The sequence below is a fragment of the Enterobacter sp. MGH 24 genome, from assembly GCF_000493015.1.
In the GTDB taxonomy this organism is placed as follows: domain Bacteria; phylum Pseudomonadota; class Gammaproteobacteria; order Enterobacterales; family Enterobacteriaceae; genus Enterobacter.
This window is the reverse complement of record NZ_KI535657.1, coordinates 3145990-3602099: the sequence shown is the minus strand read 5'-3', so window position 1 is coordinate 3602099 and position 456110 is coordinate 3145990. Positions and strand designations below refer to the sequence as shown.

Sequence of the window (456110 nt, the reverse complement as noted above, 5' to 3'; positions counted from 1 at the left end):
ATCGTGCTGAAAATATTCCGATGTACAATCTCACAATAGATACCCAGTCCATAAAATTTGGTAAAGAGACTCCAGTATTAAAATCCGTATTAGAAGCATCAGACAAAATAGTGAAGGATAATAACCAACGAATCCAGGAAACATTTTTCTTGTCGAAAAAATAGCGTTATAATTTAAAGCTCGTAACGTCCGCTCCCGGCACAACGCGGTAAAAACAGCGTTTAGTCCGTCAGGCACACAGAGCGGACGTTATCTTCTCTCCGGTGTGAGTATTTCGACCGGCTCTAAAGGAGAAAGGTTCGGCTATCAGAAACCTTACATTTCCAGTGCCGCATGAATTGCAGGGTCTATTTTTTCTGGCGTCGTCATTGGAGCAAAACGCTTGAGAGGTTTACCGTCGCGGCCAATCAGGAACTTAGTAAAGTTCCACTTGATCCGCCCGCCCAGTACGCCGGGCAATTCGTTTTTCAGATAACGAAACAGCGGGTGCGCTGCGCTACCGTTAACCTCGACTTTCTCGAACATAGGGAAACTCACGCCGTAGTTGATGTAACAGGTTTTCGCGATTTCGTCGGCGCCGCCGGGTTCCTGTTTACCGAACTGGTTGCAGGGGAAGCCAAGCACCACTAACCCTCGATCGGCGTATTTCTTGTATAGCGCTTCAAGCCCAGCGTACTGAGGCGTGAAGCCGCACTGGCTGGCGGTATTAACGACCAGAACTACCTTACCCGCATAGTCGGCCATTGAGATCGGTCGGCCATCAAGGCGGGTAGCGGTAAATTGGTAAAAGCGCGTCATCTCTGTGGTCCCTGTTCTGCTAAATCAAGAGGTGGATACAAAAATAAGAGGTTCAGGACTGACATTCCAGATCTTCGCGAGTGGGTCCCTGAAAGTAGACGGTACCAATATGGCAGCTACGTGGCTGAGTCAGCACAAAACGCATCGTTTCCCAGACCGACCGTCCATTCATTAAGCGCTCCCCCATTCGTGATCGATCGTCGACAAGCGCATCTATCCCGGTAAGTTCAAAATCAGGTGGATACATGCCGGTTACCCTTATATTTTCAAGGGACAATTCTTTTGACAGTTTGGTGATAAAGCCGCTCATTCCATGTTTGCTGGCAAAAAAAGCGGGATGGGCAATCGAATCTGTAAAGTTCGGAATACCGCACGCAGATATAACCGCAATGATGTCTGCACTCTCTGAGCGTCTTAAACCCGGAAGTATTGCCTGGGTGAGCAGGATTGAACCCGTCAGGCCTGAACTGACGGTATTGACGATTTCAATGCTCGATTGTTGGTCTATTGTCCCGGACAACCACTGAGCAGCATTCAGAATTAAAATATCGATTGGCCTGTCTGAATCTAAAACCTGCGAAACAAACTCAGAAATGGATTCCGGCAGGGCTAAATCACAGAGATACCCTTTCGCCTCACCACCTTCAGCTGCGATGAGGCTGCAGGTTTTTTGAATATCCACCGCCCGACGGGCGCTAAAATCCACTTCTACGCCCTCTCGTGCCAGCCAGACGCACAGCGCCTGACCAAATCCTCCGCCACCACCCGTGATAACAGCGCGTTTACCTCTCAGCATAACTCTGCGTCCTTTGTCGTGATGAGTCTGTATCGGAGGATTAATAGCACGATGAGGCGGGTAACATCTTCCCGTTAGTGCTGTGGCGAGAACTTCCAGTCCTACACCGCCGACTTCGGCCTTAAATTCTCGTCAAACGCCAGCCGTTTCCGGTCAGGCTCAGCCTCGCGCAGCGGTTCCACCTGGTGCATTGTCAGCTTGCAGCGCTCCACCAGCACCTGATACTCCCGCGTGCCCTGCTGCTTCCATGCCAGCTCCTGCTCGCTGAGTTCGCGAATCGCTTTGGCCGGGCTGCCGATAATCAAATGGTTGGCGGGCATCTCCGCTTTCGCCTTCACGAACGCCGCCGCGCCGACGATGCTGTTTTCACCGATGACCGCGCCGTCCATCACCACCGCGTTCATGCCCACCAGCGCATTGCGGCGGATCACGCAGCCGTGGAGAATGGCGCTGTGGCCGATATGCCCGTCCTCTTCCACCACCGTGTCCTGCTCAGGGAAGCCGTGCATCACGCAGTTATCCTGAATGTTGGCACCGTCTTTCACCACGATACGGCCAAAATCACCGCGCAGGCTGGCGTTAGGGCCAACATAAACGCCTTTGCCCAGAATCACGTCCCCAATCAGCACCGCCGTTGGGTGAACATAGCTCTCGTCAGGCACGACCGGCGTCAGACCGTCAATTTGATAAACAGGCATACCCTCTCCTTACGCAGTATTCAGACCACCGAAACGTTGATAGTAAAGCGTGCCGGGCACGGGCAATTCCCCAACCGAGGTTTCGCCTTTTTCGCTGACAAACGCCAGCGCCCCCGGCGCGACACGCTGATAGATATTAATGCAGAGCTGTCGGGCGCTTTGCCCCGCCCAGTGCGCGGGCAGCAACTCTTCCGGCAGCAGCGGGTCTTTCAGCACCACGCGACGATAAAAATGAATCAGCAGCAGCTGGATCTGGAAACAGCGTTCCGGCGTCAGCTCCTCCGCCGAGGCCTCTTTCAGCAGCGGCAGCAGCGGGCGGAACGAATTGATAAACGACTCGTACATCGCGTTTTGTTCGGTTAACTGCCAGCACTCTTCTACCCGCGAACGCAGCGCGGCGCGGGAGAGCGCCAGCGGCGAGTGGGCTTCAAAGAAAATCACGTTTTCCGCCACGCCGGCATCGTGAAGCAGGGACTGCACGTCCGCCAGATGCTGCGACGGCGAGGCCATCAGGCTCGGCGCCAGCGTGCCAAACCCCTGCCAGATCAGCTGTTTTTTGACGTCGGCAAGGGTATTTTTGTCCAGCCCTTCGGAAAGCAGCAATAACCATTTGCCGTCCCAGGCGGGCAGTTCAGCACGGTAGATCTTATTCTCCGCGCGACGCGTCAGGCGCAGCCCTTTATCGCTCAGGCGGTAAAAGCTGCGACGCCCGATGCGGGAAACGTCCAGCCAGCCCTCTTTGTTGAGGCGAAACAGCGCGGTGCGCACGAAGCGCTCGCCAAACCCCATGCCTTCCAGCAGGGCGGCCAGGCTGCCGAGCCAAATCTCACCGCCGCGATGGGAAAGCGCGTCACCGTATAACGAGGAGATAAGCGAGGTCCCGCTGACGGGAACGGAGCTGACCGCGTGCTGGATAAAGGCGTCGAGTTTATTCATGTGATTCATTCTGTTGTTATTTTTGTCCTGGATGAATCATAGCATAGGATTCTGGGGTTTCCCCCTCACCCTGAGCCTCTCCCCAGAGGGGAGAGGGAATAGACCGTACCGAGCAGTCCCTTCTCCCCTCTGGGGAGAAGGTTAGGATGAGGGGTAAGGTGTTTTAACCGTTGGCCGCCACTTTACGTAAATCAAACACCCGGCAGGCTTTGCCCTCTGAGCGTGGAATGCTGCCGCAGTTCACGATCGTCACGTCGGTGGAGATCCCCACCATTGATTTAATGCGGTGGCGCAGCTGGTGGCACACCTGACAGCGCTGCTCGTGCGTCAGCGTGAGGCTACTCTCTTTCAGCTCCACCTTCACGGAAAGTGAATCAAGATGCCCGCGACGGTTCACCTCCAGCTGGTAGTGCGGAGAAAGGTGCTCGAACTTCACGATCTCCTCTTCCAGCTGCGACGGGAAGACGTTGACGCCGCGGATGATCAGCATATCGTCGCTGCGGCCGCTGATCCGGTCCATACGACGCATGCTGCGCGCGGTGGCGGGGAGCAGGCGCGTCAGGTCGCGGGTGCGGTAGCGGATCACCGGCAGCGCCTCTTTGGTCAGCGTGGTGAACAGCAGCTCGCCCTGCTGACCGTCATCCAGCGGCGTGCCGTCGTTCGGGTTGACGATCTCCGGGTAGAAGTGATCTTCCCAGATGGTCGGGCCGTCGACGGTTTCGATGCACTCCATCGCCACGCCCGGCCCCATCACCTCGGAAAGGCCATAAATGTCCAGCGCCGTAATGCCTAAGCGTTTTTCGATTTCGCGACGCATGGCCTGCGTCCACGGCTCGGCGCCGAAGACGCCCACGCGCAGGGAACAGCCGCTGGCATCGCCGCCCATCTGGCGCTCCAGCTCCTCAATCAGGTTGAGGCAGTAGGACGGCGTCACCATGATCATGTCCGGCTGGAAATCACGGATCAACTGCGCCTGTTTCTCCGTCTGGCCGCCGGACATCGGGATCACCGTCGCGCCTAAACGCTCGGCGCCGTAGTGCGCCCCCAGCCCGCCGGTAAACAGGCCATAGCCATACGCCACGTGTATTTTGTCCTTCGCGCTGCCGCCCGCGGCGCGCAGGGAGCGGGCCACCAGATTGGCCCAGTTGTCGATGTCGCCCTGCGTGTAGCCGACAACGGTCGGTTTGCCGGTGGTGCCGGATGACGCGTGAATGCGCACCACCTGCTCCATCGGCACGGCAAAGGTATCGAACGGATAGTTATCCCGCAGGTCCTGCTTGGTGGTGCACGGGAATTTGCGGATATCCGCCAGCTCGTTGAAATCGTCAGGGTGAACGCCCGCGGCGTCAAACTTGCGTTTGTACATCGGCACGTTGTTGTAGGCGTGATGCAGCGTCCATTTCAGACGCGCGGTCTGCAGCGCCTGTAGCTCGTCAAGGGAGGCCGTTTCAATCGGATCAAGCTTTGTTGTATTTGTCATTGTAGGGTACTCACATTGTTTTTATGCTCAAACACGCTCAAGGATCATGGCAATGCCCTGACCCACACCGATGCACATCGTACACAGCGCGTAGCGCCCGCCGCGTCGGTGCAGTTCGTTACTCGCGGCCAGCGCCAGTCTGGCCCCGCTCATGCCCAGCGGGTGGCCCAGCGCAATCGCGCCACCGTTCGGGTTGACGTGCGCGGCGTCATCCGGCAGGCCCAGCTGACGCAGCACGCCCAGCGCCTGCGAGGCGAACGCTTCGTTAAGCTCAATCACGTCCATATCGTTAATACTGAGTCCGGCGCGCTCCAGCACCTTGCGGGTGGCGGGTACCGGGCCGAGCCCCATCAGACGTGGCTCCACGCCTGCCGTCGCCATCGCCACGATCCGCGTGCGCGGGACTAGCCCCTGCGCCAGCGCCATCTTCTCGCTGGCGACGATCAGCGCCGCCGCGCCGTCGTTGACGCCGGAGGCATTTCCCGCCGTAACCACCCCGTTCTTACGGAACGGCGTTTTCAGACCGGCAAGCTGCTCGAGCGTGGTGTCCGCGCGCGGGTGTTCATCCACGCTGAACTCGGTGACCGCCCCTTTTTTGCCCGGCACCTGCACCGGCACTATCTCCTGCGCCAGAATGCCGTTCTGCTGCGCCTGTGCGGTACGCTGCTGGCTGCGCAGCGCGAACGCGTCCTGATCGGCACGGCTGATATTTAACAATTCAGCTACATTCTCTGCCGTTTCCGGCATACTGTCAGTTCCGAATTGCTGATGCATGAGCGGATTCACAAATCGCCAGCCGATGGTGGTATCAAAGATTTCCGCCTGACGCTGAAACGCGGCGGTGGCTTTGCCCATCACAAACGGCGCGCGGGACATGGACTCCACGCCGCCCGCGATCAGCAGGTCGCCATCGCCCGCCTTAATGGCGCGCGCCGCAAAACCAATCGCGTCCAGCCCCGACCCGCACAGGCGGTTAATGGTGGTTCCGGACACCGTCTGCGGCAGCCCGGCCAGCAGGGACGACATGCGCGCGACGTTGCGGTTATCTTCCCCCGCCTGGTTGGAGCAGCCGAAAATCACGTCGTCGATCCGCTCAAGGTCGAGCTGGGGGTAGCGGGCCAGCAGCGCGCGCAGCGGCACGGCACCGAGATCGTCGGTTCTTACCGCAGAAAGCGAGCCGCCGTAGCGCCCCACCGGGGTTCGAACGCCATCACAAATAAATGCGTTACGCATCTGCCTCTCCTGTCACGCTGCCGCCGATGCGGTGAGATTTCCCGCGAAAAAGGGCGACGGTTTTCTGTTGTTGATTCTGAATTTCAATGTCGTACACGCCGGTCAGCTTGCCCTGATGCATCACCCGCGCGGTGGCGGTGAGCGTGTCCCCGGCGAAGCCCGGACGCAGAAAATCAATCGAGCAGCCGGAGGCGACCGCCGCCAGCCCCTGGCTGTTGCAGGCGTAGGCAAAGGCGGTGTCCGCCAGGGAAAACAGCTGCCCGCCGTGGCAGGTTTGGTGGCCGTTAAGCATCTGCGGAGTGATGGTCATGGTCACCACCGCATAGCCTTCATCCATGTCGACAATGTCCATCCCCATCGCCTGCGCGCAGGCGTCCCGTTCGTACATCGCGCGGGCGTTATGCCAGGCGTTATGACTCATAGCTACTCTCCAGAAGCGCGCGCTGGCGCAGCAGTGAACAGGGGCGATAGCGCTCTTCGCCGTAATGACGCTGCAGGTTCTCCAGCAGCGTCAGCAGGCGCTGCCAGCCCAGACGCTCGCCCCAGGCGATCGGCCCGCTTGGGTAGTTAACGCCCAGGCGCATGGCGGTATCGATGTCCTTCTCGCTGGCGACCCCTTTTTGCAGGGCATCCAGCGCTTCGTTGGCAATCATCGCCAGCGTGCGCCAGACCAGCAGGCCGGGATAATCGGCGATTTGCACCACCCGGTTACCCTGCTGTTGCAGGTAGCAGATGGCCTTTTGCGTCGCGGTGTGCGGGTTGCTGGCGGCAGCTGCAATCACCGCCACATCGCGCTCAATGCGGTCCACCACCACCACCGCGCCGTTGAGCCGTAGCGCCAGCGCCTGAGCGGTTTCCCCCTGCGTTTCAATCAGATATACATCATCAATTTCGGTGACACCGTCACGTCTCTTTTCCACGCGCATCGGGCTGTAGCTGTCGTTCACGGCAGGCACCCACCGCACATCGGGTTTGTCACCCTGCCAGTTGTAGACGCCCTTCCCGCTCTTTTTGCCCAGCCTTCCTGCCAGCACCAGCTCCTGCTGCACCAGCGAAGGCAGAAAACGACGCTCCTGCCAGAAGGCGTTAAACACCGAGCAGGTCACCGCGAAATTCACGTCCTGACCAATCATGTCGGTCAGTTCCAGCGGCCCCATCGGGAAACCGCCGCCTTCGCGCAGGGCGGCATCAATCACCTCCGGCGGCGCGACCTGCTCTTCCAGCGCGCGCCAGGCTTCGGAATAGAACGGACGGGCTACGCGGTTGACGATGAACCCCGGCGTTGACTGGCAGCGAACGGGCTGTTTGCCCCAGTTCAGCGCCAGCTCGCACAGCGCATCTGCCACTTCCGGAGAGGTCGCCAGCCCGCTGACCACCTCTACCAGCTTCATTACCGGCGCCGGGTTAAAGAAGTGCAGCCCTGCGACCCGCTCCGGGTGGTGGATGTCCGCCGCAATCGCCGTAACGGAGATGGAAGAGGTATTGCTGGTCAGCACCGTCTGCGGCGGGCAGATCTTAGCCAGCTGAGCAAACAGCGCCTTTTTCACCTCCAGACGCTCGGAGGCCGCTTCTATGACCAGATCGGCCGCGGCGAGCGCCTCGATATCCGTGACCGGAAGCAGCCGGGCGAGGATCTGGCTCCCGGCATCGGCGGAGAGTTTTCCGCGCGTCACCCGGGAGGCCAGACGCTGGCGGATCCCGTCGATGGCGCGCGATATCGCATCGCTGGAGATGTCGTAGATCAGCACCTGATGGCCGTGGCTGGCGGCGACTTCGGCAATCCCTGCGCCCATCGTGCCGCTGCCAATCACGGCGACAGTCCGTATGTTCAGCATCTTATTTCCCCGTAAAGTTCGGCGCGCGCTTCGCCAGGAAGGCGCTGACGCCCTCGCGGTAGTCGTCGCTGCGCCCGGCCAGGCGCTGATAGTCGCGCTCCAGATCGAGCTGGGCGTCCAGGGTATTGGTTTCCGCGGCATTGATGGCCTGCTTGATCAGCCCCAGCCCGAAGGTCGGCTGAGACGCAAAATGCAGCGCCATCTGCTGCGCCGTAGCGGAGAGCTGTTCGTCATCCACCACCTGCCAGATCATCCCCCACGCCTGCGCCTGTTCGGCGCTGAGTTTGTCGCCGAGCAGCGCCAGCCCCATGGCGCGGGCGCGTCCGGCCACGCGCGGCAGCAGCCAGGTGCCGCCGCAGTCCGGCACCAGACCGAGCTTGCTGAAGGCCATCACGAAGTTGGCGGAACGGGCGGCAATGACCATGTCACATCCCAGCGCCAGCGTGGCGCCCGCACCGGCCGCCACGCCGTTAACGGCACAGATGACCGGTTTCGGCAGCTTTGCCAGGCGGCGCACCAGCGGGTTATAGAAGGTTTCAACGGACATCCCCAGATCCGGCGCCGGGCCGTTGGGGTCGACGTTGCGGTCGTTCAGATCCTGACCGGCGCAAAAGCCGCGTCCGGCTCCGGTGATCAGCAGACAGCGAACGGTGTCATCCCGCTCGGCCTGTTTCAGGCACTCGGCAAGCTGCTGGTGCATCACGTCGTTAAAGCTGTTCAGACGCTCCGGACGGTTCAGCGTAATGGTCATTACGCCCTGCTCAACACGACTGAGAATACATTCCACAATTAGCGTCCTTTAAAGTCGGGGGTGCGTTTTTGTAAGAAGGCGTCGATGCCTTCCCGGCGGTCTTCGGTGGCAGAAAGCAGCGTAAACAGCTGACGCTCCTGGGCCAGACCGGCCTGGAGCGGCACCTCCTGAGACTGGCGCAGCGCCTGTTTCGCCGCCTGCAGCGCCAGCGGAGAGTGGCGCGCCATCAGCGCCGCCTGCTTCAGGGCATACTCCAGCGTCAGCGCTGCCGGGAAAACGTCGCTGACCAGCCCGGCGCTCAGCGCCTGCTCTGCGGTAATACTCTCGCCCGTCAGCACCATTTTGCTGGCAAGGTATTTCCCGACGCAGCGAATCAGACGCTGGGTGCCGCCCGCGCCGGGCATAATGCCCAGCGTAATTTCCGGCAGGCCAAAGCGGGCGTTATCGCCAGCAACGATCGCGTCGCACAGCAGCGCCAGCTCGCAGCCTGCGCCCAGCGCGAAGCCGTTCACGGCGGCAATCAGCGGTTTAGGAAAAGCGTTAATCCGCGCCCAAAGCAGCGGGCGGATATCGTTCAGGGTGGCGGGCAGGTCCTTCTCCGCCATTTCGTTGAGATCGGCCCCGGCGGCAAAGCAGCGCTCGCTGCCGTAAATCACGCAGACGGCGACGTCAGCATCCACAGCGGCGGCCTCAAGCTGCTCGGCAATCTGCGTCAACAGCGCGTTGTTAAGGGCGTTGCGCGCCGCCGGACGGTTGAGCGTCAGCTGCAGCACGCGGCCATGACGGGTAACAATCAGTTCGCTCATGCCATCCCCTTCGCGTCGAAGTCGACAATCACGTCGGCGGTTAACGGCAGCGACTGGCAGCTCAGCACGTATCCGGCGGCCAGCTCGTCCGGCTCCAGGCTGTAGTTGGTCGCCATGTCCACCTTCCCGCGCAGCACCTTGCATTTACAGGTGGCGCACACGCCGCCCTTGCAGGCATACGGGAGATCTGCCCCCTGACGCAGGGCGGCATCCAGGATGCTTTCATCCTCCGCCGTCAGGGTGATTTCGCGGTCGCGTCCGTCCTGGCGCACGGTCACTTTCTGTCCTTCCGCCTGGACGTGCACCGCGCGTTTAGCGGTGGTTCCTGGGGTGTTAAAGCGCTCAAGATGAATGGATTTGTCCGGCATCCCCAGCGCCTTCAGCGTCGCTTCGGCGTCGTCCATCATCGCCGACGGGCCGCAGATAAACGCCTCGTCGTACTGGCGGAAGTTAATCAGGGTTTTCGCCAGCGCCTGCAGCTTTTCCCCGTCGATGCGGCCGTAAAGCAGATCGCTGTCCAGCCGCTCCTGGCTGAAGATGGAGACCAGCTGCAGCCGCTGCGTGTATTTGTCCTTCAGGTCCGCCAGCGCCTGGCGGAACATCATGCTCTGGCTGCTGCGGTTGCCGTAGATCAGGGTGAACTGGCTGTTCGGTTCGATCGCCAGCGTCGCGGAGATAATCGCCAGCATCGGGGTGATCCCGGAGCCTGCCGCAATGGCCAGGTAGTGGCCTTCGCGTTCGGCCCGCGGCTGGTAGCCAAACTGCCCCTGAGGAACCATCACCTCCAGGGCCATACCCGATTTGATCTCATCCCGGGCATAGCGGGAAAAACGCCCGCCGTCGATGGCTTTGACCGCCACGCTGATTTCGCCCGGGGCGGTACTCCGGCAGATGGAGTAGCAGCGGCGCAGCTCTTCCCCGCCCAGCTTCGTTTTTAACGTCAGGTGCTGGCCGGGACGGAAGCGGTAGGCGTCCTGCAAATCGTTTGGCACGGCGAAGGTAATCGTCACCGCGTCGCGGGTTTCGGGTTCCACTTTTGCCACTGTTAATGAATGAAACGTTGTCATGGCAGCCTCAAATACATTTGAAATAGTCGAAGGGCTCGCGGCAGGTGTTGCAGCGGTAGAGCGCTTTGCAGGCCGTCGAACCAAATTCACTGATAAGCGAGGTGTCGGTGCTGGCGCAGCGCGGGCAGCTCACCTCCGCCGGAATATGCGCGTGACAGCTATGCCCCACGGGCGGGCTGATGCCGTACGCCCGCAGGCGCTCGCGCGCGTCGGCGGTCATCCAGTCGGTGGTCCAGGCGGGCTCAAGCTGGAGCACAATGTGTACCGGAGTAAAGCCGTTCGCGGTCATCGCGTCGCGGATCGCCCCCAGCAGGTGTTCCGTGGCCGGACAGCCCGAGTAGGTTGGCGTGAAGCCGATAACCCAGCCTTCCCCCTGCGCCTTCACGCTGCGCACCATGCCTAAATCGGTGATGGTTAATACCGGCACTTCCGGATCGGGGATCTGGCTTAACAGCGCCCAGATCTGCGGAATTTGCGCAGGCGCGATGTCGACGAGGCGTTGCATAGCGTTCTCCTTTACCACTGCTGGCCGGGATACGCGCGCTGGAGGTACTGCATCTCCGCCAGCATCGGGCCCAGATGTTCGGTATGCAGCCCCCTCTTACCCCCGGTGCGGTACGCCACCTCTTCGGGCACCTGCAGGCAGGCTTCATTCAGACCGGCGAACACTTCGCTTTCCCACGGCTGACGCAGGACGCGCGGGTCAACCGCCACGCCGGAGTCAATCAGCGCCAGCTCAACGTCATCCGCCTCAAACAGCTCGGCCGTAAAACGCCACAGGCTGTCTATGGCCTGCTGCATTTTTTGCGCGGAGGCTTCGGTCCCGTCCCCAAGCCGCACCAGCCAGCCGCGGCTGAAGCGCAGGTGGTAGCGCGCCTCTTTAATCGCTTTGGCAGCGATGGCGGCAAGCTGGCCGTCGCTGCTTTGGGTCAGGCGCTCGTACAGCGCCACGTTCCAGGCATCCATCAGGTACTGGCGGGCAATCGTGTCGGCGAAATTGCCGTTCGGCTGCTCGACCAGCAGGACGTTGCGGAACTGGCGCTCGTCACGGCCAAACGCCAGGGTGTCTTCATCGCCCTGGCCTTCCCGCTCCGCGGCATAGGTCAGGAAATTGCGCGCCTGGCCCAGCAGGTCGAGACCGATATTGGCGAGCGCGAGGTCAATTTCCAGCTCCGGCGCGTGGCCGCACCAGGCGCCGAGACGCTGGGAGAGCACCAGACCGTTGTCGCCCAGACGCAGGGCATAGGCAGTCACTGAATTCATTCTTTGCCTCACATATGCTCGATGCCGTCGGGGATGGTGTAGAACGTCGGATGGCGGTAAACCTTGCTTTCCGCCGGGTCGAAGAACTCGCCGCTCTCTTCCGGCTGGGAGGCGACAATCTCGCTCGCCTTAACCACCCAGATAGAACATCCTTCGCTGCGGCGGGTGTAGGCATCGCGCGCATTTTCCAGCGCCATGCGATCGTCGGCGGCATGCAGACTGCCCACGTGACGGTGGGATAACCCCTGTTTGCTGCGTACGAACACTTCGTACAGCGGCCAGTAGACGTTGCTCATGGTTATTTCCTCTTATGCGGCCTGACGGGCGCGCTGTTTTTCCGCGTGCGCCAGTGCGGCTTTCCGCACCCACGCCCCCTCTTCCCAGGCTTTTCGTTTCGCGGCCAGGCGCTCGTGGTTGCAGATGCCGCGCCCGTTAATGACCTCGTCAAACTCCTGCCAGTCGATCTCGCCGAAGCGGTAGTGACCGCTCTCTTCGTCCAAACGCAGGTCGGGATCCGGCACCGTCATGCCCAGCATCTCCACCTGCGGCACCGTGTTGTCGACAAAGCGCTGGCGAAGTTCGTCATTGCCGAAGCGTTTGATTTTCCAGGCCAGGCTGCGGGCGCTGTTCGGCGAGTTGTCGTCGTTCGGCCCGAACATCATCAGCGCGGGCCACCAGAAGCGGTTGATGGCGTCCTGCAGCATCTGACGCTGGGCCTCGCTGCCCTGCGCCAGCGCCATGCAGGCCTCAAAGCCCTGGCGCTGATGGAAGCTCTCTTCTTTACAGATTTTCACCATCGCACGGGCATACGGACCGTAGGAGGTTCGGCACAGCGCCACCTGGTTGACGATGGCCGCGCCGTCCACCAGCCAGCCGATCACGCCGATGTCGGCCCAGCTCAGGGTCGGATAGTTGAAGATGGAGGAGTATTTCATCCTGCCGTCGAGCATCTTCTGGTAGATGTCTTCCCGCGCGCAGCCCAGCGTTTCCGCCGCGCTGTAGAGGTAGAGCCCGTGCCCGGCTTCGTCCTGCACTTTCGCCAGCAGGATTGCTTTTCGGCGCAGCGTCGGCGCACGGGCGATCCAGTTCCCTTCCGGCAGCATGCCGACAATTTCGGAGTGCGCATGCTGACCAATCTGACGGATCAACGTCTTACGGTAGGCGTCAGGCATCCAGTCCTGAGGCTCAATCGCCGTCTCCTGCGCTATGCGCTGCTCAAACCGTTGTTCTTGCGTCACGTCATCACCTTTATGATTCGTTAGTTTGCAAATTAAAGCGTAATTCTGAATCACTTTGTTTTTTAAAAGTTACACAAAGGTTAAATATAACCCCAAGAATTGTTTCCTGGTTTTGTGATGTTGCTCGCAAGGCTTTTGCTGAACGCCCCCTGAACACTCGCTTTACGCGCTGCAATTCATCAGACCGGATCACAATGTTAACAATTCATTAAAACTCAGCTTGATTTTTATGATTCATGATTAAACTATTAATGAGTAAATTACGTAACATTTGGAGATAAGCGATGCAGCAGTTAGCCAGCTTCGTGTCCGGTACCTGGCAGTCTGGCCGGGGCCGCGAACGCACTATTCTTCACGCCATCAGTGGCGAAGCGCTGTGGAGCGTGACCAGCGAAGGGCTGGACATGGCGGCCGCCCGTCGCTATGCGATTGAGCGCGGCGGTGAAGCGCTTCACGAGATGACCTTTATCGAACGTGCGGCCATGCTGAAAGCGGTGGCAAAGCACCTGCTTAGCGAAAAAGAGACGTTCTATGCCCTGTCGGCCCAGACGGGCGCAACGAAGGCGGACAGCTGGGTGGATATTGAAGGCGGCATCGGCACCCTCTTCACGTACGCCAGCCTGGGCAGCCGCGAGCTGCCGGATGACACGCTGTGGCCGGAAGACGAGTTAATCCCGCTGTCAAAAGAAGGCGGCTTTGCAGCGCGCCACGTTCTCACCTCGAAGTCCGGCGTGGCGGTGCACATCAACGCCTTTAACTTCCCCTGCTGGGGGATGCTGGAAAAGCTGGCGCCGACCTGGCTTGCCGGGATGCCCGCCATTATTAAACCCGCTACCGCGACCGCGCAGGTGACGCAGGCGATGGTGAAATCCATCGTGGACAGCGGGCTAGTGCCGGACGGCGCCATCAGCCTGATCTGCGGCGGCGCGGGGGATCTCCTCGACCAGCTCGACAGCCAGGACGTGGTGACCTTTACCGGCTCCGCCAGTACCGGGCAAAGCCTGCGCGTGCACCCGAATATCGTGGCAAATTCGATTCCGTTCACCATGGAGGCGGACTCCCTGAACTGCTGCGTGCTGGGGGAAGACGTTACGCCAGACCAGCCGGAGTTTGCGCTGTTCGTCCGGGAAGTGGTCCGCGAGATGACCGCCAAGGCCGGGCAGAAATGTACCGCTATCCGCCGGATTATCGTCCCGCAAAGCCAGATTGACGCCGTGAGCCAGGCGCTGATTGCCCGCCTGGAAAAAATGGTGGTGGGCGACCCTGCGCAGGAAGGGGTGAAGATGGGTGCGCTGGTCAACGCCGAACAGCGCGCGGACGTGCAGGAGAAGGTGGAGCAGCTGATCGCCGCAGGCTGCCAGATCCGTCTGGGTGGCAAAGCGGATATGCAGGCCGCGGGCGCGTTCTTCCCGCCGACCCTGCTGTTCTGCCCGCAGCCGGACGAAACCCCGGCCGTCCACTCTACCGAAGCCTTCGGCCCGGTTGCGACGCTAATGCCGTATCGCAATGCACGCCACGCGATGCAGCTTGCCCGCGCGGGCGGCGGCAGCCTGGCGGGTACGCTTGTCACCGCAGACCAGAACATTGCCCGCCAGTTTATTGCCGGTGCGGCGCGCGCCCACGGGCGCATTCAAATCCTTAACGAGGAATCGTCGAAAGAGTCCACCGGCCACGGCTCCCCACTGCCTCAGCTGGTCCACGGCGGCCCGGGCCGCGCGGGCGGCGGCGAAGAGCTGGGCGGCCTGCGCGCGGTGAAGCACTACCTGCAGCGCACCGCGATTCAGGGCAGTCCGACGATGCTGGCCGCCATTGGCAAACAGTGGGTGCGGGGCGCAACGGTGCAGGAAGATCGCGTGCATCCGTTCCGCAAATACTTTGAGGAGCTTCAGCCGGGCGACAGCCTGCTGACGCCGCGCCGCACCCTCACGGAAGCAGACATCGTGAACTTTGCCTGCCTGAGCGGGGACCACTTTTACGCCCATATGGACAAGATCGGCGCGGCAGAGTCGATCTTCGGCGAGCGCGTGGTGCACGGCTACTTCCTGATCTCCGCCGCAGCGGGGCTGTTTGTTGATGCGGGCGTCGGGCCGGTGATAGCCAACTACGGCATGGAGAACCTGCGCTTTATCGAGCCGGTTAAGCCGGGCGATACCATTCAGGTGCGTTTGACCTGCAAGCGTAAAACGCTGAAGAAACAGCGCACCGCAGAGGAAAAACCGACCGGCGTGGTGGAATGGGCGGTTGAGATCTTCAACCAGCACCAGCAGGCCGCGGCGATCTACTCCATCCTGACGCTGGTGGCGCGCCAGCGGGGTGATTTCTGACACCTTCCCTTCACCGCCTTTCCTGCCGGGTGGCGCGATGCTTACCCGGCCTACGACGACCAGCCGGGGTGTGATACCGCCCCGCTCTTTTTTTAACCTGGCAAGACCAACAAATAACCTGGCAGATGCAGGCAAACGCTTTTCTCATGGGCCTGTCAGGATAAGGCTGTCACAACACAATAAACACAACAAGATGAGGTCTACGATGGGAAGCAATTCTTCTTTTTCTGCCCGTAGAACGGCGCTGGCCATGGCCGTTGCGCTGTGTTGCGCCTGGCAATCCCCTGTTTTCGCCCACGGCAGCGAGGCGCATATGGTCCCGATGGACAAAACGCTGCAGGACTTTGGCGCGGACGTTCAGTGGGATGATTACGCACAGATGTTCACCATTGCGAAAGACGGTGCCTTTGTGAAGGTCAAACCGGGCGCGAAAACCGCCGTCGTCAACGGTAAAACCCTCAAGCTCGAGGTGCCGGTGGTGATGAAGGGCAAGAAAGCCTTTATTTCGGATACCTTCATTAACGATGTTTTCCAGTCTGGCCTCGATCAGACCTTCCAGGTTGAAAAACGCCCTCACCCGTTAAACGCGCTAACGGCGGACGAAATTAAGCAGGCCGTTGAGATTGTGAAAGCCTCGGCGGACTTTAAACCGAATACCCGCTTTACCCAAATCGCCCTTGCAGAGCCTGAGAAAGCCAAAGTGTGGGACTTTGTGCTTAACGGTACGGCCGTGGATGCCCCCCGCCAGGCGAAGATCGTCATGCTCGATGGAAAGCACGTTATCGAAAGCGTGGTGGATCTGAAGGATAAAAAAATCCTGCGCTGGGAACCGGTAAAAGACGCGCACGGCATGGTCCTGCTGGATGATTTCACCGCGGTTCAGCAGATCATCAACGACAGCACCGAGTTCGCCGAAGTGCTTAAAAAACACGGCATCGCCGACCCGAAAAAAGTGATTACCACGCCGCTGACCGTCGGCTATTTCGACGGTAAAGACGGCCTGAAGCAGGAAGATCGCCTGCTGAAGGTGGTGAGCTATCTGGACGTGGGCGACGGCAACTACTGGGCGCACCCGATTGAGAACCTGGTCGCGGTTGTCGATCTTGAGCAGAAGAAAATTCAGAAGATCGAAGAAGGCCCGGTCATCCCGGTTCCGCTCACCCCGCGCCCGTATGACGGCCGCGACCGGGTTGAAACGGTGAAGAAACCCCTGGAGATCGTCGAGCCGGAAGGCAAGAACTACACCATCACCGGCGATATGGTGCACTGGCAGAACTGGGATTTCCATCTGAGCCTGGACTCCCGCGTGGGCCCGATGATTTCAACCGTCACCTATAACGACAACGGCAAAAAGCGCCAGATTATGTATCAGGGGTCGCTCGGCGGCATGATCGTCCCTTATGGCGATCCGGACGTGGGCTGGTACTTTAAAGCCTATCTCGACTCCGGCGACTACGGCATGGGCACCCTGACCTCACCGCTGGTACGCGGTAAAGACGTGCCGTCCAACGCCGTGATGCTCAATGAAACTATCCCGGATTACACCGGCGCGCCGATGGAGATCCCGCGCGCGATCGCCATTTTCGAACGCTATGCGGGGCCGGAATACAAACATCAGGAGATGGGCCAGCCAAACGTCAGCACCGAGCGCCGCGAGCTGGTGGTGCGCTGGGTGAGTACCGTGGGCAACTACGATTACATCTTCGACTGGGTGTTCCATGAAAATGGCACCATCGGCATTGATGCCGGCGCGACGGGTATCGAGGCGGTGAAAGGCGTTCAGGCGAAAACCATGCACGACGCCACCGCCAAAGACGACACCAAATACGGCACGCTGATCGACCATAACATCGTGGGCACCACGCACCAGCACATCTACAACTTCCGTCTTGATATGGACGTGGACGGCATCAACAACAAGCTGGTGGCCATGGATCCGGAAGTGAAGCCGAATACCGCCGGGGGCCCGCGCACCAGCACCATGCAGATTAATCAGTACGATATTGATACCGAGCAGCAGGCGGCGCAGAAATTCGACCCGGGCACCATTCGGCTGCTGAGCAACACAAGTAAAGAGAACCGCATGGGCAACCCGGTTTCGTATCAGATTATCCCTTACGCGGGGGGTACGCACCCAGTGGCAACCGGCGCGAAATTTGCCCCGGACGAGTGGATTTACCATCGCCTGAGCTTTATGGACAAACAGCTTTGGGTGACCCGTTACCACCCGGATGAACTCTACCCGGAAGGCAAATTCCCGAATCGCTCCATCCACGACACGGGCCTGGGGCAGTACAGCAAGGATAACGAGTCGCTCAACGATCAGGATGACGTGGTCTGGATGACCACCGGCACCACCCACGTCGCCCGCGCGGAGGAATGGCCGATTATGCCGACGGAATGGGTACATACCCTGCTTAAACCGTGGAACTTCTTCGACGAGACGCCAACGCTCGGGAAAAAGAAAGACGAAAAATAACCACCTGCCGGGCAATTGCCCGGTTTTTTTTGCCTCCGCATTTGAGGATCGTCCTGGCTTGCTTATAGTTACTGATATCTCACCTGCATGATTTATCCCCCGGACGGGAAAGGGCTTTATGGAAAAAAGAAAAAAACCGACACTTGAACGGGCAACCTGGCCGACACGCCATGCCATGGTCATGCACGGGCTGGCGATGAACCTGCCGTGGCTGGCCTTCGTCAATATCAGCTTCGCGGTGATGATTCTGCTGCGACACGTCCTGCTTAAGGCCAGCGATCCCCTTTATCCCCACTCGCCGCATCTGACGAGAATGGTCGACGCCTCCATGCTCGGCATTATCATCCTCTCCGCCGCGCTGATCCTCATGGCCTGGCGGCGCATCGCCGGCATCAGCGTGGTGTTGTTTATCTGCAGCGCCATCTGGTCGGTCTCCTGCTTCTGGTTTATCACCCAGCTGCTGCTCCCGCACGTCTGGCCGCTGTGCGTCATTCTGTTACTCGCCGGCTTAACGGCGCTCTATTTTTACCCTGAAGGGCTACTCGCCTTTGTACTCCCGCTCTGGATCACCCTGCCGATAGCAAACTGGACACTGAACGATGGCCTCAACCTTCACTTCATTGTCATCTGGAGCGTGTTCTCGCTGATCCTGATCTGCGGGCGTTTCATCCTGCTGAGCTGGTTTGACGAGGCCTGGCGACGCAACCAGCAAAATCAGCTGCTGATCTCCAGGCTGGATGCGCTGGCGCATCAGGATCCGTTAACCAAAACCGCCAATCGCCGGAAAATGGAAGTGGTGCTGGAGAACGCGGTTGAGCAGAAAAAAACCTTCTCGGTGATTATGCTGGATATCGACTATTTCAAACGCTACAACGACACCTACGGGCACCAGGCGGGAGACGACTGCCTGACGCGCGTGGCGCGGGTGCTGAAGCAGTCGGTACGCACGCCTGACGACGTGGTATCACGCTACGGCGGCGAGGAGTTCGTGGTGATCCTGTTTAACTGCCCGGAAACCATCGCTGAAAAGGTGGCCTTACGCATTCAGGACGGCCTGCGCACGGAGTCTATACCGCACGGCGCGTCAACCGTTAGCGACCATGTCACCGTGAGCATGGGGATTGCGAGCATGGCGGAGGGGTTAGCGGGCACCGAGATCATCGCCCGCGCCGATGCGGCGCTGTATCGGGCGAAGGAGGCCGGGCGGGATCGGTGGTCGCTGTAATTAAAAGCCGGGTGGCGCTGCGCTTACCCGGCCTACGGTGCGAGTCGTTGTAGGCCGGGTAAGGCGTAGCCGCCACCCGGCTTGTTTTTTAATACCGCACGCAAACCGACTTGGTTTCACACCAGCCGTCCAGCCAGTCCGGGCCAAAGTCACGCCCGGTGCCGGACTGCTTCATGCCGCCGAACGGCAGGTTGGCGTCGATCAACGTATGGCTGTTCACCCAGACGGTGCCCGCCTGCAGCCTGTCAGTGTACTCCAGCGCCTTGCTGATATTCTGCGTCCAGACGCTGGCCGTCAGGCCATATTCGGTGTCGTTTGCCAGCTGGAGCGCCTCTTCCCCGTCGGCGACGCGCACCAGGTTGACCACCGGGCCGAACACCTCTTCGCGAGTCAGGCGCAGCGAGGCATCCGGGTTCACCACCAGCGTAGGCGATACGTAATAGCCTTTGCCTTCCGGCCCCCGGTTACCGACGATCAGCTCCGCATTGCGCGACGTCGCTTCATCCAGGAAGGTCTGCACCTTGTCACAGTGCGCGCGCGACACCAGCGGATTGATAAATGCCTCCGGCGACATGCCCGGCCCGACGCTCAGGGATTTCACCGCCCGCTCAAACCCGCTGACCAGCGTGTCAAACAGCGGCGCTTCAATGTAGATGCGCGAGCTCGCCGCGCAGACCTGCCCCTGGTTGAGGAAGCTGCCGGTCATTAAGCCTTCTATCACCCACGCCGGGTCCGCGTCTTTCAGTACGATAGCCGGGTTTTTCCCACCCAGCTCCAGGGTCACCCCGGTTAGCGTATCTGCCGCCGCGCGGGCGATTTGCTTACCCGTCGCCGTTGAGCCGGTAAAGCTTACCTTGGCAATATGCGGATGCGAGGTCAGCGCTGCGCCACACACCGCGCCGCTCCCGGTGACCACGTTGAACACCCCGTCCGGAATGCCCGCTTCGCTGGCGAGTTCCGCCACGCGCAGCATGGTCAGCGGCGTGGTTTCGGACGGTTTAATGACGATAGAACAGCCCGCAGCCAGCGCAGGCATCACTTTCCACATCCCGATCATCAGCGGGAAGTTCCAGGGCACAATCCCGGCCACCACGCCAACCGGCTCCTTTCGCGTCCACGCCTGATAGCGGGCGCCCTGCGGCAGCGGGATGGAGAGGTCGAGGGTCTTACCCGAAATTTTGGTGGTCAGCCCGGCGGTATAGCGCATCCAGTTCAGGGTACAGCCGACTTCAAACATGCGGGAAATGTTGATGGATTTGCCCTGCTCCAGCGTTTCGAGCTGGGCCAGCTCCTCGCTGTGCTGTTCAACCAGATCGGCGAAATGGAGCAGGATCCGCTCGCGCTCCGCCGGGAGTTTTCCGGCCCAGCTGCGGGCGACAAACGCGCGCCAGCCGGACATGACGGCACGGTCAACGTCATCGACGCTGGCATCGGCGGTCGAGGCAATCACCTCGCCCGTGGCCGGGTTGAAGACATTCAGCCGCTTTTCACTGTCCGACGCGGCCTGACGCCCTTCAATCCACAGGCCATGCTGTCGGTCTAAAAATTGTTGTACGGCAGGCTGAATGGCCACCTGTGATTCAGACATAGGATACTCCTTCGTTATTCTTCGCAGGGTGTCCATCCAGTCTAAGTGGGGTTTTGCATTCTCGCTTTTGTCTCTGTGACATTCGCTTTGCCACCTGTGACAGGCTCCGCAAATCGCGATAATTGCCGCTTATATCGCTGTTACCGGTGAGTGTTCTTTCCTATAGTCAGCCTCATAGCTCTGACAAAATGCAACACAAATGCAACAATGCGAAAACGTTGACGGTGCAGTGAGAGAAACGATGGCGTGTGCAAGCGAGCAGGAACAGTATCAGCAGTGGCTGGCGCAAATTAACCAGGTTTGCGGGCGTTTTAACGCGCAGCCCACCGAGGGAAAGTTCTTCGGCGAGCTGGAGACCAGCTATGCGCGCAGCCTGAAGCTCAGCACCGTGACCGCAGGCGGCGTTAACCTGTTCCGCTCCCGTCAGGAGATCGCACAGAGTAATGATGCCTGGTTCTATACCGTGTTCCAGCTCGAAGGCAGCGCGGAAATTGAGCAGGATGACCGTCGCGCGGTACTCAGAACCGGTGATATCACGCTGATTGACGCGTCGCGTCCCTGCTCGATCAACTGGCGGGAAAAATCCCGCCAGATTTCGCTCCTGGTTCCCCGTCAGATTATTGAGCAGCAATGTCGTTTCCAGGAGATAAGCTGCGCGACCGCCCTTTCCCGCACCTTGCCCACCGTACAGCTGAGCCACCGCCTGTTGATAGAGAGCATGAGCAATGCCGACCTGAGTGACCGGGAGAGCGAAGCGGCGCTCGAAGCGATGATCTGCCTGCTGCGCCCCGCATTCCAGCAGCGTGAAATCATTCAGCCGCGCAAGGAGCGCCAGTTCCAGCACGTAGTGGCGCTGATTGACGACCATATTCAGTCTGAATCGCTGCGCCCGGAATGGATTGCCGCCGAGAGCGGCATGTCCGTGCGCAGCCTCTACCGCATGTTTGCCGAGAAGGGGCTGGTGGTGGCGCAGTACATCAAAAACCGTCGTCTGGATCTCTGCGCGCAGGCGCTGCAATCTACCGGTGATGATGAAAAGCTGGCGGGCATTGGCTACAGCTGGGGGTTCACCGACCATAGCCATTTTTCTACGGCGTTTAAGCAGCGTTTTGGCGTCTCGCCGGGTGAATACCGCAGGCGCTACCGCTAGCTACTTTTTGAGCCATTTTCCGTTGATGCCCTTCACGTATTCGCCCGGCTGCGCGCGGGCAACCAGCTTTTGACCCGCCATTTTAGCCACTTCATCGACCGGCAAATTATTGCTGTCGGCCAGCTTCTGGTAGTTTTCCGTGCGTGCCGCATTGATACGATTGACCAGCGCCAGGGTTTCTGCGTCCTGTTGAATCGGGGCAAGATAGCCGCTCAGGGTTTCCCCCACGCGCCCCTGCGCCCGGGCATCACTTAAGGTCAGCGCGGCCGCCTGCACGTTCATCCCCAGCGCCAGTAAAATCAGAGCTAATCGTTTCATGGCATCCTCAGAACAGATCGCTGCGCGATTTCAGCAGGGTTTCAACGTCTTTATCGACCTTAATATGGATCTCATGTTCGATTTTGACATTCATATTGATGGTAATCGGCTCCTTTGGCGCAGCGACTTCAATGCGCGGCGTACAGCCGGTCAGTAGCGCGGCAACGGCAACGGTGAGCACACCAGCCATCTTTTTCATTGTTGTTCCTCACTTTCCTTGCCAGTCAAACTGCGGGGAGCAGGTATCGCCGCATGTTGCTCAAACCAGGTTTGCAGGTTGTCCCCAAAACGCAGGCTGCGCCAGAGGGTAAAGACATTCTCGTCATGGGTATAGTTCAGGTTGACGGAGCTGCTTTTGCCATCCACCCGGCTGGTCCCCTTGATGGTCGCCTGCATGGTTAATTCACCCAGGTTATCTAAATTGATTCTCGTCCACGAACGCGAAATTTCCATATAGCGGAGCCAGTTAATCGCCGCGCCCGCAACCATGTTATCTTTGACGATGGCGTCGGCCGTATCTTTGTCGATGCGCAGCGTCATTGGGCCCGGGTTGGTCAGCCAGCCATCTTTAATGATCCATTTTTCATTGTCCAGCCAGAACGGCAGCGCCCCGCTCACCGGCCCTGACATGGCAAACTGTTTCGGATTGACGGCGCTAATCAGCTCGCTGGAGGAGATATTGTCCACGCGCAGCAGGGCCGGATCGTGCTGCGGCATCCGCAGCTGCTGCATGGTGATCTTCCCGCCGAGGGTTTCCACCTTCACGTTGGTGAGCAGCAGCGGATTGTCCTCCGTCCAGGGATAATCCCCCTGTAGATCGGCGGTGATGTTGCGCGCGGTCACCAGGTTTTCCACTTCGCCAATGCGCAACGTGACCGGACCGCGCGTGCCGAGGGACCAGGTTCCCTCGCTGAAGCGGAACGGCAGCACAAAATCGACGCCGTTAATCTGGTTATCCGGCATCCAGGCGCTGCCGGATTTCAGCACGCCGTGCCCCCCCGCTTCAAAGCCCTGATCGGCCGCCGCCGAGAAGGCGACCTGCGCGTAAAGCTCTCCGTCGCGCAGCGTCATTTTCCAGTCCGGCGGGATCAGCGGCTGGAATACGGTGAGGGACTGTTTCGGCCACCAGGCCTGCCCGCGAAGGCGCACACCGTCCCAGCGTCCGTTTACCTGTACCGGGCCGATTTTGTCCGCATGGAGGTCGCCCTTGAACTGAAAGATGGTCGGGTCGGTGCCGTCGACGCTGAAGGTCAGGACCGAGGGCGGCAACGCGCTGCCCCCGGAGAAACGGGTTTGCCCGGCGTTGAGCGACAGCGCGCCGCTGAATGCCGGTTTATCCGGGTCACGCAACCAGCGCACCGGTTGCTCCAGCACCAGGCGCGGCTTGCTGACCTCCATCGTGCCGTACTGGAGCTTGTCAAAACCGGTGGAGAGCGCCGTCAGCTCGATAAGCTTGTCGCGCCACTCGCCTTTCCCGGCGACATCCCAGCGGGCATGCATCGGCGTAAAGCCGCCTTTTCCCCAGTAGCGCCACTGCCACAGGCCGTTGTCGGGTAAAAAGTCGTTGGCCTGACCGTCCAGGTGGAGTTCAAAATCACCCATCTCGTTTTCATGGGCGCGCAGAATAGCCTGCAGACGGCCGTCCACGCCCTTCTGCGTCAGCTTCACGCCCGCCAGCGGCCAGCGGATTTCATCGATATCGAGTGAGTTGATGATGCGCCCGCGCGAGCGAAGCAGCGCGCCCGGCTCAAAGGCCAGCTGCGGTTCATACAGGCTGCCGGTCAGCGTGGCGGGCAATTTGGCGTACAGAATAAGATCGTTTTGCTTCGCCTCGCCGCTGAGATGCAGCGGCATATCGCTGTTTTCCATGCTGAGCCTGCCGGGCCCAATATTCAGTACCGCATTGCCTTTCCCCGCATCACCGTGGGTCAGCACGTTCAGTCGTCCGGTCAGGGTGGTTTTATCCAGTCCCTGCTGCCAGTTGTCGGCGCGAAGCGAAACGCGTCCGCTCAGCGGCATACCGGAAAGATCCCAGTTCCAGCGTCCGTCGCTGATGTTCAGCTGCTCCGCGGTGATCTGCCACGGCAGATCGAGCAGCGGATCGGGGTTGTCCCGCGCCATCACCACCAGCTGTCCCTGGTTGTCTTCCCAGTCCAGATCGGCATCGACCAGAGACGTTAACTGTGGCACGTTAAAGGTCGCGACCGCGTGGCCCTTCACCGGCACGCCGTCCGGAACCAGCGGCAGGGTAAACTCGCCCACCAGCTTAATGGGCTGCGGCTGGTCCGGGAGCTGTACATCGAACTGGCTGACCGAGAGCGTTTGACCGCGAAGCGTACCTTTAATGCTGACCTGCTCGCCTTTATAGGCTATCTCCTGAATGGACGGCGTCAGCGATGCATGAAGTTCGCCCTGCCACTGCTGCCAGGGCGACAGCGTCAGACGGTGAACGGTGATCCAGGTATTGGGTAACACGGCCTGCCACTGTGCCAGCGTTTTGGGGGCGACCGTTGAGGGCGCAGACTGGGGAATTTTGCTCAGACAGACGGAATTGAGATCCAGCGCACCGATATCCAGCTTCCAGCGGCTCGGATGTGACAGCGTCACGTTATCGATGCGGGCAATTTCGCAATCTTCAACCAGATAGCGAAGATCGGGGATCACCAGCGCGTGGCGAGTCAGTTTCGGGCTCTCTTCGAAAGCGATGCGCGTCCCGACGGGGAGCCAGATCCCGGCGAGCGTCGGTACCCACTGGGCGAGCGTCATCAGCAGCGTCAGCGGCAATAATATGAACAGCAGTAAAAGCGCAAGAGCGGCTTTGTATTTACCCTTCATGGGCAGTTAATATCCTGATTTAGCGAAAGAATTAAGCCGGCAGTGCCGATCATTGTCGCATGTTTAGCCAGTCAGTTGAAGGGAATGCCATTTTTAAGGATAGATGCTCTAGAATAATTGATAGAACTTATTGAATTCAATAATATTTTAGAAATTGTAAGATAATTTTAATCATGCTAACGTGAATGCAAAATCACTGGAGAAAGTCTTATGAAACTCGCGGTATATAGCACAAAGCAGTACGACAAAAAGTATCTGCAACATGTTAACGAGGCTTACGGGTTTGAGCTTGAATTTTTCGACTTTCTGCTGTCCGAAAAAACCGCCAAAACGGCGCACGGCTGCGAAGGCGTCTGCATTTTTGTTAACGATGACGGCAGTCGTCCGGTGCTGGAAGAGTTGAAAAAACAGGGGGTGAAGTATATCGCCCTGCGCTGCGCGGGCTTTAATAACGTGGACCTCGACGCGGCGAAAGAGCTGGGTCTGAAGGTGGTGCGCGTCCCGGCGTATTCCCCGGAAGCGGTGGCGGAACATGCGATTGGCATGATGATGTCGCTCAACCGTCGTATTCACCGCGCTTATCAGCGTACCCGTGACGCCAACTTCTCGCTGGAAGGGCTGACCGGCTTCACCATGTACGGCAAAACCGCGGGCGTGATCGGCACCGGTAAAATTGGCGTGGCTGCCCTGCGCATTCTGAAAGGCTTCGGCATGCGTCTGCTGGCGTTCGATCCGTACCCAAGCGCCGCTGCGCTGGATCTGGGCGTGGAATACGTCGACCTGCCGACCCTGTTCTCGCAGTCTGACGTGATCTCCCTGCACTGCCCGCTGACGCCGGAGAACTACCACCTGCTCAACCAGGCGGCGTTTGACCAGATGAAAGATGGCGTGATGATCATCAACACCAGCCGCGGCGGGCTGGTTGACTCTCAGGCCGCTATCGAAGCGCTCAAAACCCAGAAAATTGGCGCGCTGGGGATGGACGTGTACGAGAACGAACGCGATCTGTTCTTTGAAGACAAGTCTAATGATGTGATTCAGGACGACGTGTTCCGCCGCCTGTCCGCCTGTCATAACGTGCTGTTTACCGGACACCAGGCGTTTCTGACGGCCGAAGCGCTGATCAGCATTTCGGAAACCACGCTGGGTAACCTGCAGCAGCTGGAAAAGGGCGAAGCGTGCCCTAACGAACTGGCATAAGCATGACGCCGGGCGGCGGCTATGCCCCACCCGGCGTACTGTCTGCCTCCCAGGCCCGGTGCGCAAAGCACCACCATAGCAGGACGGCCACCAGCGCAATCGCGCTCAGGACGCTGAATGCCGCCGCAAAGGAGTAATGACCCGCAATCGTGCCGGTTAACGCCGGACTCATGGATGCCCCAACCCCCTGCATCAGCATCACCACGCTCTGCCCGGCATTGACGTGTCCGCTCCCGCGTAGCAGCACCACGATAAACGACGGAACCACAACCCCCAGAATCCCTGCGGCCAACCCGTCGAGGATTTGTACCGGGATCATCATTAACGGCGCGTCCGTCGACGCCGCCAGCGCCGCGCGCACCGGCATCACCATAAGTGCCAGCATAATCAAGCGCCAGTAGCCGTAGCGGTCTATTCTGTGGGCGACCCAGATGGCGACGGGGATCATCACGGCCTGCGAGATAATGACGGTGGCCGCCGCGTACAAACCGGGGTTGATCGAGGCGGGAGCTGCGGCCACTCTCATGCTCAGCATCGGCAGCAGCGCGGCGTTCGCCAGGTGAAACAGCAGCAGCGTCAGTCCGGTCACAAAAAGCGCACGGTTTTTAATCAGCACCGCAAAACCAGGGACCGGCAGATTAGCCGAAGAGGACAGCCCGCGCGCCGCGTCGTTATCAATATCGCCGGTGCGAATGGCAAGCAGCGCGCACAGCGTTAACAGCGTGGTACAGGTCATCAGCAGGAAAATCCCGCCGACGCCCCAGTACCACGCAATACCGCCCGCAATCACCGCGGTGACAAAATTGCCCCCGTGATTGAACGCCTCATTTTTACCCATCTGCGCGCTGAACCCGCTCTGGCCGGTCAGGCCCAGCGTAATCCCTGCGATCAGCGGCCCGACAAACGCCGCGCAGATACCGGAGACAATTTGCGAAACGGCGACAACGCCGCTCTGCTGGCTAAACCAAAGCAGGAGCGTGCTAAGGGTGATGAGCAGGCACACCAGCGCCAGCACGGTCCGCTTGCTGCGTGATGTGTCGGTGATGAATCCCGCCGGCAGCGTAGCGAGTAATCCCGCCAGGCCACCGGCCGTCATCAGGATGCCGATATCATCGGGAGCCCAGTGGCGTTCGGTCAGAAAAATACCGAGAAAAGGACCGAGGCCATCGCGGACATCCGCAATGAAAAAACTTGTCAGGCACAATGCCCGCAGCGAACGAAGAGACATACTGCCTGCCTTTGTCTGTTATCGCCTGTAAAAAAGGAAATGTAGTATACCGGGTATTTTTGAAAATCAGATGACGTCTTAAAAACATGCCTTGCGAACTTAAACAATTCATAACGGAGGCTGTTTTTTTGCTTTACTCATTAACTTGCGTGCCTATACTGGCAATAAATTTTCACAGGAGACCTTCGTTGGAAAGTTATTTTATCGTCGATACGAAGGTAAGCTAGCGCAAATTTCTCGCTGCTTACCTGAAACGGTGGGCAGCAATCCTCTTTAAGCGATTGTATCCCGATACAGTAAGAACCACTCAATTTGTGGGGCATCGCATGTTCATGTTTACACATTCACTCTTTCCACCACCGTCATCCTGACACGCTTAGCATTTAAACGGCGTGATGATGTGCTTAGCAAAGCACTGACGCTTATTATTTAATAACGTTACAGGCGATTGGCTGATGTTCCCTTATATCTCTCATCTGCTCGCAGCGATGCTGCTGGGCGCAATTATTGGCGCGGAAAGACAGTGGCGCCAGCGTATGGCCGGGCTTCGTACCAATGCACTGGTTGCCACGGGCGCGGCGGTGTTCATTTTAAGTTCGGTATCCACCTCTCCTGATAGCCCCGGGCGTATCGCAGCGCAGATCGTCTCCGGGATAGGCTTTCTTGGTGCAGGCGTCATTATGCGTGAAGGAATGAATATTCGAGGTCTGAATACCGCCGCAACGCTGTGGTGCTCGGCCGGAATTGGCGTGCTGTGCGGTTTAGGCCAGTTCTGGAATGCCGCCATGGCCAGCCTAATTATTCTCTGCGCCAACATCCTGCTTCGCGAAGCCGCGCAGCGGATTAATCAACTGCCTGCGATCCATGAAGGTGAAAAATGCTATGTCCTGAAAATCACCTGCAATGATGAGCATGAAGATGCGGTGCGGCAGAGCGTCGTAAACATGGCGAAAGAGTTAACGTTAAGTCTGAAAGCGATTTATTCCGCAACGGCGCAAGCAGAAGGGAAAACCGAAATACGGGCCGAGGTGATGACCCGGGAGGAATACCGGAAATTGCTCGATCTGATTATGGATAATATGGGCGGAAATAAAATTATCGCGTCCGTCAGCTGTCACGCAATATAAGTCTATTACCGGGCATGACGCCCGGTATAGCCTTTGCCGTTTTGCACGGTCACTGACCCTAACGCGGCCCAGGAAGCGAGAATGTTCATTGTCGCGACATAATGACAGGCAGGTTTGACTGTACGAATATCACATAACCGAAATTTATCCCCATTATGACAGCTTGCTCTCTGTTTTCCTGAAATTAACGGTCTAACCTGATGTGGGTGAAAAACACTCAGGAGGGACAAATGTATAACTCAATTTTGGTTCCAATTGACATTTCGGAGGATAGCCTGACGCACATGGTTATCCCCTTCGTTCAGGCACATACAGCACTTAACACAGCTAAAGTCCACTTTCTTACCGTTATTCCATCGCTTCCATATTATTCATCATTAGGTCTGGCCTACTCCGTAGAAATGCCGAAGATGAAAGAGTTCCAGCACGCGGCCTTAGCAAAACTGGATGAAATTGTTAAGCAATTCAAAATCCCGGCAGACAAAATTCAGACTCACGCCGTGACGGGATCCCCTAAGGATCAAATCCTTAAGCTCGCTGACACGATCGGCGCCGACCTGATTATCATCGCCTCCCACAAACCTGATATATCGACATATCTGTTGGGTTCAAACGCTGCGGCAGTGGTACGGCATGCGAAATGCCCTGTGCTGGTTGTAAGATAAAAAACCGGGCGCGAAGCCCGGTTTTTCAAGCCAACACTTATGACTCGCTTCCGATAAATTACTTCACAAAAATGTGAGTCATGTTACGGCTCCTTTAGAGATTAATGTCTGACGTATTCTTACCTGTTCACGCAAAGCGCAAATGGCGATTGCAGATTTCCTATCAGCCAGCCATTACTTGAAGGCTCTATCTTTAGCGGGCGAACGGTACCTTCAGGAACGTAAAAGAAGCTGCTTTTGAAACTTTCATCATCAGCAGTATCTCGTGGATTTTTAACGTAGCGCGTATCTGTCAGTGAAATCTCACCTGGCCTGCTCATCTCATAGCTAAAGAGAATTGTACGCGAGATGATATGAACACCTCTTTCTGAATGGATATTACCCGACAGGACAGCCTGGCCATCGTGATTTTTATCCAAACGGAAAACAAACTCCAGCGTAGCGATGAAATCAGGTTCATGGTGGTTATAACGTACTATTGTGGAACAGTTTACATTTAACGCACTCTGTTTCTGACGCATGTGAACATAGAACCACACCGATAACGCCAGGACGACGAGTAAAATTACGGCCAGGCTACCTGTTTTTTTATTATTTGCGTTCATAACCACTCCAGTAGTTATTGAGGCAGGAAATGTATTTATCGTTTCTGGACGTACAGCGACTGATGAAAGCGCGTCCTTTGTTACCGTAAAGATATGACTCAGAAACCTGATACAAAAATGAGGCTCCCTCGAGACAGTTAATTCCATTCTCTTTCGCCAACTCGATGAATAATTCCTTTTTTTGTTCAGAAAGCGATGCGGAGTTTCTCTGTACTGTGTATACAGGGCACGATCCATAGTTAAAGAGAAAATAAGTTTTTAATTCTCTCACCTGAGCTAGATCTTTTGATGGAACCCTAAGCCCTAAGGTAATCAAGGTCGCGCTCATTAAAACGACTGCCAATGCCAGAGCGATAGGCCATTTTCTATATTTAACTCGCACAGGAGACCGTTGCTTTGCTATTTGCGCGTCATTTTTGTCATCTTCTAACCGAGACTCATCATCAGTAATGGGCTGAGTCTGAACCCTTACCTCGACATCACTATTAAACATAAAGCCAACGCGAGGCACAGTAGTAATACACTCATCGACAATCCCAAACTGTACGAAATGCTTTCTCAGTTCGGAGATGTATTTGTTTAGGGTGTGACTCGAAGAACGAAGACCGTGAGCATCCCAGACGCTATCCAGAAGTTCATTTCGCGTCAGAACCTGACCATGCTTTTCCAGAAGACATGCAAGAAGTCTGTTCATTGTCAGGGTCAGAATGACAGTAGAGCCTTCGTCTCCGGATGGCCATATAGCACCATCTTCCGATCGATAGAAAACCCTATTATCAATCACGAAAACCATCTCTGACTCCTTATCCATGATGGTAATTGAATGGTTTCTCTCGTTTCTGCAACTTACGGAAACCCATCAGCTTCTGTGTTTCATCCTAGCACAGCCAGGCGTGACAGCAGCTTTAGCAGTTTCATTACTTGTAAAATCGGACATTATCAGAATATTAATTTGTAATTTAACAAATCACCGATACATATACCTGCATTGTGTTTTTGGTTGATAGGATTGTTCGCAGAAGTGAATGAGCAGGTTCTTAATCTTCAGGAGCAGCCATCCGCCCTACCGCCATTCACAGCCCCGGTAACGAAGAGACCGCTCGGGTAGCGAATCCAGCATATAAGGAGCGACATTATGATAAGCACCAAAATGCTCATGAAGGCAGAACGTTTCTTCATCAAAGCTCGTACAGTGATTAGAGAAACAATCTTATCAGCGGAACTGACCAATGCTGAATTTGTTCCCTTCATTCAGCCGGTATGTAAAGGCGATAAGATCGTGGGCGGAGAGGTATTACTCAGAGTTCTCAAAGATGGGATTTACCAATCTCCCGAAAAATACCTTTCGGCAATGGAATCATGCGAGGTGATTAATGATGTCACTTGCAGTCTGATGTCTGATGTTAAAACATTTTTCGAAGGCTATGAAGGTACTCTACCTGATGACTTTTATCTCTCCTTCAACATCTGTGCTAGACAGTTGAACTCTTCAAGAGTTATTGATGCAGTGAAGGACTTTAAGAAAGTATTCGACGGACGCATTGCTGTCACGCTGGAAATTGTCGAACGCGGAACAATGAACCTGGACGATTTTGCACTCGATGCTATGCAACAGCTTACTGAGTCAGGTGTGCGATTTGCGATTGATGATTTCGGCAGCGGGAGTTCATGCCTTAAATATATTGAACATGCAGGTTTCTCAACAATCAAGATTGATAAATGCCTCACAATTGCCAGCAATGGATCATTAATCTATTCCGCGGTGATTGATTCCATTATCACTCTCGCAGAGCGGCTGCAAATTCATGTCATTGCTGAAGGTATAGAAGACAAAGAGCAACTGTCACTTTTGAAAGATAAAGGGGTGGATATTTTTCAGGGTTATCTATTTTCAAAACCTGTAAGCATGCACGAGTTTTGCACGCACATATAACATTTTTTCAAAATCATAAACACAGCAATTCGCAACCTATCATGGAAAGCATTACTTAAATAACAGTAGTGCACTCGACCTATTTGTTACAGATTTAAAATTACCACCGAGGACAAATTATATATGTCAGCTAACTTCTCAAACCCTCCAGAGTTTCCATCCTACAAAGGGCCAGAAGGAATTCTTTATGACTTTAACTATGGCGCGCGCGTTTTGCTTCCGGAAGGAAAATGGCACGTCATCTTAATGGATGACGACAGCGGCAATATTCTCTTCAGCTGTGATTCAGAAGGCGGCTGGGTAACCAGTAATAAAAAATATTACGTCCGCTTCCGCATTCAGGTATTCCACCAGGGATCGGTGAGCCCGGTCCTGGATGAAACGCTGGATATGAAGGACAAGCCCGTCGTCATCTTTTTCCCGACGGGTACGCTGGGCGACATGCTTGGCTGGTTCCATTACGCAGAGCGTTTTCGCCAGCTGCACCGCTGTCAGCTTGAGTGCGTCATGGGGCAGGAAATCATTGAACTGCTCAGCGCGCAGTATCCCGAGATCACATTCTCCACTAAGGACAATCTGCAGACGGTAAATCCCTACGCATCCTGGTATGTCGGCCTTTTCTTTAAGGGTGATACCACACATCAGCCCATCGATTTCAGGAAGGTCGGCTTCCACCGTAATGCCGGCTATATCCTCGGGGTCGATCCGCGGGAGTGCCCGCCCCGCCTGAAGCTGGATGCAGAGCGAAAAATTGCGGAGCCGTATGTCTGCATCGCCGCGCAGTCCACCAACCAGGCGAAGTACTGGAACAACGGCCATGGCTGGGCAGAGGTGGTTGCTCACCTCAAGTCTCTTGGATATCGGGTGCTGTGCATTGACCGCCATGCGCATTACGGCCAGGGCTTCATCTGGAACCATATCCCGCAGGGTGCCGAAGACTTCACGGGGGATATTCCACTTCAGGAGCGGGTGGACCTCTTAAAGCATGCGAGCTTCTTTATCGGACTGGGCAGCGGGCTGTCATGGCTAGCCTGGGCGTCCGGTATCCCTGTGGTGTTAATCAGCGGATTCAGTCTCCCCAACAGCGAATTTTACACCCCCTGGCGGGTGTTCAGCAGCCATGGCTGTAACGGCTGCTGGGATGACACGTCCGTTGATTTTGACCACGTGGATTATTTGTGGTGTCCGCATCACAAGAACACCCCACGTCAGTACGAGTGCACGAGTCTGATAACCGGTAAACAGGTCATCGGCATGGTGGACCGTCTGCATTCAGGATTAGTTGATAAGTAAGGGACGTAAATATGAACAAAATATACACCACAGTCTGGTGCGAATCTCGGCAGCAATGGATTGTTACATCCGAACTAGCGACCGGCTCCGGTCGCCCGAAGCTGACGCCGAAGAAAAGTGCTTTGGCGTTGCTGCTGGGTGCCGTGCTGCTGCCTTCAGGTCCGGTTATGGCTGCGGATTATGTGGGTGTGACAGTAGACGGAAGTACGGGTAATCAGGCGCTTTTTTCAGGCGATACAGCTACATCTACAACCATCAACAACGGTGGTTACCAGAGCATCAATCCTGGCGGTATAGCTACAAGCACCACCATCAACAACAGCGGCAATCAGTTCGTCTCAAGTGGTGGGAGAGCTAATAAAACCTTAATCAACAGTGGTGGGTCACAGCGTGTCTTTGGTGGTTTAGCCGCCACTACGACCATCAAAAACCAGGGTGCGCAGCACATCTCCAGTGGAGGTTCGGCCACAAATACCACAATCAACAGCGGTGGTGAACAGTACATATACAGCGGAGGCTCAGCCACGGATACCATTATCAGTGGCGGGACACAGAGCATATACGGCGGGGGCTCGACCACCTCTACTTACATTAATCGTGGTGGTGAACAGTACATATACAGTGGTGGCTCGGCCACCTCTACTACCATAAACAATGATGGTAAACAGTTCATCTCCAGCGGGGGCTCAGCCACAAATACCATTATCAGTGGCGGGACACAGCGCATATCGGGCTCGGCCACCTCTACTACCATCAGTGGTGGTTTGCAGCATGTCCTCAACGGGGGCGCAGCTACCTCTACCGCTATTAATTATGATGGTTATCAGTTCGTCTACAGTGGTGGCTCGGCCACCTCTACTACCATCAGTGGTGGTGGTTACCAGACCATCTCCAGCGGGGGCTCAGCAACGAATACCATTATCAGTGGCGGGACACAGCGCATATACGGCGGCTCCGCCACCTCTACCATCCTCAATAGTGGCAGTTATCAGGATGTCTCCGGTGGTGGCTCGGCCACCTCTACCATTATCAATAGTGGCAGTTATCAGGGTGTCTCCAGTGGTGGCTCGGCCACCTTTACTGACATTAATAGTGGTGGTCAACAGTTCGTCGGCATTGATGGTTCGGCTACCTCTACCACCATCAGTGGCGGTTTACAGCAAATCTACAGCGGAGGCGAAGCCACCTTTACCGCCATTAGTGGTGGTTATCAGTACCTCGACAGCGGTGGCTCGGCCACCTCTACCACCATCTACAGAGGTGGTGTTCAGACTATCTCCGATAGCGGCTCGGTCGCCTCCTCTACCACTATCTACAATGGCGGGACACAGCGCATCTCCAGCGGGGGCTCAGCCACCACTACTGACATTAATAGTGGCGGGACGCAGCGCATATCCAACGGGGGCTCGGCCACCTCTACTGACATTAATAGTGGTGGTCAACAGCACGTCGACAGTGGTGGTTCGGCTACCTCTACTACCATAAGTGGTGGTTTACAGCAAATTTACAGCGGGGGCGAAGCCACAAATACCATTATCAGTGGCGGGACACAGGGCATATACGGCGGTTCGGCTACCTCTACCACCATAAGTGGTGGTTTACAGCAAATCTACAGCGGGGGCTCAGCCACGGATACCATTATCAGTGGCGGGACACAGAGCATATACGGCGGCTCGGCCACCTCTACCATCATCAACAGTGGTGGTACTCAGCACGTCTCAGGCGGTATTGCCACCTCAACCATTATCAACAGTCATGGTCAGCAACATGTCTCGAGTGGCGGTTCGACCATTGATACCCTCATCGAAACCTGGGGCAGTCAGAACGTCTACGATGGTGGCTCGTCCACTTCAACCACACTTGATGGTGGTAACCAGTATTTAAGTGGTGGCACTGCCATATCCACTACCATCAACAGTTCCGGAGCCCTGTATGTCGCAAGTGGCGGCATGGCCAAATTCACTACAATTAACGTCGGAGCTCAGGGTATATTCAGCGGCGGCTCGGCCACCTCTACTGATATTAATAGTGGTGGCAAGCAGCACGTTTACGAGGGCGGCGCAGCAACCTCTACCGCCATTAATAGTGGTGGATACCAGCACATATACAATGGCGGCTCGGCCACCTCTACTGACATTAATAGTGGTGGTCAACAGTTCGTCGGCAGTGGTGGTTCGGCCACCTCTACTGACATTAATAGTGGTGGTCAACAGTACGTCTCCAGTGGCGGCTCGGCCACCACTACTGACATTAATAGTGGTGGTCAACAGTACGTCTACAGTGGCGGCTCGGCTACCTCTACTGACATTAATACTGGTGGCACTCAATACGTATCAAATGGAGGCTCAGCCACCTCTACTGAGATTAATAGTGGTGGTTTGCAGCATGTCCTCAGCGGGGGCGCAGCTACCTCTACCGCCATTAATCATGCTGGTTATCACTTCGTCGACAGTGGTGGCTCGGCCACCTCCACCACCATCTACAGTGGTGGTTATCAGGTTATATCCAGCGGAGGCTCAGCCACAAATACCATTATCAGTGGCGGGACACAGCGCATATCGGGCTCGGCCACCTCTACTGACATTAATAGTGGTGGGCAACAGTACGTCGGCAGTGGTGGTTCGGCCACCTCTACCGACATTAATAGTGGTGGCTCTCAATACGTATCAAATGGAGGCTCAGCCACCTCTACTGACATTAATGGTGGTGGTTATCAGTACGTCTACAGTGACGGATCGGCCACCTCTACTACCATAAGCGGAGGCATACAGACCATCTTTGATGGCGGCACTACTACAAACACCACCATCCACGGCGGCAAGTCCTGGCTGATGACCGGTGCAGTGGCCAACGGCGAAACCAGCGTAAACGCCGGTGGCGAACTGCTGATGAACGCCGGTTCTCTCGCAACGGACGTAAACATTCAGGGAGGCATCCTCTCTATTAACGACCTTTCCGATGCCACATCCGGCCAGACCACGGCTAAGGTCGGTAATCTCTCCATGAACGGCGGTAACGTCAACTTCCTGCGCAACAGCGACGGTGAATTCGCGAAGCTAACGATTACGGAGCTGACCGGCACCGGGAACTTCCTTCTGAACACATCTCTCGCAGACCGTAAAGGCAACTTTGTCACTATCGAACAGGGCACTGGTCATTTTGGTATTGCCGTAGCTGACTCCGGAAAAGAGATATCAGATCACACTGATTTGACGCTGAACCTCATCCATGAGAAAGGCGGTGACATTGATTTTGAAATGGTCACGGCTTCAGGGCGAAGCACCAGAATCGTTGACGGCGGTACGTACATGTACACCCTTTACAGCCAACAGAATAAGGACGGCCTCAACGGTGGTAACGTCTGGTACCTCGGCGCAATGGGTGGCGAGAACCCTGGCGGCGAGAACCCTGGTGGCGAAAACCCTGGCGGCGAGAACCCTGGCGGTGAGAACCCTGGCGGTGAGAACCCAGGTGGCGAGAATCCGGGTGGCGAGAACCCTGGAGGTGAAAACCCGGGCGGTGAGAACCCAGGTGGCGAGAACCCTGGCGGCGAGAACCCTGGCGGCGGTGAGAACCCTGGCGGTGGCGAGAACCCTGGCGGCGGCGAGAACCCCGGTGGCGGTGAGAACCCGGGCGGCGAGAACCCGGGCGACGGTGATAACGGAAACGAGGGAGGTAACAACAACGGCGGCAAGAAGCCGATGACCACCCCAGCAACCGATGCCATTCTGGCCATGTCCAATGCAGGTCTGAAAGTCGTCCATTCCGAGCTAGATGGACTACGCACGTATCGCGCTACTCTGGATAAAACCGGACCGGAAAGCAACGTATGGGGACACTACCTCGGAAGTAAAAGCGATATTGATACAAGCAATGGCGCGGCCTATCAGCTTAGCCAGAACGGTATGGAGATCGGTGCTGACACCAGGACAGACTTTGCGCGCGGCAGCCTCGTCACCGGCGCATTCATGTCCTTTAGCGATAACAAAGTGAAACATGCCCGCGGCGGTACAAGCAAAATCGACAGCTACGGTCTCGGCCTGTATGCAACCTGGTACGACGCAAGTGGGTTCTACGCTGACGGTGTAGTCAAAGGTAACCGTCTCAACAACAAACTGAGAGCGGTCATGACCAATGGTGGTAGAACCGGCGGTGACTGGAAGCAGTATGCACTCAGCACAGCCGTTGAAGGTGGTTATCAGTTCGATCTCAATGATGATGTTAGCATCACGCCTTATGCGCGCCTGGCCTTTGTTCAGATGACAAGTGAGGATGTGAAACTCAGTAACGGCATGAAAGGTAATACGGGCTCACCGCGTTCTGTCACGGGTGAAGCCGGTGCGAAGATTGCCGGGAAGTTCAATATTGGCTCGACTGAGTTCAAACCTTACCTGTCAGCTGCGGTGTTGCAGGAGTTTGCTAACTCCAATGAGGTCACGATCAATGAGCGCAATCGCTTTGACAACAACGTCAAAGGCACATCAGGCAAGTACGGTCTGGGTGCATCGGTTAACGTTAGTAAAGACGTAACCTTGTACGGTGAGGCTAATTATCGTCAGGGCAGCCAAATCGAGACACCGATTCAGGGTGTGGCAGGTATCCGTATCGGATTCTGATGTTACCAGAGGGGCCTTAGGGCCCCTTTTCACTTTGTTCTGAGATGTTCAGGTTTTTTTATGCCTCACATAATTTTGACGAAAGATGTTTTTTTGAATAAAGCGCTGTCTGTCATCCTCCAGCAAGCGTCCCCCAGCAGAAAGGTTTGCATTGTAGATATTGAATCATTCAGAAGCCTCGGTGCTATTTACAACCTTCTGAAAAGGAAGAAACTGACGGAAAAACACCAGGTGATCTTCATAGGTGGCAAGGATGTCAGTTCAAGGGTCCTGGAGCCACTTGTGACGATCTACAGGAAATCGTGCTTTGTGGAGTTTAGAAAACAACTCACTTGCGGACGGATGCATTCTCCTGAGTATGCGTTGAACCACATATCGCGGTGCAGGAGTCTCAGTATGCTTTCAGCCCAGGAAAAGAAGACCCTTTTCGCCCTGCTGGATACTGACGATACTTACGCTGCCGCGAGAAAAATTTACCTGTCCCCCAAAACTATCTATACCTACACCAATAATATCGGGCACAAACTTAATCTCAATTCGATACTGCAAGTCAGGCAATTTATTCATTCTGAATTCGAATAGTCGTAGCGGGAATAATACAAAAAAAACCGGGCGTGAAGCCCGGTTCTTTTTTCTGACGAGACTAACCTTATTCGCTCAGCCCGCGATTCTCCAGCATCGGTTCAATCTTCGGATCGTGCCCGCGCCAGTTGCGATAAAGTTCAGCTAAATCCGTGCTGTTACCACGGGACAAAATCGCCTCGCGGAATGTTTGCCCGTTTTCACGGGTCAGGCCGCCCTGTTCAACAAACCACTGATAGCCATCGTCAGCAAGCATTTGCGTCCACAAGTAGGCGTAATATCCCGCCGCGTAGCCGCCGCCGAAAATATGAGCAAAATAACTGCTACGATAGCGCGGCGGTACTGCGGCCAGATCCAGCCCCTCTTTTTTTAACGCTGCCGCTTCAAAATCCTCCACGCTCGAAACAGCCTCACCGATGCCGTGCCAGTTCATGTCCAGCAGCGCGGCGCTCAGCAGCTCCGTCATGTCATAGCCCTTGTTGAAATGGGTCGCGTTGAGCATGCTTTCCCGCAGCGCGTCCGGCATCGGTTCACCGGTTTCGTAATGGCGCGCGTAGTGTGTAAACACCTGCGGGTGGCTGGCCCAGTGCTCATTAATTTGTGACGGGAATTCAACGAAATCACGCGGCGTATTGGTGCCGGAAAGCGTGGCGAAACGCTGGCTGGCAAACAGGCCGTGCAGCGTATGGCCGAACTCGTGGAACAGGGTGATCACGTCATCCCAGGAGAGAAGCGCGACGCCGCCGTTAGCCGGTTTTTGGTAGTTACAGACGTTGTAGATCACCGGACGGGCAACAAACTCGAAGGATTGCTCGACGAAATTCCCCATCCAGGCCCCGCCCTGCTTGGAATCGCGGGCAAAGAAGTCGCCGTAGAACAGCGCCATGCCCTCACCGGTGTGGTCGAAAATTTCCCAGACCCGGACGTCCGGGTGATACACCGGGATATCGAAGCGCTCCACAAAGCGGATGCCAAACAGCTGGCTGGCTGCCCAGAAGACGCCATCGTGCAATACGGTATTGAGTGCAAAATAGGGTTTGATTTGCGATTCATCGAGGGCATATTTTGCCTGACGCACGCGCTCGGCATAAAAAGCCCAGTCCCAGGCCTGCACGGTGAAACCACCCTGCTCGTCGTCGATGACTTTCTGAATATCGGCCTGCTCGCGCTCTGCACGGGCGCGGGCGGCAGGCACAATGCCGCGCATAAAGGCCAGCGCGGCGTCCGGAGTTTTCGCCATCTGGTCGGCGATGCTCCAGCTGGCGTAATCCTCAAAGCCCAGCAGGTGGGCCTGCCGCGCACGCAGCGCCGTAAGGCGGAGGATCAGCTCGCGAGTGTCGTTCTCATCCCCTTTCTGGGTGCGCGTCCAGCCTGCGTTGAACAGGTTTTCGCGGGTCTGACGATTGCGCAGTACGGAAAGCGCGGGCTGCTGGGTCGTGTTCAGAAGCGGGATCAGCCAGCGATCGTTTAGCCCTCGCTCCGCGGCAGCCTGCGCCGCGTCGGCGATCTCGCTGGCGCTGAGCCCGTCAAGCTGGTGCGCGTAATCCACCACCAGCCCGCCCGTCTTATCGGCGGCCAACAGACGCTGGTTGAACTGGCTGGTCAGGGTGGCCGCCTCGGTATTCAGCGCCTTCAGCTCGGCTTTTTCTGCTTCATTGAGACGCGCGCCCGCCAGAATAAACCGCTGCCAGGTCTCCTCGACCAGCCGACGGGATTCGGCGTCCAGCGCGGCACGGTCCTGCCAGACGCTCTCCACGCGGGCGAAAAGCACGTCATTCAGCCAGATATCGTTCGCCAGCGCGGCAAGCTCGGTGGAGAACTGCTCCTCAAGCTCCTGTAAATACGCATTGGTGTGCGCGGAGGTCATGGCGAAGAACACGCTGCTGACGCGCGCGAGCATGGCGCCGCTTTTCTCCAGCGCCAGCACGGTGTTGGTGAAGTCCGGCGCAGCGGTTTGAGACACAATGGCGTCAATGTCCGCCCGCTTCTGGCGAAGCGCTTCATCAAAGGCCGGGCGATAGTGTCCGTCGTTAATTTCATCAAAACGGGGGGCCTGGTAAGGCAGCAGGCTGATGTCAAAAAAGGGATTCGTGGCCGTCATCTTTCGCTCCTGAGTACGGGTATCCTCCCAGAGTAGGCCAGGCCGCCATCCCCTGCAACGCCGTCATACAAATGTTGCCTTAACGCACCCTCTGCGGCCGTGCTATGTTAGTACAACACAAAAAGCGTTGAGGAACAGTGAGATGATTATTTTAGTTACCGGGGCAACGGCAGGTTTTGGTGAAAGCATCACGCGTCGCTTCGTCGCCAACGGGCACAAGGTTATTGCGACCGGTCGCCGCCAGGAGCGCCTGCAGGAGCTGAAGGACGAATTAGGCGACAGCATCCTGACCGCGCAGCTGGACGTGCGTAACCGCGCGGCCATTGAAGAGATGATTGCCAACCTGCCCGCCGAGTGGCGCGCCATCGACGTGCTGGTCAACAATGCCGGTCTGGCGCTGGGGATGGAGCCCGCGCACAAAGCCAGCGTTGAAGACTGGGAAAACATGATCGACACCAATAATAAAGGGCTGGTCTATATGACCCGCGCGGTGCTGCCTGGCATGGTCGAGCGCAACCGCGGCCACATTATCAATATCGGTTCCACCGCAGGAAGCTGGCCGTATGCGGGCGGCAACGTCTATGGCGCGACGAAGGCGTTTGTGCGCCAGTTCAGCCTTAACCTGCGTACCGACCTGCACGGCACCGCCATTCGCGTCACCGATATCGAGCCGGGCCTGGTGGGCGGCACCGAGTTTTCCAACGTGCGCTTCAAAGGCGATGACGCGAAAGCGGGCAAAACCTACGAAAATGCTAACGCGCTGACGCCGGAAGATGTGACCGAAACGGTCTGGTGGGTGGCGACGCTGCCAAAACACGTCAACATTAATACCGTAGAAATGATGCCAGTCAGCCAGAGTTTTGCCGGACTTAGCGTCCATCGTGGCTAAATCTGCCCTTCCCGGCCTGCGGGCCGGGTCTGTTTCGGGTTCTAAAAGAATGGTAGTATGTTCAGGCTAACTCTCTGAGAAATGACAACTCATGGCCGCTGAATCGCAACTCAATCCCACCCAGCCCGTAAACCAGCAAATCTATCACATTTTGCGACGTGATATTGTCCATTGCCTGATCCCACCGGGAACGCCGCTTTCTGAAAAAGAGGTCTCCGTGCGTTTTGACGTTTCCCGTCAGCCGGTCCGTGAGGCGTTTATTAAGCTTGCTGAGAACGGACTGATTCAGATCCGCCCGCAGCGCGGCAGCTACGTGAACAAAATTTCACTCTCGCAGGTACGCAACGGCTGTTTCGTTCGCCAGGCCATTGAATGCGCGGTGGCGCGTCGTGCCGCAACGCTTATCAACGACAACCAGTGTTACCTGCTGGAGCAGAACCTTCACCAGCAGCGTATTGCCATTGACCGTAAGCAGCTGAATGATTTCTTCCAGCTTGATGATGAATTCCACCAGAAACTGGCGCAGATTGCGGATTGTCAGCTGGCCTGGGACACCATCGAGAACATCAAGGCCACCATTGACCGCGTGCGCTACATGAGCCTCGATCACGTCTCCCCGCCGGACATGTTGCTCCGACAGCATCATGATATTTTCAGCGCGCTTGAAAAACGCGATGCGGACGGCGTGGAAAAAGCGATGACGCTGCATCTGCAGGAGATCAGCGAATCCGTTCAGCTTATTCGTCAGGAAAATAGCGAGTGGTTTAGTGAAGAGTAATATTCGCCGCCCCCTTGCGGGTGCGGCGGCGTGATTAGCGAACGACTAACACCGGGATCGTAGCGTAGCGCAGAATAGATTCTGCGTTTGAGCCCAGCAGATGGGTGGAGATGCTCGGATTTTTCGACCCGATGACAATCGCATCATATTCCCCCTCCTTGCTCAGCTTGATAATTTCATCGCGGACGTTGCCAAAACGCACCATGCTGTGAATATTCTCCGGGGCGATATCGAACAGTCTTTTTAACTCATTCATTTTCTTCCCGGATTCCGCGGTCATATACTCTTCAAACTTTTTAATATCGGCGTTGAACCCGCGCAGCAGAGACCGGCTGCTGGCTGGCAGAATGTTGACCAGGGTAATCGACGCGCCCTCTGCCTTCGCCAGGTTTGCCGCGTGGCGAACCGCTTTGTCGCTCAAATCCATTTCAAACACGTCTACAGGCATCAAAATGCTCTTATACATAAGCCTGACTCCTTATTCCGATGAAGGGTTATTTCCTGCACCCAGAATGACATCTGGAATATAAACCAACCCTCAACGCTTCCCTGTCGAAACTATCAGTTAATGAAAATAACGGTCTGCTTTGTAAATTCCTGTCCTGAACCGTCAGCGCCCGACGAAATAAAGAAAAAAGTGTGAGTTTGATCAAAAACAAAAACATGAGGCGCGGACAGGCGTATTTATATGCCCCGTGAACGGCAAACCTGAAATAGCGCCGTAACGAACAGGTTAGAGAGGAGAATATACCATGATGACATACGACCGTAACCGCAATGCAATCACCACCGGCAGCCGCGTCATGATTAGCGGCACGGGCAAAACTGGCGTGATTAAAGCGATCCACAGCGACGGGCTGGATGCCGCGCAGGTGCGCCGCAGCAAAACGGTTGAAGTGGAAGGATGCGAGGGTAAGTTCGAGCCGATTGAGCTGATTCGCCTGGGGATGCACTAAGCTGTGCGCAGACATGCCGCCGCGCGCGGCGGCATGTGCTGAATTACCGTTGGGACGCGTACTGCGCCACGGTTGCTTTCGCGCCCTGTTGCAGCAACGACCGGTACGCGGTCATCACCGCAGCAACGAAGCGCGGCTCCTGCGGTAACGCTTTACCAAAGATGGCCTCAATGCCCAGAAGCGCGTTAACCCGACTTTCCCCTTCCGCACTTCCCTTCACTGCCGCCTGAATCACCGCCAGCTGCGGATCGCTCACGTCAATGGCGTTACCCTGCTCGTCCACGCCGCCGACATAGCGCATCCACCCCGCCACGCCCAGCGCCAGCAGCGGGAAAGGCTTCTGGTGCACCAGGTGCCAGCGCACGGAGTCCAGCATACGCTGCGGGAGCTTCTGGCTGCCGTCCATCGCGATTTGCCATGTCCGATGGCGCAGGGCCGGGTTGCTGTATCGGGCAATCAGGAGATCGGCATAGCGGCCTAAATCAACACCCTTCACTTTCAGCGTCGGGGCCTGCTCGTTAAGCATCAGCGCGCGCGCGGCGAGGCGGTAGTGCTCATCTTCCATACAGTCATTGATATGCTGGTATCCGGCCAGATAGCCCAGGTACGCCAGGAACGAGTGGCTGCCGTTGAGCATGCGCAGCTTCATCTCTTCAAACGGGATCACGTCTGACACCAGCTCGGCTCCGGCTTTTTCCCACTCGGGACGTCCTGCCACAAAGTTATCCTCGATCACCCACTGGCGGAACGGTTCACAGGCTACTGCCGCGGGATCGCGTACGCCGGTCAGCTGCTCAATTTTATCCAGCGTATCGGGCGTAACCGCCGGCACGATGCGGTCCACCATGGTTGACGGGAAGGTAACGTTAGCCTCGATCCAGTCCGCTAGTTCGCCGTTTACCGCCCGGGCGTACGCGCAGGTGACGTTGCGCATCACGTGGCCGTTCTCCGGCATGTTGTCGCAGGACATGACGCTAAACGCAGGCAGACCCGCCGCTTTGCGACGCGCCAGCGCTTCCACCACCACGCCCGGCGCGGATTTCGGCTGGTGCGGGTTTTGCAGGTCGGCGACGATAAACGGGTGATCGAGCATCAGCTGTCCGGTCGCCGGTGAGTGGCAGTACCCTTTCTCGGTGATGGTCAGCGAGACAATCGCCACCTGAGGTTCACACATCGCTGCCAGCACGGTCTCCAGGCCGTCAACCTGCGCATGCAGCGCCTTTTTGACTACGCCAACCACGCGGGAGGTCCAGGCATCGGCAGACATTTCCGCCACGGTATAAAGATTATCCTGCGCGTTCAGATCGGCAATCTGCTGCTCGCCGCCAATCAGGTTAACCTCACAGTAGCCCCAGTCGCTGCCGTGCTCGGCGGCAAGAATGTCGGCATACACCGCCTGATGCGCGCGGTGAAATGCGCCGAAGCCTAAATGTACAATGCGTGCTTTAAGGCTGTCGCGATCGTACTGAGGCAGCGTCGCGTTGGCCTGTAATAAGGTGTTTTCCATGATTAAGACTCGTTAATTAGAAAGCTGTGGATCGCTGCCGCTCCTTCTGAAGCGGCAGCGCCTGCTGACTACACCAACTAGAATGGCAGTCGGGGTAAAAAAGTAACTGCCATCAACCATACTGATACTGCCGTTTGATATTTTGATTTATATTAACTTTTGCTCATGTGGTGTGACATAAACATAAAGTTGTGTGATAGGTCACGCAAGATATAAACCATTAGCGTCGTGAAGAGACCGCCCCGTAACCCACACGCGCTTCTGGCGCGGATTCCGCTGCATCTTGCGCGGCGCTCAAATCACGGTCGCGCACTTCCGGCATCAGGATCGCCGAGACCAGCCCAATCACAGAATAGGCCACCAGCATGGCGACAATCGGCCACCAGGAGCCGGTCATATTGCAGAAGATCCCCGCCAGTACCGGACCAAAGCCCACCGCCACCAGACCGCCCGCCTCTTTCGAGATAGCCATACGGGTAAAGCGATTTCGCGAGCCAAACATCTCCGCCATGGTGATATTTTCCAGCGCAAACAGCCCGAGAACGGCGACGTTATGGATAACGATGATCGAGAGCATGATTGTCCCCGGCGCATAGCTCTTATCGACGATGATCGACAGCATCGGGTACGCGAGCAGAATGGCGGAGATATTGAGGATAATGTACGGCAGACGGCGTCCCACTTTATCGGAAAGCCAGCCCAGCAGCGGAATGGAGATAAACCCGAGAATGGAGCTGATCATCAGCGCATCGGTAGGGATGGCTTTATCGAACAGCAGCGTCTGGACCAGATACCCGGCAAGGAACGTCTGGATCAGCCCCGAGTTGCCCGCCTGACCGAAGCGCAGGCCGGTCGCCAGCCAGAAAGATTTACTTTTCATCATTGAACCCAGCGATGTGTCCGGCTGCACGGTTTGTGCGTCGTTCACTTTCTCGAACACCGGGCTCTCTTTCAGGTTCATACGCAGCCAGATGGCGAAGATCATCACCACGACGCTGGCGAGGAACGGCACGCGCCAGCCCCAGGCGATCAGCTCTTCACGATCGAGAGCAAAGAACATCACCGCCCAGATCGCCGTGGCGCTCAGCGTCCCGCAGTTAGTGCCCATCGCCACCAGCGAGGAGATGATGCCGCGTTTGCCTTTCGGCGCGTACTCCGCCAGCATGGTCCCGGCCCCGGAAATCTCCGCCCCGGCCCCGAGCCCCTGAATGATACGCAGCGTCACCAGCAGAACCGGGGCAAAAATCCCAATCTGCGCATAGGTTGGCAGGACGCCAATCAGCGTGGTGCAGATCCCCATCATGGTGATGGTGATAAACAGCACCTTCTTACGGCCAATGCTGTCGCCCATTCTGCCGAAGATAAAGGCGCCGACAATACGTGCTATGTAGCCTGCGCCGTAGGTCCCCATCGCGAGGATCAGCGCCATCGCGGCTGACTGTTCCGGGAAAAAGATCTCATGGAAGACCAGGGCGGCCCCCAGCGAGTAAAGCTGAAAGTCCATAAACTCCAGGGCGGTGCCCAGCCAGCCGGAAACGGCGGCTTTCACCAGGTCGGAGGTGGTTCTTTGAGGTTGTGCTTGCGTCATAATGGCTATCTCTGAAAGGTAAGATGCGTACCACCAGAGCCTGTCTGCGCAGGCTCTTAACCGCGTATAGGATTATTGTCCGAACGTGAGCAAAACTTTGCAGCACTGCCGCTGGTCTTTCTCAAACAGTTCAATGGCGTCTGTTACATGGTGATAGTCAAAGGTATGGGTGATCAGTTTTTCCGGGTCGATCAGCCCCTTCTTCAGCCAGTCGATGACGACCGGGAATTTGTTGGCATTGAGGCGCGAGGAGAAAATCGCCAGCTCTTTGCCGGTGATGCCCTGCTGGACAATCTGGCTCGGCTCGCTGGAGAAGCCCATCAGCACGATGCGAGCCGCCGGAGAGGCCAGGGTTATTGCTTCCTGTAAAATCGTTGGATGACAGGCGGCATCAATGATTAACGTCGGTTTGATGCCCTTTGCGTCCAGCGCGGCCTGCAGCGACTGCTCGCCGTTATTCAACACCCAGTCCGCGCCGCTGCGCTGGGCCATTTCCAGGCGTTCGTCTATACGGTCAACCACGATTACCTGCTTCACCTTATAGACGCCTTTCAGCGCCTGCACGGTGACCAGCCCCATCGGGCCTGCACCGTAAATCAGCGCAACGTCCTGCTCGGTGGGGTTGGCCTGCCCCGTCACGTTGGCGGCAATGGTGAAGGGCTCCACCATGACGGCGTGTTTATCAGGAATGTCATCAGGGATAGGCCAGGTATTTTTAGCGGGCACTGCCGCATATTCGCTGAAGCCCCCGTCGCGGTGTACGCCCAGCACCACCAGCGAGGTGCAGACGTTAGGCTTACCCACGGAGCATGGGTAGCAGTGTCCGCAGCTGATCACCGGATCAACCGAAACGCGCTGGCCCAGACGGGCACTGTCTACGCCCTCGCCCACGGCGTCAATCACGCCAAAGAACTCGTGCCCGATCGTGCGTGGGTACTTCGCAAACGGATTATGGCCGCGATAGATGTGGCTGTCCGAACCGCAGATCCCCGCCAGCCTGATTTTGACGCGGACTTCGCCTGCGCCTGGCTCCGGGCGGGGCCGCTCTTCAATCACCAGTTCGTTCGGCTGTTGAATCACTACGCTTTTCATCGTTCGCTCCTCGTTTACCAGTTCCACAGCGTGCCGTCTTCAAGACGGGCCACCGGCAGATAGGCAGGATCGTACGGATACTTCGCTGCCAGTTTTTCATCAAACTCAATGCCCAGCCCCGGCCTGTCGCCCGGATGCATATAGCCGTTATCAAAGCGCCAGCTGTGCGGGAAGACGTCCAGCATCTGTTCGGAATAGCCCATGTACTCCTGCACACCGAAGTTCGGCACCCACAGGTCGAAATGCAGCGCGGCGGCGTGGCATACAGGCGAGAGATCCGACGGACCGTGCGAGCCGGTACGCACCTGGTAGAGCGAGGCAAAGTCCGCGATGCGACGCATCCCGGTGATCCCGCCCGCGTGGGTAAGGGTGGTGCGAATATAGTCGATGAGCTGCTCTTCGATGAGCTGCTTGCAGTCCCAGATGCTGTTAAACACTTCCCCCACCGCAATTGGCGTCACGGTATGCTGGCGGATCAGGCGGAAGCAGGCCTGGTTTTCCGCAGGGGTGGGATCTTCCATCCAGAACATGCGGAATTCCTCGATGCTCTTGCCGAAGCGCGCCGCTTCGATTGGCGTCAGGCGGTGGTGCATGTCGTGCAGGAGATGTTCATTAAAGCCGAACTGACTGCGCACCGCGTCGAACAGCTTCGGGGTAAAATCAAGGTATTTTTCGGTGGACCACAGCTGCTCTTCCGGCCAGTCGCCTTTGGTCGCAGGCTCGTAGGCCAGCCCTTTCCCTTTGGCCATGCCGTAGGTGGTTTTCATGCCCGGTACGCCGCACTGCACGCGGATCGCCTTAAAGCCCATCTCTTTATGACGAGCGTAGTCTTCCAGCACGTCGTCAATCGTGTGACCGGTGGTGTGGCAATAGACCATCACCCCTTCACGGGATGCGCCGCCCAGCAGCTGGTAGAGCGGCATGTTGGCCGCTTTGGCTTTGATGTCCCACAGCGCCATATCCACGGCGGAGATGGCCGACATGGTGACCGGGCCGCGACGCCAGTAGGCGCCCTTATAGAAGAACTGCCAGATGTCTTCGATGCGGTGCGCATCGCGGCCGATCAGCTGAGGGCAAAGGTGATCCTTCAGGTACGAAGCAACGGAGAGCTCGCGTCCGTTCAGCGTAGCGTCACCGAGGCCGACAATCCCCTCATCGGTGGTGATTTTCAGGGTGACAAAGTTCCGCCCTGGACAGGTAACAAACACGTCAGCCGCGACAATCTTCATAATTCCTTTCCTTACATCGTTCGTTGTGATGCTCGAAATTTACCCATCAACCCTACTACCATACAAGTATAATGATCGTGAAATCAGCTGACGATCACAAAAACCGGGGGCTCAGGCCCGCCCCCATCCCGCCACAATGATCAGCATTCCGCACAGGGCAATCAGCGCGCCCGCCCAGTCGTAGGCGCTGAGCTTGACGCCGTCCACCACGCGTAACCACAGCAGCGCCGTGCAGACATAGACACCACCGTAAGCGGCGTAGACGCGGCCGCTGGCAGCCGGATGCAGCGTTAACAGCCAGACAAACAGGGCCAGCGCAACGCTTGCCGGAATGAGCAGCAATACGGACCCTCCCTTCTTCAGCCAGAGCCAGGGCAGGAAGCAGCCGATGATTTCGCATAGCGCGGTAGCAAAAAAAAGCAGCGTTGTTTTAAGCATATTTCACATCAGGTGAGGATTTATTTAGACATCATACCTGATGATGCCCTTTACTTTTCCATACTTGCCCGCGGGTATGCCGTAATTTCGCTTTGGTGTAGAATCTGTACGGGGTAACTTGATTATCTGCACCCATATAAAAGGAAACGCTATGACCACATTAAGCAAACGCCTTTGTCTGACAGCCCTGCTGGCGCTGTCATCGTTCGCCTTTGCCGCCTCTGCGACAGCGGAAACCAGCAAGCTCATTATTGAGTCTGGTGACAGCGCGCAAAGCCGCCAGAACGCCGCTATGGACAAAGAACAATGGAATGACACCCGTAACCTTCGTCAGAAGGTCAACAAACGTGCTGAAAAAGAGTGGGACAAAGAAGATGTCGCTTTTGACGCGCGCGATAAGTGTCAGCAAAGTGCGAACGTCAATGCCTACTGGGAGCCTAACACCCTGCGCTGCCTGGATCGCCGCACCGGCCGCACGGTAGCCCCGTAATGTCGGCTTCGTGTGACGTTAAGCTCCGTCCGCTGGAGCGTGAGGACCTGCGCTTCGTCCACCAGCTCGACAATAACGCCAGCGTGATGCGTTACTGGTTCGAAGAGCCTTATGAGGCCTTTGTCGAGCTGTCGGATCTCTACGACAAGCACATTCACGATCAGAGCGAACGTCGTTTTGTGGTGGAGTGTGAAGGTGAAAAAGCCGGGCTGGTGGAGCTGGTAGAAATCAACCATGTTCACCGTCGGGCGGAGTTTCAGATCATTATTTCCCCTGAGCATCAGGGGAAAGGCCTTGCCTCACGGGCAGCGAAGCTGGCAATGGATTACGGGTTCAACGTTCTGAATCTCTACAAGCTCTATCTGATTGTGGACAAAGAGAACGAGAAAGCGATCCATATCTACCGCAAGCTGGGCTTTATGGTGGAAGGCGAGCTGATTCACGAGTTCTTTATCAACGGTGAATACCGCAATACCATTCGCATGTGTATCTTCCAGCATCAGCACCTGGCCGGACACAAGCCGTCAGGCGCCAGCCTGCTGAAACCTACCGCGCAGTGAGAGTAATGCCCCCCCATTGAGCCGTTCTTGCCGGGTGGCGCTGCGCTTACCCGGCCTACATGGTGCAAGAATATCAATATGTTGCACGCTTCATTGTAGGCCCGTGCAAGCGTAGCGCCGCCGGGCGAAACGCACAAAATGCACTTTCCTCTCAATAATATTCAATCGTGTTTTTGATGGTGTACTTGTGCTCAACGGCTGGTTTGACGCTGTCGTCCGTGATCGTCAGATCGCAGCTCACCGGATTATTGTGTCGATCGTAATCGCAGCTCTGCTTCACGTTGCCCATCGGCTTGTCGTTCAACATACTCACTGCCGTGTAATCCATCCTTTTGCGAACATCTTTAGACGGCGTTGACTGGACGGAGAGATGCCGATCGCCGGAGACGGTGGTTTTGCCCAGCGGGTAGCCATCCGCATCGTAGCGATACTTCACTTCCATCTCTTTGCCGTGCGCCGCCACCACAAAACCGTTGTCGTCGGTATCCCACGTCACCCCGGCTGACGGCAGTTCGGCCAGCTGGCATTTCCCCTGCAGCTTCACTTTTCGCTGCTGAGTTTCCGCATCAAGGTAGTAATTGGCATCCAGCACCAGCGCCACGCCGGTGTTGGCCTCCAGGTCGTGCAGCTCCAGCGTATCGAAACACCCTTCCGTCGACACGGTGCCGGTAACCCGCTTGGACACTTCGCCCTTCTCATTGAACAGCGTCTGGGTAAAGTCTTTGACCGGTCCGCGCAGAGGATCAAAATCAAACTCGTTTGAAAAACTCGCCATCTCGGGCGTAAACGACAGCGGCGTGGAGCTGTTGTCACACCCCACCAGTGCTGCTGCCAGTAGCGTTATCGCTGCGTATTTCTTCACATTTATTACCGTACAGGGAGATTATTCCCAATCATATTAGCAAATACAGTTGTTTACACGAAGCCTGCTAGAATTAATCTACACACAGAGACAAGGAGCTACAAATGAAACGGTTACCCTGGATTACCGCCCTGCTGTTAATGAGTGCCTCAACGGCCGCGCTGGCGGCACCGGATTCCTGCGAACGCGTGAAAAGCGACATTCAGCAGAAGATTATCAACAACGGCGTGCCTGAATCGGGTTTTACGCTGAGCATTGTGCCGAACGACCAGGCCGATCAGGCGGGCACACAGGTGGTGGGCCACTGCGCCAACGACACCTTTAAAATTTTGTACACCCGAACCGGCAACGGGGCTGCTGACGCCCAGTAATTTACCCTCAATCCCCTTTGATTTGATGAGGATTAAGATCTAATACCCCCAAATAAGTAACACTCACCCCATCATTAGCCCGGTTGTAATCACGGGTAAAAATAATACGTAATCTCAATGTTGGGGTGAGCCATGTCTGAGGTCGATCATCACGGCGGTATTAGCCGCCGAACTCTCGTGAAATCTACGGCTATAGGTTCTCTGGCGCTTGCCGCTGGCGGGATCTCGCTTCCTTTTGGTTTAAAAAGCGCCGCCGCGGCGGTGAAAGATGCCGTTCAGCCTGCTGAAGATAAAGTGGTGTGGGGCGCCTGCTCGGTCAACTGCGGCAGCCGCTGCGCATTGCGTCTGCACGTCCGCGACGACGAAGTGTACTGGGTCGAAACGGACAACACTGGCGAGGATATTTACGGGAACCATCAGGTGCGCGCCTGCCTGCGCGGACGCTCTATTCGCCGTCGCATTAACCATCCTGGCCGTCTGAACTACCCGATGAAACGCGTGGGCAAACGCGGTGAAGGCAAGTTCGAGCGCATCACATGGGATGAGGCGCTGAACATCATCACCGCCAGCCTGAAAGACGTGGTGGCCAAATACGGCAACGAAGCGGTGTATATTAACTACTCCTCCGGCATTGTCGGCGGCAATATCACCCGCTCCTCTCCTTACGCTTCACTGGTGGCGCGCCTGATGAACTGCTACGGCGGTTTCCTGAGCCACTACGGCACCTACAGCACGGCGCAAATCGCCTGCGCCATGCCCTATACCTACGGCAGCAATGACGGGAACAGCACCTCGGATATTGAAAACACCAGGCTGGTGGTGATGTTCGGCAATAATCCGGCGGAAACGCGCATGAGCGGCGGCGGGATTACCTATTATCTGGAGCAGGCTCGCGAGCGGTCCAACGCGCGCATGATCGTTATCGATCCGCGCTATACCGATACGGCAGCCGGGCGCGAAGATGAATGGATCCCGATCCGCCCGGGTACCGATGCCGCGCTGGTGGCGGGGATCGCCTGGGTCTTGATCGACGAAAACCTGGTCGACCAGCCGTTCCTGGATAAATACTGCGTTGGCTATGACGAAAAAACGCTGCCGGAAGGCGCGCCCGCTAACGGTCACTACAAAGCCTATATTCTCGGCCTGGGGGATGATCGCACGGCGAAAACCCCTGAGTGGGCTTCCCGTATTACCGGCATTCCAGCGGATCGCATCGTTAAGCTTGCGCGCGAGATAGGCTCCGCGAAACCGGCCTACATCTGCCAGGGCTGGGGACCACAGCGTCAGGCGAACGGTGAGCTGACGTCCCGCGCCATCGCGATGCTGCCTATTCTGACTGGAAACGTGGGGATCAACGGCGGTAACAGCGGCGCGCGCGAGTCGACCTACACCATCACCATCGAACGTATGCCGCTGCCGGATAACCCGGTCAAAACGCAAATCTCCTGCTTCAGCTGGACGGACGCCATCGCCCGCGGACCGGAGATGACCGCCCTGCGCGACGGCGTGCGCGGCAAGGATAAGCTGGACGTGCCGATTAAGTTCATCTGGAACTACGCGGGCAACACCATCATCAACCAGCACTCCGATATCAATAAAACCCACGATATCCTGCAGGATGAGAGCAAGTGCGAAATGATTGTCGTCATCGACAACTTCATGACGTCGTCGGCGAAGTACGCCGATATCCTGCTGCCGGACCTGATGACCGTCGAGCAGGAAGACATCATTCCGAACGATTACGCCGGGAACATGGGCTACCTGATTTTCCTCCAGCCCGTGACCGCACCGAAGTTCGAGCGCAAGCCCATCTACTGGATCATGAGCGAAGTGGCAAAACGCCTCGGGCCGGATATCCATCAGAAATTCACCGAGGGACGCACGCAGGAGCAGTGGCTGCAGTACCTGTATGCCAAAATGCTCGAAAAAGATCCTCAGCTGCCGTCCTATGACGAACTGAAAAAAATGGGCATTTATAAGCGTAAGGATCCGAACGGACACTTTGTGGCCTATAAAAAATTCCGCGAGAACCCGGAAGCCAATCCGTTGAAAACGCCATCGGGCAAGATTGAAATATACTCCAGCAAGCTGGCGGAGATTGCGTCCACCTGGGAGCTGGAAAAAGATGAGACCATCAGCCCTCTGCCCGTCTACGCCTCGACCTTTGACGGCTGGGATGCCCCCGAGCGCGCGCAGTTCCCGCTGCAGCTGTTCGGTTTCCACTTCAAAGCTCGTACCCACTCAAGCTACGGTAACGTCGACGTGCTAAAAGCGGCCTGCCGCCAGGAGGTTTGGCTTAATCCTGTCGATGCCGAAAAACGCGGCATTAAGAACGGCGATACGGTGCGCGTCTTTAACGATCGCGGTGAGGTGCGAATTGAAGCGAAAGTGACGCCGCGCATCATGCCCGGCGTGAGCGCCATGGGCCAGGGCGCCTGGCACGATGCCAATATGAGTGGCGATCGTATCGACCACGGCTCCTGCATCAACACGCTGACGACCCATCGACCTTCTCCGCTGGCAAAAGGCAACCCGCAGCACACCAATCTGGTGCAGATTGAGAAGGTGTAGAAGTGAAACACGAGACCCTGGTTTATGCTGTGGTCAGTATTATCGGTTAACACAGTCGCGCGGGCATCATCCGCGCGAGCAAGGAAGGTTTAATGAAAGACGTCTCACATCGTGAATCGTTCGCGTTCAGCGCCCGGGTGCTGGGCGCGCTGTTTTACTTCGCTCCCGACAGCGAGCAGGCCGCGCCGCTGGTGAAAGCGCTCACCGCTGGCGAATGGGTTCAGGACTGGCCCCTGCCAGCGGAAACGCTGCAGCCCGTTGCCGATACGTTTGCCTCATCTTGCGATGAGCCGCTGACGGACGCCTGGCAACGTCTGTTTATCGGCCCTTATGCCCTGCCCGCTCCGCCGTGGGGTTCCGTCTGGCTGGACCGTGAATCCGTATTGTTTGGTGACTCCACCCTCGCGCTGCGCCAGTGGATGCGGGAGAACAATATCGCGTTTGAGATGCAGCAGAATGAACCGGAAGATCATTTCGGTACTTTGCTGCTGCTGGCCGCGTGGCTGGCCGAGAATGGCCGCGAAGCGGAGTGCGCTCAGCTTCTGGCGTGGCACCTGCTGCCGTGGAGCACCCGTTTCCTGTCGGTGTTTGTCGACAACGCCGGGCATCCGTTTTATACCGCGCTGGGTAAGCTTGCGCAGCTGACGCTCGCGGACTGGCGATCCGGGCTGCTTATTCCGGTTGCGGAAAAAACGCTGTATCGCTAAGGGACGTGGCTTGCTCGCCGGTGGCGGGCAAGCCTATAGCTTATACCTCTCCACCTGATTCACTCGCACTCTCTTTGCTTTGAATGAACCGAAGTGCCAGATAGAGATCCGGTGCCAGAATCATGTCATCATCATTCATTGTTGGCCGACTCTCTTTAAACCAGCGGGTTAATTCCGTTTTCCTGCCCGCAAGGATTAATTTAATCTGTCGACCTTTCAGGTCACGTTTTAACTCATTAATGGTTGCCAGAACGCTGATGTCTGAATAGGTGAAGCAAGCAACGGCATCAATGACCACCCATTTAGGTTGTAATGCGGCACCATCAACCAGGTTCAATACCCGACGTTTAAAATAAGCCACATTAAAATAGGTCAACGGTGAGTTAAATCGATACATCAGCACGCCAGGGACCATTTTAATATCGGTTGTATTACCTAGTGAGTGAATCATTCCCTCTTCGTCAGTACCCAGCAAATGCTCAGAGGGGCGAAACACTGTACGAAGGAACTGTAACAGGCCAAGCAACACCGCAAGGCCGATGCCCTGGATAACGCCGATAATTAACACACAGCCAAACGTGAAGAAGGCCAGGCGAAACGCCTGTTTATTTCTGCGCCTCAGGTTCCATAACCCGCGTAAATCAATCAATGACCACGAGGCATACATTAGAACGATACCTAATGCAGATACCGGAATAAACTGTAATGGCTGAGTGAAAAACACCACGACGATACCGATGAGTAAGGCTGCAACTATGGAAACCAGCTGACTTTTTCCACCCACTGAGTCATTAACCGCGGTCCTGGAATCGGCTCCACTGATAGCAAACCCCTGTGATAACCCAGACATAATGTTCGCAATACCCAGCGCTCGGAACTCTGCATCAGCATTAATTTCGTACCCATTTTTCGCGGCGAAACTGCGGGCGGTCAGCATCAGACTCACAAAACTGACCAACGCCAGGTTCAGCGCCGGGATCACTAAATCACGCATCGGACCGGGCTGGAACGCCCCCCAGTTAACGACGGGTAAACCTGACTGGAAGCCACTCCCCCCAATAGTGGCAATACCATACTGCTGCGCAGACGTCGCCCACACCAGTACCGTTGTCATCACAATGGCAATCAACGGTGCTGGCCAGTGGCTACGATACGTTTTGATAACCATTAAAATAATTAACGTTAAGAGTGATATCCCTACGGTTAATAAATGGCTTTCCGAAAGTCGGCCTGGCAAGGCCATTATTTTTTCAATAACCTGCGCTTCATCTAGCGTGATCCCCAAAACCTTGCCTAATTGCCCGACAATAATCGTCACGGCTACGCCATTAAGCAACCCCGTAAGAATGGGATGAGAAAGCAGATCGGCAAGTGCGCCCAGGCGAAACTTACTGGCAAGCAGGCACCACCCGCCCATCATCAATGTCATGATGATTGTCAGCTGCCAGTGCAGTTCGGGATTACCCGCAGAAAGAGGAAAGACGACGGCCGCGATCACCGCGCAGGTCGTGGCATCAGGCCCGACAATAAGCTGACGTGAAGAACCAAACAGTGCATACGCTATCATCGGTAAAACGCAGGAATAGAGCCCCACGATTGCCCCAACCCCCGCCAGCTCAGCATAAGCAATCGCAACGGGTAGCGCGACAGCGGCCACGGATAACCCGGCTTTAACATCCTGTTTCAGCCAGCTTTTATCGTAGGCTAACAAATTTTGTAACCCTGGCATGTAGTTTAATAAAACTTTTCCGAACACGTTATTCTCCGGATATAAATATTACCCACGCAATGTTGGCACACTTCTCAGTGAGGTTCTGGCTTTCAAATGCTCCGGATTAAGACCGCCCCTGTTCAGAATCTAATAACACTTCAACTAATTTATTATTCTGACTGGTGTTAAACCTAGTTCAAAACTACCGCTTGCGACTATTCATCGTCTGTGAACGTATCGGCTTCAGGAGAATAATGTTGGCAAACGCATGCCAGCTTATGCCCGTCAGGATCGCGCAGATAGGCAACATAAAAATCGGGACCGTACGCGGTTCGTGTTCCTGGCTCGCCTTCACTCTTCCCTCCCGCAAGGAGGCCTGCTGCATGAAACCGTCTGACAAGGTCAGCGTTATCTGCATGGAATGCGAACATTGTTCCGTTTCCCGCCGTTGCGGGTTGTCGGTCAAAAGGAGGACAAATACAGAAGCTGAACCCCTCATCCGGATTATTTTTATCTCCCCACATTGCCCAGTCCTCTGTCCAGGCGGGCAAACGTGAATAGCCGAGCACGTTAAAAACAGCGTCGTAAAACGCCACGGCGCGCTGAAGGTCATTTGTACCTATAGTGATATATGTCAGCATCTTGTCACATCCTCTTTGCCGTTTATCTGAACAAACATTATACCTGAGAGGGTAAGGTCATCTCAGCCCCCCAACCCGTGACGTGAAGACCTCACGTTTCCGAATGTATGCTAAAATTTGTTCAGCTGAAGGCCGTAGAGCAGGCCTTATAATTTCAGTACGTTAGCCAAAGTGAGCGAATATGGAGAATATTCCACATAAGCAGACGGATCGGAAAAGATATCCCGCATGGCTGTGGTGCGGAAGTTTTTATCTGGTTACATTGCATTGCTCTGCAGATGAAATAAATCTGTATTCAATAAACACTGGCTCATACGTTTATCATCTGACGCATAATCACGGACAATACACAGAGAACTTTGAAAATAAGTTTGTATCCGTGGAGAGGAAATTCTCGGATTCGTCGAAATACAGTGTTGTGCTAGGCACAATGAAAAACAGCTTTAATGACAGATGTCTGGCTGCCGGCGTGAGAAGAGACTGGGCTGGATGGGATAACGGTTGGGTTTTTAAGGGAATCTATGGATATGTAGGTGAATTTTTCTTTGATACATTCGATGATTGTGGCGACCATGGTTCATACCATGATTTTAAAAAAGTCACAGGGATAGGATTCTCTCCGTACATTTATCATGGGTTCCAGTATAATTTTACCTCTTATTTTGGAATGGATGTGGGGCTAATCATCCCCTCTGTGTTTGTCATTACAGCACAATGGAGCTTTAGATAAATCCGACTTCGGGCTATCACCCGCTTCCCCGTGAGCTGCGAAACGTCCGCTGAGGTGAGCACTTCAGCAGAAGTCGTGGTGACGGTTGACTTCCCGTACCGCACGTTTAGCTAAATCAGAACAGGGGGTTTGATCGCAAATGCCGCAGATTGCTTCAAAATAATTACCGTATTTGTTATATTGTTGTTTATTGCTTATTCACCTCTGCGGTGCCAAAAAGAACAAGATTCACCGCAACCCAGGATACAAAAATGTTAGATTACCGCTTCCCGACAGCTTTGCAGATGGTTCTCAGCGTAGCAATGGCGGAGCAATTGGGTGAACGTTCGACGAGTGCGATTCTGGCCTACGGTCTGGAAGCAAACCCGAGCTTCATCCGCAAACTAATGGTTCCTCTCACGCGTGACGGCATTATCGTCTCAACCCTTGGCCGTAACGGCTCGATTCATCTTGGACGCCCGGCGGAAGAGATCACCCTGCGCGATATCTACCTTTCCGTCATTGAAGATAAAAAGCTGTGGGCATCGCGCCCTGACGTACCGGCCCGCTGCGTAGTCAGCGCTAACGCCTGCTGGTACTTCAAGTCTATCTCCGAAGAAGCTGAGCAGGCGTCGTTAGCGGTATTAGCCCGCCATACCGTGGCAAGCGCGCTGGAAGAAGTGAAAAAAGCCGATACCAGCGGCTGCGATCCGGTGCCTGAACTTATCGCCAAGTATAAAGAAGCCCTTTAACTTCACTTGAGTGCAAAAAAAACCGCCTTGCTATGAAGGCGGTTTTTTATTATCTGCAGCATTCCTACGCAGGCAGAACGTCCCTTTCCGCTTTTTTGCCGCGCGTCACGAACTTACGCAGCGTCACGTAAAACACCGGCGTCAGGAACAGACCAAACAGCGTCACGCCCAGCATCCCGGAGAAGACCGTGATCCCGGTGACGCCACGCACTTCTGCGCCCGCGCCGTGGCCGAGGATCAGCGGTATGGTCCCGGCAATAAAGGCAATCGAGGTCATCACAATCGGGCGTAAACGCAGGCGGCACGCCTCCAGCGCGGCTTCCATGATGCCTTTGCCCTGAATTTCCAGCTCGCGGGCAAACTCCACGATAAGAATCGCGTTTTTACAGGCCAGCCCCATCAGAACCACCAGCCCCACCTGCACGAACACGTTGTTATCGCCACCGGTCAGCCAGACGCCAAACAGCGCGGAGAGCAGGGTCATCGGCACGATGAGGATCACCGCCAGCGGCAGCGTCCAGCTTTCATACAGCGCCGCCAGCACCAGGAACGCCAGCAGCACCGCGACCGGGAAGACGATCAGCGCCGTATTCCCCTGCGTGGCCTGCTGGAAGCTCAGATCGGTCCATTCAATGTTCATCCCGTTCGGCAGGATCTGCTTAGACATCGCGTCCAGTTGGGTCATCGCCTGCGCAGACGAGAGCACGCGCGGGTCGGCATCGCCAATGAGGTCCGCCGCCGGGTAGCCGTTGTAGCGGATCACCGGATCTGGCCCGTAGGTGGTCGTGATTTTCACCATGCTGCCAATCGGCACCATTTCGCCCTGGCTGTTACGGGTGCGCAGATTCGCAATATCTTCCACGCTGTCGCGGAACTGCCCGTCGGCCTGCGCCATCACGCGCCAGGTGCGCCCGAACTGGTTGAAGTCATTGACGTACGACGAGCCCAGATAGGTTTGCAGCGTACCGAAAAGATCGGTCAGCAACACGCCCTGCGCTTTCGCCTTATCGCGGTCGACCTGCACGTCCAGCTGCGGAACGTTAGCCTGGTAGGTTGAGATCGGGAAGTGCATTCCCGGCGTCTGCATAATCGCGCCGGACATGGTGTTCACCGCGTTTTGCAGCGCGCCATAGCCCAGACCGCCGCGATCCTGAATGTACAGGGAATAGCCCGACCCCTGACCCAGCCCTAAAATCGGCGGCGGCAGAATGGAGAAGCCAAAGCCTTCCTGAATTTGCGCGATTTTCGCGTTGATCTCCGCGTTAATTTCCGCCGCAGTATGTTTACGCTGGTCGAACGGCTTCAGGCCGAAGAAGACCGTCCCGGTATTCGGCGTATTGGTGAACTGCAGCGCGTTCAGCCCCGGGAACGCCACCGCGTAGTCCACGCCTTCGGTATTCATCCCGATTTCGCTCATTTTGCGGATCACCGCGTCTGTGCGCGCCAGCGACGAACCTTCCGGCATTTTCACGCCGCCAATCAGATACAGCTTGTCCTGCGTCGGAATAAACCCGCCGGGGACCGCTTTAAACATCACGCCTGCGGCACAGAGCAGCAGCAGATACACCACAAATACCGCGCCGCGTCGGCCCAGCGTTTTGCCCACCAGCCCCTGATAGCCGTTCGAGCTACGGTGGAAAAAGCGGTTAAACGGACGGAAAATCCAGCCGAACAGACGGTCGATAAGCCGGGTCGGGAAATCTTTCGGCGCGCCGTGCGGTTTTAACAGCAGTGCCGCCAGCGCCGGGGAGAGCGTCAGCGAGTTAATTGCGGAGATGACCGTGGAAATCGCAATCGTCACCGCAAACTGCTTGTAGAACTGCCCGGTAACGCCCGAGAGAAACGCCATCGGTACAAACACCGCGCACAGCACCAGCGCGATGGCGATAATTGGCCCGGACACTTCGCGCATCGCCTGATGCGCCGCCGCAAGCGGAGCAAGCCCCTCTTCGATATTTCGCTCGACGTTTTCCACCACCACGATGGCGTCGTCCACTACGATGCCGATGGCCAGCACCAGCCCGAACAAGCTCAGGGTATTCAGCGAGAAGCCCAGCAGGTAGAGAATGCTGAAGGTACCCACCACCGAAACCGGCACCGCGATCAGCGGAATGATCGACGCACGCCAGGTTTGCAGGAACAGGATCACCACCAGCACCACCAGCACCACCGCTTCCAGCAGCGTTTGCACCACCGCACGGATGGAGTCGCGCACGAAAACGGTCGGATCGTAAGGTGCCGCCCACTTCATGTCCGCCGGGAAGCGCGTGGACAGTTCGTCCATTTTCGCACGCACCGCGTTAGACAAATCAATGGCGTTCGCCCCCGGCGACTGGAAGATACCAATCCCGACCGCGTCTTTATTGTTCAGCTGGGAACGCAGCGCATAGCTGCCGGACCCCATTTCGATACGCGCCACGTCGCGCAGGCGGACGACCGTACCGTCCTGCGTCGTTTTCAGGACAATATTGCCAAACTCTTCTTCGGTGTGCAGACGCCCCTGGGCGTTAATGGAGATCAGGAAATCGCTCTCTTTCGGCAGCGGCTCGGCGCCAAGCTGCCCGGCAGACACCTGCACGTTCTGCTCCTGCATCGCCGTAATCACGTCCGACGCGGTCAGCCCGCGGGCCGCCACCTTGTTCGGATCCAGCCAGACGCGCATTGCGTATTCACCCGAGCCGAAAATCTGGATCTGGCCGACGCCGGGCAGGCGCGCCAGCTCGTCTTTTACCTTCAGCGTGGCGTAGTTACGCATATACAGGGAGTCGTACTTGCCGTTAGGCGAAAACAGATGCACCACCAGCGTCAGCGTCGGGGACTGTTTCTGGGTGGTAATCCCCAGACGCCGCACGTCCTCCGGCAGACGCGCTTCGGCCTGCGCAACGCGGTTTTGCACCTGCACCTGCGCCTGATCCGGGTCGGTTCCCGGACGGAAGGTGACGGTGGTCACCAGCACGCCATCGGAACCCGCGACGGACTTCATGTACATCATGTTCTCAACGCCGTTGATCGCCTCTTCCAGCGGCGTCGCCACGGTCTCGGCAATCACTTTCGGGTTGGCACCCGGGTACTCCGCGCGCACCTGCACGCTTGGCGGTACGACGTCAGGATATTCGCTCACCGGCAGCAGCGGGATGGCGATTAACCCTGTGATAAAAATCAGAATCGACAGGACCGCGGCAAAGATCGGCCTGTCGATGAAAAAGCGGGAAAAGTCCATGGGTTGGATTCTCAGGTCAAGGGATCAGTTGAGGGCGCTGGTGGCGGTCATGGCAACGGTTTTCGCGTTAACCGGCATACCCGGCATGAACACTTTTTGTAAACCCTCGACGATGACTTTGTCGCCAGGGTTCAGCCCCTGCCGCACGATGCGTAAACCGTCTGCCAGACGGCCCGGCGTGATGTCACGACGCTGCGCTTTCCCCTCTTTATCGACGATATAGACGTATTTACGATCCTGATCGGTCAGCACCGCTTTGTCGTCGATAAGCGTGGCTTTGAACTCCGCGCTGCCCGGCAGGCGCACGCGGGCAAACAGTCCCGGCGTGAACTGACGCTGCGCGTTATCCAGCAGCGCGCGCATACGGATGGTGCCGGTACTCGGCGTTAGCTGATTATCCAGGAAATCTACTTTGCCCTGATGGGGATAGCCCTCCTCACCCGTCAGTCCAATCTCAACCGGCAGCGCCGTGTGATTGCTGGACGCCCCCTGCCCGCTGCGGGCCAGATTTTGGTAGTGAAGGTAGGTTGACTCGTCCACGTCAAAGTAGACGTAAACCGTTTTCTGCGACACCAGCGTGGTGAGGACGCTGGCGGTGTCGCCCGCCGTCACCAGGTTCCCGCTGGTGATCAGCGCCCGGCTGGCGCGACCGTCGATAGGCGCGGTGACTTTGGTGAAGTCCAGGTTAAGCTGCGCGGCGTCAACCGCCGCCTGTGCGGCGCGAATGTCGGCCTGCGCCTGAGTGGCGGCCGAACGACGCTGCTCCCACTCTTCACGGGAGACAACGTTGGTATTGACCAGCTTATCGGTACGGTTAGCCTCACTTTGCGCCAGGCTGGCCTGGGTTTTGGCTCTCGCCAGGTTCGCCTGCGCCTGTTCCAGCGCCGCGCGATAGGTTCGGTCATCAATCGTAAACAGCACCTCGCCCTTCTTCACTTCCTGGCCGTCGGTGTAATTCACTTTATCAATGTAGCCGGAAACGCGCGGACGAAGCTGAACGCTCTCCACCGCCTCAATCCGACCGTTAAAGCTATCCCACTGGCTAATGGATTTCACCACCACGTCAGCCGCGCTGACGGCGGGCGCAGGCGGCGCGGCATTTTGCGCGACGCTGTTGTCGCATCCGACGAGCAGCACGGAGAGCAACATGACCCCCAGCGCGTTCAGATGAAAGTTACCCCAGGTTTTTTGCAGGCTCATTATTTTTATTCCGGTAATTGTCGCCGCCGGGCAAGACGCAGCAGGAGGCACCGCGCCACTTCCTTTGTCCGGTGGCTGTCTTAAGGCCATTTGTGTCGTTCATCGCCACAAAACTGTAACAGTTGCGAATACACTATCGCGGCGATTGTAGGAAGGCGCTTAACTAAGTGCAAGAATAATTGTTGCACTTTATGTGCTATTTGAGCAGATGTGAAAAGACCCGTTTCGCTCAGGGATTTAAATGCAACAATAAAACTTGCAATTAATGCAAAAACGCGCCACCTTTTAATGCAACAGACAAAGATACTTTTTGACAGGCAGCGTGGGGGTAACCAGATGAACACTGGCGCATTTATGCATGATTTACTCGACTGGATCGACAACAACCTGGATAGCCGTCTGGACATTGAGTCCGTCGCCAGGCGTTCCGGCTACTCAAAATGGCACCTCCAGCGCCTGTTTAAAGAGCATACGGGCTATCCCCTCGCCGGGTATATTCGCGCGCAAAAGCTGCAAAAATCGGTTGAGCGCTTAACCCGCAGCGATGAACCGATTCTGAACGTGGCGATCGCGCTGGGCTTTGACTCCCAGCAGTCCTTCAACCGCAGCTTTAAGCGTCAGTATGGTCAGGCGCCCGGGGCATGGCGGCGGAGCATGGGTGCCCCGGAAACGCAGCAGCTACGCTAGCAATGAAGTTGTCACGGATGACATCCTCCCTGCCTGCGTCCCAGGCGATCCCCACCGTCCAGCTGATTGACTCTCCCGTTAGCGGAATCAGCACCAGCTCCGGCGGCGCGATATGCGTCACGCTGGTGGGCAAAATGGCCACACCGATACCCGCAACCACCATCGCGACGATAGTCTGGATATCGTCAGTCAGCTGAGTCGATGAGATGAAAAGGCCGTTGTCATGCAGGAAGCGGTCAATCTGCGCGTTTAAACCCCGTCCTCGCTCATCATACAGCCGCAGCAGAGGGCGTTTCGCGAGCCACTCTGCGACAGACAGCGTTGGCGACGCGGCGGGCGCAACCAGGACCAGCCGATCGGTAAATAACGGCAGGTATTCAAGCGCCACGGGGGGCGGAACCCTGACAAAACCGACCTGCAGCTCATCATTTTGCAATCGCTCGTACTGCTGGAAGGAAGGCAGATCCGTCAATGACATTTCTACTTCCGGGTAGTCCCGACGAAAGTCAGCGATACAGCGTGGCGCCAGATAAAAGCTTGAGAGTCCGAACCCGACGGAAATATGCCCTTCAACCCCTTTCGATACCCGCTCAGCATGCTGCATAAATTGCTGGGTCTGCCTGACCACTTTTTCAGCCTCCGGCAACAAACGCCTGCCGCTGGCCGTCAGCATTGCGCCGTGACGACCTCGTGAAAACAGAGACATCTTCACCAGGGATTCGAGGAGATTAATCTGTTTGGTCAACGCCGGCTGCGAGATAAACAGCGCCCGCGCCGCATCGGCATAATTTCCTTTTTCAGCCAGCATCAAAAAGGCCTTTAGCAACCGGGTGTTCATTTTTGCATTCCAGATGGTTATCGAATTAGGAAATGATTTGATTATACAGTTATCGGCAATCGTTATGTAATTCAGTCTCGATCACAACCGGAGACGCATCATGAACAAACTGACATCCTTAAAGGCGGCAACCGTACAGTTTCAGCATCAGGCCAGTAACAAAAAATACAATCTCCTGATAATGGAGAAATTTATTGAACAGGCGGCGCTTGAGCAGGTGAAGATTCTCACTTTTCCTGAAATGTGCATCACCGGCTACTGGCATGTTCCCAAGCTCACCGCAGCGGAGGTGTCTGCGCTGGCCGAGCCGATTGCAGACAGCCCTTCCCTGACGCTCATTCGCTCCCTCGCGATAAAACATCAAATGCTGATTGGCGCGGGTCTTATTGAACGCGCCGACGATGGCCGACTGTACAATGCGTATGTTGCCTGCATGCCGGACGGCTCAATGCATACGCATCGTAAACTCCATGCTTTTGAACATCCGGCCATCAGCAGCGGGGACAGCTTTACCGTTTTTGATACGCCGTGGGGGGTGAAGGTCGGCATCCTGATTTGCTGGGACAATAATCTGGTCGAAAACGTGCGCGCGACCGCGCTGCTGGGTGCCGATATTCTTCTCGCCCCGCATCAAACAGGCGGTACCGATTCCCGCAGCCCTCACGGGATGAAGCCAATTCCGCTGGCGCTCTGGGAGGAGCGGGAAACGCGCAAGGAAGAAATTACCGCGGCATTCAAAGGGCCAAGCGGTCGTGAATGGCTCATGCGCTGGCTGCCAGCCCGCGCGCATGACAACGGCTTATTTCTTCTCTTCAGCAACGGTGTCGGTGCCGATGACGACGAAGTGCGCACGGGTAATGCCATGATCCTCGACCCTTATGGCAGGATCGTGAATGAAACCTGGGCGGCCGAAGATGCGATGGTGAGCGCTGAACTCGATTTAAGCCTGCTTGCTATGAGCACAGGACGCCGCTGGATCCACGGTCGCCGCCCTGATTTATACCAGATACTGACGCAGCCCCAGGGCTATGAACGTGATGCGATCAGCGCCCGCTTTTCGAATGTGCCCCCTGCCCGCTAAAGGGTGGACAATTTTTAGCTGCAACATTAAATTGCAACTGCTATACTGTATATAATTACAGTATGAGGTGCGCAAAATGGCTGTTGAAACAAAATTTGTTGTCGTAAGAAAAGGTGAAGAGAAAATGACATTTGCCAGTAAGAAAGAGGCTGACGCTCACGACAAGCTGCTCGATATGGCAGACGCGTTCACCGACTGGCTGTTGCAAAGCGGAATGCAGATGGATGAAACGCAGGCGGAAAATCTTGGCCTGTATCTCGCCGAGCAGAAAGAGACCGTGCAGCATATTCTGCGTACCAGCAAGCTTCCCGATCTCAATGCCCCAGCTGCAGCGGATAAAACTGAATCCGACGCGGCTGACACGAAAAAAATCAGGGCGGTGAAAGCGGCCTGATTGTCATAAAAATCATCACTGCTCCGGAGGCCGTAAGCAGATCACTGCTTACGGCTTTTTTAGTCAGAACATGAAAGAGTAAAGGAGATGGCGTGCGGCAAGGAATGAAGGAAAAGATTATCCGGATCTGTGATTCAAAAATCGCCTCTAAGGGAAGCGATGTTGGGCTTTCGTTTTATGCTTTTTTTGCTAATAAAAATGACGATCCTGAACTGCTTATGGAAGTGGCCCACTGGTGGATTATGGAGATGAAGCTGGACCATTTTGAAAAGGCGGAAAAGATCAGAAAGCTCGTCTTAGCCCTTTAACACGCTAAAGCGGGATGGCCGGTAGCATTGCGGGATTTCATCGCTCTGACCGTAGCATAACTCCTCTGAGCCCAGTCTGCCAATGGTCGCTGCGCACGTAAGCCTGCTTCTTATCGCGTGTTGTGCAGCATCCGCTGCTTCTTTGACGTTGGCGCTAACAGCGTAATTGTTGATCCTGGTGCGGTCCGCTTTGTGCCAGAAGTTGACATTGTTATTCAGGTAGCGTGTTAATCTGTCGAGAGCAAATCCTGAGAGGTTCGAATGCTTTATAGCTGCATGAACAATACAAAATGGAATGAGATCCGCGTGGCAGTATTTAACATGGAAACTCTTCCCTTTTTAATATGTCCCGTTCGTCAGTAACCCACTTCAACTCCTTCTGGAGACGGCGGATTTCAGCCTGAGCACCTGACTGTTCTTTGTTGGCTGAAGACTCCGACCCGTACTTCTTTATCTAGACATAAAGACTGTGGGTAGTAATATCGAGACGTGTTACAACACTGGAAACAAAGTAACCACGATTAACAACCTGTTTAATTGCTTCAATTTTAAACTCTTCAGGATAACGCTTACTGCGCATATGCACTTCTGTTTAAGCTATTTTAAATGACTCCGAGGTAACTGTTATATCTGTGGCGATTCATTCTCAAGTTAAAGACGCACTTCACCTTACCGCCAGCCATTCATCATGACAACTAAGCATCAATTGCGTTGCTCCCACGACATATGCACGTCGTATCGGCAAAGTCCCATGTTAAGTCAAATTAAGAGTTGGTGCTACAACAAGCCTGCTTTCATTGATAGTGTATCCCTCTTAGAATTTGAGGTGCTGTACGATATGCTGAAAGATGCTAGCCGCAATTGGCGGTAGTGTTTAACCAGTATATACATGCCACCATTTGATGTTAGGTATCTCCATATGTCTACATTGCTTGGTTATAATGCACTCCCTATAGTTGTTATGGTCGTATAAACGTCTTAAGCTCCATTGTTTGCAGAATGCAGTGGCCAAAATCGTTTGTTAAAAATGCCGGACCTGAATGAATGGAATAATCTGCAGGATTAATTGTCACTGATATGACAGTGTTGGCGCGTTCATATCCCCTGAGAAGGTGTTCATTCAAATAAACATTTTTCCAGCCAAAAACTATGCAAAGAACAGTGTTTAATTAGCTCAACTATGGTTATAATAAATGGTGTCGTCACAGTGCATGTGGCTGCCTATACGCGGAACATTTTGAAGCTGAGAATCTCGTTTAGGTGTTTTCCACATTATCTGAGTAGGACAGGTTTAAATGAAAAGGATATGTGTAAGCAAAATACTATATTGTTATCGGTTACTGTGGAGGATAATAAATTGTCATTAGAAAGAATAAAACATACAAAGTTGTGGCTTCGCACACTAGATGATGTGAATGATGATATATACAAAGAGAAACGTGACGAGCTAAGAACAGCTTTTATCAAATTTAGAGAAAATGCAACTCATTTAGTCGCACAAATATCAGCAGTATTACCAGGGCTAACACAACATGACATAAGCCATCTTGATGCACTGTGGGAAGTTGCTGACCTAATTTGTGGCGAAAATTATCCTATTAACCCTCTTGAGGCTTTTGTATTCGGTGGCGCAGTATTATTACATGATTCAGCCTTGTGCTTTGAAGCTTTTGACGGTGGAGTCGATGGAATCAGGAAAACCGATATATGGAAAGACTCATATGCCAGCATTTTTGAGAGTATGTCCGATGTTAAAGAAGCAGAGAAAATTGCAGACTTTTCGGCACTGAGAGCTCTCCATGCGCATCAAGCAGAATTGTTGACAGAAAAAAACTGGTTAGACCCAGAAACTAATACTCCATTATATCTATTAGAAAATAACAACCTCAGGAAGCATCTCGGAAAGTTAATTGGTCAAATTGCAGCAAGCCATCATTGGTCGATTGAAGATGTTGCCAGTAAATTACCTGACCAGGTTAACGTCTTACCAGGTTTTCCACGTGAGTGGAGAATTGATCCTATAAAAATTGCTTGCATGGTCCGTTGCGCAGATGCTGCCCACATTGATAATGAAAGAGCCCCAGATTTTCTTCACGCCCTAATAAAAAGAAGAGGCATTTCATATACCCATTGGCAAGCTCAAAACAAATTAGCCTCTGTCGATCTAGACCAATCAGACAACACACACTCAACATTATTATTTACTTCAACTTATAAATTTTTAGAGAAAGAATCTGAAGCGTGGTGGGTTGTCTATGACACAATCAATATGATTGAAAAAGAAATAAGATCATCTAATGCTTTACTGGAATCAAGGCACAATGAAACTCCTCAATTTAGAGTTAAGAGAGTAAAAGGAATAGAATCTCCGGAGTTAATGTCAAAATATGTTCAGACTGATGGTTGGCACCCTTGTGCTGCCGAAATTCATGTTGGCAATCTCGAAAATCTCGTAAAATCACTAGGAGGTGAGAAACTCTATGGCGAAGGATGTGATAAGCTTGGGGTAATCCTTAGAGAGCTAATACAAAACTCACGTGATTCAATACATGCTAGAAGGGAAATCGAAAGTGGTTTTGTAGGTCAAATAACCATTCGCGTGAAGTCCGCTAACGATGAGCCTTCTTTGTATATCGAAGATAATGGAGTTGGCATGTCTTTGCGTGTGTTAACTGGGCCATTATTAGATTTTGGTACAAGCTTTTGGAAATCTTCATTGGTACAAAGTGAGTTTCCAGGCCTTCGCTCCTCTAAGTTCAAACCCGTTGGTCAATTCGGAATTGGATTCTACTCTGTCTTTATGGGGGCTGACAAAGTTAGGGTCTCCAGTAAACCATGGAATGGAGGGTTTTCAGATGTACGGCAGTTAAATTTTAATAAAGGTTTGTCTTTAAGACCTCTTCTTAAAAATACACCTCCAGATGATTTCAACTCAAACATCTCCACCCAAATAAAATTAAATCTAAAGAAAGAAATATTAAATAACACGAGCAACGTTATAATAAAGCGCAGCCAATTAGGGGCTAAAAATATTGAAATAACTGTTGCGGAATACATTTCATCGATATGCGCCGCACTTGATGTGTCAGTTTTCTTCTCATTGAATGATGAGGATCTAGTAGAAATCCATAAGGACATAACAAAAGAAACAAATTATATCAGTTGGTTAAAGGAAATCTCTTATGCAGCTCATCAACCACCTCATATTTCAGATTATATAGATAAAAACATTCACAGGTTAAGGCCAATTATTGAAAATGGACAATGGCATGGTTTAGCGGCAATTTCCACATCGCGTTCTTTAGAACATGATTTTCTAAGCCTAAGTACTATTGGTGGTCTCTGTGGTAGTATCCATAGTCGAAGTGGAGAGTATTATATAGGTTACATCGACTACTTGCCTAAATCAGCAAAAAGAGATGGTAATAGATATTCTGCATCTGATGATGCTATAAAATCATGGGCTTCTGAACAAGTAAGTATATTGGAAAATGATGGGATGGCGCCATTAGAAAGATCCATGCTAGCATATAATCTTTGTCATTTCGGCGTTGACCCAATTAATGTGGCAAATGTTACAGTCATTCAAAACAACGAATTCAAGATATTATCTTTCGAACAATTAGCCGATATCTCATTAAAAGAAGAAATTATATTTATTAAGTCGCAATATATGGAGCATATTGATCTTCACAGTCAAATAGAATCAGTGCCGGGTAAAACCCTCATAAAAGCGTTAAAAAATTCAAATTTCCTTTCCCTAGAAATGGAGCAAGGAACTCCCGTAAATAATTACAGCATTCTTGACTGCCTATATCGAGAAATTATTAAGCGTGGATACACTCCAGGTTTCTCCATTCAAAAAGATATAGGACGTTCCTTGTTAGGTTCAAATGACGGGTTAATAGTCAAGTCAATAATTAATTGAGACAAAAGTTAAACATCACTTAAAGGAGAAGAGATATTCTTCTCCTTTATCAATATAGATGAAACATCACATAAAAATAAACAACACAATTCAGGCGAAAAAACTCATTTATTATAATATTTATGACACCCATCCACAATGTGTACGCATGCAATAATAAATCACCCTAATACCATGTAACACTGATGTATATTATGATGATATTATAGAAGCCAATTTTTTATTATCTACAAGCATCTATAACGCTTACATTATAGATGCCTGCCACCACAGTTAAATTTAAATAATTTTCTTAGTATTTATCCAACACCCAAAAAATTCACAACGTTATTATCCAATTGACGTTGATAGTTTTTAATCCTGTCTTCCAAAATCTAAAGCGCCCTGTGCTTTTCGGTCAGGTAGGCATAACGGCCCTAGTAATAGTGACAATGACAAACAGTTAAAAACATGCCAATTTTATGACTCATAATGGCCAGGTCTCCAGTTCGAACCCGGCATGGGCCACCATCTCAATCAAGCCGAAGAAGTGTCCTCCCTTCTTGCGGCAGCTTGTATTCTCTTCCGACAAAACAAACGCCAAATATGCCGTACCAACCACACAATGAAAGCAAGAAGTGGCGCATAAACCAATTTGCTTACTATTTCAGATTTGAGCACTTCAGAAATTATGGGGCCAAAGTAACGACTGACCTTGCTCCACGTGCCTTCAGTAATAATGACCTCATATTCATTGGTGATTGAAGCGTTTGGCTGGTCATTTGGTAGAATAGTGTTAATTAGAATGGTAATAGTGTGTGCACCCGTTTTGTCTGGAGTGATTCTCCATGTCCATAGTGTCGAGTAGTCTTTATAAACCGGCTGTATACCCTATCTCTGTTTCCAATACCAGGAGGCGTCTCGTGGGGATATTTCGATATAGCATTTTTCCCTATCTCAATGAAATCCAGCATTTCCTCCGCAGTTCCATTTCCACGAATTATGCTACTAAGCGTTGAGCCTGGAATAGCTAATACTTCTAGCTTGGAATTATCAACCATATAATCGGGGGCAAGGCTCTTTCGATAGCTATTTATTCCACAAAATACTGAAAATATGAGAGTTATCACTAGGGCAACCTTGGTGATAAACGAGTAACGCATACTCATAAGAATCTCCGGATGGAGGCAACCTAACCATAAAATTAGTACAAATTTTGATAGTACAAAAAATGGTTTTTCATTACCCTTCCGTTCTGATATTCCGCTGGTGGCTTATGAAAACATTACTAACACCGGGGAGTACTAATCAGCAGGGAGCAGGTCATGCAAACGTCCGCTCTTCGCTCATAGCAGACCTAACGTTACCTCCCTCAACTTCCCCACCAACGCCCCCCGCCACAAAACCTGGTAGCTATACAAACACGCCAGCCTGTTATGTTAATACGCGTTCCCCCCCATCAACGAGGAATCACGCATGACTCCACATCCGCTACGCCAGATCATCGAATCCTGTGACCACGCCATCACCACTAAAAACTATGATGCCCTGATGGAGTACTACGCCGAAGATGCGGCTCTGGTGGTCAAGCCCGGCATGACGGTTAAAGGCAAAGAAAACATCCGCAGCGCGTTTATTGCCATCTCTGACTATTTTCAAGATCAGCTGAGCGTCGAACAAGGGGAGATGCAGGTAATCGAAGGGGGTGATAATGCCCTCGTTATCATGGAAACCGTTCTGCGTTTTCCTGATGGTCAGGGTGGGATAACGGAAATGTCGCGCCGCGCGACCTATGTTTTTCGGCAAGAAAGCGACGGTCGCTGGCTTTGTACCATCGACAACTCCTACGGTACGTCACTTCTGGATACCGTGAACTGAACACGTTAATCACCGCTTCAAAGGGGCGCTGTCGCCCCTTCACGCCCGCGCACTTAATGTGCAGTGATGCGCGGCTCCCTCACAAACTCAGCCAGCAGCCACACCATATCGTGCAGCAGGCCCGTCAGCTCTTTCGCTACGTGAGCGGGCAGCGTTCCACCCATAACCGCTTGCGTCAGCGCCAGAACATAGTCCACCTGAGTCAGGGTGTCCTGCCAGCAGTCCGGCACGCAGGAGTTCAGTTTCTCACCCATGATCAATTGCGCGATCAGGTCAGGCGGCAGATCGACATCGCAGAGTTCTCTCAGCTTACGCAGGGCGTGCAGCAGACGCTCGCAAAGCGCAGTAAACATCTTTGCATCCTCGATTTCGACCAGCACGCTTACCAGCGCGGCGCAGTTGTCGGCGACGACAAACAGATCGGCATCAGCCGGAAGCGGCCGGGAGATAAGTTGCAGAATGACGTTTTCGTCAGACGGGAGATGAGTCAGGGTTGGAATAGTAGCCATACAAGGCATCCTTCTATATGCAGTTCATTTAACCACCCAATGAGTTCCTACGCTCGGGGGGTAGCGCTGACAGAGGTAGGAATACCGCCCATATAGAAAAACGGCCAGCCTTGCGGCTGCTCCGCCAGCGCCACCGCAATTGTAGCGGGATCGGCGCTGCCGCGACATACGAAATGTCACTATATGGTAGATGCGGGTTCCTACGCCCGGTTGCGGATGTGCCGCAACGCAGGCACTTTACGACCCCGATCGGTTGAAGAAAAGACATAACCCTGAATTTCACGCGGTTAATTTGCGGTTTGCGAGGCGCCTTCCAGAATGACAACGTGGCCCTAAATTTTAAGCGTATCAATCACCGCTCTCAGCGCGGGCGACACGTTACGGTGCGGATAATAGAGGTACAGCCCGTCCATGCGTAGGCTGTAGCGCTGCAGCACCCGGATCAGCGTTCCGCGCTCCAGATCGTCAGCCACCAGCTCCACCGGGACATAGGCCAGCCCAAGCCCCAGCCGGGCGGCTTCGGCTTCCATGTAGCTGTCAGACAGCGCCCATTGCCCCTCTGGCCGATGGGTGATTTTTTTCCCGTCCTGCACCAGCTCCCACTGATAGTCACTACCGTCGGCAAGCTGGTAGGCAATGCAGGGGTGCGCCACTAAATCCGCAGGCGTCTGGGGAAAACCGTAGCGTCTGAAGTGTTCCGGGGCAGCCACTGCGGCCATTTCCATATCAGGCGTGATGCGTACGGCAATCATTCCCTGTCCCACTTCCGGCCCCAGTCTGACGCCCGCATCGAACCGCTCGGCGATAATGTCGACGAAGCGGCTTTCATTCATCAGCTCCAGCCTGATGTCCGGGTAACGCTGTTTAAAAATGGCGAGCTTTGGCAGCAGACATTTGTCGATAGCATGCTGGCTGGCATTAATGCGCACCGTACCGGACGGCGTCTGACGATAGTGCGCCAGGGTCGCCAGGCCCGTATCGAGCGTATCGAACGCGGACTCGGCGGTCCGGTAAAGCTGTTCCCCCGCGTGGGTTAGCGACAGCTTGCGCGTGGTGCGGACCAGAAGCTGAACGCCCAACCGCTCCTCCAGCTCGCGAACCGAGCGGCTGATCCCGGATTGCGCCAGCCCTAGCCGCTGCGCAGCCCCCGTGAAGCTCCCCTCCCGTACCACCTGCATAAACAGGTACAGCTCATTATAGTTTTCCCGCTTCGCCATCACGCCCCCTATTTATAACAATATGATATGAATCCTAGCAGATTCCGGCCTCTAATCAGCACTATTTCTGCTAACTATAATGACCGCAACACAACACCACAGGGTCCATTTTCATGAAAACATTCACCCAAAAACTGTCCGTTGCGATGCTGCCATGTGCATCCTTAAGTGGAGTGACAACAATGAGTTATGCAGAAACCACTAACCCAAACGCACCCGTTTCGATGGTGACTACATGGGATAAAACCTTCGCTGAAAGTGACAAAGTCGATCACCGCAAGGTGACCTTCCAGAACCGGTACGGGATCACCCTGGTGGGCGATCTGTATCTTCCTAAAAACCGCGGCGACCGCAGGCTGGCGGCGATTGCGGTCAGCGGGCCGTTTGGCGCGGTCAAAGAGCAGTCCAGCGGACTGTACGCGCAGACCCTGGCGGAAAATGGGTTTGTCACCCTGGCGTTCGATCCATCCTATACGGGCGAAAGCGGCGGCCAGCCGCGCAACGTCGCGTCTCCGGATATCAACACCGAAGACTTTAGCGCGGCGGTGGATTTCCTGGGATTACAGAAAGAGGTTGATCGTAACCGCATCGGTATTCTCGGCATCTGCGGCTGGGGCGGTATGGCGCTGAATGCGGCCTCCATGGACACCCGCGTGAAAGCGGTCGCCACCAGCGTGATGTACGACATGAGCCGGGCAATGGGCCACGGCGTGGGCGACGGGAAAGATCGCTATTCAACGTCTGACCGCCGCGCCGTTCTGCAGTATCTCAACGCACAGCGCTGGAAAGATGCAGAGAACGGTACCTTCGCGCACGGCGGCCATGACATTTATGTCGATGAGAACGGCAAGGTGACGGCGGCGGAACGTATTCTGCCAGAGGCGCTGCCAGCAGACCCGAACCCGGTACTGAAGGAGTTCTATGACTACTACCGCATGCCGCGCGGCTTCCATGTGCGTTCCGTCAACTCCACCGGCGCATGGACCGCGACCACGCCATTATCCTTTATGAATATGCCGCTGCTGAGCTACGCCGGGGAAATTACTATCCCGACGCTTATCGTCACCGGTGAAAAGGCACACTCCCGCTACTTTGCAGAAGATGCGTTTAAAGCGGTCGGCAGCAAGCAGAAGGAACTGGTGATTGTTCCGGGCGCAAACCATGTCGCTCTCTACGACAATGCTGCCGGGAAAATCCCGTTCGGCCAGTTTGAACAGTTCTTCAAAACCAACCTGAAATAAACCTCTCCGCCGCCCGTGTTTTGCGGGCGGCCCTCGTGAAAGATGACTATGTCCACTCTGAACCCTACCACCTCACAGAATGAGGAACGCGCGCACTGGGGCGGTATTTTTGCCATGACCCTCTGCGTATTCGTCCTGATTGCCTCGGAATTCATGCCCGTCAGCCTGCTTACCCCTCTTGCCAGAGATTTGGGGGTTACGGAGGGGCTCGCTGGCCAGGGGATCGCGATTTCCGGCGCGCTGGCGGTTCTGACCAGCCTCTTCCTTTCCCGGCTTGCCGGGAATATGAACCGCAAACACCTTCTGCTGGGCATGACGCTCCTGATGGCGCTCTCGGGGATGATTATCGCTTTCGCGCCAAATTATCTGGTTTACATGACAGGCCGGGCGCTAATCGGTATCACCATCGGCGGGTTCTGGTCCATGTCTGCCGCAACGGCCATTCGCCTTGTTCCGCAGCATCAGGTCTCTCGCGCGCTGGCGATATTCAACGGGGGGAACGCGCTGGCGACGGTAGTCGCCGCCCCGCTCGGAAGCTATCTCGGCGCCACCGTTGGCTGGCGCGGCGCCTTCCTGTGCCTGGTTCCCGTGGCGATAGTGGCATTCCTCTGGCAACGTTTTAGCCTGCCCGATATGAACGGCAATAAAAATACGGCGTCACGCGCATCCGTCTTTCGGCTATTCCGCCAACGGGTGGTTTCCATCGGTCTGCTGGGCTGCGGCCTGTTCTTTATGGGACAGTTTGCGCTGTTTACCTATGTGCGGCCGTTTCTCGAAACCGTCACGCAGGTCACCCCCTCCGGCTTATCGCTGATTTTACTCACCATCGGCGTCGCGGGTTTTGTTGGCACACTGCTCGTTGCTCTGGTCCTGAACGCCGCATTTTACCTGACGTTAATCGCCATTCCCCTGCTGATGGCCATCATAGCAGGCGTGTTGATACTGACCGGTCACAGCGTGTGGATCGTTGCCCTGCTGTTAGGCTTCTGGGGCATGCTGGCAACGGCGGCGCCAACGGGATGGTGGACATGGATTGCGCGAACGCTGCCGGAAGATGCTGAAGCCGGTGGCGGGTTAATGGTCGCCGTGATCCAGCTTTCTATAGCGCTGGGTTCAACGGCCGGTGGCCTGGTATTCGACCATCTCGGCTGGCAGAGCACGTTTGCAATGAGCGGAATATTGCTCCTGGGCGCGGTTGTGTTGACGTTTATCACATCGCGTCAAAAATGAGCAATACGATGTTTTGACCGAAAATAGAGTGATATGATTTTTTAATGTATATATTAGCCTGCCGTTAATTTAATGATCCATCCCGGGCTAGAATTAACATTATTGATAGCAGGCTATTCATATAAAAGATGAATTAATTTCACTAGGTTCATAATTAATGTTTACATGATCACTTTCAATGTCCAATTTGAAATAAATCTATTTACTCGCTGTATGATTAAAATCAAACAACAAACATAAATATTATAATAATCGAATATCACAGTGCCTTATCATATTCACGATAACAATCCTGTTATCTCTCGTTCTATGATAAGGATTACAGATGAAAGCATTGCCAAAAGTCGTAAAAGGCTCTGTCAACGAACTTTCAGGTAAAAGTATCGTACCTGTCGTTGCGGGTATTGTTGCTGGGGTGATAGCGGGTGCGAGCGCCCCAGCGTTCGCCAGCAGCAGTACACCAACAATTGCACCAACGCAGTCCAGGGTTGCCACCAGCAACAGCGTACAGCAACCTGGTACGTCTGTTTTACTGGCTAAGCCCTCTCTGGATGGACAAGCATTCGCGGCACATTACAGCCACTCAAGTCATGCAAGCCATTCCAGCCATTATTCCTGCACACCTGGCTCTACGTGCTAACACTCAAGGCCAGCTGCAGGCTGGCCATTCTGGAAGGAGAAGCTCATGGATCACCTAAAACATGGAAAGAATGAATTAGGGGAATATTTTTTGTTGCCCCTAAACAAAACACTCTATAGCCGTGAAGCTATAATGAAAACATGCTACGCGTTTACTGATGATTTCTTCATTCATGCCGTCAAATCAGAAAATGAAGATGTCGGTATCTATATCTACAAAAAAAACGAAAGCGATAGTGATATCAATACCGTAGCAAAGCACTTTTTACATTTGCTTCATGAAAACCAGATGCGTCAAATTATTCATGATGAAACGTCAATCTTACATGAAGAGATCGTCAGGAAAGCATTCTCTCCGGCTGCCGTGTTTGTTGAAAATCGGGTACAGGCTGACACTCAAAATATTCTAAAATCGGTAGTATAAGACGATGATAATCAAGCTTGATCCACATTTTTATACTCAAAGCGCCGTAGAGAATGTAGCCCAACAATTCAACGATTATTTGAGTGTAGAGTTTACCATTAAAGAGGCGTTCTGTCTGAGGATGAATATCAATGAAGCATATCTCTCAGATGCACCTCTCATTATCAATACCTTCTTGACTAACATCCTTGATCTCAGCATACAGGACATCATGCACAATGAGCGTTAGATTTAAATCCCCCGCTGAGTTTGCTTCTCAGTCATATCAACTCCTCCCATTCAGATTCAGCCAACTGGATAATGGAAACTATTTCCTTTCGACTGATTATGGCGAGTGGATGTGTATTAGCCCTTCACAACTCACTACGCTCATCAATAAGGAGAAGATTGAAGATGAAGCGCTTTGGTATGAACTGAAAGCCAAACACATAGTCAGTGACGGCATCGATGACAACCAGATCGCATTACTCTCCTCACGATACAGAACAAAGAAATCATTTCTGGAAAACTTTTCTCAGCTCCATATTTTTGTCCTCACCGTTCGTTGCAACAACTCCTGCGTCTATTGTCAGGCCTCTCGTAAGAGCTGCCAGTCCGATCAATCTCGTTATGATATGAGTCCGGAGACGCTTGAAAAGAGTATTGATTTATTCTTATCTATGCCTTCGGACAAGCTTACGCTTGAATTTCAGGGTGGAGAGTCCACGCTGAATATGGGCCTCATCCGTCAGGCCGTCGCAGTAGTCAACAGGAAAAATATCCGGAAAGATATCCAATTCGTGGTTTGCACAAATTTGTGCGAGTTAAATGACGAAGATCTCGACTTTCTGCTAGAACATAACTTTTCAATCAGCACATCGCTTGATGGTCCCCAGGCGTTGCACGATGCTAACCGTAAATACGCAAAATCAGGTGCATGGAGTGCACTCATTTCTACGCTTAATAAACTCAAACAGCGTAATGCATTTGACAGAGTTAGCGCACTGATGACAACGACCCGGCAGAGTCTTGATATGGCTGAAGAGATTATAAATGAATATGTAAACCAGGGATTTCGCAGTATTTTCATCCGCGAACTTAATCCTTATGGTTTCGCACAAAAATACTTTCATAAAATCGGGTATACCACGGAACAGTTTCTGGCGTTTTATGAGCAGAGTCTCGATTACATCATTCGCATTAATCACGATGGAATTGTATTTCGCGAATCCTATGCTGCATTGATCATGAAAAAGCTCATGACGCCTTGGGCAACGGGCTTTGTGGATCTTCAGTCCCCCTGCGGATCGGGTTTTGGGGTCACACTGTATAACTATGATGGAAACATCTACCCAAGCGATGAAAGTCGAATGATGGCAGAAACAGGCGATCGGCATTTTAAAATGGGTAATGTTTTTGAGAATAGCCCAGAAGAACTTTTCTTCGGCTCAGCTATGCAAGAACTTGCCTCTGCAGGAGTCAATGACTGCCTGCCCGTCTGTTCTGACTGTGCGTTTGCACCCTACTGCGGCGCAGACCCTATACGCCGCTATCAGGTAACAGGTTCAGTTTATGGTCATCCGGGTAAAGACGATTTCTGTTTAAAAAACAAAGGTATTATTTCAATGGTTATTAAACGATTTGTTGAAGGCGATCGCGAAACCCGTCGTGTTCTGATGCAATGGGGAATGAAATGAAAACACGATGCACTGACGATACGCTTTTTCTTTCTACTCAGGCAGAAAGCATCTGGCACCTGAAGGCAGCGCTATTTGGTAAAATCGCTGTCGAATTAATTGAAATCGCAGCGGATAGCATTGTCTTTCTGACCTCGGGAAACTCGATACCACTGTCAGCTTTGCCCCCTGTACGCGCAATCATTTGTACAAAGAACAATCCGAACATTGAAGCCTTAATCTCACAGGTGGAGACACCGATTATCGTCGTTTCAGAAGAAACTGTATTCAGTGAAGGCGATATAATAACCATCAGCGAGCGGGGGCGGATCCATCGCTTATTTCGTGCACGCTCTCAGAACAATGCATTCCTGGTGACTGAAGTTTGCAACAACCTCTGTGTAATGTGCCCGCAGCCTCCTAAGCCGGAATCAGCGATTAACCAGTGTGATACTGAGCAACGGATCCTAAAAACTCTTGCCCTGATTGATGACAAGCACTTTCCGGAAGCACTCTGTATTACGGGTGGCGAACCGACAATGTTAAACGAAGGACTGCTTCATATTATTGAGGCGATTTCAGAAAGGAACCAACAGACGTTAATACACTTGCTGACGAATGGCCGCTACTTAAGCCAGGAGGACTACACGGCGCGTCTGGCACAGAAAAGTAATCATCATTTGCTCGCCGGCATCCCCCTCTTTGGTCATGTTTCAGAGATTCATGACTATGTTGTTCAATGCGCAGGGGCTTTTGATCAAACAATGGCCGGTTTGTTAAATTGCTACAAACACGGGATTGACATTGAACTGCGCGTTGTACTGAACAAAGTAACGGTAAAATATTTAACTGCGCTGGCAGAATTTATTTCCCGAAATCTTTTTTTCGTTAAGCATGTAGCGCTTATGGGCATGGAGAACATGGGATATGCAAAACTGAACCGGGAAGCCGTATTTATCGATCCCTGGGAGTACAAAGATACGCTATCCGCCACAATCGAGATTTTTCAGTTATATGGCATAGATGTAAGGGTCTTTAACCTTCCTTTATGCATTGTTAATGAAGACACTCGAGACTATTGCAAACAGAGTATCAGCGACTTTAAGAATAGCTGGAGCCCTGTTTGCGCCTCCTGTGTGAAACGCGTCACATGCTGCGGTTTCTTCAGTTCATCGACGGATAAATTTTGGTTATCCAACCGTATCAGTCCTTTTGTTACAGACCAGGAGAGAAAACACCCGAGTTTTGGAGGTTAAAGTCTGTTCAATCTGGTGTATCGTTTTGATCGTTTATTCCCCTAAAGGACACCAGCACTATGCTCAAGATCCTCGGTAAAACCACCTCCATCAACGTGCGTAAAGTGCTCTGGACCTGCGAAGAAGCAGGCCTCGCGTATCAACAGGAAGATTACGGCAGCGGTTTTGCCTCAACGGAAACGGATGCCTTCCGTGCCCTGAACCCCAACGCCATGGTGCCGGTGCTGATGGATGACGATTTCGTGCTGTGGGAGTCCAACGCCATCTGCCGCTATCTGGCGCGTAAGGCCGAACGTCACGATCTGCTGCCCGCAGAACCGCAGGCCTGCGCCAACGTTGAGCGCTGGATGGACTGGCAGGCAACCGAATTCAATAACGCCTGGCGCTATGTCTTCCCGGCGCTGGGGCGTAAAAACCCGGACTTCAACGACCCTGAGCGCATTGCGGCGGGAATAAAAGAGTGGAACCACTGCATCACCATTCTGGAAAACCAGCTGCAGCGCACCGGGGCCTTTGCTGCGGGCGAGACGTTTACTCTTGCGGACGTGGTGCTTGGGCTGTCGGTGAATCGCTGGAAGATGACGCCGTTTAATAAACCCGACGTGCCGGCGATTGAGGCCTGGTTTGAACGTCTTAACCAGCGCCCTGCTTTTTTGCGTCACGGCAATAACGGCATGATGTGAAGTATTTACACCCCCATGTTGAGCAAGGCTATTTTATTTAATTACTAAACCCTGAGAGTCGCCAGAGGGAATAATAATTAAGCCATATCCTGGACAGCCCGTTGCACCGCTTTGCTAGCCTGACTGTTCAGGCAAAGCTCATCCTGGAGGTATTCTTGCTGATTAGACTCAAGAAAGAACGAACGCATAAGGAGGATCGCCGGCTTGCTCTCTGGCTGGCGACCTCGGCAGGTTTGCTAAACGCCATCGCCCTCGGGGCATTTGGCTTTTTCCCCTCACACATGACCGGCAACACCTCACAGTTATCCAGCGAAGTCTCCTCCACCGACTTGAGCGATATTATTTTCTTCGGCTCGATTATTCTCTCCTTTGTCGCAGGCGCTATTCTTGCCCGCATGATTGTAATATGGGGCATTATCCATAACCTCAGGCTGATTTTTTGCCAGATCCTGTTTGTTGAGGGGATATTGCTGACCGGCGTCGCCTTCTATGAGATGTATTTTCATGCCCTCACCAGCAATCGTGAGATTATTCTTTTTCTGTGCGGCCTGATGGGCATTCACAATTCCACCTCCACGCAGCTTTCCGGCGGACGGGTGAGATCGACGCACATTACCGGCACGCTGACGGACGCGGGGATATCCCTGGCCTCTGTACTGGTGGCGATGCTGCGCAGGGATTACTCCAAGGATACGGCGGCGCAAAAAAGCCAGCTGAAAACCCATTTAACCACCCTGTTCTCGTTTATTACGGGCGGTATCGCGGGGCTGCTGCTGTTCAGATGGATCGGATTTAACGCCATGCTGGCGCTCGGGTTGATGCTCGCCGTGGTCGCTATCGTTTCAATTATCACCGTCTCGACGCGGGTTCGACGGGTTCGTGCCTCTTTATAAGATAACGGCCGATATTCGGCGTAAGAGCCCTCCAGATGTGACGTTGTCACATCTGGAAAATCGCTTTAGGACTATTCTGCCTGCCCCTCTATCAGCCCTTACGCCATAAGGCTTAACCCGAGGTTGTCACTGTTTTCATAGGGTTACTGATTTTACCCCTTCGCTGGAACCCTTCCCAAACGCTTGCTATAGGTGAAATACCCCTGCCGAAACATGGCATAACAACAGGCAACCGGTGGTTGCTATAACGCATGCGCACAGGGAGACACATCGCAATGCACCCATTACTCAAACGTTCGCTGCTGTTTGTCGGCGCCATTATCGTGGTCCTCGCCCTCCTCGTTTGGGGCATTGGGCTGGAAACGATCAGGGCGCGCCAGGTTGACCTGGTCTATCTCGGGCAACAGCATATGATTCTGGTTTTCTCGTCGATGTTTTTTGCCCTGCTGGTGGGTATTCCAGCCGGTATTCTGCTGAGTCGCCCGGCCGCGCGGGGTATCGCCGAATACGTGATGCAAATCTTCAACGTTGGCAACACCCTGCCGCCGCTGGCCGTTCTGGCGCTGGCGATGGTGGTGATTGGCATTGGCGATACGCCCGCCATCATCGCCCTGTTCCTCGCCTCGCTGCTGCCGATAGTGCGTAACACCTACGCCGGGCTGTGCTCCGTCCCGCCGTCGTTGCTGGAAGCGGCAAACGGCATCGGGATGACCAAATGGCAGCGTCTGCGTCAGGTTGAGCTGCCTGCCGCCTGGCCAGTCATGCTCTCGGGGATCCGCATCGCCACCGCCATTAACGTCGGCACCGCGCCGCTGGCGTTCCTGATTGGCGCCAGCAGCTACGGCGAGCTGATTTTCCCAGGCATTTATCTGAACGATTTCCCGACCCTGATCCTCGGCGCGGCGGCCACCGCCCTGTTCGCCCTGATCCTCGATACCCTGCTGGCGGCGCTGGGTCGCGTGATGAGTCCCCATCTCGCTCGATAACAATAACAAGGAGCTTTTATGAGACTGTTTTCCGGCCTGACGGCGCTGTGTGCCGCGGCGCTGTTCACCAGCCAGGCGATGGCGGCCCCGCTGATTCTGGCGACCAAGAGCTTTACCGAGCAGCATATTCTCTCGGCGATGACCGTACAGTACCTGCAAAAGAAAGGTTTTCAGGTCCAGCCAAAAACCAATATCGCCACGGTGATCTCCCGCAACGCGATGATCAACAAGCAGATTGACATGACCTGGGAGTACACCGGCACGTCGCTGATCATCTTTAACCACATCAACAAGCGCATGTCGCCGCAGGAGTCTTACGAGACGGTGAAGCGCCTGGACGCCAAGCACGGTCTGGTCTGGCTCAAGCCCGCTGACATGAACAACACCTACGCTTTCGCCATGCAGCGCAAGCGCGCCGAGGCGGAACATATCAACACCATGTCGGAGATGGTGGCGAAGATTGAGCAGGTCCGTAAAACCAACCCGGACAAAAACTGGCTGCTGGGCTTAGACCTGGAGTTTGCCGGGCGCAGCGACGGCATGAAGCCGCTTCAGGCGGCCTACAAGATGGATCTGGACCGCCCGCAAATCCGTCAGATGGACCCCGGTCTGGTCTATAACGCGGTGCGCGATGGCTTCGTTGACGCCGGTCTGATTTACACCACCGACGGTCGCGTGAAAGGCTTCGACCTCAAGGTGCTGGAAGACGATAAAGGCTTCTTCCCAAGCTACGCGGTGACGCCGGTGGTGCGTAAGGACACGCTGGAGGCCAACCCCGGTCTGGAAGAGGCGCTCAACACCCTCTCGGCCCAGCTCAACAATGACGTTATCACCGAGCTGAACAAGAAGGTGGATATCGACCATCAGTCACCGCAGCAGGTCGCCCGCGATTTCCTGCGTAGCAAACAGCTGCTGTAGGAGGCGCTATGGAGACGATTCACTACATTCTGGACAACTGGGATTACCTTTTAACACTGACGCTTCAGCACCTGTGGCTGGTGGCGCTGGCCGTGGGTTTAGCCATCATCATCGGCGTACCGCTGGGCATTCTGATTGTCCGCCACAAGTGGCTGGCAACGCCGGTGCTGGGGATAGCCACCATCGTGCTGACCATTCCGTCCATCGCGCTGTTTGGCCTGATGATCCCGCTGTTTTCGCTGATCGGTCAGGGTATCGGCGCCCTGCCCGCCATTACGGCGGTGTTTCTCTACTCGCTGCTGCCGATTGTGCGTAACACCCATACCGCGCTCGACAGCCTGCCGCCGGGACTGCGCGAAGCCGGGCGCGGCATCGGCATGACCTTCTGGCAGCGCCTGCGCTGGGTTGAGATCCCGATGGCGCTGCCGGTGATTTTCGGCGGTATCCGCACTGCCGTGGTGATGAACATCGGCGTGATGGCGATTGCCGCCGTGATCGGCGCGGGCGGTCTGGGCCTGCTGCTGCTCAACGGCATCGGCGGAAGCGATATTCGCATGTTGATTGCCGGCGCGCTGATGATTTGTCTTTTAGCGATTGTGCTCGACTGGCTGCTGCACCGTCTGCAGGTGGTTCTGACTCCAAAGGGGATTCGATAATGATAAAACTGGAAAACCTCACCAAACAATTTTCACAGAAGCACGGCCAGACCTTTAAGGCCGTCGATAACGTCAACCTGAACGTGCCCGAAGGGGAAATGTGCGTCCTGCTCGGCCCGTCCGGCTGCGGGAAAACCACCACGCTGAAGATGATTAACCGCCTCATTACCCCAAGCAGCGGGACGATCCTGATTAACGGTGAAGACACCAGCGGGATGGACACCGTCACCCTGCGCCGCAACATCGGCTACGTGATCCAGCAGATTGGCCTGTTCCCGAACATGACCATCGAAGAGAACATTACCGTCGTACCGCGCATGCTGGGCTGGGATAAAGCGCGCTGCAAAACCCGCGCTGAAGAATTGATGGATATGGTGGCGATGGACCCGCATAAGTTCCTGAATCGTTACCCGCGCGAGATGTCCGGCGGCCAGCAGCAGCGTATCGGCGTGATCCGCGCCCTGGCGGCGGATCCTCCGGTACTGCTGATGGATGAACCCTTCGGCGCGGTGGACCCGATCAACCGCGAGGTGATCCAGAACCAGTTCCTGGAGATGCAGCGCAAGCTGAAAAAAACCGTCATGCTGGTGAGCCACGATATCGACGAAGCCCTGAAGCTCGGCGACCGTATTGCGGTGTTCCGTCAGGGGAAAATCGTGCAGTGCGCCAGCCCGGATGAACTGCTCGCCAAACCGGCGAATGAGTTTGTCGGCTCGTTTGTCGGCCAGGACCGCACCCTGAAGCGTCTGCTGCTGGTATCGGCGGGCGACGTCACCGACCAGCAGCCAACCATTACGGTGCGGGGCTCTACGCCGCTTCCCGACGCCTTTGCGACCATGGATGATAATGATATTCGCGCCATTACCGTGGTTGACGAGGACGGCAGGCCGCTGGGCTTTGTGAAGCGTCGCGAAGCGCGAAACGCGAGCGGTACCTGCGCCGACATCCTGCATCCATTCCGCATGACCGGCAAAGCGGAAGACAACCTGCGCGTGGTGCTTTCACGCCTGTATGAGAGCAATACCAGCTGGATGCCGATCGTGGATGAGGACGGTCGCTACAACGGCGAGATTTCACAGGACTATATTGCCGAGTACCTGAGCTCCGGACGCACGCGCCGGGCGCTGAATATTCATAGCGACAGCTAACCTTTCTGGCCGGGCATCGCCCGGCTTTTTCGCACGCATACCTTTTGCTAACCCCGCGATTTGCCGCCACAATATCGTATCGTCCCCGTTTAATCGCGACTCATGCAACGTCTTCATACCTACCCCGACATCCGCGCAATGTTTCGTCGCCTGCTGATTGCCACCGTCACCGGCGTGCTGGCCGCGCTAGCCGTTGCGGTGTTCCGCCACAGCATGTACCTGCTGGAGTGGCTGTTTCTCAGCAACGACAGCGGCAGCCTGGTGAATGCCGCAGCGTCGCTCTCGCCCTGGCGGCGCGCGCTGACGCCAGCGCTGGGCGGGCTGGCTGCCGGGCTGCTGCTCTGGGGATGGCAGCGCCTGACCGCGCAACGGCCTCACGCCCCTACCGATTATATGGAAGCACTGGAGACCGATGACGGCCAGTTTGACTACGGCGCCAGCCTTGTGAAGTCCGCTGCATCGCTGTTGGTCGTTGCCAGCGGAAGCGCCATCGGGCGTGAAGGGGCGATGATCCTGCTTGCCGCCCTCGCTGCCTCCTTTTTCGCCCGGCGTTTTACGCCCAAATCCGAATGGAAATTATGGATAGCCTGCGGTGCCGCCGCCGGGATGGCCAGCGCCTACCATGCGCCCTTAGCCGGAAGCCTGTTTATTGCTGAGATTCTGTTTGGCACGCTGATGCTGGCCTCGCTCGGCCCCGTGGTTATCGCGGCGGTGGTGGCGCTTCTCACCACGCAGCTTCTGGCACCGGGCGCCGGTACGCTCTACGCGGTCCATCTGAGCGGCATCCTCACCGCAGCCGATTATGCCCTGCTGGTCGCGATGGGGCTGGTGGCAGGTCTCTGCGGACCGCTGCTGATGTGGCTGATGGCGTTCAGCCACGGTCTCTTCCTGCGCCTCAAGCTTTCGCCGCCGTGGCAATTAGCGCTGGGCGGTGCGATCGTCGGGCTGCTGTCCCTCCTGACGCCGAAGGTGTGGGGGAATGGCTACAGCGTGGTTCAGGCTTTTCTTCTCGCCCCGCCGCTGCTGTCGGTGATTGCCGGCGTGTTTGTCTGTAAATTACTGGCGGTACTGGCGAGCAGCGGTTCGGGCGCGCCGGGCGGGGTGTTTACGCCGACGCTGTTTGTCGGCATGGCAACAGGAATGCTGTTTGCGCAGCTGTTCGCGCTGTGGCTACCGGGGTCTGAAACGGCGATTCTGCTGGGGCTGGCAGGGATGGCAACGCTACTTGCCGCGACCACGCATGCGCCCATTATGTCGGCACTGATGGTCTGTGAAATGACCGGGCAGTATTTTTTGCTGCCCGGCCTGCTGGTCGCCTGCGTGGTGGCGTCCGTATTGTCGCGGACGTTACGCCACGACTCGATCTACGGTCAACACGCCACCGAGGGCAGAGAGATCGACGTACTGCGCTAGCTCGCGCTGCTCGGCGCGTGGCAAATAAGGAAGCTCGCCCACCAGCGGTCCGGGCAGCTTGGTGCTCAGCACGTCGATGATCTCCGCGTAGTGCGCCAGGCCAGGGTTAATGCGGTTTGCCACCCAGCCAACCAGCGGCAGGCCGTCATTGGCGATCGCCTGCGCCGTCAGCAGCGCGTGGTTGATGCACCCTTCCTGGATACCCACCACCATCACCACCGGAAGCTGCTCCTGCACGACCCATTCAGACAGCGGACGCAGGTCATTCATCAGGCTGCGCCAGCCGCCCGTCCCTTCAACCACCACGTGATCGACCTTCGCACTCAGGTTCGCCAGGCCGTCGGACAACAGGGGATAATTAATCAGGCCGCTGTGCGCTACGCTGCTCTCCTCTTCGCTTAACGCAATAGGATTGACCGCGTGATAAGGCAGTTCCAGTGACGAGACGCTTTGCAGCACCAGGGCGTCTTTATTACGCAATCCCTCTGGCGTCTCTTTACTGCCTTTTGCGACCGGTTTGTACCCTGCCACGCGTTTACCGCTTGCTGCCAGCGCCTGCAGCAATGCGCGGGATACGACGGTCTTGCCGACAGAGGTATCTGTACCAGTAACAAAGAAACGCTTAAGCATGACTCACTCCACCTCTTGGGTATGCTTCGAAAATATAAACCAGGTAAATAATTCAGTGGAGGAAGTCTACGGGATGCGTGCGCTACCCGGCTTGAGATAGCGCAATTTTTCTTACATCTGAGGAAAAGAGTTAACCCTGTAACAGGCGGATCAACAGCGAGCCGTTATACATGGCGTCTTTGACCAGCGCCGCGCCAGCCATCGTACCCTGGTTGGAAAACTGGGTGCTCTCTACCGCAATATTTTTGCTGTAGGCGGGAAGCGACTGCTGATGGATACAGGCCGAGATCGCCGGGAAAAGGATCTCCGCCGCCTGGCTCAGCGGTGAGCCAATGAGGATTTTTTGCGGGTTGAAGAGGTTCACCATAATGGCCAGAATACGGCCAACGTTATTCCCCACCCCGGTAATAATGTCCTTCGCCAGCAGATCGCCCTCGCGCGCGGCGGCACAGAGAGAATCCACCGTTAAGGGTTGTCCATGCAGCGAGGAGCTCATGGACTGGCTGAGCCGGACCTGCGCCAGTTCCAGCACGCTTTCCACGCTGGCAATGGTCTCCAGACAGCCGTGGTTCCCGCAGTAGCAGCGCTTGCCGTACGGGTCGACCTGGGTGTGGCCAATTTCCACCAGGCTGCTGCTTCCGGCGTGGAGAAGACGTCCGTCGGTGATCACGCCCGCCCCGACGTTATGGTCGATGACCACCTGAATCACATCCCGCGCGCCGCGCGACGCGCCAAACAGCGCCTCCGCCATCGTCCAGGCGCTGATGTCATGCTGAATATAGACCGGCACGCCGGTATGGTTTTTCAGCACCTCGCCCAGCGGCATCTCTTTGACATCGTCGTAAAACGGCATGCGGTGGACAATACCATTTTCGGTATCAATAATGCCCGGCAGGGTGATGGCAATCGCCGTTAAGCGTTCAAGCCGCTGCTGATGGCGAATAAAGAAGCGATCGATGTGCGAGACAATCGCATCGAGGAGCGGTTCCTTCGCGTTGAGAGGCAGCTCAAGCCGGTCTTCCACCACCAGCTTGCTGCTCAGATCGCGCAGCGCAAGGAAAATCTCCCCGCGGCTGATGCGCAGAGAAAGATAGTGCCAGGCTTCCGTCTCGACAACCAGCCCAACGGCCGGACGCCCACGGCTGCCCGGCTCCTGAATTTCCGTCTCCTGAACCAGGTGCGCTTCCAGCATCTCGCGGACAATCTTGGTGATACTGGCGGGTGCCAGCTGTGCCAGGCGCGAAAGATCGATACGCGAAACCGGACCAAGCTGATCAATCAGGCGGTACACCGCGCCGGCGTTGGTCTGCTTAATCTGATCGATATGCCCTGGCTGACTATCAGCAACCACCTCGTACTCCCTTATTTTCGAGCTTCGAAATAAACTGTGGGCTATGGTGAAGCACTTGCATGGCTGTCGTCAAATATTTACTTAGCCATGTGATTTACCGCACATTTTCGCCCACTTTTCCCTATAAATATCGACCTGCTGACGCGGTAATAAGCTGCTGTTTGAAGCGCTGCGCGGCGTGACTCTGTTCACGATGTTTTGACCAGACCAGCCACATCTCTGAAACGGCATCCTCTTCGGCGATGGTCACCCAGCGCATTTCGCGCAACTGTACCCGCTTAAAGGAGGCCGGGAGAATAGACACGCCAAGCCCGGCCGCGACCAGGCCGATAATGGTCATTGCCTCCCCGACTTCCTGGGTGATGACCGGGGCAAGATCGTAGCGGCGCATCAGTCCCAGGATATCGTCATACAGACCCGTTCCGACCTGCGGGTCAAAAAAGACAAACGGCTCTTTTGCCAGCTCTGCCAGCGAAACCGTCGGACGCGACGCCAGCGGGTGATCGTGTGGGATCATGGCCATCAGCGGCTCGCGCAGGATCACCTCCCAGGCCAGCGTGTCCGGCAGTTGGGTGTTACGCATCAGGCCCAGATCCAGCGAACCTTCGTTCAGCGGCGCAATCTGCTCGCGGGTGTTGATTTCGCGCGTCTGAATATGAACATCCGGAAAGTGACGACGAAATGACGAAAGGGTTTCCGAGACGGCGCTGATAAACGGCGCGGACGAGGTAAACCCGATTCTTAGTTCTCCGGCTTCCCCGAGATAGAGCCGTTCTGCCCGGGCGGCGGCGTCATCGACCATACTCAGAATTTGTCGGCTGTCGATCAGGAACTGCTTACCCGCCGCCGTCAGGCTCACGCTGCGGTTAGTGCGGGCCAGAAGGCGCGCCCCAACCTGCTGCTCCAGGATCTGAATCTGCTGGCTTAACGGGGGCTGAGAGATATTCAGCCGTGCCGCCGCGCGGCCAAAATGCAGCTCCTCGGCGACGGCGACAAAGTAGCGAAGATGACGCAGCTCGATATTCATATTTTTAAAGTATCATTTGAGATTATTAATATATTAGACAGAATATTTACATTTTCCTACCCTGAACATGTGGTCATACCCGTCACCAGAAATCACGGGGATGTTTAAGCAAGGAAACTGTGTGAGTCGTACAACTACCATTGATATCGATCCGGCAAGCGATATCAATGATTTACCTGCAGCATCGCAGCCGGTTCAATTCATTAAACGTGGTACCCCCCAATTTATGCGCGTTACGCTGGCGCTCTTTTCCGCCGGTCTGGCAACCTTCGCCCTGCTCTATTGCGTTCAGCCGATCCTGCCCGTTCTCTCTCATGAGTTTGGCGTATCGCCTGCCAGCAGCAGTATTTCACTTTCAATTTCAACCGGGATGCTGGCGGTTGGCTTGCTCTTCACCGGCCCGCTCTCGGATGCCATAGGCCGTAAACAGGTGATGGTGACCGCGCTGATGCTGGCGTCTGTCTGCACGTTGCTCTCGACGATGATGACCAGCTGGCACGGCATTCTGGTGATGCGTGCGCTGATTGGGCTATCGCTCAGCGGCGTGGCGGCGGTCGGGATGACCTACCTCAGCGAGGAGATCCATCCGAGCTTTGTTGCTTTTTCTATGGGGCTTTACATCAGCGGGAACTCGATTGGCGGAATGAGCGGACGCCTGCTGAGCGGGGTGTTTACGGACTTCTTTAGCTGGCGTATTGCGCTGGCGGTCATCGGGTGTTTTGCGCTGGCATCAGCCCTGATGTTCTGGAAAATCCTGCCGGAATCGCGCCATTTCCGCCCGACCTCTTTACGCCCAAAAACGCTGTTTATCAACTTCCGCCTGCACTGGCGTGACAAAGGGCTGCCGCGCCTGTTTCTGGTCGGCTTCCTGCTGATGGGCTCGTTCGTCACGCTGTTTAACTATATTGGCTATCGCCTGATGCTCTCGCCGTGGCACCTGAGCCAGGCGATTGTCGGTTTACTCTCGGTTGCTTATTTGACCGGAACGTGGAGCTCGCCGAAGGCCGGGGCGATGACCGCGCGCTATGGACGCGGCCCGGTGATGCTGTTCTTCACGGCGGTAATGCTGGTCGGCCTGCTGCTGACGCTCTTCTCCTCCCTGTGGCTGATTTTTGCCGGAATGCTGCTCTTCTCCGCGGGGTTCTTCGCCGCACATTCGGTCGCCAGCAGCTGGATTGGCCCGCGCGCGCGTCGCGCCAAAGGTCAGGCATCGTCGCTGTATCTGTTTAGCTATTACCTGGGCTCCAGCATCGCCGGGACCCTCGGCGGCGTGTTCTGGCATAACTACGGCTGGAACGGCGTGGGCGGGTTTATCGCGCTGATGCTGTGCGCGGCGCTGCTGGTGGGGGGAAACCTGCATCAGCGTTTGAAATAAATATACGCTATCCCCCGTATGAGCGTAATCGTGCGGGGGAACGTTTCTCAGCTTAATTATGCTTAATTTAAAATTAAGTATAATCAATGCATTATAGCCATTACGTGCATTTATCACCCCTCATTCTCTCTGTAGTCTCGTTGATTCCATCCTTAGTTAAGAGGGATTTTAAAATGGCGATTCCAGGTAATATGTGGTTGTTCGATGATGGTGGTGCACTGATTAAAGGCGGTTGTGATGTTCAGCACAGGGAATGCAGCATTGAGTTCAAAGGATTTCACCATAATCTTTCGACTCCGACCGATAACCTGACGGGCAAACCTACAGGTAAACGCATTCACTCTCCAATGATGATCGTAAAGGAATTCGATTACTCATCACCCTATCTCTATAAAGCGGTCGCGACAGGTCAGGCTCTGCAAAAAGCCGAACTCAAGTTCTATAAGATTAATGACGCAGGTCTTGAAGCAGAGTACTTCAATATTCTTCTGGAAGGCGTGCGGATTGTTTCGGTATCACCTGCAATGGCCGCACCGGGCGACAATAATAACAACCAACTCGAAACGGTTGAATTGCGCTATGAGAAAATTACGTGGAAACATAACGACGGCAATATCATTTTCTCTGACGCATGGAATGAACGGGCGACAGCGTAACTGGGGTACTGGTATGGATACTACGGAAGAGATTAACGGAACCTACTTCTACAGAGGCCATTCAAACGTCACTCCGGGTGAGTTACTTGAGATCATCTTTCTGGAAGAATTCTGTATGGAGTTGGGGATAGATGCCGTTTCAGGTGCGGCTATTTTGGGCGGACAACCATGGCTAGGTACTCGGGCTAAACCTAAAGGCGCAATCCTGGGGACAAGCGTTGTTTCAAAGTACGCGCGAATAATTTTACGGGACGCACGTCTCCCTTTCGGGATTAAAATTCCTACTCCCGTTGGAGTCAGAATGCAGCCCACTAACAAACTCGCAGCGGTAATTGGTCGCTACATCCCCTGGCCAGGATGGGCCTCGCTTGCAATGACTCTTCATCGAGTTTCAACGCGTACGCAAGAGAAATACAATTTGATTGCACGCCCAAAAGACCGCATAGCGTGGACATCATTCTAATGAGCATCGTAGACGACGTGTTATTTATGTTTCGGGATGAAATTCCTGGTTATCTGGATAACGACTGGAAAGAAGTTCCTCTGGAACTGGATTCTGATTTATTCGATACACCGGGCGATGACCTGCATGACGCATTAAACCGGTACGAAAAAGAGTTCAACGTCGATTTGTCTGGTGTGAACTGGTCTCGTTATTTTCCCTGGCAGAATACCCCATTGTTAGATCGCTGGTTTAAGCTGAAGCGGGAAGACGTTGAAGCAACCCGCATCCCGTTGACCGTAAGAATGTTTACAGAGTCCGCAAAAGCAGGTAAGTGGCTCTACGACTGACTAGTAAGGGGCTTCGCGCCCCTTACATCAAAAGTGCACTACTCCCTCCTGAATCACGTTACACTTCCTGAACACTCCCAAAACGATAAGGAAGAACAACAATGGAAAAAGCATCAGCTTATCAACAACTCACCCGCACCTTCCAGCGCCTCTCCCGCTTCTCGCACCTCTCCTCCATCGCCAGTTGGGACATGTTCACCATGATGCCGCCAGGCGGCAGCGCCGCGCGCGGTGAGGCGCTGGCGGAGATGAGCGTCCTGCAGCACCAGATCCTGACCGATAAAAAGGTAGGCGAATGGCTGACCGCTGCGGCAGGTGAAGAACTCAATGACGTCGAACAGGCCAACCTGCGCGAAATGACGCGCCACTACCAGCAGGCCACCCTGCTGCCGGAATCGCTGGTGGAAGCCAAATCCCTCGCGGGCAGCAGGTGTGAACACGCCTGGCGTACTCAGCGCCCCGCCAACGACTGGCAGGGTTTCTCCGCCAACCTGAAAGAGGTGGTCAAACTCAGCCGCGAAGAGGCTCGCCTGCGGGCCGAAGCCAAAGGCTGTACGCCGTACGACGCGCTGCTGGACATTTTTGAACCCGATATGACCAGCGCGCGTCTGGACGTCCTTTTCGGCGATATGAAGTCCTGGCTACCGGACCTGCTGGCAAACGTGGTGGAAAAACAGGCTCAACGGTCGTTTATTCCTCCGCAGGGTCCCTTCCCGACGGCAACACAGCGTGAGCTGGGCCTGGAAGCCATGAAGATGCTGGGCTTCGATTTTAACGGCGGTCGCCTGGACGTCAGTGCGCACCCGTTCTGCGGCGGCGTCCCGGAGGACGTGCGCATCACCACGCGCTATGACGAAGATGAACTGCTCAGCGCGCTGTTTGGCGTGATCCACGAAACCGGACACGCCCGCTACGAACAAAACCTGCCGCGCGCGTGGGCAGGACAGCCGATTGCCCTGGCCCGTTCAACCGCGATCCATGAATCACAGAGCCTGTTCTTTGAAATGCAGCTGGGGCGCAGTGAAGCCTTCCTCAAACAACTTCTCCCTGCCGTGCACGCCCGCTTTGGCAGCCAGGCGGCATTCAGTGAAGAGAACTTTATTGCCTGGAACCAGCGCGTGAAGCCTGGCTATATCCGCGTCGATGCGGACGAAGTGAGCTACCCGGCACACGTGGTGCTGCGCTATGAGATTGAGCGTGCGCTGATCAACGGCGAGATCGAGGTGGACGATATTCCCGCTCTGTGGGATGAGAAAATGCAGGCCTGGCTCGGGTTATCCACCAAAGACAACTACCGCAACGGCTGTATGCAGGATATCCACTGGACCGACGGCGGTTTTGGTTACTTCCCGTCTTATACGCTTGGCGCCATGTACGCCGCGCAGCTGTTCCATGCGGCCAAAACGGCGCTTCCGGGTCTGCAGGCCTCCATCGCTGAGGGCGATTTTTCCGCTCTCTTTGAGTGGCTACGTCAGAACATCTGGCAGCACGGCAGCCGCTTCAGCACGTCGCAGTTAATTACCCAGGCGACGGGTGAAGATCTGAATATCCGCTACTTCCGCGAACATCTGACCTCGCGCTATTTGTAATCTGTTTGGCCGGGGGTGAGGGAGCTCAAGTAAAAGAGCCGTATGTTCCCCCTCACCCCAGCCCTCTCCCTCAAGGGAGAGGGGGTCGTCCGTGCAGAACCCCGGCAATGTACATATGGTTACACGCCGATACCAATCACTCACGGAAACCTCGAATTTACAGGGATATAGTTATTTCAACGGCCCCGCAGTGGGGTTAAATGAAAAACCAAATTCGAGGGTATGAGAATGAATAAAGTATTAGCTCTGGTTGTTGCCGCTGCTATGGGTCTGTCTTCTGCTGCATTTGCTGCTGACACTACCGCAACTGCTGCACCGGCTGCCGCGCCTGCTGCAACCACCACCGCTGCGCCAGCAAAAGCGGTTCACCATAAGAAACACCACAAAGCTGCAGCGAAAAAAGAAGCCGCTGCACCAGCCACCGCAGCACCAACCGAGCAGAAAGCGCAGGCCGCTAAAAAGCACCACCACAAGAAAGCCGCTAAACCGGCTGTAGAGCAGAAAGCTCAGGCTGCTAAAAAGCATCACCACAAAAAAGCCGCTAAACCGGCTGTAGAGCAGAAAGCTCAGGCTGCTAAAAAGCATCACAAAAAAGCAGTAAAACACGAAGCTGCTAAACCAGCTGCACAGCCAGCTGCGTAAGAGTACAAGCTTAACCGTGCCCTTCGGGGCACGTTGGTAAACCGGCGCTGAACCGGAACAGGTTCCGCGCCGTTTTTTTTTATCCGGAGGGCGTATGCTGCGACGCTATCGGTTTGAGCTGATTCTGATCCTGCTTATTTTATGCGCGCTCATCGCAAGCCATTTTTATCTTTCCTGATTGTAGCACGCTGATTTTACTCCCACTTTAGCGCTGTCCCGTCTATAGTATTTTCATAGGGTTCACTTTTAATAATCATAATTACCCCCACCAGAGTGTGATATGCGTAAATCTGTTGTGTTGTTACTGGGAACGTTTGTTCTTTTTTCTGGATTCTCACATGCGGATGATGGCGGTGATGACACCATTAGCGCGAAAGAGCTAAAGACGCTTTTTTTCGGTCATGACGATCGTACGCGCGTCGCCGATCCCACCCAGGCCCCCTGGGATGCAATAGGTCAACTGGAAACCGCCAGCGGTAACTTATGTACTGCGACGTTGATCACCCCACAACTAGCCCTGACGGCAGGCCACTGCCTGTTAACACCGCCAAACGGCAAGCCGGATAAAGCGGTTGCCTTGCGGTTTGTGTCGCAAAAAGGGGCATGGCGCTATGAAATACACGGTATTGAAGGCCGGGTCGATCCGTCTCTGGGCAAACGCCTGAAACCGGATGGCGACGGCTGGATAGTGCCACCGGCGGCCGCCTCATGGGATTTTGGCCTCATTGTTTTACGCTACCCTCCTTCAGGCATTACGCCGCTGCCGTTATTTGACGGCGACAAAGCCGCACTCACCGCCGCGCTGAAAGCCGCCGATCGAAAGGTGACGCAGTCAGGTTATCCTGTCGATCATCTTGATACGCTTTATACACATACCGACTGTATTGTGACGGGCTGGGCGCAAAACAGCGTGCTTTCGCATCAGTGCGATACGTTGCCGGGCGACAGCGGTTCACCGCTGATGCTGAAAACGGAAAACGGCTGGCAGCTGATCGGAGTCCAGAGCTCTGCCCCGGCGGCAAAAGACCGGTGGCGCGCCGATAACCGGGCCTTGTCCGTTACCGGTTTCCGCGACCAGCTGGAAGCGCTGGCGCAGCAGTAAATCAGCAGCGTCTCACCTTACGTAACGCTCTGATTGACTCAATCGGCATCGGCTGGCTGAACCAAAAACCCTGCAGTTGATCGCAGCCAGCCAGCCGCAGCAGTTTCATTTGTTTCTCGGTTTCCACCCCTTCTGCCACCACCGCCATGCCCAGCGCATTGGCGATCCGCACCGTGCCGCTCACCAGCGCTGCCGCCTGTTCATCGTGGTCCACCAGCCCGGCCAGGGATTTATCGATCTTGATGGTGTCGAAGTTAAAACGCCTCAGATAGCCAATGCTGGAATAGCCGGTACCAAAGTCATCCAGCGCCACCGCGGTGCCCAACGCTTTAAGATTGGTTATCGCCATGCGGGCACGCTCCGGATTTTCCAGCACATAGCTCTCCGTGACCTCAAGCTGCAGCCGGTGGGCCGGGAAATGGGTGCTCTCCAGCACGCTGGCCACTTTTTCTTCGAAGGCAGGATCGCGAAATTGCGCGGGCGAGATATTCACGGAAAGCTTTAATTCACCGTACGGCTGCAGATCCTCACAGGCCCGCCGCAGCACAAACTGGCCCAGTTTGTAAATCAGACCGCTGGTCTCCGCAATGGCGATAAAGGTATCCGGGCCAAGCGGCCCCTCCGGGCGACGCGGCCAGCGGACCAGCGCTTCGACGCTGCTCATTGTCTGGCTGCGGGCGTCAATAATTGGCTGATACCAGACCTCAAACTCATCGCGCTCCAGACCGTCACGAATTTGATTTTCAATTGCCAGCTTGCGTTCCCGGACGCTGTTCAGCTCCGCGTCGTAGTGGGTGATACGCCCTTTCCCGCTCATTTTGGCGTGATACATGGCAATATCGGCGCGGCGAAACAGTTCCGAGCTGTTGCATTCAGTCAGGGTTCCGCTGGCGATACCGATGCTGGCACCGATATGGATTGTGCGTTCCCCCAGCTGAACCGGAGTGGTGAGAAAATCCAGCACGGAAACGGCAAAGGCGGTAGCCTGCCCCTCTGCATCATCACCGCCAATGGTCATGGCGAACTCATCCCCGCCCATGCGCGCCAGCATCCCGCCAGGCGGCACGCGTTCATTCAGCGTTTTCGCTATCGCCACGATGAGATCGTCCCCCACGCTGTGGCCGTAAATATCATTCACATCCTTAAAACCATCGAGATCGATAAACACCACGCTTTTGACGTCGGTATCGCCGCGTAAACGCACCCGATCCAGCGCCTCGATGAGCGCACGCCGGTTAGGCAAATGGCTTAGCCAGTCCGTTCTTGCAACCAGACGCGCCTGGCTTTCACCGCGCGCGAGTTTGTACAGCCCCACGCTGCTCACAAGAATGAAAAGCAGGATCAGCGCCGACGCCAGCACCACAATCTGCCGGATATCAGAAGATGCCGCCCGGGCGGCCTGTGCGCCCGGAAGCCGCGCCTGCCAGTTCAGAAATCCGACTAACTCCCCTGCGGCACTGTGCAGCGGCATGCTGCGCTCGTTAATTTTGCCTGGGGTAAAGTTGAGGTTATCGATCTGAAAGGTGCCGCCCAGGTCGGACAGGATTCTGGCGTTAAGATGGCGGGTAATGACCAGATAGCGACGCGTTCCGTCGTGAACCTGTAGCCTGCCGACCATCGGGCGAATCAGCCCAATGCCGACAAAGGCCACGCCGGTGCGCGTCTGGCTGATCCCCGCATAGATATTTTTTTCACCCGCGAGCGCGCGCCCGTGCTGGTCGATAAGCGCTTTGAGGCCTTTGCCAAAGAAGTCGAGGTTTTTTTCGTTAAAGGGCCGGCTTTGAAACGATCCCCAGAGAACGTTGAAATGCTCATCCAGCACGAAGGTGCCGTCATAGAGGTTATTGATTTTAAAGCCGGCTCCCCATGTGTTGTACAGCCAGTCGGTATCGAGCGTGGGACGGTAGGCCTCCCGCACCGCATCGTCCCAGACGGCGTTATCAAGCACCAGAGAGGAGACGCGGTTAACCGAGGTCTGAATAGCTCCCTGCACGGAAAGCACCGTGCGATGTTCATCAATTTCGTTGGTTTTGGAGCTGATAAGATGCAGGGAAAGATAGAGCAGTGCGACGATGGAGATGATTAAGCCGATCCCCGCCATGAAAACCATGGCAAACAACGTTCTCGCATTGGGAATATTGCGCCAGCTTAATGTGCGATACATCAGCCATCCTCTTCATGTTTTGCTTTTCTAAGCGTAATACAGGCAGCGAATTTCGCTGCCTGTAAATCATGGTTCGAGGAGTGTCAGGCGAGTTTTATCATGATCATGCCGGCAAGCAGCAATATCAGCCCCATCCAGCCCTTGTTATTTAAGCGCTGGCCGAAGAGTACCCAGCCTGCGGCCAGCGTGGCGGCGATACCAAAACCGCCCCACAGCGCATAGGCCACCGAAAGATCGATCCCTTTTACCGCCTGGGACAGGGCGCTGAACGCCCCCAGAACCGCGGCAATCGACATCAGGCCATAGAGTTTACGGCGAAAACCGTCCGAGAATTTCAGCAGAACGTTCGCCAGAATTTCCAGCACGATGGCGAACCCCAGCCAGGCCGCATGAACCCATTCAAACTGTTGCATGGTTCTGCTCCTTCTGCTGTTTGCCAGACTTTCGGGTACCGGATTTAATCAGCACAATACCTGCGACCAGCGTCGTTAATCCGGCGACCTTCATTGTTGTTAATGTTTCGTCAAATATCAGCACGCTGAACAGCGTAATCAACAAAATACCGATCCCTTCCCAGAGTGCATACGCCACGCCCAGCGCAATTTTTTTCACCGCAAACGAGAGGAAAATATAGGAAAGTGAAATCATCACCAGCATCAAAATAAAACCGGTGTTGCCATCGCTAACGCTTGCCCACTTCATAGACAGCGTGCCGGTAATTTCAGCGATAATTGCCAGCGCTAATAGGATCCAGTAAAACATGTTTTTCTCCTGCTTGAGAATATAATCCATCGTGGCCCGCTGCGTGCAGCAAACCAAAAAATACGAATTGAAATCAGACAGCTAAGCTCTTAGCGCTAGCTCAGGCAGAAGAAATGACTATAGTGCGGTGCGCCAGTGTTGCTCACCAGAAAGCAGGCAGAAGGAGGTGGAGTATACAGCGGTATTGTTTGAAGAGTACGTCCTGAACATATTGTCCATAAAATTACAATTATCCGCGTTGTTGCTTCTCGTCTTTGCGGATGAAAATTGTCCTCGGTAGTTAAACACACCAAATTTGTACCATAGGCTAGGATTTTACTCAAAGTCTTTGCAATTCTTTACCCATCCCGTTTGATTTTGGTTAGTTTATTGCAACGCCTTTCACCTTTATTATAAATAAAAAGATTATTCCGGAGTCACCATGGCTAAACCCATCATTACCCTGAACGGGTTAAAAATTGTCATCATGCTGGGCATGCTGGTGATCATACTCACAGGCGTTCGTTTTGCCGCCGACATTATTGTGCCCTTTATTCTGGCTCTGTTTATTGCGGTGATCCTTAACCCGCTGGTGCAGCGCATGACGCGGCTACGCATCCCGCGCGTGCTGGCGATTACGCTGCTTATCAGCATCATTATTGTGGCGATGGTCTTGCTGGTGGCGTATCTGGGAACCTCGCTAAACGAACTGGCGCGAACGCTGCCAAAATACCGTTCTTCGCTGGCGATACCGCTGCTGCAGCTTGAACCCTGGCTGCAGCGCGCGGGTATCGAAGTCTCGGTTGAGGAACTCCTGAAATATATCGACCCTAATGCGGCCATGACGATCGTCACCAGCCTGCTGGCGCAGCTTTCCAATGCCATGACCTCCATTTTCCTGCTGTTTTTAACGGTGGTGTTTATGCTGCTGGAGGTGCCTCAGCTGCCGGCAAAACTGCAGCAGATAATGGTCCGTCCGGTTGAAGGGATGGGGGCGATTCAGCGCGCGCTAGACAGCGTCTCTCGCTATCTGGTGCTGAAAACCGCCATTAGCCTGGTTACGGGCGGTGTCGTCTGGGTGATGCTTCTGGCGCTGGACGTTCGCTTTGCGTTTGTCTGGGGGTTGCTGGCGTTTGCGCTTAACTACATTCCCAACATCGGATCCGTGCTGGCGGCGATCCCCCCTATCCTTCAGGTGCTGGTTTTCAGCGGGCTTTATGACGCGCTGATCCTGCTGGCCGGATACCTGGTCATCAATCTGGTGTTCGGTAACATTCTTGAGCCACGCATGATGGGACGAGGCCTGGGACTCTCCACGCTGGTGGTCTTTTTGTCCCTGATTTTCTGGGGCTGGCTGCTCGGCCCCGTTGGGATGCTGCTCTCCGTCCCGCTGACCATTATCGTCAAGATTGGCCTGGAGCAGACGGCGGGCGGGCAAAGTATCGCCGTGCTGCTGAGCGATATGAGCCATCAGTAGCGGTCAATCCGCCATGGACAGGAGGGGCTTGCGGGTCCGTCCTCCTTCGCGATACGTACCGATCGCCCTCTGCCATTCGGCAAGTGGATACACCGTGACGCCGCTGTACCCGCTGTTGGGCAAATTACGCCAGATGCGGTCAAACTCCGCGCGCCACGCCTCAGCGCTGAGCGCCTCCAGACCGTTTCGGATATGAAACCACGCCACGCGCGGCACGGGCCGTTGCTGTCTGAAGGTTTGCCCGGAGAGCAGCCCGTAGCAAACAAACATCCCCTGCTCGGGCATCACGCTGAGGATCGCTTCCGCAAGCGGCCCGCCGGTGGCATCGTAGACGATGTCGGTACGCGCGGCGACGGCGCCAATCCGCTGCGCGTCATGCTGCGCGACGGGAATGATCCCCATCGACTCCAGCCGTTCAGCGTGAACGGCGGAACGGTGAATTCCGTACACCGCTTCAGCCCCCGCCTGATGCGCCCACTGTCCCAGCAGAATGGCGCAATCCGATCCGGCTGCCGTGAGCAGCACCCGCTTTCCCTGAGGCGGATAGCGGGTAAGCATCATCTGCGCCGCCAGCGGGTTGATATAGGCCCGCGCGGCCAGATGTGCGTCAACAGCGTCCGGAACGGGGATGGCATACTCTGCCGGGCAATCAACATAGCGCTGCCAGGTGCCTTGACCGCGCAGCGGCAGGACGCGTTTACCCAGCAGATGCGCAAACGACGCGGGCGCGTCGGTGACAACCCCGACACCTTCATACCCCGCTACCGCCGGTAACGGGGTTCGGTGGCGGTAGGCGCCGGTAATGGGAATGAGATCGGAGGCGTTTACCGGAGAAAACAGCATTCGCACACGAAGATGACCCGGCACAAGCGCCCCCAGCGGCGCGGTTTCAGGTTGCAGAACGGTTTCTGGCTCGCCAAAACGGCGATACCAGAGGGCCAGGTTTTCCATTACGATCTCACGGCTGATAGCGGAACGACTACTCGCGCCAGCCCATTGCCGGTGCGACATGTTTGAGAATAGACTCAATCACGTGCGCATTATAATCCACACCCAGCTGGTTCGGCACGGTCAGTAATAGCGTATCTGCTTCAGCAATCGCGTCGTCCTTTTTCAGCTGTTCAACCAGCTTGTCAGGCTCTGCCGCATAGCTGCGTCCGAAGATCGCGCGCGTTTTCTCATCAAGGTAACCCACGCTATCGCTGTCGTTGCGGCTGGCACCAAAATACATCCGGTCGCGGTCGTCCATCAGCGCAAAAATACTGCGGCTGACCGACACACGCGGCTGGCGCGTATGCCCTGCCTCTTTCCAGGCCTGACGGTACGCGCGGATCTGTTTTGCCTGCTGAATATGGAACGGCTCACCGGTTTCATCGTCCTTCAGGGTTGAGCTTTGCAGGTTCATTCCGAGCTTTGCGGCCCATACTGCCGTCGCATTTGAACCGGCTCCCCACCAGATACGCTCGCGCAGCCCTTCAGAATACGGCTCCAGGCGCAGCAGCCCCGGCGGATTCGGAAACATCGGCTGTGGGTTAGGTTTTGCAAACCCTTCACCGCGCAGCACCTCAAGCAGCACCTCGGTATGACGGCGCGCCATATCCGATTCGTCTTCCCCTTCCTGCGGGACATAGCCAAAATGACGCCAGCCATCAATGACCTGCTCCGGCGAGCCGCGGCTGATGCCAAGCTGCAAACGACCGCCGGAAATCAGATCCGCCGCCCCCGCGTCTTCGGCCATGTACATCGGATTTTCATAGCGCATATCAATCACGCCGGTACCGATTTCGATGGTTTTCGTTTTTGCGCCTATTGCCGCCAGCAGAGGGAACGGCGAGCTAAGCTGTCGGGCAAAGTGGTGTACGCGGAAATACGCGCCGTCTGCCCCCAGCTCTTCCGCCGCCACGGCTAAATCGATGGACTGCAGCAGCGTGTCTGCCGCCGAGCGCGTGCCGGACTGCGGTGAAGGCGTCCAGTGGCCAAAGGATAAAAACCCGATCTTTTTCATAACCCTGTGTCCTGATAATGCTTTGCGTTCTAACTACTTTACGCATTACCGGCGGAGAATAAATGCCGTTTATTTAACGGAATGATTCAAATAAATTGACAGAATTGAGCGGGGCGTCATTACGCGCCATAATGGGATATAATACCCCCCACTTTTTTCATGGCAGGTAAAACCGGCAATGGCTTTGATCCCCAAAAACTACGCGCGGCTGGAAAGCGGCTATCGCGAGAAAGCATTAAAAATCTATCCCTGGGTCTGCGGACGCTGCTCGCGGGAGTTCGTCTATTCCAATCTGCGTGAATTGACGGTTCACCATATCGATCACGACCATACCAACAACCCGGAAGATGGCAGCAACTGGGAGCTGTTGTGCCTGTTTTGCCACGATCACGAGCATTCGAAATACACCGAAGCGGATCAGTACGGCACCACCGTGGTTGCCGGGGAAGACGCGCAAAAAGACGTGGGTGTCGCCACGTTTAACCCGTTTGCCGATTTAAAAGCGATGATGGATAAGAAGAAATAATCGTTCACCGCCCATACCTGCCGTATGGGCGGCTCAGGAAAGGATAAAGGCATGGACACCCTCCGCTGCTACTGGGATATGTTTTATACCGCCTACGGTTTACTTTTCACGAGAATACTTAGCCTCATACTTCTGGTCTGGCTGTGCCATGATTTTCTGCGCCGCATCAGGAAAAACGCTGCTGATGCCGCTGGCCCGATCGCAGAAGCCGATGCCCGGGAGCGGTATCAATGGCGTTTTCAGCTGTGGTCATTGCGAACCGTACAAATCCTCTGCCTGCTCTCACTTTTCTGGATGCTTATTAAGGGGCTCTTTGCCTGACCCTTTCCCGGGTTAAAATGTCCAGGTGATAGCGGCTTTCACCCCAACGGATTACGCGGCGGTCAGCGCAAAACGGTCCTTCAGGACATGGCGGATTTCTTCCTCCGCCAGTTTCCGCGTTTCAGTGCCGTTCGCCGTGATGGTTTTCAGCATATCGCCCAGTAAAATCTGCCGTCCCTCCGGGCTGTGCTGCACCACCACCCGCTTCTGCACAAAGATCGCATCCGGGTGCGTGGAGTTAAGGTAGTTGGCCGGGGCGAAATCAATCCATTCCTGAGGCGTGAGATCGAAGCCGTATTGCCGGGCCCATTCCCCCTCCACCTGCGCCTCAAGCAGATACTCGCCTTCCGCGCTGCGGCTCAGTCGGAACGTGTCGAAATCCTGCGTGATATCCACATCAAGCGTGTCCAGCGCCATAGGCGCACGAATGCCGTAGCTGCCGAACCCGAGGTCGCAAAGCCACTGTCGGCTCTCTACCTCAGCGACGATCGCCATATGGGTTTTCGGCCGCCGCGCGGGGTAGAACATCGGGCGCGCCGCCACGAAGCGGTAAGGTATCCCTAACGCCGCCAGCGCCATGGCAAACAGCCCGTTTACCTCATAGCAGTAGCCGCCGCGCCCCTGCGTTAGTACCTTATCGGCAATGTCGTCTGGCGCCAGCGAGACAATTTTACCCGCCTGCACGTCCAGATTCTCAAAGGGAACGGAAAAGAGCTGATGACGCATCAGCGCATGCAGGGTGGCCGTATCGGCACCCGCCGGTCCGGTGTAATTTATGCGGTTGAAATAGGTGGAAATGTTGAAATTATCGCTGTGCATAATGCCTCCTTGTCCTGAACATGCCGGACACTATAGATGGCGCGCATCATTGGCTGTATAGTCAGTTTTATCGAAAATTTGCCTGAACAGATACCCATGTCTGCCCCGTCCCCGTCGTCCCCACACTATCGCCGCATTGCCGAGATGCTGCGCCTCACGCTGACGTCTGGCGCGCTGCGCCCCGGTGACAGGATGATCTCCGCACGTAAACTGGCCGAACGCGAGCACGTTAGCCTTCCGACGGCGCTGGAGGCCCTTCGCTGCCTGGAGGCTGAAGGGCTGATCGTCGCGCGCCCGCGTTCAGGTTATTACATCCGCCAGACCAGCCAGCCGCCGCGCGTTGAGCCCGCGGGTTCCTCACCCGGCCCGGTCCCCGTCACCCTGTCCGCCGTGGCCCGGTCGCTGTTCAGCAGTGCAGAAGCCCGGCTGATCCCGCTGGGCGCCGCCCTGCCCGATCCCGCGTGGCTGCCGGGAGATGCGCTGCAGCGGGCGTTGCACTCTGCGGGCCGTCGTCTGGACGCACACGGGCAGAGCTATAGCCTGCCTCCGGGAAGGGTTGATTTGCGCAGTAAGATTGCCGCCCGTTCTGCACAGTGGGGAGCCCGGTTCGGCGCGGACGATCTCATTATTACCGCAGGCGCGACGCAGGCGCTGCGCCTGGCCCTTCGGGCCGTGTGCCAGCCGGGCGATGTCGTGGCGATTGAGCAGCCAGCCTACTTTGGCACGCTCCTGCTGCTGGAGGATTTAGGCCTGAAGGCCTTAGCGATCCCCACCGACCCTGTCGAAGGCCTGCTGCTGGAACCGCTGGCGGACGCCATCCGCTGCCACCGCCCCGCTGCCGTTCTGGCCTCGCCCACCGTGCAAAACCCGTTGGGTGCCAGCATGCCCGTCGCGCGCAAGCAGGAGCTGGTTGCCCTGCTTGAAGAGGCAGAAATTCCTTTGATTGAGGACGATGTCTACGGTGACCTGGTCGGTGACGGGCAACGTCCTCCGGCCTGCAAGGCGTTCGACCAGAGCGGGAATGTGATTTACTGCAGTTCGCTGTCTAAAACGCTTGCGCCGGGCTGGCGAATCGGCTGGATTGCAGCGGGACGCTACCACGCGCAGGTCTTACAGGCCCGCATGGCCGGAGACTGGGCGGGCGCCCCGCTGCTGGAAGCCGCGACGAGCGAGATGCTGGCAAGCGGCGACTACGATCGTCACCTGCGGCGGCTAAAGCGCCGGATCGCAGAGGGGATACGCGCCGTTGTGGCGCGGGTCGAGGCCAGCTTTCCACCCGGTACGCGCGTTAGCGTACCCGCAGCCGGTTTCCTGCTGTGGGTAGAGCTGCCTCAGCAGGTCAACGCGCTGGAGGTGCACCGTCGCGCGCTGGCGCTGGGCATTGGCGTCAGCCCTGGTCCCCTGTTTTCCCCGGCCGCAGGGTTAATCCACTTTCTGCGGCTGAACTGCGCAAACGAACCCACGTCCCGCCTGCTGAACGCCGTGGAACAGATTGGCGCGCTGTGTCACGAGCTGGCCGCCCGACAGGGATAATTTCACAGATTGAGGATTGCGCGTTCTTTAACGACAGCGTCAGGATTGGCGCTTTTTATCGCTGCCAGAAAAGCCGTGAAGTTATGATTCCAGAGGGTGAGATTGTTATAAAACTGTACCTGCTTTTCATTAGCACCATCACGGTAAGTAACAATCCAGACCCGTCTGCTATTTATTTCAGTATTTCCCGGCCCGATTTTAATGATGTTAGCCAGCGCAATCTTACGGGTGGCATTTTTTTTAACTTCATATAAAAACAGATCATCGTAAAACCAGGTTTTACCTGCATTCCCGCCAAATAATGAGGGGTTGGCAGATATCTTTTTCATCCCGTTACGATCTGAAATGATGCGTTTTGCCTGGCAAATGCGCCTGACAAAAAATCTTAACAGAATGAAAAGCGCAATGAGGGGCAGCGCGACTGATATTATTTTTAAAGTCTCGTGCATCCCCTGCCCCCATACCTTTTATTAACGCGTGAGTATAACGCGCCGATCGTTTATGACAACAACCCTTACGGTCAGGGAATAATTCGCGCCGCTCTCAGCTGCGCAAACAGGCTGAAAAACATCTCATCGGTCGCCTGCATTTGCGTAAAGCCCGCCCTGCGCAGCTTGCTCCCGTCACCGAACATGTCGTAATGCCAGCCAAAGACAAAATCGGCAAACTGCCCGCCGCTCAGCCGCAGAATATCCGCTTCCACCAGCCGCGCTTCGGCAAGCTCGCGCCATACGCCGCGATAGTCGTTAAACAGCTGATGAAATGACAACCTCACCGGCGGCGCAGAGTCCAGTTCAAACCAGCGTGCGATGCGCGGCCACAGTTCGCTCCAGCGCCAGACATCGCCATTGTTTACGTTGAACGCCTGATTCTGTGCCGCAGGTGACGTGGCGGCCCACAGCGTTGCCTCGGCCAGCAGCCCGGCGTCGGTATGATCCACGATGCTGTGCCAGGTCTGTTCTGAACCGGGAAAACGCAGCGGTAACCCCAGCGCCTTACACAGGGAAGCATACAGGGCGATGCTCAGCGCAAGGTTCATGGCATTCCCCGGTACTGCGCTCCCCACCACGCCCGGCCTGATGGCATGCCAGTGCCAGCGTTTCCCCCGCTGAAACTGGCTGAGCCACGCGAGCTGCGCGGCGTTAAATTCAGCACCCGGTACGCCGGGATCGCTTTCCCGCGCCGGGGTTTTAAACGGCCCAAGATGCGCACCATAGACTTTGTACCCCTGCATCAGGCTCACCGTCTGCAAAGGTGCCGTTTTTTCGAGGGTGCTGACCAGATTACGCAGCATGGTGACGTTCGGCTCAACCATGTCCGTCCAGTTCGCCGCGTTCGCCCAGGCGCTGTAAAAGATGTGGGTGACACCGTTCAGGGCGTGCAGCGCCCGTGCAGTGTCCTGCGCATCCAGTAAATCGACGTTCACCACGGGAATGCCGTCAGGATGAGACTCGGCATGGCGGCTAAGGCCGATCACCTCCCACTGATGGTGCAGAAGCGTGTTAACCAGCTGTCTGCCGACAATGCCGCTGGCACCCGCGACCAGGGCGACGTTGTGTTGCTGCATCTTATTCATGGTGTTTCTCCGCAAAGGGTGACAGACGCAGTGTGATCTATTATTTTTTCTGGAGATATCCCCTGAAACCGATGGCACTTATAAGCAGAATCATTAAATGAACAATAAGCTCACGGCCATTTCTACCTTTCTACGCGTCGCTGAAGCGGGTTCGTTTTCGGCGGCCGCCCGTCAGACCGGTATTAAGCAATCCGCCGTCAGTCAACAGATCGCGGCACTTGAGGATGAGCTTGGCGTGGTGCTGCTGCACCGTACGACGCGTACGATGAAGCTGACCGAGCAGGGTGAACGTTACCGGCGAGATATGCAGCTTGTGCTGGACGCCATGGGGGAAGCGGAGAGGCGCTTACATCCTGTCGATCATAGCATTCAGGGACGCGTCCATGTCCAGCTACCGAGCGGCCTAGGTCAGATCGTTTTGCCGCATCTGCTGGCGCTACAGCACCGGCATCCCGAACTGCAGCTGATGATTTCCCTGGATGACCGCCTTGCCGATCTGGTGACGGAAGGCGTGGATGTCGCGATACGGCTGAGCAGTGAGCCTCCGCAGGCGCACGCGGCTCGCGTGCTGGCGCGTATTCAAGCCGCGCTGTTTGCCGCTCCCGGTTTTCAGGCGGTACACGCCGTCAGCGAACTGACGACGCTGCCACACGTACGGTTCAGCGGTATTCCGCTGGATGCCCCCCTGCGCCTGATTTCTGACGAGGAAACGGTCGAGATCAGCGTGAATACCGTTTTCCGTGCCAACACCAGCGACGCGCTGCTGCAGGCGCTGGTGTCCGGCATCGGTATCGGCGGCATGCAGCGACCGCTCGTGGCCAGGGCGCTGCAGGCGGGCACGCTGGTACCGGTACTGCCCGAGTGGCGGCTACCCGATCGTTTCCTCTATGCCGTCTATCCTGACGCCCGCTTTATTCCGCAGCGCGTCAGAAAGGTCGTCAGCGTGATTGAGCAGTTACTGCCTGAGATCGCGACGCATGAAGCCACAAAATAGTCGCCTTCTACTTCGCCACCGGCAAATCGGCGTATCGCGTCGTATAGGCCGGTGACAGCATCTCACGCTTCATCGCCCAGGATTTCTCAATACCCTGCCCGGCAAACCATATCTTCCCTTTGCCAGAATGATTTACGCTGTCGATCGTCTCCATCAGCGCCGCGCTGTTGGCGCGCAGACGGTTATCGTCAAACAAGTTTAGCTGGGCGACGCCGCTGCTGAAAAAATCCGCCAGCATGACCCCGGCTTTCATATAGCGATACCCGTCGAGCCATATACGCCCCAGCGCCTCCGTGGCGGCGCGGATGATATCCCGCGAGTCATTGGTGGGCGTCATCAGGGTGACAGAAGCCTGATTGCCGTAATAAATTTCGTTGTCCGCATGCGGGCTGGTGCGCACAAACACGCTGATAAAACGACAGTATTGATGCTCGCCGCGCAGTTTCTCTGCTGCCCGCTCCGCGTAGGCGCAAATGGCCTGGTGCATCTCCTCGTACTGCGTAATACGGTGTCCAAACGAACGGCTACAGATAATTTGCTGCTTCGTGGGGGTGAACTCTTCCAGATCAAGGCAGGGCTCGCCGCGAAGCTCGCGGGCCGTACGTTCCAGCACCACGTTGAAATGTTTGCGGATGACCCAGGAGGACGCTTCCGCCAGCTCCAGCGCTGTGGTAATGCCCATCGCGTTCAGTTTTTTCGTGATGCGCCGCCCTACTCCCCACACCTCCTCTACCGGAACCTTCGCCAGCAGTTTACGCTGCCGTTCGCGGCCTGAGAGATCGACCACGCCGCCCGTGCTGGCCCAGCGTTTCGCCGCATAGTTGGCCAGCTTCGCCAGCGTTTTGGTCGGGGCAATACCGACGCCAACGGTTAAGCCCGTATTTTTAAAGACCTGCGTGCGCATCTGGTGACCGAACGCTTCCAGTGACAGGCAGTGACTGACCCCTGAAACGTTCACGAACGCCTCGTCAATGGAGTAAATCTCTATTGCCGGGGCGAGATCGGTCAGCGTCTGCATGACCCGACTGCTGAGATCGGCATATAGCGCATAGTTCGAGCTAAAGACATAAACCCGCGACGGGTAGAGCTTTTCTTTGAATTTAAAATACGGCTCACCCATTTTTATGCCGAACTGCTTTGCCTCCCGCGACAGTGAAATAATGCAGCCGTCGTTATTGGACACCACTACGATGGGTTTCCCCTCCAGATCGGGCCGGAATACCCGCTCGCAGGAGGCATAGAAGCTGTTCACATCAACCAGCGCGAACATGTTTATGCGTTTTGAGCGTGTGGGTGACGACGCCGAAGATCTGCAGCTCCTCTTCGGACTGAAAGGTAATCGGCTGATAGCGGGCATTATGCGGCAGAAGTCTCAGAACCGGACGGGTTTGTAGCTCTTTCACCGTAAACTCACCGGCGACCGACGCCACGACAATATCCCCATGTTCGGCATTTAACGAACGATCGACCACCAGCAGATCGCCGTCGCCGATCCCCGCCCCAATCATGGAGTCTCCACTCACCTTGATAAAATAGGTCGCACTGGGGTGCCTTACTGCCAGCCGGTTAAGATCGAGACGATCTTCCACATAATCCTGCGCCGGGCTGGGAAACCCACAGGCAACACGTTCTAAAAACAAAGGTAATTCAATGATTTGTTTTGGGTGATAAGAAAAGAGAGTGTCCATAGTGCCTTTCTCGCCAGATACTGTATATAAATACAGTATTACGGATTATGGACAAGGATCAAGGTCATTTCCGGAGACGAATCCAAACGCGTTGAAGTTTGAGCGGTTTTAATTGAGCAACATCGCCCGCCGTTAACAGGCCTGACATTACAAGTCATATAAAAGTCATGTGTAAATCTGTTCGTTTATGACTTATAAAAAATAACATCACTATGCGATAACTACATATTGACTTTAAAGTCAGATAAAAGCATATTTTACAGCACGAATTAACAAGACTTACTGGAGAATATTTCCCATGCCAGCCCGTGACTATCCAGACAAGCGTGTTGCACGCGGTCTGGCAAAGGAGGCCGATCTCAGGATGCTGAGCGCCCGCATCGATCCCGACCTGATGGAGTACATCAGAATCACCGCCTTTGAGACGCGTAAAAGTAAGCAAGAGATTGTGGCGGAAGCGTTAGCGCTCCACAGGCAGAAAAGTCAGACAGGGCCCTAAGCGCGCAAAGCCGAAAGTCCCCTTCGGGCTTTGCGCATATCACGTTTAATCTATCAGCGAATTCAGCGTTTCCAGTGCTTCAGGCGGTAACTGCAAATCCGCCGCCGCGAGGTTTTGCCGCAGATGCGCCACGGAAGAGGTGCCCGGGATCAGCAGAATATTCGGGGAACGTTGCAGCAGCCATGCCAGCGCTACCTGCATTGGCGTCGCGCCCAGTGAATCCGCGACAGCCTTCAGCCCGGAAGATTGCAGTGGCGTAAAGCCACCCAGCGGGAAGAACGGCACATAAGCAATCCCCTGCTGCGCCAGCAGATCCACCAGCGCGTCGTCACCCCGGTTCACAATATTGTACATGTTCTGCACGCACACCACCGGTACCAGCTTCTGGGCTTCCGCAACCTGGGTGGCCGTGACGTTGCTCAGGCCAATATGACGCACCAGCCCCTGCTGCTGTAATTCGGCCAGGGTGGAGAGCGGTTCAGCAATCGACCCTTCCGCCGGCCCGTGTGCGCTAAACATGATCCGCAGATTCACCACGTCCAGCACGTCAAGCTGCAGATTACGCAGGTTGTCGTGCACCGCCTGAGTCAGTTCCTGCGCGGAAAAGGCCGGCAGCCAGGCACCTTTGTCGTTGCGGCGGGCACCAATCTTGGTGACGAGCGTCAGATCGTCCCGGTACGGGTGAAGCGCCTCGCGGATCAGCTGGTTAGTGACATGAGGACCATAAAAATCACTGGTATCAATGTGGTTCACCCCTGCCGCCACCGCTTCGCGCAGCACGTCCAGCGCGGCTTGCTTATCCTTCGGTGGACCAAAGACGCCCGGCCCGGCGAGCTGCATCGCACCGTAGCCCAGTCTTTTAACCGTCCGCGTTCCGAGCGCGTACGTCCCGCTTTTATCAATGCTGCTCATGTTAACCTTCCTCATAAAAATGATCCGGATTTACAACAGGTTCCCTCGCAGAACCATTAGTTAAGCGCGAGTTAATTAAAGTTTAAATTCTCTACGACGATAGTAATGAAGTACCCCTGCATCTTCTCTAACGGACGACCGCTATGCTGAAAAATCTGCACGTGATTACCGGTATTATCTTTGCCCTCACCATATTCTGTCTGTTGCAAGTTGTCACGGGAGGGTTGTTCTACTCTGCCGTCAGCAACGACCGCCATAACTTCCAGAATTCCGGCGTGCTCAATGCCCAGCAGGAAAGCCTGAGCGACAGCGTGAACACGCTGGTGAAAACGCGCGTCACCGTCACCCGCGTGGCGATCCGCTATCTGAAAAACCAGCGCGACCCGGCTTCCCTAGCGGCGATCAATAAACTGCTTGGCACCGCAGCCGACTCGCTGGCAAAAGCCGAAGCCTATAACAAAGAGTGGCAGAAACTGCCGCAGGTTAACGGCCAGGAGGCGGCATTAACCGACGAGATGCAGAAATCCTGGAACCAGATGCACGAAGTGATGCGCTTATCGATTGAGTATCTGCGTGCCGACAACTATCAGGCCTATGGCGATCTGGACGCCCAGCAGGCGCAGGACGAGATGGAAGCGGTCTATAACCGCTGGCGCGCCGAAAACAACACCCTGCTGAAGGCCGCAACCGAAGAGAACCAGAGCAGCTTCACGCAGATGCAGTGGACCCTGGCGGCGATTCTGCTGGCCGTTATCGCGGTTCTGGTGGTCATCTGGCAGGGTTTACAGCACCTGCTGTTGAAACCACTCCACTCCATTATGAACCATATTCGCGCCATTGCAGGGGGCGACCTGACGCAGGATATCGCCATCTCTGGTCGCAATGAGATGGGTCAGTTGGCCGCCGGCCTGCACGAGATGCAGCAGTCGCTGGTGACCACCGTCAGCGCCGTACGGGGAAGTACCGATTCCATCTACACCGGCGCAGGCGAAATTGCCGCAGGGAGCAACGATCTGTCCGCCCGTACAGAGCAGCAGGCCGCCTCGCTCGAAGAGACCGCCGCCAGCATGGAGGAACTGACCGCAACGGTTAAACAGAACTCCGATAACGCCCGTCAGGCCACGCTGCTGGCGAAAAACGCCTCTGAGACGGCCGCGCGCGGCGGTCACGTCGTGGATAACGTGGTTCGCACCATGAACGAAATCGCCGACAGCTCGCAGCAAATTGCGCATATTACCGGCGTGATTGACAGCATCGCGTTCCAGACCAACATTCTGGCGCTTAACGCAGCGGTGGAAGCGGCACGCGCCGGGGAACAGGGGCGTGGTTTTGCGGTTGTTGCAGGCGAAGTTCGTACGCTGGCGAGCCGCAGCGCGCAGGCGGCGAAAGAGATCAAAGGGCTTATCGAGAACTCCGTCAGCCGGGTGAATACCGGTTCTGAGCAGGTCAGCGAGGCCGGCACCACCATGAAGGAAATTGTCGCCGCCGTCACCCGCGTGACCGATATCATGGGTGAGATTTCATCAGCCTCTGACGAGCAGAGCCGCGGCATTGAGCAGGTGAGCCTGGCCGTTTCGCAGATGGACAGCGTAACGCAGCAAAATGCCGCGCTGGTGCAGGAGTCCGCCACGGCGGCGGCGGCACTGGAAGATCAGTCCGAGCAGCTGCGCCAGGCGGTGGCCGCGTTTCGTCTGAACGGCAAAGAAAAAGCGGTCGCTCCACGTCCGGCCAATCTGAAAACGTCACAGCTGCTGCGTCCGGCCACGGCAACCGCCTCTACCGACAGCAACTGGGAAACGTTCTGAGTCTCAGGCGGGCGAGGATATCGCCCGCTAGCGGCTGCGCTTGGCGTGACGCTCCCAGTTTTCCTGTTTTGCTTCATCGGATTTTCGCAGTGAAACATAACAAGCCCCGCTGCCGCCGTGATGCGGCAGCGCCACGCAAAAAGCCTGCACTTCCTCGAACTCGGTTAACCAGCGCGCCAGATAGCTGCGCACCACGTTAGGATGCGAGTTCTGCTCGCGCCCTTTCCCGTGGATGATAATCAGGTTACGTAACCCGTCGCGCCCGGCCTGGCGAATAAAAGAATAGAGCATCTGACGGCAGCGCTCTGCAGGCTGGCGTAAGAGGTTTAAGCTGGCCTGGCGGGCATATTTCCCCGTGCGCAGCTTATCCATCACGCCCTGCTGCACCCCTTCGCGCTGGAAAGCCAGCGGTTCTTCCAGGGGCAGAACGTCAAGAAAGTCCAGCGTCAGGAAGTTATCCAGCTGTTCATTATCCACCTCTTCGCGCACCCGCGTATTGCGGCTGGGCTGCCAGTGAATATCCGCGCAGCGCTTCAGGGGCTGGACATCTTCCATGGCGTCAAGAAAAAAGGATTTGTCGTCAGGGTTCATGGGCATCCTCCGGCTACAGCTGAGGACGGTACTATACCTGCGCCTGAGGCAGGCCTCAATCATCGCTGTACGCCGTCGTGCGCCATAAATATTAACCCGATGAATATATATAGTATTTATAAAATGAACTTAAACATGACTTAACTAAAATTTCAGCAAGGATAAAATAAGTGATTTGTGTTAAATTTTCGTAAAATCAAACACTCAACCCCCTTTCCTTTTTCGGGAAAGGTGTTATACCTAAATATACCTGCCTCATGGATATAATACTCAGGATTGGCGAAAGGACGTACTGCTGTGTGTACTATAGGGTCTGTCTGATGTCGGGCAGATCCTGTTTTTTTAATAGGAATTTCACGCGACGACTATTTTTCTCGCTTCCCTTCTGAATTGCGTAATTAATGACTCAGCAAGGGGCGTCTGACGTGAATCACGGCGCTGAATTAAATAATAGGTCGCTTTAGGAAGCGATTCGACTACCGGCAGCATGACCAGGCGGTGCGCCAGCAGCGGGTCACAGCCCAGTTCTTGCGGCAGTATGCTTAAAAAATCGCTTTGCGCGACGAGGCTAATACAGGAAGAAAATGTTTCGCAAACCACGCCAATTCGCGGTATTTGCGAACGATCGCTAAATACCTCTTCTAATTGCTTGTAATAGCTTCCCCGCGGCGTCGGCATTGTCCAGTTAAAATGCAGAAGTTCATTAATTGACGTTGCCCCCATTGCCGGATGCCCTTCACGACAAAATACCGCAAACGGTTTTTCGAAGAGTTTTTCAAACGTAAACTCCTGGTCGTAAGGCCCCTGATAATAGGTGTTGATGGTGAAGTCCAGTTCGCCCTGGCGTAATTCATTGATCATCGACACCAGCTGCCCTTCCATAATCCGCACCTTGACCTGCGGATGTTGCGCGTGAAAGCGGGTAATGACGGCGGGCATAAGCGTGCGTGAAACGCTGGCCCCCATTCCGATGTTGATCTGCCCGGCCAGCTCACCCTGCCGCTGACGGATATCATCCTGCGCCGCGCGCAGCTCTTCCAGAATCAACCGGGCGCGCTGGTAAAAGCCCTCTCCACATTCGGTCAACGCGACGCCCTTACTCCTGCGCACGAAAAGCTGCGCCGCCATGCCCTCCTCCAGCTCTTTGATGGATTTGGTCAGCGCCGGCTGGGAAAGATTCAGCGTTCTGCTGGCACCGCGAATGCTTCCCTGACGCGCAACCTCAACAAACGCCCGGATTTGATGAAATTTAATCTGGAATGTCATAGACCGACCGATAACCGTTGTTTATCAGAGTAAAGAAACTGTCATCTACTTTAATGGAAAGGGATGTGCGAGGGTAATTCCTGAACGGTTAAAACTGTGAAAAATCGGTTAGTGATAAGTAAAAACTATCACAGCGTGAAGCAGTTCACATATTTTAATGATGACAGGAACAGATATGGACACACTGGCGCAGTACATCCAGACGCTATCGCCGCAGCTGAGCGCATGGCGTCGTGATTTTCACCATTTTGCGGAATCCGGCTGGGTAGAGTTTCGTACCGCGGCGAAGGTCGCGGAAATCCTCGACTCGCTGGGTTACGAACTGGCGATGGGTCGCGACGTGGTGGATGCCGAAAGCCGGATGGGGTTGCCCGATGCCGCTACCCTGGCGCAAGAGTTTGCCCGCGCGCGGGCGCAGGGCGCGCCTGAGAAATGGCTGGCGCCGTTTGAAGGCGGGTTTACCGGCATTGTCGCCACCCTCAATACCGGGCGTCCAGGACCGACCCTGGCGTTTCGCGTCGACATGGATGCTCTTGATTTAAGCGAAGCGCTGGATGAAAGCCATCGCCCGTTCCGCGACGGTTTTGCCTCCTGCAATCCGGGAATGATGCACGCCTGCGCGCACGACGGTCACACCACGATTGGTCTGGGGCTGGCGCGGGTACTTAAAGAGAATGAAGCACAGCTCAGCGGCACCCTCAAGCTGATCTTCCAGCCTGCCGAAGAAGGGACCCGCGGCGCGCGCGCCATGGTTGCCGCCGGGGCGCTGGACAACGTGGACTATTTCACCGCCATCCATATTGGTACCGGCGTCCCTGCCGGAACGGTAATTTGCGGCAGCGATAACTTTATGGCGACCACCAAGTTCGACGTGAACTTTACCGGCGTGGCCGCACACGCGGGCGGGAAACCGGAGGACGGACGTAACGCCCTGCTCGCCGCCGCGCAGGCCGCCCTCGCCCTGCACAGCATCGCCCCGCACAGCGAAGGCGCCTCCCGGGTGAACGTCGGGGTGATGCAGGCGGGCAGCGGACGCAACGTGGTGCCTGCGAATGCCCTGATCAAGGTTGAAACCCGCGGTGAAAGCGAAGCGATTAATCAGTACGTCTTTGAGCGCGCGCAGGCGGTCATTACCGGCGCAGCGGCGCTCTACGGCGTGCGCGCCGAGATACGCCTGATGGGTGCCGCAACGTCCAGCGCGCCGACACCGGCGTGGGTTGATTATCTGCGCGAACAGGCGAGCCAGGTTTCCGGGGTTGTTCACGCCATCGATAAGGTGAAGGCGCCAGCAGGCTCCGAAGACGCCACGCTGATGATGGCCCGCGTGCAGCAGAACGGCGGCATGGCCTCCTATATGGTGTTCGGCACGGATTTGAGCGCCGGACATCACAACGAAAAATTCGACTTCGATGAGCAGGTCATGACCATCGCCATTGAAACGCTGGCGCGAACTGCGCTCAATTTCCCGTGGACGCGAGGTGTGTAATGCAGGAGAACTACGCTTTTATTGCCGATGCGATCGACACGCGATGTCGCACGTTAACCGACATTGCCGACGCGATCTGGGATCGTCCTGAAACCCGCTTTGAAGAGTTCTGGTCTGCCGAACGGCTCGCCAGCGAGCTGGAGTCAGAAGGATTTACGCTGGCCCGCGAGGCCGGCGGCATCCCCAACGCTTTTATCGCCAGCTTTGGCAGCGGGAAACCGGTTATCGCCCTGCTGGGCGAATACGACGCGCTGGCCGGGCTAAGCCAGCAGGCGCACTGCGCGACGGCGCAATCCGCCACGCCGGGGGCTAACGGCCACGGCTGCGGGCATAACCTCTTAGGCACCGCGGCGCTTGCGGGGGCGGTGGCGGTGAAAAGCTGGCTGGAGCAGCACGGCGGCAGCGGAACGGTGCGTTTTTACGGCTGTCCCGGTGAAGAAGGCGGCTCCGGGAAAACCTTTATGGTGCGCGAAGGCCTGTTTGATGACGTCGATGCCGCCGTCACCTGGCACCCGGAAGCCTTCGCCGGGATGTTTAACGTCAGCACGCTGGCGAATATTCAGGCCGCCTGGCGTTTTCACGGCGTGGCGGCTCACGCGGCCAACTCCCCCCATCTGGGACGCAGCGCGCTGGACGCCGTGACGCTGATGACCACCGGCACCAACTTCCTCAACGAACACATTATCGAAAAAGCGCGCGTCCATTACGCCATTACTGACACCGGTGGGATTTCGCCCAACGTGGTGCAGGCGCAGGCCGAGGTGCTGTATCTGATCCGCGCCCCGGAGATGGCCGATGCGCAGCAGATTTACGAACGCATCGAAAAAATCGCCCAGGGCGCGGCGCTGATGACTGAAACCACCGTCGAGTGTCGCTTTGATAAAGCCTGCTCAAGCTACCTGCCGAACCGCACGCTTGAGGCGGCGATGTATCGCGCCCTGCAGCACTACGGCACGCCGGAGTGGACCGAAGAAGAGCGAGGCTTTGCCCGCGAGATCCGCGCCACCCTGACGCCCAACGATCTGCAAAACAGCCTGAAAAATATTGCCGCAACGGGCGGTGACGCGGGTAAAGCCTTTTCCCGTCGTCATCAGGAGACGCTGCTGGTGGATGAAGTCGCGCCCTATGCCATCACCGACAACGTGCTGGCGGGTTCAACCGACGTGGGCGACGTCAGCTGGAAAATGCCGGTCGCCCAGTGCTTCAGCCCCTGCTTTACCGTCGGCACGCCGCTGCACACCTGGCAACTGGTGGCGCAGGGGCGTACCTCCATTGCCCACAAAGGCATGCTGCTGGCTGGAAAAGTGATGGGCGCGACCGCGCTCAATCTGCTCCAGGACGCAGCGCTGCTGGAAAAATGCCGTGAAGAGTTCGAACAACAATTACAAGAAAAACCGTACGTGTGTCCGATCCCACAGGGCGTGACACCGTCACCTTTAAAATAAAAAAACACAACACAACAACACAACACTCCCGAGGAACGCCCATGAGTATGTCATCCATACCTTCGCATTCCCCATCCGGTAAGCTCTATGGCTGGGTTGAAAGGATCGGCAATAAAGTGCCGCACCCTTTCCTGCTGTTTATCTATCTGATTGTGATTTTAATGGTTGCCACCGCCGTGCTCTCCGCCTTTGACGTGAGCGTGCGCAGCCCGGCTGACGGCAGCCTGGTGGCGGTAAAGAACCTGCTCAGCGTTGACGGGCTGCACTGGTTTTTGCCGAACGTCATCAAAAACTTCAGCGGTTTTGCCCCGCTGGGCGCCATTCTGGCGCTGGTGCTGGGCGCAGGGCTGGCTGAACGCGTGGGCTTGCTGCCCGCATTAATGGTGAAGATGGCTTCTCACGTCAGCGCGCGTTACGCGAGCTATATGGTGCTGTTTATCGCCTTCTTCAGCCATATCTCCTCCGACGCCGCGCTGGTGATCATGCCGCCGATGGGGGCGCTGATCTTCCTCGCCGTCGGGCGTCATCCCGTGGCGGGCCTGCTGTCGGCGATTGCGGGCGTGGGCTGTGGATTCACCGCTAACCTGCTGATCGTCACCACCGACGTGCTGCTCTCGGGCATCAGCACGGAGGCGGCAAAGACCATTGATGCGGCAATGCACGTCAGCGTAATCGACAACTGGTACTTTATGGCCAGCTCGGTCATTGTCCTGACGATTGTCGGCGGGCTGATTACCGATAAGATCATCGAGCCGCGCCTGGATAAATGGGAAGGCCGTAGCGATGAAAAGCTGGAAACCCTGAGCAAAGAGCAGCGCTTCGGCCTGCGCGTGGCGGGCGTGGTCTCGCTGGCCTTTATCGCGCTGGTGGCGCTGATGGTGGTGCCGGAAAACGGGATATTGCGCGATCCGGTTAAACATACCGTCCTGCCGTCGCCGTTTATTCAGGGCATCGTGCCGCTGATTATCCTCTTCTTCTTTGTCGTTTCGCTCGCCTACGGTATCGCTACCGGCAAAATCCGCCGTCAGGGCGATCTGCCGCAGCTGATGATCGAGCCGATGAAAGAGATGGCGGGCTTTATCGTGATGGTGTTCCCGCTGGCGCAGTTTGTGGCGATGTTTAACTGGAGCAACATGGGCAAGTTTATGGCCGTGGGCCTGACCGACGCGCTGGAGGCGGCCGGGCTAAGCGGCGTGCCGGCGTTTGTCGGCCTGGCGCTGCTGTCATCCCTGCTGTGCATGTTTATCGCCAGCGGCTCCGCCATCTGGTCGATTCTGGCCCCGATCTTCGTGCCGATGTTTATGATGCTGGGGTTCCATCCGGCGTTTGCCCAGATCCTGTTCCGCATCGCGGACTCCTCGGTGATTCCGCTGGCACCGGTTTCACCGTTTGTGCCGCTGTTTTTAGGCTTCCTGCAGCGCTATAAACCGGAGGCCAAACTGGGTACCTACTATTCGCTCGTCTTGCCTTATCCGCTTATCTTTTTAGGGGTATGGCTGGTGATGTTGGTAGCGTGGTATCTTGTCGGCCTGCCGATTGGACCGGGAATATACCCGAGGCTGAACTAAAGGAATGAGGATGCTGAGATTACTCGAAGATAAGATTGCGACGCCGCTCGGGCCGCTGTGGGTGATCGCGGACGAGCAGTTCTGCCTGCGCGCCGTCGAATGGGAAGAGCACAGCGACCGCATGGAAGAACTGCTCCATGTTCACTACCGCGCGCAGGGGTATGAGCGCATCCGCGCCACCAACCCGGGCGGACTGAGCGACAAGCTGGCGGCCTACTTCGAAGGCGATCTCAGCATCATCGATACTCTGCCGGCCGCCACGGCAGGCACGCCTTTTCAGCGCGAAGTGTGGCAGGCCCTGCGGTCAATACCGTGCGGGCAGGTCATGCATTACGGCCAGCTCGCAGAGCAGCTAGGCCGCGCAGGGGCAGCACGCGCGGTGGGTGCCGCGAACGGCTCTAACCCGGTCAGCATCGTGGTGCCCTGCCATCGCGTCATTGGCCGCAACGGTACCCTGACCGGCTATGCCGGCGGCGTGCAGCGAAAAGAGTGGTTGCTGCGTCACGAAGGGTATCTCCTGCTCTAGTTCCCAGGCTTTTTGTGCTTAATTTTCTACCGGTTAGGCTAAAAATCCATAATCAAGCTGTGGAATTTCAAGAAGATGGCGACACATTGCCGTCTCTTGTCCTTATTGAGGGTTTGTCAGGCTTACGTACTTACCAAAAAGATGTTAAAATTGACCAATATCAATTAAGGCTTGAGCAAACCTATGATCCCGGAAAAGCGAATTATACGACGCATTCAGTCTGGCGGTTGTGCTATCCATTGCCAGGATTGCAGCATCAGCCAGCTCTGTATCCCGTTTACCCTGAATGAGCATGAACTCGATCAGCTTGATAATATCATCGAGCGCAAAAAGCCTATTCAGAAAGGGCAGACGCTGTTTAAAGCGGGAGACGAACTGAAATCGCTCTATGCTATCCGTTCTGGCACCATCAAGAGCTACACCATCACCGAACAGGGTGATGAGCAGATCACCGGCTTCCATCTGGCGGGCGACCTGGTAGGCTTTGATGCCATCGGTACGGGCCATCACCCGAGCTTTGCTCAGGCACTCGAAACCTCAATGGTTTGCGAAATCCCGTTTGAAACCCTGGACGACCTGTCCGGCAAGATGCCTAACCTGCGTCAGCAGATGATGCGTCTGATGAGCGGTGAGATCAAAGGCGATCAGGACATGATCCTGCTGCTTTCCAAAAAGAATGCAGAAGAGCGCCTGGCCGCGTTTATCTACAACCTCTCCCGCCGCTTCGCCGAGCGTGGCTTCTCGCCGCGTGAATTCCGTCTGACGATGACGCGTGGCGATATCGGTAACTACCTGGGTCTGACCGTGGAAACCATCAGCCGTCTGTTGGGTCGTTTCCAGAAAAGCGGGATGCTGGCCGTTAAGGGTAAATACATCACTATCGAAAACGGTGAAGCGCTGGCCGTTCTTGCCGGGCACGCCCGCAACGTGGCGTAACTTCGCCTGTTGATGACCAGACTGATAAATTCTTGTGATTTATTGGTCTGGTATAATCACTTCCGTTCCAAGATATTTTCACCGCAGCACGTCCCCACACAGCGCCCGAAAGGTTCTCGTTGAGGTTATGAATTGAGAGAAAGTTTGTTTTTCGTTTCAGTCGTGATTGCCTCAGTGACCTTTATCTTCATCTGGATCATGCTTGTCGGCCCGATGAAGGGGGAGGAAAAAACCTACGTTCAGGACTCCACGACCTTTGCGATAGCGGTAATGGTGCTGCTGTTTATTGCGTTTATCGCGGTGACAACCACGGTACTTTTCCTCTGATAAATTTTCATGAAATATTGATCTGGCAAAACCTCCCCTCTGTTTCATTCAGGATATATAGGTTACTCTTTTAATTACAGACTGTGGTGACAGTAGTAAGGAGACCTGTATGGCCAAGTATCAAAACATGCTGGTAGCTATCGATCCGAATCAGGACGATCAGCCAGCATTACGACGTGCTGTGTATTTACATCAACGGATTGGTGGCAAAATCAAAGCGTTTTTGCCGATCTATGACTTCTCTTATGAGATGACCACCCTTCTGTCGCCTGACGAGCGCACCGCTATGCGTCAGGGCGTCATCAGCCAGCGTACCGCGTGGATCCGTGAACAGGCGAAGTATTACCTGGAAGCGGGTGTACCCATTGATATTAAAGTGGTCTGGCATAACCGACCTTTCGAAGCCATCATCCAGGAGATTGTCGCTGGTGGGCACGACCTGCTGCTGAAGATGGCGCACCAGCACGACAAGCTGGAGTCCGTGATTTTCACCCCGACCGACTGGCACCTGCTGCGTAAATGCCCTTGCCCGGTCTGGATGGTGAAAGACCAGCCGTGGCCTGAAGGCGGGAAAGCCGTTGTGGCGGTAAACCTCGCGAGCGAAGAGGATTACCACAATTCGCTGAACGAGAAGCTGGTGAAGGAGACCATCCAGCTTGCCGATCAGGTGAATCATACTGAAGTACATCTGGTGGGCGCCTATCCGGTTACCCCGATTAACATTGCCATTGAGCTGCCTGAATTTGACCCGAGCGTGTACAACGACGCGATCCGCGGTCAGCACCTGCTGGCCATGAAAGCCCTGCGCCAGAAATTCAGTATCGATGAGAAAATGACCCACGTGGAAAAAGGGCTGCCTGAAGAGGTGATCCCGGACCTGGCGGAACACCTGCAGGCGGGGATTGTGGTGCTGGGCACCATTGGCCGGACCGGTATTTCCGCCGCGTTCCTCGGCAATACCGCCGAACAGGTGATCGACCATCTGCGCTGCGACCTGCTGGTCATTAAGCCGGATGAGTACCAGACGCCGGTTGAGCTGGACGATCCGGAAGACGATTGACCAGCAGGATGAAAAAAAACCGTCGGGGAACCGGCGGTTTTTTTTGCCGGGTGGCGGCTTCGCCTTACCCGGCCTACGGGTTTGGTAGGCCCGGTAAGCTTGCGCCACCGGGCCTTACCCTGTCAGAGTGATTTCAGAATCGCATCCACGCTGGCTTTGGCATCGCCAAACAGCATGTGGGTGTTCTCTTTGAAGAACAGCGGGTTCTGAACCCCGGCATAGCCGGTATTCATGGAGCGTTTAAACACAATCACGTTCTGCGCCTTCCACACTTCCAGAACCGGCATACCGGCGATTGGGCTACCCGGATCGTCCTGTGCAGCAGGGTTAACGGTATCGTTAGCACCGATGACCAGCACGGTGTCGGTGTCGGCGAAATCATCGTTGATCTCATCCATTTCCAGCACGATGTCGTAAGGCACTTTCGCTTCCGCCAGCAGCACATTCATGTGGCCTGGCAGACGCCCTGCCACCGGGTGAATACCAAAGCGAACCTTGATGCCACGCGCGCGCAGCTTCTCGGTGATTTCCGCAACCGGATACTGCGCCTGCGCCACCGCCATGCCGTAGCCCGGGGTGATGATCACGGAATGCGAGTTTTTCAGCATGTCTGCGGTATCTTCCGCAGAAATTTCACGGTGCTCACCCACTTCTTCATCCGCACTGGAAGAAGACCCATCGGTCCCGAAACCACCGGCGATAACGCTGATGAACGAGCGGTTCATCGCCTTACACATGATGTAAGACAGGATCGCACCGGAAGAGCCCACCAGCGCACCGGTGACGATCAGCAGGTCGTTGCTCAGCATAAAGCCCGCCGCCGCCGCCGCCCAACCGGAGTAGGAGTTCAGCATCGAGACAACCACCGGCATATCCGCACCGCCGATGGACGCCACCAGGTGCCAGCCAAATGCCAGCGCGATGATGGTCATTACCAGCAACGCCAGCACCTGCAAACCGACGCTTTCGGTACGCACGAAGACCACCAGCAGTACAAACGACACCACCAGCGCCGCCAGGTTCAGCTTGTGACGGTTTGGCAGCATCAGCGGCTTAGAGGAGATCTTCCCGCGCAGCTTGCCGAACGCGACAATGGAGCCGGTGAAGGTCACCGCACCGATGAAGATGCCGAGGAACACTTCCGTCAGGTGGATGTTCACCAGAATCGGTTCCAGGCCCGGTTCGTGATACAGGTAGCTGTTGAAGCCCACCAGCACCGCCGCCAGACCCACGAAGCTGTGCAGAATGGCAACCAGCTCCGGCATCTCGGTCATTTCAACGCGTTTCGCCAGGCGAATACCAATCGCGCCGCCGATGATCATCGCCACCAGGATCCACGCCACGTTGCCGGTGTCCGGCCCAAAGATGGTGGCAATCAGCGCAATTGCCATCCCGGCGATACCAAAGTTATTACCCTGCTGAGACGTTTCGTGTTTGGAAAGCCCCGCCAGACTGAAAATAAACAGGATTGCAGCAACAATGTATGCGGCTGTCACTAATCCTCCAGACATATGCTACCCCTTAGCCTTTACGAAACATTTTCAGCATGCGCTGAGTCACGGTGAAACCACCGAAAATATTGATACTGGCGATCAGCACCGCGATAAAGCTCAGGAAGCTGATCCAGCCGCCGTGACCAATCTGCAGTAACGCCCCCACCACGATGATCCCGGAGATGGCGTTGGTTACCGACATCAGCGGCGTATGCAGCGCATGGGAGACGTTCCACACCACGTAGTAACCTACGACGCAGGAGAGCGCGAAGACGGTAAAGTGGCCGAGGAACTCTTTTGGCGCAACGTCAGCCAGCCAGCCGAACAGAATAATCACCAGCGCCATGATCGCGTATTTGCGCCACGGAGAAGCCGGTTTGGCAGGTTCTTTTGGCGCAGGTGCCGCCTTCGCTGCCGCCTGAGGCTGAGCAGAAACCTGAATAGGTGGCGCAGGCCAGGTAATTTCACCTTCGCGGACCACGGTGACGCCGCGCACCACCACATCGTCGAAATCAACGGTGACGTTGCCGTCTTTCTCTTTGCAGAGCAGCTTCAGCAGGTTGACCAGGTTAGTGCCGTAGAGCTGAGAAGACTGCGTTGGCAGACGGCCCGGCAGATCGGTATAACCGATCACCTTCACGCCGTTCGCGGTCGTGGTCACCTGATTCGGTACGGTATATTCACAGTTACCGCCGTTTTGGGCGGCCAGGTCGACAATCACGCTGCCCGGCTTCATGGAATCAACCATCTCACGGGTAATCAGCTTTGGCGCCGGTTTACCCGGGATAAGCGCGGTGGTGACAATAATGTCGACATCTTTCGCCTGGGCGGCGAAGAGTTCCATTTCGGCTTTGATAAACGCTTCGGACATCACCTTCGCGTAACCGTCGCCGCTGCCCGCTTCTTCCTTGAAGTCCAGCTCAAGGAATTCGGCGCCCATACTCTGGACCTGTTCCTTCACTTCAGGACGGGTATCGAAAGCGCGAACGATAGCGCCCAGGCTGTTTGCCGCACCGATGGCGGCAAGTCCCGCCACGCCCGCACCAATCACCATTACCTTCGCCGGAGGGACTTTACCCGCCGCGGTGATCTGACCGGTAAAGAAGCGACCAAATTCGTGGGCCGCTTCAACGATGGCGCGGTAGCCCGCAATGTTTGCCATCGAACTTAAGGCATCCAGCGACTGGGCGCGCGAAATACGCGGCACGGAGTCCATCGCCATGACGGTGACGCCACGGGCCGCCAGCTTTTCCATCAGTTCAGGATTTTGTGCAGGCCAGATGAAGCTCACCAGGGTCGTTCCCGGATTCAGCAGCGCAATCTCACTCTCTTCCGGTGCGTTGACCTTCAGAATCACCGGCGACTGCCAGACGTCAGCAGCGTCGACCACTTCCGCGCCAGCCTGGATAAAGGCCTCGTCATCGAAACTCGCCAGTTTGCCTGCGCCGCTTTCAACCGCGACCGTAAAACCCAGTTTAAGCAGTTGCTCCACCGTTTTCGGTGTTGCCGCTACGCGGGTTTCATTGGCTAACCGTTCTTTTGGTACCCCAATACGCATAGTTTTCCCTTCCATCGGTTTTTGATGATGGTTTATCGATAAATGCCCGCGGTTTGTATCAATTTTCGCCATTACGCGAGCGACGAAATATGATTAACCCCGGAAAATAAAACAGTAACAAACTGTCTATAACCTACTGAAAATAGCGCCCGCGATCTACCGCCAGAAAACACTATTTCTTACTTTATCTGTGAAAAATAAGCGATCGGCGTCACTGACAGTGATATTTACCTTAAATTCCTTGCCAGAACCGATAAATCGCGCAAGCGAAGCGGTAAAAACATGATATAGCGCCATAAGAGAACAAGTTATTAACATTAAATTAACTTGTAAAAGTCATAAGCTTTATCAGTTTTACTTGTCAAACGCCTGTTTTTTCAACATATCACTAAATGTTATCGAATTCGGTGATTCAGTCAGCACGGGCAGTGAAAAATGGCGCAGACAGCGACGGGTTTTAAATGCAATAATCGGGACCGTCTCAAATTAACAACAATACCAGTACATGGTTTGCGCAAGGCGAAGGATCATTTTTATGAAGCTTAAGAACACACTCCTGGCGTCCGCACTTCTTTCCGCGACCGCCCTGTCTGCGAATGCCGCAACAGAGTTAACGCCGGAGCAAGCGGCAGCGTTAAAACCTTTTGACCATACGGTCATTGTGGGTCGTTATAACTCCATTGGCGACGCCGTCGCCGCGGCATCAAAAGCTGCTGATAAAAACGGGGCGGCCTCGTTTTATGTCGTTGACCAGTCCGATTACGGCAACAGCGGTAACCAGCGCGTGACCATTGCGCTGTACAAAGACAATGCGCCAAAAGCTGACGCACCGAAAAACCGCGTGATCAACGGTGTTGTTGAACTGCCGAAAGATCAAGCGATCGAGCTGGAACCTTACGACACCGTCACCGTTCAGGGCTTCTATCGCAGCCAGCCTGAGGTGAACGATGCCATCACTAAAGCCGCGAAAGAGAAAGGGGCCTACTCTTTCTTCATCGTGCGTCAGGTCGATGCTAACCAGGGTGGCAACCAGCGTATTACCGCATTCATCTATAAAAAAGATGCGAAAAAACGTGTTCTGCAGAGCCCGGATGCTATCCCGGCGAATTCAGAAGCAGGTCGCGCGGCGCTAGCGAAAGGCGGCGAAGAAGCGAAGAAAGTTGAAATTCCAGGCGTAGCAACGACCGCGGCCCCAAGCGCTGAAGTGGGCCGTTTCTTTGAAACACAGTCCACGAAAGGTGGCCGTTATTCCGTTACGCTGCCGGACGGTACCAAAATTGAAGAGCTGAACAACGCCACTGCCGCGCAGATGGTGCCGTTCGACAGCATCAAATTTACCGGCAACTACGGCAACATGACGGAAGTGTCCTATCAGGTCGCGAAGCGTGCGGCGAAGAAAGGAGCGAAGTACTACCACATTACCCGCCAGTGGCAGGAACGTGGTAACAACGTGACCATCAGCGCCGATCTGTACAAGTAACAAAATCGTTTACGAAAGGCGGCGCAATGCCGCCTTTTTTGTTACTTTTTTTGAATTTCTGCCACACGTCATTGCATGCTTTCGTTACACTCCGTAAAATCCCGCGCCTTAGTGTGATCCACCATTTTTATGCGCCTGAGCGAAATAATTATTCTGGATTTTGACCTTTCATAACAGGAAGCCAATGGAAAAGAAACTTGGCCTGAGTGCTCTGACTGCACTCGTTTTAAGCTCAATGCTGGGTGCGGGCGTATTCAGTTTGCCGCAGAATATGGCGGCCGTCGCCAGCCCTTCCGCGCTCATCATTGGCTGGGGCATTACGGGTGTTGGCATACTGCTGCTGGCCTTCGCCATGCTGCTGCTCACCCGCATTCGCCCGGACCTGGACGGCGGCATTTTCACCTATGCGCGTGAAGGTTTCGGCGAGCTGATTGGCTTCTGTTCTGCGTGGGGATACTGGCTGTGTGCCGTTATCGCCAACGTCTCCTATCTGGTGATCGTCTTCTCGGCGCTCAGTTTCTTTACCGATACGCCTGAACTGCGCCTCTTTGGCGACGGGAATACCTGGCAGTCTATTGTGGGCGCCTCGGTGTTACTGTGGTTCGTCCACTGGCTGGTGTTACGCGGCGTACAAACGGCCGCCAGCATCAACCTGGTGGCGACGCTGGCGAAACTGGTTCCGCTCGGCCTGTTTATCGTTCTGGCCTTTATTGCTTTCCGTATGGACGTATTCAAGCTTGATTTCAGCGGCGTTGCGCTGGGCGTTCCCGTCTGGGAGCAGGTGAAAAACACGATGCTGATTACCCTGTGGGTGTTCATCGGTGTTGAAGGCGCGGTCGTGGTTTCTGCCCGGGCCCGGAATAAACGCGATGTGGGCCGCGCGACGCTGCTGGCCGTACTGGCTGCGCTCGGGGTCTATCTGCTGGTGACGCTGCTGTCGCTGGGCGTGGTGGCGCGTCCTGAGCTGGCTGAAATGCGTAACCCGTCAATGGCAGGCCTGATGGTGAAAATGCTTGGCCCCTGGGGCGATGTGGTGATTGCCGCAGGGCTGATCGTCTCCGTCTGCGGCGCTTACCTGAGCTGGACCATCATGGCGGCTGAAGTGCCGTTCCTTGCCGCGACGCACAAGGCATTTCCACGCCTGTTTGCCCGCCAAAATAAAAACAGCGCACCGTCGGCATCACTCTGGCTGACCAACATCAGCGTTCAGGTCTGTCTGGTGCTGATCTGGCTCACAGGTTCAGACTATAACACCCTGCTGACCATCGCCTCGGAGATGATTCTGGTACCCTATTTCTTAGTGGGTGCGTATCTGTTAAAAATTGCCACACGCCCGGCGCATTATGTCGTGGGTGTCGGAGCCTGTATTTACGGCCTGTGGTTGTTGTATGCTTCCGGGCCTATGCATCTGCTGCTGTCGGTCGTGCTGTACGCACCGGGTCTGCTGGTGTTTATCTACGCCCGCCGCACGCATCAGCTGGAAAACGCGCTGAAACGCCGTGAGATGGCATTAATTGGACTGCTACTGGTTGCTGCCCTACCGGCAACCTGGATGTTAATGGGATAGCATCGCCTTTCCCATTGTTGAACTGTAAAGGAGAATACGATGGGAAATGCACCGCTTCGCCCAATACTGATTACCGGCGGAGGCCGCCGTATCGGCCTCGCCCTCGCCCATCACTTTCTCAACCTTCGCCATCCGGTCATTGTCAGCTACCGTACGGAATACCCGTCGATTGAAGGGTTACGCAAAGCCGGGGCTGTCTGCATTCAGGCTGATTTTTCAACCGATGATGGCATTCTGGCTTTCGCGGAAGAGGTGAAATCCACGACGACGGGGCTGCGCGCCGTGATCCATAACGCCAGCGCATGGCGTGCCGAAAAACCCGGTACGTCACTCAGCGAAACGCTCTCCGCCATGCTGCAGATCCACGTCAATGCGCCTTATCTGCTTAACCACGCTCTGCAGGATCTGCTGCGCGGTCATGGGCACGCTGCGGGCGACATTATTCACTTCACCGATTATGTGGTGGAGCGCGGAAGCGACAAGCACATCGCCTACGCGGCGAGTAAAGCCGCACTGGATAATATGACGCGTTCGTTTGCCCGCAAGCTCGCGCCCGAGGTGAAGGTGAACGCCATCGCCCCAGCGATGATTTTATTTAACGAAAACGATGATGCGGAGTATCGCCAGCAGGCGCTCAATAAGTCGCTCATGAAAATCGCCCCGGGCGAGAAAGAGGTCATTGACCTTGTGGATTACCTGCTCACCAGTTGCTACGTCACCGGCAGAACCTTTGCCGTGGACGGCGGCCGACCGCTGCGCTAGTGAAAGCGGCTCCAGAAGAAAATTAACACCCAGGCGCTGAGTCCCCAGCAGACCACCGCCCCGCTCAGCGCCAGGGGAAGACGCAGAAAACCGGTGAAGTACCACAGCGAAAGCAGGTAGAGGAAATACGGAATGATCGACCACATGCCAAACACGATGGTCGTACGTAACGCTTCCGTGCCCCGTTCAGAAGCCACAATATAGTGAGCAATCAGCGCAAAGGTCGGAAACAGCGGGATAAGCCCGGCAATGTAGTAGTTTTTCGTTTTTGCCAGAATGCCAATCAGTAATACCACCAGCGCGCCCAGCACGGCTTTGATCACCAGCCCCATATTTTTCCCTGGAATAATCAACTCACAATATGAGCCAGAATAACGGAACCGGCGTTAATTTTGAAAGATTAATGGAAGGTTAAGGTTTCGCGGTGTATGTTGGCTTTTTTCACGAAAACAGACGCTGTATGAATAAGATTGTTTATGTTGAAGACGAACCCGAAGTCGGACAACTGATCGCCGCCTATCTGGGTAAACATGATATGGACGTCATTGTTGAACCTCGCGGCGATCGTGCCGAAGAGGTGGTCGTCCGTGAAAACCCGGATCTGGTGCTGCTGGATATCATGTTGCCAGGCAAAGACGGCATGACGCTTTGCCGTGACCTGCGCGCCCGCTGGGACGGCCCTATCGTTCTGCTCACCTCCCTGGACAGCGATATGAACCACATTCTGTCGCTGGAGATGGGGGCCAATGACTACATTCTGAAAACCACACCGCCTGCCGTCCTGCTTGCACGCCTGCGCCTCCACTTACGCCAGCACGCCAGCGTTGAACGCGAAGCGCCCGCGCCGTCGCTGACGCCCCACAAAGCGATGCGCTTCGGTACGCTCTCTATTGACCCCATTAACCGCCAGGTGCTGCTTTCTGGCGAGCTTATCGCCCTCTCCACCGCTGATTTTGACCTGCTGTGGGAGCTGGCAACGCACGCCGGGCAAATCATGGACCGCGACGCGCTGCTGAAAAACCTGCGCGGCGTGAGCTATGACGGCATGGACCGCAGCGTTGACGTGGCGATTTCGCGTCTGCGCAAAAAGCTGCAGGATAACGCGACCGAGCCCTACCGCATTAAAACCGTGCGTAATAAGGGTTATCTGTTTGCCCCGCACGCCTGGGAAACCTGATACCGTTATCGGGTTTGCATAACCTGCGCGAAATGAAGGCATTACACGAGTATGCCCCCTCTTTCGCGCCTTTATTTATCCGTTTGCGCAACAAATAACTTGCTAAGCACGCGAACTATTCCATAATTAAAACTACGCCTTCCTTTTCTTCGCCCGTACCGCCCCGGCTACATCCATATTTCTGTTCACCGTGAAGCTCTCACGAAACATCGCTCATAAAATCTTGAAATGAGGATTTAAGCTCATGCATTATGTATAGCTACTATGAAGTAGAGGCCATTAAAACCAATCTTGAATGGATTGTTAATCAGGCCGCGCTTAGCCATCCCTACCCCTCACGCACCGATCAAAAAGCGCTCTTTGATCTCCTTGAACTCATCCAGTCTTACGAAATTCTCCTGGATTTAATAAACGAATTCGGGACCGATGTGATTGATATGCACATTGCGGAAGGACTGGCCGTAACGGAAACACTCATCGCCAAGGTAAAAAACAGCGCGAATGCCATGTAACACGCTTCACAGACATGAAAATATCGACGGGTTTTCATGTATATTCTGCACAAAGCGTTTCTTCGGTGAGATCCAATGAAAAAGCTGTTTGTGCAGTTTTATCTTTTGCTGTTTGTCTGCTTCCTGGTCATGACCATGCTGGTCGGGCTGGTCTATAAATTCACCGCCGAACGTGCGGGCAGGCAGTCGCTGGACGATCTGATGAAAAGCTCGCTCTATCTGATGCGCAGCGAGCTGAGAGAGATCCCACCGCACGACTGGGCGAAAACCCTCAAAGAGCTGGATCTGAACCTGTCGTTCGATTTACGCATCGAGCCGTTAAAAGATTTTGAGCTGGATCCGCCCGCCATGCAGCGTCTGCGCGACGGGGACATTGTTGCGATGGATGAGAAATACACCTTTATCCAGCGTATTCCGCGCAGCCATTACGTGCTGGCCGTCGGGCCGGTGCCCTATCTCTATTATCTGCACCAGATGCGTCTGCTGGACATGGCGCTGATGGCCTTTATCGCTATTTCGCTCGCGTTCCCGGTTTTTATCTGGATGCGTCCGCACTGGCAGGACATGCTGAAGCTGGAATCCGCCGCGCAGCGTTTTGGCGAAGGGCATTTTACCGAACGCATTCACTTCGACAGCGGTTCCAGCTTTGAACGTCTGGGCGTGGCCTTTAACCAGATGGCCGATAACATCAATGCCCTCATTGCCAGTAAGAAGCAGCTGATCGACGGGATTGCGCACGAGCTGCGCACACCACTGGTTCGTCTGCGCTATCGTCTGGAGATGAGCGAGAATCTGACGGAAGCGGAGTCTCAGGCCCTGAACCGCGATATTGGCCAGCTTGAAGCGCTGATTGAGGAGCTGCTGACCTACGCGCGCCTCGATCGTCCGCAAAACGAGCTAAACCTCAGTACGCCGGACCTGCCTGACTGGCTGCAAACCCACGTTGATGATGTCCAGAGCGTGAACCCGCAGCGCACGCTGTTAACGCGGGTCACGCCGGGTGATTACGGCGCGCTCGATATGCGCCTGATGGAGCGCGTGCTGGACAATCTGATGAACAACGCCATGCGATACAGCGAAAGTACACTCCAGATCGGACTGGATTTGCAGGGCAATCAGGCCAGCCTGACGGTGGAGGATGACGGGCCGGGGATCGCCCCTGAAGCGCGAGAAACCGTGTTTGAACCGTTTGTCCGGCTCGACCCTAGCCGCGACCGCGCCACCGGCGGATGCGGCCTGGGGCTGGCGATTGTCTACTCTATCGCGCAGGCAATGGGCGGCACGGTGCATTGCGAGGAGAGCGAGCTCGGCGGCGCGCGCTTCTGCTTTAGCTGGCCGGTGTACCATAACATTGCCCTTCCCGTCCCTGCCTGACCTTAACCGCACGCTGGCCTGACCCGGCGTGCTGTGCTATACGATAAGTATGTTGTAACTAATGAGAGTGCTTATGGCAACCTACGATCTCCTCGAACGGCTGAACAGCACGTTTCGGGAAATAGAACACGAGCTCCTGACCCTGACCGAACGTTTGCAGACCTGCCGCCTGCTGGCCGCGCGCGTCTTTACCCTGCCCGAGGTGGCCAAAGGGGCCGAGCACGACCCGCTGGACACCATCGCAGTTGAACAACACATCGGCAGCGCCGCCCTTGAGCTGGCGCTGAAGCACTATCGCCGCCTGTTTATCCAGCAGCAGTCAGAAAACCGCAGCAGTAAGGCGGCCGTACGTCTGCCCGGCGTGATCTGCCTGCAAACCGATGCAACAACGCGCGACGCGCTGGAAAGCCAGATTACCCATATCAACACCCTGAAAGCGGCATTTGAAAAGATCATTACCGAAGAGTCCGGCCTCGCCCCTGCCGCCCGGTTTGAATGGGTGCACCGCCAGCTTCCGGGGCTGATAACCCTTAACGCCTATCGCACGCTGACGGTACTGCGTCATCCCGCCACGCTGCGCTTCGGCTGGGCGAATAAGCACATCATTAAAAACTTCACCCGGGATGAGATTCTGGCGCAGCTGGAAAAAAGCCTGAAGACGCCGCGCACCGTCGCACCGTGGTCGCGCGAGCAGTGGATCGAGCGCCTGGAGCAGGAGTACCACAGCATCGCTTCTCTGCCGGCGGATACGCGCCTCAAGATCAAGCGCCCGGTGAAGGTTCAGCCCATCGCCCGCGTCTGGTACTCCGGTCAGCAAAAACAGGTTCAGTATGCCTGCCCTACGCCGCTGATTGCGCTCTATGATGCCGATCGGGGGGCCATCGTGCCGGATGTTGGTGAGCTTTTGAATTACGATGCGGACAATGTCCAGCACCGTTACAGACCTCAGGCGCAGCCGCTACAGCTGATTATTCCGCGGCTGCACCTGTACGTGGCGGGATGACTATTTCAGGCTGCCGACCATCGCTTCCGGGCGAACCCAGGCGTCGAACTCCGCCTCAGTCAGATAGCCCAGTGCCAGGGCGGAGGCTTTCAGCGTCAGCCCCTCTTTATGCGCTTTTTTAGCGATCTCGGCGGCTTTGTCGTAGCCGATATGGGTATTCAGCGCCGTCACCAGCATCAGGGATTCATTGAGCAACTGGCTGATACGTTCGCGATTCGGCTCAATCCCTACCGCACAGTGCTCGTTAAAGCTCTCCATCCCGTCCGCCAGCAGACGAATTGATTGCAGTACGTTGTGGATCACCATCGGGCGATAGACGTTCAGCTCGAAGTTGCCGGACGCACCGCCCAGGTTGACGGCGACATCGTTGCCCAACACCTGACAGCAGAGCATGGTCATGGCTTCGCACTGGGTCGGGTTGACTTTACCCGGCATGATAGAGCTGCCCGGCTCGTTTTCCGGAATGCTGATTTCGCCAATGCCGCAGCGCGGACCCGAGGCCAGCCAGCGCACGTCGTTGGCGATTTTCATCAGCGAGGCCGCCAGCCCTTTCAGCGCGCCGTGGGTGTGGACCAGCGCATCGCAGGTCGCCAGCGCTTCAAACTTATTGGGTGCCGTGACGAACGGCTGCCCGGTGATGTTTGCCAGCTCCTCCGCCACGCGCAACGCGTATTCGGGATGGGTGTTTAACCCGGTCCCGACCGCCGTCCCGCCGAGCGCCAGCTCCGCCAGGTGCGGCAGGCTGTACTCAATATGCTTCAGGTTATGTTCCAGCATCGCCACCCAGCCGGAAATCTCCTGGCCGAGCGTCAGCGGCGTGGCGTCCTGCAGGTGCGTACGGCCAATTTTGACGATGTCGCGGAAGGCCTGCGCTTTCTCGTTGAGCGTAGACTTCAGGACGTTGAGCTGCGGGATAAGCTGCTCGCGGATAGCAATCACCGCCGCCACGTGCATGGCCGTCGGGAAAACGTCGTTAGAGCTCTGGCTCTTGTTGACGTCATCGTTCGGGTGAACCTTGCGCTCCATGCCGCGCACGCCGCCCAGCAGTTCGCTGGCCCGGTTCGCCAGCACTTCGTTCATGTTCATGTTGCTCTGGGTGCCGGAACCGGTCTGCCAGATGGCGAGGGGGAATTCGTCGGGATGCTTGCCCGCCAGCACTTCGTCGGCGGCGTTGATGATGGCGGTCGCTTTGTCTGCCCCCAGCAGGCCTAAATCCTGGTTCACTTTCGCGGCGGCGCGTTTGGTGAGCGCCAGCGCCTGAATCAGCGAGACGGGCATTTTTTCAGTCGAGATACGGAAGTGCTCCAGCGAACGCTGGGTTTGCGCGCCCCATAGCTTGTCGGCCGGGACGTCGATGGCGCCCATCGAGTCTTTCTCATGGCGTACCGTGGTCATTACTTTCTCCTTGATAACAAAAGAGGGATTGCTCACATGCTTAAGGGATAAGTATTGATGACTTCTGAGAAACGATATGGCGCTTTGTGCGCTCTTATTGGTGTCGGGTGGCGCTGACGCTTACCCGACCTACCGAACACGTAGGCCGGGTAAGGCGCAGCCGCCACCCGGCTGTTTAACTTACTTCACACACGCCGAACACTGGGACGACTGGATCTGTTTGAAGAAGTCGTTACCTTTGTCATCCACGAGGATAAACGCCGGGAAATCTTCCACTTCAATTTTCCAGATCGCTTCCATACCCAGTTCCGGGTATTCCACGCACTCGAGGCTCTTGATGCTGCCCTGCGCGAGCACCGCCGCTGGGCCGCCGATGCTGCCGAGGTAGAAGCCGCCGTGCTTGTGGCAGGCGTCCGTCACCTGCTGGCTGCGGTTACCTTTCGCCAGCATGATCATGCTGCCGCCGTTGGCCTGCAGTTGGTCAACGTACGAGTCCATGCGGCCCGCCGTCGTTGGGCCTAACGAGCCGGAGGCATAGCCTTCAGGCGTTTTCGCCGGGCCGGCGTAGTAGATCGGGTGATCTTTAATGTACTGCGGCAGCCCTTCACCGTTGTCCAGACGCTCTTTCAGCTTCGCGTGCGCGATGTCGCGGCCCACGATAATCGTGCCGTTCAGGGAGAGACGGGTCGAAACCGGATACTGCGAAAGCTGTGCCAGGATCTCTTTCATCGGACGGTTCAGATCAACGTGAACCGCTTCACCCTCACCCGCTTTACGCAGCGCTTCCGGAATGTATTTACCCGGGTTGTTTTCCAGTTTTTCGATCCACACGCCTTCGCGGTTGATCTTCGCCTTGATGTTGCGATCCGCAGAGCAGGACACGCCCATCCCGACCGGGCAGGATGCGCCGTGACGCGGCAGACGGATCACGCGCACGTCGTGGGCAAAGTATTTGCCGCCAAACTGCGCCCCGAGGCCCAGGTTACGCGCCTCTTCCAGCAGTTCCTGCTCAAGCTGCACGTCGCGGAACGCCTGGCCGTGCTCGTTACCTTCGGTAGGCAGGCCGTCATAATATTTGGTTGAGGCCAGCTTGACGGTTTTCAGCGTGCTTTCAGCCGACGTACCGCCAATCACAAACGCGATATGGTACGGCGGGCACGCCGCGGTGCCGAGGGTGCGCATCTTCTCAACCAGGTAGTTCTTCAGCTTGCCCGGGGTGAGCAGCGCCTTGGTTTCCTGGTAGAGATAGGTTTTGTTGGCTGAACCGCCGCCTTTGGCGATACAGAGGAATTTGTACTCGTCACCGTCGACGCTGTAGAGGTCGATCTGCGCAGGCAGGTTGGTGCCGGTGTTGACCTCTTTGTACATATCCAGCGCCGCATTTTGCGAATAGCGCAGGTTATCTTCGGTGTAGGTGTTGTAGACGCCGTGCGCCAGGGCCGCTTCGTCACCGCCGCCGGTCCAGACGCGCTGGCCTTTTTTACCGACGATGATCGCCGTGCCGGTGTCCTGACAGGTAGGCAGAACACCTTTCGCCGCGATGTCTGAGTTACGCAGGAACTGCAGGGCAACGTATTTATCGTTCTCACTGGCCTGCGGGTCGCTCAGGATATCGGCAACCTGCTGCTGGTGCGCAGGACGGAGCATAAACGAGGCGTCGTGGAAAGCGTGCTGCGCCAGCAGCGTCAGCGCCTGCGGCTCTATCTTGAGGATCTCTTGTCCTTCAAACTCAGAGACGGAGACGTGATCGCGGGTTAACAGGTAATACTCGGTCCGATCCTTACTGAGGGGGAAAGGATCCTGATAATGGAAGGGTTTATTCGACATTGGTCTCTCACTTACTGCTTCGGTCTGTTTATTCAGGGCAGATGTTCCGCTGCCCGGCTTAAAAGCGAGTCAGCTTATCCTACACAATTTTTTAACAAAAACTGAGACTAGTACGACTTTTTACATCCACAGGTTACTTCCATGAGGTTTATTGCTTTAATACCCGGAGTTAATTCCACAATTGAATCAGGGCTTGATAATGCAAAAACTCATTAACTCAGTGCAAAACTACGCCTGGGGAAGTAAAACTGCGTTAACGGATCTCTACGGTATCGCGAACCCGGACAACCTGCCGATGGCAGAACTGTGGATGGGGGCACACCCGAAGAGCAGCTCAAAAATTGAAGACGCCAGCGGCCAGGTACACAGCCTGCGTGACGTCATTGATGCCGATAAAACCGCGCTGCTGGGTGACAAGGTCGCTCACCGCTTCGGCGAACTGCCGTTCCTGTTTAAGGTGCTGTGCGCCGACCAGCCGCTCTCCATCCAGGTTCACCCGAACAAGAAAGCCTCTGAAATCGGCTTTGCCAAAGAGAACGCGGCGGGTATCCCGTTAGACGCCGCCGAGCGTAACTACAAAGATCCTAACCATAAGCCGGAGCTGGTCTTTGCGCTGACTCCCTTCCGGGCAATGAACGCGTTCCGCGAGTTTTCAGAGATCGTTTCCCTGCTGCAACCGGTCGCGGGCGCCAACAAGGCTATCGCCCACTTCCTCGAAAACCCGAACGCAGGCGCGCTGAGCCAGCTGTTTGCCAGCCTGCTGAATATGCAGGGTGAAGAGAAATCTCACGCGCTGGCGGTGCTGAAAGCAACGCTGAACACGCAGCAAGGTGAACCGTGGGAGACCATCCGTCTGATCTCCGAATTCTACCCGGACGACAGCGGCCTGTTCTCCCCTCTGCTGCTGAACGTGGTGAAGCTGAACCCGGGCGAAGCAATGTTCCTGTTCGCTGAAACCCCGCACGCCTACCTGCAGGGCGTGGCGCTGGAAGTGATGGCCAACTCCGACAACGTGCTGCGTGCGGGCCTGACGCCGAAATACATTGATATTCCTGAGCTGGTTGCCAACGTGAAGTTCGTGGCAAAACCTGCCGCGGAGCTGCTGACTCAGCCGGTGAAAAACGGCGCAGAGCTGGACTTCCCGATTCCAGTTGAAGATTTTGCCTTCTCCCTGCACGACCTGAGCCAGGCCGAAACCGCCATCGCGCAGGAAAGCGCGGCGATTCTGTTCTGCGCCGAGGGCGAAGCGACGCTGCGCAAAGGCGAACAGCGTCTGGTGCTTAAGCCCGGTGAGTCAGCATTCGTTGCAGCCAATGAGTCTCCGGTTAGCGTAAGCGGCACCGGTCGTCTGGCGCGCGTTTTCAATAAGCTTTAAGCACTTACTGAATTTTTTAACAACTCTTGCTAAGCTAGTTGCAGGCTTAATATCTCCAGGCGGTTTTTACCGCCTGGTTTCATTTTAGGGATAGTCGCAATGAAAAAATCGGTCGTAGCGGTTGGAGTGATTGTAGCGTTAGGCGTGGTCTGGACGGGAGCCTCCTGGTTTACCGGGAAACAGCTGGAAGGCCGTCTGGCTGAGATGGTGGCGCAGGCTAACGGCGAAATTAAGCGCAGCGCGCCGGAGGCAGGCCTTGAGCTGAGCTACCAGAATTATCATCGCGGCGTCTTCACCAGCCGTATGCAGCTGGTAGTGAAGCCGGTTGCCGGTGCTGAAAACGGCTGGCTGAAACAGGGCCAGAGCGTGGTGCTGGACGAGGTGGTGAGCCACGGTCCGCTGCCGCTGGCGCAGCTGAAGTCCTTTAACCTGATCCCGTCGATGGCATCTGTTCATACCGTGCTGATGAATAACGACGTCACCAAACCGCTGTTTGACCTGGCGAAGAATGAATCGCCTTTCGACATTAATACCCGAATTAGCTATGCCGGTGACACAAGTTCCGATATTGCTCTGAAAGCGCTGAACTACGAGAAAGAGAATGAGAAAGTCGCCTTCAGCGGCGGCCACTTCAAGCTTGAGGCTGACCGCGACGGAAACGTGTTCTCCCTGACGGGTGAAGCGGAAAGCGGCCTGGTCAATGCCGTGAACGAATATAACCAAAAAGTTCAGCTCACCTTCAACAACCTGAAGGCCGACGGCAACAGCCGAATGACCGATTTCCAGGAGCGTATCGGCGATCAAAAACTGTCTCTCGATAAGGTTGCCATTGCGGTTGAAGGCAAAGAGATGGCCGTGCTGGAAGGCATGGACGTCAACGGTAAATCCGACGTTTCCAAAGACGGTAAGAGCATCAACACGCAGCTGGATTACACGCTGAAGAGCCTGAAAGTGCAGAATCAGGATCTGGGCACAGGCAAACTGTCGCTGAAGATCGGCAATATCGACGGCCAGGCGTGGCACGAGTTTAGCCAGAAATACAGCAAAGAGAGCCAGGCGCTGCTGACCGATGCCGCACTGCAGCAGAACCCTGAGGTGTACCAGCAGCAGGCGATGGCGGTGCTGTTCAACAACCTGCCAATCCTGCTGAAAGGCGAGCCGGTGATCACCGTTGCGCCGCTGAGCTGGAAAAACAGCAAAGGCGAAACCAGTTTTAACCTGTCCCTGTTCCTGAAAGATCCGGCAACCGCAACGGGTGAACCGCAGACGCTGGCGCAGGAAGTGGATCGCAGCGTGAAGTCGCTCGAGAGCAAGCTGACCATCCCAATGGACATGGCGACCGAGTTTATGACCCAGATTGCGAAGCTGGAAGGCTACGGCGATGAAGACGCCGGCAAGCTGGCTAACCAGCAGGTGAAAGGCCTGGCGGCAATGGGCCAGATGTTCCGCATCACCAAAGTGGAAGACAACACGATTTCCACCAGCCTGCAGTACGCCAACGGCCAGGTAACGCTCAACGGCGACAAGATGCCGCTGGAAGACTTCGTCGGCATGTTTGGTATGCCGACGCTGGGGATGCCGGAACCGGCTGAACCGGCAGCGCCAGCCGCTCCGGCGGCACCGCAGCAGTAAACGGCAAAACCCCTCGTACGAGGGGTTTTTTATTGCCGGGTGGCGCTGACGCTTACCCGGCCTACGCTTCCGGGCCCTTGCAGGCCCGATGTGCAGCGGAGATTATTTCACCGTTACCAGTCGCGCCGCCACAATCTGGTGTCCGGCCTGGACATCCGTATTGTCGATGCGCTGCATGATCCTGTCCGCCAGCGTGTAGCCCATCTCCCGCGCGGGGGTGGTGGCCCAGACGATCGGCAGATCGTCGAGGGCGTTTTCACCGACGTCGGCGAACGCCCCGAGCGCCACCTGGTGGCCGAAGAAGGTTTCCACCCCACCCTCGCCGCTCTGACGCCCGGCGCGGATCAGGCCAAACCAGGCGCCCATGGCAATCACGTCGTTGTAGCAAATCACGGCGCTGATCGTCGGACTGCTGCGCAGCAGCGCGCCTATCGCTTCCGCCGCTTTCTTCTGGCTGGATTCACACTCCACCACCCATTCGCTGTGGAACGGCAGGCCGTATTTAATCAGCGTCGCGCAGTAGCCGCCTACCCGCTCGGCGCGGGTCAGAGACGAGCTTTTACCGCCCAGCCAGGCAATGCGCTGATGCCCGCGACGAATAAGATGCTCGGTCAGCATTTGCGCGGCCTGCATGTTATCCGGGCGCAGCGTATCGGCCTCGTCCAGGTAGCTGGCGCGCGAAGCAAACACCAGCGGCACGCCTTTCGCGGCGGCGCGCTCGCACAGCTCGCTGCCCACGCCCGACGCCCCGGCGACGATCACCCCGTCCACTCCCTGGTTCAGCAGCATATCGAGCCGGGAGAGAAGCTGATCGGACTCGCGACCGCCGTGCAGCAGAAAGACCATCCGCCCCTGGGCTTCAAGCGCTTCGGTTAACCCGGCGGTCAGCTCCGCATAGAAAGGTGACGTCAGGTCGCGAACGATCAGGCCAATCACTCCGCTTTGCCCACCGCGCAGCGCCGACGCCTGGCGGTTACGCACAAAGCCCAGCTGTTCAACCGCCTCGTTAACCCGCTGACCGGTCGCAGGAGAGATGCGCCCTTTCCCGCTCAGCACCAGAGAAACGGTGCTGACGGAAACGCCCGCCGCCAGCGCGACATCGTTGATGGTGATTTTTTTCGCTACAGCCATGTCTTGGCGTGACTCCCTGAAATGAGATCGGTAAAACGTTTTATCAATACGTTATCTTTATACTACCAGTCAAAGCCTGAGAATGTGATTTAGCGCTCACTAAACTTTGATAAAACGTTTTATCTTCTCGCAGCATTGAAGCAGGCAAACTGATTTTAACAATAAAGGAGTCGTTTTATGACGGCGAAAGCAGCACAAAAAATATCGCTGTGGGAATTTTTCCAGCAACTGGGTAAAACCTTTATGCTGCCCGTGGCACTCCTCTCGTTCTGCGGGATCATGCTCGGGATCGGCAGCTCGCTAAGCAGTAAAGACGTCATCACGCTGATCCCGTTCCTCGGTACCCCCGTGCTGCAGGCGATCTTTATCTGGATGAGTAAAGTCGGCTCCTTTGCGTTTAGCTTCCTGCCCGTCATGTTCTGTATCGCTATTCCGCTGGGCCTGGCCCGCGAGAACAAAGGCGTCGCGGCGTTTGCCGGGTTTGTGGGTTATGCGGTGATGAACCTCGCGGTTAACTTCTGGCTGACTGCGAAAGGCATTCTGCCGACCACAGACGCTGCCGTGCTGAAAGCCAACAACATTCAGAGCGTGATTGGTATCCAGTCTATTGATACCGGGATCCTCGGTGCAGTGATCGCGGGTGTGATTATCTGGATGCTGCACGAGCGCTTCCACAATATCCGCCTGCCGGATGCCCTGGCGTTCTTCGGCGGTACCCGCTTCGTGCCGATTATCACCCTGGTGGTCATGGGTCTGTTCGGCTTAATCATTCCGCTGATCTGGCCGGTCTTTGCGATGGGCATCAACGGTATCGGCCGCATCATCAACGGCGCGGGAGATTTTGGGCCGATGATCTTCGGCACCGGCGAGCGTCTGCTCCTGCCGTTTGGCCTGCAGCATATCCTGGTGGCCCTGATTCGCTTCACCGAAGCGGGCGGGACGATGGAGGTGTGCGGTCACGACGTGAGCGGTGCGCTGACCATCTTCCAGGCGCAGCTGAGCTGCCCGACCACCCACGGCTTCTCGGAAAGCGCCACCCGCTTCCTGTCTCAGGGTAAAATGCCTGCCTTCCTCGGCGGCCTGCCGGGTGCCGCGCTGGCGATGTACCACTGCGCGCGCCCGGAAAACCGTCATAAAATTAAAGGCCTGCTGATTTCCGGCGTGATTGCCTGCGTCGTGGGCGGTACCACCGAGCCGATCGAATTCCTGTTCCTGTTCGTTGCGCCGGTACTGTATCTCATCCACGCGGTGCTGACCGGTCTGGGCTTTACCGTGATGGCGGTGCTGGGCGTGACCATCGGCAACACCGACGGCAACGTGATTGACTTCGTGGTGTTCGGCATCCTGCACGGCCTGTCTACCAAGTGGTATCTGGTGCCGGTCGTGGCGGCTATCTGGTTTGCGGTGTATTACGGCATCTTCCGCTTCGCCATCACCCGCTTTAACCTGAAAACGCCTGGCCGCGATGTAGAAACGGCGAGCAGCGTTGAACAGGCGGTTGCCGGGACCGTGGGCAAATCCGGCTATAACACCCCGGCCATTCTGGCGGCGCTGGGCGGTGCGGATAACATCACCTCGCTGGATAACTGCATTACCCGCCTGCGTCTGTCGGTGGCGGATATGTCAAAAGTGGATACCAACGCCCTGAAAGCCAACCGGGCCATTGGCGTGGTACAGTTAAATCAGCACAATTTGCAGGTGGTTATCGGCCCGCAGGTGCAGTCGGTGAAGGATGAGCTGGCCACTCTGATGCGAACAGTAGAAGCCTGATGCCTCAACCCCCTCTCAGGAGGGGGTTTTACTTTAAGGATTAACGTCATGTTTGATTTCTCTACCGTCGTGGATCGACACGGCACCTGGTGTACGCAGTGGGACTTCGTCGCCGACCGCTTTGGCGCGGCGGACCTGCTGCCCTTCACCATCTCGGATATGGATTTCGCCACTGCGCCCTGCATTACCGACGCGCTGCATCAGCGCATTAATCACGGCGTGTTGGGCTACAGCCGCTGGAAGAACGATGAGTTTCTCGCCGCCGTCGCGCACTGGTTCCAGCAGCGCTTTAACAGCCAGATTGAGACCGAATCGGTCGTTTATGGCCCTTCCGTTATTTACATGGTGTCAGAGCTGATTCGTCTCTGGTCAAACCCCGGCGACGGCGTGGTGGTACACACCCCGGCATACGATGCGTTTTACAAAGCCATTGAAGGCAATGCGCGTCATGTGGTGCCCGTAGAGATGGAAAAGCATGCTGCAGGATGGCAGGGAAATATGGCTGCGCTGGAAGCGGCCCTGGCGAAACCTGAAAACAAGATTTTACTGCTGTGCAGCCCGCAAAACCCAACCGGCAAGGTCTGGACGCGGAATGAACTGACGCACATGGCGGAGCTGTGCGCGCGTTATGACGTGGCGGTTATCAGCGATGAAATCCATATGGACATGGTGTGGGGAGAGCATCGTCACACGCCGTGGAACGCGGTGGCACGCGGCAAATGGGCGCTTCTCACCTCCGGCTCGAAAAGCTTTAATATTCCGGCGCTGACGGGCGCTTACGGCCTGATTGGTGATGAGGAGAGCCGGAACGGCTACCTCAGCGCGCTAAAAGGTCGGGACGGTCTCTCTTCCCCTTCCGTGCTGGCGCTGACGGCGCATATCGCCGCCTACCAGAAGGGAGCGCCGTGGCTGGATGCCCTGCGGGGTTATCTGGAAGAGAATTTGTTGTATATCGCGCAGGAAGTAAACAGCGCTTTTCCGAAACTGAACTGGCAGCCGCCGGAAGCGACCTATCTGGCCTGGATTGACCTGCGCCCGCTGAATATTGACGATCGGGCGCTGCAAAAAGAGCTGATCGAGCAGCAAAAGGTCGCCATCATGCCGGGATATACCTACGGCAAAGAGGGAAATGGCTTTGTTCGCCTGAATGCGGGCTGCCCGCGCAGCAAGCTCGAACAAGGCGTTCAGCGCCTCATTGCCGGGATTAACGCACTCCTGTAATCAATTTGCGCAACGGAATATTCCCTTGCGCAAATAGCTTTTTACCCCGTTTTGTTTTTATAATATGGCGCACTTTAACCAGAAAAGAGTGCGACCATGATTGATACACGCCTGCCTTTAACTGATATTCATCGTCACCTTGACGGTAACATTCGTGCCCAAACCATCCTCGATCTTGGCCGCCAGTTCAATTTAACGCTCCCCGCGCAGACGCTTGAGTCGCTGATCCCGCACGTACAGGTGACCTCCAGTGAACCGGACCTGGTCAGCTTCCTGAGCAAACTCGACTGGGGCGTGAAGATGCTGGCCTCGCTGGATGCCTGCCGCCGCGTGGCGTTTGAGAACATTGAAGATGCGGCCCGTAACGGCCTGCACTACGTCGAGCTGCGCTTCTCGCCGGGCTACATGGCGATGACCCACAGCCTGCCCGTTGCAGGCGTGGTGGAAGCTGTCATTGAAGGCGTCCGCGAAGGGTGTAAAACCTTCGACGTTCAGGCCCGTCTGATTGGCATTATGAGCCGCACGTTCGGCGAAGCCGCCTGCCTGCAGGAGCTGGAAGCGCTGCTGGCCCATCGCGATGCCATCACCGCCGTCGACCTTGCCGGTGACGAGCTGGGCTTCCCGGGCAGTCTGTTCCTCTCCCACTTCAACCGCGCGCGCGATGCCGGCTGGCACATTACCGTGCATGCGGGTGAAGCGGCTGGCCCGGAAAGCATCTGGCAGGCCATCCGCGAGCTGGGCGCCGAACGTATCGGTCACGGCGTGAAGGCGGTCGAAGATCGCGCCCTGATGGATTTCCTGGCAGAGCAGCGTATCGGGATTGAGTCGTGCCTGACGTCTAACATTCAAACCAGCACCGTGGCAACGCTGGCGCATCATCCGCTGAAAACCTTCCTCGAGCACGGCGTGCTGGCCTCGCTGAACACCGACGACCCGGCTGTTCAGGGCGTGGATATCATCCACGAGTACAACATCGCCGCACCGCAGGCGGGTCTGAGCCGCGAGCAGATCCGTCAGGCGCAGATCAACGGGCTGGAGATCGCCTTCCTGACGCCTGAAGAGAAGCAGGCGTTGAAAGATAAAGTGGCTCGCGGTTAACACCCTTGCCGGGTGGCGCTGACGCTTACCCGGCCTACAAAATATTAAAAAATTATGCCAGACAGAGCGTGGCGCGATGTTTGGCAGATTCGATACCCAGCTCGATCAGCTCCATTATCTGAATCGCCTGGCTGGCCGGAACCGGATTCTCTCCCGTGCCGTTCAGCGCATCGCGGATGCCCGCATAATAGGCCGGATAGTTGCCCGGGATCGTCAGCAAGGTCTCCTCTACCAGCTCCTCACCTTCCACCCGCGTGACCACCCCGTCGCGCATATCATAGCCCCAGTCTTCCTGTGGCAGACGTTCACCGCTTTTCAGTCGGTCCTCCTGAGGATCGAGACCAAACTTTACGTAGCTCCCACGCGTACCGTGAATAATATAGCGGGCCGATTCCGCGGCCGCGACCATCGTGCCGTGCAGCACAATCCGCCGCTGCGGGTAGCTGAGCACCGCGTGGAAGTAATCGGTTGTCTGCGCCCCGGGTCTGAGCTGGGCCAGATCGACCGTCATGCTCACCGGCAGACCAAAAAGATTGACGGCCTGATCCAGCAGATGCGGGGCTAAATCGTACCAGATACCGCTGCCCGGACCGGCCTGCTCGCGCCAGCGGTTTCGCACCTGCGGACGGAAGCGGTCAAAGTGAGATTCAAAAAAGAGGATCTCCCCTAGCGTTCCTTCACTGAGAAGCCTTTTTACCGTCAGAAAGTCGCTGTCCCAGCGGCGGTTATGGAAAACCGACAGCAGCCTGCCCAGACTCTTTGCCAGCGCATCCAGTTCGCGAGCCTGAGACAGCGTGACGGTAAAGGGCTTATCGACAACCACGTGCTTACCGGCTTCCAGCGCGGCCTTTGCCAGCGGAAAGTGGGTGTCGTTCGGTGTGGGTATAACGATTAAATCAATATTCGGATCGTTGAAAAGGTGTTTAGGTTCAGAGACAACCGGCACGGAGGGCCAGTCGGCATGGACTTTAGCGGCATCGCTGCTGGATACCGCAGCCAGCGCCATCCCCGGCGTCCCGGCTATCAGAGGTGCATGAAACGTTTTGCTTGCATACCCGTAGCCGATAAGCCCAACGCGGATATTATCACTCATAGTGCCGTCCTCTTTTATGACGTTCTTATTTCACACTGGCTAGCCTGGCAAGAGCACAGATTAATAATGTGCCATATGACTTAAAATAGCAGGTTATACGGGTTGTTTTTGTTACATAGTATTAACCTACTGATTTTGTTTAAGGGAACCGTTCCCAAAGCGCTTGCCGTTGGGGAATCGTCGCTGTAACATCTGCGACCTGTATTTATGGATAAAGTACAATTACGAATCATGACGTCAATTATTAATCGAATCATTGAATTAGCGGGATGGATTGTCCTTGGGGTTTCGGTCATTTTGCTGGGCGTCGCCAGCCATATCGATAACTACCAGCCGCCGGAGCCTGTCACAGTCGCCCAACCTAAGTAACCGGTTACTGCAATAAAGAGTGACATAATATGTCAGTTACGTATTGCCAGCCCTGGTGAACACGGTTAACCTTCTCTTCCAGGCATCGTCTGATGCCTGAATTTCAGCAAAGAAAACTCCTAATTTCGTCGCGTTACCTGAGTGGGCTGTTTACGTCTTTATTAATCCGTTTATTATTCGAACGAATTACCTTAACTGGTATTACTCACTTTTATATGGAAACTTATTAATATGACAGTTCAGGACTATTTATTAAAATTTCGCAAGATCAATTCGCTTGAGAGCCTGGAAAAACTGTTTGATCATTTGAACTACACCCTGTCGGATAATCAGGACATCATTAATATGTATCGCGCCGCTGACCATCGCCGTGCGGAGCTGGTTTCCGGCGGTCGTTTGTTCAACGTCGGGGAAGTGCCTAAGTCTGTATGGCGTTACGTTTTATAAGAAAGTAGCCATCCGCGCGAAATGTTATATACTCTCCGCCCTGCAAACTGGCTGTACAACATTTCGCGCAGATTATGGGAGAGTTCATGACCGCAACGCCTGGAGAACGCATTGGAGGCTGGTTAATCGCCCCACTGGCATGGCTGCTGGTTGCCTTATTAAGCGCATCACTTGCGCTGCTGCTGTATACCACCGCACTGGTTACCCCACACGCCATCCAGACCCTGATGTCGCAAAGCGTGCTGAATATTGCGATGTGGTTTGTGTCGTTCGTTTTCGCGATTGGAATGTGGTACTACACGCTGTGGCTGACCATTGCCTTCTTTAAGCGCCGCAAGAGTGTGCCGAAGCACTACATTATCTGGCTGCTGATTTCGGTCCTGCTGGCTGTGAAAGCCTTTGCTTTTTCGCCCGTTTCAGACGCTCTGGCCGTGCGTCAGCTGCTTTTCCCGTTACTGGCCGCCGCGCTGCTGGTCCCCTATTTCAAGCGTTCGACGCGGGTGAAAAACACCTTCGTGAACCCGTAATAACCCTACAGATAACCTGTTGTCGCCTGCGTGGGTTTGTCCGATAATAGGCGGCTTTTTTATTTCAGGCTAAATAATGACCGATTACTTACTGCTCTTTGTCGGCACCGTGCTGGTTAACAACTTCGTTCTGGTGAAGTTTCTTGGCCTGTGCCCGTTTATGGGCGTGTCCAAAAAGCTGGAAACGGCGATGGGCATGGGGCTGGCGACGACCTTCGTCATGACGATGGCGTCCATCTGCGCGTGGTTGATTGATACCTGGATCCTTATCCCGCTGGGCTTAATCTATCTCCGTACGCTGGCTTTTATTCTGGTCATTGCGGTTGTTGTGCAATTTACCGAAATGGTGGTGCGTAAAACCAGCCCGGCCCTCTATCGCCTGCTGGGTATCTTCCTGCCGCTGATCACCACCAACTGCGCCGTTCTCGGCGTTGCGCTGCTGAACATCAACCTTGGCCATAACTTTATGCAGTCGGCGCTATACGGTTTTTCCGCCGCCGTCGGTTTCTCATTTGTAATGGTCCTCTTCGCGTCGATTCGCGAGCGTCTGGCGGCAGCGGATATCCCTGCGCCCTTCCGCGGTAACGCGATTGCGCTGGTGACCGCAGGTTTAATGTCTCTGGCCTTTATGGGCTTTAGTGGTCTGGTGAAGTTGTAATGAATGCTATCTGGATTGCCATCGCCTCTATCAGCGTTCTGGGGTTGGTGTTTGGCCTTATCCTGGGTTACGCCTCCCGCCGTTTCGCGGTAGAGGACGATCCTGTTGTTGAGAAAATTGATGAGCTTTTGCCGCAAAGCCAGTGCGGGCAGTGCGGCTACCCCGGCTGCCGTCCCTATGCCGAAGCGGTAGGCATTCAGGGTGAAAAAATTAACCGCTGCGCCCCCGGCGGCGAAGCAGTGATGCTGAAAATCGCGGCCCTGCTTAACGTTGATCCTCAGCCCGTTGACGGCGATGCGGACGTGCAGGAGCCGGTCCGAGCGCTGGCCGTGATCGACGAAGCCAACTGCATCGGCTGCACCAAATGTATTCAGGCCTGCCCGGTTGACGCCATTGTTGGTGCCACCCGCGCCATGCACACCGTCGTGGCGGATCTGTGCACCGGCTGCAACCTCTGCGTGGCCCCCTGCCCGACGCAATGTATTGAGCTGCGCCCGGTTGAAACGACTACCGAAAGCTGGAAGTGGGATCTTCAAACCATTCCGGTTCGCATCATTCCTGTGGAACAACATGCTTAAGTTATTTTCTGCTTTCAGAAAAGAGAAGATTTGGGACTTTGACGGCGGTATCCATCCACCAGAGATGAAAACCCAGTCCAACGGCACGCCGCTGCGTCAAATTCCGCTGGCGACGCGTTACGTTATGCCGCTCAAGCAGCATATTGGCGCTGAGGGTGAGCTGTGCGTGAAAGAAGGCGATACGGTGCTTCGCGGGCAGCCGCTGACCTTCGGGCGCGGACGTATGCTGCCGGTGCACGCGCCAACCTCCGGTAAGGTGGTCGCCATTGCCCCGCATACGGTGGCGCATCCATCCGCGCTGTCGGAACTGAGCGTGATGATTGAAGCCGACGGTGAAGACCGCTGGATTGAACGTGACGGCTGGAGCGACTACCGTAGCCAGAGCCGCGACGCGCTTATCGAACGCATACATCAGTTCGGCGTCGCCGGGCTGGGCGGCGCGGGCTTCCCGACCGGCGTCAAGCTGCACGGCGGTGGCGATAAGATTCAGACGTTGATTATCAATGCCGCCGAATGCGAGCCGTATATCACCGCCGACGATCGTCTGATGCAGGACTGCGCCGCCCAGGTAGTGGAAGGCATCCGCATCCTTGCGCACATCCTGCAGCCGCGGGAAGTGCTGATCGGTATCGAAGACAATAAACCGCAGGCTATTTCCATGCTGCGCGCCGTGCTGGCGGGCAGTCACGACATCAGCCTGCGCGTTATCCCGACCAAGTACCCTTCTGGCGGCGCAAAACAGCTGACGCAAATTCTCACCGGCAAGCAGGTCCCCCACGGCGGACGCTCTTCGGATATCGGCGTGCTGATGCAAAACGTCGGTACCGCTTATGCCGTGAAGCGCGCGGTGATTGACGGCGAACCGTTAACCGAGCGCGTGGTGACGCTGACCGGGGAGTCGATTTCTCGTCCGGGCAACGTCTGGGCGCGCCTCGGTACGCCGGTGCGTCATCTGCTGGAACAGGCTGAGTTCTGCCCGGCTAGCGACCAGATGGTGATCATGGGCGGCCCGCTGATGGGCTTTACCCTGCCGTGGCTGGACGTTCCGGTAGTGAAAATCACCAACTGTCTGCTCGCGCCTTCTCCGACCGAGATGGGCGAAGAGCAGGAAGAGAAAGGCTGCATCCGCTGCAGCGCCTGCGCCGATGCCTGCCCGGCGGACCTGCTCCCGCAGCAGCTGTACTGGTACAGCAAAGGCCAGCTGCACGATAAAGCGAAAGCACACAATCTTGCCGACTGCATTGAATGCGGCGCCTGCGCCTGGGTCTGCCCGAGCAACATCCCGCTGGTGCAGTATTTCCGCCAGGAGAAGGCCGAGATTTATGCCATCTCCATGGAAGAAAAACGCGCTGCGGAAGCCAAAGCGCGCTTTGAAGCACGCCAGGCGCGACTGGAACGCGAAAAACTCGCCCGTCAGGAACGCCATAAGCAGGCCGCCGTTCAGCCTGCCGAAAAAGATCAGGATGCCATTAACGCCGCGCTGGCGCGCGTTCGTGAGAAAAAAGCGACCGCGGCACAGCCTGTAGTGATCCCAGCGGGTGAGAAACCTGATAACAGCGAAGCGATTGCCGCGCGTGAAGCACGTAAGGCCGCAGCGCGCGCCCGTCAGGCTGAAAAAGCGCAAACGGTCCAGGCAGATGCTGAGATCGATCCGCGTAAAGCCGCCGTTGAAGCGGCAATAGCCCGGGCCAAAGCCCGCAAAGCCGGTGAGCAGCAGGTAGTCGTCGAGCAGGATGCGGTCGACCCACGCAAAGCGGCCGTTGAAGCGGCTATTGCCCGTGCCAAAGCGCGCAAAGCAGCGCAGCAGGCTCCCGCGGTAGAACCTGAAGCACCGGTCGACCCGCGCAAAGCCGCCGTCGAAGCGGCAATTGCCCGCGCCAAAGCCCGTAAGGCAGCGCAGCAGGAAGAGCAGCCGCAGGCCGCCAACGATGACCCGCGCAAGGCCGCCGTTGCCGCCGCCATTGCGCGCGTTCAGGCAAAGAAAGCCGCACAGAAAGCAGTTAACGAGGATTAAATGGTTTTCAGAATCGCAAGCTCCCCTTACACCCACAATCAGCGCCAGACGTCGCGCATCATGATGCTGGTTTGCCTGGCGGCGCTGCCGGGCATTGCCGTTCAGTGCTGGTTTTTCGGCTGGGGAACCCTGTTCCAGATAATCCTGGGCTGTGTCAGTGCTTTAGCGGCTGAAGCCCTCGTCCTGAAGCTACGTAAGATGGCGGTTTCCCGCATCCTGGCTGATAACTCCGCGCTGCTAACCGGCCTGCTGCTGGCCATCAGTATTCCGCCGTTCGCCCCATGGTGGATGGTGGTCCTTGGTACCGTGTTTGCCGTAATTATTGCTAAACAGCTGTATGGCGGGCTTGGTCATAACCCGTTTAACCCGGCGATGATTGGTTACGTGGTGCTGCTGATCTCCTTCCCGGTGCAGATGACCAGCTGGCTGCCGCCGCACGAGATTGCCGCCACGGTTCCGGGCTTTATGGATGCCCTGCACGTTATCTTTACCGGCCATACGGCGCTCGGCGCTGACATGAACACACTGCGCATGGGCGTGGACGGTATTAGCCAGGCGACGCCTCTCGATACCTTTAAAACGTCCCTGCATGCCGGGCACAGCGTTGAGCAGATCATGAAATCCGCGATCTACAGAGGCGTGCTGGCGGGTGCAGGCTGGCAGTGGGTCAACCTGGCGTATCTGCTGGGCGGCCTGTTCCTGCTGCAGCAGAAAGCCATTCGCTGGCATATTCCGGTCAGCTTCCTCGTGACGCTGGCGGTTTGCGCGACGCTGGGCTGGCTCTTCTCTCCTGAATCACTGGCCAGCCCGCAGATGCATTTGCTCTCCGGTGCGACCATGCTAGGTGCCTTCTTTATCCTGACGGATCCGGTTACGGCGTCAACGACTAACCGCGGCCGCCTGATCTTCGGCGCGCTGGCGGGTCTGCTGGTATGGCTGATCCGCAGCTTTGGCGGTTACCCGGACGGCGTGGCATTTGCCGTCCTGCTTGCCAACATTACCGTTCCGCTCATCGACTATTACACGCGTCCGCGCGTGTACGGCCATCGCTAAGGGTTTCGCCATGTTAAAAACGATGCAAAAACACGGCGCCACGCTGGCTGTCTTCGCCGCGGTCCTGACCGGACTAACGGCTCTGGTTAACACGTTAACCAAAACGACCATTGAAGAGCAGGCTTCAAAGCAGCAAAAGGCGCTCTTCGATCAGGTGATCCCATCAGATTTCTACGATAATGACCTGCAGAAAAGCTGCTTTGTGGTAGACGCGCCGCAGCTTGGGAAAGGGCCGCACCGCGTCTTTATCGCCCGTAAAGGAGATAAACCGGTAGGTGCAGTGATGGAAGCGACGGCGCCCGACGGCTATTCCGGCGCCATTCAGCTGCTTGTCGGCAGCGATTTCTCCGGCACGATACTGGGCACTCGCGTGACGCAGCATCATGAAACGCCGGGCCTGGGCGATAAAATTGAAACCCGCCTGAGCGACTGGATTTTGCACTTCGCCGGTAAAGTTATTCATGGCGAAGATGACACCGCGTTTGCAGTGAAGAAAGATGGCGGCGAGTTCGATCAGTTCACCGGCGCGACCATCACGCCGCGCGCGGTGGTGAACGCCGTAAAACGAGCCGGGCTGTATGCTGAAACGCTGCCCGCGCAAATCAACAATCTTCCGGCCTGTGGAGAGTAATCATGAGCCAGGTTAAAGAGGTTATTGTCCAGGGGTTGTGGAAGAACAACTCCGCGCTGGTACAGCTTCTGGGGATGTGCCCCCTGCTGGCGGTAACGTCCACCGCCACCAACGCGCTCGGTCTGGGTCTGGCGACCACGCTGGTGCTGACCCTGACCAACCTCTCCATCTCCGCCCTGCGCCGCTGGACGCCGTCGGAAATTCGTATTCCGATTTACGTCATGATCATTGCGTCGGTGGTCAGTATCGTCCAGATGCTGATTAACGCCTACGCGTTTGGCCTGTACCAGTCGCTCGGGATTTTTATTCCCCTTATCGTCACCAACTGTATCGTCGTCGGGCGTGCGGAAGCCTTTGCGGTGAAAAACAGCCCCGCCATGTCGGCGCTGGATGGTTTTTCCATCGGCATGGGTGCCACGTGCGCTATGTTCGTGCTGGGCTCGCTGCGCGAAATCCTCGGTAACGGTACGCTATTTGACGGCGCAGATGCGCTGCTCGGCGGCTGGGCCAAAGCGCTGCGCGTTGAAGTGTTCCACACCGATACGCCATTCCTGCTGGCAATGCTGCCGCCCGGCGCGTTTATTGGCCTTGGCATGATGCTGGCGGTAAAATACCTGATTGATGAGAAACGTAAGCGCCGCGCGGCTGAGCGTAGCGTTCTGGAAGGGACACCCGAGAAGGCTTCATGAATAAAGAAAAGCGCATTGCGATCCTGACCCGTCTGCGGGACGAGAACCCGCACCCGACGACGGAGCTGAATTTTACCTCCCCGTTTGAGCTGCTGATCGCCGTGTTGCTCTCTGCACAGGCGACCGATGTTAGCGTCAATAAAGCCACTGCCCTGCTCTATCCGGTCGCCAATACGCCGAAAGCCATGCTGGAGCTGGGCGTGGAAGGCGTGAAGTCCTATATCAAAACCATCGGCCTGTTTAACAGTAAAGCGGAGAACGTCATTAAGACCTGCCGGATCCTGCTGGAACAGCACGGAGGTGAAGTGCCGGAGGACCGCGCTGCGCTGGAAGCCTTACCGGGCGTGGGGCGTAAGACCGCGAACGTGGTGCTCAACACCGCGTTTGGCTGGCCCACGATCGCCGTGGATACACATATATTTCGCGTGTCTAACCGGACTAACTTCGCGCCGGGGAAAAATGTCGAGCAGGTCGAAGAGAAGCTGCTGAAGGTGGTTCCGGCAGAATTTAAGGTTGATTGCCATCACTGGCTGATTCTGCACGGCCGTTATACCTGTATTGCCCGTAAGCCTCGCTGCGGCTCCTGCATTATTGAAGATCTCTGCGAATACAAAGAAAAAGTGTATCCCTAATCATCGTAATTCCTCGCTAAAAGAAGGGCTATTGAACGTTCTTCTTTTGGCCGTTATTTGTCCGCCTTTCGCTTCCCCTGACCCGTCACTTGTTCGGTTGTTTAACGCTCAAAGAGGTTAATACTTTTTTCATAGCCAAAAATTTCTATATATCTGTGATCGCGATCACCTCGATAACTTCATGTTGAATTTTTGTTGTCAAAATCGACCTAAACCCTTTGTCCGACAAGATACTTCTCTTTCTTTACCGACGATAAGACCAGCTATTTTTCAGAATATAGGCCATATCACTGCATGAAGCGGTAAATAGCAGAACATATCGCCAAAAGCCGATCGGAGAGGGTTATTGCCAGTCGAAAAAACTACCTATACTCAAGGTATGAAATTTAACGCTGAATAACATTTATATGAACCGACGATTATACCACCCCAGATATATGTAACAGATTATTACAAACGTATTGCCAGATGGGGCAGGATAGTGAACATTACCCGCCGTTTCTCCTCCCAATATAACTATAAGGCGTATGGACCACGGCCATCACGCTATGAACACCCCCGTTAATATGGGATGTAAAAAAAGAGGTATATGTGTCTACTGCAAACAATAAACCAACAGATGAAAGCGTGAGTCTTAACGCTTTTAAACAACCTAAAGCGTTCTATCTCATCTTCTCTATCGAGTTATGGGAGCGTTTTGGTTATTACGGCCTGCAAGGGATCATGGCAGTTTACCTGGTAAAACAGCTGGGTATGTCCGAAGCCGATTCCATCACGCTGTTCTCTTCCTTCAGTGCTCTGGTGTACGGTCTGGTCGCTATTGGCGGCTGGCTGGGCGATAAAGTTCTCGGAACGAAACGTGTCATCATGCTGGGCGCCATTGTCCTGGCGATTGGCTATGGTCTGGTTGCATGGTCAGGGCATGATGCCGCTGTCGTGTATATGGGTATGGCGACGATTGCCGTCGGTAACGGCCTGTTCAAAGCGAACCCGTCCTCCCTGCTCTCTACCTGTTACAACAAAGACGATCCGCGTCTGGACGGTGCATTTACCATGTACTACATGTCCATCAACATCGGTTCGTTCTTCTCAATGCTGGCAACCCCATGGCTCGCGGCGAAATTCGGCTGGAGCGTGGCGTTTGCGCTGAGCTTCGTGGGTATGCTGATCACCGTGGTGAACTTCCTGTTCTGCCGCAGCTGGGTTAAAGACTACGGTTCAAAACCTGACTTCGAGCCTGTTCATATGGGCAAACTGCTGGCGACCATCGCGGGCGTTGTTGTCCTCGCGGCAATCGCCACCTGGCTGCTGCACAACCAGGGTATCGCACGTGCGGTTCTGGGCGTGGTTGCGCTGGGTATCGTGGTCATCTTTGCGAAAGAAGCCTTCGCCATGCAGGGCGCTGCCCGTCGTAAGATGATTGTGGCGTTCATTCTGATGCTGGAAGCGATCATCTTCTTCGTGCTGTACAGCCAGATGCCAACCTCACTGAACTTCTTCGCCATTCGTAACGTTGAGCACTCAATTCTGGGCATCGCGTTCGAGCCGGAACAGTATCAGGCGCTGAACCCGTTCTGGATCATGATCGGTAGCCCGATTCTGGCCGCTATCTATAACAAGATGGGCGACCGTCTGCCAATGCCGCACAAGTTCGCCATCGGTATGGTGCTGTGCTCCGGCGCGTTCCTGGTGCTGCCGCTGGGTACCAAATTTGCTACCGACGCAGGTATCGTGTCCGTTAACTGGCTGATCCTGAGCTACGCGCTGCAGTCTATCGGTGAACTGATGATCTCCGGCCTGGGTCTGGCGATGGTTGCACAGCTGGTGCCGCAGCGTCTGATGGGCTTCATTATGGGTAGCTGGTTCCTGACCACTGCCGGTGCGGCAATCATTGCGGGTAAAATTGCGAACCTGATGGCTGTTCCTGAAAACGTCACTGACCCACTGGTCTCCCTGAACGTGTACGGCACCGTGTTCATGCAGATTGGTATCGCGACTGCGGTTATTGCGGTTCTGATGCTGCTGACCGCACCGAAGCTGAATCGTATGACTCAGGACGACGACAAGACCGCTAAAGCGACCAACACCGCTACCGCGTAAGATTATTGAGAAACGACTGACCAGAAGCCGCTAATGCATTAGCGGCTTTTTTTTTGTCCGTTGGCGCACTAACATAGCTGAAACCTCAGCAAAAAGGAGTTACCGATGAAACTGTTCTACAAACCGGGCGCGTGCTCTCTTGCTTCCCATATCACCCTGCGCGAGAGCGGCAAAGATTTCACGCTGGATGGCGTTGATCTGATGAAAAAGCGTCTGGAAAATGGCGATGATTTTCTTGCCATTAACCCCAAGGGACAAGTTCCGGCGCTCTTACTGGATGATGGTACTCTGCTGACTGAAGGCGTCGCGATTATGCAGTTCCTGGCCGATAGCGTGCCCGATCGCCATCTGCTGGCGCCGGTCAGTACCGTTTCTCGCTATAAAACGCTGGAATGGCTGAACTACATTGCGACCGAACTGCACAAAGGATTTACGCCGTTGTTCCGCCCGGATACACCAGAGGAGTTCAAACCGACCCTGCGTGCGCTTCTTGAGAAAAAGCTGCAGTACGTTAACGCATCGCTGAAAGACGATCAGTGGATTGCGGGTTCGCGCTTTACGATTGCCGATGCGTATCTGTTTACCGTGCTGCGCTGGGCGCGCGCGGTTAAGCTTAACCTGGAAGGATTAGACCATATCGCATCGTATATGAAACGCATGGCAGAGCGTCCTGCAGTGGCTGCGGCGCTGAAAGCGGAAGGTCTTAGCTAATATCGCCCGGCGGCGCTTCGCTTGCACGGGCCTACGGGTTTTGTAGGCCGGGTAAGCGCAGCGCCACCCGGCATCGTTTAAAGCCGGGTTGCGCTGAAATAGTGCTCCGGCTTCGCGATACGATCCTGTGCCGCAACCACCTGCAGTTCATATTCCTGCATCTCTTTCGTCGCAATCATGATTTCGTACACCGCCGCGGTAACGTGCTCCAGCGCGTCACGTATCGTCGCCCCTTGCAGTAATTTCACCAACAGCAGACCGCTGGTGACATCCCCGACCCCAACCGGCTGGCGCAGGCCGAAATCCACCAGCGGACGGCTGATATGCCAGGCGTCATCTTTCGTTACCAGAAGCATCTCAAAACGGTCCTGGCTCAGCCCTGCGCGCGCAAGGTGTTTTACCAACACAACTTCAGGCCCCAGAGCGATCAGTTCACGAGACGCGCTTACCGCCTCTTCTACGTTGTTAACCGAACGCTCGCAGAGAATTTCCAGTTCGACCAGGTTTGGCGCAATGATATCGCTGGCGGGCAGCGCGTGGCGGACGTGAAACTCTGCAACGCCTGGCGCCACGATACAGCCTTTCTCCGGATGGCCCATGACGGGGTCGCAGAAGTATTTTGCCGACGGGTTTGCGGCCTTCACCTGGCGTACGATACCGAGGATATGCTCCCCCTGCTCCGCTGAGCCGAGGTAGCCGCTCAGCACCGCGTCACAGCGTTTAAGCTGATCGATATCGGCAATCCCCTGCACAACCTCGGTGAGGTGCGATGGTGGCATCACGCAGCCGGTCCATTTGCCGTATTGCGTGTGGTTAGAGAACTGCACGGTATTAAGGGGCCAGACGTTGACGCCGAGGCGACGCATCGGGAATTCCGCGGCGCTATTGCCAGCGTGTCCAAAAACAACGTGGGACTGAATGGCGAGGATGTTCTTCATTTTTTTCTTACCAAACCCTGAAAAAACAAAAGGGGCGTGGTTTCCCACGCCCCCTCGAGACTGTTAATTACTTCCAGCAGACAAGGCAGTAGTTCTTCTTGCCGCGACGCAGCAGCGTGTAGCGACCATACAGACGATCGCCGTCAACAAAGGTGTATTCCGGGTCGGCCTGTTTCTCACCGTTGATGGTAATAGCGTTTGACGCGATGGTTTTACGCGCCTGACCGCGGGAAGGCTGGAGCTCAGAGTCCACCAGCGCCTGCATCAGGTCAGCCCCTTTTTCCATCTCAACCATCGGCACGCCGTCCTGCGCCAGCTGTTCGAAGTCCGCTTCGCTCAGATCGCTCAGGGTACCGTTGAACAGGCTTGCGGTAATGCGTTTTGCGGCAGCCAGACCTTCTTCACCGTGAACCAGTTTGGTCACTTCATCCGCCAGCACGTACTGAGCGCGCGGCGCTTTACCGCTGTTCTTGTCTTCTTCTTCCAGCGCATTGATTTCTTCAATGTCCATAAAGGTGAAGAACTTCAGGAAGCGGTAAACATCGGCATCCGCCGTGTTGATCCAGAACTGGTAGAATTTGTACGGGCTGGTTTTCTTCGGATCGAGCCATACCGCGCCGCCTTCGGTTTTACCAAATTTGGTGCCGTCGGCTTTGGTAATCAGCGGAACGGTCAGACCGAAGACCTGATTCTGGTGCAGACGACGGGTCAGGTCGATACCGGAGGTGATGTTACCCCACTGATCGGAACCGCCAATCTGCAGAGAAACACCGTGCAGTTTGTTCAGGCAGGCAAAGTCATACCCCTGCAGCAGGTTGTAGGAGAACTCGGTGAAGGAGATACCCTGATCGTCACGGTTCAGACGCTGCTTCACGGCTTCTTTGTTAATCATCTGGTTAACGGAGAAGTGCTTGCCGATGTCGCGCAGGAAGGTCAGCACGTTCATGCTGCCAAACCAGTCGTAGTTGTTCGCGGCAATGGCGGCGTTATCACCACAGTTGAAGTCGAGGAACGGTGCAACCTGTTTGCGGATCTTATCCACCCACTCCTGCACGGTATCTTCGGTATTCAGTTTACGCTCAGCGGCTTTAAAGCTTGGGTCACCAATCAGACCAGTCGCGCCGCCCACCAGGGCAACAGGCTTATGGCCCGCCATCTGGAAGCGTTTCAGGCATAACAATGGAACAAGATGCCCCAAATGCAAGCTGTCAGCGGTGGGGTCGAAGCCGCAATAGAGCGCGATCGGGCCTTGCGCCAGTCGCTCTGCTAACGCTTCCTCGTCCGTCACCTGGGCCACGAGGCCCCGCTCTTGCAATTGTTTAATCAAGTTACTGCTTGCCATCAAATTCTCCATGTATAAACGACTGCACCTTTGCCGGTACACGACTTTTCGCCTGATGCGAAAGGACCATAGAATAAAGCGCAAGCGCGGCGTGCGCTAGCGCTTAAATCAACAAATTTCGGGGATTACGGTGCCAGTCTGTCGATTTTCCAGCCGTCATTGTCGCGCTGGTATAAAAAGCGGTCGTGCAGGCGATGTTCGCCCCCCTGCCAGAACTCCATCTGTTCAATCGGGATGCGGAACCCGCCCCAGAAACTTGGCAGTGGAATTTCACCCTGCTGGAACTTCTGTTTCAGCTCCAGGAATTTACTTTCCAGCACGCCGCGGGCAGAAATTCGGCTGGACTGTTTTGATACCCAGGCGCCAATCTGGCTGTCACGCGGACGGCTGTGGAAATACTTCACCACTTCCAGCGTCGAGAGACGTTCCGCCTTGCCGGTGACCATCACCTGACGTTCCAGCATATGCCAGGGGAAAAGCAGGCTGATACGCGGATTGTGTTCTAAATGGTGTGCCTTGCGGCTGCCGAGGTTGGTATAGAACACCAGCCCTTTCTCGTCATAATGCTTGAGCAATACGATGCGCTGATACGGTTGACCGTTTTCATCCACCGTCGCGACAACCATGGCCGTTGGGTCGGCGAGTTTCGCTTCGCAGGCCTGTTTCAGCCAGCGTTCGAAAAGCACGAGGGGTTCAGCGGGAAGATCCTGGCGACGCAGGCCGCCTTTAGTGTATTCACGGCGCAGATGCGCAATTTGCTGCAGTTCGTCGTTATCTGACATGGCGTTAGCTGACATTGAGAGTGGGTGGCGCTATTGTGCGCCGCCCCTGTAAAAATCTCAACGCTTCGGATTTTCAAGCTGGCAATTGTTCAGCACGATGCGGTCGCGTTTGTAGACCGTGGCGCTGTCGCCTTTCGACCAGAAGACGTAGATACCGTCGGTATAACGCGCGCCGGAGGCCGACATGCCCTGCTTCAGCGTCAGCAATTTATTGTCGTAAACAAAGCTGGCTTCCTGGCGTGGGTTATTCAGCTTCACGGTCAGCGGTTTTTCGTCGCAGCGATACTCCAGCGTATCGGTCTGCATGCGCTCAAGGAGCTGGTTATAGACGCTGCATCCTGACAGCAATAAAGGCGCGGCAATAAGAAGAAGTTTTTTCATGGGCGTATTCCGAAGACTTTCCTGGTCCTGGAGGGCATGGCTGCCCTCCTGTTTCGTTCCATTCTAACGACGACACGCCGCGCTGGATTTCAGTTAACTCTGATTATGACGCGGATTTGCCGGGAAAATTGCCCCGAGGACGCTCGCCTCACGTGCACCGGTTACCGACGGCAGGTTGCCCGGCAGTCCGGCAATAGTGCGCCAGGCGAGCCAGGCGAAGGCCAGCGCCTCCATATCATCGCCGCTGATGCCAGCCTCATCGGTCGTGGTCACTTCGGTACCCGGCAGTAGCCCCGCAAGACGCGCCATCACCAGCGGGTTGCGGCTTCCCCCGCCGCACACCAGCAGGCGCTCACATCCGCCGCTGAGCAGAACCTGTTCGGAGATCGACACGGCCGTAAGCTCAGCAAGCGTCGCCTGGATATCCTGCGGCGCGAGCGCCGGGAATGGCACCAGCTGACGCTCAAGCCAGCCTAAGTTGAAGTATTCACGCCCGGTGCTCTTAGGGGCCGGCAGGGCAAAATAAGGATCGCTTAGCATTGACTGCAACAGCGGAATAATCACTTTCCCCTCGCTCGCCCACTCCGCGTTTTTATCATACGGTTGGCCGCACTGACGCCAGATCCAGGCATCCATTAACATATTACCCGGGCCGGTATCATAGCCGCGGACAGGCTGTCCCGGGATGAGCATCGACAGGTTGGCAATCCCACCGATGTTGAGCACCATCCGCCGCTCTGTTGGGTGCGCCAGTAACGCCTGGTGGAACGCGGGTACCAGCGGCGCGCCCTGCCCGCCAAGGGCGATATCGCGACGACGGAAATCACCAACCACCGTCACGCCCGTCTTCGCCACAATCTGGTTGTTATCGCCGATTTGCAGTGTATGCGGGGCGTCGCCGACGGGCTCATGCCAGACCGTTTGTCCGTGACAGCCGATGGCCACCACGTCCTGCGGGCGAAGATGTTCTTTTTGCATCAAAGCCTGTACCGCATCCGCAAACAGCGCCCCCAGGCGAACATCAAGTTGTCCAAGTTGGGAGAGGGTCAGCTGTTGTCCCTGACAGATACTGAGAATATCTTCTTTCAGTGAAATGGGGATTGGCCAGGTCAGGCTCGCCTGCTGTGCCACCATATTTTCGTCAATGGCGGCCAGAACGACATCTACCCCATCCAGACTGGTGCCTGACATCACACCAATGTAGCGACCCGATTTCATGCGCTTTCCTTACGTTGCGTGGGCTAAGGATATCCACTCAACCATAAACGGCGCAGCTTTGCCATCCGGCAATAATATTTTTTAACAATGTCAGACGGGTAACACAGGTGGCCCCTGTTTATCTCTCGTTAAGTCAAATTCAAGTACAATTTTCTTATTGTTAGTGCAAAGATATGAACTATGGCTCCTTATGCCATATAATTTAGCCATAACGGATGCCCCCAATCGGGCGTTTTTGGTGAACAGGAGATTCAAATGATTTTACGTGTACTGGGCGTTTCGCTGATTGGTTTAACTCTGGCTGGCTGTGTGAATGACAGTTCACTTTCTGGCGACGTTTACAGCGCTTCTGAAGCGAAACAGGTTCAGAACGTGACTTACGGTACCGTTGTTAACGCACGCCCTGTACAGATCCAGGGTGGTGATGAAAACAACGTGATGGGCGCAATCGGCGGTGCCGTACTGGGTGGCTTCCTGGGTAATACCGTCGGTGGCGGTACAGGACGCTCGCTGGCAACAGCCGCAGGCGCCGTTGCGGGTGGCGTAGCCGGCCAGGGCGTTCAGGGTGCGATGAACAAAACCCAGGGCGTAGAGCTGGAAATCCGTAAAGACGACGGCAGCACTATTATGGTTGTACAGAAACAAGGCAGCACCCGCTTCTCTGCAGGCCAGCGCGTTGTTCTGGCAAGCAATGGAAGCCAGGTGACTGTTTCTCCACGTTAATTAAAAATGGATGTGGTCTTCAGGCCACATCCATTTACAATATATATCACTCCCACAAATATATTTACAAAATATATTCGCCACATCTATTTTTTACCACAGCATATATTGTTTCTGCGCAAAGTATTTAGCACGCTAATTGATTAAACTCCTCGCAATACCCTCATCTTCATTGATTATAAAGTCATTAAAAAACGTATATGCTTGCGAATCGTCGTTCTCTAAAAAGTCGTTATATCGCGTTCTGCCTCGGTTGCATTGTTGTCATCGAGATATTACAAACTCTGTTTTTAAAACTCGTTGAATGGGTTCCCTCCTTTTCACCGCTGCTATTCCCTACGCTTACTATTTTTCTACTGGTGTTCCACCTGTTTATTGCCTGTTTCATGGCGATGAAATACTGGTGCGACAGAAAACGGTTGTATCTGGTGGCGTTCGCCTTCGCCTTTGCGGGCTCCGCATTGCTGATGGTCGGCACGCTGTCCAGCTTTCCCGCCTGGCTGGACCTCTACCAGTTTAACGTCGTGAACTACAACGATGCGATGATCTACTATATGTTCCGCCATCTAATAATGGCGGTGCTCATCATCGTTGTGGCAATACTTTATACCATGCGCAATTATCCCCTTTCACGATTAGCACATATCGCGATTGTGAGCGGCGAATTTCTCTTTACGGCCTGTGCGGTGGGATTGGCCTGGTTCTATTCCAGTCATTCACAACTCTTATCAATTGACCTGGTTGATAATGAAACGCGTCAGTTTATGGTTCTCTGGAGCCAGTTCATTAATATTTCATTAATTGCTCTGTGGGTAGTGACATTAGCAACGCTGATGTTTATTACGCGCGTACGTAATTTATTCTGGGTGGGCGGTAATTTTTTGTGCGTCTGCTATATCGTCACGCTCTCAATGCTGTTGATGGGGGGACATGCCGAAGGTATCTCCTGGTATCGCGCCCGCTTATTTGAAACGGCCGCCACGCTGCTGATTATTTTTGTTCTGCTCTACGATGTCTTCAGGCTGTATCGCGACTCGCACGTAAAATACCAGCAGTCTTACCAGAACTCGATTCGCGACCCGCTCACGCGCCTGTATAACCGCAGTTATTTTTATGAATCATTAAAGCAGGCACTGGATATCGCCAAACCCAGCCGCCCTGTTTCCGTCATCGTCAGCGATCTCGATCGCTTCAAGCGTATCAACGACACCTACGGGCATCTTCAGGGCGACAAAGTGCTGCAGTTTGTTGCCAACCTGCTGATGGATTCCGTGCGCCCGCAGGATATCGCAGCCCGTATCGGCGGTGAGGAGTTTGTTCTGATGCTGGCCAACACCTCATCAGACGCGGCGTACCATGTGGCTGAACGCATACGGTTACACCTGAGCAGCTTTGATAACACCAGCAGCGGCGGACAGCTGCCGGAGCCGATCACCATCAGCATGGGGGTGTTTACGGCAACGTCACCGACGATTACCGCAGAAGCATGCGTGGAAAGTGCCGACAAGGCGATGTATGAAGCGAAGGAAACCGGGCGTAACCGTGTGGTCGTCTTTAAGTAAAAAAAAGGCCTTGCTGCTGCAGGGCCTTGTTGTTTGTCAGTCTCGCGACTGCAGCTCATGGATGTTTTGCTCAAGGCGCCCAATGAGGCTGATGAGCATTTCCAGCTCCGCCGGTGAAACGCCTGACAGGATCTCACCGCGCGTCTTGGTAATCACGGCTTCCATTTCCGTGATGATAGGCGCCGCTTTCTCGGTGAGTTTAATCCGTTTCGCGCGACGATCGCTGGCGCAGGTTTGCCGCGAGATCAACCCCTTTTCTTCCAGCTGGTCAAGCGTGCGCACCAGCGATGGTTGCTCGATTCCTATCGCTTTTGCCAGTTGAATTTGCGACTGATCGGGCGGCAGCTGATGAATGTTGTGCAGCGTGACCCAATGCGTCTGTGTGAGTTCCAGAGGTTTCAGGCGATGGTCAATCAGAGCACGCCAGACGCGTACCAACCTTGCCAGATCAGAACCTAATGGCGATTCCAATTTCATCTCCTTATAATTAGCTTGCTAAGTTATTATACTGATTTTAGAATAGTGTGCAGCATTTGTATTGCCAAAACAAATGCAATACTGCATTCATCGAACTTAAAAGTATGACTTACACTGAATTGTGATGCTTCATCATACTAAGACAAGCCAACGCGGCATTCTGTTCACTGCAAAGGATTTCTGCCCGTGACGTTTTTTCATCGCTCAGAGGGTTTACCCCTTCAGGACCTGATCTTCGGTGCGTCAGTCTACTTTCCTCCCCTGTTTAAAGCCGTTCTGGTGGGCTTTATACTCTGGCTCATCGCGCATCGTCTGCTTCGCGACTGGATGTACTCCGGCGAAATCTGGCATCCCATGCTGATGGATCTTTCCCTGTTTGCCCTCTCCGTAAGCCTGGGCCTTGCCGTTTTGACCGCGTGGTAAATATGTCTCTGAAAACGCTAAAATACTTTTCCACCCTGTTTGTTCTTGCCCTCGCGCTGGTTGCGGGGTGGTGGATGTGGAATTTTTATATGCAGTCGCCCTGGACGCGCGACGGCAAAGTTCGTGCTGAACAGGTCAGCATCACTCCTCAGGTGTCGGGAAGTATCACGACGCTGTTGGTTAAGGATAACCAGTTCGTCAAAAAGGGAGACGTTTTATTCCGAATCGACGACACCCCGTACCACATTGCGATTCTGAACGCCCAGGCACAGCTGGCGAAAGCCCAGTCTGACCTGGCAAAGGCAAACAACGAGGCCAATCGTCGTCGCCACCTGTCGCAAAATTATATCTCAGCGGAAGATTTAGACACCGCCAACATCAACGTTAAGGCGATGCAGGCGAGCGTCAACGTGGCGGAGGCGACGCTGAAGCAGGCGCAGTGGCAACTGACCCAAACCGTGATTACGGCGCCGGTCGATGGATGGGTGACCAACCTCTCCGCCCGCGTGGGTAACTACGCCACCACCGGCCAGCCGGTTTTTGCCCTCGTCGACAGCCACTCCTTCTACGTCGTGGGCTATTTCGAAGAGACCAAGCTTCGGCATATTCGCGAGGGATCGCCCGCCGCGATTACGCTTTACAGCGGCTCGAAAACGTTACAGGGTCACGTATCCAGCATTGGCCGGGCCATTTACGATCAAAGCGTTGAAACGGATTCAGGGCTGGTGCCGGACATTAAGCCGAACGTGCCCTGGGTGCGTCTGGCCCAGCGCGTTCCGGTTCGCGTAGAATTTGACCGTGTACCGGAGGACATTACCCTGGTATCCGGCACCACCTGCACCGTCTCCATCGGAACCCGCTAATGAAGCTGCAGGGGCTCACCTGGCACAACACGCCGTGGATGAAAGCGACGCGTCCCCAGTGGCGCTACGCGCTGCGTAACGGCATTGCCATGTGTCTGGCGCTGACCGTCGCCTACTACCTGAACCTGGATGAACCCTACTGGGCGATGACGTCTGCAGCGGTGGTCAGTTTCCCAACGGTCGGCGGAGTAATCAGTAAAAGCCTTGGCCGTATCGCAGGCAGCCTGCTCGGCGCCACCGCGGCGTTAATTATCGCGGGCCATACGCTGAACGATCCGTGGCTGTTCCTGCTGAGCATGGCGGCATGGCTGGGATGCTGTACCTGGGCCGGCGCCCATTTTACCAATAACGTCGCCTACGCGTTCCAGCTGGCGGGCTATACCGCGGCCATTATCGCTTTCCCGGTGGTTAACGTTCTCGACACCACCGAGCTGTGGGATATCGCGCAGGCGCGCGTCTGCGAAGTGATTGTCGGGATCCTCAGCGGCGGCTTCATGATGATGATCCTTCCCAGCACGTCAGACGGCACCGCGCTCATCACCGCACTGAGAACCATGCATACCCGGCTGCTGGAACATGCGAGCCTGCTGTGGCAACCGGATAACAGCGATGATATCCGCCTCGCGCATGAAAAGGTTATCGGGCAGATCCTGACCATGAATCTTTTGCGCATTCAGGCGTTCTGGAGCCACTACCGCTTTCGCCGTCAGAACACCCTGCTTAACTATTTGCTGCACCAGCAGCTGCGCATGACCAGCGCCATCTCCAGCCTGCGCAGGATGCTGCTCAGCTGGCCGACGCCGCCTGAAAACACCCGTGCCGTGATTGAAGCGCTACTCGCGGCCCTTGCGCGCCCGGATGCGGACATCTACACCGTGGCGCGGATTATCGCCCCGCTCGCTCCGGCTGATGAGTACGACTATCGCCATCGCGCCTTCTGGCAGCGCCTGAATTACTTTTGTCGGCTGTACCTGCGCAGCAGTCGCTGGATCACGGCCGTTGAAAATGCGACCCCATTAACGGAGTTCAACGTCCCCGGCAGCCCGGCACTCGCACGCCATACCGACTACCTGGAAGCGCTGTGGAGCGGCTTTCGCACCTTCTGTGCGCTGATGCTGGTGGGGGCGTGGAGCATTACCACACAGTGGGAGTCCGGCACGGCGGCCCTGACGCTTGCCGCCATCAGCTGCGTGCTTTACTCCGTCGCGGCCTCGCCGTTCAACTCTCTTACGCTCCTGCTGCGCACGCTGGTGCTGCTGTCGCTGTTCAGCTTCGTGGTGAAGTTTGGCCTGATGGTGCAGATAAGCGATCTGTGGCAGTTCCTGCTGTTTCTGTTCCCCCTGTTGACCACCATGCAGCTTCTGAAGCTACAAATGCCAAAACTGGCGGGCCTCTGGGGACAGCTGATTGTCTTTATGGGCTCGTTTATCTCCGTGACGAATCCGCCGGTTTACGATTACGCCGACTTTCTCAATGATAACCTGGCTAAGATCCTGGGCGTGGGGCTGGCGTGGCTGGCTTTCGCGGTGCTGCGTCCCGGCTCCGATGCCCGCAAGAGCCGCAGGCATATCCGGGAACTACGCAGAGGGTTTGTCGACCAGCTCAGCCGTAAACCGCATCTGGGTGAAAACGAGTATGAATCGCTGGTGTATCACCACGTCAGCCAGCTGAATAACAGCCAGGACGCGCTGTCCCGACGCTGGCTGCTGCGCTGGGGCGTGGTGCTGTTGAACTGCTCGCACGTGGTCTGGCAGCTTCGCGCGTGGGAAACGCGTTCCGATCCGCTGTCGCAGGTTCGTGATGTTTGCATCTCCCTGCTGCGCGATGTGATGAGCGAGCGCGGCGTCCAGCAGCGGCCGCTGGAAACCACGCTGAATGAACTGCAGCGGATCTGCGATACGCTGGCACGGCATCACCTGCCCGCAGCCCGTGATTTGGCCTCGATAATCTGGCGCCTGCACTGCTCGCTGTCGCAGCTGGAACAGGCCCCGCCGCCGGGAACGATTGGGGATCAGATCACCCCGCACGCATAGCGTGCCCCGCCGCCACCAAGCGGTTTAGGGCTGTCGGACATGTTATCCCCACCGACATGGATCATCAGCGCTTTGCCTTTCACCTCATCCAGCTTTTTCAGTCGCGGCGCGACGACAGGTTCGGTGGCTTTACCGTCGTTATTCACCACCAGCACAGGCAGATCGCCTAAATGTCCCATGCCATCCGGGCCTTCATGCTTGCCGGAATGCTGCGGATCGAGGTGACCCCCTGCCGCTTCCGCCGCCGACGGTTTGCCCTCTTTTAACGCGGGCTGACAGCTGCCTTTGGCGTGAACATGGAAACCATGTTCACCGGGAGGGAGGGCTTTGAGGTTGGGGGCAAACTCCAGTCCTTTATCGGTTTCAGTGATTTTCACCGTTCCGATGGACTGACCTACACCCTGTGAGGTGACGAGATTCATTTCCACTTCGTCGCTAGCTGCCTGCGCCCCTGCGCAAACAACCAGCGTGACCAGTGCCAGAGCAAAACGCTTCATAATGACCTCCGCGGGTTATTTTTTGCCCCTTAAGTGTATACCAGGGGCAAAGATTTCACCGGGAAGTCACCTGCCTGCGGTTTAAGGCACGTCGTAACCCAGCGCGGCCTTGCGGATGCGGAACCACTGCTGGCGGTTCATCTGCAGCTCTTCAGCCGCCAGCGCAGAACGCACGCGTTCAATTTTGCCGGAACCGATAATCGGCAGTGGTTTTGACGGCAGGCGCAGGATCCAGGCGTAAACCACCTGTTCGATGCTCTCAGCGTTCAGCTCGCGGGCGATGGTTTCAAGCTCGTTGCGCAGCGGCTGGAATTCATCATCATTGAACAGACGTCCTCCCCCCAGGCACGACCAGGCCATTGGGCGAATGCGCAGTTGCTGCAGCTGGTCGAGGGTACCGTCCAGCAGCAGCGGCTGGTGGACCGGGGAGATCTCAACCTGGTTAGTGGCCAGGGTAAACGGCAGACGTGACTGAAGCAGCGCAAACTGTGCCGGGGTAAAGTTAGACACGCCGAAGTGACGCACTTTCCCACTCTGGTGCAGGTTCAGGAAGGCTTCCGCCACCTCATCGGCATCCATCAGCGGGTCGGGGCGGTGGATTAACAGCAGGTCAATACGATCGGTCGCCAGATTGACCAGCGACTGCTCGGCGCTCTTGATGATATGCGCGCTGTCGGTGATGTAATGACCGAGGGCGTGTTCAGGTTTTGCCGTGGTGGCAATCCCACACTTCGTGACGATCTCCATGCGATCGCGGAGTGCCGGAACCAGCTTGAGCGCCTCCCCGAACGCGGCCTCGCACTGATAGCCACCGTAAATATCCGCATGATCGACCGTGGTGATGCCTAAATCGAGGTGCTCTTCAATAAAGCTCGCCAGCTGGAGGGGGGACATATTCCAGTCCATCAGGCGCCAGTAGCCCATGACAAAACGGGAGAATTCTGGCCCCTGGGGGGCAAGGGTAATTCGCTGAACCATAACATTTTCCTCAAGGACGTAATGTCATGAGTATACGCAATTACGGTGTTAAAAAAGTGAAGGTTGCTGCGGTTCTTCGGTCTCACCGGCTTTGTTTGCGCGTATTTTGCGCAGAAAACGCTGTCTGCAGAGGCGTAGCACCTCCTGCTTTTGCGTGTCGCTAAAGTTTTGCCAGTTAAAACGCTCATCACGGGTGCGCATGCACCCGCGGCAATACCCGCGTTCATCGACCTGACAAATACCCCGGCACGGGCTCTGGATGGGGAAAAACTCCAGCTGCTCTGCCACACTCACCTCCCGATAGCCACTCTCACCTACAGTGAAGACGCTAAACGCGCCGCGTGCAAGGCCTGTATCACAGATTTATGGCATTAAGGTTTCACTAATCTTCCCTCTCTATACTCGGCCCATCATGACAATGACAGGTTCACCGATCGATGTGGTTAATCAAAAAGTTACAATGTAACGACATTAAATTTACTCTGGGCTGTGCACTCTTCTTTACTCTGCTTAACGGGCTGTTTATCCAGCGCAGCTGGGCCATTATCGCCCCTGCCCATCTGCACGACATCCTCTTTGCCGCCACCGTACCGCTGGTACTGTTTTGCGGCTGGGTGATTGTTTTTAGCCTGCTGAATATCCCGTATCTCCGTAAGCCGCTGCTGATTGTGTTGACGATCGGATGCGCCGCGGCAACCTACTTTATGTACACCTATGGCGCGGTGATCGATCAGAACATGATCGTGAACGTGTTCGAAACCAACTCTCAGGAAGCGACCGCTCTGGTGACCCCGCAGATGATCCTGTGGATTGTCATTGCCGGCCTCGTGCCTTCCGTGGTGGTGGCGTTGATCCGCATTCGTACCGGGAAATGGTGGTATGCCCTGCTGACGCGGGTTGCTGCGATGCTCGGCGCCCTGCTGGTGATTATCCTGATTGCCGCGCTGTTTTATAAAGATTACGCGTCGCTGTTCCGCAATAACAAAAGCATCGTCAAAATGGTCACCCCGGCGAACTATGTCAGCGCCGTGGTGAAGTACAGCAAGATGCGCTGGTTTGCAGGCGATCAAACGCTGGTGCGCATTGGTGAAGATGCCCATAAAGGGCCACTGATTACCGGTCAACAAAAGAAAACCGTTCTGGTGCTTGTCGTCGGCGAAGCCTCGCGTGCGGCAAACTATTCCCTGAATGGTTACGGGCGCGAAACCAACCCGGAGCTGAAAAAGCAGGATGTGATTAACTTCCCGCAGGCCTCCTCGTGTGGGACGGAAACCGCGGTTTCCGTTCCCTGCATGTTCTCCGGCATGACCCGCAGCAAATACGATGCTGACCTGGCTCACCATCGGGAAGGACTGCTCGACGTGCTTAAGCATGCGGGTATCAACCTGCTGTGGCGCGACAACGACGGCGGCTGTAAAGGTGCCTGCGATCGCGTGCCCCATACCGACATGACGCAGTGGCAGCTGGATCAGTTCTGCAAAGACAAATCCTGTATTGACGACGTGAACTTCTACCGTCTGGACAACGTGCTGGATGGCGTGAAGCAAGACACGGTGCTGGTTATCCACCTGATGGGGAGCCACGGTCCGGCATACTATCGCCGTTACCCGGACAACTTCCGTAAATTCACCCCAACCTGCGACACCAATGAAATTCAGGATTGCGACCATCAGGCGCTGATGAACACCTATGACAACACCATCCTGTATACCGACAGCATGGTCAGTAAAACCATTGATGCGCTGAAAGCGCGCCAGGCGAGCATGAACACCGCGCTGATTTATCTCTCAGATCACGGTGAATCGCTGGGTGAGAGCGGTATTTATCTGCACGGTACGCCCTACATGCTGGCGCCGGAGCAGCAAACGCATATTCCGTTTATGTTCTGGCTCTCACCGGATTACGCGAAAAACTTTGGCATCAACGAACAGTGTTTGCGTGACCATGCAGCAAAAAATGCGGTTTCTCAGGACAATTTGTTCTCAACCGTGCTGGGTATGATGGACGTGAAATCAACGGTTTATCAACAGCAGCTGGATATCCTGAGCGCATGTCGTCAGTAAACTTGCTTGCATTAGACCGAACGGTCTATTAGAGTGCGGTCATGAGCAGAAATACTGAACACGATACCCGCGAACATTTACTGGCGACCGGCGAGCAGCTTTGCATGCATCGCGGGTTCACCGGTATGGGGTTGAGCGAGCTTTTAAAAACCGCTGAGGTACCGAAGGGGTCGTTTTACCACTACTTTCGGTCCAAAGAGGCCTTCGGCGTGGCGATGCTGGAGCGTCATTATGCTGGCTACCACCAGCGTCTGGCGACCCACTTTGCGTCGGGTGAAGGTAACTACCGGGATCGTGTTCTGAACTACTATCAGGAAACGCTGAACCAGTTCTGTCAGCAGGGCATTATCAGCGGTTGCCTGACCGTTAAGCTGTCTGCAGAAGTGTGCGATCTCTCTGAAGATATGCGCACGGCGATGGATAAAGGTGCCCGCGGCGTTATCGCTCTGCTGGCCGAGGCGCTGGAGAAAGGCCGCGATGAAAAAACGCTGGCCTTTTTCGGCGAGCCGTTAACCCAGGCGCAGGTATTATATGCGCTCTGGCTAGGCGCTAACCTGCAGGCAAAAATTTCGCGCAGTGCCGTGCCGCTGGAAAGCGCGCTGGCACATGTGAAAAACAGCATTACTGCGCCTGGCATTTAGCAGGCGTTTTTATTTACCCAACTACTAGTCGACTGGTCTACTCAGGAGTCTTTATGTCAGCTGAAAAATTATTTACCCCACTGAAAGTGGGTGCCGTCACTGCGCCAAACCGCGTGTTTATGGCTCCGCTTACCCGTCTGCGCAGCATTGAGCCGGGCGACATCCCAACCCCACTGATGGGTGAATACTATCGTCAGCGCGCAAGCTCTGGCCTGATCATCACCGAAGCCACGCAGATCTCTGCTCAGGCGAAGGGTTACGCCGGTGCGCCGGGCCTTCACAGCCCGGAGCAAATCGCCGCATGGCAGAAAATCACCGCGGGCGTTCACGCTGAAGAAGGTCGCATTGCGGTCCAGCTGTGGCATACCGGTCGTATCTCTCACAGCAGCATTCAGCCTGGCGGCCAGGCACCGGTCTCCGCTTCCGCCCTGAGTGCAAATACCCGTACGTCCCTGCGTGATGAAAATGGCAATGCGATCCGCGTGGATACCTCTATGCCTCGCGCGCTCGAGCTGGATGAAATTCCGGGTATCGTGAACGACTTCCGCCAGGCCGTAGCCAACGCCCGTGAAGCCGGTTTTGACCTGATTGAGCTGCACTCCGCCCATGGCTACCTGCTGCACCAGTTCCTGTCACCGTCGTCCAACCATCGCACCGACCAGTACGGCGGCAGCGTCGAAAACCGCGCTCGCCTGGTGCTGGAAGTGGTTGATGCCGTATGCCAGGAGTGGAGCCCGGATCGTATCGGGATCCGCGTCTCCCCAATCGGTTCTTTCCAGAACGTCGACAACGGTCCGAACGAAGAAGCCGATGCCCTGTACCTGATCGAAGAGCTGGCTAAACGTGGCATCGCTTATCTGCACATGTCCGAGCCGGACTGGGCTGGCGGCAAGCCTTACACGGACGCTTTCCGTCAGAAAGTGCGCGAGCGTTTCCACGGGGTGATCATCGGTGCGGGGGCCTATACCCCGGAGAAAGCCGAAGACCTGATCGGCAAAGGGCTGATTGATGCCGTCGCGTTTGGCCGCGACTACATCGCCAACCCGGATCTGGTTGCCCGCCTGCAGAAAAAAGCGGCCCTGAACCCGCAGCGCCCGGAAAGCTTCTACGGCGGCGGCGCGGAAGGCTACACCGACTACCCTTCTCTGTAATCTCGCCGTTGTTCATTGATAGCGGCGATACTTCGCCGCTATACTAAAACATCGTTTCTGTTCAAAAAGACAGTCTATTCCATTGGTTAATGAGGAAATTATGCGCCTACTTCACACCATGCTGCGCGTTGGCGATCTGCAACGTTCCATTGATTTCTACACTAACGTACTGGGCATGACGCTGCTGCGCACCAGCGAAAACCCGGAATACAAATACTCGCTGGCGTTCGTGGGTTACGGCCCTGAAACGGATGAAGCGGTGATCGAACTGACCTACAACTGGGGCGTAGACAGCTATGAGCTGGGCACCGCCTACGGCCACATCGCGCTGGAAGTGGACAACGCGGCTGAAGCGTGTGAGCGCATTCGCAGCAACGGCGGTAACGTTACGCGCGAAGCGGGCCCGGTAAAAGGCGGCACCACCGTGATTGCGTTCGTGGAAGATCCGGACGGTTACAAAATCGAGCTGATTGAAGCCAAAGACGCGGGTCGCGGTCTGGGCAACTGATCCCTCAGGGCGCAACATGCGCCCGTAGTTTTACTGCATCACCCTCCAAAATTTGCCATAATGCGCTCTGCTTTTTCCCCTTGTAAGAGACCCTGATGTCCGATAACGCTCAATTTAGCGGTCTGTGCGACCGTTTTCGTGGTTTTTATCCCGTTGTTATAGACGTAGAAACAGCCGGATTTAACGCTAAAACCGATGCGCTGCTTGAAATTGCCGCCATCACGCTGAAGATGGATGAACAGGGCTGGCTTACACCGGACACCACGCTGCATTTCCACGTTGAACCTTTTGAAGGGGCAAACTTACAGCCGGAAGCGCTGGCGTTTAACGGTATCGATCCGCATAACCCGCTGCGTGGTGCAGTCAGTGAATATGATGCGCTGCACGCCATTTTTAAAATGGTGCGTAAAGGCATGAAAGAGAGTAACTGCAGCCGCGCCATCATGGTGGCCCATAACGCCACTTTCGATCACAGCTTTACCATGGCCGCCGCCGAGCGCGCCGCGCTTAAACGCAACCCCTTCCATCCTTTTGTGACCTTCGACACCGCCGCACTGAGCGGCCTGGCCCTGGGACAAACGGTGTTATCAAAGGCCTGTATCACCGCAGGAATTGAGTTTGACGGCACGCAGGCGCACTCCGCTTTATACGACACCGAGCGCACCGCAGAGCTGTTCTGTGAGATCGTCAACCGGTGGAAGCGTCTGGGCGGCTGGCCGCTGCCGATGGGTGATGAAGCCGATCGCCAATCGTAGGCCGGGTAAGCGCAGCGCCACCCGGCAAAAAAAAAGCGACCACACTAAGCGGGTCGCTTTTTTATTTGCGCAGAAAATTACTCTGCGTCCGGCTCTTCAGTTTTGTACTTCGCCGCCGTCTCTTTGATCAGCTGCTGCAGTTCGCCGCGCTGATACATTTCAATAAGGATATCGCAGCCGCCAACCAGTTCACCGTCAACCCACAGCTGCGGGAAAGTCGGCCAGTTAGCGTACTTAGGCAGCTCAGCGCGGATGTCCGGGTTCTGCAGGATATCAACGTAAGCAAAACGCTCACCACAGGCTGACAGCGCCTGAACCGCTTGTGCGGAGAAGCCGCAGCTTGGCAGCTTCGGAGAACCTTTCATATACAGCAGAATCGGGTTTTCAGCGATCTGGCGCTGGATTTTTTCAATAGTGGTGCTCATGTCTTGCTTCCTTTAACTTCTGTTACGGCATTCGTCTGACATTGTAGCGGGTCAGACTGGCATCGGAAAATAACATTTTTGTCACGTTTATACATTCTACCCCGAGTCACGGAAAGTTGCATTGCAAATGGTGTTTACCCCTGCGGCGGTCAGGGTTTTGCTTAGGGAGTGGGCAAATGTGCGACAGAACGATGAATTTTTTTGCACTTGCTAACGAAACAGGATTGTAGATTGAAAAATGCTATTAACTTTCTGGGTTTTTATAGATTAGAATCGACGGGCTTTGTAAATCACACGCGGGTATTATTGATGACCTGCATTTATCAGGGGACTGCCCAGTGGCGCGGATAAATAAAATCTCGATCACGCTCTGTGCTTTACTGTTTACTTCACTCACTTTCACGCCAGTGGCAGACGCCTCTCAGCAGGCGCGGCATTCTGCTGTACAAAAAAACCATCTGGTGAAAGCCACAGAACGTAAGAAAAAAACCACCGCTAAGAACGACAAGAAAAAAACACCGGCTCAGACGAAACAGACCGCTTCCAGCAAGACGAAAACAAAACCTTCCCGCACTGCCCACTCCGCTAAAAGTAAAGCTTCGCAAACCGCCGCTAACCTCGTTACTGAAAAATGCATCACGCGTAAAGGCCACAAGGCGAAATGCACGAAGGTCACGAAAATAGCGGAAGTGCATAAAGTGCGTGTACAGAAAGCGCAAAAAACCGCGATGAACAAGCTGATGGGGCAGATTGGCAAACCTTATCACTGGGGGGGCAGCTCGCCGCGAACCGGGTTTGACTGCAGCGGCCTCGTCTATTACGCCTATAAAGATCTGGTCAAATTCCGCATTCCTCGCACCGCCAATGAGATGTACCACCTGCGCGATGCCTCACCGGTTGACCGCGGTGAGCTTGAAAACGGCGATCTGGTATTCTTCCGCACTCAGGGTCGCGGCACGGCTGACCACGTCGGCGTCTATGTCGGCAACGGGAAATTCATCCAGTCACCGCGTAGCGGCCAGGATATTCAGATCACCTCTCTCAGCGAAGACTACTGGGTACGCCACTACGTCGGCGCGCGTCGCGTGATGACGCCGAAAACCATTCGCTAACCCCTGCCCTGCCACATCCGTGGCGGGGTAAGTTCCTCTTTTGCATACCCTTTCAATTTGCTATCCTGTCCATGTTGTCTGTGTGGTTATTGGCAACGCAAAATACAATAAGGAGAGAAGCAATGTCGTTCGAATTACCTGCACTACCGTATGCAAAAGACGCCCTGGCACCGCACATTTCTGCGGAAACCCTGGAATATCATTACGGCAAGCATCACCAGACGTACGTCACCAACCTGAACAACCTGATCAAGGGCACCGATTTCGAAGGCAAAACGCTGGAAGAGATCGTCCGCAGCTCTGAGGGTGGCGTCTTTAACAACGCCGCTCAGGTGTGGAACCACACCTTCTACTGGCACTGCCTGGCACCGAATGCCGGCGGTGAACCTGCCGGTGAACTGGCTACCGCTATCAACGCCGCATTTGGCAGCTTCGCAGATTTCAAAGCGAAATTTACCGATGCCGCCATCAAGAACTTCGGTTCTGGCTGGACGTGGCTGGTGAAAGAGGCGGATGGCAAACTGGCTATCGTGTCCACTTCTAACGCGGGCACCCCGCTGACCACCAGCGCTAAGCCGCTGATGACCGTGGACGTGTGGGAACACGCTTACTACATTGATTACCGCAACGCGCGCCCGAACTACCTGGAGCACTTCTGGGCACTGGTTAACTGGGACTTTGTCGCGAAGAACTTCGCCGCGTAAGAGACACGCAGAAGGGTTCGCCCTTCTGCGTTTTTGGTTTATTCCGCAGCGCAGGCTGCTTCAGGCTGTTTACGACCCGACATCATCACCAGCAGCAGGCCGAGCGCGGCAATAATCGCCCCCATCACCGGCACAAAGCTGTATCCCAGACCACCGGAAATCACGGCCCCACCGGCCGCGGCGCCCAGGGCATTACCCAGGTTAAACGCACCGATATTCACGGAAGATGAAAGTCCCGGCGCTTCATGCGCGACGCGCATCACGCGCATCTGCAATGGCGGCACCACGGCAAAGGTCGCGGCACCCCAGACGACCATCGCAATCGCGGCCCCGAACTCATTACGCGCCAGCCACGGAATGGCAACCATGATGACAATCAGCAGGGTTAAGAAGCCCTTCAGCGTCCCGCTCACGGAACGGTCGGCAAATTTCCCGCCGAGATAGTTGCCAATCGAGAAGCCCACGCCAATCAGCACCAGCATCGCGGTCACAAAGAGAGGCGTTGCGTGGGTGATGTCATGCAATACCGGTGAAATGTAGGTGTAGAGAGTAAACATCGCCCCTGCCCCGAGAACGGTGGTAAGCAGCGCGGAAAGCACCTGCGGGCGCATCAGCACCGCCAGCTCTTTACGCACTTCCGGACGTTCTCCGGCGCTGCCTTTCGGCAGAGAGAAGAACAGCGCTACCATCGCAATCACGCCCAGCCCGGCGGTCGCCAGGAAGGACATACGCCACCCGATCGCTTCTCCCAGCCAGGTTGCCGCAGGGACCCCGCCGATGTTGGCAATCGTTAGCCCCATAAACATGGTTGCCACGGCGCTCGCCTGCTTATGTTTTGGCACCACGCTGGCAGCCACGACCGACCCCAGCCCAAAGAACGCGCCGTGGTTAAGGCTGGTCAGAATACGGGACAGCATCAATGTGGTGTAGTCCGGCGCAATGGCCGAAAGCACGTTGCCCAGGGTGAAGATCGCCATCAGGAAAATCAGCGCACTGCGTCGCGCGCGGTGCGAAAGCAGAAGCGTCATCAGCGGCGCCCCGACCATCACGCCGATAGCATAGGCGCTAATTAACATCCCTGCCGCAGGGATAGAGACATCTACGCCCCGGGCTATAACAGGCAGTAACCCCATCGGGGAGAATTCAGTGGTGCCAATCCCAAAAGCGCCAATCGCCAGGGCCAGCAGGGGAAAATTGATTTTCATGCGTCAACTCCGGATGCCGTGTCATGTGGTGACACAGAACAAAGAAGTGGAAAGCATGACATCAATCACAAAAAATGAGAAGTTAACAAAATGGCAAAAGATTTTTGCCAGAGAAGTAACAATCCGGGGGAGTCGGGGGGGAGAAGGCTCTCCCTCCGCGTAAATCAGTGCAGCGCAGCCGTCAGACCGGCCGCGACAATCAGAGCCAGCACAACAATGGTGGTGAACAACGAAAACTTCAGATCGGTACTCATCAATTTTTCTCCTTTTAATCCCCCCACGAAAAGTGAGCTTGCTCATTTTTGCACAGATTACATCAAAAATCTTCCTGGATTTATACTGATAACCACTTTACCTCTTCCCCTTTTCATCAAGATAGGACAAAATTCCACGCTAAATTTATTAGCGTACCGGCCATTGACCCCCTCCTGACGTCCCGTGTCGTTTTCCCGGCGTGCCGCAATTCAAGATTGCGAGATAAGGGTGAGAGAAGGCAAACGTTTACCTTCAGGTTTTTCAGGAGCTTAGGATATGGTCTGGAGTGACATTTAATGGCAACAATTAAAGACGTAGCAAAACGCGCAAACGTTTCCACTACAACCGTATCACATGTAATTAACAAAACCCGCTTTGTGGCGGAAGAGACGCGCAATGCCGTCTGGGCAGCAATCAAAGAGCTGCACTATTCGCCAAGTGCGGTTGCGCGTAGCCTCAAGGTTAATCACACCAAGTCCATTGGATTGCTGGCGACCAGCAGTGAAGCGGCCTATTTTGCCGAGATCATTGAAGCGGTTGAGAAAAACTGCTTCCAGAAAGGCTATACCCTGATTCTGGGCAACGCGTGGAACAGCATTGAAAAACAGCGCGCCTACCTGTCAATGATGGCGCAAAAGCGCGTTGATGGCCTGCTGGTAATGTGTTCCGAGTATCCGGAGTCCGTGCTGTCCATGCTGGAAGAGTATCGCCATATTCCGATGGTAGTGATGGACTGGGGCGAAGCACGCGCTGACTTCACCGATTCAGTTATCGACAACGCCTTTGAAGGCGGCTATATGGCCGGTCGTTATCTGATCGAACGCGGTCACCGAGAGATTGGCGTGATCCCCGGTCCGCTGGAGCGCAACACCGGCGCGGGCCGTCTGGCTGGTTTTATGAAAGCGATGGAAGAAGCGCTGATCAACGTGCCGGAAAACTGGATTGTGCAGGGCGACTTTGAGCCGGAGTCGGGATACCGCGCGATGCAGCAGATTGTCTCCCAGCCGCACCGTCCAACCGCCGTGTTCTGCGGAGGTGACATCATGGCAATGGGCGCGCTCTGCGCCGCCGACGAGCTGGGCCTGCGCGTCCCGCAGGATATTTCCGTGATCGGGTATGACAACGTGCGTAACGCGCGTTTCTTCACGCCAGCATTGACCACCATTCACCAGCCGAAAGATTCGCTGGGCGAAACGGCCTTCAATATGCTGATGGACAGGATCGTCAACAAGCGTGAAGAGTCGCAGTCCATTGAAGTTCACCCGCGTCTTATCGAACGCCGTTCCGTTGCGGATGGTCCGTTCCGCGACTACCGTCGTTAATCGCTTTACGGGGGCCAGCTATGCTGGCCCCCGTAACCATTCCCGGTTCAGCGTTTCGCTGTCTCCCAGATAATCCAGCAGCCAGGCCATCGCAGGCGAGACATCATTTTGCTGCCAGGTGAGGCAGCAGGCCGCATCCGGGAACGGATTATCCAGCGTCAGTTCAACCCATTCTCCGGTATCGATGCGCGGACGCGCAAAATGAACGGGCACCATCGCGACGCACAGCCCGGCACTGAGGCACGTTGCCGACGATTCCCAGTCAGGGGCCACCACCCGCCGCTGGTTGTCCAGAAGCCAGGTGATACGCTTGGGCAATGAACGGGACGTATCCTCCAGCACCAGCGACGGCCAGTTGCGCAGCGTGTCATCGCTCAGCGGCCCTTCCATCGCCGCCAGCGGATGATCGCTTGCCACCACGCACTTCCAGCTCAGCATTCCCATATCGCGAAAGGCGTAACGTCCCCCGACCGGGATCGCCTGCGTGGCCCCGATCGCCATCTCTGCCCTGCCGTCCGCCAGCGCATCCCAGACGCCGTTGAACACCTCCTGCGAAACCCGCAGTTCGACGTCAGAGAAATGACGATAGAAGTCGACGATCATCTGCCGGGTGCGTTCCGGCTTAACGATGTTATCCACCGCGATGGAAAGATGTCCCCGCCAGCCGTTAGCGATCTGCTGACACTGTTCGCGGGTGATCTGCATTTTTTTGATAACAGAACGCCCTTCCTTCAAAAACCACGCGCCTGCGGGCGTTAATTCCACATCACGATGCCGCCGTTCAAACAGCGGAACCGCCAGCCACTCCTCCAGCTGACGCACCGTGTAGCTGATTGCCGAAGGGACGCGGTGCAGCTCCTGCGCTGCACCACTAAAGCTGCCGTTACGCGCGACAGCATCGACCACTTCAAGAGAATAATCTGACCACATTTTCTGCCTGCAAAAAATTTGAATGCACCCGCCAAATATTAGCGTTTCACAAGCGGCTTTGCACTCCCTACACTCAGCGCCAATGTATACCTGCCTCCTCAGGAGAATAAAATAATGCAACCCAGGAACGGTTTTTTAGTCTGGCTCGGCGGCTTAAGCGTGCTGGGCTTTTTGGCCACCGATATGTACCTGCCGGCGTTTGCCGCCATGCAGGAAGATCTGCAAACCCCCGCTGCCGCTATCAGCGCCAGCCTGAGTTTGTTCCTCGCCGGTTTTGCTTTCGCACAGCTGCTCTGGGGACCGCTCTCGGATCGCTTTGGTCGTAAACCGGTACTGCTGCTGGGCCTGGCCATTTTTGCCGTGGGCTGCCTGGGGATGTTATGGGTACGTGATGCCACCTGGCTGCTGGTGCTGCGTTTTATTCAGGCCGTGGGCGTCTGTGCCGCGGCCGTGACCTGGCAGGCGCTGGTCACCGACTATTACCCGGCTAACCGCACTAACCGTATTTTCGCCACCATTATGCCGCTGGTAGGTCTCTCACCAGCCCTCGCCCCTCTGCTGGGCAGCTGGATCCTCGCGCATTTCGACTGGCAGGCCATCTTCGCCACGCTGTTTGCCATTACCCTGGTACTGATGCTGCCGGCGTTCGCCCTCAAGCCCGCGCATAAAAAAGAAGCCCATGCTGACGCGAAGCCGATTACCTTCACTTCCCTGCTCAGCACCACAGCGTATCGCGGTAATGTCCTGATCTATGCCGCCTGCTCGGCAAGCTTCTTCGCGTGGCTCACCGGCTCGCCGTTCATTCTGCATGATATGGGCTACAGCCCGGCAGCCATCGGCCTGAGCTATGTTCCGCAGACCATTGCGTTCCTGGTGGGCGGGTACGGCTGTCGCGCGGCGCTGCAAAAGTGGGAAGGTCAGCAGATGCTGCCATGGCTGCTGGTGCTGTATGCGCTGAGCGTCATTGGGACCTGGGCCGTTGGCTTTATTCCGGGTGCCGGTCTGGCCGAAATTTTGATCCCATTCTGCGTGATGGCCGTCGCGAACGGGGCGATTTACCCGATTGTTGTGGCCCAGGCGCTGCGCCCCTTCCCGCAGGCGACGGGCCGCGCCGCCGCGCTGCAGAACACCCTGCAGCTGGGGCTGTGCTTCCTGGCAAGTCTGGTGGTCTCTGCGCTGATTGCTACGCCGCTCCTGACCACCACCAGCGTGATGCTGGTGACCGTTGCGCTGGCGGTGATGGGCTATCGCATGCAGGCCTCCGCGCAGCGTGAGCAGGCTAACCGCGCTCAGGCTGAAACGTCACATGCATAATCGCGCCGGAAATCATGTTAATTTTCAGTGATTAGGTTGCTAAGAATTTTCTATTGAATCACCAAATTTTGAGGCCTATACTAAATTTGGTTCGATTAAATACGATAAATATTAAGTGTTAACGGGAGCCGGAGCGCTCCCGTTTTACCATGGAAGGCATTTCGGCAAGGGTTATCTCCCTTCCTCTGTTCTACGTCGGATATTAGCCTCGCGGTATTTACCGTGAGATTTCTCACAAACCAAAAAAAGCGTCTACGCTGTTTTAAGGTTCTGATCACAGTAGGGTGATGGAGAAGCTATGAGTTCATCGTGTATAGAAGAAGTCAGCGTTCCGGACGATAACTGGTCCCGGATCGTCAGTGAACTGTTAGGTCGAGCAGGCATCACTATCAATGGATCATCACCATCCGATCCTCAGGTTAAACATCCCGACTTTTTTAAACGCGTGCTGCGGGAGGGATCGTTAGGCCTGGGAGAAAGCTATATGGACGGCTGGTGGGAGTGCGAACGTCTGGATACCTTTTTCGCCAGCGTGCTGCGTGCCGGTCTTGAAAATCAACTCCCTCGCAATCTGAAAGACACCCTGCGTGTCGCCTCTGCCCGACTGTTCAATCTGCAAAGTAAAAAACGCGCGTGGATCGTTGGCAAAGAACACTACGATCTTGGCAATGACCTGTTCAGCCGTATGCTGGACCCTTTCATGCAATACTCCTGCGCCTACTGGAAAGAGGCCTCGACGCTTGAAGAGGCTCAGCAGGCTAAGCTGCGTCTGATTAGCGAGAAGCTGCAGCTGCAGCCCGGTATGCGCGTGCTGGATATCGGCTGTGGCTGGGGCGGGCTGGCGTATTTTATGGCGAAGCACTACGGCGTCAGCGTCGTCGGCGTGACAATTTCAGCGGAACAGCAAAAAATGGCGCGGGAGCGCTGCCAGGGCCTTGATGTCGATATCCGGCTGCAGGATTACCGTGACCTGAACGAACAGTTTGACCGGATCGTTTCCGTCGGCATGTTCGAGCACGTCGGGCCGAAAAACTACGCTACCTATTTTGAGGTGGTGGATCGTAATCTGAAACCGGACGGCATCTTCCTGCTGCACACCATCGGCTCTAAGCGGACCGACAATAACGTCGATCCGTGGATCAACAAATACATCTTTCCGAATGGCTGTTTACCGTCCGTCCGCCAGATTGCCAACGCCAGTGAACCCCATTTCGTGATGGAAGACTGGCATAACTTTGGCGCGGATTACGACACCACGTTGATGGCATGGCATGCGCGTTTCCAGGAGACCTGGCCTGAGATTGCGGACAACTATTCTGAACGATTCAGGCGGATGTTTAGCTATTATCTGAATGCCTGCGCGGGAGCGTTTCGCGCACGGGATATTCAGCTCTGGCAGGTGGTCTTCAGCCGTGGGATTGAACACGGACTCCGTGTCGCACGCTAAAAAATAACCCCGGAAGCCCGGGGTTATTTTTTATTCTTCTTCTGCGGCGGTCTTTATTATTGCGGCTTCTTTTGCGGCCAGCACGCGCTCAACCGTATCCACCACCGCCTGGGTTTGCGGATCGATTTCGATATTCACGCGATGCCCCAGTTTTTTCGCACCCAGCGTGGTGCGCTGCAGCGTTTCGGGAATTAAATGCACGCAAAAACGCGTTGGCGTTACTTCCCCCACCGTCAGGCTAATCCCATCAATGCCAATAAATCCTTTATAGAGGATGTATTTCATTAATGAGGGATCCTGCATTTTAAACCAGATTTGACGGTTATTTTCCGAGGTCACGATTTTTGCCACTTCAGCGGTGGTCATAATGTGCCCGGACATCAGGTGGCCGCCAATCTCATCGCTGAACTTGGCCGCCCGCTCAACGTTGACGGTATCTCCCACCGCCAGCTCGCCCAGGTTGGTGATGCGCAGCGTCTCTTTCATTAAATCAAAGCTAATCTGGTTGCCGTTAATCTCGGTAACGGTCAGGCAGCAGCCGTTATGGGCAATTGACGCACCGGTTTCAATGCCCTCAAGCATATATTCCGGCAGCTCAACTACGTGAGTACGGAAATTAGGTTTTTCATCAATGGACACCACTTTGGCGGTGCCCTGCACAATGCCAGTAAACATGCTTACAACTCCTGTTTTTTCCGGACGGTGGTGACACCGTTTAATCCCACCACAATAACAGTTGGAAAAAGAGGTTGCCAGCAGAGCGCATTTTCTGGCGATTTTTTCACTAGATAAATAGCTAAAGCCCGCTACAATAGCTGGCACCCCCCTGCATTTTCTTCTTGCTGCCCGTTTCGGCGGCTTTTTTACTCGCTCAAATAACTACAAAATAAAGGTGTTCACGTGCAGAAGTACATGAATGAAGCGCGCCAGCTATTGGCACTGGCTATACCAGTGATCGTCGCGCAAGTGGCCCAGACCGCAATGGGATTTGTGGATACGGTAATGGCAGGTGGCTATAGCGCCACCGATATGGCGGCCGTAGCTATCGGCACGTCAATCTGGCTTCCGGCCATCCTGTTCGGCCACGGTCTGCTGCTCGCGCTCACGCCTGTTATCGCTCAGCTCAATGGCTCGGGTCGTCGCGAGCGCATTGCCCATCAGGTCCGTCAGGGTTTCTGGCTGGCAGGGTTTGTCTCCCTGCTGATCATGGTCGTGCTCTGGAATGCGGGTCATATTATTCGCGCTATGCATAACATTGACCCGGCACTGGCTGATAAAGCCGTGGGCTATCTGCGCGCCCTGCTCTGGGGTGCCCCTGGCTACCTCTTTTTCCAGGTGGCGCGTAACCAGTGCGAAGGCCTGGCGAAAACCAAGCCCGGGATGGTGATGGGCTTTATCGGTTTGCTGGTCAACATTCCGGTGAACTATGTCTTTATTTACGGTCATTTCGGGATGCCCGAACTGGGGGGCGTCGGCTGCGGCGTGGCGACGGCAGCCGTTTACTGGGTGATGTTCTTCTCGATGATCGTCTTTGTAAAACGCGCCCGTTCCATGCGCGATATTCGCAACGAGAACAGATTTAGCACGCCGGACTGGAGCATCATGACGCGTCTGGTGCAGTTAGGGTTGCCGATTGCCCTGGCGCTGTTCTTTGAGGTGACCCTGTTTGCCGTGGTCGCCCTGCTGGTCTCCCCGCTGGGCATTGTGAACGTGGCCGGGCACCAGATTGCGCTGAACTTCAGCTCTCTGATGTTCGTCCTGCCGATGTCGCTGGCCGCGGCGGTAACAATTCGCGTGGGCTTCCGCCTGGGACAGGGCTCAACCCTGGATGCGCAAACGGCCGCCCGGACGGGGTTAGGCGTGGGTGTTTGTATGGCTGCCTGTACGGCACTTTTTACCGTTGCGTTACGCGAGCAGATTGCCCTGCTCTATAACGACAACCCGGAAGTGGTCGCGCTGGCCTCGCACCTGATGCTGCTGGCCGCAATTTACCAGATTTCTGACTCCATCCAGGTGATTGGCAGCGGCGTGCTGCGCGGATACAAAGACACGCGTTCGATCTTCTTTATCACCTTCATCGCCTACTGGGTGCTAGGCCTGCCGTGTGGCTATATTCTGGCTCTGACTGATTTAGTGGTTGAGCGCATGGGCCCGGCAGGGTTCTGGATGGGCTTTATCATCGGCCTGACGTCGGCAGCGATTATGATGATGATGCGAATGCGCTTCCTGCAACGCCAGCCGTCAACGGTCATTTTGCAGCGCGCGGCACGTTAACGACGCAGTAGCCGCCACCCGGCGGCTACTTTCTCTTCACTTTGCGCGGTAATGAAGCAATCGCGTGAAATCAGAGAGAAAAATGCATTTTCCCTCTTGCCACCTCGATGCTGTGCCGCTAATATTCGTCCCCGTTGTCACCGACAACACGTTGCGTTCATAGCTCAGTTGGTTAGAGCACCACCTTGACATGGTGGGGGTCGTTGGTTCGAGTCCAATTGAACGCACCATTCTGCGTCCGTAGCTCAGTTGGTTAGAGCACCACCTTGACATGGTGGGGGTCGGTGGTTCGAGTCCACTCGGACGCACCATTTCAGTCTTGGAATGGTGCAAATCCTCTTCTGATATCCTGATTTTTCCTAATCCCTTATTTTCATCATTGTTCTCCTGCTACGCTTTTCTTATGGAAAAAAAACAGGAAGACCGTCGATGAAGAAAATCGCGATTATCGGCTCCGGCCCCACAGGGATTTATACTTTTTATCATCTCCTTAAAAACAGCACCCCGCTCTCAGTTTCCATCTTTGAACAAGCCGAAGACGCTGGCGTGGGCATGCCCTATAACGATGACGATAATTCCCGGCTGATGCTGGCGAACATTGCGAGCATTGAAATCCCGCCCATTTTTATGACCTACCTCGACTGGCTCAAGGAACAGAGTGACGCTCATCTTGCGCGTTTCAGGGTTGATAAAGCCCGCCTGCATGACAGACAGTTCCTGCCCAGGCTCTTGTTGGGCGAGTATTTCCGCGACAGCTTTCTCTCCATCGTTAAAGAGGCAAAAAAGCGGGGATTCAACGTTGATGTCCATGAATCTGCGAAGGTCACCGACATCATTCCAGCGACAGCCGGCGTTACGCTTTCCGTAAACGGCAGCGTCTTGCCCGATCAATTCGACCTGGCGGTTATCGCCACCGGCCACGTCTGGCCAGATGAGGAGGAGGCCACGCGCACGTTCTTCCCAAGCCCCTGGTCCGGACTGATGGACGCCAGGATTCCTCCCTGCCGCGTCGGTATTATGGGGACATCGTTAAGCGGTCTCGACGCGGCCATGGCGGTAGTGATGCAGCACGGCGCGTTTCGAGACGATAAATTCGTGCTGGATAAGGGCAGCGAGGCATTAAACATTGTCCTGATGTCCCGGACGGGCATTCTGCCGGAAGCCGATTTTTACTGCCCTATCCCCTACGAACCGCTGTCGGTACTGACCGAACGCGCGGCTGAAAGCGAGATTGCCAAAGGATCGGATGGCCTGCTCGACCGTATATTTACCCTGATGGTGAAAGAGCTTCAGCTCGCTGACCCGACGTGGAGCGAGAAAATATCGCTGCATAAGCAGAACGCGGACAGCATCCGTGAGGCCTGGTTTGAGGATCGTAAACGGCACGGCCCCTTTACCTGGGCGGAAGAAAATCTCAACGAGGTTGAGCGGAACAAACGCGAGCGGCGCACCGTAGCCTGGCGCTATACCGTGCTTCGGCTGCATGAGGTGGTTCAGGAGATTGTTCCCCACCTCAACGAACGGGACAGAGAGCGCTTTAAGCAAGGCCTCGCCCGCGTATTTATCGACAACTATGCGGCCATTCCTCCGCAGTCTATCCGCAGGCTGCTCGCGCTTCGCGAAGCCGGCATCATCAGCGTGGCGACGCTCGGTGACGATTACACGCTGGATGTCGGCAGCGATCGAACGGTAATCACCACACAAGAGACCGTTTACCGTTTCGACGTTTTTATTGATGCGCGCGGGCAAAAGCCGCTCAAAACGAAAGACCTGCCCTTTCCGACGCTGCGCAAGCAGCTGGAAGCCACGGGCGAAGAGATACCCGACATCGGCGAGGATTACACCTTAAAAGCGCCTGACACCGTTCGCGGGCGCATCGCCTTCGGCGCGATACCGTGGCTGATGCACGATCGTCCCTTCGTTCAGGGGCTGGCGGAGTGTGCAGAGATTGCGGAAGCAATGGCGAAGGCGGCGGAAAAACCCGCGTCAGGATCGCGGCGGAGATTACCGTATATTGAGAACTGACAGGGCTTCCATGCCCTGCTGTTGCTGATTACTCGAAGAAGACTTCCGGGTTTTCAGACAGCGAAACGAAGGTTTTCGTCTCTTTATCCAGCGCGAGGATTTTGCCGCTTTCAATGTCGTACACCCAGCCGTGCAGTCGGATGGAATTATTACGCAGGCCCACCGCAACGGACGGGTGGGTCTTAATGTTGCTCAGCTGCGCAAACACGTTCTCCTGCACCATCGCATTGACCTTATCGATCGGCTTATCCCAGGTTTTCTTCTCAACCACGGCTTTCGCCGCGTCGGAATAGCGCAGCCAGTGTGACACAGCAGGCATCGGCTCCAGGTTCGCGTTATCGGCAATCGCCTTCATCGCGCCACAGTTGGAGTGACCACAAATCACGATATCCGTGACGCCCAGCGCCACCACGGCGTATTCGATGGTGGCTGACACACCGCCAGGCTCCGGTCCGAACGGCGGCACAATGTTGCCAGCATTACGAATGACAAAGAGTTGTCCTGGCTCTTGCTGGGTGACCAGTTCCGGGACCAGACGGCTGTCGGAGCATGAGATGAACAGCGCTTTGGGATTCTGGCTGGACGCTAAACTGCGGAAGAGTTCTTTACGTTGCGGGAAAATCTCTTTTTGAAAGCTGAGAAAACCTTCAATGATATGTTGCATAGCAATGTCTCTTTTATCTGTTTTAGTTTAGGTATGATCGCGATCACACTCGTAAAGTTTACCCATCGTGGTTTACTTCAGACAAGCAATATATTTCTGGCCCGACCGCTGCACAATCTCGTCCGCACTGGCCTGGATGTTCTGTCCTTCAAACGCGCCGTAAAGACGTTCAAAGGTTTTGCCTTCGAGATGACTCACCACCGACGCCACGGTGCGGGCCGGCAGCGGAAGATAATTCGGATAGCTCCACATAAACGAGACGGCGTCTTTACCCGGCGTCACCTGCAGAATATCGCCCACCAGCAACACCCCATCCCCCTCCTGCCAGTGCAGCACCGTTCCACCGGCAAAATGCCCGCCCAGACGCAGCAGGGTGACCGACGGGAAAATCTCCAGCGCATCGCCATCCCAGAAATGAATCGCCGGGCTGTCGCGCATGACCCACTCTCTGTCGCTGGCGTGCAGGTACACCGGCGCATCAAACGCCGCCGCCCACTCCTGCATCGTGGTGTAATAGTGCGGATGTGAAATCGCAATTGCGCTGATGCCGCCGAGGGCGGTAATGAGCGTTTTGGTTGCAGGGTCGAGGTTGGCGATGCAGTCCCAGAGAATATTCCCGTGGGGCGTTTGCAGGAGCAGCGCCCGCTGGTTGATCGCAAACGCTGGCACCGTTTTGATCCCAAACAGCCGCGGCTCCAGCTGCTGCCATTTGTTGGTATGCGTGGCGGTGACGGTGTCGAGATCGGTCCACGCCTGGCCCGTTGCGGGCACATACTGGCGCTCGTCCTCGCAAATTGGGCAACTGTCCGGCTGCGTATCGTAGGCGGTGCCACAGGTTTTACAGAGTGTAATCATGAGCGCTCCTCAGCGATAAAGCACTGAGTATGGCAGGGATTATCCTTATGTGCTGCGAGGTACATTGCTGGCGTTTTTTACCCTATACTGTGCCAGTATCAAAAACTGAACAGAGCAGGTGCCACATGGATATTGATCTCGATAACTTAGTCTTTAACGGTCTGGATGAAGCCGAAGAGCGTAATGCGGAACGTCTGGACGATGCAGACAAAAAAGCGCAGGCGATTGTCGCCGACGACGACTGCGGCGACGCCTGCAAGATCTAATAAAAAAGCACCGGGAAACCGGTGCTTTTTTATTTCACTCGTTAAACGTCACGCACACCTCGTTCCAGTACGTTTCGCGCGTGCGGCGCAGTTCAGCGTGACGTTTTATCATGGAACCACTCCGGGTCAATGTTGGCAACGTCCACGCCATACAGGCTGGCGACAGGCAGTATTGACTCAAGAACACGTTGCGCGCTGTTCTCCGCATTCACTGGTCGGGTCGCAAAAAACCGCCGTAACGTGCTGATCCACTTTTTCATCGTCTTACCCTCTCTCGCCGTGTCTGCCTTAAGTTAAACACCCAAACCTCGCGCGGGGGAAATACCAAAATCCACTGTCGATGTGCAGGATTTGCAAATAGCCTCCCGTTCTTTTCACTCTTCATTAACACCTTGTTCACTAATGCTTTTTTGCTCATAGCAAAGAACGATTTCTTATTTGGCGATAGCTTTCGCTTATGGGAGCGTAGCGGGGTAAAACAAAAACAATGGGATGGCGAATGACTATGGCAGCAAACATGAAAGGGTTTACCAAACGGACATGGGTTCTGGGATTACTGGCGGCGGGCAGCCTGCTTTCAGCGCAGGCGCAGGCCGATCAGCTGGCCGATATTAAGGCCGCAGGGGTGGTGAAAGTGGCCACCTTTGACGCCAACCCGCCGTTTGGCTCTATTGATGCAAAAACGCACGAGATCGTGGGCTATGACGTGGATTTCGCCAAAGCGCTGGCAAAATCGCTCGGCGTGAAGCTTGAACTGGTTGCCACCAATCCGGCTAACCGCATTCCGCTGCTGCAGTCCGGTAAAGCAGACCTGATCGTGGCGGATATCACTATCACCCCGGAACGCGCGCAGGTGATTGATTTCTCGACGCCTTACTTTGTCACCGGCCAGCAGTTCCTGGTCCCGGCTAAGTCCCCGGACAAGCTTGATGACTACAGCCGGGCGCGTATTGGCGCGGTCAAAGGAACGACGGGCGAGCAGGCGCTGCACCAGCGTTTCCCGCAGTCACGCGTGCTCTCGTATGACGATATTCCCCTGGCGCTGACGGCACTGCGCAACGGCAACGTGCAGGCCATTACCCAGGACAGCACCATTCTGGCCGGTCTGCTGGCGCAGGCGCCGGACAAAGCGAACTTCAAAATCCTGCCCGATCTGCTCAGTAAAGAAGAGATTGGCGTAGGGGTGAAAAAAGGTGAAACGGCGCTGCTGAAGGCCGTCAACGACGAGCTGGTCAATCTCGAGAAGAACGGCCAGGCGGCAAAAATCTACGACGTCTGGTTTGGTCCAGGCACCCCAGCTCCACAGCCTCGCGCCTTTAAGATAGAAGCTAAGTAATATGCTCTCAGGTTTATTTTCACACTCCGCGGCCGGTGCCGCGGATTTTTCACATCTGGAACAGGCTAGCGTCGAGTTTCGTCATGTGGACAAACGCTACGGTGACCATCAGGTTTTAAACGACATTAACCTCACCATTACGCCCGGTGAAGTGGTCGCCATCCTCGGTCCTTCGGGTTCCGGTAAATCCACCCTGATTCGTCTCATCAACCAGCTTGAAGCCCTGAGCGGCGGGGAGATTCTGGTCGACAACAAGCCGACAGGAAAGCTCTCCGGTACCGGGCTGCGTCAGCTGCGCAGCCGCGTGGGGTTTGTGTTCCAGCAGTTCAATCTTTACGCCCATCTTACCGCCAGCCAGAACATCACCCTGGCGCTGGAGCACGTTCACGGCTGGAAGCCGCAGCCTGCCCATGAGCGCGCGCTGGCATTGCTCGAGAAAGTCGGGATGCGGGAAAAAGCCCACCATTTCCCGGCAGAGCTTTCCGGTGGACAGCAGCAGCGCGTCGCGATTGCCCGCGCCCTGGCCTCTTCACCGCAAATCATCCTGTTCGATGAACCCACCTCCGCGCTGGATCCGGAGATGATTGGTGAAGTGCTGTACGTGATGAAAGCCCTCGCCCACAGCGGGATCACGATGATCGTGGTGACCCACGAGATGCAGTTTGCCCGGGAAATTGCCGACCGGATTGTGTTTATCGACGGCGGGCAAATTCTGGAAACCGCGCCACCGGCGCAGTTTTTCAGCCAGCCCTCGCATCCGCGCGCGCAGCGGTTCCTGCAAAAGGTGCTCAACCCGCTGCACCAGGAGCAGCTGTAATGCCCGCGCTCGACTGGCAGGGGGTACTGACCGGACAGCCTCTGCAGTGGATACTCTCCGGATTCCTCACCACCCTGTGGGTAACGCTTGCCGGGATGCTGCTGGCCAGCCTGCTCGCACTGCTCTTTATGCTTCTGCGCCTTTCCGGCGGACGCCTCGGGAACGCGGTCGTCAGCGGCTGGGTGTCGCTTTTTCGCAATACGCCGCTGCTGGTGCAGCTGCTGTTCTGGTATTTTGCCGCCTGGAACGGACTGCCGCAGGCGTTCCGCGACGCGGTGAACGCGGATCACAGCTGGTCAATTCTGCCCGGTGACGTCTGGTGGTTTACGCCCGAATTTTTATGTTCTGCCTGGGGGTTGGGCGTTTTTACCTCGGCGTTTTTAATTGAAGAAGTGGAATCGGGATTGCGTTCTGTTCCGGCCGGACAGCGGGAGGCGGCGCTCGCCCAGGGTTTCTCCGCGTGGCGTCTGTTTCGTTACATCCTTCTGCCGCAGGGGCTGGCCAACGCCTGGCAGCCGGTTGTGGGCCAGTACCTGAATCTGATGAAGCTCTCGTCGCTCGCCAGCGGAATTGGCTTTGCCGAGCTGACCTATCAGGTCAGGCAGATCGAGAGCTATAACGCGCACGCGCTGGAGGCCTTTACCCTCGGTACCGCACTCTATCTCCTGACCGGTCTGGCGATGGGGATGGTGCTGGTTCGCGTCGGACCTCAAGCGAAACGTAAGCGCCCGATCGTCGTCACCTCAGGGAGTGAGAAACATGATTGCCGGACTTAACGTCATCACCGATAACCTCGATTACCTGCTGTGGGGACGCGCGGCAACGGGTGAACCGGGGGGCGTACTGCTCTCGTTGATGATGGCGGTTGGGGCCGCCGTCATCGCTCTGCCCGGTGGCATAGTGCTCGCGTGTCTGGCCTGGCGCTTTACCGGGCTGGTGCGAAAGGCCCTCTTTTTGTGGGCAGAGTTGATTCGCGGTATCCCGCTCATCTTCGTGATTTTCTGGATGTGGTATCTCCTGCCGCTTATGACCGGAGGCGATCTGCCGGGGGCGCTGACCGTCACGCTGGCCCTGGCCTGGTTTACCGCGGCAACCGTAATGCATTCGGTGCTGGCCGGACTTAATGCGCTACCGTCCGGGCAGTACGAGGCCGCCCTGTCTCAGGGCTTCAGCACGCAGCAAACCCTGTGGCGCGTGCTGCTGCCGCAGGCGCTGAGGAATATTCTGCCGTCGCTGGTGGGGATATTTATCAGCCTGCTGAAGGATACGTCGCTGGCGTTTATCGTGAACGTTCCTGAGCTGACCACGGTGGCGGGACAGGTCAACAACCGGGTGCAAATCTACCCGGCGGCCATTTTTATCTTTACGGGCGTGGTCTACTACCTGCTCTGCTGCTCGCTCGAACAGCTTGCGAAACGCTGGCGCATTACCCGGCCAGCGCTTTAACCACCGTTTCCATCGCTTCAGTTGTCAGTTCACTGCGCTTAACGCGCTGGTTCGCCAGCGCGGTACGCAGGACTCCGGCAATGACAATATGCTTCGGCTCCTGCCCTAAATCACGCATCTCAAGCACCACCTTCCCGACCACCCGGCACATCTCCTGATACAGCGCTTCATCTTTGGTCACGTTACCCATCGTCATCACTCCATTGCCTTTTAAACGTTGAGCTTAAATGATTCTCCTGCCGGATACAAAAAAGAAGCCCGGCGAGAGACTTGCCGGGCTTCATCTGTAAAATCAGTAAATTAGTTGTTTACTGGGATGACCGCGCCTTTGTACTTGGTGCGGATCCAGTCCTGAATCTCTTTCGAGTGCAGCACGTTCACCAGCGCAACGATATCTTTCTTCTTCTCGTCACCGCGATGCACGGTAATGATGTTGGCGTACGGGTTATTTTCACCGCTCTCTACCGCAATCGGGTCGTGAACCGGATCCAGACCCGCGTCAATCGCGTAGTTGGCGTTGATCACCACCGCATCACCTTCGTTGTTGTTGTACATCTGCGGCAGCAGAGAGGCTTCCACGTTCGGCGTGAACTTCAGCTTTTTCGGGTTCTCAACGATGTCGCTGATGCGCGCGGTCACTTTGTCGATGCCCGGCTTTAGCTTAATCACGCCCTCTTTCTCGAAGATGGAGAGAATGCGCCCCTCTTCAGAAACCGCGTCACGCATGATGATCTTGCCACCTTCCGGCAGGTCCTTCAGCGACTTGTATTTTTTGGAGTAGATGCCGATTGGCTCAATGTGGATCGCACCCGCACTGACAAAATCGTAGTCTTTATCGCCCGCATGATCTTTCAGCACGCTGTTCAGGTAAGGGATATGCTGGAAATAGTTCGCGTCGATGTCATGACCCGCCAGCGCGGTGTTCGGCAGAATGTAGTCCTGGAACGGTTTAATCTCCAGGTCGATACCCTGCTTCGCCAGAATCGGCTTTGCCTGCTCCAGAATTTCGGCGTGCGGCGTGTTGGATGCGCCCACGGTCAGGGTGTCGGCCCAGGAGGCGAAGCTCAGGGCGCTCAGGGTTGCGGCGGCGATCAGTGTCAGTGTCTTTTTCATGATGTGGTTCCTGTGTGTATTTATTAGCGTTTATCTAACAGTGAAGTAATGACATCGCCGCAGAACTGGATAATGAAAACGATGATTAAAATGGTCACCGTTGCCACCAGCGTGACGTCACCATGGTTGCGCTGGAATCCTTCCAGATAAGCCAGATTTCCCAAACCACCGGCGCCAATCACCCCCGCCATTGCGCTATAGCTCACCAGCGCAATCAGCGTCACCGTAATACCCGATACCAGTGCGGGTGATGATTCCGGCAGTAAAACCCGAAACACTAACGTGCTCAGTCGTGCGCCCATCGAGCGCGTTGCTTCGATGACGCCTTTATCCACTTCACGCAGGGCGATTTCCACCAGGCGCGCGTAGAACGGTGCCGCGCCCACAATCAGCGCCGGCAGCGCCGCGTTGGCGCCAAGAATGGTGCCGACGACGGTCTTGGTGAACGGGATCAGCAGGACGATCAAAATGATGAACGGAATGGAGCGGAACACGTTCACCACAATCGAAATGACGCTATAGACCGTGCGGTTGTGGAACAATCCGCCGCGCGCGGTTAAAAACAGCGCCAGCCCCAGCACGATACCCAGCACAAAGGTCGCCACGCCGGACAGCGCGGTCATGTACAGCGTCTCCAGCGTCGCCGCCCAGAGCTGATCCCACTTCAGATGCGGAAAGAGATTCTCAGCCATGTTTAATCACCTCGCCTTCAATATCGCTGTGCTTCAGGTCGGCGAGGATATTGTTCAGTTGTTCATCGGATGCCACTACATGTACCCAGAGCTGGCCAAACACGCCGTGGGCGGTTTGCGTCATTTTTCCGTGCAGGATGTTAAACGGCAGGCCGTAGCGCAGGGTCAGCTCACCCACGATCGGCTTATGGGTGCTGTGCCCGGTAAAGGTCAGCCTGATGACCGTGCCTTCCAGATCGTTTGCCAGTTCGGTATTGAAGGTTTCTTCCTCAGCGTACTGGCTTACCTGACGGACAAACTGCTGCGTAATCGGCTGCTGCGGATGGGTAAAGACGCTCAGCACGTCGCCCTCTTCCACGACTTTACCGTTCTCCATCACCGCCACGCGGTCGCAGATTTTGCGCACCACGTGCATCTCGTGGGTGATCAGCACGATGGTCAGCCTGAAGCGGCGGTTAATATCCAGCAGCAGATCGAGGATCTGATCGGTGGTCTGCGGGTCGAGCGCGGACGTGGCCTCATCGCAGAGCAGCACGTCAGGGCTGTTAGCCAAAGCGCGCGCAATGCCCACGCGCTGCTTTTGCCCGCCGCTCAGCTGGGACGGGTACGCATTCTCGCGCCCCTTCAGCCCTACCAACTCCACCAGTTCCGCGACGCGGGCGGTGATTTTTGCTTTAGGTACTCCGGCGATCTGCATGGAGAAAGCAATGTTTTCGTTTACCGTGCGCGACCACAGCAGGTTGAAGTGCTGGAACACCATGCTGATTTTCAGGCGCGCCTGGCGCAGCGCTTCCCCCTTCGCAGCAGAGATGTCCTGCCCGTTAATGGTGACGCTTCCGGCGCTGGGTTTTTCCAGGCCGTTCAGCAGACGGATCAGCGTGCTTTTCCCGGCTCCGCTGTAGCCAATAATTCCGTAAATCTGTCCCTGCTCTATCGTCAAATTGACGTTATCAACGGCAGTCAGCGCGACCTTTCCGTTGTCAAAAACCTTCGAAATATTCCTGAGTACAATCATTCTTATTCTTTATCCGTTTCGCGCATGGCTGTTTAGCAGTATGGATGTCCAAACGATAGTAAACAGGCGTTATCAGCTTTCAAATGAACAAAAAAGAATTTGTTATAACTTTAAGAAATAAACAGCGGATTTACAGGGTGGGAAGCATTTAGACCAATTTCAGCAATGATTATCTGCCGGATGCATATCTGCCGGTAGATGCCCGCAAAAAACGGTCATTTTTACAGCATTTCATGCCGATATAGCCATCCTCACATCCAGACAACTTTACGTCTTGCTGTCCTGACTTCCAAAAATGGCATTTATATTCTTTTCTGTTCTAAAGAGCAGTGAATGGTTCTTTATTGAGAAAATTTCGCCGCCCTATCATCCCGTCATGACATCCAGAAAGGAAAACATCATGACGATTTATCACTCCGTCACTGAACTGATTGGCCGTACCCCGCTTATCCAGCTGCACAAGCTTGATACCGGTCCCTGCTCGCTGTTCCTGAAGCTGGAAAACCAGAATCCGGGCGGCTCTATTAAGGATCGCGTTGCGCTGTCGATGATTAACGAAGCGGAGCGTACCGGCCAGCTGCAGCCGGGCGGCACGATTATTGAGGCAACGGCGGGGAATACCGGTCTCGGTCTGGCGCTGATCGCCGCCCAGAAAGGCTACTCGCTGATCCTGGTGGTGCCGGACAAAATGAGCCGCGAGAAGATTTTCCACCTGCGCGCGCTGGGTGCCCAGGTGGTGCTGACCCGCTCCGACGTTAACAAGGGCCACCCCGCCTATTACCAGGATTACGCCCAGCGCCTGGCCAATGAGCTGCCCGGCGCGTTTTACATCGACCAGTTCAATAACGAAGCCAACCCGCTGGCGCACCGCACCACCACGGCACCTGAACTGTACGAACAGCTTGACGGCCAGATCGACGCCATCGTGGTGGGCGTCGGCTCAGGCGGTACGCTGGGCGGCCTGCAGGCGTGGTTCGCCGAGCACTCTCCGCACACGGAGTTTATCCTGGCTGACCCGGCCGGATCGGTGCTGGCCGACCAGGTGGAAACCGGACGCTATCACGACGCGGGCTCCTGGCTGGTTGAGGGTATTGGCGAAGACTTTATTCCGCCGCTGGCCCACATTGAAGGGGTGAATCGCGCCTGGCGCATCACCGACCGCGAGGCCTTCACCACCGCGCGCGATCTGCTGAAAACGGAAGGTATTCTGGCGGGCTCCTCCAGCGGTACGCTGCTGGCGGCTGCGCTGAAATATTGCCAGGCGCAGAGCACGCCGAAGCGCGTGGTGACCTTCGCCTGCGATAGCGGCAATAAGTATCTCTCGAAGATGTTCAACGATGACTGGATGCGTCAGCAAGGGCTCATCACGCGCCCTCAGGCCGGCGATCTCTCGGACTACATCGCCCTGCGCCACGATGAAGGCGCCACCGTTACCGCCGCCCCGGACGACACGCTTTCCACCGTCCTGGCGCGCATGCGCCTGTATGACATCTCCCAGCTGCCGGTGCTGGAGAACGGCAAGGTGGTGGGCATTATCGACGAGTGGGATCTCCTGCGGCACATCGGCGGCGACGGCGATCGCTTCGCGCTTCCGGTGACGGCAGCCATGACGCGTCAGGTGGAGTTCCTCGACAAACACGCCCCGGAAAGCGCCCTGAACGCCATCTTCGACCGCGGTCTGGTGGCCGTGATTAATGACAATGACCGTTTTCTCGGTCTGATTACGCGCAGCGACGTGCTGACCGCATGGCGCAACCGTCTACAGCAATAAAGGAATAGATGATGAAAAACCTGGCAACCCTGAGCGTCCACAGCGGCGAGTTCAACGACCAGCACGGTGCCGTCATGCCGCCGATTTACGCCACCTCAACGTTTGCGCAACCATCACCCGGCGAGCATACCGGCTATGAGTATTCCCGCAGCGGTAACCCCACCCGCCACGCGCTGGAAACCGCCATCGCCGAACTGGAAAGCGGCACGCGCGGCTACGCCTTTGCCTCCGGCCTGGCGGCCATCTCCACGGTGCTCGAACTGCTGGACAAAGACAGCCATATTGTCGCCATTGATGACGTTTACGGCGGGACGTACCGCCTGATTGAAAACGTGCGCAAGCGCAGCACCGGCCTGCAGGTCAGCTGGGTTAAACCGGACGACTTAGCCGGGCTTGAGGCCGCCATTCGCCCGGATACCCGCATGGTGTGGGTCGAAACGCCAACTAACCCGCTGCTGAAGCTGGCGGATCTGGCGGCGATTGCGGCGATCGCCCGTCGTCATAACGTCATCAGCGTGGCGGATAACACCTTCGCGTCGCCGGTGATCCACCGTCCGCTGGAGTCGGGTTTCGATATCGTGGTGCACTCCGCCACCAAATACCTGAACGGCCACTCTGACGTGGTGGCCGGGCTGGCGATTGTCGGGGACAACAGGGAACTGGCGGATAAGCTGGGCTATCTGCAAAACGCGGTGGGCGGCGTCCTGGATCCGTTCAGCAGCTTCCTGACGCTGCGCGGTATTCGCACGCTGGCGTTGAGGGTAGAAAAGCACAGCACCAACGCGCTGGCGATTGCGCAATGGCTGGATCAACATCCTCTGGTCGAAAAGGTGTTCTATCCCGGCCTGGAATCGCATCCACAGTATCAGCTTGCCCGCACGCAGATGGCCCTGCCCGGTGGGATGATTTCCGTCGTGGTAAAAGGCGATGCGCAACGCGCCACCGAGGTGATTCGCAACCTGAAGCTGTTCACCCTCGCGGAGAGCCTCGGCGGTGTGGAAAGTCTGGTGAGCCAGCCTTACAGCATGACCCACGCCTCGATTCCGCTTGAGCAACGGCTGGCAAACGGCATTGTGCCGCAGCTGATCCGGCTGTCAGTCGGGATTGAAGATCCGAAAGACCTGATTGCCGACCTCAGCCAGGCGCTGCAAAAATAAGCAAAACGCGGCAGGTCAATCACCTGCCGCCATAACTTGTCATCATGGCTTAACGCCTTGATAACAATATTATGTGAAACTGCACCGATTATTTCTGAAACACCGTTTCCATTTTCCTTTTATCTTAAAATCAGCGTATAATGCGCGCCTAATCCCTGGTGAATGGTTTCAGCGCTTGGAATACAAAAAACAACGTACAACTTCTCCTCTCCTTCGTTGGGCTGTCACTCAGGCACACTTTCTTCTGCACGCTCATTTGATGTCTCCTATCCTTAGTGCGTGTCATATACTCTTTTGCAACACAGGTTTGACTCCGCGGCGGTGCGCCCCCGGAGCGAGATTTCCATATCCTTCCCAACTTAAAGACTAAGACTGTCATGAAAAAGACGAAAATTGTTTGTACTATCGGCCCGAAAACCGAATCTGAAGAGATGCTGACCAAAATGCTGGACGCCGGCATGAACGTGATGCGTCTGAACTTCTCCCACGGTGACTATGCAGAACACGGTCAGCGTATCCAGAACTTGCGCAACGTGATGAGCAAGACCGGTAAAAAAGCCGCGATCCTGCTGGATACCAAAGGTCCAGAAATCCGTACCATCAAACTGGAAGGCGGTAACGACGTCTCTCTGAAAGCGGGCCAGACCTTCACCTTCACTACCGACAAATCCGTTGTCGGCAACAGCGAAATCGTTGCAGTGACCTATGAAGGCTTCACCAGCGATCTGTCCGTCGGTAACACCGTACTGGTAGACGATGGTCTGATCGGTATGGAAGTCACCGCTATCGAAGGTAACAAGGTTATCTGTAAAGTGCTGAACAACGGCGACCTGGGCGAAAACAAAGGCGTTAACCTGCCGGGCGTTTCCATCGCGCTGCCAGCCCTGGCTGAAAAAGACAAGCAAGACCTGATCTTCGGTTGCGAGCAAGGCGTTGACTTCGTTGCCGCTTCCTTCATCCGTAAACGTTCCGACGTGGTTGAAATTCGTGAGCACCTGAAAGCGCACGGCGGCGAGAAGATCCAGATCATCTCCAAAATTGAAAACCAGGAAGGCCTGAACAACTTCGACGAAATCCTCGAAGCGTCTGACGGCATCATGGTTGCACGTGGCGACCTGGGCGTAGAAATCCCGGTTGAAGAAGTGATCTTCGCGCAGAAGATGATGATCGAGAAATGTGTTCGCGCGCGTAAAGTGGTAATCACCGCAACGCAGATGCTGGACTCCATGATCAAAAACCCACGCCCAACCCGCGCAGAAGCAGGCGACGTGGCAAACGCCATCCTCGACGGTACTGATGCCGTTATGCTGTCCGGCGAATCCGCAAAAGGTAAATATCCGCTGGAAGCGGTGTCCATCATGGCCACCATCTGCGAACGTACCGACCGCGTAATGAAAAGCCGTCTGGACTACAACAACGACAGCCGCAAGCTGCGCATCACCGAAGCGGTATGCCGCGGTGCAGTAGAAACGGCTGAGAAACTGGAAGCACCACTGATCGTAGTGGCCACCCAGGGCGGTAAATCAGCTCGCGCGGTGCGTAAATACTTCCCGGATGCGACTATCCTGGCGCTGACCACCAACGAAACCACTGCCCGTCAGCTGGTGCTGAGCAAAGGCGTGATCCCTCACCTGGTGAAAGAGATCGCGTCTACGGATGATTTCTATCGTCTGGGTAAAGAAGTGGCGCTGGAGCTGGTTGATCGCGGTCTGGCACAGAAAGGTGACGTTGTGGTCATGGTTTCTGGCGCGCTGGTTCCAAGCGGAACGACCAATACCGCATCTGTTCACGTGCTGTAATAATTCCCGAACGAATTAATTTTGATAAAAAGCGCCCTCCGGGCGCTTTTTTTATTCCTGGCATTAGCCAAAGTCATTCAAATTGCAAATCGGGTTTCTCTATTTAATTGCGAATTATCTAAGATGAATCCGATGATAAATGTCTTTTTTTACATAGATTTTTGCCCGAAAAGGGCTGATTCGATGCTTCTTTGAGCGAACGATCAAAAATAGGTGTATTCCCATCAAAAAAATATTCTCAACCCAAAAAACTTTGTGTAATACTTGTAACGCTACATGGAGATTAACTCAATCTAGAGGGTATTAATAATGAATCGTACTAAACTGGTACTGGGCGCGGTAATCCTGGGTTCTACTCTGCTGGCTGGTTGCTCCAGCAACGCTAAAATCGATCAGCTGTCTTCTGACGTTCAGACTCTGAACGCTAAAGTTGACCAGCTGAGCAACGACGTGAACGCAATGCGTTCCGACGTTCAGGCTGCTAAAGACGACGCAGCTCGCGCTAACCAGCGTCTGGACAACCAGGCTACTAAATACCGTAAGTAATAGTACCTGTTAATAAAATGGCGCACATCGTGCGCCATTTTTTTTGCCTGCGACAAACGGCTACTGCGTCACCTTCTCCCCTTCATCTTCCGCTACCGCTGCGGACACCCGACTGTTCTGCACCGACAACACGCTATTGCTGGCTGACGGGCCGCTGCCTGACGACACGATAACCGGGATCCCGGCGCGGCGTGACAGGGCTTTCTCAATCAGCGCCTTATCGCTTCCGGCCTGAGAAACAAAGGTCGCAAACTCTGCAGAATGGTTAATGGGCGAGACCTGCGGGTTTTCTCCCTCGACCTGCGCCAGCGGACGGTGGACTTCAATATAGCGTTTACCATCCGGCTCCACGGCGAACTTCACGGGTTCATTGATAATCTGTACCCGCGTACCAACCCGCACCTGTTCGAACAGGGCTTTGATGTCCGGGGCATTCATCCGCATGCAGCCGGAGCTGACCCGCAGGCCGACGCTGTCCGGCGCGCTGGTGCCGTGGATGAGATATTCCCCATTCCCCACGCCTAAACGCAGTGCGAAGCGTCCAAGAGGGTTATTTGGCCCGGCAGGTACCACCGGCGGTAATTTAATTCCCTGCTCCAGAGAGCGTGCTCTGATGCCCGGCGTAGGTGTCCAGGTGGGATTCGGGATTTTCTGGCTCACGCGCGTGGTCGTGACCGGTGTTTCCAGCCCCAGCTGTCCTATGCCGAGCGGGAAGACCTGAACGATGTTTTCTCCCGGCGGGAAGTAGTAGAGCCGAAGCTCTGCGAGGTTCACCACGATGCCCTCGCGCGGCGTGTCCGGCAGCAGCATCTGCGACGGGATGGTAATGACGGTTCCCGGCGCAGGGTTTACCGGCGCAATGGTATTGTTCGTTTCCAGGATCACCTGCGCCGCCGTATTAAACCGGCGGGCGATGGTCTGCAGCTTATTATCCCCTTCCTGTATCGTGTAGGTTTGATTTTGCCCAATCAGACGACTGCCTGCGGGCGGCAACGGATAGTCCATCGCGCGGGCCGAATTAAGTGCGCCGAGCGAACTGAGGAGTAATAGAGTTATTAGAGACGCGCGCTTCATGCTGAGATTCCTTATTCACTGACAGAACGCCAGAAAGCTGAAAAACCAGCGAGGCGGGAACCACCTCGCGAAACAGAATGAATGCTGTTCTGTAAGTCTAGCTAAGGATTGCAGCTTTGGCGCGGATCGCGCGAATCATCGCTTCCAGCCCCTGGGATCGGGACGGGGTGAGGTGTTGGGTCAGGGCCATTTTTTCAAACCACGGACGGACGTCGAACGCGACAATATCCTGCGCCGACATCCGGTGATAAAGAATAAAGACGACCGCAATAAGCCCTTTTACAATTGCCGCATCGCTGTCGCCGTGCAGTTCAATCGTGCCGTCATCCGACTGCGCCATCACAATCCACACCTGGCTTTGACAGCCCTGAATACTGTTTTCCGGGGTATGCGCCTCTTCACCGAGCGGCGGCAGACGCTGCCCCAGCTCGATGATATAAAGGTACTTCTCTTCCCAGTTTGCGCAACGCCCAAAGTTGCGCAGTAATTTATCTTTGTCCGGCAGTTCCGCCATCTTTCGCCTCTCCGTTAGCCCAGGAGTTGGTGAATGCGCTTAAGCCCCGCCACCAGCCTGTCGACCTCTTCCATTGTGTTGTACATCACCAGCGACGCGCGGCACATTGCTGGTACCTGGTAAAACGCCATCAGCGGCATGGCGCAGTGGTGCCCGGTACGGACCGCCACGCCGTAGTTATCGAGGAAACTACCCACGTCATAGGCGTGATGTTTCCCAAGATTGAACGCAATCACCCCTTGCCGGTCGGCAGGCCCGTAGAGGGTCAGATCCGGCACGCTGGCAAGCTCGGCAAGCGCATAGTGCATAAGCAGCTGTTCGTACTCCTGAATGCTGTCAAGGCCGATCGCGGAGACGTAGGACACCGCCGCCCCCAGCCCGATAATCCCGCCAGTGTTGGGCGTACCCGCCTCAAAACGCCACGGCGCGCGCGCGTAGGTGGTGCCTTCCGTCAGGCTTACGGTGGCGATCATCGACCCGCCCCCTTCCCACGGCGGCATCGCCTGCAGGATGTCTTCTTTCACATACAGCACGCCAATCCCCGTCGGCCCGTAGAGCTTGTGTCCCGAGAACACGTAGAAATCGCAGTCCAGCGCCTGGACGTCAACCGCGTGGTGCATCACCGCCTGAGCGCCGTCAATCAGCACCTTCGCGCCCGCCTGATGGGCCTTTTCGACAATCTCTGCCACCGGGTTTTCCGTCCCCAGCACGTTGGAGACCTGGGTGACCGCCACCAGCCGCGTTTTATCGTCGAGCAATGCGTCAAGCTGCTCGAGCTGCAGCGTCCCGTCAGCATTCAGCGGGATCACCCGCAGCTGCGCGCCAACGCGCTCGCAGAGCATCTGCCACGGCACGATATTGGCGTGGTGCTCCATCTGGGTGATGATGATGTTATCCCCAGCGTGGACCTGCGCGTTGCCCCAGCTGTTAGCGACAAGGTTGATCCCTTCGGTGGTTCCGCGCACGAAGACCAGCTCTTCAGGCGAACGTGCATTGAGGAAAGCGGCCAGTTGCGTACGCACGTTTTCCATACGCTGGGTCGCCTCGGCGCTCAGGGTATGAATACCGCGATGCACGGCGGCGTAGCCGTGGCGATAAAACTCGGCTTCCGCATCCACCACCTGATTCGGCTTCTGCGCGCTGGCCGCGCTGTCCAGATAGGCCAGAGGCAGACCGTTCACTTCACGGGTCAGAACCGGGAAATCTGCCCGTACTTTCTCGACGGGAAAACTCATGCTTCGCCTCCAGGCAGACGCTGACCGATACGCGCCAGCACCTGCTGTTTTAACTGACCATCGTGCAGCGCTTCCGTCAGTTCGGCGGCAAACGCATAGATAATCATTTTCTGCGCCGCCTGCTGGTCGATACCGCGGGAACGCAGGTAGAACATCTGCTCGTCGTCGATCCGCCCGACCGTCGCACCGTGGCTGCACTTCACGTCGTCGGCGTAGATCTCCAGCTGCGGTTTGGTGTCCACCTCCGCCAGGCGCCCTAACAGCAGATTGTTGTTGGTCATTTGCCCGTCGGTTTTAATGGCGTGCTGGGCCACGTTAATCAGCCCGTTAAACACCGCGCGGCCTCTGTCGCTGACGATGGTTTTATGCAGCTGGCGGCTGTTGCAGTAGCCCCTGTTGTGCTCCAGCCAGGTGCGCGTGTCGCACACCTCTGATTTAACCGGCATCGCCAGGCTGTTGATGCGCAGCGTAGTGTTTTCACCGTTAAGCTGCGTGCTGGTGTTGTGGCGCAGCACCGCCCCGCCGAGCAGGAAGCTATGGCTGTACGCTGCGGCATCCTGACCCAGCACGATATCGTTATGGGCAAAGTGGTGGCTCTGCGCATTTTCAAACGCCAGCTTGATATGGTGAAGCTGCGCGTTAGCGGCTACGTTCATTGTCAGACGCGACCCGGTAAAGTGGCGGGTGTCGTTGAGGCTGACGTAATGTTCGATTACCGTGGCCTCCGCCCCCTCCGCCAGCTCAAGATGATGACGATAGTGCGCGGTGTTGATTTCGTCGCCGTCCAGCCCCTGGGTGATGTGCATCAGCAGCAGCGGTTTGGCCGGACGCTGGTTACGCTTCACGCGGATGTGCGTCACGCCGCGGGCCAGGCTCTCGGTCAGGTGCAGGAACACCTCAGGCTGAACCGGGGCGCTCAGGGGCGGGCGTTCGTCGTTTATCTCAACCTCAAATCCGCTCGCCTGGAGAGCATCGCTCAGTTCCGGACGGAACTCACCGTCGACGAACACCATGCGCACGGCATCCACGCGCACTGCCAGCGCATCACGCTGCGCAGGCGTGAGATCCGCCAGACGGGTCACAAACTCGGCGTTCAGCAGGCCATCAAGTGGGGTGTACTTCCAGTTCTCATGCTTACGCGTCGGCAAGCCGAGACGCAGCATCTGCTGCAGATGCTGCTGCGCCTGCTCAGAGCGCGTGCCGCCCTGGGCTTCAAACAGCCTGTGCCACTGCTGGAGTGCATTACTGCTGTTCGGTAAGCCAGCCATAACCCTGCTCCTCCAGTTGTTTAACCAGCGTGAAATCACCGGATTTCACAATACGTCCCTGGTAAAGCACGTGAACGTAATCCGGCTTGATGTAGTCCAGAATGCGCTGGTAGTGAGTGACGATGATGAACGAACGCTTGCCGTCGCGCAGGGAGTTCACGCCGTCAGCGACAATCTTCAGGGCGTCGATATCCAGACCGGAGTCGGTCTCATCCAGAATGCACAGCTCGGGCTCCAGCACCGCCATCTGCAGAATGTCGTTACGCTTTTTCTCGCCGCCGGAGAAGCCAACGTTCACCGAACGGGTCAGCAGATCCTCCGGCATTTTCAGCAGCTTGATCTTCTCTTCCATCAGGTCCTGGAAGTCGAAGCGGTCCAGCGCCTCCAGGCCGCGATACTTACGCACCGCATTCAGCGCCGTCTGCAGGAAGAACTGGTTGCTGACGCCCGGAATTTCGACCGGGTACTGGAAGGCCATAAAGATGCCCTCTCCCGCGCGGTCTTCCGGCGACATCTCCAGCAGGTTTTTGCCGTTAAACTCGACCGAGCCGTTGGTCACCTCATAATCTTCGCGCCCCGCCAGCGTCGCAGAAAGCGTACTTTTCCCGGAACCGTTCGGCCCCATGATGGCGTGGACTTCACCCGGTTTGACGTCAAAATTGAGGCCACGCAGGATGGCTTTGTCTTCTACGCTAACCTGTAAATCTTTAATGCTTAACATGTGCTTTCCTTAACCGACGCTGTGTTCAAGACTAATGGCGAGGAGTTTCTGGGCTTCAACGGCAAATTCCAGCGGCAGTTCAGAGAACACGTCCTTACAGAAGCCGTTGACGATCATCGAGATGGCGTCTTCTTCGCTGATCCCGCGCTGCAGGCAGTAGAAGAGCTGATCTTCCCCAATCCGCGACGTCGTCGCCTCGTGCTCCAGCTGGGCCGTGTTGTTACGGCACTCGACGTACGGGAAGGTATGCGCCCCGCAGTCGGCACCGATCAGCATCGAGTCACACTGGGTGAAGTTACGCGCATTGGTGGCCGTCGGCATGATTTTCACCAGCCCGCGATAGCTGTTCTGGCTATGCCCGGCGGAAATCCCTTTCGAGATGATGGTGGATTTGGTGTTTTTACCGATATGGATCATCTTGGTGCCGGTATCGGCCTGCTGATGCCCGCTGGTCAGCGCTACCGAGTAAAACTCGCCGATGGAGTTATCCCCGCGCAGAATGCAGCTCGGGTATTTCCAGGTGATGGCAGAGCCGGTTTCTGACTGGGTCCACGACATCTTGCTGTTTTCGCCTTCGCACAGCGCGCGCTTGGTGACGAAGTTCAGGATACCGCCGGTATTGCCGTCGCCCGGGAACCAGTTTTGCACCGTGGAGTATTTCACCTCGGCGTCTTTGTGGATGATGACCTCCACCACCGCCGCGTGTAGCTGATAGCTGTCGCGAACCGGGGCGGAGCACCCTTCGATATAGCTGACGTAGCTGCCTTCATCCGCGACCAGTATCGTGCGCTCGAACTGACCGGTTTTTTCGGCATTGATGCGGAAATAGGTCGAAAGCTCCATCGGACAGCGCACGCCTTTCGGCACATAGATAAAGGTGCCGTCAGAGGCTACCGCCGCGTTGAGCGCCGCAAAGAAGTTGTCGTTAGAGGGCACCACGGTCCCAATGTACTTTTTCACCAGTTCCGGGTGATCGTGAATCGCTTCGCCGAAGGAGCAGAAAATGATCCCCTGCTCTGCCAGCTTCTCGCGGTAGGTGGTCGCCACCGAGACGGAGTCGAAAATGGCGTCCACCGCCACCTCTTTGCCCTCACGCACGGGCACGCCCAGCTGGTTAAAGGCTTCTTCCACCTCTTTGCTGAGGAAGCTGTTCTCCGCGCCGGTTTGCTGCACCGCGCCGGGCTGCGAGGCGCAGGTGTCGTCACAGCTGCCGCAGGACGGGGCAGAATAGTAGCTGTAATCCTGATAGTTCAGCTTGTCATAATGCGCTTTCAGCCAGTGCGGCTCTTCCATCTCCAGCCAGGCGCGGAAGGCGCTCAGGCGGAACTCCAGCATCCACTCCGGCTCGTTACGTTTCGCCGAGATCGCCCGCACGACATCTTCGTTGATGCCTTTCGCCAGCTCGTCGGTCTGCAGCTGGGTGAAGAACCCCTCTTTATAGTTGAGGTGCCCACCGCCCCAGGTATTTACTTCACTCGTTGCTTCAGTATTACGAGACATAGTACCGCCTATACCCCAAAGCTTTCGCCGCAGCCGCATTCATTCTGGGCTTTCGGGTTATGAAATTTGAATAACTGGTTTAAGCCTTCGCGGACGTAGTCCACTTCGGTGCCGTCAATAAACGGCATGGCCTGCAGCGCGACGTACAGTTTCGCGCCGTCCGTCTCGAACACCAGGTCATCTTTCTCGGGTTCGGTGACGGTATCGAGCACGTAGCCAAAACCCGCGCAACCGGTCTGTTTGACGCCCAAACGCACGCCGAGGATTTCGGGCTTTTTCGCCACCACCTCGTGAATATGTGCCGCCGCCGCTGGCGTGAGCGTTAAGCCGCGCCAGGCAAAATCGGCAGGATTAAAGGTTTCTGAATGCAGTTCCATAGGTCCACCTCATCTGATAAGCCATCAGGGCATAACACCATGTTAGTGATAACGATTATCACTTCAACCCTCTGTCAGCAGGGGCATTCGGCTAAACCGCCCTTTTTGCCTACTTTTATTAAGCATAGACCCTATGCCAGGATGTAGTCAGGATGGATGTATTTGTTCAATGCATTGATAAATAATGCATTTCGTCGCGGCATTTATGACGGAGAGGAGAAAAGTAAAATATGCATCGGAAATGCCTATTTTTGAGATAGCTTTTGCTCAGAAAATGACAAAAACAAAAAAAGGCCCTGAAGGCCTCTGACGATCAGTGATGAAATGAGACAGCAAAACCCTGTTCACGCCAGTGGTCGAGCTGTTCCTGCTGGCGAGGCGTTGGGGATTTCCCCGTCCAGACGAAGATTTTTTGCCCCGGGAAGAGTTCAGGACGCGGCGAATCAATAGGTTCCGCCAGGACGTCAATGTGCCAGCCTTTCTGCGATAAGCGCGCGGCTTCGAGCCACAGGTGGGTGCGGTCATCGCATTCCCAGCCAATCAGGAGCGCGTCTTTACCGGCTTTTTTGCGGGACTCCGCTAGGCTTGCAATAGCGAACTCGATCAGTACGCCGTCAAACAGGCTCGCCATGTGACGCACGGTGTTTTGATCCTGATTCATTCGCTGACGGACAGGAGAGATAATGCTGTCAATCAGCGCGTCTATCGCGTGATCGCGGCGGAATTCACTGATTTTGGCGCGCAGCTTTGCCGGGCTGGCGTAACGCAGAACGGTCATCATCTCTTCCTGGAACGAGACCCAGTTACCCTGAGTCAATACTTCCTTGTTTTCCAGCAAGGCTTTGACTTTTCCGACCGAGACGCCGCTCTTCATCAGGCGCTTGATCTCTTCGATACGCAGGATATCTTCATCGTCAAACTGACGATGACCCCCTTCGCTTCGCTGCGGCTTCAACAATCCATAACGGCGCTGCCAGGCACGCAGCGTAACGGGGTTGATACCGCATCGTTCGGCCACTTCGCCGATACTGTAATAGGCCATTAACTCCCTCACGCTCAGAACTTCCATACCTAACTACACCAACCTTATCAGATTGTACACACCATTTGTATAACTAAGACCGCATTTTGAACGCGTGAATGGGCTTCTTTTCCGTCCACCTGTTAATACATTGTTGTATAAAATTTGCCGCCCGTACAGTGAAGTCTACCAAATTGTGTACAACTTCATCAGAAGTCGAACTTTTTCTCCGGCCACGCAATCGCGGGAATACCGCCATGTCGCGGGCTGGCGAAAAGATGCCCCTGGAACTGGGAAATCCCCGCGGACTCCAGCCACATCCACTCTTCAGCCTTCTCTACCCCCACCGCGCAGAACTGAATCTCAAGCGAGGAGCAGCATTTGATAATCGCCTGAATAATGGCCTGCCGGGGGCCACTTTTATGCACGTTCGCGACCAGATCGCGATTAATCTTAATTCTGTCCGGCTGGAACTGAGCCAGCAGCTGCAGCCCGGCAAAACCGGCGCCAAAGTGATCGATCGTCACGCTGATGCCCGCGCTTTTTAACTGCCTCACTGAATCCGTGAATTCATCAAAACGGGAAATGGCTTCGCTCTCAGTGAACTCCACGACGATTTGCTCGGGTACAAACCCATTTGCTTCAATCGCGGTGAGCAGGAAATCCACGGCGTTGGGAATGTTGACGAGCGTCATGGGCAGCAGGTTAAGTGACAACGTCTGATCCTGTAGCCCCAGCGCGCTGGCCATGGAGAGTGCCACCTGCTTGCTCTGTAAATCAGAGGCATACACCTCGTCACGCGGCAGATTGGCAAAGTAATCTCCCGGCGCACCGCCGTCAGGCGTGCGGAGAAGCGCCTCCCAGGAGACGACCTGCTGCATAAACGGATCGACTATCGGCTGGAACGCAAAGCTGCAATCCGCCCCTTTCGCGACCACCTCGGGCTGTGCAGACAAACGCGTTTCCTCGCGAACGAATTCCCAGGAATCCGCAGGCGGCAGTTCAAAATAGTTCGCTTTTTCCGTGGCCTCGACAAAGGTGCGGAAAAACTGCAGCGGACGGTCGTTATACGTCAGCTGATAGCGTGTCGTCCCCCTGTTGAGCACCTGTTGCAGCACTTCGTCCCTGTCGAAGTGGCGCAAATCAAAAAGCTCCATGCCCGCGTTGCCAAAGCGTCGGACAGGCCCGTGATCGCGCATCAGCTCCACCACGTTATGGTGGCGCGGGTCGCTGCAAATCTGCTCATAGATGGCAGAAACGTGTTCCACTGGCCCTTCAAGCAGCTGGAAAAAATGTGTGCCGTTGAAAAGCAGGATCCCCGTGACGTTGGATTGCCGATTTTTACTATTTGCTGCAGCGACCATTGTTTCCAGCGCCTTCACTGGAACGTCCTCGCAGATATGACTGCGGTAAATGATGGTTGTGAGCATGCGATTCCTGGGGTTAGGGTTTTGACCACAAAAAAGGTGGATAAGGATCTTTTATAGCACATTAATTGCCTGACAAATAATTTACATCTCAACCGTTTATGGCAGTTAATGATACTTTTTTCCGTGCTGTACAACTTACCAGCGCCAGACCTTTTTGTACAATATATCCTGTAACATTACCGTCTCACTAAACAACCATAACAATATGAAATTAAAGTAATTTATAAAATATATCGAAAAAACATTAAAAATCTGTACATTTTAAGTGTACAGATTTGGAAATTATGTATACCTTAATTGTAACGTTAGTGATTACAAAATTTTACAGGAGCGAAACATGCAGCAGAAAGGTTACGCCACAGATTCCGCAGCAGCGATCGCACAGTACTTCGAAAAGGCCGCGCTTCCTACTCAACAGGAGACGCTGGGCCAGGTGGTTGTCGAAATCCTCAGCGACGGGCGAAACCTTAATCGCAAATCGCTCTGTACCAAACTGCTCAGCCGCCTCGAAAAGGCCGAGGGGCCGGAAGAGGAAGAGCATTACCACATGCTGCTTGGTCTGCTCTTCGAACGATAACGTGATGAATAGCAGTGACGCAGATCGACTGATCGACCAGCTTATCGGTGAAGCCGTTCTCTCTCTTCTGAAAGAGCGGGGGCCAGTGACAACCGAAGGATTGCTGCAGCGTCTGCGGAGCATGAAAGAACATGAAAAGGATCCCCGGCGGCGGGAGACACTTGCGGTGGTGATTGCCGACATCGGCTCAAACAGCATCGCCTTTACACGTCGCAGAACCGCGCAAGGACGAACAAACAGAGAGGGACCTCTCAACGATAACAGAGACAATGTAGTGCCGTTATTTGGAAGTGGAAAACCGTCCGACCCCAAAAAAATACATTGACTGCAATTTAACAGCTACGGTGAGAACAAATGAGACAAAATATTCAGCTTCAACCCGAATACCATTCTGCTTTTTTAGACAGTGCGCTGTCGGAGTATTTCCGTCACGCAGGCGATCGTTTTGCTGAAGAGTCCGCTGTTTTTTCTACTGCAGTACGCTGTGTTCTGGCCTCTGAAGGTCATCTGTCTAATAAGGCGATCATCCTCTGGCTCATTCAGACGCTGGAAGCCACCCACGATGTGGTTCAGGCGGATGTGATTCGTAAGACTCTGGAAATCGTGGTGGGTTACACGATGGACGATCTGTAAGCTCCTGCGCTCAACGCCTCCTAACGTGTCATCGTCAAAACTGACGAACAGTCTGACGATGACACGCGCCTTTCCCGCGTAACACCCTGTAAAACTGGCAAAGCCAACCTGGCACGGTTCCTGCTTACCTCTGCTTACGGGACTGGGTTGTCCAGTCAACTTTGCTTCATTTCTTAACAGGTCTGTTATTGATGAAAAAGATCGCCAGCGTCTGCCCCTACTGCGGTGCAGGCTGTAAACTAAACCTTGTCGTTGAAAATAACCGTATCATCCGTGCCGAAGGCGCAGAAGGCGTCACAAACCAGGGCACCCTGTGTCTGAAAGGCTTTTACGGCTGGGACTTCCTCAACGATACCCGACTGCTCACCCCGCGCCTGACTCAGCCGATGATCCGCTACCACAAAGGCGAGGCGTTCACCCCCGTTACCTGGGAAGAGGCTATCCGCTACACCGCCCACCGGCTAAGCAGCATTAAAGCGCAGCACGGGCCGCGCTCAATCATGACAACCGGCTCCTCCCGTGGAACCGGCAATGAAACAAACTATGTGATGCAAAAGTTTGCCCGCGCGGTGCTGAACACCAACAACGTGGACTGCTGCGCGCGCGTCTGCCATGGCCCTTCCGTGGCCGGTTTACAGGAAACGCTTGGAAACGGCGCAATGAGTAACTCTATCAACGATATTGAAAACTCAAAATGCCTGCTGGTATTTGGCTATAACTGCGCGGACTCCCACCCTATCGTTGCCCGGCGCGTGCTGAAAGCGCGTGAAAACGGCGCAAAAATTATCGTCTGCGATCCGCGGCGCATTGAAACGGCGCGCATCGCAGACCAGCATCTGCAGCTGAAAAACGGCAGTAACATGGCGCTGGTGAACGCCTTTGGCTACGTGCTGCTGGAAGAGGAGCTCTACGACAAAAGCTACGTGGCGCGCTTTACGGAGGGGCTTGAGGCCTACCGCCAGACGGTGAAAGATTATGCGCCGGAGAAGGTCGAGCATCTTACCGGCATTCCCGCCCGCGACGTTCGTCAGGCAATGCGCACCTTCGCGGCGGCCCCTACTGCCACCGTGATGTGGGGAATGGGCGTGACCCAGTTTGGTCAGGCTGTGGATGTGGTCAAAGGGCTTTCCAGCCTGGCGCTGCTGACAGGTAACCTGGGCCGACCCGCCGTTGGCGTCGGGCCCGTGCGCGGTCAAAATAACGTCCAGGGCGCCTGCGATATGGGCGTTCTGCCGAATATGTTCCCCGGCTATCAGGATGTGACCGATCCGGCAGTCAGGCAGAAGTTCGCCGATGCCTGGGGGATTGACGTCAAACACATGGACGATCGGGTCGGGACGCGCATTACCGAGGTGCCTCATCTGGCGCTGGAAGGCAAAGTCAAGGCCTACTACATCATGGGGGAAGATCCGCTTCAGACAGAGGCCGACCTCGGCCTGGTGCGCAGCGGTTTTGAGGCGCTCGATTTTGTCGTGGTTCAGGACATCTTTATGACCAAAACGGCAGAAGTGGCGGACGTTCTGCTGCCTGCCACCTCCTGGGGTGAGCACGGCGGCGTCTTTACCTGTGCCGATCGCGGTTTCCAGCGTTTTGGCAAAGCCATTGAGGCCAGCGGCAACGTGAAGCGCGACTGGGAGATTATCAGCCTGCTCGCCACCGAGATGGGCTACCCGATGCATTATGACTCCAACCAGCAGATCTGGGATGAGATGCGCGAACTGTGCCCGCTCTTCTACGGCGTAACGTATGAAAAAATGGGTGAGATGGGCCACGTGCAGTGGCCGTGCCCGACGCTGGACCACCCGGGAACGCCGTACCTGTACAAAGACAATCAGTTCGACACCCCAACCGGTAAGGGACAGCTCTTCGCCGCACCGTGGCGCGCACCGGCGGAAACTCCGGATGCGGATTTTCCGCTGGTGCTCTGTACGGTACGCGAGGTTGGGCACTACTCCTGCCGCTCGATGACCGGGAACTGCGCCGCGCTGCAGAGCCTGGCCGACGAGCCGGGTCGGGTGCAAATTCACCCTGCCGATGCGGAAAAGCTGGGTATCAAGGAGGGTCAGCTGGTCTGGGTACGTTCGCGTCGCGGCAAAGTGATTACCCGCGCCAGCATTAGCGAGCGTATCAACGTCGGGGCCGTCTATATGACCTATCAGTGGTGGATTGGCGCCTGCAACGAGCTGACCCAGGACAACCTCGACCCCATCTCCAAAACGCCGGAAACGAAGTACTGCGCGGTGCAGCTGGAGGCGATTGAGGACCAGCGCTGGGCGGAGGATTTTGCGGCGTCGGCGTATCAGTCCATGAAGTCGCGGCTGATTAGCGCGGTGAATGTCTGATACAACTATCGGGTGGCGTAACCGCCACCCGACAACTCACGACGACGGTTCCACCCTCTCTTCCACTTATCCGTCGTAACCGATCAGATGGTCACGCAATTTGTTCGGGTAGGCATTTTTTTCGACCATCCGGTGAATCAGCGCCATAAGCTCATAATCACTGCGCAGATCGAATTTTTGCATCAGCAAATACTTATGCGTAAATACCGTTTTATCACTCGTCCCGAGCACATCAGCAATTTGCCCTACCGATAACCCTTTGTAAAAATTCACCGTGACGCTGATCTGCTGCGGCGAGAGAATTTTATGCTGACACTCGAAACAGCCTTTGTGCTGCCAGCGATATCCCGGCAGTTGTGTACGGTACCATGCAATAAAAAGCATCTCACTAACCTGGTCAAGCGGGGCGCGGCGGGAGATGAATATCATGTCCTCAAAACAGGTTGAAGATGCGGAAAAACGCCGTTCATCATCCACCAGCCCAATCAGAATCCCTTTTTTTCGCGCTTTCAATTCGGGAATACAGGTCAGCGTTTCCCCTGGACATAAAGCGAGAATAATAATATCGGCGGTGCTGACGCTGTCATAAGTCAGCTCAGTGTCAAAATGAATTTTATGCCTGAAATTATGCAGGAAGAAATCCACAAGAAAATATTGCAGGCCATTATTAAAAAAAGAATCTGGTTCTTTAATCAGAATATTCAACATAACAATTACCGACATCTGCATATCAACAGGAGTAAACAACGCGAGCCGATCAGTTGTATTGCATCGTCATGACTACGACGGCACTGATGCTCCCCGGCGTCGCACCGCCGGTAACGGACTTGACTACCGCCTGCATGGCCATCGTCACGGTTCTGTCTGCCGCAATAGTCTGCGTAATGCTTGTTCCCGTGCCTTTTAACGCACCGGTTGCGGCCTCGCTCATCGCAATCGCGACGTTCGTGGCCGAGCCGCTGTTCATGTAATAATCCGCCCCCGCGATGGGGTCGGGGTTTCCGGTAAAGGAGACCGTAACGTTGCGCGTGCCTGCCGGACACCGGGTAAACGGCAGGCTAAAAGGCACAGGATCGGATGTCGACCCCGGCGTGGCCATATTGGATGCCTGAATACTGCCGAGATTGATATCCAGAGTGTTATTCCCACCGTTAAAGATACAGGGGGAGGCAACAATATTTCCGGTAACGTTGACGTTAACACTGTCCGCCGCAAATAAATGACAGCTGATAAATGTGGCGCCGAGCGCTGCCGTGCGCAGTATATTCATCGACATCCCCTTTACTGGTAGGTCAAATTTAAGGTTGCGGACGCGTTGGCGGTGCCGGGTTCAACCATCGTTTGCGTCTGGTAATACCGTGCTGTTAATGGAAACGCCTGCTGCCCGCCTGCGGCCACACTTAACGGCAGACGCGCATTTAGCGTAAGAGGCGTACCGTTATAGAGCAGTTGAACGCCAACCCCTTTCGCCGTGCCGGTATTACCCTGCCCCGTCAGCGCGAGCACGCTCGTTGTTGCCACGTCCGGGTTCTGAATACCGCTGAGCGACACGTTGACGTTTGCGCCCGGATCGCAGTTCAGTCCCAGGTTCTGCGTATTCTGGGCGCCTGCGGGCGTGGTTCCCACCGTTGACCCAAACGTCGCGGCAGAAATATCGCCGATGGGAAACGTCAGCTGCGGTGTCGTAATGCTGCAGGCCAGTACGTTAATGGTTCCGCCCAACAGGGTGATCGTCAGGCCATCACGATAAACGCCGTCACTGCCCTGCAGCATCACCACGCCCAGCACGCCCGGCGTCAGCGACCCCGACGCGACCGGTCCGGTAACAACGAGTTCTATTTTACCGCCCCACCATTCGACATAATCCGACTGCGCGTTATAGGAGAAGGTATTGGTCGGGTTTTCAAAATAATTACCCGATGAAAAGCGCACGCCTATGCCGTTTACATTGGTGTTATAAACATGATTCCCATAAGTGCTCGGCGTCGCATTGAGGTAGCGCATGCTAAAACCCAGCATTAATGGATTGGCACACCCCGTTAAATAGGAGCCGGTTATTGTGGCGTTTCGCGAAAATAATACGGTACCCACGGCAACATCGCGCTGAACCGTAATTGTGCCAACGGACAAGGTTGATTCCTGTGGCGTAATCGTCGTGCAGGTTCCTGCACGAGCACTGTTCCAGCCTGCTGCAATGCACAGCAGGAATATGATGTAAATTGAGCGCATGTTAAAAAGCCCTAAAGACAATTGACGTCAATTTCGGTAATTCCACCCGCCGAAGGCTCCGGGGAAAGCACGTACGGTGCGCGGCACTGCCGATCGCTTTCCGCTCCCCACGAGACGAAGACGGTTCCCTCTGTATCCAGACCGGTGAGATAAGCCTGGCCTTTATCGCCAACAATAATGCTGCTGCCGTCGGTGCCTTTCAGGCTTGCCGTTGCGCCAAAGGGAACAAACTGGCCGTTATGCATTAAATTAAATAACGCCCGTCGTCCCACCTTCGCCTTATAGTCGGCCAAAACGATCGCGCCGCGCGTTGGCGTCACCGTCCGGGTATTAATATCCAGCTCAACATCATCCGGCAGGCTTTCCGGGGCAAGGGTGACGTCATTTTTACGGTATACGGAGAGATTGCTGACCACCGTATATCCGCGGTAATCCGTTCTCGCGCCCGGCTGATTGCGGATATCGACGCCGCGCGCGCCCGGCGCGCTAATCAGAACGTTGGTCTCACCCAGGGGCTGAGAAAGCGTGATCCCCTCTCTGTGAGCAAGAATGCCCCCCTGCAGACCGTAGTTAAGGCGCTCGCTGTTTTTGTCGTAGCTGTAGCCCGCCGTCGCTTCGCCGTAGGTTCCCTTATAATCGCCATTCATATTGCCCGTGTAGCCAACGCCGTCCGACCCGTATCCCTGCTGCACGTTCCAGTTCAGGGCGTGATTTTCCAGCGCCACGCCGTTCAGGCCGATGTTCTGTGTGGTGCCGTTATTCTTGCTGGCGCTCACGCTATAGTTAGCCCAGGTCTGCGGCAAAAATTTATCGAGAGGAATGCTGACGTTAAAGGCCAGCAGCCGATCGTTGTCGTACCGCTTATTGTCATCGTATGAACCCGCGCTGCCGTTTTTACTGTAGGTCCAGGTGAGTCCGTAACTGATGTTGTGCCAGGAGTTGTTGTAACCCAGGCTGTATGACGCCATCGTTTTACCCGAATTCCAGTAGTCTTCACGGGCCGCGCTCAGCGTCAGCGAGCCAAGGTTGCCGCCCAGGGTCTGGCTCATCGTCAGCTCGGCCCGGTTGCGGCGTCGGTCCTGAAGCGCGGAGCTGTCACCCCAGGAATCGAGGATCTCCTGCATGCCGTAGTAACCGCTGGTCGAATAGCGGTAGCCCGCAATCGAAAACTGGGTTCCGGTACCCACAAAGTTCTTGCTGTATCGCGCGCGCCAGGACTGGCCGTTGGATTTCTCCCCGCCCTGCGGAATGGACCAGGCCTGGGTCATGTCCGCAGAAATGGCACCGAGATCACCCATATTTTTCCCAAGCCCGGTGGCGATCGACTGATATTTGCTCGACTCCTGCAGCCCGCCATAGAGCGTGAGGCCATACGGCAAACCATAAATCCCGGTAATTTGCCCAAACGGGGTCTTATCAACGCTGCTGCTATAAGAACGATACTGCCCTCCGGTCACCGCATATTTCAGGCGACCTTCACGCTGCAAAACCGGTAATGAGGCATAAGGTAGGGTGAAGTGCTGCTCGCTTCCGTCCGCTCCCTTAACGGTGACGTCCAGATCGCCCGCGCCGCCCGTGGGGTACATATCGGCAATTTCAAATGCGCCGGGCGCGACGTAGCTCTGATAAATCTGGTAGCCATTCTGGCGAACAATCACCTGAGCACTGGTACGCGCGATGCCCCGCACCACGGGTGCATAGCCTTTGAGCGAATCCGGGAGCATGTCATCGTCAGAAGCCAGCTGTCCGCCGCGAAACGGCATGCTGTCGAACACTTCGGCCGGCGCGGAGCTATCCCCCAGGGTGAGCTGCGCTTTGAGCGGAATAATGGCCCGCTGCGCATAGGTGTAGACGGTATCCCATTTGTCCTGACCGCTCTCATCACGCGACCAGGTGGTGTAATTTCGCAGTCGCCACGGCCCAACGTTGAGACCCGGGCGCAGGTTGGCATATTGACTGTCACTGTTTTTACTGCCGTTTTGTTTTGCCCAGGTATTTGCACCACTCACGCTGTAGTTCAGCATCGCAGCGGCGATCCCCTCATCCCATAGCGCTGGCGAGACATCCCCCCGTGCCGGCAGGTCGATCGCGGCCTGAGGAATGCTGATAACCAGCCGCTGTGCGCCAAACTGAAAATCCGTACTGGCATGAGGTATAGCCTGCAGGTTAACGCAGGACGCGCCATGGCTGGCTAAGTCGGGAAAAAGCGCGGTTTTGACGCCCCACTTTTCGAGCTGCTCAATACTCAGACAAGGCTGGAGGCTATCGCCGTCATTCCCACCTTTTACAGAGGTAAAATCAATATCGCTTGTCTCGATGAGCTGGTCGTCAAGGATGATGTCAACGTGGTATATCCCTGGTGCCTGCGAACCTGATTCAAAAGCAGATAAATCAGCTTTACTCGTACCCGGGTTGTCCAGTTCAACCAGTTCGGCGTTGAACGAATCACGGGCATCAACAGTCTGCACTGCATTAACCAGCGCAAAGGCGATACAGATCGCCAGACGCGCAGGCTGCATTTTTATCGTTTTCGTTGCCATCATCATTAAGCTGACCTGAGATGAAGATCGCCGCTTTTGATAAATTAAAAGCTGGCCTGATGTATTATTCCGGGGCTACCGTAATCATTAATGACTTTGAATGAAATATGATTACCATTGGCATCTGCGGGTAAAATAAATGCTGCCGTTGACCCAGGTGCCACCCAGGTGACCTCATCCAGTTTTTTATTACCGATGCTTATTTCATTAAAGTTGATGATATATTGCGTTGGATTAGTGACCATAAGCTTATTCCCGCTACGCGACCAGGTTAATTTGCTCGCTTGTTCTTCCGGTGTTGATGCCTTCAGACTCGCCGGACGATATATAAGCTTGATGCGCGTTTTGACGGCAATTTGCAGTGAGTTAGCCTGTTTTGAGGAAGACGGTATCGCTTTAATATTCAGCCAAAAAAGGCTTTCTTTATCCTGGGGTAGCGAACCCGAGAGTAAAATACGCTCAATGTTTTGCTGCCCACTCTCCAGTCGATATAAAGGCGGAGTAACAATGAACGGCGCTTTATTAGCATTACCCTCTGGCATGTCAACCCAGGACTGGATTAAGTAAGGTACGCTATCGGCATTATTGATGCCGATCGATGCCTCTTTTCCCCCACCCTCGAAAATGACGCGGGTACCGCCAATAATGACCCCGGCATAGGCGTTCGAAAACGATGCGGTCAGCGCGGCAGCGATGAGCAGGGTCTTGCTAAGAAAATTCATGTTACACCTCTTGAAACACGGAGGCAGTGGCTGCCCCCACGCAGAACGTCGTGGAACCGGCTCGGGTTCTGCTTAATGACTAGTTATAAACAACGGAGAAATTTGCCACGGAGTTTGCAGGACCGGCAGTCACCGATGCCGCCGTTGAAATATACTGCGCGTAGAAATTCAGCGTATTATCGGCGGAACTGCTTAACGCATAGCTATAGCTGTTGCTGCCGTGCAACGGCAGATCCGCTTTATCAGCGGTCATCAAATTGATAGCAACGCCCGTTGCCGCACCGGCGACGGAGGTATCAATAGCCAGCAGATCGGCGTTAGTCAGGTCAGGCGTACCGTCAAAACGGACTTTGGCACCGGTGACCGTGACCGGGCAGTTCTTCAGGATAATATCGAATTTCGTTGCCGCAGTTCTGGCGCCTGTTGCCGGAAATTCTGTTTTATTGTAATCGCCTAATACCACCACCTGATTTTGAGAGGCAACCGCGACATCGCAGGCGGAATCCAGGATGTTACCGTTAAAATTAACGGTTCCTGCAGCAGCGAGTGCATTACCCATCATTAAGGCGGAACCTGTCGCTACCATCGCTAAAATAATATTCTTTTGCATAATCTTCATTTTCCTGTTTACGGGATAACTTTATTTATTATTAAAATCCAAACAGCAGAAAGTTGATAAATGAATCACTGTGGGTTCATTTTTAATTAACGCCATAAGGTCTTTCTGACTGATTGGTTAAAATCTATATAATCATTTTAGCGAATACAACTTTTTGCTGGTCTAGCTGTAGACTCTGATTTAACGTAAATTCAACATTTCTTCAGGATAGACTTATGCCTTATTTCCCTGGTCTATTAGTAGACTTGATCGTCTTTTTGTTTTCATTCAATACGTTAGATATCAGGCACTCAACGGTCTACTTTTGGACCCTGGCGAAACATTCCCTGACCCCTTCATTTTTAAGATAATTCTCTGCACAGATCAAAAAATGATCGCCCCCGAAGTCGCTGTGAGGTATCTTATGAATACGCGTTTAACCACGCCATTGAATAACCACGAGTCAACCGTTCTTGGTTTAAAACCGTTTATCCACATAGACGCCCTGATTAAATCAGTGCTACCTGATGCGAACAGAATGATCATTTGTCGGGGAGAAACCGTACATTATTATAAAGATGATGTGCGTCAGTGCTTTTTACTTCTCCAGGGAAGCGTGGCGCTTCATCGTCGCGGCGACGGTATTGTATTAAACTCAGAGTCTGCGCCTTTTATTCTTGGCGTCAGCAGTCAATTTTCTTCGGAACATCTCTACGTCAGGGCCCTGGAGACGGCAGAAATCGCCCGCGTGTCGCTGGAGACGTTTAATCAGATTATTTCAAAGCAGAATTTATGGGAGCACTTTTCAAAGCTGCTGATTTATACGGCCTCACGGGTATATGAGCATTGTGCGCAAATATCGCAAATGTCTGCCTACGACATCATCCGCTTCCAGCTTGTTGAGCTCATGCAGGAGCCCGATGCCATACGGAAAAATACGACGGCAGCCGCGTACATCAAAAGCCGGACGTATCTTTCACGTAGCGGAATTATGCGTATTCTGGCAGAACTGCGGACCGGAAAGTACATAACCATGGAGCGTGGGGTGCTGCTTGACATTCACCATCTGCCGCGAAAATATTGACAGCCAGCGTGCCTGTACTCGGGAGAAGCGCTATAATTAGCCAGATTATTTTTAAGGTTCTCGGCTACTATGTCCCTTCCCGAAAAGTCTCAACGGGGTTCCCCCTACGCGCAAGAGCTTATTTCCCACCTGTTGCCTGATTGCACAACGCATCGTGCCGCCCGCGGCGAGCGACTGGACCTGCAAGTCAACGGTCAGGGCATGTGCTATTTAATTCTTGAAGGAACCATCGCTGTCTACAGAAGAAGCGATGACATGATGCTGTCCACGGCCCGCAGCCCCGCGGTGTTCGGCCTCGCTAACCTTACCGATATCTATTTCAATGATTATATTAAGACCGTCAGCCCTTGTCTGATAGGGACGCTCGCAACCGAGCGGGTGAATGAAATTATCAAAGAGAAGGCGCTATGGGGCCTGCTTTCTAAACAGCTCATGTTTGTGTATAGCCGTCTTTATAACAACGTGATGCCGCAGGGCGCGCCGACGGCGTATGAGATGATTCGCCAGCAGCTGGTCAAGCTGATGGAGGAAGATGAGGCTTATCGGCTCAGCATGACGGCGGAAAGGTATATCAGGGAGAAAACTCAGCTCTCCCGCAGCGGCGTAATGCGCATTCTGGCGGATTTAAAAACCGGCGGATTCATCGAAATGGAAGAAGGCAGGCTCATTAAAATCAACAAACTTCCCGCCCGATACTGAATGTCAGACACAAAAAAGGCCGCACTCGCGGCCCTTTTATTCTCATGTACTCAATGGACGTGAACGCCCAACCGCCAGGCAAAGTAGATCTCTTCTTTCAGTTCATTCGAAGAGAGCGCCAGCAAATCTGTAAATTCCAGCTCAAGCTGTTTCAGCTTTTTCAGGTACTGCGCCGGAGACAGGTTGCTCTTATCGCGACGTAAATATTCAATTGCCAGCTGTGTTGGGGTTATTTCAGTATCCATGATGTCCTCGCTTATGTACAAAACCTGACCAGTATATCACAACGCACTGGCTAGTTTTTGACCAAAGGCAAAACATCTGAAAACTTTACACAACCGCCGTGGTCAGCCGCGACGAGCAGCACAGGCGATCCTGCTCATCGAGAATGTCTATCTGCCAAACCTGATGACGGCTTCCGGCGTGCAGCGCGCGGCAAACGCCGCGCACGCGCCCGCTGCGCACCGAGCGAATGTGGTTAGCATTCACCTCGAGTCCGACAACCTTCTGCTCCCCTTCGGTACAGAGATACCCCGCCACCGAGCCCAGCGTTTCGGCCAGCACAACGGATGCTCCGCCGTGCAATAAACCAAACGGCTGGTGGGTGCGACTATCGACAGGCATGGTGGCCTCTATCTCATCGTCGCCAATGCGGATGAACTGGATATCCAGCAGCCCCACCATATTCCCTTCGCCCATGGCGTTCAGCGCCTGCAGCGTCACGGCACGTTTCCAGATCATCCAATTATCTCCAGTAAAGCCTGCAATGGGTGACGCACACCGTTACCTTCTACCCGTTTTACCTGACTGCGGCAGGAGTAACCCGTCGCCAGACAGCGGTTTCGCGGTAAACGCTGCATCGCCTGATGCCAGGACAACTCATAGATGCCGAGCGAGTTGGCGTGGTTTTTCACTTCGTGTCCGTAGGTTCCGGCCATCCCGCAGCAGCCTACGTTGACGCTCTCGAGCTTCGCACCGAAGCGGGCAAAAACAGACGCCCACTGCGCGGGTGCCCCCGGCAGCGCGGTCACTTCCGTGCAGTGACCGAACAGATACCACGGTTCACCGCTGACATCCTGAACAGCCTTATCTTTCAGCGCCACCGGCAGCCACTCGTGCACCAGCATCACGTTAAAATCGCCGCGCTTATCGCCCAGCGTCTGCCTGTATTCATCGCGATAGCAAAGCACCAGCGCCGGATCGACGCCGACCATTGGTATCCCGAGTTGCGCCACGCGGTTTAAGAAGTCAGACGTTTTCTGCGCGGTCTTCGCAAAGCGGTTCAGGAAACCCTTAATATGCTGCGCCTTGCCGTTCGGAGAGAACGGCAACACAACCGGCTGGTAACCCACTTTCTCCGCCAGACGGACGAAATCGGCCACGACCTGCGCATCGTAGTAGCTGGTGAACGGATCCTGCACCACCAGCACCACATTGGCTTTTTGCTCCGGAGGGAGCGCCTCCAGCTGTTCCAGGGTCATGTTTGCCGAACGGTGACCGACGAGCTGGCGCTGCAGAGACGGGACCGACAGCAGCGGCAGATCGACCATGCCGATGTGTTTTTCGGAAAGCTTGCGCACCAGCGGCTGGTTAATAAAGAAGTTGAAGGTCTTTGGCGCACGCGCCATCAGCGGCGCGTAGCTTTCCACCGTCGCCACCAGATGGTCGCGCACCGGGCGGAGGTATCGGGTGTGATAAAGCTGCAGGAAACGCGAGCGGAATTCCGGCACGTCGATTTTAATCGGGCACTGGGTGGAGCAGGCTTTACAGGCCAGACAGCCGGACATCGCCTCTTTCACCTCATGGGAGAAATCATACTCTCCCTTGTTGGCATGCCAGCTGTTGCGGGTGCGCTCAATCAGCGAGCGCAGGCTGGCCCGTTTTTCCGGCAGCTCCTGCTCCAGCTTGAGCGGATCCACACCGCGGTCGGCCAGCAGACGCAGCCACTCGCGCACCAGCGTCGCCCGCCCTTTCGGCGAGTGGATACGGTTGCTGGTGATTTTCATCGACGGGCACATCGGGCTTTTCACATCAAAGTTAAAGCACAGGCCGTTGCCGTTGCACTCCATCGCGCCGCGCCAGGAGGATCGCACCGCAATCGGGATCTGCCTGTCGTACGTGCCGCGCTTGACGGCATCCACCTGCAGCATCGGGGCATCGACACCTTCCGGCGGGCAGATTTTGCCCGGGTTAAGGCGGTTATGCGGGTCAAAGGCCGCCTTCACCTTGCGCAGCTCCGCGTAGAGCTGTTCGCCGAAGAATGCCGGGCTGTATTCCGCGCGGAACCCTTTCCCGTGCTCGCCCCACAGCAGACCGCCGTATTTGGCGGTTAAGGCCACCACGTCGTCGGAGATCTGCTTCATCAGGATCTCCTGCTGCGGGTCGCACATGTCCAGCGCCGGGCGCACGTGCAGGACCCCGGCGTCGACGTGGCCGAACATGCCGTAGCTCAGGCCGTGGCTGTCCAGCAGGGCGCGAAACTCAACGATATAATCCGCCAGATGTTCAGGCGGCACGCAGGTATCTTCGGCAAAGGGAATGGGCTTCGCCGCCCCTTTCGCATTGCCGAGCAGGCCCACGGCTTTTTTACGCATCGCATAGATACGTTCAATCCCGGCCAGATCGTTACAGAGCTGCCAGCCGATCGCGCCGCCTTCGCCCTGTGCAATCAGCTCATCCAGCCGCTGGCAGAGCGTGGTAACCTGGCTCTCAATCAGCTCCGCATCATCGCCGGCAAATTCCACGATGTTGAGACCGAGCATCTCTTTATCCGGCACGTCGGTAATCAGATCGCTTACGGAGTGCCAGACAATATCTTCCCGGGCCAGATTGAGCACCTTAGAGTCGACGGTTTCCACCGACAGCGCCTGCGCTTTCACCATAAACGGCGCATTGCGCAGCGCGGAGTCGAAGGAGTCATATTTGACGTTCACCAGACGACGCACCTTCGGCAAACGGGTAATATCCAGTCGCGCTTCGGTAATAAACGCCAGGGTTCCTTCGGAGCCGGTCAGCACGCGGGTTAAATCAAACTGGGTCAGGTCATCGTTGAAGACGTGTCGCAGATCGTACCCGGTCAGGAAGCGGTTCAGTTTCGGGAACTTATCGAGAATAAGCTGGCGGTTGTCGCGGCAGCGTTCCAGTACGGTGCGATAGATACGCCCGCTGGCGGTGTTGTCTTTGCCCAGCGTTTCCGCCAGTTCGACCGGCATCGGCTGGGTATCGAGGATATCGCCGCCCAGCAGCACCGCACGCACGCCCAGCACGTGATCGGAGGTTTTACCGTAGACCAGCGAGCCCTGCCCGGAGGCATCCGTGTTAATCATCCCGCCAAGGGTCGCGCGGTTGCTGGTGGAGAGCTCGGGGGCAAAAAAGTAGCCGTAAGGCTTGAGATACTGATTAAGCTGATCTTTGATAACGCCCGCTTCGACCCGCACCCACCCCTCTTCCGGGTTGATCTCAATGATGCGGTTCATATAGCGCGACATATCAACAATGATGCCCTGGTTCAGCGCCTGACCGTTGGTCCCGGTGCCGCCACCGCGCGGCGTAAAGACCAGCGAGGCAAACCGCTCCTGCGTAGCCAGCCGGGCAATCAGCGCCACGTCGGCCGTTGAACGCGGGAAAACGACGGCATCGGGAAGAAGCTGGTAGATACTGTTATCGGTCGCCATCGTCAGCCTGTCAGCATAGTTTGTGGCGGTATCACCTGTAAAACCCTGTTGCTCCAGTGCTTGCAAAAAATTAAGCACCAGCTGAACGACGCCAGGTGCCTGAGAAATCTGTGGGATCATGAATGTCGACCCTAATTAGAGTTATGGGAATCGTTTGCGTGTATCTTAAAAGTTTTATCACATTTTTTTCTTATAATCTCTGCTGAATTACAGGCAAAATCCGCCTGTCAAAAACCGCGGAGATCATCAATGATTAGAGAAACGCGGTTTTCCGTTCCCGCCAGCCCCGCTGGCGTTCTTTTAAGGAAAGTTTCATTTATGGTCAATCTTCGCCAGCCCAGGGATGTTGCGCAAATTTTGCTGTCGGTGCTGTTCCTGGCCCTCATGATTATTGCGTGTCTGTGGATTGTTCAACCCTTTATTCTTGGCTTCGCGTGGGCTGGGACCGTTGTCGTCGCCACGTGGCCTTTGCTGCTGCGCCTGCAGAAGCTGCTGTTTGGCCGTCGCGGGTTAGCCGTGCTGGTCATGACGCTCCTGCTGTTCCTGCTGTTTATTATTCCTATTGCCCTGCTGGTGAATAGCCTGGTGGATTCCAGTGGCCCCGTTATTCGCGCCATTAGCAGCGGTGACCTGACGCTGCCGGATCTCGCCTGGCTGAACAGCATTCCGGTGGTGGGCTCAAAACTCTACAGCGGCTGGCATAGCCTGCTGGAGATGGGCGGCAGCGCGCTGATGGCAAAAGTCCGCCCATACATTGGCACCACCACCACCTGGTTTGTCGGTCAGGCGGCGCATATCGGCCGCTTTATGATGCACTGTACCCTGATGCTGCTCTTCAGCGCCCTGCTCTACTGGCGCGGCGAGCAGGTGGCTTTAGGCGTTCGTCACTTTGCCACCCGCCTGGCGGGCAAACGCGGTGACGCGGCGGTACTGCTGGCCGCGCAGGCCGTACGCGCGGTTGCGCTGGGCGTAGTGGTCACCGCGCTGGTGCAGGCTGTGCTGGGCGGGATCGGTCTGGCAATTTCCGGCGTACCGTACGCCACCGTGTTCACCGTTGTCATGCTGATGACCTGTCTTGCACAGCTGGGACCGCTGCTGGTGCTGGTACCCTGCATTATCTGGCTCTACTGGACGGGCGATACCACGTGGGGAACGGTGCTGCTGGTCTGGAGCTGCGTGGTCGGCACCATGGATAACGTCATTCGTCCGATCCTCATCCGGATGGGCGCAGACCTGCCGCTGATCCTGATCCTCTCCGGGGTGATTGGCGGTCTGATTGCCTTTGGCATGATCGGCCTGTTTATTGGCCCGGTGCTGCTCGCCGTCACCTGGCGTCTGTTCTCCGCCTGGGTGCATGAAATTCCGCCGCCGGGTACTGACCCGGACGTGATTTTGAGCGAACTGGAAGAGCTGGAAGAGAAGAACACGCATTAAGTTTTTTTGCCGGGTGGCGCTAACGCTCACCCGGCCTACACACTCCCGCATAATACTTAAACACCGCTAAAGTATTTATTCGTTAATCACTGGTCAGACCCGCCATTTCAGCAGTCAGTCTGCTATTAACCTCAAGAAATCTTTACGTCTCTTAAACTATTGAGACGAATCCGATCGACGCTAAATAACACAATGCCTACTATTAGCACACGGTTATAAATCAACACCTTGATTTATAAGCATGGAAATCCCCTGAGTGAAACAACGAATTGCTGTGTGTAGTCTTTGCCCATCTCCCACGATGGGCTTTTTTTTATCCTGACTACGCGCGCTTCACCTCACAGGTACTGAGCATCCGCCACTCAGCAGGCAGCACCCGCGTTTCCCCGGTCACATTCACCGTTACCACATCACGGATATCCGCCGACGATGCGCCAACCTGCAGTTCAAACTCGCCCGGCTCAACGATGCGTTTCCCGTCCCGACGGGTGAAGTTGAACATCTCAACCGGCAGCGTAAAGGCGAGCGTGGCGGTTTCACCCGGCGAGAGCGTGACGCGCTGGAAGGCCTTCAACTCCTGAAGCGGCCGCACCTGCGTGGCGACCTTATCCCTGACGTAAACCTGCACCACCTCGCTGCCGCTGCGCTCCCCGGTATTAGTGATATCTACGCTCAGCGTCACTTCGCCGTCGACCGGTATGCTATGTTCAGCTACGCGGGCAGGGCCCCAGCTAAATGTCGTCCAGCCGAGGCCGAAGCCAAACGGATACCGCGAACCGAAATGGAACGCAAACGGCGTACCGCCGCTTTTAAGCTTGTGATTGTAGTAATACGGCATTGCCCCGGCGCTTTTCGGCACGCTCACCACCAGACGCCCCTGCGGCTCCGCACGCCCCGTTAGTACGTCCGCAATCGCCCAGCCCCCTTCCTGCCCCGGCGCCCACGCCATCATCAGCGCCGCGACCTTATCCTCCAGCCCCTGCAGGTTATACGGACGCCCGCCGGTCATCACGACAATCACCGGCTTGCCCGTTGCCACCAGCGCGTCCAGCAGCTGTTGCTGCACGCCCGGCAGGTTCAGGGAATCGGTATCGGAACCTTCCCCCACGGTGCCGCTCTGGAACAGCCCGGCGAGATCGCCCACGCAGGCCACCACCACGTCACTCTCCTGAGCAGCCTTCACGGCCTCGGGGATCAGGGCGGTACTTTGCGATACCGGCGACTGCTGCATCGGTTTGCCGCCGCTGTCGCCCGGGAAGACCGGGGCACCCGCCATCCGTTTTTCGATGATGTGGCACCCTTTGGCATAGCGGACCTGAGAGGCACCGAGGTACTGCTCCAGCGCCGCGCGCGGGGTGGTGACCTGCGAGGTCTCTTCCACCATATCGCTGATGATCAAATGCACCGGGAAGCTGTAGCCGCTCAGTAACGCCAGCGGATCGTCTGCCGTCGGCCCCACCACCGCCACGCGAGGTTTGCCGCCGAGCGGTAAAATGCCGTTGTTTTCCAGCAGCGTGATAGATTTCGTCGCCACCTCCCGCGCGGCCTGGCGGGTCATAGCGTTTTGCAGATCGATCCCGTTTTCATCCGCGTACGGTTTTTCAAACAGCCCCAGACGGAATTTTTCGGTCAGCACGCGCGCCACGATCTCATCCACTTTCGCCATAGAGATCAGCCCGCGCTCTACCGCTTCCGCCAGATGCCGCGCGCAGTCGTCTTTCGGCAGCTCAACGTCCAGCCCGGCGTTGAACGCCAGCGCGGCAGATTCGGCCGCATCGTGGGAAATCCCATGATGCTGGTGCAGCAGGCTGACGCCGCCGTAATCCGCCACAATAATCCCGTCGAATCCCCACTGTTCGCGCAGGACGGTGGTCAGCAGGAAGCTGTCGCTGTGCCCCGGCTGGTTATCAATATCGTGGTACGCGGGCATGACCGAACCGGCGTGTGCCAGCTTGACCGCCATTTCAAACGGCAGCAGGAAGGTGTCGTTCAGCTCGCTGAACCCCAGGTGGACCGGCGCATGGTTGCGCGCCCCCTCGCTGAACGAGTGCCCCACGTAATGTTTCAGGGTTGCCAGCAGGTCGCGTTTATCGCCCTGTAAGCCCTTCACGTAGGCGGTCGCCATCACGCCCACCAGCCAGGGGTCTTCCCCGAAGGTCTCTTCGGTTCGCCCCCAGCGCACGTCGCGGGATACGTCCAGCACCGGCGCAAGCCCCTGCTGGCAGCCGACGGAGCGCGCCTCTTTGCCAATCTGCTCTGCCGCCCGCTGCACAAGCTCCGGGTCCCAGGTCGATCCGTAGTTCAATGACGACGGGAACAGGGTGGCGTCTTTGCAGAGCAGCCCCACCAGACACTCTTCATGGAACAGCGCCGGGATGCCAAGACGCGTCTCTTCCATCATCATCCGCTGCAGGCGGTTCGCGGCGCGCACGCCGGTTTTCGCGTCAACGATGTGGGTGCCCAGCGGACGCGTGATCTGCCCGACGCCCAGCTTCAGCCGTTCGCTAAGCGACGCCTGCTCGCTCACGCCGGCGAATTCGTCGCTGAGGTCGCTGCGCTCGCGGTGGTTGCCGTTTTCATCGAGGATCAGCCAGTACGCGTGCATCTGGGCGAACTTCTCTTCCGGGGTCATGCGCGCCAGTAAATCGGCGACGCGCTCGTGCACGGGACGTCCCGCGTCCTTATAGATAGCTGTCATATTTTACTCCTGTAGTGCGGAAGGGGTTGCCGGGCTGAGCTGCCCCGCTTCGGGTCTGACTTCACGCTTGCTGGCCAGCTCCCGGGCGATGGAATCCACCAGCCGGCTGTTGAGCTTGTAGATGGCAAGAAGCGCGACCATGCAGAGGAACAACGCGCATGGGATAAGGGTGAACAGCGCGTTGATGGTCGAGAGAACGTTCGGCGCCTGGGTAGCCTGTCCCGGGGCGTAATCCACCATGCCAAGCACCCAGCCGACGACGGCTCCACCCAGCGCCAGGCCAAACTTGATGGCAAACAGCGCGGTGGAGAAAACCAGCCCGTCCAGACGACGGCCGCTGCGGTGCTCTTCGTAGTCGACCACATCGGAGAACATGGTCCACTGGAGCGGCGTGGTGAGGTTTTGCACAAAGCTAAAGACGATGTTAAGGCCAAAGATGAGCCACACCTGTGAAGGCGGCAGGAAGAAAATCAGCGCGCCGAAAATCACGAAGGAAATAATGGTCCACTGATAGGCGCGTACGCGGTCAAATTTCCCCAGCAGCCGTTCAGATAATAATGCGCCGCTTAGGGAGGCCACCATGCCGGAAACAATAAAGGCGAAAACCAGATCCGGACGCAACAGCACATAGTTCACGTAATACATCGTGGCGGAACCGCGCGTCACCACCGCCGTTAACAGCAAAATATTAAACAGGAACACAATACGCCACTGGCTGTTCCCGGCCAGCAGTTTTAAATCGGTGAGCATGGAGCCGGAGGTATCGTTACGCGGTGAATAGCGTTCGCGGGTCATCAGGAAGCAGCAGAAGAATAAAACAATGCCCAGCAGCCCCATCAGGCTCATGGCATAGAAATAGCCTTTCTGCACGTTGCCCTGGCCTAACAGTGAGACCAGCGGCAGGGCAATCACCGTCACAATCAACCCGCCGATAAACGACAGGCCAAAGCGCCACGACTGCAGAGAGTGACGCTCGCGCGGGTCCAGCGTCAGCGCGCCGGGCATGGCGCAGTAAGGCACGTTAATCGCGGAGTAAATCAGGCTTAAGATCGCATAGGTCACGCAGGCGTACACGATTTTCGCCGTCGGCCCAACGTCCGGCACATAGAAGGTCATCAGGCAGCTCACGCCAAACGGGATGGCGAACCACAGCAGCCAGGGACGGAAACGGCCGTGACGCGTCTGAGTGCGATCGACCAGTGCGCCAATGCACGGGTCGACAAACGCATCGACCACGCGCACCACTAAAAACATGGTGCCCATAATCGCGGCGGGCAGCCCAAAAACGTCCGTATAAAAATAAGCGAGAAATAACGTTGCCGTTTGCCAGACCAGCGCGCTGGCCATATCGCCTAAGCCATAGCCTATTTTATCTTTGGTACGCAATACAGAGGAGAGTGTCATTGTTATTTGCCTTTTTATCAGGTTAAAACGTATTTCAACCAGTTGCGCATCTTCTTAAGGGAAATGCGCAGTAAGGCTCAAGTATTAGCAACGGTTTGCGCGCTAACAATTGTCTAAATTGACAGACAAATTATGATATTTGGTTTTTTGTTTTATTTGTGATGGGGAGCATATTCGGACGGAAATAAAAAAGGCGAGGAGATATCTCCTCGCCTTTATCCGTTTTTAAGCGGTTACTTATTCAGTTCCGCCAGGCTCAGCCAGGTTTGCACCACGGTGTCCGGGTTCAGGGACAGGCTATCAATCCCCTCTTCCATCAGCCATGCGGCAAAGTCTTCATGGTCGGATGGACCCTGACCACAAATCCCGACGTATTTACCCTGCTTCTTCGCCGCGCGGATGGACATGGAGAGCAGCGCTTTCACCGCCTCGTTGCGCTCGTCGAACAGTTCGGAAACCACGCCGGAGTCGCGGTCCAGACCCAGCGTCAGCTGCGTCATGTCGTTCGAGCCGATAGAGAAGCCGTCGAAGTGCTCAAGGAACTGCTCGGCCAGCAGGGCGTTGGACGGGATTTCGCACATCATGATGATCTTCAGCCCGTTCTCGCCGCGCTTCAGACCCTGACGTGCCAGCTCGTCCACAACGGCTTTCGCCTGATCCACGGTACGCACGAACGGGATCATGATCTCCACGTTGGTCAGCCCCATGTCGTTGCGCACGCGTTTCACCGCCTCACACTCCAGCGCGAAGCAGTCGCGGAAGCTGTCGGACACGTAGCGTCCGGCCCCGCGGAAGCCCAGCATCGGGTTCTCTTCTTCCGGCTCGTAGCGCTCGCCGCCTACCAGGTTGGCGTATTCGTTAGACTTAAAGTCAGACAGACGCACGATCACGCGTTTCGGATAGAAGGCGGCGCCCAGCGTCGCGATCCCTTCCGTCAGACGGCCGACGTAGAACTCTTTCGGTGAGTCATAGCCTTTCATCATCTCGCGGATTTCGTTCTGCAGCTTCGGATCCTGATCGTCAAACTCCAGCAGCGCACGCGGGTGAACGCCGATCATACGGTTGATGATAAATTCCAGACGCGCCAGGCCAACGCCTTCGTTCGGCAGGCAGGCGAAGTCAAACGCGCGGTCCGGGTTGCCGACGTTCATCATGATCTTCAGCGGCAGGTCCGGCATGGTATCCACGCTGGAGCTCTTCACGCTGAAGTCGAGGATATCGGCGTAGACGTAGCCGGTATCGCCTTCGGCACAGGAGACGGTCACGTTCTGCCCGTCCTTCATGCGCTCGGTGGCGTCACCGCAACCGACAACCGCAGGAATACCCAGCTCGCGGGCAATGATCGCCGCGTGACAGGTACGACCGCCGCGGTTGGTGACGATAGCCGCCGCTTTCTTCATGATCGGTTCCCAGTCCGGGTCGGTCATGTCGGTCACCAGCACGTCGCCTGGCTCAATACGGTTCATCTCGCTGATGTCGTGGATCACTTTGACCGGACCGGCACCGATACGGTGACCGATGGCACGGCCTTCCGCCACGATTTTGCCCTGCGCGTGCAGCGTATAACGCTCCATCACCTGACCGCGAGAGCGGACGGTTTCCGGACGCGCCTGCACGATAAACAGCTTGCCGGTGTTCCCGTCTTTCGCCCATTCGATATCCATCGGACGGCCGTAGTGTTTTTCGATCTGCACCGCCTGCTTCGCCAGTTCCTGCACTTCGGCGTCGGTCAGGGAGAAGCGGTCGCGCTGCTCCTGCGGTACATCTTCAATTTTAACCTGCTTGCCATGCTCCTGGGTCGGGGCATAGATCATGCGGATTTTTTTCGAGCCCATGGTGCGGCGCACCACCGCCGGACGGCCAGCGGCCAGCGTAGGCTTGTGGACGTAGAATTCGTCAGGGTTTACCGCGCCCTGCACCACCATCTCACCCAGACCCCACGCGGAGGTGATAAACACCACCTGGTCGAAGCCGGATTCGGTGTCAATGGAGAACATCACGCCGGATGAGCCCACGTCCGAGCGCACCATGCGCTGCACGCCAGCGGAGAGCGCCACGCCGCGATGGTCGTAGCCCTGGTGCACGCGATAGGAGATGGCACGGTCGTTGAACAGGGAAGCAAACACGTGCTTCACCGCCACCAGCACCGCATCGTAACCCTGGACGTTCAGGAAGGTTTCCTGCTGCCCGGCAAATGAGGCGTCCGGCATATCTTCCGCAGTCGCAGAGGAACGCACGGCAAAGGAGGCCTGCGCATCGTCAGCGGAGAGCTGGTTGTACGCGTCGTGAATGGCTTTTTCCAGTTCCGGCTGGAAAGGTGTGTCGATGATCCACTGGCGGATCTGCGCCCCGGCTTTGGCAAGCTCGGTAACGTCATCAATATCCGTTTTATCCAGCAGGTCGTAAATGCGCTGGTTAACACCGCTCTGGTCTAAAAACAGGTTAAAGGCATCGGCGGTGGTGGCAAACCCGTTCGGTACGGAGACACCCATACCCGACAGATTTGTAATCATTTCACCCAGGGAGGCATTTTTGCCCCCAACTCTGTCTACATCATTCATGCCGAGTTGGTTATACCAAAGCACCAGCGGTGACGAGCCATTGTTGGACATCGAAACAATCCTTTTGTGATATTTGATCGGAGTAAGTAACACCTGACTACGTATTTATACTGGCATAATTATTTCCGCTAAAAAAACGGTGAATCGTGTAAGCAATTTAAAATTTCAACTTTTCGGATACTTTCCCACCAGGCATTAACCCGATGATTCCTCTATATTCAGCCAGAAACCCCAAAAATAAAGTCGCTATTTGAAAAATGAAATCCACTTTTCAGGAAAATCAAAAACAGCGTTTCATTTTTACCCTAAATAATTCGAGTTGCAGGAAGGCGGCGACGCAGAGAGTCCCAGGAGCGTACATTTAGTACGTGACTGGGCGAGCGAGGAAAGCCAACGCGCCTGCAGCTTGAATTATGACGGGTAAATAATTAGGACAAGTTCTTTGCTGTCTAATTTACTTTTTTAATTTATGCTTTCAGACAATTAGGTCTGATATTCAGGGTGAGTAAAATGGATAGTGCTGTCGATCGCCACGTTTTTTATATTTCTGATGGTACGGCGATCACCGCCGAGGTGCTGGGCCACGCGGTGATGTCGCAGTTTCCCGTTTCGATTAACAGCATCACGCTGCCGTTTGTTGAAAACGAGAGCCGCGCCAAAGCGGTAAAGGACCAGATTGACGCCATCTACCAGCAGACCGGCGTCCGCCCGCTGGTGTTCTACTCTATCGTGATCCCCGAGATTCGCTCCATCATTCTGCAAAGTGAAGGCTTCTGTCAGGATATCGTGCAGGCGCTGGTGGCGCCGCTCCAGAGCGAGTTGAAGCTCGACCCGACGCCTATCGCCCACCGCACCCACGGGTTGAACCCCGGCAACCTGACCAAGTACGACGCGCGTATCGCCGCCATTGACTACACCCTCGCCCACGACGACGGGATCTCGCTGCGTAATCTTGACCAGGCGCAGGTGATCCTGCTCGGCGTGTCGCGCTGCGGCAAAACCCCGACCAGCCTCTATCTGGCGATGCAGTTTGGTATTCGCGCTGCAAACTACCCGTTTATTGCCGACGATATGGACAACCTGGTGCTGCCCGCCGCCCTTAAGCCGCTGCAGCACAAGCTGTTCGGCCTGACCATTAACCCGGAGCGCCTCGCCGCCATCCGCGAAGAGCGCCGCGAGAACAGCCGCTACGCCTCCATGCGCCAGTGCCGGATGGAAGTTTCCGAGGTTGAAGCGCTGTACCGCAAAAACCAGATCCCGTGGCTGAACAGCACCAACTATTCGGTTGAAGAAATTGCCACCAAAATTCTCGACATCATGGGGCTTAATCGTCGCATGTACTAATATGCTAGTACATTAGCTCAGATTCAGGTATCATCATCGGCAACCACGGGGCGGTGTCGCCCCGAACTTGAAATCAGCAGGGATTGGTTTAAGGTGATGCCCATCACTTCCCGGTAGTCTGCCGATGAAGCAAAAATTTTCTGAGACATTCCATGAATAAAACCGATGAACTCCGCACTGCGCGCATTGACAGCCTGGTCACGCCGGCTGAACTGGCACAGCGGCACCCTGTTTCCGCCGCCGTCGCGGAACACGTGACGGCTTCCCGCCGCCGCATTGAAAAAATCCTGAATGGTGAAGACAAACGTCTTCTGGTGGTGATTGGGCCTTGCTCCATCCACGATCTGGATGCCGCGATGGATTATGCAAAACGGCTTCAGGGCCTGCGGGATAAGTACCAGCATCGCCTTGAGATCGTCATGCGTACCTACTTTGAAAAACCGCGTACCGTGGTGGGCTGGAAGGGACTGATTTCCGACCCTGACCTCAACGGCAGCTATCGCGTCAACCACGGTATCGAGCTGGCGCGAAAGCTGCTTTTACAGGTCAACGAGCTGGGCGTTCCGACGGCGACCGAGTTTCTCGATATGGTGACCGGGCAGTTTATCGCCGACCTGATCAGCTGGGGCGCGATTGGCGCGCGCACTACCGAAAGCCAGATCCACCGTGAGATGGCCTCCGCCCTCTCGTGTCCGGTCGGCTTTAAAAACGGGACCGACGGCAACACCCGTATCGCGGTTGATGCCATCCGCGCTGCCCGTGCCAGCCACATGTTCCTGTCGCCGGATAAGAGCGGTCATATGACCATCTACCAGACCAGCGGTAACCCGTACGGGCATATCATTATGCGCGGCGGGAAGAAACCCAATTACCATGCACAAGATATTGCGGCGGCCTGTGAAACGCTGGCCGAGTTCGACCTGCCGGAACATCTGGTGGTGGATTTCAGCCACGGCAACTGCCAGAAGCAGCATCGCCGCCAGCTGGACGTCTGCGATGAGATCTGTCAGCAGATCCGCAGCGGTTCAACTGCCGTTGCAGGCATTATGGCCGAGAGCTTCATCAAGGAAGGCACGCAGAAAATCGTTGCCGGACAGCAGATGGTTTACGGTCAGTCGATCACCGACCCGTGCCTGAGCTGGGAAGACAGCGAACTGCTGCTGGAAAAGCTGGCTTCAGCCGTGGACACGCGCTTTTAAAATCCTGCCGGGTGGCGCTGCGCTTACCCGGCCTACGGTACGTGCCCTTCTCCCTCTCCCTGTGGGAAAGGGTCGGGGTGAGGGCATCAGACCGCACCTCACCCCCAAATTTGATCCCCTCACCCTTTTTTCACAAAAACGCTTGCCGTGAATTTGCAGTTTATTGATAATGATTATCATTGTTACATTGATTGCTATTTATAACCATTATGCCACGAACGGATAACAGTGCGGCAACGCCAGCAAAAACACGCACAGCGCCAGCCCCCGCCGAGCGTCGGATTGACAGCAAAACCCTCCTCGGCGATGAGGGACGGGTCATTATCGAGCATGACGGTCAGCGCTATCTTCTGCGCCAGACCCATGCCGGAAAACTGATCCTCACAAAATAAACAACACCTAAAAATACGCCAGCCACCCAGGTGACCCCCAGGCAGCCAGCGCTTTTCACTTCTTATGGAGAGTTGCTATGCCAAACCTGCCTTCCGCATCTTTATGTCCGTCACTTCTGGCGCTGGCGATTGCCAGTGCCCTGCCGGGCATCGCGTTCGCCGCCACAGACGACATTACCGTCACCGCCACGGGCAACGCCCGTAGCACCTTTGAAGCGCCCATGATGGTAAGCGTCATTGACGTCACCGCCCCGGAAAACCAGACCGCCAGCTCTGCGGCCGACCTGCTGCGTAACGTCCCCGGTCTGACGCTGGACGGCACCGGGCGCACCAACGGGCAGGACGTCAACCTGCGCGGCTATGACCGTCGCGGCGTGCTGGTGCTGGTTGACGGCGTGCGCCAGGGAACCGATACCGGCCACCTGAACAGCACCTTCCTCGATCCCGCCCTAATCAAACGCATCGAGGTGGTTCGCGGCCCGTCGGCCCTGCTGTACGGCAGCGGCGCGCTGGGCGGCGTGATTTCCTATGACACCGCCGATGCGAAAGATCTGCTCGAACCCGGTAAAAACAGCGGCTACCGCGTGTTTGGAACAGGCGCGACGGGCGATCGTAGCCTCGGGATGGGGGCCAGCGCCTACGGTCGCACCGATACGCTGGACGGTCTGGTCTCCTGGTCCAGCCGGGATCGCGGTGATATCCGCCAGAGCGACGGTGCAACCGCGCCTAACGACGAATCCATCAACAATATGCTGGCGAAAGGCAGCTGGAAACTCGACCCGGCCCAGACCCTGAGCGGCTCCCTGCGCTACTACAACAACGCCGCTCAGGAGCCGAAAAACCCGCAAACCACCGGAGCCGACAGCAGTAATCCGATGACCGACCGCTCCACCATTCAGCGCGATGCGCAGGTTGGCTACCACATTGCACCGGAAGGATACGACTGGCTGAACGCTGACGCGAAGGTCTACTGGTCCGAAGCGCGCATTAATGCCCAGAACATCGACGGCAGCGGTGAGTTTCGCAAGCAGACGACCAAAGGCGGCAAGGTGGAAAACCGCACCCGCCTGTTCACCGACACCTTTGCAGCACACCTTCTGACCTACGGCGGGGAATACTATCGTCAGGAACAGCATCCGGGCGGGGCAACCACCGGCTTCCCTGACGCGAAAATCGACTTCAGCTCCGGCTGGCTTCAGGATGAGATCACCCTGCGCGATCTGCCTGTTACCCTACTGGGCGGCACGCGCTATGACAGCTACCGCGGCAGCAGCGACGGCTACAACGATGTGGATGCCGATAAGTGGTCATCCCGCGCCGGGTTAACCGTCAGCCCAACCGACTGGCTGATGCTGTTTGGCTCTTACGCGCAGGCCTTCCGCGCGCCGACCATGGGCGAGATGTATAACGACGCCAAACACTTCTCCATTGGCCGCTTCTATACCAACTACTGGGTGCCAAACCCGAACCTGCGCCCGGAAACCAACGAAACGCAGGAGTTTGGTTTTGGCCTGCGCTTTGACGATCTGATGCTTGCCAACGATGCGCTGGAGTTTAAAGCCAGCTATTTCGACACCAAAGCCAAAGACTATATCTCCACCACCGTCGATTTTGCGGCGGCGACCACCATGTCCTATAACGTCCCGAACGCCAAAATCTGGGGCTGGGACATGATGGCGAAATACTCGGCCGACCTCTTCAACCTCGACCTGGCCTATAACCGCACGCGCGGGAAAGACACCGATACGGGCGAGTATATCTCCAGCATCAACCCGGATACCGTCACCAGCAAGCTGGACGTTCCGGTGGCGCAAAGCGGTTTTTCCGTCGGCTGGATTGGCACCTTTGTCGATCGCTCAACGCACATCAGCAGCAGCTACAGCAAGCAGCCGGGCTATGCGGTCAACGATTTCTACGTGAGCTACAAAGGCCAGGAGCGGCTCAAAGGCGTGACCACCACGCTGGTGCTGGGCAACGCCTTTGACAAAGCGTACTGGTCACCTCAGGGCATTCCGCAGGACGGTCGTAACGGCAAGATTTTCGTAAGCTATCAGTGGTAATTCCCTTCGGGGCAACTATTCAGAAGGAAGAAAAAATGAATCACTACACGCGCTGGCTTGAGCTAAAGGAAGCCAATCCGGGTAAGTACGCGCGCGACGTCGCGGGGTTAATGAACATCAGTGAAGCAGAGCTGACCTTTGCCCGCGTAGGTCACGACGCCTGGCGACTGCGCGGTGAAATCCGCGAGATCCTGGGCGCACTGGAGGCGGTGGGCGAAACCAAATGTATCTGCCGCAACGATTACGCCGTCCACGAACAGGTAGGGAGCTTCACCAACCAGCACCTGAACGGCCACGCCGGGCTGGTGCTGAACCCGCGCGCGCTGGATCTGCGCCTGTTCCTCAACCAGTGGGCGAGCGCGTTTCACATCAGTGAAGCCACCGCCCGCGGCGAGCGGCAGAGCATTCAGTTCTTCGACCACCAGGGCGATGCCCTGCTGAAAGTCTACGCCACGGATAATACCGACGTTTCCGCCTGGGGCGACGTGCTGACCCGCTTTATCTTTGCCGAGAATCCTCCGCTGGCGTTGAAGATGGCCGATGCCCCGGCTCACGCAGAAAACGCAAATGCTGCCCTCGTGGATAACGAGTGGCGCGCCATGACCGACGTTCATCAGTTCTTCAGCCTGCTCAAGCGCCATAACCTCAGCCGCCAGCAGGCGTTTCGTCTGGTGGGTGACGATCTGGCCTGCCGGGTAGAAAACACCGCGCTGGCGCACCTCCTGGAAACGGCGCGCCGGGACGGCAACGAAATCATGGTCTTCGTCGGCAACCGCGGCTGCGTGCAGATCTTCACCGGCGCGGTGGAAAAGCTGGTGCCGATGAAAGGCTGGCTGAACGTCTTTAACCCAACCTTTACCCTGCATCTGCTTGAAGGATCCATTGCGGAAACGTGGGTCACGCGCAAGCCGACGGCTGACGGTCATGTTACCAGCCTGGAGCTGTTTGCTGCCGACGGAACGCAAATCGCCCAGCTGTACGGCCAGCGTACGGAAGGCGAGCCGGAGCAGAGCCAGTGGCGCAGCCAGATTGACGCCTTAACGGCGAAAGGGCTGGCAGCATGAAACGGTGGCTTGCCCTGCTCAGCGCCCTGCCCCTGCTGGCGTTTGCTGCGCCGCAGGAGAAAATCGTTACCCTCGGCGGCGACGTCACCGAAATTGTCTACGCCCTCGGCGCGGCGTCTTCGCTGGTGGCCCGCGACAGCACCAGCCAGTGGCCGCCGGCGGCGAATGCGCTGCCTGACGTGGGCTATCTGCGTCAGCTCAATGCGGAGGGGATCTTATCCATGCGCCCCACGCTGGTGCTGGCCAGCGCCCAGGCGCAGCCGTCTCTGGCGCTAAAGCAGGTAGAGCAAAGCCACGTCAGGGTGATCGCTGTTCCTGCCGGTAACGATCTAAACGTCATTGACGAAAAAGTGCGGATCGTCGCTGAAGCGACGCACCGCGAGGCCGAGGGGGAGATCCTGCGCAGCACGCTGCGTCAGGCGCTGTCGGCGCTGCCCGCGTCAGCGCTCAATAAGCGGGTGCTGTTTATTCTCAACCACGGCGGGATGACCGCCATGGCCGCCGGGCAGCAGACCGCCGCGGACGCTGCCATTCGTGCGGCGGGGCTGCAGAACGCGATGCAGGGGTTCACCCGCTATCAGCCGCTGTCGCAGGAGGGCACGATCGCCAGCCGACCCGATCTGGTGGTGATTTCTCAGGACGGTCTCAACGCGCTGGGCGGTGAAGCGAATCTGTGGACGCTGCCCGGCCTGGCGCAAACCCCGGCGGGACGGAATAAGCAGGTGCTGGCGATTGACGATATGGCGCTGCTGGGCTTCAGCGTGCGAACGCCGGAAGCCATCCAGCAGCTGCGTGCCAAAGCGGAGCAACTGCCCTGATGTCCCGGCGGATCGCCTTATCGTTATGGATGCTGACCGCGATCCTGACCATCATGACGCTCGCAGCGACCGGGGTTGGGGCATTACACCTGTCGGTGAGCCTGCTATGGAACGGCGCCGACGAGGCGCTGCGTCAGATCTGGCTGACGATCCGCCTGCCTCGCGTGCTGCTGGCGCTGGCAATTGGCGGTTCACTGGCGCTGGCGGGCTGCGTGATGCAGGGACTGTTCCGCAACCCGCTGGCGGACCCGGGTTTGCTGGGGATCAGCAGCGGCGCGGCACTTGCCGTTGCGCTGTGGGTGGTGCTTCCGCTCTCGCTGCCTGCACTGGTGATGCTGTACGCCCCGATGCTGGCGGCGTTTCTCGGCGCGCTGGCCGCCACCCTGGTGATTTTCCTGCTCAGCCGGCAGCGTGACGCTTCCCTGTCGCGCCTGCTGCTGGTGGGAATTGCCATCAACGCCCTGTGCGGCGCGGCCGTCGGCGTGCTGTCATGGCTCAGCAATGATGCCCAGCTTCGTCAGCTTTCGCTCTGGGGAATGGGCAGCCTCGGCCAGGCGCAGTGGTCAACGCTGCTGGCCGTCACCTCGCTAATGGTCCCCACCGCGCTGGTTATCTGGCGTCTGGCAGGCGCCCTCAACTTGTTGCAGTTGGGCGACGAAGAGGCACATTACCTCGGCGTGGAGGTTGCCGCCGTGCAGCGGATCCTGCTGCTGTGCAGTGCCCTGCTGGTGGCTGCCGCCGTTGCGGTCAGCGGCGTGATCGGCTTTGTCGGCCTGGTAGTACCGCACCTGGTGCGCATGTGGCTGGGAGCCGACCACCGGGCCGTGCTCCCTGGCTCGGTGCTGGTCGGTGCGTTGCTCCTGCTGGTTGCCGATACGCTGGCGCGCAGCCTGGTCGCCCCGGCGGAAATGCCGGTCGGCTTATTGACCAGCCTTCTCGGCGCGCCGTGGTTTCTGTGGCTGATCTTTCGTCGCGGAGGTGCGCATGGCTGAACGCTATTGTGCAGAAAACATTGTTTTTCGCGCCGGGCATCGCACGCTGATTAACGACGTGTCGCTGACCTTATCTCGGGGCGAGCTGGTGGCGTTGATTGGCCCTAACGGTGCCGGGAAATCAACGCTGTTGCGGCTGCTTACCGGCTATCTTAAACCCACGGGCGGATGGTGCAGCCTGGCGGGCACACCGCTTGCGGCCTGGCAGCCGGACAGACTCTCCCGCTACCGGGCGGTGATGCGCCAGAACACGCAGCTCGGATTTGACTGGCCGGTTGAGGCGGTAGTCGGTATGGGGCGCGCGCCCTGGACCCGCACGCCTGAAGCGTCAGTTATTGAGGAGGTCATGGCCGTCACCGGCTGTTTACCGCTGGCGGGCAGGCAGTTTGCCGCACTCTCCGGCGGCGAGCAGCAGCGCATCCAGCTCGCCCGCGCGCTGGCTCAGCTCTGGTGCGACGGTGCGCCGCGCGGCTGGCTGTTCCTCGATGAACCTACCTCCGCGCTGGATCTCTATCACCAGCAGCATCTGCTGCGCCTGCTGAAATCCCTGACCCGTCGAGGACATCTGCATGTTTGCGTGGTACTGCACGATCTCAATCTGGCGGCGCTGTGGGCGGACCGCATCCTGCTGCTGCATGGCGGCAGAATCGTGTCCCAGGGAGCACCGGAAACCGTTTTGCAGGCCGATGCGCTGGCGCGCTGGTACGGCGCGCAGGTCATCGTCGGCAGGCATCCAGCTCACGCCGCGCCGCAGGTATTTCTCGCCCCGTGATCGGGCTGGTAAAAATCTTTCAGTGTTTCCAGCAGGACATGCGCCGCTTTAGAGAGCTGCGTGTGCCCTGGATGGATCACCCCGATGCACTTTTCAATGGGCGGGTTGTCCAGCGGAATACAGACCGCGCCCAGCGACGCCATCTGCGTCTCGCACAGCGCCGGTACGGCACTGCCGCCCAGGCCACTCGCGACCATTCGCCCGACCGTCACCAGTTGATGACTCTCCAGCGCGACGTCCAGCTTTCTGCCGCTTCGCGCCAGCTCTTCTTCCATCATCAGACGCACCGCAGAGGGACGCTGGAGGGTGATGAAATCCAGCGTCAGCAGCTCTTCCCATGTCAGGCGCTTTTTGCCTGCCAGCGAGGACGCTTTCGGCACAATGGCAACAAACCTGTCGAGGCCCAGCGGGGTAAACAGCAGGTTGTGCGTGGGCGCGGGCTCAAAGGCGATGCCCATCTCAACCCGCCCTTCCCGCACCATCTCGATCACCTGCTCGTTAATGACATCGTGCACGGTGACGTTGACCCCGGCGTGACGATCGCGAAATGCTTTTAGCACTTCGGGCAGGACATTCGCGGCAAACGACGGCATGGCCGCGACCGAGATTTTACCGCGCTGCAGGGTAAAACACTGATGCATCGCCTCTTCGACGTTATCCCAGTCGGCAAGCAGCTGACGCGCCATGGGCAAAAACGTCTCTCCCTCCTGCGTCAGCGCGACCTTGCGCGTGCTCCGCTGCAGCAGCGGTCCGCCGAGCGTGTCCTCCAGCGCTTTAATCGTCAGGCTCAGGGCTGGCTGGGAAAGATTCAAGCGTTCGCTGGCGTGCGCGAAATTCAGAGTGTGAGCTACCGCTAAAAACGCGCGTAACTGTTTGACACTCATTCTCATTTTTCATCCTGTTAACTAATTGAAAAAATTTAGTTAACAGTAAATTAATAAAAAAACCAAATGAGTGGGTCACAAATTCAAAATTAACAAATGAGTCGCCGCCCCTAATGATACCGGCACGGTTAACGGGAGGGATAACTATGGCGGGACTGGATAAGCGCGTCGGCAGCTATGCGCAGGCGCTGGATGGGCTGACGGACGGGATGACCTTGCTGGCGGGCGGCTTCGGCCTGTGCGGTATTCCGGAGAACCTGATAGCCGAGGTCAGACGCCGTCAGGTGAAAGATCTGACGGTGGTATCAAACAACTGCGGCGTGGACGGTTTCGGTCTCGGGGTCCTGCTCGAAACGCGGCAGGTTCGCAAAGTGGTGGCCTCTTACGTCGGCGAGAACGCGCTGTTCGAGCGGCAGGTGCTGAGCGGCGAACTGGAGATTGAACTCACTCCTCAGGGCACGCTGGCGGAAAAGGTGCGCGCGGGCGGCGCGGGCATTCCGGCATTTTACACGGCCACCGGCTATGGCACGCCCGTGGCTACCGGTAAAGACGTACGCCAGTTTGCGGGGAAGCACTACATCCTTGAAGAGGCCATTACCGGTGATTTCGCGCTCATCAAAGGCTGGAAAGCGGACTGGTACGGCAACGTTATCTATCGGCACACCGCGCAAAATTTTAATCCGCTGATGGCAACGGCGGGACGGATAACGGTTGTGGAAGTGGAAGAGATTGTTCCCCCGGGAGAACTGCCTCCGTCGGCCATTCATACCCCGGGAATTTACGTCGACAGGCTGATTGTCGGCCAGTTTGAAAAACGCATTGAACAGCGCACGCTGCGCGCGGAAGGAGTGTGACGATGTTAACCCGTGAACAGATGGCCATGCGCGTCGCGCGCGAGCTGCGCGACGGGTATTACGTCAACCTGGGGATTGGTATCCCCACCCTGGTGGCGAACTACATTCCGGCGGGAATGGACGTGATGCTTCAGTCGGAAAACGGGCTGCTGGGGATGGGCGCGTTTCCTGACGAGCAGAGCCTTGACGCTGACATGATCAACGCCGGTAAACAGACCGTGACCGCAAGGACAGGCGCGGCCATTTTCGACTCGGCCCAGTCGTTTGCCATGATCCGCGGCGGTCATGTCGACCTGACCGTGCTGGGCGCGTTTGAAGTGGACGTCGAGGGCAATATCGCCTCGTGGATGATCCCCGGAAAGATGGTGAAGGGTATGGGCGGCGCGATGGATCTTGTCGCCGGGGCGCAGAACATCATTGTGGTGATGACCCACGCGTCAAAAAGCGGTGAGTCAAAGCTGCTGCCGCGCTGCACGCTGCCGCTCACGGGCGTGGGCTGTATCCGCCGGGTCTTAACCGACCTCGCGTTGCTGGAGATCGAGGATGGCGCATTCATCCTGCGGGAATACGCCCCAGGCGTCAGTATCGATGAAATTGCGGCTAAGACAGCCGGGCAAATGACCGTGGCGGACGACGTTCGCGAGATGCGCTTCAACTGAGGACTCACGATGAAAGAGGTCATGATTGTCGGGGCTACGCGAACCCCCATTGGCAGTTTTCGCGGATCGCTATCGTCCCTTTCAGCGGTTGAGCTGGGAGCCGTAGCGGTGCGGCACCTGCTGGAGAACAGCGGTCCTGGTGCAGTACAGGTAGATGAACTGATTTTCGGACAGGTGCTGACGGCGGGATGCGGACAAAACCCTGCGCGCCAGACGGCCATCGCCGCCGGATTGCCCGTCAGCACACCGGCAACCACGGTCAACCTGGTGTGCGGCGCGGGCTTAAAAGCGGTCCAGCTCGCCGCGCAGGCGATCCGCTGCGGCGATGCGGATGTGGTTATCGCTGGCGGTCAGGAGAGCATGAGCAGCGCCCCCTATCTGCTGGACGGCGCACGTTCAGGGCTGCGTTTTGGCCATACGGGCCTGCAGGACAGCATGATTACCGACGGTCTGTGGGACGCGTTCAACGATTACCACATGGGGATCACCGCTGAAAACGTCGCCCGTGAGAATGACATTTCCCGCGAGCAGCAGGACGCCTTCACCGCCCGGTCGCAGCACAAAGCGGCCTTTGCCATCGAAGCGGGTCGGTTTGACGCCGAGATAGCGCCGGTGACGGTGAAACAGGGTAAAAAAGCGCCGCTTATCGTCAGCCGTGACGAACAGCCCCGGCCAGGCACCACCGTTGAGCAGCTGGCACAGCTGCGCCCCGCCTTTTTGCAGGAGGAAGGCACGGTCACGGCCGGAAATGCGTCAACGCTCAACGACGGTGCCGCTGCGGTGCTGCTGATGAGCGGCGAAAAAGCGCGGGAGAGCGGTTTGCCGATCCTCGGTCGCATCGTGAGTTACGCCGTGACGGGCGTCGATCCGTCGGTGATGGGTATTGGTCCGGTCAGCGCCTGTCTGACGGCGCTGGCGCGGGCGGGCTGGACGCTGGATGACGTGGATCTCATTGAAGCCAATGAAGCCTTTGCCGCACAGGCGCTGGCGGTGGGCAAGCAGCTCGGCTGGGATGAGCGGAAAGTCAACGTTAACGGTGGCGCTATCGCCCTGGGCCACCCGATTGGCGCCTCCGGCTGCCGCATCCTCGTGACGCTGCTGTACGAAATGCAGCGCCGTGACGTCAAAAAAGGGCTCGTCACCCTGTGCGTAGGCGGCGGGCAAGGCATTGCTCTGACCGTCGAGCGTTAAGCATCTCGTTGGTACCCGAATAATAATTAAAGTGAGGAGTCGTAATGAGTGTGTTAATTGCCCTGGCGGCGCTGGCACTGCTGATGCTGGCGGCCTATCGCGGATATAGCGTTATTTTGTTTGCGCCGATTGCGGCACTCGGCGCCGTGCTGCTGACCGATCCGGGTGCCGTAGGCCCGACGTTTACCGGCCTGTTTATGGAAAAGATGGTGGGCTTCGTCAAGCTCTACTTCCCGGTGTTCCTGCTGGGGGCCGTTTTTGGCAAGCTGATTGAGCTTTCCGGTTTCTCACGCTCCATCGTCGCCGCCGCGATTCAGATCCTCGGTCGTCGCCACGCCATTCCGGTGATCGTCCTGGTGTGTGCGTTGTTAACCTATGGCGGCGTTTCGCTGTTCGTGGTGGCGTTTGCGGTTTACCCTTTCGCAGCGGAATTGTTCCGCCAGAGCGGCATCCCTAAGCGGCTGATCCCGGCCACCGTGGCGCTGGGGGCATTCTCGTTTACCATGGACGCCCTGCCCGGCACGCCGCAGATCCAGAATATCATCCCCACCAGCTTCTTTGGCACGAACGCCTGGGCCGCACCGTGGCTGGGGCTTATTGGCTCTCTGTTTATTATCGTCTTTGGCCTGCTCTGGCTGGAGCGCCAGCGTCGTAAGGCATTCAATAACAATGAAGGTTACGGCACGGATCTGAAAAATGAACCCGAGACGCCGGATAACATTAACCTTCCGCATCCGCTGATTGCCCTCTCCCCGCTGCTGGTGGTGGGCATACTGAACCTGCTGTTTACCCGCTGGATCCCCGGCTGGTACGGCACGACCCACGAGCTTACGCTGCCAGGTCTGGCGAAACCGATTGTGACCGAGGTGGGCAAGATCACCGCCATCTGGGCCGTGGAAGCGGCGCTGATCTCCGGTATCGTGCTGGTGCTGATTTTTGGCTTTCGCAATATCCGGGGGCGTCTGGCTGAAGGTAGCCGGACCGCGGTAAGCGGTGCCATTCTGGCGGCGATGAATACCGCCTCGGAATACGGTTTCGGCGCGGTTATCGCCGCCCTGCCCGGGTTCCTGGTGTTATCCAAAGCGCTGGCGGCCATCCCGAATCCGCTGCTGAATGAGGCCATCAGCGTGACCGTCCTCGCGGGGATCACCGGCTCGGCGTCCGGCGGGATGAGTATTGCGCTCGCCGCCATGGCCGACACGTTTGTCGCCGCCGCCCACGCCGCCAATATCCCGCTTGAGGTGTTGCACCGCGTGGCTTCAATGGCGAGCGGGGGGATGGATACCCTTCCCCATAACGGCGCGGTGATTACCCTGCTGGCTATCACCGGTCTGAGCCATCGTCAGGCCTACGGCGGCATTTTCGCTATCACGATCATTAAAAGTCTGGCAGTGCTTTTTGTCATTGCCGTGTTCTATCTGACCGGCATTGTGTAAGGAGAGAAAGATGAACCTGAACGGTAAGACCGCCCTGGTGACAGGCTCGACCAGCGGCATTGGCCTGGGGATCGCCCGCGTACTGGCGAAGGCCGGAGCACAGTTGATTCTCAACGGTTTCGGCGACAGCGAATCAGCAAGAGAAGAGATTGCGCAACAGGGCAAAAAGCCGGGCTATCACGATGCGGACCTGCGTGACGTGCTGCAAATAGAAGCCATGATGCGCTACGCCGAATCGCAGTTTGGCGGCGTGGACATTCTTGTCAACAACGCCGGGATACAGCATGTCGCCCCGGTTGACGCGTTTCCGGTGGAGAAATGGAACGACATTATCGCCATTAATCTCTCCTCGGTATTTCACACCAGCCGGCTGGCGCTGCCCGCCATGCGCGAGAAAAACTGGGGGCGCATCATTAATATCGCCTCCGTTCACGGGCTGGTCGCGTCAAAAGAGAAGTCAGCCTACGTGGCCGCCAAGCATGGCGTAGTGGGCTTTACGAAATCGCTGGCGCTGGAAACCGCCCGCACCGGTGTTACCGCCAATACCATCTGCCCAGGCTGGGTACTGACGCCGCTGGTGCAACAGCAAATTGATAAGCGTATCGCTGAGGGCGTGCCGCCGGAGCAGGCTCGCGATCGGCTTCTGGCAGAGAAACAGCCTTCGGGCGAGTTTGTCACCCCGGAGCAACTGGGTGAACTGGCGCTGTTTTTGTGCAGCGACAGCGCCGTGAACGTTCGCGGCGCCGCGTGGAATATGGATGGCGGATGGGTTGCGCAGTGATTTCCAGGCCGGGTAAGGCGAAACCGCCACCCGGCCAAAAGACTAGCTTGAGCAACTGACCTCCAGCCGCTTGCCCCAGTCCGGCGGGCGGCTGACGTAGTCATCATCCCGGTCGGCAAACGGCGTGCGCAGCGCCAGGTGCAGGCGGTGTAATTCGCTGTACTCCCCCTGCTCTGCCTGCTCAATTGCCCGCTGCGCCAGCCAGTTGCGCAACACCATCGCGGGATTCGTCGCGTTCATCTGCGTTTGGCGGGTGGCGTCATCCACCTGCTCCTGCTGCAGCCGCGCGCGGTACTGTGCAAACCAGTCGTCAAACGCCTGCCTGTCAATAAATTCGTCGCGCAGCGGGGAGGCCGCGCTGTGCTGCTCCGTCTGGCCCAGCATCCTGAAGGTACGGGTATAATCACTGCCCTCGCGCGCCATCAGGGCAAACAGGCCATTGAGGATATCGTTATCGCCCCTCTCCTGCGTTATCAGCCCCAGCTTGTTGCGCATCAGCGTGCCATATTCTCGCAGCAAAATGTCCTGATAGCTGTCGAGCGCATCGTTGAGGGCATCAACGTCGATAAACGGCGACAGGGTTTGCGCAAGCCGCTGCAGGTTCCACAGGCCAACCGCTGGCTGATTGTCAAAGCTGTAACGTCCCTGATAGTCGGAGTGGTTGCAGATATACCCCGGCTGGTAATCGTCCAGGAAACCGAACGGACCGTAATCGAAGGTCAACCCGAGAATCGACATGTTGTCCGTATTCATCACGCCATGGGCAAAGCCTACCGTTTGCCAGCGGGCAATCAGGGCTGCGGTTCGGGCAACCACATCCCTGAACCAGAGAACGTATTTATCCGCGTCGTCCTGCAAATGCGCCCAGTGGTGACGAATGGCAAAGTCAGCCAGCTGGCGAACCTTGTCCGGCTCCCGGCGATAGTAAAAGTGCTCAAAATGACCGAAGCGCAAATGGCTTTGCGCGATGCGCATCAGCATTGCCCCCTTTTCTACCGTTTCGCGCACTATCGGCGTATCGCTGGTGACAATGGACAGCGCGCGAGTGGTGGGGATCCCCAGGGCATGCATCGCTTCGGACGCCAGGCTCTCGCGAATCGTTGAACGCAGTACCGCGCGCCCGTCGCCCATTCGCGACCAGGGAGTAAGGCCTGCGCCTTTCAGATGCCAGTCAACCGTCTCCCCGTTGGGCAGCTGTTGTTCACCGAGCAGGATCCCCCTGCCGTCGCCCAGCTGTCCCGCCCAGACGCCAAACTGATGTCCGCTATAGACCTGAGCCAGAGGTTGCATACCGGCGAGAAGCGTTTCACCGCCCCAGACGCCTGCGCCCTCTGAACGCTGAAACAGTTCAGGCGGAATGGCCAGCTCTTCTGCCAGCAAATCGTTATGCCAGATAAGGCGTGAATTTTGTAACGGTGTTGGTTTGAGTGCGGTGTAAAAGCCAGGCAACTCGTCATGCCAGTGAGCAGTAAAAGACAGGGTCATAGGTCCTCCTGCTTTTAGTGTAGAGGGTTTACCGGCACTTAAACACGGGCGAAAGCAAGGGTTATCGCTGCTGAACCAGCGTAGTGACATGTTCTGCAGAGACGGCTGGCCAGAGAGCCCCCTGCATTGCGCCAAAATTGAAGGACAAAACGCGCTGCAACAGGCCGTGGTCGTCAATGCCCGAGACGATCACTGACTGGCAGTGCGGCGTGATTTGCCAGAGGATGGCGCGCATAAAAGGCTCAAAAGAGAGCTCCGGAGCACGCTGCTGAATGAATCCTTTATCAAGGATTACCCGTTTAAATAATCCATCATAGACCGCTTTGAGCGATGCGGCGCCTGCACCAAAGTTTGCCAGGACCAGCGGGAAATGGATTGCCATTCTCGCCAGCTGCAGATCGTCCTTTCCGTTATTTAAACCTGGATAATTCTCATTAACAGTAAACTCAAGAAACGGATAACGCTCAAGGATTGAAACAGCGTTTCCATTACTTAATAAAAACTCAACTATTGCAGGTGTAATATTGATCCATGCAATTAACTGATGCTGAATAAAAAACAGTTTACAGGTATCAAGCAATTGCAGTTTTTCGTTAAACAGCGCTAACTCTTCAGCCGCTGAAAGCCGAGGGATAACAAGCTCAGTGGGGATCCGCACATCGCTGCCGACGCCAGTAAAGTTAACCAGAATTTCTAAACCTTTAAGCTCACCTGCGCTATTACGGGCAGGTAAAAGCAGCAGTTCAGACTGGTAAGCATTATCTAGCGTAATAATCATTGCACTCGCCCCGCATTAAAGATGAGAGAGGACATCCTGGAGCAATTGCCGACACAATTCCACTGTCTTGATTTTAATAAGATTAATTTCATTAGTTCCGTATTAATTTTCAGATTTATCCCTGAATCTAAAATAATTTTATCCTGGTTGCAGAATAATAGCCAGTTTTAGATAAAACAGACACATGCAGGATTCGCTAATTTTAGGTAAATTTAACTTTAAGCATCTTATTTGCGAAAAAACGGCATGCTTTATTACTTATCATGCCGTCATAAGAGAAGAATCCAACAAAGATTATATACGTCGTGCCTGCCAGAAATTTTTACGCCAGTAAACATTATCAAGAGAAGAGCGCATCACGCCGCGGCTGGTCGACGCGTGAATGAACTGATTGTCTGTATCATATATTCCTACATGAAGACCACTTTCACCCGATCCGGTTTTGAAGAAAACCAGGTCCCCGGGCAGAAGATCGTCTTTATCAATTTCAGTGCCTATTTCTGCCTGTTTGCGCGTTTCGCGGGGAAGCTGTAAATCAAACTTATCGCGAAACGTCATCAGAACGAAGCCGGAGCAATCCACACCGCCGCGGCTCATGCCGCCGTAGCGATAAGGCGTGCCGCGCCAGTTGCTCAGCTGATCGTTAAGGCTGGCAATGACGGTGATCGAATCTGAAAGCCGTGGGTTAGGCGGCGGCGCACGATGGCTACTGCATCCTGCAAGAAAGAGTGTGGCCATCAGGAGAAACCAGAATCGCATTTCAGACGAATCCTCTGCTTTTTTTGTTCTTTTCGTAATTTAGCGTGCAATTGTGCTAAGAGGCAAGAAACGGTTACGCCTGCCCGGTAGAAATCAGCATCTTATGTCCCTCTATATCCAGCCTGCGGAACGACATGTTGTACGCGCGGGCAAGATGGGGCGGCGTAAGAACCCGATCCCGCGCGCCGCTGGCGATCATCTTTCCCTTCGACAACAGCCACACCCGGTGGGCATGACGCAGGGTATGATTGAGATCATGACTGCTCATGACTACGGCGATACCTTTTCGGCTCAGGGCGCTTAGCAGCGTATCCAGTGCCGCCTGCTGCGCCACGTCCAGACCGCTCATGGGCTCATCAAGAAGCAGCATCCGCCCGTGAGGATTGCCTGCCGGGTGGATCTGAAGGATCACGGCCGCCAGGCGCACCCGCTGCCACTCTCCGCCGGAAAGCTGGCTGGCATGCCGGGACAGTTTATCTTCCAGCCCCAGAGCCGCGGCCACGTCCGTCAGCAGTGACGTCTGTTGTTTGTCGTGCAAATGCAGCATCAGATAGTGCCAGACCGGCATCGCAAAAGGCGGCACCTGCTGCTGCACCAGGTAGCTGCGCCGATGCGCCAGCGAGACCGGCGACCAGTCGGCGAGCGTATGCTCCAGCAGCGTTATCTGCCCTTCTCCGTCGGTCATGCCTGCCATCCGCGCCAGCAGCGTGCTCTTCCCCGCACCGTTTGGCCCGACAAGATGCAGGATTTCGCCCGCATTGACGGTATCGGTTATCGGCTCCAGACGCCCCTTCTCGGCAACGTCCGTGAGCTGCATCAGCAACGACATTATTTCGCCAGCGCCAGCTTGATCGATTCCATGACGATTGGATCCTCAGGGGTCATATCCGGCGAAAAGCGCTGAACAACCTGGCCGTCGCGGCCAATCAGGAATTTTTCAAAATTCCACAGGATATCGTCCGGGTAAAGCGGCGCGCGGCCTTTGCTGGCCATGCGTTCATAAAAACCGCTTCCTTCCGGCGCAACGGCCTTCGGCGCGGCAGCGATCAGCTTCGCATACAGCGGATGGCGGTCTTCACCGTTGACATCGATTTTGCTGAACATCGGGAACGTCACGCCATAGGTGGTGCTGCAGAAGGTTTTGATCTCCTCTTCGCTGCCCGGCTCCTGGCCCAGGAACTGATTGCACGGGAAGCCCAGCACGGTGAAACCGTCTTTCTCCCAGGCCTTCTGAATGTTTTCCAGCTGCTCGTACTGCGGCGTCAGGCCACATTTGGATGCCACGTTGACGACAAGCAACACGTTGCCTTTGTAGCCTTCCAGCGTGGTTTTCTCGCCGTCAATGGTGGTCACTTCGGTATTCAGAATATTAGTCTGCATAGCATTCCCTCAGGTTGTCTTACGGCTAGTTGATTTAACGTCCAGCTTTTAATAGTAGCCAGATAAATACCGGCGCGCCCAGCGTGGCGGTCACCACGCCAATCGGCAGCTCTGCGGCCGTCAGGGCTAGCCGGGCGATGATATCGGCCACCAGCAGCGTGACGGCCCCGGCAACCGCCGAAGCCGGAAGCAGGGTCCGATGGTCCGTGAGGCCACACAGGCGCAGCATGTGCGGAATCACCAGCCCGATGAAGCCGATCGCGCCCGCCAGAGCCACGCTGACGCCCACCAGCCAGCCAATGGCTATTACCAGCACATTACGCCAGAACCCAATCGGCATACCGAGCTGGCGGGCAGAGGTTTCACCCAGCGCGAGCATATTCAGCGGCTGCGCCTGCAGGGCAGCCCACACGATGACCGGTACCAGCAGCGCCATCAGCCAGCCCTGGTGCCAGTCAACGCCCCCAAAGCCGCCCATCATCCAGTACATCAGCTGACGCAGGTCAAAGGATGTTGAGAAGTAGACCGCCCAGGTCATCAGCGCGCTACAGATGATCCCCAGCGCCACGCCGGCAAGCAGCAGACGGCTGGTCGATAGGTGCCGTCTGGCGAAGCGAAGAAGAATTGCTGTGATCAGTAATGCACCGAGAATAGCGCTCAGGCTAATACTCCATCCGGAGAGCTCTCCCCCGCCCAGCATCACCGCCGCAATCAGACCCACGCCAGCTCCGTTCGACACGCCGAGCAGACCGGGCTCCGCTAACGGATTATCAAACAACGCCTGCATAATGGTGCCGCACAGCGCCAGCGCGGCGCCTACCAGAACTACCGCGACGGTGCGCGGCAGGCGAATTTGCCAGACGAAGAGCTGCCCGTCCGGCCCCCACCAGCTTTCAGGCCCAATCCATCTGTCTCCGGCGCAGAGGCTCACGGCCGCGGCGACAATGAGCAACAGCACCAGCAAAAGCAGGTGACGCCGATCGGAACGGTGCTGGAAATGGGCATAATCAAGCATGTGTACGGTTTTAGTAACGTGAGATGTAATTGATTTTACGGCGGGTTTGCCGGGGAGCGCAAAGAAAAAAGGCCGCGTGGGCGGCCTTTTTAGTTAGTTCATATTACTCTGCTTTGGGCGTTGCGTTTTCGACACGGCTTTTTAACTTCTGGCCGGGTCTGAAGGTCACCACGCGGCGGGCTGTAATGGGAATATCTTCCCCCGTCTTCGGGTTGCGGCCCGGACGTTGGTTTTTGTCTCGCAAATCAAAATTGCCAAAACCGGAGAGTTTTACCTGCTCACCATTTTCCAGAGCACGACGGATCTCTTCGAAAAACAGCTCTACCAGCTCTTTGGCATCCCGTTTGCTAAGCCCAAGCTTATCAAACAGATATTCTGACATTTCAGCTTTTGTAAGCGCCATAGGTTCAATCCCTCAATGATGCCTGGAATCGCTCTTTTAATGCCTCTACACATTTGGCGACGGTAGCGGCAATCTCCTCTTCTTCGAGTGTACGGCTGGTATCCTGAAGGATAAGGCTAATAGCGAGGCTCTTGAAACCTTCTGCTACGCCCTTGCCGCGGTACACGTCAAATAAGTTTACGCCAACTACCTGATTTACGCCAACTTTCTTACATTCGGCCAAAATATCTGCTGCGGGCACATTTTCCGCGACCACAACCGCGATATCACGGCGGTTTGCCGGGAAGCGGGAGACGTCCTGAGCCTGAGGAATAACGCGGTCAGCCACCGGGTTCCATTCCAGCTCGAACACGATGGTACGGCCGTTCAGGTCTAGCTTGCGCTCCAGCTCAGGGTGAACAACTCCAATAAAACCAACGCGTTTGCCGTCTAAATAGATGGCTGCGCTCTGGCCCGGATGCAGAGCCGGGATGGCTTCTGCGCGGAATTCAATTTCAGATAATTTACCGGTCAGATCCAGAACTGCTTCCAGATCGCCCTTCATATCGTAGAAATCAACCGTGCCTTTTGCCAGGTCCCAGTGCTCTTCATAGCGGTTGCCGCTGATGGCGCCAGCCAGCATGAGATCCTGACGGATGCCTAAATTTGCCTGATTATCCGGTACAAAGCGCAAACCGCTTTCGAAAATTCGCACGCGGTTTTGCTGACGATTCTGGTTATAAACCACAGTACCCAGCAGGCCCGTCCACAGGGACAGACGCATCGCAGACATTTCGCTGGAAATCGGGCTTGGCAGGATCAGGGCTTCCTGACCCGGGTGGATCAGCTGCTGCAGTTTCGGATCCACAAAGCTGTAGGTGATCACTTCCTGGTAGCCTTTGTCGTTCAGCATGGTTTTCACACGCTTCAGGGACAGATCGGCTTCACGATGGGTGCCCATTACCAGACCGGCCTGGACAGGCTCGTCAGGGATATTGTTGTAGCCGTAAACGCGGGCCACTTCTTCCACCAGATCTTCTTCAATTTCCATGTCGAAGCGCCATGATGGCGCAACGGCTTTCCACTCGTCCTGGCCTTCGGTCACTTCGCAGCCCAGACGCGTCAGGATGTCGGTCACCTGCGCATCGGCAACGTGATGGCCAATCAGGCGGTCCAGCTTGCTGCGGCGCAGGGTAATGGTGGCACGCTTCGGCAGGGTCGCTTCGTTGGTGACGTCGATAACCGGGCCCGCTTCACCGCCGCAGATGTCGATCAGCAGGCGGGTTGCACGTTCCATCGCTTTGTACTGCAGCGCCGGGTCAACGCCGCGCTCGTAGCGGTGAGAGGCATCGGTATGCAGGCCGTGACGGCGTGCGCGACCGGTGATGGAGAGCGGGCTGAAGAACGCGCATTCCAGCAGGACGTTTTGCGTCTCGTCATTCACGCCTGAGTGCTCGCCCCCGAAGATACCGCCCATTGCCAGCGCTTTGCTGTGGTCAGCAATCACCAGGGTGTCGGCGTTCAGTTTCGCTTCGCTGCCGTCCAGCAGAACCAGGGTTTCGCCCTCTTTCGCCATGCGCACAACGATGCCGCCGTCGATGCGGTCTTTATCGAACGCGTGCATTGGCTGGCCCAGCTCCAGCAAAACGTAGTTGGTCACGTCAACTACCGCGTCGATAGAGCGGATACCGCAGCGACGCAGCTTCTCTTTCATCCACAGCGGGGTTGGCGCTTTCACGTTGATGCCTTTCACCACGCGACCGAGGTAGCGCGGGCAAGCATCCGCAGCGTCAACCTGAATAGGCAGCACGTCACTGATGGTCGCTTCAACCGGCGCAATGTCCGGCGCGTTCAGCTCGGTCTGGTTCAGCACGGCCACGTCGCGCGCCACGCCGATGATACCTAAGCAGTCGGCACGGTTTGGCGTGACGCTGATTTCGATGGTGTTGTCATCAAGCTTCAGGTATTCACGGATATCGGTGCCGACTGGCGCATCCAGCGGCAGCTCAATGATGCCGTTGTGGTCGTCGGAAATACCCAGCTCGGAGAAGGAGCACAGCATGCCTTCAGACGGCTCGCCGCGCAGCTTAGCCGCTTTAATTTTGAAATCGCCCGGCAGCACCGCACCGACGGTCGCCACGGCCACCTTCAGGCCCTGACGGCAGTTTGGCGCACCGCAGACGATATCCAGCAGACGGTCACCGCCCACGTTCACTTTTGTCACGCGCAGTTTGTCAGCGTTAGGGTGCTGGCCGCACTCTACCACTTCGCCAACGACCACGCCGTTGAAGGCACCGGAAACCGGCTCAACGCCGTCCACTTCCAGTCCCGCCATGGTGATCTGGTTAGAAAGCGCGTCGCTGTCCAGCGTGGTGTTAACCCACTCGCGTAACCACAGTTCACTGAATTTCATTGTTCTGTCCTGCCCTTATTTAAACTGTTTGAGGAAACGCAGATCGTTTTCGAAGAATGCACGTAAGTCGGTCACGCCGTAGCGCAGCATGGTCAGACGCTCCATGCCCATACCGAAGGCAAAGCCGGAGTAAACTTCCGGATCGATACCCACGTTGCGCAGCACGTTTGGATGCACCATGCCGCAGCCCAGCACTTCCAGCCATTTGCCGTTTTTACCCATCACGTCAACTTCCGCAGACGGTTCGGTAAACGGGAAGTAGGACGGGCGGAAACGAACCTGCAGATCTTCCTCAAAGAAGTTGTTCAGGAAATCGTGCAGCGTGCCCTTCAGGTTGGTGAAGCTGATGTTTTTATCAACAATCAGACCTTCCATCTGGTGGAACATCGGGGTGTGGGTCTGATCGTAGTCGTTACGATAGACGCGGCCCGGCGCGATAATACGGATTGGCGGCTCCTGATCCTTCATGGTACGGATCTGAACGCCGGAGGTCTGAGTACGCAGCAGACGCGTAGCGTCGAACCAGAAAGTGTCGTGGTCAGCGCGTGCCGGATGATGGCCAGGAATGTTCAGGGCGTCGAAGTTATGGTAATCATCTTCGATTTCCGGGCCAGTCGCCACGGTAAAGCCGAGCTCACCGAAGAAACTTTCAATGCGATCGATGGTGCGGGTAACCGGGTGCAGACCGCCGTTTTCGATACGACGCCCCGGCAGCGAAACGTCGATCGTCTCTGCGGCCAGACGCGCATTCAGCACCGCGCTTTCCAGCTCGGCTTTGCGCGCGTTCAGCGCCTGCTGTACCTGCTCTTTGGCTTCGTTAATCACCGCACCCGCTGCCGGGCGTTCTTCTGGCGGCAGCTCACGCAGGGTTGTCATCTGAAGGGTCAGGTGCCCTTTCTTCCCAAGATATTCGACGCGGACATTGTCTAACGCGGCAACATCTGAGGCCTGATTAATGGCGGCTGTTGCACTGGCAACCAGCTCTGCGAGATGTGACATGATTTTCCTCATTATGTCGGTGCAGACACCGATTTGGTGGAGTTATTCTCTCAAATTCAGGCACAAAAAAAGCCTCCATCGGGAGGCTTATCTGGCGCTGTTTTTCGTTTCATCTTTCACGCGCTAGCCTCCTGAAATCAGGTGCTAAAGTAAAAGAAGAAGCGGAAAATAGCAGCATTCATGCTTGCGTTACCTTGTCTGGTAAAAACCGTTAAGACCTTATTGAAAAGCCTGGACGGATAAATGTCAATCTTCTGATGGTGTTAAATGAAAAGAGGGAGCCAGGCCCCCTCTCTCAACTGGCTTATGCCAGTGCTGCTTTCGCTTTTTCGACCAGAGCGGTGAACGCTACTTTGTCGAATACTGCGATGTCAGCCAGGATCTTACGGTCGATTTCAACAGAGGCTTTTTTCAGGCCGTTGATGAATTTGCTGTAAGAAATACCGTTCTGACGTGCTGCTGCGTTGATACGCGCAATCCACAGTTGACGGAACTGACGCTTACGCTGACGACGGTCACGGTAAGCGTACTGACCTGCTTTGATAACAGCCTGGAAGGCAACGCGGTAAACGCGTGAACGCGCACCGTAGTAGCCTTTAGCTTGTTTCAAAATTTTCTTGTGACGTGCACGTGCAATTACACCACGTTTTACGCGAGCCATATGTGCTCTCCTGTATCTATATTCTTAGTAAAAAAATTAAACGTTAACGGCTTATGCGTACGGCAGGCACGCGATAACCAGACCCAGATCGCCTTTAGAAACGAGGCCTTTTGGACGCAGGTGACGTTTACGCTTAGTAGATTTTTTGGTCAGAATATGACGCAGGTTTGCGTGCTTACGCTTAAATCCACCACCACCGGTTTTTTTGAAGCGCTTAGCAGCACCGCGTACGGTCTTAATTTTTGGCATCTTAATAACTTCCACTTCGCATTGTTAAATAAACGAAACATAGGCGAACAAAACCTATGAAACCCGAAGGCTCCACAGATTTTGCTGCTTGAAGGCCTTACTGTTTCTTCTTAGGAGCGAGCACCATGATCATCTGGCGGCCTTCGATCTTCGTAGGGAAGGATTCGACTACTGCCAGTTCACTCAGATCGTCACGGACGCGGTTAAGCACTTCCATACCAATCTGTTGGTGGGCCATCTCACGACCGCGGAAACGCAGTGTGATCTTGGCCTTATCGCCATCTTCCAGAAAGCGAATCAGGCTGCGGAGTTTTACCTGATAATCGCCATCGTCGGTACCAGGACGGAATTTGATTTCCTTAACCTGGATAACTTTTTGCTTCTTCTTCTGTTCCTTAGAAGACTTACTCTTTTCATAAAGGAACTTGCCGTAGTCCATGATACGACAAACTGGCGGTTCGGCGTTAGGGCTGATTTCAACTAAATCTACTCCAGCTTCTTCAGCTTTTTCGATCGCTTCTCTCAGACTCACAATCCCCAGTGGTTCACCTTCAAGATCTGTTAAGCGAACTTCCTGGGCGCGAATCTCGCCATTGATACGATTCGGACGTGCCGTTTGAACTCGTTTTCCGCCTTTAATACCTTATTCCTCCAGTTGTTGAAGACTGCGGCTGCGAATCTCTTGTTGCAGCTTCTCAATCACTTCACTTACGTCCAGGCTGCCCAGGTCTTTACCACGGCGGGTGCGAACGGCAACTTTGCCTGCTTCCACCTCTTTATCACCACAGACCAACATATACGGGACACGACGTAAAGTGTGCTCGCGGATTTTAAAGCCAATCTTCTCATTTCTCAAGTCTGCTTTTACGCGAATGCCCGCATTTTGTAGTTTCTGCGTCAATTCTTTAACGTAATCCGCCTGAGAATCGGTAATGTTCATCACCACGACCTGCACTGGCGCAAGCCAGGTTGGGAAGAAGCCGGCGAACTCTTCGGTCAGGATGCCGATGAAGCGCTCCAGAGAACCGAGAATTGCACGGTGAATCATTACCGGTACCTGACGCTCGTTGTCTTCGCCAACATAAGAGGCGCTTAAACGCTGCGGCAGGGAGAAGTCCAGCTGTACAGTACCGCACTGCCATGCGCGATCGAGGCAGTCATACAGGGTAAATTCAATTTTCGGACCGTAGAATGCGCCCTCGCCCAGCTGGTATTCGAACGGAATACCGTTCTCTTCCAGCGCCACGGCGAGATCCGCTTCTGCACGATCCCAGGTCTCATCGCTACCGATACGTTTTTCCGGACGCGTTGAGAGTTTGACCACGATCTTCTCGAAGCCAAAGGTGCTGTACATATCGTAGACCATACGAATACAGGCGTTAACTTCATCACGAACCTGATCTTCAGTACAGAAGATATGCGCATCATCCTGAGTAAAGCCACGAACGCGCATCAGACCGTGCAGCGCACCTGATGGCTCGTTACGGTGGCAGCTACCGAACTCCGCCATACGCAGCGGCAGGTCGCGGTAGGATTTCAGACCCTGGTTGAAGATCTGAACGTGGCCCGGGCAGTTCATTGGCTTGATGCAGTACTCACGGTTCTCAGACGAGGTGGTGAACATCGCATCTTTATAGTTGTCCCAGTGGCCGGTTTTTTCCCACAGCACACGGTCCATCATGAACGGGCCTTTCACTTCCTGATACTGGTACTCTTTCAGCTTGGAGCGTACGAAGGTTTCCAGTTCACGGAAGATGGTCCAGCCGTCGTTATGCCAGAACACCATACCCGGCGCTTCTTCCTGCATGTGGTACAGGTCAAGCTGCTTACCGATTTTACGGTGGTCACGCTTCGCCGCCTCTTCCAGGCGCAGCAGGTACGCGTTCAGGGCTTTTTTATCGGCCCATGCGGTACCATAAATACGCTGCAACATCTTGTTGTTGCTGTCGCCACGCCAGTAGGCGCCTGCGATCTTCATCAGCTTAAAGTGATGACAGAAGCGCATGTTCGGCACGTGCGGTCCACGGCACATGTCGACGTATTCTTCGTGATGGTACAAGCCAGGCTTGTCATCATGCGAAATGTTTTCGTCAAGAATAGAGACCTTGTAGCTCTCGCCGCGCTTCACGAAGGTTTCACGCGCTTCGTGCCAGCTGACTTTCTTCTTGATGACGTCATAGTTCGTTTCGGCGAGCTCGTGCATGCGTTTTTCGAGCGCGTCGATATCTTCCTGAGTCAGGGTGTGGTCAAGGTCAACGTCGTAGTAGAAACCATTGTCGATAACCGGACCGATCGCCATTTTGGTGTTTGGCCACAGCTGTTTGATGGCATGACCTAACAGGTGCGCGCAGGAGTGACGAATGATCTCCAGACCTTCTTCGTCTTTCGCGGTGATGATTGCAAGCGTCGCATCGTTTTCGATCAGATCGGAGGCATCCACCAGCTCACCGTTAACACGGCCAGCGATAGTCGCTTTCGCGAGACCAGGACCAATGTCCAGGGCAACATCCATTGGGCTGACAGCACGGTCGAAATGGCGTTGACTGCCATCAGGAAGAGTAATTACAGGCATTTTATATCCTTATTTGCAGTGATGCCCCACACATAAGAGCATATACAAAGAAAATAATCGTGATTTGACAATAGATTACGACACCATCTGACCAACAATCGTCAAATTGGTTCGCCATCATTCACCTGCCGAAAAATCAGACAACGTCGGATTTACGGTAAGCCTTGCAATGTTAACACTAACAAAAGGGAGATTGCACCCTCTGCTGGCAGATTGATGTGCTGGCACTTTAGCATGAATTTGCAGGTCGCATATTCCCGGTGCCCGTATTCCAGAGATGCTGGACTACTCTTGAACAGGTCCTTAAACCCAAAGGTGCATACCATGAACGTATCCAGTAGAACGGTTGTGATATTGAACATCCTTTCCGCCACAGGTTTAGTGTTGATTCTCGCCGAACGATTCCACTGGTTCTGAGCCGAACCCTGCGCTGGCATAACCCAATCGATCCTGAAAAGGGGCATATTTCGGCCCTGTTTGGTAGACTGTGGGTATCAACGAACAAGGATTAGGTTATGCCAACAAAACGATTTGCCGTAAAACACTGGAAAATGGTGCTGGTGCTGATTGCCATCTGCGGCGCAATGCTGCTACTCCGTTGGGCGGCAATGATTTGGGGCTAGGGGCGAAGACACGCCATCAGAAGGGACGTCAAAAAGCCACAGACAATAAACGGGCCGACATCATCATCGGCCCGCTTTCATTACATTCTATAACCCAGTGAAACCGTGGTTCTGCGGTCGGTATGATCCGGCGCAGATTCTGGTGGTGAAGAGTTCCAGGTCACGTTGTAGGCGACTTTCAGACCAAAGTGTTCGTTGATAGCCACGTTCAGCGCCGTCTCAGAGTTCAGCGTCGTGTCGTCGGCACCAAATACAGAAACACCCTGGGTAAATTTGGTGGTGTCAGTCATCTGCCAGGCATAGGTACCGGACGCGTAACCGAGCGGTTGGGTTTTGGTATCGCCATTGGTGTACTCGTCATAACGCACACCAGGACCGAATTCAAAACGGAGGCTGTGTACCGGACCGTTGAGGAACTGGCGACCATAACCCGCAGTAAACACATCTCGCTGGCGATAACCGTTGTAACGGTCGGTTAACCAGCTTGCCTGTCCAAACAGGTAGTCATAATCGGTCATGTTGTAACGGCTACGTCCGCCTACCGCATATTTCTCGGAAGAACGTTCGTCATTAGCGGAAGTGTTGCTGGCATTACCCCACAGAGACCAGGCGGTGGTGTTGCCGTACCAGGTGAGCGTACTGTCCGCCGTGAGAGAAGAGCTTTTCGTGTTACCGGATTGTGCCAGGTACCCGGCGTTCAGGTTACCTTCAAACGGTTTTTTCGCGGTGGAAGGATCGTCCATGACAGTAAAAACGGTATCATCAGCGGTCGCGTTCATAGCCGCAAACACGCCACCCGCCAGCATCAGTGCAGCGGGCACTGTCTTTAAAAGCTTCATTTTATTAAGGAGTCCGTACAACAAAAAAAGAGACCACACGGTCCCGGAATCTTTCTTGAGGATCAATGACAAGGCGTCCAGAGAAAGGTAACAAATTATAAAAAGCCGCAAATAACATAGCAATGTTTTCTTATTTCATTTTTTGAATAAGAACGATCTCAAAAAGCGTTTTATTTTATATATCCCCCGCCTCACTTTTTGTCAGTATTCATATTTAAAATCATACTGTTATTTACATTGCCTTCCTGTCAAATGGTGCCAGGCTAATAAGAACCCATACTAAAAGGAGGTAATGATGGTTTCTATTTATACTCTGACGCTCTCCCCTTCCCTGGATTCCGCCACCCTGACGCCGCAGATTTACCCGGAAGGTAAATTGCGCTGTAGCGCCCCGGTATTTGAGCCCGGCGGTGGAGGGATCAACGTGGCGCGCGCTATTACCCACCTCGGCGGCAAAGCCACGGCAATTTTCCCCGCAGGCGGTGCCACCGGTGAACACCTGGTCTCTCTGCTGGCAGATGAACAGGTAGCCGTAGAGACCGTCGAGGCCAAAGACTGGACGCGGCAAAACCTGCATGTCCACGTGGAGTCCAGCGGCGAGCAGTACCGTTTTGTCATGCCGGGTGCGAAACTCAGCGATGACGAGTTTCGTCAGCTTGAAGAGAAAGTGCTGACGATAGAAAGCGGCGCGCTGCTGGTGGTAAGCGGCAGCCTGCCGCCCGGCGTCAGCACGGAAAAATTAACGGCGCTGATTCAGGCGGTACAGCAACGCGGTATCCGCTGCATTGTCGACAGCAGCGGCGAAGCCCTGCAGGCGGCCTTAGTGCCCGGCAATCTGGAGCTGGTCAAACCCAACCAGAAAGAGTTAAGCGCGCTGGTCAACCGCGAACTGACACAGCCTGATGATGTGCGCACCGCCGCGCAGGAGCTGGTGCGCAGCGGAAAAGTGCGGCGCGTAGTAGTCTCCCTTGGCCCTCAGGGGGCGCTGGCAGTCGATGAATCGTCGTCCGTTCAGGTTGTCCCACCGCCGATGAAGAGCCAGAGCACGGTTGGCGCGGGCGATAGCATGGTGGGCGCGATGACGCTAAAACTGGCGCAGGGTGCGTCTCTGCTCGAAATGACACGCTACGGCGTGGCGGCGGGTAGCGCCGCCACCATCAACCAGGGCACGCGTCTCTGTTCGCTTGCCGATACGCAAAAAATCGTCGATTACCTGTCCCGAAATTAACGTCTTTTCCCCTCCGTCCTTACGGAGGGGAATGTCCTCTCTGAGTCGCCAAACGCAAACTATCGACTATGCTAAGAAAACTTCCATGATAACAATGAGGTGAATTATGAGCAGTGGTGACATCACACGCTACGTCGTGACCATCAACCTTCATGAAGCATCGCTGACCGAGCTGAATGAGCTCAACAACGCCTTCACCCGGGCTAATTTTCTCCTCACCCTGACGGATGACGAGGGCAATATTCATGATTTAGGCACCCTGACATTTGGTCTGATCGGAGCCCTAAGCAAGGAAGAGGTTCATGCGCTGGCCGCCAGTCTGGTGGAGAGCGTGACCGACAAGCCTGCCGAAATTGACGTGGATACCTGGGAAAGCTGGCGGAAAAAAGAACAATAAGTGCGCTGTATGAATTTAAACCGCTCAGGTGTGCGTTAGTTCGTATTTTTTTACCGCAGTTATGCGCTAACTTTATGATCTGGCAGACAACATGGGAGAGACAACATGTGGCAGGCTATCAGTCATCTTTTACGTGAGCAGCTGGGTGAAGGTGAAATTGAACTGCGTAACGAACTGCCAGGCGGTGAAATCCACGCCGCGTGGCATTTACGCTACGCAGGGCGCGATCTTTTCGTTAAGTGCGATGAGCGAGAGCTGCTCCCGATATTTACCGCCGAAGCCGATCAGCTGGAGCTGCTGTCGCGCAGTAAAACGGTGACGGTCCCGCAGGTTCTGGCCGTGGGGAGCGACCGCGCCTACAGCTTCCTGGTGATGGAGTATCTCCCTGCCCGGCCGCTGGATGCCCACAATGCCTTCATCCTCGGCCAACAGCTAGCGCGCCTGCATCAATGGAGCGACCAGCCGCAGTTTGGTCTCGACTTTGACAACGATCTCTCCACCACGCCACAGCCCAATGCCTGGCAGCGTCGCTGGTCAACGTTTTTTGCCGAGCAGCGCATTGGCTGGCAGCTTGAGCTGGCCGCCGAGAAAGGGCTGGAATTTGGCAATATTGATGCCATCGTCGAGCACGTTCAACAGCGTCTGGCATCCCACCAGCCTCAGGCGTCGCTGCTTCACGGCGATTTGTGGTCCAATAACTGCGCGCTGGGCCCCAACGGCCCGTACATCTTTGACCCGGCCTGCTACTGGGGTGACAGAGAGTGCGATCTTGCCATGCTGCCGCTTCATCCTGAGCAGCCGCCGCAGATATACGACGGATACCAGTCTGTTTCTCCCCTGCCGCCCGGTTTCCTCGACCGCCAGCTGGTGTATCAGCTTTATACGCTGATGAACCGTGCCATTCTTTTTGGCGGAGAACACCTTGTTAACGCGCAGCGGGCACTTGAGCGCATGCTTGCCGCCTGAGAAGAGAACGGGTGGCCTTGCCGCCACCCTAATCGTTTACAGAAAACCGAGCAGTGAGAAGAAGAAATATCCCGCCACAATGATAATCACGGGAAGGATATAGAGCGGGAAAATTTGCAGGAAAATGGTGTGACGCGGCACAACAATGCGGGATTCAATCTGCTCCCGACTCATTCCTTCCGGGCCTTTGGCCTGCTCCAGAATCAACTGATCCTCAACGCCTTCGCGTAAAAAGCGCGTCTGGCGACTCATTCTCGCGCCAGAGGCCTGCAGTGCCAGCGCGACAAAGATCAGGGCGTATATTACCCAAAAGCCGATATTCAGCTGTTGATGAAAATCCGGGGTGGGCGAGTTAAACCAGAAGACATTCAAAAATGGCGTATTAAAACGCATCATCTCAATCATGACATGAGCGAAATCAAGCATTACCGCATTGATACCCGGCTGTTTTTCGCTGTGATCGTACATAAATTTGAGTACAGAAATCAGCGTAGAAATGACGGCAGGAATAAAAATCACCCAGCCAGCAATACGTTTTAAGACCGCAATGCGTCCAGCTTGTTGATACGTCATCAGTTCCTCTTCATAAAGACGCGTTATTTGTGCCTAAGTCTACCTGCTGGCCATCAATTTCGCCCGATCTTTGAAAGCAATATGCTAAATTGCAGAGTGTGCTTAGCACGTATCGTCTGTCGAACACCCTGGAAAAGGAGACGTTGTGATGTCGACACCGCGCCAAATTCTTGCCGCAATTTTTGACATGGATGGATTACTGATCGATTCCGAACCGCTGTGGGATCGCGCCGAACTAGATGTGATAGCCAGCCTGGGCGTGGATATCAGCCGCCGTAATGAACTTCCCGATACGCTGGGCCTGCGCATCGATATGGTGGTTGACCTGTGGTTTGCCCAACAGCCGTGGGTAGGTCCCGATCGCGATGAGGTGACCGCACGCATTATCAGCCGCGCCATTTCTCTGGTGGAAGAAAGCAGGCCGCTGCTGCACGGCGTACGGGAGGCCGTCGCGCTGTGTAAAGCCCAGGGGCTGAAGGTTGGCCTGGCCTCGGCTTCACCGCTGCACATGCTGGAAAAAGTGCTCACGATGTTTGAACTGCGCGACAGTTTCGATGCCCTGGCGTCCGCTGAAAAATTGCCTTACAGCAAGCCGCACCCGCAGGTCTATCTGGACTGTGCCGCAAAGCTGGGTCTTGATCCACTTCACTGCGTTGCGCTGGAAGATTCCGTTAACGGTATGGTGGCGTCGAAGGCTGCGCGGATGCGCTCCATTGTGGTGCCCGCTGAAGAAGGCCGCCACGATCCCCGGTTTGCGCTTGCCGACGTGAAGCTTAATTCACTGGCAGAACTCACGGCGCATCATCTGCAGGGCGGCTAACGCCCTCCTCCGGTTTGTGACAAACAGTTACACCGTCACCTCTTCCGCCTACTGTATAAAAACCCTATACTGTATGAATTGACAGTTTCGTGGGTTTTATCATGACGGCGGAAGGCCACCTGCTTTTTTCAATTGCGTGCGCAGTATTTGCCAAAAACGCTGAACTCACTCCCGTGCTGGCACAGGGGGACTGGTGGCATATTGTCCCTTCCGCCGTCCTGACCTGTCTGCTGCCCGATATTGACCATCCTAAATCCTTCCTCGGGCAGCGCCTGAAGTGGGTATCAAAACCCATTGCCCGCGCGTTCGGCCACCGGGGGTTTACGCACAGCCTGCTGGCCGTGTTTGGCCTGCTGACGCTTTTCTATTTAAAAGTGCCCGAAAGCTGGATAGTCCCTGCCGATGCCATTCAGGGAATGGTGCTGGGTTATTTAAGCCATATTCTCGCCGATATGCTGACGCCTGCGGGCGTGCCGCTGCTGTGGCCCTGCCGCTGGCGTTTCCGTTTTCCCATCCTCGCACCGCAGAAAGGTAACCAGCTTGAGCGTGCACTGTGCATGGCGCTGTTTGCTTACGCGGTCTGGATGCCGCAAACCTTGCCCGAAAACAGTGCAGTCCGCTGGTCATCCCAGATGATTAATTCGCTGCAATTTCAGTTCAATCGCTTTATTCATCACCAGATTGAACAGTAAACCGACAAAATTATCCCATTTGTCATAACCCATTCCATTTGGATATAAGCGCTGCATCACACTTCTGCTAACCTTCCGCCAACAGGATCGGTAAAAACCGACCCAATAATAAATCAGGAGAACGGGGATGAATTTTCCACTCATCGCGAACGTCGTTGTGTTCGTTGTATTGCTATTGCTTCTCGCGCAGGCGCGCCATAAACAGTGGAGCCTGGCGAAAAAAGTGCTGGTTGGTCTGGCCATGGGTGTCGTATTTGGTCTGGCATTACAGGCGATTTATGGCTCCGAAAATCCAGTTCTGAAAGATTCGATTCAGTGGTTCAACATCGTCGGTAACGGCTATGTCCAGCTGCTGCAGATGATCGTTATGCCGCTGGTGTTCGCCTCTATTCTGAGCGCCGTTGCCCGCCTGCATAACGCAACCCAACTGGGTAAAATCAGCTTCCTGACCATTGGTACGCTGCTGTTCACCACGCTGATTGCCGCGCTGGTGGGTGTGCTGGTCACTAACCTGTTTGGCCTGACCGCAGAAGGTCTGGTTCAGGGTACGGCTGAAACGGCGCGTCTTACCGCGATTCAAACCAACTACGTGGGTAAAGTAGCTGACCTGACCGTGCCGCAGATGGTGCTCTCCTTCATTCCGAAGAACCCGTTTGCTGACCTGACCGGTGCGAGTCCAACCTCGATCATCAGCGTGGTTATTTTCGCCGCGTTCCTGGGCGTAGCGGCGCTGAAGCTGCTGAAAGACGACGCGCCAAAAGGCGAACGCGTGCTGACCGCGATTGACACCCTGCAAAGCTGGGTGATGAAGCTGGTACGTCTGGTCATGCAGCTCACCCCTTACGGCGTGCTGGCGCTGATGACCAAAGTGGTTGCCGGCTCTAACCTGCAGGACATCATTAAGCTGGGCAGCTTCGTTGTCGCCTCTTATCTCGGCCTGGGCATTATGTTCGTGGTACACGGCATCCTGCTGGGCGTGAACGGCGTCAGCCCGCTGAAATACTTCCGTAAAGTCTGGCCGGTCCTGACCTTTGCCTTCACCAGCCGTTCCAGCGCCGCGTCTATTCCGCTGAACGTTGAAGCGCAAACCCGTCGCCTGGGCGTGCCTGAATCCATCGCCAGCTTCTCTGCCTCCTTTGGTGCCACCATTGGTCAGAACGGCTGTGCGGGTCTGTACCCGGCGATGCTGGCCGTGATGGTTGCCCCTACCGTTGGGATTAACCCGCTGGATCCGGTATGGATCGCCACGCTGGTTGGGATTGTTACCATAAGTTCTGCAGGCGTCGCTGGCGTTGGCGGTGGCGCAACCTTCGCCGCGCTGATTGTGCTGCCTGCGCTGGGTCTGCCCGTGACGCTGGTCGCCCTGCTGATCTCCGTTGAACCGCTGATCGACATGGGTCGTACCGCGCTGAACGTGAGCGGCTCCATGACCGCCGGTACGCTGACCAGCCAGTGGCTGAAGCAGACCGACAAAGCGATTCTGGAAAGTGAAGACGATGCCGAGCTGGCACACCGTTAATCACGGTAGAAATAAAAAAACCGCCTGATGGCGGTTTTTTTATGGCTGTTATTCTTCAACCTCTTCATCCTGACGGATCTGCGTCGCCCACCGCTGCGCCGACTCCGGCACGGCAAACGTAGGCGAGCGGCGGAAATGTTCGCCGATCAGCACAAAGGCCACGTATTTCCCCCGCAGCTGCCAGACATCGCGAAAACCCTCCACTTTCAGGGCATGGTCAGGCGGCGCGGGCTCAACGCGGGGCACATAGCTAATAACCTGGCGGTTTTGTTGACGAAGAGGTTTCATAAGCGACTGGTTCACTAAAGCAAATTCTTGAAGCAGGAAAATTCTATGATAGCCGATCCTGCTGCCTTCCGTCGCGCTCCGAGTGGGTGGGATGGCTCCTTTCGTTAATGACGGCATGTGAAAACTCTTAGTTCGCGAGCCATCTCACGACATTGTTCTATCCTTAATAGGGTTTTTAGCAATGGATAAAGGAGAAGCGTGCAATGTCGAACAAAGATAAAACTCATCAATCACCGATTCATGGCACTGAGGAATCTCAACCGGGTATGGACTCTCTCGCCCCTGCTGACGGCTCTCATCGCCCCTCCCCTGGCCCTTCCGCACCGGGCGAACAGCCTACCGCACCGGGAAGCGTGAAATCGCCGGACACGGGCAACGAGAAGCTGAAATCGCTTGAGCCGCACCGCAAAGGCGGCGAAGGTTTCGCGCTCACCACCAATCAGGGCGTGCGCATTGCTGACGATCAGAACTCCCTTCGCGCAGGCGCGCGCGGGCCAACCCTGCTGGAAGATTTTATCCTGCGGGAAAAAATCACCCATTTCGACCACGAACGGATACCGGAACGCATCGTCCACGCGCGCGGTTCCGCTGCGCACGGCTACTTCCAGCCTTACAAGAGTCTGAAAGCGATCACCAAAGCGGACTTCCTCTCCGACCCGGATAAAATCACCCCGGTGTTTGTGCGCTTCTCCACCGTACAGGGCGGCGCGGGGTCGGCGGACACGGTGCGCGATATCCGCGGCTTTGCCACCAAGTTTTATACCGAAGAGGGTATTTTCGATCTGGTGGGCAATAACACTCCGGTGTTCTTCATTCAGGACGCGCATAAATTTCCTGACTTTGTCCATGCGGTAAAACCGGAGCCCCACTGGGCCATACCGCAGGGACAAAGTGCGCACGACACCTTCTGGGACTACGTCTCCCTGCAGCCTGAAACGCTACACAACGTGATGTGGGCGATGTCAGACCGCGGCATTCCGCGCAGCTATCGCACCATGGAGGGGTTTGGCATCCACACCTTCCGTCTGATCAACGCCGAGGGTAAAGCCACGTTTGTCCGTTTCCACTGGAAGCCGGTGGCGGGTAAAGCCTCGCTGGTATGGGACGAGGCGCAGAAGCTGACCGGACGCGATCCGGACTTCCATCGCCGCGAACTGTGGGAATCCATTGAAGCGGGCGACTTCCCGGAATACGAGCTGGGTCTGCAGCTCATACCGGAAGAAGACGAATTTAAGTACGATTTCGATCTTCTTGACCCGACGAAGCTGATCCCGGAAGAGCTGGTGCCGGTTCAGCTGGTGGGTAAAATGGTGCTCAACCGTAACCCGGATAACTTCTTTGCCGAAAACGAGCAGGTCGCGTTCCACCCGGGGCATATCGTGCCGGGACTGGACTTCACCAACGATCCGCTCTTGCAGGGACGTTTGTTCTCCTATACCGATACGCAGATCAGCCGTCTTGGCGGGCCGAACTTCCACGAAATTCCGATCAACCGCCCAACCTGTCCGTACCACAATTTCCAGCGCGACGGGATGCACCGTCAGGATATTGATACCAACCCGGCTAACTACGAGCCGAACTCGATCAACGATAACTGGCCGCGTGAAACGCCACCGGCGCCGAAACGCGGTGGATTCGAATCGTACCAGGAGCGTGTCGACGGCAACAAAATTCGCGAGCGCAGCCCGTCGTTCGGCGAGTACTACGCCCACCCTCGCCTGTTCTGGAACAGCCAGACGCCGATTGAGCAGCAGCACATTATCGGCGGCTTCAGCTTTGAGCTGAGTAAGGTGGTGCGTACCTACATCCGCGAGCGGGTGGTCGATCAGCTGGCGCGCATTGATATTCAGCTCGCCCAGAGCGTTGCGGATAACCTGGGTATTACGCTGACCGACGAGCAGCGCAACCTTGCCCCGCCGAAAGAGGTTAACGGCGTGAAGAAAGATCCGTCCCTGAGCCTGTATGCGGTGCCGGGTGGCTCGATTAAAGGCCGCGTGGTCGCCATCCTGCTGAACGACAACACCCGTGCCAGCGACGTGCTGGGGATTATGCAGGCGCTGAAAACCCAGGGCGTGCATGCGAAACTGCTTTATTCCCGCATGGGCGAAGTGACCGCCGATGATGGCTCCGTGCTGCCGGTGGCGGCGACCTTTGCAGGGGCGCCATCGCTGACGGTTGATGCGGTGATTGTGCCGTGCGGGGATATTGACAGCCTGCTGAACAACGGTGACGCGGTGTATTATCTGCTGGAAGCCTATAAGCACCTGAAACCGATCGCGCTGTCCGGCGACGCGCGACGGTTTAAGGCACAGCTGAAGGTGGCCGATCAGGGCGAGGACGGCATTGTCGAGGGAGACAACGTTGACGATGTCTTTATGACGAAGCTGTTTGATTTGCTCGCCGCGCACCGCGTCTGGTCGCGCAGCAGTAAGATTGATCAGATTCCGGCGTAAAAAAAGCCCGGTGGCGGCTTCGCCTTACCGGGCCTACAAGAGTTAGAAGGTCGTTCGTAGGCCGGGTAAGGCGAAGCCGCCACCCGGCAACTCTTACAGCTCCCTGAACGTCCCCAACCGATACCCACGCTCGGCAATCGCATACTTCAGCGACGCCGACGTCAGCACGTCCAGCTCCGCCAGGCGCGGCCAGCAGTAAGCGCTTTTCCGCACGGTGTTATCGACAAAAGCAGGATGCGCCATCACTTCTACCGACTTTTCACCCCGCGCGGCGGAATCATCAAGCACCTTCAGGAACAGCGCTTCGTCGATCTCATCGCCGTAGAATGCGCTGCTGAACCCCTCTGTTGTCGTCACGGCGCACTCCGGTACCCCGCGCGCCTCACGATCCACGCGCATCGCCACGCCTTTGCGCTGCGCAAACTCAGCGACAATCGGAAAAATTGCCGGGATCATATGCACGTGGTGATGGCTGTCGATATGCGTCGGCGCCTGACCAAACACATCGACGAAGCGGTTGAACTGACACGCCAGTTCGTGGGCAATCTCTTCAAGCGGCAGCGCGCCCTGCTCCGCCAGTTCCCAAATCCATTTGCCCAGCTGTCCGTCACGCGTCAGGCCCGGCATTGGCGAAAGCGGCATCCCGAGCGTCAGCACAAAATGCATGCCGACGCCCAGATCCGGCACCTCGCGGCTCAGCTGCGCCGCGTGTTCAACCGCCTCACCATTCACCAGTGCCGTGGTAGAGGTCACAATCCCCCGGCGACAGGCTTCAATAATGCCGTAGTTCTGGCCTTTCGACAGGCCAAAATCATCAGCATTCACGATCAGCAGGTTTTCCATTGTGCGTCCTCTCAGTGGTGTTTGAACTTTAGCTTCTCGATCGTGGCGGCAAAGTTCGGCAACCATTTTTCATGCGCCAGGATCATCTCGCTGGCCAGCTGCTCCGCATCGCGGTCAGAATGCACCAGCGGGCTGAGGTTCAGCGCCAGAAGCACGTCATTGAGTTCGCCGCTCAGCGCCGCATTGCTTGCCGCCACTTCAAAGCCTTTGATGGTGTGGATCAGGCCCATGACCTTATCATCGAAATGGGTGATGCGTGGATGCGGTTTAGCGCCCTCGCGTCCCAGGATGCAGGTCATCTCGACGGCCCAGTCCGCCGGGATATTGTCGATATGGCCGTGGTGCGGCACGTTAACGTAGTGTTCCGCCTGCTTGTCGTTGTAGATGGCGTTGATCACTTCACACGCCGCATCGGAGTAGTAGGCCCCGCCGCGCTGCTCCAGCTCTTTCGGTTTGACGTTCAGGTTCGGATCTTTATACAAATCGAACAGCTGCTTCTCGACTTTCTGAACGATCTGCGCGCGCGCGCCGCCCTTATAGTACTCGCCCATTTCGATGGCCAGCATCTCTTTCTGCTTGAAGTAGTACAGCAGGTACGAGCAAGGCAGCAGGTTCAGCGAGCGGATCAGCCCTTCGCTGAACGGCAGGTCAAAGATGTTTTTCACCGACGCCGCCGTCAGGCGACCGGAGGCCACGCCGTCGAGCAGTTCGGCGAAACGCGACTTTCCGTTCACGATCACGTCTTTAATGAACACCATGTGGTTCAGGCCGAACAGGTCGATAGAGAGATCGTCGCTGTCGCTCAGTTCCAGCACGTCGCGGATAAACATCTTCATACCGATCGGAATATTACAGACGCCGATAAAGCGTTTGAAACCGGTATGACGATAGACCGCCTCGGTCACCATCCCGGCCGGGTTAGTGAAGTTAATCACCCACGCGTTCGGGCAGATTTCCTGTACGTCTTTGACGATGTCGAAAATCACCGGGATGGTACGCAGGCCTTTAAACAGGCCGCCCGCACCGTTGGTCTCCTGCCCGAGGTAGCCGTGGCTCAGCGGAATACGCTCGTCCAGCTCGCGCGCCTTCAGCTGGCCAACGCGCAGCTGGGTGGTCACGAAATCCGCATCTTTCAGCGCCAGACGACGGTCCAGGGTTTTATGCACGGTCAGAGGCACGCCCGCTTTCTCCACCATGCGCTGGCACAGGTCGAAAATAATATTCAGCTTTTCCTGACCTTCCTCAACGTCCACCAGCCATAATTCGCTGACCGGTAATTCATGATAACGTTTCAGGAAACCTTCAAGTAATTCCGGGGTATAGCTGCTGCCGCCACCAATGGTTACGACTTTTAATTTCTTCTGCATAATATCTCCCTTAGCGTATCAGGTTAATCGCCTGCAAGGTATAGCGTACTCTTCCCGCTATTTGGGCAAGCCATTAAAGCAATATTTGTGGCGGATAATCCGCCGAAAGTTAATTAATTACCGTTAAATTCTTGCGGTAACTGTTCGGTGTAAATGACGTAAATTTCTTAAACGTTTTAATAAACAGGCTGGGACTGCTGTATCCTGACTCGTATGCAATATCGGTGACAGAATAGTTGGTAATTTCCAGCTGTTTTTTGGCAAAGTTAATGCGGATTTCATTAATAATTTGCACGGGTGTTTTACGATAATAGCGCTGCGTCGCGCGGGTCAGATATTCCTGGGATTTCCCCGACAGGGACACCATATTTTCCAGCGCATTTTCGCTGAACTGGCCTTTATCGTGCATCAGCTCAACGGTGCTGCGCAGCCACTGTGGAATATCATCCGTCACCTGCTGCTCTTCACGATGATGGCGCAGCCGGTTCATCACGTAGAAGGTCACCGTTTCAATAAACTCATCAAATTCATTGTCGCGGAAGTTAAGCGAGGCGATAACCGTTTCAATCCAGGTCATAAACTCGTTTTTGACCCGATAGACCTGGGAGGCCACAAAGCAGAACGGCACCAGCGGCAGATAGTGCTTCTCAAAGAAGCGTCTGCTGACGCCCACGTTCAGAATACGGGTGGCACCAAATTCGTAAAAGCTCTGGTGATAAGACCCCATCGGCAGGAAGACAAAATCCCCTCGCTCAAGCAGGACGCGCTTACCGTTGATCTCCTGGTAGTAGCGGCCGGTCAGAACAATCGTGAACTCGTAGTAGTCATGCTGGTGCAGACCGCTGGCGCTCTCAGTTTTGTTGTAGATAACCACGTGAAAATTTTTGCCGTTAAACAGCTGCTGTTCAAGTGCGGTTTTAATTTCCATCGTGCTGACCTCCTGCTACCCAAACTGACTTACTGCATCTTCTCGTGAAGCTCGATAAGCTCCGCCACCAGCTCACGCGCCAGCATCGAGGTCATCAGGTGATCCTGCGCGTGGACCAGCACCAGGCTGACCTTCATCTTCCCTTCGCCCTGGTCGCTTTCAATCAGCTTTGTCTGCACCAGGTGCGCTTCGTTTAGGGCCGTGCGGGACTGTTCCATCATGGTTTTCGCGGCGGCGAAATCCCCCTGCTTGGCCTGCTTCAGCGCGGCATAGGCCAGGCTGCGGGCCTGTCCGGAGTTGATGATAAGCCCCATCACCACTTCTTCGAGATCGTTCTCGACGGCTTCGTCAGCGACAATACTATCCAAATCTAACATTTTTAAGCTCCTTGTGGCTGGCGCGGGCTTCCCCGCGCCGGTCAATCTTAGAATTTCAGTGAGAGGGCAATATCCTCTTCGCTCTCTTCTTCATCAATAATGGTGGCGGCTTTGTTGGCAATCGCCACGAACGGCATGTACAGCAGGGTGGCAATCCCGAGGTTGAATATCGCCAGCAGGAAGGCCGCGACGCTGCCGTTGGTGTTGAAGAAGGCGCCCAGACCCGCCGGCATGGTCCACGGTGCAATGTTGGTGACCGGTGGAATGATGCCCATGTAATACGCCGTCAGGGTAATGGCGGCCAGCAGCGGCTGAATCAGGATGAACGGAATGAACATTACCGGGTTCATGATGATTGGCAGACCGAACAGAATCGGTTCGTTAATCTGGAAGATGCCTGATGGCAATGCCAGCTTCGCGACCTGACGGTAGTCAGCACGACGAGAGACAATAAAGACCGCGATGATCAGACCCAAGGTCGCCCCGGTACCGCCCAGGAAGATATAGGAGTCAAGCATCGGCTTCGCCCACACATGGAAGGTTTTACCCGCTGCCAGCGCCGCGTCAACGGAGCCGTACTGCTGGTAAAGCGCAACGTTTTCCAGTGCCCAGGGGGTCATAATCCCGCTGTCCAGCGCGGCCAGTGCCAGTGAACCATGCACGCCAAAGAACCACAGCAGAGAGGTGAAAATCACATACGCCCAACCGACCACGCCACCCATCGACGCCAGTGGCGTAGAGATAGAGTCCATGATGATCTGGTGGAAGTTTGTGCCCCAGTGGGAGAGCGCCCAGGCGATAATCCCCATGATGGAGAGAATAATAAAGCCTGGAATCAACGCGGAAAATGAACGAGATACGGAAGCCGGTACGCTATCCGGCAGGCGGATAACCCAGTTGCGACGGATAATAAAGGTGAACATTTCTGCCACCACCAGGCCGATAACAATACCGGAGATGATGTTGGCCCCACCCAGCCAGTTGGCGCCGACGGCATAGGCCTCACCCACGCTGTATGGCGTAACGGTCATAAAAGCGGCGACGGATAATAACCCGGCGGCCAGCGGATCTACTTTACGCTCTTCTGCCAGTGCCATCCCAATAAAGAAAGGCGCCATCAGCGACATAATCCCTAACGTACCGTTATAGACGTTGCCGCCAATGGCTTTAAAACCATTAAGGGTTTCAATTGTGGAAGCGTCTAACCGAATTCCTAATGAATAAAAGAAGGAACCTTCACCAAAGCTCAGAAAAACGTTGTTAATTAAAACGAACATGGCCCCGGCCAGCGTCAACGGCATTAATTTAATAAAGCCGTTTTTGATGGCGTTAACGTGAGGCTGCTTTCCTATTTTAACAGCAAAAGGAAGGAGTACCTTTTCAAGTGAAGCGATGACTTTACTCATAGGAAAATACCCTTAAATGCCGTAACGCATGTTACGGCGTATTGTGTGTGAAATAACTCTTTGACGGGAAAAATAAAAAATTAATTAGCAGCTTTTTTAATGGCTGCCACAGCAGCTTTAAGAACACCTAAACCATCAATCTTGCCGTACAGCCCTGAGTCGATCACTTCGACCGGTTTATTGGGTAACAGTCGTTGAATTTCGGGCAACATATAGGCAATTTGCGGTCCCAGTAAAACAACATCGGCTGTCTGGCCTTTTTCACCCGCCAGCGTCTCTGGAAACGCTTCGATCACCACAGGGACTTCATACTTTTCAGCCTGCGCACGCATCTTTGACACCAGAAGCGACGTTGACATGCCCGCTGAGCAGAACAGGTAGATATGTTTCTTTTCCATCGTGATTTCCCTCTTGTATGACTACCTGCCATCGCGCTATCACTCGACTTGCTGTCCCGGCAGACAGGTAGCTTGCGTACTGTTGTTTATCGTTGGAGTGAGTATACGCAATGGTACAGACAGGGGATAATTCTGGATAGGCTCAAATTGTCTCTCATTGACCTGGCTTGTTGACTCCCTTCACATTTCGGGCAAATAATTCGCGCAAAGAAATAAGATTTTCTGATGCATAAAAAAACCGGCCCGTGGGCCGGTTTGTTAACATCCTCAGGCAAGCAGGGTTACTGCGCCTTAGGTGCCTGCGGATCGGTATCGTATTCAGCACAGGTCTGATAGCCGGAGTTGATCACATGACCGGTATCATCCAGGGCGACGAAGTAGGTTTCTGCCTTACCATCACGTTGACCCAGGATATAGGTCTGGCAGGTCCCCTTCGCATGAATCATGGTCACTTCAGAAGAAGGTTTACCGGCAATCGCAGCCACCTGCGAACGGGTCATGCCTTTTTTAACGTCTTTTACTACCGGCTGTGTAAACTGATCCTTAGTGCGATCGTAAGCCGTACACCCTGCCAGCATAGTCAGTACCGCCGCTGCGCTAAGAATTCCTGCTACGTTCTTGTTCATATTCCGTCCTCTTGTTTATCAGCGTGTTATCTAAGCATGGGATAAAAAGTACTATTGTTCAACTTTGTGAATTGCGCCAGACGAATTTCGGAAAATTCTAATAAAACAACGATAACCTGCTAAAACGGCGCAAATTAGCGCACTCGAAACTGTGATCCTTGTCGTTTCACGCCCAAAGGGTTAGTTTTAACAGCTAACACATTCTGTTTATGTACTGCATATGGAGGGCGTGATGGCTCTGCAACAAGAGATTATTCAGGCACTGGGCGCGAAGCCCACGGTAGATGCACATGAAGAGATCCGCCGCAGCGTGGATTTTTTAAAATCGTACTTAAAAAAGAACGCTTTCCTGAAATCCCTGGTGCTGGGCATCAGCGGCGGCCAGGACTCTACCCTGACCGGTAAACTCTGTCAGATGGCGATTTCAGAGCTTCGTGAAGAGACGGGCGATGAGACGCTGCAGTTTATCGCAGTGCGTCTTCCTTATGGCGTACAGGCGGACGAGCAGGATTGCCAGGATGCCATTACCTTCATTCAGCCTGACCGCGTGCTGACCGTGAATATTAAGGGCTCGGTGCTGGCAAGCGAGCAGGCGCTTCGCGAAGCGGGCATTGAACTGAGCGATTTTGTTCGCGGCAACGAGAAAGCCCGCGAGCGCATGAAAGCGCAGTACAGCATTGCAGGAATGACTAAAGGCGTCGTCGTCGGCACCGACCATGCGGCAGAAGCGATCACCGGTTTCTTCACCAAGTACGGCGACGGCGGCACCGACATCAACCCGATCTTCCGTCTCAACAAGCGTCAGGGTAAGCAGCTGCTGGCCGCGCTGGGCTGTCCTGAGCATCTGTATAAGAAAGCGCCGACAGCGGACCTTGAAGACGATCGCCCTTCCCTGCCGGATGAAGCGGCCCTTGGCGTCACCTATGACAACATTGATGATTATCTGGAAGGCAAAAAGCTGGATGAAGGTACCGCGAAAATCATCGAAGGCTGGTATCTGAAAACCGAGCACAAGCGCCACACGCCCATTACGGTGTTTGACGACTTCTGGAAGAAATAGCCAACATTTTTGCCCAGCGGCGCTTCGCTTGCAGGGCCTACGGTTTCGCGCTGTTGTAGGCCGGGTAAGCGCAGCGCCACCCGGCTCTTTTTTAACCAAACCGTCTCTGCTACACTGTATACCTGAACAGTATATGGAGCAGTATGTGAGCAGGCGTCAATCCGCCCCGCGTCTTGAGTTTGAAGCGGCGGCTATCTACGAATATCCCGAACACCTTCGCCCCTGGCTTGAGGCGCTGCCTAAACAGCCGGGCGTGTACATTTTTCACGGCGAAAGCGACACCCTGCCGCTCTATATCGGCAAGAGCGTGAACATTCGCAGTCGGGTGTTATCCCATCTGCGCACGCCGGACGAGGCCGCCATGCTGCGCCAGTCGCGACGCATTACCTGGTTCCAGACGGCGGGAGAAATGGGCGCGCTGCTGCTGGAGGCGCGGTTGATAAAAGAACAACAGCCGCTGTTCAATAAACGCCTGCGCCGCAACCGTCAGCTCTGCTCCCTGCAGATCAACGATGGCAGGCCGCAGGTCGTCTACGCGCGCGACGTCGATTTTTCTCATGCCCCGAATCTCTATGGGCTGTTCGCCAATAAACGCGCCGCACTCCAGGCGCTGCAGACGCTGGCGGACGAGCGACAGCTTTGCTATAGCCTTTTGGGTCTGGAGGCAACCACCCGCGGACGCGCCTGTTTTCGATCCGCGCTGAAGCGCTGCGCCGGTGCCTGCTGCGGGAAAGAGAGCGTTGAGGCGCATCACGCCAGGCTCCTTAGCGGTCTGGCGGCCATCAGCGTGAACTGCTGGCCCTGGGAAAGCGCCGTTGCGCTAAAAGAAGTGGGCGAGGCCATGACCCAGTATCACATCGTCAACAACTGGCTCTGGCTGGGTGCTGTCGACGACATCAGCGACGCGGCTACCCTGCTGCGCACGCCCGCCGGATTTGACCACGATGGCTACAAAATTCTCTGTAAACCGGTCCTGGCCGGAAAGTTTGAGATCATAGTGCTCAATGACCCGGCAGCCACGTGATTTCGCTGAACAATAAGGTGCCCTGAGCCTCCAGCAGACGCAGCGTATGGGACCCCTCCTCCCAGCTGGCGCCCTGATCGGCCGTCAGCAGTTTATCCCCCAGCTGCCACGCCCCGCTCAGCACAAACACCACGCCCCCGCGCGAGCCAAAGGTGGTAAAGGTTCGGTCAGCAACGCGCACCTTCGCCTGGCAGCAGTCGCGCCGGGTCATGATGTTAAAGTCCATCGCCATCCGCCCATCACAAAGCAGCGCTTTCACCGGCAAATCGCCGGCAAAACTGTAGGGCTGATGATGCTTCAGGGTATGGAAGAACGCCTGGCCAGCATCCAGCGTCACCTCTCCCCCTTCCAGCAGGGTAATCACCCGATCGACACCGGGAAACGAGGAGAATTCGCCGTTGCTGGCGATAGTCGCGATACTGGCACGCCAGTGAAAATCGCGCGTCGCGGGAGGGAAGCAGCAAATCTCACGCGTTTCGCCAGCACCATTGCGCCAGAGGCTGACCGGCATCTTACGGATATCAAAGAACTCCATCACCACTCCTGAATGGCACAACCCGTGCCAGGGCAAAGATATCGCTATCGTTGCTGTTTTGTTTGTTATCGTTGGGTATTCACAGAAACAGTATCGGCAGCAGAGCGGACAGGCCTTAGCGGAACGTTAATAAAAATTCTAACGCCATGACTCTGCAAACATTCTCTGAAGCGACTACAGGAGGATACCGCGCTGGCGGCGGCAGGCAAGAGGGCAGGAAAGAAAAACCGCCGGTCCTGTCCACAGCGGTTGCGCTTTTGTGGACAGGATCCCGGCGGTCTTAAGAGTGTGAACCGATTATTCGGTTGGTGCTGGCATTTTACCTTCCATCGGCGGACGTTCTGTCAGACGCTTCTCAAAATTCGCATTAAATTGTTTTTTCTGTTCCGGGGTCAGAATGTTGTAGATCTTGTTCTGGGTTTCCATGTGGGCCAGCATGCGGGCTTTGTGCTGCTCGGCCATTTTGTCGATCTGCGCTTCGGCTTTCGCCTTATCGAAGCTGTCGCTGGCGATGATGTCATGCATTGCACGACGCTCTTCAAGCGGAGGACGCTTCATCTGGTCGCGTTCGCCTTTTCTGATGTCGCGGATCTGCTGCTTCTGCGCATCCGTCAGGTTGAGATCCTTAAACATCATCATCTCGTTGTGCATACCCGGACCTTTATGATGCATCATCATTTTGCCTTCAGCAGGCGCGGCAGTCGTAGTGGTCGCAGTATCTGCGGCGAACGCCATGCTGGTAGCGCCCAGAGCCAGGGTAGAAGCAACAAACAGTGCAGTAAACTTACGCATAATTTATTTCCTTTCTTTCAGTTATTCTTCGGCGCTATGCCGTGTTGACGAGATTAACTTTACGGGGTTTATCGTCAATTAGTCAGAGCAACGGTAAAACAATGAAAGTGTAAAAAACAAATTTTCGCCAAATGTGGAGGAAATAAGGATAAAGCGTGGAGAGTTGCAACAGAAAATATTCAATACGATGATTTTAAAGAAATTTAGCAGAAGTATAGCGAAGTGAAGATCAATAATAAAGCAATTCACCAGGAATATTCTGCAAAACAAGCGCAAGCGCTTTAATCGTTAAGAAAAGTTTTTTACTTCCCCCTCCCGGATGATGAGAGGGGAAAGGTTCAGGATATTTTTTCCAGCATCAGCCCGGCCCGAAGGCCAAACGCGACGGTGGGGTTAGGGAATAAAACATACTCGGTGGTTTTCTGCACCTCATAACGCTCCTCGCCATCTTCAGCCAGCAGCGCCCCTTTGCGGAACGGGGTGAAGTTCAGGGTGTGCGCGGCCATATGGAGCAGAAAGGCATCGCTGCGGCGCGTGATCTGCTGTACGACACGATACCGCTCGACGGGCTGATGCGCGTGCTCGGGAGCCGTTCCTCCCAGCAGCGCCCGAAGGGCAAGATGCGTAGGCGCAAAGCGGGTGAGATCGTTCTGGCCGAACGGCAGCGCTTTTCCCAGCTCCAGCGTGCAGGCCAGCGAGCCGAAACGTTCACAGGTGAAATGGGTAAAGGTTCCGCCCGGCGACTGATGAAATACCAGCGCCTCCAGCCCGGCGTCACCCAGCCAGCTCAGGAAATCTTCATCCCAGGGCTGATTGCGCTGCGGCAGAACGCCGAAGCGGACGTGGTAAGACGCGCGGATTGCCGTATGCAGATCCAGATGCCAGCGCGCCGGTCCCGCAGCGGCAAAAAACGCGGTCACGACGTTCTCCAGCCACTCTGCCCGCGCCGTTTCATCGCTCTGCGGAAACTGCGACCAGCGGCCGCCGAACATGCGGTTAATATCGCTCACCAGATAGCGTTTGTTTTGCGCCAGCGCGGGGGGATTGCCGAGCACCACCAGCACGCGGCACTTCAGGGCGATCTCATTGCGGTACAGCGCGCGCAGCAGCAGATCAACAATCTCAACGGGTGCGGTTTCATTCCCGTGGATACCCGCTGAAAGCAGCAGCGAGAGATCGCTTTTTACGGTCGGCGTCAGCTCAAGCACCCCGCGCCCCAGCCACCGCCAGCGAAATGAGGGGCCGTCCCCCTCTTTCTGTTCCGGCGTCTCATCGGCCAGGGTCAGCGCCAGTAAATTTTCCATATCCACTCCTTTAGCGCTGGAACGGGTAAACCGATCCCAGCTGCAGGATTGTCGATAACGCGTCCAGCGCCTCGCGCCCTTCACGCAGAAGCTGCGGGTCAACCAGATCCGCCTGCGTTAGCCGATCGCGATAGTAGCGATCGACCCAGTCATTCAGCCGCGTAAAGAGCGTATCGTTCATCATTACCGCCGGGTTCACCGCCTGCATTTCGTCCTGGGTCAAGACCACGCGCAGACGTAAACAGGCTGGCCCGCCGCCGTTGGCCATGCTTTCGCGAAGATCAAACACGCGCAGCTCGTCAATCGGGTTATCGGCCTTAACCAGCTCCGTCAGGTAGCGCCACACGCCTTGATGATCCCGGGACTCCTGCGGCAGGACCAGCATCATGCTGCCATCGTCACGGCTGAGCAGCTGGCTATTGAACAGATACGTTTCTACCGCGTCCTGCACGCTCACCGCCTCCGTGGGCACCTGAATTGGCGTAAAGCCGCGCACGCGCTCATGCAGCGTGGCGAGCAGCTTCTCCTGATGGGCAAACGCCTGCTCGTGGCAGAACAGCACCTGACGGTTAGAGACGGCAATCACGTCGTTATGGAACACGCCCTGGTCAATCACATGCGGGTTTTGCTGGGCAAACACCACCTGGGAAGGATTAACCTGGTTCAGGCGAGCAACCGCCTGGCTGGCCGCCAGCGTCTGGCGGGCAGGATAACGGGTTGGCGCGGCGTGGCCCCCCTCTTCTCGCCCGTAGATAAACAGCTGCAGGCCCGGGTCGCCATAGTCGCCCCCCAGGCGGTTATGGTTGGCCGCGCCTTCATCGCCAAACATCGCCACCTGCGGCAGAGCCTGATGCACCTCAAAATGGGCGTCATGGTTGAAAATGGCGCGCAGCACGCGCTCGGTGGTTTCCGCTTCGGTGGCGCGGTGGAATTTATTGTTCAGGTTCGCCACCGTCAGATGGACTTTGCCATCCAGCGTGTCGGCTGACGGCGCGACGGTCGCGGCGTTTGCCACCCACATTGAGGAGGCAGAGCTTGCAGCGGAGAGCAGGTGCGGCGTCTGCGTGCCCGCTTTTTCAACCACCAGCTCATCGCTGCCGGTGAAGCCGAGCTGGCGTAACACCGCCACGTTCGGGCGTTCCTGCGGCGGGATCACCGCCTGCGGGAAACCGGCATCCGCCAGCGCCTTCATTTTTAGCAGCCCCTGCTTCGCCGCCAGCTTCGGGTTCGAGACCTGAAAACGGTGCTTCGTCGAGGCTTCATTACCAAAAGAGAGACCGGCATAGTGGTGCGTCAGCCCCACCAGCCCGTCAAAGTTAACTTCACGCGCTTTCATGACGATCCCCTCCGGTAAAGTCCAGCCCCGGATTAAGCGTCTCCGGCAGCGTCAGCGCCGGGGTTTCCAGGCTCGCCATCGGCCACGCGCAGTAGTCCGCGGCATACCACGCGCTGGCGCGATGGTTCCCCGACGCGCCCACGCCGCCGAACGGCGCGGTGCTCGCAGCCCCGGTCAGCGGTTTATTCCAGTTCACAATCCCGGCGCGCGCTTCCAGCAGCAGCCGATCAAACTTCTCGCGATGCGGTGAAATCAGCCCGCTCGACAGGCCGTAGCGGGTGTTATTCGCCATTGCAATGGCCGCATCGAAATCGTCGTAACGCCAGACGCACAGCAGCGGGCCAAAGACCTCTTCATCCGGCACGTTATTCGCGCCGCTCATCTCAATAATGCCCGGCGTCAGCAGCGAGGTACCCGGCTGAACCTGCTTCGGCTCCAGCAGGGTTTTCGCGCCGCGCGCGACGTGATCCTGCCAGGCCTTCAGCACGTTAAGCGCGGCCTGCTCGGAAATCAGCCCGCCGATGAACGGCTGCGGGTCGGCATCCCACGCGGCAGGCACCAGACGCGCGCTCACTTCGACCAGACGCTTCAGGAAGGCATCCCCCTGTGCGCCGCGCTTGACCAGCAAGCGGCGGGAGCAGGTACAGCGCTGTCCGGCGGTAATAAAGGCGGACTGAATCGTCAGGTGCACCGCGGCGTCGATATCGTCAGGGTCTTCCACAATCAGCGGGTTGTTGCCGCCCATTTCCAGCGCCAGAATTTTCTCCGGCTGCCCTGCCAGCTGGCGGTGCAGCTGATAGCCCGTCCCGGCGCTGCCGGTGAACAGCAGGCCGTCGATATCGCTCAGCGCGCTCAGCGCCTGGCCGGTTTCCCGCCCGCCCTGCACCAGGTTCAGCACGCCCGGCGGCAGGCCGGCCTGCTCCCACAGCTTAACCACCGCCTCACCGGTTAATGGCGTCAGCTCGCTCGGTTTGAAGATGACGGTATTGCCCGCCAGCAGCGCAGGCACAATGTGGCCATTCGGCAGGTGTCCCGGGAAGTTATACGGGCCAAATACCGCCAGCACGCCGTGCGGACGGTGGCGCAGCGTGGCCGCGCCGTCCGGCATCTCGGTATGCTGTTTGCCGGTGCGGGTGTGGTACGCCTTGACCGAAATGGCGATTTTGTTGATCATCGCCGTCACTTCGGTTGTCGCTTCCCAGCGCGGTTTACTGGTTTCAGACGCGATGATGCGCGTCAGTTCGGCCTTGTTTGCCTCCAGCAGCCCGGCAAACTTTTCAACAATTTCCTGGCGCACGGCGAAAGGCTGTTTTGCCCACGCCGGAAACGCGCGGCGAGCGGCCAGACAGGCTTGTTCCACCTGCATGGCGCTGGCGTCATGCCCCTTCCAGAGCACCTCTTTTCCAACCGGATTGGTTTTTACGCGCTCTTCGCCTTCGCCCGTGACCCAGTCACCGTTAATCCATAATGTCATGCTGTTTTCTCCTCAGGGCAGAGACGCACCAGGCGAACCGTATCGCCGGCGTTACATTTCAGGGCATCCAGTTCTGCAGCCGTCAGCACCAGACGTTCACATTTCGGGTTGGTACGCACCAGCATGGCGCGGAAGTTGGCGTAATTTTCGTTCGACACCAGACAGGCCGGCCAGTCGCCCGGCGCGGGCTGACCTTCAGCAACCTCAACCAGCCGGCTTTTACGGATTGCGCGTACGCGGTCGATATCGCATTCAAGCGTTGGGCCGCCGTCAAAGATGTCGACATAGTTCCGGTAGCGGAACCCCTCTTTCTCCAGCACCGCGCGGGCGGGCGCGGTCTGCGGGTGCACTTCGCCAATCACCGCCTGCGCTTCCGGGCTGAGGAAATGGGTGTAGATAGGATGCTTCGGCATCAGTTCGGCGATAAAGGCTTTTTGGCCGGTGCCGCAGAGATAGTCCGCCCGGCTGAACTCCATCGAGAAGAAGCGCTCGCCCAGGCTCTCCCAGAACGGCGAGTAGCCGGTGTCGTCGATTACGCCGCGCATCTCGGCGACCACTTTTTCGTTAAAGCGATCGCGGAAGGCGGCCATAAACATAAAGCGCGATTTGGAGAGCAGATAGCCGTTGCCCTCCTTGCGCCACGCCGGGTCGAGGAACAGCGTGCAGAGCTCGCTGGCGCCCGTGTGGTCATTGCAGAGAAACAGCGTGGGCAGCGCGTTGTAGACGTTCAGCTCTTTCGAGGCGTGAACCATGGTGCCGACGCGGTAGTTATACCACGGGTCGTTAAGCCCGACGGCCACTTCAATGGCGCAGATCCCGGCCACGGTCCCCGTGTCGGTGTCTTCCAGCACGAACACGTACCCCTGTTCGCTTTTTGGCAACGTCCCCTGCCAGGTTTGCAGGGCGCGCTCAATGCGCGCCGACAGCGTTTTTTCATCGGCAGGAAGCGAGGTCAGCCCGCCTCCCGTCTTACCGGCAAGCTGCATGAGCCCGGCGAGATCGCCGCGCTCAACGGGACGGATGACCATCATGATGACACCCCGGATTTCACTTTTTCACACGCCAGTGCAAAACGGTCCAGACCGGTTTGCACCTCTTCCTCGCTGACGATCAGCGCCGGCGCAAAACGCACCACGTTGGCACCGGCAATCAGCACCATCACGCCCACCTTTGCCGCTTCCTGTGAAATAAGTTTAGCTTTTCCGGCAAACTCAGCGGTGAGCTCGCAGCCGATTAACAGCCCCAGACCGCGAATTTCTTTAAACAGCCCGGTTTTGCCGTTGATGGCATTCAGGCGCTCGACAAACCAGTCGTGACGCTGCTTAACGCCTTTCAGCACCTCAGGCGTGTTAATGATGTCCAGAACCTGCCCGGCGACGGCGGTGGCCAACGGGTTGCCGCCGTAGGTGGTGCCATGGGTACCCACGGTCATTACGCTGGCGAATTTATCGGTGGTCAGCGTCGCCCCAATCGGGAAGCCGCCGCCCAGCGCTTTGGCGGTCGACAGCACGTCCGGCGTCACGCCGTAGTGCATATAGGCATACAACTCGCCGGTGCGGCCCACGCCGGTCTGCACTTCGTCGAAAATCAGGACCGCGTTGTGGCGATCGCACAGCTCGCGCAGCCCCTGCAGGAAGGCTTTTTGCGCCGGAAGCACGCCGCCCTCACCCTGCATCGGCTCGACGATCACCGCGCAGGTGGTGTCGTTAATCAGCTCGCTGGCGGACTGCAGATCGTTATAGATGCCGTGGCGAATATCCGGCGGCAGCGGGGCGAAATCCTGCGAGTAGGAAGGCTGGCCGCCCGCGCTGACGGTAAAGAGCGTGCGCCCGTGGAAGGCATTTTTAAACGCCACGATGCCGCTCTTGTGGGTACCAAATTTATCGTGCGCATATTTGCGCGCCAGCTTCATCGCCGCTTCGTTGGCTTCCGCCCCCGAGTTACAGAAAAAGACTTTTTCGGCGAACGTCGCGTCGATCAGTTTTTTGGCCAGGCGCAGCGCGGGCTCGTTGGTAAAGCCGTTACCGGTATGCCAGAACTTCGACGCCTGGTCATTCAGCGCCTGACGCAGCGCAGGGTGCGCATGACCCAGCGCGTTGACCGCAATCCCACCTGCAAAGTCGATATACTCTTTACCCTGCTGATCCCACAGGCGCGAGCCTTCCCCACGAACCGGAATAAAAGCCGCCGGAGCGTAAACCGGCATCATCCATTCATCGAAATTTTCACGCGTAATTGACAGAGACATAGCGACCTCATCCGGTAAATAAAAAGTTATTTGAATGTTAAATAATTGAGTGTTTGCACTGTGAATGTAGATTGCAGCCTTCGTGCCAGCCAGCGATAAAAATGCATAAACGGGTTGGGGTAACAGAATATCAACAAGTTACGATATGGAGTTATTCACTGTTAGTGCATAATAAGTGAATATTTTTACGACAAGCGGCGCTTTGCCGCATGAAAATCAGAAAGAGTATGCACAGGCCAAATATAATTCTGGAATTGTGATCGCTCGCGAAATTTATCGGTCATTTACGCCCTGTTTGAGGGCGAGGCGCGTCAGAATGGTGCAAATATTGCACCACCGGCATTATCTGTCGCAGTTATTGGCCGAACCCGGTAACAGTTGACGCAAATTCTGCTACCATCCATGCACTATTCACCTTGCACTGGCAGCGACTATGAAATTTGTCTCTTTTAATATCAACGGCCTGCGCGCCCGCCCCCATCAGCTTGAAGCCATTGTTGAGCAACATCAGCCAGATGTGATCGGCCTGCAGGAGACCAAGGTTCACGACGACATGTTCCCCCTCGAAGAGGTGGCGAAGCTCGGCTACAACGTCTTCTATCATGGGCAGAAAGGCCATTACGGCGTTGCGCTGTTGACCAAAGAGACGCCGGTTTCCGTGCGCCGCGGGTTTCCCGGCGATGACGAAGAAGCACAGCGCCGTATCATCATGGCGGAACTGCCTTCCCCACTGGGGAACATCACCGTGATTAATGGTTACTTTCCCCAGGGCGAAAGCCGCGACCATCCGACCAAATTCCCGGCTAAAGCCAGGTTTTATCAGGATCTGCAGGACTATCTGACCACCGAACTGAACAAAGACAATCCGGTGCTGATCATGGGTGATGTGAACATCAGCCCGACCGATCTGGATATCGGTATTGGCGAAGAGAACCGCAAACGCTGGCTGCGTACCGGCAAATGCTCCTTCCTGCCGGAAGAGCGCGAGTGGATGCAGCGCCTGCTGGACTGGGGCCTGGTGGATACCTTCCGTACCGCCAACCCGGACACGCAGGACCGCTTCTCGTGGTTTGACTATCGCTCAAAAGGCTTTGACGACAACCGTGGCCTGCGCATCGACCTGCTGCTGGCCAGTTCGCCGCTGGCAGAGCGCTGCATCGAAACCGGGATCGACTACGAGATCCGCAGCATGGAAAAACCGTCTGACCACGCGCCGGTGTGGGCTAAATTCAAGCTGTAATGACGCGTGAATATTCGAAAAATACTCTTCATGTGCGCCCTTCTGGGCGCATTTATTCTGACGTTTGTCATGCTTCCCCCAGGCACCCTCTCCCTGGAAGGGATTAAAACCCACCAGCAGGCATTACTCTCCCATGTTGACCACGCGCCGCTGCGAAGCGCGCTGATCTTTTTCGCGCTCTACGTGGCGGTCTCCGCCCTGTCGATCCCCGGCGCGGCGATCCTCACCCTGTTGGGCGGGGCGTTATTTCCCCTGTGGGAAGGCACCGTGCTGGTCTCGTTTGCCTCCACGCTCGGGGCGACGCTTGCGATGCTCGCCAGCCGTTATCTGCTACGCGACGGGGTCCAGCGGCGGTTTGCTCAGCAGATGAAAACGGTGAACGCCGGCATGGCGCAAGACGGCGCGGGCTATCTTTTTGCCCTGCGCCTGATGCCGCTGTTCCCGTTTTTCCTGGTGAATTTGCTGATGGGGCTGACCCGCATTAGAGTCTGCCGCTACTGGTGGGTCAGCCAGGTCGCCATGCTGCCCGCGACGGTGGTCTTTCTGAACGCTGGGCGCGAGCTGGGGAAAGTGGCGTCCCTGCGCGATATTTTGTCGCCGGGCATGCTATTCGCCTTTACACTACTGGGGTTATTGCCGCTGGCCACGCGCCGGCTGTTTTCCCGTTATCTCCCGTCTGTTAAAAAGTGAGGCATTATGCGCCGTGTGCGTTTTTGCGCGTTCCTGACCGGTCTGCTGCTGACAGCCCCCCTCTGTGCCGCCGAAAGCTGGCACGCTATCCAACAGCAGGCCAAAGGCCAGACCGTCTGGTTTAACGCCTGGGGCGGCGATCCGGCGGTCAACCGCTACCTTGAGTGGGTCAGCGGTGAGATGCAAACGCACTACGCCATTACCCTAAAAATCGTCCCGCTGGCGGACGCCGCCGATGCGGTAAAACGTATTCAGACCGAAGCTGCCGCTGGGCGTAAGACCAAGGGCTCGGTTGACCTGCTGTGGGTCAACGGCGAAAACTTCCGCACGTTAAAAGAGGCGAACCTACTGCAAACCGGATGGGCGAAGACGTTGCCAAACTGGCGCTATGTCGATACCCGTAAACCCGTCACGGAAGATTTTGCTATTCCCACAGACGGGGCGGAATCGCCGTGGGGCGGCGCGCAGCTGACCTTTATCGCCCGCAAAGCCAGCATGCCGACGCCGCCGGTGGATCCACAGGCGCTGCTGGCGTACGCGCAGCAGCACCCGGGTAAGGTGAGCTATCCTCGCCCGCCCGATTTTACCGGCACGGCATTTCTTGAGCAGCTGCTGCTGACGCTTACGGCGCATCCAGAGGCGTTACAAAAAGCGCCAGATGCAACGTTTGCTCAGGTTACGGCGCCGCTCTGGGCCTACCTCGACAAGCTGCACCCGCTGCTGTGGCGCGAAGGAAAAGACTTTCCCCCTTCCCCTGCGCGGATGGATGCCCTGCTTGCCGGCGGCAGTCTGAACCTGTCGCTGACCTTTAACCCGGCCCATGCGCAGCAGAAAGTGGCGAGCGGCGAACTGCCTGCCGACAGCTATAGCTTTGGTTTCCATAGCGGGATGCTCGGCAACGTCCATTTTGTGGCGATTCCTGCCAATGCCAGCGCGAGCGCCGGTGCAAAAGTGGTCGCTAATTTCCTGCTGTCACCGCAGGCGCAAATCCGCAAGGCCGACCCGGCCGTCTGGGGAGACCCAAGCGTGCTGGATGCGAAAGCTCTGCCCGAAGGTGACGCGAAACAGCTGCTGGCCCATACGCCTCAGGGGCTGCCGCAGGTGCTTGCAGAGCCGCAGTCCGCCTGGGTGAACGCGCTGGAGCAGGAATGGCTGCGTCGTTACGGCACCCGCTGAGCGGGCTAGTCTGGCTGGTGATGGCGGTGATTTATCTGCCGCTCCTGCCCGCCGGCGTCATGCTGTTCGCACCGGCGTTTTCTGTGACAAACTGGCAGCTTCTGCTGGACGATCCGCAGCTCCCACAGGCGACCGTCGCCACGCTGGTCTCAACGCTCATCGCCACGCTGGGGGCGTTGCTGATTGCCCTTTTCCTCGTCTGTCTTCTGTGGCCCGGTCAACGCTGGCGACGCCTCTCTACCCGCCTGCCGTGGCTATTGGCGATCCCCCATGTGGCGTTTGCCACCAGCGCGTTACTGCTGTTTGCCGAGGGCGGTCTGCTTTATCAGCTCTGCACCGTCTGTTCGCCGCCGTTTGACCGCTACGGCGTCGGGCTGGGCCTGACGCTCGCGGTCAAAGAGAGCGCGTTCGTGCTGTGGGCCATTTACGCCGTACTGCCGGAAAATCGGCTCGCGCAGCAGAAGATCGTCCTGCAAACCTTTGGCTACGGGCGTTATCAGACGCTCAGCTGGCTGATCCTCCCGGCGATCGCCCCTGTCCTCGGCGCGGTGATGCTGGCCGTGCTGGCGTGGTCACTCTCGGTCGTGGATGTGGCGATCGTTCTCGGGCCCGGCAACCCGCCCACCCTGGCCGTGCTGGCCTGGCAGTGGCTAAGCCAGGGCGACGCGCAGCAGCAGGCAAAAGGAATGCTGCTGTGCCAGCTTCTCCTTATGATGCTGGCCGCGCTTGCCGCCCTCGGTTACGGCCTCTGGAAGGCATGGCGTCGCACGATCCCGAATCTCGCGGGGACGCGCCGAAGGTCTCAGCGCGTCCTGCTTGAGCGGACACTCAGCGGGTTACTGCCCGCGTGCGGCATCCTGTGCACCGCGGTACTGCTGATGCTGGCGCGAGGGGGCGACGTGGGTCCCGTGGGTACCAGCCTCTCCTTCGGCCTGCTGTCGAGCCTGATCGCCCTCATCGTCATTTTTCTCTGGCTGGAATGGGGACCGCAGCGCGGCGCAGTGTGGGTGTGGCTGCCGCTCGCCCTTCCGGCGCTGCCGCTCGTCACCGGGCAATACTTTATTGCTTTGCGTCTGGGGCTCGACGGGCACTATGCCGCCGTGCTCTGGAGCCATCTGCTGTGGGTGTTACCGTGGATGCTGCTGGTTCTGCAGCCCGCCTGGCGGCGGATCGATCCCCGGCTTATCCTTACCGCCAGAACGCTCGGCTGGCGACGGGCGAAAATATTCTTACTGCTGAAATGCCCCCTGCTGGTGCGTCCTGCGCTGCTGGCCTTTGCCACCGGCTTTTCCGTTAGCATGGCGCAATACATGCCGACGCTCTGGCTTGGCGCGGGGCGTTTCGCCACGCTGACCACCGAAACCGTCGCACTCAGCAGCGGGGGCAGCATCCCCGTTCTCGCTAGCCGGGCGCTGGGATTACTGCTGGTTACGGGGACGGTGTTCGGTATTGCCGCCCTGTTATCCCGGCTCGCAGGCCGCTACCGTCAAGGATTACGTTAATGCTGCAGGTAAAAGATCTCACCATCGAACCGCTTTTCCGCGAGGTCAGTTTTTGCGTTCCTCGCGGGGAGATCGTTACCCTGATGGGGCCGTCCGGCAGCGGCAAATCGACCCTTTTTGCGTGGATGGTCGGCGCGCTGTCAGACGATTTTCGGGCGCAAGGCGAACTGTGGCTCGACGCGCGTCGCTGCGATAGCCTTCCCGTTGAAGCCCGCGGGCTGGGCATCCTCTTTCAGGACGCGCTGCTGTTTGAACAGTTCAGCGTCGGGCAAAATTTGCTGCTGGCCTTGCCTGAGCGGATCGCAGGGCGCGCGCGTCGGGACGCGGTCGAGCAGGCGCTGGATTCCGCCGGGCTGAGCGGTCATTACGCCAGCGATCCGACCACCCTCTCCGGCGGGGAGCGTGCCCGGGTCAGCCTGCTGCGGGCCCTGCTCGCTGAGCCGCAGGCGCTGCTGCTGGATGAACCGTTCAGCCGCCTCGATAAAACGCTGCGCACGACGTTTCGGGAATGGGTATTTGACGCCGTCCGCGCGCGCAATATCCCGGTGGTGCTGGTCACCCATGACGAAGATGATATTCCGCCCGGCGGCGAGCTGATTGAGATTTCTCGCTGGCAATAATGTGCTAACGCAATGTTTTCCGTTTCCGGAGAGACGACAATGCCCCCCTCTTTTACTGACGTCAGGTTATTCGATGAAACGTGTTTCTCAACTGACCGCGCTGGCCCTGCTCTGCGGCCTCGCTTCCTTTTCCTCTCTGGCGGCTGATATGCCCAACGCGATGACGCTGTCTCAGCTTCAGGCGCAGCACGGCACGCCTGTCGACACCCGCCCCAGCGCGTTTTACAACGGCTGGCCGCAGACGCTCAGCGGCCCCTCCGGGCATGAACCCGCCGCACTCAACCTGGCTGCCGCCTGGCTGGGCGCAATGAGCGACGAGCAGATTGCACTTTGGGCAAAACAGCATCAGCTTACGCCCGCGACGGCTATCGCCCTGTACGGCGACGAGAGCGATAACCTGGCGGTGAAATCCCGCCTGGAAAAAGCCGGATACCGCCACGTCTCGCTGCTCAGCGACGCCCTGCAGACGCCCGACCGTCTTCAGCGGCTGCCTCACTTTGAACAGCTGGTTTACCCGCAGTGGATCCACCGCCTCCAGCAGGGTAAACCCGTGACCGCCGCGCCGTCGGGCGACTGGAAAGTGATTGAGGCCGCCTGGGGCGCACCGAAGTTTTACCTGCTGAACCACATTCCCGGCGCGGGCTACATTGACACCAACGAGGTGGAAAGCGAGCCGCTGTGGAATAAAGTCTCCGACGACAAGCTGAAAGCGATGCTGGCGAAGCACGGGATCCGCCACGATACCACCGTCATTTTGTATGGCCGTGACGTCTACGCCGCCGCGCGCGTGGCGCAGATTATGCTGTATGCGGGCGTGAAGGATGTGCGCATTCTCGACGGCGGCTGGAAAGCGTGGTCAGATGCAGATCTGCCGGTTGAACGCGGCACGCCCGGCAACGTGACGCCAGCCCCCGATTTCGGCGCGCCGATCCCCGGCCAGCCGCAGCTGATGGTCGATATGGAGCAGGCGCGCGGGATGCTGCACCGTCAGGATGCCTCCCTGGTCAGCATTCGTTCCTGGCCGGAGTTCATCGGCGAAACCAGCGGCTACAGCTACATCAAGCCAAAAGGTGAAATAGCCGGTGCCCGCTGGGGTCATGCGGGCAGCGACGCGACCCATATGGAAGACTTCCATAACCCGGATGGCACCATGCGCAGCGCGGACGATATCACCGCCCAGTGGAAGCGCTGGAATATTCTGCCCGAACAACACGTCGCGTTTTACTGCGGCACCGGGTGGCGGGCGTCAGAAACCTTTATGTACGCCCGGGCGATGGGCTGGAAGAATGTCGCCGTCTATGACGGCGGCTGGTACGAATGGAGCAGCCACCCGCAGAACCCGATCATCTCCGGCGCGCGCGGGCCAGAAAGTGCGCTCTAACGATTGAGTGACTTCAGCGTCACATAGCCGCTCCAGACGCGCGTTGTGGTGGTCAGCCAGCACAGCGCGCCGAATACCCACGCGAATAGCGCAAAGTGTGCCGGGAAGAGGCAGCACAGCACGAACAGCGCGATGGTCTCCGTCCCTTCCGTTAACCCACCGATGTAATAAAACGACTTGTGCGCATAGCCGGGGTTGTCGATGTCGTGCTTCGCCGCCAGCGCCGCAAACGCCAGAAAGCTGCTGCCGGTCCCGATAAACGCAAACAGCAGCCAGGCGGCGGCCAGCGCATTCTCAGCGGGTGCTGCCAGCGCAAAGCCAAACGGCACCAGGGCGTAGAACAGAAAATCGAGCGCGATATCGAGAAATCCCCCCGCATCGGTCAGCCCTCTCCGGCGCGCCAGGGCGCCGTCCAGACCATCCAGCAGGCGGTTAAGCACGATGGCGACCAGCGCCGCCGGATACCAGCCGAGGGCCAGAAACGGCAGCGCCAGCACGCCGACGGCAAACCCGGTCAGGGTGACTCCGTCGGGCGTGATGCCCGGCTTATCCAGCATAGAAACCAGACGATTCAGCGCGGGCTTTACCCGCGGGTGAAGGTAACGGTCAAGCATGGGGCGTCTCGTTAAACGTGGCGCACAGCCCCTGCGCGGGAATATCCAGCGCGGCGTTAAAGCGGGCGGAGAGGTTCTGAAAGGCAATGAGCGCCGTCATTTCGGTGATAGCCTCGTCCGTAAAGTGGCGCTTCAGCGCCGTTCTGATGGCCTCATCCGCCCGGGGCGGCGTGGCGGTTACCGCTTCGGCGTAGGCCAGCGCCGCGCGCTCTTGCTCGGTGAACAAGGCGGATTCCTGCCAGTCGCCCACGGCCTGCACCTTATCCAGCGCACCGCAGCGCTCGGCCAGCCGCAGGCTGTTGGCATCAATACAGAAAGCGCAGTGACAGAGCTGGGACACCCGCGTCATGAGCAGCGAACGCAGCGCGGGCGTCAGGCGCGCGCGACGGCGTTCCAGAAAGCCGACAAACAGCGCCACCAGCCAGAACAGACGCGGCATTCGCCCCCACCAGCGGGTGGGATTCAGCACCGCGCCAAAATGCTTTTTCTGCATGGCGGCTATCGGTTTTAGGCTGGCGGGAAGGGATTCGAGGGGGGCAACCCAGGCGGTGGACTCTTTCACCTGATTCTCCTGTTTACTGGACTCTGAGAAAGGGCACGATAATATGTCTTTTTTCGCTATCAATTATTGACGACCATGCTGAAAACACTCGATGTCGTTGCCGCCATCATCGAAAAAGACGGCAATATTTTACTGGCGCAGCGCCCTGCCCATGCCGACCAGCCGGGAATGTGGGAATTTGCAGGCGGTAAAGTCGAGGCCGGAGAAACCCAGCCAGAAGCGCTTATCCGCGAGCTGCGTGAAGAGTTGGGCATTGACGCCCTGCCGGGGCAATACGTGGCAAGCCACCAGCGGGAAGTCTCCCAGCGGTTGATTAACCTGCATGCCTGGCACGTTCCTGCTTTTCGCGGCGAGCTCACGGCGCACTACCACAGCGCGCTCGCGTGGTGTACGCCGGAAGAGGCATTTTGCTACGCCCTGGCGCCCGCGGATATTCCGCTGCTGGAAGCCTTTATTGTTTTACGCGACGCCAGACCAGCGGGTTCGTGCTGATGGCGCGCTCGTCGCGCTGGCACTGCAGCAAAATGCCGTCCGCTTTCACAACGGCCCCTTCCGAGTAGTTTTGATTCTGATAGATACAGCACTGATTGCAGGGCTGCACCGTTTGATTCTGGCCGCTGGAGCTAAACACTTCCGGCGGCACATTCACCTCCACGTCCGGGAGAATGGGGTTGGCCTGCACGCCTGCGGCAAAGATCGCACACAGCGCGGTGAGTAGATAACGTTTCATAGACACATCTTCCTGTAGTTCCTTGATAATGACTATAACGGTAAACCAGAGCGGAACCTTTAATTTATCTCTTCATCGCTTTTGGTTATGACGCCCGCGCTCTCATTAATTTCCCTTTCGGCATACATTTCTGCTTGCCTCACAAAGCGGTGCGGGTGGTATAGTCAAAAAAACAACACAAATCGCATAAGTAATACACATAAAATACGATAAGAGGTTCTTATATCTATGGATCAGACACGCTCTCTGGAAAGTTTCCTTGCCCATGTTCAGCAGCGCGACCCGCACCAAAGCGAGTTCGCGCAGGCCGTACGAGAAGTTATGACCACCCTGTGGCCTTTCCTTGAACAAAACCCGCGTTATCGCCAGATGTCGCTGCTTGAACGCCTTGTCGAGCCGGAGCGCGTGATCCAGTTCCGCGTGACCTGGGTTGACGATCGCAATCAGGTACAGGTTAACCGCGCGTGGCGCGTACAGTTTAACTCGGCCATTGGCCCGTTTAAGGGCGGCATGCGCTTCCACCCGTCCGTAAACCTGTCGATTCTGAAATTCCTCGGCTTCGAGCAGACCTTTAAAAATGCCCTCACCACGCTCCCGATGGGCGGCGGAAAAGGCGGCAGCGATTTCGACCCGAAAGGCAAAAGCGAAGGTGAAGTGATGCGCTTCTGCCAGGCGCTAATGACCGAACTGTATCGTCATCTTGGTCCTGACACCGACGTGCCTGCCGGTGATATCGGCGTGGGCGGACGCGAAGTGGGCTTTATGGCCGGGATGATGAAAAAGCTCTCCAACAACAGCGCCTGCGTCTTTACCGGCAAGGGGCTGTCGTTTGGCGGGAGCCTGATCCGCCCGGAAGCAACCGGCTACGGTCTGGTTTACTTCACCGAGGCCATGCTCAAGCGTCACGGTCTGGGCTTCGAAGGTATGCGCGTCGCGGTGTCCGGCTCCGGTAACGTGGCGCAGTACGCGATTGAGAAAGCGATGCAGTTTGGCGCTCGCGTGGTGACCGCCTCTGACTCCAGCGGCACGGTGGTGGATGAAGCGGGCTTCACGGCAGAGAAACTGGCGCGCCTGTGTGAAATCAAAGCCAGCCGCGACGGTCGCGTGGCGGATTATGCCCGGGAGTTTGGCCTGACCTACCTGGAAGGTAAACAGCCGTGGGGCGTGCCGGTGGATATCGCCCTGCCGTGCGCCACGCAGAACGAGCTGGATGTTGAAGCCGCGCGTACACTGATTAGCAACGGCGTAAAAGCGGTGGCCGAAGGGGCGAATATGCCGACCACCATCGACGCGACGGACCTGTTCCTGGAAGCGGGCGTGCTGTTTGCGCCGGGCAAGGCCGCGAACGCGGGCGGCGTGGCGACCTCCGGCCTCGAGATGGCGCAAAACGCCGCGCGTCTCGGCTGGAAGGCGGAGAAAGTGGATGCGCGCCTGCACCATATCATGCTGGATATTCACCATGCCTGCGTGGAGTACGGCGGCGAGGCATCGCAAACCAACTACGTGCGCGGGGCCAATATCGCCGGGTTCGTGAAGGTGGCGGATGCGATGATTGGGCAGGGTGTGATTTAAGGTTTCGCTGCATTCTCGCCCTTGTAGGCCCGGTAAGCGTTAGCGCCACCGGGCTTTTCTCAGGCCGCAGAGTTGTCTTTCGCCAGGTGGCGGCTTCGCCTTACCCGGCCTACGGTTTAAGAGGCAGCAGCGCTCTTTTTCTTTTTAAACGGTTTCTTCGCGCCGCCACCGGGTGCAATCATCCCTCGGAACGTTTTCACCGGCGTGCTGCGCGCCTGATCGATCAGCTGGTAAAGCGTCCCCACCAGCGGCTGCATAAAGTCCTGATAGCGACACTGCTTCTCGCTGATCTGCGTCAGCACCGATTCCCAGTGCGCGGTCATGTCCGGCCTGGCGGCCAGCTCCGGCAGAGAGTGGATTAGCGCCCGGCCAGGCTCCGTCGAGTGGATGTAGCGTCCCTTTTTCTCCAGGAAGCCGCGCTTAAAGAGCAGCTCGATGATCCCCGCGCGGGTTGCTTCCGTACCGAGACCGTCGGTGGCGCGCAGGATCTTCTTCAGATCTTTATCCTGCACAAACCGGGCGATCCCGGTCATGGCCGACAGCAGCGTCGCATCGGTGAAATGGCGCGGCGGCTGGGTCTGACGTTCAACCACTTCGCCCTTCTCGCACAGCAGCTCGTCATCTTTAGCGACCACCGGCAGCGGCGTGCCGTCGTTCTCCTCGTCGCGCTCTTTGTTACCGAGCAGCGTGCGCCAGCCCGCTTCTGCAAGGAAACGCGCTTTGGCGACAAACTTGCCTTTGGCAATCTCAAGCTCAATCACGCACTTGCGGAACACCGCGTCCGGGCAGAACTGCATCAGGTACTGACGGGCGATCAGGTTATAGACCTTCGCTTCGTTATCCGTCAGGTTGACGTTGCTGGCGCGCGCCGTCGGGATAATCGCGTGGTGGGCATCCACCTTTTTATCATCCCAGCAGCGGTTATGGGTGTCCGGGTTTACCGCCGGCTGCGGGAGCAGATCCGGCGCGTGCACGCTAATGGCGTTCATCACCGAATGGCGTCCGGCAAAGTGCTCTTCCGGCAGATAGCGGCTGTCCGAACGCGGGTAGGTGATGAGCTTATGGGTTTCATAGAGCTTCTGGCAGATATCCAGCACGTTCTGCGCGCTGAGGCCAAAGCGCTTCGCGGCCTCAATCTGCAGGGCCGACAGCGAAAACGGCAGCGGCGCGGGTTCTGATTCCCGTTTATCGTTATAGCTGGTAACGATAGCCGGCTGACCGGTAATGCGGTTAACCACATGCTCAGCCAGCGGACGATGGAGCAGGCGCCCCTCTTCATCCTGGTACGATTCGCAGGCGTCGCTCGGCTGCCAGACGGCGGTAAAGCGTTCGTCTTTCGGCGTGACGATATGCGCTTTGACTTCAAAGAAGTCTTTGGCGACGAAATTTTCGATCTCTTCGTCGCGACGCACCACCAGCCCCAGCACCGGCGTCTGCACGCGCCCCACGGAGAGCACGCCCTGATAGCCCGCGTTGCGCCCGAGGATGGTATACGCGCGGGTCATGTTGATACCGTACAGCCAGTCGGCGCGGGCACGCGCGAGCGCCGAGACGCACAGCGGAATAAACTCGCTGTTGGCGCGCAGGCGCGAGATTGCCCGCTCCACCGCCTGCGGGTTGAGGTCGTTAATCAGGCAGCGCTGCACCTGCTGACGCTTTTCCGGTGCCAGCTCCAGATAGTCCAGCACCTCATCGACCAGCAGCTGCCCTTCCCTGTCCGGGTCACCCGCGTGCACGATTTCAGCGGCTTCATGCAGGAAGCGCTTGATCACGTTGAGCTGTTTGGTGACCGAAGGCCGGGGCTGCAGGCGCCATTTTTCCGGCACGATGGGCAGATCGTTCAGGTTCCAGCGGGCGTAGCGGCTGTCGTAGACATCCGGCTGCGCCTGCTCAAGCAGGTGACCGATACACCAGGTGACCACCTGCCCGTTACCGCATTCGATAAAGCCGTCGCCTTTGCGATGCGGCTTAGGCAGCACGTCGGCGATGGCACGGGCCAGGCTCGGCTTTTCGGCAATAAACAACCGCATCGAATTAACGGATCTCTATCATCGGTCGGCCACCGCGCGCGGTCACCAGCTCGCCGATTGCCGTCAGGGTAATACCAAACTCGGCGGCGGTCGCCTGAACCTCGGCTTCGGATTCCGGCGTGACCGCCAGCAGCAGACCGCCGGAAGTTTGCGGATCGCACAGCAGGTTGCGCCACTCCTCAGGCATTTCGCCCATCAGGTGACCGTAGCTGGCGAAGTTGCGCTGGGTACCGCCCGGGACCGCGCCCTGAGCAATATACTCCTCCACGCCCGGCAGCTTCGGCACGTCCTGATACCAGACCTGCGCCTGCACGCCCGCGCCCTGACACACTTCAGAGAGGTGCCCCAGCAGACCAAAACCGGTGACGTCGGTCATCGCCTTCACGCCGTCGATATTGGCGAATGCCGCACCGGCGAGGTTCATCTGGCACATCACTTCCGTTGCCAGACCTTTGTGCTCCGGTTTCAGCAGGGATTTTTTCTCGGCGGTCGTCAGCACGCCAATGCCCAGCGGCTTGGTAAGGAACAGTTTGCAGCCCGCCTGCGCGGTGCTGTTGCGCTTCACGCGCTCGGTCGGCACCACGCCGGTAACGGCCAGGCCAAAGATAGGTTCAGGCGCATCAATAGAGTGACCACCGGCCAGCGCAATCCCCGCCTGCTGGCAGGCAAAACGACCGCCATCAATCACTTCACGGGCCACTTCCGGCGGGATGGTGTTGATCGGCCAGCCCAGAATGGCAATCGCCATGATCGGCTTACCGCCCATCGCGAAGATATCGCTGATGGCGTTGGTGGCCGCAATGCGACCGAAGTCGAACGGATTGTCGACAATCGGCATAAAGAAGTCAGTGGTGCTGATAATGCTGGTGCCGTTACCTAAGTCATAAACTGCAGCATCGTCACGCGTTTCGTTGCCGACAAGCAGGTTCGGGTCGACAAACTTCGCCTGTTCACTGTGCAGGATGGTCTCCAGCACTTTCGGGGAAATTTTACAACCGCAACCGGCTCCGTGGCTGTATTGCGTTAAACGAATGGTTTGCTCGCTCATGGACGTCTCCTGTCATCTCAATCGCGCTATGGTAGCGCTCATTCCATAAAGAGGTAAGTATGACTGTCTGAATTCTGCGGCGGATGCTCAGAATCCAGACAGTTTAGCGCGGGTTATCAGAAACGGCTGACGAAAGGCGTGGTGTCCGGCACGCTGATGGTGCTGGAGGCTTTAAGCTGCGGGGTGCCGAGATAGAGGAAGCCGACGATTTTGTCATGCTCGCCGCAGCCAAAACCGTCACGAACCGCCGGGCTTTCGGTCAGCGCACCGGTGCGCCAGATACCGTTAAAGCCCTGCGCGACGGCGGCCATTTGCATCGCCATCACCGCACAGCCCGCGGACATCTCCTGTTCCCAGACCGGCACCTTATGGTCAGCCTGGCATTTGGCCACGACGGTGACGATCATCGGGGCGCGGAACGGCGCGTTGCGGGCTTTATCAATCCCCTTCTCATCCTGGCCTGCGGCAACCGCGCCCTTCTCCAGCAGTTGGCTGAAACGATCGCGTCCTTCGCCTTCAATTACAAAGAAGTGCCACGGCTGCAGCGTGCCGTGATCGGGGGCACGCATGCCGGCACGCAGAATGTTCTCCAGCTGCTCGCCTGCCGGGGCAGGTTCGGCCAGACGGGAAGCGCTACGGCGGTTAACAAGCAGTTCGAGTGCGTCCATTGGTTAACTCCTTTCTTGAAATTTACTCACAAAATTAACACGACGGCAGATTTTGTTACAGCCTGGCAGGCGATTCCTGCTGACAAGTGGCGGTTGGGTCATTACGATAACCCAACATTACCGTCCAGTGGCGACGGAAACAGTCATTTTCTGGTTAGGGAGAATACATGCGAACCCTTTGGCGAATCATTGCCGGTTTCTTTAAATGGACGTGGAGACTGCTCAACTTCGTCCGCAACCTGGTGATGAACATCTTCTTCATCTTCCTGGTTCTGGTTTGCGCGGGCATCTGGATGCATATCAGCAATGCGAATCAGGCGCAGCATTCAACGCGCGGCGCGCTATTACTCGATATCACCGGCGTTATCGTTGATAAGCCGTCCACCAGCAGTCGCCTGAGCGTGATTGGTCGCCAGCTGTTTGGCGCAACCTCAGATCGTCTGCAGGAAAACTCCCTGTTCGATATCGTCGATACCATCCGCCAGGCCAAAGACGACCGGAACATCACCGGGATCGTGCTGGATCTGAAAGATTTTGCCGGCGGCGATCAGCCTTCCATGCAGTACATCGGTAAAGCGCTGCGCGAATTCCGCGACAGCGGCAAGCCGGTAATTGCCGTGGGCGACAGCTACAGCCAGGGGCAATATTATCTGGCGAGCTTCGCCAATAAAATCTGGCTCTCCCCGCAGGGCACGGTCGATCTGCACGGCTTTGCCACCAACGGCCTGTACTACAAATCGCTGCTCGACAAGCTGAAGGTCACCACCCACGTCTTCCGCGTCGGCACGTACAAATCCGCCGTGGAGCCGTTTATCCGCGACGATATGTCCCCTGCCGCCCGTGAAGCGGACAGCCGCTGGATTGGCGAGCTGTGGCAGAACTATCTGGGCACCGTTGCCGCTAACCGCCAGATTACGCCTGAGCAGGCGTTCCCCGGCGCGCAGGGCGTGCTGGAAGGCCTGCGTAAGGTTGACGGTGATACCGCGAAATATGCGCTGGATAACAAACTGGTGGATGCCCTGGGCACCAGCGCCGAGATTGAAAAATCGCTGAGCAAACAGTTTGGCTGGAGCAAAGAGGACAAAAATTACAGCGCCATCAGCATGTATGATTACTCGACGAAAAAGCCGGATGACAGCGGTGACAGCGTCGCGGTGGTGTTTGCCAACGGCGCCATCATGGACGGCCAGGAGACGCCGGGGAACGTGGGCGGCGATACTACCGCGTCACAAATCCGCGATGCTCGCCTGGATCCGAAAGTGAAAGCGATTGTCCTTCGGGTGAACAGCCCTGGCGGCAGCGTTAGTGCCTCTGAAGTGATCCGCGCTGAACTGGCCGCGGCGCGCGCCGCCGGCAAGCCGGTCGTCGTCTCCATGGGCGGAATGGCCGCCTCCGGGGGTTACTGGATCTCAACGCCAGCCAACTACATTGTGGCTAACCCAAGCACGCTGACCGGCTCGATTGGCATCTTCGGGGTGATCAACACCGTGGAGAACAGCCTGGATTCTCTGGGCGTGCATACCGATGGCGTGGCCACCTCTCCGCTGGCGGATGTATCGGTGACCAAATCCCTGCCGCCGGAAGTCTCTGAGATGATGCAGCTCAGCATTGAGAACGGCTATAAACGCTTTATCACCCTGGTCGCGGACTCGCGTAAAAAGACGCCTGAGCAGATCGACCAGATCGCGCAGGGCCACGTCTGGACCGGCCAGGATGCGAAGAGCAACGGTCTGGTCGACAGCCTGGGCGACTTCGATGATGCGGTGAAGAAAGCCGCCGAGCTGGCGAAACTCAAGCAGTGGCATATCGAGTATTATCAGGACGAGCCGTCGTTCTTCGATATGGTCATGGACAGCATGTCCGGCTCGGTACGCGCCATGTTGCCGGAGGCGATGCAGGCTTACCTGCCTGCGCCGGTCGCCACGGCAGCGAAAGCGATGAAGGCGGAAAGCGATAAGCTCGCGGCCTTTAACGATCCACAGAGTCGTTACGCGTTTTGCCTGACCTGCGCTAACGTCCGTTAAAAACCGTCCCCTCTTTCCGCGAAGAGGGGATTTTTTTCTTTTGAAGAACAAGAACTCACTACCATGCAGAAGAAATCGATTTATGTAGCCTACACTGGCGGTACCATCGGTATGCAGCGCTCTGAAAATGGCTATATCCCTGTCTCCGGCCACCTGCAGCGTCAGCTTGCGCTGATGCCAGAATTCCACCGTCCGGAAATGCCTGACTTCACCATCCACGAATACGAGCCGCTGATGGACTCCTCCGACATGACGCCGGAAGACTGGCAGCACATCGCGGATGACATTAAAGCCCATTACGACCAGTACGACGGCTTCGTGATCCTGCACGGCACCGACACCATGGCGTTTACCGCCTCGGCGCTCTCCTTCATGCTGGAGAACCTGAGCAAGCCGGTTATCGTCACCGGGTCGCAAATCCCGCTGGCGGAGCTGCGCTCGGACGGGCAGATCAACCTGCTGAACTCCCTGTACGTGGCGGCGAATTACCCGATTAACGAAGTGTCGCTGTTCTTCAACAACCGTCTGTATCGCGGCAACCGCACCACCAAAGCCCATGCCGACGGTTTTGACGCCTTCGCCTCCCCTAACCTGCAGCCGCTGCTGGAGGCCGGGATTCATATCCGTCGTCTGGGCACGCCGCCTGCGCCGAACACCGCCGGCGAGCTGATTGTGCATCCGATTACTCCTCAACCGATTGGCGTGGTCACTATCTACCCGGGTATCTCTGCCGACGTGGTACGTAACTTCCTGCGCCAGCCGGTGAAAGCGCTGATTCTGCGCTCCTATGGCGTCGGCAACGCGCCGCAGAACGGCGAATTCCTGAAAGAGCTTCAGGAAGCCAGCGAGCGCGGAATTGTGGTCGTAAACCTGACCCAGTGCATGTCCGGAAAGGTCAACATGGGCGGCTATGCCACCGGCAACGCGCTGGCGCATGCGGGGGTTATCAGCGGCTTCGATATGACCGTTGAGGCAACGCTGACTAAACTTCACTATTTACTGAGTCAGGATCTGGACATCCAGTCCATTCGCAGCGCGATGATGCAAAACCTGCGCGGCGAGCTGACCCCGGACGAATAAGGAGTGCTCATGAAGCAACGCGCCCTGCTACTGGTCGATTTGCAAAATGATTTCTGCGCGGGCGGTGCGCTGGCCGTCGCCGAAGGTGACAGCACCGTTGACGTGGCAAACACGCTGATTGACTGGTGCAAAGCCCGCGGCGAAGCGGTCGTCGCAAGCCAGGACTGGCACCCGGCGAACCACGGCAGCTTTGCCAGCCAGCACGACGTCGAGCCCTTCACTCAGGGGGAGCTCGACGGGCTGGCGCAAACCTTCTGGCCGGATCACTGCGTACAGCAGACGGAAGGCGCGGCGCTGCATCCGCTCCTGAATCAGAAAGCCATCGACGCGGTGTTCCATAAAGGTGAAAACCCGGCTATCGACAGCTATAGCGCGTTTTTTGATAACGGGCATCGCCAGAAAACGGCGCTGGACGCGTGGTTACGTCATCACGAAATCACGGAGCTGATCGTGCTGGGCCTGGCGACGGACTACTGCGTGAAGTTTACCGTGCTGGACGCGCTCCAGTTAGGTTATACCGTCAGCGTCATCACCGACGGCTGCCGCGGGGTAAACATTCACCCGCAGGACAGCGCTCAGGCGTTTATGGATATGGCTGCGGAAGGCGCGACGCTGTATACCCTCGAAGACTGGCTGGAGACGCAGGCGTAAGCCTTTTTAGCCGGGTGGCGCTTACGCTTACCCGGCCTACCTTTCCCCGTAGGCCGGGTAAGGCGCAGCCGCCACCCGGCAAAACAACCCACTCCGTTCTCCCATAAAGTGAACTCCCTCGCATCCTCAGCGAAGCGGCAATGCTATTCTCGTCAGGCTGTTTTTTCGCCACGCCTTTTCCGTGGCGTGGTTAATTTTATTAAGTCAAAGAGGAACTTGTATGAAACGTTTGCCCTTGCTGGCAGCATTACCCCTGCTTTGCGCGTCAGTTGCCTCCGCCAGTACCCTGATGTCCGTGGGCTACTTTAACGGGGGTGGCGATGTCACCGCCGGACCGGGTGGCGATATCAATAAATTAGACGTTCGGCAGATCACCCACCTGAACTACTCGTTTGGTCTGGTCTATAACGACGAAAAAGACGAAACCAACGCTGCGCTAAAAGATCCGGCAAAGCTGCATCAGATCTGGCTATCGCCAAAAGTCGCCGCCGATCTGGCCCTCATCCCGACCCTGCGTAAGCAAAACCCAAACCTCAAAGTGCTGCTTTCCGTTGGCGGCTGGGGCGCGCGTGGCTTCTCTGGCGCAGCGGCAACCAAAGAGACGCGCGCGGTGTTTATCCGCTCCGCGCAGGAGATTGTCGACAAATACGGTCTGGACGGGATCGATCTCGACTGGGAGTATCCGGTCAACGGCGCCTGGGGGCTGGTCGCAAGCCAGCCCGCCGACCGGGATAACTTTACCGCCCTGCTGAAAGAGATGCGCGACGCGTTCGGGCATAAAAAGCTGGTGACCATTGCGGTAGGCGCGAATGCGGAAAGTCCAAAAAGCTGGGTGGATATCAAAGCCATCGCGCCCCTGCTCGACTACATCAACCTGATGACCTACGACATGGCGTACGGCACGCAGTACTTCAATGCCAACCTGTATGACTCCAGCGCCTGGCCGACGGTGGCCGCTGCGGACAAATACAGCGTGGATTTTGTGGTGAACAACTATCTGGCCGCCGGGCTGAAGCCGCAGCAGATGAACCTCGGGATTGGTTTCTATGGCCGCGTGCCGAAACGTGCCGTGGAGCCGGGCATTGACTGGACGAAACCGGATGCGCAAAAAAATCCGGTTACCCAGCCCTACTTCGGGCCTCAGGAGATCGGGTTGTTCACGTCACTCGGCTATGACCTGACCAAAGATACCTACGTGAAGTACAACGATATCGTGAAGAAGCTGTTGAACGATCCGCAGAAGCGCTTTACCGAGCACTGGGACGACCAGGCGAAAGTGCCGTGGCTCTCGGTGAAGGGTGCAGATGGCAACGCGCTGTTTGCGATTTCGTATGAGAACCCGCGTTCCGTTGCCATCAAAGCGGACTACATCAAAGAGAAAGGTCTCGCCGGGGCGATGTTCTGGGAGTACGGGGCTGATGACAACAATCAGTTAGCGAAGCAGCTGGCGGCGTCGCTCGGGATCCCACACTAAGGTGTAGCGTGCCGGGTGGCGCTAACGCTTACCCGGCCTACAGGGAAAGCATTATTTGAAAGTCGCAATCGGCTTCGGCGTGATGCCGAAGTCTTCTTTCAGCTCGCGCTTGCTCTTCATGACCATCTGGCCTTTAGTGTCGATGGTCATGTGCTGCGCGTCGGTGTTATTGCGCGCCTGCCACAGCATCACCAGCTGCAGGCTGTTCTCTTTTTGCTCCGGGGTCAGCGCGACGCCATCGGGCCATTTTCCCAGCTCTACGGCCGTCACCAGACGCTGATAAATCTCCGGCGTCATACCGCTAATCATGTCTTCAATATTCACAATCCCGCCCTTTCAAAGGAATAATTTGCTGAATCGTTTTTTCAACCCTTAATCTGGTCGCCGTTTTCGTCGTCAGTGAAGCTCATTGAGGCTGAATTCACGCAGAAACGCTCACCCGTAGGCTGAGGGCCATCCGGGAAGACATGCCCAAGGTGCGCATCGCAGTTGCCGCAGCGAATTTCCGTGCGCACCATGCCGTGCGACGAGTCGGTCAGGTAGCGGATGGCCTCATCGCTCACCGGCTCGTAAAAGCTCGGCCAGCCGCAGCCCGAATTAAATTTCGTTTGTGAATTGAACAGAGGGGCATCACAGACCAGACAGTGATAGACGCCGTCTCGCTTGTTGTGCAGTAAACGCCCGGTGAACGGCGGTTCCGTCCCGTGATTTTGCGTCACGTAAAACTGCATTTCTGTGAGGTTTTTTTTCAAATCGTCAGGGTTACGTTGGTTCGACATATGCTTACATCTCGCTGTAGAAACAGACATCTTTTACCCCGCATTCTAACAAAACATTAACACCCTTGCGTGCACTTTTGATCTAAACTTATGTGTCGCGAAAAGGCGGTCAGGCAATTGTGATCATTCTCACATTTTTATCCTGCGAGGACTTTAAAATCCCGGGCGCAGCCCCCATGTGGTTGCAAGCTCAAAGGGAAAGTGAGGCGAGTCAGTCGCACAAACGTTAGTCACAGGATTGATTTGTCGCAATGATTGACACGATTCCGCTTGACGCTGCGTAAGGTTTTTGTAATTTTACAGGCAACCTTTTATTCACTAACAAATAGCTGGTGGAATATATGACTATCAAAGTAGGTATCAACGGTTTTGGCCGTATCGGCCGTATTGTTTTCCGTGCTGCTCAGAAACGTTCTGACATCGAAATCGTTGGTATCAACGATCTCCTGGACGCTGAATACATGGCGTACATGCTGAAGTACGACTCAACTCACGGTCGTTTCGACGGCACCGTTGAAGTGAAAGACGGCCACCTGGTTGTTAATGGCAAAACCATCCGCGTTACTGCTGAAAAAGACCCAGCTAACCTGAAATGGAACGAAATCGGTGTTGACGTTGTTGCTGAAGCAACCGGTATCTTCCTGACCGACGAAACTGCACGTAAACACATCACTGCGGGTGCGAAGAAAGTTGTTCTGACTGGTCCTTCCAAAGACAACACCCCAATGTTCGTTCGTGGTGCAAACTTCGAAACCTACGCTGGCCAGGATATCGTGTCTAACGCATCCTGCACCACCAACTGCCTGGCACCGCTGGCTAAAGTTATCAACGACAACTTCGGCATCATCGAAGGTCTGATGACTACCGTTCACGCGACCACCGCTACTCAGAAAACCGTTGATGGCCCGTCTCACAAAGACTGGCGCGGCGGCCGTGGCGCGGCTCAGAACATCATCCCATCCTCTACCGGTGCTGCTAAAGCTGTAGGTAAAGTACTGCCAGAACTGAATGGCAAACTGACTGGTATGGCGTTCCGCGTTCCAACGCCTAACGTATCCGTTGTTGACCTGACCGTTCGTCTGGAAAAAGCTGCTTCTTATGAAGAAATTAAGAAAGCAATCAAAGCTGCTTCCGAAGGCGCAATGAAAGGCGTTCTGGGCTACACCGAAGACGACGTTGTATCTACCGATTTCAACGGCGAAGTGTGCACTTCCGTGTTCGATGCTAAAGCGGGTATCGCACTGAACGACAACTTCGTGAAACTGGTATCCTGGTACGACAACGAAACCGGCTACTCTAATAAAGTACTGGACCTGATCGCTCACATCTCCAAATAAGTTGAGATGAGTGTTTGATCCAAAAAGGCGACTTCGGTCGCCTTTTTTTATTTATAAGACAGAGGATTGCTTAATGATTAATAAAATTTTTGCACTTCCGGTAGTCGAACAACTTACCCCTGTGCTCTCCCGCCGTCAGATTGACGGTGCCGACGTTATCGTCGTTGACCATCCGCGCGTCAAAGCGTCCGTGGCGCTGAACGGCGCCCACCTGCTCTCCTGGAAACCGGAAGGCGAAGCCGAAGGTTTATGGCTGAGCGATGCGACTTCCTTCAAAAAAGGCGCCGCAATCCGCGGCGGCGTGCCGATCTGCTGGCCGTGGTTCGGGCCGTCCGCACAGCCGGGTTTGCCGTCTCACGGTTTTGCCCGCAACCAGCAGTGGACGCTGAAAGCGCATAACGAAGATGACAACGGTGCGGTGCTGACCTTTGAGCTGCAGGCTAATGATGAAACCCGCGCCCTCTGGCCGCACGATTTCACCCTGTACGCCCGATTTAAGCTGGGTAAAACCTGTGAAATCGAACTGGAGGCTCACGGCGAGTTCGAAACCACCTCTGCCCTGCACACCTATTTTAACGTGGGTGATATCAGCGCAGTGAAGGTGAGCGGCCTGGGCGATACCTATATCGACAAAGTGGATAACGCCAAAGAAGGTAAACTGAGCGACGGCGTACAAACGTTCCCTGACCGTACCGACCGCGTCTACCTGCACCCGGAAGCGTGCAGCGTGATCCACGACGGCGCCCTGAACCGCGGAATTGAAGTGGTCCATCATCATCACAGCGACGTGGTGGGCTGGAACCCGGGTCCTGCGCTGTCCGTCAGCATGGCCGACATGACGGATGAAGGGTATAAAACGTTTGTCTGCGTGGAAACGGCCCGCGTGACCAACCCGCAGAAAGCGAGCGAAGAAAAGCCATCTCGTTTAGGGCAGACGATCCGCATTGTTAAGCGATAATCTCGCCGCACCACATTAAAGCAAACGGGGCGCAAGCGCCCCGTTTTAATGCACCAATTGCACAATGTAAGTGCACAATCAGAACTTGTAGGTCACACCGACAGAGAAGATGCCTGCCCAGGACTTGTCGACCATCGGGCTATCCTTCACTTCATCGCTCAGACGCTCGTAGCGGCCGGTACCGTACACGCTCCAGTCGCCGAGGAAGTTATAGCTTGCGGTCAGCTCCAGGTACGGATCCCAGCCGTCATCTGCGCTGTAGCTCTTCAGACCGCTACGGCGGGACTCGTTTTTAGAGACGCCATAGTAGTAGTCGTTGTAGTTCTCGCTGTTGTACTGCACACCAATACCCGGCGTCAGAGTCAGCCCACCGTTGGTATAGCGGTACAGCCACGCAAGATCCCAGATAAAGCCGTTGCTGTTATCCAGCGTATCACCCGCCAGAGCCGTTCGCAGGAAGCCATACTGGGTGTTATGCACATAAGAAAGGCCAGCCATCATTGAGCTTTTACGCTTGTCGAGCTGGCGAAGCGCATGGCTGTCGCTGTCACCCGGCTTGAAGTGCGTTGGATCGTAGTAGGCCATGATAGAGAGCTTATCAGCCGTATCGTTCCAGAGATAGTAGCCGCCGCCGAGCCCGCGGAACCAGAAGTTATCGCCTTCATAGGTGATAACGGGAACAGGATAAACGTCACGGTCATACTGCTTGTACGGGCTGTTAATGACGCCAACACCCGCGCCAACCGTCCACTGACTTTCCGCCTGTGCGGTGCTTACTGCGGTCGCGGCAAGGATGCCTAATGCCAGAAGTTTGAGTTTGGTCACAATCCATTCTTTCCTGTAGTCAAATAATCAGCGGGTGAAGTGTAACCGCCATTCCCGTACATCCCAAAATTTTTTGCCTGCTAATCAGTCTGATTAACCCATTATTTTTAACTTTTCAGATGACAGCCCGCTTACATTTATATGACCACTGAGTGAAAAACGTGCATTTGTCTTATAACGACAGTGGAAATTTTTGGATGAGTTATTGATATGTCATTGAAAGTAGATTTTCTGGGCATGCAAGTTTTGCAAATGCCATCTACGCTTTAATTTAAGAAGAGTTTTCCTGAACACCTGCGGTTCTTAGCGTCTGACCTGGCACACAGGTTGCTGCTCTGGCAGTGGGGTGCGAGAGATTCTCTTCCGGGAGCCTCCACTACTCATACGAACGGCTCTTATCCTGTGCTAAAAAACGAAAGGACGGCATGCCATGAATATATTCGATCACTATCGCCAGCGCTATGAAGCTGCCAAGGACGAAGAGTTCACACTGCAGGAGTTTCTTACCATCTGTCGGCAAGATCGCAGTGCCTATGCCAATGCGGCAGAACGGCTATTGATGGCTATTGGTGAGCCAAACATGGTTGACACTGCCCTGGAGCCTCGGCTTTCCCGTCTCTTTTCGAATCGGGTGGTCGCCCGATACCCGGCGTTTGAAGAGTTCTATGGTATGGAAGATGCCATCGAACAGATTGTCTCCTATCTGAAGCATGCCGCTCAGGGTCTGGAAGAGAAGAAACAGATCCTCTATTTACTCGGCCCGGTGGGTGGCGGTAAATCCTCGCTGGCTGAACGCCTGAAGTCGCTGATGCAGCGCGTGCCTATCTATGTGCTGAGCGCCAACGGTGAACGCAGCCCGGTGAACGACCATCCGCTGTGCCTGTTCAATCCGCAGGAAGATGCGCAGATTCTGGATAAAGAGTATGGCATCCCGCGTCGCTACCTCGGGACCATTATGTCGCCGTGGGCGGCAAAACGCCTGCACGAGTTTGGTGGCGACATCACCAAGTTCCGCGTAGTGAAAGTCTGGCCCTCTATCCTTGAACAGATCGCAATCGCCAAAACAGAACCCGGCGATGAGAACAACCAGGACATCTCGGCGCTGGTGGGTAAAGTCGACATCCGCAAGCTGGAAAACTTCGCGCAAAACGATCCGGATGCCTACGGTTACTCAGGCGCGCTGTGCCGCGCGAACCAGGGGATTATGGAATTCGTCGAGATGTTTAAAGCACCCATTAAAGTGCTGCATCCTCTGCTGACGGCTACCCAGGAAGGCAACTACAACGGGACGGAAGGTATCTCCGCCCTGCCGTTTAACGGGATTATTCTCGCCCACTCGAACGAATCTGAATGGGTGACCTTCCGTAATAACAAAAACAATGAGGCCTTCCTTGACCGCGTCTATATCGTCAAGGTGCCTTATTGCCTGCGGATCTCCGAAGAGATCAAAATTTACGAGAAGCTGCTTAACCACAGTGAGCTGGTGCATGCACCTTGCGCGCCGGGCACGCTGGAAACGCTGTCACGCTTCTCCATCCTTTCGCGTCTGAAAGAGCCGGAAAACTCCAGCATCTATTCCAAAATGCGCGTCTATGACGGTGAAAGCCTGAAAGATACCGACCCGAAAGCGAAGTCTTATCAGGAATACCGCGACTATGCCGGGGTTGATGAGGGGATGAACGGTCTGTCCACGCGCTTCGCGTTTAAGATCCTCTCCCGCGTCTTCAACTTCGACCATGCGGAAGTGGCGGCCAACCCGGTCCATCTGTTCTACGTGCTGGAGCAGCAGATCGAACGCGAGCAGTTCCCGCAGGAGCAGGCTGAACGCTACCTGGAGTTCCTCAAAGGTTACCTGATCCCGAAATACGCCGAGTTCATTGGCAAAGAGATCCAGACGGCCTACCTGGAATCCTATTCAGAATACGGGCAGAACATTTTCGACCGTTATGTCACCTATGCTGACTTCTGGATCCAGGATCAGGAGTACCGCGACCCGGATACCGGCCAGCTGTTTGACCGTGAATCCCTGAACGCGGAGCTGGAAAAAATCGAGAAGCCTGCCGGGATCAGCAACCCGAAAGACTTCCGTAACGAGATTGTGAACTTCGTCCTGCGCGCCAGAGCGCATAACAACGGGCGCAATCCGAACTGGACCAGCTACGAGAAGCTGCGCACGGTCATTGAGAAGAAAATGTTCTCCAATACCGAAGAGCTGCTACCGGTGATCTCGTTTAACGCCAAAACCTCAACCGATGAGCAGAAAAAGCACGACGATTTTGTCGACCGTATGATGGAAAAAGGCTACACCCGCAAGCAGGTCCGCCTGCTCTGCGAATGGTATCTGCGCGTGCGTAAATCGTCTTAAAACAAGTGCCCGGTGGCGGTTAGCGCTTGCCGGGCCTACAAAATGCAAGTTGGCAAATGCAGTACGGGGGGTATATGACCTGGTTTATTGACCGGCGTCTTAACGGCAAAAACAAGAGCACGGTTAACCGCCAGCGCTTCTTGCGTCGTTATAAAGCGCAAATTAAACAGTCTATCTCCGAGGCCATCAACAAACGCTCGGTGACCGACGTCGACAGCGGCGAATCTGTCTCCATCCCCACCGATGACATCAGCGAACCGATGTTTCATCAGGGGCGAGGCGGCCTGCGCCATCGCGTACATCCAGGTAATGACCACTTCGTTCAGAACGACAGAATTGAGCGTCCTCAGGGCGGCGGCGGTGGTTCAGGAAGCGGTCAGGGACAGGCCAGCCAGGACGGTGAAGGTCAGGACGAATTTGTCTTCCAGATTTCGAAAGATGAATATCTCGACCTGCTGTTTGAAGACCTGGCGCTGCCTAATCTGAAAAAGAATCAGCATCGTCAGCTTAATGAATATAAAACCCACCGCGCGGGCTATACCGCCAACGGCGTGCCCGCCAATATTAGCGTTGTGCGTTCGTTGCAAAATTCGCTGGCGCGACGCACGGCGATGACGGCAGGAAAACGCCGCGAACTGCGCGAGCTGGAGAGCAGCCTGAAGGTCGTGGAAAACACGGAACCGGCGCAACTGCTGGAAGAGGAGCGCCTGCGTAAAGAGATTGCAGAGCTGAGGGCGAAGATCGAACGGGTACCGTTTATTGACACCTTTGACCTGCGCTACAAGAACTACGAAAAACGCCCTGAGCCCTCCAGCCAGGCAGTGATGTTCTGTCTGATGGACGTATCCGGCTCGATGGACCAGGCCACCAAGGATATGGCGAAGCGTTTTTATATTCTGCTCTACCTGTTCCTGAGCAGAACCTATAAGAACGTGGAGGTGGTCTATATCCGTCACCATACTCAGGCGAAAGAGGTGGATGAACATGAGTTCTTTTACTCGCAGGAGACCGGCGGGACCATCGTATCAAGCGCCCTGAAGCTGATGGATGAGGTAGTGAAAGAGCGTTACGACCCGGCGCAGTGGAACATTTATGCCGCGCAGGCGTCCGATGGCGATAACTGGGCCGATGACTCACCGCTGTGTCACGAGATTCTGGCGAAGAAAATTCTGCCGGTGGTGCGTTACTACAGCTATATCGAAATCACCCGTCGCGCGCACCAGACCCTGTGGCGGGAGTATGAACATCTGCAGTCGATGTTCGATAATTTTGCCATGCAGCATATCCGTGACCAGGATGATATTTATCCGGTGTTCAGGGAGCTGTTCCACAAGCAAGCTTCTACCAGCAACGCATAATCCCACAGCCAGCGAACCCGCTGGCTGTTTTCTTTCGACCCCGCTTATCCCGTGCTAATGTAGAACGCTGCATACTGGATTATCACCGGGAAAATCGTTATGACTGACGACGTTATTGGCACAGGAACCCACCAGCAACTGATTACCTTACTCACCGAGCAGGGCGCGCGTTTTCGCGTCATGGAGCACGAGGCGGTCGGGAAATGTGAAGCGGTAAGTGAAATTCGCGGGACCGATCTGCGACAAGGCGCCAAAGCTCTGGTCTGCAAGGTGAAGGGAAACGGTGTAAAAAAACACGTTCTGGCGATCCTCGCCGCCGATCTGCAGGCTGACCTGAGCCAGCTTGCCAGCCATTTTGGCGGGCTGAAGGCCTCCCTCGCCAGCCCGGCCGAGGTCGATACCCTGACCGCCTGCGTTTTCGGCGCTATTCCGCCCTTTAGCTTTCATCCTGATTTGGCGCTGGTTGCCGACCCGCTGCTGTTCGAGCGCTTTGACGAAATCGCGTTTAACGCCGGCCTGCTGGAGAAATCCGTGATTATGGATACCCAGGATTACCTGCGCATCGCTCGTCCTGAACTGGTGACCTTCCATAAAGCGTAACCGCGATGGCTGACGATCCGGTCAGCCTTTTCTTTCCAGGAACAGCACGGAGGCGACGAGAATAACGGCAATAGCGAAAAACGATGAGGAGATAATCAGCGTTTCAACAAACATGTGATCGTTCATGATGGCGACCCTTTTTGCGATATCTGCCTCCGTTTTAATCCGCGTAAATGACAAGGTTATGACAACAACAAAATCTTCTTAAAACTGTCCTGCGTCGCGTTTGCGCGTACTGTAAGCAGGTTAATTATTTAGGCAAGGATTCCCTATGTTTGACCCTACTCTGCTCATTCTCCTGGCACTCGCCGCGCTCGGCTTTGTCAGCCATAACACCACCGTCGCCATCTCGATTCTGGTGCTGATTATTGTTCGCGTGACCCCGCTCAATACCTTTTTCCCGTGGATAGAAAAACAAGGCCTCACCATCGGGATCATCATTTTAACCATCGGGGTAATGGCGCCCATCGCCAGCGGTACGCTTCCCGCCTCAACCCTGCTGCACTCGTTTGTAAACTGGAAATCGCTGGTGGCGATCGCGGTCGGGGTTTTTGTTTCATGGCTGGGCGGACGCGGCGTTACGCTGATGAGCAGCCAGCCCTCGCTGGTGGCGGGTCTGCTGGTGGGCACCGTACTGGGCGTGGCGCTGTTTCGCGGCGTGCCGGTGGGGCCGCTGATTGCGGCAGGCCTGGTCTCTCTGTTTATCGGGAAGTCGTAGTCAGGCTGGCCATATAACGCGCCGGCGTCTGGCCCAGCCCCTTCCTGAACATGGTGATAAACGCGGTGGTAGAGTCATATCCCAGTGACTGTGCCACCTGCTGTACCGATTTCCCACTTATCAAATGCTGTAACGCCACGATCAGCTGCAGCTGGTGGCGCCAGCGGCGAAAGCTTAAACCGGTCTCTTTCACCACCAGCCGCGCCAGGCTGCGTTCGCTCATGGCAAAGTGGCTCGCCCACTGCGCCAGCGTTTGCCAGTCGGCAGGCTCTTCCGCCATCTTCTCGCTCATCAGCCGAATTTTAGGATGGGGCGAGACGGGCAGCTGCAGATGTTCCTGACGCTGGAGCGGCAGCTCGTCAAACAGAACGTCCACCAGGCGCGACGTGGCCGCAAGAGGGAGTTGTTCACGCGTTTTTTCCGCCAGGGATAAAATTAGCTCCCGCACCAGAGGAGAGATTTTCAGAGTGCAGCAGCGGTCAGGCAAGCGTGCCGCCCCCGGCTCAATGAACAAAAAGCAGAGCTGCGCGCCCGCCGTGGCCCTGTTGCTGTGCGGCATTTGGCCGGGGATCCAGACGGCGTACTGGGGCGGAACCATCAGCATGGCATTTTCCACTTCGCAGGTGATCGCGCCGCCGAGCGCCAGAATCAGCTGCCCCTTACGGTGATGATGTCGGGGAATATACTGTTCCTCCGCCACCACCTGGATGCGAAATGCGACGGCCGCATCGTGCTGGCTATCAGGATCGTAGCCCTCCAGTCCCAGACCAATCATCAGTTTGTCCGATTTTAGCGATAAACTGTCATTTTAGCCTGATTTCAACCGCGGAGAAAATCGGTATTGTGTGCGCTCGCTTGAACGTATGAGAACATAATGACTACTGCCATTCGCACCTCAGGAAAACACGGCGCGCTGTTGATTGCAGGCATCCTGATGATTGCCACTACGCTTCGCGTCACCTTTACCGGCGCAGCTCCGCTGCTCGACACTATTCGTCTTGATTATGGCTTAAGCACGGCGCAAACCGGTCTGCTGACCACCCTGCCCCTGCTGGCTTTCGCCCTTGTCTCACCCCTCGCCGCAGGCGTTGCCCGACGTATCGGCATGGAGCGCAGCCTGTTTGTCGCCCTGCTGCTGATTTGCGCCGGAATTGCGGTTCGCTCGCTGCCCTCCGCCGGGCTGCTTTTCATCGGCACAGCGGTCATCGGCTGCGGGATTGCGCTCGGGAACGTGCTGTTACCCGGATTAATCAAACGTGACTTTCCGGGACAGGTGGCGAAACTCACCGGAGCCTATTCCCTGACGATGGGCGTCTCGGCGGCGTTTGGCTCAGCGATGATTGTGCCCCTGGCGCAGGGCAATGCGGGCTGGCATGGCGCGCTGCTGATGCTGATGGCGTTTCCGCTGGTCGCGCTGCTGCTCTGGCTGCCGCAGTGGCGTCAGAAACACGTTACGACGGTAACGGGCGCTGGCGCGCTGCATAATCGCGCCATCTGGCGTTCGGCTCTCGCCTGGCAGGTAACGCTCTTTTTGGGGATTAACTCGCTGATTTACTACGTCATCATCGGCTGGCTGCCGGCGATTTTGCTCAGCCACGGCTACAGCGAAGCGCAGGCCGGCTCGGTGCACGGGCTGCTGCAGCTGGCCACGGCCGTGCCGGGGCTTGCCGTGCCGCTGGTCCTCCACCGTCTGAAAGATCAGCGGGCCATTGCAGGCGCGGTGGCGCTGTTGTGCGCGGTAAGCGCGGCGGGGCTATGGTTTATGCCTGACATGGCGGTGATGTGGACGCTGGTGTTTGGCTTTGGCACAGGAGCAACGATGATCCTCGGCCTGACGTTCATCGGCCTGCGCGCCAGCTCTGCACACCAGGCTGCGGCGCTGTCCGGCATGGCGCAGTCGATTGGCTATCTGCTCGCCGCCTGCGGCCCTCCGCTGATGGGGAAAATTCACGATAGCGCGGGAGACTGGCGGATCCCGCTTCTGGGCTGCGCCCTTGCCGCCGTGATAATGGCTATTTGCGGCGTGCTCGCCGGGCGAGACCGGGAGATCGCGCCCCGTTAAACAGTGTGGCAGACCATCGGGTCTGCCTTTTCTTACCCTCGAGCCGCGCGCAGCATCGCCTGCACCAGCACGACCGGGCGTCCTTCCAGCGCGGCACGCTCATGCTGGAATAGGGTGATCACGAAGAACGGGTGCGTAACCAGCTCTGCGGCGCGAATTTCACCCTGTTCGTCCCATCCCGTGACGTGCATATCACCGCTTTCCAGCGCCTGTGCAAACGCCGGCGACACGCCATAGTTACAGTGATACCCCTCTTCAATTTCCGGCCTGCCGTACGCTTTCGCGATCAGCGTATTTTTGCGCAGCTCAATGGCATCAGTTTTTTCCACCAGCGAGCATGTCAGCGGCGCAATCACCATGGTGCCTTCGCTATCCGTCTCAGCGTGTGCCGCATCGGCCCAGCCCAACACATTGCGGGCATACTCAATCAGCGCATGCTGGAACCCACCGCAGGTGCCAAGGAACGGAATGCCGTTTTCACGGGCGTAGCGCGCGGCGATAAAGGCTGCTTCGGTGTTTTTATAGGGGCTGGCGGGAACCAGCCAGATGGCATCGTAGCCCACCAGATCTTCAGGGCTTGTCAGCTCCGTGGTAGGAAGCCAGTCGTAATCGGCGGTGAGGTCCAGAACTGCGGCGGCGTCGTCAATGGCCAGCGGGATCGCCTGATGCGCAATAACATTGGGATTGTAATCGCCAACCAGCGCAATGCGCAGCGTCGTTTTAACCGGGAGGTGTTCCATGAAAGGTTCCTTATGCCAGAGTATTATCAGATAACATAAGGAACCTCAGACTACCGATCTTCTGCAATTATCACAATACCTTAAATTGGGAGGGTGGAATCATGATTCAATGTAAACGCGTGTACGAACAGGCAGGTCCGGACGATGGCTATCGGGTGCTGGTGGACAAACTGTGGCCGCGCGGCGTTAAAAAAACGGACCTCGCGTATGATGAATGGTGTAAAGCGCTCACGCCTTCGAATGAATTACGCAAGGCCTTTCACAGCGAAACCATTGATTTCGCCGCTTTCAGTAAGGCCTATCGGGAAGAGCTGGCGCAGCACGCTGACGAGGGAATGCGTCTGGCGACGCTGGCGAACGGGCAGACCGTCACCCTGCTCTTTGCTGCCAAAGACACGAAGCAAAATCACGCCCTGGTATTAGCCGACTGGCTGCGCCATCTCTGATCAGCCGATCGCCAGCTCATCGAGGATTTGCGGCGCTTCATCGGGAGTGAGCGGCATCAGATGTTCGGCGCGGACAAACGCAAAGCCGTGCTGATTATCAAAGGCGTAAACATCACCCGTCACCAGCCAAAGCGCGCGATCGGCGGTTGCGGGTAATTGCGTCATCACGCCGTTGACCGGGTTAACGAAACGCTGTCCGGGCTGGCACAGGCCAAACAGCTCAACAGATTTACCAATATTGCGACGGCCTGACGCCGTGCGGGCACCCACGATCATCGCCATGCTGCCCGGTTTAAGCTGAAACATACTTCTCTCACGATAACAATAGCCAGGACTGGCTAAGAATAATCCTAAAGAGAAGTGTATCGCAGGCACTATACGTCTGTCACCTGGTGGGTTGCGGACGATCGCGACGATAGAGCGTCCATTCATCGATCACTTCACCGCCCGGTAGTTTGCACTCCGTGCGTACGCCCTGCGGGCTTTGAACCGGGATCTGTTCCCCGCCTTTCTCAAGGCAGTACACGGAGGCCGGGTTCGCCATACCGATAGCGTGCGGCGGTTTCGGGGCATCGGGTGGGGTCGTTTTTGCGGTGCAGGCCACCAGGGGAAGCGCCACCGCCAGAAGCAGAAATCTCATCTCATTGATCCTTGTGACATGATTACGGTCTAAGGGTAACGGGTCACCGCCGCTTTCTCCATGATTTCTCCATTTTAACTGCACTTTTCAACACTATAGTGAGGCGTGTTCTCGATATGACCAGAGAACATCATTCCGTAATCAAGATGTCTTTGCCCCGGTCTCAACAACGGGGCTTTTTTTCTCTCCTGCTGCCCTCTCCCTGCATATATTAAATTTTCTGTATTCATGTTTTACTATGCCTGAAGTCTAAAAACTCAGCATAACATGCAGATGCAGACGTCTTCTGCCTGGGAGTCATTCTACGTCATGTCGGATATTATCCTTGCCCGTGTTTCAGAAACCCTCGCCACTGAACAATCCCTTGAAAGTCTCGTACGTCAGCTGCTGGAGATGCTGGAGATCGTGACGGATATGGAGTCGACTTACCTCACCAAGGTAGATATCGAAGCCCGACTGCAGCATATCCTCTACGCCCGCAACAGCAAGCAGATGACAATCCCTGAGGGACTCAGCGTCCCGTGGGATGAAACACTGTGTAAGCGCGCGCTGGATAGCGACACCGTATTCAGCAACGACGTTCCTGAACGCTGGCCGGAGTGCGAGGCGGCGAAAGCGCTCGGCATTACGACCTACATGAGTATTCCTGTCCATCTTGCGGATGGTTCACTCTACGGAACGCTCTGCGCCACCAGCACGGCCAGAAAGCCGCTGAGCGAGCGCGGTGAACAGGTTCTGAAGTTATTCGCCGGGCTGATTGCCCAGTCCATTCAGAAAGAGTCGCTGGTAACCCAGCTTCGCGAAGCCAACGCGGCCCTCATCGCTCACTCCTACACGGATGCCCTTACCGGTTTACCCAACCGTCGCGCCATTTTTGAAGATCTGACCACCCTGTTTTCGCTGGCGCGCCACCTTAAACGTAATACCGTCATCGCGTTCATCGATCTGGATGATTTCAAGCTGATTAACGATCGCTACGGCCACGAGGCTGGCGACCAGTTCCTGATTGAAGTGGGCAAGCGTTTGACGGAGGAAAAACAGCAGGACGATATCATTGGCCGGTTGGGTGGCGATGAATTTCTGGTGGCGTCGCTGAGTCAGCCTCACCAGGACGGGGATAACACACAGGTTACGCTGCTCAAAACGCGCCTCAGCGCCTGCATTGCCGGTGAATACTGGTTGGGCAGCGTTCATATTATTTATCCGGGAGCCAGCCTCGGCGTTATCGAAGTGGATGCAGGGATAACCGATCCTGACAGCGCATTACGCGCCGCGGATGTCGCGATGTATCAGGATAAGAAAGGAAAAAGCAAAACACGCTTTCTCACTATGGATTAACCCCGTACACTCTACGGCGTTATAGAAACCGAAACAGGTGATGGTATGAGAATAGGGATCCTCTTCCCGGTCGTTATTTTTATAACGGCGGTGATTTTTTTAGCGTGGTTTTTTGTCGGTGGTTACGCGGCTCCGGGGGCATAAATGAGAAAAACGACCCTCATTATGCTGATCGTTGCCATCGCGGCGTTTGCCGGCACGCAGCTTGGCTGGTGGTAAACCCGCCACGTAAAAAAGGCCGCCATCTGGCAGCCTTTTTTAACGCGTTAAGGATCAGCTTTTGATTTTTCTGTAGATAAACAGAACAACCAGCGCACCGATCACCGCGACGGCGAAGCTGCCGAAGTTAAAGCCATCGACTTTGCCAAAACCGAATAACGTACTGATCCAGCCGCCGACTACCGCGCCGACAATCCCCAGTATTACGGTGACGATAAACCCACCGCCATCTTTGCCCGGCATGATCCACTTCGCCAGAATACCCGCAATAAGCCCAAAGATAATCCAGGATAAAATTCCCATAACTTTCCTCTCTGTATGGTTTTTGTCATTAAATCAACGACACAAAAAGAATAGCACAGGATCTGAGAAAGGAAATTTGTGATAAGCATCACTCTATGTGAGCTTCATCTCCTGTCATACCCCAACAAACGCGTACCGGTTACGTCCTGCGCGTTTTGCCTGGTAGAGCGCCTGGTCGGCGGCAATAATGATATTCTGCTGGCTGCCCGCGATGTCGACCGCTCGCGCGGTAGAAATTCCGACGCTTACCGTCACCCGCCCGAAGGGGCTAAAAGCATGTTCGATTTGCAGGGAAAACACATTGCGAATGATTGTTTGCGCCAGTCGAAGCGCCTCCTGGATATCGGTATCAGGCAATATCAGCGCAAACTCCTCACCGCCGTAGCGCGCCACAACCTGATTATCATGGGTAAGGCTCTCCCTGAGGCTGTTTCCCAGCAGCGCCAGACATCGGTCCCCTTCAGGATGGCCGTAGTTATCGTTGTATTTTTTGAAGAAGTCCACATCCACAATCAGTATCGAAATCGGTGCATCATGCGCGGCACAAAGCGCGATTTCCGAGAGGATTTTTTCATCAAAAATGCGACGGTTGTAAAGCCCGGTCAGCGCATCCTCAGAGGCGATAATCTTCAGCGCCTTATTATCTCTGCTTTTTCTGGATAAGTCGGAATACAGGAAGTATGACGCGACGATGAGTATCGCCGTGAAAACGAAAATGAGTACCGCCAGCTGAATGGCCTGCTTGCGCCACGGTGCGAGGGCTTCATCAATGCTGACGGCCACGGTGGTGACCAGTCCGTAGCGTCTGTTTTTCTCATAGGCATAAATGCGTTCGATTTTATCAAACCGCGAAACGGAACGGGCTATCCCGGTATTTTGTACCTTAAGGTATTTCCTGAAGAGAGGTGAGTCAGAAACAATCGTCCCGATATAGGTATTTTTAAAAGGATAACGGACCAGCAGCACGCCTGACTCGGTTGTTAAGCCAATGACGCCCGCGTGACCAATATTAATCTGCCCGTAGAGCGCGAGAAAATTCTCGATACCCAGCGTCACCACCACCACACCATTAAATGCCCCGGTGTGGGTGTCAAGGCGCCGACTAATGGTGATAACCCATTTACCATTGGTTCTGCTGACAACGGGCTCGCCAATAAAAATCTGCTGATTTTTATTTTCCTGGTGATAGATAAAAAATGACCTGTCCGATCCTTTGCGTGGGCCCGTAAACGTTTCGTGCAATGCGGTAAATATATCGCCCCTGGCATCGTAAACAACCACATTATTAATCTGGGTAAGCAGATTATCCTGATTATTTATCATTCGCTGAATATGGCTCGCCTGTTGCGGGGTCATGCCATAAATTTCGATTATGTCGGAAATGGTAGTAATTAACATTTCACTCTGGCGCATGATCCCCTCAGTGTAAACATCAAGGGTATGGCTCAGGTTAGCGACGCTGGTATTAATTTGCTGGATTGACTGCTGCCTGGACGTAGCAATTTGGACGGCAAGCGACAGCGAGATGATCAATGAGACAATGATGACGGTAATGATTGTTGTGTAAAAAGTATTTTTCACATGCACGAGCTTTTCCACCTTATCACGCCTGACATCCCTGGCTGACAACTCTTGTCACTGTAACAAAGCTCAGGATAAGAGGAAAATGAATTGCACTTAAGCATACAACAGAAGCTCGTCTTAATTTCGTTTTACAAACTTACCGTCTCCCGGGGCTTAGATAAAATGACTTTAATAAAATCGATATAGGAGACGGGCTTACCAAAATAATAGCCCTGCAACAGCGTAATCTCATTACGGTTGAGATACTCCAGCTGCGCTTTCGTTTCTACCCCTTCAGCCACAATGCGCAATGAGAGTTTTTTCGCCAGGTCAATAACGCAGTCCAGCAGGATCGTTGAGTCTTTTTCATCTGAAACCCGGTTCACAAAGCTTTTATCAATTTTAATATAATCAATGGCAAGCGCATTTAGGCATGAAAGACCTGAATAGCCTGTACCAAAATCATCCAGTGCAATGACAAAGCCGGCGTTATGCAGCATGTTGAGGTTTTCCACCAGGTGAGGATTATCGATCAGCGGTTCACGCTCGGTCACCTCGAGAACCAGTTTAACCTCTTTACCCTGAAACCCGTTCCCGAAGACGCGACAGTCACCGATGAAGGAAGGCGCATTGATATGTCTGGCGCTGATGTTCACCCCGATATGAAACCCGTCCGGTAGCTTAGGCAAAAGCGGCTTAAGCTGCGTAACGACTTTCGCCATCAACCCTTTGGTGAGCGGAATAATCAAACCGCTACGTTCGGCAATCGGAATAAAGACATCCGGCGGGATAAAGCCTGACTTTGGATGCTTCCATCTTGCCAGGACTTCAACGCCATACAGCCCGCCGGTATCGCCGTTCACGATCGGCTGGTAATACGGCACGATCTCCCCCTGCAAAATGGCCTTACGTAAGTCGTCTTCAAAGGAGGTGCTTTTCCCCTTGTAGCGGCGGATCAAAATGCCCACCGCCACGGATAGCGCAAGAATAAGCAGTATCAGGCTCCATCCCTGCTGCAGGAGCCGCGTCAGGCTAAAAAAGGCAGGCGCTTGCCAGGCCAGGCTAAAGGGGAATTGCGTTGACGCCGTAAGCGCTCCTGCCCAGGAGGCGGCTTTCCAGCCGGTAACATCACCGTTGCGCCCAAGCATGCTTTCACCAACAACCAGCCCCAGATCTACGCTGTTTGATGCGCTCGCGATGACGTCCCGCAAATGCGCGTCACTCACGCTGACGATGACGCGCCCTGCCGCGACAGGCATCTGGTAAATAAGCACCGGAATGCCGTTTACCAGCCGATTGCCGGGTAGCAGCATCAGTTTTTCGACGGGTAGCGTCTCAGGATGAATAATCAACACGCCATTCCCGGGAAGGGAAGTGCAGATGATTTTACCCTGCTGCTCGATCATGATGGCGCGCAGATGCGGTTTTAGCGCGGCCTCTGTCCCCAGCGCCAGCTGTCCGCTGCCGTTACACCCTCCGGCCGCAACGCGCTTCGCCGTGTTGGCCGCACTGGCGGCTTCAGCCAGAATGCTTTCTATTTTTTGGGTGCTTGCCGTGGCGGTATGACTATTATTAAGCTTCGCCATCTGCCATAGCTGCCAGTTAATAATCAAAATGCCGCTCAGAAAAAGAAACAGAGCGCTAAGAATAGGTATCATCACGTTGCGCATGATGTTTTCCTTAAATAGAAAAAACAAGCATGGATGTTCTGGAAGAAGCGCCTGTGCTAACCCGGTATTGCTTATAACAATGAAAATAGCTTAGCTGAGAATTGTCTTAAAAAACTGATACTTTCGTATGAGTTCACCTGCCGGTATTTACTCACATGACGTGACTATCAGGCTTGTTCCTTGCCCTGGCTGTGTTAAGATTTGTGAAATCAGGGAGCGGACTGGATATCTGGAAAATGAAAAAGCTCATTGCCGTTGCTATCGTTTCAACGCTTCTGGTCTTCCTGTCTCTTTGTGCGGTCAATGCTGTAATCATCGGTCAGCAGAAGAGCAAACAGCGTGAAATATCCCGTACCCTTTTACATTATTCAGAAGACGTGTCCCAAAGCGTGGCGCTGGGTCTCAAAAGCATCACGACGCAGGGGTGTGACAAAACCAGCCTCGATCGCTACAGACAAATTAAGCTTAATAATCTTTATTTTGCCGATATCGGCTTTATTGAGAAGGGAAAAATTGTCTGTACCGCTTTTTGGGGGAAACTCGCGACGCCCGTCGCACTTCCTGCGGAACTGCATAAAACGCCGAGAGGCTTTCTGCTGGCCCAGTTTTCGCGAAAAGACTTTTTCACGGGTAATGCGGCAATTTATAATAATATTATTATCTTCACCTCCCGCTATGCTTACGATAAATTCACTCCGGTTACCGCAAGCTATTCGCTTAGTGCTACCACCAAAGACTTCGGCAGAGTCTTTTTTTCGGCCGCCACGGCGCTAAATCAGCAGAGCTGGCTGCATTCGACGTTGTTTACCCTGACCCTGACACAGTGCAGCGCCTTGTGGGACCTGTGCGTCATCGTGAAGCATCACGACGCCGGGCTGGCCTCGTTACCTCCGTTTATCTTTGCGCTTCTCGCGGTCATTCTCTGTTTTATCTGGATCGCAATAACGTTATTTATCTTCCGCATCTATGAAGACCGTTTTTCTCTGGAACGTACGCTGATCAAAGCCGTCATCACGAATACCATCAGCGTTAACTATCAGCCCATTATTCGCATTCACGATCAAAAAATCGTAGGCGTCGAAGTTCTGTCGAGATGGCGCGATCAAAAGCACGGGGACGTCTCTCCGGAGCTGTTTATCCCATTAATTAAAAAGATTGGTCTGTATAAAAAATATTACAGTAATATTATCGAGAAATCCCTTTCAGAGATTGCCCCACTGGCGATGAAACATCAACTGATAGTCTCCATTAACGTTGGGCGAAAGGAAATTGAAGATGGGCAGTTCATTACCATTTTGCGTCGTGCGTGTTTTGCCAATCACCTTCCCCTTTCCCTGATGAAGGTCGAACTCTCTGAGAAAGCCGTTTCCACGGCAGATATCCTCGAGGGATTCTGTCAGGAGCTGAAATCGCTCGGCGTTAAAATATCAATAGATGATTTTGGCGTGCAAAACTCGAATCTCGCCCGCCTGTCGCTGCTTGAATATGATGAGATCAAAATTGATAAGTCGCTGGTGGACGGCATCAGCGAGCATTATAAGCAAAACATCTTTGCTATCTTCAGCGATGCCCTTGCAAGATTGAATAAAACCCTTGTTTTCGAAGGCGTGGAAAATGAAGTTCAATATCGCTTCATTGCGAGCAGATATCCCGATGCACTGATCCAGGGATGGTATTTTTCAAAAGCACTCACCCGCAGCGAACTGGCGAAGCGACTCACCGGTATCACACCGTAATCAGAAGACTTGCGTGTCCGTTTTTTTCCAGTCGGGCATTTCCATTTTTAACGCAAAAACATATAGTCGTCACAATCAGACGGTAGATTACCCTGACGCACACTCCTATTTTGGTTAAAAACGTGAAAATATCCTTACTATTCCCAGCAGTACTCTTTTGTCTGACCGTTATTTTCGCGCTGTTTATCGACGCCCCCGCTTCACATATTCTGCGAAAAAAATGCATGTGGTCCGATAGCGTGATGCTGAGCTGTATTGCTAAGCATCAGCATAACGGTTTCTGAAGCAGACTATTCATTTCCCCACTGATTGAGGAAATTCGCAATATCATCAATGCGACCCGCACGGATCCCGGCCTCATCGGCCATCTCCTGCTGTGCTTCCTCGCTGATCTCCTCATTATTCGCTAAGCGGGTGAGCAGCAACTGGAAATAGTGTGCCAGCGCGTCGCGCTCCGACTCCGCAACCTGCTCTGCGGCTTCCGTCGCGTACTCATCGGCAATGTCATAATATTTCAGTGGGATATCGTTGTGCATAACTGTCTCGTCTCAGGTCAATAAAGGTAACGTCACGAGTATATCGGAGGCGTTATCTCAACCAAAGCATTGCTTCAGAGAAGTAACGCAAGCAGCGCAGCGAGTGCGGGCGCGGCCTGTACATACAAAATTTTTCGGCTGGCGGTGGCTGCGCCAAAGAGCCCGGCGATCAGCACGCAGGTCAGGAAGAAGATGGCCACCTGAATACCCTTTTCGCCGAGCCAGAGGCTCCAGAGCAGACCGGCCGCCAGAAAACCGTTATACAGCCCCTGATTCGCGGCCAGCACGCGGGTGTCGCGCGCAAAATCAGGACGCAGATTAAAGGCCTTGTGCCCTGTTTTCGTATCCCACAGGAACATTTCCAGCACAAGAATGTAGAGATGGATGAATGCAACGACAGCGATAAGGACGGTGGCTAACATCGTGTTGTCTCCCGCAGGCAGAGGCAAAAAAAACGGGAACCCTCAGGCCCCCGCTCTTGTTTAACCCAGAATCTGGATTACATGTTCGCGATAATCGCGTCGCCAAACTCTGAGCATTTCAGCAGCTTAGCGCCTTCCATCAGACGTTCAAAGTCATAGGTTACGGTTTTCGCGTTGATCGCGCCTTCCATACCTTTAACGATCAGGTCTGCGGCTTCGAACCATTCCATGTGGCGCAGCATCATTTCTGCGGACAGGATGATAGAACCTGGGTTCACTTTGTCCTGACCGGCATATTTTGGTGCAGTACCGTGGGTCGCTTCGAACAGCGCGCACTCGTCGCCGATGTTCGCGCCAGGGGCGATACCGATACCGCCAACCTGCGCTGCCAGGGCGTCAGAGATGTAGTCACCGTTGAGGTTCATACAGGCGATTACGTCGTATTCAGCAGGACGCAGCAGGATCTGCTGCAGGAACGCATCGGCGATCACATCTTTAATGATGATCTCTTTGCCGGTGTTCGGGTTCTTGATCTTCTGCCATGGGCCGCCGTCGATCAGCTCACCGCCGAACTCTTCGGTCGCCAACTGGTAGCCCCAGTCTTTGAACGCGCCTTCGGTGAACTTCATGATGTTGCCTTTGTGAACCAGGGTCACAGAGTCGCGGTCGTTGGTGATCGCATATTCGATCGCCGCACGCACCAGACGCTTGGTCCCTTCTTCAGAGCACGGCTTAATGCCGATGCCGCAATGCTCAGGGAAGCGAATTTTCTTCACGCCCATCTCTTCGCGCAGGAATTTAATCACTTTTTCTGCGTCAGCAGAGTCCGCTTTCCATTCGATACCCGCGTAGATGTCTTCTGAGTTTTCGCGGAAGATAACCATATCGGTCAGTTCAGGGTGCTTAACCGGGCTTGGGGTGCCCTGATAGTAACGAACCGGACGCAGACACACGTACAGGTCCAGCTCCTGACGCAGCGCCACGTTCAGGGAACGGATACCGCCGCCAACTGGCGTCGTCAGTGGGCCTTTAATAGCAACGCGGTAGTCGCGGATCAGGTCCAGCGTTTCTGCTGGCAGCCAGACGTCCTGGCCATAAACTTGGGTAGATTTCTCACCGGTGTAAATTTCCATCCAGGAAATTTTACGCTCGCCTTTGTAGGCTTTCTCAACAGCGGCATCAACCACTTTCAGCATTGCCGGGGTAACGTCTACACCGATACCGTCACCTTCGATGAACGGGATAATCGGATTGTGAGGAACGTTAATCTTGCCGTTTTGCAGGGTGATCTTTTTACCTTCCGCCGGAACAACTACTTTGCTTTCCATTAACCTCTCCTTCGAGCGCTTCTGGTTGTTACTGATCTTATGTTAATAAATTGTAATGAGCCCTTCGATAGTACCTGATTGTCCTGCGCCATGAAAGGTCTTCGTTATTAGGCTATAATGCGGCAATTGATAACGCCTGAAAATACCATGAAGAAAACTTCTTTTACAAAACACCGGGTTGAGCGATTCAGCTCGCGACAAGCCGCCAGAAGACCGCAGGAAACCCAGCCGAAGCGGGTTATTTTGTTCAATAAACCCTACGATGTTTTGCCGCAGTTTACCGACGAGGCCGGGCGCAGCACGCTGAAGGACTACATCCCCGTTCAGGGCGTTTACGCCGCCGGGCGTCTGGACCGCGACAGCGAAGGCCTTCTGGTCTTAACCAACGACGGCGCCTTGCAGGCGAAGCTCACGCAGCCCGGAAAACGCACCGGGAAAATTTACTTCGTCCAGGTGGAAGGCGAGCCGGATGACGCGACGCTGGCGACGTTGCGCAGCGGCGTGACGTTGAACGATGGCCCAACCCTGCCCGCAGGTATTGAGCGCGTGAATGAACCCGAGTGGCTGTGGCCGCGCAACCCGCCGATTCGCGAGCGCAAATCCATTCCGACAAGCTGGCTCAAAATTACCCTTTATGAAGGCCGTAACCGCCAGGTTCGCCGCATGACCGCGCACGTCGGCTTCCCTACCCTGCGTCTGATTCGCTACGCCATGGGCAGCTACACCCTGGACACGCTGGCAAACGGCGAATGGCGCGACGTTACCCCTTAAGGAGTCACTATGTTTAAACCTCATGTCACGGTTGCCTGCGTGGTCCACGCCCGGGGAAAATTCCTTGTTGTCGAAGAGAGCATTAACGGCAAAGCGCTGTGGAACCAGCCAGCCGGACACCTTGAAGCCAATGAGACCCTGCTGCAGGCCGCGAAACGCGAGCTGTGGGAAGAGACCGGCATTCACGCTGAGCCTCAGCACTTTATCCGCATGCACCAGTGGATCGCACCTGACCACACCCCGTTCCTGCGCTTTTTATTTGCCGTTGAGCTTAGCGAAACGTGCGCCACAGAGCCGCAGGATGACGATATCGACCGCTGTCTGTGGGTCACTGCCGACGAGATCCTGAACGCGCCAAACCTGCGCTCGCCGCTGGTTGCGGAAAGCATTCGCTGCTGGCAGTCTGCTGGCCGCTTACCGCTGGACGTTATCGGCGCATTTAACTGGCCGTTTACAGAGGGTGCCAATGGTGGGGGGGCGTGATAGAATACGCCGCCTTGAAGTTCAATGTCGTGAGTATTCCATGTCAGATAACAGCCAGAAAAAAGTGATCGTCGGCATGTCCGGCGGTGTCGATTCCTCCGTTTCCGCCTACCTGTTACAGCAACAGGGCTATAAGGTGGAGGGCCTGTTCATGAAGAACTGGGAGGAAGATGATGGCGAGGAATACTGCACCGCCGCAGCGGATCTCGCCGACGCGCAGGCCGTATGCGATAAGCTCGGCATTGAACTGCACACCGTTAACTTTGCCGCAGAATACTGGGATAACGTTTTTGAACTCTTCCTGGAAGAGTACAAAGCGGGCCGTACGCCGAACCCGGATATTCTGTGCAACAAAGAGATCAAATTTAAGGCCTTCCTGGAATTCGCCGCGGAAGATTTGGGCGCAGACTATATTGCGACCGGTCACTACGTGCGTCGCGCAGACGTGAATGGCAAAAGCCAGCTGCTGCGCGGTCTGGACGGCAACAAAGATCAAAGCTATTTCCTCTATACGCTGAGCCACGAGCAGATCGCCCAGAGCCTGTTCCCGGTCGGCGAGCTGGAAAAGCCGCAGGTACGTAAAATCGCCGAAGAGCTGGACCTGATCACCGCGAAGAAAAAAGACTCTACCGGCATCTGCTTCATCGGCGAGCGCAAATTCCGCGATTTCCTGGGACGCTACCTGCCTGCACAGCCGGGTAAAATTGTCACCGTCGACGGGGAAGAAATCGGCCAGCATCAGGGGCTGATGTACCACACGCTCGGCCAGCGCAAAGGCCTGGGTATTGGCGGGACCAAAGAAGGTAGCGAAGATCCGTGGTACGTCGTCGACAAAGACGTCGAAAACAATATTCTGGTTGTTGCCCAGGGCCACGATCATCCGCGTCTGATGTCCATTGGCCTTATCGCGCAGCAGCTGCACTGGGTCGATCGTGAGTCGCTGAAAGGCACGCTGCGCTGCACGGTGAAAACCCGCTACCGCCAGACCGATATTCCTTGCACCATTACCGCGCTTGATGACGATCGCATTGACGTGCGTTTCGACGAGCCGGTTGCCGCCGTCACCCCGGGTCAGTCCGCTGTCTTCTACAGCGGTGAGATCTGCCTGGGCGGCGGGATCATTGAACAGCGCCTGCCGCTGCCTGCTGTTTAATACGATTGCACACATAAAGGAGACCGTGTGGCGAAGAACTACTATGACATCACCCTGGCGCTGGCGGGAATTTGCCAGTCAGCCCGTCTGGTGCAACAGCTGGCACATCAGGGTCATTGCGACGCTGACGCCCTGCACGTTTCACTGAACAGCGTTATCGATCTCAACCCCGGCTCGACCCTGGGTGTGTTCGGCGGCAGTGAAACCAATCTTCGTCTCGGTCTTGAAACCCTGCTTGGCGTGCTTAACGCCAGCAGCCGTCAGGGATTAAACGCGGAGCTGACCCGCTACACGTTGAGCCTGATGGTGCTGGAGCGTAAGCTGAGCGCAGCAAAAGGCGCGCTGAATACTCTCGGCGATCGCATTGCCGGGTTACAGCGTCAGCTCGATCATTTTGACCTGCAGTCCGAAACGCTGCTCAGCGCCATGGCCGGCATTTATGTTGACGTCATCAGCCCGCTGGGCCCGCGTATTCAGGTCACCGGCTCCCCTGCCGTACTGCAAAGCCCGCAGGTACAGGCAAAAGTGCGCGCGTCACTGCTGGCAGGGATCCGCGCCGCCGTGCTGTGGCACCAGGTTGGCGGTGGCCGCCTGCAGTTAATGTTTTCTCGTAATCGCCTGACCACTCAGGCAAAACAAATTCTTGCTCATTGTTAACCTCCCGGAGTTGCGAATTATGGAATTATCCTCACTGACCGCCGTATCCCCTGTCGATGGACGCTACGGCGATAAAGTCAGCGCGCTGCGCGGGATCTTCAGCGAATATGGTTTGCTGAAGTTCCGTGTTCAGGTTGAAGTACGCTGGCTGCAAAAGCTGGCCGCCCAGGCAGCAATCAAGGAAGTTCCTGCTTTTGACGAAAAGGCAAACGATTACCTTGATAAAATCGTTGCCGAGTTTAGCGAACAAGACGCCGCGCGCATTAAAACCATTGAACGCACCACCAACCACGACGTGAAAGCGGTTGAGTACTTCCTGAAAGAGAAAGTGGAAAGCGTCCCTGCGCTGCACGCCGTGTCTGAGTTCATTCACTTCGCCTGTACCTCTGAAGACATCAACAACCTGTCTCATGCGCTGATGCTCTCTACCGCGCGCAAAGAGGTGGTCCTGCCTTACTGGCGCAAAATCATTGACGCGGTAAAAGCGCTGTCCGTGGAATACCGCGACATTCCGCTGCTCTCCCGTACCCACGGTCAGCCAGCCACCCCATCCACGATGGGTAAAGAGATGGCCAACGTCGCGTACCGTATGGAGCGCCAGTATCGTCAGCTGGAGCAGGTTGAGATCCTCGGCAAAATCAACGGCGCGGTCGGTAACTATAACGCCCACATCGCCGCTTACCCGGAAGTGGACTGGCACCAGTTCAGCGAAGAGTTCGTGACCTCTCTGGGCATTCAGTGGAACCCGTACACCACCCAGATTGAGCCGCACGACTATATCGCCGAACTGTTTGACTGCATCGCGCGCTTCAACACCATCCTGATCGACTTCGATCGTGACGTGTGGGGCTACATCGCCCTGAACCACTTCAAGCAGAAAACCATCGCCGGTGAAATCGGCTCTTCTACCATGCCGCACAAAGTCAACCCAATCGACTTCGAAAACTCCGAAGGCAACCTGGGCCTGGCGAACGCCGTGCTGCAGCATATGGCGAGCAAACTGCCGGTATCCCGCTGGCAGCGCGATCTGACCGACTCCACCGTACTGCGTAACCTGGGCGTGGGCATTGGCTACGCGCTGATCGCGTATCAGTCCACCCTGAAAGGCGTGAGCAAACTGGAAGTGAACCGCGACCGTCTGCTGGACGAGCTGGCTCACAACTGGGAAGTGCTGGCGGAGCCAATCCAGACCGTGATGCGCCGTTACGGCATCGAAAAACCTTACGAGAAGCTGAAAGAACTGACCCGCGGCAAACGCGTTGACGCCGAAGGCATGAAGCAGTTTATCGACGGTCTGGCGCTGCCGGAAGAAGAGAAAACGCGCCTGAAGGCGATGACCCCGGCGAACTACATTGGCCGCGCCATCACCATGGTTGACGAGCTGAAATAACGCCCCTCTCCCCCTTTTCGCCCGAAAAGGGGGATGCTTTTCCCCGGTTTACTCAATGTTTATCCCCACAACAACATAATCAGCGTTAAACTATTCATACCAATTATTTAGGGAGAAGAGATGATGCGCGTACTGGTTGTTGAGGATAACGCATTGCTACGTCATCACCTGAAGGTTCAGCTTCAGGAGATGGGACATCAGGTGGACGATGCTGAAGATGCAAAAGAAGCCGATTATTATCTCAATGAACACCTGCCGGATATCGCCATTGTCGATTTAGGGTTGCCTGACGAAGACGGTCTGTCATTAATTCGCCGCTGGCGCAGCCACGATGTCTCCCTACCGGTTCTGGTTCTCACCGCCCGCGAAGGCTGGCAGGATAAGGTTGAAGTGCTCAGCGCGGGTGCGGATGATTACGTCACCAAGCCGTTTCATATTGAAGAGGTAGCGGCGCGCATGCAGGCGCTGTTACGCCGCAACAGCGGTCTGGCTTCACAGGTTATTTCCATCCCGCCTTTCCAGGTCGATCTCTCCCGCCGGGAATTAGCGATCAATGATGAAGTGATCAAGCTCACCGCCTTCGAATACACCATCATGGAAACGCTGATCCGCAACAATGGCAAAGTGGTGAGCAAAGATTCCTTAATGCTCCAGCTCTATCCTGATGCTGAACTGCGCGAGAGCCATACCATTGACGTACTGATGGGACGTTTGCGTAAGAAAATTCAGGCGCAGTATCCACAGGATGTGATTACCACCGTCCGCGGTCAGGGCTACCTGTTCGAATTACGCTAAATGAGACGGATTTTACGCCACATTCTGCCCCTCTCGCTGCGGGTTCGTTTCTTACTGGCAACAGCCGCGGTCGTGCTGGTGCTGTCGCTCTCCTACGGCATGGTCGCCCTGGTGGGCTACAGCGTCAGCTTTGATAAAACCACCTTTCGCCTGTTGCGTGGCGAAAGCAATCTGTTTTATACCCTGGCGAAGTGGGAAAACAATAAAATCACCGTCGAAATGCCGGAAAATCTGAATCAGCAGAGCCCTACTCTAGCCCTGATTTATAACGAAAAGGGAAAGTTACTGTGGGCGCAGCGCGACATCCCCTGGCTGGTCAAAAGCATTCGTCCGGAGTGGCTTAAAACTAACGGGTTTCATGAGATTGAAGCCGATCTCAATACCACCAGCACGCTGATCCGCGAAGATCGCTCTATGCAGCAGAAGCTCAATGAAATTCGCGCTGATGATGCCGAGACGGAGATGACGCACTCCGTGGCGATCAATATTTACCCTGCGACAATGAACATGCCGCAGCTGACCATTGTGGTGATCGACACCATTCCGGTTGAGCTAAAACGCTCTTATAAGGTCTGGAGCTGGTTCGTGTATGTTCTTGCCGCCAATCTGCTGCTGGTGATCCCGCTACTTTGGGTAGCAGCCTGGTGGAGCCTGCGGCCAATTGAATCTCTGGCCCGCGAGGTACGCGAGCTGGAAGAACACCATCGCGAGAAGCTGAACCCGGAAACGACCCGGGAGCTCACCAGCCTGGTGCGCAACCTCAACCGCCTGCTGAAAAGCGAACGCGAACGCTACGATAAATACCGCACCACCCTTACCGACCTGACCCACAGCCTGAAAACCCCGCTGGCCGTCATGCAAAGTACCCTGCGTTCAATGCGCAGTTCGAAGCTGAGCGTCGATGATGCCGAGCCGGTGATGCTGGAACAGATCAGCCGTATTTCACAGCAAATTGGCTATTATCTGCACCGCGCCAGCATGCGTTCCGGCAGCGCGCTTCTGAGCCGCGAGCTGCACCCGGTAGCCCCGCTTCTGGATAACCTCACGTCCGCCCTCAACAAGGTGTATCAGCGTAAAGGGGTGAACATCAGCCTCGATATCTCGCCAGAGATAAGCTTTGTGGGTGAAAAAAATGACTTCATGGAAGTGATGGGTAACCTGCTGGATAACGCCTGCAAATACTGCCTGGAGTTCGTGGAAGTCTCTGCGCGTCAGACGGAAAATGAGCTGCACATTATCGTTGAGGATGATGGCCCGGGGATCCCGCGCAATAAGCGTGACGTAGTGTTCGATCGCGGTCAGCGCGCCGATACGCTACGCCCTGGCCAGGGCGTTGGATTAGCCGTCGCCCGGGAGATTGTCGACCAGTACGACGGGAAAATCGAAACCAGTGAAAGCCTGCTGGGCGGCGCCAGAATGGAGGTCATTTTTGGTCGCCAGCAGCCCACATTGAACGATAGTTAACCCGTTATGTGAAAAATGCGAGGATCTCGCAGCCGGGGGGCTGAGCTTCCGTTATAATCCGAGTCAGTAAGAGCCTGCGGAATAAAAAAATATGGATTATCACTTAACGCTTAACTGGCCCGAGTTTATTGAACGTTACTGGCAAAAACGCCCGGTGGTTCTGAAACGCGGATTCAGAAATTTTGTCGACCCCATCTCGCCTGACGAACTGGCCGGTCTGGCCATGGAAAACGAAGTCGACAGCCGCCTGGTCAGCCACCAGGACGGGAAATGGCAGGTTAGCCACGGTCCTTTCGAAAGCTACGATCACCTCGGTGAAAACAACTGGTCGCTGCTGGTGCAGGCGGTCAACCACTGGCACGAGCCAACTGCCGCCTTAATGCGCCCGTTCCGCGCCCTGCCCGACTGGCGGATGGACGATCTGATGATCTCCTTCTCGGTACCCGGCGGCGGCGTGGGTCCACACCTTGACCAGTACGACGTGTTTATTATCCAGGGTACGGGCCGCCGCCGCTGGCGCGTGGGCGAAAAAGTGCCAATGAAGCAGCACTGCCCGCATCCGGATCTGCTTCAGGTGGATCCGTTTGAAGGGATTATCGACGAAGAGCTGGAGCCAGGCGATATTCTCTACATCCCGCCGGGATTCCCTCACGAAGGCTACTCCCTGGAAAACTCACTCAACTACTCCGTCGGCTTCCGCGCGCCAAGCGGTCGCGAGATGATCAGCGGATTTGCCGACTACGTTCTACAACGCGAGCTGGGCAGCTATCGTTACAGCGATCCTGATGTGCCTGCGCGCGAGCATCCGGCGGATATTCTGCCAGAAGAACTCGATAAGCTGCGCGGCATGATGCTGGATCTGATCAACGAGCCGGAGCATTTCAAACAGTGGTTTGGTGAGTTTATCAGCCAGTCTCGTCATGAGCTGGACGTTGCGCCGCCGGAGCCGCCTTATCAGGCTGACGAGATTTATGATGCGCTTCAGCAGGGTGACAAGCTGACGCGTCTGGGCGGGTTGCGCGTGCTGCGCATTGGCGAAGAGGTGTTCGTCAACGGCGAGAAGCTGGATTCCCCACACCGTCCGGCGCTGGAAGCCATTGCCAGCCATCTGGTGTTGACTGCCGACACCTTTGGAGATGCGCTGGAAGACCCGTCCTTCCTCGCGATGCTGGCCGCGTTGGTTAACAGCGGGTACTGGTTTTTTGAGGACTGAGTCGCTTTAATGCCCGGTGGCGCTTCGCTTACCGGGCCTACGATCCGAATGTAGGCCGGGTAAGGCGTAGCCGCCACCCGGCTTTTTACTTCCGCTCCCCTGCCATAAAATCCTCAATCTCTCCCGCCCAATCCACCGGATACAACCCTTCAGCCACGTCCCGATGAAACGTTGAATACGGCCAGTCGCTGACTTTGCTGACATAGCCATGCTTCAGCGGATTGATATAGACATAATCCATATGCCGCCGGTAGTCCTCTTCGTTACGGACGGTGTGCTCCCAGAAGCGTGGCTGCCAGATATGGCGCATTTCAATGTTGCGGCTAAATGTCTTTTTGATGTCGCGCCAGCGTGCCGAAAAATCACTGTCTCCTTCCGGTAGGGTCCAGATACAGTGCATATGTTCAGGCAAAATAACCCATGCGTTGATGGTGAAGGGCTTCGCACGCTTAACCGTTGCGGTGGCAGCACGCAGGCTGTCGATATGACGGGTAAGCAAATCGCTCTGGCGGTTTTGCAGGTTGACGGTGAAGAACCAGGTTCCACCGGGGACGTAGTGGCGACGATAGTTTGACATGGGCATTCCTTGCCTTGATGCCGGGTGGCGGCTGCGCCTTACCCGGCCTTGTATTATCCCCCGTACAGAAAGAACCGGCCAGTTCTTTCTGTCAGGCAGTCCACATGCCGTACCCGGCCTCAGGCCACGAGCCCGTATTGTAGATCCCTGCAGTGGACTGCCCCTTCTCCACAAGTGACAAACCGGACAGTATCATGGACCGGTTTTTCCGGTAATCCGCATTCACAAGGTTGGTTTCACTATGGAACAGGAACTTCACTTTATTGGTATCGATGTCTCCAAAGCTAAGCTGGATATCGATGTGTTGCGACCTGATGGCCGTCACCGCAGCAAAAAGTTTGCCAACACCCCTAAAGGCCACGAGGAGCTGCTCAGCTGGCTCCGCAGCCATAATGTGGCTCCGGCACATATCTGCATGGAGGCGACCAGCACCTATATGGAAGACGCCGCGGCGTCCCTCAGTGATGCCGGTTTCACCGTATCCATCATCAACCCTGCTCTGGGTAAAGCCTTTGCGCAGAGCGAAGGCCTGCGCAGTAAAACCGATGCCGTCGATGCCCGTATGCTGGCAGAGTTCTGCCGGCAGAAACGTCCGGCAGCCTGGGAGGCTCCCCATCCGCTGGAGCGCGCGTTGCGGGCGCTGGTACTGCGTCATCAGTCCCTGACGGACATGCACACGCAGGAGTTGAACCGCCGGGAGACGGCGCGGGAAGTGCAGATGCCGAGCATCGACGCGCACCTCCTGTGGCTGGAAGCGGAGTTGAAGCGGCTGGAGAAACAGATAAAGGACCTGACGGATGACGACCCGGACCTGAAGCACCGGCGAAAACTGCTGGACAGCATACCGGGTATCGGTGAAAAGACGTCCGCCGTACTGCTGGCGTATGTGGGGCTGAAGGACAGGTTCGGTCAGGCGCGGCAGTTCGCGGCGTTCGCAGGGCTGACACCGCGGCAGCATGAATCCGGAAGCAGCGTAACCAGGGCAAGCAGGATGAGTAAGGCAGGCCATGTCTCGCTTCGCAGGGCGCTGTATATGCCCGCGATGGTTGCGCTGTACAAAACGGAGTGGGGAAAAGCGTTCAGGACACGTCTGGAAAAGAACGGCAAGGGAGCGAAGCTGATAATCGGAGCGATGATGCGTAAGCTGGCGCAGGTGGCGTATGGCGTCCTGAAATCAGGACGCCCGTTCGATGCCACGTTGCACCAGGAAAATGCTTGCGTCGCATAACAGTATCTACATTCGGATCGTAGGCCCGGTAAGCGCAGCGCCACCGGGCGTTTTCTTAGCGTTTAGCGGTCAACTCCGCGATCCGCACAATCACCTTCACCGCTTTTTCCATTCCTTCCAGCGTCACAAACTCGTGCTTACCATGGTAGTTGTAGCCGCCGGTAAACAGGTTCGGGCACGGCAGCCCCATAAACGACAGCTGAGAACCGTCGGTGCCGCCGCGAATCGGCTTCAGCTGCGGTTCAATATCGCAGTCGCGCATCGCCTGCTGGGCGATATCGAGAATATGCGGATGCGCCATCACCTTCTCGCGCATATTGTAATAGCTGTCTTCAATGATCAGCTCAATATAGCAATCAGGGTGTAATCCTTTACCGACCTTCTTGGCGATCTCCATCATCTTACGCTTGCGGGCTTCAAAGGCTTTGCGGTCGAAATCGCGGATGATGTAGTGCATCTGCGCGCTGTCCACGGTGCCTTTGATGCTGGTCAGGTGATAGAACCCTTCATACCCTTCGGTCTGTTCCGGGCTCTCTTCCGCCGGGACTTCCGCATGAATGCGTGACGCCAGCGACAGCGCGTTCACCATCACGCCTTTCGCCGAACCGGGGTGAACGTTGTTGCCGACAATTTTGATCGTAACAGACGCGGCATTGAAGTTTTCATACTCCAGTTCACCGACGCCGCCGCCGTCAACGGTATAGGCCCACTGCGCGTTAAAGGCCTCCACGTCGAAGTGCTTCGCCCCCTTGCCGACCTCTTCGTCCGGCGTAAAGGCCACGCGGATATCCCCGTGCGGGATATTTTTCTCTTTCAGCACCGCCAGCGCGGTCATGATCTCCGCGATACCCGCCTTGTCATCCGCCCCCAGCAGCGTTTTGCCGTCGGTGGTGATCAGCGTCTGGCCCAGCAGCTGGTGCAGAACCGGGAACATCACCGGAGAGAGCACTTCGTCGCCAATACCCAGCGCAATATCGCCGCCGCGGTAGTTTTCCACAATCTGCGGGTTCACATGTTTACCGCTAAAATCCGGAGAGGTGTCGACATGGGAGATAAAGCCAATCGCCGGAATATCGCCCTGGACATTTGCCGGCAGCGTTGCCATCACAGTGCCTTTTTCGCTTAACGTGACGTTGACCAGCCCCATGGCGTCAAGCTGCTCTTTAAGCAGGTTTAATAACTTCCACTGGCCTTCGGTGCTCGGCACCTGGCGAACACCCGGCTTAGATTGGGTATCCAGCGAAACGTACTGTAAAAAACGCTCAAGTAATTTATCCATGCAGTCACCCTCACTTTTTGTGACAACATTATCAATAAGCATCAAAACGCAAATATTGCGTCAGGTCACTTTTATCCCGCAAACGAGAATATTTTCCGTTTATATCGTTATGCGTTAATAAATGTAGCTTATGAATCAGTGACAAGGATTGGCGATTACAGGGGATTGCCGTAGAATGTCCGCCCTCATTACGAGTCACCAAGGTGGTTACACACAAACCCCGCTTCAGTCTGCTGCCTGAGGCGTCTATATGGGACAGCGCAAAAATTGAATACACAATCCCGTTCACGTTCACCGCTGGTGAAGCTGGAACGAATTCGTAAAAGCTTTGATGGCAAAGACGTCATTTCCGACCTCAATCTGACCATCAATGACGGTGAGTTTCTAACGCTGCTTGGCCCTTCCGGCTGCGGCAAAACAACCGTACTGCGCCTTATCGCCGGGCTGGAAAGCGTCGATAACGGCCATATCCATCTTGAAAACCAGGACATCACCCGGGTTCCTGCCGAAGATCGCCACGTCAATACCGTCTTTCAGAGCTATGCCCTGTTCCCGCACATGACCGTGTTTGAAAACGTGGCGTTTGGCCTGCGGATGCAAAAAACCCCGGCGAATGAGATCGAACCGCGCGTCACCGACGCCCTGCGCATGGTTCAGCTTGAGACGTTTGCCCAGCGTAAACCCCATCAGCTTTCCGGCGGCCAACAGCAGCGCGTGGCCATTGCCCGCGCCGTCGTCAACAAGCCGCGTCTGCTCCTGCTGGATGAATCCCTCTCTGCGCTGGATTACAAGCTGCGCAAGCAGATGCAGAACGAGCTTAAAGCCCTGCAGCGCAAGCTCGGCATTACCTTTGTCTTCGTCACCCACGATCAGGAAGAGGCCCTGACCATGTCCGACCGCATCGTGGTGATGCGCGACGGCAAAATCGAGCAGGACGGCACGCCGCGCGAAATCTACGAAGAGCCGAAGAATCTGTTTGTCGCCAGCTTCATTGGCGAGATCAATATTTTCGACGCCACGGTGATTGAGCGTCTGGACGACCAGCGCGTGCGCGCCAGCGTCGAAGGACGCGAGTGCAATATCACGGTGAATTTCCCCGTCGAAAAGGGACAAAAGCTCAACGTTCTGCTCCGCCCGGAAGATCTGCGCGTCGACGAAATTCACGGCAACACCGAGGCCGAAGGACTTATCGGCTATATCCGCGAGCGCAACTACAAAGGGATGACGCTGGAATCCGTCGTCGAGCTGGAGAACGGCAAAATGGTAATGGTCAGCGAGTTCTTTAACGAAGACGACCCTGACTTCGACCACTCTCTCGACCAGAAAATGGTTATCAACTGGGTAGAAAGCTGGGAGGTTGTGCTGGCTGATGAAGAACACAAGTAAATTCCAGAATGTGGTGATCGCCACGATCGTCGGTTGGCTTGTGCTGTTTGTCTTTTTACCCAACCTGATGATCGTTGCTACCAGCTTCCTGACCCGCGACGACGCTAACTTCGTTTCACTGGTCTTTACGCTGGACAACTACGCGCGCCTGCTCGATCCGCTCTATTTTGACGTGCTGCTGCACTCGCTCAATATGGCGCTGATTGCCACCGTTGCCTGCCTGGTGCTGGGTTATCCCTTCGCATGGTTCCTCGCGGGCCTGCCGCAAAAGGTGCGGCCCCTGCTGCTGTTTTTACTGATTGTTCCCTTCTGGACGAACTCGCTTATCCGTATTTATGGCCTGAAGATTTTCCTCAGCACAAAGGGCTATCTCAATGAGTTTCTGCTGTGGCTGGGGGTGATTGATACGCCGATCCGTATTATGTTCACCCCGAGCGCGGTGATTGTCGGGCTGGTCTACATCCTGCTGCCGTTTATGGTGATGCCACTTTACTCCAGCATTGAGAAGCTGGATAAACCGCTGCTGGAAGCGGCAAAAGATCTGGGTGCCAGCAGGCTGCAGACCTTTATCCGCATCATTATTCCGCTGACGATGCCGGGCATTATCGCAGGCTGTCTGCTGGTGATGCTCCCGGCGATGGGCTTGTTCTATGTGTCGGATCTGATGGGCGGTGCGAAAAACCTGCTGATCGGTAACGTCATCAAGAGCCAGTTCCTGAACATCCGCGACTGGCCGTTCGGCTCCGCCACCAGCATTACGCTAACGGTGGTCATGGGCCTGATGCTGCTGGTCTACTGGCGCGCCTCACGCTTGCTGAATAAAAAGGTGGAACTCGAATGATCGGTCGACTGCTTCGCGGCGGTTTTATGACCGCCATTTATGCCTGGCTCTATATCCCGATCGTTATTTTGATCGTGAACTCATTCAACAGTTCACGCTTCGGGATTAACTGGCAGGGCTTTACCACTAACTGGTACAGCCTGCTGATGAACAATGACAGTCTCCTGCAGGCCGCGCAGCACTCGCTGACGATGGCGATCTTCTCCGCCACCTTCGCGACGCTGATTGGCTCGCTCACCGCCGTGGCGCTCTACCGCTATCGCTTTCGCGGCAAACCGTTCGTCAGCGGCATGCTGTTTGTGGTGATGATGTCACCGGACATCGTAATGGCCATTTCGCTGCTGGTGCTGTTTATGCTGCTGGGCGTACAGCTTGGCTTCTGGTCGCTGCTGTTTTCCCATATCACCTTCTGCCTGCCGTTTGTGGTGGTGACCGTCTTTGCGCGTCTTAAAGGGTTCGACGTGCGTATGCTGGAGGCGGCGAAAGATCTGGGCGCCAGCGAGATGACCATCCTGCGTAAAATCATTCTGCCGCTGGCGATGCCCGCCGTGGCGGCCGGATGGCTGCTTAGCTTTACCCTGTCGATGGATGACGTAGTCGTGTCCTCCTTCGTCACCGGTCCGAGCTATGAAATTCTGCCGTTGAAGATCTATTCAATGGTGAAAGTCGGCGTCTCACCGGAGGTGAACGCGCTGGCGACCATTCTGCTGGTGTTTTCGCTGGTTCTGGTGATTGCCAGCCAGGTTATTGCTCGTGATAAAACAAAATCTCAGGGGACAATGAAATGAAAAAAATGCTCGCCGCTGCGGCGCTGGTGCTTGGCATGGGTGCCGCGCACGCTGATGACAGCAAAACGCTCTACTTCTACAACTGGACCGAATACGTGCCGCCGGGCCTGCTGGAACAGTTCACAAAGGAGACGGGCATCAAGGTGATCTACTCGACCTACGAGTCGAATGAAACCATGTACGCCAAGCTGAAAACCTACAAAGACGGCGCGTACGATCTGGTCGTGCCTTCCACCTACTTTGTCGACAAAATGCGTAAAGAGGGCATGATCCAGAAGATCGACAAAACGAAGCTAGCTAATTTTTCAAACCTCGATCCGGAGATGCTCAACAAGCCGTTCGACCCGAATAACGACTACTCCATTCCGTACATCTGGGGGGCAACCGCGATTGGCGTGAACAGTGATGCCGTCGATCCGAAGTCGGTCACCAGCTGGGCCGACCTGTGGAAACCAGAGTACAAGGGTAGCCTGCTGTTAACCGACGACGCGCGTGAAGTGTTCCAGGTCGCGCTGCGCAAGCTGGGCTATTCGGGTAACACGACGGATCCCAAAGAGATCGAAGCGGCGTATAACGAGCTGAAAAAGCTGATGCCTAACGTGGCGGCGTTCAACTCTGATAACCCGGCAAACCCGTATATGGAAGGCGAAGTGAATCTGGGGATGGTGTGGAACGGCTCCGCGTACGTGGCCCGCCAGGCCGGGACACCGCTTGAGGTGGTCTGGCCGAAAGAAGGCGGGATCTTCTGGATGGACAGCCTTGCGATCCCCGCCAACGCGAAAAACGTTGAAGGGGCGCATAAGCTGATTAACTTCCTGCTGCGCCCGGACGTGGCGAAACAGGTTGCCGAGACGATAGGCTACCCGACGCCAAACCTCGCCGCACGCAAGCTGCTGAAGCCTGAGGTAGCTAACGATAAATCGCTCTATCCGGATGCCGAAACCATCAGCAAAGGTGAATGGCAGAACGATGTCGGTGACGCCAGCCGCCTCTACGAAGAGTATTATCAGAAATTAAAAGCGGGGCGCTAAACGGTATCGCGTTCTTCCTCGCGCCGCCCGTACGGCGTGAGGAAGAATCAACTGACCGCATTCTCCCCTGCCCAGATCGTCGCCTTTCTCATCGCCTCAACCACGTCCTCATCGGACAAACCCAGCGCCTGACGAACCCGGGTTGCCTCGTCCCACTGCTGCTGTTCATAGTAACGGCAAAGGCTCACCATATCGGCCAGACGTCCCTCCTGGTGACACAGCGCATTGCTCACGCTTTGCGGCACCGCAATTTGCTTCATCAACTCTGCCATCGGCAGCTCAAGGAGGGTATCGAGCAGAGAGAACAGGCCGCACATGAAGGCATTTTCAGCCAGCGCGGGCTCTTTCATCGTCTCAGCTATCAGCTCACAGAACTTACCGCGCATCATACTCAGCGGGTAAAGCTCGCTGACGGTGTCATTGCCCGCGCTGGCGAGGACCACGACCGCAGCAAACCGCCTCAGCTGGTTTTCCCCGAGGTATCTGAGCACTTCACTCAGGGTTAACTTACTGAAATTACAGGCACCGACATGTTTAAATGCGGTGTGTTTCATGTAGCGCATGATCTTATAGGACAGCGTGAGGTCGGTTTTAATCAACGACTCGACGATCCGAAAATCGGGTTTATTGCGCCCAACCTCCATTTGCAGCCGAAAAATCGCCAGCTGATTTTGCGATAGCCGTTTATATTTAATGACCTCCGGACGGCAGAAAAAATAGCCCTGAAAAAGAGAAAAGCCTTCTTTCCGGTATTGTTCGAATTCCTCTTTAGTCTCAATTTTTTCAGCGAGATATTTAATATGCCCGGTCAGATGTTTACGCTCTTTCAGATACGCTTTAATTTGCGCTAAGGAATAATTTCTGACGTCGAATTTCAGTATCGAAATATAGGGTAAAAAAGCATCCCATTCAGGTGCAAGGGTGAAATCATCAAGCGCAAACTGATAGCCGTGCGCATTCATCTCGCTGACGGCCTGCAGCAGTTCAGCCCCTGGCACCGCATCTTCAAGGATCTCAATGACCACGCTCTCTTTATCGAGCGCTTCTCCGCTGCGGTCAATGACCATTCGTGAAGGGAAATTAATAAACGACGTGTGCATCCCGGCAATGCGCTGGGACGGCACACATAAAAACTGGTCCGATATCATTCTGGATGTGGCATATTCCGCCGACACATCCGGAAAACGGTTTGTCATCCCATCTCTGAAGAGCAGCTCATAGGCCACCGTCTTCATCTCAGGGTTAAAAATGGGTTGTCGCGCAATAAATCCGTACATATCCCATCCTCCTCTACACCTTTATATTTATTAGCATCCTCTTTCTACACCACGATAACGAGCATTATCGAGCGCTATTTTGATTGAATGCACAAAATAAAAGCATCCACACTAATTAACGGGATTTAATATTAAGGAATTTAAATTAAATATATCCGGCGCTCTACAGAAAGAGGACGAAATATCCGATAAGTACTGAGTGCCTGCCCGACATGCACGCCATTACGGGAGAAGAGAATGAAAGACGCCATGGTCCGAAAACAAAAAATAAGAGTCAAGACGTTGATGCTATTGTCCATTTTCCTCACCGTGACGGTGGGCTTTACGGCAACGATCGGGTTTATGATGTGGCAGTGGATGGCACAGCAGGAGGTTCTGGCCAAAAAACATATCCGCCAGATTGCCGAGGTGCAATCGTTGCAGGTCAGCAAGCAGCTGGATTCTGCCCTGACCGCCGCCCGAGACATGGGCAACAGCGCCCTGGCGCTGCGCGAGGCGGGCGTATCCGATCGCCAGAGTCTGAACCAGCTGCTCATCCACTACCTTTCGGCTCACCCGCAGTTTCTTTCTATGTCGATGGCCTTTGAGCCCAACGCGTTCGACGATAAAGATGCCGCCTGGGCCGGTCAGACCGGTGAAGATCCTACCGGGCGCTACGCCCGCTACGTTGACCGGGACGCCACCGGCAAACCGGCATTACACCTGCTGACGGACATCGAAACCCCCGGCAGCGGTGATTATTATCTGCTGCCGAAACAACGGCATAAAGATGTGATCATCGAGCCCTATATTTATCCCTACAACGGCGTGGACGTGATGCTCACCTCGATTGCCGCCCCCATCATGCGTGACGGTCAGTTCCTGGGCTCGGTCACCTCTGACTTCTCGCTCGCCACGCTGCAATCGACGATCGGCGCGATTAAACCGTGGAACGGCACAGGCTACGCCCTGCTCCTTTCAGCGGGTAATAACGTGGTGTCCAGCCCGGACAAGCGCGCGGCAGGTAAGCCTTACGCCGGTCAGATTACCGGTCATGACGTCACCCGGGTAAACGATCCGCTGCTGAAGGAAGACGTGTTCATCACCTGGCAGAAGATCGCCGTCGGTAATAGCCAGACGCCGTGGAAACTCGCCATTATCACCCCGGTCAGCGAAGTGATGGCCGAAGCGCGCGCATTTTTACTAAAAGCCATCATCCTGATGGTGTTAAGCATCGTTGCGGTTAGCATGGTCATGGCGCAGATTTTTACCCGTAAAGTTGACCGTCCGGTCGGGGGTGAGCCTTCGGAAGCCGCCGGGATCGCCCTGGCCGTTGCCCGGGGAGAGCTGAACAACACCATCCCGGTACGTTCCGGGGATACCCACAGCATTTTTTATGCCCTGCACACCATGCAGATGCAGCTCAAGCGCATCGTCGACAATATCAGCGAAGCCAGCCATTCCGTGCACGGCGGCACCAGCGAAATTTCGGCGGGCAATCTTGACCTCGCCTCGCGAACCGAAGAACAGGCGGCGGCGATTGTTGAAACGGCAGCCAGCATGGAAGAGATTTCGGTCACGGTGAAAAATAACGCCGACAACGCCCACAAGGCGACGACGCTGACCGATCGCGCCGCGAGCCTCGCCGGGCATGGCGAAACGCTGGTGAACGACGTGGTCGTTGTGATCGGAGAGATTGACGAGAGCGCGCGTAAGATCGGTGAGATTAACAGTATTGTCGACGGCATCGCCTTCCAGACCAATATCCTGGCGCTGAATGCTGCCGTTGAAGCGGCGCGGGCTGGCGAACAGGGGCGCGGCTTCGCGGTTGTCGCAGGGGAAGTGCGCAATCTTGCCCAGCGAAGCGCCAACGCGGCAAAAGAGATCTCTCAGCTAATTGCCGAGTCCTCAGGCCGCGTAAGCAAAGGCGTTGAGCTGGTCAATGAGACCGGGGTGATGATGAAACAGGTGATTGAAGCGGTGTCGCACGTGCATCTGGTCATTAACGATATCGTTCAGGCGCTGGACGAGCAAAATCGGGGGATTAGCCAGGTCAGCACCGCCGTTAACCAGATGGACAGCACGACCCAGCAGAACGCCTCTCTGGTTCAGCAGATCTCCGCGGCAGCGCTCTCGCTGGATGAGCAGGCTAAATCGCTGGAGAAGACGCTGGCGTTCTTCCATTCATAACTAAACGGGCACCCGCTGGACGGGTGCCCGTTTACTCTCTTACCCTTACAGCCCTTTCAGCAGCTTGTCGACAAACGCCGGGACGACCGCGCTTGCCAGACCGTAGTGTTTCTCTTCAAACTCGCTGCCTACCAGGCTTGGCTCAAGGTTCAGTTCAACCGTATGCGCACCATGCAGTCGCGCTTCGTGGACAAACCCCGCCGCCGGGTAAACATGACCGGAGGTGCCGATGGCGATAAACACGTCAGCCATCGCCAGCGCGCTGTAGATCTCATCCATGCCCAGCGGCATTTCGCCGAACCAGACCACGTGCGGGCGCAGGCGCGACGGGAACTGGCAGCAGTGGCACTTATCCTCTGGCAGCACGTCCTCTTTCCAGTCCAGCACCTGGCCGCTCCAGGCGCAACGAACCTTGAGCAGCTCGCCGTGCATGTGGATGATGTTCTTGTTGCCGGCCCGCTCGTGCAGGTTGTCGATATTCTGCGTTACCAGCAGAAAACGATCGCCCAGCGCCTCTTCCAGCTTCGCCAGCGCCAGATGCGCCGCATTCGGCGCGACCTCAGGCTGCTGAAGCTGACGGCGGCGGGCGTTGTAAAACGCCTGGACGAGATCCGGATCGCGGGCAAAGCCTTCCGGCGTGGCCACATCCTCCACGCGGTGCTCTTCCCACAGCCCGTCCGCCGCTCGGAAGGTTCGAATTCCTGACTCGGCGGAGATCCCCGCTCCGGTCAGCACCACCACTCTGGGTTTATCCATCGCTTCTGGCATCATTCTGTCTCTGAAAAAGATCCGCTGGCGCAAGCGCTCACGTAAGCGGCGTTTGTTTTTGCGAAAACGGCTGAGTCGACCCTGGCGACGCGACAGCATAGAAACCTCGTAAACTAATCGGTGAGATGAAGGAATGCGGCTCCGCGCATGCCTCCTGCGTCCCCGTGTCGCGCGCGTTCAATACGCGGCACGCGGGCAACCGGCAATAAATGTCGGGGCAAACGCCCGGACAACCGTTCCGTAATCGCGGTAAAGTTTGACAGCCCTCCCCCGATCACCAGCAGATCCGGGTCGACGATGGTGAGAATATTTCCCAGACACACCGCCAGCAGATCCAGATAGCGCTCGACGTGCTCACGCGCCTGCGCATCCCCTTGCTCCCACAGGGTAATGATTTGAGGGGCCTCAAGTTTCTGATGATAGAAGTGTTCGTAAAGCCATGCAAACCCGCGACCGGAGAGATATTTCTCAATACAGCCGTGCTGGCCGCAGCCGCAGCGGGTCAGCGGGAAATCGCGCCCCACCACCTCCAGGGCATCCACCGGCAGACGGATATGGCCAAACTCGCCGGTGATGTAGCTGCGCCCGGTGATTGGCTTCCCGTTGATCACAATCCCCCCGCCGACGCCGGTACCGAGGATCAGCCCCATCACCAGCGGATAGCGGCGGAATTCATCATCCCAGGCTTCAGAGAGCGCAAAGCAGTTGGCATCGTTGTCTAAACGCACGTCGCGTTCAAGGAGGGCAGAGAGATCGGCGCGCAGCGGTTTACCGCTGGCGGCAGGCACGTTGGCGGCATACAGCGTGCCGTCGTCGGTTTCGGGCATCCCGGGAATGCCGATGCCGACGCTGCCTTTCACGCCAAAGCGTTCATCGGCCTGCACCACCAGCGCGGCAATCGCGGTTAAAAATTCGTCGTAGCTTTCGCGCGGCGTGGGAACACGGGTTTCCCACTGCAGCTTGAGGTCTTTATCAAACACGCCGAGCGCAATCTTGGTGCCGCCAATATCAAATCCATAATACATAACGCATTCCTCTTTCGACCTGGCGGCCCGAAAGCCGCTAGATCATGACGTAATTACTGGCCACTTAATACCCTCGCCGGATCAATTCGGCTTGCGCGACGCGCCGGATACCAGCTTGCCAGCAGACTCAGTAAAAGTGCTGTAACCAGCACATAAAAAACATCCAGCCAGTGCAGCTCAGACGGCAGGAAGTCAATAAAATAGATATCACCCGACAGGAACTGGTGGCCGATAAGCTTTTCGATCCCGTTGATAATGGGGGTCAGCTGCAGGGAAACCACCACGCCAATCACCACGCCGCACAGGCTGCCAAACAGCCCCGCCAGCAAACCGTACCAGACGAAGATGGCGCGAATAAGACCGTCTTTCGCCCCCAGCGTACGCAGCACGGCGATGTCGCCACTCTTGTCCTTGACCGCCATCACCAGCGTCGAGACGATATTAAAGCACGCCACACCAATCACCAGCACCATCGCCAGATACATGATGGCGCGGATCATCTGGATATCACGGTACATATACCCGTAAGTGCCGATCCAGCTTTTGATGTAGACATAGTTATTGGTCACACTGCCCGCGTCGCGGACCAGCCTGTTGGCGTTAAAGACGTCGTTCACCTTAATGGCAATCCCCGTCACGCTGTCGCCCATATCGAGATACTGGCGCGCATCTTCCATCGGCACCATGGCGAAGCTGTGATCGAGCTGACCGCTCAGCTGAAGAATACCGGTGACGTGCAGGCGCACGCGCTTAGGCTGCTGCAGCTTGTGGTCGGCGCTGGCGTTCGGGATCATGATTGACACCCAATCGCCCTGCTTCACCTTCAGGGCATCGGCAACGCCTTTACCCATGATGATCTGCTGCTCGCCGGCCTTAAAGTTGGCCCACGCGCCGTTCTGCACATAGTTTGGCAGCGCGCTGAGACGCGCTTCCTGGGCGGGGTTGACCCCTTTCACCTGAATGGCGCGCAGGTTTACCCCGCTCTCCACCAGCCCGGTAAAGTTGATATAGGGCGCGGCCGCGGCAATGCCGGGCACTTTTTCAACTTTGTTGAGCGCATCGCTCCAGTTCGTCCACGGCTGGTTGACCGGCTCGATCTCCCCGTGCGGCACCACCGCCAGAATGCGGTTGTTCAGCTCGCGCTCAAAGCCGTTCATGGCGCTTAAGCCCACAATCAGCACCGCCACGCCCAACGCAATACCGATGGTCGAGATGACGGAGATCAGCGACACCATGCCGCCGCGACGGCGGCCGCGGCTAAAACGTAAACCGATAAGTAACGATAACGGTGACGCCATTACTCTGCTCCCATCAGGGTCAGTTCCGCGTTCAAATGGCCGTCGCGCATCTCAAGCTGACGCCCCATGCGTTTTGCCAGCTGCAGATCGTGGGTCACGACCAAAAACGCGGTGCCCTGCGAGGCGTTCAGCTCGCCCAGAAGCTGGAAAATACTGTCCGCATTGCGGGCATCCAGGTTACCGGTAGGCTCATCCGCCAGCACCAGACGCGGGTTGTTGACCAGCGCACGGGCAATCGCCACGCGCTGGCGCTCGCCGCCGGAAAGCTCAGAGGGACGGTGGTTACCGCGATGGCCCAGCCCTACCGCTTTCAGCATGTCGCTGGCGCGAGCGTTAATTTCTGCCGGTTTCTTTTTGCCAATCAGCAGCGGCATCGCCACGTTTTCCAGCGCCGTGAAATCCGGCAGCAGGTGGTGGAACTGGTAGATAAAGCCCAGCTCGCGGTTACGCAGCTCGGCCTTCGCCGCGGAGGACATTTTGCTCATCGGCTGGCCGGAGAAAATCACGTCGCCGTTGGTTGGCGTATCCAGCCCGCCCAGCAGATGCAGCAGGGTACTTTTCCCCGAGCCGGAGCTGCCGACAATCGCCATCATCTCGCCTTCACCCACGCTGAAGCTCACATTGTGCAGCACGTCAGTTTGCACAGTGCCTTCCTGATAGCGTTTGGACAGGTTGTCGCATTGCAACAGGATCTTATTCATAACGTAAAGCCTCAGCGGGTTGAGTGGCGGCGGCGCGCCAGGAAGGATAAAGCGTAGAAAGCAGCGCAATGGCCATCGCGGCCAGCGCAATACCGACCACCTGCAGCGGCTCGATAGCCACCGGCAGCGCCGCGCCGTCAAGCAGCGCGCCGATGATCGGCATTAAGTTATTAAGCTGGCTGGCAAGCAATGCCCCCAGCACGGCACCGAGCAGCGCGCCGATGATGCCTGCGCTGGCCCCCTGCACCATAAACACCGCCATGATCTGGCGCGGCGTGAGCCCCTGGGTTTGCAGAATGGCGACTTCGCCCTGCTTCTCCATTACCATCAGGCCCAGCGAGGTGATGATGTTAAAGGCGGCCACGGCCACGATCAGGCTCAGCAGCAGCCCCATCATGTTTTTCTCCATGCGCACGGCCTGGAACAGCTCGCCTTTACGCTCGCGCCAGTCCTGCCATTTCGTGCCGTCCGGCAGGCTTTGCTGGCTGAGGGTATCGACCTTCAGCGGCTGATCGAGCCACAGGCGCCAGCCGGTGATATTCCCTGCCGGGTAGCGCATCAGGCGTGAAGCATCCTGAATGTTGACCAGCATCTGGTAGCCATCGACTTCGCTGTTAGCGGCAAAGGTACCAATCACGTTGAACAGGCGCTGGCTTGGCAGGCGCCCCATCGGCGTAAACTGGCTGGCAGAAGGGACCATCACGCGCAGCTGATCGCCACGGTTGACGCCAAGCTGACCGGCAAGCTGTTCACCCAGAATCACGTTGTATTTTCCGGCCTCCAGATCGGTCTGCTTCACGTTAACCAGATACGGCGTCAGCGGATCGTTTTGCGCCGGGTCAATACCCAGCATCACGCCGACCGCCACGCTGCGGGCGCTTTGCAGCACCACGTCGCCGGTCGTCAACGGCGCAACGCGCGTGACGCCCTGTAACTTCGCCGCGCTTTCCGGCAGCTGTTGCGGGTTAACCGAACCATTGGATGATGAGAGAACGGCCTGCGGCATCAGCCCCAGGATGTTGTTTTGCAGCTCGCGTTCGAAGCCATTCATGACGGAAAGCACCGTCACCAGTGCCATCACGCCAAGCGTAATGCCAATAGTCGAAAGCCAGGAGACAAAGCGACCGAAGCGGTCCGCGGCGCGCCCACGCATGTAACGTAAGCCTATGAAGAGTGCGACAGGTTGATACATGAAATCCGTCTGTTTGCTGATAGCAGACCCACGAGTATATAAGCGAATCCGTTAAGCGTAAATGACTGAAACCGTAAGCTTTGGTAATCATTTTTCCGAAAAATTCAGATAAATCAGGGTGCTATTGTCGGAATACTCGCCTCGCACCCTCCACCTTTTCCGAAAAACCTCCTGATACAGACTGTTACCCATTACATCCTGGCTTCGTTTTACAACAATTGTTCGTTCGTTTATGGCAAAAAGGTAGTGGCGAACAATGAAGCAAAAAGCATTATGGATTAACCAGATAAAAGGGCTGTGTATCTGCCTGGTGGTTATCTATCATTCGGTGATCACGTTTTATCCGCATCTGATCGGGCTGCAACACCCGCTCTCCGGCCTTCTCGCCAAATGTTGGGTCTATTTTAACCTCTATCTCGCACCGTTTCGTATGCCGGTCTTCTTCTTCATCTCCGGCTATTTGATCCGTCGTTATATTGACGAGGTGGACTGGCGAACCAGTCTCGACAAACGGATCTGGAGCATTGTCTGGGTCCTGGCGCTGTGGGGCGTTCTGCAATGGCAGGCGTTGACCCACCTGAACGCCTGGCTGGCACCCGAACGCGAGCTTGCCACCTCGTCGAACGCGGCCTACGCCGACTCGTTCTCAGGCTTTGTGCTGGGGATGGTCACTGCCAGCACCAGCCTGTGGTACCTGTATGCGCTGGTGGTCTACTTCACGCTGTGTAAACTGTTGAGCCGCTGGAAGCTGCCGGTACTTGGACTGCTGGCGCTGGCAAGCATCGCGATTAACTTCCTGCCGCTGCCGTGGTGGGGGATGAACAGCGTGGTACGTAACATGATCTACTACAGCCTCGGGGCGTGGTATGGCGCAGAGCTGATGGCGTGGATGAAAAGCGTCAACCTGCGCCGCATCTGGCTGGCAGCCGGCGCTTTCGCCGCCGTCTCCGTGGTGCTGTGGTTTGCTAACGTTCCGCTGCTGCTCTCATTGCTGTCGATTGTGCTGATTATGAAGCTATTCTACAGCCTTGAGCAGCGCTATGCCGTTCACCCGAACAATCTGCTGAACGTGATTGGCTCCAATACCATTGCGATTTATACCACCCACCGCATCCTGATTGAGGCCATTAGCCTGTTCCTGATTGGCGAGATGAATGCCGCATATTGGCCGGTCTGGGCCGAGCTGGGCTTAATCCTGGTCTACCCGTTTGCCAGCCTGCTGATCTGTACCCTTGCCGGGCTTGGGGTGCGTAAACTCTCCACCGCGCTGTTTGGGGATATTTTCTTCTCTCCTCCGTCTTCGCTGCCCCTGTCACCTTCTACGCGTTAATGCCCTCTCCGCCCCTGTTTCGGGGGCGTTTAGCCCTGCCGTGCGGTTACGATTTGCTTATGTAAAACGATCGAGGATAATAAAGACATTGCGTATCAGTGATATGCCCCAATACTGTTGGTATATCCATAAGAGACTCTGACATAGCCATGCCTGAACACTATCGTTATTCCTTGCCTGTCAAAGCGGGCGACCAGCGCCAGCTGGGTGAACTCACGGGTGCGGCGTGCGCCACGCTGGTAGCGGAAATCGCCGAGCGTCATCCTGGCCCGGTGATCCTGGTTGCCCCGGATATGCAAAATGCCCTGCGCCTGCACGACGAAATTCGCCAGTTCACCGATAGCCTGGTGTTCAGCCTGGCCGACTGGGAAACGCTGCCCTATGACAGCTTCTCTCCGCATCAGGAGATTATCTCCTCGCGCCTGTCGACGCTCTATCAACTCCCGACCATGCAGCGCGGCGTGCTGATTGTGCCGGTAAATACCCTGATGCAGCGCGTCTGTCCGCACAGCTATCTGCACGGTCACGCGCTGGTGATGAAAAAAGGCCAGCGCCTGTCCCGTGATGCCCTGCGCGCGCAGCTTGACGGTGCCGGCTATCGCCACGTCGACCAGGTGATGGAGCACGGGGAATACGCGACCCGCGGCGCGCTGCTCGATCTTTACCCGATGGGCAGCGACCAGCCGTATCGTCTGGACTTTTTTGATGACGAAATCGACAGCCTGCGCGTGTTCGACGCTGACACGCAGCGCACGCTGGAGGAAGTAGAGTCCATCAATTTACTGCCCGCGCATGAGTTCCCCACGGACAAAACCGCTATCGAACTGTTCCGCAGCCAGTGGCGCGATAAGTTCGAGGTGAAGCGCGACGCGGAACATATTTATCAGCAGGTCAGTAAAGGCACGCTTCCTGCCGGGATCGAATACTGGCAGCCGCTGTTCTTCAACGAGCCGCTGCCCGCCCTGTTCAGCTACTTCCCGGCGAACACGCTGATTGTTAACACCGGGGATATCGACGCCAGCGCCAGCCGCTTTGAAAGCGAAACCCGCGCCCGCTTTGAAAACCGTGGCGTTGACCCAATGCGTCCGCTGCTGCCGCCGGAAGCGCTGTGGCTGCGCACCGACGAGCTCAACGCCGAGCTGAAGCGCTGGCCGCGCATGCAGCTGAAAACCGATTCGCTTGCCGATAAGGCCGCCAACACCAACCTCGCCTTCCGGACGCTGCCGGACCTGGCCGTTCAGGCGCAGCAGAAATCCCCGCTGGATAATCTGCGCAAGTTCCTGGAGTCCTTTACCGGCCCGGTGGTGTTCTCCGTTGAGAGCGAAGGCCGCCGCGAAGCGTTAGGTGAGCTGCTGGGACGCATTAAGGTGGCGCCGAAGCGCATCCTGCGTCTGAGCGAGGCGACCGGAAACGGTCGTTACCTGATGATTGGTGCCGCCGAGCACGGGTTCATCGACACGCTCAACAACCTGGCGCTGATTTGCGAAAGCGACCTGCTGGGCGAGCGCGTCGCGCGTCGCCGTCAGGACAGCCGGCGGACCATCAACCCGGACACGCTGATCCGTAACCTGGCCGAGCTGCATCCGGGCCAGCCGATTGTTCACCTGGAACACGGCGTTGGGCGCTATCAGGGGATGACCACGCTGGAAGCGGGCGGCATCAAAGGTGAATACCTGATGCTGACCTACGCTAACGACGCCAAACTGTATGTCCCGGTCTCCTCCCTCCATCTGATCAGCCGCTACGCGGGAGGCGCCGAAGACAATGCGCCGCTGCACAAGCTGGGCGGCGATGCCTGGGCGCGCGCGCGCCAGAAGGCGGCGGAAAAAGTGCGCGACGTGGCGGCCGAGCTGCTGGATATCTACGCCCAGCGCGCGGCCAAACAGGGCTTCGCCTTTAAGCATGATAAAGAACAGTACCAGCTGTTCTGCGACAGCTTCCCGTTTGAAACCACGCCGGATCAGGCCCAGGCCATCAACGCCGTGCTGAGCGACATGTGCCAGCCGCTGGCAATGGACCGCTTAGTCTGCGGCGACGTCGGCTTCGGCAAAACCGAAGTGGCGATGCGCGCCGCCTTCCTTGCGGTGGAAAACAACAAGCAGGTGGCGGTGCTGGTGCCGACCACCCTGCTCGCTCAGCAGCACTTCGACAACTTCCGCGACCGTTTCGCCAACTGGCCGGTACGTATCGAGATGCTCTCGCGTTTTCGCAGTACCAAAGAACAGACCCAGATTCTGGAACAGGCCAGCGAGGGTAAAATCGACATTCTGATCGGCACCCACAAGCTGCTGCAAAGCGATGTGAAGTGGAAAGATCTGGGGCTGCTGATCGTCGACGAAGAGCACCGCTTCGGGGTGCGCCACAAAGAGCGCATCAAAGCGATGCGCGCCGACGTCGATATCCTGACCCTGACCGCAACGCCTATCCCGCGAACCCTGAACATGGCAATGAGCGGCATGCGCGATCTGTCGATTATCGCCACGCCGCCGGCGCGCCGTCTGGCGGTAAAAACCTTTGTCCGCGAGTACGACAATTTGGTGGTGCGCGAAGCGATCCTGCGTGAAGTGCTGCGCGGCGGCCAGGTGTACTATCTCTACAACGACGTAGAAAACATTCAAAAAGCGGCGGACAGGCTGGCGGAGCTGGTGCCGGAAGCGCGTATCGCTATCGGTCACGGGCAGATGCGCGAGCGCGAGCTGGAGCGGGTGATGAATGATTTCCACCACCAGCGCTTCAACGTGCTGGTGTGTACCACCATCATTGAAACCGGTATTGATATCCCGACCGCGAACACGATTATTATCGAACGCGCGGATCACTTTGGTCTGGCGCAGCTGCACCAGCTGCGCGGCCGCGTCGGGCGTTCGCACCATCAGGCCTACGCCTGGCTGCTGACGCCGCATCCGAAAGCGATGACCACCGACGCGCAAAAGCGTCTGGAAGCCATCGCCTCACTGGAAGACCTTGGCGCAGGCTTTGCGCTGGCCACGCACGATCTCGAGATCCGCGGTGCCGGTGAACTGCTGGGTGAAGACCAGAGCGGCTCGATGGAGACCATCGGCTTCTCGCTCTATATGGAACTGCTGGAAAACGCGGTTGACGCCCTGAAGGCCGGACGCGAGCCGTCGCTGGAAGATCTCACCAGCCAGCAGACCGAGGTCGAGTTGCGTATGCCTTCCCTGCTGCCGGACGATTTCATTCCGGACGTGAATACCCGTCTCTCATTCTACAAGCGTATCGCCAGTGCGAAGACGGAAAACGAACTGGAAGAGATTAAGGTTGAGCTGATCGACCGCTTTGGCCTGCTGCCCGATGCGGCGCGAAATCTGCTGGATATCGCTCGCCTGCGCCAGCAGGCGCAGAAGCTGGGCATTCGCAAGCTTGAAGGCAACGAAAAAGGCGGCGTGATTGAGTTCGCGGAGAAGAACCACGTCAACCCGATGTGGCTGATTGGCCTGCTGCAAAAACAGCCGCAGCATTTCCGTCTGGATGGTCCAACCCGTCTGAAATTTACCCAGGAGCTGACGGAGCGCAAAACCCGCATGGACTGGGTGCGTCACTTTATGCGTCAGCTGGAAGAGAACGCGATCGCATAACCTCCCTTTCCCCTGTTACCTGAGGAATTTCATGTAGTTTATTAACCGGAAGCGATGAAAGTTGCTTCCGGAAAATGAATAGCTTATAGCGACACCCTGGTCCGGCTGTAAATCGCTGAGGCGTTTCCTGCAGGCCGGGGCGAGGCGCAGGGATGCGCCGAGAGGGCGGGCTTTACAGGGATGTTACCTCCGCCCGTCCCCGATAAGCCGGAAGGAATAAGCCGAAGACAAAATTGCCGGGAGCAATTTTGTACAGCGCTTGCGCTGTCCCCGAAGGGGTAAGCCCCAGGGATGGGGCGAACAATCCGCGTAGCGGCGATTTACCGCCGGGAGCCCGGGTCGCCACGGTGGTGGCGATTGAGCCACCCTGGCACGTTCACAGGTCATGTCGTTACAGAGTAGCAAGGAACATAAAGTGAACGGAATGACCACCAGAGCCGTATGTTCCCCCTCACCCCAGCCCTCTCCCTCAAGGGAGAGGGGGTCGTCCGTGCAGGCATTATTTTATGGGGATTCCTTCCCCTGTTAGCCCAGCGCTACGGGGGGACAATTTACAAACTCTTTGCACTTCACCCGATCTTCCCGACACACCCATTCGCCATAATTATGTTTAACCCCTTATAAAACAATAACCTTATCATTTACATGGATTATGGTGATGATGACCTCTTCGCGTTTTACTCGCTGGTTAACCCTGTTTGCGCTGGCAGCCACCCTCGCGGTTGCGCTTCCCGCTCGCGCAAATACCTGGCCCCTTCCTCCGCCCGGCAGCAAGGTGGTGGGGGAAAACCGCTTTCATGTGGTTGAAAATAATGGCGGTTCACTGGAAGCCATTGCCAAAAAATATAACGTCGGTTTTCTGGCCCTGCTGCAGGCGAACCCTGGCGTCGACCCGTACGTCCCGCGCGCGGGCAGCGTGTTGACTATCCCGTTACAGGCTATTCTGCCGGACGCTCCGCGTGAGGGGATCGTTATAAATCTGGCGGAGCTGCGTCTGTACTATTACCCGCCGGGTAAAAATGAGGTGACCGTCTATCCAATTGGGATTGGTCAGCTGGGCGGCGACACCCTGACGCCGACGATGGTCACGACCGTCTCGGATAAACGCGCGAATCCAACCTGGACCCCGACGGCCAATATTCGTGCCCGTTATAAGGCCCAGGGCATCGATCTTCCTGCCGTGGTGCCGGCAGGCCCGGATAACCCGATGGGGCACCACGCGATCCGCCTGGCGGCATACGGCGGTGTCTACCTGCTGCACGGCACGAATGCGGACTTTGGCATCGGCATGCGCGTCAGCTCCGGCTGTATTCGTCTGCGCGATGACGATATCAAAACGCTGTTTAACGTCGTTACGCCGGGAACCAAAGTGAATATTATCAATACGCCGATTAAGGTTTCTGAGGAGCCGGGCGGCGTGCGGCTGGTTGAGATTCACCAGCCGTTATCGAAAAACATTGGCGACGATCCGCAGACGCTGCCCATTAACCTGAATGCCGCGATGGTAAGCTTCAAAACGAACGCGAATACCAATAGCGTAGTGATGGAGCGGGCGATGGAAGCGCGGTCAGGCATGCCGACCGACGTCACCCGGCATCACGGCGTCGTCCCGCAGTCGATGTAAATCAGAAATAAAAAAAGGCCCTGCTGAGCAGGGCCTTTTTTTATTGCAGTGGCATAAATGAGGGTTTATGCCCGGCTTATTTGTAGATGACAGCCGTGCCGTGCAGGGTGTTAGGACCGGTCACAGAGGTGATGCGGTAAGATTTAGCACCCATCTCTTGCGCTTTTTGCGCCAGCTGATCTTCCAGTGAACTCAGGTTAGTACCGGCAGACGCAGAGATTGTCCCGACTTTATGCTGGTCAGCAGGGGTGGATTGCACCTGTACAGCAGCAAAGCTTGCAAAAGAGAGTGAACTCAGAACAGCGGCAGCGATGAGGGTTTTTACGTTTTTCATGATGTTTACCTTTAGCAGATGAATTTGGAGGTCGTTAATCATTTAGTTAACGATCGATAGGTAAATCATAAATGTGATCCAGGTCACGCGTCAACATATTTTTATAACGAGCGTTAACTTAATTTTAAAATTCTTATTTTTCATACATATATGATTAATTTATTTTTAAGCATTCAGCACTGGTGGTGGGTTGTGTTTATTTTTATAATGGTCGTTCACCAAACCAACAGAGGACCAACGGCAAATGACAACCGATGTCACGAGTTGTGCGAAGAAAAGCCGTGGCCGACCAAAAGTGTTTGACAGGGATGCAGCGCTTGATAAGGCCATGACTCTCTTCTGGCAACATGGGTATGAAGCAACCTCGCTTTCCGATCTGGTAGAAGCCACCGGAGCCAAAGCGCCAACGCTGTATGCCGAATTTACCAATAAAGAGGGGCTGTTCAGGGCGGTGCTGGACAGATACATTTCGCGCTTTGCGGCGAAACACGAAGCCCAGCTGTTCTGTGAAGAGAAAAGCGTTGAACAGGCGCTTCGCGACTATTTCACTGCCGTCGCGACCTGTTTCACCAGTAAAGATACGCCTGCGGGCTGCTTTATGATTAACACCTCAGCCACCCTTGCGGCGTCCTCTAAAGAGATTGCCAATACGGTGAAATCGCGGCATGCCATGCAGGAGGAGACGCTCAGCGCATTTCTGGCTCAGCGCCAGCAGCGCGGTGAAATCCCCGCGCAGTGCAACCCTCAGCTGCTGGCGCAATACCTGAGCTGTATTTTGCAGGGGATGTCGATCAGCGCCCGTGAAGGGGCCACGCTGGAAAAACTGCAGCATATTAGCGACACCACGCTGCGGCTGTGGCCTGAGCTACTGAAAATCTGACGCAAAAAAAAGCTCCTCAGCCTGAGCGCATGAGGAGCTAAATTCAGAGAACATCTTTTTTACACTTTGTTATTCAGAACCAGCTGGCCATTTCCATCCAGTGGAATTTGCGTGCCCGGGTCTTTATCCATGCGGATTTTGCCCTGCTGATCGCCAATTTTGTACGTCACGTCATAGCCCAGCATTTTTTCCGACTTGTCATAGACGGTTTTGCAGCGTTGCTGAGTCGTGGTGTAGGTATCATTATCCTGCATCGCGCCCTGCACCTGGTTACCGGCATAGCCGCCCCCCAGCGCGCCGACCACGGTCGCCACATCTTTACCCCGGCCGCCGCCAAACTGGTGACCAATCACGCCACCCGCTACCGCCCCCAGAACAGAACCGGCAATGCGGTTTTCATCCTGGACAGGACGACGGTGCGTCACGGAGACGTTGCGGCACTCCTGACGAGGGGTTTTCACGGTTTCTTTAATCGGTGTAGCAGAAACCACCTGTGCATACTGCGGGCCGCGATCTAATACGTTGAGACTGGCAATGGCAGCCACACCTAACGCAGCCGCGACGCCAATCCCTATACCCGCCAACATTGATTTATTCACGGGACTTCCTCCTTTGTTGCTATTGGTAACAATTTTGCAATGGAGGCAACGCTTCGCCAATCAGATAAAGGATCAAAAAAGGGGCATAGCGAGGAGATATATTCTATTTAGGAGAACTCTTAAGCAGTCAAACTGTGATCTACAGCATGAAATGCTAAAAACTCCCTCCGGAGAGTCCGGAGGGAGTGAAAGATTAGTGCAGCTTCAGACGCGGACGGATCACGCGGTTGATTCTGCCCACCAGCATCATCAGCCCGGTTTTGAAGTAGCCGTGCAGCGCAATCTGGTGCATACGGTACAGGGAGATATACACGAAGCGAGCGATACGCCCTTCCACCATCATCGAGCCGCGCATCAGGTTGCCCATCAGGCTGCCGACGGTAGAGAAGTTTGACAGCGACACCAGTGAACCATGGTCTTTGTAGACATAGGCCTTCATTGGCTTGCCTTTGTACTGCGCCAGAATGTTGTGCAGCACCAGGCTTGCCATCTGGTGAGCGGCCTGCGCGCGCGGAGGCACAAACCCACCTTCAGGACGCGCGCAGGAGGCACAGTCGCCGATAGCAAAGATTTCAGGGTCACGCGTGGTTTGCAGCGTTGGCTCGGTTACCAGCTGGTTAATGCGGTTCGTTTCCAGACCGCCGATCTCTTTCATAAAGTCAGGCGCTTTGATACCTGCCGCCCAGACCATCAGATCCGCTTTGATATACTCGCCGTCTTTGGTGTGCAGACCGCCTTCGTCGGCGCTGGTCACCATGGTTTGCGTCAGCACCCGCACGCCCAGTTTGGTGAGCTCATTGTGCGCCGCACCGGAAATTCGCGGAGGCAGCGCAGGCAGAATGCGTTCACCGGCTTCAACCAGCGTGACGTTCAGCGCTTCGTTAGTTAACCCTTTGTAACCGTAGCTGTGCAGCTGTTTCACCGCATTGTGCAGCTCCGCAGACAGCTCAACGCCCGTCGCGCCGCCGCCGACAATGGCGATATTCACCTTACCGTTCGCACCCATATTGCTGGTGTACTTCAGGAACAGGTTCAGCATTTCCTGATGGAAACGACGCGCCTGGTGCGGGTTATCGAGGAAGATACAGTGCTCTTTCACGCCCGGCGTGTTGAAATCGTTGGAGGTACTGCCCAGCGCCATGACCAGCGTGTCATACGCCAGTTTACGCTCAGGAACCAGCAACTCCCCTTTTTCATCGCGCAGCTCTGCCAGGGTGATGGTTTTGCTTTCACGGTTGATGTCCACCACCGAGCCCAGCTGGAACTGGAAATGATGGTTGCGCGCGTGTGCCAGATAGCTGAGCGCGTCCACGCCCTCATCCAGAGAACCGGTTGCCACTTCATGCAGCAGCGGTTTCCACAGGTGGCTGTGGTTACGATCCACCAGCGTAATTTTGGCTTTTTTACCGCGACCCAGCTTCTTGCCCAGCTGTGTAGCCAGCTCCAGCCCGCCAGCACCACCGCCTACAATCACTATCTTTTTCAATGGCGTAGTCAACGTGACCCCCTCAAATTATTAACCAATTGTTAATTAAAAGTTATAAAAATAACCCTTAATTAACAACAGGTTACAGCACTGAAACCATTCAGGTGCATTGAGAATACCACGTCAGGCGCATTGGTCATACCAAAATTGATATGCATCAAGTTTTGATGGCTTAAAAGTAGACAATTCTGGTCAAAAAGAAAGCCCGGTACGCTTTCGCGGCCGGGCTTTGATGCCTGCGGGTGTAGGGTTAACCCAGCGTTTTAAACGCTTTGATACGCTGCAGATGCGGGGAGATGTTTTTGAACTTGTGGGTCTGTTCTTCGTCCCAGACGATCTCATAGTAATGATGTAACAATTCTGCTGCCCGATGGCTGTTGAGCGCTTCATCATTACGGGAGAGGATCACCAGGCAGCGGTCGCGGTTTTTCTCACGAAAATTGCTGACGCACTTGGTCGCAATATCGACATACTCTTCCGGGCGGTCAATTTTGCCTTCCATGTTCTCGTTCGGGAACAGGTTAGGATTGAACACCACCTGGCGAATGTCGCACAGGAAGCCAATGCGCTCCGCCCAGTAGCCGCCCAGCCCCACGCCGCAGATCAACGGGCGGTCGTCGACGTTGAGCTGCAGCATTTTGTCCACCTCTTTGAGCAGATGCTGCATATCATGCTTCGGATGGCGCGTGCTGTAGCTGATCAACCGTACATCCGGATCGATAAACTGCAGCTGCAGCACCTTCTCATGATTACCAGGGCTGTTTGAGTCAAAACCGTGTAAATAGATGATCATCGTCTTCTCACCACGCTACGCCTTCCGGGAGGGTTTACAGGCTGGCTTTATGTGCCTGCCAGCGCTCATTCAGGTCTTCAAGCCGGGCGTTGACCGTCTTCCAGCGCGCCGAATCCATCAGCTCCTGACGGCTAAATGAACCTTTATGATACAATTGTGTAACACGCTCTGCATTGATCGGCGACAGGTTATCCAGCACGCTAACGGCACCTTTACGATTATTGCAGACCAGGATCATATCGCAACCTGCATCCAGCGACGCCTGACCGCGCTCAGCGTAGCTGCCCATGATCGCCGCCCCTTCCATGGATAAATCGTCAGAGAAAATCACGCCGTTGAAGCCCAGCTCCTGACGCAGAACGGTTTTCAGCCAGTGCGGAGAGCCGCTGGCAGGACGCGGATCAACGTCGCTGTAAATCACGTGCGCGGGCATAATGGCATCCAGCTTGTTGCCGGTGATAAGCGACTGGAAAACTGACATATCTTTGGCGCGGATCTCCGCTTCCGGGCGCGGATCGCGCGGCGTCTCTTTGTGGGAATCTGCCGTCACTGCCCCGTGGCCCGGGAAGTGTTTCCCGGTGGTTTTCATTCCTGCGTCGTGCATGCCGTCGATGAACCGGGTTGCCACTGCCAGCGCAATACGCGGATCTTCATGGTATGAGCGCTCGCCAATGGCAGCGCTGATATGCCCTACATCCAGCACCGGGGCAAAGCTGATGTCGATATCCATGGCAATCATTTCGCTGGCCATCAGCCAGCCGGCCTCCTGCGCCAGTTTTCCACCCTCTTCCGTGCCGAGCAGCGCGGTAAAAGACTGGGCGGCGGGCAGGCGGGTAAACCCTTCGCGAAAACGCTGCACGCGTCCGCCTTCCTGATCGACGGCCACCACCAGATGGTTACGCGACGCGGCGCGGATCTGACGCACCAGCTCGCGCAGCTGCGCCGGATCGTGATAGTTGCGGGTAAACAGGATCAGGCCACCCACCAGCGGATGCGCCAGAATTTCGCGCTCCTCCGCATCCAGCTCAAACCCTTCTACATCCAACATGACTGGACCCACATCCACCTCTCTTATCCTTTAGTTTGTAACTGACGCCAGGCATGGTCTGCCAGCGCAATAAATTGTTTGTCTCTGGACTGCCGATAGCGCATTTCAAACCAGCCAGCCATTAACATCACGACCCAGGGTCGCCAGCGTCTGACCTGACGCTTCAGCGCGTCGGGGTCAATATGTGCCAGTCGGGCGTAGTCCCTGATGAGCATCTGCCGCGCGGCGTCACTCTCCGCCCAGACTGCCGCCAGCTCCAGCGCCACATCGCCATCTCCGGCATACTCCCAGTCGATAAGCCTGATGCCCGCTGACGTATGCACAATATTTCCGGCATGAACATCCATGTGCAGCGGCGAGAGCCGAATCGGCTGCGGCTCGCCCGTTTTACGCAGCCGCTTGAGATGTGCCAGCCACACTGGAGTACGCCTGTCAGGCAGGGCCTGCTGCCAGTAGTGCTCAAGCAGCGGGAATAACGTAATTCGCCATCCCAGGCGCGGCTGCCGGTGCAGATGATACAGCATCGCCGCAAGCTCCGGCGTGTCCGGCAGCGCGCTTTTAACGTCACCCTCAAGATAGTCGACGGCCATCCAGCCCTGTCTGAAAAAACGAGGGGCAGGCACGAGACCCGCCGGAAGGCGTCTCAGGGCACGAAACTGACGACGGAAATGGGAGGAAGGCGCAAAGGGGTCGTGATTTTGCCGCAAGACCAGACGTCGTTCGCCCTGCTCTATAATGCAACTCGCGCCGCCAAGCCCGGAATGGGCCTGCGGCGCGATAAGGCGGTACTGAGGAAAATAGCGCGTCAGAATCTCTTCACGCGTGCTGTCATTGTTGCGTAACCGCACCTTTACCTGACCAGATAATTTCGCCTGTCTGAACCAGCATCAGCTGCATCTGCAGGGCTGGGGTATTCACGTTACCGGTGGCGTTAGAGTACAGGACATACTGTGCGCCAACGTTACGGGCAATGCCGATCGCCTTGCTGCGCGTGCCGAGGCTATCCTGCGGCGACAGGCCCAGCTGCTGCTTGGCGACCGCGAGCTGCTGAGCCGAGACCAGCGTAAACTTGCCGTTGTTAGCCAGAGCATTGCGCAGGGTTTCCGTCGCTTCACCCGCGTTCAGCGAACCGTTGGTACGGTTGTTGACGCTGTCGACCAGCAACACGCTGCCCGCCGTCACGCCCTGCGCCTGCAGCATTTTGCCGACCATCGGCTGCATGGCCCCGTTCCAGTCGTAATGGCGCACGCGCGGCGTGGGCTGTGACGTCTGGTCCGGGTGTTCAATCGGGCCTGGCTGTGACGGAATAGACGGTACAGACGGCACGGTTGGCTGCTGCTGCGTTGGCGGCGTCGGCTGTTCAGTACCCGGTTTAGCCTCTTCCACAGGCGCTGGCTGTTCAGTTCGGGTCACACACCCTGCGAGAAACAGAGCGAAAGCTGTCACGAGCGCATAGCGGCTCAAATTATTAATCAAGGTTCACCCCTCAGAGATAAAGATAAAGTCTCACCTTATGTGCACCCAGATAGTTGGCGCTGCCATAGAGCGTTACCGACGACCTGGCCGGAATGGTGACGCTGCGCGGCGCCTCCAGCGGATGCATTTCAAGACCTCTTACGTCATACCAGAAAAAACGGTAGTGCACCGTCACGGGTTCGTGTCTTTCATTAAAGAGCGTAGAGGAGGCAGATGAGTTGATTTCACTGATGGTCAACGCGGGCTGTTGCGCCGTAATGCCCGCGGCAAGCACGGAGGATTCCATGACCAGCGTCTGTTCATCATTCACGGGGATCGCCGGATGCGAACTGCACCCCACAATCATCATCGTCATTACCAGCGCTGCAATACGCCCTTTAAGCATGTCAAAGACCTTTATGTGCCAGCATCGGCCCCAGAGGACGTCCACCCAGCAGATGCATGTGAATATGATAAACTTCCTGGCCACCATGACGGTTGCAGTTCATGATCAAACGGTAACCGTCTTCTGCAATCCCTTCCTGTTCAGCGATTTTCGCGGCCACCGTCAGCATACGACCTAACGCCACTTCATGCTCGGTTTTTACGTCGTTTACAGTCGGAATCAGAATATTGGGAATGATAAGGATGTGCGTCGGGGCCTGAGGGGAAATGTCCCGGAAAGCCGTCACCAGTTCATCCTGATAGACGATATCCGACGGAATTTCGCGGCGGATAATTTTACTGAAAATCGTTTCTTCAGCCATGACCTTTTCCTTTTTTGTTTAATCTGGCGCAATGCGTCCGCTGTAAACACACTCCCGGGATCGGTGTGTGACACAATTCAAGAGTATGAGCGAGTTTCTCCTGTCCTTTCAACCTCCTCCCTCGATTTCTTTCCTGAATGTTCATCAGCTGCGTGAAGAGTGACCGCTCGTATGCCTCAACGGGCTGAAACATTATTTCAGTTCCGGTCGACACATCTGTTTACAGCATTAATAGCAATGCGTATATTTCGCATTTGCATTTTCATGCGCATTTTTAACATAGAAAACGACGCCAGCCCGTTTCTGCGGGACTGACGCATACCCTCTTCACCGTTATAAGGGTTTGATAATGTCTTTCATTAATCACACCAGGGATGGGCAACATCAGCCTGTCGCAACGCCTTCGTTGCTGGCAGCCTGCATTGCTATGGCATTGACGCCAGCCACCGCTTTCGCTGCATCACCAGCCGAAGATACCGTCATCGTAGACGAAGGTTTTGACAATACACAGGATCCTTCCGCAAACCAGGCTCAGGATTACAGTGTAAAAACCACCACCACCGGCACCAAACTGCTGCTGGTTCCCCGCGATATCCCACAGTCCGTCAGCGTGATTAGCCAGCAGCGCATGGTCGATCAGAACCTGCAGTCCATCGGTCAGGTGTTAACCAACACCACGGGCGTAACGGCGCAGGTGCAGGACAGCGATCGTACCGTGTTTTACTCACGCGGGTTCTTCGTTAGCAACTACGCCTATGACGACCTTCCTACCTCCATCAGCGAGGTGTGGAACTTTGGCGATACCGCCGCCGATACCGCGATCTACGACCGTATCGAAGTGGTACGCGGCGCAACCGGCCTGATGTCCGGTACGGGTAACCCGGCGGCGTACGTCAATATGGTGCGTAAACATGCTGACAGTAATGAATTCAAAGGGAATGTCTCGGCCAGCTACGGCAGCTGGGACAAGCAGCGCTACGTGCTGGATTTGCAGGCGCCGCTGGTGGAGTCCGGTAAGGTGCGGGGCCGCCTGATTACGGGTTATCAGGATAACGACAGCTTCGTGGATAACTATCACTATCGGAAGAAATTCCTCTACGGCGTGATGGATGCGGATGTCACCGACAGCACTACCCTCTCTGTGGGGTATGAGTATCAGGAAAGTAACACCGACGACCCAACCTGGGGCGGACTGCCGACCTGGTACAGCGACGGGAGCAAAACCCATTACAATCGTAGCCAGACCGTCGCGCCTGACTGGGCCTACTCGGACAAGGACAGCACCCGCATCTTCGCTAACCTGACCCAGCGTTTCGATAACGGCTGGGAGGCGCACGTCAACGGCATGCACGCGGAGACCAACTTCGACAGCAAGCTGATGTATATGTCCGGTTATCCGGATAAAGAGACCGGCGCGGGTATGGTGGGCTACGGCGGCTGGAACCGTGGAGAACGTAAACAGGATGCGGTGGACGCTTTCCTGCGCGGTGGTTTCGATCTCTTTGGCCGCCAGCACGAAATGATGTTCGGCGGCAGCTTCAGCCGCCAGCGTAACCATTACGACAACACCATGCCTGACGCGGTTTATGGCATGGTTGATGTAGGTAACTTTAAGAACTGGAACGGGAACATTGCCGACCCGCAGTGGACGCCGTGGAAGCTCTACAGCCAGGACGACATCCGCCAGTCCTCAGCGTATACCTCCGCCCGCTTCTCGCTCGCCGACCCGCTGCATCTGATCCTCGGCGCGCGTTATACCAACTATAATATTCGCTATAACCCAGCGGGCTCCCCGAACACCCGTCTGGAAAGCACTAAAGATGACGTAACGCCCTACGCGGGCGTGGTCTACGACATCAATGAAGACTGGTCGACCTACGTCAGCTATACCTCCATCTTCCAGCCGCAGGACAAGCGTAACGCCAGCGGACGCTATCTCGACCCGACCACGGGCAAAAGCTACGAAGCCGGTGTGAAGGCAGACTGGTTCAATACCCGTCTGACCACCTCGCTGGCGATTTTCCGCATTGAGCAGGATAACGTGGCAAACAATACCTATACCTACATGCCGAGCGGTGAGTCGATATATCAATCCCTGGACGGCGTCGTGAGCAAAGGGATTGAGTTCGAGCTGAACGGTGCGCTGACCGATAGCTGGCAATTGACCTTCGGCGCGACACGCTACATTGCTGAAGATAAGAATGGCAACACCGTCAGCGCCGATCAGCCGCGCACGACCATGAAACTGTTTACACGTTATCAGTTGCCAATGCTGCCAGCGCTGGCCGTGGGCGGAGGCGTAAACTGGCAGAACAAAGTGTGGACGGACGTGGAAGGCGGCCCGGCAGGACGTTCCCGTGCGGAGCAAGGCAGCTACGGGCTGGTTAACCTGTTCAGCCGTTATCAGGTCACCAAAGATTTTGCTGTTCAGGCGAACGTCAACAACCTGTTCGACAAAGAGTATTACGATTACGTCGGCTCTTATGTGGTTTATGGCGCGCCGCTGAACGTCTCGGTAAGCGCGAGCTACGACTTCTGAGTGACGTAGGCCGGGTAAGGCGCAGCCGCCACCCGGCACCACAAACCGCAGTAATAAAAAAGGCAGCCATTCGGCTGCCTTAGTCTCCCCAGGTCACAACTTAGTTGCTGCGGATGTACTCATCCATTTCGGTTTTCAGGTTATCGGATTTGGTACCGAAGATTGCCTGTACACCAGAACCTGCAACAACTACGCCCGCTGCGCCCAGTTTTTTCAGACCCGGCTGGTCTACTTTCGCTACGTCGGCAACGCTCACACGCAGACGAGTGATGCACGCGTCCAGGTTAGTGATGTTCTCTTTACCGCCGAACGCTGCGACCAGTGCCGGAGCCATTTCGCTGGTCGCGCCAGCTTTGCTGTCTTCTGTCGCATCTTCACGACCCGGAGTTTTCAGGTCCAGTGCTTTAATCAGCACGCGGAAGATGGTGTAGTAAACGACGGCATAGCACGCACCCACGATTGGGAACAGCCACAGTTTGCTGCTGTTACCGGACAGAACGATGAAGTCGATCAGACCGTGAGAGAAGGACGTACCGTCACGCATACCCAGCAGGATACAGATTGGGAACGCCAGGCCCGCCAGAATCGCGTGGATAACGTACAGGATCGGCGCAACGAACATGAAGGAGAACTCGATCGGCTCGGTGATACCGGTCAGGAACGAGGTCAGCGCTGCGGAGATCATGATACCGCCCACTTTTGCACGGTTCTCTGGCTTAGCAGAGTGCCAGATAGCAATCGCCGCTGCCGGCAGACCGTACATTTTGAACAGGAAGCCACCAGACAGTTTACCTGCAGTTGGGTCACCCGCCATGTAACGTGGGATATCGCCGTGGAATACCTGGCCTGCTGCGTTGGTGAATTCACCAATCTGCATCTGGAATGGAACGTTCCAGATGTGGTGCAGACCGAATGGCACCAGGCAACGCTCGATGAAGCCGTAGATACCAAACGCCACAACCGGGTTCTGGTAAGCCGCCCACTGAGAGAAGGTCTGGATAGCGGAACCGATCGGTGGCCAGATGAAGGACAGGATCACGCCAGTGAAAATCGCTGCCAGACCAGAGATGATCGGAACGAAACGCTTGCCCGCGAAGAAGCCCAGATACTCAGGCAGCTTGATGCGATAGAAGCGGTTAAACATATACGCTGCAATCGCACCGGAGATGATACCGCCCAGAACACCGGTGTCCGCCAGGTGTTTCGCGGCGATCTCTTCTGCCGGTAAATGCAGAACCAGCGGCGCAACCACAGCCATGGTTTTCACCATGATGCCGTAGGCAACCACTGCAGCCAGCGCAGAAACGCCGTCGTTATTGGTGAAGCCCAGAGCCACACCGATCGCGAAGATCAGTGGCATGTTAGCAAAGACAGAACCGCCTGCTTCGGCCATCACGTGGGACACTACGGCTGGCAGCCAGCTGAAGTTAGCAGAACCGACACCCAGCAGGATACCTGCGATAGGCAGTACGGATACTGGCAGCATCAGCGATTTACCGACCTTTTGCAGGTTAGCAAATGCATTCTTAAACATAATTGAGAGTGCTCCTGAGTATTTGTGCTTTTTTTACGCTTTCACGCATTGGCCCGGGGGGAGTACCGTGCCGTGGACAGGACATCTAAGCGCCCTTTATTTATTACACAGAGTAAAATAATTCCCTCTGAGTTTGTTTGACGGCTATCACGTTTCAGCTTAAGGCGGTCGAAAAACTTTCAGTTATTTACAAAAAGCATGTCCGGATGTGTCTAAAAACACCCTCACCGCCCCAAATGAGGCGGTGAACTTTACTCGCTTTACCTATTAATTACGAGCCTAAAAAAAACAGGTGTATCAGAGAGATTGCAGGCGGGCGGGATCAATATGGAACAGCGTGGAGAAGTTTTCCGTCGTCACGCGGGCCAGTTCGTCAATGCTGACGCCCTTCAGTACGGCCATGTACTCAGCCACATCTCTCGTCATAGCGGGCTGGTTCTCTTTACCGCGATGCGGTACCGGGGCGAGATACGGAGAATCTGTCTCCACCAGAATGCGATCGAGCGGAACATAACGCGCAGCATCACGGAGCTGCTCAGCGTTACGGAACGTCACGATCCCCGAAAACGAGATATAAAACCCCAAATCAAGCAGCTTACCCGCCGTTTCTCTGTCTTCTGTGAAACAGTGTAGTACGCCACCGCAATCCGTCACGTTTTCTTCCCGGAGGATCGTCAGGGTATCCGCACGCGCGTCGCGGGTGTGGACGATAACCGGTTTGTTCAGCTCCCGGCCAATGCGAATATGGTTGCGGAAGGACGCCTGCTGGCGCGGTTTGGTTTCCGGCGTGTAAAAATAGTCCAGCCCGGTCTCGCCCATCGCCACCACGCCCTCTTCTGCCGCCAGTCGGCGCAGATCCTCAACGTCGTACGCCTCGTCCTGATTCAACGGGTGCACGCCGCAGGAGAACACCACGTTATCGCGAACGCCCACCAGCTGACGCATGGAGCGGTAGCCCGGCAGCGTCGTCGCTACCGCAAGGCAGAATTTCACATCGCGGGCGGCGGCTTTTGCCAGCACGTCATCCACGTTTTTATGAAGGGATTGATAATCCAGGCCATCAAGATGGCAGTGTGAGTCGACTAAAAACATAATGTCTCTCTCAGAGATGGGAAACAGGCGGTGTGACGCCGGGTTGCAGGTAATGTTCGATACGCAGTAGCTGGTCGGTCAGTAAAAGCTCGCGATTTAGACCCGTCACGGTTAAAAGCTGTTCACGACTCTGGCAAATTTCATGGAGCATCGCGTGAAGAGTCTTTCCTGAGAGGCGGTTCGCCAGCGTATTCACCAGCAGCCACGCATCCGGGTTAGTCAGAAGCGTTGCCCCTTGCTGGATTTTGAGCGCATCCAGCAGCAAGGAGGCCAGCCAGTGCAGACGCTCAACGGCCCGATCGCTGTTAAGCGCAGGCAGTAAACTTAGCCAGTCCTGACTGTTTAGTGAGGCATCCAGGGCCCGGCAGAGCGTTTCGCGCTCAGACCAGACGTCAGGCTGCAGTAATGCCAGCGCCGCAGCAGGCGCGCCGCTGCTCAGGCGCAAGGCGGTCAGCGCGCTCTCTGGTGACGTTGTCACCTCACGCTCAAGCCAGCTCAGCGCCCACGATTCCTGAGGCACCGCGAGGTGATGAAGACGACAACGGCTGCGCAACGTCGCCAGCAATCGTCCCGGGTCACGGCACGAGAGGAAAAACCACGTTTTTACCGGCGGCTCTTCCAGGGTTTTCAGCAGGGCGTTAGCTGCCGCCTCGGTCAGCTGCGTGGCGTCTTTAAGCCAGACCACTTTAGCGCCGCCCAGCCGCGCGTGTTCGTACAATTTTTCACTGACTTCCCGCACGGCATCGATACCGAGCGCGCTTTTCCCCTTCTCCGGCTCAAGCGTGTAGTAGTCAGGATGTGTGCCCGCCTGCATCAGCTGACAGCCACGGCATTTACCGCAGCTTTTATGCCCTTCCGGCTGCTGACACATCAGGAAACGGGTGATAGCGTAAATGAGCGCATCATCGCCCATTCCTGGCAATGCCTGAATCAGTAACGCATGATGCCCCCGACCCGCCTGATAGCTGCCGATCAGCTGTTCAAAGTGTGGGCGCAACCATGGATACCATTTCATGCCTGCTTCTCCTGCACCCACTGCGTAATGGTGTGCTGAATGTCGCGCGTAACGTCGTCCAGGGACTGCGTCGCATCAATGGTACAAATTGAGCTGTCCTGTGCGGCCAGCTCAAGATAGCGCGCGCGGGTGCGGTTAAAGAAATCAAACGACTCTTGTTCAATGCGGTCCAGCTCGCCGCGCGCGCGGGCACGCTTGAGGCCCACTTCCGGGGTCACATCCAGATAGAGCGTCAGGTCGGGGCGAAAATCACCTAATACGGCATTACGCAACGTGGCCAGCATTGTCTGGTCGATACCGCGTCCTCCGCCCTGATAGGCCTGAGTCGACAGATCGTGACGGTCACCGATCACCCACTTGCCCTCGGCCAGGGCGGGTTTGATCACCGTCTCAACCAGCTGTACGCGCGCCGCGTAGAACATTAATACTTCGGCTTTGTCAGTGATAACTTCGTCGCCAACGGATTTAATATCCAGCACCAGGCTGCGCAGTTTCTCCGCAAGTTGCGTACCGCCCGGCTCGCGGGTGAAGACCATGTCGGCGACGCCAAGCGATTTCAGCGTATCCACCACCACGTTGCGGGCGGTGGTTTTACCCGCCCCTTCGAGTCCCTCAATGACAATGTATTTACTGCGCATTTTTTTCCTTAAGTGCCTTCAGATAGTCCTGAACAGAGCGATTGTGGCTGACAAGGTTGGTGTTAAAGGTATGCCCCCCTTTTCCATCAGCCACAAAATAGAGATACGGTGTTTTAGCCGGATGCGCGGCGGCTTTGAGCGACGCCTCGCTCGGCGTGGCAATCGGGCCCGGCGGTAAACCGCTAATCACGTAGGTATTATACGCCGTTGGCGTCTCCAGATCTTTTCTTGAGATCTTGCCAGTGTAGCTCTCACCCATGCCGTAGATTACGGTAGGGTCGGTTTGCAGACGCATGCCGATGCGCAGACGGTTGATAAAGACTGACGCCACCCGATCGCGCTCGGCGGCGACGGCCGTCTCTTTCTCGATAATCGAGGCCATGGTCACGAACTGGTTCGGATCGCTGTAAGGCAATCCTTCCATCCGCCCTTTCCAGGCGGCATCTACGGCGGCAACCATTTTTTTGTGCGCCCGCTTCAGGATAGCCACATCGGTCGTGCCTGCCGTGTACATCCAGGTGTCTGGCCAGAACCAGCCTTCCACCCATTCCGGGTGTTCGAGCTTCAGCGCTTCTGCCACCGTCTGATAGCTATCGTCTTTTAAGGTATGTTTGATATACGGCGCGTCACGCAGCTGTTTGAGGTAATCGCTCAGGCGCATCCCTTCCACAAACCGCAGGGGGAACTGGGCTTCTTTGCCGCTTTCCAGCAGCTGCAGCATCTCTCTGACGGTCATTCCCGGCGTAAAGCGATAGGTACCGGCTTTGAAATGCGACAGCTCAGGCTCCACGCGCAATAGCCACTGGAAGACCCGTGGACGATTGATAATCTTGTCACCATAGAGCTGTTCCCCCAGCGCCTGACGGCCGGTTCCCGCTTTCAGGGTAAAGATCGTTTCATCTTTAACCAGGATCTTGCTGTCAGCCAGCTGGCGAACTTTCCATACGCCAGCTCCGCCAGCGACGCCCAGCGCAACGATGAGGATAAGGACAAAGCGCAACATTTTTTTCATGACTATCTGGTTTGCTCACATATCGGGGCTAAAAACTGAAACAGTTCGCGCGAAGACCAGCGTTGTTGGCCATACGCACGGACGGGTACAACAGGCATCAGCGCATTGCAGATGATGACTTCATCGGCAGTCTGTAGCGCGTTTTCTCCTGCGCTAACTTCGACAACGCGAAAGCCAGAGCGTGCCAGCTGCTCCAGACAAAACTGACGCATCAACCCATTTACGCCAGCGTATTCCAGCGACGGAGTGAACACCTCTCCCCCCTGCCGCCAGAGTAAATTAGCCGCACAGCATTCCGTAATGAACCCTTCGCTGTCAAGAACCAGCGCCTCATCGGCGTCCGTCTGTTCAAGATGAGTACGAATGAGCACCTGCTCGAGGCGATTGAGATGTTTAAGCCCGGCCAGCATCGGGTTTCGCCCCAGTCGTACCGGGCTCAGCGTCAGCGTGACGCCGTCTTCTCGCCAGCGAGAGTAATGCGCGGGATAGGCAGACACGGAGAGGATACGCGTTGGGTTGATACACGATGCGGCGCTGTAGCCCCGGCCACCACTGCCGCGGCTGATGATGACTTTGAGTACGCCGCTGTGCTTACCTGATGCGAGCTGGCACATTTCCTGACGCAGTGTGTCCCAGTGCGTAAAGGGGATCATTAGCTTTTCACAGCCGTGCTGCAGGCGTCGAATGTGCGCCTCCAGCAGGCAGACATCGCCATCCAGAATGCGCGCCGTCGTAAAGCAACCATCACCGAACTGAATCGCCCTGTCGCTGGCAGGCAGCGTGTCCTGCTCAAGGCCATTGATTAAAAACATGGTGGCTCCTTATGCGTGGGCGTTTAGTCTGGCAGGATGTCATGCAGCCGACAAGAAGATTAGGCTTAATAAAAAAGGCCCGGCAAGCGGACCTTTTTAGATGCTATCAGAACGTCAGGATCAGATCTTTTTGAAGATCAGAGAACCATTGGTACCGCCGAAGCCGAAGGAGTTACACAGGGTGTACTCCATACCGCTAACCTGACGCGCTTCGTGAGGAACAAAGTCCAGATCACAACCTTCATCCGGGTTATCCAGGTTGATGGTTGGCGGAACAGCCTGATCGCGCAGCGCAAGGATGGAGTAGATTGACTCTACCGCACCCGCCGCACCCAACAGGTGACCGGTCATGGACTTCGTAGAGCTCACCATTACGCGGCTGGCAGATTCGCCGAAGATAGACTTAACAGCCTGCGCTTCTGCTTTATCGCCCGCAGGAGTAGACGTCCCGTGCGCGTTAACGTAGCCAATCTGTGCCGGGGTAATGCCCGCATCACGGATCGCATTTTCCATCGCCAGCGCAGCACCCGCGCCGTTCTCCGGAGGAGACGTCATGTGATACGCATCGCTGCTCATGCCAAAGCCAACGATTTCAGCATAAATTTTCGCGCCACGTTTTTTCGCGTGTTCGTACTCTTCCAGTACGATCATGCCCGCACCGTCACCCAGCACGAAACCGTCACGGTCTTTATCCCACGGACGGCTTGCCGCCTGCGGGTTATCGTTACGGGTTGAGAGCGCACGCGCTGCACCAAAGCCACCGACACCCAGTGGGGTACTGGCTTTTTCAGCACCGCCCGCAACCATAGCATCTGCATCGCCGTACGCGATAATACGCGCGGCCTGGCCGATGTTATGCACGCCAGACGTACAGGCTGTCGCGATTGAGATGCTTGGGCCACGCAGGCCGAACATAATGGTCAGGTGACCTGCCACCATGTTTACAATCGTAGACGGAACGAAGAACGGGCTGATTTTACGCGGGCCGCCATTCATCAGAGACGTATGGTTTTCCTCAATCAGGCCAAGACCGCCAATCCCGGAGCCGATAGCAGCGCCGATACGGGTAGCGTTCTCTTCCGTAATCTCAAGGCCAGAATCCTGCATGGCCTGAACGCCAGCGACAATTCCATATTGAATGAAGGCATCCATCTTGCGCTGTTCTTTGCGCGAGATGATCTCTTCACAGTTAAAATCCTTTACTAAGCCAGCAAATTTCGTTGCATAGGCGCTAGTATCGAAATGGTCGATTAGGCTGATGCCGCTCTGACCGGCAAGGAGAGCTTTCCAGGTGGACTCTACGGTATTGCCGACAGGAGACAACATGCCAAGTCCGGTCACAACTACACGACGCTTAGACACGTTTGTCCTCCAGGGAGGGATAAAAAAAGAGATTCGTGGGACTACAAAAGATAAAACTCAGGCGGTCGAATGACCGCCTGGAGATGTTCACTTACGCCTGGTGGCCGTTGATGTAATCAATGGCAGCCTGAACGGTGGTGATTTTCTCAGCTTCTTCGTCCGGAATCTCAGTATCAAACTCTTCTTCCAGAGCCATTACCAGCTCAACGGTGTCAAGAGAATCTGCGCCCAGGTCTTCAACAAAGGAAGCGGAGTTCACAACTTCTTCCTGCTTAACGCCCAGCTGTTCGCCGATAATTTTCTTAACGCGTTCTTCGATAGTGCTCATACTCTTAAATTTCCTATCAAAACTCGCTTTCGCGATGGTTTTCGTAGTGTATAAAATGTTGAAAAATTTGCAACTAAATCCCGGCAGGTCTTACCACGATTTTACGTTATTTTGAGGCCATTTGCCCAAATAACGCAAATATTTTCGATCGTGATTAAACCATGTACATCCCGCCGTTGACGTGGAGGGTTTCACCAGTGATGTAACCCGCTTCGTCAGAGGCTAAAAATGCAACCGCGCTGGCGATTTCTTTTGGGTCGCCAAGACGACCCGCCGGAACTGCCGCCAGCGTACCCGCACGCTGATCATCCGTCAGCGCACGCGTCATGTCCGTTTCAATAAAGCCCGGAGCAACAACGTTTACAGTAATTCCGCGGGACGCGACTTCACGCGCCAGCGACTTACTGAAACCGATCAGACCTGCTTTCGCCGCAGCGTAGTTGGCCTGACCAGCATTTCCCATGGTACCAACCACAGAACCCACAGTGATAATACGACCATGACGCTTTTTCATCATAGCGCGCATTACCGCTTTTGACAGACGGAATACAGATGACAGGTTGGTTTCGATAATATCGTTCCACTCATCATCTTTCATTCGCATCAGCAGGTTGTCGCGAGTGATCCCGGCATTATTGACCAGAATATCCACTTCGCCAAACTCTGCGCGAATATTTTCCAGAACAGATTCGATAGATGCTGGCTCAGTCACATTCAGTACCAGACCTTTACCGTTCGCACCCAGATACTCGCTGATGGCCTCTGCGCCCTTCTCGCTGGTCGCAGTCCCGATCACTTTCGCGCCGCGCGCAACCAGTGTTTCAGCAATAGCACGCCCGATACCGCGGCTTGCGCCGGTCACCAGGGCAATTTTTCCTTCAAAACTCATGGTATTCCTCTTTTATTGCGAGAGTGCCGCTTTCATTGCTTCCGGCTCGTTAATCGCCGAGGCCGTCAGGGTGTCAACAATACGCTTCGTCAGGCCGGTGAGAACTTTACCAGGGCCAACTTCGTACAGATGTTCAACGCCCTGAGACGCCATAAACTCAACGGTTTTGGTCCACTGCACCGGGCTGTAAAGCTGGCGAACCAGCGCGTTACGGATAGCGTCGGGTGCGGTTTCGCATTTCACATCGACGTTATTCACAACGGAAATCGTCGGTGCGTTAAAGGTCATTTTTTCCAGCTCAACCGCCAGCTTATCGGCGGCAGGCTTCATCAGAGCACAGTGAGACGGCACGCTCACCGGCAGCGGCAGCGCGCGCTTCGCGCCCGCTGCTTTACAGGCGGCACCGGCACGTTCAACCGCTTCTTTATGACCGGCAATAACCACCTGGCCAGGCGAGTTGAAGTTTACCGGAGAAACCACCTGACCTTCAGCAGATTCTTCACACGCTTTCGCAATAGAAGCATCATCAAGACCGATGATGGCAGACATGCCGCCCGTGCCTTCTGGCACCGCTTCCTGCATGAATTTACCACGCAATTCAACCAGACGAACCGCATCAGCGAAGGCAATAACGCCCGCACAGACCAGCGCAGAATATTCGCCGAGGCTGTGGCCCGCCATCAACGCTGGCGCTTTGCCGCCCTGCTGCTGCCATACGCGCCACAGCGCAACGGAGGCAGCCAGCAGTGCCGGTTGGGTCTGCCAGGTTTTGTTCAGCTCTTCGGCTGGACCCTGCTGGGTCAGCGCCCACAGATCATAACCCAGCGCGTCAGAAGCTTCACGGAAAGTCTCTTCGATAACCGGATAGTTTGCCGCCATTTCAGACAACATCCCAACGGTTTGCGAGCCCTGTCCCGGGAACACAAAAGCAAATTGCGTCATTTTTTAATCCTTATCCTAGAAACGAACCAGCGCGGAACCCCAGGTGAACCCACCACCGAAGGCTTCAAGCAAGACCAGTTGGCCCCGTTTAATTCGTCCATCGCGTACCGCTTCGTCAAATGCGCACGGTACCGATGCCGCAGAGGTATTGCCGTGACGATCGAGCGTCACCACAACGTTATCCATTGACATGCCCAGCTTCTTCGCCGTCGCGCTGATAATACGCAGGTTAGCCTGGTGCGGCACCAGCCAGTCGAGCGCGGCGCGGTCCAGATTATTTGCTTCCAGCGTCTCGTCAACGATGTGGGCCAGTTCAGTGACGGCCACCTTGAACACCTCGTTACCCGCCATGGTCAGGTAGATGGAGCTGTCCGGATTAACGCGATCGGCGTTAGGCAGCGTTAACAGTTCGCCGTAGCGACCGTCAGCATGCAGATGCGTGGAGATGATGCCCGGCTCGTCGGACCGCCCCAGCAGTACCGCGCCCGCACCGTCGCCAAAAATAATGATCGTGCCGCGATCGGTTGGATCGCAGGTACGCGCCAGCACGTCAGCGCCAATCACCAGCGCATATTTCACCGCGCCCGATTTCACATACTGATCGGCGATGCTCAGCGCATAGGTGAAGCCCGCACACGCTGCGGCAACGTCAAACGCCGGGCAGCCTTTAATGCCGAGCATGTTCTGCACCTGGCACGCCGCGCTTGGGAAGGCATGCGTGGCAGACGTTGTCGCCACCACAATAAGGCCGATCTGTTCTTTATCAATGCCTGCCATCTCAAGCGCGCGCTGAGCGGCTTCGTAGCCCATGGTGGACACAGTTTCGTCTGGCGCGGCGATACGACGTTCACGGATACCTGTGCGCGTGACAATCCACTCGTCAGACGTATCTACCATTTTTTCAAGATCGGCGTTGGTACGCACTTGTTTTGGCAGGTAGCTGCCGGTACCTAAAATCTTCGTATACATGTACGCTCAGTCACTTTTAGCTAATACAGATTCCAGGCGAGCGGCAATCCGCTGAGGGACTTGTCGCTGCACCGCCTGCACTGCCTGTTCAATCGCGACAGCAAATGCTCGCTGATTGGCGGCGCCATGACTCTTAATCACGATGCCGCGCAATCCTAACAGACAGGCGCCATTATACTGGTCGGGGTTGAGGTGACTGAATCGCCGCGTCAGGCTCTTTTGTAGCCAACGCTTCAATAAAATCAGCCACCAGGCGCTTTTTTTACCTTCTCCCTGAGATTTCAGCAGAGAAAGGAACATGCGCACGACCCCTTCCATGGTCTTCAACGTCACGTTTCCGGTGAAGCCATCGCACACCAGAACATCCGTTTTACCCGTCAACAACTCATTGGCCTCGAGATAACCAATATAGTTGATGGAGGGAACCTGTTTGAGCAATTCAGCCGCTTCGCGAATGCTGTCCAGGCCTTTGGTCTCTTCTTCACCAATGTTCAGTAACGCAACACGGGGAGTGTTGATCCCGACCACCTCTTCTGCCAGCACCGATCCCATCACGGCAAACTGAGCCAGCATAGTACTATCACAGTCGACGTTCGCGCCCAAATCGAGCACCACCGTCTTGCCCTTCTGCTGATGCGGTAACACCGTCACCAGCGCCGGACGCTCAATACCCTCAATAGGTTTGAGCAGCAGTTTCGACAGCCCCATCAGCGCGCCGGTATTTCCGGCGCTAACGCAAGCCTGGGCTCGCCCTTCTTTCACCAGCTCCAGCGCTATCCGCATAGAGCTGCCACGACTATTGCGAATAGCCTGCGAGGGTCGGGCATCACTGGCAATAACTGACTGCGCAGGAATAATCTGCAGACGCGAACGTTGTTCAAAGTCAGCTTTTGCGAGTAATGGCGTGATTGTGTCGGGATTGCCGACTAAAAGAAGTGTGAGTTGCGAATTAGAATTCAGTGCCTGCAATGCTGCAGGCACTGTCACGGAAGGGCCAAAATCTCCCCCCATGACATCTAACGCCAGGGTTAGACGTGTCAAGGTATCGTCGCAGCCTGGTTCGGTAAATTCCCCGTTTGCACGGGGAAATCCTCACTAAGCCTAATCACGCTTGCGCGTGATTACTTAGTGATAACCTTGCGGCCGCGGTAGAAACCGTCAGCGGTGATGTGGTGACGCAGGTGTTTCTCACCAGAAGTCTTGTCTACAGACAGGCTGGTAACTGCAGTCAGCGCGTCATGGGAACGACGCATGCCACGTTTGGAACGGGTTGGTTTATTCTGTTGTACGGCCATGGACCTTACTCCTCAATTACTTACGCTTTAAGCTGGCTAATACGGCAAATGGGTTTGGTTTTTGCGCTTCATCAGGCAGTTCCCCAAAGACCATGTCCGCCTCGGACACTTCACAGTGTTCAGAATCATGCACCGGAACCACTGGCAAGGTGAGGATGATTTCATCTTCAACCAGAGCCAGAAGATCGATTTCACCGAATTCGTTAACCTCAATCGGCTCATACGCTTCCGGGAGTGCTTCAGCCTGTTCGTCAGAACGAACCGGACTGAAACAATACGTTGTGTGAACATGCTGTACAAACGGTTTCCCGCAACGCTGACACTCGAGCGTTACCGTCACCTTTGCATCACCGGTTAAAACGGCGAGACGCTGGTTGTCGATAGCGAACGACATGGAGCATTCTACATCACTGTCCACACTGACTACAGATTCGGCAATACGCTCAGCCTGATCGGAAGTATAGATACCTTCATAATCGAGGCGTTTTTGAGCCGTACGAACCGGATCAAGAGTCAGGGGTAATTTTACCTTTTGCATAGGGCGCGCATATTAACTTTGTAACGTCATAGAGTCAAAGAAAAAGGCAACCAGAGCTGCCTTTTGCCAATTATTCGCACACATTGCGGCCTGTAGTTTAAAATGGCTGGCATCGATACGCTATATCTGGTGATAAAAATATGCCAAATCTCGTCCTTGCTTCCACTTCTCCCTACCGCCGAACGCTGCTGGAAAAGCTCGGGATCCCGTTTGAATGCGCCGCGCCAGAGGTTGATGAGACGCCACAGCCGGGCGAGTCACCGCGTCATCTGGTGACGCGTCTTGCTAAGGAGAAAGCGCAGTCGCTGGCCGCACGCTATCCTTCGCATTTGATTATAGGCTCCGATCAGGTTTGCGTGCTGGACGGCGAAATCACCGGCAAGCCCCATACGGAGGAGAACGCCTGCCAGCAGCTTTTGCGTGCGCGAGGCACTATCGTGACCTTTTATACGGGCCTGGCGCTCTATAACTCCGCCAACGGTCATCTGCAAACGGAGTGCGAGCCGTTCGACGTACACTTCCGCCATCTCAGCGAGCAAGAGATCGTGGATTATGTGCGGCGGGAACGACCGCTGAACTGTGCGGGGAGTTTTAAAAGTGAAGGCTTGGGGATTGCGCTGTTCGACAAGCTGGACGGTCGCGATCCCAACACGCTGGTGGGGTTACCGCTGATTGCCTTATGTCAGATGTTACGGCGCGAAGAGTGTAATCCGCTGGCCATGTGATTTTTGCCCAGCGGCGCTTCGCTTGCATGGGCCTACTAAACTGCGGCCTGATGCTCTCACCCCGGCCCTCTCCCACAGGGAGAGGGAGCAAACATTAAAAACGGCAACATTCGTTGCCGTTTTGCGTTTACCTTAGCCGCGAAGGACCTTAAGACAGCGTTTCAACTGCTCATCCAGCGGCGCTTCAATACGGATCACTTCACCGGTATTCGGATGGGTAAACTTCAGCGCTGCCGCATGCAGGAACAGACGCGACAGCCCTGTGCCCGCCAGCTGCTTATCAAACTCACGGTCGCCATAGCGGTCATCAAACGCAATAGGATGCCCGGCAAACTGGGTATGCACGCGAATCTGATGGGTACGCCCCGTCACCGGGCTGCAGCGCACCAGCGTGGCAAACTCATAGCGCTCTTCAACCTTAAATCGCGTCTCGGACGGTTTCCCTTCCTGGCTCACGCGGACAATACGCTCACCGCTTTGCAGAATGTTCTTCAGCAGCGGTGCCTGCACCACTTTTACATGGGACTGCCACTGCCCGCGAACCAGCGCCAGGTAGTCTTTCTGCATCCCTTTTTCACGCAGCTGTTCATGCAGAGAACGCAGCGCAGAACGCTTTTTCGCCACCAGCAGTACGCCAGAGGTATCACGGTCAAGACGGTGCACCAGTTCAAGGAAACGCGCTTCCGGGCGCAGGGCACGCAGTCCTTCAATCACGCCGAAGCTAAGACCGCTACCGCCGTGGACAGCTGTTCCTGACGGCTTATTCAGCACCAGAATGTGGTCATCTTCGTAAAGGATCACATCGCTCAGGGCTGCCACTTTCTGCAACTTCGGCGAAACAGTCTCTTCTTCACGCTCCGCAACGCGCACTGGCGGAATACGCACTTCATCGCCCGCCTCAAGTTTGTACTCGGGCTTCACGCGTTTTTTGTTAACCCGCACCTCGCCCTTACGCAGGATGCGGTAAATCATGCTCTTTGGCACACCTTTCAACTGGGTGCGCAAAAAGTTATCGATACGTTGCCCCGCGTCATCTTCGGCAATGGCAACCATTTTTACGGCTGGAGTCTCTGTTTTCATGGTTGGCGATTCTAAATATCGTCAGCCATTAGCGCCACTCATTTTTCTATGCTTATATTTACTTTTATCCGGCCAGCTCCCCGTTTCGCGCAACCGATTTGGTGGTTATTAAACCAATCGCCATTCTGAAGTGAAGAAACTGTGAGTAACCGGGTGATAATTGGTAAAAGTCATCTTGCTATAACCCGGCGAGCAGTGGAATAATGAGGCTGTTTTCCGTGTTAAATCCTGGTTAAGTAAGGATGTTGACGGAATGACCAATTTTGTCTGACCGATCATCCACGCAGCAATGGCGTAAGACGTATTGATCTTTCAGGCAGTTAGCGGGCTGCGGGTTGCAGTACTTCCCGGTATAAGGATTGTTCTCTGGAGAGTTCTACCCAGGCAATTCCCCTGATAATTGCGCTGTGTTTCCGTATGAAACACAGGCAACCGACACTCTGCGCCTCTTAAGCGAGCGACAACCGTGAGGTTGGCGACGTGAACAGACACGAGGCCATCGGTTCATACCCCGGAAAGCGTCACCTTGCCCGCAGCTTTGTCGTCAATGTAAGAATAACGAGTAAGTTACGATGAAAAGAATGTTAATCAACGCAACTCAGCAAGAAGAGTTGCGTGTCGCCCTTGTGGATGGGCAGCGCCTGTACGATCTGGATATCGAAAGTCCTGGACACGAACAGAAAAAAGCGAACATTTACAAAGGTAAAATCACCCGCATTGAACCAAGCCTTGAAGCTGCATTTGTCGATTACGGTGCTGAGCGTCATGGTTTCCTCCCTCTGAAAGAAATCGCCCGCGAATATTTCCCTGCAAACTACAACGCCCATGGCCGCCCAAACATCAAAGATGTTCTGCGTGAAGGTCAGGAAGTTATCGTTCAGATTGATAAAGAAGAGCGTGGCAACAAAGGTGCCGCACTGACCACCTTTATCAGCCTGGCAGGGAGCTATCTGGTTCTGATGCCTAACAACCCGCGTGCGGGTGGCATCTCTCGCCGTATCGAAGGTGATGACCGTACCGAGCTGAAAGAAGCACTGGCAAGCCTCGAACTGCCTGATGGCATGGGGCTTATCGTGCGTACCGCAGGCGTAGGCAAATCCGCCGAAGCGCTGCAGTGGGACCTGAGCTTCCGTCTGAAGCACTGGGAAGCCATTCAGAAAGCGGCGGAAAGCCGCCCTGCTCCATTCCTGATCCACCAGGAAAGCAACGTTATCGTGCGTGCCTTCCGTGATTACCTGCGTCAGGACATCGGTGAGATTCTAATCGATAACCCGAAAGTGCTTGAGCTGGCGCGCCAGCACATCGCCGCGCTGGGTCGTCCGGATTTCACCAGCAAAATTAAACTGTACACCGGCGAAATCCCGCTGTTCAGCCACTATCAGATCGAATCCCAGATTGAGTCCGCCTTCCAGCGTGAAGTGCGTCTGCCATCCGGCGGTTCTATCGTTATCGATACCACTGAAGCGCTGACCGCTATCGACATCAACTCCGCGCGTGCAACGCGCGGTGGCGATATCGAAGAGACCGCCTACAACACTAACCTCGAAGCCGCTGATGAAATCGCCCGCCAGCTCCGCCTGCGCGACCTGGGTGGTCTGATTGTTATCGACTTCATTGACATGACCCCTGTTCGTCACCAGCGTGCGGTTGAAAACCGTCTGCGCGAAGCGGTGCGTCAGGATCGAGCGCGTATCCAGATTAGCCATATCTCACGCTTTGGCCTGCTGGAGATGTCCCGTCAGCGTCTGAGCCCGTCTCTCGGCGAGTCCAGCCATCACGTTTGTCCGCGCTGCTCCGGCACCGGTACCGTACGTGACAACGAATCTCTGTCTCTCTCCATTCTGCGTCTGATTGAAGAAGAAGCGCTGAAAGAGAACACCAAAGAGGTTCACGCCATTGTGCCGGTTCCCGTTGCCTCTTACCTGCTGAACGAAAAACGTGCAGCGGTAAGTGCAATTGAGGCGCGTCAGGGCGGCGTTCGCTGCATCATCGTACCAAACGACCAGATGCAGACTCCGCACTATCACGTACTGCGCGTGCGTAAGGGCGAAGAGACGACCACCCTCAGCTACCTGCTGCCGAAGCTGCATGAAGAAGAGATGGCCCTGCCTTCCGATGAAGAGCCTGCCGAGCGTAAACTGCCAGAGCAGCCTGCGTTAGCGACCTTCATCATGCCGGAAGCGCCACCGGAAGCAGCTCTGGAAAAACCTGCCGCCAAACCTGAAGCGAAGAAACCAGAAGCAGCGGCAGCGAAAGCCCAGCCGGCACAGCCGGGTCTGCTGAGCCGCTTCTTTGGTGCGCTGAAGAAGATGTTTGCTGAAGAAGACGTTCAGCCAGAACAGCCGAAAGAAGAGCCTAAAGCGGCCAAACCAGAGCGTCAGCAGGACCGCCGCAAGCGTCAGAACAACCGCCGCGATCGTAATGACCGCAACGACCGTAATGACCGCAGCGAGCGTCGTGACAACCGTGACAATCGCTCTGAGAATAACGAAGGCCGTGAGCAACGCGAGGACAACCGTCGCAACCGTCGCGAGAAACAACAGTCGAATGTTGAAGATCGTGAAATTCGCCAGCAGGCGGGCGATGAGTCTGAGAAGAGCAAACAGCGTGATGAGCAGCAGCCGCGCCGTGAACGCAGCCGTCGTCGCAACGACGAGAAGCGTCAGGCACAGCAGGAAGTCAAAAACCTGAACCGCGAAGAGCCTGTGGAACAGCAGGAGGGCGAGCAGGAAGAACGTACTCAGGTTATGCCGCGTCGTAAGCAGCGCCAGCTTGCTCAGAAAGTTCGCTTCGCCTCTGAAGTAGCCGAAGAGTCAGCCGTTGTCGCGGTTGAATCCCGCGAGAACGAAACCGGTACGCAGCTGGCGAAAGTTGACCTGCCAGCGGTCGTTGAAAACAACGTTGAGCAGGATGATAACGGTGAAAACCGTGATAACGCCGGTATGCCGCGCCGTTCACGCCGTTCTCCACGTCATCTGCGCGTCAGCGGCCAGCGCCGCCGTCGCTATCGTGACGAGCGTTACCCGACTCAGTCGCCAATGCCGCTGACCATTGCCTGTGCTTCACCAGAAATGGCCTCCGGTAAAGTCTGGATCCGCTACCCGGTTGCTCGCCCGGAGCAGGTTGTTGAAGAACAGCCTGTAACCGAAGAGGTGATTGCACCTGCTGCACCTGCTGCAGCTGCGGTAGAAGACGTCGTGACTGAAGCGGCAACCGTAGTTGAGCCTCAGGTTGTTGAAACTGAAGCCCCTCAGGCAGTGGACGTCGAAACCACTCATCCGGAAGTGATTGCCGCGCCGGTTGATGCCGCACCGCAGCTTATTGCTGAAGAAGATGTCGTGGTAGCTGAGGAAATCGCTGAAGAGGCTGAACCTGTAGCCGCAGTGGAGGACACCGCTGAAGCCATCGTCGAAACTACCGCTGAAGAAGTCGTTCAGGACGTTGAGATTCAGGTTGAACCGGTTGTTGAAGAGCCGAAAGCGCCTGAAGTGAAACCTGAGCCGGTTGTTTCTGCGCCAGCCGCTGCCCACGTGGCGACAGCACCAATGACGCGCGCCCCGGCGCCGGATTACGTGCCTGAAGCCCCGCGTCACAGTGATTGGGTACGCCCGGCGTTCAGCTTCGACGGTAAAGGCGCTGCAGGCGGCCACAGTGCAACGCATCAGGCGACTGCACCGGCAACGCGTCCGCAGTCTGTCGAATAACGACGCTGAAAGTAAAAAGCCGACCTTAGGGTCGGCTTTTTTTATGGCTGCTGCACGGGCTTTCTCATCCCGGTGACCGCCGGCATGACCTGCCGCATCAACTCCAGAAAACGCCGCAAGCGTGCCGGATAATAACGGGACCAGGGGTAAACCAGATGCACCGGTAACGCCGCTGGCTGCCAGTCTGGCAGCAAATGCACCAGCCGCCCTTCCCGAATATCATCCTGTACCGTCCAGCTGGATACCACCGCCACGCCAAGGCCGGTGAGTGCCGTGTTGCGTGCAACATACAGGCTATCGGTGCTGAGGCGTGGGGTAATCGCCACTCGCGCGGTGGCCGGTGATGCATCGTGAAAAAGCTCCACATGGCGCTGGTAGAAAGAGCTGATCGCTATCCAGGGAAACTGCTGCAAATCCTCCGGCGTGGTCACCGTTGGAAAACGGGCCAGCAGCGCCGGTGAAGCCACCACCGAGCGCGGCACTTCCGCCAGCAGCACGGATACGGTCGCCGGATCGACCTCCACGCCCACCCGAATAGCACAGTCAAGGTTGTCGCCGAGGAAATCGGCCGAGCGATCGTTAAGCATCCACTCAATTGAAAGCTGCGGATAGCGTTGCAAAAATTCGGTTACGGGTTTCAGAAGCTGATCCTGACCAAACGCGTGGGGTGCCCGCACCCGCAGCACGCCTACGGGCTCATCTTCCGTCTGCCCCACCTCATCCTCCAGCGCCAGCCAGCTGTCAATCACCCGACGAGCGTGCTGATAGCAGCGCTCGCCGTCATCCGTCAGCCGCGTCGTGTGGGTGGTGCGCAATATCAGGCGCACCCCCAGCATAGTCTCCAGCGACTGTAACCGTCTGCTCACCGTGGCCTGGGTGGTGGCCAGCTGCCGCGCCGCCGCAGAGAGGGAACCCGCCTCCACAATGCGGACAAACGTCCGCATTAACTCCACCCTGTCTATACGCTCAGCTCTTTTCATCGCATTTTCACTTATACGTTCAACGTATAAGTGTTTTACCACCGGGCCCGCTACCGTCGCAAGGCGTACTGATAAAAAATAGCCTCACACGACGAATGAGGAACATCTTATGAACACAACAACCGCCGCCCATGCCGTGAGCCGCTGGGTAATCTTAATGCTGGCGATAGGTGCAGGTTTTAGCGTGGCATCTATCTATTATGCCCAGCCTCTGCTGCCGCTGATGGGCGCAGACCTTCACCTGAGTATCGAAGGAATGGGCCTGGTCCCGACCCTCACCCAGGCGGGATATGCCCTGGGGATCCTGTTCCTGCTACCGCTCGGCGATCGCCACGACCGCAGGACGTTAATCCTGATAAAGAGTGCGGCGCTGGCGCTGTTTCTTCTCGGCTGTAGCCTGACCGGGCAGATCCATTCCCTGCTGCTGGCAAGCCTGCTCATCGGCATGGCCGCCACCATGGCACAGGATATTGTCCCTGCCGCGGCGATTCTTGCGCCAGAAGGTAAACAGGGGAAAACCGTGGGCACGGTAATGACCGGGTTGCTGATGGGTATCTTATTATCAAGAACCGTAAGCGGCGTGGTGGGTGAAGCGTTTGGCTGGCGCGTCATGTACCAGCTGGCGGCGGCGAGCATTGCGTTCATCGGGGTGATGATGTGGTTTGTGCTTCCCCGTTTTGCCATTCACTCCACGCTGAGCTATCCCGCGCTGATGCGCTCAATGGAACATCTGTGGCGTCGCTATCCGGCACTGCGCCGTGCGGCGCTGGCTCAGGGTTTTCTGTCGATTGCCTTTAGCGCCTTCTGGTCTACGCTTGCGGTCATGCTGCTGGAGCGCTATCACCTGGGGAGTGCCGTAGCGGGGGGTTTTGGTATTGCAGGTGCCGCCGGTGCGTTAGCCGCCCCGCTGGCAGGCGGGCTGGCGGACAAACTTGGCGCGGGAAAAGTCACGCAGATGGGTGCCGTTCTTGTGACCGTCTCATTCGCCCTGATGTTCCTGATGCCCGCCCTGGGGGTTCATGGACAGCTGATGCTGATCGCCGTCTCTGCCGTCGGGTTCGACCTGGGTCTGCAGTCCAGCCTGGTCGCTCACCAGAACCTGGTATACGGCCTTGAGCCGCAGGCGCGGGGTCGTCTCAATGCCCTGCTCTTTACGGTGGTCTTTATCGGGATGGCGCTGGGTTCCGCGTTAGGTAGCAATATCTACTCGCTGGCTGGCTGGACGGGCGTGGTCGCCCTGGCGACAGTCTGTGGCATCATTGCGCTGGTCATCCGTCTGATTGAAAGCGCACGTGTCGCCTCCGTACCGGCGGAAGTTGCATAAAAAAATGCCCAATCCAGATGGATTGGGCAGAAAACATGTCCAGTTTCAAGACATGTTCTAAGAGGTCAAGATGTTATTTGTTCAGCTGGAACAGAGACATGCCCTGCATATCGCTAAACGCTTTATAAGACGCCTGCAAGGCCGCCTGCTGCATGGTGTAAGAGGAAATCGCTTCGTTCCAGTCAACATCAACCAGGTCGCTCATCTGCTTGGTCTGACCCAGGGCGCGGTCATCACCCAACGTATCGAGTTTTTCCAGCTCGTTCATCTTGGTTCCCACATCCGCTACGACCGTCAGGACATTGTTCTGGGAATTTTTGATGCCGATTTGCGCATTGGCTATCACCTGGCTTTGCGCCGTTGCGGCAGCAGGATCGTTCTCAATCGGTGTCTTCAGCGACGCAATGGCCGAATCGAGGATTTTGAACATGTTTGTTTCGCCATATCCACCGCCAGGCAGCTCTTCCGCATTACTGGTAATGCTGTTAAAAATCTGCTGACCGGTATGGCTAATCGCCATATTTCGCGCCGTATCGACCTGCTGCGTGATGGCCTCAGTGCCGCCGTTGTAATCTCCGGTCGCGGCATCAAACGGTGCGCTCTCGGTTTTGTATCCCGCAAAGATAAAGCGACCATTACCATCCGTCGTGTTGGCCAGGTTCATCAGCTGATCGCGGATCCCCTGAATATCGGTGGCCAGAGAAAGACGGTCGTCATCGCTTAACGTGCCGTTCGAGGCGTAAACCAGCTTCTCGCGCACGCTTGAGATCGCGGTGTTCACCTGGCTTAACACGTTATCTTCCAGTGAGACCTTCTGCGTCGCAAAGGTACGCGCGAGGGCAAACTGGCTGTTTTGCGACTGAGATTGCGACAGAACGATGGCCTGCGACGCGGCGATAGGATCGTCGGACGGGCGGTTGACGCGCTTGCCGGTGGACATCTGCTCACCGTAGCTCAGCCATCTGCTCTGGGAATCGGTGATCCCACGCATATTCTGTTCGTACATCATCTGGGTGCTAATGCGCATTGTTCACCTCAACCTTAACGAATGTTGATAATTGCATCGAAGAGCGTACTGGCAGTTTGTAGAACCTGGGCATTGGCCAGGTAATACTGCTGATAACGCTGCAAATTGCCATACTCTTCGTCGAGGTTTACCCCAGAGATGGTCTGCTGCTGCTTGGTTAACTGTGTTTCCACATTGGCTTTCGTCTGGCTACTCACCTTCAGAGACGCCGTGGTGCTACCGACGGTACTGACCAGAGAGGCATACGCGTCGTTGAAGGTTTTGTTGCCCCCCACCACTTTAGCGTTTTGCAGGTCGAGCAGTTTTTGGCCGTTACGGTTGTCGCTTTCACCGCCGTTCTGCACCGACGCCATCGCCAGTTTAGACTCGTCGCTGATCGCCAGATCCATATTCATGATGACGTTGGAAACAGGCTTCACGGTAAAGCTGTCTTTGGTATTTGCCGTGCCGCTCACATTGACGTTAAGGCCATCAAACGACAGATTGCCGCTGGCATCCGGGGTCATCGTAAAGCTGGTTTTGTCTGACGTGCGGGTGACGGTCCAGTCGGTGCCGTTAAATTGCAGCTTATAATCTGTTGCCTGAACTTGTTTACTGTCCGCCACAGATGCCGTGACAACAGCGGAACCACCATTCTTGCTGTTGGAGAGCACCGCCGGAGAACCAAAGTCGAACAGCTTACCGCCCGCATCACCGTTAGCATCAAAACCGGCTTCATGCTGCGTGTTCATCGCATCGGCAAAGGCCAGTGCCATCTGGTTCAGGCTGTTACGGGCTTTATCGAGATCTTCAGAACGGAAGGTCAGTAAACCACCTAAAGAACCGGTGGTGATAAGTTTTTCCGGGATCTCAATATTGCCCGACACGTCATCGACATAGGCGATAGTGGTACGAGCCGGATCGGCGCTGGACTTCACGGCCGCCAGCTGGCTGGCTTTGCTGCCCTGCACCAGGCTGTAACCGTTCCCAAGAGAGATATTAAACGTGCCGCTATCCTGTACGGAGACTTCCACACCCACGATTTTGTTCAGTTCAGTCACGAGCTGATCGCGCTGGTCAAGAAGATCGTTAGGTGACGCGCCCGCGCCAACGCCGGTCAGCCGGGAGATCTGATCGTTCAGATTCGCAATCTGTGCCGCGTAGTTGTTGATCTGAGACACGCTGCTTGAGATGGCGGTATTAACCTGCGCATCCTGGTCACGGAGATACTGATCGTTGGTTTTAAACTGATTGACCAGACCACCCGCTTTACCCAGCACCGTCTGACGTGCCGCCGGGTCTTCCGCGTTGCTCACCAGGGTTTGCAGGCTTTTGAAGAAGTCCTGCAGCGTGGTGGAGAGCGAGTTGGTGGTATCGGAGAGCACATCGTCGATTTTTGACATCTGCTGATAGCGCGTCGTCAGACCGCTGCTCTGCGTCTGCGCGGCGCGCAGCTGGTTGGTGATGAAAGCGTCATACTCACGCTGGACACCGGAGACATACACCCCGTTACCCACCCAGCCACCGCCGGTCAGCGTGCTGTTAGAGGCACCCAGCACGGTCGTCTGGCGGGTGTAACCTGCCACGTTGTAGCTTGAAATATTATTACTGACGGTATTGAGTGCCGACTGCGCGGCACTGAGGCCACTCATGGCGCTGTTAATCAAACTGGACATGGGGGTTCCTTTTATACGTTCAGACACGAGTCCTGATGAAAGTTATCGGCAACCGCCACCGGGACTTGAGAACTTTCAGAACAGATTTTCAATATCTGTGCTATAGGCTTTGCTGACCTTCTCGCCCATGGATTTCAGCTGCTGAATCATGCTGGTGAGCTTGCGCGCATAGTTCGGGTCGGTCGCGTAGCCTGCGTTTTGCAGAGCCTGCGCCCCCTGCTCCGCCGTCGCCGCCTGCGTTACGGCGGTATAGCGCGGATTTCGGCTTAGCAGGCCCACATAATCTGACAACGCTTCCAGATAAGAGCTGTAGACGCGGAATTTTGCTTTGACCTTCACCGCCGCACCGTTCTCGTACTCGGTGGTGGTAATTTCCGTCGTCGGCCCCTTCCAGCTGGAAGTGGCTTTCACGCCGAAGATGTTGAAGCTCGGCTCGCCGTTTTCCTTGCGGATCTGGCGCTGACCCCAGCCCGACTCCAGCGCGGCCTGTGCCAGAATCAGGTGATGCGGCACGCCGCTCTGCTGGCTGGCAAGGCGCGCAGGCAGCGAAAGCTGCGCCAGGAAGTCTTTGCTGTCACCCGAGAGCGGCTCATCGCTACCGTCCGTCGCTTTCGGTATGGCTTTACGGACCAGCTGCGTCAGCGCCTGGTTCTGATAACTGGTCACCGTTTCCAGATCGAACTTCATCGGCACCTGCTGCGGCGCGTCCTCAGGCTGGATCCCCTGCGCGGCTGCGGTCTGTTTCACAATCATGTCAGCCAGACCGAGGCCTTTACCGGCGGTCATCTGCTGCGCAATCTGCTGGTCATACATGCTGGTGTAGAGACGCGTTGAATCGCTGCTGAACATCCCGTCTTTCGGCAGAGTTTCACGCATACTTTTCAGCATCATCTGTACAAACATCCCCTCCACCTGGCGGGCGACCGGGCGGATATTCGCCGCCGGGTCTTTTCCTGCTTTGGTTTTCAGTTCGTTGAGCGACTGGGCATCCCAGGCTGCACTGGTCAACAGTTTGCTATCGGTCAGCATTAGATGATTTCCAGTTTGGCGCGCAGGCAGCCCGCGCTTTGCATGGATTGCAGGATGGACATCAGGTCCATCGGCGTTGCCCCCAGGGCATTCAGGGCACGCACCACGCTGTTCAGGTTGGCGCTGGAGCGAACGCTCTGCAGCGACCCGCCGCTCTGACGCATATCAATCTGCGTTTGCGGTGTCACCACCGTCTGACCGCCGCCAAATGGCGTGTTCGGCTGGCTGACGTTCGCGGAGCGGTTAACCGTCACGGAGAGGTTACCCTGGGCGACGGCACAGCTGTCCAGCGAGACTTCCCGGTTCATGACCACCGAGCCGGTACGGGAGTTGATGATCACCTTCGCATCCTGTACCGGAACGTTCACTTCCATATTCTGGATATCTGCCAGCATACGCACCTGGTTGCTGCTGCCCGGGGAGGTACGGATCTGCACGGTACGCGCATCCAGCGCCGTCGCATTACCGTAGCCGCGGCTGCGATTGATGGTATCGGCAATTTGCTGCGCCATCGTGAAGTCTTCATTATTGAGCTGCAGGTTAATAGTATTGCCCGCGCCAAACTGGGTCGGCAGTTCACGCTCAATGATCGCCCCGTTGGTGATACGTCCACCGTTAAGCTGGTTCACCTGCACGCTGCTTCCGCCTGCGGATGCACCCGCCCCGCCAACCAGAATGTTCCCCTGCGCCAGCGCATAGACCTGGCTGTCAACGCCCTTCAGCGGGGTCATCAGCAGCGTACCGCCGCGCAGGCTTTTGGCGTTACCCATTGAGGAAACCACCACGTCAATGGTCTGCCCCTGACGCGCGAACGCCGGGTAGGACGCGGTGACCATTACCGCTGCCACGTTTTTCAGCTGCATGTTGGTTCCCGCCGGCACGGTAATGCCGAGCTGGGAAAGCATGTTGTTCAGGCTTTGGGTCGTGAAGGGCGTCTGGGTCGTCTGGTCACCGGTACCATCCAGCCCCACCACCAGGCCATAGCCAATCAGGGAGTTCTCACGTACACCCTGGACGCTGGTGAGATCGCGAATACGGTCAGCCTGGGCAAACGTTGCCACCAGCGCGAGCGCCACGGCGAAGATCGATTTAAACATGGGTCACCTCGCTTACATCGGCGATAAATTAAGGAAGAAGCGCTGCAGCCAACCCATATTTTGCGCTTCATTGATATAGCCGTTACCGACGTACTCAATGCGCGCATCCGCCACCTGGGTGGACGGAACGGTGTTGGTGCCGCTGATGGTGCGAGGGTTAACCACGCCCGAGAAGCGAATGAATTCAGTGCCCTGGTTGATGGCGATCTGTTTTTCACCCACAACGTGTAAGTTGCCGTTAACCAGCACCTGGTCAACCGTGACCGTCAGCGTGCCGCTGAAGGTGTTGCTGGCGTTCGCGCCGCCTTTACCATTGAAGGTGTTGCCGCCAGAGGCATCGACATCAGCACGCGCATTGCCGAACAGGCCCTGCAGATAGCGCGGTACGGTATCGAAGCCAAAATTCGTTTTGCCATCGCGGCTGGCATTCGCCGACGAGCTCTTGCTCGCGCTGACGTTTTCCTGCAGCACAATGGTCAATGTATCGCCGACGTTACGCGGGCGGCGATCTTCAAACAGCGGCTGATAGCCGTAATTAATCGGCTGCGCGGTCTGGAAAATGGAGCCGTTTACAACTGGCGCGGGGCCAGGAACGGGTTGGGCAGTCGTCGCACCCTGGACTAATGGTTTAGACGGGATCAAAGCACACCCGCTGAGGGTGACAGCCAGAACAGTCAGTATCGGATAACGAAACGCCGCGTTTTTTTGCATTGCCTTCATCTTCGAAAACAGGGAGCCGGTGCGGCGTTTACCGCACCGGGCTACACCTTAGAGTTGCGTCAGTTTCTGCAGCATCTGGTCGGTCGTCGACACTGCTTTACTGTTAATTTCATACGCGCGCTGAACCTGGATCATATTCACCAGCTCTTCCGCCACGTTCACGTTGGACGTTTCAACATAGCCCTGGTACAGCAGGCCCGCACCGTTCAGGCCCGGGGTGCTCTCATTTGGCGTACCGGAGGATTGCGTTTCGGTGTAGAGGTTCTCACCAATGCTTTCCAGACCGGTATCGTTCATGAAGGTGGTCAGGTTGAGCTGCCCAACCTGCACCGGCGCGGCCTGTCCCTGCTGGGTCACGCTGACCACGCCGTCACGTCCGATAGTAATGCTCAGGGCGTTCGCCGGGATGGTAATCGCAGGCTGAACCTGGAAACCGCCCGCCGTCACCAGTTGGCCGTTTTGATCCACCTGGAATGAGCCGTCGCGGGTATAGGCTGAGGTGCCGTCAGGCAGCTGTACCTGGAAGAAGCCCTGGCCTTTGATGGCTACGTCTTTACTGTTGTTGGTCTGTGACAGGTTGCCCTGGCTGTGCAGACGCTCGGTGGCCACCGGGCGAACGCCGGTACCGATCTGCAGGCCCGACGGCAGCGTCGTCTGTTCAGAAGACTGCGCGCCCGGCTGGCGGATGGTTTGATAAAGCAAATCTTCGAAAACGGCGCGCTGACGCTTGAAACCATTGGTGCTCACGTTTGCCAGGTTGTTGGCAATCACGTCCATATTGGTTTGCTGGGCGTCCAGGCCTGTTTTCGCGATCCATAAGGAACTGATCATAAGGAGTCCTGTTAACTCATAGCCAGAAGTTGGTTAGCCTTGCCCGCGTTTTCATCCACGCTGCTGATGATCTTCATCTGCATTTCAAAGCGGCGGGCGCTGGCGATCATGTCGCTCATGGCGGCTACCGGCTTAACGTTGCTGCCTTCCAGCACGCCCGACATCACGCGGATGCTCGGGTCGGCCTGTAGCGTGGCACCACGCATCGCCTGCGCCGCCTGGGTCAGACGGAACATGCCGTCATCGCCGCGCTGCACGTCTTTGCCTTCCGCTTTAACCAGCTTCAGACGTCCGACGGGCGCAACGGTATTGGCCGGATCGCCCGGGTTCAGCGCCGAAATGGTGCCGTCCGCGGCGATAGTCAGCTCCGAGCCTTCCGGCACGGTCAGCGGACCCGCTTCACCCATTACCGGATGCCCCTGAATCGTCAGCTGGCCCGTCGCGCTTACCTGGATATTGCCGTTACGGGTATAGCCTTCGCTGCCGTCCGCCGTTTGCACCGCCAGCCAGCCGTCCTGCTGCAGGGCAACGTCCAGCGGGCGTGAGGTGTAGTCCATCTGCCCTGGCGTCATATCTGCGCCAGGGGTTGATGCGGTGACCAGCGTACGGGTCGGCAGGGAGAGCCCTTCCACCGGGACCGCGCGCAGCGCATTAAGCTGCGCGCGAAAGCCCGGCGTAGAGGCGTTTGCCAGGTTGCTGGCGGTAACGGCCTGCTGATTGAGCGTCTGGCTTGCCGCGCCCATCGCGGTATATATTGCGTGATCCATTGCGCTTTCCTGTTAGCCGCTTAACGCAGGTTAACCAGCGTGTTGAGGATCTGGTCCTGGGTTTTGATGGTCTGCGCGTTCGACTGATAGTTACGCTGCGCGACGATCATGTTCACCAGTTCTTTACTCAGATCGACGTTAGAGGCTTCCAGCGCGCCGTTGGTCAGCGTGCCGAAGTTACCGCTTCCGGCCGTACCCAACAGCGCCACGCCGGAGGACTGGGTGGCAGACCAGACGTTGTCGCCTTCCGATTTCAGACCTTCGTTGTTGGCGAAGTTTGCCAGCACGATCTGGCCCAGAACCTGGGTCTGTTCGTTGGAGTAGTTACCGACCACAGTGCCGTCGTCATTGATTTGGTAGCTCACCAGGTCGCCTGGTTTAAAACCATTCTGGCTGGTCGCGACGATATTGTTCGCACCGGTGTTCTGCTGCATGGAGTTAGCAAAACTCATGGCGAAGGTCGCTGGCGTCGCACCAGGGATGGTCGCGGTAGTGATGTTGATATTTCCACCGCCGGTCAGCGTACCGTTATTATCGAAGGTCAGCGTGGTGGCCAGTGCCGCCGTGCTGCCTGCGACGCTACCGTCCTGGGCATACACTTTCCAGGAGTTAGCCGGGGTTGCATCTTTGACGTAAAACAGGTTCATGTTGTGCGCATTACCCTGGCTATCAAAGACGGTCACCGTACCTTTTTTGTTGTACGTGTCCGGGTTAGTCGGATCAAAGGCGGTAGTCGGTGCGGTATCGGTGGAATTCAGGTTAATCTGCTGGGAAGCCGTGGTGGTGGACTTCGCGGCCATCAACGTGGTCGGGATATTAATGGCCTGTGGGTTCGCCCCGGTCTGAACCGTTGATGGCGTTCCGGCAACCGGATAACCGGTTAACTGCATCCCCTGCATGTTCACCAGATTACGGTTTTCGTCCAGCTTGAACTGGCCGTTACGGCTGTAGAACACCGAGCCGTTTGCATCGACCATACGGAAGAAACCGTTCTGGCTAATGGCAACGTCCAGACCGCGACCGGTATTGGTAGTGGTGCCGTCGGTAAAGTCCTGAGTGATGCCCGCGACCTTCACGCCGAGGCCGACTTTGGAACCGGCAAACATGTCTGCAAAGGAAGCAGAACCGGATTTAAAACCATAGGTCGCGGAGTTGGCGATGTTGTTGCCAATGACGTCCAGGTTTGTGGCCGCAGCATTCAGGCCGCTGACCGCTTGAGAAAAGGCCATGACTTACTCCTGATAAGTGTTAAGGCTTAGATAATCTGCCGAACTTCGTCGAGTGTGGTGGTACCAGAGGTACCCAAATCCAGTTTGTTGCCGTCGCTACCTTTAATTACGCCCTGGACCAGCGCGAACTGCAGCGGCTGCGCCACCAGCTGGGTTGTCCCGTTGCTGGCGCTGATTGCCACTTTGTAGGAACCGTTCGGCGCTTTGGTACCGTCAGTCAGGGAGCCATCCCAGGTAAAGGTGTGAACGCCCGCCTTCAGTTCACCAATTTCGATGGTGCGAACCACCGCGCCGGTTGAGTCGGTGATCGTCGCGGTCACTTTGTCAGCCGGCTGCTGCAGTTCAACGCCAAACGGCGTGGTGGTCGTGGTGGTGTTGCCATCGGTGGTGCTGCTGCCCGCCAGGATCGTGGTACCCGGGATCATCACCCCGTGGCCAATCAGGCTTGCCGCCTGCAGAGACTGGGCGCTGTTAATCTGCCCGGAGACGGAACCGAGGGTGGTGTTCAGTTTCTCAATGCCGCTCACGGTGCTGATCTGCGCAAGCTGCGTAGTCAGTTCGTTGTTCTGCATTGGGTTAGTCGGGTCCTGGTTCTTAAGCTGCGCCACCAGCAGCGTCAGAAAGCTGCCCTGAAGGTCGGCGGCGTTACTCCCCGTCAGGGAGTTAGAACCTGTCGAACTGTTCGTGTTATTAACACCCGAGTTCGTAGGATCATTCACATTTACGGCGATGGACATGCATGTCTCCTTTACTGGCCGAGAGTGAGCGTTTTGAGCATCATGCTCTTCACGGTATTAAGCACTTCGACGTTGGCCTGGTAGCTGCGGGAAGCCGACATGGAGTTCACCATCTCACCCACCACATCCACGTTTGGCATCTTCACGTATCCGCTGGCATCCGCGAGCGGGTTACCCGGCTCATACACCAGCCTGTCCGGCGCCTGGCTCTCTACCACATCAGACACCTTCACGCCGCCAGTCGCCGCGCCTGGCGCAGCATCGACCTGAAAGACAACCTGTTTGGCACGATACGGCTGGCCGTCTGGTCCGGTTACGCTGTCGGCGTTCGCCAGGTTACTGGCAGCCACGTTCAGGCGTTTGGACTGCGCGGTTAATGCCGAACCGGCAATATCAAAAATATTCAGCAAGGCCATCTATCAGTTCCCCCCCTGCAGGACGTTCATCATGCCTTTGATTTGTCCGCCGAGTAGGGTCAGGCCCGTCTGGTATTTCAGGCTGTTATCGGCAAACTGCGTACGCTCCCGGTCCATATCCACGGTGTTACCGTCGAGTGAGGGCTGATCGGGAATGCGGTAAAGTAAATCGGTCGCTGGCGCGGTCATCGCCTGAGCAGGAATATGGCGAGAGGATGTCATGGCAAGTGCAACACCCGTTCCTTCGGCACGTCCACGCTCCATCACCTTTTTGAGTTCACTGGAAAAATCAATATCGCGCGCCTGAAACCCTGGGGTATCGGCGTTAGCGATGTTGGCGGCTAAAATCTCCTGCCGCTGGGCGCGTAAATTGAGCGCTTCCTGCTGAAAACGTAACGCGGCGTCGAGTTTATCGAGCATGTCTCCTCCGCTGATGGCAAAATTTCAGTTCATAGCTTAAATCTCACCCGGTCTCCCCTATCGACGGAATAAGCGCAAAATGCGTCGCTATTTATTGCGTTGATGCAAAACCACTGCAGGTAGAATTCATTCAACTCTGGAAACGGTGGAACTTGCGATGCAAACGTTAAAACGTGGCCTGATGGCAACCTTCTTGCTGTTTAGCCCTCTGGTACAGGCTGATGGCTTACAGGATCAGCTGACGGCTTTTTTTGCTGAAAAGCTGGCGGGCTTTAGCGATGAGGTTAACGTTACCGTGCGCACCCCACCGAATCTGTACCCGACCTGTGACCAACCGTCATTCAGCGTGACGGGGACCACCAGGCTGTGGGGGAATGTGAACGTGCTGGCACGCTGCGCCAACGAAAAACGCTATTTACAGGTTGCAGTTCAGGCGACGGGCAATTATGTTGTCGCCGCCGTGCCCATTGCGCGCGGCACCGTGCTGCAGACGAACAGCGTGACGTTAAAGCGCGGCCGTCTGGATGAGCTGCCTCCACGTACCATGCTGGAAATGAACCAGGCACAGGACGCCGTCAGCCTGCGCGATGTCGCCCCCGGCCAGCCGATACAGCTCTCGATGCTGCGTCAGTCGTGGCGGGTAAAAGCGGGTCAACAGGTGATGGTCGTGGCCAACGGAGATGGCTTTAGCATCAACAGCGAAGGGAAAGCGTTAAACAATGCCGCGGTGGCGCAAAATGCCCGCGTCAGAATGTCCTCAGGCCAGGTGGTGAGCGGAATCGTCGATTCTGATGGGAATATTCTGATTAACCTATAATCTTTTTAAAGATTTTGCGGCGCGTGCCGATAAATATTCCATTAATGATGATGTCAGGCGCAAACGCCGCGAACCCTCGATGAGGACAACACTATGAGCATTGATCGTACATCAGCCCTGAAGCCGGTAAGCGCTGTACAACCTCGCGAAACGAATGACGCGACGACGCAAAAAACGCGTCTGGAAAAGCCGTCAACGTCCAACAGCACCAGCGTAACCCTGAGCGACGCGCAGGCAAAACTGATGCAGCCAGGCAGCAACGATATCAATATGGAACGTGTTGAAGCGCTGAAAACGGCTATTCGTAACGGTGAGCTGAAAATGGACACCAGCAAAATCGCTGATGCCCTGATTCAGGAAGCACAGAGTTTCTTGCAGAGTAACTAACCGTATGAGTCGACTGTCAGAAATACTGGATCAAATGACGGTAGTCCTGAACGACCTGAAAACGGTAATGGACGCTGAACAGCAGCATCTCTCTTCCGGTCACATCAACGGCAGCGCGCTGCAGCGTATTACTGAAGACAAAAGTTCGCTTCTGGCAACGCTGGATTATCTGGAGCAGCAGCGCCGCGCTGAGCAAGATCCAAAGCGCAGCGCCAATGACGATATTGTTGAGCGCTGGCAAACCATTACCGCAAAAACCCAGCATCTGCGCGACCTTAACCAGCACAACGGCTGGCTGCTTGAAGGTCAGATTGAGCGTAATCAGCAGGCGCTTGAAGTGTTGAAACCGCATAAAGAAACCGGACTGTACGGTGCGGATGGTCAGACGGCGACTGCGCGTATTGCGGGAGTTAAAAAGATTTCGATTTGAAGCCTCAGCGACAAATCTTGCAATGGGGAGCACCATAAGGTGAACTCCCCTTTTGGCGTTTATGCCGTACGGCGGGCAAACTCTTTCACTTTGAAGCCCAGCACTGCCAGCGTGGCAAAGTAAGCCACCACCCCGACGCCTACCACGGCCATCAGCCGCATCAGACGGTAGGGCATGGTGCCCAGGGACCACTCCGGCATCACGTACATCATGCCGAGCAGCGCGGCAGACATCACCAGTACCGCAACGATCAGACGCACCAGGAAACTCCCCCAGCCCGGCTGCGGCGTGAAAATATCCTGCTTGCGCAGCTGCCAGTACAGCAGCCCGGCATTCAGGCAGGCCGCCAGACCAATCGATAATGACAGGCCGGCATGCTTCAGCGGACCAATAAACGCCAGGTTCATAAGCTGCGTCATAATCAGCGTCACAATGGCAATTTTCACCGGCGTTTTGATGTCCTGACGCGAGTAGAAGCCTGGTGCCAGCACCTTGACAACGATCAGCCCCATCAATCCGACCGAGTAGGCAATCAGCGCGCGCTGGGTCATGGCGGCATCAAAGGCAGTAAATTTCCCGTACTGGAAGAGCGACACCGTCAGCGGTTTAGCCAGAATACCCAGCGCCACCGCGCTTGGCAGGGCCAGCAGGAAGCAGAGACGTAACCCCCAGTCCATCAGGCGGCAATATTCATCATGATTGCCGCTGGCAAAACTCTTCGACAGCGACGGCAGCAGGATGGTCCCCAGCGCCACGCCCAGCACCCCGGACGGGAACTCCATCAGACGGTCGGCGTAATACATCCAGGAAACCGAGCCGGACACGAGGAAAGAGGCAAAGATGGTGTTGATGATAAGCGAGATCTGGCTGACGGAGACGCCGAGAATGGCGGGTCCCATCTGCTTGATCACGCGCATCGCCCCGGCATCTTTGAGATTAATGCGCGGCAGCACCAGCATGCCGATTTTTTTCAGATGCGGCAGCTGATACGCCAGCTGCAGCACGCCGCCGACGGTAACCGCCCAGGCCAGCGCCAGCACCGGCGGGTTGAAGTGCGGCGCGGCGAACAGGGCAAAACCGATCATGCTGACGTTAAGAAACGTCGGCGCAAACGCCGGAACAGAGAAGCGGTTCCAGGTGTTGAGGATCGCCCCCACCAGCGAGGCCAGCGAGATGAGCAGAATATAGGGAAAAGTAATGCGCAGCAGCTGCGAGGTCAGCGCAAATTTGTCAGCCGTATCGGCAAAACCGGGCGCGGTCACCATAATCACCCACGGCGCGGCCAGCATCCCGATGACGGTCACCACCGCCAGGGCCAGCGTCAGCAGCCCGGAGACATACGAAACAAATACGCGCGTCGCGTCTTCACCCTGTTTGCTTTTATATTCCGCCAGGATGGGAACGAACGCCTGGGAAAACGCCCCTTCAGCAAAAATACGGCGCAGGAGGTTCGGCAATTTAAACGCGACGAAAAAGGCGTCCGTTGCCATCCCTGCACCAAAGACCCTTGCCACAATGGCGTCGCGCGCAAAACCCAGCACGCGGGAAAACATGGTCATCGAGCTGACGGCTGCCAGCGATTTTAATAAGTTCATTAACGTGAATTTCCAGAACCATACGGATTTGTAGGCCAGGTAAGCGAAAGCGCCACCCGGCAAAGCCAACAAGCGGCGCTTAGTCTAACCTGATTTCAACGAATTACTATCCGCAGATGTTACAGCGAGTTATTCACTCATGGCTTCGCGCCAGAGCCTTTCCACAATGCGCTGCGCCATAATGGCCTGCTCGCCTGACGTTTCAGGAACCGTCTGATTTTGCACACAGGTAATAAAGTGGCGGGCGCATCCTGCAAAGCCGCGCTGCTCGAGGGTACTCTGCCAGCCGGGCGCCGGGAGCGTCACCACGCCGTTGCCCTTCTCTTCCCGCCACTCGCGCATGTCCGTAATGTCGTACAGCGCGCCGTCGGTCACCGCCTGCACGGATTCACGCTGACTTCCCGCCCGACGGTGCATGCTGGTGGTAATCTGAAGATGCTCAACGGCAAAGTGGTGTTCCGCGTAAACCATCTGCCCCTGATCGTTTGTCACCAGGGTACCGCTTTTCAGCAGCGCATTACCGTTGCTCAGCCACAGCGCCGTATCCACAACGTGCAGATAGTCATCCAGGAGGGTGAAGCGCAGATCGTTTGGCCCAATGCTGTCGGTACGGTGCTTATCCATGCGCAGCGAGGCGAGCGTGCCCGACTGCGCCTTCAGCTGCTGATAAAGCGGCGCGAAACGGCGGTTGAAGCCCACCATCAGCGTCAGGTTTTTGCGCGCGGCCAGCTCAATCAGCCGTTCGGCATCCTGAACATTTTCCGCCAGCGGTTTATCCACGCAGACGTGAACGCCCGCATTGAGCAACTCGCTCACCACCTGATAGTGGGTTGCCGTTGAAGTATGAACAAAGACCGCATCGCACTCGCGGGCCAAATCCTGCAGGGAGGCAGCATACGGAATGCGCCAGGTTTCGCAGATACGTTCTGCCTTTTCGCGGGTGGGTGACCATGCCCCTTGCAGAGTCCAGTCCGTCGCTGCACCTAAAACAGGCAGCCAGGCTTTTTGCGCGATGCCGCCCAGCCCCACCACGCCTACGCGTAATTTTTTCACCGTTAGTCTCCCAGGTGTGCCAGCAAGGCATCCAGACGCTGTTTCAGGCCGGCGACCTCGTCTTCCAGCGCCTCTACGCGCGCGGCAAGAGTGTCATTGCTTGCTGAGGATCCCGCGTCGCTCGCCACGGTCGCGGCATCCACGTCGCCGCTGAACAGGTGCATATAGCGGCTTTCACGTTTACCCGGCTCGCGCGCCAGACGCACCACGTAAGGACCGTCTTCACGAGAAGCCAGCCCTTCAAGCGTCTGCTCGACCTCCTGCATATCGCTGAACTCATGCATACGGGAAGCGCGCGTGCGCAGTTCACCCGGCGTCTGCGCCCCGCGCAGCAGCAGCGTAGCGATGACCGCCACTTCCGCACTGCTCAGCTTCAGGTCGCCAAATTCGGAGTTACAAAAGCGCTGTTCGTACTTGGTCACGCGGTTGCCAAAGCCGCTGACGGTGCGCAGATAGTGGCGTTTTACCAGCGCATCCAGCACGTCCTGAACGTCATGCTCGCTGAGGTTCATCACCGGCTCGCGGTTGGTCTTCTGGTTGCAGGCCATGGTTACGGCGTTGACGGAGAGTGGATACTGCTCCGGCGTGGTGACCTGTTTTTCGAGTAAGCACCCAATCACGCGCGCTTCGGTACCGTTTAGCTGATACTTCATCTTTTCTCCTTAACGACCTGCGGTCCAGTCCCGGGTGGTTAACGCCGTCAGAACGTGGTCGCGCCACTCTCCGTCTATCAGCAGATAGTCTTTGGCGTAACCCTCTTTCTCAAACCCTAAACGCGCCAGCAAATTGCCGCTGCGCTGATTATGCGGCATATAGTTCGCCATGATGCGATGGATATGCTGCGTGCGCTGCATATAGCGGATCGCCACCGTTAACGCCTCGTACATCAGCCCCTGCCCCTGCCATTTCTGGCCGATGGAGTAGCCAAGGTAGCAGGCGTGAAACGATCCGCGCACCACGTTTGAAAAATTGGCGATCCCGATAATCTCTTTCTCTTCAGGATCCAGCAGCGCGAAATAAAACGCGCTGCCCTGCTTGTGAAATTCCGTAATCATGCTGAGGCGCGCCTGCCAGCCGGAAGGGTAACAATGGCTCTCATCCCGAACGGGTTCCCAGGGTTTTAAAAACTGGCGATTCTCGGCGTAATAATCCGCCAGACGCCAGGCATCACGCTCATGCACCAGACGAACGACCAGCCTGTCCGTTGTCAGACGCACTTTTGGCACATTACTGCGATAGCCAAACATCGATACCACTCCTTCCCGTCACTTCTGCTTACCCATTAGCTTTACTATACCTGCGCCTGCGCCGTCTGTGAAAACAGTGACATACCATTTTGCCCTCTTTTCACACTTTTCGATGAGAACTCTCTATCAAAGCACCCTTTTGATAAAAAAATATTGTCACGCCCGGGGGTGGGAAAAAACCTGGCAACACCGCAGAATGTTAGCGTGCTCACCTTCTTATTTTCCCTGGAGGGAAAATGTCCCGCGTATCACAGGCCAGGAGCCTGGGTAAATATTTCCTGCTCGTCGATAACATGCTGGTCGTGCTCGGCTTTTTTGTCGTTTTTCCATTGATATCGATCCGCTTTGTCGATCAAATGGGCTGGGCGGCATTAATGGTTGGCATTGCCCTGGGGTTACGCCAGTTTGTCCAGCAGGGCCTGGGCGTCTTTGGCGGGGCCATCGCCGACCGCTTTGGCGCTAAACCGATGATCGTGACCGGTATGCTGCTGCGCGCGGCAGGCTTTGCCACGATGGCGATTGCCCATGAGCCCTGGCTGCTCTGGTTCTCCTGCTTCCTCTCCGGTATCGGGGGCACGCTGTTCGATCCGCCGCGCACTGCGCTGGTGGTGAAGCTTATTCGCCCGCAGCATCGCGGTCGTTTCTTCTCGATTCTGATGATGCAGGACAGTGCCGGGGCGGTTATCGGCGCCCTGCTGGGAAGCTGGCTGCTGCAGTATGACTTCCGTCTGGTCTGCGCGGCGGGAGCGGTGCTCTTTATTCTGTGCGCGCTGTTTAATGGCCTGTTCTTGCCCGCCTGGAAACTGTCGACGGTCAAAGCGCCGGTCCGGGAAGGGCTTGGCCGCGTCCTGCGCGACAAACGTTTTGTCACCTATGTGTTGACCCTGACGGGCTACTACATGCTGGCTGTGCAGGTCATGCTGATGCTGCCGATCATGGTTAACGACATTGCGGGCACGCCTGCTGCCGTTAAATGGATGTATGCCATTGAAGCCGCACTTTCCCTGACGCTGCTCTATCCGATAGCCCGCTGGAGCGAGCGGCGTTTTCGTCTGGAGCATCGCCTGATGGCAGGGCTGTTCCTGATGACGCTGAGCATGATGCCGATCGGCCTGGTGAACTCTCTCCAGCAGCTGTTTACCCTGATTTGCACGTTCTACATAGGGTCGATCATCGCCGAGCCTGCCCGCGAAACGCTGAGCGCTTCCCTTGCGGATGCACGTGCGCGCGGCAGCTATATGGGTTTCAGCCGGCTGGGGCTGGCGCTTGGCGGCGCATTAGGTTACGCCGGTGGCGGCTGGCTGTTTGATGCCGGCAAAGCGTTAAACCAGCCCGAACTCCCGTGGATGATGCTCGGCGTGGTGGGCTTTATGACGCTCCTTGCCCTGTGGTGGCAGTTCAGCCAGAAACGCAGCGCGAGCGGTATGCTTGAACCTGGCGCGTAGCCTTTCCCTCGGGCGGGAGCCCCTCCCGCCCCACTTCTCAGTTTTTTCTGCTGGTTTCTGCTAATTCACACTGACATACTGACGTAACAGGACAGAAGCGCCGATTTTTCGTTGAGGAACACTATGAAGAAAATTGTCTTTGCCGCGGCATTAGTTGTCAGCGGTCTGCTGGTGGGCTGTAACCAGCTCACGCAATATACCGTCAGTGAACAGGAAATTAATCAGGCGCTGGAAAAACATAATAATTTTTCTAAAGACATTGGCGTGCCGGGGCTGGCGGACGCGCATATCGTGCTCACGAATCTGACCAGCCAGATCGGACGTGAAGAACCAAACAAAGTCACCCTGGCCGGCGATGCGGATCTTGATATGTCATCCCTCTTCGGTAATCAGAAAGCCAACATCAAGCTCAAGCTGAAGGCGCTCCCCGTTTTCAACAAAGAAAAAGGGGCCATTTTCCTGCAGGAGATGGAAGTCGTCGATGCGCAGGTGTCGCCGGACAAGATGGCACCGGTTCTGCAAACCCTGATGCCCTATCTGAACCAGTCGCTGCGTAATTATTTTAACCAGCAACCCGCGTACGTCTTAAGTGAAGACAAAAGCAAGGGTGAAGCTCTGGCGAAAAAATACGCAAAAGGGATAGAGGTGAAACCGGGTGAAATTATCATTCCTTTCACCGATTAACCTGAAGGGCGCTGCGGCGCCCTTTTTTTTACGGAAAAGTGTGCAAACGAAAACGTTTCCGCTTATGATTTGTGTCCGGCAAAAACAGCCATCCTTATGACTGATTCCTGACAAGCCGGAGCTTCCATGACTGCACAACCCCAGGTTCTTAAAATCCGCCGCCCAGACGACTGGCATATCCATCTGCGTGATGGCGATATGCTGAAAACCGTCGTGCCTTATACCAGCGAAATTTATGGCCGCGCGATTGTCATGCCTAACCTGGTTCCACCAGTCACCACCGTCGATGCCGCGATCGCCTATCGCCAGCGCATTATGGATGCCGTGCCTGCGGGGCACGATTTTACCCCGTTGATGACCTGCTATCTGACCGACTCGCTGGACCCGAACGAAGTGGAGCGCGGGTTTAACGAAGGCGTATTTACGGCGGCGAAACTCTACCCGGCGAATGCCACCACCAACTCCAGCCACGGCGTCACCAGCATTGATGCCATCATGCCGGTTCTGGAACGCATGCAGAAACTGGGCATGCCGCTGCTGGTCCACGGTGAAGTCACGCACGCCGAGATTGACATCTTCGACCGTGAAGCCCGCTTTATCGAGACCGTGATGGAGCCTCTGCGCCAGCGCCTGCCCGCGCTTAAAGTGGTCTTTGAGCACATCACCACTAAAGACGCGGCAGAGTATGTGCGTGACGGCAACGATCTTATCGCCGCCACCATTACGCCGCAGCACTTGATGTTTAACCGTAACCACATGCTGGTAGGCGGGGTGCGCCCTCACCTGTACTGCCTGCCGATTCTCAAGCGCAACATCCACCAGCAGGCGCTGCGCGAGCTGGTTGCCAGCGGCTTCTCCCGCGCGTTCCTCGGCACCGATTCCGCGCCTCACGCCCGCCATCGTAAAGAGGCGAGCTGCGGCTGCGCAGGCTGCTTCAACGCCCCAACGGCGCTTGCCAGCTACGCGACCGTATTTGAAGAGATGAACGCGCTGGAACATTTCGAAGCGTTCTGCTCCCTTAACGGCCCGCGTTTCTACGGCCTGCCGGTCAATGACACCTTCATCGAACTGGAGCGTAAAGCGAGCCACGTTGAGGAGTCCATTGCGCTGACGGATGACACGCTGATCCCATTCCTGGCAGGCGAAACCGTCCACTGGACGGTAAAACGTTAAAAAATCAGTGCCCCTTGTTGTCAAATCGATAATATACCTGTATAAATAAACAGTATATTACACAGGGGGCATTTATGCGTATTGAAGTCACCATAGCCAAAACAACCGTTCTGCCTGCCGGCGCGCTTGATGCACTGGCCGGCGAATTATCCCGCCGTATTAACAACACTTTTCCCGACAATACCGGTGCCGTAACGGTACGTTACGCCGCGGCGAACAACCTCTCTGTCATTGGTGCTGCGAAAGAAGATAAAGACCGCATCAGCGAAATCCTGCAGGAAACGTGGGAAAGCGCAGACGACTGGTTTATCACAGATTAACACTGCTCCCTCATTGTGTTTTTTTGCCGGGTCGCCCCGGCTTTTTTTTGCCTAAAAATTCTGTAAGTTCAAATTAATTCGGCATCTTCTTTAAGAATCGTGAACAAGATGGTGTTTTATTGTTCGAACAATCCTAAAAAGCAGAAAAATGTGTTGCCACCTGTTTATTTTTCCCGTCGGAACCCTTATTACTTGGTATACTGAAGATGCTTTCAGAAAAACATGCATTGAACCTCAGAGCCGTTGTCTTCTAACACGCATTAAGGGGGTTATAATGGAAAAGAATAGTGAAGTGATCCAGACCCATCCACTTGTTGGCTGGGATATCAGTACCGTAGATAGCTACGATGCGCTGATGCTGCGTTTGCACTACCAGACCCCGAATCAACTCAACCGTGAAGAAGCGGAAGTTGGACAGACGCTGTGGCTTACAACAGACGTCGCCCGTCAGTTTATTTCTATTTTAGAGGCAGGTATTGCAAAAATAGAATCTGGCGACTATCAGGAAAATGAGTATAAACGGCACTAAGCTTATGCCCACTTTTCTCTCTACAGGCACCCTCGCGGTGCCTTATTTATTTCTCCCTTGTCTAACCCCGCGTTGTTAATTACTCTGCTAACAAAACATCAGTTTACGAGATGCATATGAGATACGACTTAATCATTATTGGTAGTGGCTCCGTGGGTTCCGCTGCCGGTTATTACGCAACGCAGGCGGGTCTGAAGGTCCTGATGATCGATGCCCATCTTCCTCCCCATGCGGAGGGTAGCCATCATGGCGATACCCGCCTCATGCGCCATGCATATGGAGAAGGTGAGCGCTATGTTCCGCTGGTGCTTCGCGCCCAGACGCTGTGGGACGAGCTGGCGAAACAGACCGAAGAGCGTATTTTCGAGCGCACCGGCGTCATCAACCTTGGCCCTGCCCATTCTGATTTTCTCGCCGGCGTTGAGCGCAGCGCGAGAGCCTTTAATCTCGATGTTGAGAAGCTGGACGCCACGGGCATTACCGCTCGCTGGCCTGAAATTACCGTCCCGGACGATTACATCGGCCTCTTTGAAGCCCACTCCGGCGTATTGCATTGTGAAACGGCGATCAAAACCTGGATCGATCTTGCCGCGAAAGCCGGCTGTGCGCAGCTTTTTAACTGTCCGGTAGAGACCATTACCCATGACGACAATGGCGTCACGGTAACGACTATTGACGGCGACTATTCAGCGTCCCGCCTGCTCGTCAGTGCAGGAACCTGGGTCACACGACTGCTGCCGGAACTGCCGATCCAGCCAGTACGCAAGGTCTTCTCCTGGTTCCAGTCGGATGGACGCTACAGCGCGCAGAATAAATTCCCGGCCTTCACCGGCGAATTACCGAATGGCGATCAGTTCTACGGCTTCCCTTCCGAGAAGGACTCGCTGAAAATCGGTAAACACAACGGTGGCCAGGCTATCGCCTCCCCTGAAGAGCGTAAGCCTTTCGGCGCCGTCCCACAGGATGGCTCAGAAGCCTTCTCGTTCCTGCGTACTATTCTTCCCGGCATCGGTGGCTTGCTGTATGGCGCGGCCTGTACCTACGACAACACGCCGGATGAAGACTTTATCATTGATACGCAGCCAGGGCATGACAACGTTCTGCTGATCACCGGGCTGAGCGGCCATGGCTTTAAGTTCGCTTCCGTGCTGGGTGAAATCGCCGCGCAGTTTGCCCAGGGTATCACGCCGCAGTTTGATCTGACGCCCTTCTCACTCTCGCGTTTTAACGGATAATCCGCCACGGGCTCCGGACGTCCCGGGGCCCGTTTCATTCACACCGTATTACGGGGCGTTATGCGCAGAATCGTTAGCTTTCTGATGAATAATATTCGCGAGCATTTCATGCTCTACATCTTATTGTGGGCGCTGCTGGCTATTATTGATTTTGTTTACATTGTATTTTATTGAAAAGTCGAACTGACAATAATTGACATTAACTTAGCTTTATTGAAACTCTCTATTTTACTTGCACGAAGACATTGAATTACCTTTATCGATCCCGTTCAAAATCGCTGAAATAAATAAAATAAAAATCAATAGACAATTATTTCAGTTGCAATATCCCATCTCCCCGTTCATTTTTACCCTTCGGTTAATTTGAAAATGGACATTCTGATGCAATTGCGTAACACCTCCCGGCGCTACGGAATAATATCCATAGGTTTGCACTGGATATTTGCTATTGCCGTCTACGGTATGTTTGGACTTGGGCTCTGGATGGTCACGCTCAGCTATTACGACGGCTGGTATCATCAGGCACCGGAGTTACATAAAAGCATTGGTGTTCTCCTGATGCTGGGGCTCATTTTTCGCGTGATCTGGCGACATATTTCCCCGCCGCCCGCCGCGCCGAGGACCCACGGTAAGATGACACGCGTCAGTGCGGTTGCCGCGCATATCGCGCTCTATGCGCTGCTCTTCGCCATTCTGATTAGCGGCTACCTTATCTCGACGGCAGACGGTAAGCCAATTAGCGTCTTTGGCCTTTTTGACGTCCCGGCAACGCTCAGCGATGCGGGCGCTCAGGCTGACACCGCCGGGGTCATTCACCTCTGGCTTGCGTGGAGCGTCGTGATCCTGTCCGTGCTGCACGGTCTTGCAGCCCTCAAACACCACTTTATTGATAAAGACGATACGCTAAAGCGCATGCTTGGCCGCTCGTCAGTTGACTCTGGAGCATAAAATGAAAAAACGCCTGCTGGGTATCGCATTGGGTTCTCTGTTATTCACCGCCGGTTCTGCCGTAGCGGCTGATTATAAAATTGATAAAGAGGGCCAGCACGCTTTCGTCAATTTCCGTATTCAGCACCTGGGATATAGCTGGCTATACGGTACCTTTAAGGATTTTGACGGCACATTCACCTTTGACGAGAAAAATCCTGCCGCCGACAAGGTCAACGTGACCATTAATACTAACAGCGTGGATACCAATCATGCTGAACGCGATAAACATCTGCGCAGCGGGGAATTCCTCAATGTCGGGAAATACCCACAGGCTACTTTCACCTCCACGGAAGTGAAAAAAGACGGTGATAAGCTGAATATTACCGGCAACCTGACGCTCAACGGCGTAACAAAACCGGTCACGCTTGATGCAAAATTACTGGGTCAGGGTGACGATCCGTGGGGTGGTAAACGCGCAGGATTTGAAGCGGCGGGCAAAATTCACCTGAAAGATTTTAATATCACAACGGATTTAGGCCCGGCGTCTCAGGACGTTGAGCTGATTATTTCCGTTGAAGGTGTCCAGCAGAAATCATAATAGATTCGCCCGGCAGGCTTTCGCCGTGCCGGGCGTTATTATCATTCGGGGTCAGGGATACCCAGTTTGGTATTCAGACGGCCGCGTGATTTATTAAAAATCTTGTTGCCGTTTTCACGTCCTGCGCGACGGCGACGCTGCTCTTCTTCCGGAAGGATGCTCTCTTCGCTGCACAGCTCGCTACAGCAGCCGTTAAACTTCTCGGCACAGGCCGGGCACTGAATAAACAGCAGATGGCACCCGTCGTTTTTACAGTTAGTGTGGGTATCGCACGGTGCGCCGCACTGGTGGCACTGGGCAATGACGTCTTCCGAGATACGCTCACCCATACGCTCGTCAAAGACAAAGTTTTTCCCGATAAAGCGTACCGGTAAACCCTGCTCGCGGGCGCGGCGGGCGTACTCGATAATGCCGCCTTCAATATGCCAGACCTTATTAAAGCCGTTGTGCTTCATCCACGCGCTGGCTTTCTCACAGCGGATACCGCCGGTGCAGTACATAACGATCTTTTTATCCTTATGTTCCTGCATCATCTCAACCGCTTTGGGTAGCTGCTCGCGGAAGGTGTCGGCCGGGATTTCCATCGCGTTCTCGAAATGCCCCACTTCGTACTCATAGTGGTTACGCATATCAATGAACACGGCATCCGGATCGTCCAGCATCGCATTCACTTCCGCAGCCTTGAGATATTCACCGACATCCGCCGCGTTAAACTCAGGATCGTCGATACCGTCCGCCACGATGCGCTCACGCACCTTCATGCGCAGCACCCAGAAGGATTTCCCGTCATCGTCCAGGGCAATGTTCAGGCGCAAGCCGTCGAGGGCCGGATCGAACTGATAAAGCACGTCGCGGAAAGCGCTGACTTTGCTTTCCGGTACGCTAATTTGCGCGTTAATGCCTTCACGGGCAAGGTAGACGCGGCCGAAGACGTTCAGCGCCGTGAACGCCTGATAAAGCGCGTCGCGGGTCGCCTGCGGATCGTTGATGGTGAAGTATTTGTAGAAAGAGATGGTTGTGCGCGGTTCGGTTTCAGCCAACATGCGCGCTTTTAACATCTCGTTCGACACGCGGTTGTGTAACACTGGCATGGTGTACAGTCCTGGAATCGTTAGAGAGAATGAAAAATCGGTCGGCATCATATAGCAAACAAAACCAATTTACATCCACACAATTTACGCTAAATTTCACACACCCTGATTAATCAGGCTTAACAATTGCTGTATTCGTGCACGCTTCGAAAGCAGATATTTTGGCTACGTCTCAAAAAATGAGACACTAGCAAAACAGGACGTTTGAACACAGGAATGACATGACCCAGTTACCAAAATTTACTGCCGCCCTTTTGCATCCCCGCTATTGGTTGACCTGGCTTGGCATCGGCTTTTTATGGCTTCTGGTACAGCTTCCCTACCCTGTTATTTTTGGGTTGGGTAAATTTCTGGGCCGTTTCGCGCAACTGTTCATGAAGCGTCGCGCCAGAATCGCGTACCGCAATCTTGAGCTGTGTTTTCCGCAGATGAGCGAATCAGAGCGTCACGATATGGTCGCGAAGAATTTCGAATCTGTCGGGATGGGGCTCATGGAAACCGGTATGGCCTGGTTCTGGCCGGACAAACGCATGGCCCGCTGGAGCGAGGTGACGGGAACCGGCATGGAGCCGGTACATACGCTTCAGGCCAATCAGACGGGTGTGCTGCTGATCGGCGTCCATTTCCTGACGCTGGAAATCGGGGCGCGCATGTTCGGCATGCAGGCGCCGGGCATTGGCGTTTATCGTCCAAACGATAACCCGGTCATCGACTTAATCCAGACCAACGGCCGCATGCGCTCCAACAAAAGCATGATCGACCGTAAGGATCTGAAGGGGATGATCCGCGCCCTGAAATCCGGTGAAGTGGTCTGGTATGCCCCCGACCACGACTATGGCCCACAGGCCAGCGTATTTGTCCCCTTCTTCGCCGTTGAAGAGGCCGCCACAACGACCGGTACCTGGATGCTGGCGCGCATGTCCAAAGCCGCCATCGTGCCTTTTGTTCCCCGCCGTAAGCCGGATGGGTCAGGCTACGAGCTGATGATGCTGGAGCCGGAACTCGCGCCGCCGCTTGACGATGCGGAAACCACCGCACGCTGGATGAACAGCGTTGTGGAGAAGTGCATCATGCTGGCGCCTGAACAGTATATGTGGCTGCACCGCCGTTTTAAAACGCGGCCAAAAGGCACCCCGTCCCGCTATTAATCCTCATGCGGCCCTCAGGGCCGCATGCCGTTTTAGCTTTAAAAGCTCCTCCTCATTGCGGCAATCATAACCCAGGCGCATAATTAGCAGGCTTATTACTTTATACTTCAGGTGCACTGCACCTCATTATGCGGATAGTTATGTCACCCTCAGATGCCCCCATAAACTGGAAGCGTAACCTCACGGTTGCGTGGCTTGGCTGTTTTCTTACCGGCGCGGCGTTTAGCCTGGTCATGCCCTTCCTGCCACTCTATGTCGAACAGCTGGGCGTGACGGGCCACAGTGCGCTCAATATGTGGTCTGGCCTGGTATTCAGCATCACGTTTCTCTTTTCCGCGATAGCCTCGCCCTTCTGGGGCGGCCTTGCCGACCGCAAGGGACGTAAAATCATGCTGCTGCGTTCGGCGCTGGGGATGGCCATTATCATGGCGCTGATGGGCATGGCGCAGAACGTCTGGCAGTTTCTGATCCTGCGCGCGCTGCTGGGCCTGCTGGGGGGATTTATTCCCAATGCGAATGCCTTAATCGCCACGCAAATCCCCCGCCATAAGAGCGGCTGGGCGCTGGGGACACTCTCCACCGGCGGCGTGAGCGGTGCTCTGCTGGGGCCACTGGCCGGTGGATTACTGGCGGATAACTACGGCCTGCGCCCGGTCTTTTTCATCACCGCCAGCGCGTTGTTCCTGTGCTTTATCGTCACCCTGCTCTGTATTCGTGAAAACTTCACGCCAGTCGCCAAAAAAGAGATGCTCCACGCCAGGGAGGTGCTGACCTCGCTTAAAAATCCCAGACTGGTGCTGAGCCTGTTCGTGACGACAATGATTATCCAGGTGGCTACCGGGTCTATTGCCCCTATTCTGACGCTGTACGTTCGCGATCTGGCGGGTAGCGTCAGCAATATTGCGTTCATCAGCGGGCTGATCGCCTCCGTACCCGGCGTGGCGGCGCTGCTGAGCGCCCCGAGGCTGGGAAAGCTGGGGGATCGGGTGGGTCCGGAAAAAATCCTGATCTGCGCGCTGGTCATTTCCGTCCTGCTGCTTATCCCGATGTCGATGGTGCAGTCTCCGTGGCAGCTGGGCTTACTTCGCTTTTTACTGGGTGCCGCCGACGGCGCGCTGCTGCCCGCCGTACAGACCCTGCTGGTCTACAACTCCACGAACCAGATTGCCGGGCGTATCTTCAGCTATAACCAGTCATTCCGGGATATCGGTAACGTCACCGGACCGCTGCTCGGTGCCGGGATTTCCGCCAGCTTCGGTTTTCGCGCCGTCTTTATCGTGACGGCAGGCGTCGTGTTGTTCAATGCAATTTATTCATGGTTCAGTTTATCCCGCGCGCTGCGGCCCGCGACGGAATAAGACGAACGCCTGACGGCTTATTTTCGCATTCATACTTGCAGAATCTTATATTCAGCTATTCTTTCCCTGAAACCTTCTGGAAAACAGGGAGACACCAATGACCATGTACGCCACGCTGGAAGAAGCTATTGATGCCGCTCGTGAAGAGTTCCTCGCCGACAACCCCGGCGTTGAAGAAGAAGATGCTGACGTGCAACAGCTTAATATCCAAAAATACGTTCTGCAGGATGGGGATATTATGTGGCAGGCCGAATTCTTTGCCGATGAAGGGGAAGAAGGGGAATGTTTGCCGATATTAAGCGGTGAAGGTGCGCAGGCCGTCTTTGATGGCGACTATGACGAAATTGAACTTCGGCAGGAATGGCTGGAAGAGAACACCCTGCACGAGTGGGATGAGGGTGAGTTTCAGCTCGAGCCACCGCTGGATACGGAAGAAGGTCAAACCGCAGCCGATGAGTGGGACGAGCGTTAATTTACGCTATTCGTAAGGGCCGTGGCTGGCATCGATCGGCAGCAAAAGCGTGTCGAAAACCAGCGAGAACGGCAGATCGAGCACGGTCAGATAGCGCCATGCGGAATCACGGAGATCCCATTTCACGCCCGGGTAATACTGATTCCCATGGCCTTGCCCTGGAATGGTGCGGCTGATGATACTCCCGCAGCCGCTGAGCAGGCATGCCATCATGACGACGATGATTATTCTCATCTCTAACCTCTAAAAAAATACCGGCCTCACAGCCGGTATTTTATCTGGCGGGTGGCGCTTCGCTTACCCGCCTCTTCTTAACAATTTACTTCGCCTTCAGGGCGAGCGGGTTCAGCTTCACGTCCTTATAGTAGTTCACCCACGAAGAGTATTTCTCCGGAGCGGACCACACGCGGTAGTGAAGACGCGCCATTGTCACCGGGTCGCTCAACAGCACCAGACGACGGTCGCGGTTGAGTTTTTCCGGGGTCTCGTTAAGCGCCTGCTCAACGTGACGATCGCGAGCAATCTCCAGCACCTGGCTGGCACGGTGGCGCGCAGTGGCCATCGCCGTTGCCAGGGCGTTGAATGACGGGTTAAACACGGCGTGCATGAAGCCGTCATCCAGTGAACGACTGCGGTTCTGTTCCAGGTAACGATCGGTATCCACCAGCACCTGCGGCGGGGAATACTCTTCCGGGATCAGGAACAGTTTCCAGCGTTTGGTTCTGAGCCCCACCGTTGAACGGCTGGAAATCACGGACACAAACGGCGACAGGATCAGCGAGAAGACAATCGGCGCCAGCCAGAACAGGAAGCGCAGATCCAGCCAGGCCATACCGGCCGCCCACACCAGACCCAGCAGCAGCTGAGACCCGTGGCGCATAAAGGCTTCACTCCACGGCGTGGAGTCGTCGTCACGCTGCGGTGAGTTCCAGACCACTTCCCAGCCCAGGAACGCACTGACCACAAACACGGTGTGGAACAGCATACGTACCGGCGCCAGCAAGACGGAGAACAACACTTCCAGCAGCAGAGAAAGGGTCACGCGGAAGAAACCGCCGTACTCCTTCGAGCCTTTGCACCAGATCAGAATGATGCTGAGCAGCTTAGGCAGGAACAGCAGCACCATGGTGGAGGCAAACAGCGCAATCGCCAGCTCCGGACGCCACTGCGGCCACACCGGGAACAGCTGGCGCGGTTGCAGGAAGTATTGCGGCTCCGTGAGGGCATGGACGACCTGCAGCGCAGTGGAGAGCGCGAGGAACATAAACCACAGCGGTGCGGAGAGATAAGACATCACGCCCGTCAGGAACACCGCACGGTGAACCGGGTGCATCCCTTTTACCAGGAACAGGCGGAAGTTCATCAGGTTACCGTGACACCAGCGGCGGTCACGCTTGAGTTCGTCCAGCAGGTTCGGCGGCAGCTCTTCGTACGATCCCGGCAGGTCGTAGGCAATCCAGACGCCCCAGCCAGCACGACGCATCAACGCCGCTTCTACGAAGTCATGCGACAGAATAGAGCCCGCAAACGAACCCTCCCCCGGCAGCGGCGCCAGCGCACAGTGCTCAATGAACGGCTTCACGCGGATGATGGCGTTGTGACCCCAGTAGTGGGATTCACCCAGCTGCCAGAAGTGCAGACCCGCCGTAAACAGCGGCCCGTAAACACGGGTGGCGAACTGCTGGCAGCGCGCATACAGCGTGTCCATACCGGACGCTTTTGGCGAGGACTGAATGATACCCGCGTTAGGGTTGGCTTCCATCAGGCGTACCAGACCGCTCAGGCAGTCTCCGCTCATGACGGAGTCAGCATCCAGCACCACCATGTAGCTGTACTGGTTACCCCAGCGACGGCAGAAGTCATCAATGTTACCGCTTTTACGCTTCACACGGCGGCGGCGGCGGCGGTAGAAGATCTGGCCTTCGCCCTGCACTTCTGCAATCAGCTCCATCCACGCTTTTTGTTCTGCCACGCAGATATCCGGGTTGTAGCTGTCGCTCAGGATGTAAACGTCGAAATGCGCCGCGTTGCCGGTCGCCTTCACGGACTCCCAGGTCGCACGCAGGCCCGCAAATACGCGGTCAACGTCTTCGTTACAGATAGGCATAATCAGCGCGGTACGGTGCTCAGGATTGAGGGGTTCATCCCCGACCGTTGACGCTGAAATGCTGTATTTGTCACGCCCCATCAGCAGCTGCAGGAAGCCCATCAGCGCGGTCCAGAAACCGGCCGAGACCCAGCAGAAGAGAACCGCGAACAGCAGGAGAATGCCGCTCTGCAGGATATACGGCAGCAGCTGCATGAAGGAGACCCAGAGATCCTGGCCCATCATGTCCGTCGGGTTGATAAACGCCCAGCCCTGGTAAGGCAGAATAGTTTTCATGTACCAGGTCGCGACGACCGTCTGCGCCAGCGTCAGAAGGAGCAGAATGTAGCGACGGATGGTCCCTACGGTACGCCATTTCTGTTCGGACGCCTGCTCTTCTTTCGTCAGGCGTGACAGATAGCGTGGCGTCACATCACGCCCGCGCAGGCGATCCCAGAAGCGACTCACCGGGTTGGTTCGCCATGGATCGGGGAACATCGAGGAGCGCGTGGCCTTCGGCATCGCCTGAAGCTGATCGCGTCCTTCATCGTCTTTAATCAACTGCCCTTCCGCCAGCGAGTCCGGCCAGGCCTGCTCCAGACGCGCCTTGACTGACCCGAGCGGCGTATCATCATCACGGGAAAACTGACGATGTTCACCATCCAGTGCGGTGTGAACCGCGCGGATGTCGCTCTTAGGCAGTGCCGCTTTTTCGATATCCGTCAGCGGCATGGCATCAATATATTCAGATGTATTATTCATTGGCAGGTAGCTGATAGCTCCAGGTTTCACTCAGCGGCTGATCGTCACTGACCAGCGCAGCGCGCATTTCAGTGGTCTGTTTCGGATCTTTCACTTTCACGCGCAGGGTCAGACGCCAGCCTTTGGTTACCGGGTTGTAACGCACGGTATTCTCAACGATTTCACCGTTATCCCCGATGCTTGCCTGAGCGGCAACGGCGGTATCCGGTGACAGTTTCTTCATATCCTGACCTGTGAAGTCCACGACGAACGCCACGGTACCGTCAGGCTGACGGATAAGATTAGACTGCTTCACATCCCCCGTTGAGCGGCGAGTCTGCATTACATACGCGTTATCCGGCGCATGCAGCTTATCTTCGTCGCGGCTGAAGGTAATGGTGTACTTGAAGTTCATCTCTTTACCGGCTTCCGGGAGCTGATCCGGTGTCCAGTAAGCGACGATGTTATCGTTGGTTTCGTCGTTGGTTGGAATTTCTACCAGCTCGACCTTACCTTTACCCCAGTCACCGTTTGGCGTGACCCAGGCGCTTGGACGCTGGTCATAGCGATCGTCCAAATCTTCAAAGCGCGAGAACTGACGACCACGCTGCAGCAGGCCGAAACCTTGCGGGTTTTCCATCGCGTAGCTGCTAACCGCCAGATGTTTCGGGTTATTCAGCGGACGCCAGATCCACTCACCGTTACCGGCATGAATAGACAGACCGTTGGAGTCATGCAGTTCCGGGCGGAAGTTGGTTGCCGGAGACGGCTGGTTCGGCCCAAACAGGAACATACTGGTCAGTGGTGCAACGCCCAGTTTGCCCACTTTATCACGCAGGTAAACTTTGGACTGCACGTCAACTACCGTGTCACGGCCCGGCATAATCACAAAGCGATAGGCACCGGTTGCACGCGGGGAATCCAGCAGTGCATAAATGGTCAGACGTTTGTCCGTTGGTTTTGGACGTTCAATCCAGAACTCACGAAAACGTGGGAACTCTTCACCTGATGGCAGCGCGGTATCAATAGCCAACCCACGCGCAGAAAGCCCGTACACCTGCCCCGCGCCAATGACGCGGAAATAGCTGGCACCCAGCATGCTGACGATTTCGTCGTTTTTATCTTTGCTGTTGATCGGGTAAAGCACCTTAAAGCCTGCGAAGCCCAGGTCTTTCACCGTATCTTTGTCGTGTTGCACATTGCCAAAATTGAAGTAATCCGGGCTGTACTTGATCTTACGTACTGCTGTCGCCGTCACTTCATTGATGGCAACAGGCGTGTCGAAGTACATACCCTGATGATAAAACTCAAGCTTGAACGGGGTCTTTATATTGCTCCAGTACGCTTTGTCGTGATTGAACTGGATCTGCTGATAGTCCGCATACTTCATGTCGCGGAAAACGGAGGGCAAGTTACTTTTCGGCGCTTCGTAGCTCTTGCCTGCCATCGATTTTGCCTGTTTTGCGACATCGTCGATGTTAAAGGCCAGTGCCGATGAGGTATACAGTGATAACACCACTGCAGCACCCAACCAACGCATTTTCATCATCTGTGGTTTATGTTTCATAATAAGTAAGCACTTCCCCCTTTGTGTGCTTATATCGATCCGATCCATTTTAATGGAAACTCAGGCAATCCGACAACATTATCACTGCTTTGTTCAGCTGCTGGCTCATGGAATAAGCAAATGAAAGAACCCGCTTTTCACTTTGCGTGCTTATCCTGGAGACAGGGTGTCGGTCTTGGTGTAGGGTTGGCTTCGAATGTAACCATTATGAGTCTTAGGGATAAGACGAAAAGTCTGAGAATGCACAACGTTATATGAGCACAACACCAACAGAACGTGAATATTTCCTCGACTCGATCCGGGCATGGCTGATGCTATTGGGGATCCCCTTTCACATTTCACTGATTTACTCCAGCCATACCTGGCATGTGAATAGCCAGATGCCCTCCTGGTGGCTGACGCTGTTTAATGACTTTATTCACGCCTTCCGTATGCAGGTGTTTTTTGTCATATCCGGCTATTTTTCCTACATGCTGTTTCTGCGCTACCCGCTCAAGCGCTGGTGGAAGGTGCGCGTAGAGCGCGTGGGCATACCGATGTTGACGGCCATTCCGCTGCTGACGCTGCCGCAGTTCATTATGTTGCAGTATGTCAAAGGCAAGGCGGAGAACTGGCCGAATCTTACGCCGTATGAAAAGTACAATACGCTGGTCTGGGAGCTGGTGTCTCACCTGTGGTTTCTGCTGGTCCTGGTGGTGCTCACATCGGTGAGCCTGTTCATTTTCAGCCGCCTGCGTCACCATCTAAATACGAAAGCCGACACCTTTTTCGCCAACGTTACGATGGGCAAATTGTCAGTAATTTTCTTACTGCTGGGAATTGCCTACGCTGCCGTGCGACGGACCCTGCTTATCATCTACCCGCCGATTTTAAGCGACGGGCTATTTAATTTTGTGGTGATGCAGTCACTGTTCTACATTCCGTTCTTTTTAATCGGCGCGCTGGCTTTTATTCATCCAAAGCTTAAATCGCTGTTTGTCACCCCGTCACCGTGGTGCGCGCTGGGAGCCACCCTCGCATTCGCGGCCTATCTGCTGAATCAGCGCTACGGCAGCGGCGACGCCTGGATGTATGAAACGGAAAGCGTGATCACTATGCTGCTGGGCTTGTGGATGGTGAACGTGGTATTCGCGCTGGGCCACCGCCTGCTGAACTTTAAGTCCAGCCGCGTGACTTACTTCGTGAATGCTTCGCTGTTTATCTATCTGGTGCATCACCCGTTGACGCTCTTCTTCGGGGCATACATCACACCGCACATCGCCTCCAACACGCTGGGCTTCTTTACCGGGCTGGTGTTTGTGGTGGGGGTGGCGATCGTACTTTACGAAATCCATCTGCGGATCCCGCTCCTGCGTTTCCTCTTTTCGGGAAAACCACCGGCGAAAGCCTCATAAACCTCGCGGCGCACCAGATGCGCCGCGTTTGCTTTAACTTTCCAGCTCTTGTCTGCGCTGAGTCAGAAGCCGCTGGTAAAGATGCGTGGTGTCGTCGTCAAAACAGACAAAAATCACCTTCTCTGGCAGCGGTTTTAAAGACAGATAGCGATAAACGGTTTCTACGGCGATCGTAGCGGCGGCGGCCTTAGGATAACCATAGACGCCGGTGCTGATGGCCGGGAACGCCATCGTTTTATAACCGTTGTCGGCGGCCAGTCGCAGACAGTTCCGGTAAGCCTCTTCCAGGATACTTGCTTCGTGCTGGTCTCCGCCATGCCAGACGGGCCCTACGGCGTGAATGACCGCTCTGGCAGGCAGATTACCCGCCAGCGTAATCACCGCGTGACCGGGAGGACATTCGCCCTGCTGTTGCCGCACGGTTTTACAGGCTTCCAGCAGCTGCGGTCCGGCAGCGCGGTGGATAGCCCCGTCCACACCGCCTCCCCCCATCAGGGATGGATTGGCCGCATTGACGATAACGTCGACGTGCATTGTCGTAATATCGCCATGAATAATTTCAATTTGCGGTTTCATAAAGCCCCTCTGCAACCCGCCTTTTTCTTAAGTGTATCGCAGAGGAGACTGGGAGAAAAAACTATCAGAAAAAATCCTCCTCCACCGCAGGGCGGGAGAGAACGCATTAGCGATACTGGATTTCGACAACCGCGAGCGTTTTTTCAGGATTCAGGTACTTCATATTGAGCGTCGCCAGGCTTGAATCACTCACTTTCCCGTTGAGCGCCTCTTCATAGCTGACCATACGCGTTTGCATCCGGTTATTATTTGGACATGACAACGCAAACTGTTGCTTCTGGGGAGTGACTTCACAGGGGTCTGCAACAATAGCACCGCGAAAATGAATGACACCACCTTCAACAAGGGTGGCCGAATAAGCCGGAATACTCAAAGCAGAAACGACCAGACCCAGACCTGCCACGAGTCGAGCAAAATAGTTGTTCATTATAGGTACTCCTCAATGAAAATCGTCCATGAGGGGTAAACGCGCTTCATTTATTATGGCAAACGAAGTTTCACGTTACGGAACATAACGACCTGGTCCCTGATATCAGCATAGCTCAACGGCACATACCCGCCACCTTCGCAACATATTGATTTCATGAATATTTAAAGCGAACGCTCCGCTGGCGACCACTGTTGTGATAAATGCAGCGATTTACCGTCTGACACGGTGACAACGATTTTTACCGTGTCTCCCGCGCTTATATTTAAACTCAGGCGCGTTAAATCAATCGTCTGATTAGCGGGTATAAAAAGTGCGTTTTGCTGTCGGGAAGAACTTTGTCCCCCCTGCCCTTCTCGCACAGAAACAATCTGAACCTGACAATCACACGATTGCGCCAGAGTGACCTGGGGAATAATGGTGGTCATATTTTCCTGCTGTGAGGTTTTGAAGGTTATCTGGCTGGAAAGGGCGGCAAGGAGAATTAAGGTATTCATGATGAACTCCCGAAAAAAAACAGGGCTGATGCCCTGTTTTTTTGTAGCACAGATATCAGGTATCAGTACTGATGAGCTGTCGCGTGGTTACCAAAACCGATCTGGGTCACGTTTACAGTCGAGTTAGACGCAGTCTGGTCTACCAGCGCACCGTTAAGACCGCCGTACTGGCTAACATTCATTTTGGAATCTTTACTGTTCCACTGATCAAGGGTTGCACTGTTACCAAAACCGTTCTGGGTCAGACTGATATTACTGTCATCAGATCCCTGGCCAACGTCGGCACCGTTACCGCCACCCGTCTGGCTAATACTCAGGACGGAATTTCTGGCGTCTGTCTGCAATGCTACAGCAGAGTTACCGCCACCGTTTTGGTAAATATTCAGGGTTGAATTTGGGCCACCATATCCGCCGTGTCCATGTCCATGACCCCAACCGCCCTGATCGATCAAACCAGCCATAGCACTACCAGAAACTACGATTGCTGCAAGTGCTGCCACTTTGATAAATTTCATGGTAAACCCCCATCGGATTGATTAAATTCGTCGCGAGAAGCTAGCGTTGAATAACGCGAATAGCCATCTGCGACTGTTTCTGCACTACAACTGCGGTTTTCTGCGTACCGTACTGCGTAATATTTGCTCTATTACCCGACCCTTTCTGGATAATTTTCGCACTATTACCATATCCATCTTGCGTAATGCCTGCATCATTCCCGTTACCGCTCTGATCGATCCAGGCTATATTGTAACTCCCTGATTGATCAACCCTGGCTCTATTTCCTGCCCCGTCCTGGGAAACAATGGACATTAATTTTGAACCGTCCTGGCGTACCTGAGCGTCATTAAATACACCCTGTTGACCAATAATGGCTGCCTGATTTAGTGATGAAAGACTTAATTCGTTAACCGCAAAGTTATATTCAGGATTTGCCATATCTGAATTAGCTGCAGTTACAAATCCAGGCGCACTCAGTAATGTAAACATCATAAATAACGATGTGTTTTTCATGTTGTCACCCTGGACCTGGCTATTTAATCACACTCTAGCCCTATAATACTGTTACTTGTTAAAACGACTCGTAATGTGTTAACGCGTCGTTACGGTGAAGAGTATGTCCGCTGAAACATTTTAAATATCTCACCCACGCGGCTTATTTTTATTTATCGACTCACCACAAAGTCGTAATTTACATCAAAAATCACTTTAATTAGGCCAGCTTATATTTTTTATTAAATGTGTCTTGCGGGAGGGTTGTACAACGAGACGAAGGCTGGCCGCGCTTCTTTCTGGGTGTTTAAACGTAACGGCAGGAGAACATCTTTACACAGTCCGTGACACACAACCTGTTTTCTTAAGTCTGACAGTCCCTCATTCGTGGACTTAGAAAAAATGCACAACTCATACTTCATTCTCATTTCACATAAATAACAAAAAATCATAAATATTATTAGCTTAAAAATATTTGTATGATTTTTAAAATGTGTGCATCTCTATTTACATGTACAACTTTCTCATCAATTCTCGCCATTCACCACCACTGGTTTTCACAAATTAATATTGATTTTTACATTATGTTACATGTTTAACACTTGCTTTAAACTTCGTAAAAGCTAGATTGAAATTAGATGTACGAAATTGGTTTTATATTTACCTCCCTGTGGAGGTTATGGTCTGATTCTACACACAGCAGTGCAACATCTGTCAGTACTTCTGGTGTCCTCTTTTAAAAGGAGGACAGCTGCCAGGTGCCTAAAAAAGCGGGGTTTCATCATGTATAATGAAGTCCATAGTTTACATGGTCATACATTACTGTTGATCACAAAACCTTCTTTGCAAGCGACAGCGTTATTACAACATTTAAAGCAATCTTTATCATTGAACGGGAAATTGCATAATATTCAACGTTCTTTTGATGATATTGCGCCTGGCAGCATCATTCTGCTCGATATGATGGAGGCTGATAAAAAGCTTATCCATTACTGGCAAGATATTTTAAGCAGGAAAAACAATAATATCCGCGTGCTATTATTGAATACACCTGATGAGTACCCTTTCAGAGATATTGAAAGCTGGCCGCATATCAATGGCGTGTTCTACGTCACTGAAGAAGAGGACCGGGTGGTAGAGGGGCTGCAAGGTATATTGCGCGGAGAGTGTTATTTTTCGCAAAAACTTGCCAGCTATCTCATCACGCACTCCGGAAATTATCGCTATAACAGCTCAGAGTCAGCACTGCTCACGCACCGTGAGAAAGAGATCCTGAACAAGTTACGCATTGGTGCTTCAAATATTGAAATCGCCCGTTCGTTATTTATCAGCGAAAATACGGTAAAGACGCACCTTTATAATCTTTTCAAGAAGATAGCTGTGAAAAACCGAACTCAGGCTGTTTCGTGGGCAAACGATAACCTCAGGCGTTAAACACATGAAGCGCACGTTGAGTTGGATCGCCGCAGCGAGTTTCCTGCTCGCTGCAGGGAATCTGAAGGCCGTCGAGGTCGAAGTTCCCGGATTGTTGACTGACCACACTGTCTCCTCTATCGGGCACAGTTTTTACCGCGCCTTCAGTGATAAATGGGACAGTACTTACAAGGGTAATATAACAATCAACGAGCGGCCCAGTGCACGATGGGGAAGTTGGATAACAATAACGGCTAATCAGGACGTTATTTTCCAAACCTTTTTATTCCCCACAAAAATGGACTTCGATAAAAACGTAGCCATAGCACTGGCACAATCAGAAGACGCTATTAATCGCCTGCAAATAGATAAAGCCCTATTAAGCACCAGCGATTTAGCAAAAGACGAGTTCTAGCGAACCGATATGCGGAGGCTGTCATGCGTATTGCATATGCAGTTGTTTCGATAATGCTGATAACACCCATAAGCTGGGCTGGAAACATGACGTTTCAGTTCCGTAACCCTAACTTTGGCGGTAACCCTAACAACGGCGCGTTCATGTTAAATGAAGCTCAGGCGCAAAATTCCTATAAAGATCCAAGCTTTAAGGATTTTAACGTTGATACCCCGTCCGCACTGGACAATTTCACTCAGGCTATCCAGTCGCAGATTTTAGGTGGGTTACTGACCAACATTAATACCGGGAAACCCGGCCGAATGGTGACTAACGACTTTATTGTCGACATCGCTAACAGGGACGGACAACTCCAGTTGAACGTGACCGATCGAAAAACCGGAAAAACCTCAACGATTCAGGTTTCCGGCCTACAAACTAATTCAACTGACTTTTAAACAATAGCTAAATAAGGACAACGATCATGCAGCGCTTCCTGATATTTGTTGCAGTGTGCTTATTGAGCGGTTGTTTAACTGCTCCACCTAAAGAAGCTGCAAAACCAACATTAATGCCTCGGGCCCAGAGTTATCGTGATTTAACACATTTACCTTCCCCTACCGGGAAAATATTTGTCTCCGTATATAACATTCAGGATGAAACCGGGCAATTCAAGCCTTACCCGGCAAGTAACTTCTCCACGGCAGTGCCGCAAAGCGCCACCGCCATGTTGGTTACCGCGCTCAAGGATTCGCACTGGTTTATTCCGCTGGAACGTCAGGGGCTTCAGAACCTGTTGAATGAACGCAAAATTATTCGTGCCGCACAGGAGAATGGCACCGTCGCGGACAATAACCGGACACCGCTGCAATCCCTGGCGGCAGCAAACGTGATGATTGAAGGATCAATTATTGGCTACGAAAGTAACGTTAAATCGGGTGGTGCAGGAGCACGTTACTTCGGTATCGGTGCAGATACCCAGTACCAGCTCGACCAAATCGCCGTTAACCTGCGTGTGGTCAACGTCAGTACAGGCGAAGTGCTCTCTTCGGTGAACACCAGTAAAACCATTCTGTCTTATGAAGTCCAGGCAGGGGTCTTCCGCTTTATCGATTACCAGCGCTTGCTGGAGGGTGAAATTGGCTACACCTCTAACGAGCCGGTCATGATGTGTCTGATGTCAGCCATTGAAACAGGCGTTATTTTCTTAATCAATGATGGTATCGACCGCGGGCTGTGGGATCTGCAAAACAAAGCAGACGTGCAGAACCCGATACTGGTGAAATACCGCGATATGTCAGTACCTCCGGAATCCTGACAGGAAGCGCATAAAAAAGGCGAGATAACTATCTCGCCTTTTTTTATTCACTCACCGCAGTAATGTTTTGCGCTTTTTCCCGCCGGGACGCCAGCCAAAGACCGCTGTTTTTCATGGCATAGCCAAACAGCAACCCCAGCGCCAGTGAGGGGACCACCAGCTTCCAGTCACCCAGCCCTGCAAAGGTCGCGCACGCCCCCATAAAGGTTCCGGGAACAAATGAAAGCAGCAGATGCTTAGCCTGGATGCACATTAAAAAGGCGACGACACCCGTCATCACGTATCCCAGTATTTCCAGATGTGGCGCCAGCGCGCTGCCTTTCATGATCACCAGCGCCCAGATAACACCGCTCATCAACGTGCAGCCAGAGATAAAGAGCCCTTTGACTCCCCCCTGCGGGCAGGCGAAATAGGCGGTGCAGCCGAGGAACCCGGCCCAGCTGAGCAATCCGAGAGACACGGCCACCCATCCCCAGAGTCCGGAGAGAATACCTGTCGTAATTGCGATACAAAGTAATATGTTCATGGCGCGCATCTTAGCAGAAGCGCACCATAGAAATGAGATCAGCAGCACATTACGTGCAAGTTGGAATGTTGAGTTGCAGAATTTATGTGATCTAAATCACCCTCCGTTCTCTTCTTCCAGCTCATCCCACATTGCCGCGATAGCGTCGCGGGTCAGCGGGGCCAGCGTTCTCCAGAATGGCGAGGTGGCATGCGCTTCAACTTTACCCAGGAATGTTCCGACCCACGGCAGCAGGTACGTTTCGAACAGGGTTTCGATAGCTTCGTTCTCATCATCACCGGCGTTGTCTTCGATCCAGGACGCCGCCAGCAGCAGCGTACCGATATGATCGGCTGGCGTATCGCTCAGCGGCATACCGCGCGAAGAGAGGAAAGCACGGACTTCTGCTTCCGTTGCCCCGTCCTGCCAGGCTGAACGGTATGGCGAAACGCGGCATTCATCGCCGACAAACAGCGCATTGTAGTCCGTCGCAATCTGCTGCATGTCGCAGCTTTTTTGCAGACGTTCCAGTAAATCATCCTGTTCCAGCGGCCAGTTCTGCGCCAGTTTACCTTCACGGATTAACGTAAAAAGTGGAACCAACAGCGGGTCTTGCGGCTGGCGATAGTAGAGCGTACCCAGCACGCGACAAAGGATGGAAAACTCGTTCATTTTTATAATTCCATTACACAATTAAAGATCGGCAAATTCGGCAATCGGCTCCATTCCGCGCGACTCGAGGAAATCGAGCATGCGGCGTGGGGTCACGTTCAGGATTTGCGCTTCCGGGAAGTTAACATCATTCAGCACTTTCAGGCACTCGCTGAAATCACCCAGCGTAAACGCGGTATGAGAGTCTGAGCCCAGCGCCACCATGCCACCCGCATCACGCACGGCGGCCGCCACTTCGCGACAGTTGGCTTCACTGCCCTTACGCGAGTGAACAAAGGAGGAGTTATTGATCTCCAGCGCCACGCGGTGCTTCGCCGCCGCCTGCGCGACAGCCTGAATATCAATCGGGTACTTCGGGTTACCCGGGTGACTAATAATATGCACGTTGCCGCTGGCAATGGTGGCAATCATCGCCGCGGTGTTGGTGTCTTTATCCTGAGGCGGGAAAACCGGTTCGTGGAAACCGGCGAGAATCAGGTCAAGAGACGTCAGCATCGGGCCGGTGCAGTCGATCTCACCGTCGACATTTTTGATGTTCGCCTCAATGCCGCGCAGTATCCCAATGCCGTCCACCAGACGTGGCCAGATCCGCATATTCACAAAATGCCAGTAGTGCGGCGCATCCGCCATGTCCGGGCCATGATCGGTGATCGCGAACAGCTTAATACCTTTAAGCTTCGCCTGGGCGATATAATCATGGAGGTTGCTATACGCGTGGGTGCTGGCGACGGTGTGCATATGCAGGTCAACGGGATACATCTCTCTCTCCTCTGCGGTTTTTCCAAAGGATAGCAGTTATCAGCGGCGAATATTAGCAAAAACCCGGCGAACGCCGGGTTTCTCTCAGTAGCCGCGCTGTCTGTCGACCTGTCCGGTGACCGCGTTACCCTTTTCTATTTCGCTGATGGTATGGGATATATATGCCACCGCTTCTGCCGGACGCGTCACAGCAGCCACGTGCGGGGTCATCGCCACGCGAGGGTGCGACCACAGCGGGCTTTCCGCGGGCAGCGGCTCACGGCTGTAAACGTCCAGCATAGCGCCTTTTAGCTTGCCGCTGTCCAGCGCCTTAAGCAGATCGCCTTCCACGACATGGACCCCGCGCGCCAGGTTCATTAAATAGCTCTGCTCGGCTAACTGGTTCAGGAGAGTACTATTGATAATGCCCACCGTTTCGGCGGTATTCGGCAGCAGGTTGATAAGCACGCGAGTCCCTTTCAGGAACGCAGGAAGCTCATCCGTTCCGGCAAAACTCTCGACGCCCGGATAATCCTTACGGCTGCGGCTCCAGCAGCGCAGCGGGAAGCCCCACGCAGCGAGTGCTTCTGCCACTTTTGAGCCGAGCACACCCGCGCCGAGGATCCCAACGGTAAAATCTTCATGTCGATAATCCGGGAGCGGCTCCCAGTGGGATTGCTGTTTAAAGGCCTGATAATCGTCGAAGCGGCGGAACCAGTGCAGCACCTGGCTCACGGCATACTCCTGCATCTGCTGGCCCATTCCCGTATCTTCGAGACGGAACAGCGGAATATTTTCAGGCAGCATTTCTGGGTGCGCTTTCAGTTTACTGAGGATCGAATCAACGCCCGCCCCCAGCGCGAAAACTGCCTTCAGTTTGCGCCCCTGCAGCATCTCAACCGGCGGGTGCCAGACCAGCGCATAGTCGGCATGTTCATTATCGCCACGCTTCCACTCGCGTACGCGTGCGCCGGGCAGCGCCGCCGAAAGTGCGTCAATCCAGTAAGCGGTATCAAATGTAGGGTGATAGAAGAGAATATCCATGGTCATTCCTGCCTCTTATTGCGCTGTTTTGTTTTCGTTTTCAAGTGGATTGCCAGCATAACAAATTTATCAGGAAACCGCGTTGCTGATAAAAGAGGCGCTTTGTGCACATTTAGGAGTCAGGTTGCTTGAAGTTTGTCTAAACGCGCTAAATTACTGAAAAAGTGAGTTGACGGCAGTTCGGCTTTTCCTTACATTAGCGCCCGTCCCGGCAACAACGGGATGACAATATGGTGAGGTGTCCGAGTGGCTGAAGGAGCACGCCTGGAAAGTGTGTATACGGCAACGTATCGGGGGTTCGAATCCCCCCCTCACCGCCATATTTAAGATGAGAGCTCGTACGAAAGTACGGGCTTTTTTCTTTTATATTCTCCGAAAAGGGGGGATGAGAACCCCCGACCGGGGTTCGACAACTGGCGACAGCCAGTTGGACAGACTGAGAGCGCAGCGAACAGGCTGCCCGCAGGGCGAGCGAAGCGAGTCAATCCCCCCCGGTGCTATATGCAGCTCGGTGCGGCCTGAGCCCCTCACCCTGCCCCTCTCCCACAGGGCTGAGGGATCCCCACAAAATAATGCGAGCAGAGAACAATCCCCTCGCCCCTCCGGGGAGAGGGTTAGGGTGAGGGGAATATACGGCTATAGTGGTCATTCCGTTCACTTTATGTTCCTTGCTGCTTTGTAACGACATGACCGGTGAACGTGCCAGGGTGGCTCAATCGCCACCACCCTGGCAACCCGGGCTCCCGGCGGTAAATCGCCGCTTCGCGGTGCCTTCGGCTTATTCCTTCCGGCTTATCGGGTACGGGCGGAGGTAACATCCCTGTAAAGCCCGCCCTCTCGGCGCATCCATGCGCCTCGCCCCGGCCTGCAGGAAACACCTCAGCGATTTACAGCCGGACCAGGGTATCGCTGTAAGTTATTCATTTTCCTGATGCAACTTAGGTCGCTTCCAGTTTAAAAATTACTGGGGATTCCTCAGCCCACAGGGAGAGGGAAGTATTATTCTTCCACCATCTTCGCATACTCTTCGGTCAGAAAATCCACCAGCGTCCTGACGGATGGCAGCAAACCTCGTCTGGAAGGATAAACCGCGTGAATCACTTCCCGCCGGGGTTCCCACGCGTCCAGCACCCGCAACAGTTCACCTGACGCAAGCTGATCCTTCACCATCAAGATCGGCAACTGCACTACGCCGATGCCTGCCATGGCCGCTTCACGAAGCGCCAGCATATCGGTGGTGATCAATCGAGGGTGGTAATGGATCTCCGCTTTTGCGCCTCCGGGACCGGACAGCTCCCACTTATGAATATGTTTCCCCTCGTTCATGCTTAACCCGGGCCAGGCACTGAGTTCAGACGGGACGACGGGTTCTCCCATGCATTGAATCAAGGCCGGACCTGCGACCAGACAATGCCCCCTGTCAGCCAGCACCCTTAGCACCAGGTCGCTGTCATCAAATGGACGCGGGCGTACGCGGATCGCGATATCTACCCCCTCGCCCACCAGATCTACCCGCCGGTTGGTCGCCTCAAGCTGAAGGTTGATGCCGGGGTAGCGCGCCATAAATCTTGCCAGCATCGGGCCCACGTGGACATGCAATAAGGTTATCGGACACGTGATCCTGACGATACCGCGCGGTTCAGCCTGCAGTGCCGCAACGGCTTCCTCGGCGGCCTCGGCCTCCACCATCATCGCTTTACAGTGCTGATAGAAAGTCTGCCCAACTTCGGTCACCGTAAACTGTCGGGTTGTTCGGTGGATGAGCCGCACGCCCAGGCGTTCCTCGAGCTGCGCTATCCGGCGGCTTAGCCTGGACTTTGGCAGGTCAAGCGCCCTTCCCGCCGCCGCAAAACCACTGTAGTCCACCACCTTCACAAACCAGACGAAGTCATTGAGATCCTGCATAAATCCTCATCGTTCTATTTTCAGAACAGTGAATGCTATTTTCACTATCTACCGGGATATTAACTCTGAATATAAGCTAATTACATCAACAGAACATCAGGAGTTAATCATGAAAAACGTAACAGGCGTTTATACCGCTCCGCGTCAGCACTGGGTTGGCGATGGTTTCCCGGTCCGTTCAATGTTTTCTTACCAAACCCACGGCGAGCCGCTGAGTCCGTTCCTGCTGCTGGACTACGCGGGTCCGTACACCTTTCCGGCAGATGGGGCGAAACGCGGCGTAGGCCAGCACCCTCACCGGGGTTTTGAAACAGTCACCATCGTCTATTCCGGTGAAGTGGAGCACCGCGACTCCACGGGTAAAGGCGGTGTTATTGGCCCCGGCGACGTGCAGTGGATGACCGCAGGTGCAGGCATCCTGCACGAGGAGTTCCACTCCAGTGCGTTCTCGCAGAAAGGCGGAGAACTGAAAATGATGCAGCTCTGGGTCAACCTGCCAGCCAAAGACAAGATGGCGGCACCGGGCTACCAGAGCATTACCAAAAGCGACATCCCGACTGTGGCGCTACCGGACAACAGCGGAACGGTACGGGTTATCGCCGGACGCTACAGCGATATTACCGGCCCGGCGCACACCTTCTCACCGCTCAACGTCTGGGACATCGCGCTGAACCAGGGAAGCCATCTGACGCTCAATCAGCCCGAAGGCTGGAGCACCGCGCTGGTCGTGCTTGAAGGCAACATCACGGTAAACGGTGCAACGCAGGCAGGTGAAGCCCAGCTGGTCGTACTGAGTCAGGAAGGCGACAAACTTCACCTGGAGGCGAACAGCGATGCAAAAGTGCTGCTGATGGCCGGCGAGCCGCTGAATGAACCCATCGTGGGCTATGGCCCGTTTGTGATGAACAGTAAAAGCGAAATCAACGAAGCCATTCGTGATTTTAACTCTGGCCGCTTCGGCCAGATCTAAACGTAATAAAGGAGAAGAAGATGTCTACACCTGCAAATTTTAACGGCACTCGTCCGGTTATTGATGTGAACGATGCGGTGATGTTGCTTATCGATCACCAGAGCGGCCTGTTCCAGACCGTTGGGGATATGCCCATGCCGGAACTGCGTGCCCGTGCGGCAGCGCTCGCAAAGATCGCTACGCTGGCGAAGATCCCGGTGATCACCACCGCGTCCGTGCCACAGGGACCGAACGGACCGCTTATCCCCGAGATCCACGCCAACGCGCCGCATGCGCAATATGTTGCCCGTAAAGGCGAGATCAACGCCTGGGATAATCCGGAGTTTGTTGCGGCGGTGAAAGCGACCGGACGCAAGACGCTGATTATCGCGGGCACTATCACCAGCGTCTGCATGGCCTTCCCGTCAATCAGCGCGGTGGCGGACGGCTATAAAGTGTTTGCGGTGATTGATGCCTCCGGTACCTACAGCAAAATGGCGCAGGAGATCACCCTGGCGCGGGTTGTGCAGGCCGGTGTCGTGCCAATGGATACCGCGGCGGTGGCCTCTGAGATCCAGCGAACCTGGAACCGTGAGGACGCAGCCGAGTGGGCTGAGGTGTATACCCACATCTTCCCGGCTTACCAGCTGTTGATCGAAAGCTACGGCAAAGCACAGGAAGTGGTTAAAAACAGTGAAGTGCTCGATTCACATCGTTAATCCCCTGCTACACGGCATAAAAACCGTGGGGCTGATTAATGCTTAACCGAACAGGCACTAAAGCTGAAAATCTGCTTGACCGTGTTAGCGCAACTCCCTATAGTAGCGCCCCGTTGCCCCCCAAGCGGTCAGGCAGCAAAACAATATGGTGAGGTGTCCGAGTGGCTGAAGGAGCACGCCTGGAAAGTGTGTATACGGCAACGTATCGGGGGTTCGAATCCCCCCCTCACCGCCATATTTAAGATGAGAGCTCGTACGAAAGTACGGGCTTTTTTCTTTTATATTCTCCGAAAAGGGGGGATGAGAACCCCCGACCGGGGTTCGACAACTGGCGACAGCCAGTTGGACAGACTGAGAGCGCAGCGAACAGGCTGCCCGTAGGGCGAGCGAAGCGAGTCAATCCCCCCCGGTACGGACTGAGCCGCCTCACAAAAAAAAGCCCGAACTAATGCCCGGGCTTTTTTTTCTATTCCTCAGCTATTCAACTTTGCTGCCGGCTGCTTTCTTTCAAGCGATGAAACCTGCTCAGGCTGAACACCATCTTCATCCTTACGCGCATCAAGCCAGTAATCCGCATTTTTAATCCCCAGCCGAATCGGATCGAACTGTGGGTCCAGCCCCTGCGCATTCTGGATTTCATAATCCTTAAGGCTGGCAAACGCTTTTTTATGCAACAGAACAATGGCAATAATGTTGAGCCATGCCATCAGCCCTACCCCGATATCCCCCAGCCCCCATGCCAGATCCGCGGTGCGAACCGTACCATATACCGTGGAGGCCATCAGACATAGCTTGAGCAGGAAGGTCAGCCATGGACGGTGAATTTTACGGTTAATGAAGGCGATATTGGTTTCGGCAATATAGTAGTAGGCAATAATGGTAGTGAAGGCAAAGAAGAACAGCGCAATGGCAACAAAGTAATTACCAAAGCCCGGCATCATACTTTCCATCGCCGTCTGCACATAGCCAGGACCCGCGGCCACGCCTGCAATCCCCGTATACAGCGCTGCGCCGTCGACGCCCTGGACGTTATACAGCCCGGTGATCAGCAGCATAAATCCGGTCGCGGAGCAGACAAACAGCGTGTCGATGTAGACCGAGAACGCCTGAACCAGCCCCTGCTTCACCGGGTGGCTTACCGCCGCTGCAGATGATGCATGCGGCCCGGTCCCCTGCGCGGCCTCGTTGGAATAGACGCCGCGCTTAACGCCCCACATGATGGCCTGACCCAGGATGGCACCGAAACCTGCTTCAAGGCCGAACGCACTTTTCCAGATCAGCAGAATAACCGAAGGGAGCTGGTTAATATTAATGGCGATAATCACACAGGCGACAATAATATAACCTAGCGCCATAAATGGAACGACCATGCTGCTAAAGCTGGCGATCCTTTTCACGCCGCCGAAAATAATAAAACTTAACAGCACAGCAAGTAATGCCGCCGTAACGTTCGGGCTCAGACCAAAAGCAATATCCAGGCTTGCCCCAATAGAGTTTGCCTGCACGCCCGGAAGTAATAATCCGCAGGAGAAAATAGTCACAATAGCAAATAGCCATGCGTACCACTTAACGCCTAAACCTTTTTCAATATAAAAGGCTGGACCACCGCGATATTCGCCGTTAATTTTTTCTTTATAAACTTGTCCCAGGGTGGATTCGACAAATGCGGAGCTGGCACCTAAAAAAGCGACTATCCACATCCAGAAAAGCGCGCCCGGACCGCCAAAGGTAATTGCCGTGGCCACACCGGCGATATTTCCTGTCCCCACGCGGCCTGCCAGCGTCATCGTCAGCGCCTGAAACGACGATACGCCTGCATCGGTAGGACGCCCCTGGAACATCAGGGTAATCATATGTTTGATATGGCGTAATTGCAGGAAGCGACTACGCAGCGAGAAATAGAGGCCGACACCCAGACATAAAAATATTAACGCAGGGCTCCAGATTACACCATTAATAGCACCAACCAGTTCGTTCATGTATGACCCTCAGCGTGATGTTTCAGGGAAAAGGCTCCCCTGTTGTGTTTCTTCTTAGAATTTTGTTCGAACAAGTACGAAACATAGATAACTCACCTGAAGACACCAACTTAATTTTTACTTCGTAGTAATGTTCTGTGACAACATTCACGTTTAATTTTTAACTAACAATTAGCGCGCTCATTATATTCACAGGTATTTTGTGGGTATTATCACCTCACATCACACTTCTGCAAAAAACAATAAAACACCCGCCCGCTTAATAATCGACATTATTAATTCAGCAACTCGGTGTTTAAATAAGGGGAGTTTCAGCGGAGTATAAACAACGCTTCCCGGCATTACGCCGGGAAGAAATTACAGGAAAGAGGCAAAACGATAATACTTTACCTTTAGTCGGAATAGACCTGCAGCGTGCGCTGACAGAGCGCTGAACGCACACAGTCCTCTTTGGTGAAGCGTACCACCCCAATCATCTCATCTTCCTCAAAACGTGACATGGCGTCGCTCAGCCCGGATTTCACGCCGGATGGCAGGTCACACTGGGTAATATCGCCGTTAACGATAACCGTCACGTTCTCCCCGAGGCGCGTTAAAAACATCTTCATTTGCGCAGCGGTCACGTTCTGAGCCTCGTCAAGAATGACGACCGCATTTTCAAATGTACGTCCGCGCATATAAGCGAACGGCGCGATTTCCACCTTGCCAATCTCTGGCCGCAGGCAGTACTGCATAAAGGATGCACCCAGTCGCTTCACCAGCACGTCATAGACGGGCCTGAAGTACGGAGCAAACTTCTCCGAAATATCTCCGGGCAGGAAGCCGAGATCTTCATCAGCCTGCAGTACCGGACGGGTAACAATGATTCTCTCCACGTCCTTATGGATCAGCGCTTCCGCCGCTTTGGCCGCACTAATCCAGGTTTTCCCGCATCCGGCTTCACCGGTTGCAAAGATGAGCTGTTTACTCTCGATAGCATTCAGGTAGTGCGCCTGAGCCTCATTGCGCGCCACAATTGGAGAATTATCACGGCTGTCTCGGGCCATGCCAATTGCTTCTACGCCACTCATCTGCACAAGCGAGGTGACCGATTCTTCTTCACGCTGTTTATGGCTACGTGAATCCCGTCTCAGCACACGTTTTGCTTCGCGACGAGCTTTGATCACTGCTTTTTGTCTTCCCATGGATAGCACCTTGAGTTGTTGGTATTCATCACACGCGCCAGCTTCGGCACGATTATGCGCACGAACATCAGAGGGTTGGCTTCCTTGTAAGCCATTGCTTGCTTTATCGGATGACGATACGGAACAGCTACGCGCACCGTTCTGCACGTCGGTCGAATCAGATTCTTGAGGAAGGGGGGAGTATTTAGTGGTGAGGAAATCGCTGCCGGAGTCTGAGCCTCCGCGCCGGGTGCTGCGGTTGTTATGTTTACCTTGTCCAGTACAGGACGCAACCATTCGCGATCTCCATTGTGATTCAGCATCACTGCCGGGAACTACCGCTGTCTTATCTTAAGTACATCAGGAGTTATCATAAATGCAACATTTATTTTACCTGAATGCAACTTTTAAGACTGTCCCTACAGGTGGAATCAGTCTCATATAGAAATATTACAGAAATATAACAGGAGGATAGTCATATGAAAAAATAATGTCCCCGCGAACGGTTGCGGGGACAATTATCAGGCTTCAATAAGACCCTGAGCGAGATACGCGTTCCGATCGCGCACGCCCGGCAGGGCAAAGAAATAGCCGCCGCCGATGGGCTTAATGTACTCTTCCAGCGCTTCGCCGTTGAGCCGCTTCTGCACGGTCAGGAAGCCTTTTTCCAGATCGTGCTGATAACAGACGAACAGCAGCCCCATGTCGAGCTGGCCGGCGTTGGTCACGCCCAGCGAATAGCTGTAGCCCCGACGCATCATCAGGCTCGACTGCGTCTCTTTGGTGCGCGGATTGGCCAGACGGATGTGGCTGTCCAGCGCGATGGTATCGCCATTGGGATCGCTGGCGTAGTCGGGCACGTCATGCTCGTTCTTCATGCCGAGCGGCGCGCCGCTTTGCTTATCGCGACCAAAGATGGTCTGCTGCTCTTTGAGCGGCGTGCGGTCCCAGAACTCCACGTGGAACTGAATGATCCGCACCGCCTGATAGCTTCCGCCTACCGCCCATGCCGGTTCACCCTGATCGGCAGTGACCCACACCACCTCTTTCATCAGTGCAGCATCGCTGCTGTCAGGGTTGGCGGTACCGTCCTTAAAGCCCAGCAGGTTCACAGGGGTCTCTTTCCCTTTGCTGCGGGCGGCGTGGTCCGAGATAAACCCTTCCCGCTTCCAGCGCACGCTCAGCAGATCCGGCGTGTGCTTGATGATATCGCGCAGGGCGTGGATCACCGTGTCCTGGGTATTGGCACAAATCTGCAGAAGCAGGTCGCCATGACAGAGCGCCGCGTCCAGGGAGTCATTCGGGAAACGCGTCATTTTCTGCAGCGCTTTCGGCTTCTGTTTTGCCAGCCCATAGCGCGCATCAAACAGCGTTTCACCGAGCGAAACGGTAATGGTCAGGTTATCCGGGGCGATAAACGGCCCCAGAATGCCGGAGTCCATTGGCGGCAGGCGCGGGTTCGGCGTATCGGGCGCCGGTCCGCCGGCGGTGAGAAACGCGATGCGCGTCGTCAGCAGGCGGAACAGGCGCTCCAGATCGGCTTTATCGCTGGCCAGCGAATCAAAGGCCACCAGCATCATGGACGCCTGCTGCGGCGTCAGGATGCCCGACTGATGCTCGCCATAAAACGGCTGCGTCTCCATGCGGACATTGGGTGACAGCGTGCCGGGCGCGCTTTGCGGTTTCGCCGCATGCGCTACCGGACAGCCACCGGCCAGCGCAAGGGCGCCCCCCAGCGCCCCCACCCCTTTTAACAATCGGCGACGTGAAGGCTCAACCACGTCGTTCTCGCTATGCTTATTCATCGTGCTTAGTCCAGACCCAGTACGCCGCGCAGCAGAGAGAGATCTTCCGCCAGGGCGGTAATCGGACCTTTCAGCGCGTTACGGTCGGCATCGGTCAGCTTGTCGTAGGTTTCAAACCCGTCTTTGGTACGGTACTTCGCCAGAATGGTGTCGACTTTTTTGAAGTTGGCATCCACCTTGGCCAGCAGTTCGCCGTTCTCTTTCTGCAGCTGAGGACGCAGCAGGTTAACAATTTTCTGCGCGCCGTCGACGTTGGCCTGGAAGTCCCACAGGTCGGTATGGCTGTAGCGATCTTCTTCGCCGCTGATTTTGCTCGCGGCCACTTCTTCAATCAGGCCGGCCGCGCCGCCCACCACTTTTGACGGCGGGAAGGCCAGCTCGCTGATGCGCTTTTGCAGCTCCAGCACGTCGCCGTTCAGCTGTTCCGCATATTTCTCCATCCCTTTGGTAGAGTTGTCGCCAAACAGGGCTTTCTCCAGACGGTGGAAACCGGTGAATTTCGGATCGGCGGCCTTCTGCTCGAAATCATCTTCGCGGGCATCAATGCTGCCATCAAGGTCAGAGAACAGCTCGGCAATCGGCTCGATGCGCTCGTAGTGCTGACGGGTTGGCGCATACAAGGATTTCGCTTTTTCGATGTCACCGGCCTTCACCGCATCGGTGAAAGCTTTGGTTGCCGCCGCCAGGTCCGCCGTCTCTTTCGTGACATAGGCCTTATACGCGGTAATGGCATCACCCAGGCTCAGCACCGCAGCGCCTTTCGCCGCATCGGCCGTCGCTTCACCTTTGACGATAAGCTTCCCTTTAGGGTTGGTCAGCAGGCCGCAGGTCATCTCATACTCGCCCGGCTGCAGGTTGGCGGTCATCTTCTGGCTGAAGCCAGGGGCGATATTTTCACGCTCCTCCACCACCAGAACGCCTTTCAGGATCTCCCACTCCAGAGCCTTCTGGCTGTGGTTCTGAATAATGAACTGGGTTTTGCCACTGTTCACCGTGAGGGTCATCGGCTCACACTGCTTGTCATTGACGGTCACTTTAACCTGAGGAACATCCGCGCCCCAGGCGGAGAATGCAGAAGCGAACAGCGCGGCAATGCCTGCGCATAACGCACTACGACGGAACTGAATTGCCATGACTCTTCCCTTTAAAAGTATGTTGTAACTAAAACAAAAATTATGGCGTAACGCGTGACGCCTGCGTGCCGGTACGCGGCGGCATAGCGAACAGCACCAGCGCCGGAACCAGATAAATAAAGTACATAGCCACTTCGCTGACGCTCGGCGTTTCCTGATAGCCGAAGATACCTTCGAGCAGGGTGCCGGTCAGAGAATGGGTGGAGAGCACGTTGCTGAGGTCGAACGCCACGTCCTGGAAGTGGTTCCACAGGCCCGCCTCGTGGAAGGCGCGTATCGCCCCTGCTGCCAGCCCTGCCGCCACCAGCAGAATAAACAGGCTGGTCCACTTGAAGAAGGCGCCCAGGTTAAGGCGAATACCGCCCCAGTAGAGCAGGAAACCAAGCACCACGGCCGTAGCAAGACCCAGCACGGCTCCCAGCGGTGGCCAGATGCCCACGTCCTGCTGAAACGCCGCCAGCAGGAAGAAAACGGACTCCAGGCCTTCACGCGCGACGGCAAAAAAGACCATCATGATCAGCGCCCAGCCGTGGTTATTGCCCTTTTGCAGCGCGTTATCCACCGCCTGCTCCAGCTGCACCTTCACGTTACGGGAGACTTTACGCATCCAGAACACCATCCAGGTGAGGATCACCACCGCAATTACGGCGACGATCCCTTCAAACAGCTCCTGCTCTTTCTGCGGGAACTCCCCGGTGGTTTCGTTGATGAGGATACCGAGGCCCAGACAGAGTGCCGCGGCAAGGAAAACCCCGATCCACATGACGCCAATCCAGCGTCCGCGCTGGGTTCGTTTCAGATAACTGGCGATGAGGCTCACGATGAGGGCAGCTTCAAGCCCTTCACGTAACATAATGAGAAATGGAACAAACATGCCGACACCTTAAATGTTTATCGCGGTCAACTGATGCAAAGAAAGGTAAATTCTTGTGATAGTGATTATCATTACGGCGAAAAGAAACACAAGCGAAATGTGTGGTGTTTTGATGACGAGTTGTAAACGCCCAGCCTGGTAATAGTCACATACGTAACGTTCAAGTTTATAAGTTATAACGAAAATGCCCATTTACGGTTAACCAGCGCTGTGGCTAAATATCCGCCTCAAACACCTGGTGAAAATTAATTATGTTTAAAATTGTCCATTTCCTGCTGGCACTGGTCATTATTCTTGCGCTTGCCTGGCTGGTGAGTTTCGACCGCCGAAAAATTCGCATTCGTTTTGTTTTACAGCTGATTGTCATAGAAATTGCCCTGGCGTTCTTTTTCCTGCACGCCGAAAGCGGGTTATTCCTGATTAAATACGTCTCGGGATTTTTTGAGTCACTGCTTAAATTTGCCGGTGAAGGCACCAATTTCGTCTTTGGCGGAATGGGGGAAAAAGGGCTGGCCTTCATTTTCCTCGGCGTACTGTGCCCGATTATTTTTATTTCCGCGCTGATTGGTATTCTTCAGCACTGGCGGATCCTGCCGATTTTTATTCGGGTCATCGGCACGCTGCTGTCAAAACTGAACGGCATGGGCAAGCTGGAATCCTTTAACGCGGTGAGTTCGCTGATCCTCGGCCAGTCGGAAAACTTCATTGCCTACAAAGGCGTGCTGGGCGATCTCTCCTCGCGTCGTCTGTTCACCATGGCGGCCACGGCAATGTCGACGGTCTCCCTGTCGATTGTCGGTGCCTATATGACCATGCTCGACGCCAAATTTGTCGTCGCGGCGCTGATTCTGAACATGTTCAGCACCTTTATTATTCTCTCGGTCATCAACCCAGCGCGCCCGGAAGCGGAGCCGGATATCCGGCTTGAAAAACTGCATGAATCGCAGAGCTTCTTCGAAATGCTCGGCGAGTATATTCTGGCCGGGTTTAAGGTGGCGATGATTATTCTGGCCATGCTGATTGGCTTTATCGCCCTTATTAGTGCCATTAACGCCCTCTTCTCCAGCGTATTTGGCATGAGCTTCCAGCAGATCCTGGGCTATGTATTTTATCCCCTGGCGTGGCTGGTGGGTATTCCGCTGAGCGATGCCTTAAACGCGGGCAGCATTATGGCAACCAAGCTGGTGGCGAATGAATTTGTGGCGATGATTGAGCTGCAAAAAATTGCCCATCAGATGTCCCCGCGCGGGCTGGGCATTTTATCCGTCTTCCTGGTGTCGTTCGCGAACTTCGCCTCCATCGGTATCGTCGCCGGGGCGATTAAGGGCCTGAACGAGCAGCAGGGGAACGTGGTGTCGCGCTTCGGCCTGCGTCTGGTGTACGGCGCGACGCTGGTGAGCCTGCTGTCGGCGAGCTTTGCGGGGCTGGTGTTGTAAGTATTTTTGCCGGGTGGCGCGCAGCGATCCCGGCCTACAAAACAACAACGGCGGGTTATCCCGCCGTTTTTATTAGAACTGCACGCACACCGGCTGATCGACGCGCATCACCGACTCCTGCGCGAAGCGAGATTTATAAATCCCGCGCAACGCTTCGATGTTCTTCTCGCTCTGCGCATCTTTACCGTGGATCAGCATCAGCGCTTTGCTGGGTTCACGCGCCACTTTCCCGTCGTTCCCCAGCCACTGGCCGCGCGCGTCAAATACCGTCAAGCCATCGCGGAAACGCGGCGTCACGTCCTGATCAACAAACTGCTGCCATTCGTTGCTGGTGATCTGCGCCCCGGCAGGACGATTTAAGCCGAAATAGAGCGTGGTTTGCTGCATCTGGTTATCCGCTTTGCAGGTCGCCGCGTGCTGCGATGGCACCGTGCAGCCAGCGAGCATCAATAGTGCCGCCGCCATTAACCCTGTTTTGATTGTCATGCTTCGCTATCCTCATTGTTATAAGTGCAGCGATATCAACGTAATTCTGGAAAATTTGCAAGAAAAAGCCGGGTGGCGCTAACGCTTACCCGGCCTACGGTGTTACGTGAGAAAATTATTCCGGCTGCAGCTTAGACGGCGGCGCGGAGTGGTAGTGCGCGTCGGCTTCAGCAAAGCGTTTCTGCATGGAGGCAGACGGGGCTTTACCCAGCAGGCTGAACACCACGATGCCGATGCTGCCGAAGATGAAGCCAGGGATGATTTCGTACAGGCCCAGCCAGGCGAACTGTTTCCAGACGATAACGGTCACCGCACCGATGATCATCCCCGCCAGCGCGCCGTTACGGGTCATACGTGACCACATGACGGAGAACAGCACGACCGGACCAAACGCCGCACCGAAGCCCGCCCACGCGTAGCTCACCAGGCCCAGCACGCGGTTATCAGGGTTAGCCGCCAGCGCGATGGCAATCAGCGCCACCACCAGCACCATAAAGCGCCCTACCCACACCAGCTCTTTCTGGCTCGCGTTTTTACGCAGGAAGGCTTTGTAGAGGTCTTCGGTGATCGCACTGGAGCAGACCAGCAGCTGGCAGCTCAGGGTGGACATTACCGCCGCCAGGATCGCAGAGAGCAGGATACCAGCAATCCACGGGTTAAACAGAATCTGCGCCAGCTCGATGAACACGCGCTCGGCGTTCTGGTTGACCGCGCCCGCCTGCGCCGGGTTGTTGTTGAAGTACGCGATACCGAAGAAGCCGACCGCACACGCACCCGCCAGACAGAGGATCATCCACGTCATGCTGATGCGACGGGCATGAACGATGGTGTGGTGAGAATCCGCCGCCATGAAGCGCGCCAGAATATGCGGCTGACCGAAGTAGCCCAGACCCCAGCCCATCAGGGAGACGATGGCCACGAAGTTCAGCCCTTTCAGCATGTCGACGTTTTCGATGCTCTTCTGCTTGATCACTTCCAGCGATTCGCCAAAGCCGCCAACGGTGAAAATCACAATCACCGGCGTCAGGATCAGGGCGAAGATCATCAGGCTCGCCTGCACGGTGTCGGTCCAGCTTACGGCCAGGAAGCCGCCCACGAAGGTATAGAGGATGGTCGCCGCCGCACCGGCCCACAGGGCGGTTTCGTAGCTCATGCCGAAGGTGCTTTCGAACAGACGCGCACCGGCCACGATGCCGGAGGCGCAGTAGATGGTGAAGAACAGCAGGATAACCACCGCGGAGATAATGCGCAGAATGCGGCTGTTATCTTCAAAGCGTCCGGTGAAGTAGTCGGGCAGCGTCAGGGCGTTATTGTTGGCCTCGGTATGCACGCGCAGACGGCCTGCCACCAGCTTCCAGTTGATCCACGCGCCGACGGTCAGACCGATGGCGATCCAGCTTTCAGATATACCGGAGATGAAAATCGCGCCCGGCAGCCCCATCAGCAGCCAGCCGCTCATGTCGGATGCGCCCGCAGAGAGTGCGGTCACCATCGGGCCTAAACTGCGTCCGCCCAGAATGTAGTCGTCAAAGTTCTTTGTTGAACGCCATGCCAAAAACCCTATCAGGATCATGCCAAATATATAAACGAGAAATGTCACCAGCATCGGTGTGCTAATAGCCATTCAAATTCTCCAAAATGTCGAGCGACAACCATCCGGGCTGCCTTGTTATATGATCACCGGAACGAGGTGAATGTATCTTGTGTTTCGGTTGGGCGCGCTATCCTGCCGTATGCGCCTTCCGCTGACAAACGATTTAACACTGCATTTACATCAATTTCATCCCCGGTTTGATACGAGTTTCCTATAGGTTGCACTCGCTCACGCTTTTACGGGTTGCACCTTTGAAAAGTGTTAACTTCCGCATAAAAACAGGCCTTCCGCACAAAAGCCAGCGCGTTTTTCCAGCTAACCATTCGTTAACAATCCATTCATTTTCCGGGTTGCAAACCAGGTCACATTTAACACGGTTGCACAAAGTTGCAACATGGGGGATATTTCACGCTATCTACAGAACGCTATTACAGAACAACAGGAGCTTTGGCATGGGTATGACCACCATGGGGGTTAAGCTGGATGACGCCACCCGCGAACGGATTAAGACCGCAGCAACCCGCATTGACCGCACGCCGCACTGGTTAATTAAGCAGGCGATTTTTAACTATCTCGAAAGACTCGAGAGCGATGAAGGTCTGCCGGAGCTGCCTGCCCTGCTGGCCGGCGCAGCGAACGAAAGCGAGGAAGCGCCAGCCGCTGGCGACGAGAACCATCAGCCGTTCCTCGAATTCGCCGAGCAGATCCTGCCGCAGTCCGTCAGCCGTGCCGCCATTACCGGCGCCTACCGCCGCGCCGAAACCGACGCCGTGCCGATGCTGCTGGAGCAGGCTCGCCTGCCGGAAGCCATTGCCGCGCAGGCGCACAGCCTGGCGTATCAATTAGCCGACAAGCTGCGCAACCAGAAAACCGCCACCGGCCGCGCCGGGATGGTTCAGGGTCTGCTGCAGGAGTTTTCCCTCTCCTCTCAGGAAGGCGTGGCGCTGATGTGCCTGGCGGAAGCGCTGCTGCGTATTCCGGATAAAGCCACCCGCGACGCGCTGATCCGCGACAAGATCAGCAACGGCAACTGGCACTCCCATATTGGCCGCAGCCCGTCGCTGTTCGTCAACGCCGCCACCTGGGGCCTGCTGTTTACCGGCAAACTGGTCTCCACCCATAACGAAGCCAACCTCTCCCGCTCCCTGAACCGCATCATCGGCAAGAGCGGCGAGCCGCTGATCCGCAAAGGCGTGGACATGGCGATGCGCCTGATGGGCGAGCAGTTCGTCACCGGGGAAACCATTGCCGAAGCGCTGGCGAACGCCCGCAAGCTGGAAGACAAAGGCTTCCGCTACTCCTACGACATGCTGGGTGAAGCGGCGCTGACCGCCGCCGACGCGCAGGCCTACATGGTCTCTTACCAGCAGGCGATCCACGCCATCGGTAAAGCGTCCAACGGTCGCGGTATTTATGAAGGCCCGGGCATCTCTATTAAGCTCTCCGCCCTGCACCCGCGCTACAGCCGCGCGCAGTACGACCGGGTAATGGAAGAACTCTACCCGCGCCTGAAGTCCCTGACCCTGCTGGCGCGCCAGTATGACATCGGCATCAACATCGACGCCGAAGAGGCCGACCGTCTGGAGATCTCCCTCGATCTACTGGAAAAACTGTGCTTCGAACCGGAGCTGGCGGGCTGGAACGGGATTGGTTTCGTCATCCAGGCCTACCAGAAGCGCTGCCCGTTCGTCATTGATTACCTGATTGACCTGGCAAGCCGCAGCCGCCGTCGCCTGATGATCCGTCTGGTGAAAGGCGCCTACTGGGACAGCGAAATCAAACGCGCCCAGATGGAAGGGCTGGAAGGCTATCCGGTCTATACCCGCAAGGTTTACACCGACGTTTCTTACCTCGCCTGTGCGAAAAAGCTGCTCGGCGTACCGAACCTGATCTATCCGCAGTTCGCCACCCATAACGCCCACACCCTGGCGGCGATCTACAGCCTGGCCGGGCAGAACTACTACCCGGGCCAGTATGAGTTCCAGTGCCTGCACGGCATGGGTGAACCGCTGTACGAGCAGGTCACCGGTAAAGTGGCGGACGGCAAGCTGAACCGCCCGTGCCGTATTTACGCCCCGGTAGGTACGCACGAAACCCTGCTGGCGTACCTGGTGCGTCGTCTGCTGGAAAACGGCGCGAACACATCCTTCGTTAACCGCATCGCCGACACCACCCTGCCGCTGGACGAGCTGGTGGCCGACCCGGTGCAGGCCGTTGAGAAGATGGCGGCGCAGGAAGGCCAGATTGGCCTGCCGCATCCGAAGATTGCCCTGCCGCGCGAGCTGTATGGCGCAGGCCGCGTCAACTCGGCGGGTCTGGATCTCGCCAACGAACATCGTCTGGCGTCGCTCTCCTCTGCCCTGCTCAACAGTGCATTGCAGAAATGGCAGGCCAAACCGATCCTCGAGCAGTCCGTCGAGGACGGCGACATGCAGCCGGTGATCAACCCGGCCGAGCCAAAAGATATCGTCGGCTACGTGCGTGAAGCCACCGAAGCGGAAGTGGATCAGGCCCTGGAGAGCGCGGTGAACAACGCCCCTATCTGGTTTGCCACGCCGCCGCAGGAGCGCGCCGCGATTCTGGAACGCGCCGCCGTGCTGATGGAAGATCAGATGCAACAGCTCATCGGCATTCTGGTGCGCGAAGCGGGTAAAACCTTCAGCAACGCCATCGCCGAAGTGCGCGAGGCCGTGGACTTCCTGCACTACTACGCGGGCCAGGTACGCGATGATTTCGATAACGAAACCCACCGTCCGCTGGGTCCGGTCGTCTGTATCAGCCCGTGGAACTTCCCGCTGGCGATCTTCACCGGCCAGATTGCCGCCGCGCTTGCCGCAGGCAACAGCGTGCTGGCAAAACCGGCAGAGCAGACTCCGCTGATTGCCGCGCAGGGTATCAACATTCTTCTGGAAGCCGGCGTGCCTGCGGGCGTGGTTCAGCTGCTGCCGGGCCGCGGTGAAACCGTCGGCGCCAAGCTGACCTCCGATAACCGCGTGCGCGGCGTGATGTTTACCGGCTCGACCGAAGTGGCGTCTCTGCTGCAGCGCAACATTGCCACCCGTCTGGATGCGCAGGGTCGTCCTACGCCGCTCATCGCAGAAACCGGCGGGATGAACGCCATGATCGTTGACTCCTCCGCGCTCACCGAGCAGGTCGTGGTCGACGTGCTGGCCTCCGCGTTCGACAGCGCCGGTCAGCGCTGTTCCGCCCTGCGCGTGCTGTGCCTGCAGGACGACGTGGCGGACCACACGCTGAAGATGCTGCGCGGCGCGATGGCCGAATGCCGCATGGGCAACCCGGGCCGTCTCACCACCGACATCGGGCCGGTGATCGACGCCGAAGCCAAAGCCAACATTGAAAACCACATTCAGACCATGCGCGCGAAAGGCCGTCCGGTGTTCCAGGCGGTGCGCGAGAACAGCGAAGATGCCCGCGAATGGCGGACCGGCACCTTTGTACCGCCAACGCTGATTGAGCTGGCGAGCTTCGACGAGCTGAAAAAAGAGGTCTTCGGTCCGGTGCTGCACGTGGTGCGCTACAACCGTAACAACCTGAACGAGCTGGTTGAGCAGATTAACGCCTCCGGCTACGGCCTGACGCTCGGCGTGCATACCCGTATCGACGAGACTATCGCGCAGGTCACCGGCAGCGCCAAAGTGGGCAACCTGTACGTTAACCGCAACATGGTTGGCGCGGTCGTGGGCGTGCAGCCGTTCGGCGGCGAAGGCCTTTCCGGCACCGGACCAAAAGCGGGCGGTCCGCTCTACCTGTACCGTCTGCTGGCGAACCGTCCGGAGAACGCCCTGGGCGTCACCCTGGCACGCCAGGATGCGGACTATCCGGTGGATGCGCAGCTGAAAACCGTACTGACGCAGCCGCTGGAGGCGCTGATCGCCTGGGCGGAAAAACGTCCTGAACTGCGTGCCGTTGCTCAGCAGTACGGCGAACTGGCCCAGGCGGGTACGCAGCGTCTGCTGCCGGGTCCTACCGGCGAGCGCAACACCTGGACGCTGATGCCGCGCGAGCGCGTACTGTGCGTAGCCGATAACGAGCAGGACGCGCTGGTGCAGCTGGCTGCCGCGATGGCAACCGGGTGTGAAGTGCTGTGGCCGGAAGATGCGCTGCATCGCGAGCTCGGCAAACAGCTGCCGAAAGCGGTCTCGGCCCGCATTCACTTCGCGAAAGCCGATGCGCTGCTGACGCAGCCGTTTGATGCGGTGATTTATCACGGTGATTCCGACCAGCTGCGCGAACTCTGCGAGCAGGTTGCGGCCCGCAGCGGGCCGATTGTTTCGGTACAGGGCTTCGCCCGTGGGGAAACCAACCTGCTGCTGGAACGCTTGTATGTAGAACGCTCTCTCAGCGTCAATACCGCGGCGGCAGGCGGTAACGCCAGCCTGATGACAATCGGTTAATCGTGTAAACTTTCCCCGGTGGCGCTACGCTTACCGGGGCTACAAAACAACCGTAGGCCGGATAAGCGCAGCGCATCCGGCTTTTTTACGCGGAGGGAATGATGAAAAGAGTATTTCTCGCAGGCGCAGCACTGCTGCTTAGCGCAAGCGCGCTGGCCGACGAGTGCGACAACGCGACCACCCAGCTTGAGCTGAATACCTGTAGCGCGCAGCAGTACCAGGCTGCCGATAAAAAGCTCAATCAGACCTATCAGGCCGCCGTTAAGCGTGCGGCAGCCCCCCAGCGTGACCTGCTGAAAAAAGCGCAGCAGGCGTGGATTACCCTGCGCGACGCGGACTGCGCGTTTATCGGTTCGGGGACGGAAGGCGGGAGCGTCCAGCCAATGATTGTTAACCAGTGCCTGGCGGAAAAAACCGTGGAGCGCGAAGCGTTTCTGGCCTCGCTGATGCAGTGTGAAGAGGGCGACTTAAGCTGCCCTCTCCCGCCGGGCTGAGGGATCCCCACAAAATAATACCTGCACGGACGGCCCCCTCTCCCTTGAGGGAGAGGGCTGGGGTGAGGGGGAACTAGCGCAGGCGGATCCCTTCAATAATCATCCGCTGCACGTTTTCCAGGGTGCTGTGGAAAAACGCCTCGTCCTGGAGCGTTTTACCGGTCACCGCCTCAACCTGGGCCGCAAAATCAGCGTAATGCTGGGTGGAGGCCCAAATCATAAAGATCAGGTGATGCGGATCGACCGGGGCCAGCTTTCCGCTGGCGACCCATCCAGCAATAATGGCCGACTTATCGTCCACCAGCTGCTTTAAATCTCCGGTGAGTTCCGCCTGCAACAGCGGCGCGCCCTGCAGCATCTCAAGACAAAACAGCCTTGATGCCTGCGGGTAATCGCGCGACACCTCCAGCTTCAGACGAATGTACTCTTTGATCGCCACCAGCGGGGCCAGCTCTGCGCGAAACGCTTTCAACGGCGCCAGCCAGATATCGAGGATCTGCTGCATCACCGCGATATAGAGCGCCTCTTTCGACGGGTAATAGTAGAGCAGATTGGTTTTGGATACCCCGGACTGCTCCGCCACCTGCTCCAGGCGCGTGCCGTGAATACCAAACTGCGAAAAGGTCTCCAGCGCCGCGCTGAGGATCGCCTGTTTCTTAGCGCTCACCGCCTGCGAACGTTTACCCGGTGTTTTCACTGCGCCTTGTGCCATTCCCGCTCTCCTTATTCTGCGTTGCCCTCAGCATAGCAAAACCACCGTCTCGCCACGACCTCCTGCACTCCGATCGCGCATGAATGCCTGTTTTCTGTGCAATGTTTTTGACCAGTTAGTCCACATTTAGCCGCATCAATCCACCAACTTCCGATTAACACATTAATAACACTGCCATTTTCAAAACTGGCACCGCCTTTGCAAAAACACCGTTACACCTGCGACGTAATGAAGAGAGGTTCGTGATGAAAATTGGCGTATTTGTACCCATCGGCAACAACGGCTGGCTTATCTCGACCACTGCACCGCAGTACATGCCGACCTTTGAGCTGAATAAAGCCATCGTGCAGAAAGCGGAGCACTACCATTTCGACTTTGCGCTTTCGATGATCAAGCTGCGCGGCTTTGGCGGTAAAACCGAATTCTGGGATCACAACCTGGAGTCCTTCACCCTGATGGCCGGGCTGGCCGCGGTCACCTCGCGTATTCAGATTTACGCGACCGCCGCCACCCTCACCCTGCCCCCGGCGATCGTGGCGCGCATGGCCTCGACCATCGACTCCATCTCCGGCGGGCGCTTTGGCGTCAACCTGGTCACCGGCTGGCAAAAACCCGAGTACGAGCAGATGGGGCTCTGGCCGGGTGACGATTACTTCTCTCGCCGCTACGACTACCTGACCGAATACGTGCAGGTCCTGCGCGATCTGTGGGGCACCGGCAAAAGCGACTTCAAAGGTGACTTCTTCACCATGAACGACTGTCGCGTCAGCCCGCAGCCGTCGGTGCCGATGAAGGTAATTTGCGCCGGGCAGAGCGACGCGGGATTGGAATTTTCCGCCAAATACGCCGACTTCAACTTCTGCTTCGGAAAAGGGGTCAACACGCCTGCCGCCTTCGCCCCGACCGCCGCGCGAATGAAAGAGGCCGCAGACAAAACCGGGCGCGACGTGGGCTCCTACGTGCTGTTTATGGTCATCGCCGACGAGACCGACGACGCCGCGCGCGCGAAATGGGAGCGCTATAAGGACGGCGCCGACGAGGAGGCCCTGAGCTGGCTCACCGAGCAGAGCCAGAAGGATACCCGTTCCGGGGCGGATACCAACGTTCGCCAGATGGCCGACCCGACCTCCGCGGTCAATATCAACATGGGCACACTGGTCGGCTCTTATGCCAGCGTCGCCAGAATGCTCGACGAAGTGGCGGCCGTCCCCGGCGCGGAAGGCGTCCTGCTGACCTTCGATGATTTCCTCACCGGCGTGGAGACCTTCGGCGAGCGCATCCAGCCGCTGATGCAGTGCCGCGCCCACATCCCTGCCGTCACCAAGGAGGTGGCGTAATGACGACCCTCAACGCACGCCCGGAAGCCATCATCTTTGCGCCAGAGCAGAGCGCGCTGATCGTAGTGGATATGCAAAACGCCTACGCCAGCCAGGGCGGCTATCTGGATCTGGCGGGGTTCGACGTCTCCGCCACCCGGCCGGTGATTGAGAACATCAAAACCGCCGTCGCCGCCGCGCGCGCTGCGGGCATGCTCATCATCTGGTTCCAGAACGGCTGGGATGACCAGTACGTCGAGGCCGGCGGCCCCGGCTCGCCCAACTTCCACAAGTCGAACGCCCTGAAAACCATGCGTAAACGGCCCGAACTGCAGGGCAAGCTGCTGGCGAAAGGCGGCTGGGACTATCAGTTGGTGGATGAGCTGGTCCCGCAGGCGGGCGATATCGTCCTGCCCAAACCGCGCTACAGCGGCTTTTTCAATACCCCGCTCGACAGCCTGCTGCGCAGCCGGGGGATTCGCCACCTGGTGTTTACCGGGATCGCCACCAACGTCTGCGTGGAGTCGACCCTGCGCGACGGCTTTTTCCTCGAGTATTTCGGCGTGGTGCTGGAAGACGCGACCCATCAGGCCGGGCCGGATTTCGCCCAGAAAGCGGCTCTGTTCAATATCGAAACCTTTTTTGGCTGGGTCAGTAACGTCAATGATTTCTGCGACGCCCTGAATCCCCCGCTCGCCCGTATCGCCTGAGGAGACACCTGATGCCAAAATCCGTGATTATTCCGCCGGGCACCAGCACGCCCATTGCCCCGTTCGTTCCCGGCACCCTCGCCGACGGCGTGGTGTATGTCTCCGGCACGCTGCCCTTTGATAAAGACAACAACGTGGTGTTTATCAACGACCCAAAGGCGCAAACCCGCCACGTGCTGGAGACGATCAAAACCGTGATCGAAACGGCGGGTGGCACGATGGAGGATGTGACCTTCAACAGCATCTTTATCACCGACTGGAAAAACTACGCCGCGATTAACGAGATTTACGCCGAGTTCTTCCCCGGCGATAAACCGGCGCGGTTCTGCATTCAGTGCGGGCTGGTTAAGCCAGAGGCCTTGGTTGAAATCGCCACCGTTGCGCACATCGCGAAGTGAGGCAGGTATGAAACTCTCCGTCTCGCCGCCCCCGTATGAGGGTGCGCCCGTGGTGGTCTTAATTTCCGGTCTCGGCGGCAGCGGGAGCTACTGGCTCCCCCAGCTGGCCGCGCTGGAGCCGGAGTATCAGGTGGTGTGCTATGACCAGCGGGGAACGGGCAATAACCCCGCCACCCTGCCGGAAGGGTACAGCCTTGCGCAGATGGCGGACGAGCTGGCCCGGGCGCTGGCGGATGCCGGGATTGCCCGCTACAGCGTCGTGGGTCACGCGCTGGGGGCGCTGGTTGGCCTGCAGCTGGCCCTCGACAGGCCCGACGCCCTCACCGCGCTGGTGTGCGTCAACGGCTGGCTGACCCTCAACGCCCACACCCGCCGCTGCTTTCAGATCCGCGAGCGCCTGCTGCATTACGGCGGCGCGCAGGCGTGGGTCGAGGCGCAGCCGCTGTTTCTCTACCCGGCGGACTGGATGGCCGCCCGCGCCCCTCGTCTGGAGGCAGAAGAGGCGCTGGCGCTGGCCCATTTCCAGGGCAAAACCAACCTGCTGCACAGGCTCAGCGCCCTGAAAAAGGCCGACTTCAGCCGTCATGCCGCGCGCATTCGCTGCCCGGTACAGATCGTCTGTTCCGCCGACGACATGCTGGTGCCCTCCGTCTGCTCGTCGGAACTGCAGGCCGCGATCCCGCACAGCCACAGCGCGGTGATGCGCCAGGGCGGGCATGCCTGCAACGTCACCGAGCCGGATACCTTTAACACCCTGCTGCTGAACGGGCTTGCCAGCCTGCTGCACAGCCATGACACGCTTTATAAGGAGCTTTAATGAGCGAAGCCATTACCCCCGCCGCGCTGGAGACGCTGTTTACCGGCGCCCGCACCCACAACGGCTGGCAGGATATGCCCGTCAGCGATGAAACGCTGCGCGAAATCTACAACCTGATGAAATGGGGACCAACCTCCGCCAACTGCTCCCCGGCGCGAATTGTGTTTGTGCGAAGCGCGGAGGGAAAAGAGAAGCTGCGCCCGGCGCTCTCCAGCGGCAACCTCGAGAAAACGCTCACCGCCCCGGTCACGGCGATTGTCGCCTGGGACGGCGAATTCTACGAGCGCCTGCCCGCGCTGTTCCCGCACGGCGATGCAAAGAGCTGGTTTACCACCAGCCCCGCGCATGCGGAAGAGACCGCCTTTCGCAACAGCTCAATGCAGGCCGCCTACCTGATTTTTGCCTGCCGCGCCCTGGGGCTGGACACCGGCCCGATGTCGGGCTTTGACCGCCAAAAGATCGACGAGGCCTTTTTCACCGGCACCACGCTTAAAAGCAATCTGCTCATCAACATTGGCTATGGCGATCCCCGCAAATTGTACGGGCGCCTGCCGCGTCTGGACTTCGACGATGCCTGCGGGCTGGCGTAAGGAGCGATGATGACGACACCGGATAAACAAACCTTTCGCGACGCCATGGCCTGCGTTGGCGCGGCGGTCAACATCATCACCACCGACGGCCCGGCGGGGATGGCAGGCTTCACCGCCAGCGCGGTGTGCAGCGTCACGGATTCACCGCCTACCCTGCTGGTGTGCCTGAACCGCGGCGCGTCCGTCTGGCCAACGTTTAGCGAAAACCGCACCCTTTGCGTGAATACCCTGAGCGCCGGACAGGAGCCTTTATCAAACCTGTTTGGCGGGAAAACGCCGATGGAGGAACGCTTTGCCGCCGCCCGCTGGCAGACGGGCGACACGGGCTGCCCGCGCCTGGAGGATGCGCTGGCCTCGTTTGACTGCCGCATCAGCCAGGTGGTCAGCGTCGGCACCCACGACATTCTGTTTTGCGACATTGTTTCGATTATCCGCCACCCCGCGCCGCAAGGGCTGGTGTGGTTTGACCGCGGCTACCACGCGCTTATGCGCCCTGCCTGCTAACCCGCCTTAAGGAGACAGACCATGTTCGGATTTCCCCACTGGCAGTTGAAATCGACCTCCACAGAAGCAGGCGTGGTCGCGCCGGATGAACGCCTCCCGCTCGGGCAGACGATGGTGATGGGCGTGCAGCACGCGGTTGCCATGTTCGGCGCGACGGTGCTGATGCCGATGCTGATGGGACTCGATCCTAACCTCTCTATTTTGATGTCGGGTATCGGTACCCTGCTGTTCTTTTTTGTTACCGGCGGGCGCGTGCCCAGCTATCTCGGCTCCAGCGCCGCCTTTGTCGGAGTGGTCATCGCCACCACCGGGTTTAACGGCCAGGGGATCAACCCCAACCTGAGCGTGGCCCTCGGCGGCATCATCGCCTGCGGTCTGGTGTACACCCTGATTGGCCTGGTGGTGATGAAAATCGGCACGCGCTGGATCGAACGCATGATGCCCCCGGTCGTGACGGGCGCCGTGGTGATGGCGATAGGCCTGAACCTCGCCCCGATTGCGGTCAGGAGCGTCTCCGCCTCGCCGTTTGAAAGCTGGATGGCGGTGATCACCGTGCTGTGCATCGGCCTGGTGGCGGTCTTTACGCGGGGGATGATCCAGCGGCTGCTGATTCTGGTCGGGCTGATTGTTGCCTGTCTGGTCTACGCCCTGCTGGCCAACGTTTTCGGGCTGGGTAAGCCGGTTGATTTTACGCTGCTTCATCAGGCCGCCTGGTTCGGCCTGCCGAAGATCACCTCCCCCACCTTCAACACGCAGGCGATGATGCTTATCGCGCCCGTCGCCGTTATCCTGGTGGCGGAGAACTTAGGCCACCTGAAAGCGGTCGCGGGAATGACCGGACGCAGCATGGATCCGTACATGGGCCGCGCGTTCGTCGGTGACGGGCTGGCGACCATGCTCTCCGGTTCCGTGGGCGGCAGCGGCGTTACCACCTATGCCGAAAACATCGGCGTGATGGCGGTGACCAAAGTCTACTCGACGCTGGTCTTCGTGGCGGCGGCGGTAATGGCGATGCTGCTCGGCTTCTCACCGAAGTTCGGCGCGCTGATCCACACCATTCCGTCACCGGTCATCGGCGGCGCATCAATTGTGGTGTTTGGGCTGATCGCCGTGGCCGGCGCGCGCATCTGGGTGCAGCATCGGGTCGATCTCAGCCAGAACGGCAACCTGATTATGGTGGCGGTCACGCTGGTGCTGGGCGCAGGCGATTTTGCCCTGACGCTGGGCGGGTTTACGATTGGCGGAATTGGCACGGCGACCTTCGGCGCGATCCTGCTTAACGCCCTGCTGAGCCGCCGGAAAGGGAATGAAGCGCAGGCGGAAGCCATTACCCCCTCCACCTGAAATAAGTGCCGCTTTCTTGCCGGGTGACGCTGCGCTTACCCGGCCTACAATGAGTATGTAGGCCCGCGCAAGCGTAGCGCCGCCGGGCAAAACGGGCAGCGTGCGCGTTGTTAGCTATCTGCCCCTTGTTCAGCGCTCATCCCGGCAATCGCCTTGCGTCGTTTTTTTAGCTTTAACTCGCTCACCAGCACCCCGGCGACAATAAATGCCGCGCCCACCAGGGCCAGAAGCGGCAATCGCTCACCTGCAATGCGTCCGAAAATCCCCGCCCAGACCGGTTCACCGGTATAAATCACCGTCGCGCGGGTTGGCGATACGCTGCGCTGCGCCCAGTTCATGGTGACCTGAATAATAGCGCTGAAGATACCCAGCCCCAGCGCGACCACCACCAGCCCGGTGGACATCGGCGGCACGGACTCCCCGGCAGGCACCATGGTCGCAAACGCCACCAGCGACGCGGTGGCGAGCTGCACCACCGTCACCCGCTTAACGTCGACCTTGCCCGCCCAGGCGCTAATCAGAATAATTTCCGCCGCAATGGCAATCGCCCCAATCAGGGTGATGATTTCGCCCGGCCCCAGCGCGAGCAGGTTGTTTTCCGGCCCGGCCAGTAAGATAAGACCGATAAACGCCAGCACGATGCCAATACAGGACATCAGTCCCGGCATTCTGCCGAGACAGAGCCACTGCAAGAGCGGCACCAGGGGCACATACATGGCGGTGATAAACGCAGATTTACTGCTGTAGATGGTCTGCAATCCCCACGTCTGCAGGCTGTAGCCCATCGCTATCGCCACCCCGATCGCCACGCCGGCCTTAAGCTCTGTAAGCGTCAGCCCCCGCAGGGTTTTAAGCGATATCAGCGCCACGGCAATCGCCGCCGTCGCAAAGCGCAGGCCGACAAAGAAGAAGGGATCGCTCAGGGTCACCGCGTACTGGACGGCCAGAAACGTCCCGCCCCAGAACATGGTAATGAGTATCAGAATCGCTTCCTGCGGCTTAACGGAGAATTTGAAACGGGAAACAGACATGCGGCACTCGCAGTTAACATCAATTCTCTAGTGTGCGTTGCCTTTGGTTACAGTTCAATGTTGCAGAAATAAAAAAACCGCCGGGAGATCCCGGCGGCAGGGGTTCAACCCGGCGTGCTACTTACTGCTGCTGCCGTGGCTGTTTTTGCCCCCTTTCTTGCCAGCTTCAGATGCGCGTTGCGGGTCATTCTTAAAATTGCCCCCGCTATGCTGGCCACCTTTACGGCCTGCTTCTGATGCTCTTTCACGGTCTTCTGCGAAATTACCTGAACCACCACGATGGTTTGCCATCTCTAACCTCCAGAATGTGAAACATTAGACATCATATTGCATTCAGTAAAAGAGGAATCTTTCACCTCGCAACACAAGGACAGTGCCTTTATCTGTGCCGCGTGAAACTAAGCTTAGTGGAATGCCGCTATCCGGCAAGCCGCAGGTAATATTCTGCAACATGAACTCAGCCTTTCGGGTGAGATGACGCGACGGCTATTCATAAGCCTTTCTTATCATTTCAAAAATCCGCCGCCGAAAAGTTGTTTCATTTTGCTACAGCGCCTTTTTGTAACCATATTGTTATAAATCAAAGAAATGCCGTTCATTTTTGCAGTCTGGCTGTGATGGCATATCTTTAAAAGAACGCAGCGATCCGCTGTCAGAAAAACCAACGAGGAGTGATGCAAAATGGCAAAAGTTCTGGTGCTCTATTATTCCATGTATGGACACATTGAAACCATGGCTCACGCGGTAGCAGAAGGTGCAAACAGAGTTGATGGCGTTGAGGTTGTGGTCAAACGCGTACCGGAAACCATGAATGCCGAGGCGTTTTTAAAAGCGGGCGGTAAAACGCAAAACGCGCCTCAGGCTACCCCGCAGGAGCTGGCTGACTATGATGCCATCATCTTCGGCACCCCAACCCGCTTCGGCAATATGTCGGGCCAGATGCGTACCTTCCTCGATCAAACCGGCGGGCTTTGGGCATCCGGGGCGCTCTACGGCAAACTCGCCAGCGTATTCAGCTCTACCGGCACCGGCGGCGGTCAGGAGCAGACGATTACCTCAACCTGGACTACCCTTGCTCATCACGGGATGGTGATTGTGCCGATCGGCTACGGCGCGCAGGAGCTGTTTGACGTTTCCCAGGTGCGCGGCGGTACGCCGTACGGCGCAACCACCATTGCCGGTGGGGATGGCTCACGTCAGCCAAGCAATGAAGAACTGGCTATCGCCCGCTATCAGGGTGAATACGTCGCGGGTCTGGCCAAAAAACTGAACGGCTAACACCCAACAGGAGGACAAGCATGCCAACTCAAGAATCCAAAGCTCACCACGTGGGCGAATGGGCAAGTTTACGCAACACCTCTCCGGAGATTGCCGAAGCTATCTTTGAAGTCGCTAAATATGATGAAAAGCTGGCCGAGCAGATTTGGGAGGAAGGTAACGATGAGGTGCTGGTGCGCGCCTTCGAAAAAACGGATAAAGACTCGCTCTTCTGGGGCGAGCAAACCATCGAACGTAAAAACGTCTAAGCGTTTCCCCCCGCCGCAGCGGGGGGGTCTCCCTTACTTCGCCGCGTTATTCATCACCGCATTGAATTTATCGACAGGACAGAAGCCGTTCGCATCCACCGGGCAGCCTTTCAGCTCCAGCGTCACGCGCTGCGCGGGCGACTGCAGCGACAGCACGCTGGCGTTACGCAGCTGCTCCGAGCTCTGGTAGACATACTCAATTTTCATCAGCTCCTGGTTGGCATTTTTGTCATGCCAGCGCTGGAAGACAATCTTGCCGCCAATCGGGGTGCGCTCCTGCTGGTCGTGCAGCTGATACGGTTTGAAATCCAGGGCCGTCAGCAGGGAAGCAATGTTCGAGTCATGCCCCACCAGCAGGGTGATCTTAGGCGCTTTCGCCTGTTCGGTGACCAGGGTTTTATCGATATATTTCACCAGCGGCTTCGCCACGTTTTGCGCCACCTCGGTAGAGGTAAATAGCGAATCCTGATAGCCGTTCTTCAGCTTCGACAGCACGCGCCACTGCTGGTCGGTTTTGATTTCGCCCCAGGCCACCTGGTCGGCCGGGAAGCCTTCGTAATACTGTAGCGTGAACGCGTCCACCAGCGAGTTACCCACCTTCAGCGGCCCGGATACGCCAGGCTCTTTTTCATAGTCGGCGCTGAAGGTATCTTTCGCGTCCGCCAGCGAGCAGACCTTTTTCTCTTTGCACGACGGCGAATCGGCGTAGTTCGTCATCTGCTCCAGCAGCTTATAGCTGTCTGCGAGCTGCATTTTCTGCCGCTCGGTCTCCATCGCCTTGAGCGCTTTTTCACGGAATTCCGGCGAGTTATCGGTAATCACCGGATTAAAGGTCGGATCCATGGTGCCCATTTTTTCCTGATGGTGCACGGGAACGTCGCAGCCCGGGAACGCGCCGGTGATAAAGAACTGCGCGGTCGCGACGGTACGCTGCAGGCTGTTAGCGTAAGCATAAACGCTATCCGCCGCCGGACACTCTCCCGTCTTCACCATCCCCTGCTCTGCCAGCCACTCGCGCATGTAATGGCCCATGTAGACTTCCAGCACGCCGCCCTTGGTGGTGAGCTGACCGCCCGGCACCTCCCACTCCGGCCACTGCTTAGG

At 55.9% G+C, this 456110-nt stretch carries 449 protein-coding genes, 4 tRNA genes, 1 other RNA gene, 1 pseudogene and 1 other annotated feature (2 of these 456 only partly in view); of the genes and pseudogenes, 226 read left to right on the top strand and 229 right to left on the bottom strand.

What is annotated here, in order from left to right; translation table 11 throughout:
* Positions 1-164 carry the final stretch of a hypothetical protein gene (locus tag L370_RS05010; protein ID WP_023335578.1) on the top strand. The gene continues 364 nt to the left of window position 1, outside the view, so the window shows 164 of its 528 coding nt (coding positions 365-528); its start codon lies beyond the left edge, outside the window; it ends in the stop codon at positions 162-164.
* Positions 165-315: 151 nt separating this feature from the next.
* On the opposite strand, the gene L370_RS05015 is transcribed toward L370_RS05010, so the two are convergent.
* The 15 genes from L370_RS05015 to paaA all read right to left on the bottom strand — a co-directional run bounded on the left by L370_RS05015 (position 316) and on the right by paaA (position 12901).
* Positions 316-798: a glutathione peroxidase gene (locus L370_RS05015; RefSeq protein ID WP_023335577.1), complete on the bottom strand. Its 483-nt coding sequence runs from the start codon at positions 796-798 to the stop codon at positions 316-318.
* Positions 799-850: 52 nt separating this feature from the next.
* Entirely contained in the window at positions 851-1594 is a 744-nt protein-coding gene (locus tag L370_RS05020; protein ID WP_023335576.1) for an SDR family oxidoreductase, read from the bottom strand.
* A gap of 101 nt (positions 1595-1695) precedes the next feature.
* The gene (gene paaY / locus L370_RS05025; RefSeq protein WP_023335575.1) at positions 1696-2292 is read right to left on the bottom strand and encodes a phenylacetic acid degradation protein PaaY; all 597 of its coding nucleotides are present in this window, start codon (positions 2290-2292) and stop codon (positions 1696-1698) included.
* A gap of 9 nt (positions 2293-2301) precedes the next feature.
* Positions 2302-3237, bottom strand: a complete 936-nt coding sequence (gene paaX, locus L370_RS05030; protein WP_032666603.1) for a phenylacetic acid degradation operon negative regulatory protein PaaX — start codon at positions 3235-3237, stop codon at positions 2302-2304.
* A gap of 154 nt (positions 3238-3391) precedes the next feature.
* The gene (gene paaK, locus L370_RS05035) at positions 3392-4708 is read right to left on the bottom strand and encodes a phenylacetate--CoA ligase PaaK (RefSeq protein WP_023327374.1); all 1317 of its coding nucleotides are present in this window, start codon (positions 4706-4708) and stop codon (positions 3392-3394) included.
* Positions 4709-4735: 27 nt separating this feature from the next.
* Positions 4736-5941: a 3-oxoadipyl-CoA thiolase gene (pcaF, locus tag L370_RS05040; RefSeq protein WP_023335573.1), complete on the bottom strand. Its 1206-nt coding sequence runs from the start codon at positions 5939-5941 to the stop codon at positions 4736-4738.
* Positions 5934-6362: a hydroxyphenylacetyl-CoA thioesterase PaaI gene (gene paaI / locus L370_RS05045; protein ID WP_023335572.1), complete on the bottom strand. Its 429-nt coding sequence runs from the start codon at positions 6360-6362 to the stop codon at positions 5934-5936. Before paaI ends, pcaF begins: the two co-directional genes overlap by 8 nt.
* The gene (paaH, locus tag L370_RS05050) at positions 6352-7776 is read right to left on the bottom strand and encodes a 3-hydroxyacyl-CoA dehydrogenase PaaH (RefSeq protein WP_023335571.1); all 1425 of its coding nucleotides are present in this window, start codon (positions 7774-7776) and stop codon (positions 6352-6354) included. Before paaH ends, paaI begins: the two co-directional genes overlap by 11 nt.
* Position 7777: 1 nt before the next feature.
* Positions 7778-8566 carry a 2-(1,2-epoxy-1,2-dihydrophenyl)acetyl-CoA isomerase PaaG gene (paaG, locus tag L370_RS05055; RefSeq protein WP_155858051.1) on the bottom strand — a complete coding sequence of 263 codons (789 nt, stop codon included), beginning with the start codon at positions 8564-8566 and terminating at the stop codon, positions 7778-7780.
* A complete protein-coding gene (paaF, locus tag L370_RS05060) occupies positions 8566-9333 on the bottom strand; it encodes a 2,3-dehydroadipyl-CoA hydratase PaaF (RefSeq protein ID WP_023335569.1) in 768 nt (255 codons plus the stop codon). Before paaF ends, paaG begins: the two co-directional genes overlap by 1 nt.
* Positions 9330-10400: a 1,2-phenylacetyl-CoA epoxidase subunit PaaE gene (paaE, locus tag L370_RS05065; protein ID WP_023335568.1), complete on the bottom strand. Its 1071-nt coding sequence runs from the start codon at positions 10398-10400 to the stop codon at positions 9330-9332. Before paaE ends, paaF begins: the two co-directional genes overlap by 4 nt.
* A gap of 7 nt (positions 10401-10407) precedes the next feature.
* Positions 10408-10905 carry a 1,2-phenylacetyl-CoA epoxidase subunit PaaD gene (gene paaD, locus L370_RS05070; RefSeq protein ID WP_023335567.1) on the bottom strand — a complete coding sequence of 166 codons (498 nt, stop codon included), beginning with the start codon at positions 10903-10905 and terminating at the stop codon, positions 10408-10410.
* An 11-nt stretch (positions 10906-10916) separates the two neighbouring features.
* Positions 10917-11663: a 1,2-phenylacetyl-CoA epoxidase subunit PaaC gene (gene paaC, locus L370_RS05075; protein ID WP_023335566.1), complete on the bottom strand. Its 747-nt coding sequence runs from the start codon at positions 11661-11663 to the stop codon at positions 10917-10919.
* A gap of 8 nt (positions 11664-11671) precedes the next feature.
* The gene (gene paaB / locus L370_RS05080; RefSeq protein WP_003857353.1) at positions 11672-11959 is read right to left on the bottom strand and encodes a 1,2-phenylacetyl-CoA epoxidase subunit PaaB; all 288 of its coding nucleotides are present in this window, start codon (positions 11957-11959) and stop codon (positions 11672-11674) included.
* A gap of 12 nt (positions 11960-11971) precedes the next feature.
* On the bottom strand, positions 11972-12901 hold the full coding sequence (gene paaA, locus L370_RS05085) for a 1,2-phenylacetyl-CoA epoxidase subunit PaaA (protein WP_023335565.1): 930 nt from the start codon (positions 12899-12901) through the stop codon (positions 11972-11974).
* Between the two features lie 284 nt (positions 12902-13185).
* On the opposite strand from paaA, the gene paaZ reads away from it, so the two are divergent.
* The 3 genes from paaZ to L370_RS05100 all read left to right on the top strand — a co-directional run bounded on the left by paaZ (position 13186) and on the right by L370_RS05100 (position 18929).
* Positions 13186-15225, top strand: a complete 2040-nt coding sequence (gene paaZ / locus L370_RS05090; protein WP_023335564.1) for a phenylacetic acid degradation bifunctional protein PaaZ — start codon at positions 13186-13188, stop codon at positions 15223-15225.
* A 205-nt stretch (positions 15226-15430) separates the two neighbouring features.
* Positions 15431-17704 carry a primary-amine oxidase gene (tynA, locus tag L370_RS05095; protein WP_023335563.1) on the top strand — a complete coding sequence of 758 codons (2274 nt, stop codon included), beginning with the start codon at positions 15431-15433 and terminating at the stop codon, positions 17702-17704.
* A gap of 118 nt (positions 17705-17822) precedes the next feature.
* Entirely contained in the window at positions 17823-18929 is a 1107-nt protein-coding gene (locus L370_RS05100) for a GGDEF domain-containing protein (protein ID WP_023335562.1), read from the top strand.
* Positions 18930-19017: 88 nt separating this feature from the next.
* Here the strand turns inward: L370_RS05100 and L370_RS05105 are convergent, their stop codons facing one another.
* On the bottom strand, positions 19018-20517 hold the full coding sequence (locus L370_RS05105) for an aldehyde dehydrogenase family protein (protein ID WP_023335561.1): 1500 nt from the start codon (positions 20515-20517) through the stop codon (positions 19018-19020).
* A gap of 241 nt (positions 20518-20758) precedes the next feature.
* On the opposite strand from L370_RS05105, the gene feaR reads away from it, so the two are divergent.
* Positions 20759-21667: a transcriptional regulator FeaR gene (gene feaR / locus L370_RS05110; protein WP_023335560.1), complete on the top strand. Its 909-nt coding sequence runs from the start codon at positions 20759-20761 to the stop codon at positions 21665-21667.
* Here feaR and L370_RS05115 read toward each other — a convergent pair whose 3' ends face one another.
* The 3 genes from L370_RS05115 to L370_RS05125 are packed head-to-tail and all read right to left on the bottom strand — an operon-like array spanning position 21668 to position 24820.
* Positions 21668-21985, bottom strand: coding sequence for a YdbL family probable chaperone protein (locus L370_RS05115; protein WP_023335559.1), 318 nt, complete (start codon positions 21983-21985; stop codon positions 21668-21670).
* Between the two features lie 7 nt (positions 21986-21992).
* On the bottom strand, positions 21993-22184 hold the full coding sequence (locus L370_RS05120) for a YnbE family lipoprotein (RefSeq protein WP_014169918.1): 192 nt from the start codon (positions 22182-22184) through the stop codon (positions 21993-21995).
* Entirely contained in the window at positions 22181-24820 is a 2640-nt protein-coding gene (locus tag L370_RS05125) for a YdbH family protein (protein WP_023335558.1), read from the bottom strand. Before L370_RS05125 ends, L370_RS05120 begins: the two co-directional genes overlap by 4 nt.
* Positions 24821-25030: 210 nt before the next feature.
* Here L370_RS05125 and L370_RS05130 point away from each other — a divergent pair, with 210 nt between their 5' ends.
* Positions 25031-26020, top strand: coding sequence for a 2-hydroxyacid dehydrogenase (locus L370_RS05130; protein WP_008502392.1), 990 nt, complete (start codon positions 25031-25033; stop codon positions 26018-26020).
* Between the two features lie 19 nt (positions 26021-26039).
* Here L370_RS05130 and L370_RS05135 read toward each other — a convergent pair whose 3' ends face one another.
* Positions 26040-27248 (bottom strand): MFS transporter, encoded by a 1209-nt coding sequence (locus tag L370_RS05135; protein ID WP_023335557.1) that lies wholly within the window; start codon positions 27246-27248, stop codon positions 26040-26042.
* A 455-nt stretch (positions 27249-27703) separates the two neighbouring features.
* Here L370_RS05135 and L370_RS05140 point away from each other — a divergent pair, with 455 nt between their 5' ends.
* Both L370_RS05140 and uspF read left to right on the top strand, forming a co-directional pair.
* Complete coding sequence (locus tag L370_RS05140) at positions 27704-28375, top strand: MgtC family protein (RefSeq protein ID WP_023335556.1); 672 nt, start codon at positions 27704-27706, stop codon at positions 28373-28375.
* A gap of 230 nt (positions 28376-28605) precedes the next feature.
* Positions 28606-29040 (top strand): universal stress protein UspF, encoded by a 435-nt coding sequence (gene uspF, locus L370_RS05145; protein ID WP_023335555.1) that lies wholly within the window; start codon positions 28606-28608, stop codon positions 29038-29040.
* A 119-nt stretch (positions 29041-29159) separates the two neighbouring features.
* Here the strand turns inward: uspF and L370_RS05150 are convergent, their stop codons facing one another.
* Positions 29160-29645 carry a hypothetical protein gene (locus tag L370_RS05150; protein WP_023335554.1) on the bottom strand — a complete coding sequence of 162 codons (486 nt, stop codon included), beginning with the start codon at positions 29643-29645 and terminating at the stop codon, positions 29160-29162.
* Positions 29632-30438 (bottom strand): winged helix-turn-helix domain-containing protein, encoded by an 807-nt coding sequence (locus tag L370_RS05155; RefSeq protein ID WP_023335553.1) that lies wholly within the window; start codon positions 30436-30438, stop codon positions 29632-29634. Before L370_RS05155 ends, L370_RS05150 begins: the two co-directional genes overlap by 14 nt.
* A gap of 342 nt (positions 30439-30780) precedes the next feature.
* Between L370_RS05155 and L370_RS05160 the strand changes: the two genes are divergently transcribed.
* The 3 genes from L370_RS05160 (at position 30781) to L370_RS22330 (ending at position 37487) form a co-directional block, all read left to right on the top strand.
* The gene (locus L370_RS05160; protein ID WP_023335552.1) at positions 30781-31578 is read left to right on the top strand and encodes an EAL domain-containing protein; all 798 of its coding nucleotides are present in this window, start codon (positions 30781-30783) and stop codon (positions 31576-31578) included.
* A 123-nt stretch (positions 31579-31701) separates the two neighbouring features.
* A complete protein-coding gene (locus tag L370_RS05165) occupies positions 31702-32871 on the top strand; it encodes an autotransporter strand-loop-strand O-heptosyltransferase (RefSeq protein WP_023335551.1) in 1170 nt (389 codons plus the stop codon).
* A gap of 11 nt (positions 32872-32882) precedes the next feature.
* Positions 32883-37487, top strand: a complete 4605-nt coding sequence (locus L370_RS22330) for an AIDA repeat-containing protein (RefSeq protein ID WP_023335550.1) — start codon at positions 32883-32885, stop codon at positions 37485-37487.
* A 649-nt stretch (positions 37488-38136) separates the two neighbouring features.
* On the opposite strand, the gene dcp is transcribed toward L370_RS22330, so the two are convergent.
* On the bottom strand, positions 38137-40170 hold the full coding sequence (dcp, locus tag L370_RS05175; protein WP_023335548.1) for a peptidyl-dipeptidase Dcp: 2034 nt from the start codon (positions 40168-40170) through the stop codon (positions 38137-38139).
* Positions 40171-40312: 142 nt separating this feature from the next.
* Here dcp and ydfG point away from each other — a divergent pair, with 142 nt between their 5' ends.
* Positions 40313-41059 (top strand): bifunctional NADP-dependent 3-hydroxy acid dehydrogenase/3-hydroxypropionate dehydrogenase YdfG, encoded by a 747-nt coding sequence (gene ydfG, locus L370_RS05180; protein ID WP_023311558.1) that lies wholly within the window; start codon positions 40313-40315, stop codon positions 41057-41059.
* Positions 41060-41150: 91 nt separating this feature from the next.
* A complete protein-coding gene (locus tag L370_RS05185; protein WP_023335547.1) occupies positions 41151-41837 on the top strand; it encodes a GntR family transcriptional regulator in 687 nt (228 codons plus the stop codon).
* Between the two features lie 34 nt (positions 41838-41871).
* On the opposite strand, the gene L370_RS05190 is transcribed toward L370_RS05185, so the two are convergent.
* A complete protein-coding gene (locus L370_RS05190; protein WP_023335546.1) occupies positions 41872-42303 on the bottom strand; it encodes a universal stress protein in 432 nt (143 codons plus the stop codon).
* Positions 42304-42589: 286 nt separating this feature from the next.
* Here L370_RS05190 and ydfZ point away from each other — a divergent pair, with 286 nt between their 5' ends.
* Positions 42590-42793, top strand: coding sequence for a putative selenium delivery protein YdfZ (gene ydfZ / locus L370_RS05195; protein ID WP_014883679.1), 204 nt, complete (start codon positions 42590-42592; stop codon positions 42791-42793).
* A 43-nt stretch (positions 42794-42836) separates the two neighbouring features.
* On the opposite strand, the gene L370_RS05200 is transcribed toward ydfZ, so the two are convergent.
* The 5 genes from L370_RS05200 to L370_RS05220 all read right to left on the bottom strand — a co-directional run bounded on the left by L370_RS05200 (position 42837) and on the right by L370_RS05220 (position 48647).
* Positions 42837-44300 (bottom strand): mannitol dehydrogenase family protein, encoded by a 1464-nt coding sequence (locus tag L370_RS05200; protein WP_023335545.1) that lies wholly within the window; start codon positions 44298-44300, stop codon positions 42837-42839.
* A 220-nt stretch (positions 44301-44520) separates the two neighbouring features.
* On the bottom strand, positions 44521-45888 hold the full coding sequence (locus L370_RS05205) for an MFS transporter (protein WP_023335544.1): 1368 nt from the start codon (positions 45886-45888) through the stop codon (positions 44521-44523).
* 72 nt (positions 45889-45960) lie between these two features.
* A complete protein-coding gene (locus L370_RS05210) occupies positions 45961-46980 on the bottom strand; it encodes a Zn-dependent oxidoreductase (RefSeq protein ID WP_023335543.1) in 1020 nt (339 codons plus the stop codon).
* Between the two features lie 14 nt (positions 46981-46994).
* Positions 46995-48209: a D-mannonate dehydratase ManD gene (gene manD, locus L370_RS05215; RefSeq protein WP_023335542.1), complete on the bottom strand. Its 1215-nt coding sequence runs from the start codon at positions 48207-48209 to the stop codon at positions 46995-46997.
* A gap of 111 nt (positions 48210-48320) precedes the next feature.
* Positions 48321-48647 carry a YnfA family protein gene (locus L370_RS05220; RefSeq protein ID WP_021241222.1) on the bottom strand — a complete coding sequence of 109 codons (327 nt, stop codon included), beginning with the start codon at positions 48645-48647 and terminating at the stop codon, positions 48321-48323.
* A 151-nt stretch (positions 48648-48798) separates the two neighbouring features.
* Between L370_RS05220 and L370_RS05225 the strand changes: the two genes are divergently transcribed.
* Positions 48799-49137 (top strand): DUF1283 family protein, encoded by a 339-nt coding sequence (locus L370_RS05225; protein ID WP_023335541.1) that lies wholly within the window; start codon positions 48799-48801, stop codon positions 49135-49137.
* A complete protein-coding gene (gene speG / locus L370_RS05230; RefSeq protein WP_023335540.1) occupies positions 49137-49697 on the top strand; it encodes a spermidine N1-acetyltransferase in 561 nt (186 codons plus the stop codon). Before L370_RS05225 ends, speG begins: the two co-directional genes overlap by 1 nt.
* 151 nt (positions 49698-49848) lie before the next feature.
* Here speG and L370_RS05235 read toward each other — a convergent pair whose 3' ends face one another.
* Entirely contained in the window at positions 49849-50559 is a 711-nt protein-coding gene (locus L370_RS05235) for a YnfC family lipoprotein (protein WP_032638185.1), read from the bottom strand.
* A 104-nt stretch (positions 50560-50663) separates the two neighbouring features.
* Between L370_RS05235 and L370_RS05240 the strand changes: the two genes are divergently transcribed.
* The 3 genes from L370_RS05240 to dmsD all read left to right on the top strand — a co-directional run bounded on the left by L370_RS05240 (position 50664) and on the right by dmsD (position 54208).
* Positions 50664-50930: a DUF1161 domain-containing protein gene (locus tag L370_RS05240; protein ID WP_023335538.1), complete on the top strand. Its 267-nt coding sequence runs from the start codon at positions 50664-50666 to the stop codon at positions 50928-50930.
* A gap of 132 nt (positions 50931-51062) precedes the next feature.
* Positions 51063-53501: a selenate/tellurate reductase subunit YnfE gene (gene ynfE / locus L370_RS05245; RefSeq protein WP_023335537.1), complete on the top strand. Its 2439-nt coding sequence runs from the start codon at positions 51063-51065 to the stop codon at positions 53499-53501.
* A gap of 92 nt (positions 53502-53593) precedes the next feature.
* Positions 53594-54208: a Tat proofreading chaperone DmsD gene (dmsD, locus tag L370_RS05250; RefSeq protein WP_023335536.1), complete on the top strand. Its 615-nt coding sequence runs from the start codon at positions 53594-53596 to the stop codon at positions 54206-54208.
* Between the two features lie 40 nt (positions 54209-54248).
* Here dmsD and L370_RS05255 read toward each other — a convergent pair whose 3' ends face one another.
* Complete coding sequence (locus L370_RS05255; protein WP_023335535.1) at positions 54249-55964, bottom strand: SulP family inorganic anion transporter; 1716 nt, start codon at positions 55962-55964, stop codon at positions 54249-54251.
* Positions 55965-56134: 170 nt separating this feature from the next.
* Entirely contained in the window at positions 56135-56560 is a 426-nt protein-coding gene (locus L370_RS05260) for a VOC family protein (protein ID WP_023335534.1), read from the bottom strand.
* A 181-nt stretch (positions 56561-56741) separates the two neighbouring features.
* Between L370_RS05260 and L370_RS22960 the strand changes: the two genes are divergently transcribed.
* Both L370_RS22960 and L370_RS05265 read left to right on the top strand, forming a co-directional pair.
* Positions 56742-57290, top strand: a complete 549-nt coding sequence (locus L370_RS22960; RefSeq protein WP_023335533.1) for a hypothetical protein — start codon at positions 56742-56744, stop codon at positions 57288-57290.
* A gap of 251 nt (positions 57291-57541) precedes the next feature.
* On the top strand, positions 57542-58021 hold the full coding sequence (locus tag L370_RS05265; RefSeq protein WP_023335532.1) for an RrF2 family transcriptional regulator: 480 nt from the start codon (positions 57542-57544) through the stop codon (positions 58019-58021).
* 64 nt (positions 58022-58085) lie between these two features.
* Here L370_RS05265 and oqxB read toward each other — a convergent pair whose 3' ends face one another.
* Together oqxB and L370_RS05275 are read right to left on the bottom strand one after the other, a co-directional pair.
* Positions 58086-61241: a multidrug efflux RND transporter permease subunit OqxB gene (gene oqxB / locus L370_RS05270; RefSeq protein WP_023335531.1), complete on the bottom strand. Its 3156-nt coding sequence runs from the start codon at positions 61239-61241 to the stop codon at positions 58086-58088.
* Positions 61242-61265: 24 nt separating this feature from the next.
* Positions 61266-62441 (bottom strand): efflux RND transporter periplasmic adaptor subunit, encoded by a 1176-nt coding sequence (locus tag L370_RS05275; protein WP_023335530.1) that lies wholly within the window; start codon positions 62439-62441, stop codon positions 61266-61268.
* 336 nt (positions 62442-62777) lie between these two features.
* On the opposite strand from L370_RS05275, the gene L370_RS05280 reads away from it, so the two are divergent.
* Positions 62778-63128, top strand: coding sequence for a helix-turn-helix domain-containing protein (locus L370_RS05280; RefSeq protein WP_032638191.1), 351 nt, complete (start codon positions 62778-62780; stop codon positions 63126-63128).
* Here L370_RS05280 and L370_RS05285 read toward each other — a convergent pair.
* Complete coding sequence (locus tag L370_RS05285; RefSeq protein WP_023335528.1) at positions 63052-63966, bottom strand: LysR family transcriptional regulator; 915 nt, start codon at positions 63964-63966, stop codon at positions 63052-63054. The two genes, L370_RS05280 and L370_RS05285, sit on opposite strands and share 77 nt — an antisense overlap.
* Before the next feature lie 100 nt (positions 63967-64066).
* Between L370_RS05285 and L370_RS05290 the strand changes: the two genes are divergently transcribed.
* The 3 genes from L370_RS05290 to L370_RS05300 all read left to right on the top strand — a co-directional run bounded on the left by L370_RS05290 (position 64067) and on the right by L370_RS05300 (position 65749).
* A complete protein-coding gene (locus L370_RS05290) occupies positions 64067-65047 on the top strand; it encodes a nitrilase family protein (protein ID WP_023335527.1) in 981 nt (326 codons plus the stop codon).
* Between the two features lie 76 nt (positions 65048-65123).
* Positions 65124-65441: a YebG family protein gene (locus tag L370_RS05295; protein WP_023311527.1), complete on the top strand. Its 318-nt coding sequence runs from the start codon at positions 65124-65126 to the stop codon at positions 65439-65441.
* Between the two features lie 92 nt (positions 65442-65533).
* Complete coding sequence (locus L370_RS05300; protein WP_023335526.1) at positions 65534-65749, top strand: DUF6500 family protein; 216 nt, start codon at positions 65534-65536, stop codon at positions 65747-65749.
* A gap of 334 nt (positions 65750-66083) precedes the next feature.
* On the opposite strand, the pseudogene L370_RS22955 reads toward L370_RS05300, so the two are convergent.
* A pseudogene (locus tag L370_RS22955) lies at positions 66084-66329 on the bottom strand (transposase); the annotation flags it as partial.
* Between the two features lie 726 nt (positions 66330-67055).
* Between L370_RS22955 and L370_RS05305 the strand changes: the two are divergent.
* Complete coding sequence (locus L370_RS05305) at positions 67056-69677, top strand: HD domain-containing protein (protein ID WP_219811099.1); 2622 nt, start codon at positions 67056-67058, stop codon at positions 69675-69677.
* Between the two features lie 779 nt (positions 69678-70456).
* Here the strand turns inward: L370_RS05305 and L370_RS23485 are convergent.
* The gene (locus L370_RS23485; RefSeq protein WP_155858049.1) at positions 70457-70825 is read right to left on the bottom strand and encodes a hypothetical protein; all 369 of its coding nucleotides are present in this window, start codon (positions 70823-70825) and stop codon (positions 70457-70459) included.
* Positions 70826-71132: 307 nt separating this feature from the next.
* On the opposite strand from L370_RS23485, the gene L370_RS05310 reads away from it, so the two are divergent.
* Positions 71133-71534, top strand: a complete 402-nt coding sequence (locus tag L370_RS05310) for a YybH family protein (RefSeq protein WP_023335524.1) — start codon at positions 71133-71135, stop codon at positions 71532-71534.
* A gap of 53 nt (positions 71535-71587) precedes the next feature.
* Here L370_RS05310 and L370_RS05315 read toward each other — a convergent pair whose 3' ends face one another.
* Positions 71588-72043 carry a hypothetical protein gene (locus L370_RS05315; RefSeq protein WP_023335523.1) on the bottom strand — a complete coding sequence of 152 codons (456 nt, stop codon included), beginning with the start codon at positions 72041-72043 and terminating at the stop codon, positions 71588-71590.
* 332 nt (positions 72044-72375) lie between these two features.
* Entirely contained in the window at positions 72376-73260 is an 885-nt protein-coding gene (locus L370_RS05320; protein ID WP_023335522.1) for a LysR family transcriptional regulator, read from the bottom strand.
* A 113-nt stretch (positions 73261-73373) separates the two neighbouring features.
* Here L370_RS05320 and L370_RS05325 point away from each other — a divergent pair, with 113 nt between their 5' ends.
* The 13 genes from L370_RS05325 to clcB all read left to right on the top strand — a co-directional run bounded on the left by L370_RS05325 (position 73374) and on the right by clcB (position 86402).
* The gene (locus L370_RS05325) at positions 73374-74501 is read left to right on the top strand and encodes an alpha/beta hydrolase (RefSeq protein WP_032666602.1); all 1128 of its coding nucleotides are present in this window, start codon (positions 73374-73376) and stop codon (positions 74499-74501) included.
* 48 nt (positions 74502-74549) lie between these two features.
* A complete protein-coding gene (locus L370_RS05330) occupies positions 74550-75731 on the top strand; it encodes an MFS transporter (protein ID WP_032666601.1) in 1182 nt (393 codons plus the stop codon).
* A gap of 325 nt (positions 75732-76056) precedes the next feature.
* Positions 76057-76371, top strand: coding sequence for a hypothetical protein (locus L370_RS23480; RefSeq protein WP_155858047.1), 315 nt, complete (start codon positions 76057-76059; stop codon positions 76369-76371).
* A gap of 45 nt (positions 76372-76416) precedes the next feature.
* Positions 76417-76794, top strand: coding sequence for a His-Xaa-Ser system protein HxsD (gene hxsD, locus L370_RS05335; RefSeq protein ID WP_023335519.1), 378 nt, complete (start codon positions 76417-76419; stop codon positions 76792-76794).
* 218 nt (positions 76795-77012) lie between these two features.
* A complete protein-coding gene (gene hxsB / locus L370_RS05345; RefSeq protein WP_023335517.1) occupies positions 77013-78470 on the top strand; it encodes a His-Xaa-Ser system radical SAM maturase HxsB in 1458 nt (485 codons plus the stop codon).
* The gene (gene hxsC / locus L370_RS0122105) at positions 78467-79705 is read left to right on the top strand and encodes a His-Xaa-Ser system radical SAM maturase HxsC (RefSeq protein WP_023335516.1); all 1239 of its coding nucleotides are present in this window, start codon (positions 78467-78469) and stop codon (positions 79703-79705) included. The genes hxsB and hxsC overlap by 4 nt, the downstream gene beginning before the upstream one ends.
* A 59-nt stretch (positions 79706-79764) precedes the next feature.
* Positions 79765-80388, top strand: coding sequence for a glutathione S-transferase family protein (locus L370_RS05350; RefSeq protein WP_023335515.1), 624 nt, complete (start codon positions 79765-79767; stop codon positions 80386-80388).
* A 155-nt stretch (positions 80389-80543) separates the two neighbouring features.
* Complete coding sequence (locus L370_RS05355) at positions 80544-81281, top strand: YoaK family protein (protein WP_023335514.1); 738 nt, start codon at positions 80544-80546, stop codon at positions 81279-81281.
* A 275-nt stretch (positions 81282-81556) separates the two neighbouring features.
* Positions 81557-82267, top strand: a complete 711-nt coding sequence (osmY, locus tag L370_RS05360; protein WP_023335513.1) for an osmoprotectant ABC transporter permease OsmY — start codon at positions 81557-81559, stop codon at positions 82265-82267.
* 18 nt (positions 82268-82285) lie between these two features.
* Entirely contained in the window at positions 82286-83185 is a 900-nt protein-coding gene (gene osmX, locus L370_RS05365) for an osmoprotectant ABC transporter substrate-binding protein OsmX (RefSeq protein ID WP_023335512.1), read from the top strand.
* An 8-nt stretch (positions 83186-83193) separates the two neighbouring features.
* The gene (gene osmW / locus L370_RS05370; protein WP_006808875.1) at positions 83194-83841 is read left to right on the top strand and encodes an osmoprotectant ABC transporter permease OsmW; all 648 of its coding nucleotides are present in this window, start codon (positions 83194-83196) and stop codon (positions 83839-83841) included.
* Positions 83841-84989 carry an osmoprotectant ABC transporter ATP-binding protein OsmV gene (osmV, locus tag L370_RS05375; protein ID WP_023335511.1) on the top strand — a complete coding sequence of 383 codons (1149 nt, stop codon included), beginning with the start codon at positions 83841-83843 and terminating at the stop codon, positions 84987-84989. Before osmW ends, osmV begins: the two co-directional genes overlap by 1 nt.
* 102 nt (positions 84990-85091) lie before the next feature.
* Positions 85092-86402 carry a voltage-gated ClC-type chloride channel ClcB gene (gene clcB / locus L370_RS05380; RefSeq protein WP_023335510.1) on the top strand — a complete coding sequence of 437 codons (1311 nt, stop codon included), beginning with the start codon at positions 85092-85094 and terminating at the stop codon, positions 86400-86402.
* On the opposite strand, the gene bioD is transcribed toward clcB, so the two are convergent.
* From bioD to L370_RS05395, 3 genes are all read right to left on the bottom strand, one after another.
* Positions 86337-87032, bottom strand: coding sequence for a dethiobiotin synthase (gene bioD, locus L370_RS05385; RefSeq protein WP_023335509.1), 696 nt, complete (start codon positions 87030-87032; stop codon positions 86337-86339). The genes clcB and bioD overlap by 66 nt on opposite strands.
* 130 nt (positions 87033-87162) lie before the next feature.
* Complete coding sequence (gene mlc / locus L370_RS05390; protein WP_023335508.1) at positions 87163-88383, bottom strand: sugar metabolism global transcriptional regulator Mlc; 1221 nt, start codon at positions 88381-88383, stop codon at positions 87163-87165.
* A 121-nt stretch (positions 88384-88504) separates the two neighbouring features.
* Complete coding sequence (locus L370_RS05395) at positions 88505-89410, bottom strand: LysR family transcriptional regulator (RefSeq protein ID WP_023335507.1); 906 nt, start codon at positions 89408-89410, stop codon at positions 88505-88507.
* 121 nt (positions 89411-89531) lie between these two features.
* Here L370_RS05395 and L370_RS05400 point away from each other — a divergent pair, with 121 nt between their 5' ends.
* The 7 genes from L370_RS05400 to L370_RS05420 all read left to right on the top strand — a co-directional run bounded on the left by L370_RS05400 (position 89532) and on the right by L370_RS05420 (position 95566).
* On the top strand, positions 89532-90785 hold the full coding sequence (locus L370_RS05400) for an MFS transporter (protein WP_023335506.1): 1254 nt from the start codon (positions 89532-89534) through the stop codon (positions 90783-90785).
* Between the two features lie 173 nt (positions 90786-90958).
* Positions 90959-91441 (top strand): Hcp family type VI secretion system effector, encoded by a 483-nt coding sequence (locus L370_RS05405; protein WP_023335505.1) that lies wholly within the window; start codon positions 90959-90961, stop codon positions 91439-91441.
* Between the two features lie 13 nt (positions 91442-91454).
* The gene (locus tag L370_RS23570; RefSeq protein WP_032666599.1) at positions 91455-91904 is read left to right on the top strand and encodes an STM2901 family protein; all 450 of its coding nucleotides are present in this window, start codon (positions 91455-91457) and stop codon (positions 91902-91904) included.
* The gene (locus tag L370_RS05410) at positions 91889-92233 is read left to right on the top strand and encodes a DUF1493 family protein (RefSeq protein ID WP_155858044.1); all 345 of its coding nucleotides are present in this window, start codon (positions 91889-91891) and stop codon (positions 92231-92233) included. The genes L370_RS23570 and L370_RS05410 overlap by 16 nt, the downstream gene beginning before the upstream one ends.
* A 101-nt stretch (positions 92234-92334) precedes the next feature.
* Positions 92335-93822: a carboxypeptidase M32 gene (locus L370_RS05415; RefSeq protein WP_023335503.1), complete on the top strand. Its 1488-nt coding sequence runs from the start codon at positions 92335-92337 to the stop codon at positions 93820-93822.
* A gap of 228 nt (positions 93823-94050) precedes the next feature.
* Positions 94051-94464 carry an acid resistance repetitive basic protein Asr gene (gene asr, locus L370_RS0122095; protein WP_032651095.1) on the top strand — a complete coding sequence of 138 codons (414 nt, stop codon included), beginning with the start codon at positions 94051-94053 and terminating at the stop codon, positions 94462-94464.
* Between the two features lie 280 nt (positions 94465-94744).
* On the top strand, positions 94745-95566 hold the full coding sequence (locus tag L370_RS05420) for a trypsin-like serine peptidase (protein WP_023335501.1): 822 nt from the start codon (positions 94745-94747) through the stop codon (positions 95564-95566).
* 1 nt (position 95567) lies between these two features.
* Here the strand turns inward: L370_RS05420 and L370_RS05425 are convergent, their stop codons facing one another.
* From L370_RS05425 to mdtJ, 3 genes are all read right to left on the bottom strand, one after another.
* Entirely contained in the window at positions 95568-97730 is a 2163-nt protein-coding gene (locus L370_RS05425) for a bifunctional diguanylate cyclase/phosphodiesterase (protein WP_023335500.1), read from the bottom strand.
* Between the two features lie 83 nt (positions 97731-97813).
* Positions 97814-98143 (bottom strand): multidrug/spermidine efflux SMR transporter subunit MdtI, encoded by a 330-nt coding sequence (gene mdtI, locus L370_RS05430; protein ID WP_008502462.1) that lies wholly within the window; start codon positions 98141-98143, stop codon positions 97814-97816.
* On the bottom strand, positions 98130-98492 hold the full coding sequence (gene mdtJ / locus L370_RS05435) for a multidrug/spermidine efflux SMR transporter subunit MdtJ (protein WP_023335499.1): 363 nt from the start codon (positions 98490-98492) through the stop codon (positions 98130-98132). Before mdtJ ends, mdtI begins: the two co-directional genes overlap by 14 nt.
* A gap of 421 nt (positions 98493-98913) precedes the next feature.
* Between mdtJ and L370_RS05440 the strand changes: the two genes are divergently transcribed.
* Positions 98914-99948 carry an AI-2E family transporter gene (locus tag L370_RS05440; RefSeq protein ID WP_023335498.1) on the top strand — a complete coding sequence of 345 codons (1035 nt, stop codon included), beginning with the start codon at positions 98914-98916 and terminating at the stop codon, positions 99946-99948.
* A gap of 3 nt (positions 99949-99951) precedes the next feature.
* On the opposite strand, the gene L370_RS05445 is transcribed toward L370_RS05440, so the two are convergent.
* On the bottom strand, positions 99952-100899 hold the full coding sequence (locus L370_RS05445) for a zinc-dependent alcohol dehydrogenase family protein (protein ID WP_023335497.1): 948 nt from the start codon (positions 100897-100899) through the stop codon (positions 99952-99954).
* Between the two features lie 28 nt (positions 100900-100927).
* On the bottom strand, positions 100928-101953 hold the full coding sequence (locus tag L370_RS05450; protein ID WP_023335496.1) for an LLM class flavin-dependent oxidoreductase: 1026 nt from the start codon (positions 101951-101953) through the stop codon (positions 100928-100930).
* A 178-nt stretch (positions 101954-102131) separates the two neighbouring features.
* Here L370_RS05450 and yajD point away from each other — a divergent pair, with 178 nt between their 5' ends.
* Entirely contained in the window at positions 102132-102479 is a 348-nt protein-coding gene (gene yajD / locus L370_RS05455) for an HNH nuclease YajD (protein WP_003857471.1), read from the top strand.
* Between the two features lie 51 nt (positions 102480-102530).
* Positions 102531-102800 carry a hypothetical protein gene (locus tag L370_RS05460; protein ID WP_023335495.1) on the top strand — a complete coding sequence of 90 codons (270 nt, stop codon included), beginning with the start codon at positions 102531-102533 and terminating at the stop codon, positions 102798-102800.
* 51 nt (positions 102801-102851) lie between these two features.
* Here L370_RS05460 and L370_RS05465 read toward each other — a convergent pair whose 3' ends face one another.
* Positions 102852-103619 carry an arylamine N-acetyltransferase family protein gene (locus L370_RS05465; RefSeq protein WP_023335494.1) on the bottom strand — a complete coding sequence of 256 codons (768 nt, stop codon included), beginning with the start codon at positions 103617-103619 and terminating at the stop codon, positions 102852-102854.
* A 36-nt stretch (positions 103620-103655) separates the two neighbouring features.
* Here L370_RS05465 and L370_RS05470 point away from each other — a divergent pair, with 36 nt between their 5' ends.
* Positions 103656-105152: an aminotransferase-like domain-containing protein gene (locus tag L370_RS05470; RefSeq protein WP_023335493.1), complete on the top strand. Its 1497-nt coding sequence runs from the start codon at positions 103656-103658 to the stop codon at positions 105150-105152.
* A gap of 2 nt (positions 105153-105154) precedes the next feature.
* Here L370_RS05470 and L370_RS05475 read toward each other — a convergent pair whose 3' ends face one another.
* Both L370_RS05475 and L370_RS05480 read right to left on the bottom strand, forming a co-directional pair.
* A complete protein-coding gene (locus tag L370_RS05475; protein WP_023335492.1) occupies positions 105155-105601 on the bottom strand; it encodes a hypothetical protein in 447 nt (148 codons plus the stop codon).
* A 71-nt stretch (positions 105602-105672) separates the two neighbouring features.
* Entirely contained in the window at positions 105673-106728 is a 1056-nt protein-coding gene (locus L370_RS05480) for an SDR family oxidoreductase (RefSeq protein ID WP_023335491.1), read from the bottom strand.
* 97 nt (positions 106729-106825) lie between these two features.
* On the opposite strand from L370_RS05480, the gene L370_RS05485 reads away from it, so the two are divergent.
* A complete protein-coding gene (locus L370_RS05485; protein WP_023335490.1) occupies positions 106826-107722 on the top strand; it encodes a LysR family transcriptional regulator in 897 nt (298 codons plus the stop codon).
* Positions 107723-107729: 7 nt separating this feature from the next.
* On the opposite strand, the gene umuC is transcribed toward L370_RS05485, so the two are convergent.
* Both umuC and umuD read right to left on the bottom strand, forming a co-directional pair.
* A complete protein-coding gene (gene umuC, locus L370_RS05490) occupies positions 107730-108992 on the bottom strand; it encodes a translesion error-prone DNA polymerase V subunit UmuC (RefSeq protein WP_023335489.1) in 1263 nt (420 codons plus the stop codon).
* Positions 108976-109410, bottom strand: a complete 435-nt coding sequence (gene umuD, locus L370_RS05495; protein WP_023335488.1) for a translesion error-prone DNA polymerase V autoproteolytic subunit — start codon at positions 109408-109410, stop codon at positions 108976-108978. The genes umuC and umuD overlap by 17 nt, the downstream gene beginning before the upstream one ends.
* A gap of 298 nt (positions 109411-109708) precedes the next feature.
* Here umuD and L370_RS05500 point away from each other — a divergent pair, with 298 nt between their 5' ends.
* Complete coding sequence (locus L370_RS05500) at positions 109709-109909, top strand: hypothetical protein (RefSeq protein ID WP_023335487.1); 201 nt, start codon at positions 109709-109711, stop codon at positions 109907-109909.
* 45 nt (positions 109910-109954) lie between these two features.
* On the opposite strand, the gene L370_RS05505 is transcribed toward L370_RS05500, so the two are convergent.
* Positions 109955-110821: an aldo/keto reductase family oxidoreductase gene (locus L370_RS05505; RefSeq protein ID WP_023335486.1), complete on the bottom strand. Its 867-nt coding sequence runs from the start codon at positions 110819-110821 to the stop codon at positions 109955-109957.
* Positions 110822-110964: 143 nt separating this feature from the next.
* Between L370_RS05505 and L370_RS05510 the strand changes: the two genes are divergently transcribed.
* Positions 110965-112626, top strand: coding sequence for a methyl-accepting chemotaxis citrate transducer (locus L370_RS05510; protein ID WP_023335485.1), 1662 nt, complete (start codon positions 110965-110967; stop codon positions 112624-112626).
* A gap of 27 nt (positions 112627-112653) precedes the next feature.
* Here the strand turns inward: L370_RS05510 and smrA are convergent, their stop codons facing one another.
* Together smrA and L370_RS05520 are read right to left on the bottom strand one after the other, a co-directional pair.
* On the bottom strand, positions 112654-113217 hold the full coding sequence (gene smrA / locus L370_RS05515) for a DNA endonuclease SmrA (protein WP_023335484.1): 564 nt from the start codon (positions 113215-113217) through the stop codon (positions 112654-112656).
* A gap of 354 nt (positions 113218-113571) precedes the next feature.
* Positions 113572-114483 (bottom strand): LysR family transcriptional regulator, encoded by a 912-nt coding sequence (locus tag L370_RS05520; protein WP_023335483.1) that lies wholly within the window; start codon positions 114481-114483, stop codon positions 113572-113574.
* 175 nt (positions 114484-114658) lie between these two features.
* Between L370_RS05520 and L370_RS05525 the strand changes: the two genes are divergently transcribed.
* The 7 genes from L370_RS05525 to uspE all read left to right on the top strand — a co-directional run bounded on the left by L370_RS05525 (position 114659) and on the right by uspE (position 121831).
* Positions 114659-115969, top strand: coding sequence for a M20 family metallo-hydrolase (locus tag L370_RS05525; RefSeq protein ID WP_023335482.1), 1311 nt, complete (start codon positions 114659-114661; stop codon positions 115967-115969).
* Positions 115969-117414 carry a M20 family metallopeptidase gene (locus tag L370_RS05530; RefSeq protein WP_023335481.1) on the top strand — a complete coding sequence of 482 codons (1446 nt, stop codon included), beginning with the start codon at positions 115969-115971 and terminating at the stop codon, positions 117412-117414. Before L370_RS05525 ends, L370_RS05530 begins: the two co-directional genes overlap by 1 nt.
* A gap of 41 nt (positions 117415-117455) precedes the next feature.
* A complete protein-coding gene (gene abgT, locus L370_RS05535; protein ID WP_023335480.1) occupies positions 117456-118982 on the top strand; it encodes a p-aminobenzoyl-glutamate transporter in 1527 nt (508 codons plus the stop codon).
* A gap of 10 nt (positions 118983-118992) precedes the next feature.
* Positions 118993-119508, top strand: coding sequence for a methylated-DNA--[protein]-cysteine S-methyltransferase (ogt, locus tag L370_RS05540; protein WP_023335479.1), 516 nt, complete (start codon positions 118993-118995; stop codon positions 119506-119508).
* Between the two features lie 183 nt (positions 119509-119691).
* Positions 119692-120444, top strand: a complete 753-nt coding sequence (gene fnr / locus L370_RS05545; protein ID WP_006174991.1) for a fumarate/nitrate reduction transcriptional regulator Fnr — start codon at positions 119692-119694, stop codon at positions 120442-120444.
* Positions 120445-120588: 144 nt separating this feature from the next.
* Entirely contained in the window at positions 120589-120771 is a 183-nt protein-coding gene (locus tag L370_RS05550) for a hypothetical protein (protein WP_014883604.1), read from the top strand.
* 109 nt (positions 120772-120880) lie between these two features.
* Positions 120881-121831, top strand: a complete 951-nt coding sequence (gene uspE / locus L370_RS05555) for a universal stress protein UspE (RefSeq protein ID WP_023335478.1) — start codon at positions 120881-120883, stop codon at positions 121829-121831.
* Positions 121832-121953: 122 nt separating this feature from the next.
* Here the strand turns inward: uspE and pntB are convergent, their stop codons facing one another.
* Together pntB and pntA are read right to left on the bottom strand one after the other, a co-directional pair.
* The gene (pntB, locus tag L370_RS05560; protein WP_024909329.1) at positions 121954-123342 is read right to left on the bottom strand and encodes a Re/Si-specific NAD(P)(+) transhydrogenase subunit beta; all 1389 of its coding nucleotides are present in this window, start codon (positions 123340-123342) and stop codon (positions 121954-121956) included.
* 10 nt (positions 123343-123352) lie between these two features.
* On the bottom strand, positions 123353-124882 hold the full coding sequence (pntA, locus tag L370_RS05565; protein WP_023335476.1) for a Re/Si-specific NAD(P)(+) transhydrogenase subunit alpha: 1530 nt from the start codon (positions 124880-124882) through the stop codon (positions 123353-123355).
* Positions 124883-125417: 535 nt separating this feature from the next.
* On the opposite strand from pntA, the gene ydgH reads away from it, so the two are divergent.
* The 3 genes from ydgH (at position 125418) to folM (ending at position 128691) form a co-directional block, all read left to right on the top strand.
* On the top strand, positions 125418-126362 hold the full coding sequence (gene ydgH / locus L370_RS05570; protein WP_023335475.1) for a DUF1471 family protein YdgH: 945 nt from the start codon (positions 125418-125420) through the stop codon (positions 126360-126362).
* Between the two features lie 184 nt (positions 126363-126546).
* On the top strand, positions 126547-127929 hold the full coding sequence (locus L370_RS05575; RefSeq protein WP_023335474.1) for an amino acid permease: 1383 nt from the start codon (positions 126547-126549) through the stop codon (positions 127927-127929).
* A 39-nt stretch (positions 127930-127968) separates the two neighbouring features.
* Positions 127969-128691, top strand: coding sequence for a dihydromonapterin reductase (folM, locus tag L370_RS05580; protein ID WP_023335473.1), 723 nt, complete (start codon positions 127969-127971; stop codon positions 128689-128691).
* Here the strand turns inward: folM and L370_RS05585 are convergent.
* Positions 128688-129023 carry a GlpM family protein gene (locus L370_RS05585; RefSeq protein WP_023335472.1) on the bottom strand — a complete coding sequence of 112 codons (336 nt, stop codon included), beginning with the start codon at positions 129021-129023 and terminating at the stop codon, positions 128688-128690. The two genes, folM and L370_RS05585, sit on opposite strands and share 4 nt — an antisense overlap.
* A 128-nt stretch (positions 129024-129151) precedes the next feature.
* Here L370_RS05585 and rstA point away from each other — a divergent pair, with 128 nt between their 5' ends.
* The 4 genes from rstA to tus all read left to right on the top strand — a co-directional run bounded on the left by rstA (position 129152) and on the right by tus (position 132757).
* Positions 129152-129868, top strand: coding sequence for a two-component system response regulator RstA (gene rstA / locus L370_RS05590; RefSeq protein WP_032639102.1), 717 nt, complete (start codon positions 129152-129154; stop codon positions 129866-129868).
* Between the two features lie 251 nt (positions 129869-130119).
* Positions 130120-130380, top strand: coding sequence for a hypothetical protein (locus L370_RS05595; RefSeq protein ID WP_023335470.1), 261 nt, complete (start codon positions 130120-130122; stop codon positions 130378-130380).
* Positions 130381-130455: 75 nt separating this feature from the next.
* On the top strand, positions 130456-131754 hold the full coding sequence (gene rstB / locus L370_RS05600) for a two-component system sensor histidine kinase RstB (protein WP_023335469.1): 1299 nt from the start codon (positions 130456-130458) through the stop codon (positions 131752-131754).
* Between the two features lie 73 nt (positions 131755-131827).
* Entirely contained in the window at positions 131828-132757 is a 930-nt protein-coding gene (gene tus / locus L370_RS05605; protein ID WP_023335468.1) for a DNA replication terminus site-binding protein, read from the top strand.
* On the opposite strand, the gene fumC is transcribed toward tus, so the two are convergent.
* The gene (gene fumC, locus L370_RS05610; RefSeq protein WP_023335467.1) at positions 132758-134152 is read right to left on the bottom strand and encodes a class II fumarate hydratase; all 1395 of its coding nucleotides are present in this window, start codon (positions 134150-134152) and stop codon (positions 132758-132760) included.
* 180 nt (positions 134153-134332) lie between these two features.
* A complete protein-coding gene (fumA, locus tag L370_RS05615; RefSeq protein WP_023335466.1) occupies positions 134333-135979 on the bottom strand; it encodes a class I fumarate hydratase FumA in 1647 nt (548 codons plus the stop codon).
* A gap of 199 nt (positions 135980-136178) precedes the next feature.
* On the opposite strand from fumA, the gene manA reads away from it, so the two are divergent.
* Positions 136179-137354, top strand: a complete 1176-nt coding sequence (gene manA, locus L370_RS05620) for a mannose-6-phosphate isomerase (protein WP_023335465.1) — start codon at positions 136179-136181, stop codon at positions 137352-137354.
* Positions 137355-137453: 99 nt separating this feature from the next.
* Entirely contained in the window at positions 137454-138986 is a 1533-nt protein-coding gene (locus L370_RS05625) for a YdgA family protein (RefSeq protein ID WP_023335464.1), read from the top strand.
* A 102-nt stretch (positions 138987-139088) separates the two neighbouring features.
* Here the strand turns inward: L370_RS05625 and L370_RS05630 are convergent, their stop codons facing one another.
* Entirely contained in the window at positions 139089-140117 is a 1029-nt protein-coding gene (locus tag L370_RS05630) for a Mal regulon transcriptional regulator MalI (RefSeq protein ID WP_023335463.1), read from the bottom strand.
* A gap of 177 nt (positions 140118-140294) precedes the next feature.
* On the opposite strand from L370_RS05630, the gene malX reads away from it, so the two are divergent.
* From malX to add, 3 genes are all read left to right on the top strand, one after another.
* Positions 140295-141887, top strand: coding sequence for a maltose/glucose-specific PTS transporter subunit IIBC (gene malX, locus L370_RS05635; RefSeq protein ID WP_023335462.1), 1593 nt, complete (start codon positions 140295-140297; stop codon positions 141885-141887).
* A gap of 48 nt (positions 141888-141935) precedes the next feature.
* Positions 141936-143108: a MalY/PatB family protein gene (locus L370_RS05640; RefSeq protein ID WP_023335461.1), complete on the top strand. Its 1173-nt coding sequence runs from the start codon at positions 141936-141938 to the stop codon at positions 143106-143108.
* Between the two features lie 96 nt (positions 143109-143204).
* Entirely contained in the window at positions 143205-144206 is a 1002-nt protein-coding gene (gene add, locus L370_RS05645; protein WP_023335460.1) for an adenosine deaminase, read from the top strand.
* Positions 144207-144258: 52 nt separating this feature from the next.
* Here the strand turns inward: add and L370_RS05650 are convergent, their stop codons facing one another.
* Positions 144259-145299: an oxidoreductase gene (locus tag L370_RS05650; RefSeq protein ID WP_023335459.1), complete on the bottom strand. Its 1041-nt coding sequence runs from the start codon at positions 145297-145299 to the stop codon at positions 144259-144261.
* 243 nt (positions 145300-145542) lie between these two features.
* Here L370_RS05650 and blr point away from each other — a divergent pair, with 243 nt between their 5' ends.
* The 12 genes from blr to gstA all read left to right on the top strand — a co-directional run bounded on the left by blr (position 145543) and on the right by gstA (position 155708).
* Complete coding sequence (blr, locus tag L370_RS0122090; RefSeq protein ID WP_168112406.1) at positions 145543-145668, top strand: division septum protein Blr; 126 nt, start codon at positions 145543-145545, stop codon at positions 145666-145668.
* A 231-nt stretch (positions 145669-145899) separates the two neighbouring features.
* Positions 145900-146115, top strand: coding sequence for a transcription modulator YdgT (gene ydgT / locus L370_RS05655; RefSeq protein WP_013096896.1), 216 nt, complete (start codon positions 145900-145902; stop codon positions 146113-146115).
* Positions 146116-146201: 86 nt separating this feature from the next.
* Positions 146202-146642, top strand: a complete 441-nt coding sequence (locus L370_RS05660; RefSeq protein ID WP_023335458.1) for a DUF2569 domain-containing protein — start codon at positions 146202-146204, stop codon at positions 146640-146642.
* A 76-nt stretch (positions 146643-146718) separates the two neighbouring features.
* Positions 146719-147300 carry an electron transport complex subunit RsxA gene (rsxA, locus tag L370_RS05665; RefSeq protein ID WP_014883581.1) on the top strand — a complete coding sequence of 194 codons (582 nt, stop codon included), beginning with the start codon at positions 146719-146721 and terminating at the stop codon, positions 147298-147300.
* On the top strand, positions 147300-147878 hold the full coding sequence (rsxB, locus tag L370_RS05670; RefSeq protein WP_023335457.1) for an electron transport complex subunit RsxB: 579 nt from the start codon (positions 147300-147302) through the stop codon (positions 147876-147878). Before rsxA ends, rsxB begins: the two co-directional genes overlap by 1 nt.
* Complete coding sequence (gene rsxC, locus L370_RS05675; protein WP_023335456.1) at positions 147871-149892, top strand: electron transport complex subunit RsxC; 2022 nt, start codon at positions 147871-147873, stop codon at positions 149890-149892. The genes rsxB and rsxC overlap by 8 nt, the downstream gene beginning before the upstream one ends.
* Positions 149893-150945 (top strand): electron transport complex subunit RsxD, encoded by a 1053-nt coding sequence (gene rsxD, locus L370_RS05680; protein ID WP_023335455.1) that lies wholly within the window; start codon positions 149893-149895, stop codon positions 150943-150945. It abuts the gene before it with no gap.
* Between the two features lie 10 nt (positions 150946-150955).
* A complete protein-coding gene (gene rsxG, locus L370_RS05685; protein WP_023335454.1) occupies positions 150956-151576 on the top strand; it encodes an electron transport complex subunit RsxG in 621 nt (206 codons plus the stop codon).
* Positions 151577-151578: 2 nt separating this feature from the next.
* Complete coding sequence (locus L370_RS05690) at positions 151579-152265, top strand: electron transport complex subunit E (RefSeq protein ID WP_023335453.1); 687 nt, start codon at positions 151579-151581, stop codon at positions 152263-152265.
* A complete protein-coding gene (gene nth, locus L370_RS05695; protein ID WP_008500570.1) occupies positions 152262-152897 on the top strand; it encodes an endonuclease III in 636 nt (211 codons plus the stop codon). Before L370_RS05690 ends, nth begins: the two co-directional genes overlap by 4 nt.
* 591 nt (positions 152898-153488) lie before the next feature.
* Complete coding sequence (dtpA, locus tag L370_RS05700; protein ID WP_023335452.1) at positions 153489-154997, top strand: dipeptide/tripeptide permease DtpA; 1509 nt, start codon at positions 153489-153491, stop codon at positions 154995-154997.
* Between the two features lie 105 nt (positions 154998-155102).
* Positions 155103-155708, top strand: a complete 606-nt coding sequence (gene gstA, locus L370_RS05705) for a glutathione transferase GstA (protein ID WP_023335451.1) — start codon at positions 155103-155105, stop codon at positions 155706-155708.
* A 77-nt stretch (positions 155709-155785) separates the two neighbouring features.
* On the opposite strand, the gene pdxY is transcribed toward gstA, so the two are convergent.
* From pdxY to anmK, 5 genes are all read right to left on the bottom strand, one after another.
* The gene (gene pdxY / locus L370_RS05710) at positions 155786-156646 is read right to left on the bottom strand and encodes a pyridoxal kinase PdxY (protein WP_032639103.1); all 861 of its coding nucleotides are present in this window, start codon (positions 156644-156646) and stop codon (positions 155786-155788) included.
* A gap of 67 nt (positions 156647-156713) precedes the next feature.
* Complete coding sequence (gene tyrS, locus L370_RS05715) at positions 156714-157988, bottom strand: tyrosine--tRNA ligase (RefSeq protein ID WP_023335449.1); 1275 nt, start codon at positions 157986-157988, stop codon at positions 156714-156716.
* A gap of 125 nt (positions 157989-158113) precedes the next feature.
* Positions 158114-158770, bottom strand: a complete 657-nt coding sequence (gene pdxH, locus L370_RS05720; protein ID WP_032666714.1) for a pyridoxamine 5'-phosphate oxidase — start codon at positions 158768-158770, stop codon at positions 158114-158116.
* Positions 158771-158827: 57 nt separating this feature from the next.
* A complete protein-coding gene (mliC, locus tag L370_RS05725; RefSeq protein ID WP_023335447.1) occupies positions 158828-159151 on the bottom strand; it encodes a C-type lysozyme inhibitor in 324 nt (107 codons plus the stop codon).
* Between the two features lie 93 nt (positions 159152-159244).
* Entirely contained in the window at positions 159245-160369 is a 1125-nt protein-coding gene (gene anmK, locus L370_RS05730; protein ID WP_023335446.1) for an anhydro-N-acetylmuramic acid kinase, read from the bottom strand.
* 255 nt (positions 160370-160624) lie between these two features.
* Between anmK and slyB the strand changes: the two genes are divergently transcribed.
* Together slyB and L370_RS05740 are read left to right on the top strand one after the other, a co-directional pair.
* Positions 160625-161092 (top strand): outer membrane lipoprotein SlyB, encoded by a 468-nt coding sequence (gene slyB, locus L370_RS05735; RefSeq protein WP_008500578.1) that lies wholly within the window; start codon positions 160625-160627, stop codon positions 161090-161092.
* A 200-nt stretch (positions 161093-161292) separates the two neighbouring features.
* On the top strand, positions 161293-162654 hold the full coding sequence (locus tag L370_RS05740; RefSeq protein WP_023335445.1) for a sensor domain-containing diguanylate cyclase: 1362 nt from the start codon (positions 161293-161295) through the stop codon (positions 162652-162654).
* A gap of 36 nt (positions 162655-162690) precedes the next feature.
* Here L370_RS05740 and slyA read toward each other — a convergent pair whose 3' ends face one another.
* Complete coding sequence (gene slyA / locus L370_RS05745) at positions 162691-163131, bottom strand: transcriptional regulator SlyA (protein ID WP_024909359.1); 441 nt, start codon at positions 163129-163131, stop codon at positions 162691-162693.
* 186 nt (positions 163132-163317) lie between these two features.
* Between slyA and L370_RS05750 the strand changes: the two genes are divergently transcribed.
* The 3 genes from L370_RS05750 to L370_RS05760 are packed head-to-tail and all read left to right on the top strand — an operon-like array spanning position 163318 to position 166450.
* The gene (locus L370_RS05750; protein ID WP_023335444.1) at positions 163318-163554 is read left to right on the top strand and encodes a DUF1656 domain-containing protein; all 237 of its coding nucleotides are present in this window, start codon (positions 163318-163320) and stop codon (positions 163552-163554) included.
* 2 nt (positions 163555-163556) lie between these two features.
* Positions 163557-164417, top strand: coding sequence for an efflux RND transporter periplasmic adaptor subunit (locus L370_RS05755; protein WP_023335443.1), 861 nt, complete (start codon positions 163557-163559; stop codon positions 164415-164417).
* Positions 164417-166450: an FUSC family protein gene (locus L370_RS05760; protein ID WP_023335442.1), complete on the top strand. Its 2034-nt coding sequence runs from the start codon at positions 164417-164419 to the stop codon at positions 166448-166450. The genes L370_RS05755 and L370_RS05760 overlap by 1 nt, the downstream gene beginning before the upstream one ends.
* On the opposite strand, the gene sodC is transcribed toward L370_RS05760, so the two are convergent.
* The 3 genes from sodC to L370_RS05775 all read right to left on the bottom strand — a co-directional run bounded on the left by sodC (position 166429) and on the right by L370_RS05775 (position 168213).
* The gene (gene sodC / locus L370_RS05765) at positions 166429-166947 is read right to left on the bottom strand and encodes a superoxide dismutase [Cu-Zn] SodC (protein WP_023335441.1); all 519 of its coding nucleotides are present in this window, start codon (positions 166945-166947) and stop codon (positions 166429-166431) included. The two genes, L370_RS05760 and sodC, sit on opposite strands and share 22 nt — an antisense overlap.
* Before the next feature lie 81 nt (positions 166948-167028).
* The gene (locus L370_RS05770) at positions 167029-167925 is read right to left on the bottom strand and encodes an aldo/keto reductase (protein WP_023335440.1); all 897 of its coding nucleotides are present in this window, start codon (positions 167923-167925) and stop codon (positions 167029-167031) included.
* 48 nt (positions 167926-167973) lie between these two features.
* Entirely contained in the window at positions 167974-168213 is a 240-nt protein-coding gene (locus L370_RS05775; RefSeq protein WP_023335439.1) for a DUF1289 domain-containing protein, read from the bottom strand.
* A gap of 149 nt (positions 168214-168362) precedes the next feature.
* On the opposite strand from L370_RS05775, the gene eptA reads away from it, so the two are divergent.
* The 5 genes from eptA to rnt all read left to right on the top strand — a co-directional run bounded on the left by eptA (position 168363) and on the right by rnt (position 173043).
* Positions 168363-169988 carry a phosphoethanolamine transferase EptA gene (eptA, locus tag L370_RS05780; protein WP_023335438.1) on the top strand — a complete coding sequence of 542 codons (1626 nt, stop codon included), beginning with the start codon at positions 168363-168365 and terminating at the stop codon, positions 169986-169988.
* Positions 169989-170029: 41 nt separating this feature from the next.
* Positions 170030-170629 (top strand): TetR/AcrR family transcriptional regulator, encoded by a 600-nt coding sequence (locus tag L370_RS05785; RefSeq protein WP_023335437.1) that lies wholly within the window; start codon positions 170030-170032, stop codon positions 170627-170629.
* Between the two features lie 53 nt (positions 170630-170682).
* Entirely contained in the window at positions 170683-171780 is a 1098-nt protein-coding gene (locus L370_RS05790) for an alkene reductase (RefSeq protein WP_023311356.1), read from the top strand.
* 100 nt (positions 171781-171880) lie between these two features.
* Entirely contained in the window at positions 171881-172288 is a 408-nt protein-coding gene (gloA, locus tag L370_RS05795) for a lactoylglutathione lyase (protein ID WP_023335436.1), read from the top strand.
* A 95-nt stretch (positions 172289-172383) separates the two neighbouring features.
* Positions 172384-173043 (top strand): ribonuclease T, encoded by a 660-nt coding sequence (gene rnt, locus L370_RS05800; RefSeq protein ID WP_023335435.1) that lies wholly within the window; start codon positions 172384-172386, stop codon positions 173041-173043.
* Positions 173044-173120: 77 nt separating this feature from the next.
* Here rnt and grxD read toward each other — a convergent pair whose 3' ends face one another.
* Positions 173121-173468 carry a monothiol glutaredoxin 4 gene (gene grxD / locus L370_RS05805; protein ID WP_003832760.1) on the bottom strand — a complete coding sequence of 116 codons (348 nt, stop codon included), beginning with the start codon at positions 173466-173468 and terminating at the stop codon, positions 173121-173123.
* Between the two features lie 338 nt (positions 173469-173806).
* Here grxD and L370_RS05810 point away from each other — a divergent pair, with 338 nt between their 5' ends.
* Positions 173807-174580: a C40 family peptidase gene (locus tag L370_RS05810; RefSeq protein ID WP_023335434.1), complete on the top strand. Its 774-nt coding sequence runs from the start codon at positions 173807-173809 to the stop codon at positions 174578-174580.
* A gap of 122 nt (positions 174581-174702) precedes the next feature.
* On the top strand, positions 174703-175284 hold the full coding sequence (gene sodB / locus L370_RS05815; RefSeq protein ID WP_023311353.1) for a superoxide dismutase [Fe]: 582 nt from the start codon (positions 174703-174705) through the stop codon (positions 175282-175284).
* A 38-nt stretch (positions 175285-175322) separates the two neighbouring features.
* Here sodB and L370_RS05820 read toward each other — a convergent pair whose 3' ends face one another.
* Positions 175323-176489, bottom strand: coding sequence for an MFS transporter (locus L370_RS05820; protein ID WP_023335433.1), 1167 nt, complete (start codon positions 176487-176489; stop codon positions 175323-175325).
* Between the two features lie 164 nt (positions 176490-176653).
* Positions 176654-176743, bottom strand: coding sequence for a cytochrome bd-I oxidase subunit CydH (locus L370_RS23475; RefSeq protein WP_023335432.1), 90 nt, complete (start codon positions 176741-176743; stop codon positions 176654-176656).
* Positions 176744-177040: 297 nt separating this feature from the next.
* On the opposite strand from L370_RS23475, the gene purR reads away from it, so the two are divergent.
* Positions 177041-178066, top strand: a complete 1026-nt coding sequence (gene purR / locus L370_RS05830; RefSeq protein ID WP_023335431.1) for an HTH-type transcriptional repressor PurR — start codon at positions 177041-177043, stop codon at positions 178064-178066.
* An 18-nt stretch (positions 178067-178084) separates the two neighbouring features.
* Here the strand turns inward: purR and punR are convergent, their stop codons facing one another.
* A complete protein-coding gene (punR, locus tag L370_RS05835; RefSeq protein WP_023335430.1) occupies positions 178085-178996 on the bottom strand; it encodes a DNA-binding transcriptional activator PunR in 912 nt (303 codons plus the stop codon).
* Positions 178997-179110: 114 nt separating this feature from the next.
* Here punR and punC point away from each other — a divergent pair, with 114 nt between their 5' ends.
* Positions 179111-180310, top strand: a complete 1200-nt coding sequence (gene punC, locus L370_RS05840; RefSeq protein ID WP_023335429.1) for a purine nucleoside transporter PunC — start codon at positions 179111-179113, stop codon at positions 180308-180310.
* Positions 180311-180608: 298 nt separating this feature from the next.
* Entirely contained in the window at positions 180609-181757 is a 1149-nt protein-coding gene (gene cfa, locus L370_RS05845) for a cyclopropane fatty acyl phospholipid synthase (RefSeq protein ID WP_023335428.1), read from the top strand.
* A 30-nt stretch (positions 181758-181787) separates the two neighbouring features.
* On the opposite strand, the gene L370_RS05850 is transcribed toward cfa, so the two are convergent.
* Positions 181788-182432 (bottom strand): riboflavin synthase, encoded by a 645-nt coding sequence (locus tag L370_RS05850; RefSeq protein ID WP_023311347.1) that lies wholly within the window; start codon positions 182430-182432, stop codon positions 181788-181790.
* A 225-nt stretch (positions 182433-182657) separates the two neighbouring features.
* Here L370_RS05850 and mdtK point away from each other — a divergent pair, with 225 nt between their 5' ends.
* The 4 genes from mdtK (at position 182658) to L370_RS05870 (ending at position 186056) form a co-directional block, all read left to right on the top strand.
* A complete protein-coding gene (gene mdtK, locus L370_RS05855; RefSeq protein WP_032666598.1) occupies positions 182658-184031 on the top strand; it encodes an MdtK family multidrug efflux MATE transporter in 1374 nt (457 codons plus the stop codon).
* A 153-nt stretch (positions 184032-184184) separates the two neighbouring features.
* Positions 184185-184261 (top strand) — tRNA-Val (locus L370_RS05860).
* Between the two features lie 4 nt (positions 184262-184265).
* Positions 184266-184342: transfer RNA gene (locus tag L370_RS05865), tRNA-Val, on the top strand.
* Between the two features lie 118 nt (positions 184343-184460).
* On the top strand, positions 184461-186056 hold the full coding sequence (locus tag L370_RS05870; RefSeq protein ID WP_023335426.1) for an FAD-NAD(P)-binding protein: 1596 nt from the start codon (positions 184461-184463) through the stop codon (positions 186054-186056).
* A 28-nt stretch (positions 186057-186084) separates the two neighbouring features.
* Here L370_RS05870 and L370_RS05875 read toward each other — a convergent pair whose 3' ends face one another.
* Together L370_RS05875 and L370_RS05880 are read right to left on the bottom strand one after the other, a co-directional pair.
* A complete protein-coding gene (locus L370_RS05875) occupies positions 186085-186720 on the bottom strand; it encodes a carbonic anhydrase (protein ID WP_023335425.1) in 636 nt (211 codons plus the stop codon).
* A 72-nt stretch (positions 186721-186792) separates the two neighbouring features.
* The gene (locus L370_RS05880; protein WP_023335424.1) at positions 186793-187575 is read right to left on the bottom strand and encodes an MBL fold metallo-hydrolase; all 783 of its coding nucleotides are present in this window, start codon (positions 187573-187575) and stop codon (positions 186793-186795) included.
* 125 nt (positions 187576-187700) lie between these two features.
* Here L370_RS05880 and L370_RS23470 point away from each other — a divergent pair, with 125 nt between their 5' ends.
* Complete coding sequence (locus L370_RS23470; RefSeq protein ID WP_023335423.1) at positions 187701-187841, top strand: hypothetical protein; 141 nt, start codon at positions 187701-187703, stop codon at positions 187839-187841.
* Positions 187842-187933: 92 nt separating this feature from the next.
* Here L370_RS23470 and L370_RS23565 read toward each other — a convergent pair whose 3' ends face one another.
* Positions 187934-188101 (bottom strand): hypothetical protein, encoded by a 168-nt coding sequence (locus L370_RS23565; protein WP_014831607.1) that lies wholly within the window; start codon positions 188099-188101, stop codon positions 187934-187936.
* Positions 188102-188358: 257 nt separating this feature from the next.
* On the opposite strand from L370_RS23565, the gene L370_RS05895 reads away from it, so the two are divergent.
* From L370_RS05895 to L370_RS05905, 4 genes are read left to right on the top strand one after another with little or no spacing between them, the layout of a single operon-like run.
* Positions 188359-189177, top strand: a complete 819-nt coding sequence (locus L370_RS05895) for an ABC transporter substrate-binding protein (RefSeq protein ID WP_032639107.1) — start codon at positions 188359-188361, stop codon at positions 189175-189177.
* A gap of 1 nt (position 189178) precedes the next feature.
* Positions 189179-189994, top strand: coding sequence for an amino acid ABC transporter ATP-binding protein (locus L370_RS0122085; protein ID WP_023335421.1), 816 nt, complete (start codon positions 189179-189181; stop codon positions 189992-189994).
* Positions 189994-190770, top strand: a complete 777-nt coding sequence (locus L370_RS05900) for an amino acid ABC transporter permease (RefSeq protein WP_023335420.1) — start codon at positions 189994-189996, stop codon at positions 190768-190770. Before L370_RS0122085 ends, L370_RS05900 begins: the two co-directional genes overlap by 1 nt.
* Positions 190754-191440 (top strand): amino acid ABC transporter permease, encoded by a 687-nt coding sequence (locus L370_RS05905; protein ID WP_023335419.1) that lies wholly within the window; start codon positions 190754-190756, stop codon positions 191438-191440. The genes L370_RS05900 and L370_RS05905 overlap by 17 nt, the downstream gene beginning before the upstream one ends.
* On the opposite strand, the gene fumD is transcribed toward L370_RS05905, so the two are convergent.
* The 4 genes from fumD to L370_RS05925 form a co-directional block, all read right to left on the bottom strand.
* A complete protein-coding gene (fumD, locus tag L370_RS05910; protein WP_008500615.1) occupies positions 191421-191630 on the bottom strand; it encodes a fumarate hydratase FumD in 210 nt (69 codons plus the stop codon). The two genes, L370_RS05905 and fumD, sit on opposite strands and share 20 nt — an antisense overlap.
* A gap of 110 nt (positions 191631-191740) precedes the next feature.
* On the bottom strand, positions 191741-192553 hold the full coding sequence (locus L370_RS05915) for a MetQ/NlpA family ABC transporter substrate-binding protein (RefSeq protein WP_008500616.1): 813 nt from the start codon (positions 192551-192553) through the stop codon (positions 191741-191743).
* A gap of 23 nt (positions 192554-192576) precedes the next feature.
* Positions 192577-193245 (bottom strand): methionine ABC transporter permease, encoded by a 669-nt coding sequence (locus L370_RS05920; RefSeq protein ID WP_008500617.1) that lies wholly within the window; start codon positions 193243-193245, stop codon positions 192577-192579.
* Positions 193238-194260 carry a methionine ABC transporter ATP-binding protein gene (locus L370_RS05925; protein ID WP_023335418.1) on the bottom strand — a complete coding sequence of 341 codons (1023 nt, stop codon included), beginning with the start codon at positions 194258-194260 and terminating at the stop codon, positions 193238-193240. Before L370_RS05925 ends, L370_RS05920 begins: the two co-directional genes overlap by 8 nt.
* A gap of 400 nt (positions 194261-194660) precedes the next feature.
* On the opposite strand from L370_RS05925, the gene L370_RS05930 reads away from it, so the two are divergent.
* The 4 genes from L370_RS05930 (at position 194661) to lpp (ending at position 199533) form a co-directional block, all read left to right on the top strand.
* Positions 194661-196031, top strand: a complete 1371-nt coding sequence (locus L370_RS05930; protein ID WP_023335417.1) for a pyridoxal-phosphate dependent enzyme — start codon at positions 194661-194663, stop codon at positions 196029-196031.
* 11 nt (positions 196032-196042) lie between these two features.
* Positions 196043-197188, top strand: a complete 1146-nt coding sequence (locus L370_RS05935; protein WP_023335416.1) for a trans-sulfuration enzyme family protein — start codon at positions 196043-196045, stop codon at positions 197186-197188.
* 377 nt (positions 197189-197565) lie between these two features.
* Positions 197566-198987 (top strand): pyruvate kinase PykF, encoded by a 1422-nt coding sequence (pykF, locus tag L370_RS05940; RefSeq protein WP_023335415.1) that lies wholly within the window; start codon positions 197566-197568, stop codon positions 198985-198987.
* Between the two features lie 309 nt (positions 198988-199296).
* Positions 199297-199533 (top strand): murein lipoprotein Lpp, encoded by a 237-nt coding sequence (gene lpp, locus L370_RS05945; RefSeq protein ID WP_001082307.1) that lies wholly within the window; start codon positions 199297-199299, stop codon positions 199531-199533.
* A 60-nt stretch (positions 199534-199593) separates the two neighbouring features.
* Here lpp and L370_RS05950 read toward each other — a convergent pair whose 3' ends face one another.
* The 9 genes from L370_RS05950 to L370_RS05990 all read right to left on the bottom strand — a co-directional run bounded on the left by L370_RS05950 (position 199594) and on the right by L370_RS05990 (position 208673).
* Positions 199594-200607 (bottom strand): L,D-transpeptidase LdtE, encoded by a 1014-nt coding sequence (locus L370_RS05950; RefSeq protein WP_023335414.1) that lies wholly within the window; start codon positions 200605-200607, stop codon positions 199594-199596.
* 97 nt (positions 200608-200704) lie between these two features.
* Entirely contained in the window at positions 200705-201121 is a 417-nt protein-coding gene (gene sufE / locus L370_RS05955) for a cysteine desulfuration protein SufE (RefSeq protein WP_023335413.1), read from the bottom strand.
* Positions 201122-201135: 14 nt separating this feature from the next.
* On the bottom strand, positions 201136-202356 hold the full coding sequence (sufS, locus tag L370_RS05960; protein WP_023335412.1) for a cysteine desulfurase SufS: 1221 nt from the start codon (positions 202354-202356) through the stop codon (positions 201136-201138).
* Positions 202353-203624, bottom strand: coding sequence for a Fe-S cluster assembly protein SufD (sufD, locus tag L370_RS05965; protein ID WP_023335411.1), 1272 nt, complete (start codon positions 203622-203624; stop codon positions 202353-202355). The genes sufS and sufD overlap by 4 nt, the downstream gene beginning before the upstream one ends.
* Positions 203599-204345 carry a Fe-S cluster assembly ATPase SufC gene (gene sufC / locus L370_RS05970; RefSeq protein ID WP_023335410.1) on the bottom strand — a complete coding sequence of 249 codons (747 nt, stop codon included), beginning with the start codon at positions 204343-204345 and terminating at the stop codon, positions 203599-203601. The genes sufD and sufC overlap by 26 nt, the downstream gene beginning before the upstream one ends.
* Positions 204346-204354: 9 nt before the next feature.
* Positions 204355-205845: a Fe-S cluster assembly protein SufB gene (sufB, locus tag L370_RS05975; RefSeq protein WP_023335409.1), complete on the bottom strand. Its 1491-nt coding sequence runs from the start codon at positions 205843-205845 to the stop codon at positions 204355-204357.
* Positions 205846-205853: 8 nt separating this feature from the next.
* A complete protein-coding gene (sufA, locus tag L370_RS05980) occupies positions 205854-206222 on the bottom strand; it encodes a Fe-S cluster assembly scaffold SufA (RefSeq protein ID WP_023335408.1) in 369 nt (122 codons plus the stop codon).
* A gap of 313 nt (positions 206223-206535) precedes the next feature.
* The gene (locus tag L370_RS05985; RefSeq protein WP_023335407.1) at positions 206536-207264 is read right to left on the bottom strand and encodes a MerR family transcriptional regulator; all 729 of its coding nucleotides are present in this window, start codon (positions 207262-207264) and stop codon (positions 206536-206538) included.
* 188 nt (positions 207265-207452) lie between these two features.
* Complete coding sequence (locus tag L370_RS05990; protein WP_023335406.1) at positions 207453-208673, bottom strand: diguanylate phosphodiesterase; 1221 nt, start codon at positions 208671-208673, stop codon at positions 207453-207455.
* Between the two features lie 337 nt (positions 208674-209010).
* Here L370_RS05990 and ycgZ point away from each other — a divergent pair, with 337 nt between their 5' ends.
* The 4 genes from ycgZ to fdhF all read left to right on the top strand — a co-directional run bounded on the left by ycgZ (position 209011) and on the right by fdhF (position 212225).
* Positions 209011-209250, top strand: coding sequence for a regulatory protein YcgZ (ycgZ, locus tag L370_RS05995; RefSeq protein WP_023335405.1), 240 nt, complete (start codon positions 209011-209013; stop codon positions 209248-209250).
* Positions 209251-209254: 4 nt separating this feature from the next.
* A complete protein-coding gene (locus tag L370_RS0122080; protein WP_032638280.1) occupies positions 209255-209575 on the top strand; it encodes a hypothetical protein in 321 nt (106 codons plus the stop codon).
* Between the two features lie 29 nt (positions 209576-209604).
* On the top strand, positions 209605-209883 hold the full coding sequence (locus L370_RS06000) for a biofilm/acid-resistance regulator YmgB/AriR (protein ID WP_023311323.1): 279 nt from the start codon (positions 209605-209607) through the stop codon (positions 209881-209883).
* A gap of 191 nt (positions 209884-210074) precedes the next feature.
* Complete coding sequence (fdhF, locus tag L370_RS06005; RefSeq protein ID WP_023335404.1) at positions 210075-212225, top strand: formate dehydrogenase subunit alpha; 2151 nt, start codon at positions 210075-210077, stop codon at positions 212223-212225.
* Between the two features lie 66 nt (positions 212226-212291).
* Here fdhF and L370_RS06010 read toward each other — a convergent pair whose 3' ends face one another.
* The 6 genes from L370_RS06010 to L370_RS06035 all read right to left on the bottom strand — a co-directional run bounded on the left by L370_RS06010 (position 212292) and on the right by L370_RS06035 (position 218326).
* Entirely contained in the window at positions 212292-212933 is a 642-nt protein-coding gene (locus tag L370_RS06010) for a helix-turn-helix transcriptional regulator (protein WP_032666713.1), read from the bottom strand.
* A gap of 49 nt (positions 212934-212982) precedes the next feature.
* Positions 212983-213495, bottom strand: coding sequence for a fimbrial protein (locus L370_RS06015; RefSeq protein ID WP_023335402.1), 513 nt, complete (start codon positions 213493-213495; stop codon positions 212983-212985).
* Positions 213496-213506: 11 nt separating this feature from the next.
* Complete coding sequence (locus tag L370_RS06020) at positions 213507-214454, bottom strand: fimbrial protein (RefSeq protein WP_023335401.1); 948 nt, start codon at positions 214452-214454, stop codon at positions 213507-213509.
* Positions 214455-214465: 11 nt separating this feature from the next.
* Positions 214466-216994 carry a fimbria/pilus outer membrane usher protein gene (locus L370_RS06025; RefSeq protein WP_032666712.1) on the bottom strand — a complete coding sequence of 843 codons (2529 nt, stop codon included), beginning with the start codon at positions 216992-216994 and terminating at the stop codon, positions 214466-214468.
* A 44-nt stretch (positions 216995-217038) separates the two neighbouring features.
* Complete coding sequence (locus L370_RS06030) at positions 217039-217716, bottom strand: fimbrial biogenesis chaperone (protein WP_023335399.1); 678 nt, start codon at positions 217714-217716, stop codon at positions 217039-217041.
* A 79-nt stretch (positions 217717-217795) separates the two neighbouring features.
* Positions 217796-218326 carry a fimbrial protein gene (locus L370_RS06035; RefSeq protein WP_023335398.1) on the bottom strand — a complete coding sequence of 177 codons (531 nt, stop codon included), beginning with the start codon at positions 218324-218326 and terminating at the stop codon, positions 217796-217798.
* Positions 218327-218738: 412 nt separating this feature from the next.
* Here L370_RS06035 and L370_RS06040 point away from each other — a divergent pair, with 412 nt between their 5' ends.
* On the top strand, positions 218739-219398 hold the full coding sequence (locus L370_RS06040; protein WP_023335396.1) for a helix-turn-helix domain-containing protein: 660 nt from the start codon (positions 218739-218741) through the stop codon (positions 219396-219398).
* Between the two features lie 69 nt (positions 219399-219467).
* A complete protein-coding gene (locus L370_RS06045) occupies positions 219468-220097 on the top strand; it encodes a helix-turn-helix domain-containing protein (protein WP_023335395.1) in 630 nt (209 codons plus the stop codon).
* 50 nt (positions 220098-220147) lie between these two features.
* Here L370_RS06045 and L370_RS06050 read toward each other — a convergent pair whose 3' ends face one another.
* The 3 genes from L370_RS06050 to L370_RS06060 all read right to left on the bottom strand — a co-directional run bounded on the left by L370_RS06050 (position 220148) and on the right by L370_RS06060 (position 223891).
* Positions 220148-220342: a YdiH family protein gene (locus L370_RS06050; RefSeq protein ID WP_003857766.1), complete on the bottom strand. Its 195-nt coding sequence runs from the start codon at positions 220340-220342 to the stop codon at positions 220148-220150.
* 85 nt (positions 220343-220427) lie between these two features.
* Positions 220428-220838: a 1,4-dihydroxy-2-naphthoyl-CoA hydrolase gene (gene menI / locus L370_RS06055; RefSeq protein WP_023311321.1), complete on the bottom strand. Its 411-nt coding sequence runs from the start codon at positions 220836-220838 to the stop codon at positions 220428-220430.
* Positions 220835-223891 (bottom strand): D-2-hydroxyglutarate dehydrogenase YdiJ, encoded by a 3057-nt coding sequence (locus L370_RS06060; RefSeq protein ID WP_023335394.1) that lies wholly within the window; start codon positions 223889-223891, stop codon positions 220835-220837. The genes menI and L370_RS06060 overlap by 4 nt, the downstream gene beginning before the upstream one ends.
* Before the next feature lie 198 nt (positions 223892-224089).
* On the opposite strand from L370_RS06060, the gene ydiK reads away from it, so the two are divergent.
* A complete protein-coding gene (ydiK, locus tag L370_RS06065; RefSeq protein ID WP_032638293.1) occupies positions 224090-225205 on the top strand; it encodes an AI-2E family transporter YdiK in 1116 nt (371 codons plus the stop codon).
* 209 nt (positions 225206-225414) lie between these two features.
* An RNA gene (rprA, locus tag L370_RS22940) (antisense sRNA RprA) lies at positions 225415-225522 on the top strand.
* A 5-nt stretch (positions 225523-225527) separates the two neighbouring features.
* Here rprA and L370_RS06070 read toward each other — a convergent pair.
* The 3 genes from L370_RS06070 to ppsA all read right to left on the bottom strand — a co-directional run bounded on the left by L370_RS06070 (position 225528) and on the right by ppsA (position 231919).
* A complete protein-coding gene (locus L370_RS06070; RefSeq protein ID WP_023335392.1) occupies positions 225528-227903 on the bottom strand; it encodes a glycoside hydrolase family 3 N-terminal domain-containing protein in 2376 nt (791 codons plus the stop codon).
* Between the two features lie 3 nt (positions 227904-227906).
* Positions 227907-229307, bottom strand: coding sequence for an MFS transporter (locus L370_RS06075; RefSeq protein WP_023335391.1), 1401 nt, complete (start codon positions 229305-229307; stop codon positions 227907-227909).
* A gap of 233 nt (positions 229308-229540) precedes the next feature.
* Positions 229541-231919 (bottom strand): phosphoenolpyruvate synthase, encoded by a 2379-nt coding sequence (ppsA, locus tag L370_RS06080; RefSeq protein ID WP_023311316.1) that lies wholly within the window; start codon positions 231917-231919, stop codon positions 229541-229543.
* 459 nt (positions 231920-232378) lie between these two features.
* On the opposite strand from ppsA, the gene L370_RS06085 reads away from it, so the two are divergent.
* From L370_RS06085 to L370_RS06115, 8 genes are all read left to right on the top strand, one after another.
* Positions 232379-233212, top strand: coding sequence for a posphoenolpyruvate synthetase regulatory kinase/phosphorylase PpsR (locus L370_RS06085; RefSeq protein ID WP_023311315.1), 834 nt, complete (start codon positions 232379-232381; stop codon positions 233210-233212).
* 152 nt (positions 233213-233364) lie between these two features.
* Positions 233365-234411: a 3-deoxy-7-phosphoheptulonate synthase AroH gene (gene aroH, locus L370_RS06090; protein ID WP_023311314.1), complete on the top strand. Its 1047-nt coding sequence runs from the start codon at positions 233365-233367 to the stop codon at positions 234409-234411.
* A 209-nt stretch (positions 234412-234620) separates the two neighbouring features.
* Positions 234621-234803 (top strand): hemin uptake protein HemP, encoded by a 183-nt coding sequence (gene hemP, locus L370_RS0122075; RefSeq protein ID WP_032666597.1) that lies wholly within the window; start codon positions 234621-234623, stop codon positions 234801-234803.
* A 77-nt stretch (positions 234804-234880) separates the two neighbouring features.
* Entirely contained in the window at positions 234881-236863 is a 1983-nt protein-coding gene (locus tag L370_RS06095; protein ID WP_023335390.1) for a TonB-dependent hemoglobin/transferrin/lactoferrin family receptor, read from the top strand.
* Between the two features lie 35 nt (positions 236864-236898).
* The gene (chuS, locus tag L370_RS06100) at positions 236899-237927 is read left to right on the top strand and encodes a hematinate-forming heme oxygenase ChuS (protein WP_023335389.1); all 1029 of its coding nucleotides are present in this window, start codon (positions 236899-236901) and stop codon (positions 237925-237927) included.
* Positions 237924-238745, top strand: a complete 822-nt coding sequence (locus L370_RS06105) for a heme/hemin ABC transporter substrate-binding protein (RefSeq protein ID WP_023335388.1) — start codon at positions 237924-237926, stop codon at positions 238743-238745. The genes chuS and L370_RS06105 overlap by 4 nt, the downstream gene beginning before the upstream one ends.
* Positions 238745-239737 carry a FecCD family ABC transporter permease gene (locus L370_RS06110; RefSeq protein WP_023335387.1) on the top strand — a complete coding sequence of 331 codons (993 nt, stop codon included), beginning with the start codon at positions 238745-238747 and terminating at the stop codon, positions 239735-239737. Before L370_RS06105 ends, L370_RS06110 begins: the two co-directional genes overlap by 1 nt.
* Complete coding sequence (locus L370_RS06115) at positions 239730-240509, top strand: heme ABC transporter ATP-binding protein (RefSeq protein WP_023335386.1); 780 nt, start codon at positions 239730-239732, stop codon at positions 240507-240509. The genes L370_RS06110 and L370_RS06115 overlap by 8 nt, the downstream gene beginning before the upstream one ends.
* On the opposite strand, the gene L370_RS06120 is transcribed toward L370_RS06115, so the two are convergent.
* Positions 240476-241399 carry a LysR family transcriptional regulator gene (locus tag L370_RS06120; RefSeq protein WP_023335385.1) on the bottom strand — a complete coding sequence of 308 codons (924 nt, stop codon included), beginning with the start codon at positions 241397-241399 and terminating at the stop codon, positions 240476-240478. The two genes, L370_RS06115 and L370_RS06120, sit on opposite strands and share 34 nt — an antisense overlap.
* A 140-nt stretch (positions 241400-241539) precedes the next feature.
* Here L370_RS06120 and L370_RS06125 point away from each other — a divergent pair, with 140 nt between their 5' ends.
* From L370_RS06125 to L370_RS06145, 5 genes are read left to right on the top strand one after another with little or no spacing between them, the layout of a single operon-like run.
* Positions 241540-242247, top strand: a complete 708-nt coding sequence (locus L370_RS06125) for a CoA transferase subunit A (RefSeq protein ID WP_023335384.1) — start codon at positions 241540-241542, stop codon at positions 242245-242247.
* Positions 242248-242249: 2 nt separating this feature from the next.
* Positions 242250-242906 (top strand): CoA transferase subunit B, encoded by a 657-nt coding sequence (locus L370_RS06130; RefSeq protein WP_023335383.1) that lies wholly within the window; start codon positions 242250-242252, stop codon positions 242904-242906.
* A gap of 9 nt (positions 242907-242915) precedes the next feature.
* A complete protein-coding gene (locus tag L370_RS06135; RefSeq protein ID WP_023335382.1) occupies positions 242916-244097 on the top strand; it encodes an acetyl-CoA C-acetyltransferase in 1182 nt (393 codons plus the stop codon).
* A gap of 44 nt (positions 244098-244141) precedes the next feature.
* On the top strand, positions 244142-245533 hold the full coding sequence (locus L370_RS06140) for a GntP family permease (RefSeq protein WP_023335381.1): 1392 nt from the start codon (positions 244142-244144) through the stop codon (positions 245531-245533).
* Positions 245534-245543: 10 nt separating this feature from the next.
* The gene (locus L370_RS06145; protein ID WP_023335380.1) at positions 245544-246314 is read left to right on the top strand and encodes a 3-hydroxybutyrate dehydrogenase; all 771 of its coding nucleotides are present in this window, start codon (positions 245544-245546) and stop codon (positions 246312-246314) included.
* Between the two features lie 42 nt (positions 246315-246356).
* On the opposite strand, the gene selO is transcribed toward L370_RS06145, so the two are convergent.
* The 14 genes from selO to thrS form a co-directional block, all read right to left on the bottom strand.
* Entirely contained in the window at positions 246357-247799 is a 1443-nt protein-coding gene (gene selO, locus L370_RS06150) for a protein adenylyltransferase SelO (RefSeq protein WP_023335379.1), read from the bottom strand.
* 61 nt (positions 247800-247860) lie between these two features.
* Positions 247861-248577 (bottom strand): EAL domain-containing protein, encoded by a 717-nt coding sequence (locus L370_RS06155; RefSeq protein ID WP_023335378.1) that lies wholly within the window; start codon positions 248575-248577, stop codon positions 247861-247863.
* Positions 248578-248871: 294 nt separating this feature from the next.
* A complete protein-coding gene (locus L370_RS06160) occupies positions 248872-249336 on the bottom strand; it encodes a C40 family peptidase (protein WP_023335377.1) in 465 nt (154 codons plus the stop codon).
* Positions 249337-249409: 73 nt separating this feature from the next.
* Entirely contained in the window at positions 249410-250165 is a 756-nt protein-coding gene (gene btuD, locus L370_RS06165; RefSeq protein ID WP_023335376.1) for a vitamin B12 ABC transporter ATP-binding protein BtuD, read from the bottom strand.
* Positions 250165-250716: a glutathione peroxidase gene (locus L370_RS06170; RefSeq protein WP_023335375.1), complete on the bottom strand. Its 552-nt coding sequence runs from the start codon at positions 250714-250716 to the stop codon at positions 250165-250167. Before L370_RS06170 ends, btuD begins: the two co-directional genes overlap by 1 nt.
* A 34-nt stretch (positions 250717-250750) precedes the next feature.
* Positions 250751-251731 (bottom strand): vitamin B12 ABC transporter permease BtuC, encoded by a 981-nt coding sequence (gene btuC, locus L370_RS06175; protein ID WP_023335374.1) that lies wholly within the window; start codon positions 251729-251731, stop codon positions 250751-250753.
* A 103-nt stretch (positions 251732-251834) separates the two neighbouring features.
* Positions 251835-252134, bottom strand: a complete 300-nt coding sequence (ihfA, locus tag L370_RS06180; RefSeq protein ID WP_003857805.1) for an integration host factor subunit alpha — start codon at positions 252132-252134, stop codon at positions 251835-251837.
* A 4-nt stretch (positions 252135-252138) separates the two neighbouring features.
* Positions 252139-254526: a phenylalanine--tRNA ligase subunit beta gene (gene pheT / locus L370_RS06185; RefSeq protein WP_023335373.1), complete on the bottom strand. Its 2388-nt coding sequence runs from the start codon at positions 254524-254526 to the stop codon at positions 252139-252141.
* Positions 254527-254541: 15 nt separating this feature from the next.
* On the bottom strand, positions 254542-255525 hold the full coding sequence (pheS, locus tag L370_RS06190; protein ID WP_010426091.1) for a phenylalanine--tRNA ligase subunit alpha: 984 nt from the start codon (positions 255523-255525) through the stop codon (positions 254542-254544).
* A gap of 62 nt (positions 255526-255587) precedes the next feature.
* Positions 255588-255712: a sequence feature (Phe leader region), on the bottom strand.
* Positions 255663-255707: a pheST operon leader peptide PheM gene (gene pheM / locus L370_RS23465; protein ID WP_001386830.1), complete on the bottom strand. Its 45-nt coding sequence runs from the start codon at positions 255705-255707 to the stop codon at positions 255663-255665. Its footprint overlaps the feature before it by 45 nt.
* 117 nt (positions 255713-255829) lie before the next feature.
* Complete coding sequence (gene rplT, locus L370_RS06195; RefSeq protein WP_000124850.1) at positions 255830-256186, bottom strand: 50S ribosomal protein L20; 357 nt, start codon at positions 256184-256186, stop codon at positions 255830-255832.
* A gap of 51 nt (positions 256187-256237) precedes the next feature.
* The gene (gene rpmI / locus L370_RS06200) at positions 256238-256435 is read right to left on the bottom strand and encodes a 50S ribosomal protein L35 (protein ID WP_003030583.1); all 198 of its coding nucleotides are present in this window, start codon (positions 256433-256435) and stop codon (positions 256238-256240) included.
* A 97-nt stretch (positions 256436-256532) separates the two neighbouring features.
* Entirely contained in the window at positions 256533-257075 is a 543-nt protein-coding gene (gene infC, locus L370_RS0122070; protein ID WP_014069901.1) for a translation initiation factor IF-3, read from the bottom strand.
* Positions 257076-257078: 3 nt separating this feature from the next.
* Entirely contained in the window at positions 257079-259007 is a 1929-nt protein-coding gene (thrS, locus tag L370_RS06205) for a threonine--tRNA ligase (RefSeq protein ID WP_008500657.1), read from the bottom strand.
* A gap of 216 nt (positions 259008-259223) precedes the next feature.
* Here thrS and yncL point away from each other — a divergent pair, with 216 nt between their 5' ends.
* Positions 259224-259424, top strand: coding sequence for a stress response membrane protein YncL (gene yncL, locus L370_RS23825; RefSeq protein WP_081706866.1), 201 nt, complete (start codon positions 259224-259226; stop codon positions 259422-259424).
* A 98-nt stretch (positions 259425-259522) separates the two neighbouring features.
* Complete coding sequence (gene yniD / locus L370_RS23455; protein ID WP_008500658.1) at positions 259523-259630, top strand: small membrane protein YniD; 108 nt, start codon at positions 259523-259525, stop codon at positions 259628-259630.
* 80 nt (positions 259631-259710) lie between these two features.
* On the opposite strand, the gene L370_RS06215 is transcribed toward yniD, so the two are convergent.
* On the bottom strand, positions 259711-260469 hold the full coding sequence (locus L370_RS06215; protein WP_032638330.1) for a DUF481 domain-containing protein: 759 nt from the start codon (positions 260467-260469) through the stop codon (positions 259711-259713).
* A gap of 295 nt (positions 260470-260764) precedes the next feature.
* Between L370_RS06215 and pfkB the strand changes: the two genes are divergently transcribed.
* The 3 genes from pfkB (at position 260765) to L370_RS06230 (ending at position 263060) form a co-directional block, all read left to right on the top strand.
* A complete protein-coding gene (pfkB, locus tag L370_RS06220; RefSeq protein ID WP_023335370.1) occupies positions 260765-261697 on the top strand; it encodes a 6-phosphofructokinase II in 933 nt (310 codons plus the stop codon).
* A gap of 106 nt (positions 261698-261803) precedes the next feature.
* The gene (gene ghoS, locus L370_RS06225; protein ID WP_023335369.1) at positions 261804-262094 is read left to right on the top strand and encodes a type V toxin-antitoxin system endoribonuclease antitoxin GhoS; all 291 of its coding nucleotides are present in this window, start codon (positions 261804-261806) and stop codon (positions 262092-262094) included.
* Positions 262095-262199: 105 nt separating this feature from the next.
* Complete coding sequence (locus L370_RS06230) at positions 262200-263060, top strand: fructosamine kinase family protein (protein WP_023335368.1); 861 nt, start codon at positions 262200-262202, stop codon at positions 263058-263060.
* Positions 263061-263096: 36 nt separating this feature from the next.
* On the opposite strand, the gene L370_RS06235 is transcribed toward L370_RS06230, so the two are convergent.
* Positions 263097-263633 (bottom strand): YniB family protein, encoded by a 537-nt coding sequence (locus L370_RS06235; protein WP_023311291.1) that lies wholly within the window; start codon positions 263631-263633, stop codon positions 263097-263099.
* 148 nt (positions 263634-263781) lie between these two features.
* Between L370_RS06235 and hxpB the strand changes: the two genes are divergently transcribed.
* The 3 genes from hxpB to L370_RS06250 all read left to right on the top strand — a co-directional run bounded on the left by hxpB (position 263782) and on the right by L370_RS06250 (position 266664).
* On the top strand, positions 263782-264453 hold the full coding sequence (hxpB, locus tag L370_RS06240; RefSeq protein ID WP_023335367.1) for a hexitol phosphatase HxpB: 672 nt from the start codon (positions 263782-263784) through the stop codon (positions 264451-264453).
* A gap of 101 nt (positions 264454-264554) precedes the next feature.
* Positions 264555-265145: a metal-dependent hydrolase gene (locus L370_RS06245; RefSeq protein ID WP_023335366.1), complete on the top strand. Its 591-nt coding sequence runs from the start codon at positions 264555-264557 to the stop codon at positions 265143-265145.
* Positions 265146-265272: 127 nt separating this feature from the next.
* Entirely contained in the window at positions 265273-266664 is a 1392-nt protein-coding gene (locus L370_RS06250) for an L-cystine transporter (protein ID WP_023335365.1), read from the top strand.
* Between the two features lie 48 nt (positions 266665-266712).
* On the opposite strand, the gene cedA is transcribed toward L370_RS06250, so the two are convergent.
* Entirely contained in the window at positions 266713-267069 is a 357-nt protein-coding gene (cedA, locus tag L370_RS0122065; RefSeq protein WP_023335364.1) for a cell division activator CedA, read from the bottom strand.
* Between the two features lie 86 nt (positions 267070-267155).
* Here cedA and katE point away from each other — a divergent pair, with 86 nt between their 5' ends.
* Positions 267156-269405 (top strand): catalase HPII, encoded by a 2250-nt coding sequence (gene katE / locus L370_RS06255; RefSeq protein ID WP_023335363.1) that lies wholly within the window; start codon positions 267156-267158, stop codon positions 269403-269405.
* A gap of 93 nt (positions 269406-269498) precedes the next feature.
* On the opposite strand, the gene chbG is transcribed toward katE, so the two are convergent.
* From chbG to osmE, 7 genes are all read right to left on the bottom strand, one after another.
* Positions 269499-270248: a chitin disaccharide deacetylase gene (gene chbG, locus L370_RS06260; protein WP_023335362.1), complete on the bottom strand. Its 750-nt coding sequence runs from the start codon at positions 270246-270248 to the stop codon at positions 269499-269501.
* 11 nt (positions 270249-270259) lie between these two features.
* Positions 270260-271615, bottom strand: coding sequence for a 6-phospho-beta-glucosidase (locus L370_RS06265; RefSeq protein ID WP_023335361.1), 1356 nt, complete (start codon positions 271613-271615; stop codon positions 270260-270262).
* A 109-nt stretch (positions 271616-271724) separates the two neighbouring features.
* Positions 271725-272543: a transcriptional regulator ChbR gene (chbR, locus tag L370_RS06270; RefSeq protein WP_023335360.1), complete on the bottom strand. Its 819-nt coding sequence runs from the start codon at positions 272541-272543 to the stop codon at positions 271725-271727.
* 29 nt (positions 272544-272572) lie between these two features.
* A complete protein-coding gene (gene chbA / locus L370_RS06275) occupies positions 272573-272920 on the bottom strand; it encodes a PTS N,N'-diacetylchitobiose transporter subunit IIA (protein ID WP_023335359.1) in 348 nt (115 codons plus the stop codon).
* Positions 272921-272967: 47 nt separating this feature from the next.
* Entirely contained in the window at positions 272968-274326 is a 1359-nt protein-coding gene (gene chbC, locus L370_RS06280) for a PTS N,N'-diacetylchitobiose transporter subunit IIC (protein ID WP_023311283.1), read from the bottom strand.
* A gap of 80 nt (positions 274327-274406) precedes the next feature.
* A complete protein-coding gene (gene chbB, locus L370_RS06285) occupies positions 274407-274724 on the bottom strand; it encodes a PTS N,N'-diacetylchitobiose transporter subunit IIB (RefSeq protein WP_008500676.1) in 318 nt (105 codons plus the stop codon).
* A gap of 281 nt (positions 274725-275005) precedes the next feature.
* On the bottom strand, positions 275006-275350 hold the full coding sequence (osmE, locus tag L370_RS06290; protein ID WP_010430142.1) for an osmotically-inducible lipoprotein OsmE: 345 nt from the start codon (positions 275348-275350) through the stop codon (positions 275006-275008).
* A gap of 232 nt (positions 275351-275582) precedes the next feature.
* Between osmE and nadE the strand changes: the two genes are divergently transcribed.
* Both nadE and cho read left to right on the top strand, forming a co-directional pair.
* Positions 275583-276410, top strand: coding sequence for an ammonia-dependent NAD(+) synthetase (nadE, locus tag L370_RS06295; RefSeq protein WP_023335358.1), 828 nt, complete (start codon positions 275583-275585; stop codon positions 276408-276410).
* Positions 276411-276555: 145 nt separating this feature from the next.
* Positions 276556-277434, top strand: coding sequence for an excinuclease Cho (cho, locus tag L370_RS06300; RefSeq protein WP_023335357.1), 879 nt, complete (start codon positions 276556-276558; stop codon positions 277432-277434).
* Here cho and ves read toward each other — a convergent pair.
* From ves to L370_RS06335, 7 genes are all read right to left on the bottom strand, one after another.
* Positions 277412-277969, bottom strand: a complete 558-nt coding sequence (gene ves, locus L370_RS06305; protein ID WP_023335356.1) for an environmental stress-induced protein Ves — start codon at positions 277967-277969, stop codon at positions 277412-277414. The genes cho and ves overlap by 23 nt on opposite strands.
* A 297-nt stretch (positions 277970-278266) precedes the next feature.
* A complete protein-coding gene (gene spy / locus L370_RS06310; RefSeq protein WP_023335355.1) occupies positions 278267-278761 on the bottom strand; it encodes an ATP-independent periplasmic protein-refolding chaperone Spy in 495 nt (164 codons plus the stop codon).
* Between the two features lie 338 nt (positions 278762-279099).
* Complete coding sequence (gene astE / locus L370_RS06315; protein WP_023335354.1) at positions 279100-280065, bottom strand: succinylglutamate desuccinylase; 966 nt, start codon at positions 280063-280065, stop codon at positions 279100-279102.
* Positions 280066-280075: 10 nt separating this feature from the next.
* Entirely contained in the window at positions 280076-281401 is a 1326-nt protein-coding gene (astB, locus tag L370_RS06320) for an N-succinylarginine dihydrolase (RefSeq protein WP_023335353.1), read from the bottom strand.
* Complete coding sequence (gene astD / locus L370_RS06325) at positions 281388-282875, bottom strand: succinylglutamate-semialdehyde dehydrogenase (protein WP_023335352.1); 1488 nt, start codon at positions 282873-282875, stop codon at positions 281388-281390. Before astD ends, astB begins: the two co-directional genes overlap by 14 nt.
* Positions 282872-283906 carry an arginine N-succinyltransferase gene (astA, locus tag L370_RS06330; RefSeq protein ID WP_023335351.1) on the bottom strand — a complete coding sequence of 345 codons (1035 nt, stop codon included), beginning with the start codon at positions 283904-283906 and terminating at the stop codon, positions 282872-282874. The genes astD and astA overlap by 4 nt, the downstream gene beginning before the upstream one ends.
* On the bottom strand, positions 283903-285123 hold the full coding sequence (locus L370_RS06335) for a succinylornithine/acetylornithine transaminase (protein WP_023335350.1): 1221 nt from the start codon (positions 285121-285123) through the stop codon (positions 283903-283905). Before L370_RS06335 ends, astA begins: the two co-directional genes overlap by 4 nt.
* A 433-nt stretch (positions 285124-285556) precedes the next feature.
* Between L370_RS06335 and xthA the strand changes: the two genes are divergently transcribed.
* The 6 genes from xthA (at position 285557) to L370_RS06365 (ending at position 291732) form a co-directional block, all read left to right on the top strand.
* Entirely contained in the window at positions 285557-286363 is an 807-nt protein-coding gene (gene xthA / locus L370_RS06340) for an exodeoxyribonuclease III (RefSeq protein ID WP_023335349.1), read from the top strand.
* A 6-nt stretch (positions 286364-286369) separates the two neighbouring features.
* Complete coding sequence (locus L370_RS06345; RefSeq protein ID WP_032666595.1) at positions 286370-287053, top strand: TVP38/TMEM64 family protein; 684 nt, start codon at positions 286370-286372, stop codon at positions 287051-287053.
* A 15-nt stretch (positions 287054-287068) separates the two neighbouring features.
* Positions 287069-288229, top strand: coding sequence for an ABC transporter substrate-binding protein (locus L370_RS06350; protein WP_369796164.1), 1161 nt, complete (start codon positions 287069-287071; stop codon positions 288227-288229).
* Positions 288202-289731 carry an ABC transporter permease family protein gene (locus tag L370_RS06355; protein ID WP_023335346.1) on the top strand — a complete coding sequence of 510 codons (1530 nt, stop codon included), beginning with the start codon at positions 288202-288204 and terminating at the stop codon, positions 289729-289731. The genes L370_RS06350 and L370_RS06355 overlap by 28 nt, the downstream gene beginning before the upstream one ends.
* Positions 289731-290351: an ATP-binding cassette domain-containing protein gene (locus tag L370_RS06360; RefSeq protein ID WP_023335345.1), complete on the top strand. Its 621-nt coding sequence runs from the start codon at positions 289731-289733 to the stop codon at positions 290349-290351. Before L370_RS06355 ends, L370_RS06360 begins: the two co-directional genes overlap by 1 nt.
* Before the next feature lie 73 nt (positions 290352-290424).
* Complete coding sequence (locus tag L370_RS06365; protein WP_023335344.1) at positions 290425-291732, top strand: sulfurtransferase; 1308 nt, start codon at positions 290425-290427, stop codon at positions 291730-291732.
* On the opposite strand, the gene L370_RS06370 is transcribed toward L370_RS06365, so the two are convergent.
* Together L370_RS06370 and L370_RS06375 are read right to left on the bottom strand one after the other, a co-directional pair.
* Positions 291729-292346 (bottom strand): CDP-alcohol phosphatidyltransferase family protein, encoded by a 618-nt coding sequence (locus tag L370_RS06370; RefSeq protein ID WP_023335343.1) that lies wholly within the window; start codon positions 292344-292346, stop codon positions 291729-291731. The genes L370_RS06365 and L370_RS06370 overlap by 4 nt on opposite strands.
* Complete coding sequence (locus tag L370_RS06375; protein WP_023335342.1) at positions 292339-292908, bottom strand: carboxymuconolactone decarboxylase family protein; 570 nt, start codon at positions 292906-292908, stop codon at positions 292339-292341. Before L370_RS06375 ends, L370_RS06370 begins: the two co-directional genes overlap by 8 nt.
* A gap of 75 nt (positions 292909-292983) precedes the next feature.
* Between L370_RS06375 and L370_RS06380 the strand changes: the two genes are divergently transcribed.
* On the top strand, positions 292984-293400 hold the full coding sequence (locus L370_RS06380; RefSeq protein WP_023335341.1) for a pyrimidine (deoxy)nucleoside triphosphate diphosphatase: 417 nt from the start codon (positions 292984-292986) through the stop codon (positions 293398-293400).
* Here L370_RS06380 and L370_RS06385 read toward each other — a convergent pair.
* Positions 293360-293638: a DUF1496 domain-containing protein gene (locus L370_RS06385; RefSeq protein WP_023335340.1), complete on the bottom strand. Its 279-nt coding sequence runs from the start codon at positions 293636-293638 to the stop codon at positions 293360-293362. The genes L370_RS06380 and L370_RS06385 overlap by 41 nt on opposite strands.
* 228 nt (positions 293639-293866) lie before the next feature.
* Here L370_RS06385 and gdhA point away from each other — a divergent pair, with 228 nt between their 5' ends.
* A complete protein-coding gene (gene gdhA, locus L370_RS06390; RefSeq protein WP_023335339.1) occupies positions 293867-295210 on the top strand; it encodes an NADP-specific glutamate dehydrogenase in 1344 nt (447 codons plus the stop codon).
* Positions 295211-295326: 116 nt separating this feature from the next.
* Here gdhA and L370_RS06395 read toward each other — a convergent pair whose 3' ends face one another.
* From L370_RS06395 to L370_RS06405, 3 genes are all read right to left on the bottom strand, one after another.
* Positions 295327-297240, bottom strand: a complete 1914-nt coding sequence (locus tag L370_RS06395; RefSeq protein ID WP_023335338.1) for a DNA topoisomerase III — start codon at positions 297238-297240, stop codon at positions 295327-295329.
* A 4-nt stretch (positions 297241-297244) separates the two neighbouring features.
* A complete protein-coding gene (gene selD / locus L370_RS06400; RefSeq protein ID WP_008500702.1) occupies positions 297245-298288 on the bottom strand; it encodes a selenide, water dikinase SelD in 1044 nt (347 codons plus the stop codon).
* 116 nt (positions 298289-298404) lie between these two features.
* The gene (locus L370_RS06405; RefSeq protein ID WP_023335337.1) at positions 298405-298956 is read right to left on the bottom strand and encodes an NAD(P)H nitroreductase; all 552 of its coding nucleotides are present in this window, start codon (positions 298954-298956) and stop codon (positions 298405-298407) included.
* Between the two features lie 167 nt (positions 298957-299123).
* On the opposite strand from L370_RS06405, the gene sppA reads away from it, so the two are divergent.
* From sppA to L370_RS06425, 4 genes are all read left to right on the top strand, one after another.
* Positions 299124-300980 carry a signal peptide peptidase SppA gene (gene sppA / locus L370_RS06410; RefSeq protein WP_023335336.1) on the top strand — a complete coding sequence of 619 codons (1857 nt, stop codon included), beginning with the start codon at positions 299124-299126 and terminating at the stop codon, positions 300978-300980.
* A gap of 63 nt (positions 300981-301043) precedes the next feature.
* A complete protein-coding gene (ansA, locus tag L370_RS06415) occupies positions 301044-302060 on the top strand; it encodes an asparaginase (protein ID WP_008500705.1) in 1017 nt (338 codons plus the stop codon).
* A 9-nt stretch (positions 302061-302069) separates the two neighbouring features.
* The gene (pncA, locus tag L370_RS06420; protein WP_023335335.1) at positions 302070-302711 is read left to right on the top strand and encodes a bifunctional nicotinamidase/pyrazinamidase; all 642 of its coding nucleotides are present in this window, start codon (positions 302070-302072) and stop codon (positions 302709-302711) included.
* A gap of 220 nt (positions 302712-302931) precedes the next feature.
* The gene (locus L370_RS06425) at positions 302932-304185 is read left to right on the top strand and encodes a chitinase ChiD (RefSeq protein WP_023335334.1); all 1254 of its coding nucleotides are present in this window, start codon (positions 302932-302934) and stop codon (positions 304183-304185) included.
* 51 nt (positions 304186-304236) lie between these two features.
* Here L370_RS06425 and L370_RS06430 read toward each other — a convergent pair whose 3' ends face one another.
* Together L370_RS06430 and msrB are read right to left on the bottom strand one after the other, a co-directional pair.
* The gene (locus L370_RS06430) at positions 304237-304509 is read right to left on the bottom strand and encodes a YeaC family protein (RefSeq protein ID WP_023335333.1); all 273 of its coding nucleotides are present in this window, start codon (positions 304507-304509) and stop codon (positions 304237-304239) included.
* Positions 304510-304550: 41 nt separating this feature from the next.
* Positions 304551-304964, bottom strand: a complete 414-nt coding sequence (gene msrB, locus L370_RS06435) for a peptide-methionine (R)-S-oxide reductase MsrB (RefSeq protein ID WP_023335332.1) — start codon at positions 304962-304964, stop codon at positions 304551-304553.
* 341 nt (positions 304965-305305) lie between these two features.
* On the opposite strand from msrB, the gene gapA reads away from it, so the two are divergent.
* Together gapA and L370_RS06445 are read left to right on the top strand one after the other, a co-directional pair.
* Positions 305306-306301 (top strand): glyceraldehyde-3-phosphate dehydrogenase, encoded by a 996-nt coding sequence (gapA, locus tag L370_RS06440; RefSeq protein ID WP_014831506.1) that lies wholly within the window; start codon positions 305306-305308, stop codon positions 306299-306301.
* A 73-nt stretch (positions 306302-306374) separates the two neighbouring features.
* Positions 306375-307259, top strand: a complete 885-nt coding sequence (locus L370_RS06445) for a D-hexose-6-phosphate mutarotase (RefSeq protein ID WP_023335331.1) — start codon at positions 306375-306377, stop codon at positions 307257-307259.
* Between the two features lie 78 nt (positions 307260-307337).
* Here L370_RS06445 and L370_RS06450 read toward each other — a convergent pair whose 3' ends face one another.
* Positions 307338-308084 carry a MipA/OmpV family protein gene (locus L370_RS06450; RefSeq protein ID WP_023335330.1) on the bottom strand — a complete coding sequence of 249 codons (747 nt, stop codon included), beginning with the start codon at positions 308082-308084 and terminating at the stop codon, positions 307338-307340.
* A 430-nt stretch (positions 308085-308514) separates the two neighbouring features.
* Between L370_RS06450 and yeaG the strand changes: the two genes are divergently transcribed.
* The 3 genes from yeaG to L370_RS06465 all read left to right on the top strand — a co-directional run bounded on the left by yeaG (position 308515) and on the right by L370_RS06465 (position 312407).
* Positions 308515-310449, top strand: coding sequence for a protein kinase YeaG (yeaG, locus tag L370_RS06455; protein ID WP_008500713.1), 1935 nt, complete (start codon positions 308515-308517; stop codon positions 310447-310449).
* A gap of 74 nt (positions 310450-310523) precedes the next feature.
* Positions 310524-311807 (top strand): YeaH/YhbH family protein, encoded by a 1284-nt coding sequence (locus tag L370_RS06460; RefSeq protein ID WP_032638458.1) that lies wholly within the window; start codon positions 310524-310526, stop codon positions 311805-311807.
* A 99-nt stretch (positions 311808-311906) separates the two neighbouring features.
* The gene (locus tag L370_RS06465; protein WP_023335328.1) at positions 311907-312407 is read left to right on the top strand and encodes a YbaK/prolyl-tRNA synthetase associated domain-containing protein; all 501 of its coding nucleotides are present in this window, start codon (positions 311907-311909) and stop codon (positions 312405-312407) included.
* 21 nt (positions 312408-312428) lie between these two features.
* Here L370_RS06465 and yoaI read toward each other — a convergent pair whose 3' ends face one another.
* On the bottom strand, positions 312429-312533 hold the full coding sequence (gene yoaI, locus L370_RS23450) for a small membrane protein YoaI (RefSeq protein WP_010430055.1): 105 nt from the start codon (positions 312531-312533) through the stop codon (positions 312429-312431).
* A 145-nt stretch (positions 312534-312678) separates the two neighbouring features.
* Here yoaI and L370_RS06470 point away from each other — a divergent pair, with 145 nt between their 5' ends.
* Entirely contained in the window at positions 312679-313125 is a 447-nt protein-coding gene (locus tag L370_RS06470) for a DUF441 domain-containing protein (RefSeq protein ID WP_003857881.1), read from the top strand.
* Here the strand turns inward: L370_RS06470 and L370_RS06475 are convergent.
* Complete coding sequence (locus tag L370_RS06475) at positions 313109-313900, bottom strand: AraC family transcriptional regulator (RefSeq protein WP_023335327.1); 792 nt, start codon at positions 313898-313900, stop codon at positions 313109-313111. The two genes, L370_RS06470 and L370_RS06475, sit on opposite strands and share 17 nt — an antisense overlap.
* A 99-nt stretch (positions 313901-313999) precedes the next feature.
* Between L370_RS06475 and L370_RS06480 the strand changes: the two genes are divergently transcribed.
* Positions 314000-315187, top strand: coding sequence for a CynX/NimT family MFS transporter (locus L370_RS06480; protein WP_023335326.1), 1188 nt, complete (start codon positions 314000-314002; stop codon positions 315185-315187).
* A gap of 32 nt (positions 315188-315219) precedes the next feature.
* Here the strand turns inward: L370_RS06480 and L370_RS06485 are convergent, their stop codons facing one another.
* Positions 315220-315927 (bottom strand): CTP synthase C-terminal region-related (seleno)protein, encoded by a 708-nt coding sequence (locus tag L370_RS06485; RefSeq protein WP_023335325.1) that lies wholly within the window; start codon positions 315925-315927, stop codon positions 315220-315222.
* Positions 315928-316028: 101 nt separating this feature from the next.
* Here L370_RS06485 and L370_RS06490 point away from each other — a divergent pair, with 101 nt between their 5' ends.
* The gene (locus L370_RS06490) at positions 316029-316373 is read left to right on the top strand and encodes a DUF488 domain-containing protein (protein WP_023335324.1); all 345 of its coding nucleotides are present in this window, start codon (positions 316029-316031) and stop codon (positions 316371-316373) included.
* Here the strand turns inward: L370_RS06490 and L370_RS06495 are convergent, their stop codons facing one another.
* Positions 316374-316679, bottom strand: coding sequence for a nuclear transport factor 2 family protein (locus tag L370_RS06495; protein ID WP_023335323.1), 306 nt, complete (start codon positions 316677-316679; stop codon positions 316374-316376).
* Positions 316680-316758: 79 nt separating this feature from the next.
* On the bottom strand, positions 316759-317013 hold the full coding sequence (locus tag L370_RS06500; RefSeq protein WP_023335322.1) for a putative hemolysin: 255 nt from the start codon (positions 317011-317013) through the stop codon (positions 316759-316761).
* Positions 317014-317322: 309 nt separating this feature from the next.
* Here L370_RS06500 and L370_RS06505 point away from each other — a divergent pair, with 309 nt between their 5' ends.
* Both L370_RS06505 and L370_RS23445 read left to right on the top strand, forming a co-directional pair.
* Positions 317323-318351 carry a sensor domain-containing diguanylate cyclase gene (locus tag L370_RS06505; protein ID WP_032666711.1) on the top strand — a complete coding sequence of 343 codons (1029 nt, stop codon included), beginning with the start codon at positions 317323-317325 and terminating at the stop codon, positions 318349-318351.
* Between the two features lie 45 nt (positions 318352-318396).
* On the top strand, positions 318397-318495 hold the full coding sequence (locus L370_RS23445) for a YoaK family small membrane protein (RefSeq protein WP_029739841.1): 99 nt from the start codon (positions 318397-318399) through the stop codon (positions 318493-318495).
* 129 nt (positions 318496-318624) lie between these two features.
* Here the strand turns inward: L370_RS23445 and L370_RS06510 are convergent, their stop codons facing one another.
* The 3 genes from L370_RS06510 to L370_RS06520 form a co-directional block, all read right to left on the bottom strand.
* Complete coding sequence (locus L370_RS06510) at positions 318625-318873, bottom strand: GlsB/YeaQ/YmgE family stress response membrane protein (protein ID WP_008500746.1); 249 nt, start codon at positions 318871-318873, stop codon at positions 318625-318627.
* 114 nt (positions 318874-318987) lie between these two features.
* A complete protein-coding gene (locus tag L370_RS06515; protein WP_369796137.1) occupies positions 318988-320472 on the bottom strand; it encodes a sensor domain-containing diguanylate cyclase in 1485 nt (494 codons plus the stop codon).
* A gap of 113 nt (positions 320473-320585) precedes the next feature.
* Entirely contained in the window at positions 320586-322106 is a 1521-nt protein-coding gene (locus tag L370_RS06520) for an EAL domain-containing protein (RefSeq protein WP_023335319.1), read from the bottom strand.
* 236 nt (positions 322107-322342) lie between these two features.
* On the opposite strand from L370_RS06520, the gene L370_RS06525 reads away from it, so the two are divergent.
* The gene (locus L370_RS06525) at positions 322343-323842 is read left to right on the top strand and encodes an EAL domain-containing protein (RefSeq protein ID WP_023335318.1); all 1500 of its coding nucleotides are present in this window, start codon (positions 322343-322345) and stop codon (positions 323840-323842) included.
* A gap of 290 nt (positions 323843-324132) precedes the next feature.
* Here L370_RS06525 and L370_RS06530 read toward each other — a convergent pair whose 3' ends face one another.
* The 3 genes from L370_RS06530 to icd all read right to left on the bottom strand — a co-directional run bounded on the left by L370_RS06530 (position 324133) and on the right by icd (position 326128).
* Positions 324133-324378 (bottom strand): DUF2543 family protein, encoded by a 246-nt coding sequence (locus L370_RS06530; protein WP_023335317.1) that lies wholly within the window; start codon positions 324376-324378, stop codon positions 324133-324135.
* A 74-nt stretch (positions 324379-324452) separates the two neighbouring features.
* Positions 324453-324800, bottom strand: a complete 348-nt coding sequence (locus L370_RS06535; RefSeq protein ID WP_023335316.1) for a DUF1304 domain-containing protein — start codon at positions 324798-324800, stop codon at positions 324453-324455.
* Positions 324801-324877: 77 nt separating this feature from the next.
* Positions 324878-326128 carry an NADP-dependent isocitrate dehydrogenase gene (gene icd / locus L370_RS06540; RefSeq protein WP_003857898.1) on the bottom strand — a complete coding sequence of 417 codons (1251 nt, stop codon included), beginning with the start codon at positions 326126-326128 and terminating at the stop codon, positions 324878-324880.
* Positions 326129-326245: 117 nt separating this feature from the next.
* On the opposite strand from icd, the gene rluE reads away from it, so the two are divergent.
* From rluE to L370_RS06580, 8 genes are all read left to right on the top strand, one after another.
* The gene (gene rluE / locus L370_RS06545; protein ID WP_023335315.1) at positions 326246-326899 is read left to right on the top strand and encodes a 23S rRNA pseudouridine(2457) synthase RluE; all 654 of its coding nucleotides are present in this window, start codon (positions 326246-326248) and stop codon (positions 326897-326899) included.
* 9 nt (positions 326900-326908) lie between these two features.
* Positions 326909-327382, top strand: coding sequence for an NUDIX hydrolase (locus tag L370_RS06550; RefSeq protein ID WP_023335314.1), 474 nt, complete (start codon positions 326909-326911; stop codon positions 327380-327382).
* Between the two features lie 40 nt (positions 327383-327422).
* Complete coding sequence (mnmA, locus tag L370_RS06555) at positions 327423-328535, top strand: tRNA 2-thiouridine(34) synthase MnmA (protein WP_032666594.1); 1113 nt, start codon at positions 327423-327425, stop codon at positions 328533-328535.
* Between the two features lie 27 nt (positions 328536-328562).
* Complete coding sequence (gene hflD, locus L370_RS06560; RefSeq protein ID WP_013097081.1) at positions 328563-329192, top strand: high frequency lysogenization protein HflD; 630 nt, start codon at positions 328563-328565, stop codon at positions 329190-329192.
* A 19-nt stretch (positions 329193-329211) separates the two neighbouring features.
* The gene (gene purB, locus L370_RS06565) at positions 329212-330582 is read left to right on the top strand and encodes an adenylosuccinate lyase (RefSeq protein ID WP_023335312.1); all 1371 of its coding nucleotides are present in this window, start codon (positions 329212-329214) and stop codon (positions 330580-330582) included.
* A 123-nt stretch (positions 330583-330705) separates the two neighbouring features.
* Positions 330706-331377 (top strand): two-component system response regulator PhoP, encoded by a 672-nt coding sequence (gene phoP / locus L370_RS06570; RefSeq protein ID WP_028019015.1) that lies wholly within the window; start codon positions 330706-330708, stop codon positions 331375-331377.
* Positions 331378-332841, top strand: coding sequence for a two-component system sensor histidine kinase PhoQ (gene phoQ, locus L370_RS06575; RefSeq protein ID WP_023335311.1), 1464 nt, complete (start codon positions 331378-331380; stop codon positions 332839-332841).
* A 91-nt stretch (positions 332842-332932) separates the two neighbouring features.
* A complete protein-coding gene (locus L370_RS06580; RefSeq protein WP_023335310.1) occupies positions 332933-334054 on the top strand; it encodes a ribosomal protein uL16 3-hydroxylase in 1122 nt (373 codons plus the stop codon).
* A gap of 85 nt (positions 334055-334139) precedes the next feature.
* Here L370_RS06580 and L370_RS06585 read toward each other — a convergent pair whose 3' ends face one another.
* On the bottom strand, positions 334140-334631 hold the full coding sequence (locus L370_RS06585; RefSeq protein WP_023335309.1) for an REP-associated tyrosine transposase: 492 nt from the start codon (positions 334629-334631) through the stop codon (positions 334140-334142).
* Between the two features lie 241 nt (positions 334632-334872).
* Here L370_RS06585 and L370_RS06590 point away from each other — a divergent pair, with 241 nt between their 5' ends.
* Complete coding sequence (locus tag L370_RS06590; RefSeq protein WP_023334272.1) at positions 334873-335859, top strand: IS110 family transposase; 987 nt, start codon at positions 334873-334875, stop codon at positions 335857-335859.
* 55 nt (positions 335860-335914) lie between these two features.
* On the opposite strand, the gene pepT is transcribed toward L370_RS06590, so the two are convergent.
* Positions 335915-337138: a peptidase T gene (gene pepT / locus L370_RS06595; protein ID WP_023335308.1), complete on the bottom strand. Its 1224-nt coding sequence runs from the start codon at positions 337136-337138 to the stop codon at positions 335915-335917.
* Between the two features lie 237 nt (positions 337139-337375).
* Here pepT and potA point away from each other — a divergent pair, with 237 nt between their 5' ends.
* The 4 genes from potA to potD are packed head-to-tail and all read left to right on the top strand — an operon-like array spanning position 337376 to position 341184.
* The gene (gene potA, locus L370_RS06600; RefSeq protein WP_181013003.1) at positions 337376-338524 is read left to right on the top strand and encodes a spermidine/putrescine ABC transporter ATP-binding protein PotA; all 1149 of its coding nucleotides are present in this window, start codon (positions 337376-337378) and stop codon (positions 338522-338524) included.
* A complete protein-coding gene (potB, locus tag L370_RS06605) occupies positions 338508-339365 on the top strand; it encodes a spermidine/putrescine ABC transporter permease PotB (protein ID WP_023335306.1) in 858 nt (285 codons plus the stop codon). The genes potA and potB overlap by 17 nt, the downstream gene beginning before the upstream one ends.
* Entirely contained in the window at positions 339362-340153 is a 792-nt protein-coding gene (gene potC, locus L370_RS06610) for a spermidine/putrescine ABC transporter permease PotC (protein ID WP_023335305.1), read from the top strand. The genes potB and potC overlap by 4 nt, the downstream gene beginning before the upstream one ends.
* Positions 340150-341184 carry a spermidine/putrescine ABC transporter substrate-binding protein PotD gene (potD, locus tag L370_RS06615; RefSeq protein ID WP_023335304.1) on the top strand — a complete coding sequence of 345 codons (1035 nt, stop codon included), beginning with the start codon at positions 340150-340152 and terminating at the stop codon, positions 341182-341184. Before potC ends, potD begins: the two co-directional genes overlap by 4 nt.
* A gap of 47 nt (positions 341185-341231) precedes the next feature.
* Here the strand turns inward: potD and L370_RS06620 are convergent, their stop codons facing one another.
* The gene (locus L370_RS06620; RefSeq protein ID WP_023335303.1) at positions 341232-342461 is read right to left on the bottom strand and encodes an EAL and HDOD domain-containing protein; all 1230 of its coding nucleotides are present in this window, start codon (positions 342459-342461) and stop codon (positions 341232-341234) included.
* A gap of 237 nt (positions 342462-342698) precedes the next feature.
* Between L370_RS06620 and L370_RS06625 the strand changes: the two genes are divergently transcribed.
* Complete coding sequence (locus L370_RS06625) at positions 342699-344630, top strand: methyl-accepting chemotaxis protein (RefSeq protein ID WP_023335302.1); 1932 nt, start codon at positions 342699-342701, stop codon at positions 344628-344630.
* Between the two features lie 45 nt (positions 344631-344675).
* On the opposite strand, the gene cobB is transcribed toward L370_RS06625, so the two are convergent.
* Genes cobB through lolC form a run of 5 tightly spaced genes read right to left on the bottom strand, consistent with a single transcriptional unit; the run spans position 344676 to position 349614 of the window.
* The gene (gene cobB / locus L370_RS06630; protein ID WP_023335301.1) at positions 344676-345497 is read right to left on the bottom strand and encodes a Sir2 family NAD+-dependent deacetylase; all 822 of its coding nucleotides are present in this window, start codon (positions 345495-345497) and stop codon (positions 344676-344678) included.
* A 14-nt stretch (positions 345498-345511) separates the two neighbouring features.
* Positions 345512-346423, bottom strand: a complete 912-nt coding sequence (gene nagK, locus L370_RS06635) for an N-acetylglucosamine kinase (RefSeq protein WP_023335300.1) — start codon at positions 346421-346423, stop codon at positions 345512-345514.
* Positions 346424-346476: 53 nt separating this feature from the next.
* Positions 346477-347721, bottom strand: coding sequence for a lipoprotein-releasing ABC transporter permease subunit LolE (gene lolE, locus L370_RS06640; RefSeq protein WP_023335299.1), 1245 nt, complete (start codon positions 347719-347721; stop codon positions 346477-346479).
* Positions 347721-348422 (bottom strand): lipoprotein-releasing ABC transporter ATP-binding protein LolD, encoded by a 702-nt coding sequence (gene lolD / locus L370_RS06645; RefSeq protein ID WP_008500772.1) that lies wholly within the window; start codon positions 348420-348422, stop codon positions 347721-347723. Before lolD ends, lolE begins: the two co-directional genes overlap by 1 nt.
* Complete coding sequence (gene lolC / locus L370_RS06650) at positions 348415-349614, bottom strand: lipoprotein-releasing ABC transporter permease subunit LolC (RefSeq protein WP_032666592.1); 1200 nt, start codon at positions 349612-349614, stop codon at positions 348415-348417. The genes lolD and lolC overlap by 8 nt, the downstream gene beginning before the upstream one ends.
* Positions 349615-349870: 256 nt before the next feature.
* Between lolC and L370_RS06655 the strand changes: the two genes are divergently transcribed.
* From L370_RS06655 to L370_RS06665, 3 genes are all read left to right on the top strand, one after another.
* Positions 349871-350944 carry an acyltransferase family protein gene (locus tag L370_RS06655; protein ID WP_023335296.1) on the top strand — a complete coding sequence of 358 codons (1074 nt, stop codon included), beginning with the start codon at positions 349871-349873 and terminating at the stop codon, positions 350942-350944.
* Between the two features lie 149 nt (positions 350945-351093).
* Positions 351094-354540: a transcription-repair coupling factor gene (mfd, locus tag L370_RS06660; RefSeq protein WP_023335295.1), complete on the top strand. Its 3447-nt coding sequence runs from the start codon at positions 351094-351096 to the stop codon at positions 354538-354540.
* Between the two features lie 658 nt (positions 354541-355198).
* Entirely contained in the window at positions 355199-356164 is a 966-nt protein-coding gene (locus L370_RS06665; protein WP_023335294.1) for a L,D-transpeptidase LdtC, read from the top strand.
* A gap of 76 nt (positions 356165-356240) precedes the next feature.
* Here the strand turns inward: L370_RS06665 and bhsA are convergent, their stop codons facing one another.
* Complete coding sequence (gene bhsA, locus L370_RS06670; RefSeq protein WP_032639138.1) at positions 356241-356498, bottom strand: multiple stress resistance protein BhsA; 258 nt, start codon at positions 356496-356498, stop codon at positions 356241-356243.
* A gap of 244 nt (positions 356499-356742) precedes the next feature.
* Between bhsA and comR the strand changes: the two genes are divergently transcribed.
* Complete coding sequence (gene comR, locus L370_RS06675) at positions 356743-357378, top strand: TetR family copper-responsive transcriptional repressor ComR (protein ID WP_023335292.1); 636 nt, start codon at positions 356743-356745, stop codon at positions 357376-357378.
* Positions 357379-357437: 59 nt separating this feature from the next.
* On the opposite strand, the gene L370_RS06680 is transcribed toward comR, so the two are convergent.
* The 8 genes from L370_RS06680 to hinT form a co-directional block, all read right to left on the bottom strand.
* On the bottom strand, positions 357438-357977 hold the full coding sequence (locus tag L370_RS06680; protein ID WP_023335291.1) for a glycine zipper 2TM domain-containing protein: 540 nt from the start codon (positions 357975-357977) through the stop codon (positions 357438-357440).
* Between the two features lie 193 nt (positions 357978-358170).
* Complete coding sequence (locus L370_RS06685; protein ID WP_023335290.1) at positions 358171-359475, bottom strand: NAD(P)/FAD-dependent oxidoreductase; 1305 nt, start codon at positions 359473-359475, stop codon at positions 358171-358173.
* Positions 359476-359713: 238 nt separating this feature from the next.
* Positions 359714-360256 carry an alpha/beta hydrolase YcfP gene (ycfP, locus tag L370_RS06690; protein WP_008500781.1) on the bottom strand — a complete coding sequence of 181 codons (543 nt, stop codon included), beginning with the start codon at positions 360254-360256 and terminating at the stop codon, positions 359714-359716.
* Between the two features lie 34 nt (positions 360257-360290).
* Positions 360291-361316 carry a beta-N-acetylhexosaminidase gene (nagZ, locus tag L370_RS06695; protein ID WP_032666710.1) on the bottom strand — a complete coding sequence of 342 codons (1026 nt, stop codon included), beginning with the start codon at positions 361314-361316 and terminating at the stop codon, positions 360291-360293.
* 11 nt (positions 361317-361327) lie between these two features.
* On the bottom strand, positions 361328-362152 hold the full coding sequence (gene thiK / locus L370_RS06700) for a thiamine kinase (RefSeq protein ID WP_023335288.1): 825 nt from the start codon (positions 362150-362152) through the stop codon (positions 361328-361330).
* The gene (gene lpoB, locus L370_RS06705; protein WP_155858078.1) at positions 362133-362777 is read right to left on the bottom strand and encodes a penicillin-binding protein activator LpoB; all 645 of its coding nucleotides are present in this window, start codon (positions 362775-362777) and stop codon (positions 362133-362135) included. The genes thiK and lpoB overlap by 20 nt, the downstream gene beginning before the upstream one ends.
* Positions 362778-362790: 13 nt before the next feature.
* The gene (locus tag L370_RS06710; RefSeq protein ID WP_023335286.1) at positions 362791-363165 is read right to left on the bottom strand and encodes a YcfL family putative periplasmic lipoprotein; all 375 of its coding nucleotides are present in this window, start codon (positions 363163-363165) and stop codon (positions 362791-362793) included.
* Between the two features lies 1 nt (position 363166).
* Positions 363167-363526, bottom strand: coding sequence for a purine nucleoside phosphoramidase (hinT, locus tag L370_RS06715; protein WP_006809243.1), 360 nt, complete (start codon positions 363524-363526; stop codon positions 363167-363169).
* A gap of 349 nt (positions 363527-363875) precedes the next feature.
* On the opposite strand from hinT, the gene fhuE reads away from it, so the two are divergent.
* On the top strand, positions 363876-366065 hold the full coding sequence (gene fhuE / locus L370_RS06720) for a ferric-rhodotorulic acid/ferric-coprogen receptor FhuE (RefSeq protein ID WP_023335285.1): 2190 nt from the start codon (positions 363876-363878) through the stop codon (positions 366063-366065).
* 100 nt (positions 366066-366165) lie between these two features.
* On the opposite strand, the gene ptsG is transcribed toward fhuE, so the two are convergent.
* The 14 genes from ptsG to yceD all read right to left on the bottom strand — a co-directional run bounded on the left by ptsG (position 366166) and on the right by yceD (position 378491).
* Complete coding sequence (gene ptsG / locus L370_RS06725; protein ID WP_023311158.1) at positions 366166-367599, bottom strand: PTS glucose transporter subunit IIBC; 1434 nt, start codon at positions 367597-367599, stop codon at positions 366166-366168.
* 297 nt (positions 367600-367896) lie between these two features.
* Entirely contained in the window at positions 367897-368691 is a 795-nt protein-coding gene (locus tag L370_RS06730; RefSeq protein WP_023335284.1) for a metal-dependent hydrolase, read from the bottom strand.
* Between the two features lie 10 nt (positions 368692-368701).
* Positions 368702-369706 carry a DNA polymerase III subunit delta' gene (holB, locus tag L370_RS06735; RefSeq protein WP_023335283.1) on the bottom strand — a complete coding sequence of 335 codons (1005 nt, stop codon included), beginning with the start codon at positions 369704-369706 and terminating at the stop codon, positions 368702-368704.
* Positions 369703-370344 carry a dTMP kinase gene (gene tmk / locus L370_RS06740; RefSeq protein ID WP_023335282.1) on the bottom strand — a complete coding sequence of 214 codons (642 nt, stop codon included), beginning with the start codon at positions 370342-370344 and terminating at the stop codon, positions 369703-369705. The genes holB and tmk overlap by 4 nt, the downstream gene beginning before the upstream one ends.
* A complete protein-coding gene (gene yceG, locus L370_RS06745) occupies positions 370334-371356 on the bottom strand; it encodes a cell division protein YceG (RefSeq protein WP_023335281.1) in 1023 nt (340 codons plus the stop codon). Before yceG ends, tmk begins: the two co-directional genes overlap by 11 nt.
* A gap of 2 nt (positions 371357-371358) precedes the next feature.
* Positions 371359-372168, bottom strand: a complete 810-nt coding sequence (gene pabC / locus L370_RS06750) for an aminodeoxychorismate lyase (RefSeq protein ID WP_023335280.1) — start codon at positions 372166-372168, stop codon at positions 371359-371361.
* 120 nt (positions 372169-372288) lie between these two features.
* On the bottom strand, positions 372289-373530 hold the full coding sequence (gene fabF, locus L370_RS06755; RefSeq protein WP_023335279.1) for a beta-ketoacyl-ACP synthase II: 1242 nt from the start codon (positions 373528-373530) through the stop codon (positions 372289-372291).
* 91 nt (positions 373531-373621) lie between these two features.
* Positions 373622-373858, bottom strand: coding sequence for an acyl carrier protein (gene acpP / locus L370_RS06760; protein WP_003857954.1), 237 nt, complete (start codon positions 373856-373858; stop codon positions 373622-373624).
* Positions 373859-374012: 154 nt separating this feature from the next.
* Entirely contained in the window at positions 374013-374747 is a 735-nt protein-coding gene (gene fabG, locus L370_RS06765) for a 3-oxoacyl-ACP reductase FabG (protein WP_023335278.1), read from the bottom strand.
* Positions 374748-374759: 12 nt separating this feature from the next.
* Positions 374760-375689, bottom strand: a complete 930-nt coding sequence (gene fabD, locus L370_RS06770; RefSeq protein WP_023335277.1) for an ACP S-malonyltransferase — start codon at positions 375687-375689, stop codon at positions 374760-374762.
* Between the two features lie 15 nt (positions 375690-375704).
* Positions 375705-376658: a beta-ketoacyl-ACP synthase III gene (locus L370_RS06775; RefSeq protein ID WP_023335276.1), complete on the bottom strand. Its 954-nt coding sequence runs from the start codon at positions 376656-376658 to the stop codon at positions 375705-375707.
* 6 nt (positions 376659-376664) lie between these two features.
* Positions 376665-377699, bottom strand: a complete 1035-nt coding sequence (plsX, locus tag L370_RS06780; RefSeq protein WP_059290957.1) for a phosphate acyltransferase PlsX — start codon at positions 377697-377699, stop codon at positions 376665-376667.
* Between the two features lie 80 nt (positions 377700-377779).
* A complete protein-coding gene (rpmF, locus tag L370_RS06785) occupies positions 377780-377953 on the bottom strand; it encodes a 50S ribosomal protein L32 (protein WP_003857964.1) in 174 nt (57 codons plus the stop codon).
* Between the two features lie 16 nt (positions 377954-377969).
* A complete protein-coding gene (gene yceD / locus L370_RS06790; protein ID WP_014883375.1) occupies positions 377970-378491 on the bottom strand; it encodes a 23S rRNA accumulation protein YceD in 522 nt (173 codons plus the stop codon).
* A 140-nt stretch (positions 378492-378631) separates the two neighbouring features.
* Here yceD and L370_RS06795 point away from each other — a divergent pair, with 140 nt between their 5' ends.
* Positions 378632-379216 carry a Maf family protein gene (locus L370_RS06795; RefSeq protein ID WP_023335275.1) on the top strand — a complete coding sequence of 195 codons (585 nt, stop codon included), beginning with the start codon at positions 378632-378634 and terminating at the stop codon, positions 379214-379216.
* A 132-nt stretch (positions 379217-379348) separates the two neighbouring features.
* Here L370_RS06795 and rluC read toward each other — a convergent pair whose 3' ends face one another.
* Entirely contained in the window at positions 379349-380296 is a 948-nt protein-coding gene (gene rluC, locus L370_RS06800; RefSeq protein WP_024909023.1) for a 23S rRNA pseudouridine(955/2504/2580) synthase RluC, read from the bottom strand.
* A 572-nt stretch (positions 380297-380868) separates the two neighbouring features.
* Between rluC and rne the strand changes: the two genes are divergently transcribed.
* Complete coding sequence (gene rne, locus L370_RS06805) at positions 380869-384000, top strand: ribonuclease E (protein WP_023335274.1); 3132 nt, start codon at positions 380869-380871, stop codon at positions 383998-384000.
* A gap of 41 nt (positions 384001-384041) precedes the next feature.
* On the opposite strand, the gene L370_RS06810 is transcribed toward rne, so the two are convergent.
* A complete protein-coding gene (locus L370_RS06810; protein WP_023335273.1) occupies positions 384042-384944 on the bottom strand; it encodes a LysR substrate-binding domain-containing protein in 903 nt (300 codons plus the stop codon).
* Positions 384945-385089: 145 nt separating this feature from the next.
* Between L370_RS06810 and L370_RS06815 the strand changes: the two genes are divergently transcribed.
* Entirely contained in the window at positions 385090-386304 is a 1215-nt protein-coding gene (locus tag L370_RS06815) for an MFS transporter (protein ID WP_023335272.1), read from the top strand.
* Positions 386305-386377: 73 nt separating this feature from the next.
* Here the strand turns inward: L370_RS06815 and flgL are convergent, their stop codons facing one another.
* The 11 genes from flgL to flgB all read right to left on the bottom strand — a co-directional run bounded on the left by flgL (position 386378) and on the right by flgB (position 396232).
* Positions 386378-387331, bottom strand: a complete 954-nt coding sequence (gene flgL, locus L370_RS06820; protein ID WP_023335271.1) for a flagellar hook-associated protein FlgL — start codon at positions 387329-387331, stop codon at positions 386378-386380.
* Positions 387332-387345: 14 nt separating this feature from the next.
* On the bottom strand, positions 387346-388986 hold the full coding sequence (gene flgK, locus L370_RS06825; protein WP_023335270.1) for a flagellar hook-associated protein FlgK: 1641 nt from the start codon (positions 388984-388986) through the stop codon (positions 387346-387348).
* Between the two features lie 75 nt (positions 388987-389061).
* Positions 389062-390015: a flagellar assembly peptidoglycan hydrolase FlgJ gene (gene flgJ, locus L370_RS06830; protein ID WP_023335269.1), complete on the bottom strand. Its 954-nt coding sequence runs from the start codon at positions 390013-390015 to the stop codon at positions 389062-389064.
* On the bottom strand, positions 390015-391112 hold the full coding sequence (locus L370_RS06835) for a flagellar basal body P-ring protein FlgI (RefSeq protein WP_023335268.1): 1098 nt from the start codon (positions 391110-391112) through the stop codon (positions 390015-390017). Before L370_RS06835 ends, flgJ begins: the two co-directional genes overlap by 1 nt.
* 12 nt (positions 391113-391124) lie before the next feature.
* On the bottom strand, positions 391125-391823 hold the full coding sequence (gene flgH / locus L370_RS06840) for a flagellar basal body L-ring protein FlgH (protein ID WP_023335267.1): 699 nt from the start codon (positions 391821-391823) through the stop codon (positions 391125-391127).
* 57 nt (positions 391824-391880) lie between these two features.
* Positions 391881-392663, bottom strand: a complete 783-nt coding sequence (gene flgG, locus L370_RS06845; protein ID WP_008500810.1) for a flagellar basal-body rod protein FlgG — start codon at positions 392661-392663, stop codon at positions 391881-391883.
* An 11-nt stretch (positions 392664-392674) separates the two neighbouring features.
* Positions 392675-393430 carry a flagellar basal body rod protein FlgF gene (locus L370_RS06850; RefSeq protein WP_023335266.1) on the bottom strand — a complete coding sequence of 252 codons (756 nt, stop codon included), beginning with the start codon at positions 393428-393430 and terminating at the stop codon, positions 392675-392677.
* Between the two features lie 20 nt (positions 393431-393450).
* Positions 393451-394659 carry a flagellar hook protein FlgE gene (gene flgE / locus L370_RS06855; protein ID WP_023335265.1) on the bottom strand — a complete coding sequence of 403 codons (1209 nt, stop codon included), beginning with the start codon at positions 394657-394659 and terminating at the stop codon, positions 393451-393453.
* 26 nt (positions 394660-394685) lie between these two features.
* The gene (flgD, locus tag L370_RS06860; RefSeq protein ID WP_023335264.1) at positions 394686-395396 is read right to left on the bottom strand and encodes a flagellar hook assembly protein FlgD; all 711 of its coding nucleotides are present in this window, start codon (positions 395394-395396) and stop codon (positions 394686-394688) included.
* Positions 395397-395407: 11 nt separating this feature from the next.
* Positions 395408-395812, bottom strand: coding sequence for a flagellar basal body rod protein FlgC (gene flgC / locus L370_RS06865; protein WP_008500814.1), 405 nt, complete (start codon positions 395810-395812; stop codon positions 395408-395410).
* Positions 395813-395815: 3 nt separating this feature from the next.
* On the bottom strand, positions 395816-396232 hold the full coding sequence (flgB, locus tag L370_RS06870) for a flagellar basal body rod protein FlgB (RefSeq protein ID WP_023335263.1): 417 nt from the start codon (positions 396230-396232) through the stop codon (positions 395816-395818).
* A 157-nt stretch (positions 396233-396389) separates the two neighbouring features.
* Between flgB and flgA the strand changes: the two genes are divergently transcribed.
* The 3 genes from flgA (at position 396390) to flgN (ending at position 397866) form a co-directional block, all read left to right on the top strand.
* On the top strand, positions 396390-397049 hold the full coding sequence (gene flgA / locus L370_RS06875; protein WP_023335262.1) for a flagellar basal body P-ring formation chaperone FlgA: 660 nt from the start codon (positions 396390-396392) through the stop codon (positions 397047-397049).
* 93 nt (positions 397050-397142) lie between these two features.
* Positions 397143-397436, top strand: coding sequence for a flagellar biosynthesis anti-sigma factor FlgM (flgM, locus tag L370_RS06880; RefSeq protein WP_023335261.1), 294 nt, complete (start codon positions 397143-397145; stop codon positions 397434-397436).
* 4 nt (positions 397437-397440) lie between these two features.
* Positions 397441-397866: a flagella biosynthesis chaperone FlgN gene (gene flgN, locus L370_RS06885; protein ID WP_023335260.1), complete on the top strand. Its 426-nt coding sequence runs from the start codon at positions 397441-397443 to the stop codon at positions 397864-397866.
* A 59-nt stretch (positions 397867-397925) separates the two neighbouring features.
* Here flgN and murJ read toward each other — a convergent pair whose 3' ends face one another.
* From murJ to rimJ, 4 genes are all read right to left on the bottom strand, one after another.
* Complete coding sequence (gene murJ / locus L370_RS06890; protein ID WP_023335259.1) at positions 397926-399461, bottom strand: murein biosynthesis integral membrane protein MurJ; 1536 nt, start codon at positions 399459-399461, stop codon at positions 397926-397928.
* Between the two features lie 129 nt (positions 399462-399590).
* The gene (locus L370_RS06895; RefSeq protein WP_023335258.1) at positions 399591-400514 is read right to left on the bottom strand and encodes a Gfo/Idh/MocA family protein; all 924 of its coding nucleotides are present in this window, start codon (positions 400512-400514) and stop codon (positions 399591-399593) included.
* A gap of 2 nt (positions 400515-400516) precedes the next feature.
* Positions 400517-401167 carry a YceH family protein gene (locus L370_RS06900; protein WP_023335257.1) on the bottom strand — a complete coding sequence of 217 codons (651 nt, stop codon included), beginning with the start codon at positions 401165-401167 and terminating at the stop codon, positions 400517-400519.
* A 9-nt stretch (positions 401168-401176) separates the two neighbouring features.
* A complete protein-coding gene (rimJ, locus tag L370_RS06905) occupies positions 401177-401761 on the bottom strand; it encodes a ribosomal protein S5-alanine N-acetyltransferase (RefSeq protein WP_008500822.1) in 585 nt (194 codons plus the stop codon).
* 236 nt (positions 401762-401997) lie between these two features.
* Here rimJ and mdtH point away from each other — a divergent pair, with 236 nt between their 5' ends.
* The 9 genes from mdtH (at position 401998) to L370_RS06945 (ending at position 408675) form a co-directional block, all read left to right on the top strand.
* Positions 401998-403206 carry a multidrug efflux MFS transporter MdtH gene (gene mdtH / locus L370_RS06910; RefSeq protein WP_023335256.1) on the top strand — a complete coding sequence of 403 codons (1209 nt, stop codon included), beginning with the start codon at positions 401998-402000 and terminating at the stop codon, positions 403204-403206.
* A gap of 123 nt (positions 403207-403329) precedes the next feature.
* Entirely contained in the window at positions 403330-403890 is a 561-nt protein-coding gene (locus L370_RS06915) for a lipoprotein (RefSeq protein WP_023311126.1), read from the top strand.
* Positions 403891-404016: 126 nt separating this feature from the next.
* Positions 404017-405063: a dihydroorotase gene (pyrC, locus tag L370_RS06920; protein WP_023335255.1), complete on the top strand. Its 1047-nt coding sequence runs from the start codon at positions 404017-404019 to the stop codon at positions 405061-405063.
* Between the two features lie 74 nt (positions 405064-405137).
* Entirely contained in the window at positions 405138-405383 is a 246-nt protein-coding gene (gene dinI / locus L370_RS06925; protein WP_023335254.1) for a DNA damage-inducible protein I, read from the top strand.
* A 274-nt stretch (positions 405384-405657) separates the two neighbouring features.
* Complete coding sequence (gene bssS / locus L370_RS06930) at positions 405658-405912, top strand: biofilm formation regulator BssS (protein WP_008500827.1); 255 nt, start codon at positions 405658-405660, stop codon at positions 405910-405912.
* A gap of 116 nt (positions 405913-406028) precedes the next feature.
* Complete coding sequence (gene solA, locus L370_RS06935; protein WP_023335253.1) at positions 406029-407147, top strand: N-methyl-L-tryptophan oxidase; 1119 nt, start codon at positions 406029-406031, stop codon at positions 407145-407147.
* A gap of 60 nt (positions 407148-407207) precedes the next feature.
* Entirely contained in the window at positions 407208-407321 is a 114-nt protein-coding gene (locus tag L370_RS0122045) for a YceO family protein (protein WP_032638658.1), read from the top strand.
* 207 nt (positions 407322-407528) lie between these two features.
* A complete protein-coding gene (locus L370_RS06940; RefSeq protein WP_023335252.1) occupies positions 407529-408095 on the top strand; it encodes a cytochrome b in 567 nt (188 codons plus the stop codon).
* A 1-nt stretch (position 408096) separates the two neighbouring features.
* Positions 408097-408675, top strand: a complete 579-nt coding sequence (locus L370_RS06945) for a YceI family protein (protein WP_023335251.1) — start codon at positions 408097-408099, stop codon at positions 408673-408675.
* A gap of 41 nt (positions 408676-408716) precedes the next feature.
* On the opposite strand, the gene L370_RS06950 is transcribed toward L370_RS06945, so the two are convergent.
* A complete protein-coding gene (locus L370_RS06950; protein WP_023335250.1) occupies positions 408717-409766 on the bottom strand; it encodes an oxygen-dependent tRNA uridine(34) hydroxylase TrhO in 1050 nt (349 codons plus the stop codon).
* A gap of 221 nt (positions 409767-409987) precedes the next feature.
* On the opposite strand from L370_RS06950, the gene L370_RS06955 reads away from it, so the two are divergent.
* The 3 genes from L370_RS06955 to L370_RS06965 all read left to right on the top strand — a co-directional run bounded on the left by L370_RS06955 (position 409988) and on the right by L370_RS06965 (position 412744).
* Positions 409988-410914 carry a Kdo(2)-lipid IV(A) acyltransferase gene (locus L370_RS06955; protein WP_023335249.1) on the top strand — a complete coding sequence of 309 codons (927 nt, stop codon included), beginning with the start codon at positions 409988-409990 and terminating at the stop codon, positions 410912-410914.
* Between the two features lie 140 nt (positions 410915-411054).
* Entirely contained in the window at positions 411055-412272 is a 1218-nt protein-coding gene (gene mdtG, locus L370_RS06960) for a multidrug efflux MFS transporter MdtG (RefSeq protein ID WP_023335248.1), read from the top strand.
* Positions 412273-412369: 97 nt separating this feature from the next.
* Complete coding sequence (locus L370_RS06965) at positions 412370-412744, top strand: MysB family protein (protein ID WP_023311118.1); 375 nt, start codon at positions 412370-412372, stop codon at positions 412742-412744.
* A 6-nt stretch (positions 412745-412750) separates the two neighbouring features.
* On the opposite strand, the gene L370_RS06970 is transcribed toward L370_RS06965, so the two are convergent.
* The 3 genes from L370_RS06970 to mdoG all read right to left on the bottom strand — a co-directional run bounded on the left by L370_RS06970 (position 412751) and on the right by mdoG (position 417138).
* Positions 412751-412978, bottom strand: coding sequence for a YceK/YidQ family lipoprotein (locus L370_RS06970; RefSeq protein WP_023335247.1), 228 nt, complete (start codon positions 412976-412978; stop codon positions 412751-412753).
* Positions 412979-413063: 85 nt separating this feature from the next.
* Positions 413064-415592 (bottom strand): glucans biosynthesis glucosyltransferase MdoH, encoded by a 2529-nt coding sequence (gene mdoH, locus L370_RS06975; protein ID WP_023335246.1) that lies wholly within the window; start codon positions 415590-415592, stop codon positions 413064-413066.
* Positions 415585-417138, bottom strand: coding sequence for a glucans biosynthesis protein MdoG (gene mdoG / locus L370_RS06980; RefSeq protein ID WP_032638672.1), 1554 nt, complete (start codon positions 417136-417138; stop codon positions 415585-415587). The genes mdoH and mdoG overlap by 8 nt, the downstream gene beginning before the upstream one ends.
* Before the next feature lie 254 nt (positions 417139-417392).
* On the opposite strand from mdoG, the gene mdoC reads away from it, so the two are divergent.
* Entirely contained in the window at positions 417393-418532 is a 1140-nt protein-coding gene (mdoC, locus tag L370_RS06985; RefSeq protein WP_023335244.1) for a glucans biosynthesis protein MdoC, read from the top strand.
* A gap of 33 nt (positions 418533-418565) precedes the next feature.
* Here mdoC and ymdB read toward each other — a convergent pair whose 3' ends face one another.
* From ymdB to csgB, 5 genes are all read right to left on the bottom strand, one after another.
* Positions 418566-419108: an O-acetyl-ADP-ribose deacetylase gene (gene ymdB / locus L370_RS06990; protein ID WP_023335243.1), complete on the bottom strand. Its 543-nt coding sequence runs from the start codon at positions 419106-419108 to the stop codon at positions 418566-418568.
* A 106-nt stretch (positions 419109-419214) separates the two neighbouring features.
* Positions 419215-419535, bottom strand: a complete 321-nt coding sequence (locus L370_RS06995; protein WP_023335242.1) for a fimbrial protein — start codon at positions 419533-419535, stop codon at positions 419215-419217.
* A gap of 164 nt (positions 419536-419699) precedes the next feature.
* Positions 419700-420032: a curli assembly chaperone CsgC gene (gene csgC, locus L370_RS07000; RefSeq protein WP_023335241.1), complete on the bottom strand. Its 333-nt coding sequence runs from the start codon at positions 420030-420032 to the stop codon at positions 419700-419702.
* Positions 420033-420094: 62 nt separating this feature from the next.
* Complete coding sequence (gene csgA, locus L370_RS0122035) at positions 420095-420547, bottom strand: curli major subunit CsgA (RefSeq protein WP_032666588.1); 453 nt, start codon at positions 420545-420547, stop codon at positions 420095-420097.
* Between the two features lie 40 nt (positions 420548-420587).
* Entirely contained in the window at positions 420588-421043 is a 456-nt protein-coding gene (gene csgB / locus L370_RS07005; protein WP_023335239.1) for a curli minor subunit CsgB, read from the bottom strand.
* Between the two features lie 762 nt (positions 421044-421805).
* Between csgB and csgD the strand changes: the two genes are divergently transcribed.
* The 4 genes from csgD to csgG are packed head-to-tail and all read left to right on the top strand — an operon-like array spanning position 421806 to position 424147.
* A complete protein-coding gene (csgD, locus tag L370_RS07010; RefSeq protein ID WP_023335238.1) occupies positions 421806-422456 on the top strand; it encodes a biofilm master transcriptional regulator CsgD in 651 nt (216 codons plus the stop codon).
* Positions 422457-422460: 4 nt separating this feature from the next.
* Complete coding sequence (csgE, locus tag L370_RS07015; protein ID WP_023335237.1) at positions 422461-422850, top strand: curli production assembly/transport protein CsgE; 390 nt, start codon at positions 422461-422463, stop codon at positions 422848-422850.
* A 23-nt stretch (positions 422851-422873) separates the two neighbouring features.
* Entirely contained in the window at positions 422874-423287 is a 414-nt protein-coding gene (csgF, locus tag L370_RS07020; protein WP_023335236.1) for a curli production assembly/transport protein CsgF, read from the top strand.
* Positions 423288-423313: 26 nt separating this feature from the next.
* On the top strand, positions 423314-424147 hold the full coding sequence (gene csgG, locus L370_RS07025) for a curli production assembly/transport protein CsgG (RefSeq protein WP_023335235.1): 834 nt from the start codon (positions 423314-423316) through the stop codon (positions 424145-424147).
* A 43-nt stretch (positions 424148-424190) separates the two neighbouring features.
* On the opposite strand, the gene L370_RS07030 is transcribed toward csgG, so the two are convergent.
* The 4 genes from L370_RS07030 to ghrA all read right to left on the bottom strand — a co-directional run bounded on the left by L370_RS07030 (position 424191) and on the right by ghrA (position 427106).
* Entirely contained in the window at positions 424191-424673 is a 483-nt protein-coding gene (locus tag L370_RS07030) for a DUF1097 domain-containing protein (RefSeq protein WP_072163868.1), read from the bottom strand.
* A 96-nt stretch (positions 424674-424769) separates the two neighbouring features.
* Positions 424770-425324 (bottom strand): TorD/DmsD family molecular chaperone, encoded by a 555-nt coding sequence (locus tag L370_RS07035; protein WP_023335233.1) that lies wholly within the window; start codon positions 425322-425324, stop codon positions 424770-424772.
* Between the two features lie 21 nt (positions 425325-425345).
* The gene (locus L370_RS07040; protein ID WP_023335232.1) at positions 425346-426083 is read right to left on the bottom strand and encodes a phosphatase; all 738 of its coding nucleotides are present in this window, start codon (positions 426081-426083) and stop codon (positions 425346-425348) included.
* 84 nt (positions 426084-426167) lie between these two features.
* A complete protein-coding gene (ghrA, locus tag L370_RS07045; RefSeq protein WP_023335231.1) occupies positions 426168-427106 on the bottom strand; it encodes a glyoxylate/hydroxypyruvate reductase GhrA in 939 nt (312 codons plus the stop codon).
* A 232-nt stretch (positions 427107-427338) separates the two neighbouring features.
* Between ghrA and L370_RS07050 the strand changes: the two genes are divergently transcribed.
* Positions 427339-427426 (top strand) — tRNA-Ser (locus tag L370_RS07050).
* A 679-nt stretch (positions 427427-428105) separates the two neighbouring features.
* Here L370_RS07050 and L370_RS07055 read toward each other — a convergent pair.
* Positions 428106-429011 (bottom strand): LysR family transcriptional regulator, encoded by a 906-nt coding sequence (locus tag L370_RS07055; protein WP_023335230.1) that lies wholly within the window; start codon positions 429009-429011, stop codon positions 428106-428108.
* A 109-nt stretch (positions 429012-429120) separates the two neighbouring features.
* Between L370_RS07055 and L370_RS07060 the strand changes: the two genes are divergently transcribed.
* The 3 genes from L370_RS07060 to L370_RS07070 all read left to right on the top strand — a co-directional run bounded on the left by L370_RS07060 (position 429121) and on the right by L370_RS07070 (position 430914).
* The gene (locus tag L370_RS07060; RefSeq protein WP_023335229.1) at positions 429121-429981 is read left to right on the top strand and encodes a pirin family protein; all 861 of its coding nucleotides are present in this window, start codon (positions 429121-429123) and stop codon (positions 429979-429981) included.
* Between the two features lie 20 nt (positions 429982-430001).
* Positions 430002-430679 (top strand): isochorismatase family protein, encoded by a 678-nt coding sequence (locus L370_RS07065; RefSeq protein ID WP_023335228.1) that lies wholly within the window; start codon positions 430002-430004, stop codon positions 430677-430679.
* A gap of 147 nt (positions 430680-430826) precedes the next feature.
* Positions 430827-430914: transfer RNA gene (locus L370_RS07070), tRNA-Ser, on the top strand.
* Positions 430915-431152: 238 nt separating this feature from the next.
* Here L370_RS07070 and L370_RS07075 read toward each other — a convergent pair.
* From L370_RS07075 to efeU, 5 genes are all read right to left on the bottom strand, one after another.
* Positions 431153-432658, bottom strand: coding sequence for an alanine/glycine:cation symporter family protein (locus L370_RS07075; RefSeq protein ID WP_023335227.1), 1506 nt, complete (start codon positions 432656-432658; stop codon positions 431153-431155).
* A 392-nt stretch (positions 432659-433050) separates the two neighbouring features.
* Positions 433051-433842 carry a phosphate starvation-inducible protein PhoH gene (phoH, locus tag L370_RS0122030; RefSeq protein WP_029740192.1) on the bottom strand — a complete coding sequence of 264 codons (792 nt, stop codon included), beginning with the start codon at positions 433840-433842 and terminating at the stop codon, positions 433051-433053.
* A 500-nt stretch (positions 433843-434342) separates the two neighbouring features.
* Positions 434343-435626 (bottom strand): iron uptake transporter deferrochelatase/peroxidase subunit, encoded by a 1284-nt coding sequence (gene efeB / locus L370_RS07080; RefSeq protein WP_023335225.1) that lies wholly within the window; start codon positions 435624-435626, stop codon positions 434343-434345.
* Between the two features lie 5 nt (positions 435627-435631).
* Positions 435632-436759 (bottom strand): iron uptake system protein EfeO, encoded by a 1128-nt coding sequence (efeO, locus tag L370_RS07085; RefSeq protein ID WP_023335224.1) that lies wholly within the window; start codon positions 436757-436759, stop codon positions 435632-435634.
* 40 nt (positions 436760-436799) lie between these two features.
* On the bottom strand, positions 436800-437633 hold the full coding sequence (efeU, locus tag L370_RS07090; protein ID WP_023335223.1) for an iron uptake transporter permease EfeU: 834 nt from the start codon (positions 437631-437633) through the stop codon (positions 436800-436802).
* A gap of 251 nt (positions 437634-437884) precedes the next feature.
* On the opposite strand from efeU, the gene L370_RS07095 reads away from it, so the two are divergent.
* The gene (locus L370_RS07095) at positions 437885-439069 is read left to right on the top strand and encodes a NupC/NupG family nucleoside CNT transporter (protein WP_023335222.1); all 1185 of its coding nucleotides are present in this window, start codon (positions 437885-437887) and stop codon (positions 439067-439069) included.
* A 72-nt stretch (positions 439070-439141) separates the two neighbouring features.
* On the opposite strand, the gene L370_RS07100 is transcribed toward L370_RS07095, so the two are convergent.
* Together L370_RS07100 and putP are read right to left on the bottom strand one after the other, a co-directional pair.
* Positions 439142-439555, bottom strand: coding sequence for a DUF3574 domain-containing protein (locus L370_RS07100; RefSeq protein ID WP_023335221.1), 414 nt, complete (start codon positions 439553-439555; stop codon positions 439142-439144).
* A 115-nt stretch (positions 439556-439670) separates the two neighbouring features.
* The gene (gene putP, locus L370_RS07105; RefSeq protein ID WP_023335220.1) at positions 439671-441179 is read right to left on the bottom strand and encodes a sodium/proline symporter PutP; all 1509 of its coding nucleotides are present in this window, start codon (positions 441177-441179) and stop codon (positions 439671-439673) included.
* 422 nt (positions 441180-441601) lie between these two features.
* Between putP and putA the strand changes: the two genes are divergently transcribed.
* Entirely contained in the window at positions 441602-445564 is a 3963-nt protein-coding gene (gene putA, locus L370_RS07110; RefSeq protein ID WP_023335219.1) for a trifunctional transcriptional regulator/proline dehydrogenase/L-glutamate gamma-semialdehyde dehydrogenase, read from the top strand.
* A 101-nt stretch (positions 445565-445665) separates the two neighbouring features.
* Complete coding sequence (locus L370_RS07115) at positions 445666-446058, top strand: lysozyme inhibitor LprI family protein (protein ID WP_023335218.1); 393 nt, start codon at positions 445666-445668, stop codon at positions 446056-446058.
* A gap of 73 nt (positions 446059-446131) precedes the next feature.
* On the opposite strand, the gene rutR is transcribed toward L370_RS07115, so the two are convergent.
* A complete protein-coding gene (gene rutR, locus L370_RS07120) occupies positions 446132-446770 on the bottom strand; it encodes an HTH-type transcriptional regulator RutR (RefSeq protein WP_023335217.1) in 639 nt (212 codons plus the stop codon).
* 245 nt (positions 446771-447015) lie between these two features.
* Here rutR and rutA point away from each other — a divergent pair, with 245 nt between their 5' ends.
* From rutA to rutG, 7 genes are read left to right on the top strand one after another with little or no spacing between them, the layout of a single operon-like run.
* Positions 447016-448107: a pyrimidine utilization protein A gene (gene rutA / locus L370_RS07125; protein WP_023335216.1), complete on the top strand. Its 1092-nt coding sequence runs from the start codon at positions 447016-447018 to the stop codon at positions 448105-448107.
* The gene (gene rutB / locus L370_RS07130; protein WP_023335215.1) at positions 448107-448796 is read left to right on the top strand and encodes a pyrimidine utilization protein B; all 690 of its coding nucleotides are present in this window, start codon (positions 448107-448109) and stop codon (positions 448794-448796) included. Before rutA ends, rutB begins: the two co-directional genes overlap by 1 nt.
* Positions 448797-448807: 11 nt before the next feature.
* Positions 448808-449194: a pyrimidine utilization protein C gene (gene rutC / locus L370_RS07135; protein WP_010429508.1), complete on the top strand. Its 387-nt coding sequence runs from the start codon at positions 448808-448810 to the stop codon at positions 449192-449194.
* 7 nt (positions 449195-449201) lie between these two features.
* Entirely contained in the window at positions 449202-450011 is an 810-nt protein-coding gene (gene rutD / locus L370_RS07140) for a pyrimidine utilization protein D (protein WP_023335214.1), read from the top strand.
* A complete protein-coding gene (locus tag L370_RS07145) occupies positions 450011-450601 on the top strand; it encodes a malonic semialdehyde reductase (RefSeq protein ID WP_023335213.1) in 591 nt (196 codons plus the stop codon). Before rutD ends, L370_RS07145 begins: the two co-directional genes overlap by 1 nt.
* Positions 450602-450610: 9 nt before the next feature.
* Positions 450611-451105: an NADH-dependent FMN reductase RutF gene (rutF, locus tag L370_RS07150; protein WP_023327078.1), complete on the top strand. Its 495-nt coding sequence runs from the start codon at positions 450611-450613 to the stop codon at positions 451103-451105.
* A 21-nt stretch (positions 451106-451126) separates the two neighbouring features.
* Entirely contained in the window at positions 451127-452449 is a 1323-nt protein-coding gene (gene rutG, locus L370_RS07155) for a pyrimidine utilization transport protein G (protein WP_023335212.1), read from the top strand.
* A gap of 110 nt (positions 452450-452559) precedes the next feature.
* Here rutG and L370_RS07160 read toward each other — a convergent pair whose 3' ends face one another.
* Both L370_RS07160 and L370_RS0122025 read right to left on the bottom strand, forming a co-directional pair.
* The gene (locus tag L370_RS07160; protein ID WP_023335211.1) at positions 452560-453480 is read right to left on the bottom strand and encodes a DMT family transporter; all 921 of its coding nucleotides are present in this window, start codon (positions 453478-453480) and stop codon (positions 452560-452562) included.
* Positions 453481-453597: 117 nt separating this feature from the next.
* A complete protein-coding gene (locus tag L370_RS0122025; protein ID WP_024909630.1) occupies positions 453598-453771 on the bottom strand; it encodes a con-10 family general stress protein in 174 nt (57 codons plus the stop codon).
* A gap of 390 nt (positions 453772-454161) precedes the next feature.
* On the opposite strand from L370_RS0122025, the gene wrbA reads away from it, so the two are divergent.
* Both wrbA and L370_RS07170 read left to right on the top strand, forming a co-directional pair.
* Positions 454162-454758: an NAD(P)H:quinone oxidoreductase gene (gene wrbA, locus L370_RS07165; protein WP_023335210.1), complete on the top strand. Its 597-nt coding sequence runs from the start codon at positions 454162-454164 to the stop codon at positions 454756-454758.
* 20 nt (positions 454759-454778) lie between these two features.
* Complete coding sequence (locus tag L370_RS07170; protein WP_008499832.1) at positions 454779-455006, top strand: YccJ family protein; 228 nt, start codon at positions 454779-454781, stop codon at positions 455004-455006.
* 33 nt (positions 455007-455039) lie between these two features.
* Here L370_RS07170 and agp read toward each other — a convergent pair whose 3' ends face one another.
* Positions 455040-456110: the 3' portion of a bifunctional glucose-1-phosphatase/inositol phosphatase gene (agp, locus tag L370_RS07175; protein WP_023335209.1), read on the bottom strand. 171 nt of this gene lie beyond the right edge of the window; 1071 of the gene's 1242 nt are visible here — the last part of the coding sequence; the start codon falls outside the window, past its right edge — the gene reads right to left on this strand; the stop codon is at positions 455040-455042.

Bases quoted from the DNA above. Each gene is read 5' to 3' on its own strand.
- L370_RS06155 (WP_023335378.1), bottom strand. From the start codon at position 248,577: ATGATTATTACGCTAGATAATGCTTACCAGTCTGAACTGCTGCTTTTA.
- L370_RS05210 (WP_023335543.1), bottom strand. From the start codon at position 46,980: ATGAAAAGCGTAGTGATTCAACAGCCGAACGAACTGGTGATTGAAGAG.
- flgN (WP_023335260.1), top strand. From the start codon at position 397,441: ATGAGTCGACTGTCAGAAATACTGGATCAAATGACGGTAGTCCTGAAC.
- mnmA (WP_032666594.1), top strand. From the start codon at position 327,423: ATGTCAGATAACAGCCAGAAAAAAGTGATCGTCGGCATGTCCGGCGGT.
- L370_RS05630 (WP_023335463.1), bottom strand. From the start codon at position 140,117: ATGGCTGTAGCGAAAAAAATCACCATCAACGATGTCGCGCTGGCGGCG.
- L370_RS07075 (WP_023335227.1), bottom strand. From the start codon at position 432,658: ATGAACGAACTGGTTGGTGCTATTAATGGTGTAATCTGGAGCCCTGCG.
- L370_RS05120 (WP_014169918.1), bottom strand. From the start codon at position 22,184: ATGAAAAAGATGGCTGGTGTGCTCACCGTTGCCGTTGCCGCGCTACTG.
- L370_RS06145 (WP_023335380.1), top strand. From the start codon at position 245,544: ATGAACCTGAACGGTAAGACCGCCCTGGTGACAGGCTCGACCAGCGGC.
- clcB (WP_023335510.1), top strand. From the start codon at position 85,092: ATGCAACGTCTTCATACCTACCCCGACATCCGCGCAATGTTTCGTCGC.
- L370_RS06835 (WP_023335268.1), bottom strand. From the start codon at position 391,112: ATGTTTAAATCGATCTTCGCCGTGGCGCTCGCGCTGGTGGCAACGTTT.
- L370_RS05225 (WP_023335541.1), top strand. From the start codon at position 48,799: ATGACCACATTAAGCAAACGCCTTTGTCTGACAGCCCTGCTGGCGCTG.
- sufS (WP_023335412.1), bottom strand. From the start codon at position 202,356: ATGAGTTTTCCCGTCGAGAAAGTACGGGCAGATTTCCCGGTTCTGACC.
- csgD (WP_023335238.1), top strand. From the start codon at position 421,806: ATGTATAATGAAGTCCATAGTTTACATGGTCATACATTACTGTTGATC.
- L370_RS06355 (WP_023335346.1), top strand. From the start codon at position 288,202: ATGGCTGCGTCGTTACGGCACCCGCTGAGCGGGCTAGTCTGGCTGGTG.
- L370_RS0122045 (WP_032638658.1), top strand. From the start codon at position 407,208: ATGCGCAGAATCGTTAGCTTTCTGATGAATAATATTCGCGAGCATTTC.
- L370_RS05470 (WP_023335493.1), top strand. From the start codon at position 103,656: ATGGCGCGCATCATTGGCTGTATAGTCAGTTTTATCGAAAATTTGCCT.
- sppA (WP_023335336.1), top strand. From the start codon at position 299,124: ATGCGAACCCTTTGGCGAATCATTGCCGGTTTCTTTAAATGGACGTGG.
- abgT (WP_023335480.1), top strand. From the start codon at position 117,456: ATGAGTATGTCATCCATACCTTCGCATTCCCCATCCGGTAAGCTCTAT.
- punR (WP_023335430.1), bottom strand. From the start codon at position 178,996: ATGTGGTCAGATTATTCTCTTGAAGTGGTCGATGCTGTCGCGCGTAAC.
- L370_RS05790 (WP_023311356.1), top strand. From the start codon at position 170,683: ATGTCAGCTGAAAAATTATTTACCCCACTGAAAGTGGGTGCCGTCACT.
- osmY (WP_023335513.1), top strand. From the start codon at position 81,557: ATGCACCCATTACTCAAACGTTCGCTGCTGTTTGTCGGCGCCATTATC.
- rutA (WP_023335216.1), top strand. From the start codon at position 447,016: ATGAAAATTGGCGTATTTGTACCCATCGGCAACAACGGCTGGCTTATC.
- bhsA (WP_032639138.1), bottom strand. From the start codon at position 356,498: ATGAAAAACGTAAAAACCCTCATCGCTGCCGCTGTTCTGAGTTCACTC.
- astA (WP_023335351.1), bottom strand. From the start codon at position 283,906: ATGATGGTCATCCGTCCCGTTGAGCGCGGCGATCTCGCCGGGCTCATG.
- ydfZ (WP_014883679.1), top strand. From the start codon at position 42,590: ATGATGACATACGACCGTAACCGCAATGCAATCACCACCGGCAGCCGC.
- L370_RS05445 (WP_023335497.1), bottom strand. From the start codon at position 100,899: ATGGAAAACCTGGCCCTCTGGTATCGCCGTTTTGGCGAGCCAGAAACC.
- anmK (WP_023335446.1), bottom strand. From the start codon at position 160,369: ATGAAATCGGGTCGCTACATTGGTGTGATGTCAGGCACCAGTCTGGAT.
- L370_RS05650 (WP_023335459.1), bottom strand. From the start codon at position 145,299: ATGAGTGATAATATCCGCGTTGGGCTTATCGGCTACGGGTATGCAAGC.
- rsxD (WP_023335455.1), top strand. From the start codon at position 149,893: ATGGTTTTCAGAATCGCAAGCTCCCCTTACACCCACAATCAGCGCCAG.
- sufB (WP_023335409.1), bottom strand. From the start codon at position 205,845: ATGTCTCGTAATACTGAAGCAACGAGTGAAGTAAATACCTGGGGCGGT.
- phoP (WP_028019015.1), top strand. From the start codon at position 330,706: ATGCGCGTACTGGTTGTTGAGGATAACGCATTGCTACGTCATCACCTG.
- fabG (WP_023335278.1), bottom strand. From the start codon at position 374,747: ATGAGTTTTGAAGGAAAAATTGCCCTGGTGACCGGCGCAAGCCGCGGT.
- chuS (WP_023335389.1), top strand. From the start codon at position 236,899: ATGAATCACTACACGCGCTGGCTTGAGCTAAAGGAAGCCAATCCGGGT.
- L370_RS0122085 (WP_023335421.1), top strand. From the start codon at position 189,179: ATGCTCTCAGGTTTATTTTCACACTCCGCGGCCGGTGCCGCGGATTTT.
- L370_RS06955 (WP_023335249.1), top strand. From the start codon at position 409,988: ATGACCCAGTTACCAAAATTTACTGCCGCCCTTTTGCATCCCCGCTAT.
- bssS (WP_008500827.1), top strand. From the start codon at position 405,658: ATGGAAAAGAATAGTGAAGTGATCCAGACCCATCCACTTGTTGGCTGG.
- nadE (WP_023335358.1), top strand. From the start codon at position 275,583: ATGGCTCTGCAACAAGAGATTATTCAGGCACTGGGCGCGAAGCCCACG.
- L370_RS05115 (WP_023335559.1), bottom strand. From the start codon at position 21,985: ATGAAACGATTAGCTCTGATTTTACTGGCGCTGGGGATGAACGTGCAG.
- tyrS (WP_023335449.1), bottom strand. From the start codon at position 157,988: ATGGCAAGCAGTAACTTGATTAAACAATTGCAAGAGCGGGGCCTCGTG.
- L370_RS06475 (WP_023335327.1), bottom strand. From the start codon at position 313,900: ATGATTGGTCTGGGACTGGAGGGCTACGATCCTGATAGCCAGCACGAT.
- L370_RS05190 (WP_023335546.1), bottom strand. From the start codon at position 42,303: ATGTATAAGAGCATTTTGATGCCTGTAGACGTGTTTGAAATGGATTTG.
- bioD (WP_023335509.1), bottom strand. From the start codon at position 87,032: ATGCTTAAGCGTTTCTTTGTTACTGGTACAGATACCTCTGTCGGCAAG.
- L370_RS06170 (WP_023335375.1), bottom strand. From the start codon at position 250,716: ATGCAGACTAATATTCTGAATACCGAAGTGACCACCATTGACGGCGAG.
- L370_RS05100 (WP_023335562.1), top strand. From the start codon at position 17,823: ATGGAAAAAAGAAAAAAACCGACACTTGAACGGGCAACCTGGCCGACA.
- rutR (WP_023335217.1), bottom strand. From the start codon at position 446,770: ATGGCACAAGGCGCAGTGAAAACACCGGGTAAACGTTCGCAGGCGGTG.
- rstB (WP_023335469.1), top strand. From the start codon at position 130,456: ATGAAAAAGCTGTTTGTGCAGTTTTATCTTTTGCTGTTTGTCTGCTTC.
- ghrA (WP_023335231.1), bottom strand. From the start codon at position 427,106: ATGGATATTCTCTTCTATCACCCTACATTTGATACCGCTTACTGGATT.
- yniD (WP_008500658.1), top strand. From the start codon at position 259,523: ATGCCAACAAAACGATTTGCCGTAAAACACTGGAAAATGGTGCTGGTG.
- rstA (WP_032639102.1), top strand. From the start codon at position 129,152: ATGAATAAGATTGTTTATGTTGAAGACGAACCCGAAGTCGGACAACTG.
- efeU (WP_023335223.1), bottom strand. From the start codon at position 437,633: ATGTTTGTTCCATTTCTCATTATGTTACGTGAAGGGCTTGAAGCTGCC.
- L370_RS06465 (WP_023335328.1), top strand. From the start codon at position 311,907: ATGACTGACGACGTTATTGGCACAGGAACCCACCAGCAACTGATTACC.
- gapA (WP_014831506.1), top strand. From the start codon at position 305,306: ATGACTATCAAAGTAGGTATCAACGGTTTTGGCCGTATCGGCCGTATT.
- L370_RS06425 (WP_023335334.1), top strand. From the start codon at position 302,932: ATGAAACGTTTGCCCTTGCTGGCAGCATTACCCCTGCTTTGCGCGTCA.
- pntA (WP_023335476.1), bottom strand. From the start codon at position 124,882: ATGCGTATTGGGGTACCAAAAGAACGGTTAGCCAATGAAACCCGCGTA.
- pfkB (WP_023335370.1), top strand. From the start codon at position 260,765: ATGGTTTCTATTTATACTCTGACGCTCTCCCCTTCCCTGGATTCCGCC.
- cfa (WP_023335428.1), top strand. From the start codon at position 180,609: ATGAGTTCATCGTGTATAGAAGAAGTCAGCGTTCCGGACGATAACTGG.
- L370_RS06035 (WP_023335398.1), bottom strand. From the start codon at position 218,326: ATGCAAAAGAATATTATTTTAGCGATGGTAGCGACAGGTTCCGCCTTA.
- sufC (WP_023335410.1), bottom strand. From the start codon at position 204,345: ATGTTAAGCATTAAAGATTTACAGGTTAGCGTAGAAGACAAAGCCATC.
- holB (WP_023335283.1), bottom strand. From the start codon at position 369,706: ATGAAATGGTATCCATGGTTGCGCCCACACTTTGAACAGCTGATCGGC.
- L370_RS05290 (WP_023335527.1), top strand. From the start codon at position 64,067: ATGAACAAACTGACATCCTTAAAGGCGGCAACCGTACAGTTTCAGCAT.
- L370_RS06950 (WP_023335250.1), bottom strand. From the start codon at position 409,766: ATGCCAGTGTTACACAACCGCGTGTCGAACGAGATGTTAAAAGCGCGC.
- ghoS (WP_023335369.1), top strand. From the start codon at position 261,804: ATGAGCAGTGGTGACATCACACGCTACGTCGTGACCATCAACCTTCAT.
- purR (WP_023335431.1), top strand. From the start codon at position 177,041: ATGGCAACAATTAAAGACGTAGCAAAACGCGCAAACGTTTCCACTACA.
- L370_RS05475 (WP_023335492.1), bottom strand. From the start codon at position 105,601: ATGCACGAGACTTTAAAAATAATATCAGTCGCGCTGCCCCTCATTGCG.
- potB (WP_023335306.1), top strand. From the start codon at position 338,508: ATGAAGAACACAAGTAAATTCCAGAATGTGGTGATCGCCACGATCGTC.
- selO (WP_023335379.1), bottom strand. From the start codon at position 247,799: ATGACCCTGTCTTTTACTGCTCACTGGCATGACGAGTTGCCTGGCTTT.
- L370_RS05330 (WP_032666601.1), top strand. From the start codon at position 74,550: ATGTCCACTCTGAACCCTACCACCTCACAGAATGAGGAACGCGCGCAC.
- phoQ (WP_023335311.1), top strand. From the start codon at position 331,378: ATGAGACGGATTTTACGCCACATTCTGCCCCTCTCGCTGCGGGTTCGT.
- L370_RS23480 (WP_155858047.1), top strand. From the start codon at position 76,057: ATGAAAGCATTGCCAAAAGTCGTAAAAGGCTCTGTCAACGAACTTTCA.
- ydfG (WP_023311558.1), top strand. From the start codon at position 40,313: ATGATTATTTTAGTTACCGGGGCAACGGCAGGTTTTGGTGAAAGCATC.
- mdtI (WP_008502462.1), bottom strand. From the start codon at position 98,143: ATGCAACAGTTTGAATGGGTTCATGCGGCCTGGCTGGGGTTCGCCATC.
- asr (WP_032651095.1), top strand. From the start codon at position 94,051: ATGAATAAAGTATTAGCTCTGGTTGTTGCCGCTGCTATGGGTCTGTCT.
- L370_RS05450 (WP_023335496.1), bottom strand. From the start codon at position 101,953: ATGAAAAAGATCGGGTTTTTATCCTTTGGCCACTGGACGCCTTCACCG.
- ynfE (WP_023335537.1), top strand. From the start codon at position 51,063: ATGTCTGAGGTCGATCATCACGGCGGTATTAGCCGCCGAACTCTCGTG.
- L370_RS05265 (WP_023335532.1), top strand. From the start codon at position 57,542: ATGTTAGATTACCGCTTCCCGACAGCTTTGCAGATGGTTCTCAGCGTA.
- L370_RS07160 (WP_023335211.1), bottom strand. From the start codon at position 453,480: ATGTCTGTTTCCCGTTTCAAATTCTCCGTTAAGCCGCAGGAAGCGATT.
- pntB (WP_024909329.1), bottom strand. From the start codon at position 123,342: ATGTCTGGAGGATTAGTGACAGCCGCATACATTGTTGCTGCAATCCTG.
- L370_RS05985 (WP_023335407.1), bottom strand. From the start codon at position 207,264: ATGGCCTATTACAGTATCGGCGAAGTGGCCGAACGATGCGGTATCAAC.
- L370_RS06395 (WP_023335338.1), bottom strand. From the start codon at position 297,240: ATGCGGTTGTTTATTGCCGAAAAGCCGAGCCTGGCCCGTGCCATCGCC.
- hinT (WP_006809243.1), bottom strand. From the start codon at position 363,526: ATGGCTGAAGAAACGATTTTCAGTAAAATTATCCGCCGCGAAATTCCG.
- L370_RS05405 (WP_023335505.1), top strand. From the start codon at position 90,959: ATGGCGATTCCAGGTAATATGTGGTTGTTCGATGATGGTGGTGCACTG.
- L370_RS06500 (WP_023335322.1), bottom strand. From the start codon at position 317,013: ATGAGATTTCTGCTTCTGGCGGTGGCGCTTCCCCTGGTGGCCTGCACC.
- rpmF (WP_003857964.1), bottom strand. From the start codon at position 377,953: ATGGCCGTACAACAGAATAAACCAACCCGTTCCAAACGTGGCATGCGT.
- L370_RS05015 (WP_023335577.1), bottom strand. From the start codon at position 798: ATGACGCGCTTTTACCAATTTACCGCTACCCGCCTTGATGGCCGACCG.
- L370_RS06915 (WP_023311126.1), top strand. From the start codon at position 403,330: ATGAAGAAAATTGTCTTTGCCGCGGCATTAGTTGTCAGCGGTCTGCTG.
- umuC (WP_023335489.1), bottom strand. From the start codon at position 108,992: ATGTTCGCGCTGGTTGATGTGAACAGCTTCTATGCCTCCTGCGAGCGG.
- csgG (WP_023335235.1), top strand. From the start codon at position 423,314: ATGCAGCGCTTCCTGATATTTGTTGCAGTGTGCTTATTGAGCGGTTGT.
- L370_RS05925 (WP_023335418.1), bottom strand. From the start codon at position 194,260: ATGATTGTACTCAGGAATATTTCGAAGGTTTTTGACAACGGAAAGGTC.
- L370_RS22960 (WP_023335533.1), top strand. From the start codon at position 56,742: ATGGAGAATATTCCACATAAGCAGACGGATCGGAAAAGATATCCCGCA.
- manD (WP_023335542.1), bottom strand. From the start codon at position 48,209: ATGAAGATTGTCGCGGCTGACGTGTTTGTTACCTGTCCAGGGCGGAAC.
- L370_RS06505 (WP_032666711.1), top strand. From the start codon at position 317,323: ATGTCGGATATTATCCTTGCCCGTGTTTCAGAAACCCTCGCCACTGAA.
- L370_RS06900 (WP_023335257.1), bottom strand. From the start codon at position 401,167: ATGAAGTATCAGCTAAACGGTACCGAAGCGCGCGTGATTGGGTGCTTA.
- putA (WP_023335219.1), top strand. From the start codon at position 441,602: ATGGGTATGACCACCATGGGGGTTAAGCTGGATGACGCCACCCGCGAA.
- flgH (WP_023335267.1), bottom strand. From the start codon at position 391,823: ATGCAAAAAAACGCGGCGTTTCGTTATCCGATACTGACTGTTCTGGCT.
- comR (WP_023335292.1), top strand. From the start codon at position 356,743: ATGACAACCGATGTCACGAGTTGTGCGAAGAAAAGCCGTGGCCGACCA.
- L370_RS06775 (WP_023335276.1), bottom strand. From the start codon at position 376,658: ATGTATACGAAGATTTTAGGTACCGGCAGCTACCTGCCAAAACAAGTG.
- L370_RS06000 (WP_023311323.1), top strand. From the start codon at position 209,605: ATGAGACAAAATATTCAGCTTCAACCCGAATACCATTCTGCTTTTTTA.
- sufA (WP_023335408.1), bottom strand. From the start codon at position 206,222: ATGGAACTGCATTCAGAAACCTTTAATCCTGCCGATTTTGCCTGGCGC.
- putP (WP_023335220.1), bottom strand. From the start codon at position 441,179: ATGGCTATTAGCACACCGATGCTGGTGACATTTCTCGTTTATATATTT.
- rimJ (WP_008500822.1), bottom strand. From the start codon at position 401,761: ATGTTTGGCTATCGCAGTAATGTGCCAAAAGTGCGTCTGACAACGGAC.
- smrA (WP_023335484.1), bottom strand. From the start codon at position 113,217: ATGAACCCTGACGACAAATCCTTTTTTCTTGACGCCATGGAAGATGTC.
- L370_RS05575 (WP_023335474.1), top strand. From the start codon at position 126,547: ATGGAAAAGAAACTTGGCCTGAGTGCTCTGACTGCACTCGTTTTAAGC.
- lpp (WP_001082307.1), top strand. From the start codon at position 199,297: ATGAATCGTACTAAACTGGTACTGGGCGCGGTAATCCTGGGTTCTACT.
- umuD (WP_023335488.1), bottom strand. From the start codon at position 109,410: ATGGACACTCTCTTTTCTTATCACCCAAAACAAATCATTGAATTACCT.
- L370_RS06365 (WP_023335344.1), top strand. From the start codon at position 290,425: ATGAAACGTGTTTCTCAACTGACCGCGCTGGCCCTGCTCTGCGGCCTC.
- msrB (WP_023335332.1), bottom strand. From the start codon at position 304,964: ATGTCGAACCAACGTAACCCTGACGATTTGAAAAAAAACCTCACAGAA.
- L370_RS07040 (WP_023335232.1), bottom strand. From the start codon at position 426,083: ATGTATCCCGTTGACCTGCATATGCACACCGTCGCCAGCACCCACGCG.
- L370_RS05440 (WP_023335498.1), top strand. From the start codon at position 98,914: ATGGCTAAACCCATCATTACCCTGAACGGGTTAAAAATTGTCATCATG.
- L370_RS06020 (WP_023335401.1), bottom strand. From the start codon at position 214,454: ATGCGCTCAATTTACATCATATTCCTGCTGTGCATTGCAGCAGGCTGG.
- L370_RS05875 (WP_023335425.1), bottom strand. From the start codon at position 186,720: ATGCAACATATCATTGAAGGTTTTCTCAGCTTTCAAAAAGAGATTTTC.
- chbG (WP_023335362.1), bottom strand. From the start codon at position 270,248: ATGGAAAACCTGCTGATCGTGAATGCTGATGATTTTGGCCTGTCGAAA.
- mdoG (WP_032638672.1), bottom strand. From the start codon at position 417,138: ATGAAACATAAACCACAGATGATGAAAATGCGTTGGTTGGGTGCTGCA.
- wrbA (WP_023335210.1), top strand. From the start codon at position 454,162: ATGGCAAAAGTTCTGGTGCTCTATTATTCCATGTATGGACACATTGAA.
- gstA (WP_023335451.1), top strand. From the start codon at position 155,103: ATGAAACTGTTCTACAAACCGGGCGCGTGCTCTCTTGCTTCCCATATC.
- tus (WP_023335468.1), top strand. From the start codon at position 131,828: ATGGCAACCTACGATCTCCTCGAACGGCTGAACAGCACGTTTCGGGAA.
- L370_RS23445 (WP_029739841.1), top strand. From the start codon at position 318,397: ATGAGAATAGGGATCCTCTTCCCGGTCGTTATTTTTATAACGGCGGTG.
- fumA (WP_023335466.1), bottom strand. From the start codon at position 135,979: ATGTCGAATAAACCCTTCCATTATCAGGATCCTTTCCCCCTCAGTAAG.
- L370_RS06385 (WP_023335340.1), bottom strand. From the start codon at position 293,638: ATGAAACGTTATCTACTCACCGCGCTGTGTGCGATCTTTGCCGCAGGC.
- rutG (WP_023335212.1), top strand. From the start codon at position 451,127: ATGTTCGGATTTCCCCACTGGCAGTTGAAATCGACCTCCACAGAAGCA.
- cedA (WP_023335364.1), bottom strand. From the start codon at position 267,069: ATGCCGTCATTAACGAAAGGAGCCATCCCACCCACTCGGAGCGCGACG.
- paaK (WP_023327374.1), bottom strand. From the start codon at position 4,708: ATGACAAATACAACAAAGCTTGATCCGATTGAAACGGCCTCCCTTGAC.
- L370_RS05480 (WP_023335491.1), bottom strand. From the start codon at position 106,728: ATGAATAAGATGCAGCAACACAACGTCGCCCTGGTCGCGGGTGCCAGC.
- purB (WP_023335312.1), top strand. From the start codon at position 329,212: ATGGAATTATCCTCACTGACCGCCGTATCCCCTGTCGATGGACGCTAC.
- L370_RS05530 (WP_023335481.1), top strand. From the start codon at position 115,969: ATGCAGGAGAACTACGCTTTTATTGCCGATGCGATCGACACGCGATGT.
- L370_RS23565 (WP_014831607.1), bottom strand. From the start codon at position 188,101: ATGAAAAAGTGGATCAGCACGTTACGGCGGTTTTTTGCGACCCGACCA.
- eptA (WP_023335438.1), top strand. From the start codon at position 168,363: ATGTGGTTAATCAAAAAGTTACAATGTAACGACATTAAATTTACTCTG.
- L370_RS07100 (WP_023335221.1), bottom strand. From the start codon at position 439,555: ATGACAATCAAAACAGGGTTAATGGCGGCGGCACTATTGATGCTCGCT.
- paaY (WP_023335575.1), bottom strand. From the start codon at position 2,292: ATGCCTGTTTATCAAATTGACGGTCTGACGCCGGTCGTGCCTGACGAG.
- L370_RS05625 (WP_023335464.1), top strand. From the start codon at position 137,454: ATGAAAAAATCGGTCGTAGCGGTTGGAGTGATTGTAGCGTTAGGCGTG.
- L370_RS06015 (WP_023335402.1), bottom strand. From the start codon at position 213,495: ATGAATATACTGCGCACGGCAGCGCTCGGCGCCACATTTATCAGCTGT.
- L370_RS06710 (WP_023335286.1), bottom strand. From the start codon at position 363,165: ATGCTTAAAGGGCGTATTGCAGCGCTGGTAATGACGATGATGATTGTG.
- hxsB (WP_023335517.1), top strand. From the start codon at position 77,013: ATGAGCGTTAGATTTAAATCCCCCGCTGAGTTTGCTTCTCAGTCATAT.
- L370_RS07060 (WP_023335229.1), top strand. From the start codon at position 429,121: ATGAAAAACGTAACAGGCGTTTATACCGCTCCGCGTCAGCACTGGGTT.
- L370_RS05205 (WP_023335544.1), bottom strand. From the start codon at position 45,888: ATGACGCAAGCACAACCTCAAAGAACCACCTCCGACCTGGTGAAAGCC.
- L370_RS06795 (WP_023335275.1), top strand. From the start codon at position 378,632: ATGCCAAATCTCGTCCTTGCTTCCACTTCTCCCTACCGCCGAACGCTG.
- mdoC (WP_023335244.1), top strand. From the start codon at position 417,393: ATGAGCACAACACCAACAGAACGTGAATATTTCCTCGACTCGATCCGG.
- pdxH (WP_032666714.1), bottom strand. From the start codon at position 158,770: ATGTCAGATAACGACGAACTGCAGCAAATTGCGCATCTGCGCCGTGAA.
- fumC (WP_023335467.1), bottom strand. From the start codon at position 134,152: ATGACCACGGTACGCCATGAGAAAGACTCGATGGGCGCCATCGACGTC.
- rplT (WP_000124850.1), bottom strand. From the start codon at position 256,186: ATGGCTCGCGTAAAACGTGGTGTAATTGCACGTGCACGTCACAAGAAA.
- gdhA (WP_023335339.1), top strand. From the start codon at position 293,867: ATGGATCAGACACGCTCTCTGGAAAGTTTCCTTGCCCATGTTCAGCAG.
- L370_RS06535 (WP_023335316.1), bottom strand. From the start codon at position 324,800: ATGTTAGCCACCGTCCTTATCGCTGTCGTTGCATTCATCCATCTCTAC.
- mliC (WP_023335447.1), bottom strand. From the start codon at position 159,151: ATGAAAAAACTTCTTCTTATTGCCGCGCCTTTATTGCTGTCAGGATGC.
- rsxA (WP_014883581.1), top strand. From the start codon at position 146,719: ATGACCGATTACTTACTGCTCTTTGTCGGCACCGTGCTGGTTAACAAC.
- L370_RS06460 (WP_032638458.1), top strand. From the start codon at position 310,524: ATGACCTGGTTTATTGACCGGCGTCTTAACGGCAAAAACAAGAGCACG.
- L370_RS06585 (WP_023335309.1), bottom strand. From the start codon at position 334,631: ATGTCAAACTATCGTCGCCACTACGTCCCCGGTGGAACCTGGTTCTTC.
- L370_RS05460 (WP_023335495.1), top strand. From the start codon at position 102,531: ATGGACACCCTCCGCTGCTACTGGGATATGTTTTATACCGCCTACGGT.
- slyB (WP_008500578.1), top strand. From the start codon at position 160,625: ATGATTTTACGTGTACTGGGCGTTTCGCTGATTGGTTTAACTCTGGCT.
- aroH (WP_023311314.1), top strand. From the start codon at position 233,365: ATGAATAAAACCGATGAACTCCGCACTGCGCGCATTGACAGCCTGGTC.
- ydgH (WP_023335475.1), top strand. From the start codon at position 125,418: ATGAAGCTTAAGAACACACTCCTGGCGTCCGCACTTCTTTCCGCGACC.
- L370_RS05240 (WP_023335538.1), top strand. From the start codon at position 50,664: ATGAAACGGTTACCCTGGATTACCGCCCTGCTGTTAATGAGTGCCTCA.
- L370_RS06045 (WP_023335395.1), top strand. From the start codon at position 219,468: ATGTCCCTTCCCGAAAAGTCTCAACGGGGTTCCCCCTACGCGCAAGAG.
- L370_RS0122025 (WP_024909630.1), bottom strand. From the start codon at position 453,771: ATGGCAAACCATCGTGGTGGTTCAGGTAATTTCGCAGAAGACCGTGAA.
- L370_RS23470 (WP_023335423.1), top strand. From the start codon at position 187,701: ATGGATATTGATCTCGATAACTTAGTCTTTAACGGTCTGGATGAAGCC.
- L370_RS06110 (WP_023335387.1), top strand. From the start codon at position 238,745: ATGTCCCGGCGGATCGCCTTATCGTTATGGATGCTGACCGCGATCCTG.
- pykF (WP_023335415.1), top strand. From the start codon at position 197,566: ATGAAAAAGACGAAAATTGTTTGTACTATCGGCCCGAAAACCGAATCT.
- L370_RS06160 (WP_023335377.1), bottom strand. From the start codon at position 249,336: ATGCGATTCTGGTTTCTCCTGATGGCCACACTCTTTCTTGCAGGATGC.
- ansA (WP_008500705.1), top strand. From the start codon at position 301,044: ATGCAGAAGAAATCGATTTATGTAGCCTACACTGGCGGTACCATCGGT.
- punC (WP_023335429.1), top strand. From the start codon at position 179,111: ATGCAACCCAGGAACGGTTTTTTAGTCTGGCTCGGCGGCTTAAGCGTG.
- ydgT (WP_013096896.1), top strand. From the start codon at position 145,900: ATGACAGTTCAGGACTATTTATTAAAATTTCGCAAGATCAATTCGCTT.
- L370_RS06550 (WP_023335314.1), top strand. From the start codon at position 326,909: ATGTTTAAACCTCATGTCACGGTTGCCTGCGTGGTCCACGCCCGGGGA.
- L370_RS06380 (WP_023335341.1), top strand. From the start codon at position 292,984: ATGCTGAAAACACTCGATGTCGTTGCCGCCATCATCGAAAAAGACGGC.
- L370_RS05525 (WP_023335482.1), top strand. From the start codon at position 114,659: ATGGACACACTGGCGCAGTACATCCAGACGCTATCGCCGCAGCTGAGC.
- mdtJ (WP_023335499.1), bottom strand. From the start codon at position 98,492: ATGTTTTACTGGATCCTATTAGCGCTGGCAATTATCGCTGAAATTACC.
- L370_RS05135 (WP_023335557.1), bottom strand. From the start codon at position 27,248: ATGTCTCTTCGTTCGCTGCGGGCATTGTGCCTGACAAGTTTTTTCATT.
- ptsG (WP_023311158.1), bottom strand. From the start codon at position 367,599: ATGTTTAAGAATGCATTTGCTAACCTGCAAAAGGTCGGTAAATCGCTG.
- L370_RS06030 (WP_023335399.1), bottom strand. From the start codon at position 217,716: ATGAATTTTCTTAGCAAGACCCTGCTCATCGCTGCCGCGCTGACCGCA.
- pabC (WP_023335280.1), bottom strand. From the start codon at position 372,168: ATGTTTTTAATCAATGGCCTTGAGCAGGACACGCTGCCTGCCAGCGAC.
- L370_RS06010 (WP_032666713.1), bottom strand. From the start codon at position 212,933: ATGTTGAATATTCTGATTAAAGAACCAGATTCTTTTTTTAATAATGGC.
- L370_RS06850 (WP_023335266.1), bottom strand. From the start codon at position 393,430: ATGGATCACGCAATATATACCGCGATGGGCGCGGCAAGCCAGACGCTC.
- chbC (WP_023311283.1), bottom strand. From the start codon at position 274,326: ATGAGTAAAGTCATCGCTTCACTTGAAAAGGTACTCCTTCCTTTTGCT.
- lolD (WP_008500772.1), bottom strand. From the start codon at position 348,422: ATGAATAAGATCCTGTTGCAATGCGACAACCTGTCCAAACGCTATCAG.
- L370_RS06490 (WP_023335324.1), top strand. From the start codon at position 316,029: ATGATTCAATGTAAACGCGTGTACGAACAGGCAGGTCCGGACGATGGC.
- L370_RS05140 (WP_023335556.1), top strand. From the start codon at position 27,704: ATGTTCCCTTATATCTCTCATCTGCTCGCAGCGATGCTGCTGGGCGCA.
- L370_RS05500 (WP_023335487.1), top strand. From the start codon at position 109,709: ATGCCAGCCCGTGACTATCCAGACAAGCGTGTTGCACGCGGTCTGGCA.
- L370_RS06115 (WP_023335386.1), top strand. From the start codon at position 239,730: ATGGCTGAACGCTATTGTGCAGAAAACATTGTTTTTCGCGCCGGGCAT.
- L370_RS06945 (WP_023335251.1), top strand. From the start codon at position 408,097: ATGAAAAAACGCCTGCTGGGTATCGCATTGGGTTCTCTGTTATTCACC.
- L370_RS06335 (WP_023335350.1), bottom strand. From the start codon at position 285,123: ATGTCTCTGTCAATTACGCGTGAAAATTTCGATGAATGGATGATGCCG.
- L370_RS05990 (WP_023335406.1), bottom strand. From the start codon at position 208,673: ATGCTCACAACCATCATTTACCGCAGTCATATCTGCGAGGACGTTCCA.
- L370_RS06995 (WP_023335242.1), bottom strand. From the start codon at position 419,535: ATGAACAACTATTTTGCTCGACTCGTGGCAGGTCTGGGTCTGGTCGTT.
- L370_RS05420 (WP_023335501.1), top strand. From the start codon at position 94,745: ATGCGTAAATCTGTTGTGTTGTTACTGGGAACGTTTGTTCTTTTTTCT.
- hemP (WP_032666597.1), top strand. From the start codon at position 234,621: ATGCCACGAACGGATAACAGTGCGGCAACGCCAGCAAAAACACGCACA.
- hxsD (WP_023335519.1), top strand. From the start codon at position 76,417: ATGGATCACCTAAAACATGGAAAGAATGAATTAGGGGAATATTTTTTG.
- acpP (WP_003857954.1), bottom strand. From the start codon at position 373,858: ATGAGCACTATCGAAGAACGCGTTAAGAAAATTATCGGCGAACAGCTG.
- nagK (WP_023335300.1), bottom strand. From the start codon at position 346,423: ATGTATTATGGATTTGATATTGGCGGCACCAAGATTGCGCTCGGCGTG.
- L370_RS05785 (WP_023335437.1), top strand. From the start codon at position 170,030: ATGAGCAGAAATACTGAACACGATACCCGCGAACATTTACTGGCGACC.
- L370_RS05155 (WP_023335553.1), bottom strand. From the start codon at position 30,438: ATGGTTTTCGTGATTGATAATAGGGTTTTCTATCGATCGGAAGATGGT.
- rsxG (WP_023335454.1), top strand. From the start codon at position 150,956: ATGTTAAAAACGATGCAAAAACACGGCGCCACGCTGGCTGTCTTCGCC.
- L370_RS06940 (WP_023335252.1), top strand. From the start codon at position 407,529: ATGCAATTGCGTAACACCTCCCGGCGCTACGGAATAATATCCATAGGT.
- uspF (WP_023335555.1), top strand. From the start codon at position 28,606: ATGTATAACTCAATTTTGGTTCCAATTGACATTTCGGAGGATAGCCTG.
- grxD (WP_003832760.1), bottom strand. From the start codon at position 173,468: ATGAGCACCACTATTGAAAAAATCCAGCGCCAGATCGCTGAAAACCCG.
- L370_RS05185 (WP_023335547.1), top strand. From the start codon at position 41,151: ATGGCCGCTGAATCGCAACTCAATCCCACCCAGCCCGTAAACCAGCAA.
- L370_RS22330 (WP_023335550.1), top strand. From the start codon at position 32,883: ATGAACAAAATATACACCACAGTCTGGTGCGAATCTCGGCAGCAATGG.
- L370_RS05220 (WP_021241222.1), bottom strand. From the start codon at position 48,647: ATGCTTAAAACAACGCTGCTTTTTTTTGCTACCGCGCTATGCGAAATC.
- malX (WP_023335462.1), top strand. From the start codon at position 140,295: ATGACGGCGAAAGCAGCACAAAAAATATCGCTGTGGGAATTTTTCCAG.
- btuD (WP_023335376.1), bottom strand. From the start codon at position 250,165: ATGTCGTTGCTGATGCAGCTCACGGACGTTGCCGAGAAGGGGCGTCTG.
- pyrC (WP_023335255.1), top strand. From the start codon at position 404,017: ATGACTGCACAACCCCAGGTTCTTAAAATCCGCCGCCCAGACGACTGG.
- osmV (WP_023335511.1), top strand. From the start codon at position 83,841: ATGATAAAACTGGAAAACCTCACCAAACAATTTTCACAGAAGCACGGC.
- thrS (WP_008500657.1), bottom strand. From the start codon at position 259,007: ATGCCTGTAATTACTCTTCCTGATGGCAGTCAACGCCATTTCGACCGT.
- paaF (WP_023335569.1), bottom strand. From the start codon at position 9,333: ATGAGCGAACTGATTGTTACCCGTCATGGCCGCGTGCTGCAGCTGACG.
- mdtH (WP_023335256.1), top strand. From the start codon at position 401,998: ATGTCCCGCGTATCACAGGCCAGGAGCCTGGGTAAATATTTCCTGCTC.
- L370_RS05350 (WP_023335515.1), top strand. From the start codon at position 79,765: ATGCTCAAGATCCTCGGTAAAACCACCTCCATCAACGTGCGTAAAGTG.
- L370_RS05260 (WP_023335534.1), bottom strand. From the start codon at position 56,560: ATGCTGACATATATCACTATAGGTACAAATGACCTTCAGCGCGCCGTG.
- L370_RS06095 (WP_023335390.1), top strand. From the start codon at position 234,881: ATGCCAAACCTGCCTTCCGCATCTTTATGTCCGTCACTTCTGGCGCTG.
- rutD (WP_023335214.1), top strand. From the start codon at position 449,202: ATGAAACTCTCCGTCTCGCCGCCCCCGTATGAGGGTGCGCCCGTGGTG.
- L370_RS05275 (WP_023335530.1), bottom strand. From the start codon at position 62,441: ATGAGCCTGCAAAAAACCTGGGGTAACTTTCATCTGAACGCGCTGGGG.
- L370_RS05900 (WP_023335420.1), top strand. From the start codon at position 189,994: ATGCCCGCGCTCGACTGGCAGGGGGTACTGACCGGACAGCCTCTGCAG.
- murJ (WP_023335259.1), bottom strand. From the start codon at position 399,461: ATGAACTTATTAAAATCGCTGGCAGCCGTCAGCTCGATGACCATGTTT.
- L370_RS06965 (WP_023311118.1), top strand. From the start codon at position 412,370: ATGACCATGTACGCCACGCTGGAAGAAGCTATTGATGCCGCTCGTGAA.
- L370_RS23485 (WP_155858049.1), bottom strand. From the start codon at position 70,825: ATGAGTATGCGTTACTCGTTTATCACCAAGGTTGCCCTAGTGATAACT.
- L370_RS06130 (WP_023335383.1), top strand. From the start codon at position 242,250: ATGTTAACCCGTGAACAGATGGCCATGCGCGTCGCGCGCGAGCTGCGC.
- chbA (WP_023335359.1), bottom strand. From the start codon at position 272,920: ATGTTAGATTTGGATAGTATTGTCGCTGACGAAGCCGTCGAGAACGAT.
- flgG (WP_008500810.1), bottom strand. From the start codon at position 392,663: ATGATCAGTTCCTTATGGATCGCGAAAACAGGCCTGGACGCCCAGCAA.
- mfd (WP_023335295.1), top strand. From the start codon at position 351,094: ATGCCTGAACACTATCGTTATTCCTTGCCTGTCAAAGCGGGCGACCAG.
- fhuE (WP_023335285.1), top strand. From the start codon at position 363,876: ATGTCTTTCATTAATCACACCAGGGATGGGCAACATCAGCCTGTCGCA.
- L370_RS05320 (WP_023335522.1), bottom strand. From the start codon at position 73,260: ATGGCGAAGCGGGAAAACTATAATGAGCTGTACCTGTTTATGCAGGTG.
- L370_RS06665 (WP_023335294.1), top strand. From the start codon at position 355,199: ATGATGACCTCTTCGCGTTTTACTCGCTGGTTAACCCTGTTTGCGCTG.
- flgL (WP_023335271.1), bottom strand. From the start codon at position 387,331: ATGCGCATTAGCACCCAGATGATGTACGAACAGAATATGCGTGGGATC.
- csgA (WP_032666588.1), bottom strand. From the start codon at position 420,547: ATGAAATTTATCAAAGTGGCAGCACTTGCAGCAATCGTAGTTTCTGGT.
- L370_RS23475 (WP_023335432.1), bottom strand. From the start codon at position 176,743: ATGAGTACCGATCTGAAGTTTTCGTTGTTCACCACCATTGTTGTGCTG.
- rutC (WP_010429508.1), top strand. From the start codon at position 448,808: ATGCCAAAATCCGTGATTATTCCGCCGGGCACCAGCACGCCCATTGCC.
- ves (WP_023335356.1), bottom strand. From the start codon at position 277,969: ATGGAGTTCTTTGATATCCGTAAGATGCCGGTCAGCCTCTGGCGCAAT.
- tynA (WP_023335563.1), top strand. From the start codon at position 15,431: ATGGGAAGCAATTCTTCTTTTTCTGCCCGTAGAACGGCGCTGGCCATG.
- L370_RS05020 (WP_023335576.1), bottom strand. From the start codon at position 1,594: ATGCTGAGAGGTAAACGCGCTGTTATCACGGGTGGTGGCGGAGGATTT.
- flgM (WP_023335261.1), top strand. From the start codon at position 397,143: ATGAGCATTGATCGTACATCAGCCCTGAAGCCGGTAAGCGCTGTACAA.
- solA (WP_023335253.1), top strand. From the start codon at position 406,029: ATGAGATACGACTTAATCATTATTGGTAGTGGCTCCGTGGGTTCCGCT.
- L370_RS0122080 (WP_032638280.1), top strand. From the start codon at position 209,255: ATGAATAGCAGTGACGCAGATCGACTGATCGACCAGCTTATCGGTGAA.
- L370_RS06070 (WP_023335392.1), bottom strand. From the start codon at position 227,903: ATGACAGCTATCTATAAGGACGCGGGACGTCCCGTGCACGAGCGCGTC.
- L370_RS06125 (WP_023335384.1), top strand. From the start codon at position 241,540: ATGGCGGGACTGGATAAGCGCGTCGGCAGCTATGCGCAGGCGCTGGAT.
- menI (WP_023311321.1), bottom strand. From the start codon at position 220,838: ATGATCTGGAAACGTGCCGTGACGCTGCAGGCGCTGAACGCCATGGGC.
- L370_RS06810 (WP_023335273.1), bottom strand. From the start codon at position 384,944: ATGCGGACGTTTGTCCGCATTGTGGAGGCGGGTTCCCTCTCTGCGGCG.
- osmW (WP_006808875.1), top strand. From the start codon at position 83,194: ATGGAGACGATTCACTACATTCTGGACAACTGGGATTACCTTTTAACA.
- potD (WP_023335304.1), top strand. From the start codon at position 340,150: ATGAAAAAAATGCTCGCCGCTGCGGCGCTGGTGCTTGGCATGGGTGCC.
- L370_RS06620 (WP_023335303.1), bottom strand. From the start codon at position 342,461: ATGTACGGATTTATTGCGCGACAACCCATTTTTAACCCTGAGATGAAG.
- dinI (WP_023335254.1), top strand. From the start codon at position 405,138: ATGCGTATTGAAGTCACCATAGCCAAAACAACCGTTCTGCCTGCCGGC.
- L370_RS05305 (WP_219811099.1), top strand. From the start codon at position 67,056: ATGTGTAAGCAAAATACTATATTGTTATCGGTTACTGTGGAGGATAAT.
- katE (WP_023335363.1), top strand. From the start codon at position 267,156: ATGTCGAACAAAGATAAAACTCATCAATCACCGATTCATGGCACTGAG.
- L370_RS05770 (WP_023335440.1), bottom strand. From the start codon at position 167,925: ATGGTTCAGCGAATTACCCTTGCCCCCCAGGGGCCAGAATTCTCCCGT.
- ihfA (WP_003857805.1), bottom strand. From the start codon at position 252,134: ATGGCGCTTACAAAAGCTGAAATGTCAGAATATCTGTTTGATAAGCTT.
- L370_RS05660 (WP_023335458.1), top strand. From the start codon at position 146,202: ATGACCGCAACGCCTGGAGAACGCATTGGAGGCTGGTTAATCGCCCCA.
- chbB (WP_008500676.1), bottom strand. From the start codon at position 274,724: ATGGAAAAGAAACATATCTACCTGTTCTGCTCAGCGGGCATGTCAACG.
- L370_RS06230 (WP_023335368.1), top strand. From the start codon at position 262,200: ATGTGGCAGGCTATCAGTCATCTTTTACGTGAGCAGCTGGGTGAAGGT.
- rluE (WP_023335315.1), top strand. From the start codon at position 326,246: ATGCGGCAATTGATAACGCCTGAAAATACCATGAAGAAAACTTCTTTT.
- sodB (WP_023311353.1), top strand. From the start codon at position 174,703: ATGTCGTTCGAATTACCTGCACTACCGTATGCAAAAGACGCCCTGGCA.
- L370_RS06370 (WP_023335343.1), bottom strand. From the start codon at position 292,346: ATGCTTGACCGTTACCTTCACCCGCGGGTAAAGCCCGCGCTGAATCGT.
- L370_RS05895 (WP_032639107.1), top strand. From the start codon at position 188,359: ATGAAAGGGTTTACCAAACGGACATGGGTTCTGGGATTACTGGCGGCG.
- mdoH (WP_023335246.1), bottom strand. From the start codon at position 415,592: ATGAATAATACATCTGAATATATTGATGCCATGCCGCTGACGGATATC.
- folM (WP_023335473.1), top strand. From the start codon at position 127,969: ATGGGAAATGCACCGCTTCGCCCAATACTGATTACCGGCGGAGGCCGC.
- flgK (WP_023335270.1), bottom strand. From the start codon at position 388,986: ATGTCCAGTTTGATTAACAGCGCCATGAGTGGCCTCAGTGCCGCGCAG.
- rne (WP_023335274.1), top strand. From the start codon at position 380,869: ATGAAAAGAATGTTAATCAACGCAACTCAGCAAGAAGAGTTGCGTGTC.
- rsxB (WP_023335457.1), top strand. From the start codon at position 147,300: ATGAATGCTATCTGGATTGCCATCGCCTCTATCAGCGTTCTGGGGTTG.
- L370_RS05640 (WP_023335461.1), top strand. From the start codon at position 141,936: ATGTTTGATTTCTCTACCGTCGTGGATCGACACGGCACCTGGTGTACG.
- L370_RS06525 (WP_023335318.1), top strand. From the start codon at position 322,343: ATGAAAAAGCTCATTGCCGTTGCTATCGTTTCAACGCTTCTGGTCTTC.
- L370_RS05130 (WP_008502392.1), top strand. From the start codon at position 25,031: ATGAAACTCGCGGTATATAGCACAAAGCAGTACGACAAAAAGTATCTG.
- yceD (WP_014883375.1), bottom strand. From the start codon at position 378,491: ATGCAAAAGGTAAAATTACCCCTGACTCTTGATCCGGTTCGTACGGCT.
- L370_RS05425 (WP_023335500.1), bottom strand. From the start codon at position 97,730: ATGTATCGCACATTAAGCTGGCGCAATATTCCCAATGCGAGAACGTTG.
- L370_RS06405 (WP_023335337.1), bottom strand. From the start codon at position 298,956: ATGGACGCACTCGAACTGCTTGTTAACCGCCGTAGCGCTTCCCGTCTG.
- L370_RS06060 (WP_023335394.1), bottom strand. From the start codon at position 223,891: ATGATCCCACAGATTTCTCAGGCACCTGGCGTCGTTCAGCTGGTGCTT.
- osmX (WP_023335512.1), top strand. From the start codon at position 82,286: ATGAGACTGTTTTCCGGCCTGACGGCGCTGTGTGCCGCGGCGCTGTTC.
- L370_RS06250 (WP_023335365.1), top strand. From the start codon at position 265,273: ATGAATTTTCCACTCATCGCGAACGTCGTTGTGTTCGTTGTATTGCTA.
- L370_RS07145 (WP_023335213.1), top strand. From the start codon at position 450,011: ATGAGCGAAGCCATTACCCCCGCCGCGCTGGAGACGCTGTTTACCGGC.
- rutB (WP_023335215.1), top strand. From the start codon at position 448,107: ATGACGACCCTCAACGCACGCCCGGAAGCCATCATCTTTGCGCCAGAG.
- gloA (WP_023335436.1), top strand. From the start codon at position 171,881: ATGCGCCTACTTCACACCATGCTGCGCGTTGGCGATCTGCAACGTTCC.
- csgE (WP_023335237.1), top strand. From the start codon at position 422,461: ATGAAGCGCACGTTGAGTTGGATCGCCGCAGCGAGTTTCCTGCTCGCT.
- L370_RS07035 (WP_023335233.1), bottom strand. From the start codon at position 425,324: ATGAACGAGTTTTCCATCCTTTGTCGCGTGCTGGGTACGCTCTACTAT.
- L370_RS23570 (WP_032666599.1), top strand. From the start codon at position 91,455: ATGGATACTACGGAAGAGATTAACGGAACCTACTTCTACAGAGGCCAT.
- L370_RS05760 (WP_023335442.1), top strand. From the start codon at position 164,417: ATGAAGCTGCAGGGGCTCACCTGGCACAACACGCCGTGGATGAAAGCG.
- rnt (WP_023335435.1), top strand. From the start codon at position 172,384: ATGTCCGATAACGCTCAATTTAGCGGTCTGTGCGACCGTTTTCGTGGT.
- L370_RS06520 (WP_023335319.1), bottom strand. From the start codon at position 322,106: ATGCGCAACGTGATGATACCTATTCTTAGCGCTCTGTTTCTTTTTCTG.
- dmsD (WP_023335536.1), top strand. From the start codon at position 53,594: ATGAAAGACGTCTCACATCGTGAATCGTTCGCGTTCAGCGCCCGGGTG.
- chbR (WP_023335360.1), bottom strand. From the start codon at position 272,543: ATGGAAATTAAAACCGCACTTGAACAGCAGCTGTTTAACGGCAAAAAT.
- paaC (WP_023335566.1), bottom strand. From the start codon at position 11,663: ATGAATTCAGTGACTGCCTATGCCCTGCGTCTGGGCGACAACGGTCTG.
- L370_RS05585 (WP_023335472.1), bottom strand. From the start codon at position 129,023: ATGGGGCTGGTGATCAAAGCCGTGCTGGGCGCGCTGGTGGTATTACTG.
- slyA (WP_024909359.1), bottom strand. From the start codon at position 163,131: ATGAAATTGGAATCGCCATTAGGTTCTGATCTGGCAAGGTTGGTACGC.
- L370_RS06025 (WP_032666712.1), bottom strand. From the start codon at position 216,994: ATGGCAACGAAAACGATAAAAATGCAGCCTGCGCGTCTGGCGATCTGT.
- flgC (WP_008500814.1), bottom strand. From the start codon at position 395,812: ATGGCCTTGCTGAATATTTTTGATATTGCCGGTTCGGCATTAACCGCG.
- add (WP_023335460.1), top strand. From the start codon at position 143,205: ATGATTGATACACGCCTGCCTTTAACTGATATTCATCGTCACCTTGAC.
- L370_RS05690 (WP_023335453.1), top strand. From the start codon at position 151,579: ATGAGCCAGGTTAAAGAGGTTATTGTCCAGGGGTTGTGGAAGAACAAC.
- L370_RS06970 (WP_023335247.1), bottom strand. From the start codon at position 412,978: ATGAGAATAATCATCGTCGTCATGATGGCATGCCTGCTCAGCGGCTGC.
- yceG (WP_023335281.1), bottom strand. From the start codon at position 371,356: ATGAAAAAAATGTTGCGCTTTGTCCTTATCCTCATCGTTGCGCTGGGC.
- rutF (WP_023327078.1), top strand. From the start codon at position 450,611: ATGACGACACCGGATAAACAAACCTTTCGCGACGCCATGGCCTGCGTT.
- L370_RS06655 (WP_023335296.1), top strand. From the start codon at position 349,871: ATGAAGCAAAAAGCATTATGGATTAACCAGATAAAAGGGCTGTGTATC.
- tmk (WP_023335282.1), bottom strand. From the start codon at position 370,344: ATGCGCAGTAAATACATTGTCATTGAGGGACTCGAAGGGGCGGGTAAA.
- xthA (WP_023335349.1), top strand. From the start codon at position 285,557: ATGAAATTTGTCTCTTTTAATATCAACGGCCTGCGCGCCCGCCCCCAT.
- L370_RS05395 (WP_023335507.1), bottom strand. From the start codon at position 89,410: ATGAATATCGAGCTGCGTCATCTTCGCTACTTTGTCGCCGTCGCCGAG.
- L370_RS06050 (WP_003857766.1), bottom strand. From the start codon at position 220,342: ATGGATACTGAAATAACCCCAACACAGCTGGCAATTGAATATTTACGT.
- paaD (WP_023335567.1), bottom strand. From the start codon at position 10,905: ATGCAACGCCTCGTCGACATCGCGCCTGCGCAAATTCCGCAGATCTGG.
- L370_RS05740 (WP_023335445.1), top strand. From the start codon at position 161,293: ATGCTTGCGAATCGTCGTTCTCTAAAAAGTCGTTATATCGCGTTCTGC.
- yeaG (WP_008500713.1), top strand. From the start codon at position 308,515: ATGAATATATTCGATCACTATCGCCAGCGCTATGAAGCTGCCAAGGAC.
- L370_RS06085 (WP_023311315.1), top strand. From the start codon at position 232,379: ATGGATAGTGCTGTCGATCGCCACGTTTTTTATATTTCTGATGGTACG.
- sufD (WP_023335411.1), bottom strand. From the start codon at position 203,624: ATGGCTGGCTTACCGAACAGCAGTAATGCACTCCAGCAGTGGCACAGG.
- L370_RS05950 (WP_023335414.1), bottom strand. From the start codon at position 200,607: ATGAAGCGCGCGTCTCTAATAACTCTATTACTCCTCAGTTCGCTCGGC.
- pheT (WP_023335373.1), bottom strand. From the start codon at position 254,526: ATGAAATTCAGTGAACTGTGGTTACGCGAGTGGGTTAACACCACGCTG.
- flgA (WP_023335262.1), top strand. From the start codon at position 396,390: ATGCAAACGTTAAAACGTGGCCTGATGGCAACCTTCTTGCTGTTTAGC.
- L370_RS05905 (WP_023335419.1), top strand. From the start codon at position 190,754: ATGATTGCCGGACTTAACGTCATCACCGATAACCTCGATTACCTGCTG.
- ydiK (WP_032638293.1), top strand. From the start codon at position 224,090: ATGGTCAATCTTCGCCAGCCCAGGGATGTTGCGCAAATTTTGCTGTCG.
- L370_RS06445 (WP_023335331.1), top strand. From the start codon at position 306,375: ATGATTAATAAAATTTTTGCACTTCCGGTAGTCGAACAACTTACCCCT.
- L370_RS06265 (WP_023335361.1), bottom strand. From the start codon at position 271,615: ATGCAGAAGAAATTAAAAGTCGTAACCATTGGTGGCGGCAGCAGCTAT.
- L370_RS06245 (WP_023335366.1), top strand. From the start codon at position 264,555: ATGACGGCGGAAGGCCACCTGCTTTTTTCAATTGCGTGCGCAGTATTT.
- L370_RS05930 (WP_023335417.1), top strand. From the start codon at position 194,661: ATGACGATTTATCACTCCGTCACTGAACTGATTGGCCGTACCCCGCTT.
- L370_RS06470 (WP_003857881.1), top strand. From the start codon at position 312,679: ATGTTTGACCCTACTCTGCTCATTCTCCTGGCACTCGCCGCGCTCGGC.
- L370_RS05295 (WP_023311527.1), top strand. From the start codon at position 65,124: ATGGCTGTTGAAACAAAATTTGTTGTCGTAAGAAAAGGTGAAGAGAAA.
- L370_RS05465 (WP_023335494.1), bottom strand. From the start codon at position 103,619: ATGCACAGCGATAATTTCAACATTTCCACCTATTTCAACCGCATAAAT.
- ycfP (WP_008500781.1), bottom strand. From the start codon at position 360,256: ATGATCATCTATTTACACGGTTTTGACTCAAACAGCCCTGGTAATCAT.
- L370_RS05920 (WP_008500617.1), bottom strand. From the start codon at position 193,245: ATGGCTGAGAATCTCTTTCCGCATCTGAAGTGGGATCAGCTCTGGGCG.
- yajD (WP_003857471.1), top strand. From the start codon at position 102,132: ATGGCTTTGATCCCCAAAAACTACGCGCGGCTGGAAAGCGGCTATCGC.
- L370_RS05850 (WP_023311347.1), bottom strand. From the start codon at position 182,432: ATGTTTACTGGCATTGTGCAGGGCACCGCCAAAGTGGTGTCCATTGAT.
- yoaI (WP_010430055.1), bottom strand. From the start codon at position 312,533: ATGAACGATCACATGTTTGTTGAAACGCTGATTATCTCCTCATCGTTT.
- fdhF (WP_023335404.1), top strand. From the start codon at position 210,075: ATGAAAAAGATCGCCAGCGTCTGCCCCTACTGCGGTGCAGGCTGTAAA.
- L370_RS06105 (WP_023335388.1), top strand. From the start codon at position 237,924: ATGAAACGGTGGCTTGCCCTGCTCAGCGCCCTGCCCCTGCTGGCGTTT.
- L370_RS05880 (WP_023335424.1), bottom strand. From the start codon at position 187,575: ATGATTACACTCTGTAAAACCTGTGGCACCGCCTACGATACGCAGCCG.
- L370_RS07030 (WP_072163868.1), bottom strand. From the start codon at position 424,673: ATGAACATATTACTTTGTATCGCAATTACGACAGGTATTCTCTCCGGA.
- L370_RS05315 (WP_023335523.1), bottom strand. From the start codon at position 72,043: ATGGCTACTATTCCAACCCTGACTCATCTCCCGTCTGACGAAAACGTC.
- lolE (WP_023335299.1), bottom strand. From the start codon at position 347,721: ATGGCGTCACCGTTATCGTTACTTATCGGTTTACGTTTTAGCCGCGGC.
- icd (WP_003857898.1), bottom strand. From the start codon at position 326,128: ATGGAAAGCAAAGTAGTTGTTCCGGCGGAAGGTAAAAAGATCACCCTG.
- feaR (WP_023335560.1), top strand. From the start codon at position 20,759: ATGGCGTGTGCAAGCGAGCAGGAACAGTATCAGCAGTGGCTGGCGCAA.
- uspE (WP_023335478.1), top strand. From the start codon at position 120,881: ATGGCCAAGTATCAAAACATGCTGGTAGCTATCGATCCGAATCAGGAC.
- L370_RS05485 (WP_023335490.1), top strand. From the start codon at position 106,826: ATGAACAATAAGCTCACGGCCATTTCTACCTTTCTACGCGTCGCTGAA.
- L370_RS05105 (WP_023335561.1), bottom strand. From the start codon at position 20,517: ATGTCTGAATCACAGGTGGCCATTCAGCCTGCCGTACAACAATTTTTA.
- L370_RS05280 (WP_032638191.1), top strand. From the start codon at position 62,778: ATGAACACTGGCGCATTTATGCATGATTTACTCGACTGGATCGACAAC.
- L370_RS05325 (WP_032666602.1), top strand. From the start codon at position 73,374: ATGAAAACATTCACCCAAAAACTGTCCGTTGCGATGCTGCCATGTGCA.
- flgE (WP_023335265.1), bottom strand. From the start codon at position 394,659: ATGGCCTTTTCTCAAGCGGTCAGCGGCCTGAATGCTGCGGCCACAAAC.
- L370_RS05160 (WP_023335552.1), top strand. From the start codon at position 30,781: ATGATAAGCACCAAAATGCTCATGAAGGCAGAACGTTTCTTCATCAAA.
- paaI (WP_023335572.1), bottom strand. From the start codon at position 6,362: ATGAGTCATAACGCCTGGCATAACGCCCGCGCGATGTACGAACGGGAC.
- flgD (WP_023335264.1), bottom strand. From the start codon at position 395,396: ATGTCCATCGCCGTAAATGTGAATGATCCTACGAACTCGGGTGTTAAT.
- L370_RS07115 (WP_023335218.1), top strand. From the start codon at position 445,666: ATGAAAAGAGTATTTCTCGCAGGCGCAGCACTGCTGCTTAGCGCAAGC.
- L370_RS06235 (WP_023311291.1), bottom strand. From the start codon at position 263,633: ATGACGTATCAACAAGCTGGACGCATTGCGGTCTTAAAACGTATTGCT.
- efeB (WP_023335225.1), bottom strand. From the start codon at position 435,626: ATGAATAAGCATAGCGAGAACGACGTGGTTGAGCCTTCACGTCGCCGA.
- pepT (WP_023335308.1), bottom strand. From the start codon at position 337,138: ATGGATAAATTACTTGAGCGTTTTTTACAGTACGTTTCGCTGGATACC.
- csgC (WP_023335241.1), bottom strand. From the start codon at position 420,032: ATGAATACCTTAATTCTCCTTGCCGCCCTTTCCAGCCAGATAACCTTC.
- L370_RS05595 (WP_023335470.1), top strand. From the start codon at position 130,120: ATGTATAGCTACTATGAAGTAGAGGCCATTAAAACCAATCTTGAATGG.
- L370_RS05915 (WP_008500616.1), bottom strand. From the start codon at position 192,553: ATGAAAAAGACACTGACACTGATCGCCGCCGCAACCCTGAGCGCCCTG.
- L370_RS05125 (WP_023335558.1), bottom strand. From the start codon at position 24,820: ATGAAGGGTAAATACAAAGCCGCTCTTGCGCTTTTACTGCTGTTCATA.
- paaX (WP_032666603.1), bottom strand. From the start codon at position 3,237: ATGAATCACATGAATAAACTCGACGCCTTTATCCAGCACGCGGTCAGC.
- oqxB (WP_023335531.1), bottom strand. From the start codon at position 61,241: ATGGACTTTTCCCGCTTTTTCATCGACAGGCCGATCTTTGCCGCGGTC.
- L370_RS06580 (WP_023335310.1), top strand. From the start codon at position 332,933: ATGGATTATCACTTAACGCTTAACTGGCCCGAGTTTATTGAACGTTAC.
- ycgZ (WP_023335405.1), top strand. From the start codon at position 209,011: ATGCAGCAGAAAGGTTACGCCACAGATTCCGCAGCAGCGATCGCACAG.
- L370_RS05510 (WP_023335485.1), top strand. From the start codon at position 110,965: ATGCTGAAAAATCTGCACGTGATTACCGGTATTATCTTTGCCCTCACC.
- L370_RS06040 (WP_023335396.1), top strand. From the start codon at position 218,739: ATGAATACGCGTTTAACCACGCCATTGAATAACCACGAGTCAACCGTT.
- phoH (WP_029740192.1), bottom strand. From the start codon at position 433,842: ATGGGAAGACAAAAAGCAGTGATCAAAGCTCGTCGCGAAGCAAAACGT.
- cobB (WP_023335301.1), bottom strand. From the start codon at position 345,497: ATGCTGTCGCGTCGCCAGGGTCGACTCAGCCGTTTTCGCAAAAACAAA.
- yncL (WP_081706866.1), top strand. From the start codon at position 259,224: ATGTGCTGGCACTTTAGCATGAATTTGCAGGTCGCATATTCCCGGTGC.
- pdxY (WP_032639103.1), bottom strand. From the start codon at position 156,646: ATGAAGAACATCCTCGCCATTCAGTCCCACGTTGTTTTTGGACACGCT.
- L370_RS07055 (WP_023335230.1), bottom strand. From the start codon at position 429,011: ATGCAGGATCTCAATGACTTCGTCTGGTTTGTGAAGGTGGTGGACTAC.
- nth (WP_008500570.1), top strand. From the start codon at position 152,262: ATGAATAAAGAAAAGCGCATTGCGATCCTGACCCGTCTGCGGGACGAG.
- astE (WP_023335354.1), bottom strand. From the start codon at position 280,065: ATGGAAAATTTACTGGCGCTGACCCTGGCCGATGAGACGCCGGAACAG.
- spy (WP_023335355.1), bottom strand. From the start codon at position 278,761: ATGCGTAAGTTTACTGCACTGTTTGTTGCTTCTACCCTGGCTCTGGGC.
- fnr (WP_006174991.1), top strand. From the start codon at position 119,692: ATGATCCCGGAAAAGCGAATTATACGACGCATTCAGTCTGGCGGTTGT.
- sodC (WP_023335441.1), bottom strand. From the start codon at position 166,947: ATGAAGCGTTTTGCTCTGGCACTGGTCACGCTGGTTGTTTGCGCAGGG.
- L370_RS06360 (WP_023335345.1), top strand. From the start codon at position 289,731: ATGCTGCAGGTAAAAGATCTCACCATCGAACCGCTTTTCCGCGAGGTC.
- L370_RS05165 (WP_023335551.1), top strand. From the start codon at position 31,702: ATGTCAGCTAACTTCTCAAACCCTCCAGAGTTTCCATCCTACAAAGGG.
- L370_RS07170 (WP_008499832.1), top strand. From the start codon at position 454,779: ATGCCAACTCAAGAATCCAAAGCTCACCACGTGGGCGAATGGGCAAGT.
- L370_RS05200 (WP_023335545.1), bottom strand. From the start codon at position 44,300: ATGGAAAACACCTTATTACAGGCCAACGCGACGCTGCCTCAGTACGAT.
- pcaF (WP_023335573.1), bottom strand. From the start codon at position 5,941: ATGCGTAACGCATTTATTTGTGATGGCGTTCGAACCCCGGTGGGGCGC.
- L370_RS06625 (WP_023335302.1), top strand. From the start codon at position 342,699: ATGAAAGACGCCATGGTCCGAAAACAAAAAATAAGAGTCAAGACGTTG.
- rpmI (WP_003030583.1), bottom strand. From the start codon at position 256,435: ATGCCAAAAATTAAGACCGTACGCGGTGCTGCTAAGCGCTTCAAAAAA.
- L370_RS05520 (WP_023335483.1), bottom strand. From the start codon at position 114,483: ATGACATTCCAGATTAAATTTCATCAAATCCGGGCGTTTGTTGAGGTT.
- L370_RS06120 (WP_023335385.1), bottom strand. From the start codon at position 241,399: ATGAGAATGAGTGTCAAACAGTTACGCGCGTTTTTAGCGGTAGCTCAC.
- L370_RS05505 (WP_023335486.1), bottom strand. From the start codon at position 110,821: ATGAGCAGCATTGATAAAAGCGGGACGTACGCGCTCGGAACGCGGACG.
- pncA (WP_023335335.1), top strand. From the start codon at position 302,070: ATGAAGCAACGCGCCCTGCTACTGGTCGATTTGCAAAATGATTTCTGC.
- speG (WP_023335540.1), top strand. From the start codon at position 49,137: ATGTCGGCTTCGTGTGACGTTAAGCTCCGTCCGCTGGAGCGTGAGGAC.
- fabD (WP_023335277.1), bottom strand. From the start codon at position 375,689: ATGACGCAATTTGCTTTTGTGTTCCCGGGACAGGGCTCGCAAACCGTT.
- L370_RS06510 (WP_008500746.1), bottom strand. From the start codon at position 318,873: ATGGGAATTTTATCCTGGATTATCTTTGGGCTTATTGCGGGTATTCTG.
- rsxC (WP_023335456.1), top strand. From the start codon at position 147,871: ATGCTTAAGTTATTTTCTGCTTTCAGAAAAGAGAAGATTTGGGACTTT.
- L370_RS05820 (WP_023335433.1), bottom strand. From the start codon at position 176,489: ATGAAAATCAATTTTCCCCTGCTGGCCCTGGCGATTGGCGCTTTTGGG.
- ymdB (WP_023335243.1), bottom strand. From the start codon at position 419,108: ATGAAACCGCAAATTGAAATTATTCATGGCGATATTACGACAATGCAC.
- efeO (WP_023335224.1), bottom strand. From the start codon at position 436,759: ATGGCAATTCAGTTCCGTCGTAGTGCGTTATGCGCAGGCATTGCCGCG.
- csgB (WP_023335239.1), bottom strand. From the start codon at position 421,043: ATGAAAAACACATCGTTATTTATGATGTTTACATTACTGAGTGCGCCT.
- L370_RS06135 (WP_023335382.1), top strand. From the start codon at position 242,916: ATGAAAGAGGTCATGATTGTCGGGGCTACGCGAACCCCCATTGGCAGT.
- astB (WP_023335353.1), bottom strand. From the start codon at position 281,401: ATGAAAGCGCGTGAAGTTAACTTTGACGGGCTGGTGGGGCTGACGCAC.
- btuC (WP_023335374.1), bottom strand. From the start codon at position 251,731: ATGCTTGATTATGCCCATTTCCAGCACCGTTCCGATCGGCGTCACCTG.
- fumD (WP_008500615.1), bottom strand. From the start codon at position 191,630: ATGGGTAACGTGACCAAAGATGAAGCGCTGTATCAGGAGATGTGCCGG.
- paaZ (WP_023335564.1), top strand. From the start codon at position 13,186: ATGCAGCAGTTAGCCAGCTTCGTGTCCGGTACCTGGCAGTCTGGCCGG.
- selD (WP_008500702.1), bottom strand. From the start codon at position 298,288: ATGAGCGAGCAAACCATTCGTTTAACGCAATACAGCCACGGAGCCGGT.
- L370_RS06140 (WP_023335381.1), top strand. From the start codon at position 244,142: ATGAGTGTGTTAATTGCCCTGGCGGCGCTGGCACTGCTGATGCTGGCG.
- L370_RS06495 (WP_023335323.1), bottom strand. From the start codon at position 316,679: ATGTTTCAGCTTAAACCGGGCAGCATGGCGATGATCGTGGGTGCCCGC.
- L370_RS06730 (WP_023335284.1), bottom strand. From the start codon at position 368,691: ATGTTTTTAGTCGACTCACACTGCCATCTTGATGGCCTGGATTATCAA.
- L370_RS07095 (WP_023335222.1), top strand. From the start codon at position 437,885: ATGTTTAAAATTGTCCATTTCCTGCTGGCACTGGTCATTATTCTTGCG.
- L370_RS06815 (WP_023335272.1), top strand. From the start codon at position 385,090: ATGAACACAACAACCGCCGCCCATGCCGTGAGCCGCTGGGTAATCTTA.
- flgB (WP_023335263.1), bottom strand. From the start codon at position 396,232: ATGCTCGATAAACTCGACGCCGCGTTACGTTTTCAGCAGGAAGCGCTC.
- sufE (WP_023335413.1), bottom strand. From the start codon at position 201,121: ATGGCGGAACTGCCGGACAAAGATAAATTACTGCGCAACTTTGGGCGT.
- csgF (WP_023335236.1), top strand. From the start codon at position 422,874: ATGCGTATTGCATATGCAGTTGTTTCGATAATGCTGATAACACCCATA.
- L370_RS05415 (WP_023335503.1), top strand. From the start codon at position 92,335: ATGGAAAAAGCATCAGCTTATCAACAACTCACCCGCACCTTCCAGCGC.
- ogt (WP_023335479.1), top strand. From the start codon at position 118,993: ATGCTGAGATTACTCGAAGATAAGATTGCGACGCCGCTCGGGCCGCTG.
- L370_RS06480 (WP_023335326.1), top strand. From the start codon at position 314,000: ATGACTACTGCCATTCGCACCTCAGGAAAACACGGCGCGCTGTTGATT.
- dcp (WP_023335548.1), bottom strand. From the start codon at position 40,170: ATGACGGCCACGAATCCCTTTTTTGACATCAGCCTGCTGCCTTACCAG.
- L370_RS07065 (WP_023335228.1), top strand. From the start codon at position 430,002: ATGTCTACACCTGCAAATTTTAACGGCACTCGTCCGGTTATTGATGTG.
- L370_RS06215 (WP_032638330.1), bottom strand. From the start codon at position 260,469: ATGAAGCTTTTAAAGACAGTGCCCGCTGCACTGATGCTGGCGGGTGGC.
- manA (WP_023335465.1), top strand. From the start codon at position 136,179: ATGCAAAAACTCATTAACTCAGTGCAAAACTACGCCTGGGGAAGTAAA.
- paaE (WP_023335568.1), bottom strand. From the start codon at position 10,400: ATGACAACGTTTCATTCATTAACAGTGGCAAAAGTGGAACCCGAAACC.
- osmE (WP_010430142.1), bottom strand. From the start codon at position 275,350: ATGAACAAGAACGTAGCAGGAATTCTTAGCGCAGCGGCGGTACTGACT.
- L370_RS06075 (WP_023335391.1), bottom strand. From the start codon at position 229,307: ATGACACTCTCCTCTGTATTGCGTACCAAAGATAAAATAGGCTATGGC.
- L370_RS05285 (WP_023335528.1), bottom strand. From the start codon at position 63,966: ATGAACACCCGGTTGCTAAAGGCCTTTTTGATGCTGGCTGAAAAAGGA.
- ppsA (WP_023311316.1), bottom strand. From the start codon at position 231,919: ATGTCCAACAATGGCTCGTCACCGCTGGTGCTTTGGTATAACCAACTC.
- L370_RS05310 (WP_023335524.1), top strand. From the start codon at position 71,133: ATGACTCCACATCCGCTACGCCAGATCATCGAATCCTGTGACCACGCC.
- pheS (WP_010426091.1), bottom strand. From the start codon at position 255,525: ATGTCACATCTCGCAGAGCTGGTTGCCAGTGCAACAGCCGCCATTAAT.
- lolC (WP_032666592.1), bottom strand. From the start codon at position 349,614: ATGTATCAACCTGTCGCACTCTTCATAGGCTTACGTTACATGCGTGGG.
- paaB (WP_003857353.1), bottom strand. From the start codon at position 11,959: ATGAGCAACGTCTACTGGCCGCTGTACGAAGTGTTCGTACGCAGCAAA.
- L370_RS06530 (WP_023335317.1), bottom strand. From the start codon at position 324,378: ATGCACAACGATATCCCACTGAAATATTATGACATTGCCGATGAGTAC.
- paaH (WP_023335571.1), bottom strand. From the start codon at position 7,776: ATGCTGAACATACGGACTGTCGCCGTGATTGGCAGCGGCACGATGGGC.
- hxsC (WP_023335516.1), top strand. From the start codon at position 78,467: ATGAAAACACGATGCACTGACGATACGCTTTTTCTTTCTACTCAGGCA.
- L370_RS05150 (WP_023335554.1), bottom strand. From the start codon at position 29,645: ATGAACGCAAATAATAAAAAAACAGGTAGCCTGGCCGTAATTTTACTC.
- L370_RS06485 (WP_023335325.1), bottom strand. From the start codon at position 315,927: ATGGAACACCTCCCGGTTAAAACGACGCTGCGCATTGCGCTGGTTGGC.
- L370_RS06590 (WP_023334272.1), top strand. From the start codon at position 334,873: ATGGAACAGGAACTTCACTTTATTGGTATCGATGTCTCCAAAGCTAAG.
- flgJ (WP_023335269.1), bottom strand. From the start codon at position 390,015: ATGCTGACCGATAGCAAACTGTTGACCAGTGCAGCCTGGGATGCCCAG.
- potC (WP_023335305.1), top strand. From the start codon at position 339,362: ATGATCGGTCGACTGCTTCGCGGCGGTTTTATGACCGCCATTTATGCC.
- L370_RS05870 (WP_023335426.1), top strand. From the start codon at position 184,461: ATGAAGAAAATCGCGATTATCGGCTCCGGCCCCACAGGGATTTATACT.
- rluC (WP_024909023.1), bottom strand. From the start codon at position 380,296: ATGAAAACAGAGACTCCAGCCGTAAAAATGGTTGCCATTGCCGAAGAT.
- L370_RS05935 (WP_023335416.1), top strand. From the start codon at position 196,043: ATGAAAAACCTGGCAACCCTGAGCGTCCACAGCGGCGAGTTCAACGAC.
- astD (WP_023335352.1), bottom strand. From the start codon at position 282,875: ATGACATTATGGATTAACGGTGACTGGGTCACGGGCGAAGGCGAAGAG.
- mdtG (WP_023335248.1), top strand. From the start codon at position 411,055: ATGTCACCCTCAGATGCCCCCATAAACTGGAAGCGTAACCTCACGGTT.
- hxpB (WP_023335367.1), top strand. From the start codon at position 263,782: ATGTCGACACCGCGCCAAATTCTTGCCGCAATTTTTGACATGGATGGA.
- L370_RS05755 (WP_023335443.1), top strand. From the start codon at position 163,557: ATGTCTCTGAAAACGCTAAAATACTTTTCCACCCTGTTTGTTCTTGCC.